Consider the following 461,373-nt stretch of genomic DNA (forward strand, 5'->3'; position numbering starts at 1 on the left):
GCGAAAAAAATTTATGACCGTCACACTACGCTCACTTCCTACCTGGAAAACATCGGCATTGACCCACAAACCGCGGAAGAAGATGCATGCCGCATCGAACATGTCATCAGTGACAAGTCATTTAACGTCATTAAAAAGATTGTAAAAAGCAACCAGGCAAAATAGACAAGCCGCGACCTTATAAAAAAGCTAAAGTCGCCGAGCCGAACTTTAAAACAACAACTCATAATTAACTAATCACAACTTTGAAAAGCTGATTCGAAGTTCATTTACATAGTGCAAAATCTAAATTCATCTTGACTCTCATTTGAGTTTTTGCCAGAGTTTTCCAAAAATTGGACAAGCAACAACGAGTAGTCTATAGCGATTAGGTTGGCTTTAGTGGAGATTTCTGTGCAAGGCTCACACGGCGCGGAAGTTTGATTCTACACTTGCCCGTTTTCTTAAAAGAATAAATCACGCGTTGCGTAACACCATCGCTTAGTTCCAACTCTCGCTTGTTCACGAGCTCTAATCCAAGCATGTCTAAAAGAGACATGCCCCACTCTTCCTCTTCCGCATCAATTATTGACTTCAGCGCTATAAAAGTGCCACCTTTTGCAAGCAAAGGAGCAGCAAGTTCAAGAAGAGATGGAAGAGACGACAGGGCACGCGCGGTCACTACTGCATATTGTCCTCTATGCTTTGCCGAGAAATCCTCGATTCGTTCCGCATAACCTTTGAAAGTCGCGAAGTCATCTATACGCGATTTTTGAATCGCCTCAGATACAACCCGAATTTTCTTAGCACGAGAATCGACAAGATGGGTTTCACGCCCACTTGCAGCACCGAGAACAACTCCTGGGAATCCGCCGCCGCAGCCAATGTCGCAATAATTGCCCTCTGCTGCCGCTTTCATGTCGGGCAGCGCCACAAGGGAGTCTTCCAAATGAAGCAAGCACGCTTTTTGAAAATCGCTTATTGACGTCAGGTTAATGTGCTCATTTATCAATAAAATCTCGTTTAGATAGGAAACGAGCGACTGCGCACATTTCTCGCTTGTATATCGGCACAATTCTTGAAAGTTGTTTGCAATAATTTCATCCATAAATAAAATTATATTCACTATTAAATCTCACTTTGAAAAGGCCTTGATGAAAACTTTCGCCAATATTAAATCCCGTCCGCGTCGCATCGCGGTCATAGACACCGGCTCAAACACGATTCGATTGGCGGTCTTCAACTGCGGAGCTACGAACAGCCGTGATTTTCAAGAGTTAATTGATGTAAAGAGCGTAGCTGGCCTTTCAAACTATGTTCACGACGGTTTCTTTTCGCAATCCGGAATTGAAAAGGCATCGCGAACGCTCAATCGTCACATAGAGCGCGCAGAAAATCTGGGCTGCGACACAATTTTCATTTTTGCAACAGCAGTTTTGAGAAATGCAAAGAACTCAGAAGCTGCTGTTAGGGCAATTGAGAAGCGGATTAATCACAAAATCGATTTGCTGAGCGGTTTTGATGAAGCTCGACTTGGAATGAAAGGTGCATTTCTTCAAATCCCAACCGAGGACGGAACGCTAATTGACCTAGGTGGTGGGTCTTGTGAAATCACGCGGTATGCTGAAACCACAGTTTGTTCAGAGAGTCTAAAAATTGGATGCGTTTCCACATATTCCGAATTCGTGTCAGGTCTTTTCCCCACAGCAGAAGAAATTGAAAAAATCCAAGAATCGGCAAGCTCTGCTATAAAAAAATGCCACTGCAACATTTCAAACTCAAACAACCTCTATGGCATCGGCGGAAGTGTTCGTGCGATTGCGCGTCTAACGCGAGATATGAAAAATCTGGAGAAAACTCCAAAACACATTTGGGCAACCGACGTGCAAGATGTCATAGAATTTCTGCTAAAAGATGCCAATGCATTTGCACATGTAGCGGTGCGAGCTGTGCCTGATCGTCTTCACTCTGTAGTTCCTGGGTGCCTGATTATTGGAGAGTTGATTAAGGCGGCTGGAGTTGACGAACTCGACATTCGCAAAGGAGGCCTGCGCGAAGGCTATCTTTTAAGCAAAATCTAGCACAGACTTAAATCACAGCTTCCAAACCAACATCAGATGCTCATTTCTAGAAACATCTGCTTATCCGAAGCGAAAAAACATAAAAAGATTACCTTCAGCAAACCGCATTAGATGCATGAGCATCTTGCGGTCCAACTAGGCGACAGCAGTTGCCGCATCATTTCCCCCACCATCGACAGATAGCCGCCTTCTTTTCGCCACAACCAATGCAATCGAGAAGACAGCGGCTGCAAACAGAAGAAGGATTAAGAACGACTGTCCGACGCCTGCTAGAGCAAAAGAGTCAAGCGAAGTTGTGTGTGCGAGAGTGTTAATAGCAGTCGAAAGCCAATAACCAGGTGTAAATTGCGCAAACGCTTTCATCGAATCGCTCATCAAATCGAGGCTAATCCATGCACCACCAAGGAATGACAAAACAAGTCCTAATATGTTGCCTATTGAGTTTAGCGCACCAGCATTTGCACCGAGCTGACCTAATAAATAACCACAAGCTAGCGGGAACAGAGCGAAGCAGAAAGAAAGAGCAAAAATTAGCGCACCATTCAGAGGATTAATCGAAGAAAGCGAACTGCCGAATGCAATCAAGCCAACCACAATCGTGAACAGCCAGCAAATCACCATAACCACAAAACAAGCAAGTGCAACTTGTATATTTGCAGAAATGTTTGATACAGGGCTAGCGAGATTTCTCTGACGCAAAGAAGTCCTGTTGAATGCACAAAGAACAACACCAATGCAAATCATGATTGAACATGTTAGTGTGTAGACCGACCATTCCAGATAGAATGCAAGTCGATCGATTGGTGCACCCGATGCGTCACGAACAAGCAGTTCAGTGGTAGTTTTTTCAATGTTGGCTGAATTTACTTGAGAAATTAAAGTGTCAATGTCATCGTCGGGTTTCAACTGTGCGGCTGCAGCTATCATTTTTACAAAGCTGTCAGCAGCAGAAGAAACAAGGTAGGAAGAATCAGCATCAGCTCTGCCGTCCTTTAGGATTTCAGGCGCCACAGTTCCTTCTTTCACAGAACTCAACAAATTCGATTCGAAATTCTGCGGGATAATCATCAAAAGCGTGACCTTCGTTTTTGCGACTGCGTCCTGCATCGCAAACTTGTCGTCAGCTATGTCTACTCGATTTCCAAATTGAGACAGGTGTTCGATTAAAGCATTAGACAATTCTGAATTGTCGCGGTCAATAACAGCATAATTTGACTTTTCGATTTCAAAATCACCAGCAGTCTGCTCTCCAACTGGAAGGTCAAGAGCGATAAAGACTCCCATCACAGCAAAAAGAACGCAATAAATTAGAAAGTAAATTTTGTGTTTGGAGACAATCCTGAGTGCCGATTTAAACATATTCATAACGTTGCTTCCTTACAAAAATCAAAGAGATAGCGACAAACAAAACTGAGAATGCAATGAGAATTAGAACTGTGTTCCAAAATGGCCCTAGAGTGTCATAGTAATAGAGGTTATAAAACATGTCAGTCACTACCTTTGCAGGGTTTAGCTTGGCAAGAATTGGGACAGAAGCCGAAATCTCATCGGCAAGACGCATGCTTGGTTCGCCATAAAGACCAGCAAACAACGCCAGTATTGAAGTGATGCCTGCGATGATTCCGCCTTTCGAGCCACCAGGTATCCCTGGAATAGCTCCTATAATTGCTCCAGCAGCACATGCCATCAATGACGCCACCAAAAGACCAATTGCGCAATAGATGTCTTTACCTGCAAAATCTATTCCTACGACGATACGAATAAAAGAATAGGCGATAAGCATGCACGCAAACTGAACAAGCCAACTTGCTAGAAAAATTGCCAGGAACATTTTGCCTCGTGATTGGCTTCCTACAGCACGTCGAGCTGCAACAGCACTTAAATTTGGCTGAATTGATACAACGCTCATGAGCGCAACATTAGCTCCCATGAGAGCAGCCATGCCAAGCAACGCATAATAGAAACGCACAGTCTCCTTAGGCGTGTTCTCAGTCAGAGAAAAGTCAGAAACATAGCTTGGCTGATCTAAAGCTTCTTCAATTTTGGACGGGTTTGCAAAAACCATTGGGCTGTCCTTCGCAATTTGGGTGACTAGCTCAGAATTCTGAACATAGGAGTCGCACACTTGAGAAAGAATGCTGGCATAAATTTGATGCATGTTTCCCGAAAGCTTAGAAACAGAAAGCGTTGTTAAATGAGGCTTGCCATCACTTCCAACAGACAAAAGACCCTCCACCTTTTGGTTTCTAACGAGGTCATCACCAACTTCTTTTGTTTTGACTTCAATGACGTTAATGAGATGGTCGTCGCCCTCGTCAGACAAAGAATAAACAACGTCAGAAAAGTTGCTCTCAGAATAATTCTCATCTTCAAGAACAGCAACATCAAAGGGATTGAGCTCAGTCATTTCATCAATTGAAGAAAACATAAACACAAAAAGCGTTGACAGAATTATCGGGAACGCGAGTGTCCAAATCCAAACCTCTGGGTGATAAAAAAAGCTTTGAACAGTGACTTTGAATGTTTGGAACATAATCACACCCCGTTAATCGCGAAGTTCTGTTCCGGTAATTTCGAGGAACACATCGTTTAGGGTTGGTGGCTCGGCCCAAATGCGCCCAGGCACAACATTCTTTTCACGCAGAATTTCAAGGATATCGGCGACATTGTGGCTTGAATTTTTGCAAGCGATTTGCAAAACCTGACCGTCGTAATCAACGGTGAGAATGTTGGGTTTCTGTCGTAGTAAATCACACAAACAATCGCCTGCTTCTGCCACCTCTATTCGCACACGCTCTCCAATTGAAACCATTCGTTTCAGTTCATCATTTGTTCCTTGCGCAAGCACTTTTCCGTGATCCATAATCATGATTCGCGAACAAATTTCCTCAACTTCTTCCATGTAGTGCGAAGTGTAGATGATTGTTGACCCCAAATGATTTAAATGCATAATCCCCTCAAGTATCGAATTTCTGCTTTGAGGGTCAACAGCCACAGTTGGCTCATCGAAGAAAATCAGCTCAGGTTTGTGTGCAATTCCGCATGCAATGTTTAATCGCCTCAACAAGCCTCCCGACAACTTCTTTGGACGAAACTTAACATAATCATGAAGTCCAACAAACTCGATGGCTTCATCAACAAGCTTCTTTCGCTCTCTTTTAGAATCCACATAAAGACTGCAGAAGTAATCGATGTTTTCATGAACGTTGAGCTCGTTAAACACTGCAACATTTTGGGGAACAACACCGATTCGTTTCTTAATGTCATAGCGCGAAGGCGTCATTTCTTCGCCGAATAGTTTGATCTTGCCCTTTGAAAATGTTAAGAGCTGAAGAATGCAGTTTACCGCCGTTGTTTTACCGCTTCCGTTTGGCCCAAGCAAACCAAAAATCTCGCCTCGCGAAATAGAGAGATTGAAATGGTCTAGCGCCAAAACATCGCCATAGCGTTTGACTAGATTTTCTACTTCTACAACGTTCACAATTCCTCCAGACTAAGACCCATCATGAAACTATTGTTGCAAAGTGCCACTTTTTTCGCTAGTGACAGAAGTCACGTTTTTTATGTTTAGTGGCTTACAAAAAATCATAAAAGTCTACATTAGCAACCCAGCTAAACAACTAATGCTATTAGAAAAAGTGACCGTCTTAAACGAATCGCCTGTTAACGTTTGTGCTTGCACAAAAATAATGCACAAACATTCATCTCCTACCAAATGTCCTGTTAAAAAAATGGCAGAAGGAAATGCTCTATGCTTGCAAACTTTGCTGCATTATGAAGCGCATAATGTCACTTCTGTTTATTGTTCCAACAATTTTTCCATCATCGATGACAGGCAACTTCTTCAATTTTTTGTCAGCAAGCAAGTTGCAGGCCTCTTCAAGGGTGGAAGCTAAATCAATTGAAATTGCTTTGTTTGTCGCAATTACACCAACCTCAAGACGCAAAAGTTCATTAACCTTTTCTTCCAGTGTTTGGTTGTTAGCCATTTCTAACAGTGAATAGCTAGAGGTAACTGAAGGCGACTTTTCTGCAATATATCGCATGATGTCGCCATCAGAAACAAAACCCACAACCTCGTGATTGTCATTGACAAGAGGCAATCCGCCAACTTCTTTTTTGACCATCGTCGACATGGCAGAGCGAACACTTGCATGTTCATTAATGCACCAAGGGGTTGTTTGCATAATTTGTTGTAGCAGCGAAGTGCTTTCTTCTGCTCCACACACGGGTTCGGACGCAGCACCAGACACTCTCTTCCTGGCAGCTCGTGCATAGAAAAAGCCTACACATGTGCCAACTAAGGCAAACACTGAAGCAACTGTCATAGCGAGCGAAAAACCTTCTGCAAGTGCCAGATTTGCATTTGTCGCAGCATTCACAGAAGCGTTTTGTCCAAAAGTCATGAGCCCAGTGTAGAGTGAAGGCCCAATGCATGCAGCAATTTGGACAAAAGTGTTTGTTAGAGCAACACCATATGGATTTTCCTCACGCGTTAAAGTTTTCAAGCCAGCAGTTTGCGAAGGAGAAAAAATCAAGCCTGTTCCAGCATAAACAACGATTGCGGCAAAGAACACAAGCTGAAGCGAAAGAGTAGAAGAGAAAAAAGTCAGCAACAAAAAACCTGCAGTCACGCATGCAAAACCTAAAGGAAGCAGAGGCCACTCTCCAAATCTATCGAATAGACGACCCGCAAATATTGTTGCTACACAGTTACTCAGCACTGGAATCAACAAAACAAGACCAGCAATGAACGGAATCAAGCCACACGCACCCTCAAAGTAAATTGGCAATAAAACGCTACACGAAAAAGTTCCAATCATAGCTATCGAAGTCATGAGAATTGAAGGCCAGAAGCGAATTGACTTCATTGGGTTTAAATTTATGAGAGGGTTGTCAATTTTTAGTTGTCGAATAACAAAAAGAATGCCTGTTAAAACAAATAATGCAAGTGCAGGAGCGCCAATAGTCCAATCAACCATGACTTGAGCAAGCCCAAAACTGAGCGCAAACAGCAGAAGAGCTGCAAGACCCACTGAAGCAACGTCTAGCTTCAGATAGTGATTCTCAAGATTCTTGACGCAAAAAATTGCAATAATCGCAAGGATCAAAACAACAATTGTGGGCATAGCGAAAATGTATCTCCACCCGAAAGCAGACACCACTGCGCCACAAACCACAGGAGCAAAAGCGGGGCCAAAAGTTATCATGCAGCCGCCAATTGAAAAATAGGTTCCAAGTTTGTTTTTCGGTGTCACGATTAGTATTGTGTTCATCATGAGCGGAATGAAAATTCCCGTCCCAAGGGCTTGAATGAGACGCGCAACCATGAGAACTTCAAAATTTGGCGAAAACAGCCCCAGAGCTGAACCAACAAAACTAAATAGCGCGGCAATGAAATAGAGTCTTCTCAAAGGGAATCGCTGATATAGAACTGCCATGCTCATTACAACAACAGTTGCGACAATCATGTAGCCTGTTACAAGCCACTGTGCCGTAATCGAATCTATTGAAAACTCGTTCATAATCGAGAGCAATGCCATGTTCACAAGGTTTTCATTAAACCCAGCAATAAAAGCGCTTCCATATAAAACAACTAGCATCGCAAGAGGTGCTTTTTTATCCATTTGTTTTTCCTGTTCTTTGTAAACTTTTAAGGCAAACTGGCGCATTTGTGTGGCCTTTTGGCCGATTCATAAATAGCTTCTTTGCACGCCCACCTTGTGTGACTCAACGCATTATACACAAAATCATTATTTTTTCGTAAGCTTTTATGCAACACTTCAAAGATTGAAGGTAAAACCGACTTGTAAAATAAACACATGAATCACCTGGCAAACAAATTCGCAATTCTGATTTCTTGCTGTTTGCTTTTTGGTGTCTATATCAATGTTCTAGATTCTGCCGAATTTGCAACAATACAAGCCCAGCCTGCAACATATGTTGTCATTTCCCTTTTGGTTGCGATCACTGCCACATGTTTTACAGTAATAAATAATTCATGGCTCAAGTTTTTGACCGCTTTGGCACTAACCATTGCTTCGCTTTTTCTTTTTCCGCTAAAGTTCAGCATTGCACTTTGCGTCTACATCTATCTTGAGTGCAAAGAAAACTGGCAGAAGCTAGTTGGAATTTCGCTTTGCATCGCCAGTCTTTATGATCTGAACAGCACAGGAATAGTGTTCAACATTGCACTGATGATCCTTGCATCGCTTCTTTATTACAACACTACCTGCTATATAAAAGCAAAATTTAAGATTGCAAACAACCGTGATTTGTTTGAAGAAACAAAACTTCGATACGAAAAAGAATCTCTTCATTTAGAACAATTGAGAGACATGCAAGCGCATCGCGCAACTCTCGAAGAGCGTGCACGCATAGCGCGAGACATACACGACAATGTGGGACATCTTCTGACTCGTTCAATATATCAAGTTGACGCTTTGGAAGTGATCCATCAAGATGATGTGACCTATATCGAAGATCTAAAAAATGTTGGACGCACCCTCCATGAGGCCATGGACGACATGAGGAAAAGCATTCATGCATTACACGCCGAGGCTCGTGACCTGCCAAAAGAAATTCAAGACATTACAAACAACTACCCAAGAATTACCGTCTCAACAGAATGTTTAATCGATCAAATGCCAGAAAACATTGCCGACACAATGCTCATTCTTGTCAAAGAATGCTTTCAAAATGTTATCAAGCACAGCAATGCCACTCGCGTTTCAATATCTATCGTCGAAAACCCCGGCTTTTGGCGATTCCGCTTTAAAGATAATGGCGGGTGCAATGATGTAAAAACAAAAGCCAACTTTTCAAAAAATGGGGGCTGCACAACAATAGGAAGCCAAAACCTTGAACGTCAAAGCGAAGAGTTCAGTCTTTCGAACAACCCAAGAGAGAGCACTTCATTCGAACCTGGTAAAGATACGGAACGTGAGAACGATGGGCTTGGTTTGCGCAGTATGCGAGAGCGCATTGAATCACAGGGCGGTACATTCAAAACATTTGCAGATGATGGATTTACAGTCTTTGCAACAATTCCAAAAAAGGCAGAACAGATCTAAAAATCAGTCATTCGAAAAGTAGTGACACAGAAAGCGTGACTAGAAATAAGACGCTAAAAGCAACAAAAATGAAATTAAAAATAACCAGCAACAGATAAGAATCAAGGAAATTATGGGTGACAAAATAAAAACAATCGTTGTAGACGACGATAACTTCATAGTGGAAAGTCTCAAGACAATTCTCAATGCGCAACCAGACATCGAATTTGCAGGCGGTGGCACAAGTGGGTCTGAAATCCTGAATCTATATGAAGAGTTTTCGCCCGATGTTGTGCTGACAGACATTCAAATGCCAGAGACAAATGGGCTTGAGGGAGCCGAACAATTGCTAAAAAAGCACCCAAGTGCGAAGGTTCTTTTCCTGTCAACTTTTTCCGATGAAGAATACATTGTTCACGCTCTGAAAATAGGATCATATGGCTATTTAATCAAACAAGATGTTGTATCAATAGCCCCCGCAATTCGAAGCGTAGCAGCAGGTCAGCGCGTGCTTGGAGATGAAGTTATGGGCTACATTGAGGGTCTTTTTTCAAATAAACAAGCCACAGCAAAAACTGAGGTTTCACTGGAGACACTTTCATCATGCGAAACTGTTGCTAAAGCTGATTCGCAAAATAAAGCAAATAAGTTCAGTGAAGGAAAACTTGAGGGTTTTGATCTCACTCCTCGAGAAAAAAGCATCGTAATTGAAATCGCAAAAGGTTTTGACAATTCAGAAATTGCTAAACGTCTTTATTTGAGCGAAGGCACGGTGCGCAACAACATCAGCAACATTCTGTCTAAGCTGGGCCTAAAAAACCGAACACAAATCGCCATTTTCTATTATCAGAACTAACCGGGCAGCCAGTTCAAAGCACAACCCACTAAAGCAAAAAAAACATTCGGGATTTGATGGCGGGATGTACGAGACTTGAACTCGCGACCTCCGACGTGACAGGCCGGCGCTCTAACCAACTGAGCTAACACCCCGCTTTGCGAGAAACACTTCATTTGAAGTGCGATTAGTTATTATACATGAAGTTTAAAAAAGTCCAAACAAATTGCCAATTTTTTAAAACTGTTTTGTTCTGGTTATTGAAACTAAAGGCGTCTCAATTTGAAAACTCTCGAGAAGTTTATCGATTCTCAACGCTCCAGCCTGCGAAGAACGCAGCGTACAAGTGAGATTCTGCCCCTCAATGGTTGGCATCTCAACAAGGTAATCATCGACATTTAGAACCTTTAATTTCTTTTTTCTAACAACCTCAATCGTTTCAGGAACGTCAAAATCGGGAATTTCCCCGTCATAAACACACTCATAGACACTGTTCTCAAAAGCAATAGATGCAGCAGGAGCCTTAATGTCGATGTATTTGCAATCGATCACGCGCAAGCCTTCAGAACTCGCTTTCTGCAAGCTTTTAAGCGCATCGTTGACATTCACATAATCCTTCAAAATCACGTCTGCAATTTCGCCTGTTCCTCCAACTCCAACAGGCAAAGCGCTGCCAAACGACAGCTTCATGTGCGGAGAAAAACCTTGGCTAACCGCAAATGGCAGCTTTGACCTGCGCACAACTCGCTCAAGTGCACTAGTCACCTCAAGATGAGAAAGAAAAGCGAGGCTGCCAAGTTTCTCAAAAGTCATTCGCAAACGAAATCTTGCAACCGCCTCCATTATTTCTCCCCCTCATATGCAAACTCTCGAACACCCTCAATGTGATTTCGACAAGGCAAATTCCAACATGCAGCACATCTAGAACATTTCACTCCAACCGATGTGCAGTCAGGCGTGGTTGACTCGTTTTTCGATTTCTCAAGTTCAGAAAGGAGAAACTTTTTGTCGATTCCACAACCAATGTGATCCCAAGGTAGTGGCTTTTCCACATCAAAAGTTTTGTGAGCTTCAACTTGCAGGTCAATTCCGCAAGAATCAGCAGCGAGTCTCCAAGCATCTTCGTTAAAGAACTCACTCCATGCATCAAAACGAGCGCCGTTGAGCCATGCTTTGTAAACCACATCAGCAATTTCGCGACCTCCACGCGACATTACAGCTTCAATGAGGGAGGTTTTTGGCTCGTGATAGGAAACATTGATTGCGCGGTGCTTGAGCGATGATTTAATTAAATGAGCGCGGCGATATGCCTCGTCTGAATCAATTTGCCCGCACCACTGGAAAGGCGTGTTTGCCTTTGGAACAAAAACAGCTGCCGAGAGCGAAAGTGACAAATTGCCTTTCTGCGACTTGTCAACATTGTCTAGCATCACCTTGTAACATTTTTCCGCAAGTTCGGCAATTCCAATGACATCTTCATCAGTTTCGCCTGGCAGACCAATCATGAAATAAAGCTTGCATCGACGCCAGCCAAGATCCATCGCATGTTCAATAGAATCTAGCAATTGCTGTTCGGACACATTTTTGTTAATTATGTTTCGCATGCGCTGGGTTCCAGCTTCAGGCGCAAGCGTTAAACCCCCGCGCTTCGCACCTGCAACAAGTTCCGCCATCTCAACGCCAAAAGAGTCAACGCGCTGAGATGGAATTGAAACTCGAATTCCGCTTCCAGGCTTGGCTACCTCTTTATTTAAACGAGACAAAATTTCTTTTATTTGAGAGTGGTCTGTCGAAGAGAGAGAAGTCAAGGAAACTTCCTCATAGCCAGTCTCTTCGATGCCGCGCTTCACTGCGTTCACAATGTTTTCAACGCTGCGCTCGCGAATTGGGCGATACATCATGCCTGCTTGACAAAAACGGCATCCACGCGCGCAACCGCGAAGGATTTCAACATTCAAGCGGTCATGAACTATGTCCATGTAGGGCACAATAGCAGGCTCCCAGGCGTCGCTTTCTGCAAAGCCAGCATATACACGCTTTTCAACAAATGCAGGCGCACACGAACCGTCCTTCGGCACCACATGACCTTCTTTATCTTGCTCATATTCAGAGGGGACATATGTTCCAGAAATTTCTGCCAAACGACGAACAATTTCAGCACGCGAAACACCCTCATTTCGCAAATCTCGAATGAAACGAAGCGCTTCAGGCAGCGATTCTTCACCTTCTCCAATCAGACAAGCGTCATAAAAACTGTAAAGTGGCTCAGGGTTGTAGGTGCAAGGTCCGCCACCAATAATAATTGGGTCGTTTTCTTCGCGCTCACTAGTCAGAACAGAAATCTTGCCAAGGTCGAGAACTTCGAGAATGTTAGTGTAGGCTAACTCGTGTGGCACTGTAATTCCAACCGCATCAAAATCCTTGAGAGCTGTGTGAGTTTCCAACGAGAAAAAAGGGATGTCTCTCTCGCGCATTTTTTCAATCATGTCTACTGCTGGCAAAAAGCCACGTTCGGCAAACATTCCGTCTTCTGCATTGACAGCATTGCACAGAATGCGAAGAGCCTGGTTCGGCTGACCCAATTCATAGGTGTCGGGATAAATCATACAAAAACGAAAATTAACTTCGTCTTCGGGCTTTATTGTGACACCCCATTCGCCACCAAGATAGCGCGACGGTCGCTCAACCTCGCGAAGAAGTGGCGTAATCAATGAATCCATGCTGGATTTATAAACTCTGCTAGGCATTTTTTCCTTTTATGTTGAAAGAACAAGAAGTATGTTCCCAAAATCTTAAAATTCCACAACTGATTTTAACGGCAAAAGGAATAAAGAACAAAATCGGGTGAGAAAGAAAGAAAAGGGTCCACTCAAGTAAAATCAGCAAACGAGTTTAATTCTAATCTCTACCTAGCCCTATGCCCTGACGGTCGCGGCTATTTTAGATGCAATTGGTTTTACTGCATCGCTAGCAACCTTTGAGCCCTCTAGTGTCTTTTTCAAAAGCTCTACGACTCCATCGATGTCCCCGCCGGCCTCAAAATAGGAAACTAGGGCACGACCAATGACTTCAGTGGTTCCAAGCGCAACAACTCCAGAGATAACAAAAGCAGGAAGAGGAATGATTTTGTTAGTAATTTTGAAGACTTTTTTGCCGAAAACCGCAGCAACCAAAACGCCAGCAGCTTCTTTTAAAAGGTTTAAGTCAATTTTTTTGCCGTATACTGTGGCAATTTGTCCAAGCATACACAGCTGATTCAAAAGCATGATTGGAAAGTCAGCTTTTGAGAAAAACGGAACAATTCCAACTGCGGTGTTTTCAATTGCAGTCAAGTGAACAATTTCCATAGCAAGCGGACGTGCAACAAAGGGAAAAGCAGCTGCAAAAGCAAACTTTTTTCCAACACAAACGTTAGCAATCCATGTGCCAAGTTTCTTCTTCATAATCGCGACCGATTCTTTTTCTTCGGGATTCAAAATGCAGTAATCACCTGCTATTTCTCTTTCCGCAAGGAAACTAGAAACAGATGACGACGTGAATCCATCAAAGACAATGTAGCAAGGAACAGCCATTTCGCGAACTTTGTATAAAAGATCCACCACAGAAGAAGTGTCGCATCCAACAATCACAGCCATGTCGGCGGAACGGTCGACGTTCACATCGTTGTTGTCAAAATAGCAAATTTGCAAACGAACATTTGGAACAGATGTCATGAAAAGGTTGCGAACTACTGTCGACGCCTCGTTAGAAGCATGATTGTCAACAAACAACAAAACATTTAGAGTCATGTCCTCAAGTTTTGAGATTTTGGCGATTTCGGCACCAACATTTTTGATGTCTTCGGTCTTTGGGACATATTTTTTCACAATTGAATTGACCTGTTTTAACCTAGATTGTCTTGGCATATTTCACACCTTTCGACATAGTTGAACCGCCGCCAGCAATTGACTTGCGCCATACATTTGCGACGAGGCCACAACAAGTGAAATTCACAATCATAAACGATGAGCCGTAACTCACAAATGGCAACGGAATTCCAGTGATTGGCATGACACCACAACACATTCCGATGTTTTCCAAAATTTGGAAAAACCACATCGCACTAATTCCTAAACATATTAACATACCGAATAAATCGCCTGAATCGCGACCGATTCTCATAGTTAAATATAAAAGAGCCGCATAGAGAGCAAGAAGCACAAGTGCACCAACAAAGCCGAGTTCTTCGCACAAAACACAAAAAATAAAATCGGTTGGGGCTTCAGGCAAAAAACCAAGAGTCGACTGCGTAGCGCCGCCAAGACCCTTGCCAAAAAACCCTCCAGAACCAATAGCAATCATTGCTTGATGCAAGTTGTAGCCTTCACTAGAAGTGTCGGTGCCGCCCTGGTTTAGAAACACAAACAGACGGTTTCTCTGATAGTTTTTCAAAAGCTTGTATTCAACTGTGCCATCTGATGCTGTCGTTTTCAAAACTTCGTCAAGGGCAAGCAACGCGAGAAAGGCAACAATGATGAGCCCGACTGTCATGAGAACATAGCGAGCTCGAGCGCCACCCATTATCACAACCACTGCTGAAATGACAAGATACACAAGTCCTGTGCCGAGGTCAGGCTGAGTGAGAATGCATATGAATGGAATCGCAAGCATGCCTGCTACTTTGCAATATTCCTTGAAGTCGTCAAGCTTTCCGCCATATTTTGCCATGAGCGATGCGCCATAAAGAATGACTGTGACTTTAGCAAGCTCACCTGGCTGAAACTGCATTCCAATTTTCACCCACGAACGCGCACCCATCGCTTCAACGCCAATCACTGGCAAATGCGGCGATAAAATCATCGCTACAGTCAAAATTAACAGTGGGATGGTCATCTTCTCAAAGACTTTGTAGTCATAAAAATAGGCAGCTAAACAGCAAACAATGCCAATGCCAAGGCCCATCATCTGCCGCATGAACGAATATTCGTCATTTTCAGAAACAGCCGAATAGCAAATGAGCAAGCCATAGCTAACTAAAAGAAAAAGGACAATGAGCAAAGGCACGTTAATCGCGCTTAACCAAAACGGAAGCTTGGCACCCGGTGCAGGGATTTTGCGCACATGCTTGTGCTTTCCCCCGGTCGGGGAAAATCCGCCCACGTTATCTAATGTTGGTAGCTTAGCCAATTTAATCCTAGCTGTTCAGTCGTTCTATATCTCACTCTAAACTAATCTTCACTTGCGTACAAATTCAATGCCTGCAAAATAGGCAATGTAGCACCCACTGTAAACATCTGCATACATTCAACCCCATGCAGATGTGCCACGTGGTGTCTCTTGCTCTCTGACACACGCATCCACGCTTCAGTCTTAAGTAACTAACCACTTGTGCGCTAATTTCCGCGTGCACCCAAACTTGCACCTGGGTTTGCACCGCTGATCAATTCCTCACCAGCATAACCTGCGATTGAACCAACCTCTAAAGTCGCATCTCCTTCGCCTTTAATTGCCGCGTTCAAAACGTTGCAAACAATTGGAGCAGAATCAAGCGTTGCCGAATTACCGTGCTGCAAGACGCAAGCACAAACATATTTGGGTTCATCATAGGGTGCATATCCCACGAATAAGGTGTCTGGAATTTCATTGGCGTGTTCTGCAGTGCCAGTTTTGCCTGCAACGTCTATGCCAAGGTCGTCACAAACTCCCTTCACATTCTTGTCACTTTGCACCATGTCATGAAGCGCATCTTGCACAAAATGCAAGTTCTCCTCGTTCAAATCGGGCTGAACAAGAGTTTCAAGTTGAGTTTCAACAACAGTGTCGCCCTCTGAATTCTTGATTGCTTTCACAAGATGAGGCTTCATGGCCTTACCAGTTGCAATTGTAGAATAGGCGCAAGCCAACTGAATTGGCGTCACCAAGACGTCGCCTTGACCAATAATCATGTTAGTGTAGTCGCCAGCAACCCAGTTTCCCTGCGAAGGGACATTTCTCCAGCGCTCCTTTTTCCACTCAGGCGTTGGAATTCTGCCCCCAGCTTCATCTGACAAATCGACGCCAGTTTTTTTGCCCAAATTGAAAAGCTCATAATATTCCTGCAATGCAGTGTCAGAAACGTCATTTGAACCTGCCGACCCATGCAAAAAGAATTGCTTAGCAATTTCATAAAAAACTACGTCGCATGAAACGACGATACCGCGATGAAGATTAATGTCACCATGGCCTGTTAAAAGCCAGCATTTCTGAACATCTCCTGAGCCAAATCCGTCCCACTCTCCAGTGCAACTATATTCCGCAGCCTCTGAAGTGAGTCCATATTTCAACCCTGCCATTGCCGACATTGATTTCATTGTTGAACCAGGCGCATAGCCAGAAGAAATGGAGCGATTGAGCATTGGGCTTCGCGACTCTTCCTTCGAATAAAGGTTCCAAATTTCTTCAGGAATGCCATCGGTGAAGTGATTGGGGTCATATGTTGGGAAAGAAGACATGGCAACAATCCCACCAGTTTCTATTTCGATGCAAACCACAGCACCCGTGGACGCCTTGCCGTCGTGACATTTGTCAGCAAGCATGCTGTCGGCGATATATTGAGCATGGGCATCAAGAGTGAGCTGCAGATCACTGCCTCGAACAGCAGCGACCTCATTTTTGACCTCGACTATGTTGCCATCGGCATCAACACGAACCGTGCGCTGCCCCGCATCGCCAGAAAGCAAACTGTTGTATTGTTTTTCGATGCCGCTTTTCCCATTTGAAACATCGAGTGTCAATGAATGGTCTTCAGAAGATGCAACCTCCTCTTCAGTTGGATAGCCCGTGTAGCCGAGAACGTGCGCGGCTAAAGCGCCATATGTATATTTCCTGACAGTCCTGTTTTCCACAAAAACACCAGGTAGACGGTCTTTGTGCTCAAGCACCCATGCAATGTCGCGATCGCTTGCCTTGTCGGAAACTACGCGACGGCTCTGTGCTCCGGCAGTCGAATCGAGAATTCTTTTTCTCACAATTCCAAACGGAATTCCAAGAACAGCGCTCAAGCGACGCATAACATCGGAGTCGTCAGAAACATCTTTTTCAGCTACAACAGCTGAAACATTTTCAGAATAGGCAAGCGTTCGGTTGTTTCGGTCGCTAATTACACCGCGCGATGCTGGTGTGTTCACAACGCGATATTGGTTCTCGTTTGCAGCCCTTTCATAGGAATCTTGATTAAAAAGCTGCATTGATGCAAGTTTCCCCAAAAGAAGAGCGAAAACTCCACCTGTTACAGCCCCAAATCCAACAATTCTTTTTGAAAGTCGCTCTGTAGCAACCTTGTCTTTGTTTTCGTTTTTCAGTTCGATGTCATCGACTTTTTTCTCGGTCGAAATGACCTGCTTCGCGCCCACCTCTCTGACGTCCTTTTTGACAGAAGTCGCATTTTTCTGTCGTGAATCAATTACTTTGAGAACGCAGACTACAACTAGTGCCAGAATTACTGCAGTGATTATTGCTATTAATAAAGCCTGAAGCATTTAGATTCCTTCGGCGGCCACTCTAAAATGATGACTTCCACGCATCTCGAGAATCGTCAACGAGAATCTTCGACAAAATGAGAAGAAAAAGAACGGAAATCACCCCATCAAAAATCAAAGACCAAAGTGCTCCCGATGTAAATGCTGTAATGAGTGAAATTCCAGGAGTGGCCACACCAACAATCAGGCAATGGAGCAAATTAGCAACTGCGCACGCAACAAATGCAATAACAGATTTCTCAAGTGTGCCAGAAGAAGTGATGTTCGCCGAAACAGAAACGCAAGTCGCGTTAATGAGTAAAAAGATTAGAGTGAACGCACCAACTGGGCCGCCATGCGTTAAGTCCATGATAATTCCCAAAAGAACACAAAGAACAATCTTTGGATTCTCCCTCAAGGCCAAAGAAATTGCTACGACATATGCAAGGCAGAAGTTTAGCGTCGTTCCCCCGATGGGGAGAGAAGGCGACACTATTAGCTGAAGCAACAGGACAACCACCACACACACTATGTTTATCATGATTTTTTTGTTCATGTTAGTTTGACCCTCCACCGCTCGAAGAGTCGCCTCCTGCCGACTTAACGATTATCACTTCCTCATATGTATTTTTGTCGGCTTGTTTGATTGTCGCTTCAAGACTTCCATCTTGAGAATTGCCTGTCACCTTAGTGACAGTTCCAATAATGATTCCTTTAGTAAAACTTCCGCCAAGGCCACTTGTGATGATGATGTCGCCAACCGAAACATTTGTTCCAGCAGGAATGTTAGAAGCAACAATCAAGCCATCGAGTGAACCTTTAACCACACAGGTCGCGCGCGATGACTGAATCATCCCAGCAACGCCCGACTGAGGGTCGGTTAACAAACGAACAACAGAGGTTGTGTCGGTGACAGATGTGACCTGTCCAATCACACCAAAAGAAGCACAAACTGTGGCACCAACAAACGAGCCATCATTTGTTCCAACATCAACTGTGATTGTCTGATTCCAATTCTCTGTAGTGCGGCCAATAACATGACCACTAACTCCATCAATGCTATATTGATCCTTCAAGTTCAAAAGTTCCTGCAAACGTTGCGCTTCCTGACGATATTCTTCGCCCTTCGCGACTTGCGCTGTGAGCACAGCATTTTGCTCTTTTAAAGACGAAAGTGTGTCTTGACTTGCACTGCTGTTTTCCGCATCTCTAGAAACATCATTGCCGGTGTTTGATGCCGATTGAGAAACTACAGAAAGAGGACTTAACACCTTGGTGACGTTTTGCTGCGCCGCATGCAAAATTCCGCTGTCTCCCTCGCGAGCCCAAACCCCCATCGAAACGACGCACAGAAGAGCAATCACCGCAAAAGCGACTACATAAACTATTGGTGTCTTATTGTGAAAATTATCGTTCATGTGACACAAAACCCCAGTAAAGGGCGCACTTTTAGCGAGTGCGCATCAACGTCTGACGAAGTGCTGTTGGCGACTCTAACACTTTCAAGCAACCGTTTACAACATTCGTGAGCGCAGTGTCACTGCAGAAAACTGGAATGTCAAGCTCGGCGGCAAGGTAGTTATCTAGGCCAGTTAATAGGCCACCGCCGCCAGTTAGCAAAATCCCATTTGAAATAATGTCAGACGCAAGGTCTGGGTTTGTTGACTTAAAAGTGTCCTTGATGTGAAGCACCATTTCATCAATTTGAGGAAGAAGCGCCGCGCGTACATCTTCAGACTGAATCGTAACTTCTTTTGGTTGTTCGGTGTAGACATCCTGACCAGAAATAATCATGTCACGTTCATGACCATCAGGGAATTCCGTGACCGAACCAATCTTGATTTTAATAACCTCGGCTGTGCGCTCACCAATCTTGATCCCGAGAAGATCGCGCAAGTGCATAGCAATCGACTCATCAAGACGATTGCCCGCGAGACGCAAAGAACTTGAGCTCACGATGCCGCCGAGAGAAATAACTGCAACTTCAGTTGTGCCGCCGCCGATGTCTACAACCATCGAACCAGTCGGCTCGGTTACAGGCAAGTCGGCACCCATTGCCGCCGCCATTGGCTCTTCAATCAAGAATGCCTGGCGTGCGCCTGCCTGAATAGCCGCCTCAAAAACGGCACGCTTTTCTACAGAAGTAGCACCGCAGGGGATGCAAATGACGATTCGTGGCTTCTGCTGAAAAACGCTGCTCTTCTCAAAGGCGCGGTCGATGAATGCAGAAAGCATCGCCTCGGTGATGTCATAATCAGCTATTACTCCGTCCTTCAAAGGATGCACTGCAGTAAACGCATCAGGCGTGTGATTAATCATGTTTTTAGCCTCATGACCAACAGCCAAAACTCGCTGCGTGCTTTTTTCGATTGCGACAACGCTTGGCTCGTTAATAACGATGCCTTGTTCACCAACGGCAACAAGAGTGTTTGCCGTTCCAAGATCAATCGCCATGTCAACAGGCTGACCAAATGAAAATTTCGGTAATTTATCGATGAAGGACATTAAAAAATCCCCTTATAAATCGCTCTAAACGTGGACTTAAATTTTAGCACACCAAAAAAACACACATTTTTTGCGCGGGTCCACAGGGGGCAAAATACAACTAGTAAATTACTTCTTTCTATAATTTTAATCTGCTATCAAAATTAGAAGGAAAGCATTCTCGGTTTAATTGCAATTTAGTGAAGTCAATCTTTAAATAACAAGCAATCAGTTTGTAAATAGTAATACTAGAAATTTGGTATGAATGACTCCTTGCAAGTTTCGCCTTCCTGCCAAAAATATTCTTCAATCCCAAGGCTGTCTGCAAAATCAAGAACTTCTTCATATTCTTCATCAGTAGCAGATCTTCCCAACTCAGGATGCTTTCGCAGCACACGCGCCGACCATTCATCTCCTGAATCAGCTGCTGTTTTCAACACAGGAGTGTATTGGTTCAATATCGAAAGCGTGACTGAATCGCCGAAGTTGTTGAAAACATGCTTAATTACTTTCTTGGAATCTTCGATATGACCTGGCAAAATCAAATGGCGAATGATTACCTCGGGCTGCTTGTCGTTTGCGCCGCTAATCTCATCTGTAAAAGAAGAAGATGTGTCTCCACCTTTATCAAGCATGGCTTTAATTGCAACCGTCGCAACTTTGCAATAGTTACTAACTGCCGAGAGTTCTTTTCCAAGTTCTTCTGAAAAATATTTGAAATCAGTTAAATAGATGTCAACGAATCTGTTTAATCTGTGCACGGTTTCAACAGTCTCAAAGCCTGAAGTGTTCCAAACAATCGGAATGTCTAACTTGCCGATAATTTCCACTTCATCAGCAAGTCTGACATGATTTCTAAATTTGCTGGCAACGCCTTCACTTTCAAGTCTGACATGATTTTTAAATTCTCCACCAGAGCAAAAATGCCCTGTTCTGTCATCATTTTTACACACATTATTTGGAGATGCAGTGTAGCTTCTAGAACTGTTCTCGACCAAGCCAGGTACAGTTTCGCTTGCAAGTCTGACATGATTTTTAAAAGGTAGTCGACCGACGAGTGTCAGAGCTTGTTCAATTTGAGGAAGGTAGTGAGTTCCCGTTACAAGGTTAATATTGGTAGCTCCACGTGCTTGCAAATCAAGCATCATTTGTGCGAGTTCAACCGGGGTGACTTCATTTCCCTTGCCTTCACGCGAAATTTGTCGATTTTGACAATAAACACACTTTAGTGGACAGTGCGAAAAGAAAATTGCTCCGCTTCCATGCTCTCCCGTAATTGGAGGCTCTTCCCACATGTGCAAATCGGCAAGCGCGACTTGCGCAACCTCACCAGCCCCACAAACTCCAACTTTTCCTTGCTTGCGCTCAACCCCGCATTTTCTTGGACATAATTCACAGCCAGAAGTTGTAGCTCTAAACATTTGTTTCTCGTTACTAGACGGTGACTGCACATTAACATCAAGTTGAGCTTCCATGGCGGTTTTCGCGCACTGCAAAAAATCAACGCCCCTAGAACTCAAAGCATTGGAGGAAGACTCTGAATTGTTATTAGAAGCAAAAGGCGCACCAGAAGTTGTAGCCATAGCGCTAGCTTTTCCAATCTCGCTTGAAAGGTTTAGAGACGGATCAGCAGGTTTGTTCGTCATGTTCTTTAATTTTTTGAGGAACGTGTTTCGTGTCAGGAATTATTGCAATGTCGCCAGTTGAACAAGGGCAAGTGTCTTCGCTGCCTTTTCCCAAAGCACAAACGACACATTTACAATTCATGTCAGACTTCAACACTTCTTCCGCTTTTTTAAATGCAAAATCACAAGCATCATCACGGTTAGGAATAACACCATGCGCTGTGCTACTAGGCAAATTAGCTGCTATTTTTTGCGCGAACTCTGTTGGATCTTCAGCAAAAGGCTCATCGGAAGTCACAACCACGAAGTCGCTATTCGCGGCAGCTGCCTCTGGAAGTTCAGTCTGACGTCGCAGAGCTTTTCCGGAGCTACAACCAAAATAGGTGATAACAAATGCGCCAGGATACATCTCTTTTACAGCTTCGAAAAACTTCAGATAGGAATCTTTAGTGTGAGCATAATCAACAATTCCCACAAGCCGACCGTCTTTTGACGTGCTCACTTCCATGCGCCCTTCAACCGCCACTTCACTAATGGCTTCGATTGAAGTTTGTTCGTCAAGGCCTAACAACTTGCAAATTTTCAACGCGCAAGCAGCATTTTCTTTGTTGTAAGAACCACACATCTTTAGCTTTCCATCAAAGTCATCATCCGAGAAAGTCACAAGATTTATGTCTTCATTGCCTTGAAGCTCGCATATTCCTTCATTAACAAACCGTTCAACCTCAGGAAGAAGTGAAAGATTTTTGTTAACAATCAAATTCTTGGAAACTTCGGCAATTTTGAACTTGGATGCTACATAATCTTCGACGCTTGGATGCTCAATTGGCGCTATGTGATCAATCCCAACGTTTATCAATGCAGCGACGTCAACACTCAACCCCCAAACGCGGTCATATTTCAAACCCTGCGATGAAATTTCCATTACGCAATGTTTGAGCCCATTTTCAACCATTTCGTGCAGATAACGATAAAGATAAGGCGGCTCTGGCGTTGTGTTAGGTGGCTCAATTGTGTCTTTACCATTAAAAACATGATGAGTGCCAATGAATCCACATTGCATTCCGCAACACTTTTCAACCTCGCTTTTCACGAAAGAAGCGGTCGTAGTTTTGCCTTTTGTTCCGGTAATGCCAACGATTGTTAGCTTTTCATCGGGGCTTCCCCATGCAACTTTTGAGGCTAGCGCCTGTGCGCGCCGAATGTCAGAAACAACTACACACGGCACTGAAGATGGAATGTCGAGTCCCATTCCCGACGCACAAACAACAGCAACGGCACCCTTTTCGATTGCTGATGCCAAGAACTCAGGTTTGAAGTTCTTACCTTTACAAATAAAAATGTTTCCAGGCTCAACTGCTCTAGAATCACAACAAGCACCACACACATCCACATCATTTGAGTTCAAGACGTCAAATTCTAGACAAGCGTTTGCCATTGCATGTGTTATTTGAGAAAATTTGCAGCTCACGATGAGCACCTGACTTTACAAAGGATGAACTTTAGAAAAAGGCATCCAGGATTTGTCTTTTCTGATGACCTTTCCATCTCTCATTCCTTCGGTTAGCTTTGGGAAACCAGACTTGACTTCGTGTGACACAAACAAACGAATCGTTTCTTTGCAGAGCGTCAAAAAAGTTCCAAATGCGAAAACAACAGGATTGTAGTCACCATGCTCCATTAAATAATGAGCCATGTGACCGCGGTTTCTCATGATGTGGTAGCGGCTCATGTTGCTTGTGCTGTTGAGTTTGCGAACGCTTCCCAGTTTGACATTTTTCAAAGGACGTGTTCTTCGCATAATAACTTCGTTAACTACGAGCATTTTCGTGGCTTTAGAAGCAAGATAACCATAGACTGTATCATCCCAATAAATGAAAAAACGCGCATCAGGCAGCCCAATCGCCTTTACCACATCGCGGTGAAACATGCTCCCCTCAAAACACATCGTGTTCATCTCACGAGAGCGCTCTTCATCACCGAATGCGCTTGGCGCAAAAGGATTCGGAATTCCCAACTTGTTCCAAAAATGATATTGCCAATAGAACAGCGAACCATCCCAGTTATATTTTCTGCATTGAAAAACAGTTGCAGTCTCACTCAGAGTTTTTCCTGCATGAAGCTGTTTTTCAGCCTCTCGCGCCCACACTTCGAGTCGCTCAAGCGCATTAGGTTCAACGGAAACATCGTCGTCCATGACCCAAATCCACTCATGTCCAGCATGATAGGCCTCTTCAACTCCCCTTGAAAAACCACCAGCGCCACCTGTGTTTTCCTCCATGCCAATGTAGTGTTCGACATTAAATTCATCTGCAAGCGCTTTTGTAGCAGGAGAATTTTCGTTATCAATCATAAAAATCGCACTTGGCTGCACAGTCATGCTACGAATAGACTCAAGCAGAACACGAAGCAAGTCGCGTCGATTGTATGTTGTTATTGCTATTGCAACATCGGGAGCTGAATTGCCACTAACTTCAGAGCCGGCTTCCCCTCTATGTGCATTATTTTCAGAAATTTGTTCCATTAAATACCTATTTACAAAACATGTCAGACTTAAATTTTAACAATAGTTTTCGCTGGGCAACAAAAAAGAAAAGCCCCAGAAAAACTGGAGCTTTAGTTTGAATGAACGTTTAGAGTCTAATCAATCAAGTGGCTGCTACAACTAAATTGAGAATCTAATCCTAGTTAGCTTTCTCAGGATAGTGTTGAACGACTTGCGAATCTAGCCTCTGCGACGAAGGAATTCTGGAATGTAGTCGTCGTCTTGCTGAGGGTTAGAAGCGCTTCCAAAGTTAACACGTGCAGGTGCAGGAGTTGCAGGAGCAGGTGCTGCAGGTTTAGCCTCGGTTGATTGGAAGAGCCCAGAAGCACCGCCTCCAAAGTCGGCCTTAGTCTGACGAGGTGAGTTCTTGAATCCAGTAGCAATGACTGTGACTCGAACTTTGTCGCCAAGAGACTCATCGACAATTTGTCCATAAATGATGTTTGCGTTCTCGTCGGCGCATGACTCAATTGTGCGAGCGGCGTCAGCAACTTCCGAAAGGGTGAGATCCATGCCACCAGCAATTGAGAACAAAACTCTAGTAGCGCCATCAATTGACGTCTCAAGCAAGTTAGAATTCGTGGCTTCCTGAGCAGCATCGAGCGCACGCGATTCGCCTTGACCAAAGCCAATGCCCATCATCGCAGTGCCAGCGTCCTTCATGACTGTGCGGATGTCAGCAAAGTCGAGGTTGATGAGACCAGGAATTGTGATGAGGTCGGTGACACCCTGAATGCCTTGACGAAGAGTGTCGTCAGCCAAGCGGAACGCATCAAGCATCGATGTCTTTTTATCTACAATTTCAAGAAGGCGATCGTTAGGAATAACAATCATTGTGTCAACGCGAGAGCCGAGAAGTTCAACGCCTTGTTCTGCTTGATTTCTGCGAAGACGTCCTTCAAATGAGAAAGGTTTTGTTACAACGCCCACCGTGAGCGCACCAATTTCGTCGCGAGCAATTTCAGCAACTATTGGGGCTGCGCCAGTGCCAGTTCCGCCACCTTCACCGCAGGTAACGAACACCATGTCGGCTTCAGCGAGAACCTCACGTAGAGCATCTCTGCTTTCCTCGGCTGCCTGGCAACCAATCTCAGGGTTTGCACCTGCTCCAAGTCCGCGTGTGATTTCCTCGCCGATGTGAACTGTTTTGTCAGCATTGCTCATCATGAGCGCTTGATTATCGGTGTTAACTGCTATGAATTCAACGCCCTTTATTCCAGCTTCCACCATGCGGTTAATAGCGTTTGTGCCGCCACCGCCAACTCCGACAACTTTAATGTTAGCTGCTCGGTCCAAATTTGAATTCGCCATCTTTCCTCCATGGGTTCAATCGGTGCATTTTAGCTGCGTTTAAAAGGCAGGGTATTCCCTACACACTGGTTTATTATAAACTTTTTTAATAAATCCCTGAATAACATAAAGTTCAAGGAAAACTAGCCAAACAATTGACTAATTAAGAAGCTCCGAAAGTTGGCAAAATAATTAACCATCAAATTGTTCCCAAACTCATTAAAGAACTTATTCGCAAATCCATCGGAATTAAGAAAATGTTTTAAAGGACTTAAAAAAGAGGTCTCTCTAAGAAATTTTGCTTCTAGAGCAGAAAAAAGCGCATGCGCAAAATTAATGCATGCACATGCGCAAACATAAACTAAAAAACTTCTTTGATGCTAGTCTTCGAGCTCCTCTGGGGAGTCAACGATTTCCACATTGTGTTCTTTTTCAGAAATGTCGCTGACAGGTCGTTCAAGACCTTCAATCTTGATGCCTTTCTTTTCAGCATAATCCCAAAGTGCCGCATGAATGCCCTCTTCGGCCAAAAGCGAGCAGTGAACTTTCACTGGTGGCAGACCATCAAGCGCCTCCATAACAGCCTTGTTTGTGACCTCTAAAGCTTCTTGCACTGTTTTTCCCTTAATGAGAGTTGTTGCCATCGAGCTTGTTGCAATTGCAGCACCGCAGCCAAAAGTCTTAAATTTCGCATCTCGAATGACACCATCATCATCGATGTCGAGATAAATTCTCATAATGTCACCGCAAACGGCATTGCCGACTGTGCCACAACCGCTACAGTTTGGGATTTCACCAACGTTTCTCGGGTGGGTAAAATGGTCCATTACCTTGTCAGAATAATCCATTGCCATTATTATCAACTCCTAATTACAGTTAGGCACACCAGCGGCTTTGTAGCCGTCGATAATGCTCTCATATTTACCATTTTTGAAATCTTCATACAAAGGGCTCATCATGCGCAAGTTGCTAATGACCTGAGCGAGTGTGTCGCACGCAAAGTCAATGTCCTCTTTTGTTGTGTCTCGATCGAGCGTCATGCGCATTGAACCGTGCGCAATTTCATGAGGAAGTCCAATTGCCAACAAAACGTGAGATGGATCAAGTGAACCAGAGGTGCATGCGCTGCCAGATGAAACGCAAATTCCATTGCCTGCCATTTGCAAAAGCATGCCTTCACCCTCGATAAACTCAAACGAAATGTTTACGTTGTTTACCATGCGAGGCTCCCATGCGCCATTAAGTTTGCAATGAGGAATTTCGCTCAAAATGCGTTTAATAGCAAAATCGCGAAGCTCCTTTTCCCGAGCCATGTCTTCATCAAGAGTAGCGCGCATGAGCTCACAAGCCTTACCAAAGCCAACAATTCCCGGCACGTTTTCGGTAGTGGCACGTTTGCCACGCTCCTGCGCGCCGCCATCTAAATAGTTTTGAACTTTAGCACCCTTGCGAATGTAGAGTGCGCCAACTCCTTTTGGTCCATGGAATTTGTGTCCACTGATGTTTAACAAATCGACTCCCAAGTCTTGAACATCGACTGACATGTGGGCAAAAGCTTGAACCGCATCGGTGTGAAACATCGCTCCGCCTTGAGGAGACGTGCCTGCGCCGTGTTCATGAGCAGCTTTCGCAAGCTCTTTAATTGGCATAATCGTGCCAATCTCGTTGTTTGAAAGCATAATGCTCACAAGAATAGTGTCGTCTCGAAGTGCTTTTTTCAAATCCTCGACTGACACAAGACCACCTTCGTCAACGGGAAGGTAGGTGACCTCAAAACCTTCTTTTTCAAGAGCTTGACAAGAATGCAAGACTGCATGATGTTCAACAGCACTAGTAATAATGTGCTTACCCTTGTTAGCATGTGCATGCGCAGTTCCTTTAATCGCCCAGTTGTCGCCTTCTGAACCGCCGCAAGTGAAAAAAAGCTCTTTTGGCGAGCAGTTTAGAGCGCAAGCCAACTTGCCCCTGGCGTCGCGAACTGCATCAGATGCTCTTTGTCCAAGCGAATAAATCGAAGAAGGGTTGCCATATTCTTCCGTGAAGTAGGGAAGCATTTCATCGACTACTTCTTGACGCACGCGAGTAGTGGCCGCGTTGTCCAAATAAATTGTCTTCATTTTTACTCCCAGAACTAAATCTGCGTACTTTTAACACTAAAGAATATACACCCCACCAGCTATTAGTCAAGACAATTAAAAATATTTTTAATATTTACGCCGAACGGTGTGTTTTGAATGGTAGATAGGTTGAAATTCTTAAAGATTAAAACCAGTGCAAGCAAACAAAACAGCACTTGCGAAAAATCATTCTGAATTACCTAGAGCACCCCCTCCCCACAAATCTCGCTTTTATGTGGCTAGTCTAATCGTGGAAAGAACGATAAACGAAGCACCTCTCGCAAAGGTCGCTTTTGAGCTTCTAAATATTGAAGCCTGCGAGATAAATTCTTAGGAACTTAATCAGTGCTTCCACGTTCGCACTTTGTCGAAGTCGCATAAGATGTGTAGTTTGGGCGCTCAAGCGCAACTATGAACTAAATTGGATGCGACTATGCTTTATTTTCTCGTTAACGTAATAAAAAATGGAAAGTTAAGTAAATGTTGCGTTGAATGCAAATTTTCGCATCCAAACTAAAACGAAAAGCTTTTACATTTGACAGAGACAAAAAGGCGCAGCGGTTGCAGCGCCTTTTTTAATTACAAGTTAAAGCTCGTGCCCTCCAAGGCTAACTTGAATTTCTCTAACAATCTATCTTGAATAGATATTTAGAACCCTAAAGCGACGTAGCCTATTCGACAGCAGTTGCGCCGAGGAACACAAGGCCAGTTGTGCCAATTGGTCCAAAGTTCTCGAGTTTGTTTGAATCGTAGGCTGTGCCTGTCTCGCGATGGAACAATGGGTAAATTGGGCAATTCTCAGCAATGAGGTCGAAGCACTCATTCCAAGTTGACTGCTGCTTAGAAGAGTCAGATTCTTGACGTGCAGACTGGAGCTTGTCTTGGAGTGTCTTCCACTCATCGGTGCCAGCCCAGCATGAGCGGCCTTTTGTCCAAACATTGTCGCCATACCACCAGTTCATGAGGAGGTCTGGATCGTTGCCGAAGCATGATGGGTCACCAGGAGTGAGCATTACATCATATGGAAGAGTGTCATCAGATGGAGCAAGTTTTGCCCAGTCAATCTTTGTCTCATTGATTGTTACATCGATTCCAACAGCGGCGAGGTTTTCTTTAATTTGAGCAGCGAGGTTCTTTACCCAGTTGTTGTTAACCATGAGCTCGCAAGTGATTGACTCTTGTCCTGCTTCTTTAAGAAGTGACTTTGCCTTTTCTGGGTCATATGAGAAGACAGTTGATGCCTTGTGATAGTTTGCATATGTCTCAGGAAGGAACGAAGTTGCAGCCTTTGCGTGTCCTGCCATCTGGTTAGAAATCAGCTTGTCAACGTCAATTGCGTAGAAGAATGCCTGGCGAACTTTTTTGTCGTCGAATGGAGCCTTCTTTGTGTTGAACATGAGGAAAGGCAGTGCAAATCCAGGAACATATTCAACCGTCATGCCAGCACCTGTGATTTGGTCGGCATTTGCGTCAGGAACGTTCTCGATTGCCATTGCAGAACCGCTCGTTACAGCTGTTGTTCTTGATGTGTTGTCGAGAAGAATGTTCCACTCCATGCGCTCATTGTTAGCTGGTTTTGAGCCATTGTAATTTGGGTTAGGAACAAAGGCGATTGTGCCACCGTCGTCGCCATTGATTGTTTCGTACATCCATGGACCAGTGCCGATTGGCATTGTCTTCAAATCATCAACACTCTGTGCTTTAGGGAAAATCTTAACAAGTGCAAGACGTCCTTTGAGAAGTGTTTCGAAAGCAAACTTCAATTTGAAGTCGACAGTTTCGTCATCTTTTGCAGTGACAGAGTCGATGAATGACAAGAATGCGCCATAGGTGTCATCTTTAATGTTGAGTTCGAATGCATTTACAACATCTTCTGCAGTGACTGCGGTGCCATCGCTGAACTTTGCGTCTTTGCGAAGTTTGACTGTGTATTCAGTGTCAGAAACTTTTTGTGGGTCGCCGTCTGCAAGTCCGTTGTATGTCTTGTAGTTTGTCAAATCGAGGTCATAAAGGCCTTCAAAAACATGCCATGTTGCTGCCAACATCAATGCTGAGCTGTTTCCGATTGGGTTGCAGTTTGTTGATGTGTAGGCTGGAGCAGCTGTGATTGTTTTAGCTTTTTGCTTGTCAGAAGAACCGGAGCTGCTGCTAGAGCCGCTTGATCCGCATCCTGAAAGACCGAGTGCAGCAATGCCTGCTGTTGCTGCTGTACCAGCTAAAAAGGTACGACGAGAAAACTGTAGTTGATTCATGAGCACTACCTCTCCTTTTCTAATGTGCACGACCGTGCACTCCCCTTTTATGGCTCGCGTCCATAATGTAAATATTTTACATTGAGTGTATAAAGATAGTGTTAAGAACGCACCTAAAATGAGTAAAAGTACCTCTTAAAAACATAAACAAAAAACTCTCTCACTAACCGCTCAATGCAATAAACACCAGACAAAATCAGCTGACAACTTGATCCACAAGCGCCAATAGACGACATTCGCCAATGAAGCAGAAGTCAATCTGAGGGTAAAGATTCGCGAAAACGCGAGATAAAACCATTGAGTTTTTGCGAACTGAAAAAAGAAGTAGAAATTTAACTGAGAATTCAGATTTGCTTTAAACGGAGATGACGCTAAGTAACGTTGCGAATTCCCAATGGAGCGAAAAGCAATCTGAGCGGGCAGATTTTCACGAAAACGTGAGGAGCTGTGCTAGTGCACTGCCCGAGCGTTTGCAGGGCTAAGATGCCGTTCAGATTGGTTTGCAACGTCAGGATTCCCGTTTTTCGGTAGAAAAACGAAAAGATAGATGGTGCCCCCAACGGGAATCGAACCCGTGTCTCAGCCTTGAAAGGGCCGCGTCCTAACCTCTAGACTATGGGGACAAGAAACGACTTAATATTATACACGTGTGTTTGGTTTTTTTGTTACGATTTTTTTTCGTCTTTGAAACCCTTCATAATCCCAGGCAGTGCGAGGCGCTCCGGGGACAAAATTTTTAGAGAGAAGCGCAAAGGAGAGCTCTTCAGCCTTGCGAATTGCACCAACTGTCACCGGCATTACAAGTGAGGTGATTGCTTTAATTCGTTTTGAAAAACTTCCTCGCGTAAAATGAGCGCCGCGAAGTCGTTGGGCAGTAATCACGGTTTTGACTTCTGAATTTATAACAGGGACGAAACGCAAAGCGAGTGCCAAGACAAATGAAAGTTCCGACACAGGAACTCCGATTTTTTGAAGAGGCGAAAACAGCTTGCCAAGCCCCTCAGTCAATTGCATTTGAGAAGTGCAAGCTAAAAGAAAAGCGCCTGCAAGAAGTGTCATGCAAAGCCTAACAGCATAAAGGCAGGAACGATAGACACCAACACTATATATACAAAGACTTCCTAAAGCAAAAACCACCTCGCCCTCATGGATGACAAATGCGTTAAAAAATGAAATTATGGCAAAACCAATGAGCACAGGCAAAATTGAACGCACTAGAGAAAAAAAGTTGATTTTAGCCATGGCGCAGCAGGCGACCAGAAACACTGCAATTCCACAAAGAACCCAAATGTTAAAAAACGAAAACACACAAATTACAAAAACAACAAATGCCAAGATTTTGGCGCGCGCATCGCACTTGTGCAATATGCTGTTTCGACGGACATATTGCCCAGCTTTTATTTTTTTTCCTGATCCCATAAATGCTATCAACTATTTTTTCTTATTTTTGTTTAACCAAAGTTCATTTATTAAGATGCCTTAAAGCAAAAGCAAAAATTTATGCATGAAGACGAACAACTTGATCTGCAAGTTTTTCGACTTCGGAACTGTCATGCGAAACTAAAACAACCGCCTTGCCTTCTGCTTTCAAGTCACTAATTAGCTGATGAAGTCTCTCGACCGATCCACAGTCAAGAGATGCGCTTGGCTCATCAAAGCAAACATTTGGCGTCTCCATCGCCAAAACTCCAGCAATAGCTGCCATTCTTTGTTGGCCGCCAGAAATCTTAAAAGGCGATTTCTCTGCAATTCCAGCAATGTCAAAATAGTTCAACCACTTGTTTACCGAGTCTTCAATTTCATCCTTTGTGAAACCGATGTTTTCAGGTCCAAAAGCGACGTCTTTAGCAACAGTTTCAGCAAATAACTGCATCTCAGGCTTCTGCATGACATAGCCAATGAGCGAAGCGTGATTTTTAATTACCTTATGCTTACCAAATAGCTTCTTCTCCCAAAGAGGCTGACCTTGGAGCAACACTTCCCCTGAATCTGGTTTAATTACACCGCACATAATCTTTAGAAGCGTTGACTTGCCAGCTCCATTTGGTCCAACTATTGCTGTGCACTCGCCATCGTTTGCAACAAGCGAAAAATCGCTGAATAGCTTTCTGTTTTCAAAACCAAATGAAATGTTTTTTAATTCAATCAAAGCTCAATCACCCTATTTGCTTTTGCAATTTCACAAGACTTGTGAGTAATGTGCAAAACTGTGCACTCGTTAGAAATTTTTTCTATTAACCTCATGCATCTTTTCTCATTTTGTTCATCGAGGAAAGCAGTTGGTTCATCTAGAACAACCAACCTTGGCTCTGAAGCAATTGCAGCTGCGATAGACACCAACTGCTGCTCGCCGCCAGAAAGCGTCATTGGATCTCTCTCAGCGATTTCTCCAAGCCCTGCTTTATCGAGCTCAAGCGCAACAAGCTCATCAATCCGTTCGACACTCAAGCACAAATTCTGAGGGCCAAACGCAAGCTCTCCTGCAACAGTTTCGGTTACAAGCTGAGTTGCAGGATCTTGTGCAACATATGCGATGCTTTTCCTGGCTTCTTCATAATTTTGAGAATTAACACCTAAATGATCAAAGCACACAAGTCCCATGAGCTCAACTTCACCAGAATCAGGAGAAAGAAGACCTGCAACAAGCTTTCCAAGCGTAGATTTGCCTGCTCCATTGCGTCCAACTAAAGCCACATGCTCGCCTTCGTCTAGCGAAAAAGAAAAATCTCTTATGACGAAAGAATGTACCTCGTCATAAGAGAAAAAAATGTGTTTGAGGTCAGCGATTCGCAAGCTAGCTTAAAGCCTTCTTCAATGGAAGAAACACAAGTCCTGCAACAACGCTGTTGATGGTGAACTTCATTAAGTTGAACGGAAGAATGATTGGAACTATCATTCCCGCAACGGTCTCGACTGGAACACCTGTATAGAGAGGAGTAACAATCAAATTCATGACAGCGGCAGCTGCCGTAGATGCAACGACCGCGAGAATAAGACCAACAACGAGAGCCTTGTTTGTGCCCTTAGCTCGATAAATCATAGAACCAACAAGGACGCCTGCAAGCCCCATGATCAGGCTCATGATTGCGCCAGCAGGGTTCGTAAACAGACGGAAAACCCAAGGCAGTGCCACAACAACAGAACCAGTTGCAGGGCCATAAAGCAAAGCAGCGAGCAGACAGAAAATGCCCGAAGGGTCATACTTTAAAAATGGTGCAGCAGGAAAAATCGGAAATTCGATAAAACTAGTGACAATTGAAAGTGCTACAAAAAGCGCGCTCACAGCGACGCGGCGTGTGTCCCACTTGCCTCTTCCGTCTCCAGTTGAATGATTGCTGACTGCATAAGAATTTTGAGAAATGCTCATTTGAGCTCCTTTCGCTTTTCCCATCCGGACTTTTACCGTTGGTGCTGGATTCTCACCAGCTCGGCTCCCTCTCGAGAGTTCGCGGACTTTGAGACCATTGATTCTTAAAGGTCTAACACCGCCAGTGGGGAATTTCACCCCGCCCTAAAACGTGACTCCCATAATAGCAGAACTAAATAACGATGGCACAAATAAAAACGGGGACCTTACGACCCCCGTTTTATGTTTTAACAAGTTTACAAGCTAAATTTAATCGCCATAAAATAGTTGACTAAATTCGCAAAATAAATAACTAGCAGCTATGCTTCAACTTTCTCTGTTTGAAGAAGTGACTTAAGCTCCTCAATGCGCTCTTTTTCAAGCGTCTTGGTTTCCCCTTGCGCAAGTGTCTTCTTAAACGAACCACAAATGGCAAACATAACGAGAATGAAAGGGAACGCTGCAACCAGAGATATGGTCTGTAACGGTTTCAGAGCGCCACTTCCGCCGCCACCAGCCATCAGCAAGCCAATGCAAACAACTGCGATGATGACACCCCAAAGAATCTTTTTGAAATTTGAAGGATTTAGATTTCCTTCAGAGGTGAGCATTGACAAAACATAAACACCACTGTTTGCTGAAGTGATGAAGAAGAAGAGGAGCGACACAAGAGCAACAAAGCAGAGGATTTGTCCAACAGGAATTCCAAAAACGCTATATTGTTGCAGAATCACGAACAAGCCAGCAGAAGGGTCAGCTACAGCTTGCTGTGCAGCCTCAATTGTCATTCTTCCAATTTCAACGAGGTTGATTCCAAGGTTTCCCATGATAGCGCCCCAAACACATGAAGCGATTGCAGGAACAAGGGCAACACCCAAAACAAACTCTCGAATTGTGCGTCCCTTAGAAATCTTAGCAACAAACACGCCAACAAATGGAGCCCATGCAATAAACCAAGCCCAGTAGAAAACTCTCCATGAACCAACCCAAGAATTAGCATCAGCATCATAGCCACTAATGCCGAGTGAAACGCTAAAGAAATCACGAATATAATTGCCAATGCCTTGAGTTAAGCCGTTGAGATCGGCAACCATAGGTCCAATCAAGAAACATGCAATCATGAGGCCAATAGCGATGTAGAGGTTGGTGTCGGAAATGATTTTCATTCCCTTTTCAATGCCCGACACAGCTGATGCTGTGTAAATAACTGTGATGATCGCGATAATCAAGATTTGAACGGTCAAAGTGTTTGGAACACCAAGCATATAGTTCATGCCAGTGTTAATTTGGATGACTCCGAGTCCTAACGAAGTAACAACAGCAGCAACTGTTGCAAAAACAGCAATAATGTCAATCAACTTTCCAAGCCAGCCGTTCGCTCTGTCTTCACCAATCAAAGGAACAAGCATCACTGAAATCAGGCCTTTTTTGTTCTTCCTATACATGAAGTAGGCAAGGGCAAGGCCGACAACGGCATAGTTAGCCCATGGAAGAATTCCCCAGTGCATAAAAAATGATGACAACGCAAAGTCTGCTGCACCTGGTGTTGCAGCCTCAATGCCTGTGCCAGCTTGAGGATAAAGATAATGTGTCAAAGGTTCTGCAACTCCCCAAAACACAAGACCAACGCCCATGCCACATCCAAACAAAAGACCAAACCATGTGAAATTTTTAAACTCAGGCCTTGAATCGTCGGCTCCTAATCTAATTTTTCCAAATTTACCGAAAGCGCACCAAGCCATAAAGAAGAAAAACACAAGCATCGCTATGAGATATAGCCAAGCAAAATCGGATGTCAAAACACCGAAGCAAATGTTTGCAACAGCCGCGAAACTCTCGTTGCCAGCTACTGACCAAATTGCCATTGCGCCAACGATAATGAGCGAAATGATAAACACGGGGTTGCTCAGTTCTTTTTTATTCATAATTCACCTCTCTTAATTCCCTTCCTAAATGTGCGATTGTGGCGGATTTCTATTTATCTTTGAAGTTGCATGAGCAGAATAATAAAACGTCAAAGATAAATTTTGTTCGAACTAAATATGCGAATAAATCCGCCTTTTTCTAATGTTTATAAAGAAATAAATTCCTCCTTTCAAAAAACTAAAAACAAATATTTAAAAGACCATTCACTTGAAAACTCAATAAATTTCTCTCTCGATAATCCACTCATCACGAATTTCCCAAACACAGCCAACATTATTCTGCATGTCATCAGAAGGTGTGCAACAGCGCGGCCAGCTGCGAATTATTTCGCTTTTAAACTGAGGAAACATGTTTCCCTTATCACTCATGATTAATGAAGCCTCGTTAACAATTCCTGCATCACGCAGTTTTTTGTCATGAGCACGTTCATCGTTGTCATCAACGGGGACATACATGTAATTCAAAACATATCCCCACTTGTTGTAATCAATGATAAAGAGTTGTTCATCAGGTACATCAACTGTGAGGGAAACCTCACCTTCTGCCTCAGGAAGTCTGGCTTCTTCTGTGAGAGCTAGCCAAATTGGCAAATATAGGTCATCTGGAACTGTTATTTGTTTTCTAGCCTGATCAGTTAGCCATCGATAGGCCTGGATGTAATAGTCAGAAATTGTGTCTGACTTAGCACGGAGGAATTGCTCGCGGCAAATGAAGCTGCCGTTCGCTTCAAGTTCTTTTAGCACAAGAACATTTTGTCTTGTCCAAACTACCATTGCAACCCCTCCCTTCACATCAGCAGTCGAACTTCTGACCGAATTAATTCAACAAAATAGAAAACGCTGAATTAATTTAGCTAGTCTAAAAATACATTATTTTTGAATATTTATCAAGATATTTTGAACAAAATTTGAAGCCGTTTAGGAAAACTGAACTTATCGCGATAACATTTGTTTCATGAGAAACATGCCATTACTGTCGGAATATGATTATTTAAACAAAATTTCAGGTATTTAAAAAATAATCAGCCTATTTTTGACAAACATGTTTAATTTAAGTATAATAAACGCAATTTGAGGGTATTCCTCACAAGCTGTTTGTTCACGTTTAGAAATGAGAGGAGTGTGAAATCGATGAAACTGGAGATTGGAAATATCCAAGTAAAAGACGTGGTTCTTGGAACAGAAAATTCTTTTAAGAATGGCATTCTTACTATAAACAAGCAAGAAGCTATTGACTACTTAAAAGAAAAAGACGACCACTTGACAGATGTTGACATTGTGATTGCTCACCCAGGTGACGACACAAGAATCTGTCCAGTCGTCGAAACTATTGAGCCAAGAATGCGCGTTGATGGTCGCACATTATTCCCGGGCGTAACTGATGATGTCGTGCCTGCAGGCGAAGGCGAACTCAAAGCTTTTAAAGGCTGCTGCGTCACAGTTGTGGCAAAAGAATGGGGTTCATTCGGCGACGGTGTTATTGACATGGGCGGCGAAGGAGCAAAGCACACCTACTGGTCAAAACTCATTAACATTTGCTTAGTTGGTGACACTGATGAAGAATTCGAGAGACATGAACAGCAAAAATGCAACCATGCTCTTCGTTGGGCAGGCCACCGCTTTGCCGAGTGGATTGGAAAAATTGCAGAGAATGTCGCTGTGGAAGAGACTGAGGTTTATGAGTTTGACCCAATCTTGAAGCGCGATGACTCACGCAAGGAGCTCCCAAATGTTGTTGCTGTTCTGCAGCCTCAATCGCAAATGGAGGCATTGGGCTACAACGATCTTTGGTATGGATGGGATATGAATAAATATCTGCCTTCTTTCGTGAGTCCAACAGAGGTTTTCGATGGCGCAATAATTTCTGGCTCATTCATGCCATCGTCATCAAAATGGTCAACCTATGAGATGCAAAACTTCCCAACATTAAAAGAGCTCATGAAGCATGACGGCAAAGAATTTAACTTTGTAGGTGTCATCATGTCAAACTTAAACGTTGCTCTTGAACAAAAAGAGCGTTCAGCCATTATGGTTCGCAACATGGCCCTCAATCTTGGAGCAGATTATGCCCTTGTAACTGAAGAAGGTTATGGAAACCCTGATGCTGACTACGTTCGTTGCCAGGTGATTCTTGAAGACGCAGGCATTCCTGTTGTTGGTATTTCGAATGAATCGGTTGGACGTGACGGATTTGGACAACCGCTTGTTACGCTCGACGAAAAAATGACCGCTCTTGTTTCCACAGGCAACGTTGGTGAGCTTTCTGACCTCCCAGCGTGCAAAACAGTTATTGGCAATCTTGAAGCACTGAACCGCGATGGCATGTCAGGATCTTGGGGTTATGACGAAATCCTCGGCAAATCAGGTCGTGACGATGGGTCAGTCATTATGGAAGACAACAACTGGTTCTGTGGCGACCACATTTCAGGTTTCTGCATTAAGACCATGAGAGAAGTTTAGGGGGTGCAACATGACTAAGAAAGTAATTGTTTACCTAAACCAATTCTTCGGTGGAAAAGGTGGCGAAGACACTGCAGATTATGAGCCAGAGCTCATAGAAGGTTTAGTTGGCCCTTCAGTGGCAATGAATGCTCAACTTAAAGACGCAGAAGTAACTCACACAATCATTTGTGGAGACAACTTCATGGGCTCAAACACCGATGAGGCACTTGCAAGAATCGAGAAAATGCTAGATGGCCTCGAATTCGACATGCTCCTTGCAGGTCCTGCTTTCCAAGCAGGCCGCTATGGCGTAGCTTGCGGTAATGTTTGCAAGCTTGTTGCTGAGAAATATGGAGTTCCTTGCATTACCTCAATGAATGTTGAGAACCCTGGTGTTGACATGTTTAAGAAAGACTGCTTCATCATGAAGGGTCACAATGCTGCTGCTCAAATGAGAAAAGACGTTCCTGCAATGACAGATTTTGCAAATCGTCTCCTTGCAGGTGAGCCAACTCGTGGTGCCGATGAAGAAGGCTACTTCGCACGCGGCTGCCGCCATGAAGTTTTCCTCGAAGATGTTTATGAAAACACTGCTGCCTATCGTGGTGTGCAAATGCTCATCAAGAAAATCAAGGGCGAGGACTACCAAACAGAGCTCATCATTCCCAAAAAAGATCTTGTCCCAATTGCACCTGCAATCAAAGATCTTTCAGAGGCGACGATTGTTCTCTGCACAACAGGCGGCATTGTTCCAGTAGACAACCCAGACAGAATTCAATCTGCATCTGCCACTCGTTGGGGCCGATACAACGTAGCTGGTCTTGACAAACTCCCTAACCGAGCAGAGGGCGGCTACAAAACAATTCACGCAGGATATGACCCTGCAGCTGCCGATGCTTGCCCTGATGTTTGCACACCAATCGATGCTCTTCGCCAATATGAAAAAGAAGGCAAGATTGGAAAGCTCGACGACTGGTTCTACACAACAGTTGGCACGGGAACAACAGAGTCTGAAGCTGCGCGCATGGCCAATGAAATGCTTCCTTTCTTTGAGGAAGAAGGAGTCGATGGCGTAATTATGACCTCCACTTGAGGCACCTGCACTCGTTGCGGTGCAACGATGGTTAAAGAATTCGAGAAGGCAGGCTATCCAGTAGTGCACATGTGCAACCTTGTTCCTGTTGCTCTCACGGTCGGCGCAAACAGAATTGTTCCAACAATCTCAATTCCATATCCACTTGGAGACCCAAACACTCCAGTCGAGGAGCAATACAAACTTCGTTATTCTCGCGTGGGAACAGCTCTAGATGCTCTCGCAACTGACTGCGATGAACAAACTGTTTTTAAAGTAAAGATCTAACTCCCTTGACTTTGCTTTAAATATTAACCAGCTCTTTCCCAGGAGTCGGTAACGCTCAAAGGCTGCTTTCGGGCAGCCTTTTTTGTGACTAGAGCTTAATGACAATGGAAGCACAACTCACAAATGCCGCATATATTTCGCTTTTTTTACTTGGATTAACACAAAATCAAGCACTACGCACATAACACCGCTTGCTGGCATGATTTTATATGTATACATTGATGAAGTGTAAAAAAGAAAAATCAACACTTCATTTTTATAATTAAATGTTCTTTAAAGAATGGTTCAGAAATTGTAATGAGTTTAATCGCTGATAACCCAGAATGATATTACAATTTTGTCGAATACGATTAATGAAACAAAAACTCACTGTATAGCTGATAAAACTATGGTTATATTAATTAAACAGCTCCAATTTGTTGTACAAAAAACTGGTAAAATTTGAAAAAAAATAGCCTAAGGAGTGGTAATGGGCAGAACTAAATATAGCGAAGCTGAACGTGACAAAATCATTGTAATGTTCATTTCTGCTGCTAGAGAAATAATCGAAACAGAAGGAATTAAAAAAATTACTGTAAGAAAAGTTGCAGATCTAGCAGGGTGCAACTCCTCACTTCTTTATTTCTATTTCCACGACGTTGATGAACTTGTGACAATGTCATCAATGAGCTATCTAGAAAAATACACTCGCAGTCTTGTAGCGGATCTCAAAAAACTCGAAAATCACTATGATATTTTTCTTCACACCTGGGAAGTTTTTACCGTTTACGCACTTGACAACCCAGAAGTGTTCAACCAGATTTTCTTCTGTGAACACAAAGTGCCACTTGAAAAGATGATTCGTGAATATTATCGTTTGTTCCCTGCACAACTTGAGAATGTTGGAGCTAGCGTTAAAGACATGCTATACCAAGGAACTCTAATCGAAAGAAACCTTGACATATTGCGGCCTCTTGTGACAGAAGGCATCATAAAGGCTGACAACCTCGACATGATCAACGATTTAATGCTCAGTTATTTCCACGAGATTCTCAGGCAGCGCCTTGCCTCAGATGGCGGCCTCATCGAATGTGAACAAATGCGCACACGCTTCATGAAAGTTGTCGAATACCTCGTCGAAAAAGAAAAAGTAGCAGCGTAGCACACTCTACACATGCACTCATAGGCGCAATGCTAGCGCCTAGTGCTCATTTCACATTCGTCTTGGCAAGCAATATTGCAGTCAGACTAAAGTCTATCAATTACTTTTAATTAGCTCCAAAAAATGTGTTCACAAGCAAAGCGCTAATTCAGACAGCTTTGTGCTTATTCCCACTCGCTAGCCAGAGTGCAAAGCATGATTGCTTTAATGGAGTGCATTCTGTTTTCCGCCTGGTCAAAAACAACAGACTGATTCGAACGGAAAACCTCGTCGGTCACCTCCATCTCAGAGATTCCAAACTGCTTGTAAACATCTTGAGCAACTGTGGTGTTTAAATCATGAAAAGAGGGTAGGCAGTGCATAAAAATACAGTTGTCGCCAGCACGTTTCATTACACGATTGTTTACTTGATAGGGGCTCAGCAGATTAATTCGACTCCCCCAAATATCAGAAGGCTCACCCATGGAAACCCAAATGTCTGTATAAATAACGTCGGCATTAACACAAGCATCATCAATGCTTTCACTAAGAGAAATTGATCCTCCAGTAGTGGCGCAAGTCTCTTTGCACTCCTGCACAAGAGAATCGCTTGGCCACAATTCACATGGGGCGCATGCGACAAAATGCATTCCTAATTTAACACAAACAGCAGCAAGTGAATTCGCAACGTTGTTTCTGGAATCGCCAACATACACAAGCTTTCTTCCTTTTAGATTAAAGCCGAGTTTCTCCTGTATCGTCATCATGTCGGCAATCATTTGTGTTGGATGAGCATCATCGGTGAGTCCATTCCAGACGGGCACACCCGACTCTCGTGCCAAGCACTCAACAGTTTCTTGCAGAAAACCGCGATATTCTATTCCATCATAAAAGCGCCCAAGAACTTTAGCAGTGTCTTCGATAGATTCTTTGTTTCCCATTTGTGAAGAGGCAGGATCGAGATAGGTAACATTCATGCCAAGATCGTGAGCTGCTACTTCAAACGCACAACGCGTTCTTGTGGAAGTCTTCTCAAACAAAAGACAAATGTTTTTGCCTCCCAAATAGCAATGCGCCTCTCCATCTTTCTTTTTCTTTTTGAGCGAATGTGCCACAGAAAGCATTTCTTCGATTTCAGCAGGTGTGAAATCGACAATCTTCAAGAAAGACCTGCCTGTGAGAGTTGACTTCATTTTCTTTTCTCCAATGAAAAAACACGCCATATGCCAAGGCAGTTGGCGTGTTATGGTTTGAACATTCTGCTAGCTTTTAGCCGACTCCTATTTTAAATCACAAACCTTGTGGAGAAGGGTCTCAAAACTCACTCCGCGCTCCATAAAATGCGGTTGTTTAGAGCTAACAATCATCGCATCATGCACAAAATCTCCTGCAAATTCTACACTGCGAACAAGCGAAATGCCTTTCATGATTCCACCAAGTACGCATGAAGCATAAACATCGCCTGTTCCATGAAGCATATAGTTCACAAACTCGTTGCTAACCTCAACAATGCCGTCGACTTCTTCCCCGCCAACAAAATTGCGAATAACTGTCTCGTTTTTGCGCTGTATGCCCTTCAAGACAACATTTCTTGCACCAAGATCGAGAAGCGCCTTGACAAGTTCATGCGCGCGTCCATTTGTGATGTCGGTCCCTTCCCATTCATCTCCAATAGGAAGACCTAGAATAATTGCTGCCTCCGTTAGATTTGGTGTCAATACGTCAGCACGAGCTGAAAGTTTTGCCATAGCATCACAAAGCTCTGGGGTGTATGTTGGATAAACCTTGCCATGGTCTGCCATTACGGGGTCAACAAACTTGATTGCTTCTGGATATTTCTCATAAAGAGACTCAATAATCTCAACTTGCTTTGGGTCCCCCAAAAAACCAGAATAAATTGCGTCGATGTTGACATCAATTCCTTCCCAAGCCTTCAGATAGTCGTCAAGAATGTCAGTCGTGTCATGCATATACCAGCCAGGAAATGCAGTGTGAGAAGAAAAAAGGCCAGTAGGCACAGGACAAACGTCACATCCAGCAGCCGAAAGAACAGGGATTGCAACGCCAAGCGAGCATTTACCATAGCCGCAAAGATCATGCACGGCAGCTATGCGTGGAATGTAATCTTTATCTCTAACATAAACCAAGTCTGACATTAGTAAAACCTTTCTGATTATTCGTCGTCATCGTCCCAATCGTCATCATCGTCATCATCCCAGTCATCGTCTTCTTCACGCTGGGCTTTTAACGCTTCCTGACGCTCCTTCAAGGCCTTTTTTGCACGCTTTTCCATAATCGCGCAAGCAAGGATGCTAACGAGCAATGCAGCGCCGAGAAGAATTGCTATGCCACCAAAGGTTTCGAAAAGGAAGTGATAAAGTCCGTCGAATGTTTCCAAAATGCGTCGACTCCTAATCAGAACAAGTTTCGATGATTTTATTTAGCGCGCTAATTGAACAATTAATAGCCCGTAACGCGCGGATATCATCATAATATTTAAGCTCGATTTTTGCAAGGTCGGGAGCCACTTTCACTGTTTTTCCAACATATATTCGCGCTCCCACATTTCTATCCTGATCCTCTCCATCTTGTCGCTTCGATGCCGTTATTTCCTGAAATTTTTGCAAGTAATCTTTAAAGTCTGACATATTTTGTAAATAAGGCGCGGTGTCGCATAAATCGTTTTTATTCTTATTGAAATCCTCTGTTAAAACCTGTTCTTTCTTTTTCTTGCTCGCGCAAGGCTGATTATTTGTAATGAACTCTGTTTTTAAGTCTGACATGTTTTGTAAATCGGGTTTGACAACTTTCAACAACATCTCATCTCTGGTTGGATTAGATGAGTAACACACATCTTCCACCTGCTCCTTCACGCACTGTAGAGAATGAGTGTTATGTCCGATGTTTAGGTTTGAAGAGTTTTGTAAATGCCAAATAATGATGTGCTCTAGTGTGTGCGCAAGCGATGTAGTGTTTATGCAGTCGCCAAACCTTGGACCATGAGAATTCCTGCATGCGTGTTCAAGAATTCCAGGGAATCGAGAACTCACACTATCTGCAATTTTAAGTCTGACTTCTTTTGTAAATACACAATTAACTTCGACAAGTATCTCTACCCTGTCGCTTTTAAGAGTTATTTTTCTAGCTTTAACTGGCACGCTTCAAGCGAGTAACATTTGAATCATCGACGCTGCTAACATAGGGAGCGCTTGTGGCTTTGTACTTTCCACTAAAAACAGTGTTTAACAAGTTGCCTGCATCAAAAAAATAGGAAGAGACGGCATCTAAATTGATGTCAGCAATTACAAGTTCGTTTCGGTCTTGCGAAAATACATAGTGTGCGGAACCTTCTTTGTTGTCAAGCCGCTCTTTAATTGTTTTTGAACCAGTATCTAGAGAATAGGTAAAAATCATGTCGCTAGTCATTCTGATTTCAGTGTCGGTGACTTGAATTGTCGTGTCGCTGTCATCCACTATCCATGTGCCTTGAATGTCCTGGGCATCATCGGCCACACACCAGCGAGTAAACGAGAAAATGATTGTAGCTGTTGCAATAAGAAGCGCGATGATAAAAAACACCGCGCACACTATTTTCTTTGTTTTTGACAATAATTAAAGAGCAGAGCTAGTTTTTCTCAATCTTTGTGAGACCACCCATGTATGGAACAAGCACTTCAGGGATTGTGACTGTGCCGTCTTCATTTTGGTAGTTCTCTAGCAAAGCAGCCATTGTGCGCCCAACAGCAAGACCAGAACCGTTGAGCGTGTAGCAAAGACGGCTGCCTTTAAATTTGTCTGGGTCTTTATAACGAATGCCAGCACGGCGAGCCTGGAAGTCGGTGCAGCAACTGCAACTTGAAATTTCCTTGTAGCCCTTGTAGCTTGGCATCCAGACCTCAACATCATATGTTTTAGCAGCAGAAAATCCAATGTCGCCTGTGCAAAGTGTAATCACGCGATATGGCAGGCCAAGAAGTTGCAAAATGTTCTCTGCATCTGCAGTCATTTTTTCTAACTCATCAAACCCAGTTTCAGGTGTAGTTACTTTTACCATCTCAACTTTGCTGAACTGATGAACGCGAATGATGCCTCGAGTGTCACGACCAGCACTTCCTGCTTCTTCGCGGAAGCATGGAGTAAATGCGCAATATTTCTTTGGCAACTCTTCTGCCTTCAAAGTTTCCTGCGCGTGAATGTTTGTCAATTGAACTTCGGCAGTTGGAATGAGGTAAAGCCCTTCAGTTGTTGTTTTGTAAAGATCATCCTCGAATTTAGGAAGCTGAGCTGTTCCAGTTAGCGTTGTCTTATTTGCAAGAGCTGGAACCCACCACTCTTTGTAGCCACGAGAAACATGTGTGTCAATCATGAAATTGATGAGCGCACGTTCAAGTCTGGCACCTGCGCCACCTAAAACATAGAACCTAGAACCCGTTAGTTTTACGCCACAATCGAAATCGATGATGTCAAGGTCGGTGCCAAGATCCCAGTGCGGTTTGTCTTCAAAATCAAATTCGCGAGGAGTTCCCCAGCGTCTAACCTCAACGTTGTCGTTTTCATCTTTACCAACAGGAACGCCTTCCGCAGGGAAGTTTGGAACATGCATGAGAAGATCGGTGAGGTCAGCATCTATTTTCTCGCGCTCAGCGGTGAGCTTGTCGAGTTTGTCATTAATCTCGCGAACGCTTTCTTTCATTGCAGCGGCCTCGTCAGCCTTGCCGTCCTTCATGAGACCACCGATAGCTTTTGAATCAGCGTTGCGCTTTGCCTGCAGAGCTTCCTCTTCGCCAATGAGTTCGCGACGAGACTTGTCAAGCTGGGAAAAACGCTTAGCATCAAATTGTGCATTTCTATTTTTCATTGCTTCTGAGACGGCATCTAGATTGTCGCGAACGAACTTAAGGTCTAGCATCAAAACTCCTTATACGCTGGGTATTTTTACGAAATATATGTTAGCACATGAAAAAGTGCCCTCAAGACTTCGGGGCACTCATGCGTCGCGACGCAATCTTTAAACCAATCCTCAACAAGCATTCGTGTCGGCGTTCAGCTCATCACTGCTGTTGCCAAATAAAAAACACATTTCCTTGAGATAGTAGACAGTTCGCGATTTTCGCCGAGACACTTGGGATCAAACTAACAGGTGTTTGCAACATCTGAGCGAGCAGATTCGCCCGAAACTCCGAGGAACAAACTAACAGGTGTTTGCAACATCTGAGCGAGCGATTTTCGCCGAGACACTGAGGAGCTGTGCTTAGGTCACAGCCCGAAGTGTCGCAGACGAAAAGCGCCGCTCAGAATTGTTTTTGGCTAGAAGAGAGGGACTACAGCTCCGCTATACTTACTCTCAATAAACTGCTTCACATCGTCGCTCTGGACTGCCTTTACGAGAGCTTGGATTTTCTCGCTGTTCTTGTTGCCTTCTTTGCAAGCAATTACGTTAACGTATGCTTTTGCAGCTTCGCCTTGGTCTGATTCAACTGCGAGAGCTGAAGAAGTTTCAAGTCCTGCTGAGAGTGCATAATTGCAGTTAACTACGAGGATGTCGACATCAGAAACTGTGCGTGGAACTTGTGCTGCTTCGACTTCTTGAATGTCGAGGTTCTTTGGGTTTTCGACGATGTCAAGTTTAGTAGCGTTGGTGCCAGCGCCATCCTTCAATTTGATGAGACCTTCTTGCTGGAGAAGAAGAAGTGCACGTGCTTCGTTAGTTGTGTCATTTGGAACTGAAACAGTTGCACCGTCTTTTAAGTCTGACAAGCTCTTTGTTTTGCCAGCATAAATTCTCATCGGTTCAAAGTGAATGTCAGCTGCAGACTCGATGTGAGTTCCGTTTTCTTTATTGAAGTTGTTGAGATAGGTAATGTGCTGGAAGTAGTTAGCATCTAAATCACCAGACTCAAGAGCAGTGTTTGGCTGAACATAGTCGTTATATTCAACAACTTGAAGATCCCAGCCTTCTTGCTTCAGAGTGTCTTTCACATGATTCAAAATTTCTGCATGAGGAGTTGGCGATGCACCAACTTTGATTGTTTTGTCGGAGCTAGATGAGCCTGAATCTGAAGAGGACGATGAGGAGCATCCAGCAAGTGCAAAAATTGATAGGAACACGGCAACTGCAACTGCAATCACTTTTGTTAGTCTTTGTTTTGTGAGAGTCATTTTGTCTCCTTTAATCTTTTAAATCTTTCTATTTCTTATAAAAACTGGTTCTAATCAAATGCGAACTTAAAAATTCAGCACTTTATTTGAGTCGTTTGTCGGTGCGCCTTGCGAGGAGAAGGCCACCTTCCTGGAAAATTTGGACAATTACAACAAGCAATAAAACTGTGATTAGCATAATGTCAGTTTGATAGCGATAATAGCCATAGTTAATGGCGACAGCGCCTAGGCCACCGCCCCCGACAAAACCAGCCATTGCAGAATATCCAAGAATAGTTGCCAGAGAAATTGCTGCGCCAACTAACAGAGAAGGGCGAGCTTCAGGCAAATAAACCTTTGTGATAATCTGCCAACTTGATGTGCCCATTGACTGAGCAGCTTCCACGACACCTGGGTCAACTTCTTTCAAAGAAGACTCGACCATTCTGGCGACATAGGGAGCAGCTGCAACAATCAAAGGAACAACTGTGGCGTTAGTTCCCAGTGTTGTGCCTGCAACAAGTCGTGTAAAAGGCAAAATTGCAACAAGCAAAATGAGGAAAGGAACTGAACGCAATACGTTAACGATTAGTCCAACGATAAAGTTAACGACAGCGTTCGGGCGAGTTCCCTCTTTTGAGGTAATGTAAAGAAGAACTCCAAGAGGTGTGCCAATCAAATAGGCGACAAATGTTGACAGAACTGTCATGTAAATTGTTTCCCCAGTGGAAGCAACAAGAAGAGAGATTAGTTGTTGATCCATTTAAATCACCTCCACAAACTTCTCAGGGAAAAGCAATTTGTTTGTTGCTTCTGACTGTGGGTTTGTAAATACTTCTGACACGGTTCCAACCTCACAAATTTTCCCGCTGTCAATTACTGCAACACGGTCACAAACTTGCTCAACAACAGCCATTTCATGCGTGATGATGACGATTGTGACCTCCAGTTCTTCGTTGAGTTTTTTTAGCAAAGCCAGCACCGACTTCGTGGTAATTGGGTCGAGTGCACTTGTGGCTTCATCGCAAAGAATAATGTCAGGGTCGGTGGCCAAGGCGCGAGCAATTGCAACACGTTGTTTTTGACCACCCGAAAGCTGAGAAGGATACACACTGGCCTTTTCTGTGAGTCCAACAAGTCCCAAAAGCTTGTTCACTTTTGCATCAGCCTCTGGTCCAGAGTATCCTGCTACTTCGAGTGGAAAACGAACGTTTTTAAAAACTGTGCGCTGTTCTAACAAATTGAACTGTTGAAAAATCATTCCGATTTTTCTGCGCTTCTCATTAAGCTCTTTTCTGCCAAGCTCGCAAATGTTTAGCCCATCGATTAAAACTTCACCGCTATCAGGTTTTTCAAGAAGGTTAATGCAACGCACAAGCGTAGATTTTCCTGCACCACTAAAGCCAATAATTCCAAACACTTCATGATTGTTAATCGTGAGACTAACATCTTTTAGTGCAGAAGTTTTATTCTTCTTGTTTTGATAGGTCTTGTTAATGTTTTTAAGTTCAATCATGGACAGCCTTTAAACCGCTAGTTGTTTTTTGAAATTTGCACCATTTATCTTAAACACAAATTTGACAAATGGATATTAAGTTTTAAGAGTGGGGTATTAGATATATGTAGGCCAAGGCCTACATCATTGTAGACATCATGAAGAAAGCTTTTATGTCGCATGTGTTCGTCATTGCTTTAGTCATTCTACAACAAAAGGTTTACCCTAGATAAAAAAACTTGTGAAATTGTTTCGAGAGTGTTAACACCACTTCGTTTCCCAAGTGAAAACACTCAGCTCAAATGTAACTTATAACCGCACTATCCTTTGGTTTGTCTCCCACGCAAAAACAGAATAAAGGATAAACTTCACAAACAGAAGCACTTCAATCGAAGCTAACAACTCAAATAATTCTTATATTGAAACTACCAGCTCAAATAATGCGAGCGCTTAATTATTACGCACTGCGGCGCCCGGGTTAATTGTCATCGATTCAAAACGGTTTTCCATGTAGTCATCATCAAAATTAGTTGCGTAGAACTGTGTTATGTTTGACTTCGAAGCAGATTCCTCTCCTTCAGAAATTCTCATATACCAGCAATCAAGCGATTGTAATGTCATGACCACATCAACAACCATGAGGATTGTCGCTACAGCAGTTACGACACATCTCCAGTTCCAGGGAATCTTATTTACGACTTTAACAACAGTTGGCATAAAAATCTTTAGCCATATTGCACCCATAAAGCCCCACATAATCATAAATTTCGCACAAGTTCGCCCGCCAAACAAAGGCAGAACTTCCGAAGAGTAATTCCATGCAACAGCGCCAAACGTGTATTCCATGAAGTAGCTAACAACTACCTCAAAAAGACCTCCAATAATGGCACTGGCAAGGAAAATAACGAGAATGGGATATTTGTGAAGGCGGTTTAGGGCAACTGTCATAATCACAGCCCCACAACCATATATTGGCGAGAAGGGTCCAAACAAAAGTCCTGCGCGATCTTGCAATTCACCAGGAACCACAAAGAAATAGTGATAGAGCTCCTCAGCAACAAGCCCAATTATCGAGCAAACGAGGAAAATCCAAAAGAGATTAAAGAAATTGATCTCAATAGCGCCTTTTCCCGACGAATCAAATCCAATCGTTCCCGCGTCCTGCTCCTCATGCCATTCTTCCTCAATTTTATGCATCTTCATCGAACGCTCTTCGCCAAGCATAGGATCAAGATAAATTTGAAGAGCAACCAAAATAATGAAACCCACTACGTAGAATATGATTTCTAGCCCAATGCCATTAAGCATTACATATGTGATTAAATCGGCGCCGTAAAACAGATATAAAACATAAATAAAGCGGGCTGATTCCTTTTTCTTTGATGCAAGCAACATGATGCTCAAAAAGATGTTGCAAATCGAAATCCCGGCACCCGCCACAAGATTTATTACTTCACAAACTGCGGTTGAAAGTCCTGCACCATTAGCAGTCGTTGAAATAATGTGAAAAAGATATTTCCAAAAAGATGCACTCGTTCTGGCTATTGAAAGAACGGTGAATACAATAATTAATACGCAAAAAACTTTAATCGCAATTGGGATTTTTGCTTGAATGTCGCTCTCGATTTTTTTCCCGAGTTCGCGAATGTTGTTGTCTTTTAGCTCCAATGCCGTCTAGACCTGCATTGCTTTTTTAAGCATAGGTATCTTTCGCCTTGAAACAGGGATAACTGAGTCGGTGCCTTCGATTTTTAGCGTCATCGCACCATTTTCTGCAGTAACTGCTTCTTTAACGCAATTCAAATTCACAAGATAGCTGCGATGAACGCGCATAAAACCAAGACCGTCAAGTTGCTTTTCAATGCTTGAAAGCGAAGAAGGAGCGAAAAATTTGCCTTCTTTTGCTTCTACATAGGCATAGTCATCACGCGCTGTGCAAAACAAGATGTCAGACGCATTAATCATTACTTTTTTGCCAGACTTCTCACAAGCAATTTGTTTACCTTTTTGAGATTTATGCTGCATAACGACGCTTTTTTCAACAGTCTCAATAGCTTTCTTGAGACGTTTTTCGTCAACAGGCTTCAAGAGATAATCGACTGCTTTAACCTCGAAAGCGTCAACTGCATATTCACTGTAGGCCGAAACAAAAACAACAGCCGGAGGAAAACGAAGTGTGCGAAGCGCACCTGCAAGTCTCAGTCCATTCGCATCAGGCATGTTAATGTCGAGAAACAAAACATCGCAGGGGTGTTCTTGTAAAGCCGCAATCGCTTGAGCTGCGCAATCCGCCTCAGCGACGACTTCAACACCGCCGACTTCACTGAGTAGATAGATTAGTTCATCACGAGCTGGTTTCTCATCATCAACAACGATTGCGTTCAGCAACACGACCTCCATTATTCACAGTTCGAAACTAAAATGGTGCCCGGAGTGGGATTCGAACCCACACACCCGTGAAGATATCGGTTTTTGAGACCGACGCGTCTGCCATTCCGCCACCCGGGCAATTCTGCAATGGAGTTATGAATTATACGACTATTTCGGCAAACGGTCAATTGTGAGCAAAATTGTATCTATCCTCAAATTGTCCATTTTAAGAACTTCGAATTCTGCTTCAATTGCTTCCTCTGCCATTTCTTTTGTTATTGAAACAGAGTCACCCTCATTTGGAATTCTGTCCATGAGTTTTAAAACTAAGCCAGCGACTGTTTCAACCTCGCTTGAACCCTTTGGTTCAAATCCCAGCAACTCAACAAGATCGGCGATTGACATCCTTCCATCAAGTTTAAATGAGCCATCTGCCTGCGGTTTTACTGCATCGTCAACCTCATGACGATATTCGTCATCAATGCGACCAACAATCTGCTCAAGAATGTCGGCAAGCGTTGCAATGCCAGCAGTTCCGCCATGCTCATCCACAACAACACAAATTTCAGTGCGATTTGATGAGAGTTCCTGAATCATTTTTGAAATGGAACAAGTCTCTGGCACTGCAATCAAATTTCTGATTGGCCACTGTCTCATTGGAGTTTCTTTATCAATTCCAAACAAATCCTTCATGTGGACAAAGCCAACAAGATGGTCGGCATCACCATCACAAACGGGATATCTCGAATAGGAATATCTGTTTATCGTCTCAAGGTTTTCTTCAGCTGAATCATTAATGTCAATGAATGTAACATCGGTCCTTGGGGTCATAATCGCTTCAGCGTCTTTGTCGCCCAAATCCAAAACGTTGTCAACATATTCATTTTGTTCAGGATCAATCAACCCACTGGCTGTAGATTCGTCAACGAGAAGCTTGATTTCATCGCCAGAATAAACGTCGTGTTCATCAGATGGATCGTGACCCAGCAATTTAACGACGCCATTGGTGATTGTGTTGAAAAGCCACATTACCGGATAGGTCACGCGATAGAAAATCATCAAAGGACGCGAAGTGTGAAGAGCATAACTTTCTGTAGAAAAAATCGCGATTGATTTTGGAATGAGTTCACCAACAACAACATGAAAAGTAGTCATCAAAAAATAACCAACTGCAATTGCAACAGCGGGAACTATTGCTTCAGGAAGGCGAAGTAGCACAAAAATTGGGCGCACAAGAGCAGCGAAAACCGGCTCACCAAGCCAACCTAATGCAAGAGAAGCCAGCGTGATGCCAAGCTGACAGGCCGACAGATAGGCATTAACGTTTGTGACTATTTCTTGTGCTTGCTTTGCCCCTTTTTTGCCTTCCTCCACTGCTAGTTCAATTTGAGACTTTCTAACTCGAACTATTGAGAATTCAGCTACAACAAAAAAGGCATTCATCAATAGGAAAAGGACAACTAAAACTAAATAAATTCCAATACGCCAAGCTTCCAATTATTTATTCACACCTTCTAAATAACTAAGAACTGAATCTTTGATTACGTCGCTTCTGTTAATCACACCAACAATTTTACCCGACTCGCAAATTGGCAGTTTTTTGAGGTGATATTCACTAAGAATCCTGCAAATCTCACCAATATTAGTGGTTGTAGTAGCACAAATGCAGTTGTTGACACACAAATCTTTTACCTTTAACTTCATCAGATAATCAAGCTTGTCTTCAATGTGTGCATGTTCAAACCCAGCAAGACACATGAGCGCAAGTGGATCGTCAATGTTAGAAGTTGTTCTAGACAAACGTTTGAGGAAGTCTCCATCACTAAAAAATCCAATTGGTTTTAGGTCCTTATCAACAACAGGGGCGCCGCTAATTCGATGTTCTACCAGCATTGCTAAGGCTGATTCAACGGTTTTGTCTTTGTCAAGACAATAAACATCGCGCTTCATAATTCGCTCAATGATAGCTTTGTTTTCGGCAGCTGAGATCTCATCAATGACTTCAGACTCTTCACGGGCCTGAGAAGGCTTTTCTTTCTTAACCCACATAAAGCTGAATATAAACACAACAAGAATTGCTGCCGACAGAGCGAAATATCCAACGTTAACCCCAAGAAGAGTTGCCTCAATTGGAGTGTGTGTTGCAGCTGCATGCGATTCAACCACCGATGTAATTGAGACAACCACGGCTGTTCCAAGCGAGGCTGCGACAGTACGAAGAGTGCTTTGTACACTTGTCGCATGCGGAGCGAGTTTGTCGTCAAGACGTGCCATACCCCAAGTGGTTGCTGTCATATTGTGAAGGGCAATACCAAATTGGCGAACAACAAAAATGCCAGCCACAATCCAAGGGCTTCCATCGATTCTCATGAGACCAAAACAAATGTTCGCGACGAGAAAAAGTCCAATGCCAGAAAGAATAATCAGGCGTGGACCATGCTTGTCATAAAATCTACCAGCCCAAACATTAACAGCGGCCGACAATACTGCACCAGGTAAAATCGTTAAACCAGAAACAAACGAATCATAGCCAAGAATTGTTTGAATGTAGATCGGCATCAAAATGCCTGAAATAGTGACACCAGCTTGCGCAACCATGCCAATGAACGTTGCAAGTGTAAAATCGCGCGACTTTAAAACCCTAATTTGAAGCATAGGGTGCTCTAGATGGAGCTGACGAATGCAGAAAAGCGCTATAAGAGTGATTCCTACAAGCATCATTATCCCGACAACTAGAGTTAGCCCCTGCGAACCAATCACACTAAAACTGTAAAGAAGAGCTCCGAGACCAAACGTAGAAAGCAGGACACTCAACACGTCAAGATGCACTTCCTTGGCATGATCTGGTTTTTTGCTTTCAACATAAAAGAACCCTAGCAGTGCAAGCACAGCGCATAGAGCTGCCATTCCCCAGAACATGTAATGCCATCCGACTGAGACCACAAGAAATCCTGACAAACTTGGTCCAATCGCAGGCGCGCATGCAAAAACAGTGCCAACAATTCCCATAGCAGCACCGCGGTGTTCGAGAGGAAAAGTGACAAGCATTGTTGCCATCGCCATAGGCATCATTATGCCTGCCCCAATCGCTTGAATTAAACGACCAATCAGCAAAAGCTCAAAGGTTGGCCCCCAAGCGCAAAAAGCAGAACCGAAGCCAAAAGCAACCATTGCAAAAGAAAAAATCGATCTCGTCGGAAACTTCTCCATGATGTAGGCAGTAATTGGAATCATTACCGCATTCACGAGGAGGAAGCCAGTTGTTAGCCATTGAACAGTCGCTGCGTCAACCGAAAAATCTTTCATGATTGTTGGAAGTGCAGGCGAAATGAACGTTTGATTCAAAATTGTCGTGAAAGAACCCACGACTATGATGACGACCATCATCGTCGTTCTTTTATTTAATCCATATAACAATCGAGAATTCCTTATGAATCATTAAGATAAATGCGCAATCAAGAAAGATATTATAGAACTAGAAAAAAGGAGAGTCGATGGACACAAAAAAAATCGAAGAAGGCGTAAAACTTATCCTTGAAGGGGTGGGAGAAGACCCAAATCGAGAAGGAATTAAAAAAACACCTGAGCGAGTCGCAAAGATGTATGAAGAGATTTTTGCAGGATGCGATGCGAATCCAGGAGACCTTTTTGAAACTACATTTGATGAGCATCACACAGAAATGGTGATAGTAAAAGACATTCCTTTTTACTCAATGTGCGAACATCATTTGATGCCATTTTTTGGAACTGCACACGTTGCCTATATCCCTTCAAAAGACGGAAGAATTTGCGGAATATCAAAACTGGCAAGACTTGTGGAACTTTACGCAAAACGTCCTCAAGTTCAAGAGCGACTAACAACTCAAGTTGCCGACACACTCATGAAAGAGTTGCATCCAATGGGTGTAATGGTTGTCATGGAAGCCGAGCATCTTTGCATGAGCATGCGTGGTGTAAAAAAGCCAGGCAGCAAAACTTCAACAAGTGCAGTGCGTGGTGTGTTTGAAAAAAGCGACAAAACCCGAGCTGAAGCACTCCGGCTGATTTTAGGTTAAGGCCTGTTAACTCACGCGTTTCCAAACGAATTATCATTTCAAAAAATCGATATTTACTTTTTGCCTGGGGGCGCAAGTTTTCACATTTATTAAAGCGCACGCTAGCAAGTATTGCTTGAAATCTAAGTTTTAAAGGACCAAGGGGAAGCGCGTCCACACAATGGCAACAAAAAAACAGAACGTGCGAATGCCCTAGCGCTGGCACTCTAGTCGCGAATACAAAATGAGCCGAAGAGTGGGATTGAGCCACAAAAAAACTTGGCAGTTGAGCTAACTTTTAGCCACGAATTAAAAGGTTTGCCATGTGTTTATTTGCCTCAATTTCTTCAGTGTCATCAAGAGGCTCAAGACCGAATGAAATTAGACAACCTAAACTTGAATCGCCATTAGCTAAATGAGTTGTTTTCTCAGAAGCAATCGTTTGCCCGCAATGGGCGGAATTTAGAGACAGTCGATTTTCAATCGCTTTGAGAATTAACCAGTCGGCTACCTCTGGATTCTTAGAAAGAAGAGGCCCATGTAAATAGGTGCCAATAGTGCTTTTATAAAGCACGCCATCGGCATGATCTTCTTCATTATTTCCGCAGCCCATGCTTGACACAACTTTTCCAAACGAGCTAAGGTCTGAAGAAATGTGCGTTCTCCCTGCATGATTTTCAAAGCCGATTACAGGTCGTGAAGCAAGATTTGACTTCAATGCTATGTTTTGCACCAAACGGTTTGCAGATGTTCCAGGGCGGTTAGTTGTAATGTCTAAAAGACCTAAGCCTGGCACTCTCTCACCATTTAAGAGCCACTCGTTACCAAGCATTTGATAGCTTCCGCAAATTGCAAGCATCGGTTTTCCAAATTGTACATGCTCATTTAGAGCATCTCTCCAACGAAGGGCCTCTTTGCTTGCCAATTCCTGTTCACGATCGGGCGACCCTCCCATAACAATAATGTCGAAATCGGAAAAATTAACATCACTTCCTGCGCAAACTGGAACAACTTCTGCTGCTATTCCACGCCAGTGTAAACGATTAAGCAAAATTCTCACATTTCCGCCATCACCATAAAGATTCAAAAGTTCTGGCAAAACATGGGCTATTTTTATCGGACGTCCATCAAAGGAATCGAGAATCGTTGCTATATTGCCATTCGGCGATACATTCTCAGAAACAGCAAAAGCGGGTTCGCTAATTTCACTCGTTGCATTATTCTCTCCACATTTGAGAGACTGGGAGTTTTTGCGCACAAACGGGTCACACGCTGGCTGTTTTTCAAGGCAAACGTTACTAACCCGATTAATCCTGCCTTGTGACTCAAAATCATCAAGCGTCTTCTTTTCAACCGGAAGAGCAGTGTAGTTAGCAACGATAAACGCCTGCTCAACACCGCAATTTATTACTTCATCAACTCCGTCGCATAAATTTGCTTTGATTCCAGCGTGCTTGAGGCGAACACGCAAGTCATGCTTTCTGCTTCCTCCGCAAAAAAAAATTACTCCATCAAAACAAGCCAGTTCTTCAAAATCAATATCCCAAATCCACGATATGTCGTGTCCATCGGCTGTTTGGTCGTTGATGAAAAAAGCTACAGACGTTTCTTTATTTCTATCAATAGCAGATGTTATTATTCGCAAATTTTGATTAAAACCCGTTGGATTCTTAGCGAGATTGAGAAGAATCTGAACACCGTCAATTTCATAGCGTTGTAACCGCCCATTCTTTGGAGCAAACTCACCAATTGCTTTCTGTATAGCCTCGGCAGAAGCCCCCATCATGGTCGCAGCACAAACACAAGCAAGAATGTTGTAGGCATTGTAGGACCCAAGCAATTTGCTTGAAAATTTGCGGCAAGTCACGATAGAGTTATCGTTAACATCGATGCATAACCCAGAAGCACTCATCTTTACTTGAGTTGCTGAGAACGCAAGAGCTGGGCGAGAAAATCCGCATTTTGGGCAGCGATATTTCCCAAGTTTGTCATATTGTCGAAAATCATAATCAAGCATCGACTCACATTTTTGGCACATTGTTGTGTCCGACACTGAATTCTGTTCCCAATTTAGAGGCTCATCGATTCCAAAAGGAATGTTGCCTTTGGAATGGTTGCGCTCGGTGGCAGCAGCCGCATTTTCTGCCACAACTTCACAAAGAGGATCATCGGCGTTATAAATCAGCTGGGTCTTTGGCGAACGACGAAGTGCTTCGGTGATAGCTAACTGGATTCGCTCAATTTCACCGCAACGATCAAGCTGGTCACGAAATAAATTCAAAAGCAGGAAATAATCGGCCTGCAATGCCGGCAGTGTGTCTTTTGACCAAAGCTCGTCAGACTCAAACACGCCAACGTCGCTCAACTTGCCAGCCAAAAGAGCCGAGCACACTCCCGCTTTCATGTTTGCACCACTTCTGTTGCAGAGAACCTTTAACCCTTGAGCTTCAAGGCAGTCGGCAATCATGTTAGTGACAGAAGTTTTTCCATTTGTTCCAACAACAACAATCGATTTGCCTTTGATTTTATTAACAACCTCAGCTTGGACAGATTTATCGTCAATTTTTAAAGCAAGTTGTCCAGGGAAATTTGATGCGTTCATGCTGGTGAAATGCTTGATTCCAAACGCGGCAGCTGAAGCGGCAACTTTCGCTATGTTGTGCTTTAAACTCATACGACTAGTTTATCATTGAGCGATGTGAGCACACTTTCCAAAACAAGTTCCAACGACGGCTTTACAGCGCAAAAACCTTCTAGATAAACTGGAATATTTTCTCCAAGAATTTTATTTTCACGCTCGGGATGAAAAATGTTTATCCCAATTCCAACGCACAGTTTTCCATTGTATATTTCAGTGGAAATGCCGACAAGTTTTTCCCTCTTGTTTGAATCGGGAAAATAGGAACGAGCAAGTACGATGTCATTCTGCGGTTTTATCGTGAGTGGCTCAGTCGACAGAGGCTCAAGCCCGCACAGAACTGCATTAGCGACTCTCATTGGAATTTCGCTAAGATTTTCAGGCGGAAGTGTCGGTTGGAGCAACAAGGAAAAATATAAACCACCAACTGGACTCACCCACTTGTGTCCTCGCATGCCATAGCCGCTAACTTGTTTTTTTGCAGCGGCCACATAGCCGACTTCCACGCCTTCATTTATCTTGTTTTTGACCTCGACATTTGTCGAAGGAGTTTCGTCAAACCAGTGTATGTCCCAATTGTTAACCAGCACTAACTTGTGTTCTAAATTCTGTGAGACATTCCCACCCTTGCAATTTCATCAATACGGTCAACCGCAGTTCCATCTGCAAGCACGTGATTAGGCAAAACGTCCTCAAAGGGTTTAACGACAAAGTCGCGCTCACACAAATTCAAATGTGGCAACGTGAGTTCTTCAGATTCGCAAACATACATTTGATAGTCCTCGATGTCAATGTCAATTGTGCGAGGGCCATTTTCCACTTCGCGCTTACGCCCTAGTGAGTTTTCTATGAGATGCAAATATTCCAGCAATTCCAGTGGAGGAATGCCGCATCTCAAAACTACAACGCAATTGACAAATGTCGCCTGATCTTCTTTGTATGCAGGCTCCGATTCATAAAAAGGAGATATGTCAATGAGTTCCGTATCAGGCAAATTCAGCATCTCTGTAATTGCCATGTTAATTTGCGAAGTGAGACACTCAATGCGCTCAGATTCATTCTGTGCATAAATTGCAACATTTGCACCAAGTCCCAAAACAACTAGTGGGCGCAATTTTGCAAGAGCCTGCGCAATTTTTTCAACGTTGTGCACGCGAACAACACCAGCGCCACGCTCACAAGCACGCAAACACTCAAGCGCAGTTATGTCATCTTTGTCTCCGTCTCCAAAAAGGGAGAGATACCGTTTTCTGCTAGGAGCTGCCATAACGGGATATCCAAGATGCCTGATTTCATGTATGTTTTGCATCAACTCTTTCGTTTGTTCAGGAGTTTTTGCAAACCCTGGTCCTGGATCAACACAAATGCGTTGTGCCTCAATACCATGGGATTCAAGCATTGATGTTTGGTTTTTAAGCCAATCACGCACCTCGTCTACGACATTTTTATAGTCGGTTAGTTCTGTCATAGTTTGAGGGGTGCCGCGCATGTGCATGACAACAAGCCCGCAATCGCAGTTTTTGGCAATCTCAACCATTTGAGGGTCGGTAAAACCAGAAACATCATTAATGATTGAAGCGCCCGCTTCAATCGCTTTCTTTGCAGTTTCTGGATGTCGCGTGTCAACAGAAACGCAAATGCCTTCCGCGCTCAAACGCGAAACAATCTCAGAAATCCTTTGCCATTCTTCCGCAGGGGTTACTTCTGTTGAACCAGGTCTTGTAGACTCCCCTCCAACATCAATAATCTGCGCGCCTTGAGAAACTAAAAGTTTTGCATTTTCTATCGCAACACTAGCTTCCTCGTTTTTCCCACCATCAGAAAAACTGTCAGGTGTTGCATTGATAATCCCCATAATTACAGGGATTCTGGTGTCAAATTTAAAATTTCCGCATTTCCAAAACATAGTTTTTCAATTATACATTCACGAAAGTTTTGAACATTGCATTTAGCATCAACTACTCTAGTTGTGGGAGTTTAGATGCTTCAAGTGCTTGCATGCTCCTTAATAATTGTCGTTGATATAATTAGAGCATGGTAAACAGCAAACACGCAAAACCAACACCAAGAACGAGAAAAACCAAAAAACGCGCCTCTAACGAGCGCCCTTTTGACATCACACGCCGTCAATTTTTAATTGGCGCCGGCGTTGTTGGTGCGGTTTTAGCAGTTGGCGGAGGCACCTATTATGTCACCGAAAACAACAAAGACACGAGCGGTCAAACAAAGCTTAAGGTAACACAAGACCAGGTCATAAAAATTGACGACCTGGAACTCGTTGATGACATTTCGGAATTTTTAAAAGTCGAGCGCGAAGTAACGCTTGACTACAACACACTAATTCATTCGAACGACAGTGAGATGCTTTCGTTGCTTGAATCGACGGGAGAGGGATCACCGCTGTTTCATGCATGCGCGTTTTCTCTTGCAAGCGGGAACAAATCGGTTCTGTTGAGCGGACCTGTGACCGACAAGCCGCGTTTTGACATATTCGATTTCAAAACAAATTCCTCGGGCAGCGTTTGGGTTGAATCAAACGTTTTCACAGGAGAAAACATAGTTTACACTTGCGAGGCTAACTCTGACCATTCCACAAATGCTATAGTTGCAATGACTCTTGGAGCAGATAAAAAAATGCCTCAAATTGTCGCATGCGACGACTACGCATGGATTCAAACTTCACCGTCAGAGGGAAACAGCGGAAAAGAAGAACTGTGGCGGATTAAATTTGGCGAAAGCGGGTCTTCCGCAGAAAAAATTATGGAAACAAAGGCATTTGCGACAGCACCCTCTTGGACGAAATCAGGTGTTGTCATTACACCGAGAAATGAAAATACACTAGCTTCATATGACATTCGTTTGCTCGATGCAACGTCAGCTCAAATAAAAGACATTTGCAGTTTGCAACAATCAATGAAACCTCAAGACGTTTCTTGGGGAAACAGCGGCTTTTCTTTTTCGTTCCAGGGTTCATATGAAGTGGGAGAAGGAATCTCGCAAGTTGGAACATATGCTCAAACAAACATTGGGAACAAGCTAGCTAGTGAAGATAATGCAAGCCGAGACGCACGTAACGAAAACTTGAGCGAGCAAACTTGGTTGTCTTTCAACCGTGAACCAACCTGCGCACCTGCATGGATTGGAGACTACATTGCCTTCAAATCCACAAGCTCAGTAGCAATTGTGGATCCCAAAACAAAAAAATACGCCGCCATTAAAGCTGATGACGGCGCTGACGATTATGGAGTTTGGTTGATAAGTCACGGGGATTGTGATCGCCTTGTGACTATTCAAAACATCAACTACACACCACTTTCTGGCGACCCAATTAAAGAGTGCCAACTAAAAGTTTGGGTCGCATAACACTACCTAAACGCTGGCCTTTATTGCGCGCTCCAGCCTAACTATAAACTCATCAACATCACCTTTGGTAATGACTAGAGGTGGCAAGAAACGAAGCGTGTCATCTCCAGTTGCATTGATTACTAGCTTTTCTCTCAGCAGTGCGTTTTCAACAACATCATGTGCATCAATGCCAGGCTTTAGCTGTGCACCAAGCATCAAACCTTTGCCGCGCACTTCAACTATTTCCTCGATGCATTCAAGTTTGTTCCTCATGTATGCGCCAACAAGCGCAACATTGCTCAATGTATCAAGACGCTCTAATTCATCAAGGGTCGCATTAATTGCAGCCATCGCAAGAGGCCCGCCGCCAAACGTTGTTCCGTGGTCGCCTGGTTGCAAAACTTCAGCCGCCTCGCCTGTGGCTGCACAGACGCCACAAGGGAAACCATCCCCGATTCCTTTTGCCATAGTCACAACGTCAGGCACTACATCGCAAAGCTGAAAAGCATAGGGGCATCCACTTCTATAAAGACCAGTTTGCACCTCATCAAGAATCATGAGAGCATCGTTGTCTTTAGTCAACTGACGAATGAGTTGCATGTAAGAAGTAGTGAGAGGGTGCACTCCCGACTCACCCTGGATTGGTTCAGCTATCATCGCACTAATATTGTCGCCCCAATCACAAAAAGTGTCTTTAAGCTGTTCTTCATCATTTGCGTCTACCTCAATGAACACAGGCGACATTGGATTTAGCCCCACATGGAACCTGTCTTGAGCGGTCGCAGCAAGCGTTTCGAAAGTTCTTCCGTGAAACGACTTTTTCAACACAACAACCTTAGTGTGTGCTCCATCGTTGCCATGTTTTCTGTTTGCGAGGTATCTTGCAATTTTTAACGCGCATTCGTTAGATTCAGCGCCGCTGTTTGTAAAAAACACCTTCCAGGTTTTAGGGTTATCAGAACCAAAATTTAGCAAGTTGTTGAATTTTCCAGCAGCTTCGCCTCTGCCTTCAATGTAGTAATAGTTTGAAACATGCATCAATTTTCCAACCTGCTCTTGAAGAGCGTGAACTACTTTTTCGTTGCAATGCCCAAGTGAGCAAACTGCAATGCCTGAAAGAAAGTCGAGATACTCATTGCCTTCGATGTCATAGAGATGAGCACCTTTGCCTTTTACAAATTCAACACCATATCTTCCAAAAGTGTGAATCAAATGCTTTTCTTCAAGTTGTTTTTCTTTTTCATTAACTAAAGAGCTAGCCATTGTTGTCTCCAATAGGTTGTTCCAATTTATAACTTATAGATATCTGTTCTCAAGCAATCGCGATGCAAAATGATCGACTTCCGCTTGATGTTCGGCATGCGTTTTGCCAGTGTTTGAAACAAGAGTTCCAATTCCTTCGTCAGTCAAAACTTCGATGAGAAGAGCATGGGGAGTTGTGCCGTTCACAAATTGAACAGAAGGAACTCCTTCATCAAGAGCGTGGATGCAACTTGTCAACTTTGGAATCATTCCCTTCGAAATGTTCGGGTCACTCAAAAGCTCCTTCGCCTCATCAACACTCATGTTAGCAATGAGAGTGTCTTCATCAGGGAAGTCTTTGTAGATGCCATCAACATCGGAAATAAAAATAACCTTGTGAGCACCAATCGCACCAGCAATGTGACCTGCGGCAATGTCAGCGTTAATGTTGAATATGCCTCCGTCATCGCCGAGCGCAATAGTTGAAATTAGAGGAATGTAGTCATCCTCTAGCAGGTCATTAACAATGCCAGGATTAACACGAATAATTTCACCGATTCGTCCTAACTCAGGATCTTTTTGCTTTGCAATCAAAAGACCGCCATCGGCACCGCTCAATCCTACCGCAATGTTTCCGTGCTGATTCATTTCCCAAACCAGCTGCTGATTGACTTCGCCTGTGAGGACTCTTCTAACAATTTGCATTGCGGCATCGGTTGTCACCCTCTGTCCGTTGACAAACTCAACCTCAATACCCTCTTCTTTCATTTCTTTTGAAATTGCATTGCCGCCACCGTGCACAATAACAGGTTTAACACCGAGCATCTTTAGCATCAAAATGTCACCCATTACTGCCTTGCGCAAATCCTCACTAACCATGGCAGCACCGCCATATTTAACCACGATTGTTTTGCCTGTGATTTCCTTAATCCAAGGCATCGCCTCGCTCAGAACTTCACCTGCAAGAATTGAGTTCCCACCGCGCTTCGCAGAACTTGCAAATTTCATTTTTTCTTCTTTCCTTATGAACGATAATCAGCGTTGATGGAAATGTAGTCGTGAGTCAAATCGCATGACCAAACAACTGCATGACCATCCCCTTCACCGAGGTTGCAGTCGATGTCGATTTGAGTTTCTTCAAATCGCTTCAAGGCTTCGTCTTCGTCGAAAGGTATTGGCAAACCGCCACGTAAAACAGGCATTTTCAAAAAATCAATGCTTGTGTTTTCCTGTTTAAAATCGATGTCGCATTTCCCAAGAGCTGCCGCAACCCTGCCCCAGTTGGCATCATGACCAGCAATTGCAGTCTTCACAAGAGGAGAATTGGCAACTGACCTAGCCGCAATCAAAGCTTCATCGTTATTTTTGGCGCCTTCAACAGTGATTTGAACAATTTTTGTTGCGCCCTCGCCGTCCACAGCAATTTTCTTAGCTAACTCAATACAAACATAATTGAGCGCTTCTTTAAAAACACCGCACTCCGGTGTTCCAGGTTTGATTTCGTTTTCTTTACCACTAGACATAAAAATTGCAGTGTCATTTGTAGACGTGTCGGAATCAACTGTCACACAATTAAAACTGCGGTCAACCGCCGCCCTAAACACTGTAGTCATGACATCGTCAGAAAGAGGCACGTCCGTCGTGATAACAGAAATCATCGTCGCCATGTTTGGCTGAATCATGCCGCTTCCTTTAACCATGCCACCAATGTGGAATGTGCCGGAGAGCCCTAATGCTTCGCCTTCAATTTCAACAGCAACTTGCTTGTAGTGAGTGTCGGTCGTCATTATTGCGCGTGCCGCATCAAGACCACCTTCAACACTCAGTTTTATTGCAGCCTCAGGAACTCCTGTTTTAAAAGGCTCCAGGGGCAAAGGCACACCAATGACGCCAGTCGATGAAACTAACACCTCATCGACAGAAATGCCAAGTTCGTCTGCCACAATTCCCGCAGATTCACGAGCAATGTTAATTCCATCAATTCCAGTTGCGGCATTTGCATTCCCAGAATTGATAGCTACAGCCGAGATCTTTGAAACACCGCAATGGTTTCCGTCATAACCAAGCTGCTCACGGTCAAAAATTACGGGAGCCGCACAGAACTTATTGCGAGTGAAAGTTCCGGTCGTTTTTGCTGGCTCCTCAGCAGCAATCAGTGCAAAATCAAGTCGCCCCGGATTTTTCCTAAACCCGGCATGCACTCCTGTTGCTTTAAATCCACGGGAAGTAGTCACGCCACCGTTCTTAACTACAACAAAATGTTCCATTAAAACCCCCTTTCTTATGCAAAAAGCTAAACTAAATTTATACTACTACACGGGCAATGCAACATTTGCCAAGCCCGCCATCTCATCAAATCCAAACACGATGTTTGCACACTGAACACCCTGCCCCGCCGCACCTTTAACTAGGTTATCAATTGCCGCAATTGCTATAACAATTCCAAGCTCTTCGTTGAATGCAATTCCAATGTGAGCAAAGTTAGTGCCTGTTACACTCGAGGTTTGAGGAAACTGTCCCAAAGGCAAGACCTTAACAAAATTGGAATCTTTGTAAAAATCGTCATAGAGAGAATGAATTTCTTCAGCTGAAGTTGCAACGTCTTTCTTTGTCTTCATGGTCACTGTCGACAAAATGCCTCGATTTGCAGGAGCAAGATGAGGAGTGAAAACGACACTCGTGCCAAGAATTTGTTCCATCTCAGGCGTGTGACGATGTTTCGTAACGCCATAAACAGAATAGTTTTCGTTGACGTTAACATACATCGATTTTTCAGTAGCCTTTTTGCCAGCTCCAGTCAAACCAGAAATCGCATCAATGACTGGCGGCATTTCATTGTCAAACAGCTCGCTTTCAACAAAAGGTTTTGCAGCTAAAGTTGATGCGGTCACATAGCAGCCTGCGCACGCAACAAGAACATCTTCATGTTTTAAATAATTCTCGTGAGCATTGTTTATCTCTTCTGAAAACAACTCAGGTAAACCAAATGAACGCTTTTTTAAAAGCTCCAACTGGTCATGTTTAACTCCATACCATTTTTCATAAACTGCAGGGTCTTCAATGCGAAAGTCAGCAGAAAGATCTATTACAGCAACACCTTTATCTATAAATCTTGGAGTGATAGATAGGGAGGCTTTGTGAGGAACAGCCAAAAACACAACGTCTAAATCTTTTTCTACAATCTCATCGGTATCAAGAAAAACAAGGCTTCCCGCTCTTGTTCCTGTAAACGATGGATAAAGTTCCTCGAGCTTCATTCCCTCGTTTGACACAGATGAAATTGCAATTAACTCAAATTCGGGATGTGAATTCAAAATTGAAACAGCTTGAATCCCTGCAAATCCCCCAGCACCGACTACGCCAGCTTTTTTCATGATGGCCTGCTTTCTTTCTCAAATTTTCTATAAATTAATTTTAGATGTTTACCAAAGGCCAGGCTCAAGACGCACGCGGTCAGTCAGATTAACAACACAACATAAAAGACCAACGACGCCTCCTGCGCAAGCTGAAACTACATTTGCAGGAACAATCGAACCTAATCCAGCAATCCAGGGCAACAAAGAACTTAAAACAAGAATTGCAAAACATGTCAGACTTCCAAAAATGTCAAATGTTTTAGTGCCGTGAGCGCAGAAAAGAGAGAAAATGGCCGAAGCGGCGATCCAGCAGACAGCAATCATGTAGCTGGCAGGATTTGTGACTACCGACATAAACATTTCCCACACTTTTTGATTTGCAATCACGGTTGAAGACGGCAATAGCATATTGTCGAAAAAATACCATCCAAACATTGATTGACTTCCAAACACAGCCATAAAAAAACTCAACGATGAAATAAAAGATGCAGTGATTGTTCCTTTTTTTGGACCAAGCAAAGCTCCAGATAGAGCTATCGCAACTGGCGCAAGGCCAAACGCTCCCAACAACAGAGAAGATAATGCGCAAAATGTCGAGATAAAACTTTTTTCACCGAGTTTTACCCACCACAGGCCAGTTATAACGGCGAGCAAGATCGCCGCAGGACAGCATTGATAAAAGCAAAGCAAAATTACGATGGAAGCAAATGCTGCCAATGAAGCATATTTAGGAAAAATAAACGTGAGCAAGGCAACAACTAGCAAAATTGTCACAAACGCTGCTGGTTGAAAAGACAGAACTCCAAAAGCATCAGAGACGCTAAATCGGATGTTAAGCATAATAAACCCGAGCACTAGAGCAGAACTAAGCGCAGATGCTGCTTTTGCGATTAGTTTGGCGCCCTTTTCACCAAGCCTGTCAACAAAAGCCTCTTGAGCGCAAGCGTCTTTTAGTGCTGCATCGATGTCAATGGTAGAAGTGTCAAGGTAGTTATCTTCGTTCCCATTGACAATTACCGACAATTCTTTTTTTCCGAGTTTTGGTTCCCCAAGATAAAGCTTTAAAGCGCTGTTGAATTGTCGGATGGAAGCAAAGCGGTTTTCTCTGTCCACCGAAAGCGCCTTAAAAAGTGCGTCATCTGCCCCTTCCTCAAGATTTTCCCAGCAAGCGCTCGGAATGATGAGTTCAGAGTTCATCATGGATTCTTCAGCCTCTGAAAGCGTTTTCGCTGTTGTAAAAGGATTGCTCCCAGTCAACATTTCATAGGTGATAATCGCTAACGACCATTCATCGCTTCGAACGTCAAGCGGCATTTTTTGCATTTGCTCAAGAGGCATGTAACCAATCGTGCCTGCTGCCGCTGAGCCTTTTCCATTTAAATCCATGAGCGTTGCTAGCCCAAAGTCTGCAACCTTTACATCACCGCCTCGACCAATCAAAATGTTGTCTGGCTTTATGTCTAAATGCAAAATGTTTGCTTTGTGCGCTGCCATGATGGCAGCAGAAACACTTTTGAAAACGTGAGCGATAATGTCGAGATTTATGTCGTCCTGCAAATAACGCATGAGTTGCGTGAGTGTTATTCCCTCAACATATTCCTCGATGACATAAACGGTGTCATCAGCAACTTCGCAGTCATAAATCATCACAATGTTAGGATGTGTTAACCGCGCAGCAGCTTGCGCTTCCGAAAGCCCAGGCACTTTCGTTTGCTTTTGAAGCGAAAGCTCAGGCGAGTCGCCATCTGTCAAACGGGCATTTTTAGAACCTAAAGCATCATCTTTAAAGCTTCGTCTTTCATTTGAATCAAGTTCTGCAAGTGCATTATTGTCAGAATCTAAACCAGCAGAATCTTCTGGAAAAGCGTTTCTTGAATCGCCTAAAGTTGATTTTTTTTCTTGTGGAATTTCCGAATTCAAAGCTTTCTCATCTAAAGAAGAAAGTAACACTGTTTTGATTGCGACTTCTCGTTTGAGGCGCGTGTCATATGCATGGATGACAGTGCCGTAACCGCCAACGCCGGCAGTTTCAATCGGCCTATATCGTCCAAGAATCATATTTTCTTTATCATCATTCATTCACTTAAACAAACGCCTTTAATTCAGTTTTTAATGTTTTGCATATAAAAGGAACTCTTTGTTGCCCTTTTTCTTTCCGCGAATTGGAGACTCGGCAACATCAATCACGTCAAATTCTTGCCGCGTTAAAGCCTCACAAACTTCACTTATCGTTCGCTTGTGCACAGCTTCATCAGCCACTAGCCCACCTTCGTTTTCGGAAACGTTGGCCTCAAACTCAGGTTTAATGAGCGCAATCAATTCGGTTTTCCCAGTTGCTGGAGAAAAAGCAAAATTTTTGATTACTGGCGCTAGTGAGGCAAGTCCAATAAAACTAACATCAATCGCTATTAAATCGAAAGGAGCTCCCAGCAGCGAAGGGTCGGCGTTCTTGATGTTAGTGCGTTCAAAAACAGCACTTCTCTCGTCACTTCGCACTTTCCAAGCAAGTTGTCCATAGTTAACATCTACACAAGCAACTCGACGGGCGCCTTCCTGCAAAAGACAGTCCGAAAAACCACCTGTTGATGAGCCGATGTCAAGGCAGTTTTTCTCACAAATGCTCAAATTGAAATAATCGATGGCTCCTTTTAGCTTGATTCCACCACGCGAAACATATGGACATGTTTCCTTTAATGTGATTTCACAGGTTGAATTAAACTTTGCTCCAGGAGATGTCACGAACTCATCGCCAACTTTAACGTCTTTTGAGATTATCAATCGCATTGCTTCTTCTTCAGAAGACGCCAAACCGCGATTCACCAAAAGATGTTTTAGCTGCTCTTTTGCCACGTATTAATTCCCTTTTCAAGAGCCCAAATCATTAACTTGATTCTATCAAACTTGAACTTTGCTAAGATATTGCAAAGAAAGGAGCCACAATGCCAGCAATCATCACCCATGACACTTTCGCACAAGAGATTTATGCAAAACTCAATGCTCTGATTGGGCAATCCGAAGAAGAAAAAAATGCTTTTCTGCTTGGAAGTCAAGGGCCCGACGTTTTCTTTTATGGCTCGATAAATCCGCGCATACCACAAGCAAACAGCTTTGGAAAGAAGCTGCATCGCAATCATTGCAGTGAGTTCATTTCGGCGCTGGCGCTTGGCGTGCCAAACATTAAAGAGTCAGAACATCAACAAGATGAAGATTATCTCGCCTCGGCTCAAGACATCGCACGTGCCTATGCACTTGGTTATCTAATGCATTTTGAACTCGATTCAAAAGTGCACCCATTTGTGTTTTCACAGCAATATGCCTACTGTGATGCAGGAGAACCAGGTCTTGACCGTTCAAGTCAAAGCGAAGTGCATGTCGAAATTGAATGTGAACTCGATGAACTGGTGTTAACGATAAAGCGCGGAGAGACAATTGCAACTTTTGATCCATCTTCGCAAATTTTAAAAGCATCAAACAGAACACTCGACATAATAAGCGCGTTATATGAGTTCGCACTCCCGATTTCTCACAAAGAAGAATCAGCAAAAAGCATGTATCGTTTGAGTGTAAAAGCCTATCGCCAAACACAAAGGTGGCTCTACAGCACAACTGGCGTAAAGCGCGATCTGATTGGACGATTTGAGAGAATCTTTAGACAACACTCCTACCTTCGAGCGATGATTCACAAGAATGTGCGCATCTATCAAAGCATTTTTGACAACCACGAGCACTATGCATGGGATGACCCATGGGTTAAAGGAAAAACTCACAATGAATCATTCTGGGATTTATATAACCTCGCAAAAGTAGACGGAATGAAACATTTGCATAGATATGCAGAGAGCATCGACTCGCTTGTTGCAAAAAAAGAGTCGTTGACTAGACCAGAGACGATTGAAGAAGCGAAGGCTGATGTCAGAAACATCTTTCGCACCACATTTGAAATCACAGGCAATCTAAACTTCTATGGCTGCAACGAAAGCATAATTGACCCAGAAACTGGCAAGCCGAAAGAGTAATTTCAAACTTCAACCCCAAATTAGCTCACTTTCTCAATGTTACAACTGTTAATAGACGGCTAGAACAAAAGGCCAGCAAGTGAATTGTTGCTAAAGACAATTGCAACCAATGATTTAAGAACCTAGCTGAAAGGTGTCATTCTGCTTTTGAGAACAATCCAAAACAACCAAACAGATGTGCAGATTCATAAAAAGGCTAGCTACATTATCAATCGCTAGATGATTGAAACTACAAAGCGGTTAAATCAGTTCTTCAAATCATTTCTTACATTGTTTCTTTTGAAAACTAAAAAACTCGGTGGGGATTCTAAACCCACCGAGCGAATTGAGATATTTTATGTAGGTGCTTTTTATTCTGCAGGCTTGTCAAAAGCAGCCGCACAATGAGGGCAGCGAGTTGCACCAACTTTGACCTCTTCTAAGCAATAGGGGCAAGTTGGAGCAGGATTATCAGCCTCGTCCTCTTTGCCTCTTAATTTGTGGCCCAAATCTTGTGCTTTGTTAACTGCTTTAACGAGCAGAAATACAACAAATGCAACGATGAGAAAGTTAATACAAGCGCTAATAAATGCTCCGAAGTCGATGTCTGTACCAGGAATCACCAACCCAGAAACGGCCTCTGCACCGCCACCAGCAATTACAGAAATGAGCGGATTTATGATGTTTGTAGTGAGCGCAGTAACGATAGAAGTGAATGCACCTCCAATGATAACAGCAACAGCCAAATCCATAACATTACCGCGATTTATGAATTCTTTAAATTCGTGCAAAAACTTCTTCACGATTCTTCCTTTCCATCACAAATAAATAAAAACAGACAGGATCGAATTTATAAATATTGGGCTCTTAAAACACCCCTCCAACAAATCTTAATTCTACCAAAATTACCACTCTGTTTTAAAAGTTGAAATCCTGGCTTAAATGATTTAACTACACAAGAAATAGTGGTTCATCCTGTAGCATTATCTATATATAGAATACAAAATCGAGAAATGAGAGAGGACGGCCACATGGCACGATTAAAGAAAATACATCCCAGATCTTGCGCTCTTGTCACCGGGGCTACAGGAGGAATTGGAAAAGAACTTTGTGAAAATCTTGCAAGACAAAAAGAACACGAAACGATTGCTCTGGTGGGAAGGAACAGCACAGAACTCGAAGCACTTGCAAACTCACTCCAAAAGAAATATGGAGTAAAAACATGCGTGCTCATCGCCGACTTCTCAATTTCAGATGCCGTTGAGAAGCTTGTTTCTAAAGTGCGTGGCTCAAATTTAGTGGTCGAAACACTTGTGAACAATGCAGGATTTGGGTATGACGCAAACTTTGTAGACAGCGACGCGAAGAGACAACAAGCTCTAGTCCAAACTAACGTGATGGCACTAATGGACCTGTGTCTCGCATTCGTCCCCGACATGGCAAAACGCAAACACGGAAATGTTTTGAACGTGGCAAGCGTTGCAGGTTTTTTGCCCGGCCCACGCATGGCCACCTATTATGCATCTAAAGCATTTGTGCAATCATTTTCAAATGCGCTACACATGGAACTGCGATTTCACGGCGTCCATGTCACGGCTCTTTGCCCAGGACCAGTTCGCACACCTTTTTGGGATAGAGCCGACGCAGAAAAAACTGCGATAGCTCACATGACAATGAGTCCCTCAGTTGTTGCAAGCAGCGCTTTGTTGGCATTAAAGTTAAACCGCATGTTGTGCTGCCCTGGTTTATTTGCAAAAACTATAGTGTTCAGCAGTCGGTTGCTCCCCAGAAGTTGGGCAGGTGCAATTGCAGCAGCTCTGCAAACTCCTAAAGAATAGGCAGACAACCACGTCTTTTCAAAGTCGCATTTCAAGTTTTAAAGACCATAAATGCCGCTTCAAAGTCATGCTCAATCAAAGCAAAATGCGACTAGCCTAACTTGGGAGCTAATCAAAGAAAACGAAACGGGTGCTCGCTGAAAGCGCAAATTCACAGAAACTGCCCCGCTAAATGCGCATTTGACTGAATGATCCCCAGCCTGTTGACCACAAATTCAACAAAGGTTGGCTCTGTTTGCGGCGTGTTTATGTGCGTTGACCTGACCAAAGAGGGCAAACTAATTCAGCAAGAAATGAACTTCCTATTTTTTTACACCTGAAAATGCATAGATTCCAGGTGTGTCAACGAGTGCTTCAAGTTTGAATTTTGATTTCCAGATTCTACTTTCTTCTTCAACGGGAGCAAGTCCGCTGCTGACTCCTGCCGCAACTGCCTGATGATGGCTATTGATTAAATCTTTTCCACTCCCATGAGCAACAACAAAACGTCCATTTGGTTTCAGAAGGTTCCAGATTTTGTCAACTAAAGCATGTTTGTCCATGAAATGAGGATAGGCGTTATAAATCACGACGGCATCAAACAGATTAGCCTCGTCTAACTCCAGTGCATCGCAAGCGATAAATTCTATGCAATCAACACTCGCAAACTTTTGCTTTGCAAACTCAATCATCTTAGGAGAAATGTCCACGGCCGTTACATGAGAAACCTTTGCATCCAAGTAAAAAGGCACCATGATGCCCTGTCCACACCCAAGATCCAACACACTGTCACCCTCTTTTATGTCAACAAAAGAAAGAACAGCTCCTTGCGCTCGATTCTCTGTTGAATCCCAATTTTCCGCACGTTCATCAAAATATTTAGCTACTTCATTCATTTAAAACTCCATTAAAAACTCGGTACCAAGTGCAAATTTTGAACATCAAATAATTACTGCTATTCTTCCACAAGCTTTCATAACTATTAACAAAACTGCTGATGGGTTTAAGATTAAAACTCCACTTGCACTGTGCGTAAATTATCAAACCTCACACACAAGCTGAAAAAGAAACTATTATGCAACCACAAACCGCCGTCCATTGTGCTCGATGACCTCGCACTCTAGTCCATAAATAGAAGCCATTCTTTCGTGAGTTACGATGTCGGCATCTCCAAAAGACTCAACATTACCGTTTTTGAGAAACAAAAACTTGTCACAATATTTGAGTGCAAGATTAACATCATGCATAACAGCCGCCGCTGCAATGCCTCGTTCATTCACTTCATTTGCAATCTCTTTCATGACATCCTGCTGATTTGCAGGGTCAAGGTTATTCGTTGGCTCGTCAAATAAAAGCGTGTTAGCCTGCTGCACAAACGCGCGTGCGAGAACCATCTTTTGGTATTCTCCACCAGAAAGTTCGCTAGCATAACGAAGCGCATAGTCTGCAAGTCCAAGTCGGCAAATCACGCCTTCAACTACTTCATAATCATCATTTGTTGGTGCGCCTTCCATGTGCGGACGCCTCCCTAGCAAAATAGAATCGTAAACTGTGAGCCTGTTAGCGTGGCTATGCTGTGAAACGAAGGCAATTTGCTTCGCACGATCAAGGCGGCTGACATTTGACAATTCCACTCCATCAAGGAAAACCTGCCCCGAATTCGGTTTCCTAATTCCTGTTAAACATGACAGTAAAGTTGACTTTCCGCACCCGTTAACTCCAAGAATTGCTAAAAATGATCCTGGTGTAATTTCAACAGAAACACCTTGCAAAACAGGCATGTTTGTTCGATATGAGAAGTGGATGTTGCGAGCTTCTAACATTATCGGCTAACTCCATTGAACAGGAGATATATGAAAACTGGTGCGCCAACGAGCGACGTAATTGCTGAAATTGGCAGAATTAAAGGGGAGACAATTGCATGGCACAAAATGTCGGACAGCAACAATAGCCCTGCTCCTGCAATTGCTGAGGCAGGAAGCAAAAAACGATAGTCGGCACCAAGAAGCCGCCTCATAATGTGCGGCGCAACCAGGCCAACAAAATTAATAATTCCGCAAAATGCAATTACAGTAGATGCCGCAGCGCTTGCGACGAGCATGTTTGACAAGCGAACTTTGTTAACAGAAACCCCAAGGCTGTGCGCCAGGCCTTCCCCGGTTTCAATTGCGTTTAGTGACCAGCGGTTTATGTAGAAGAACACTGCTGACAATAGGGTTACAAAGCTCGTAATTGCGAGTTGCTCTTTACTAACTCGGCTAAGGTCGCCAAAAGTCCAAAAAACAACCGCGGCAACTTGCGTGTCTTCCGCAAAATATTGAACCATGGTAGTCCCAGCTGTGAAAACTGCAGAAAGTGCGACACCAAGCAACACGATGCTCTCAGGTGTCATCTCACGAACACGAGAGAGCATGAGAATTACCACAGTAGATGCCATCGCCCCAATGAAAGCAAATAACACAGTGAGAATTGGATTTCCTGATGCCACTCCTTCGTAGGCTGAAGAAGCACCTGCACCAGCAAACACGATAATCGCAAGAGATGCTCCGAATGCTGCACCTTGAGAAATGCCCAAGGTGCTTGCAGATGCTAGAGGATTTCTCAAAACGCTTTGATAGGCGCAACCTGCAAGCGACAAAGCAATGCCTGCTATAACTGCTGTCGCAATTCGTGGCAAACGAATGTTTTGAACAGCAGCGACAGCACGAGCATCTCCCTGCCCAAAGACGGCGCAAACAATTTCTTGCGGCGATAGACCAAGCGAGCCCATCCCAAGTGAAGCGAGCGCAATACCCGCGACAACAACGAACATAACGGCAATCACGACTCTTTTGCGCTTTATGTATCCAACATAATGCTCTCTTGGTCCGCGCGTTTGTGCAGGCAAGCGCCCTCCACCGAGCATATCTTCTTTCATCTAATTCGCCAAATCCCCAATAGCCAACTTGTAAAGAAACTTTATCTCACAAAGTCTTAGCTTCGCAATAACAAAAGTCAAATGAAAAAAGCATTGAAACTTCTGATTTCTTTTTTATCCAAACCAAAATCATCGAATAGGGAACAACCTAACTAAAAAAGATCGGTTTAAAGTCCATGCCCTTTGACTTCATTACTTCATAGAAGTCGCTGCCCAAAAGCGTGGTGTAAATCTCTGAATATTTTGCACTCAAATCAACATCGGCAAATTTGTCAGGGTAAATCGTTGCGCCAATGAAATAGGTGTCACAAATTCCAGTATCAATGTTTGTTCCATTGAAATTAAAGAAAGGCTGCGTAAACAAGTTACCATTTTTGAAAGCTTTGAGACTGTCAAAGAAATCTTTATTCTTGCCGTAGTCATCCTTCATCAAATCCATGTTCCCAGCATTAAGGAACATATAGTCAGGATCCCAGTTTCCAATTTGTTCCAAATCAACATCCACTGCAGCCGATTGACCTGTCTCATCGGCTACATTTTTCGCGTTTAGTTCCACAAGCGGCGCATAGTTGGCATATGTTCCTGTGAAACTCTTCGCACCTTTGTAATTAACAGCTCCAACATAAACACTAGGCTTGTCCCCCTCAGCAATGTCAGAAGTGCGTGACTTCAAATCGTTGTCCCAGCTTTTCAATTTATCTATTACCTGCTTTGCATGCTCCTCAGTTCCAAGCGCCTCTGCCACACACTCAATTGACTTGTAAACGCTGTCGGTAAACAGTTGATTTTGATAGCTAATTCCAATTACAGGAATTCCTGTGTTCTTCTGCAAAGCGTCGCACTCCTCGGCGCTGCGACTCGAAATGATAACGTCGGGTGCAAGTTCAATTAGCTGCTCTTCATTCACGTTCGTTTCAAGCAGGTGATTTCCGTTGCTTGTTGATGGCAGGTCAGCAAATTTGTCTTTATAAACAAAGGCATATGGTCTGTTGAGTGCAGGATCTTTTTCCATCTCTGTAACTGCAATCAACTTGTCTTGAGCACCTGCATAGACAACAAACCTTGCTCCGCTTCCAACTGTAGCAGCTGTTTTTGCGTCGCGAGGAACTTCAACGCTTCTGTTGTAGGCATCAACCACAGTCTTAACTGAGGATTCCTGTGACTGATTATTAGTAGAGCTTGAAGATGAGCTAGAACAACCCATTAAAACTAAAGCAATTGACAAAACGAGGCAAGAAATCGCCACAAACAAACTTGTCTTAACCATCTTTACCATAAAAACCCTCCTGAACAGAATCAATAAGATCCAAGATAGAACTAACAACCATGCGAGCTCGTCAACGCTAAAAATAAACACAAAAGCGTCAAAAGATCTCAAAAGAAAAATGCATCCAAAAAACCCAAAATCACATTTATCTTGGATAACAAATGATGGTAACACAAATTATCATTTTGTAACACCAAAGCATAGTCTAGCTTTTCGTTCGACATCACACGCTTCCTACTTCAAATGGTTGAAAATAGCTTCTGTTTTGGCGAATGCAATATAATCAAGGGTGCACGAAAAATGAAGAATACTGGAGCATAAATGACTCAAAGAAACCCAATGAACGAACGATATCAAGACGAAGACCGCAAGGGTCACTCACGAAAAAGCGCAGCATCCGCAAAGCCAAAAACAAGTGCCGCAGGAACTATTACTATTCAAAGCACTGAGAAAACCGCAAAGCAAAAGAAACAAGAGCGCAAGCAACGTGAGCGTGAACAGGCTGCAAAAGACCGCGAACTTGCGATGAAATATTCAACACCCGACTCACCAGAATACAAAAAATGGAAAAAAGCTTGGGCCATTGGGCTTTTCTCTGCGATTCTTCTGGTAATCGCTTCGTGGTTCCTTCGCGAAGTCCAGCCAGAGTGGATTTCCATTGTTGTGCTTGCATTAGCATACATTGCAATCATATTTGCTTTCTGGGTTGACCTTTCTAAAATTAAAAAAGTCACACGCAAATGGCAAGAAGAGCAAATAGAAAAAGAAAAGAAAGCCAACAAAGGTAAATCAAAGAAACAAATTGCCGAGGAACGCGCACAGTATGAAGAAGCCCTGAGAAAAGCAAAAGAAGAACGCGAAGCAAATTCCTTAACAGGAAAACTCAAAAAGAAGCGTGCCGAAAAAAAGGCGGCAAAAGAGCAAGAGAAAGCTGAAAGCGCATCGAACAGTTTAGAGCAATCAACCAAAGAAGAAAAAGAAGCTAAGAGCGACAAAAAAGACAGTTCAGACAATAAAATAGAGGAGACAAAATAATGGGAAATTGCCTCATTGCTCAAAGCGGTGGACCAACTGCTGTTATAAACGGAAGCCTTGCTGGCGTAATTCGTGCGAACCAGCTCAACCACAAATTTGGCAAGGTTTTGGGCGGAATCCACGGAATCGAAGGCGTCCTTAAAAACAAGCTCTTCGATTTAACAGATCTGCCAGCAGATGAGGTTTCACTTCTTCGACAGACACCTTCGAGCGCACTTGGAACTTGTCGCTACAAGCTCAAGCGTGATCAAGCGGAAGATTTCGAGACGCTAAACCAAGTTCTTAAAGAAAATGACGTGGACGTCATGTTTTATGTCGGCGGAAATGATTCGATGGACACAGTGGACGCTCTGAGTGAATGGGCAGCAAAACATGGTTCAAACACTCGTTTCGTGGGCATCCCAAAAACGGTAGACAACGACTTGGTCCCTCCAGATCATTGCCCTGGTTTCCCAAGCGCGTCAAAATTTGCAAACCTTGTTACAAAGGCAACAGCATTTGACTACGATGCCTACACTCGCCCAGAAGTTTTTGTTCTTGAAACAATGGGCCGTGACGCAGGATGGCTCGCAGCAAGTTGTTGCATGTCAGGCGTCGTTGATCTTCTCGTTCTCCCCGAAATTCCTTTCGAAAAAGATGCTTTTCTTGCACAAGTGCAGAAGTACATGGATGAGAAAAACAGTTGCTACATCGTCATTTCTGAGGGAGCTCGCGATGCGGAAGGTAACTATGTTTCCGCAGGTGAGAGCGCAAATGACGGTTTCTCCCATGCCGTTTTAGGAGGAGCTGGAATAGCTCTTAGACAAATGATCGTTGACGCTGGCATTGCACCTCGCGGAGTTGTGCAGGACTTATCACGTGCAGCCCGTTCAAGCAATTTTGCAATGAGCAAGGTAGATTATGATGAGGCCTATGAACTAGGACTTTCTGCACACATGCACGCATGCGACAACGATTTCACAGCAAAGGTTGTTGGAATAAAACGCGGTGCGAACGCAAGCGGCGAATATGCTGGAGAAGTGTTTGTCGACGACGCAAGCAAATTCGCAAATTTTGTAAAACAATTCCCAACACAGTGGGCAAAGGCAAACTATGGCGGCATCACAGAAGAGGCAAAAGACTATTTCGCCCCACTAATTAAAGGGCAGCCTCAACTGAATTGGAGCAACGACGGGTTAATTCAGATGGTCAAGCCGTTTAACCTGCGATAATAGTTACAGCCAAACAATAGTAAAAAGCGGGATGTAGCTCAGCTTGGTAGAGCGCTGCGTTCGGGACGCAGAAGCCGCAGGTTCAAATCCTGTCATCCCGACCATTAGAAAGAAGACTGCAGTGGCAATTAAAAGACCAGAAGGAACATTCGATCTTTTCGGGCAAGAGATGCAAGAGTGGGAGCTCTTCAAAAAATGCGCAAACGAAACATTTGGAGCTGCTGCATATGAATTAATACAAACTCCTACGTTTGAAAAAACTGAGCTTTTTGTTCGCGGAATCGGCGACACAACAGATGTTGTGAACAAAGAAATGTATTCGGCACTATCAGGCGGAAACATTGAGAAACTCAAATCAGGAGAAGAGATTTCTTCGAAAGCTCAGCTGACGTTGCGACCAGAAGGAACAGCAGGTGCTGTTAGGGCGGCTGTCGAAAATGGCTGGATAGACCAAGCATCGCAACCTGTTCGGATTTGGTATGCAGGTCCAATGTTTCGCGCCGAACGACCACAAAAGGGGCGCCAACGCCAGTTCCACCAAATTGGAATTGAATGCCTTGGCAGCAATGACGCTTCGCTAGATGCACAAGCAATTGTATTGATGATGCAGCTCTTTAAAGAGTTCGGCATCGATGTGGATAAGTGCACTCTCCACCTAAACTCACTCGGCTGTGAAAAATGCCGTCCAGCCTACCGCGAAGCAGTCAAAAAATTCATTCACACTAACACCGACTGCATGTGTGAAACATGCATGGAGCGAGCTGAAAAGAATCCTCTTCGTTCATTTGATTGCAAAAATCCAGAATGCAAATCGGCTATGCAAAACGCACCTCTAATTGATCAATATTTATGCGATGATTGCAAAGCTCACTTTGCAAAAGTTAAACAATTCCTTGATCTCGCAAATTGCAAATATGAGATAGACGCCACACTTGTTCGTGGTCTTGACTATTACACAAAAACAGTTTTCGAATGTACTTTCAATGACGGTCTCGGTGCGCAAAATGCTATCGGGGGTGGCGGAAGATATGATAAATTGGCGGCAGAAATTGGCGGTCCTGACATCCCCGGCCTTGGATTTGCAGTCGGCTTTGAGCGCTGTCTTCTAGCAAAGAAGGCTTCTGCGAGCAAATCGTTTGCAACAAAACGCAAGGGATTGTTCATCATTCCGCTCGATGAAAATGCGAAGAGTTTTGCAGAAAAAATGTTTGTTTTAAACAGCTTTAACCCAGAAATAAAGCTTGATATGGACCTTCGCCCAGAAGAAACAGGTCAAACTTGCGTTAGGAGTTTAAAATCTCAGTTAAAGTTAGCTAACAAAAGCAATGCAGAAACTGCTCTCATCCTTGGGAGCGACGAGATGGAGAATAAATGCTTCACCGTGCGCAACCTCGAAACGCATGAAGATTCAAAGGTCAGTTTTGACGACGCCAAGAAAGCATTGCACACCTCAATTCCGCAGGAGTAGAAATGACTGAAAACAAAAAATACACTGTCGTGATAGTCGATGATCAGCCACTTGTCCGCAGCGGCTACAAAGCCATCCTTTCAGTTTATGACGACATTGAAGTTGTTGGGGAAGCCACAAACGGCATTGAAGCAATTGAGCAAGTCCAAAAATTGCATCCAAACATTGCGCTCATGGACATTCGCATGACGAAAATGAACGGAATTGAAGCAACAAAGCGAATCGTCAGCGACCCACAATGCAAAGGCACTCGTGTCCTCGTGATGACGACCTTTGACCTCGATGAATATGTTTTCGAAGCTCTCAAAGCAGGAGCAGGCGGGTTCTTGTTAAAAGATGCAGAACCAGAAGATATTGCAAATGCAATCAGAACAGTAGCCGATGGAAACGCTTTGATTCAACCCAGCGTCATGCGCCGATTAGTAAACAAGTTTGTCAAATCTGACCCCAAAGAAGACAAACCAGCACCGATTAAAAAAGGCCAAGAACTTGATGACCCTCTGACTGACCGTGAACAGGAAATTCTCGAGCTTGTTGCCCAAGGTCTATCAAACAAAGAAATTGGCGAGAAGCTGTTTATTTCACCTGCAACCGCAAAAACTCACCTCTCTCGCATTATGCAAAAAACAAATTGCCATTCGCGGGCTCAACTAGTAGTCTATTACAATTCATAGACTCACTATTTTGCCGTACTCTTGCTTGCAAACTAAACGCCTACCTTGCTGAGCGCTCTCCATTTTATGCGTGCTCCTATTTTTAGTGGTTCTCCATTGCAATGTTGTCTAAATAATAAGAAAGCAGAGCCAGCTTCCTCCGCCTCTAAAAAAACACACTCGTGAAAACAAGAGATAAATGAGGATTGATTTATGCAAAGTGCTTTCTGGTCGCTTTATAGTTTTGAAGATGGGTGGAAAACTCAGCGGAAGTGTCGCTATTGCCTGTTCGCCATGTTTTATGATCGATTATCTCGGATTGAAACCCATAAAAGGCATCAATATAGGTGATTAAATTGTCGAGAGCTTCGAGCTGTGCCGAAGGATAATCGCCACTGCCACCAACGTGAACCATCTCAATTCCAATTGAATAGGAATTCATTCCATAATCGGCAAAGTTTCCTCCAATTGGAACTGTGCCCGCTTTGTCGTCGCGGCTCTCGTCCTCGACTCCAAAATCAATGTTGTGGCCTGTGTCTCCAAATCCTGCATGATGCGCTATTTTGTCCATTGGAACACATTGGACAATCGAGCCATCCGTGTTGACAATAAAATGCGCCGCAACAAGGTTACCACTTGCCTCCCAACCGTTTACAACAGAGGATGCATCGTTTGACCCCTCCGTGTCATGAAGAACAATATACTTCTGAAAGTCAGCACCCTTTTCACCATGGATGAAGTCATCTCTGTAGTCTTCTGTGAGTTGCAGCTTTGCCTTTGCTTCCTCAATTAGAGCTTTACGATTTTCAACATCAATCTGCTGGTTCTGTGCCTGAACATCTTCTTCAGAGACTGTTTTATCGCTCAATTGAACATCATCAAAATCATTAGCTGAAGAGTCATGTTGAGTTCCCGAACAACCAATAAGAAAGAAGGAAGAAACTAGGGCAGATAAGAAAAAAATTCCTAAATTTCGCGAAAGTGTTCGTAAAGACAGGACAGCAGTCTGCCTTTGGAAACTTAGTGTAAAGCTATTGCTAACAGCTCCGTAATCATGACACGTCAAATCGTCATGATGGCGACCAAAGAGGTCATTTCTACGATTAGTAACCTCTCTATAATAATGCCCCGAGGCATCATGTGGTCGCATTTCGCAGTTTAACGAGCAATTACTATCTCTTTGAAAGCACCACGCCATATTACTAATCAACTCACACCGTAACCTTAGTTCGGATGCACCGAATTAACATCATAGCCACGCTCAGAAAGAACAGAAACCATCAAAGAAGCATTTTCATTCTCAATATCGGTTGGTCTATATTGATTTAAAAAATCATCAGGTGCAATTGTTCCTCGATACCAAGACTTAGAATTAAAGTAGTTCTGAAGCCAATCATTTTTAAACATGCGACCGTGACGTGCCCATATTTCATTTTGAGCAAGACATATCTCATCGCCCGACATGCTAAACAAATCAGAGCGAGATAGATATCTTATATCACTGTCATTAATGACATAGGTATTATTAAAGCCAGTTTTTGTTCCACTTGCTTTTCCAAGATTTTGTCTGATGTCAGAATATTCATTGCTATCTGAAGAAGACTGTTGATTGCTGTCGCTAGTTGATGCTTTATCATCGCTCTTCTTTTCGGAGTCTTTTGATTGCGTTGCCTCATTAGCCTGTTTTGCAGCATTAATTGAAGCCTCGTTCGATGACTTTGAAGTGAAATAAATTGCACAAGCTGCAATCAATGCGACAATCACGACACCCACAACAATTGTTATTGTTATTGGGAGTGCTTTGCTTGAAGATGCACTTCTGTTCGGAGAATCTGCTGAACTTTGCTGATATACCTGTGCGCACTCATCAGTTTCCTCCGCTGAAACAGCGGGCATTACAGCTGTTTTGTCCGGTTCGAATGTAGGATATGCATAAACTTCAACTCCAGTGCAATCAACAGCATCAATGCTGTATTCCTTACTCTGATCTGCTTTTACTGTCTCAAGCAATTCAGTCTTCTGTTCAGAAATGTCTTCACCTGCCTCTTTGTTTTCAGAAGATTCTGGTTTCTGTTTCTCAACTTCGAAACCACATTTAGTGCAGAATACATCTCCATCATGCAACTCTGAGCCGCAATTTGAACAAAACATTATCTCTCCCAACAAGAATTGGCCTTTCTATTTATTTTAAAGAATAGACTTTCGGCAAAGCGGATTAAAAACAATGCACTGTGCAACATTTAGACTTCGCTAAGATCTACTTCCCGTTTGCAAAGGACACTTAATTGCCACTAATCCAATTGCAAAATTGGCGTCCAGTTAATGCTTGTTTAAATTATTTCTTCTTGGGAGCAAAATGACAATCACAAGAATGACTAGCAAAGGGAGTGCTATTGCAAGAGCGACAAGAATTGGATTAATCCTCATTGCATCAGCTGCAACCGAGGCCATTGTGCCATCTGCGTTCTCAGTTCGATGGCCACGAACTAAAAGCCTGTGAGTGTTGACACCATATGGCGTGCACGTAACAAGCGTGCAATAGTCTTTTCCTTCAACGATTTGCAATGCCTCAGTGTCGTTTGGATCAACAATCAAAATTTGATCAACTTCATATGTGAGAACCTCATTTAAGACACGCAAAACAAAGGTGTCGCTTTCCTTTAAGCTATCAAGATTAGTAAAAAGCATTGCATTCGGAAGTCCTCTGTGTCCCGTCAAAACACAATGCGAAGAGGCTCCTCCAACTGGCAAACTCGTCCACTCCAAATGACTTATTGCAGTGTTTAAAACTTCATCTCCAGTTCCGTGATAAATCGGAAGAGAAACTTTGATTGAAGGAATTTCGATGTAGCCCATCATGCCAGTCTCATCGATTCTCAAAAGCTGCTCATATCTCACCTTTTCAGCTTCTGACAAGTCATATTTCTGAGGTTTTTGAGCAAGTTCCGCGTTGTATTGTTTCGCATCATTCAAGATTTTTTCATAATCAGCAGAATCAAGATCTTTCACGCTTTCATTGTAGGAAGCAATAGCTCATGACTGATGTAGTGAATTAACATAATCACTGAAGGTTGGATATAGCAAAAGGCAGAAACCTAAAACTAGCATTAGAACAAGTATTACAGTGCTTAAATGCTTTTTCATGAGATATGCCTCGAGTCACCTCTAGATATATATCAGTTGCCTAAATAGTTAGCGCAAGTTTATTTCGCTAGCAAGCCACTTTCTTTGTTTCTTTTCCGAAAATTGTCTTGACTCCTTTGTAGGCGAGAACAAGCGCAAGAGCGAAAAGAAGAATTGCAAGGACAAGCTGCGCCACGACGCCGGCCACTCCACCAGCCTGAGCTGCCAACACAGTCGCTGGACCCGTGAGCAATGTAATCTTTGCCATGCCTGTTTGGAAAAGCGAAGTGAGAGTGACTACCAACATAAATGCCATTGGAATATAGAGCATTTGATTTTTCTTCCCAGCATTTTTGAGCCAGGCACAAACTGCAAGAAGAGCAAGTGCCGCAAGCAGTTGGTTCGCTGCACCAAACAATGGCCAAATGATTGTATATCCTGTCAATCCCAAACCAATTCCTGCAAATACGGTAATGACGGTAGCAACATATTTATTTGAGAGGAATTTTCTTGCTGGCGATTTTACCGACTCATGAGTTTCGTCTGACTTTAGCCATAACTCCTGGAACATGTAGCGCGCTAAACGAGTCGCAGTGTCAAGAGAGGTCAGGCAAAAAGCAGAGACCGCAAGAATGAGCAGCGTGTAGGCGATGCTCTCATAATTTTTAAGGCCAGGAATGCAAGCGAGCATCTGTGACAGACCTGAAGCAAACACAGCAGTTGGTGATGCATAGCCACCCTTGCAATATTCTGCCCAAACGAAACCAACTGCTACCAAAGAAATGATTGCAAGCAAGCATTCAATGAGCATGCCGCCATATGCAATTGGAAGTGCTTGCCCTTCGTTGTCGATTTGCTTTGAAGTTGTTCCAGAAGCGACAAGAGAGTGGAACCCAGAAATTGCGCCACAAGCAATCGTGACAAAAAGCGCAGGGAACAATGAGCCGCTAACAGCCGCTTTGTTAGTGATTGTTTTGCCTGCTTGATCTAAAACTGCTTGACCTGTTGAAGGGTCAAAAGCCGCATTGCTGGCGAAAAAGCCAGTAAAAGCAGGAATTTGCAAATCTGTAGCTGCACCAGTGATTGTCGCACCAACAATGCCAACAATTGCGAGAACAATCATTCCGTAAAGTAGGTAACTGCTCAAATAGTCGCGAGGTTGCAACAAAATCCAAACAGGAGCAATCGATGCAATCATTATGTAAACTCCCAGAAGAAGCATCCAGGTTTCATAATCGAGGCTTACGATTGGGAAGTTGTAGCCAAGAGCAACAACAATAATAATCATGACTATTGCAGAAACAATGTTTGCAACATCGGGAATCTGGCGACCCTTTGTGACGAGGCCCCAGGCAATTGCAATAACAATAAACAAAATAGAAATCATCGCAGTTTGCTCATTCGCACGCGCGGCAGCGTCACTCTGATTAGCAAGACCGACCGCAAATGTGTTAGCAACAATCGATGCAAATGCTGCAACAACAAGAATCAATGTGAGGTATGCAAAAATGCAGAAGAGCTTCTTTGCAGTCTCGTCCATGTTCTCTGCAATTACCGATGCGAGCGTGTGGCCCTTGTGACGAATTGAGGCAAACAGCGAGCCAAAATCGTGAACAGCACCAAAGAAAATGCCACCGATTAAAACCCACAACATTACAGGCACCCATCCAAAAACCGACGCCTGGATTGGTCCATTAATTGGACCCGCTCCCGCAATTGAAGAAAAATGATGTCCCAAGACAACATATGGCTTGGAAGGCACGAAATCGACTCCGTCTTCCAACTCATGTGCAGGTGTTGGTCTTGATGGATCCAGCCCCCAAGTCTTTGCTAGCCAACGACCATAGGTCAAATAACCAGCAACAATAATGGCTGCTCCAATCCCAAAAATAACTAAAGCATTCATCCAAATCTCCTTACCCAGCTGCTAAACCACCTCTAGCAGCGCAAGCAATTATAAAACGGCATGGAACTCGATTAATAAATTTTTGGAATTTTTCGCTAAACCTAAAGAATTGTTAAATTTTGTTTAACAACAGGCAAAAGATGTTTTGCAAATGCATTAGTTGCGACCTCATTTTTGCTCAAATCAACAACAACTAAACGCAAGTCAGCCCAACCCCAAAAGGAGAATTTATAATTTTTGCGGCGCTTGACATGTTTTGCCATCTTAAAAGCTGTTGAAGCGACAGTGTTGCAGACACAAACCAAAGTAATAGCAGAGCTCATGTGGTCGGGTCGCGGATTGACCTTCTCAAACCCGCATGTTTTCATGAAGTCGACAAGATGTTGAAGTTCGCAACCATCTAAAGCATCAATCGCTTTTAGAAACATGTATTCATCTGCCTCGACCGACCACAGTTTCGCCTTTTTTGAAAGAACATATTTCGAACCCAGCTCATGAAATTCCGCATAGCCCTCGAATTTTTCACCGCAATAGGAATAGTCTTCATAAACATCAAAAGAATTCGAGATGCTTTTTAAAAGTGCTTTTATTAATTTTTGCGATTTATCCATGTTCCCAACAGTGTAGCAAGTTATTTAATGAAATTCACACATACAATAAATTCTCGTGTCTAAAGAATTCTATCGCCTCGGAAATAAAAAGGGCGAGCAAACCGCCCGCCCAAAAAATAGTCGTGTTTAACGCCAACTATGCAGCTTGCTTTGCAACCTTTACGAGTTCTGCAAATGCATCTTTGTCATTAACTGCAATGTCTGCAAGAGACTTGCGATCAAGCAAAACTCCAGCTTTCTTAAGACCATTCATGAATGTTGAATAGCTCATGCCGTTAAGTCTTGCTGCTGCATTAATGCGAGTAATCCAAAGGCGACGGAAGTTGCGTTTCTTGACGCGACGATCGCGATATTGGTACTGCATTGAGCGGCGCACCTGCTGTTTCGCGTTTTTGTAGGAACGTGATTTTGCACCATAATATCCACGGGCAGCCTTTAGAGTGCCACGACGCTTTTTACGAGCTGAAACTGATCTTTTAATGCGTGCCATTTAGTCGCACCCTCCTATCTTCTTCCAAGGTTGCGCTGTACTACCTTGTAATCAGCGGTTGCCATCTCTGTTTCTTTACGGAAATTTCTCTTCCGTTTTTGTGATTTTTTAGTCAAGATGTGGCTCTTAAATGCTTTTGCACGCATTACTTTTCCGCTGCCAGTGACGCGGAAACGCTTTGCAGAACCGCGATGTGTCTTCATCTTTGGCATGCTAGTTTCTCCTATTCTTCCTCTTGCTTCTTGGCAGCCTCGCGTTGTTTAGCTGCTCTTTGCGCTTTTCTCGATTGTGTTGCCTGTTTTTTATTTCCCGATTTTCCCGAAGGAGCAATGGTCATATGCATGTTTCTGCCTTCCAGAATTGGTTTGCTTTCAACCACTGCAACATCTGACAAATCATCGGCCAGACGCTCAAGAATTGAAATCCCTTGTTCTGGATGAGCCATTTCACGTCCGCGGAACATGATGGTAATCTTCACCTTGTTTCCGTCACCAAGAAAACGAAGGACGTGCTTTTTCTTGGTCTCATAATCACCAACATCGATCTTTGGACGGAACTTCATTTCCTTAACCTCAATCTTTGTCTGGTTTTTCTTAGCTTGCTTTGCTTTTACAGCCTGCTCATATTTGTATTTGCCATAGTTCATGACTCTGCAAACTGGAGGCTTGGCATCTGGTGCTATCTCAACGAGATCATATCCTGCAGCAGCAGCTATGTCGAGAGCCTGCGAGAGCGTGAAAACTCCCATTTGGTTTCCGTCGTAATCAATCAAGCGGCATTGCGCGCAATTGATTTCTTCGTTCAGCCTTGGTTCTGGCTTGGCTATTTAAACCACCTGCTTTCTAAAATAAAAAAGGCTTGCACAATCGTGAGCAAGCCATATAAATACAAATTTTAAGTTGTAAACCCGACTGCTAAACGCAACCAAGGTGGAGCGGCTTTGCTCACTTCGCGCATAACATTATACATAATTTCTTCTCGAGGTATGGAAATTGCAAGCACAAATTATTCGTAAAGAGCCTTTAGTTTTTCAAATGCTGGCTTTGAGTTGATGATAGTTTCTTTGGCAATGCAATAGGAAAGACGAATCCATCCTTCAGCCCCAAAACTCTCACTTGGAACAATTAGCAGGTCGAGCTCCCGCGCTTTGTCAGAAAATGATTGAGCACTTGGTTCGAGTGCCTTCATCCACAAATAGAAAGCACCTTGTGGCTCTGCATATTCATAGCCAAGATCGTCAAGCATTTCAGTTAACAATGCTCGATTTTCAGCATATGGAGTAACATCGGTTGGAACATCAATGCAGTCGGCCAAGATGTGCTGGAACATCACTGGTGCGCAAATGTGGCCCAGAGCGCGTGCAGCTCCAGTGATTGCAACATAGACGTCACGTGCGTTTTCCATGGTGTCGCTAACATAGGCATATCCAATGCGCTCGCCCGGCAAGCTCAGAGTTTTGCTCAAAGAATTGCACACAATTGTGCGCGAATAAATGGACGGAACCCATGGCACTTCTGCACCATATGTAATCTCGCGATAGGGTTCATCGCAAATTAGATAAATCTTAGTTCCAAATTGCTTTTCTTTAGACTCAAGAATGTCAGCAAGCTTCTCAAGGTCTTCACGAGGATAAACTGCACCTGTTGGATTGTTTGGGCTGTTGAGCACAAATGCTGAAGTTTTTTCGTTAATTGCTTTTTCAATCTCATTAAAGTCAAGCTGGAATGACTTCCTATCACAAGCAACAGGCACGAGAGTTGATCCTGCAGTGTCAATCCACGTTTTGTATTCAGGGAAATAGGGGGCAGGGACAATGACCTCTTCACCAGGAAGCGTGACCGCACAAAAAGAAGCTGCCAAAGCTCCAGATGCACCATGGGTTAAAAAGACGTTGCTTCCGCCGGCCCTGAAATCATATGTTCTTGTGATGAAGTCGGCAAGAGTATTACGAACTTGCTCAATGCCAGCAGCAGTTGAATAGGAATGCAGTGCAACTGGATCATCGTTCATGTGTTTTAAAATGCAAGCTTTTACTTGTTCTGGGGCAGGAACGCTTGGATTTCCAATCGAGAAATCATAGACCTTATCATCACCCACAACTTTCTTGCGTTGCAAACCCCACATAAACAACTCGCGGATAGCGCTAGGCTCGTCGCCTAATTTTGACATTCTTTCATTCAGCACTTTTATCTCCTTTCACGTGAACAATGATAGAACAAATGAAGTTAAGGTTAGGAACAATGCTCTCATGGGCGGCGACTTTTACCAAGAAATAACAAACCATCATTTTCGCAATGATGCTTGCCGAATGAGCAGGTTTAAAGTTTCTAACGTTAATGTGACAAAAGACCAAATTAGTTTACAGAAACAAAATGAATCAATGAACATTATCGGTGGGTCCCACCCATGAAGTAAAATAAATACATGGATCGACACATTCACAGAGCACAATATTTAGCAAGAAGGCGCAGAGAAGCAAGAAGGCGCAGGATTATTGCCGCTAGCACTGTTGGGATTTTGGTTGTAGCTGTCGTTGGAGTGTTTGCTTTTATGAACGCAGGAAGAGGTTCTGAGGAGCAACCTGCAACAGATATCCTGCCAGTTGGAAACGAAGCAACCCAGCAGCAGAATTCTGAATCAAAAGCAAACGCTGAAAACATAGTTATGACTCTTTTTGGCGACAAAAACACACTTGTTCTTAAAGGTGAAGATTACATCGAGTCGGGTTGTCACGCAGTTGACACTACAAAAAACGAAAACATTTCAAACATCAAAGTTGAAGGAAGCGTTGACACTTCAAAGACTGGCGACTATCAAATTAAATACACTGCGACCGACTCAACTGGGAAAAAAGCAACTTGTGAACGAAAGGTGAGCGTTGTTGATTCTTTTGATGGAGGAAACGCGCAAGCAGTGCCAGTTTGCATGTACCACTATGTTTATGACGAGACTAACAAGCCTGACGAAGTTGATAACAACTGGATTGAAGCAAGCCTTCTAGAACAAGAGATTTTATGGACAAAGGAAAACAATTTTTATTACCCTTCCTATGAAGAGCTAGCAGCATTTGTCGACGGGAAAAAAACACTGCCAATGAAGAGCATCATATTTACGTTTGATGACGGCAAGCCTGAATTCCTGCAAAGCGGAATTCCGTTGTTTAACAAATGTGAAGTTCCTGCAACTTCTTTTGTAATTTGCAGTGACGCTGATGCAAGTGAGAAGGTTTTTGGCAACCCAAGCAAATTTGTACAATATCAATCACATTCATATGCAATGCATGTTGCCGGCAGCAATGTTGGCAGAGGGGGAAGAATCCATGCATGCTCCTATGATGAAATTTTGGATGACCAAAAACAAGCTGCCGCTTTAACAGGAAACTCGCAAGCATATGCATATCCTTTTGGAGACCACAATGAAACTGCCGAGAAAGCATTACAAGATGCAGGTGTAATTTGTGCTTTCACGATTGAAAACCGTGCTGTCAAACCAGGCGACGACAAAATGGCTTTGCCTCGAGTGCGCATCAGTGGAAATTATTCTTTTGAGCAGTTCTGCGCATTGGTTTCATAAAGACTAAAAACATGCCTAAACACAACCCTTTTAAAAGCGCTCATCTGATAGAAAAAACTATTGGATCTTCTAACGAGATTTCCTTCAACGTTCTTGAAAGCAAAAAACTAAAGAACGGAAGTGATTCAGCTCCTGCACCTTGGGAAATTTCGCCTGAAGCAGTTGCGAAGAAGAAAAAAGCAAGGGTTCGAGGAAGGCTTCTCACAATTCTTTCAATCGTGGCCGTCGTTTTAATTGGCATTGTTTTTGCAATTTGGGGCTTCGCTGGTTTGTTTCAAAACTATGCAGGCTCAATGGACAAATTGCACAGCCAGATAAATGACGTGGTTAAGACCTCCGACGACCTTGGCGAAATGAGAAGCACCCTGCAACTGTTGCTTAACAATGACCCGAATGACTTCGGCACAAATGTTAATGCCGACAACCTAACAAATCTAAAAGACAAAGCAGAGAAATCAAAGTCGGCTTTAGCAAGTGAAAAATCAAATCTTGAAACTACTCTTTCTGAAATTGCAACTCCAGCCGACCGCGACGGAGCAAACAACGCAATCACATTAGCTGATAAAGAGTCAAGGCTAATTGACCTTTATGAAACCACTTTTTCTTTTGCATACCCTTTCATACTTTCAAAAGAAAATGCAAATAACGCAATGAAAGACCTGATTGATGCCGACGCAAAAGACCGTGAGGCATCGCAGTTGTTGGGCAATGCGAACACCGATGACGCTAAAAAGGCAATTGATGCCGCGAACGAATCAAAACAACTCGCAATTAACGCTAAGGGTCTTTTCCAAAACGTTGTTGACGCAAATTTCCAAAACGAAGAATTAGGACTCGATAGTGCCCTTCTGCAGAGCTATGTCGACTATTGTGACTACATTATTTCTTCACAGGATGCAACAGTAGCGGTGGCTAACGCCTACATTGACCGCAACAAAGAAGAACTCCAAGCTCAAAACGATAAATATAACGAGCTAAAAACGGAAGCTACCGACATTTCTAAAAATTGGAATCAGCAATTGCCCGATTTAATCAATGACCAGTTCAAGGAAAAACGGCAGGGCAACACCGATGCACTCGCTCAGGATTTAAAAGACCGGGATGCAATTTACAAACAGGTTAAAAGCTACATTAATGGTAAATAACTTTATTAAAATTAGATTGTCATAAAACAAACAAGGAGATTAGACATGTCATCAACAGTTATTGTCGGAACTCAATGGGGCGACGAAGGAAAAGGCAAAATTACAGACCTTATTTCTGGGGACTATGACTTCGTAGTTCGATGCTCAGGAGGAAACAACGCAGGTCACACCGTTATCGTTGGTGACACAAAACTCTCGCTTCACCTCATGCCGTCAGGCGTTATGTATGAAAACTGCACTCCAGTTATTGGAAACGGATGTGTCGTCGACCCTGGAGTTCTTGTTAAGGAAATGGCGATGCTCAACGCAGAAGGCATCAGCTGTGAACGCCTTAAAATCTCATGCGATGCGCACGTTATCATGCCATATCACAAGATCCTCGATGGTGCCGATGAAAAGCGCCTCGGTAAAAACAAAATTGGCACAACAAAACGAGGAATTGGTCCATGCTATCAAGACAAAGTTGCACGCCGCGGTATTCGCATGCAAGACTTGCTTGATGAAAAAATCTTCAAACTAAAACTTGAGACTGTTCTAGAAAGAACAAATGCTATTTTGAGCAAGGTTTATGGGCTACAAACATTTACAATGGAAGAAATTCTCGAAGAATACCTAGATTACGCACGCATTCTCAAAAAACACGTCGCAGAAACGGCACAGCTTTTAAACGACGCACTTCGCGATGGTAAAAACATTTTGTTTGAAGGCGCACAAGGAACAATGCTTGATGTTGACCATGGCACCTATCCTTTCGTGACATCATCAAGTTGTTGTGCAGGCGGCGCTTGCACAGGAGCAGGCGTTGGACCCACTCGCATTGATAATGTTCTTGGAATTATGAAAGCCTACACGACTCGCGTCGGTGAAGGACCATTCCCAACAGAACTTCACTTCAAAGAAAACGGTGGAACTGGCCAAGATGCAATTGACGGCGAGCTGCTCTGCCAAGAGGGCCACGAGTTTGGCACCACCACTGGAAGAAAACGTCGCTGCGGCTGGTTCGATGCAGTGGTTGGCAGATATGCTGCTGACATTCATGGACTCACCCAGATTGCGCTCACAAAACTTGACGTTCTTTCAGCGTTCGAAACTTTGAAAGTTTGCGTTGCATATGAATGCAATGGTCAAAAATATGACTACTTCCCAATGCAGCAATCAGTTCTTTTTCATGCAAAACCAGTCTATGTTGAATTGCCAGGCTGGAAAGGGCACGATCTCACAAGTGCAAAAACATTTGATGAACTTCCTGAAAACGCGAAGAAATACATTAACTTCCTGGAAGAGTCTGTGGGAGTGAAAATGAACTTCATTTCCACTGGCCCAGACAGAAATCAAACAATCATTCGCTAGAAAAACGGAGATCCAACGAACACCTGAATGCGTTTTAACTAGATGTTAAACACTGATTTAAGTAAATAACTTTAAAAGTCGCTCCAATTTATTGAAGTTTTAGCAGTAAAAATGTTTATGACAGCAGAACAAGCAGCAATGATAATTTCACTGCTGCTTGTTTTTTTAGCTGCAATCCAAGACAGAAAAAATCGTGAAGTTTCAAACTGGTTCCCAATTTTTTTAATCATTGTGTTTTTGATAGCACGAATTGCATTAGTGTGTTTTGGAAAAGACAACCCCATTGACTCAATATTGATTCCTCTTGCTTTCTCTATTGCAACGCTGATTGTGCTGCTAGCACTGACTGTTACGCTAGAACGAATAAAAGGAAAGGAGATGTTTGGTGGCGGTGACATCAAAATCATCGCATCGACAACTCCAATTTTAGGAATAGAAGGACTGTTGTTCGCTTTATTGGTAGCTTTTAGCGCAGTTCTGCTCTGTCTGTTTATTAAGAAAAACAGATTCGCAAGCTTTGACAAAGACACCACATTTCCATTTGTTCCATTCTTTGCAGTGGGATTTGCAGCATGCACAATAATTTCATTCTTGTAACAAATCCATGCTGCAGTGCTAAATCTATTAGTGAAAGAAATAGCTAACTCACAAATTCCTATTCTTCAAACTGGCTGTTATAAAGAGTGGCGTAAAAACCACCTTTGGCAAGGAGTTCCTCGTGATTTCCTTGCTCAACAATTTCTCCATGATTCAAGACGAGAATCTTGTCGGCGTTTTTGATTGTCGAAAGCCTGTGGGCAATCACAAATGAGGTTCTTCCCACCATCAATGTGTCCATTGACTGCTGAATCAATTGCTCGGTTCGCGTGTCAACACTACTTGTTGCTTCATCGAGAATTAGCATCGGGGCATTCTTGATCATTGCGCGCGCAATCGTGACAAGTTGACGCTGTCCCGCCGACAAAGCAGAGCTGTCATTGAGCACTGTTTCATAGCCTTTAGGGAGCGTTTGAATGAAGTGATGCAGGCCAACTGCCTTGCATGCGTTTATGACCTCTTCGTCGGTCACTCCCTCTTTTGAATAAACGATGTTCTCGCGAATTGTCCCTTCAAAAATCCATGCATCTTGCAAAACCATGCAGAATTGATCATGTATTGCTTGACGAGAGAGCTTCGTGGTCTCAATTCCATCAATGTAGATTTTTCCACCTTGCAACTCATAGAAACGCATGAGCAAATTGATTAAAGTTGTCTTTCCTGCACCTGTTGGCCCAACGATTGCAACCTTCTGACCAGGCTTAACATCAGCAGAGAAGTCTTGGATGATGATATCTTCAGGGTCATAACCAAAGCGAACATGCTCAAACCTAACTGCGCCAGCAACGTTATCTAAACATTGAATATTGTCCTTCTCAGTTTCCATTTCATCTTCATTTAGGATTTCAAAAATCCTCTCTGACGCAGCTGCAGCACTTTGCAGCGAATTTGCAGCTTGAGCAAATTGACTGAGAGGCTGCGTGAATTGACGAACATAAACCATAAAAGCCACAATCACGCCAAAAGAAATGATGCCGTTAATGGTGAGAACTGCACCGACAACACAAACAACAACATATCCCAAGTTGCCAACAAAACCCATGAGAGGCTGCATCAGCCCACTTAAAAACTGGCTCTTCCACGCGCAATTATAAAGTTCATTGTTGATGCGTCTAAATTCTTTCTTCACAGAGTCTTCTGCTGTGTAGGCTTTAACCACCGCGTGGCCAGAATAGGTTTCCTCAATGTGCCCATTAAGAGAACCGAGCGATTGTTGTTGCTGGTTGAAATATTTCTGTGATTTTTTGATGATCACAAGCATGATTGAGAAACCAAGAATTGATGCTCCCACGCCCGAAAGCGCCAAAATCCAGTTTGTGGTGAACATACAGAATAGCGAGCCAAAAAACATCACGAATGCAGTAATTAATGCACCTAGACTTTGATTGAGCGTTTGTCCAATCATGTCAACATCGTTTGAGATGCGTGACATAACATTACCAACTGAAGTTCCATCAAAATACTTCAAAGGCAATTTGTCAATTTTCAACGAAATGTCGGTGCGCAACTTTTTCGAGAGCCTTTGCGTGACTGTTGCCATAACAAAGTTCTGCAAAAAGTTGCACAGCCATGCAACTGAATAGATGATAGTGAGGATAATCGCTATTTTGACGACTGCAGCTACATCGATGCTTGACGCGATGCCTTGAGCAATGAGGTCTGTGATTTCCGAAAGTTTTCCTGGGCCTGCTAGATTTAGCGCACATCCACAAACCGCAAGCAATGATGCAACAATAATTCCTGGAAGCCAATTTTTTGCATAAAGCATCAGGCTTTTAATCGCGCTTCCAAAGTTATTCGCCTTTTCCCCTCCGACAAACTTTGAGCCAGGTCCCATGTTGCGCCGAGGTCGTTTAGGTAGTTTTATCTCCTCGTTATCTTGAGGCATTCTTCAATTCCTCCTCTGACAACTGCGATTCTGCAATTTCCCTGTAGACCTCACAAGTTTTTAATAAATCAGCATGTCGACCGTGACCAACAACTCTGCCCGAATCCATTACAAAAATTTGATCAGCATCAATGATTGTTCCAATTCTTTGCGCAACGATTAGCTTAGTAGCATTGCTCGTTTTTTCTTCCAAAGCATGACGCAACAATTTGTCGGTCTTGTAGTCAAGTGCTGAAAAAGAATCATCAAAAACATAAATTTCAGGATTTTTATAAATCGCTCTAGCTATCGAAAGACGCTGCTTTTGACCACCTGAAAAATTTGTGCCGCCTTGCGACACTTCTGCCTTTATGCCATCTTCTTCTTTGTCGACAAATTCTGTCGCCATCGCAATGTCGAGAGCTTCACGCACGCGCGATTCACTCACTTCTCCTTCGCTGCCATAGGCAACATTGCTCTCGATTGTCCCCATAAACATAATTGGCTTTTGTGTAACAAAACCAACTTTTTTTCTGAGAGAGTCTAGCGTAACGTCACGAACGTTCTTGCCATCGACGATAACCTCGCCATCACTGCAGTCATAGAATCGAGGAATGAGTTGAATGAGGGTGCTCTTTCCGCTGCCCGTCGACCCAATAAAAGCAACAGTTTCGCCTTTATGAATCTTGATATTAATGTCATGAAGAACAGGTTCTTCAGCATCAGGATATTGAAAACTGACATTCTTAAACTCAATTGCGCCAGTCTGTTTGTCGTCAGAAAAAATTTCATTTCCATCACGAACTGTCACGTCGGTTGAAATTACCTCATTAATTCGTTTTGCCGCAACAATAGCGCGAGGGGCAATAACAAACACCATAACTATCATCATGAACGACATGACAATTTGAATTGCATATGAAGAGAAAACGACCATGTCACTAAAGAGGGCAAGTCTTGCTGGAAGATTGGCTCCATTGATGATGTAGACACCAGACCAGTAAATCGCAAGCGTGAGCCCTGACATAATGAGTTGAATTGTTGGGAACATCAGCGACATTCTGCGTGAAGTAAACAATTGAGTTCGGGTTAGAGCGTTGTTAGCCGCTTCGAACTTTTCCTGCTGATAGCCTTCAGCGTTATAAGCTCTAACAACTCTCAAACCTGTTAAGTCTTCACGTGATACTCGATTCAAGTTGTCGGTTAGCTGTTGCATCATTCGAAACTTTGGCATGACCACCGATGTGACAACGCCCATCACAACTACAAGAATCACAACTGCCCCGCCAGTTATTGCTGCCCACTGCCAGCTTTTTCCCATGATTTTTACAGCTGCCCAAACAGCCATAATTGGCGCTCGCGCAACAGCTTGCGCTCCAATTGCAATGCAAAGTTGAATTTGCTGAACATCATTTGTAGTTCTTGTAATTAAACTAGCAACAGAAAATTCCGACATCTCACTGCGCGAAAAATCAATTGTTTTAAAAAAGACTTTTTCTCGAAGAACACGAGCAAGACCAGCCGCAACTTTTGCGACAAAGAAGCCTACGACAAATGTAGTTCCCAGGCCAGCAAATGCACAAAGCAACATTTTGCCCCCAGCAATGAGGACTTCAGACAAAGCACTTCCCTGCGTTTGAACGAGTGTAGTGATTTCACGCATGTAATCTGGCAATTTAAGGTCAAGACCAACCCCTGCCACGAGAAAAATGAGCGCTACAAAAAGTCGCGCCCAATCAGCTTTAGATAAATATTTAAACAACTTTAACATCTTTGATTATCACGGCTTGCAATTATGCAACAAATTTAATGCCGTTCGGCTGAACAACAAAAAATGAAACATTAGGTGTATAAAACCTGGTTCAATATAGCCAATTTTTCCATTCTAGATGAGGAGTTCATCAAATACATCTATCCAAAAAACTTTTAAGCCAATTCGGTTAGAAGACACAATCAAATGATCTTAGAGATAAAAGCAATGTGACAAACGATAAAATGAGTTTTGCTAAACCTTATAAATTGTTCACAGGACAAGAAATAGCTAGCATTTTTTCGATTGCATCATGAAGTGTTCTTGCTGGAAGCGTGTTTACTGCATGATATCGCACCTCTTTGCCAACCCTTCTGCCTTCAATTAAATTAGCTTCGCGCAAAAGCTTTAAATGATGGGCCACAGCAGGTGAACTCATATCGAGCATTTGCGCAATGCAAGCCGTGCAAAGTTCTGCATGGGTCAACATCCAAAAGATGCGAACACGATTAACGTCGCCAAGATGTTTAAAAGAATCGGCAAGGCGATTGAATTGGTCGATGTGGTCGACGAATTTCTTCATCGCTTCAAGCTCTTTTTCGTTTCCATGAGAGTGCTGAATGTAGTCTTTAGTCATTTCGATTCTCCTTTTTAAAAATTATAACAATTAAGCGTTTATTTAATCTATTAGTGTTATGATTAAGCAATCGTTTAATTAAAAGATTGTTTAAGGGATTTTGTATGACCACCGAGAATAATGAAAATTGCACTTGTGGCGCCGAAAAAAACACACATAATACTGACCATTGTGGATGCGGGCGTGAGAACCATGCTCAGGAACAATCCACCGAAAGTGCACATCAACACAATCACACTTGTGGCTGCGGCTGCAAGGAGCATGAGCACAGTAAAGCCGACCAAGATCACTGTAGCTGTGGGGGCGAAAAACATGAGCACAACCAAGACCATTGTGAATGCGGGTGTGAGGAACATAAGCATGAGCACCATCACGACAGCTGTGGTTGTGGATGTTGCGATGATGATTGTTGCGACGATGACGAATGCTGTTGTTGCTGTTGCGGTGACAGCACTTTCGACGTCACAAAAGTGCCAGAAAAAGGGCTCACAGAGAAGCAAAAGAAAAAACTGACAAGAGTTATTGTTGCATTCATTGCGCTCGTCATTATCAAACTGCTTGAACCAATTATCCCGAGTTTCTGGGCCAACGTTGTTGGGCTAAACGAGGATGCCGCAGCAACGGCATCCTATTTCACAAACATCTTTCTTTATGGAGCTGACTACATTTACATTGGCAACAAAGTCCTAAAAATCGCATTTAGAAACATTCTCAAAGGCCGAGTTTTTGACGAAAACTTCCTCATGGTTGTCGCCACTTTAGGTGCTGTGTTCATGGGAATCATGGGTGACGGGGAATTCACAGAAGCAGTTGCTGTAATCGTCTTTTTCCAACTTGGAGCTTGGTTTGAAGATTATGCTATCGGCAGGAGTCGCAAAAACATTACCGACCTCATGGACATCCGTCCCGATTATGCTAATGTCGAGAAGAGTGGACAACTTGAAAAAGTTGACCCTGAAAGCCTAGAAATCGGATCAATTATTATCGTTTTCCCGGGCGAAAAAATTCCTCTAGACGGCATTGTTGTTGAGGGATCATCTTCGATTGACACTTCCGCATTAACGGGAGAAAGTGTTCCTCGCACCGCAAACGTTGGGGATGAGATAATCAGTGGGTGCATTTGTTCATCAGGTGTTTTAAAAATCAAAACTACAAAGCATTTCAGCGAATCAACAGTTTCAAAAATCTTAAAGCTTGTTGAAACCTCAAGCGAGCGCAAATCACATTCCGAAGCGTTCATCTCAAGATTTGCAAAAGTCTACACTCCAGCGGTCTGCATTGCAGCACTCTGCCTGGCCCTCATTCCTTCAATCGTAATCACCGCTGTGGGCGAAAGTGCCAACTGGCTCGATTGGATTTATCGTGCTTTAACCTTCCTTGTAATCAGTTGCCCTTGTGCACTCGTTATCAGCATTCCGCTTTCATTCTTTGCAGGAATCGGGTGTGCAAGCAAAAACGGAGTTCTTGTCAAAGGTTCAAACTACCTTGAGGCACTTTCGAAACTTGACACAGTTGTGTTCGATAAAACAGGCACATTAACACAAGGTGTCTTTAAGGTCGTCGATGTAACGATTGCAGACGATAAAGCGCTAGAAGGCATTAAGATTGACGAAAAGCTGTCACCTCAGCTCGAATTTGATGAAGAACAGAGAAAACTTTTGGTGCTTGCTGCTTATGCCGAAAGCGCATCTTCTCACCCAATCGCAAAAAGCATCGTTGCAACTCTTTCATCACCACTTGACCGCAGCAGACTTGAAAACCAGTCAGAAACTAGTGCTCAAGGCGTTCAAGCAGACGTGCTGAAGCACACGGTTAGGGTTGGCAAACCTGGATTTACAAATGCTAATGCAGAAGCTGTAAAGACAGCCTCCACACAAGGCAGCACTGTATATGTGTCAGTTGATGACACCTTCGCTGGAACAATCACAATTGCAGATGTCGTAAAAGAAACTAGTGCGCGTGCAATTTCAGAATTGAAACGCGAAGGTGTTCGCAAGTCGGTCATGCTCACAGGCGACAACCAAGGAGCAGCAGAATTTGTTGCTTCTCAGATCGGCATTGATGAGGTGCATGCCAGCTTGCTTCCAGAAAACAAAGTTGAAGAAGTCGAGAGGATGCAGGAAACCAAGTCTGACGCAAAATCAAACATTGCATTTGTCGGTGACGGAATCAACGATGCTCCTGTTCTCATGCGTGCCGATGTTGGAATTGCGATGGGAGCAATGGGGTCAGACGCTGCCATTGAAGCTGCCGACGTGGTTCTCATGGATGACAACCCTCTGTCAATTTCAAAGGCTGTCATTATTTCAAAAAAGGCAATGCGCATAGTGCGTGAAAACATTGTGTTTGCGCTTGGAATTAAAGCTGCATGTCTGATTCTCGGCGCAGTTGGCATTGCCACAATGTATCTCGCCATCTTCGCTGATGTTGGGGTTATGGTTCTTGCAGTGCTAAACGCAATGAGAGCACTTCGAATAAAAGCGTAAACACACCAAATGAGGTAAATGAAGTTAGCTGTTGCGTTAATTATAAAAACTAAAAAGATTGCTGAATCTAGTGATTTTCAAGAGAAATAGACATCAGTGCATTTTTAAAATCGCTCGTGTCACTAGTTTGCGTGGTGCAAAAAAAAGACCGTGCACGATGACTAGCCAATTTGAGGATCAATAAAAAAGATGTTCATTAAGAACATCTCGAAAAGCACACGACAATTGCTAACAAAAAAGTTGTGGGGAAATCCATGAATCTCCCCACAACGATGAAAGCTAAATTATGCAAGTTTTAGCGAAACTTCCTTAAGCTGTCGTGATGAAACCTCATTAGGTGCCCCTGTCATTGGGTCAGAAGCGCTTGAAGTCTTAGGGAATGCGATGACATCACGAATTGAGTCAGTTCCCGAAAGAAGCATAATCAAACGGTCAAGACCGAGAGCAATGCCACCATGAGGTGGACAGCCGTGCTCAAGAGCGCGAAGCATGTGTCCAAAGCGTTCGTCAATTTCTTCATCGGTCAAGCCAAACAAGCGAAGGACGCGACGCTGCTCTTCTGAATTGTGAATACGAATGGAACCTCCACCGAGCTCAAATCCATCCATAACAATGTCATATGCATATGATTTGCAAGAAAGAGGATCGCTTTCGATTTTATCCAAGTCTTGTTCTGCAACATGAGTGAATGGGTGGTGCTCAGCAGCATATTTTCCTGTTTCTTCATCTTGCTTAAACGCTGGGAAGTCAACAACCCACAAGAATTTGTGCTCACCTTTGTCGATTCCAAGGCGGTCGGCCATGTGCAAGCGAAGCGCGCTCAAAACCGCATTTGCAACAGCAGGTTTGTCGGCTGCAAACAGAAGAAGATCACCAGGTTCAACCTCCATTTCCCTCTTCAAAGAAGCAAACTCTTCATCGTTAAAGAACTTAATGATTGGGCTTTTTTCTTCGCCAGAAGTTGTAAACGCAATCCATGCCATTCCTTTTGCGCCATTGTCGGCAGCAATGTCGGCAAGTTTTTCAACGTCGCCGCGGCTCCAGTCGCCAGCACCCTTGCAATTGATTGCTTTTACGATTCCGCCACTTTTAGCAACAGAAGCAAACACCTTGAAGTTTGAATCTTTAACAATGTCGGTAATGTCGTGCAATTCCATGCCAAAGCGCACATCAGGACGATCGCATCCAAAACGTGCCATAGCCTCGTCATAAGGCATGCGAGGAAGAGGTGTTTCGAGCTCGATTCCTGCGACTGAAAGAGCTTCTTTCAGAACATCTTCAGCCATTGTCATTACGTCATTTTGGTCAACAAAACTCATCTCAACGTCAAGCTGAGTAAACTCAGGCTGACGATCGGCGCGAAGGTCTTCATCTCTAAAGCACTTTGCTATCTGATAATAGCGTTCAATTCCACCAGCCATGAGCATTTGCTTGAACTGCTGAGGAGACTGTGGAAGCGCATAAAAAGTGCCGGGGTTTGGACGGGAAGGAACGATGTAGTCACGCGCACCCTCTGGCGTTGAGTTTGCAAGGATAGGAGTTTCAACCTCGATGAACGCACGCTTGTTCAAAGCTCCTCTCAAAGCTGTCACTACTTCGTGGCGGAGTTTAAGATGCTTGAACATTTCAGGACGACGAATGTCTAAATAGCGCCATTTCATCCTTGTAGTTTCATCAGTTTCAATTCCGTCTTCAATTGAGAAAGGAGGTGTTTGAGATTTATTCAAAACTTTAAGCTCAGAAGCCAGAACTTCTATTTCACCTGTTTCCATGTCAGGGTTTACTGCATCTTCACCACGAAGACGAACCTTGCCTTTAACAGTGATTACATCTTCACGACTGAGGTGTTCAGCTGCAGAAAAATCTTCTGCAGAAACACAATCGGGATCCACAACAATTTGTGTGTAGCCAAAGCGGTCACGCAAGTCAACAAAAATGAGGCCGCCATGGTCACGTGTGTGCCAAGCCCAACCACAAAGTGTCACTGAAACGCCATTGTCGCTCGCGCGAAGTTCGCCACAGGTGTGAGTGTGCATGCAATATTCATTCTTAAAATCAGACATCAAAACTCCTGCTATCTCTTTGTTTTTAACCCAAATATTCTATCACAGAGGCATGTATAATCTAGTTAACGCATGATTCAGGTGAGGTAGTTATGTCTAAAGAAAACAATCAACCATTCTACACGCAAGAAGAAAAATACAAAGCACCACCCTATTTTCAAAACCGTGAACTTTCTTGGCTTGAATTCAACAAGCGTGTTTTGGAGCAAGCGAGCGACACAGACGTCCCACTGCTAGAGCGAATGAACTTCTGCTCTATTTTTTGGAGCAATCTACAAGAGTTTTTCATGGTTCGTGTTGGATCTCTGTCCGACTTGGCACTTGTGAAAGACCCTCTTATTGACAAAAAATCAGGATGGACACCAGCCCAACAGCTAGAGAAAATCTATGCAAGATGCAATGAGCTCTATCCTCAATATGAACAAACCTACAAACAGGTTCGAGATGAACTAAAAGAAGTGGGCATTAATCATGTTGACATGAACGATTTGACTAACGATCAAAAGCGTTATCTAAAAGACTGGTACCGCGCCTATGTAAAGCCATTTCTTTCACCTCAAATTGTCAATTCACGACACCCTTTCCCACATCTCTCAAACGGGGAAATATACATCGTTGTTCGCCTAAACGACAAAGCTCAAAGTGACGAAACAAAAACTGGCGAAGATAAAAAAACAAAAGCCGACAAAAAAGTGAAGGCAAGCGGCGCAAAAAATGTGACGCTCGGCATCATCCCACTTCCACCACAGGTGCAACGCATAATTGAACTTCCAACATCAAGTGATGACCCAGGATTTAAATTCATTCTGCTTGAAAATTTGATTGATAAATATGCTGAAGAAATTTTTAGCATGTATAAAGTCAAGCACACAAACATTATTTGTGTCACTCGCAATGCCGACCTCGATGTTGTTGAAGGCGAAGAGGAGCAAGGTGTCGATTATCGCGAACACATGAAGCGAATCTTAAAGAAGCGTTCTCGTTTGCACCCTGTGCGTCTAGAGAGTGCTCGTCCTCTCTCAGAAGTAGTTCGCAAAACGCTGAGTGAACGTCTTGAACTTGAAGACAATCAGATGTATGTGACGGAAGTGCCTCTTGACATGTCCTACACCTATTCCCTCAAAAGTCACATCAAAAACAACAGCCTTGCTGAGCGTCTTTCAAACACACCATTCACACCGCAATGGCCAATCGCAATCAACAAAAACAGAAGCATCATAAACCAGCTTCAAAGCAACGAGTTCCTTGTTTCTTATCCATATGAATCGATGGATTCACTCGTGATGTTATTGAAAGAGGCAGCTGTTGATCCAGCAGTCATATCAATTAAAATCACACTTTATCGCTTGGCATCGCACTCAAAACTTGCAGAAGCTCTGATTTCTGCCGCAGAAAACGGCAAAGAAGTGACTGCACTCTTTGAACTTCGTGCACGCTTTGATGAATCAAACAACATCGAATGGTCACAGCGGTTCGAGGAAGCTGGCTGCAACGTTATTTATGGTTTTAGAGATTTTAAAGTTCATTCAAAAATCTGCCTAATTACTCGCAAAACCCCCACAAGTTTGCAATACATTACACAGTTGGGCACTGGCAACTACAACGAAAAAACGGCAAAACTCTACACTGACCTTTGCTTCATCACTGCCGACCCAAGCATCGGTCGCGACGCTGTTTCGTTCTTCCAAAACATGCAGATGGAAACGCTTTCAGATGAATACAAAGATTTGTGGGTAGCTCCACTCCAAATCAAGAAAAACATCATTAAAGGAATTGACGAGCAAATTAAGCTACAAAAAGAAGGCAAGCCAGCAGGGCTCTTCTTTAAAACGAACTCTATCACCGACGAGAGCGTAATTAAAAAACTCGTTGAAGCTTCACAAGCAGGCGTCGAAACTACACTTCTTGTGCGAGGCATCAGCTGCATTTTGCCTGGCATAAAAGGCTACACCGACAACATTTGCGTGGTTAGCATTGTTGGTCGCCTGTTGGAACACTCACGAATTTACATTTTTGGACCAATGAACGGCGACGTTAAAATCTATTTGTCGTCAGCCGATCTCATGACCCGAAACCTAAACAAGCGTGTTGAGGTTGCTTGGGAAATGAGAAACGAAAAACTCAAAGACAAGATTCTGGAATATTGTGGAGTTTGTCTTTCCGACACAGAAAAACTGCGAGCACTAAAATCTGACGGTACCTACACGCCACTTCGTTTTTTCCGCAGAGAAGGCGAACCAGAGATTGACTCACAACAGAAGCTGATTAGTGAAACTGCTCGTAGGGCAGGCAGCATTTGGCCAGGAAACAATGAAAACTTCCACAATGCATTGACTGAACTAATCCTTTCCGAAATTGAAGAGGAAGTTTCTGAAGCAACCAACAATCCTCGAATTGAGAAAGAAGAAAAAGAAAAGAATCAGGGAAAAACGCACAAGAAAAAGAAAGCAAGCTCAACTGCAAAGACAGAACAAATTGATGTTCGAAAAGTTTCAGAAATGAACAAAGCTGCAAAAAAAGCAACGTTTGAGTCAATAAAAAAAGTAAGTGCAAAAGCAGCTAAAACAAACAAAATTGAATTGCCAGAACAAGTCGCAAAGAAGCACGGCCTTCGAAACGAGGACATGAAAAACCCATCAAACACCATGAACGAATTCCTGAAATTGTTCCCAGAAGAGAACACCTTCAAAATGCCTTCAAGAAGCGACATGAATCCTATTGAAAAACTCAGGCAGTTAAGGAAAAAGGAAAAATAAAAGTGGTTGTTGTGCCTTTGCCAACTTCGCTTTTAACTTTTATGTTTCCGCGTCGTCCGAAATAACCAACAACGCGGCTGTTTACATTTTTTAACGCCATCCCAAGACCGGCTGATTGCCGGTCTTTTTCTGTTGAATGAAACAACTTGTCAGCAAGTTCTTGTGGCATTCCCTTTCCATCATCGGAAATGCAAATCAGCAGGTTTTTATCTTTCTTTTCAGCGACAATTCTAATCGTCATTGGACCCTGCATCGGCATTGCATGAAGAATTGAATTTTCAACTATTGGCTGAAACAAAAAAGGCGGAAGATAAAAGCGAGTAAAAAGCTCTTCATCGACATCTTCTTTATAAATGAGACGATCTTCACCAAAACGCATTTGTTGCAATCCAACATAGCGACGCGTGTTTTCAAGCTCTTTCCCAAGCGAAATAGTTTCTGCATCTTGCTCAAGCGCAGCTCGGTAAAAACCAGCAAAATCTCTCAGCATCTCTCGAGCTTTTTCTGGATTGGTGCGAGTGAGCGATGTGATGGTGTTAATGGTATTAAAAAGAAAATGTGGATTGATTTGACTTTGCAAAACCTTCAATTCCATCAGGGTGTTCAACTCTCGTTGATGCTCAGTTTCATGCGCTGCAATTTGAGTTGAAATTAAACGAGAAAATCCTTTTGCAATCATTCTTTGTGATTTATTAACCTGCGTAGCGCTTTTAAAATAGAATTTCAAAACCCCAATCGCATTGCGACTAACAATCAAAGGTTCAACAATGGCAGCGTTAATTTTGTGTCTTGCGGCAGGAAAACCAATTTCATCCTCATTAAGAACAGTTCGGCTCATGCCATCTTTTAAAACTTGGTGTGTTACTTTCGTTCGAATTTGGCACCCTTGCGGATAGTCTTCCTGCAAAAAACCAACATAGGCCAAAACATTTTCTTTATCGGTAATCGAGATTGCATCAGCGTTAGTGTAGGGCAACAGCATACTGCAGATGAGTTCCGCTGAATTTTCGTCATATCCAAAACGGAGTGCTTCAACCATTGCAGAAGACAACGACAACATTTCTTCAATTAAAGCCGCGCGTTCATCTTCCTCTTTATTGAGCTTTTGGGTATCAATTTGTCTACTATAGTTAGCCAATGTTTAATTGAATTTCACAAGTTTCACCAGGGTCAATTTCGCGTCGCGGAATTTCAGTTGTCATTGACAGAATTTGAGATGACACAACTCTGTCACTATCAATTGCTTTCATCATCTTAGGCCACAGCCTTGCATGGTCAAAATATTTTGTGCAATTTCTTTCCGCATAATCAACTGCATCACGCTTAGCAGCGCGCGCGGCAGCTGCATACTCTTTGCGGTCTGGCCTTCCGAAAGATCTCAATCGAGCTGTGAGGCCAATGCGCCCTTTGAGTCCTTTTCCAAGCATGGCACCTGGATAAGGCATCAATGATGCAGCTGTCACCTTCTGCAAATCGATGTTAGCCCAGCTAAATTCAATCTTTGCTTGCTCATAAAGCCATCGATAAATGTCTTGACGAAAACGCCTGCCCTCACTTTTGGTTGCTGGAGGCATGTGTCGAAGCCACCACTTGTTATCAAACCAAACATCGGAACCATGCATTCTCAAGTTCAAGAGATAGTCAAGGTCTTCTCCTCGCGCAATGTATGGATCAAAGCTCATGCGAGAAAACGCTTCTTTGTGGATTGCAAAGCAGCCGCCACAAACATGGTTTGAACGAGTTAACCTAGCTCCACCCATGGCACCCGCAATCCATTCATTGAAAGCATGCCCTTGCTGCCAAAACTTGTTATACCAGGCATCCTCCCATGTAGAAAAATGAGTGCCTTGCTGATTAATGTAATAACCACTTTTTACAAGAATCGGTATTCCCGTCGGTGTGAGCTTTCCAAGCCCATAAACTGCCTTTTTGAAAAAGTCAGGATCTTCAATTATTTCATCATCGTCGATGAATATAACAGCATCAAAACCAAACGCTTGTGCCAAAATGAGTCCGACATTTCGCACGTTTCCATAACCAACCAGCTTTATTTTGCGCGCAATTTCAACCTCTCCAATTTGCTCGAGGCGACGCTTTAACAAGTCAACCTGAGGTGTGCCAACGACCATGGTAGGGACATCGGGGTTATTAGCAGCAGTGCGTTTGATTTTTTCGAGCGCTACTTCTTCAATTCCCGCTTGCGCAACAACAAGAATGATTACAAGACCTGAGTTGTCAACTTTCGCAATCGACTTTAAACAGCGATCAAGTTCACCCTCTTCATTTAAAGGCGTCATGTGATCATATTGAGTCAAGATTTTCTGATCCCCATCTTGACGCCTTGGGTTGGAAACATAGGTGGGAATGATTGTAACTGGATTCATTATTTCTCCAAAAAAATGGAGCCAACGACCGGACTTGAACCGGTGACCTGCTCATTACGAGTGAGCTGCTCTACCAACTGAGCCACGTTGGCTTGATTGCCTATGCATACGTGCTTTTAGAGTTAGACCATTATAACAGACAGCGCCTAGGCTAGCTTTTCTGCAAGAGTTTTATTAATGAGCTTAGGGTCGCCTTTACCTTGCATTTCCTTCATGCACTGTCCAACAAAAAACCCGATGAGACCTGTTTTCCCGCCTCTATATTGTTCCACTTTATCAGGATTAGCAGCCAGTACTTTATCAACGACAGCCTCAATAGCCCCAGTGTCGGAGACTTGCTCCAATCCTTTCTCGGAAACGATAACTGCAGGATCTTTGTCCTCTTCAAGAATCGCCGCAAACACTGTTTTCTGCTGAGCTTTTGAAATTCTGCCAGAAGTGGAAAGGTAAACAAGATCAGCAATTCGCTTTGCAGTAAATGGCGAAGTCGAGAGGTCATTTGATTCATCGGCGTTTAACCAACCAGAAATGTCATTGATGATTATGTTAGCGAGACCCTTTGCAAATTCGTCGTTTGCATCTTTGGCAACAGCAATTGCGTCTTCAAACAATTTGCATGTTTCACGATGTTCAATCAAATGACGTGCGTCATATTCAGAAAGCCCAAAATTCTCCTCAAAGCGTTTTGCTTTTTGATCAGGCAATTCCGGAAGCTTCTTTCTCACATTTTCAATGTATTCGTCACTCAAATCAAAAGGCGCCAAGTCTGGTTCAGGGAAAAGGCGATAGTCATCGGCTGTTTCTTTGACGCGCATCACAATCGTTCGCTTAGCGCTTGGGTCCCAATGTCTAGTTTCCTGCCGAATTGCTTCTCCATCTTCAAGAGCCTGCGCTTGACGAAGAATTTCATAATAAAGACCGTCGTGCAAACTTTTGAATGAATTGATGTTTTTGAGTTCTGTTTTTGTTCCAAACTCCGTTGTTCCGCGCTTGCGCAATGATATGTTCCCGTCACATCTGAGCGAGCCTTTCTCCATAGAGCAATCGCTAATTCCAATAGCCAAATAAATTTGTCGCAATTTCTGCATGAATAGTCGCGCTTCTTCAGGGGTGCGAAGATCAGGCTCTGTAACCAACTCAATTAGAGGTGTGCCCGCGCGATTGTAGTCAACCAAAGAATTGGTGGCGCCAGCAATGCGGCCCTCGCCTCCACCGATGTGAATCATTTTGCCAGCGTCTTCTTCCATGTGAATTCGGGTGATGCCAACATGTGCACGATAGCCGTTGTCGGTTTTAACAATGTTTTCGCAAACATCGCCCTTGCTCATTTTGTCAACGCCATAGCGCTCCCCAGAATTTTTTGCATCGACATCAAGTTCAAGATGACCTCTCATGCAGAAGGCAACTGGCCCTTGCGTTGTTTGAAAGTTTTTAGACATGTCGGGATAAACATAGTTTTTGCGATAAAACATTGAGTGCTTTTCAATGTCGCAATTAGTTGCCAATCCAGCGAGAACAATAGATTCAATCGCAGCTTTGTTTGGCACAGGCAACGCTCCAGGCATGCCCAGGCAAACTGGACAAGTGTGAGTGTTTGGTTCATCGCCAAACGAAAGCTCACACCCGCAAAACATCTTTGTTTTCAAAGTGGTGAGTTCTGCATGAACCTCAAGACCAATGACTGGCTCCCACTTTTCTAAAACTTCTTCCAACGTCTTCATATCGAAATCCTCTTTTTAAAATCTCATTTCAAGCGAACATAAATTAAAAAACTCACGCGATAACCCTTTTGTCAACTTAAAACGCCTTAATTGCAAAAGACGTTAAAAAAGCTATTTGACCTCGGCAATTTCGGCAGGACCATAATGCTTTTCTAATGCAGAAGCCACACGCAACATGTTCTCATCTTTAAACGCAGGTGCTATGAGTTGCGCACCAATTGGAAGATTCGTGTCCTCCCCAAATCCAACTGGGAAACTCATTCCACCATTGCCCGCAATGTTGATAGAAATCGTGAACATATCGCTCAAATACATTTGAGCTGGATCTGATATTTCTCCAAACTTAAAAGCAGTGCGCGGAGAAGCTGGTGCCAAAATGCAGTCGACCTTTTCGAAAGCTTGCTTGTAATCATTTGTTATTAATGTACGGACCTGCTGCGCTGGATAGTAATATTGCTCATAAACTCCTGCGCTCAAAAGATAGGACCCTAAGAAGATCCTTCGACGCGCTTCCTTACCAAAGCCTGCTTTGCGGCTGGCTTCATATTGCGAAGCAAGATCAGCATGACCTTCATCGCAGTAGCCATATCTAACTGAATCGAAACGCGCAAGGTTTGAAAATGCCTCGCAAGGCCCTAAAACATAGTATGCAGAAATTGCAGCTTTTGCGTTTGGAAGCTCAATTTCTATAATTTGTGCTCCAGCCTCTTCCAAAACTTTTGCCGTTTCCTCAATTTTGTGTTTTACCTCAGAAGTGAGGCCTTCAGCATCTAGGAATGATTTAACAATTCCAATTTTCATCCCTTTAACGTTGCCGTCAATGACAGTCGTGAAGTCGGTTTTGCTTCCTTGAGAAGTGCAATCCTTTGGGTCTTTTTTACACAGCGAATTCATTGCAAGAGCAGCATCTGCCATCGTTCTTGCAAAAGGACCAACCTGATCAAGAGAACTTCCAAAAGCCACCACTCCATAGCGAGAAACAAGTCCATATGTCGGTTTGATTCCAATAATGCCACAAAGAGAAGCAGGTTGACGAATTGAACCTCCAGTGTCAGAGCCAAGTGCGATTGGAACATATCCCGCAGCTACAGCCGCAGCGCTTCCTCCAGAAGATCCGCCTGGAACACGGCTTGTGTCATGAGGGTTTTTGCTCGGCCCAAACACAGAAGTCTCAGTGGAAGAGCCAAAGGCGAACTCATCCATGTTAAGTTTGCCAATTGGCAAAGCACCTTCCTCAAGCAAGTCTTCAACGCATGTTGCGGTGTAGGTCGATTTGTAGTTCTTTAACATTTGTGAAGAGCAGGTAGTAAATGTGCCCAGCATGTTCATGTTGTCTTTAAAAGCGACAGGCACGCCATCAAGAGTTTTCCCTTCACCAAAAGTGTGGTCCTTAACGCGATCATCAGTTGCTTTAGCGGCATTTAAAGCTGCTTCTTTTGTTATTTCTGTGAAACAATTTAACTTCTGTTCGAGCTCCTCAATCACATTGAAAGTGTTTTCCACAATGTCAGTTGCGCGAAAAGCTCGCTCCTTTAAATGAATCATGTAATCAACAGCAGTAAATGTTTTTGTGTTGAATTGATACATTAACGATCTCCTCCCTCACCAAGAATAGAAGGAATTAAAAATGAACCGTCTCTTGTTTTTGGCGCGTTCTCAAGAGCCTCAACTTGTGAAAACCCTTCAACAGGAACGTCTTCGCGATCAACATTGGAGAGCCCACCAATCGGGTGAAATGTTGGCTCGACACCTTCTAGGTCATACTGGCGAATTGGCTCAAGCTCATCGATAATCGAATTGAGCTCGAAAGTTAGCTTCTCTAACTCACTATCGTCAACTCCAATGCGCGTGTACTCTGCAATTTCACGCATATCATTTTGTGTCAAATGTTCAGTCATAATTAACCCTCACAAACAACTATTTAATTGTCGTTATTAACTTTATCATCACTGGCAGAATGGTCGCCCTGCTTAATGTATCTATTGCGCAACTCTTCGCCATGTCGAGCTTTAGCTTCCCATTCATACTCATTGCCTGCTTTAACCTGGATTGAATCGAAAGGTCTATCAAAAACTTCTCTTTGCCAAAACAAAAGGCCTGCAAGAAACAGTGATGCAAAGCCAACTTGCCAAGTTCCAGAGAAAAGAAATAGCCAGCCTCCAACTGTCATGAGCACAGAAATTGTGACAGCCCAAGCAGTTCGAATTCGCATGACAAGACCAACAGCACAAAGCACGAGCAAAAGGGAAACTAAAACAAGTGGAACACCAACGAACAAAACGCTTAAATCAATCCACGACGTCAACGAAGTAAATGGTGTAAACAAACTTGGGAAGAACGTGAGGAAAATGTTTACGGCACCAACAATGAACACCAACGTTCCCATAACCCATGCAATATCGCGCGCTTTCTGTTCTTCGGTTTCTGACTTTTCTGATTTGAAAAAGCCCGATTGGGAAAGAAGAACAGCGCCAATCGCAAAAGGAATCCAAAACATGATTCCTCGATAAACCAAAGCAATTGCAGTTGATGCACCAATTGGACATCCATAAATGGAAAGGATTGCAATGATGGCTGCTTCAACGACGCCAACTCCTTGAGGCGTAGGACTCAAAAGAACTGAAATTGCTGCAACCGCAAATGCCGCAATTAGCCCTTCTACGTGTTCAAAGCCAAACGCATAGCCAATTGCAACAAGACAAGCCATGTTGAGAACTGCTGAGAGAGATGCATAGGCAATCGTAATTGCTGCGCCCTTTGGATTTTTCGCCAAAAGATTGCTTGTGTTGCGCATTGAGTGACCAATGTGACGACCCCATGCAGGTTTTAGTGATTTTTTGAAAACCCCAAGAATTTTGTTAATAATAATTTCCAAATTCATGAAAATTTTGTAAACAATGCGGGGCTTGAAGTGCCCAAAAAAGAAAAGGCTCGACAAACAAACAAGCACTAATGCGAGCAGCACGCCACCTGCAACAAATAAAGTGTTTGTGTGCCCACTAACAAACATAGTTATGAATCCAGTAACAGAAATCACAAAAACGGCTGCGAAATAGCCTATTTGAGACAAGAGCGCGCCGCCGGTCGCCTGACCAGCATCAAGGCCCTCCCTGTGAGCATCGTCGATGATAAATGCAACGCCAGTCGCCCCGCTAAAAAGGCAAAAAGTGTTGATGAACACAAGGGAGAAAATTAACACGATGTTGTGCCAAATCCCAGTCGCCTTGCCGACGGCTTCAAAGGCTGCGTCATAGGACAATGCCTGCACAAAATGACGCGCGAGCATTAATATGACAGAAACTACGAGGGGAACAAAAGAACCCGTTTTCATTGTGTCTAGAAAATTAGAAAAAAAATCGACATTTGCAAGCAAAGCGCAAACAGCCACAATTCCAACAACAATGAGAAGGGCCTTTTTCATCTTTTCCTTTTTTGAATTGGCGCTTGACCGCACTATACTCGAATTAACCTATCTATATATGATAGACTAAACGCGCATTTGATTTCAATCTAAGGAGAGTTTGATGAAACTTGTTTGTCTAGACATGGAAAATGTAATTTGGCCAGAAATTTGGCCCGAAGTTGCAAAAGCAACCAACGTTCCTGAGCTCTCGAAAACAACACGTGATTATCAAGACACAAATGAGCTTTATGCGATGCGAAGCAAATTCATGAAGGAAAACAAAATCACTCTTTCTACAATTCGTAAAGTCATTGAACAAATGGATCCAATGGAAGGAGCTGTCGATTTCCTAAACGAACTAAAATCATTTGCACAGTTCTGCATTTTGAGTGACACTTTCACACAATTCATCGAGCCAATTCGCAAGAGACTCGACTACCCAACAATCATTTGTAACCAACTTGTCGTTGATGAAAATGACATGGTTATCGGGTGGAACATGCGCTGCGATGAAACTAAACTCTCAACAGTCAAAGCATTTCAAAGCGTCGGCATTGACACTATTTGCTCTGGCGATTCCTACAACGACCTCGGCATGATTCAAGCATCAAAACATGGCTTCCTTTTCAACACAACCGATGAGATTAAGGAAAAATATCCTCAGATACAAACAGCCGACACCTACGATGAACTGCTTGCTCTCATAAAAGAGGCCTGGTTCGCTTAAAAGTTTAAAATACGTGAGCCACCATCGAAAAACGCAGACGTTCACTTCTGCGTAGTGGTGGCTCTCGCCAACCTCATTTACATTACAAACTAATTAAAACAAAGCCAGAATTCGTGCGCCAAGTGCAATCAAGATAAGCTTCTTTAACACGTGTAATTCGTCTGCAGCTCAACGCACTTCAGTCCAGCACGTGCAAAGGTGAACACAAGACGAGCACCTCTAGCTCGCGTGCAAAAAAAAACGAAACATCACAAAGTTATAATTAAAAACAGAAGAAAACAAGAGAATAGGTACAGCAGTTATGTCGCAGCAATTCGAGATGAAGCCTTGCGATAACAGAATTGTTCGGAAGTGCATGGCAGAGCTGAATTTGCCACACTTTATTGTTTCGACGTGCGTTGCGCGAGGCTATGATTCAGCTGAAAAAATAAATAAATATTTAAACCCAAGCATTGAAAGAGACTGGGGGAATCCCCTTGACATTCCAGGAATGGAAGAAGTCGCAAGCAGCTTGCAAAACGCAATTTTAAACAAAAAAAGAATAGTCGTGTTTGGCGATTTCGACCTAGACGGAATTTCGGCAACGACAGTCCTCACACGAGGCCTGCGTGCGCTTGGTGCAAATGTATCACCTTTTATTCCTGACAGATTCAAACATGGTTATGGCTTGTCATTAGAAGCATTCGAAGAATTGAAGCCTTTTAACCCCGACATAATTGTTACCGTTGACTGCGGTATTGCAAACAAAAAAGAAGTTGCAGAAATTGTTGCTAAAGGTGTCGAAGTTATTGTGACCGACCACCACGAATCGGGAGACCTTGTCCCCGAAGGCGTTGTGATTTGTGATCCCAAACACAAGGGAAGCGAAGAAGACTCAACTTTAGCTGGCGTGGGTGTTGCCCTCAAAGTCATTCAGGCAGTGGGTTCTCGCTTTGGATTTCCGCATCTTTGGAGAAGTTACACCGACTTTGCAACGCTTGGGACAATTGCCGACATGATGCCGTTACGCTCGCAAAATCGAGCACTCATAAACGACGGCGTAGAGAAAATCAAAACTCAATGCAGACCATGCCTTAGAGCATTGTTCGAAAGCTCGGGGGTAAACCCGTCAGAAACTAACGCGCATTCTGTTAGTTTTTCATGTGTGCCAAGGCTAAACGCTTCAGGGCGCTTAGGGAAAGCTAATGTTTCTCTCAACTTGCTGTTAAGCGACACCATTGAAGAATCGCTTGAACATGCAAAAGAACTGGACACGCTAAACACTAAGCGTCGAAACATAGAAACAGAACTCTCAAAACTTGCTCTTGAAAAAGCATCTTCAAAATGGGAAGGTCAACGTTGTCTTTGTCTCTCAGGAGAAAATTGGCATGAAGGTGTAAAAGGAATAGTCGCAGCTAGGGTGGTGGATAAATATCAAGTCCCATCCATCATTTTCACGATAGATGGAGATGAGGCCCGCGGAAGTGGAAGAAGTGTTGGAGACATCAATCTGTTCTCGGTCGTAAATGAACAAAGCGACCTTTTAACACGCTATGGAGGACACAAAGGGGCCGTCGGAATAACTCTTCCATCAAAAAATCTCGAAGCATTTGAACAAAGAATGAATGAGTCTCTCAATCAATTTGACGAGGCTAAATTTAAGAAAACAATAAAAATTGACACAGTTGTTTCTCTTGACGAGCTGACTTTAGAAAATGTAAAGATGCTTGAGAAATGCGGTCCATTTGGACAAGAAAACGAAAAGCCTCTGCTCCTAGCAAAAAACGTGACTGAATTTGACGGCCGTCCCGTTGGTGTTTCCGGAAGTCATTATTTATGCAAACTCTCAAACGGGCAATCAAAAATATCTTGCATTGAATTTAACTGTAAAAACATAAAGGAATTGCAAGACTCCAATGCCGTTGTTAATGCAATCTTTTCTGTGGAAACCGAAACTTGGCATGGAACAACAAGCGTGAAAGCAAAAGCTGAGTCTCTTCTTCCACTCACAGAATGCCCTGCTCTTTCATCACTTTGCAGCGATGCTTCTGTTGAATTTATCGAAGGTCTTTTCCAAAACAAGGAAAGCAACAGCAGTAACCAAACAGAGATCTCAAACGATGTGGAAGATGAAAAGTCAACTCGAGATTACTATGAGAATCTTGCCAGGACTAATCCAACTAAAGCATTCGCAGAGATTGTCAAAGAGTTAATTGGCGAACACGATTTACACTCGGCGCAGACGGAATTAATTAATCACCTAAAAGAAGGCGAATCGACGCTTGGAATTATGGCGACTGGTCGAGGTAAATCGCTAGTGTTTCAAACACATGCCGCAATGATTGCTTTATTGAAAAACAAACAAAGCATTTTTGTCTATCCACTTCGCGCTTTAATCGGTGATCAGGAAAACAACATCGAATCGAAACTTAACAAATTTGGCATTAACATCTCCACTCTAAATGGAGAAACTCCTCTAAACAAACGCAATGAAATCTACAAAAGGGTTAAAAGCAAAGACATTGACATCATTTTAACGACACCTGAATATTTGGAGCTACATGTAAACGAGTTAAAATCTGCAGGTGATTTCGGCTTTTTGGTAATTGATGAAGCACATCACGCGGCCGAAATTCCACAATCGCGCGATTCCTACGCAAGCATTCACAAAACAAAAGAACTTTTGGGAAACCCGACCACAATAGCTCTCACTGCGACAGCGCCAAAAGAAATCCAAGAAAGGCTAATGCAGGCGCTGACTCTTAAACACAAAGTTATTGATGATGCAAGCAGAGCTAATTTGAGAATCAACGATCAACGAAACATAGCACACAGAGACGACTACCTTGCGCATTTGCTCGCCCAGGGAAAAAAGACTGTCGTCTATGTCGGAACACGAGAGCAGTCAATTGCCGTCGCAAGACGCCAACGCGCAAGAGTTCCACAGCTTGCACCCTACATCGGGTTTTATAACGCAGGACTTTCACGCATTGAAAGAAAAAGAATCGGGGCACTTTTCAGAAACGACGACATTCAAGTGTTAGTGGCAACTTCTGCTTTTGGAGAAGGAATAGACATTCCAAACATACGAAATGTCGTGTTGTATCACATGCCAACGAACGAAGTAGAGTTCAATCAAATGGCAGGTCGCGCCGGTCGAGATGGAGAAGAATCGTGGATTCATTTGATGTATGGAAAAAGGGACGCAAGCATCAACGAATCGATATTAAACGAACTAGCGCCCGATAGAAATTTCATGGCTGTGATCTACAAGCGCATATTACAAGCCATCAAGGCATCTAAAAGTGGAACTTTTGAACTTGAAAGCGAGCAATTTTCCAAAACAATATCATCTGTTTCTATACAAGGGAAAATTTACAACTCAACTCCAAACATAATTGAAAATGCACTTAAAGTTTTTTGCGAACTCGATTTTTTTGATGACGAAATAAAGTTTTATGGCACTAGAAAAATTCATTTCGTAAAAAGTGGCGACTTAAACAAGAAGTCTGAGCTCACCGACTCGGTAAAATATTGTGAAGGACTATCAGCCCAAGCGGACTTCGCATCATATAGAGACGAAGCGCTTTTTGCTTCAGTTGCTGATTTAACAAACCGCATAACACACCCCATTTTCTGAGAAAATGAGAGGAGATTTAAAATGCAAACTGAATCTATAACAAATCGACCCATCGTTGAAGATCCTGACGTTTTGTTTGAGGAGCTAAAGGCTCTCTGTGCAGAATATATGGAAAGCACCGACCTCGACACCCTGACTGAGGCCTACCACTTTGCAACAAAAATGCATGGAGACCAAAAAAGAAAAAGTGGAGAGCCCTATATAACACATCCTCTCTCAGTAGCAAAAATTCTTGCTGAACTCAGAATGGACATCGAAACTGTGGTTGCAGGAATTCTGCACGACACGGTAGAGGACACGCGTGCATCAAAAGAAGATGTCGCCAAACAGTTCGGTCAAGATGTCGCAAACCTTGTTGACGGAGTGACAAAAATCACCCAAATCGAAGTGAAAAATCTCACTGACGAGCAAGCTGCAACTATCAGAAAAATGCTTGTTGCAATGGGCGAAGACATCCGCGTTATCGTCATCAAACTTGCTGACCGTTTGCACAACATGCGCACAATCAAATCGCTACCTGAAGACCGACGTTTATTCAAAGCACGTGAAACACTAGAAATTTATGCACCAATCGCCCATCGTTTAGGAATCTCCTCAGTCAAATGGGAGTTAGAAGATTTAGCTTTTTATTGGCTTGAACCATCAAAATATAAACAAGTAGAGCGCCTTGTTGCCGATTCTCGAGAAGACCGCGAGGCCTATCTTGAAAACGTTGAAACGCAAATCAAAAACGAACTAGAAAAAGTTCACATCGACGCACGCATTATGGGTCGTCCAAAGCACTTCTATTCTATTTATCAAAAAATGATGAAGAAGGGTAAAGGATTTTCTGAAATATATGACCTCATTGCAGTGCGTTTGATTGTAAATGACATTAAGGACTGCTATGCAGCCCTTGGTGCGATTCACTCATTGTGGTCACCAATTCCAGGTCGATTTAAAGACTACATCGCAATCCCAAAACACAACATGTATCGCTCCCTTCACACGACAGTTATGGGACCAGCAGGACGCCCGCTCGAAGTGCAAATTCGAACAGAGGAAATGCATCGTGCGAGCGAATATGGAGTGGCTGCTCATTGGCGCTACAAAGAAGGCGGCGGAAAAGTTTCACCGAGAGATATCGACGCTCAGCTTTCATGGTTGCGAGAAATGATTGACTGGTCCGACGAATCAGATGATTCACGTGAATTTTTAAAAGACCTAAAAATCGATTTAGAAGAATCTGACATTTATGTGTTCACGCCTGATGGTGACGTTAAAACACTTCGTGCAGGGGCAACTCCAGTTGACTTTGCATATGCTGTTCACACCGAAGTTGGCAACAGATGCATAGGTGCAAAAGTAAATGGAAAAATTGTTCCGCTTTCGCACAAACTTTCAACCGGTGACCGAGTCGAAATTATGACTTCAAAAGTTGCCAACCCGTCTATGGATTGGTTATCCTTTGTTAAAACTCCTTCTGCAAGAAATAAAATTAGGCAACATTTCTCTAAAATTTCTCGAGATAACGACACAATTCAAGGTCGTGAAAAACTTCTTTCAGAAATGCGCAAAAACGGCTATGGCTTGAGCAATGCACGCACTGTAAAAGCGCTTCGTCTCGTCGCAGATGACATGGGCTATCCAACGCCAGAAGCAATGTTTGTGCAAATTGCAAAGGGAAAAGAAAACTCAGAAACTATAGCTGGCAGACTTCTGCAGATTCTTGTTGAGCGTGCAAAAAAAGAAGAGGAAAAGAAAGAAACTCCGACAGCAGTTAGCGGTGCATCGATTGATAGACTTGACATGGTCACGAGCGTGAAGCGCCCAAAAAAACACGAGGCACACTCTTCAAACGGAATAGTCGTTAAGGGAATAGACGATGTTTTAGTGAGACTCTCGCATTGCTGCAATCCTGTTCCAGGAGATGAAATCATTGGATTTGTTACGCGGGGGCGCGGCGTTTCGGTCCACAGGAAAGACTGTCCAAATGCTACTGATCTAATGAGATCGCCAGAACGAATTATTCCTGTTGAATGGGAGAAAACACGCCCTGATGCAATTTATAAAGTTGAAGTGTCAATTAACGCTATCGACAGGGTTGGTTTGCTTCTCGATGTGTCTACAGTGTTTGGTGAAATGGGAATCAATGTCACTTCATGCACGACTAGCACCAAGCAAGCAAGCATATATAACATGATGCTGGGCTTTGAGGTGACAGAACCCAAAATGATAGACTATGTAATTGACAACTTAAGCAAGATTGAGGGTGTTTTCGAGGTCACTCGCGCGCTACCTTCAAACAAGTCAAAAAGAAAGAAAAGGAAGCAATAAATGTTCGATTTAGGAAGAGTTAATGTCGTCGAAGGACTATGCGTCGATGTAGAGTGCCTGGTGCTTGGCATTCTCATGAACAACGTTTACATAATTAGCGACGGAAAGGCAACTTTTGTGGTCGATCCTTCTTGCGACGCCGACAAAATCATGGATGCATTAAATGGAAGAAAATGCGACGCAATTATCATCACCCACGGTCACTGGGATCACATCGGTGGTGCCGCTGATTTGAAAGAAATGACCGGCGCAGAAACTATCTGCTATGAAGACGATAAAGAATGGTGCGAAGAAGGCAATGCAACTGGAACTTCTCGCAAGTCAAAGAGTGTAGAAATCGATCGAACTGTAAAGCACGGAGACGTTATTGAACTCGGTGGCATGAAGTGGAAAGTCATTCACACACCTGGACACACAAAAGGTTCCATGTGCCTGTTCGACATTCCTCAGCATGGGAACCATCCAGACGGGCTTCCTGTTTTAATTGCTGGTGACACACTTTTCCTTGGAAGCACAGGCAGAACTGACTTTGAAGGCGGAAGTGATGATGACATGCGTGCTTCAATTAAAAAGCTCGCAGCTCTTCCAGATGACACAGTTGTTCTTCCAGGTCACCGTTCTATAACAAACATAAAAACTGAACGCAGAGCAACTTTCTGGCGATGGGGAGCTGAACCAAAGCCAGACTTTGTGAAATAAAAACTGCTTCATTAATTTAGAAAATCATCCTTTGTGTTCCCATCTATGGCTGGGAACACAAAGGCGCGGTTACAGTCGAAGAAATAGGAACGAATTATGAACAAATCACTTGCTAAAGAAAACTCAGAACTCACAATTCTTGTAACTGGCGGAGCAGGGTTTATTGGATCGCACACCTGCGTTGAACTGTTAGAACAAAATTTTAAAGTGGTGATTGTTGATGATCTGAGCAACGCAAGCAAAATTGCTGTTGACCGAATCAGACAAATTGTTGGCATTGCAAAAGATTCTCCACGTCTTAAGTTTTATCAAGAGTCAGTTCTTGATGCGCGTGCGTTAGAGAAGATATTCGAAGAAAATGAAATTGACGCAATCATTCATTTTGCGGCATTTAAAGCCGTGGGAGAGTCAGTAGAGAAGCCTCTCGAATATTATCAAAACAATTTGGGTGGTGCATTAACAGTGCTTCTAACTGCAAAAAAACATGGAGTTAAGAACTTCGTGTTCAGTTCTAGTGCGACAGTATATGGTGAACCTGACAGCGTTCCGCTGTTTGAAACTTCTCCAAAACACGACGCAACAAATCCATATGGTTGGACAAAAACCATGAACGAGCAAATCCTCATGGACACTGCGAAAAGTGATGAAGAATGGAACATTGTTCTGCTTCGTTATTTCAACCCCATTGGAGCCCATGAGAGCGGTCTCATTGGAGAAGACCCACAAGGTATTCCGAACAACCTTGTCCCCTATGTCGCAAAAGTTGCTGTTGGAGCACTTGACAGCGTTGGTATTTTTGGTGATGACTATCCAACACCTGACGGAACGGGCGTGCGCGACTACATACACGTCGTTGACCTCGCAAAAGGCCATGTTAGCGTGCTAGCCTGGATGGGTGGGAAATGCGGAACAGACGCTGGGCACGATCGACGTGGTTGTGAAGTTTTCAACTTGGGAACAGGCAAAGGATCAAGCGTTCTTGAAGTCATCCATGCTTTTGAAAAGGCTTGCGGCCACGAAATTAAATATGAAATCAAACCTAGGCGCGCTGGTGACATCGCAATAAATTATGCAAATGCCGACAAAGCCAAAAAAGAGTTTGGCTGGGTTGCAGAAAAAAACCTAAATGACATGTGCATAGACTCATGGAATTGGCAATCCAAAAATCCTAACGGTTATTGTGAATAAACAAAAGCAAGAAAGGCTTCGCTAAGAAGCCTTCTTTTTGCTACAAACAGCAATTCACGCTATAATGATTTAGTCTTAAAGACATTCTTCGCGGGTGTAGTTCAATGGTAGAACACGAGCTTCCCAAGCTTGCGACGCGGGTTCGATTCCCGTCACCCGCTCCATTCTATAAGGAATAAATCCACGCTATATTTTGTCTCAAAAAGTCTGCGAATGACGAGTGCAGTTGATTCTATTCTCTCATTTATCGCTGGTTTCAGCTTTCAAGGGAGAAGCTGGAAAGCAAAGAAAAACAGTGAGTTTTCTCTCATTTGCTGTCCTCGTTGCTAAGCTCTTGAGTCCTTCGTGGAATAATTAGACCTTGCGAAACAGCATGAACCGCCAAACGCAAAATGCTGTCATATCCTGTCTTAGCAAGTATCTCTGAAATGTAGCGCTTTACCGTGCTTTCACTCATGTAAAGCGCAGCTGCAACTTCCTTTCGAGATTTAGCTTCGCAAACGAGTCTCAATATGTTTATTTCTGTTGGAGTCAACAACGCTGCGCTAGAAAGAATGTTCTTTTTTTCGTTTGGAAATGTTGAATAGCCGTTCATAGTTGAGCGTATCACGCCAATTAGCTCTTCTGTCCCAACATTTTTATAAACAAAACTATGTGCCCCAGCTGCTTTAGCCCCTTCTATAAACGTTATCTCCGGCATTCCCGTCATAATTACGACCTTAACATCAGGATAGTCTTCTCGAATTCGCTTAGCGCATTCAATTCCAATTTCTCCATCCTCAGAACATACATCAAGCAAGGCAAGGTTCGCATCTGTGCTATCCAGCACTCTAAGCCCAGCGGATGCGTCTGGCACAGCAGCAACGACCTCCATATCCTCCTGTAAATTTAGTGTACAAGCAAGCGTTTCTCTCAAAATAACTTGATCTTCTGCCAGAAGAATCTTAATCATTCGACCACCTCGTTTGCTAGAAGTTAAACTACTACTGTAAATGGACTAAGAGAAGAAATTTCGAAACTCCCTCCAACAGATTTGACAATCGATCTCATTTGTTGAATCCCTGTGCCTTCGAAGACTGCCTCCCCAGAAAAATTCCCATCACTATAAATTGATACCGAAATAAAATTTTCTTCTTTCATTATTTCAACATAAACGTTTTTTGCATTAGCATGTTTGAGTGCATTAAGAGATGATTCTCTAACTATTGCCACAAATACAGGAAATGAAGGATTCTCCCTAGGAAAATTGCCTGACAGGTGAATTGAAACATTCACCAAAGAAAAGGCATCTATGAGCAATGACAAAGCATCTCCATGTTGATCCTCATGCTCGCTAAACGAAGATTTGATGCTTGTAACTAATTGCGATATTCTTTCCACAGCTTGAGGATTGTCGATACCCGATTCTAAATAACGATGCAAAATGCTCATCCGATGCCCAATCTCTTCATGAACTCGTAGTTTTAGTTCATTTTCAGCATCTCTTTGAGCCGTCAATTCAATTTCTTGAAGAGCTTCTTTCAATTGAACATTAGAGGCTTCAAGCTCTAGGTTTGCATGACGGATAGATTCATTTAGTTCTTCTTGTTCAGTTACATCAACAGCCACGATTTGGACCGCTTTAACCCCGTGTAGCGTAACTTCTCTTCTCATAAACTGACGAATTTCCCCAGGAGCAACACGCATAGTCAACGATTGAGAATCCCTATTAAGCCTGATTCCATATTCATTTAGAGCGCAATTTATCATATCGTCCCAAACGTTAGTCTCAACAAAGAGATGACCTTTGATGCCAAGATTTATGAGAGTTCTCCTCATGGTGTCGTTCATGAGCAAAGTTCCTTTTCTCTTCGAGGAATAAAGAACCCCTTCAGGCAGTTTTTTAATCGCTTCTCCTGGAGACAGGCGAGATAAATGAAGCGATTGCCTCTTGAACCCCAGAGCAAGCGACGATGAAATGCGAAAAATAAAAAATGAACAATCCATAAATAGTAAAACCCAGCTATATGAATAACAAAGAGCAATAACGGGGGGCGTGCACATTAACACCATAACAAGCTCTAAACTCATAATTGGTTTCTTGTGTTTAATTGCAAGGAAAGCACCGAAAGAGAAAATGACCAAATTTAACCAGAGAAGAGGTTCGATTGGAACCGAAAACAACTTGATTCGGTAAAGAATTTCTCCATAGTTAAAATGAGCAGAATTTGCTACAGCACAAGCTAACACCAAATGAAACGCTAATAGAAATTCATATAAGACAACCCCCGATAAGCGGTCATCAGTTTCACAAAAAGCAGTCTGAAGTGCATAATACGTTTGCCCAAAAGCGGCGATATAGAAAAAAATGGTCAGAAGAATGAGAGTTGTCTCATTTAAGGAAAACAAAAATTCCAAAATCACTCACCCCTCATTTTTTTATCAGCACTACAAAAAGTAGAATCATTTATTTTGCCATCGCAACAAGTAACATCTTTTCCTCCTGATTCCACATGTCCAGCAACCGTCACAATCTGTGAAATATCAATGTCATTTAGAAGAGATGAAGGCATTTTTGAGAATGACGATAACTTCATGTTCTTCTTCCGTCACCTCTATAAAAACATGAGCGGCTTTGAGCTGAACCGTCAATAATTGGAAACTCCTCGCTAAGTTATTTGAGCAAGCACTAGAGAAAGTCTCAAACGCAAGTCTGAGTTCTATATCATTTGCCTGTCGCTGTTTAATAAAAATCATTAAAGCAGAAACTTTTGCATCGAAAGCAAGACGCGAAAAACCATAAATGAAATCGTATATAAAAGTGACTTTTTCTACTGGTAGCGACTCATTAATTTCTACAAAAGCAGCACTGTCTATTCCAAGAGAACTGAAATCAGATGTTATTTCATGAAGAAGAAGTTGCATTTGGCCAAGATTAAAAACATGATCTTTATGTGCGGAAATTACGAGATTTCCTTTACGCTTGCAATATGCTGTCAAGAACTTCACCTGCTCAAGAACTTCTCTTCTTCTCTGTATATCGTCGGGACTATCACTTGCGGGCAAGTTCTTGACCAATTCCTCAATCTTTAAAAAAATGTCATGTAACGAACGCTCTATAGCAGAAACTAATGACTGTTTGCAGTCATTCAAGGCAAGCAACTTTCTTGTCGCTTGTGCACGTTCTAGAACTTCCTTGTGCAAATAAAGCTGGTTTTGTTTGGCCTTTAATTCTTGACGCCGCTTGTTTATAGCCCCAACATCAATAGTTGATACAGCAGTTCCGCCAGCAATAGGAAATGATCTAATCATAATGTTCGAATTATTGTTGTCTAAACAGGAAGTGATTGAATCTGAAGAAGCCAGCGCGGAAACAACATTTTCTGAAACAACGGGTGAGACATCTGCTTCTTTAGTTGAGAACTGCATTTTTTTATCTTTCGAAAATAGCTTTACATTAAAAGGAAGTGCATAAAAAGCTTCGTCATAATGCAAATAGGAAGGAAAAATTCCGAAATCAAGAGATAGCTCGATGGCTACTAAAACTAGAACAGAATAAACAAGCGCAATGTTGGTTTTAAAAAGAAAGTATTGTCTGAAAACATAAAGAAAACAATAGGAAACAGCAACAATGGCAATTATTGTTATCGGAATAAAAGCAGGTCGAAGTCGATTTTTTGACGCTGGTACAATCAATACAAAAAACGACCCATATAAACCTAATATCCAAAACAAGACTAACCAATAACCCCAGTTATAGGAATAATTCCCCGACCATCCAACATCAGCGAAATTAAAGTCAAAAACCTGTTGATGAAAATTGTTGGTTAGAATAAAAAATACCAATGCAATGCTAATGAAAAGAACAACTTTTCGTGAAACCAACCCTGCCACAGTGTTTTCAACACACACAGCGCGAAGCGAGCTTGAAAAGCAAAGCGCTGGAACAAAAATCATTGGTACGTAATAGAGATACCAGCAAATTGATGAAAACAGGTCGTTTCGGCTTGGATATTTTATTAACACAAGCAGCATCCACATCGCAAGAAGTCCAGCTATAGCAACGAAACGTCGCCGTATATAGGCATCAGGACAACGAGCTGCAATAGAAAAAGCCCAAAAAGAAAAGAGTGGTCCCATTAAGAGCATCAATCCTGAAGTGCTTGAAGAGCCAGTCCCCATAACAGTAAATTCAGGATTATCAAAAGGCAATAGAATTTGAAAGCTCACGAGCGAGATAAAAATGAGCAGGCCTACGCACCCCGCAACGGTTAGTACTTTTCTCTTAAAACCAGCAAGTCGGTGTGCAAAAAACTCGCCCATAACCCTCCATAACCTTAATAATTAAATATTGACTAATTGGTTAGAAAGTCCTCTGTAACAAAGTAGTCAAGTTTTAAATCATTTTTATCTATTGGGACGTCGTTAACTTTTTGGACCTCAAAAGCAACTCCAATTTTTGGAATATAAGAGGGAAGTCTGCGCAGATAGCGGTCATAGAAACCTCCTCCATAGCCCAAACGATTAAGCATGTTATCGAATGCTACTACTGGGCAAATAATCAAATCTATTGCTTCAGGTGCAACGACTTCAAAATCGTCAATTGAAAACTTGTCAAGTTGACTAAACTGCGTGTCATAACTTGTAAATTCCATGTGGCCCTTCTCGTCATTAACAATAAAAGGCTTGCAAACATTTATGTCAAATACTTTAGCAGAGTTTACAAATTCTGATAGATCAACCTCTCCTTCCATCGCGTCATAAACCGCAATAGTTAGATGGCTAAATCCCCCGGAATTTAAGTCTGACTTCATTTGTAAATCAAGACAACTTGCATCTAGTTTGGGGTTAGTTAGAAACTGACTTGAAAGCGACTCGCATATTTTTGAACTAAAAGAAGCAACTTGCTCCCTCGTAAGCGCATTTCTGCGCTTGAGAACAAGTTGCCTTAACTCCGTTTTTCTATTTTTAATAGCCTCGTTATTTTGCAACGACGTTTACCAATCGCCCAGGGACGAAAATTTCTTTCACGACTGTTTTACCTTCGAGATCTTGCGAAATTGCCTCTTTTGCTCTCGCTATTGCTGTCTCTTTCTCACAGTCAGCAGGAATCATGATTCTGGCTTTGACCTTGCCAAGAAGTTGGACTGCAATTTCGACTTCATCTGCAACACAAAGAGCCTCATCAAATGATGGCCAAGTTGCCTCGGTTGCTCTGCCCCCAGTTTTAATTAAATCGCGATAGAGCTGATCGCAGAAATGAGGTGTCATCGGGAACAAAAGTTCGACAATAGTTTCTGCAACATCATCGCAAAGGTCTTTCAATTGTTTGTCATTTTCACGCAAATTTTTAGAATTCGAACGTAGGAAAGCACCAATTGCATTCGATAGTTCCATGATTGAAGCAATCGCAGTGTTGAAATTGTTTCGCTTAAAGTCTTCCGTAACTTTTTTCACAGTTGCATGGCGAACTCGAATGAGATCTTTTGCAGTAACTTCAGCTTTTCCTGCCTGGGTCTCTTCAAAGAAAGTCTCTTCTCCAGCATTTCCTTTGAGATCGTAGACTTGACGCCAAACTCGTTTCAAGAATTTAAGCATCCCAGCAAGGCCATCTTCGTTCCAGAGTTTCTCTTTGTCTGGAGGCCCCATAAAAAGAACAGCAGCTCGCACAGCATCAGCGCCATATTTCTTAATCATTTCCTCGGGAGAAACGACATTTCCCTTCGACTTGCTCATTACCTCACCGTTAGAATCAAGAACCATTCCTTGACAAAGAAGATTCTCAAACGGTTCATCAAAGTCGACCATACCCAAATCGCGACAGACTTTCGTGAAGAAGCGCGAATAGAGAAGATGCAAAATAGCATGCTCAATGCCACCGATATATTGATCTACTGGCAACCATTTGTTCGCAAGCTCAGGCGAAAATGGTTCCTTGTCATTGTGTGGGTCAGCATAACGCAAATAGTACCAGCTAGAGCAAGTAAATGTGTCCATTGTGTCGGTCTCGCGATGTGCAGGCGCACCACAAACTGGACATGTGCATTCTGCAAAAGACTTGTGTGTGGCAAGAGTTTCACCATTAGACAAGTCGATGTCTTCAGGCAGAAGAACTGGCAAATCTTTTTCTGGAACAGGAACAACACCACACTTTTCACAATGGATTGCAGGAATAGGGTTGCCCCAATAACGCTGGCGTGAAATGAGCCAATCGCGCAAACGATATTCCGTCGTCCTGTGGCCCGCCTTTTTCTCCTCCAGGAAATCGACGATTTTTTTCTCACCTTCAGAATGCTTGCCGCCAACAAGGCCAGTAAAATCACCAGATTGAACTAGCACGCCTTCAGCTTCCATTGCCTGTTCCCAGTCAACAGAAGTAACTACTCGATTTTTTTCTCCATGTAACTGTTCAAACAGAGGGTCATCTTCCTTCAAAATAATAGGAATTATTGGAAGGTCATATTTTTTTGCAAATTCAAAGTCACGTTGGTCACCACAAGGAACTGCCATAACAGCACCAGTACCATAATCAGCAACAACATAATCAGCAACCCACACAGGAACAAGCTCCCCGTTGACTGGATTTTTAACATAACGTCCAGTGAAAACACCATGTTTTTCATGGTCTCCTTGAGCACGTTCAACCGCCGAAACTTTTGCAGCTTTCTCTGCAAACTCAATCACTTCGGATTCTTTATCAGTGCCATGAACAAGATCATGCAACCCTGCATATTCTGGAGCCAAGACAAAGAAAGAACATCCAAACAATGTGTCGGCGCGGGTAGTGAATACCGTGATTGTCTCACCGTCAGCAGGAGTAGTAACCCCATCTAATGGCTCAACAACAAAGTCAACATTAGCGCCTTCGCTCTTGCCAATCCAGTTTGCTTGCTGCTGCTTTACGTTTGCAGGCCAACCAGGAAGTTTTTCGAGATCGTCAAGCAATTCTTCTGCATAATCGGTGATTTTGAAATACCACTGAGTTAAATTTCGCTTTTCAACAACGCTTGAGCAACGCCAACAAACGCCCTCTGTAACCTGCTCGTTAGCAAGGACAGTCTTGCATTTTGGGCACCAATTGACTGGAGATTCACGCCTTTCTACGAGGCCTTTCTTCCAAAATTCTAAGAAGAGCTTTTGTCCCCATTTGTAATACTCTGGGTCGCAAGTGCGAACTATGCGATCCCAATCATAGGAAAAACCCATTCGTTTAAAACTTGCAAGCTGGGTGTCTATGTTGGAATAGGTCCATTTTGATGGATGAGTGTTGTGCTTAATAGCGGCGTTTTCGGCAGGCAAACCAAAAGCGTCCCAACCAATTGGATGCAAAACCTCAAAACCACACATTCTCCAATAGCGAGCAAGACAGTCTCCATAGGTGTAGTTTGAAACGTGCCCCATGTGGATGTCTCCCGATGGATATGGAAACATCTCGAGGATGTATTTTTTTGGCTTGGTGGAGTTCTCGTCTACATGGTTAGCACCTTCCGCTTCCCACGCAGCTTGGATTGATTCCTCAACAACTGACGGATTGTATTCTTTCATATTCTTCCCTTATAACTTGAATTTTCAAGAGTTATTCTATCATGCACAGCGCACTTCGATTAATTTGCGCAACTCATCAATTCCCGTTTTTTTCTCTGCAGAAGTAACAATCACAGGCACATCTCTTCCAAGTTCAAGCAATCGCATAATGCGTTGCTTATTCGCATTGGACTTCTGTTTACTGAGCTTGTCGGCTTTCGTCAAAACCACTGCAAAAGGCGCATCAACATCTTTTAAAAATTGAATCATCGTAAAATCTAGATCGCTTGGGTCATGACGAATGTCAATCAAACAAACTGCCAGCACTAAATTACGTTCCTGATTAAAATATTCTTCGATTAAATCAGCCCAGCGATCGAGCTCAGACTGCGAAACTTTCGCAAATCCATATCCAGGTAAATCAACAAAATCGACACCATCAACATCAAAGAAATTGATAGTAGCAGTTTTTCCAGGCTTCGAAGAAACTTTTGCAAGGTTTTTTCTGTTCAAAAGCGAGTTTAAAAGCGATGATTTGCCAACATTTGACCTTCCTGCAAATGCTACTTCGCAAGTTTTGCTTACTGGCAACTGAGAGGAAACGCCATAGCTTGCCGTATATTTTGCTTTATTGAAATTCAAAATTAGCAACTCCAAACATCGCGAGAAAAAACATGTCCCAAAGAAACATCCAACAAACATCTAACCATAATCAAAGCAAAGTTCGCCTGATTAGCGCATTACCACCAAAAACCTTAAAAGAGCATCTCAGTCCTCAAAGTTTTATATAACTAAGGGGCCCAAATTCAAAAGAGCCCCTCACAAAAGCAAATTTATTTTACCAGCCCCCTAGTGAAGCTGTGCGTTTGATGCATATGTGTTTGAATCGCGAATTGTAACGTCGTGAGCACCGCCTTCAACAATTGACGTGCTTGAAACGAGAGTGAGTTTCGCTTTCTTCTGAAATTCAGGGATTGATAGCGCCCCGCAGTTGCACATAGTTGACTTAATTTTCAGCAAGGTAACTGCCATGTTGTCATGCAAAGAGCCAGCATAAGGAACATAGGAATCAACGCCCTCCACAAAAGAAAGACCTTTTTTCTCGCCACCAAGGTCATAGCGCTGCCAGTTGCGAGCACGGGCAGAACCTTCGCCCCAATACTCCTTCATGTAATTTCCGTTAACCATAACTTTGTTTGAAGGAGACTCATCGAAACGGGCAAAGTAACGACCAAGCATCACAAAGTCGCTTCCCATCGCAAGCGCAAGCGAAATGTGGTGGTCATACACAATTCCACCATCTGAGCAAATTGGAATGTATTCACCTGTTTCTTCGAACCACTCGTCACGTGCTTTTGCAACTTCAATCACGGAAGTAGCCTGGCCACGCCCAATTCCCTTTGTTTCACGAGTGATGCAAATTGAACCGCCGCCAATGCCAATCTTTATGAAGTCTGCTCCATTTTCAGCAAGGAAACGGAAACCTTCCCTGTCGACAACGTTTCCAGCTCCTACTTTGACATCGTTTCCATAATGCTCACGAATCCATTGCAAAGTATATTTTTGCCAATCAGAAAAACCTTCCGAAGAATCAATGCACAACACGTCTACTCCTGCATCGACGAGCGCAGGGACGCGATCGGCATAATCGCGAGTGTTGATTCCTGCACCAACCATAAATCGTTTGTCAGCGTCCAACAACTCATTAGGATTTGATTTGTGAGAGTCGTAATCTTTGCGAAAAACAAGTGATGACAAGCAACCATTTTTATCAACAATTGGAAGAGTGTTTAGCTTATGATCCCAAATAATGTCATTTGCTTCTTTTAAAGTGGTGTCGGTGTTGCCCATGATGAGCTTTTCAACAGGGGTCATGAACGTTTCAACTTTTTCTGTTCCATCCATTCGGCTTGGACGATAGTCGCGCGAAGCCACCAGTCCCAAAAGCTTCCCATGAGAAGTCCCATCACTAGTGACTGGCATTGTTGAGTGGCCAAAACGCTCCTTCAAAGCAAGCACATCGCTGAGTGTCATGTCAGGCTTTAGATTTACGTCCGACTCAACAAAACCAGCCTTGTGATCTTTAACGCGTCTGACCATTGCAGCCTCATCCTCAATTGTTTGAGATCCATAGATAAATGACATTCCGCCCTCTTTCGCGAGAGCAACAGCCATTTTGTCATCTGAAACAGACTGCATGATTGCAGAAATCATAGGAGAAGCCAAACAAATTGGGCAATCCTCCTTTCCTTTTTTATATTTAACAAGAGGTGTTTTTAAAGAAACAGCAGCAGGAATGCACTCTGAAGAGGAATAGCCCGGAACCAAAAGATACTCATTAAATGTGCGTGATTGCTCTTCAAAATATTCAGCCATACTACTCTCCTTTTCCCGTCGAAACTTTTTTGTAATTATAAAACAAGGCAACAAAAAAAGACGGCCCTAAAGCCGTCTTTTGTAGCCATTTGCTGGTCAAATTTAAAATTTCTGATGTATTTGTTTTGGAGCGAAGCAAATAGGGCACTTCTCAAAATCGTCGCCTTTGTGAATATATCCACAAATTGGGCAAAGATAATAGGAATCATCGTCAGGATTGTCGATGTTGTTGTAGGCATCGAGATAGAGTTCTGCATGAACCGCCTCAGCAAGTTTTGCACGAGTAAAGACGAGCTCAGCCGCTTTGTCGCCCTCTTCCTGAGCAACTTTAATGAAAGTTGGATACATGTCAGAAGTCTCATAAATCTCGCCGTTTGCTCCAGAAATGAGATTTACATCTGTTTCGTGTGTTTCAATGCCGGTTGGAGGCTCAGGTGCCACATAGCCTGGTTCCTTCTTTTTGATTTCATTTGTTTCAAGTTTGATGTGGATTTGCTCAGCTGCGCTTGTTGCTTTGAAAAGACGCGCAAGCTGTGAATAGCCCTGTTGCTCAGCTGCTGCAGAAAATGCTGCATATTTTGCGCTTGCTCCAGTTTCGCCGCAAACAGCTGCTTTCAAATTGTCGAGGGTAGTCCCAGCCTCAGTCTTAGTGTCAGCAACTACATTAAAGTTTGTTGCATTTGCTGCAGATGGCATTTCTGCTCTTGCTTTCATAACCATAATATACTCCCCTTTACTATTTGGTCTGACTCTTACATATTGTGGCAAGTTGTTCCTTAGTATACCATTTATTGAGTTTTAAAAACGCAAAAGAGAAATTTTTTGCATAATAACCGCACTATGCTATAATTTATAATCCCAATAGGGACTAAATATATTGCGGGGTGGAGCAGTCTGGTCAGCTCGCCGGGCTCATAACCCGGAGGTCGTTGGTTCAAATCCAGCCCCCGCGACCAAAAACACCAAGGTCTTTGCAACATGCAAGGCCTTTTTTCTTTTGGGCTGGATTTGAACAATTTAAAAGTTTGTACCATGCTTCTTTTCGGCCTTCGCCTCAAAGAAGCCTTCTCGCTAAAAACGTGCCACAGGCACGTTTTTTTAACGCTCAAAGCCCGCGACCAAAAACACCAAGGTCTTTGCAACATGCAAGGCCTTTTTTCTTTTGGGCTGGATTTGAACAATTTAAAAGTTTGTACCATGCTTCTTTTCGGCCTTCGCCTCAAAGAAGCCTTCTCGCTAAAAACGTGCCACAGGCACGTTTTTTAACGCTCAAAGCCCGCGACCAAAAACACCTTGGTCTTTGCAACATGCAAGGCCTTTTTTCTTGTACCTCAAACGGCGGCACTTCATTTGCTAAACAATCTTAAAATATTACCAATATTGGGACTGCAAAAAGAAAACATGCTGGCATTCTTTCTTTAAAAAGGAGAAGCCGTGGCAAACCAGCCTAATCAAAAACTCAAAATCCTTTACGTTCTAAAGGCGCTTTTAGACAAAACGGACGACGCCAACGGAATCACAACACAAGAGCTCATTGAAGAGCTAGCATTTCAAGAAATTGATGCTGAACGCAAATCAATCAATCGTGACATTCAAACTCTGCGCGATTTCGGCTTCGACATCAGACAACGAAGCCACAGATATTGGTATCTAGCAAAACGACCACTTGACATACAAGAAATAACAATGCTTGTGGATGCGGTGCAATCAGCTCCTTTCATAACAGACAAAATCACAGATGAACTCATCGAAAACATAAAGCAATTCGCAAGCGTTGAACAAAGAAAGGCGTTGCAACGTCGCATAGAAGTGCCTGGCAGAGTAAAGATGCAAAATGAAGGAGTTTTTAAAAATCTAGATATTATTCAGCGGGCATTGAGAGAAAAACGCAAATTTGAATTCCAATATTTTGCCTACGATATAAAGAAGCAACGCGTGCCAAGAAAGAATGGGTGTTTATACATTACGACGCCTGTTCGATTGCTTTATGCCGACGAATTTTATTATCTAATCACATTTAATGATTTTTGGGCAAAGCAAAATAAAGATGTTTTCACGCCATATCGCGTAGATCGGATGCTAGATGTTAAAGTTAGCGAAGAGCCTGCAACAAAAGACAATCGAATTTCTAATTACAAAAAAGAAGATCACATCTCTCCATCGTTTGGAGTTTATGCTGCTCCAAAAGTGCCAGTTGTATTAGAGTTCGACCAAAGCGTAATGAATCCAATCATCGATAAATTTGGAATTGAAGCGCCTGTTTTTATGACGAAAGGCGACAGAGCGCAGGCAAGCGTTAAGGCCCCGCTCTCACCACAATTTTTCGGATGGCTACTGCAGCTTGGACCAAAAGTGAAAATAGTGCACCCTTCTTATGCTGCAGAGGAATTCTCAAAATTACTCGAGCGCACTCAGAAAATGTATAGAAAGACCTATCGCATATGTTCTAAAACTGCAAGTAGGATAATTAGCCAAGACAAATTCCTAGAATTAACAGAATTCCTTGAACATGGATTAGAAGTGTTTATAAAAGAAAACCTGGAAGGCACAGGATTTACTAGCGAAAATGAATTTGATGAACAAGCCTGGCGTTTGATAGGTGAATGGACCGAAAAACAAAACATAAGCGATGGAATGAACTATGGAACGCTCGCAGCAGAAATGCAAAATGAAAACATTAGAGAAACTTCTGAACTGCTCGATAGCGAAAACTATTTAGCTTACGGCCAACTTGTTGGCGAGGCAATCGCGGCTGTTGAACCTATTCAATTTGCCGCACCTGGCATGGAAGAAAATTTCGTTGACACGGCCAACATTTATGACTCTGAAAAAGGTGCCAATTTCTGTTTCCGCGAGCCACACCAGCTGATGAACTGGAAACGTACATGCTCAGACATCAAGCGATGGTCAATTTGTGACGGAGTTTGGTTTGAAATAAGATATGAAAATCCTGACATTGAAGCAAGCGGTCATTGCTTCTTCAACGCGCCAAATTATGGTTATTGCGAGGTCAATGTAAAAAAATGGATGGGAGTCCCAAAAGATGCCGACGCGTGGAAAGCAGCCGCAAAACTTTGGCAGATGATTTCATACAGATTTATGCAGATCTGAACAGAGAACTAAAGTAACGAAGAACGATTAGACCTAGGGTTCAATTAAATATCTATTTTAAATTTAGTTTTATAAAAGTAAACTGTTTACAACAATCGTTTTACTATTAACTTACCGTTAGATATAAACGCGAGTTCCAGGTTTGTGAAATGAATGACAAGAATTTAACTATTAACCAAAAGCCTATGGTAAATGGCAAACATATGCTGACTAAAGTCTTTTGTCCTTGCTAATAAAGTAATCAAAAAGTTCATTTTGCACTTCGTAAAAGTGGCTAAACAATTCATCCCCCTTGTAGCCATCTTTGACAAGAGCACAAAGGATGCGAATTGCTAAATCTGAATCTTTTGCATTAATGGAATCGGTGTTGACCTCATTTCCTTCAATTTCTAGCAATTCAAAAGTTGGCTCATCGCCGCGTAAAGGATGCTCAAGTTCATTGTTTTTATTTTTAGTTGAAGATAGATTGGGTTTTTCGAAAAAGAGAGAGCTAGTGCTCACTCCCATAGCGATAGCTATTTGTTCAACATTATCGATAGAAACGTTTACTCTCTCTTGTTCGATTGCACCAATGTAGGTTCTGTGCATGCCGCATAATTCTGCAAGTTTTTCTTGCGAAATTCCAAGCTCTTTGCGGCGCGCTCGAATGTTCTTAGCGAGTGTGTCCCTAACGCCCATTTATCGACTCCTTACAATCGAAGGCTTCAATAAATTAAACCGAACAAGCTACAAACATACGACAGTACATATATAGCGAATTCGCTAGATATAAATAGCATTTGGGTATAAACAACCGCTTTAAAACAATTATTGAAAAGCTAATTTCTTTTCGATTAAATCAACTCTGGCTAAATTACTAAAACTGTTACTAATAGATGCCAAATAGGAAAAACACTATCATTAACAACGAATCAAAAGTTAACTCGCACATAATAGGCAAAACTAACTTGAAACTAAAATAGCGTTAAAGCTAAGAATGATAAATAGAAGAAGAGACAACCTATAAAGCAGAAAACTACCTAACAATCATAAAAAGTAAATGCCATGAAGCTTCCCTCTGTCTATTTAGAGTTCAATTTCATTGAGACGCAACAAAGCAAGAATATAAATTTTTAGCGATTTTTTCATAAGTTCAATGTTTGCAACCTCGTTTGGACCGTGCATAGGACCGCCCCACACTGGCAATTCCATTCCTGGTTCCTCTGGCCCAAAACTCACAGCTCGCCTGAATTGACGCGCATATGTTCCTCCACCCATTGAAAATGGTTTTGCATTTTTGCCCATTACTTCGTTGTAGGTGTCGATCAAAACTTGAACAGCCGCATCGTCAGCAGAAACCGAGAAAGGTGCTTTTGCACCTGTGCTTTCAAAAATCACGCCATACTTCGCAGAAAGAGTTGTCAACGAAGAAACTAGTTCATCAGAGGTTATGCTGTCTGGGAAACGAATGTCGATAGTTTGCTCAATCACACCGTCAACAATGGAAATCGTTCCTGCATTTAACGTTAGAGGCCCAAATGCTTCATTTGATGTTGCGATTCCAATTTCCGAACCATCTGTTGAAGATAACAAGACTTCAAGAAAATAGAGAAATTGACGCTCTTGATCATAAAAACAAACACTGCTGGAATTGTCATAATAGTTCGACACTTGCTGGAGGTAGGATACTAACACCTTAATTGCGTTAAGGCTACCCTTCGGCATTGATGCATGTCCACCAATTCCATGAGCAGTAATCTTTACTTGTCCAGTTTTTACCCTTTGCACCTCTAAACGGCCGGAAAAGACACTTGGCACGGGTAAATCTTTCTCATCGACATTTAAAATGCACACAGCTTGCGATGGAATAGCATTAGTAGCTTCAGCGCCGCTCAAAAACTCAATGCAGCCGTTCTTCACTTTTTCACTTCTAAAAATTCCCCCAAGCTGCCCTTTTTCCGCATTGCAAACTGGAAACTCAGCATCAGGAGTAAAAAGAAAATCAGGTTCTTTGTTATTTTTTAAATAGTGATGAACATCTGACATTCCAATTTCTTCATCGCAACCTAAAATTGCACGGAATGAATACTCAGGTGTAATGTCCTTCTTTAGAAAAAAAGCACCAGCATAAAGAGACAATATCGCAGGGCCTTTATCATCAACCACGCCGCGACCAATCAACCAACCATCTTTTTGTTCTACGTGAAACGGATCCCACGACCAGCCAGGTCCTGCAGGCACCACATCGACATGACAAATCGTTGCCACCTGTTCTTCCCCTTTTCCAGGAATGTCAGCAAACCCAACATATCCTTCATCTGTTCCTGTCTCGTAGCCAAGTTTTTCGGCAATTTCAAGCGCACAGTCAAGAGCAAGGCGAACTTGCTTTCCGAAAGGAGCCCCTTCAGCAAACGAATCGTATGTTGAAATTGAAGGAATTGCCACTAGAGATTTAATGTCTTCTAAAACTTCAGGCCAAACTTCTTCTATATATTCTTCAATTTCATTAACTACTAAATTACTATTTTTGATTTGAGATTCGTTTTCCATAGACTCTCCTAAAACGCAGTTGCTAGCTGTCAGACGAATTGTGAGTTTTGCTTTACAAAACAAGTCAGACTTAAATTGTAAATTGATTTGAGTCTTGACTGCGAAAGAGGATAGAAAAATAATGCTACCTGGGGATTAGTTTAAGTCGAACATCTTGACATCATTTCAGCTAAATAAGAATATCTAACTAGTAACAAACGAAGAGAAAGGTCTTCTATGGATAATAAGCAAGCATGGTTAAAATACAGTGAAGCCGAGCGGAAAGAGCTCGACTCTCTGTGTAAAGGCTACATTGATTTTTTGAGCAGTCATAAATCGGAACGCGAATTTGCTAAAGGCTCGATTGAATGTGCAGAAAATGCGGGATATAAATCGCTTGCCGAAGCCATTAAAAACAATGAGGCTTTAAAGCCTGGAGATAAAGTTTGGGCATGCCACAAAAACAAAGCTGTTGCTCTCGTACAAATTGGCAAAAACAACATCGAAGAAGGAATGAATATCCTCGGTGCTCACATCGATTCACCTCGTCTCGACATAAAACAAAACCCGCTATATGAAAAATGCGAATTCGCTATGATGGACACGCACTACTATGGCGGAATCAAAAAATATCAATGGGTAACTTTGCCACTTGCAATTCATGGCGTTATTGCACTCAAGAACGGCGAAACTATCAATGTTGTTGTTGGCGAAGATGAAAACGACCCTGTTTTTTGTGTCCCAGACATCTTGATACATCTTGGCAAGGAACAGTTGAAAAAGAACGCCGATTCAGTCATTGAAGGCGAAGATCTTGACATTCTTGTTGGCAATGAGACAACTAAAGAGCTCAAAGACGACAAAGAAGTGAAAAATGCTATCAAGCAGCACACTCTCAACCTATTAAAAGAGAAATATGGAATTGAGGAGGAGGACTTCCTAAGCGCTGAACTTGAAGTGTTCCCTGCTGGTCGCGCGCGCGAAATGGGTTTTGATCGCAGCATGATTTTGGCATATGGACAAGATGACAAAGTTTGCGCCTACCCTTCACTTCTTGCTCAACTTAACGTTGCTACAAATGGAGAAGTTCCAGAGCGCACATGTGTTTGCTTCCTTTCTGACAAGGAAGAAATTGGGAGTGTTGGAGCTAGCGGCATGCAGAGTGCTTTCTTCGAAAACACAATAGCTGAAATTTGCAAGCTTCTTGGAAAAGACGATGCGATTTCTGTCAAGCGCGCACTCAGTAATTCCAAGATGCTATCTTCAGATGTCAACGCTGGAGTAGATCCTCTTTATGAAAGCGTATTCGAAGAGAAAAATGCGTCATTTTGTGGGCGAGGACTTGTGTTCAGCAAGTTCACAGGAAGCCGAGGCAAAAGTGGTTCAAATGATGCGAATGCAGAATTTGTCGCTGAAATCAGAAAAATTATGGACGACTCAAACATCACCTACCAATTCGCTGAGCTTGGAAAAGTCGACGCAGGTGGAGGCGGAACAATCGCCTACATCACAGCAAACATGGGAATGGATGTTATCGACTCTGGTGTTGCGGTTCTTTCAATGCACAGCCCATGGGAAGTAACAAGCAAATGTGACATTTATGAGGCCTACCGCGGATATCTAGCATTTTTACAGAAAGCTGGTCTTTAATAAAGAAGATTGAATAACTTTTAATCAACTTACCAAGATGAAAAGGGGTGTCTTCCATGTGGTGCCCCTTTTTTTATGTCTGCAATCAGATCAGAAATAAGAATTCTTATATATACAAGAGACTAATCTCATGCGACCAAAAGATCCCACAACAATAGGAAAGAAGCAGCGAAAGGATAAGAGATAAACTACTAGGCGAAATGAAAACTGAGAAGTGTTACTTTAAAGCTGCATTGGAAGAAAAAAGGCGCTATACGCTAGCGCCTCTTTTTTACGCTATTAAACTAAATACTTTCTCTTAAGAATTATTCTTCCTCTTCAAAATCATCATCATCTTGGGATGTCACAGCGACAGCAGTAACTTTATCTCCAGAAGCAATGTTCATAACCTTAACACCTTGTGTGCTTCTTCCAAGCTTGCTGATGCCTGAAACAGGTGTTCTTGTGATGACTCCCTCTTCAGAAATAATCATGAGTTCATCGTCTTCGTGAACAATCTTCATACCAACCAAAAGACCCTTCTTTTGAGTCATTTGAATCGTGAACACACCCTGTCCACCACGGTGATGCTCTGGATATTCTGAAACATCGGTGCGTTTACCGTAGCCTTTTTCGGTTACTACGAACAAATCGCTGCCTGGTTTTGCAATTTCCATTCCAAGAACTTGCGCTCCTGCTGGAATTGTTATTCCTTTCACACCCATTGTTCCGCGTCCCATTGCGCGAACTTCGCTCTCATCCCAGAGAATAGCTTTTCCAAGCGAAGAAACGAGCAACACTTTTTCACCAGGGGACACTTTTCTAACAGAAATTAACTCATCGTCGTCTTTCAAATTAATCGCAATTAAACCGTTCTGACGATTTCTGTCATATAAATCTAAAGAAGTTTTTTTGCAAATTCCACTCTTTGTAGCGAACATTAGATATTCATCAGCTGGGAACTCTTTTGTTGAAATCACTGCAGTGATGCGCTCATCTTTATCAAGTTGCAGCAAATTGACAATAGCCGTTCCTCGAGCTTGGCGGCTTGCTTCAGGTATTTCATATACTCTCAAACGATAAACTTTGCCTTTGCTTGAGAACATCAATAGCCATGAATGTGCACTCGCAATGCCCATGTGAACAACAAAATCGCTGTCTTTGAGATTGACCCCCTGCATTCCTTTGCCTCCACGTTTTTGCTGGCGATAGGTTGTCGCAGGCAAACGTTTCACATATCCAGCATTTGTGAGAGTAACCACCATATCATCATCAGCAATCAAATCCATCACATCGATGTCGCGGCTTGCGTTGCCAATCTTAGTCAAACGAGGAGTGTTAAATTTCTTCTTAATCTCAAGAAGCTCTTCTTTAATAACACCTTTAAGCTTACCTTCGTCATCGAGAAGCGATTGCAAATAGGCAATTCTCTCGCGAAGTTCTTTTAATTCCTCTTCTATTTTTTCACGCTCAAGACCTGTTAATCGGCGCAATTTCATTTCAAGAATTGCATCTGCTTGTCGTTCACTCAAAGCAAAACGACTCATTAATTCAACTTTTGCAATTTTGTCAGTTTCACTTCCGCGAATAATTTTGATGACTTCATCAATGTTATCTAGAGCAATGATATAGCCTTCCAATATGTGGGCACGCTCTTCCGCTTTTTTCTTGTCAAAAATTGTTCTGCGAGTTACAACTTCAATTTGATGCTTGATGTAAAGTTGCAGAATCTCACGCAAGCTCAGAACTTTCGGGGTTCCTTCGACAAGCGCGAGCATATTGATGCCGATACCAGTTTGAAGTTGCGTGTGCTTGCACAATTTGTTGATAACAACCTCAGGCAGAGCTCCACTTTTTAGCTCAATAATAATGTCAATCCCATGACGATCAGCACCATCATGAATGTTTGAAATTTCTGGGAATTCTTTTTCACGAACAAGCTCGCCAAGCTTTTCCATGAGCTTCTGGCGATTAACCATGTATGGAATTTCTTTTACGATAACTTGCTGGCGTCCGTTTTTCTTTTCAACAACTTCAAATTTTGCACGCAGAGTAATGTTCCCATGACCAGTCGCATAGGCATCCTTAATGCCTTTTGTGCCCATTATTTGACCACCAGTAGGGAAATCAGGGCCAGGAAGAACAGTCATGAGTTCCTCAGTTGTAACGTCCTCATTGTCGAGCATCATCACTGTTGCGTCAATTGTTTCGCCAAGATTGTGAGGAGGAATGTTTGTTGCCATGCCGACAGCAATTCCATTTGAACCGTTCACGAGCAAACATGGAAATCTAGCAGGAAGAACTTCAGGTTCTTGCAATGTTTCGTCGTAGTTTGGCATCCACTCAACGGTGTCTTTATCAAGATCACGAAGGAGTTCCATTGCAGCTTTACCAAGACGCGCCTCTGTATAACGCATAGCAGCAGCACTGTCACCATCGATTGAACCAAAGTTTCCATGTCCATCAATCAGTGGAACTCTCATTGAAAATGGCTGCGCTAGACGAACCATCGTGTCATAGACTGCACTGTCTCCATGAGGGTGATATTTACCAATAACATCACCGACAGTTCTTGCTGATTTCATGTGAGGTTTTGTTGGTAAATAACCAGACTCGTTCATTGCATAGAGAATTCGACGATGTACCGGTTTTAAACCATCGCGCACATCAGGTAAAGCACGCGCGACGATAACACTCATTGAATACTCAAGAAATGATTGTTGCATTTCTCGAGCCATCTCAGAAGGCTCAATGTTGCCAATTTCGTTTTCTTCTATTTCAATTTCAGCCTGAGCTTTGTTTTCGTTTTTCTTTTTATTATCTTCGGTCATTCTTTATCCTTAAATGTCGAGGTAACGAGCTTCTTTTGCATGTTCTTGAATGAAGCGCTTGCGAGGTTCAACCTGATCTCCCATGAGTTCACTCACAACGCGCTCAGCTGTAGCTGCATCTTCAATCGTTACTTGCAAAAGCGTGCGAGTCTCAGGCTCCATTGTTGTTTCCCAAAGCTGGTCAGGGTCCATTTCGCCCAAACCTTTGTAACGCTGAATGTCAAATTTCTCAGCATTTTCATTTGAAGTTGTGAACTCTTTTAGATCTTCATCTTTAAAGAAATAACGTTCAATCTTCGGATTGCGAGAATTGCGTTTCTTGATTCCATATAGAGGTGGTTGAGCAACATAAACATATCCACGAGTAATGAGCTCTGGCATATATCTAAAGAAAAAAGTCAAGAGCAGAATGCGAATGTGAGCACCGTCGACATCAGCATCGGTCATGATAATAATCCGATGGTAACGTGCTTTGTCGGCATCAAAATCATCGCCGATGTTTGTTCCAATAGCAGTTATTAAACTAGAAATTGTGTCAGATGAAAGAGCCCTGTGTAAACCAGCTTTTTCTACATTTAAAATCTTTCCACGCAAAGGCAAAATCGCCTGATATTTCCTGTTTCTCGCTTGTTTTGCTGAACCGCCAGCTGAATCGCCCTCTACAATAAATATTTCAGAAAGCGCAGCGTCTTTTGAGGAGCAATCAGCCAATTTTCCTGGCAAAGAGAAAGATTCCAGAACACCTTTTCGTCTTGTCGCTTCTCTAGCTTTTCTTGCAGCTTCACGTGCTTTGAGGGCTTGAGATGCTTTCCCAACAATTGCTTTTGCAGCGCTGGGGTTTTCTTCCAAAAACTCTTCGAAACTTTTTCCCATTGCATCGTTTACAAGGGTTCTCATTTCGGTGTTGCCAAGCTTTGTTTTAGTTTGTCCTTCGAACTGAGGTTCATGTAACTTAACAGAAATTACTGCTGCCAAACCTTCACGGGCATCGTCACCAGTTAAATTTGGATCTTTTTCCTTAAGAAGATTTTTTGAACGAGCATATTTGTTCAAAACACGAGTCAGCGCAGTTTTGAAACCTTCGAGATGCGTTCCACCCTCAGTCGTATTAATGTTATTTGCAAACGACATGATTGTGCTTGTGTAGGAGCTGCTCCACTGCATTGAAATTTCAACTTCACCAGTGTCACTTTTGGCATCGAAATAAATTGGTTCATTAATTGTTTCTTTTCCAGCATTTAAGAAATGTACAAAATCGACAATTCCTCCTTCTGCTTGAAAAGTTTCTGTTCTTGGATTGCCTTTTTCATCTAAATCTCTTTTGTCATGAAGAATGAGTTTTAATCCACGGTTTAAATAGGACATTTCGCGGAACCTATTTGCAAGTGTTGAGAAGTTAAATTCTGTTGTTTCCTTGAATATTTCAGGGTCTGGCCAAAAAGTAACAGTGGTTCCTGTTCCTTCTGCCTTACCAACAACTTTTAAAGGCTCAACAGTTTTGCCATGATCAAAAGCTATTTGATATTCCTTGCCGTCACGCTTGACATTTACTTGAGTGCGAGTTGAAAGGGCATTTACAACTGAAACGCCAACGCCATGAAGTCCACCTGAAACCTTATACCCTTCTCCTCCAAACTTACCACCTGCATGAAGAATAGTTAAAACTACCTCAACAGTTGGAATGCCCTCTTTAGGATGGATAGCGACAGGAATTCCACGACCATTATCAATGCATGTTATTGAATTATCTTCATTTATAGAGACATCGATTTCTGTACAATATCCTGCAAGCGCTTCGTCAACCGAATTATCAACAACCTCATAAACAAGATGATGAAGCCCTCGAGGACCAGTTGATCCAATATACATACCAGGACGTTGTCTAACAGGTTCTAATCCTTCTAAAACCTGAATGTCCTCAGCACCATAGTGCGAAGTATCGGCCATTTATCCTCCTTAGATGGGGTTTAAAAAATGAATTACATTTAACATCTGCTGTGAAAATGAAACTTAGACACATCATATGCAGTCATTATTTTAGCATTTAAAAGTCAAATATAGCATGAAAACACACGAGACAACGCGATATAAGACGTTTTAAGCACTGTTTATTGTATTTTTTGACTTATTGTTAGGTTGAGGTTAATTTACAATGTTATTTAGGCTGAATAACAGGCATAACAAGATACAAAAATTTGTTCTTTAACATGTTTCCATCGTTTTCAACAACACTCTCAAAATTTAAATTAGACCTATTTTCAACACAAGGAGCAATGTGAGCAGGTTGTTTCCCAGAAGAAATTGTTAGCAACACATCGTTTGTTCCAACTGACGAAATACCATCATTAATATACGAGACATCAAACCCTGCCACACAATCAATTCCACAGCATTTAACTTCATTAACAAATTCAGTTGCAGCACCATTTGAAGTTGTGTTTAGCTTAAGTTGTAACAAGTTTTCATCAACGTTTACTTCAAAAACTACTGCTGTGTTTTCTTCACGAAGGACTGAAACTCGCTTAAGAGCTTTTGTCAGAGACGATTTATCGACAACAATAGTAGTTTCATTGGAAGGATTAATGAGTCTTCTATAATTTGGAAACTTTCCTTGAAGCTTTCTATTAATAAATGTAATGTTTCCAACTTTAATTAGCACTTGGTTGTCGTTGTAGGCAACACAAACATCACAGTCGTCAGCAGACATTGAAATGATTCCATTCAAAAAGTGAGGCGGAATAATTGCTTCAAATTCACATCCTTCTTCTACATCAACAGACTCTTCCGCCACAGCTACACGAAAAGAGTCAGATGTTACAGCGCGAACTTTTCCTTCTTTAACCTCTAAAAAGACACCAGTAAAAATTCCTTTTGACTCATCGCGCGACGCTGACTTAATAACTTTCTTTATCATGCTCTGAAATTTTGTAAAAGGAAAAGTCACACTTGCTGATGTTTCGATTTCGGGAAATCCTGGAAATTCACTTGCATTTAAAACACTCGAAGTAAAAGCTGCTTGCTCACAAGTAATAAAAGCTGTCACGTCGTCAGCTGTGACATCTACCCTTGAATCTTCCATGACTTTCGCGATGTCAAAGAATTTTTTTCCAGGCAAAACAGTGCAACCTTCTTCTTCTACTAAAGCGGGAGAAACGATTTTGCAAGAAGAATCAAGATCTGTTGCCTCAAAAGTTACATTCCCATCGCTAGCATTCACTAAAACACCAGACATAACAGGTAGAGTTGAATTTGTTGAAATTGCTGATACAGCTAACGAAAGGGCATTCGTTAATTCTTCTTTAGACATTGAAAATTTCATGATACCTCCCATTAATTCATATGAATTTATTATAACTTCTGAATTTTTAGAGGAAAAAATTCAAAGAGATGAATTATTTTAATTTTTAGCGAAAATACTTCTGAATTTTTATAAAGATTGTGTATCAAACGAAAAATGTTGTTAATAATGTTGATAACTTTATTACTTATGGTGATTTGTATGATATTTAAAGAGTTTTACGAGCAAAATGAATTGAATTTTAAATTTCTAGAGAAATTCTTGTTGTTAATATCTTTAAGCTAAATTTCTTCAATCATACGTTCTAACTTGGAAACTTAATTTATAAATCATCAACTCTATAATAATAGACTATCAAACCACAATAGAATTAAAACAGCCACACTATTCATTTACCAAATCCCAGTATAAATGCTAAATACATCTCTAAATCTTAATTTTATCAACCACAAGATAATTGAAACAGCCACTCAATTTAGAGAATTTAGAAGTTATTAACAATCTATGAATAAAAAGTTAATAACTCGAAAAAAGTAAATCAGAATTCAATAAATCCCGAATTTTTAGAAATTCAGTCTAAAATACTAGATAATGAATTTTGAAGACAAACATAGCGATAAAAACACAACATCTTTGGATAATTCAAACATGCAGTGTTCTGTTAACACTCCAGCGCGAGTTGCTATCTATGATGATTTCAAATCTAGCCCTAGAATAATTGAGATTACACCAAAAGAACCAAAAGATTTTATCGGAGAACTTGCTGCTGTAATCTATGGAGAATCTCAAAAATCAGGTGGAAAAATCGCCTACAGTGTCATCAAACAAATCACAGAAAATCTCATACATGCGCGTTTTAAAGAAATAGTAGTTTCAATATTCCCTGGCGGAAAAGAAATTCGTTTTTCTGACCAAGGACCTGGTATTAAGAATAAAGAAGACGTTTTCAGACCAGGATTTTCAACAGCAACTCATGAAATGAAAAAATATATTGATGGAGTTGGGTCAGGACTTCCAATTGCAAAAGAATATCTCGAATCAAATCATGGTGAAATTACAATAGAAAACAACCTTGATGCTGGAGTTGTTATAACTCTTAAAGAAGAAAAAAATAGCAACTATCAACAAAACACAATTAAATTACCAAATGCATTAGAGATTGATAATTCAACATCGAAAATTGTATCTAAGAGACAAGAATCTATCATGCGTCTATTAGCTGAAGAAGAAATAGCGGGCAATAAACAAATTTCGGAATCACTTGGAATTCCTCAGTCTAGTGTTCATAACGAATTATCAAAGCTAGAACAAATGAAATTTGTAAAAAAAGTAGGAACCAAACGTGCTCTCACTGCGCTAGGTAAAGAAATAACAGAGTCTCTTTAGAATCTAAAAAATGAAGTTATCCACAATGATATAATCGTTATCCACAATAAGGAGGCGATTATGAATCAAGTTGTTTTAATGCAAACATGGGATCAAATTTGTGAGACTATAAAAAACAACAACTTGGCCGATTGGAATCAATATTCTTCAATAAAAGATAAATTAGTCCCTCAGGCAATGAGTGATGGATTTCTTCTTTTGACAATTGATTCTGATTTTTTGCAACGGTGGACAATTCATAATTTTCAAGAACCTCTACAAAAAGCGCTTTATATCTTATTCAAACGTGAATATGTGGTTGAAATTGAGTTGGACGAAGTTACACCCCAACCAAAAGTAAATAAGCTAATTGACATTAATGTGCAAACTCAGTCTCCAAAACAAGAAAATATTTTTGAACAAGCAACAACTGAAATAAATACAACGAGTTTTAGTAGTGAGGATTTCGAAAAATCAAATCTAGAACCTGCTAGTGATGAGCAAAGACAAATCTTAGAGTCATTAGAACCAGACAAAACTTTTGAATCTTTTGTAATTGGCGAATCAAATAGACTTGCATATTCAATGGCAGTACAAGTAGCTGAAAATCCTGGAAATCAGGTTTTAAATCCTTTATTTATTTATGGAAAAAGCGGATTAGGAAAAACTCATCTTTTAAGGGCGATTCAAAATTATGTAATAACAACACGACCACAATTAAAAGTTATTTATGTAGACACAAACGAATTGGTTAATGACTACACACAAGCAGCAACAGAACATGACCGTTCAAAATTAAGCTTTCACCGCTTTAGAGAAAAATATGAAGCGGCAGATGTTCTCTTAATTGATGATGTTCAATTCTTGCAAGGCAAAAAACAAACTCTTGATAATGTTTTCCAGATTTTAAACAACTTAATCACTAGAGGAAAACAAATTATTTTTTCTGCAGACAGAGCTCCAAAAGTAATCGACGTAGACGAACGTTATACATCGAGATTTCTTCAAGGTGGAACTTGTGATATTCAACCGCCTGAAATTGAGACAAAAATTGCAATCATTAAACTATTTATAAAAGAATATAACCAGCAATCGATAAAAGATCAACTTTATATACCAGAAGACATAATTACTTTTATTGCAGAAAACTCTGGTTCAAACATACGCGAATTGAAAAGCGCAATCACTTTAATTATTTATAAATACTCATTTTCCGGGTCTGATATTGATAAAGAAGAACTGAAAACCACCCTTCTTAATCACTTCACAATGGTTAAATCAAATCTAACAATAGAAGACATTCAAAAGACAGTCGAAGAATACTATAAGATTTCACATTCTGATCTAATTGGAAAATCAAGATCAAAAAACATAGCCTACCCAAGACAAATATGTTTTTATTTATGTAGAACAATTCTCGACATTCCATATGATGGAATCGGAAAAAAATTTAATAGAGATCACTCAACAGTTCTCCATGGAGCAAATAAAATAGATCAAGAAATCCTAAAAAATAGAAATCTTAAAGAACAAATCGAAGTTCTAAAAAAGATTATTAAAGACCTTTAATTTTCAGAGGTTGATAAACCAAACAATTTTTAATGCATTTATTAATGTAAATAAAAGGCTTGTTTAATTGAATAATGAAGACTTATAAACAAATCAACAGTGTTTATTAATATTACTAATCTAAATAAAAACTAATTATTTACTACATCTAGTAGTTATATAAAAAGAAAATAAGCTGTAAAACCACAATTATTAAGCTATAATATCTTGTTCCTGTGATTTATTGGAGGAATAATGAAAAGAACATATCAACCAAATATACGTAAAAGAGCAAAATGCCACGGATTTAGATCAAGAATGGCAACTAAAGGCGGCCAGAAAGTGCTTGCAAGAAGACGTGCGAAAGGCCGTAAAGTTTTAAGTGTTTAACACAATAAAGAGAAGTGATGAAATATCTCAACTTTTCAATAAAGGAAAGATGATATCGTTTCGTCACTTTTCTATTTTTTATGTTGATTCTACTGAATCACAAATAGCTTTTATTGCGGGCAAAAAGCTAGGAAATTCTGTAAAAAGGAATTATCTGCGTCGCAAGCTTAAGAGAGTATATTTAGAGAATCAAGATTGGTTTCTAAATAAGAAAGCAATTATCGTTGCAAAATATAAACTTCTCACGGCTAGTGACGATGATGTAAAAAGTGATTTTAGACGAGTTTTAAAACGGTCATTTGAAAATTCTGATAAAAAAGACAGCTCTATTGCTGATTAGATTTTATCAAGTGGGGATTTCTCCACTTTTTCCATCTTGTTGCAGATTTACACCGACTTGCTCCGAATATGCGAAAATTGCTATTGAGCGTTTTGGTGTGTTACAAGGAGGAAAGCTCGCATTAAAGAGACTTAGTAAATGTCGGCCACACTCGGATTATGGATATGATCCTGTGCCTGAAAAACTATAAGGAATTTAAGTTATGTGGGAAGCCATTCTACAAGGAGTTTTTGGACTAGTCCAATTCTTCTATAACCTTTGTGGTGACTGGGGTTTAGCAATCATAATCATTACGATTATTTTTAGATTACTTGTTGCTCCTCTTATGCACAAACAGGCTAAGTCTAGCTACACAATGCAAAAGATTCAGCCTAAGATTAATGAACTGCAAGAGAAATATAAAAATGATCAAGTGCGTCTCTCACAAGAGATGCAAAAGATTTATGCAGATGCGCATTTTAACCCTCTTGCCGGATGTGTGCCAATGCTCATTCAGATGCCAGTGTTTATTGCGCTTTTCCAAGTGTTACGAAGCATTGATCAATATATCGGACAAACTGCTTCAAATATCAGCTTCTATCAGATAGTTCCTGACTTAATTAAAACTCCATCTCAAGCATTTAATGAAGGTTTCCTCACCTTTATTCCATACATTGTGTTGGTAATTATTTTTGCCGGTGCCACTTTCTTCCCTATGGTTCAGCAACAGTTGAAAAACAAAGATAATCCTCAAGGAAAAACAACTCTCATTATGGCTGCAGTTATGTCAGTGATGATGGTGTTTATCGCTTGGACATCGCCAGCTGGCGTTCTTTTGTTCTGGGGTGTTTCTTCTCTCATTGGAATTGCACAGAACCAATTCACAATGGCTCGTTGTAAAAAGGCTGATCAAGAAAAAGAAGAACGAGAGCTTGAACTTTCTCATCCATACGATGTAGATGTAATCAGAAAAGCGAAAAAAGCTCGTCCTAAGAAAAAGAAATAACGGGGCAAACTATGGAATTTAAAACCGAAGTGTCTGACGAAGAGTTAGACAAAATTGCTGACACTTCAATTGAAACCTTGAGAGAAATTGCGCAATTTTTCGAGCTTGGGGAAATTGAGGTTAGTGAATTTGAGGGAGATGAGGGAGAGCTCATTCTTGATTTAGACGGCGAAGACTTGAGCGTTTTGATTGGACATCATGGTTCTACTATTCAATCATTTCAGCAAATGGTTTCTTTGATCACTTCAATCAAGCTTGGATATAAATATCCAGTAACAATTGATGTTCATGGATACAAGAGTCGTCAGAAGAATAAGCTTGAGGATCTTGCATATAAAATGGCAAATAAAGCATTGAACCAAAATAGAAAAGTTAACCTTCGTCCTATGTCTCCTTATGACAGACGAATAATTCATATGGTATTAAGTGATGAACAAGATGTTGAAACATATTCCGTGGGCGAAGGAAAAGACCGTCACGTTGTAATTAAACCAATTCAACACTAGCATCTTTAACATTTCGGCTAATTGAAAGCACTCGGAAAGAGTGCTTTTTTATTTTCACTGCTATACTAAAAGTATCAATTTGAGTGAAGGATTTTCTTTATGAACTCTTCTTTAAAACCAGCAGGTCAAACTAAAATTATTGCCATATTAAATCAAAAAGGTGGTGTCGGGAAATCAACTACTGCCATCAATTTATCTGCTGCTTTAGGGCAAGAAGGAAAACATGTTTTACTAATTGATTTAGACCCTCAAGGCAATTCCACAAGTGGAATTGGGGTTGAAAAAAGAGAAGTGAATCAGTGTATTTATGATGTGCTTCTAAACGATGTTGACATTAGAGATGTGATAATTAAGGACATTTGTGAAAATGTTGACATTGTTCCTGCAACTATTAATCTTGCTGGTGCTGAAGTTGAATTAGTCTCAGAAATTGCTCGCGAAAATAGACTTAAGAGTAAAGCGGGTTCACTAAGAGGTTTTTATGATTATATTTTTATCGACTGCCCCCCTTCTTTAGGACTTTTAACAATTAATGCTTTAGTAGCAGCCGATAAATTATTGATCCCAATTCAGTGTGAATTCTATGCACTTGAAGGTGTGACAAAGTTGTTAGATTCAATGAAGAGAGTTAGAGATTATCTTAATCCAACGCTTGATATTTTAGGTGTAGTTTTAACGATGTTTGATGGACGTCAGCTTTTATCAAAACAGGTGGTTGAAGAAGTCAGAAACTATTTTGGAAGGCTGATGTTTAATACAATTATTCCACGCAATGTAAAAATTGCGGAAGCTCCTGGATATGCGCAACCAATTACCGATTATGCGCCTCTGTCTAAAGGGTCAATTGCATACAAAGAATTAGCAAAAGAGGTGATTGCTCGTGGCTAAAGAACATAAGAGTGGCTTAGGAAGGGGCCTCTCGAACCTTCTTGGAAATAACATCGAAGAAAAAGAGTTTATTAACCCTTTAATTCAACCAACAGGTGAAAATACAATTGTTAAAGAGGTTGTTTCTGATGATGACTATAAAATTGTTTCACGTGAAACACAAAAACCTACTCCAGCGACTTCAAAAATTAGTGAAAGAGATAATGTAGATTCGATTAAAGCTTTTAATTCTAAAGAAAGCGAAGATAAACATCAAAACAGTGGTGTTGTAAGTACATTTAATAATCAAGATCTTAAAGATAATGCTACAAATGATAATGAGAAAGAAATAAAGCTAGAAGATAATTCTAAACTTGTTGAGTTATCGGTTGAGTTAGTCGAACCGAATCCAGATCAACCTAGAACTAATTTTGATGAAAATAAACTTCAAGAGCTCGCTCATTCTATTAAAGACCAAGGTGTTCTACAGCCTATAGTAGTTCGTAAAAAAGGCGATAGATATCAAATCATTGCAGGCGAAAGAAGATGGCAAGCTTCGCGAATTGCAGGTGTAAAAACAATCCCTGCTACAGTTATTGAGGCGAATGATTCAAAAGCTTTAGAACTTGCTCTGATTGAAAATATACAAAGAGATGATTTAAATCCAATTGAAGAAGCTTATGCATATAAGCGTCTCATGGATAAGCTTAATTACACCCAAGCAGAACTTGCAAAAGCAGTTGCAAAAGGAAGATCTACTGTTGCAAATGCAATTAGACTTTTAGATTTACCTGAAAAAGCACAAGAAGCCATGTTTAACGGCTTAATTACTGCCGGACATGCGCGTGCTGTTTTGTCTGTTCCAAGCGCAAAAGGGCGTGATAAGCTCACAGAAAAGATTATTGAGGAGAAGCTCACTGTTAGAGAAGCAGAATCGCTTGCTCGCCTACTATCCATTGACCCCGCCTCTAGAGCGAAAGCTTCTAACACTAAAAATATCCCACCTGCCTATTCAGCAATGGCAAAGTCTTTAAAAGAAGTTCTTGGAACCAATGTGAAGGTAAAAAAAGGTAAGAAAGATAATAAGCTCGAGATTTCATTTAAAACTGAAGAAGAATTAAGAAAAATTTACGATAAACTTGCAGAAGAGTAAGTGTTTCACATGAAACAATGAAATTCTTATTTGTTTTAATATGTGGGTGAAGTAACTTATTCTTTATGCTTACTCTAAGATCAACTTTTTAAAGAAATAATTCATTTAAATTATGTAAAATTTACCTTTTTAATTATAAAAGAGAGTGTAATCTATGTTTCATGTTGAATATGAATTAATGAAGACATACTTTTATATTTCCAATCGAACTTATTAATTTAATAAATTTGGTAAATATTGTTTTTGTGATGTGTATTAAGCGCAAAGAAGCTATGTTTTTTTATAGAGAAGATTACATTTAGTTGTTAAATTAGTTTTTGTTTCACGTGAAACATATACAATTGAGGAAACAATAAACTGTAGTTGCTATTTCAATTATTGAGAGTATTTCAGATTCTTCAAAATCAAATTACGAATTTTTTAAAATTATTAACCAGATTAGTAATAAATATTCTTATTTGTTTAGTTGAGTTTCACGTGAAACAATTATTTTTTTAATTATATAACTTTCTGAAGTAATTATCTCTAGAGATGTATTGAATTAAGACTTTTAGAATTAAGAGAAAGAACTTATTAAACTTAGTAATAAGTTAAAGTTGTTATTCCTTGTTTTTTTAATTATGTTTCACATGAAACACTATCGTATTTAAAATAAATAGAAACTGAAGCAATTATTTTAAAGAAATTTTCTTGAAGTTTTTTTATTCATTAGGTTGAATCATTATTTTTTTGCATTGCGATTCAGTGTTTGTAATTTCCTCGTGAAGATTGTTTCGATTTGTGTATCAAAGATACGTTTTCTAAGCTGCTAAGTAACTGTAGGAATGATTACTCAAGTTGTTTGATTCGGGTTTTTAGAATTAACAGAAGGAATTCTTGAACTTAGTAATAGAGATAAGATGTACATTCTTTTGTATTTTTTAAGTTGAGTTTCACGTGAAACATTTTTTAAAAGTTTAAAATCGGAATTTTTGCTCGAATAGTTGTTAGAAACCATATTCTTATCGATTAATAAGAATAATACTTTAACCTTTATCAGAATTTAAACTCTTGCAAATGAAATACTTGTTTATAGAGCCTAGCTTATGATTTGTAAAGTAACAAGAGTTAATAATTAGTTTGGACTTGCTTCTTAATATTCTTTAGAATTAATAAGAGGAATTCTCTAGTTTATTAATGAGAATAAATAGTTATTTAATTGTCACAATGTTTCATATGAAACAGGAATTATGGTCGATATGGATAATTACTACGGTAAATATGTTGTTGGGTTGCCTACTTCATCTGAGGAAGCTGCGAAGTTAATGAATGCCGATAATGTGATCGGCGATATTTATAAAATCAAATGCGAAATGAAAGATGGTCAGCATAGGGCTGTTGTAATTAACAGATTTGGCGATTCACCTTGTTATTTTAAACCGACCCTTTCTCGAGAATTAGCCCTTAATGAAGCAAAAGGGTTTATCAGCTATGCAATCCTAACAATTGTTGGATTCACTACAAGCGATACAGGAGAAAATTACTGGGCTGAGTTCGCTTTGATTTCTTATCCAAAAATCAATCAAGAGACATTTTCAATTTTTGTTGAAGAGGTTTCTAAAGCAATCAAAAGTGATAAACGAGTTGAGGTAGATTTAACTAAAGATCAGCTGGATCTAGTAATTAAAAATAAAGGTCATTTTGTTCCTACAACTATTCATCCAAAACCTAAAAAGAAACGTGGTCAAGTAATTCTAAAATCACGTGTTAAATTAACTGACAAAATGGTAGAACAAGGGAGAAAAAAGAATCCTGGTTGCTATGTTTTGGGATGGGTTTTTCTTTTAGCTTTTGTGGCTTTATTTGTTTTATTAATAAAAACAATTTTCAACTTGTAAGAGTAGTCTCTTATCAAATTATTAAATTGAAATTTAAATACTGATTATCATTATGGAAGATAAAAATATATTTAATCAAAATCTCAACGAGCTAACAGACATTCTAGTCTCTGCAGGAGAAAAAAAATTTAGAGCTAAACAAGTGTATGAGTGGATTCATAATCATCCGATTACTAGTTATGATGATATGAATAATGTTCCAAAATCTGCTAGGGAGTTCCTTGCAATTAATTATCCAATTGATGAACTAAGAGTAACTGATATTCAATTTTCATCTGATGGAACTAGGAAATATCTATTCAAATTAAATGATGGTAATGTTGTTGAATCTGTCTTGATTCCAAACAGCGACGGAAGAATAACAGCGTGCATCTCATCTCAAGTTGGTTGTTCTATGGGCTGCGCATTTTGTGCTACAGGTTTTCATGGTTTTAAAAGAAACTTGAGTTCTCAAGAGATTTTCCTTCAAATTTCTGCAATGGAAAAAGAAAATGGAGAACGTGTTGGTAATGTAGTTGTTATGGGTCAAGGAGAACCTTTTTTGAACTACGAAAACACTATAGAAGCAATAAAAGTTCTTAATCGGTTTGAAGCTTTTAAAATTGCGGCAAGAAAAATTACTGTGTCTACGTGTGGAGTAATTCAAGGAATAAAAAAAATTAGCGAAGAGTCAGAACAATTCGGCCTCGCCATTTCGCTTCACAGCGCCGTTCAGAGCAGCAGAAATGTAATAATGCCAAATACTAAAAACATGCCTTTAAATGAACTCTCAGAGGCTATTAATAATTATGTTAAAAATACAAATCGTAGAGTAACGTTCGAATATATTCTTTTAAAAGGGATTAATGAAGATGACGAGCATTTAAAGGCTCTGATTGATTTTTGCGATAATAAGTTATGTCATGTAAATCTCTTGCAATTTAATAAAGTTGATTGTTGCGATTTTCAACCTTCAAGTTCTCATCGCTTAAAAGAATTTGAACGTTGCCTTCATGATCACGGAATAGCATGTTCGATTAGACATTCAAAGGGAGCTGATATAGATAGTGCATGCGGTCAACTCTCAAATAGAACAAGCGCTTAACTTTCTTTTCATATACATCTGTTCACAAATTGTAGAATTATAGTTGTTTTTAAACTCTCAACTTATTTTTATGGAGGCTAGAATGCAAAAACTAACAGCTGCTGATGTTCGTGTCCCAATGGATGTTCCAGCAGAATCACGTGACACATATATAGCAAACTTTTTAAAAGCAACTCGTGAGACCGGCAGATTGATGCTTTTCGCTTGTGACCAAAAAATCGAGCACATGAACAAAGATTTTTATGGAGAAGGAATTGATATAGCTGATTGTGAGCCACAACATCTTTTTGAAATTGGGAAAAATGGTGTAATTGGTGTTCTCGCGGGTCAGCGTGGATTAGTTGCTCAGTATGCTGCTGATTATCCAGAAATCAACTATTTAATCAAAATGAACAGTAAAACCAATCTTGTAAAAACTTCACAAGAGGATCCTTATTCACCACAGCTGACTGACCTGGAGGCTGTGCTGCAAATGCGCGAAAATGGCGTAAATGTCGTGGGTCTTGGCTACACAATTTATCTTGGCAGTGAATATGAAGCAACTATGATGGCTGAAGCAGGCCAGCTTATTGCTCAAGCACACGAACTTGGACTGCTTGTTGTCCTTTGGATTTACCCACGTGGAAAAGCCGTCACAGCAGAAAAAGATCCTGATTTGATTGCTGGTGCTGCTGGTGTTGCGCTTTGTTTGGGTGCTGATTTTGTAAAAGTTAATCCTCCAAAACCAGAAGATGGAAAAACTCCTGCAGAAGCACTTTCTATTGCTGCAAAAGCAGCTGGCAGAACCGGACTTGTTTGCGCGGGCGGTGGAACAGTTGACGCTAAGACATTCCTTACGCAACTATATGACCAAATCCATGTTGGTGGTGCCTGCGGCAATGCAACAGGCAGAAACATCCATCAACGCTCACTTGATGAAGCAGTTCGTTTAACTAAAGCTATTTCTACTATCACTCTAGCTGACGCATCTGTAGATGAGGCTCTTGAAGTTTTCAACGGCGACAAAGACTTTGGTTATGAAAATATCTAAATAAATTTAAAAATAGACTTTTTTATAAAGGGCTAAGAATATATTCTTAGTCCTTTATTTTTTGCTCCTATCTTTTGATTGACTTCTTCTCCTATTCTAGGCACAGAAAGAGCCAAGCCAATTACTAAACATATTTTGTAGCTTCTTTAACATCCTCAAAACAAAGAATTCAAAACAGTATTTGTCATGTGTAGTTTTTTAACAGTTAGGTTATTTGTTATTGTTGATGCATTATCTATTTTTTGCTGCTTTAAAAATCAACGATGTCGTTGTCTATAATTGAAATAGATGTTAATTCTGCATTTTTTTCTGCTCTGAGGAACAAGGCAAGAACCAAGGAGCCGTTTGTGGGGGAAGAAAAACAACATTTAATCACTAAATTAAAGAAAACACGCGACCACATTATTGAACTTGTGATGGAGCGAGAAGACATTCTTTTGCAACAAAACCCTGCTATTGAAGCTGACTATATGGTTAAAGTCGGAGCCTATGAATTAAAGTGTGCTGAGGCAGAATTGTCAGCAAGAAGAGCTAAAAGAAAGTTAGCACTGTGTCAGGCTCAAGTTAATTTGGGTAATCCAGTCGACGAGGACCAAATAGAAAATGAGTTAGATGCAGAGCTTGAGAAGTGGATGCTAGATGTCCAACAGAAACAGGTTCAAGTTTTTTCACTTTTGGATAGACGTTCTAGCTCAACAGTTATGAGCCAATCGGATTCAAAAAAACTAAAAGAGATTTATAGGAAGCTTTGTAAAAAACTGCATCCTGATTTAAACCCTCTTCTTACCGACTATGAGTTAAATTTATTTTCTGGAATTCAAAAAGCCTATGAGCGTGGAGATCTAGCCACTCTTGAGGCATATCTTTGGTTACTAGATGAACCTGAGGAAATCGATGACAGTAAAAAATGCGAGGAAGAACTCACTGCAGAAATTGCACTTTTAGAAGCACAAGCAAGTGTTCAAAAAGAAATGCTAGAGGATTTAAAAAACAACTACCCATATAACTTAATTGACAAGTTGTCTAATGCTAACTGGGTTTTTGAAACAGTTAGCGTTTTTAAAACAAAAACCAAAGAATATCTAGATATTAAAGATGCATATGAAGAAGAGATTAAAAACCTCTTGTCTTGAGCTATAAAATAGCATCTACGCTGGGAACTTGCTTATTCTTTGATTTTTTTGCCAATTTATTTAAAAGGAGTATTTTTGGAAAAAAACCTAATCGACACTAGAAAGAAATCGATAACTACACTTGCTGACACTAACAAGATGGGTTTTTCAAACATCTCCAAACCATTTAGTTCTGAAATTTTGTTATTCCGCAGGGTTAGAGTGGCTGGCACTAAAAACATTTTTAATATTGAAGAAATTATTAATGATTTAAAAGTTAATCAAAAAATGGTGTTGCTCAGAGATTCTAAACACTTAAGCGACCGGTGGGCAGTCAGAGTTATAGATTCTAAAGGCAGAAGTGTTGGATTTTTATCAAGTGATTGCAGCGAAGTTGTTTCTCGCCTAATGGATGCGGGAAAGAAGATGTTTGCAAAGATAGAAAACATTGAAAAAAGACCACACTGGAATCTGATTGAGCTTGAGGTGTATTTAGATGACTAAATGGGTCAATGTTGACGACTTAAATGAATATGAATTCAAGCGAATAAAAAGTTCATTTTCTTTTGCTCCTGCAGGATTTAATCCTGACGAGAAAGGATTGGTGGAAATAACAATTTCTGAACCTGTTCGCGATTGCAGAACAGGTAAATATCTTGGGCGTGAATATATTGACTACTATCCAAGAGATTTCTTAATGCCAGGTGACGATAGTTGTGGGCCAGAGATAGCGCTTAATGCTGGTGCTGCTTTTTACAATGAGGCTCTTGAATATGTAGATGAAGACATGAGAGATGTGCGTGTTGGTTGTTTTAAATCAGCAGAGCTACTTTATTTCCATGCTGCTTTGTGGGGAAACTGGGAATGCCTTAGCACATGTTGGCTAAACCTTGGTTATTTGTATGAATATAGACTTACAAATGATGATTTATGGCCTTTGTGGATGGAAGATGTCCCAAAAACCTACCATCCTGTTTTGCAAATGCGAGATAGAGATAGTCGTGCTCATGCTTGTTATGGATTAGCGATGGAATCTGGGAGCATAGAAGCTATATATAAATATGCTGACACTGTGAGATGGGAAAAAGGGTGCAATCCAAACATTAAAGAAGCTGTCAAACTTTATTCTCAAGCTTGGGAAAAATGTCAATATAGTGACCCTCACGTAATTGGAAGTGTTGCTTCTCGACTAGCAGGATGTTATGAGGACGAAGATGGTTGTGTTCGCGATTTAAAGAAAGCAAAAGACTTTTATGAGCGAGCAATTATGTGGTTTGAGATTTCGGCCGAATACACTTCACTTTATGAAAAAATGCTTTCTAAATGCAAGAAAGGGCTTTCTAGAGTCGATCAAGAATTACAATTTGAATAAATGTTTATAAACTGTTGTTTATATTATTTCTCATTTTTTGTTTATAAATTATTTATATGCTTATTCAGTTTTTAGTTACTGTTTATTAATATTTTTTAAAATCATCTCTAGCTTTTTTATTAAAAATTCAAAGGCTAGCTTTCCCCATTTTTATCGACCAAACAATAATTTGGCTAGTTAAAGAACTCTTTTAACTTTATTTGCTCAAGTTATGAGACCAGGATAAATAAACATCTTGCATTACATGTATAATTTATCTGTTTGTTGCGCTTTTGTGCATAGAGTTTAAAGGGGAGAGCAATGAGTAAATTGTTGCGTTTGATTGGGAACCGACTGATTTGGTTGCCAGTCATGATCATTGGCGTTACTGTCCTTGTGTTTTTTATAATGTCTCTTTCTCCAATTGACCCAGCCTATTCGGTCCTTGGAGAAAATGCTACAGAAGCACAGGCTGCAGCATATCGTGCCGAACATGGGCTAGATTTGCCAGTTGTAGTTCAGTATTTCAATTTTATGGGTGGGCTTTTACATGGAGACCTCGGAACTTATGGTGCAAACAACGCCAGTGTAGCTGACCAAGTTATGCGTGCGTTGCCAGTCACACTTCAATTAACATTTTTCGGTCTCATCATCGGTGTGATAGCCTCTTTGATTCTTGGTGTGATTTCAGCTCTTTACCGTGATCGTTGGCCCGACCACATCATTCGTGTTTTTTCCATCGCATGCATCGCAACTCCATCTTTCTGGCTTGCTGTTCTTTTAATTTTGCAATTCCAAGGAACGCTTCCTGTTGCTGGGAAGTTGCCAAGCATTTCGTCTGATTTCGGCGGTTGGTTTATGCGAATGCTTCTGCCAGCTATTTCTTTGGGAGTCCCAGTAACTGGCCAGTTAACTCGCGTAGTAAGAACTTCGATGGTTGAAGAACTTGACAAAGACTATGTTAGAACCGCGCGTGGAGCAGGCATTCCCTATGCTGTGGTTGTTGCGCGCAATGTTTTGCGTAACGCACTCATCACGCCAGTTACAGTCCTTGGTTTAAGAATTGGCTATTTAATTGGTGGAGCTGTGATTATTGAGGTTATTTTTAATCTTCCAGGAATGGGCATGACAATTGTTTCAGCTATCCAATCTAACTACATTTATCTTGTTCAAGGCGTTGTTCTGACTGTGGCAGTTGCATTTATTTTGATTAACATCATCGTAGACATGCTCTACATTTTGATTGACCCAAGAATTAGGAGTGTTTAGCATGGCTGAATTAAACAAAACAAAAATTGCGGACGCAAAGGGTTCAATCGCTCCGAAAGGATTGCTGCGCGGAAACACAACTAATAAACTAAGTGCAGGTAAGGTTCTGCTTCGTCGATGGAACGCAATGAGCATCCGTGCGAGGATTTCACTCATTGTTTTACTATTAGTTGTCCTCACAGCAGTGTTAGCAAATTTCCTGGCGCCAATGTCTCCATATGAGATTTTCACTGCACGTCAGGCACCAGATTCTACTTTCTTGTTTGGCACCGATGACAAAGGTCGTGACGTTTTGTCAAGAATGATGTATGGCGCGAGATATTCGCTCGTAATCGGTCTTGGGGCGACAACATTCGCATTGGTGTTTGGCTCTATCATTGGTTCTGTTGCAGCTGTTGTTCGTCCTTGGGTGTCAAATCTCATCATGAGAATTCTTGACATTATTATGAGCTTCCCGGGAATTGCATTAGCAGCAACTTTTGTCATCGTTTTTGGCAATAGCCTTCCATCACTAATTTTTGCGATTGGCTTTCTGTACATTCCACAGCTCGCGAGAATCGTTCGAGCCAACGTAATGAGTGAATATAATCAGGATTATGTTCGAGCTGTAGTTGTTAGCGGTGCAAAAGCTCCCTATATTCTTTTTAAACACGTAATCAGGAACTGCATTGCACCAGTTCTCGTTTTTACTATTGTTTTGGTTGCTGACGCTATTGTGTTTGAGGCTTCGCTTTCGTTTATCAGCGCAGGCATTCCTGAGCCAACACCAACATGGGGCAACATTTTAGCTGACGCTCGTGGTGGGGTTCTTGCTGGACAATGGTGGCAAGCGATGTTCCCAGGCCTTGCAATTATGATTACTGTTCTTTGCTTGAACATTTTCAGTGAAGGAATTACAGATGCAATGGCAGCTCCAGCGAAAGCGCCAGTTGCCAAAGGTGATGACAAACTTGATTCTGATCGTGAAGCTGACATGTTTGTGTCTAACCCTAAACTTGCATATGAAGCGCAACGAGAAATGTTGACGAAGCGTTTGGCAGCCTTAAAAGAAACTGAAGAGAAGAGAAAAGACCGTTTCTCTGCTAAAACTGATGTGCCTCCAGTTCTTGAAGTTAAAGATTTGTGCATTCGATTCCCACGTCACGGAGAGGTTAATGTTGTAGATCACTTGAGCTTCGTAGTTCGTCCTCGCCAAACTATGGGTTTGGTTGGTGAGTCAGGTTGCGGTAAATCAATCACATCTCTTGCAATCATGGGTCTTCTTGATCGTAAAGCGCACATTTCTGGTGAAGTTCTATACAACGGAAACAACCTTCTTGCTCTAAATGAGAAAGACATGAATGAACTTCGTGGCAAAGAAATAGCGATGATTTATCAAGATGCTCTTTCTTCTTTGAATCCATCAATGACAATTAAGGCTCAAATGAAGCAACTCACTGAACGTGGTGGAACTCGCAACGCTGAGGAGCTACTTACCTTAGTGGGTCTCGATCCTGAGCGCACCCTTCGTTCATATCCTCATGAGTTGTCAGGTGGCCAGCGCCAAAGGGTTCTCATCGCAATGGCTTTAACGCGCGATCCTAAAGTCGTGATTGCTGACGAACCCACAACTGCTCTTGACGTTACTGTTCAAAAGCAAGTTATCTCTCTTTTGAACAAACTTCAAGCTGAACTTGGATTCGCGATGGTGTTCGTGAGTCATGACCTTGCTCTTGTAGCCGAAGTTGCAAATTCAATTACTGTTATGTATGCAGGACAAATTGTGGAGCAAGGTCCTGTGCGTGACATTTTAACTCACCCAATTCATGAGTACACTCGTGGTCTTCTTGGTTCAGTGCTTTCAATCGAGGCAGGTGGAGATCGTTTGCACCAAGTTCCTGGATCTGTACCTTCTCCTAAAGACTTCCCTGAAGGAGACCGTTTTAGACCACGCTCGAGCCATCCTGATAAAATATCTCCTATTCCACCAATGCTGAAGCAGATTGAAGGAACTGATCATTATTATGCCGAGCTTCCTGATTCTGAGTTGAAGCGTTTAGGAATTGAGCCCTACAAAATCAACGTTGAAGCAGCAAAGCTTGATGCACTTGAGGAGAAAGGAGCTGACAATGACTAGAACAGATGCAACTCCAATCATTTTCCTTGATAACATTTCTGTTGATTTTAAAACGAGAACTGGGTCATTTATGCACCCAACGATTGTTCACGCGGTTAGAGATTTGACAATTAAATTGATGCCAGGCGAGACGATTGGTATTGTTGGTGAGTCGGGTTGCGGAAAGTCGACCACTGCAAATGTTATGTGTGGATTGCAATCACCAACTAAAGGCAAGGTGTTCTTTAAGGGCAAAGATGTTACCCACAGAACAGCTGCTGACAGAAAAACAATTGGCCGCGTAATTTCTGTTGTTTTCCAAGATCCTGCTACAGCACTTAACGCTCGCATGACAATCTCTGACCAGTTAATGGACCCTATGAAAGTTCACAATGTTGGAACTCAAAAAGAGCGCGAGGCTCGTGTGCGTGAGCTGATTGGAATGGTTGGCTTGCCTGAAAGCTCACTTGATGCCTTGCCTGGGCAGCTGTCAGGTGGTCAGCGTCAGCGAGTTGCGATTGCACGTGCACTTTCATTGAAACCCGATGCGATTATTGCAGACGAACCAACCAGTGCACTTGATGTTTCTGTGCGCGCTCAAATTCTTAATCTCTTGATGGATTTGAAAAAGGAGCTTGGTTTAGCCATGGTGTTTATTTCACATGACATCCAAACTGTTCGTTATATTTCAGACAGGGTTATTGTTATGAATAAAGGTCAGATGGTAGAAACGGGCCCAACGAAAGACATCATGAGAAATCCACAGGATGATTATACGAAGTTATTGCTAGGTGCTGCTCCTTCGCTTTTGCATCCAGATGCAAGTGTGCTTGAGGGCTAGGTTGGAATAAATCTAAAAGTTATTTAACTTTTATTATTTGATTTGCAAAATGTTAGTAACTTGAAGTTTGAAATGAACTTCAGGGAGAACACTTTAAACAGGATCCTTTAGATTTTGTTTCACGAGAAACAGTTTATCTGCGTTTTTTGAAAAACTGAGACAACAAGGTGGCGCATTCTTTTTCAAGAACGCCACCTTTTACTTTAAAGTTGTGGTTTAGTCGCGCATCTTCTGCGACTTTATAAAGCGTAACAAGCGCTCCGGCTTTTTTGTCATATGCTCCGAAGACGCATCTGTCAATTCGCGCCTGGTGCATGAGGCCCGCACACATTATGCAAGGCTCTAGTGTGACATAGACTGTGCACCCAGTGAGGCGCCAAGCTTGTTTTATTTTGGAAGCTTTTTCAATCGCAATGTGCTCTGCGTGCGCAGCAGGGCTGTGAAGTTGTTCTCTCAAGTTGTGTGAGCGAGCGATGATTTTACCTTCAGCATCAACTACAATCGCTCCAATTGGCACTTCGCCTTCTATTTCCGCTTGCTTCGCTTCTTCAATTGCAATTTTCATGTATTCTTCGTCGTTCATAACAACTAATTCTACTTGTGTGTTAGAAGTTTTATGAAATTAACTTGAAGTAGAGATGACTCATAATCATTAATAGGAGTGTGAATCAGTAAAGTTTTAAGCAGAATAATATACATAGGAATTTTAATCAAACTCATTCAAATTGTTATTATTGCGTTAACTCCAATGATTAAAAGTTAATTCTAGCTGGTGCGCTATACTTAGCTAAAGTGCTCAAATTTTGGAAAGGGGAGATCTTGAGTAATTTAGCATCTAGTTGTAAGAAATCATTAGCCGCGGTCGTTGCGGTTTTAGCTTGTGTTGGAATAGCTTTTTCACTTTGGGGATGTTCAGGAAGTGGCTCAGGCAGTTCTTCTGATTCTGGAGACAAGAGTCGAGAGGTTAAAGTTTGCTTCGTAGAAATTGTAGAAAATGACGCATTTGTCACGATGATAGATGGATTTAAACAGGGCATGGAAGACGCCGGCTACACCAATGTAAAATATGACGTTAAAAACGCACAGGGCGATTCTTCGACTTTGAACCAAATTGCAGCTCAACTTAAGAGCAGCGATTATGACGTGGTTGTGCCAATTGGAACACCACCTGCTCAAGCATGCGCAAATGCTGGAATTTCAACACCAATGGTGTTTATGAGTGTTACTGATCCTTTAAATGCAGGTGTGACAAATTCGATGGAGAATCCTGATAAAGGAATGACTGGTACGACAAACTTTGCAGATGTGGAGGCAATTTTTACAGCAGCCGAGGAATTGAAACCAAACATCTTGGAGAAAAAGGTTGGCATCATCTATTGCTCCAGTGACAAAAATGCGCAGGTTACAGCAGAGCAAGCTCGTGACTATTTAACTTCTAGAAACATTGAGTCTGAAATTAAAACTGTAACGAATTCAAGTGAAGTTCAGCAAGTAGGTCAAGCACTTGCATCAGATTGTGGAAGCATTTATGTCCCTGCCGATTCAATCGTTCAAGTTGCTATGGCTCAGTTGACTGACGTAGCAACAAAAGCTGGAATTCCAGTGCTGGGCACCGATCCAGTTATGACGGAGAACGGCGCACTTGAAAGCGTTTCATGCACAAATGACAACTTGGGTGTTGAATCAGCGAAGCTTGCAATTCAACTAATCGAAGGAAAAGCAATTAAAGATGTCCCTATCTACGCTTTGCCTTCGACCGACCGTTCTGTAAACAAAAACACAGCTGCTGCTTTAGGAATTGAGATTCCAGCAAACAGCAACTTTAGAGTAATTGGCTAGTTTTTTCAATATTTTTAATGTTTGGATGTAGGTTAAATTTAAGGCCTGGTTGCCATTTATTTGGAGATTAATTTGTTTTAGCGATAACAGCTAGATGTAAGGATTTTCTGATTGAACTTTTCTTAAATCGCATAAATTGGTGAAAGCTTTAAAGTCCAATTGAAAACCTGCTGATTGGTAGCTTGATATAAATAGCGACTTAGAGGGGTTGACCTGCTAAAATATGCAGGCAACCTCTTTTTAGTTCTTAAGGATTAATAGCTCATGAGTTTAACGATTTTATTTGATGCGACTTCTTTAGGCTTTGAATATGCATTATTGGCGGTCGGAATATTTATCACGTTTAGAATTCTTGGCATGGCCGACCTCACCGTTGATGGGTCATTTTGCCTAGGAATGGCTGTTACATGCGTGTTTACTGTCGCTGGACATCCTGCCATTGGACTTGTGGCGGGCGCGGCAGCAGGTGCGCTCGCAGGCTGTGTAACTGGGCTTTTAGCTACAAAGGCACGAATTAACCCGTTGATTGCTGGTATTATCACATCAACTGGCCTCTATTCAATTAACGTTTATGTTTTAGGCTCCCCTAATTTAAGCCTACTTGGAATTTCAAAATTGTATGATGGGATTCATCGTTTATTGTTTCCTGGCCTTCCAACATCATCCGAGGCTCAAATGCCTGTGGCTCCTGGGGCAATTGCTCCAATTGACATCTCAAAGTTCATTTTCGTGATACTTATTGTGGTGGCAATTATTGCTGTTTTAATTTATTTCTTTAAAACCGAAAGCGGTCTTGCAATGCGCGCCGTTGGAGATAACGAACAGATGAGCGCTGCAAGTTCTATTAATGTTGACTTCTATAAAATAGGAGGTCTTGCCCTCGGCAATGCGCTTGTTGGCTTGACGGGTGGAATTCTTGCTCAATGCCAGGGATTTGGCGACATGACTAGCGGTACAGGCATGGTTCTTGTTGGTCTTGCTAGCGTTATTATTGGAGAAGTCTTTGGCGGAAGACGCGGAGTAACGTCCGGACTGATTTGCACCGTTGTGGGCTCTGTTGTCTATCGCATCATTATCCAAGTTGCAGTGGGGGTAAATCTCGACGCAAATTCATTAAAACTTATTAGTGCAATAATAGTTGGCACATTCATGTCTTTGCCGGCAGTTCGCGCTTTCTTCACTGAAAGAAAAACAAGAAAACATTCATATGAAGAAACCAACGGCGATACTTTAACCTCAGCAGACTTGAAGGGCGGCAAAAATGACTAATCAGATGTTAAGTATTCAAGCGTTGAGGAAAACATTTAATAAAGGGCAAGCACTTGAGCACAAGGCGCTTCAAGGCATCAATTTAAAAATGAATGAAGGCGAGTTTGTTTGTGTGGTTGGTTCAAATGGCGCGGGCAAATCAACTTTATTCAATTGCATTGCCGGCTCTGTAATGCCTGACTCTGGAAAAATTGTTCTCGATGGGAAAGACATTACTTTTGTGCGCGACTATCGACGTTCAAGGAATTTATCTCGTGTTTTTCAAGATCCGCTAAAAGGCACTTCGCCTAACCTAACGATTGCAGAAAATATTTCGCTTGCTTTGGGCAGATCAACTCATCAAAATCCCCTTGGGTTGGCAATGAAAAAGTCGAAGCGAGAATTTATTGCAGATACGCTCGCGAAGTTTAACATCGGGCTCGAAAACCGTCTCGATGTTAAAGTTGGGAGCTTGTCGGGTGGGCAGCGTCAAACTGTCTGTTTGCTCATGGCCGTCATTGGAAAACCAAAACTATTGCTGCTTGATGAACACACTGCTGCTCTAGATCCACAGGCAACAAAAAACGTTCTTCAAATTACAAATGACGCCGTAAAGATGAATAATACGACGACAATTATGGTTACCCACAACATGGAAGATGCGCTCAGCTATGGTTCAAGAACGCTTGTTATGCATGAAGGGCGCTTTATTGCAGACGTTACTGGCGATGTGCGCAAGAACATGTCGGTCGATGATCTTGTGGAGCTTTTTCATGAAGAAACTGGCGAGACTCTTGCAAATGACGAGATGATGCTTGCATAGACCATCTGTTTTTATTTCTAGGACAGATTTACAGAGCAAACTTGCAGACATGAATTTCTTCACTGCTATTATTGTGTAGAAAAAATCCGCAACAATTAGCAGATAGTTGCTTTCATAGCTTTAAATTCATTGAAGAGGGAAATCAGAGACCTCAACTTGTTCAACTTATGGTTCATATTTGACCAAATTGAACATAACCTTTACAATTCCTTTACAAACAGAAAGGAATTAATTTAGCATGATTTCTGAAAACGAATTCCTGATTTTATCGTCTTTGATAAATCAGCCTACTTTTAATCAACGTCAATTGGCCGAAATAACTGGACTATCTGTTGGCACAGTTAATAGCACCTATCGCACATTAGAAGAAAAAGGTCTCACTTCTGATTATTCAGTAACAGATGATGGAACTAAAGAACTTGAACCTTTTAAAGTAAAAAATGCTGTGATTTTAGCCGCTGGACTTTCAAGCAGGCTGGCTCCCATCACATATGATCGTCCAAAAGGAATGCTCAAAGTTCGAGGCGAGATTTTGATTGAGCGCCAAATTGAGCAACTTCTTGATGCTGGTATAGATGACATTTATATCGTCGTTGGCTTTAAAAAAGAAGAGTTTTTCTATTTGGAAGAAAAGTATGGCGTAAAGCTAATCGTGAGCCCTGAGTATATGGAGAGAAACAACCATTCGTCCATTTGGGAAGCGCGACATGTTTTAGGCAACACATATGTTTGCTCTTCTGATAATTACTTCACAATAAACCCATTTAATTCCTATGAATTTGCTTCTTTTACTGCTGCAACTGAATGTCACAGTGCGCCTCTAGAATATTTTTTAAAGACAAAAGGTAGCGTTAACAGAATTGTTGGCGCAGAACTCAATGGTCAAGATGGCTTCGTAATGATGGGTCACACTTTTTGGAATGAAGAATTTTCTAAAAAGTTTATTGAAATTCTTCAATCAGAATGGATGAAGCCAGAAACTGAAGACAAGCTTTGGGATGAGATTTTCTATGAACATGTAGATGAGCTCGTCATGAGAATGAAGGAATATCCACGTGGTGTAATCCAAGAGTTCGACTCTCTTGATCAAGTTAGTGCTTTTGACCCTGAGTTCATCCAAAATGTTGGATCTGATGTGCTTGACAACATTTGCAACACACTTTCTTGCGAACGAAGCGACATTAGAAACATTGACCCCATTAAGCAAGGTTTAACTAATTTATCTTTTTATTTTGAGTGTCGTGGCGACGGTTATGTTTACCGACATCCTGGTGCTGGAACAAATGAGATTATCAATCGCCCTGCTGAGGCTTTCGCGTGTAAAACTGCCGCCGATCTTGGCCTTGATGAAACATTTGTTACTGAAGATGCAACCAGCGGATGGAAGATTTCAAAGTTTGTTCCCGATTGCACTGGCTTTGATTATAGTGACACTTCCCAAGTTGAACGTGCTCTTGGCATGGTTCGAAAGCTGCATCAAAGTGGCGTAATTTCTCCATGGAGTTTCGATTTTTATGATGAGTCTCTAAACATTGTGCACATTTTGAAGGAATCTGGCTGGACCTTCCCTTCTGGTTTTGACGAACTTCAAGCTAGAATTGCATCTCTTGTTGCTCCTATGCGTGCCGGTGCAGGTGAGCCTGTTTTGTGCCACAACGACTTCTATGGTCCAAACTTGTTAGTTCATGGTAAAGATATGTGGCTCATAGACTGGGAATATTCTGCCATGGGCGATTATGGAAATGACTTTGGCAACTTCATTGCCCAGAGTGATTATTATGATGTTGAGGGCGCAATAGAGGCAATGTCTCTTTATTTTGGTAAGAAACCGACACCTGACCAGGAGTTCCATTTAATAGCATGTTCAGCTGTTGTTGGCTGGTATTGGTATGTTTGGGCGATGTTTAAAGAGCTAAAAGGTGCGCCTGCTGGTGAGTGGCTTTATGTTTGGTATCGAGCGGCGAAAGAATTTTCGGCAAGAGCAATTGAGATGCTTGGCGGAAATTCATTCGAGAGAAACCTTTCCATGGACGAATTCCGCATTCTTGCAAAGGCAGATGCTAGACGTGCTGGTCGAGATTATGAATATGGTGAAGTCTCCAACACAGCTGAGGCGAGTGAGAACCTTGAAAAGCGGGGTTTTTTGCGTGACGGCGAAATTACTGCTCTTGGAGTTGCTGCGCTTGAGCCATACAGAGTTAAGCGCGGCGTTTTGCTTGCTGCTGGTTTCGGAAGCCGACTTTTGCCTGTGACTGTCAACACTCCAAAACCTCTTGCGCGTGTAAACGGTTTGCGAATTATCGACCGTTTGATTGATGGTCTCCTTGCTGCTGGAGTTACTGAAATTTATGTAGTGCGTGGTTATCTGGCAGAAGAATTCGATCAACTTCTGAACAAATATTCTGACATTAAGTTCATTGAGAATCCACTCTATTCTAAGACCAATAACATTAGTTCGGCGCTCGCAGCAATCGACCATTTTGAAGATGCATATGTTTTTGAAAGCGATTTATTGCTGGAAAACCAATGTTTGCTCACACCCTACCAATATCGCTCCAACTATTTGGGGATTGACGTTGATAGCACCGATGACTGGCGTTTCCTCACCGACGAAAACGAGAGAATTTGTGATCTTGCTAAAGGTGACGAAAATCGTTGCTGGCAAATGGTCGGCGTCTCCTATTGGGAAAAATCAGATGCGCATCGACTTGCTGAAGACATACGAGAAATCTTTGAGACCGAAGAGGGCAAACAAATATTTTGGGATGAAGTTCCAATCCTTCATAAAAATGAACATTTTGATCTTTATGTTCGTCCTTGCAAAAGTGAAGACATCGTTGAGATTGACGATTTCGAGGACTTGCAGAGAATAGACCCTTCATACATCGTTAAAAAGAAGGCCGTCTAAAAGGAGAGACAGTGGAAGAAAAGCTTGAAACATTTGAGAGCTCAGAATATTTTGAAAAGCGTTCATTGAAAACAGGAGCTGCAGGTTGGATGCTTCTGATGGGACTTGGAGTTGCCTATGTTATTTCTGGTGACTTTTCGGGCTGGAATTATGGCATTGCACACGGTGGTTGGTTGGGTTTAGCAATTGCATTTGTCTTGATGGGAACAATGTATGTTTGCACAGTTCTTGGTGAGGCAGAAATGTCTTCCGCATTGCCAACTGCGGGAGCAGGGTTCGCATTTTCGAGATGTGCGATGGGAAGGTTTGGCGGATTTTTAACAGGTCTTGCAATTACAGTTGAATATGTTTGCGCCCCAGCTGCAATATCTACTTTTATCGCTAATTATTTCTTGGAATTGGGACTTCTCCCCGATGATTTTCCAAGACTCGTTTTGATTGCAATCATATTTTTCATTTTCTTAGGAGTGCACATTTTCGGCGTAGGTGAAGCGCTGAAATTGATGCTTTTAATCACACTTGTTGGCGCTGTTGCGCTTGTCGCGTTTGTAGTTGGAGCTGCTCCTGCTTTTGATCCAGCTGGACTATTTGACATTGCTCCAAATGGCGGAACTTCCACCGCACTTCCTTTTGGTTTTAGTGGCCTTCTGGCTGCTCTCCCTTTTGGAATATGGTTCTTTCTTGGTGTCGAGGGTGTTCCTCTGGCGGCGGAAGAAGCAAAGAATCCGAAGAAAGACATCCCCCGTGCCATTATAGGCTCAATGGCTGTGCTCATTTGCACAGGTCTCGCTGTGCTCACTTTTGCTGCTGGTGTAACAGGTTCTCAGGTAATGGGCGAGTCTTCTGCTCCTCTCGTTGATGCTCTCAATGCAGCAGGGAATCCTGGGCTTGCATTCTTTGTAAACGTAGCAGGTTTATTCGGGCTCATTGCATCTTTCTTTTCTCTGATCTATGCAGGTTCAAGAGAAGTGTTTGCACTTTCCAGAGCCGGTTATTTACCAACTTTTTTGTCTTTGACAGGAAAGCGTAAAACGCCTTGGGTAGCTCTTGTTGTTCAAGGAGTTATTGGTTTTTTGCTGGTTGTAGTTGTGGAGTCAGGCGACGTTTTGCTCAACATGGCAGTTCTTGGTGCTTGCATTAGTTATGCTTTAATGAATGCTTCGCACATCATTTTTAGGAATAAGCAACCTGGTTTAAAACGTGGATGGCTTACGCCAGGAGGTAAAGTAACGACCTGTGTTGGGCTTGTTCTTTCTGTTATTGCAGTTTGTTCAACGTTCTTTGTCGACACGATTGCTTCAATTGGAATCATTTGCGTACTCATTGCAGGTTCAGTTTATTTCTTCGTCTATGCAAAGAAGCGCCTCATTGCAAATGCTCCAGAAGAGGAGTTTGCCAAACTTGAAGATGCGAGTGCAGAAATTAGATAATGCATACTTTTTCTGTAAAGAGTCACTCTGTTAACGATGTGGCAACATCCTAAATTCTGTGTCAGGAATTGTTAGAGAAACTTTCCATATTGATAGTTAATGCGAATAGGAACGTTTTTTTATTAGTGAGAAGCATTTCCGGAGTTGTATTTTGAATAGACGAGGAGTTGGTTATGAAAGCATATAAAGGAACAATTCTGACCGTAGACAAAAGTGACTCCATTGCTAAATGGCTTGTTGAAGATACTGGTCAAATAGTTTATGTTGGAGATGAACTTCCATCTCAATTTAAAAATGCTGAAGTTATTAACCTTGGAAGAAAAACGCTTTGCCCAAGCTTTGTCGACACTCATGCGCATCTAGCAAGCTTTGCAACGTTTAATGCAGGCCTCAATGTGATGAATGCTCGTTCTAATTCAGAAATCGTTGAGCGTGTTGCTGATTTCTCTAAAAGAACGTCAGCTAAAGTCTTAATTGCATTTGGAGCTTCTCCCTACTCAGTGGAGGAAGGACATCTTGTTAGTCGTGAACAACTTGATTTAGCTTGTCCTGACAAACCGGTTATGCTTGTCAAATATGATGGCCATGCATGCGTTGTGAATTCTGCATTACTTAAGTTGATAAATTCTGATGTAAAAGAACTTCGTGGATATCATCCTGATAGCGGAGAGATGAACCAGGAAGCATTTTTTAAAGTTTCTGACTTTATTACTAGTTCGCTCTCAATTCCAGAACTTGTAAGAAACATTCAAAAGGCCATGGATTATTATGCGTCACGTGGAATTGGAATGGTCCACACAGTAAGCGGTGTTGGTTTCGCTGGCGACATGGACATAACAATGGAACAATGTGTAGCAAAGAGCGCACAAAGCGGTTTCCAAATTCGAGTTTTTCCACAAACGCTTGATGTAAATGTTGCGCTAAAAAGAAAACTGCCAAGAATTGGTGGCTGCTTTGCATGCGCGCTTGACGGATGCTTTGGATCAGCCGATGCTGCTTTGAACGAACCTTATGAAGGAACCAGTGACACTGGCGTTCTTTACTATGATGATGAGAAAGTTGCTTCATTTTGCAAGGCAGCTAACCGCGCTGGGCTCCAGATTGAAATGCATGCTATTGGAGATGCTGCTTTTGATCAAGCCGCTAGATGCATCAAGGCAGCGCTTGATGAATTCCCTCGAAAAGATCACCGACACGGCATAATTCATTCTTGCTTGCCAACAGAAGAAGGCACCAAGATTTGCGCGGAATATGGAATTCAATTTCCTATGCAAACCTCTTTTATTGATTGGCCTCAAGAGCCAGATGAATATCTTTGCAAGTTGTTGGGCAATAAAAGAGCAAACAACCTCAATCCACTGCGCAAGTATTGGGATGCAGGAATCCGAATTTCTGCGGGATCCGATGCGCCATGCACTGATCCTAATCCAATTCTCTGGATGGAAAAAGCCTGCAATCACTCTAATCCACATGAGTCTCTAACACCTGAAGAAGCACTTCGAATGTGCACGTTTAATGGTGCAGCTGCAACGTTTGACGATGATAAACGAGGATCGCTCGAGGAAGGAAAAATTGCTGACATGACAGTGCTCAATGGAAATCCCTATGATGCTGATTGGAAAAACCTAAAAGTTGAACAGCTCATTTTGCAAGGCAAGCCATATGAAAATCAAAGACAAGGTGCATTCTCTGCTCTGCTTAAAGGATTTGTTTCAAAAGCTAAGAACTACTAGAGTAATTATTTTTTTGCAAGGTGCATGCCTCTGAGTAGCCAACTTTGTTGAATTTAGGCACAGTTGCGCACGAATACCACCAGCATGAATCCCTCTTGTTATAAGTGCGGAATCAACGAGTTCTGCTTGCTCCAAATCTTTTCCTTATAGAGCGTCTAAAAGTCCAGTTCGTGTGATGCGAGAGATGAGCAAAGCGTAGGTTATTACGCTTTGCCTCCCACCAAAGTTTCTCCTGTGAAGTGCCAGTTGTTGAAATCGGTTGAGTCACCTTCGATTTTGTAGTGGAACATCGAGTGTGAATAACGTCCATCAGAAGAAATCATCCAAAAATCACGCACGTTCATGCTTGGGTCGTCTTCAAAAATGGTTGATCCATATTTAGAGTAGTTTTGCCCCATAGCGCTTAGTATTGTCGCCATTAGTTGCGAATGGCTAACTGGTGAGTCGGTTCTTACTACGTTTCCTTCCCCTGTTCCACTCTTTTTAGCGAACATAATTGGAGTAGTAGCGTAATCAGGCAAATCCTCTGAGGAATGCCAGTTGCCATGGTCTGAAGTAATAATTATTGTTGCGTTGTCATAAAGGCCTTTTTCCTTTAATTGTTTCAAGTATTCGTTGACGATGTGAATTGCGGCGCGCGCCTGCGTAGTTTCGTCGGAATTGCCAACACCAACATCTTCTGCATTTTCATTCAGATAATATGGATCGTGATCGCCGTTTAGGTGAATTAGTCTAAATGCGCCGTTGTAGCCACGGTCGTCTACTGTGATTCCTGAATCTTTGAGTTTTTCATAATAGCGAACATCATCTGTAACGTGGACGGTATCTGCTGGCGAGCCGTCGGATTGGTATGAGATAACGTTTCTGTTTATGTCATCGGTGTAGAAGCGGAAGCGCTCTTTGAAAACCCAAGGTGCATCACGATATAGAGAACACTTAATTAGCGACTTCACTGCGTTTTCAACGTTGATATTCATGCTGCTCAAAGGGTGAATGTTTATTGTGTTAGAAGCAACATACTTCTGTGAATCTTCGTCGCTCATTTTGTTTAGTTGCAGGTCGGGACTGTAAATTCCAACTGAATAGTTGGAATCATGCATGTCTTTGAGGAAAGTAGACCTTTTGTATCTAGTTTCTCTGTAGTGAACTAGGTCCTCACCCTCATCTGGATGAACTCCTGTCAGCATATATGGAATGGCATTGTTCGTTGGAATCATTACGCTGTTTGAATTGTGGAAATAGGTAAATCCCTGCCACTCATTGAGTGCATCTGGATATTCTTGCAACACCCTGTCCATTGTTTTTGTGTCAAATCTGTCAAGCACAAACATGATTACATTGTTTTTGCTTGAAACTTCGTTCATTCCATCTTCTGTAATTTGTGTTGGTCCCAAATCGCTTGAATAACTTCTCTCAGTAATTTGGTTTGCGAACAGGCTACCAACCCCAACGGCCTGCACGAAAATCAAAACGATGGAGATGGCGGCTGCAAAACCCTGGAAGCGACTGCGGTTTATGTTTGAAACTAATGCGATACCAACAATGAGAACAATCCAAACTATGAGTGAGACAATCATCATCGTTTTATGGTCACCCCAGAAATCAACTTCGCGACCGTCTGCAGATGGAAGCCCATTGTTCATAAACATAGCTTGTATGTAGAAACAGAGGCTCACAGCAAAAGCAAGAGCAAGCAAAACTGTAAATAGTTTTCCTCTGAATAAAGACAGCACAATAGCTGTGATTAAAATTACAATTATTGTGAACACGGCCATTGGAATTGCGATGTCGCTTAACGCAAAACTTAAAGAGCCACCTGCACCTGCGACTATCTCATATGGGGCGACAATGCCGAGGGTAAATCCTCCAAACGTGCAAACTATTAAAGAAAGAATGAAACGACGGAACCATCCTGGTTCTATTCCCTTGTCCTCTTTTTTCTCTCCCTTTTCTTTTTTCACGAAGATAGAAGTTTTTCTTGCTTCAATTGTGTGACGGTCCTCTTCAGCAATGATTGGGTTGCCGCTTTCGTCTACTCTGCACCATGCAGGGTCAACTTCTTTCCCCGCATTTTCATCAATTCCAAGCGCTTTAACAAGTTTTTTTCTTGTTCGACGAAATGCCACGCCAAGCACAGTGGATAGCGCAACAGCCACGCCTGCCAATGCCTGAATAGTGTAGGTCATAACTGACGGATCTACATATGCCCAGGCAACGTTTGAGAACAACGGCAGTGTTGTCGCGGCAAGCACTAAACATGCGAACACATCAAAAGAAATGAGCACTAGGCGCCTGCAGTCTAAATTAGTTTTCTGCATTCTAATCACCTTTCTCTTCCTCATGTTTTTCTGCCTGCTTAGTTAATATTTCCTGCAGTAAATATTCGCCTGCAACGTTGGCAGATTCACCGATGTTAAAAATCGTTTTATTGCGAATTTCTTTGATTTTGTCATGCCAGCTGCTTTGATGCTCAATCATTTCAGCAAGCACATCGCCAATTTCGTTTGCTTTAGCAGGGTCAAGTGATTTTCCAATCTCATTGCGAAGTGTGATGTCGACTGGTTCAATTCCTAAATCTTTCCAATTAGGATTTGAAACCTTCATTTTAGTGTCCATGAAAACGACTGGTTTGCATGTTGAAAATGCGAATTCTGCTGAGACTGAAGACCAGTCAGTGATCAAAATGTCGGAAGAAAAAATTGTTTTGTTTGACGAAAAGTCTTTTTCGAAATAGAGTTCATCTTCTGACACATTTTCATAATTTGCTTGAAGTGCTTTCCAACGTGCTCCATAACGTTTTGTGTATTCTGGATGTGGTCTCACAATAATTTTCCAACCACGTCCGAGCATCGATTTGAGCATGTCATCAATGCACGAGTCTAAAATGCAATCCTCTTGCCATGATGGTGCAATCAAAATTGTTGGCTTGTCATTACCCGAAGTCAGTTCTGAGAATGCTTCAATCTCTTCGTCAAGCAACGGATAACCGCACTCGACAAGGTTTTTTGCAGACAGGTTATATATTTTTTCTGCTTGTCTAACTTCTTTTACTTGATGAGGTCCTGTGCAAAGCAGAGTGTCGAATTTGTCATAGGCTTCTTTTCTAGCTGCCAAATGAGTTGAAGTCATGTGATGGAAGAAGAAAACATATTCAATGTCATCGCGAACATAGGAGCGCTTAATGTAGTAGTTGTCAAAATCTTCAAGTGTCATCGCGACAACATCGGCGTCCATTTTCATCATGAGCGTGATGGCTTTCTTTTGACCGATGTAGTAGGGGCGAATTCGAGGTTCCGTTTCCGCAATTTTAAAAATTTGATCGTCTGGGTCGTTGGTTACATAATGAATGTTGCCTTTTGAATTCTTTAAGAGATATTCAATTGCGCCTTTGAAATATTTATAGAAACCACTTCCTTCAGAATAAAAAACCATGTGTTTATCAACAACATGCAAGAATTTCTTGTAATCTCGTTTTTCACGTTTTGCAAGCGGATCTTTCTGATACCACTTCTTTTTCTCTGCTCCGTCAAGGGACTCTAGCGCTTCTAGTTCTTCGCGACTTGCTTGCAAATCTTCGTAGTCAATGTATTTTTTAGGTTTGATACAAATGTTGCAAATTGCCTGAATGATAATTGCTGAGAAGTTAGAGACAATCCAATAAAAGCACATTCCTGCTGCAACAAAAACGCCAAGAAACAATGACAAGCCAATTGACAAACCGTTGGTCATGTTCTTTTCGGCTTTTGATTGTTCTTTTTGAAGAGGGTTGATTCTGTTTTGCGCGAAGCCCATAATAACAGCAGAAAGCCCTGCAAGAACAGGCATTATCCAAGAAACTCCGCCGTCTTCAATCGGGACGAGTCCTAAAAATTCTGTTCCTGGCGCGCCATTGTCGGTTATGACATGAATCACGTCAACAAGGCCAAACAAAATTAGAACTTGCACTGCAAGGGGGATTAGAGAAAGCATTGGGTGGTAGTGCTTTTCTTTGTACATCTCATTTTGCTTTTCGCCAATTGTTTCTTTATCGCCATAATATTTTATTTTCAGGCGGTTGAGGGCTGGCATGATTTTTACCATTACGATGCTGTTCCATTGGCACCAAAGTGACATTGGGAACAGAATTACTTTTGTAATGAGTGTAAATAAAAGGATTGAAATCCACCAGTTTCCAGAAATGTCATAACATGGCTGCACTATCAGCATTAGTGCATTGGTGATTGCTTCTATCAATTGTTACTCCGTAATACTTCTTAGCAAGGAACACACTTGTGCTCAATTAACATATTCAACCTTATGAGTTTACCAAAGCGAGCACAGCAATTAAGAAATTAGACCGTGCAGCCCTTTTGTTATCCTCTCACATCTTGTTTATTTTTCAGCAAATCTTTGTAGCAAGCGAGGTTTGCGCGGAAATCTTTGCTTGTTTAGAAGCGATGCTTTTCACTAGAGTTCATTTGGTTTTCGCTCGTCAGTTCATGCCAACTGGTGAGCAGTCTTTCGCTCACAGCATTTATAACAGCACATCCTGGTTCAGATGTGTGAGTGCAATCGCGAAATTTGCATTGATGTGATAGTTTTGCTATTTCTGGAAAAGCTTTTTCAATCCCATTTACGCAGTCAATCATTCCTATTGAGCGAAGCCCAGGCATGTCAACAACTCTGTGATTGTCTGTTAGCTCGATTATTTCACGTGAAACAGTTGTGTGACGACCTTTGTCGTCAAATTCACGCACTTCGCCTCGCAGGCACAATTCTTCTTCTGCTATTCCGTTGATTAATGATGATTTTCCTGCTCCCGATTTTCCAACTAAAATTGTTGTTACGCTTTTTTCGAATAACCTCTCTATTTCAAAATGTTCTTCTTCAATCGTCAAATTATCGTTACTCTCTATTTCACAAATTGTAAGACGCTTGCATTTTGCTGACAGTCCATTTAATTCAGTTTTGTAAATGTTGTCGAAAGCAGGCAGAAATTCTTTCACTTCGCCTAGGTTAGGTTTTGATAGGTCGCATTTAGTAATTATTAAATCTGTTGGGATGTTTGCGTTTTTAGATATTACGAGCATTCTTGCGATATGAGAGAAATTTAGTTCGGAAGCAACAGAGCAAATTGCAATTCTGTCAAAATTTGCTGCTAGTGCTTGTTTTTTATTGCGATTAACTGGGTCGTTTCGATACAGTTCAGTTTTTCGCGGAAGAATTCGATTTATGATTGCGTTTTCTTGGTTGTTGGTAAGCGTGACTTCAACCAAGTCCCCTATTGTTAGCGCCTGCTTTTTTTTCGACATTTTCGCACAGAATTCCGCTCGCAGTTTTTTCGAAACACATGTCTTTCCGGTTTGCAATTCACCCTTTAAATCGTTGAAGCCTTCGTCCCTAGATTGCAGTTCCACTAAGGGGAGACCACGATCGAGCTTGATTACTTCAGCAACTTTTTCCACTAGTTGTCCTCAATATCTTCATCTGTCTCAGCTTGGGCAAGTTCTGCCCTTTTTCGTTTCGCGAGGTAGAGATAAAAACCAGACATAATTCCGCCGAAAATTAGCATACAAATTCCAAAAGAGAGTCCTTGTGCATCAAATTCAGGATTGACTTCATTGCCTACTGCTTTTATACTTGAGCTCTCTGCATGTACATCGCATAGTCCGTCGTGCTGAGGGCATGCGATATTAAACACACCTCGCACTTTTAATGTGGTCCCACGTTTCCCATAGGCACCATATGTGTCTATTAAATTGGTGGTGTTTTCGGTGCAATAAACTGATATTGTGCTGAATTTATCCTTTTCCTCTGCCTGCAATGTTATCCAATAGTGACCTTCTTCAAAGCCTACTGTGCGTCTGTCGCCAATCACTTCTCCCACGATTTGCACTGTTTGCCCATCAAGGATGTTAGCGGAAGAGTCCTGCAACTCAGCAATTGACGTGTCATAGAGAAAAGAAGAATCTGCATCTTGCGATGGATTCACTTTGTTTGTTGGAGTTAGGGCTTGCGGATCTGCAATTCCACCTGCGTCATTTCTTGCTTTTAATTCACAACCAGTGAGTGACATTGTCATTAAAAGCGATAGGAATGCGAGCGCTATGGGTTCAAAAAATCTTTGCTTAGTAGATGAGCGATGTTGAGTCTTTGTAGTTTCAGCGTTCCAGCCAGTGAACTTGCAATTTTGAGCAGTGTTATTGCTAATTACTGCGCTCAAAGAAAATCTATTCCTATCTTTATTTTCAGAAAAGTTTTCTTTCTGAAAATTTGTGCGCTTCCTGAGTACGCTTAATTTGCGTGAATTGAAAAACTCTTTATTTTTAGAAGTCCTTAAACTCATGACAGTTGACCTTTAACTCTTCTGCAACTCGTCATCTGAAAACTTGGGGTTCATGAATTTAGATGATCGTCCCTCACGCTTAAGTATTCGTTTATTAGGCTTAAAGCTCGCTATAGATTGGGCAATGATTGCCAGCAACGCGATAAATTCTAAACGTCCAGCCCACATTAAAATAATGTAGATGACCTCAAGGCTAATTGGCATTCCAGCATTTGCGATGCCACATGTGATTCCTCCATTTGATGTCAGCGTAATCGATTCAAACATCGACTTTGTTGCGTCGTATCCATGGGTGATTCCTGCAAGAGTTCCAATCACAAATGCAATGATGAACAAGACAAAAATCGTCATTGAATTTTTAACGGTGGTCGCGTCTAGAACTCGCCTTCCTGTGTGAAGGTAGTGCATTGATAGTTTTGCTGTTGATGGCGAAACGGCTTCTTTTATCGTCAGCACAAGTGATTTGAAAATAACCCCAATTCTCACAAACTTGATGCCGCCCGCGGTGCTTCCTGCAGATCCACCGACAGCCATAATCAAGGCAAGTGTGATGAAAGCCCCAGACGACAGAACCGCGTTTAGTTGAGTCTGGTTTAAAACGGTTAGGCCTGTGGTTGAAAAAGCCGTGATAATCGTAAATGTGCCGCGGTGTATCAAAGATGGTAGCGTGTTGAAATAGTTGCTTTGTGTTGCCGTAGCGGTGAATATAATCATCATTATTACGAGCCAGATAGCACCCGTTTTCGTTTCGATGTCATTAAAAAACATCATTGGCTTGCCCTTGAAAATCCAATATATGATGTTGAAGCTCACAGTGCCAATAATCATTACAAGCATGCACACAAATTCAATCGACAGTGAGTTGTAATACATTAGCGAATCACTCATTGGTGAAAACCCACCTGTTGTATACGCTGAAATTGACATCCACAAAGATTGCAGAAAAGCGCGCGATGGCTCAAGTCCGTCGTGAACCATCAGCAAAAAAAGCACAAGTGTTGAAAACATAACAATGATTAATGTGATTCTAATGATGAAACGCGTGGCGGCGACTATGTTGGGGATAACGTGTTCATCTCTTCCTTCGCCTTGGAATAGAGCCGTAGAGGTTCCTTTTCCGAAGATTCCGAGCGAAAGTGCAACTACAATAATTCCAAGGCCCCCGGTGAAGTGCATCATGAAACGAAACATGTTGTCGGCGTTAGATAGATGATCAAGGTCGACCAAAACTGAGGCACCTGTCGTGGTGTAGCCTGAAACAGCATCGAAAAGTGCGTCGGTGTATTGCACAAAATGCCCTGAATAGTAAAGCGTAAATGAAGCAGCAATTGACAAAAACATCCAGGAAAAACCTGTGACTGCAACTGCCTGCTGTTTGGTGAGTTTTTCGGGCGACACTTTGGCAAGGCTTAAAATGGCACCTATTGCAATGCATGCCCCAATTGAAGTTGTGTATCTTGCCAACGGATTCCATTCTTGGAAAACAATCGCTGTTACAACTGACGGCAGCATTATTACTGCAGATCCGATTAGCAAAAACCCAAGGTAGTGCACAATCACTCTCACATCTTCAAATGTATAACGTGACCACATTTAAAATTTCACCGTTGTAATGATTGTTGTGATTGCGGTTACTGCCCAAAGGACAAATATTAAACAAATGATTGAAAGCAAAAAAGAAGCAATCGAAAAAACAACTTCTCTAGCTGGGATTTTTGTCTTCTTTGTTTTTGGCATAGCAAGAACATTTTACATCACACGCTGGTAAAATGATTGGGTTATAATGTAGTGACGCTTCTCATGGAACTAACTTTCACGTTAAACGATGTTGACATATCCAGTTTGAGCGACACGCAACGTCGCATGATTGAAGACATTGTGCATCTGGGCAGCACAGTGGCTAGTGAAATTTGCACGCCTCGCGTTGACATGATAAACGTTGACTGCGATGAAAGCGTGAGAGTTGCCATGGAGCGTATGCGCGGAACTGGATATTCTCGTCTACCAGTCACACATTCCGACAGCGATGAGATTGTTGGAATTGTTCATTACAAGGATTTAATATCGGCCGCCCTCGACGGCGATTCTGATATTTCATGTTCAAAATTCATGTATCGACCGAAATATGTTCCGGAGTCAAAAGATGTAATTAAGCTTCTTGAAGAAATGCAAGTTGAGCATTGCCAGATGGCAATTGTGATTGATGAATATGGTGGAACAGAGGGTCTCATCACCGTTGAAGACATTGTGGAAGAAATTGTTGGCGAAATTGTAGACGAAACTGACGATGAAGAAGCTCTACTCGAGCGCATTAACGACACAACGTGGCGAGTTGACGGAAAATGCCCTGTTAAGTTTGCTGAGCAGTATGGATGGCCTGTTAAAGAAGCTGAAGATTATGAAACAATTGCAGGGTGGTTGCTCGATGAAATTGACTCTGTCCCAACGGCTGGCGAAGAATTTGAATTTGATGGATATTCTTTCAAAATCGAAAAGATGAGACGAAACAGAATTCAGTCAATACGCATTGAAAAGCAGGCTTAATCGACTTTTTTGGGTTCTCTCAAAAAAGCACGAGTATACATACTGTGATAAAATCATTAAAACTAGTTCGACCAAATTGAGGAGGATAAAATGTCTAAATTTGGATGCTTTGCAAGCGGAGTAGTTGTTGGTGCTCTGGGCGGTGGAATTGCAGCCCTTCTCTTAACTCCAAAAACAGGTGAAGAAAATCGTGCGCTCGTGGCTGATTACGCCACTAATATTGCAAACAATGCTCAAACTTACAGCGACCAAGTTGCTGCTTCTTTCCAGGACGGCATTAAACAAGCAAGCACTGTAGGTGGCAATTTTGTTGGCAACGTAAAGAGCACAGTGGAAACTGCAGGAACGCAATTTAACGACAGAAACGATGAGCTTCGCGCAAAAATTGAAGCTGCCCGAGATCGCATAGCTCAACAGGTAAAGAAAAATGCTGAGCAGGATGAAGCTGAAGACGATGAAGTTTCTCCAGCAGAAGTTGAGTCTGAAGAGACTGCTGAAGAATAGAGTTGTCATTCAAGACATCTGAATATCTTGGCAAATTAGCCTATTTAACGACCGACGAAAGTGACGAAGAGGTAACCGTCAAAAAAGTCGGTCGTGTCCATTTTTTCGTTTTTCATCAACGGAAGTGCGTCGGAGTGCTCGTTAAACGCCCTGATCTTGCGATGATGATTCACAGGAAAGACATTTTCGCTCCACTAAATGCAATCTATTTTCAAGATAAGGCAATTATTCTTGATTCCGACTATGAAGATAAAGCAAATGCATACCTAAAAGAGAACAAAATCAAGCTTTCGCAAACTTTTGTTTGGGATGGAATGACGGTTAACTGCGAAAACGATAAAAGCCTTGGTACTGTTGATTGCGTTGTTTGTTCAGAAAAATCAGGAAAGCTCATCGAGCTGCATGTCTCTGACGGCGTTACTTCTGACAAGTTGCTCGGGGTTCGTGTTTTGCCATCTGACCTTGTTTTAGGAATGAGAATGGGCACTGGCACGGCTCGTTTGATGACTGTTGACGACAAAGAGGATGAAGGCTGTGGCGTTTTGTGCGTTAAAAATGAGGCTTCAACAATTCCTCTCACTGGAGGAGCTGCCGAAAAGTTGGCTGTGAGCAGTGCAAAAGCTAAAGACAAAGCGATAGAAACTGCTATCGATGTTAAGAAGAAGGCGGTTCCAGCAACAAAGAAAGCTAAAGCAGCCGCTTCAACTGTTATAGATGCGGGAGTAAAAAAAGCTGGTCGTGATTCTGCAACTATTAAAAAAGGTGTTGTTGGATTTAAAGACGAATTTATGAAATCCTTTAATGGGGAAGATAAATAACTATCTTTCCTTTTTTGTTAAATTCTTTTTCTGAAGAACTTTTAAATAATTGATTGCCTTAAAAGCAATTCTAGAATTCTTTTTTAATTGTTGCTCGCATGTTCACGCAGCTGCAAGCCCGTGTCCAATAACCATTCTCTTGAGCAACGGAGGCAATTTTTCTTGACTGCTCGAAAGATTTGCAAATTGCAAAACATGTTGAACCACTTCCGCACAGGAGGGTGTTATCTTCGCCCGCAGCTTCTGACAGCAATTTAAGAACATCTGTGACGGCAGGACACATTTCCTTTGCAACTGGCTGCAAGTCGTTATGCAAGCACATTTCTTCTTGAGTTGAGGTGGCAACATAAGTGCTGCCTGGAAGATCTAATTCATCAAATTTTTGGTAGGCCTCTGCTGTTGAAATTCCAGCTTCAGGTCTAACAAGGACTATCGGCATTTTCTTCGACCGCAATTCTTTAGAGAAAATTGAGCCGTCGCCACTCATTGATGCACAGCCACCCTTTAAAAAGAATACAACGTCTGAACCTAGTTCTTTTGCAACTTCTGTGATGTCTTCATCTGATAGGCTAAACAGTTCTTTTGAGATTATTAGAGCAGCTGCGGCGTCGCTAGACCCCCCACCTAGCCCGGCCTGCACAGGTATGTTTTTTTCTAACAAAACTTCTATGTGCATTTCATCTTTAAAATTTGCTTTTTTTGCGCAAGCAATGAAAGTTTTCTGAACCAGGTTTTCTGAAATAGGAATCTTAATGTTTTGACCAGTTAGGTCATCTACAACAATGCAGACCTCGATGTTTTCGCATTTAATGATTTGGGCAGTTGACTCTTTTATTCCATATGCATCATTTATTTTCCTATTTCGTTTATTTATGACTTCTTGAGTGTCTTTTTCATTTTCAGGAACAGAAACATTTAATGTGTCATGTAGAGTAATTGTTTGAAGAATAGTTTCGACCGCATGTTTTTCATCAGTTTCATTTTTTCTGCTTACATGCAGTGTTAAGTTAATTTTTGCTGGTGCTATCGCACTAAATCTCTTCATTTTATTCCTTGGTCACAAACTTTAAAGCGAGGATGAATTTACCTATGCTTTCGATGCTACTGTCATAAGTTTACTAGGACAGCACAAAACAGGCAAAGCTATCTTGTAGTTTTAAATTTTGGATTTGAGCAAAACTTGTTTTTTGCCTATGACACAGTTAGAGTCACAACTCCATTGACAACTGAAATTGTGCCGTTCACAGCCCCTGATGTTTGTCCAGCTAGGCTTGATGTGTTGCCTGTTAATGCTATCTGGTTAGTAACGTAGTCAATCCCATCAATTGTGTATCTTGTCACGGCATTAGTTGTGAGTGTGTTGCCGCTAATATTGCCAGTGAGTTGCACATAGGCTCCACTCGATACAGCAAGTTGCATCGTGGCTTCTGCCGCTTCTTTTTCTTTTTTGATAACGTCATCACTCAGGGTTTCCCCGGTTGTTCCAAGCCAAGTAACGCTTGCTACCCAACCGGAAACCTCGCTCCAACCGACGCGAACTTTCATTGTTTTTACTAAATTTCCACCATTTGCGCCAGCTCCTGGTTTTGTGAAGATAATTGTGAGCTCTCCACCATCATCTCCCAGTTCGCCTTCTCTTGAAATGCTCGCTCCTTCCATTTTTGCTGCGGAATCGGCATCATATTCTTCGAGAAGCGTCATTGCGTCCTCTTCTATTTTGTCGGCGTCTGGTCCGCTGTTCGGGTGGTAGTTTGAACTTTCAATCTCGCTTTGTCCTGCACTCCACGAATGAAGCAGGCTGTTATAGGTATATTTAATACGCATTTTTGATGTAGAGGTGATGCTTTCATTAGAGAATGTGACTTCTGCGGAGGCATCACAAATGTAGCTAGAAGAACCTTCGCCAGTAGAAGTGACAACGCGTCCAATTTTGACATTTTTCACGTCAGGGTTGCTCGCAGTTGTTTCTTTTAGGTATTTTAGGGAATCATATGCTGGAGGAGAAACCTTTTTAAAGTCAGCTTCAACTGTTGATTGGCTTGGACCATCTGGGGCAAGCAATGAACCTCCAAAGTTCATTGTCAACGCAATTGTGTAACAAATGTAAATGAGTGCAAGAATTCCCAAAACAGCAAGGATTCTTCTTCTCCACTTTGTGATTGAGGTGTATTTATCACCACCAGGCAGACTTGCTGTCGCCTTGTGATGAGATTTTGCCTTATCCACTCTGGGATTTGTGGGCGCTGGGCGAAGAGTAATCTCTTCCTTTTCAAATGAAGTCTTATCTTCCACTAGGTCTTCCGCCTATCATTTTCACTAATGGTGGCAATTGTAGAAACGCGCCCCCGTTTTCAACTAGAATTATTATATTAGACAAAAGCCCTGTTTGCAGTTATATAAGAGGTGTCGCGTAAACAATGAAATTAAGAGCTGAGAGGAAAGCTTTTAGCAGCAAGCCTCGCAAGCAAAACTGGATAACACGCCAGGTTAATCAATGGTTTGATCGCGTTGTTGGCGCGATGAAGGGTGATGGTCTTGCTGAGCAAGAAGCAATTTATGGTTCTCATCAAACAACCCGAGATTTCCTTTGGAATTCCATTGGTACTGCCTGCTGGTCTTTTGTTTTTCCAGTAGTTACGATGGTTTCAACTCAACTAGTTGGTGTTGAGCAAGCCGGCAGAATTTCAATGGCGTTTGTCATTGGTCTTTTGCTCATGTTTGTAGGCAATTTTGGAACCCGTGCCTATCAAGCATCTGACATTAAACGCGAGCATTCCTTCATGGATTATCAAGCCACACGTTGGGTTACGTGTGTTTTAATGCTGTTGGCGGGCTGGTGGTATTGCGGTTTTCGTGGATACACCGGTGACATGAACGCAATTGTCACCGCTGTGCTTGTTTACAGATGTGTTGATGCTTTGGCAGATGTTTACGAAGGGCGACTTCAACAGTGCGACAAACTATATCTTGCAGGCATTTCGCAGGCGGTTCGCTCAATTGCAGCGCTCTTTTTCTTTTGTATTTTCCTTTTGATAACAAGAAACTCAGCAACTGCTTGCTGGGCAATGGCTATTGTTGCCGCAATTACTTTTTTTGTTTTGACTTTGCCTCTGGCACTTCTTGAAACACAGAAATCTCATGGATTTAGTCTTAGTAGCGTTTGGAAACTCCTAAAAATCACGGCGCCGCTATTCTTGGCGGTGTTTCTTTTCAATGTCATCGAAAACATGCCAAAACTCGTGATGGAGGGAGCGCTTGACTACGACGCCCAGCTCTACTTCAATGCTCTATATTTCCCAGCTCAATGCATATTAATACTGGGTCAGCTTGTCTATAAACCTTTGATTTTGCGAATGGCCGACGTTTGGCAAGATGACAAAAAGAGACGCAAATTTGATGTTCTGATTCTTGCTATATTGCTGGTGATAGTTGCGATTACAGCAGGAGCTTGGGCTTTTATGGCTTCATTTGGAATTCCAGTTATGAGCTTTTTTTATGGTGTCGATTTCGAGAATTATCGCAAACTTTCATATGTCATGATTGCAACTGGTGGTGTCACTTGTGCCATCGATTTTATTTATCAAGTGATTACTGTAATGCGCCGTCAAAAGGATGTTATGACGCTGTATTGCGTTACTTTTGCTTTCTCTCTCTTTATTCCGTCGTTGCTCATCGGATTTGAAGGTCTTGACGGTGCTATTCTGTCCTATTTAATAATAGAATCTATTTTGTTGGTGCTTCTTGTTTGGGAATATTTCAGAATCAGGGGCGATTTAACCAGGGAATCTCAAATTCGCAAAGAGACTGAAGAAAAGGTTCGCAAGTCTTTTCTTGATTTGATGGAAGACCAGCCAATGGGTGAGGGGAAATAAATGAACGGATATCTGCAAACAGGCTTCGCTCTGTTTGGTGGTCTTGCACTTTTCCTTTTTGGAATGAATGCAATGAGTGACGCTCTTCAAAAAGCTGCTGGAGACAGGATGAAGCAGGTGCTCGGATTTTTGACCAGAAACCCAATTATGGGTGTTCTAGCTGGCACTTTAGTTACAGCTCTTCTTCAAAGTTCTTCGGCGACATCTGTTATGGTGGTAGGGTTTGTTTCCGCTGGACTGATGACTTTGCGTCAAGGAATCTCTGTTACTCTTGGTGCAAGCATTGGTACCACAATCACTGCACAAATCGTCGCGTTCAATTTAACTGACTACATCATGCCGATTATTTTTGTCGGCTTTTTTATTTTCTTTGTTTTCAAAAAAGAAACAATAAAAAACGTCGGCATGGGAATTCTGGGATTCGGTATTTTATTCTTGGGCATTGAGATTATGGGCGATGCCATGGGGCCTTTAGCTTCCAGTCCCGTTTTTCTTAACTTAATAGAATCGGTAAAGAACATTCCAGTGCTTGGGCTTCTTGTTGGAACTGGAATGACTCTCATTGTTCAAAGTTCTTCAGCAACAGTTGCAGTTTTGCAGAATTTTGCAGCGGCACCTGGGTCAGATGGCAATGCTACTTTGTCGCTTGCGCAGTCAATGCCAATTTTGTTTGGCGATAACATTGGAACAACAATCACTGCGCTAATTGCTTGCATTGGGCAGTCAAAAGATGCGAAGCGAGTCGCAGTTGCGCACACGCTTTTTAAGATTATCGGGTCAATAATTTTCATGTTTTTGATCCCTGTTTTTGCACCACTAGTCATTGCAATATCACCTGGAAATCCAGTCGATGTCTTGCCAAGACAAATTGCAAATGCTCACACAATCTTTAACATTATCAACACTTGTTTTTGGCTTCCACTAATTGGTGTGCTTGAAAAGAGCGTTATGCTCATCATCCCTGGCAAAGACAAAGCTACTTCAATGGGAGACATTCTTCCTCCTTTCTTGAACAATTCAGTGGTTAACCAACCTGTTGCTGCAATGTATCTTTTGTCTCTTGAACTTGAAAGAAGCGGTCGCCTGGTTGGCGAAATGATGAAAAAGACAGAAGTTGCGCTGATTGGTCCAAAGCGGCGGGCAACAATTCTTGAGGTTCAAGATCAAGGTCAAGAAATTAGAGAAATACAGAGACACATTTCTTCCTATATTGCTGCTTGTTTGAGCGGAACTTCTGTGACTGAAAGTCAATCTGAGCAAATTGCAAGTTTGCTTTCTATTAATAATGACATTTCTAGAATTTCAGAACGCCTTGTTGAGGTTGCTAATGTGGCAGGGTCGCAGCGCGAGGGAAAAATGGTGTTTTCAGAGGCAGGACAGTCTGAAATCCATGATATTTTCAGAGTGGCAATTCAAGCATACACAAACGTCATCACTGCTCTTTCTGAAAAAGATAAAGGTCTCGCTGAAACAGTTGTGACAGACATCACGAAATATCACAAATACATTAAACGCTCTAACAAAAACCATCTTAAACGCTGGAAAAATAAAGAGTGTGATGAAAGTTTGGTAAATGCCTACCCAGAGATATTGACATCATTGCAAAGAATCGGCGACAATTGCTTGAGTCTAGCTGAAGAAGTTCTCGAAGACACAGAACTAAAGATTCTTGAACCTCAGCGTCCTGAAGAAAATCATGATGAGAATACAGAAACTGAGGTTTTGACCACTAAAGATTTAGATGCTGGAGCAAGTGTCGACTCTGATAAAAACACTGAAACTGAAGCTAGAGTAAAAGAATAGCTGTTGGGTTTAATTTGTGATCTCTAGGGATAACCATGGAAGTAATAGATAAATTCAAAGGGGAGGAAAGCCTTGAAGATTTAAAGGTTACCCGCATTTATCCCGATGGGAAAAAAAATGAACAAATTCAGAGTGTTGCTTTGGAACATCACATGGACGTGATAATTAACACGGTTCCCACTTTTGAGGTAGTTTGTTCTCCTGACAATCTTTCAAATTTGGTTATTGGGAGATTGATTACTCAGGGGATTGTTGATGGTGCTGATGAAATTGAACAGGTCTATGTTTGCGATTATGGAAATCGCGCAGAAGTCATTTTGAAAGATTCAAACAAAGCCGACTTTTCAAAAACTCAACTTGAAAGTGTTCCCACCTGTTGCACTGGGAACAAAACACTAAATTCTTTTTTTCAAACGGAAGAAATGCCAGGAGTTGTGAGCCCAATAGATTGGGATTACGATTGGTTGTTTAAAATCACTAGATTTTTCAAGGAAGATTCTCCTGCCCACAAAAAGAGCTTTGGCACACACAGCTGCTACATTTCACAAAAAGGACAGAATTTCGATTCTTCCAAACCAATTGTTTGTGAGGATCTTGGAAGGCACAATGCTTTTGACAAAGCAGTTGGAACGGCAGTTTGTGCTGGTTTTGATTTGAAGCAATGCATGGTTTTTACTAGTGGTCGTCTTCCTGTTGACATGGTGACTAAAGCAATCCGAGCGAAGATACCGATTCTTGTATCAAAGGCGGTGCCAACTGATTCGGCGATTGATCTGGCGATGCAATCAAAACTCACGTTGATATGTAGTGCCTATCCTGATTCAGCTGATGTCTATCTTGATTTCTGATTTCATGATTTCCAAAGCCGCTGTTTTTGCCAATTTTGTCTTTCCTTAATAGGTTTAATTTTTATGCTACGTTTGACTCATTTTTTATTGAAGAAACTGATTCCTGCAAAGACTCATTTGACTTTTGAATAAAAGTTTCTATAATTCGATTAAAAATTATTTTAATCTAAATTAAGTTGTAAAAGTCTCGATTAATTATTTGTTTAGAGTATGTTCGACAATTTCGAAACACTACTAACAGTCAATAATGGATAACTGTATTTAATCTGAGTTAACAACATGGTGCCAAATAGGGAGCGTTTTTATGGCAAATCAAGAAGCTTTTAGGATTCTCATTGATGGAATGCACTGCGGCAATTGTGCAATGAATGTTGAGAATCATTTGAATGGCGTTCCTGGCGTCGTAACAGCCACTGTTAGCCTTGCTTCTAATTCAGGAAAAGTTGTTTATGATACAACGCTCACGACTCCTGAAGATGTTTTGAAAGTCTTTAATGATCTGTCTTTTTCTGCCAAGATCGTCGAGGGCGACAACAAGATGAAAATATTAAAAGAACGAAAGGCGAAAGCGCAAAAACAAGAAAAACGCGACCTCTCTGCATTTGTGATATCAGCTGTTATTACAGTAGTTGTTGTCTCGATTTGCATGATTCCCGGGTGGCACATGCACACCGGGAAACTGATTTATGATGCCCTAGCTTCTGCAGGTTTTGGAACTTCTGCATCAGGAGATGCGATGGCAATGCACATGTTTTGTGCGAACGTGCTCGTGATGTTGTTAACAATTCCAGTTCAGTTTGTTTTTGGGGCTAAGTTTTACAAAGGAGCTGTTGCTTCAATCAAAAGTGGCATGGCGAACATGGATGTGTTAGTTGCGGCGGGCACAACAATTGCATTTCTTTTTTCTATCTACATTACTTTTGGTGATTCGACAATAAATGATGGAATGCCCTATTTTGAAACATGTGACATGTTGATAACTTTTGTAATGTTAGGCAAACTTCTGGAATCGCGTGCTAAAACTCATGCTGGAGACGCAGTTGAAAAGCTCATTCGTCTGACACCAGACACGGTTACAGTTATCTCTAAGACTGGAGAAACTCACGAGGCTTCAATTGAGGACGTTTTCCCAGGTGAGATGTTGATTATCAACAAGGGTGATAATTTCCCTGTTGATGGAGAAGTGAAAAATGGCACGAGCCAAGTTGATGAGAGCATGCTTACAGGTGAAGCCGAGCTTGTTGAGAAGAAAAAGGGTGATCAAGTTTCAGCTGGAACACTGAATTTGGGTTCGAAAATTGTGATTGTTGCAAAAAGCGTTGGTGGCGACACTCAATTAGCGCACATCATTCAAGCTGTTGAAGACGCCGAAAGCTCAAAGCCTTCAATTCAGAGGATTGCTGACAAAATTGCTGGAATTTTTGTGCCTGCGATTTTTATTATTGCTGCGATTACCTTTGTTGGTTGGCTCATTTATGGTTTTTCTCAAAGTGGCACCCCTGGAGACATTCTCAAAAATGCAATTTTGCCTGCAATTGCGACCATTTGTGTTGCCTGTCCTTGTGCTCTTGGACTGGCGACTCCAACTGCACTCATGGTTGGAATGGGAAAAGGAGCAGAACTTGGCATACTCATTAAAGATGGCGAGATGCTTGAAACTGCGTGCAAAATCAACACCTGCGTTTTTGATAAAACTGGCACTTTAACGACTGGAGTTGTGCTTGACACCGAGGATGCCAGCATAGTTGTAAAAAATGACAAGATCAAACCAGACGCAAAGGACGCAATCTCTGCTTTGAAAAACATGGGCGTCACGCCTTGGATGGTTTCTGGAGACAAGAGAGACCGTGCAGAAGAGATTGCTGGTCAGGTGGGAATTTCTCCTGACAATTTAGTGTGCGAAGTTCTTCCTACAGAAAAGGGTGAGCATGTCGATGAGATTAAGGCAAGCAGACCGGCTGGAATTCTTGCATTTGTCGGTGATGGCATAAACGATGCTCCTGCTCTTGCAAAGGCCGATGTTGGAATCGCAATGTCGAGTGGCACCGATGTCGCAATCGACGCAGGTTCAATTGTTTTAATGCACAACAAAGTTACCGACGTTGTAAAGGCGATTGATCTTTCAAAGGCGACTTTAAGAAAGATTAAGCAAAACCTGTTTTGGGCCCTCATATATAACTGCATTATGATTCCATTGGCAGTATTCGGAATTTTGGCACCAGCAGTTGCAGGTGCAGCAATGGCTTTATCTTCTGTGACTGTGGTTTCAAACTCTCTTTTGTTGAAAAGTTTCAAGTAACCGTCAACCGCGCGGTTTATTTTTCTCACGTGTGCCCTGTGCTAAAATTAGCTATTGCATTATTGACAATCTAGAAGGGAGAGCAAGTGGCCCAAATTTCGACCGCTGATTTCAGAAACGGAATGTGCATCGAATATAACGGTAAGCTTTGCACTATCGTTGAATTTCAGCATGTAAAACCTGGAAAAGGAAGTGCGTTTGTTCGCACAAAACTGAAAGACATCAGAACGGGCCGCGTAGTAGACTACACCTTCAATTCAGGCGTAAAATTCGAAAATGTTCGTCTTGAAACTAAGAAGATGCAATATCTCTACAACGATGGCGCTGATTATTATTTCATGGACAATGACACCTATGAGCAGATGTCAATGCCAAAAGAAACCGTTGGCGAGGCAGCCAAATGGTTGAAAGAAAACGACGATGCTTCACTGCTTTATGCGGGTGATGATTTGATTTCTATTGAACCTCCAATGTTTGTTGAGCTTGAAGTTACAGCAACTGAACCTGGATTTAAAGGAAACACAGTTCAAGACACTTTAAAGCCTGCAACTCTTGAAACGGGTGTGGAAGTTCAAGTTCCTACATTTATCGAAATTGGGGATGTTCTTCAAATGGACACCCGCGACGGTCGTTTTGTTAAAAGAGTCTAGTCATATTAGAAAAGGGAAGAAGATGTCACGCTTGAAGATAATGGATACGACGATTCGCGACGGGCAACAAAGCTTGTGGGCGACTCGTATGACCATTGGCGACATTTTGCCGATTTTGCCAAAAATGGACAAAGTTGGCTATTGGGCAATCGAAGCTTGGGGTGGTGCTACATTTGACTCATGCTTGAGATTTTTGGATGAGAATCCATGGGAGAGGCTCCGCTCGATAAAAGCAATGACGCCAAACACCCCACTTGCAATGCTATCTCGTGGCCAAAACCTCGTTGGATACAAACACTATTCAAAAGACATTGTCACACGCTTCATTCACGCAGCCCACACTAATGGTGTTGAAGTTTTCCGTGTTTTCGATGCGTTGAATGACATTCGAAACATCACAGACAACGCTGAGGCAATTCTAGAATGTGGTGGTCTTTTTGAAGGCGCAATTTCTTACACAATTTCGCCAGTTCACACACTTGACTCCTATCTTGAATATGCTCAAAAGCTCAAGGATTTGGGTGCACACACCATTTGCATAAAGGACATGGCAGGCATGCTCACACCATACAGAACTGAGCGAATTGTTACGGCTTTCAACAAAGAGATTGGCCTTCCAGTTCATGTGCATTCTCATTATGTTGGTGGCATGGCTTCCACAAACATCATTAAAGCAGCAGAAGCTGGTGCAGAAATTGCTGACACTGCTCATGCCCCATTGGCTTTTGGAAACTCACACCCAGCCGTTGAAATGATTGTTGCTTCACTCAATGAAAGCAAATTTAACACCGACCTTGACCTCGATCTTTTGTTTGAGATTAGCGATTATTGGGAAAATGTGAGAAAGAAGAATCACTACAAGCAAGGCGTTTCTTCTTTGATGCACATGAAGGTTTATTCTCATCAAGTTCCTGGCGGCATGATGAGCAACTTGGTTAGCCAGCTTGAGGCTCAAAAAGCATCGGATCGTCTAGAAGAAGTGATGGAAGAGATTCCACGCGTTCGTGCAGAGGTTGGTTACCCACCACTTGTAACTCCAATGTCACAAATTGTTGGCACGCAAGCTGTGTTTAATGTTCTAACAGGTAAACGCTGGAGTGTTATTTCTGCAGAAATGAAGGATTATCTAAAGGGCTATTACGGAAAAGCTCCAGGAGAAATTGATAAAGACATCTTGTTGAAGGCAACTGGCGGTGAAGGAATTTTGCCACCCGACGTTGCTCCTTGCACACTCGCAACGACAACGTTTGAAGACTTCAAAGAAGAAATTGGTGATTTAGCGAAATCAGACGAAGACGTTTTGATGTATGCGCTTTTCCCTAATTCTGCAAGAACATATCTCTCAAAACATCAAGCACAAGAAAATGTCGACTTCATGCCTGAAAGTGAAGTGTCGTCAGCAAAAGAGGAGGATTACGTGGATATTCAACAAATTAAAGAGCTTGTTAATGTTGTTCAAGAGACCGGCGTTGGCGAGATTGTAGTTGAAGAGGCTGGCACAAAAGTTGCTGTGAGAATGCCTGGATGCTGCGGAGTAGCTGCACCGGCAGTAGCAGCTCCAGCTCAAGCAGCGCCTGCACCTGCAGCAGCGCCTGCACCTGCAGCAGCCCCAGCTAGTGACAAGCCATCACACTGGATTCCTGTAAAAGCTCCAATGGTGGGCACATTCTATGAAGCTCCTGCTCCTGGCGAGGCACCTTTTGTAAAGGTCGGCGACGAAGTGGCAGCTGGTGAGACACTTTGCATCGTAGAGGCAATGAAACTCATGAATGAAATTACTGCTGACGAAGTTGGAGTTGTTAAAGAGGTTTGCTTGAAAGACTCAACACCTGTTGAATTTGGAACAGTTTTGTTCTGGCTTGAGCCAATTTCAAGTGCCCAGTCAATCTCACAAAACGTATAGGAATTACTTATGTTCAAAAAAATCCTGATTGCTAACAGAGGTGAAGTTGCTCTGCGCGTTATTCGTGCAGCCAAAGAGCTTGGAGTCAAAACTGTTGCTGTTTATTCTGAGGCCGACAAAGACTCTTTGCCTGTAAAGCTTGCTGATGAAGCAGTTTGTATTGGACCTGCTCCAGCGACTAAAAGCTACCTCGTTATGTCAAATATTATTGCTGCTGCCGAAAACACTGGTGCAGAAGCAATTCATCCAGGCTATGGCTTTTTAGCAGAAAATGCTGATTTTGCGAAAGCTTGCGAATTAAATGACATCAAGTTTATTGGTCCTTCCGCTGATTGCATTTCAATGATGGGAGACAAGGCGACAGCTCGCGAAACCATGATTAAGTGCGGTGTGCCGGTTGTTCCTGGAAGTGACGGAATTTGCGAAACTGTTGAAGAAGCTCGCGAATTTGCCGAGAGCGTTGGCTATCCTGTTCTTATTAAGGCCACTGCTGGTGGCGGTGGAAAGGGTATGCGTGAAGTTCACAAACCTGAAGATTTAGAATCTCAGTTTACGCAGGCTCAAGTTGAGGCTAAGGCTGCTTTTGGAAATGGTGATGTTTATCTTGAAAAACTTGTCTTGAGACCAAGACATGTTGAAATTCAAGTTTTGGCAGACGACTTCGACCACAGAATCGCACTTTGTGAGCGCGATTGTTCAATTCAGCGTAGACATCAGAAACTATTGGAAGAAGCACCAAGCCCTGCTCTGACAGATGAACTTCGTCGTGAAATGGGTGTTGCTGCCACTAAAGCTGTTAGAGCGGTTGACTATCGCAACGCTGGAACGATTGAGTTTTTGCTTGATGAAGACGGCAAGTTTTATTTCATGGAAATGAACACTCGTGTTCAAGTCGAACACCCTGTGTCAGAGTTGATTACAGGTACTGACATCATCAAAGAACAGATTCGCATTGCTGCAGGTGAACCAATCAGCTGTGCTGACAGAGCTCCTTTCTCACCACAAGGCGCAGCAATAGAGATGAGAATTAATGCAGAAGACGTTGACAACAAGTTCATGCCCACGCCTGGAAAAATCACGAAGTTTAGAATTCCTTCTGGGCCAGGCGTTCGTGTTGACACCTACCTCACAGAAGGCGCAAGCGTTTCTCCATTCTATGATTCGCTTGTTGCAAAACTCATTTGTTATGGTCAAGACCGTGAAGAGGCAGTTGCTCGTGCAAAGCGTGCCTTGGAAGAGTTTGAAGTTGAAGGAATTAAAACAACAATTCCTTTTCATCAAAGAGTTCTTGAGAATGAAGCATTTGTTGCAGGGGATGCTCACACTGATTTTATAGACACTCAAATGCCAGACATTTTGGAATAGAATCTGGAGGCTGGTTATGGCAAGAAATTTTTCGTCACCTTCAATGTCAATTGCACCTGGTGTTGTTGATCGCGTAATTACAATAGCGGCAAGCGAAGTTGAGGGCGTTGCTTCAGTGTGCTCTTTCCGCTCATGCAATGTTGTTTCGCAATTCATTAGTTGCGCAAAAATTGCGCCAGTTGAAACTGCCGTTAATGAGAATGGCAAGCTAGATGTAAAAATTCACATTGCTTGCAAATATGGTTATTCAATTCCAGAGGTTGCGAATAAAGTTCGCGAAAACATTGCAGACGCTCTTTTCCTTCAAACTGGTATTGAGATTGGAAAAGTTGACGTGTCGGTTGAGGGCGTTACTTTTAGCAAAGTAGCCTAAATACTAACAGTAGGGCTAAAAGAATATGGCACACAAACACGAGAGAAGTCTTTCCCGTCGAACAGCTGTGCAAGTTTTGTTCGCATGGGAGATGAGAAAATCAACTGAAGAGGGTAAAAAACTTGAAGTGACACCCGATTCTTTGATGGAAAATGGCGAGTTAGATTTAATTGAAGGACCCATGGATGATTATGCTCAAATGCTGATTCATGGTGTGATGAATAACATAGATGAAATTGATGAGAGACTTTCAAATTTGTCAAAAAATTGGTCTATTGACCGTATGTCCCTCGTCGATTTGAACATTATTCGCGTTGCCATATTCGAAATGCTTCACGTTGATGATGTTCCAGTTTCTGTGACGATTGATGAAGCAGTTGAGCTTGCAAAAGGGTTTGGTGGCGCTGAGTCACACAAATTCGTAAATGGAATTCTTGGCGCTATTGCACAAGGTATCGAGGGCGAAGAGGCTTAATGGCTTTAGCGGATTTTTCGAAAGAGCTTTCACAAAACAAAGAGCGACTTCAGGAAATTGGCGAGCAAGTGGATTCTGAAAATGTTTCCACAGACGATCTTTTGTCTATGCTTGAAGAGGCAGTAAACATTGGCATGGATGTTTGTGAACAGGTTAAAGAAAAAGTTGTTCTTGACGAAAAATCGGAGCAAGATAAGAACGATGGCGGAGAATAACCGTATACTCGATGTAATCTCACGACCTTCTGATGTTCAATTTTTAACTGATGAAGAACTTGAGATTCTTGCGAATGAAATCAGAGAGGAAATAATTTCTGTTACCTCAACTAACGGAGGCCACATTGCGCCTTCGCTCGGTGCGGTCGATTTGATTCTTGCAGTTCACAGCGAAATTGATGTTCCAAAAGATAAATTGATTTTTGATGTTGGGCATCAATCCTATGCTCACATGTTATTGTGTGGAAAAGTTGATAGTTTTAAAACACTTCGTGAGTTTGGTGGTTTTCCTGGCTTTCCGCGACCAAGTGTTAGTCAATATGACAGTAATGTTGCGGGGCATGCTTCTGATTCGCTTTCAGTTGCAGCAGGTTATGCGCTAACAAATCGTCTGAACAACACCGACTCAAAAGTTGTGACAATCATTGGAGACGCCGCAATTGAAGGTGGGATGGCACTCGAAGCGCTGAATTATATTGGCTCAAAACAGCTGAAAATGATTATTATTCTAAATGATAATGCGATGGCAATTTCAGCTTCTGTCGGGGCAATAACAAGACATTTAAGCAACATTCGTGCAACAAAAAACTATCGCAACGCTCGCAGTGCAATGAAACAACGGCTTTCAGAACGAGGCGAATTTGGCAAACGTGCGATTGATTTTGTTAGCAGAACGAAATCTTCTTTAAAATCGATGCTATTTCCGCAATCTATGGTTTTTGAAAAGATGGGAATCATGTGCACACCTCCCATCAATGGAAATTCAATATCAGAAGTTCGCGAAATGATTGATCTTGTGAAAGATGTCGATGGGCCTGTGCTCATTCATGCGATCACTCGTAAAGGAAAGGGCTATGCACCTGCTGAACTTGACCCTGAAGGCTTTCACGGAGTTGGCAAGTTTGATGTTGCAACTGGAAAGCCGATTTGTCGCGTGGCGACAAAATGGACAGATGTTTTTGGTGATGAGTTAGTTGAACTAGCGAAAGAAAACGAAGACATTGTTGCCATTACTGCTGCAATGGAAGGTGGCTGCGGGTTAAAGAAATTTCATAGGGAATTTCCTGATCGCTTTATTGATGTGGGAATTGCAGAGGAAAATGCCGTAGGCATAGCTTCTGGTCTTGCATATTCTGGAAAGCTTCCTGTGGTTTGCATATATTCGACATTTTTACAGCGTGCCATCGATCAGATGATGATTGACATTTGTCTAGAGAAAAAGCACGTGATTTTTGCTATTGACAGAGCTGGACTTGTGGGCGACGATGGGCCAACTCATCACGGTGAGTTTGATTTGGCCTACCTCAGAATGATGCCAAACATGACAGTCATTGCTCCTAGTGGAGAAGTTGAACTTCAAAAAGCTCTCAAATTCGCAGTTGAGTGTGACGGCCCTGTTGCAATTCGTTATCCCAGAGGAAATTGCCCGCATTATGCTGTCCATCATCCGGAGTTTAAAATGGGAAAGTCACGAGAAATCAAACCTGGTGATGATGTCAAAGTTTTAGCTTTTGGGAAAATGACTAAGACCGCTGTGGAGACTTCTAAAATCCTAGAAATGAATGGGATTTCTTGCGGTGTTTTTGACATGCGTTTTGTAAAGCCTTTAGACAAAGATGCGATAGCGCAGGCTTCTCGAGCACAGGTAGTTGTGACAATTGAGGATGGCATTTTGCAAGGAGGAGCAGGCGAAGCTGCTGTAGCTGAACTTGCAAAAAATTGTGAAAAAATGCCGAAAGTTTTAACTTTTGGATTTGATGATCAATTTGTTGAACATGGTACGTGCGGGGAATTATTTACATCTCTCGGTTTACATCCTGGCAGTATTGCTGACAAAATAATGAATTCCCTATAATTTTTCTCAGGTGATGAACCAAGAAAATGAACATACTCAGTTTGTGCCAAGGGTGCAGCGCATTTGGTCAGGAGAAGAAATCTCTCGCAAAATTCTGCCCTGTATTCTAAACATTGGCGAATCTTTAATGCGAGCAGGCGCCGACGTTAATCATGTGGAACGCTTGATTGAACGTTTGGGCATTGCCTATGGCGCAAAGCACATGAATGTTTTTGTTATTACCGAAAGCATAATTGTCACAATGACTATTTCTGATGGGCGAGAATATACTCAAACTCGAAGAGTTGGTCCAACTGAAATTAACTTTTACAAACTTGAGTGTTTAAACAAACTTTGTCGCTCAGTTCACCACATGCCTCTACCGCCTGATGAGTTGCAGGCGAGGTTTAGAGAGATAGATGGCGAAGCTCGCACAACAAGCTGGATTTATGTTGGAGCTTTTCTGGTTGTTGCAGGCTATTCTGCATTTTTTGGAGGAACAATTCCTGAGATAATCGTGAGCTCGCTTTTTTCGTTAGTTCTGTGTTTTCTTGTTGAAAAGCTGTCTAAGAAAACTCCGAACTTGATTGGCTTTAACTTCATCGCATCATTTATTATGGGTGTCTTAATTGGGATAATGACAAAAGTTTTCCCAAGTCTCACAGTTGACACCATGATTAGTGGTGTGATTATGGTGATTATTCCTGGATTAGCCATCACTAACTCTATTAGAGACATGCTCTCTGGAGACACCCTTGCGGGCCTTCTTCGTTTTGCAGAGAGCTTTTTGTGGACTGTCGCGATGGTGTTTGGCTTCACTATTGCGCTAATGCTTTTGGGGCTCACTGTTCACACCAACATTTCAATCGCGCCATGGCGCGTGAAATACATTGCAATCATCCCAGCCACATTAGGACTTCTGCTCTATTACTATTCACGCAGGAGACTCATGATTTATGGTTTTGTTGGGGCATTAATATCATTTCCCGTGTATGTTTTTGTGGAGAACATAAACCCGCCAAATGAATTTTTGCCAGTTCTTGCGGCTTCATTTGTTGCTGCTGTTTATGCAGAAATTTTTGCGAGAAGAATGAGAGTTCCAACATCTGTTTTCTTTGTTGTTGCAATAATGCCTTTAATCCCTGGCAGATTGCTATTTTCAACGGTTACATTTTTGGTCCAGGGAAATTATGAACTAGCAGGTCAAATCGGTTCGACTGCCGCTTTGACTTCACTTGGAATTGCTACTGCAATCTGCATTGTTTGGACAATTTCTAGAACTTGGGAAAATTTTCACATTAATCAGCGAATTGCTGACATTATTCATTAGGAGGAATTGGTGGAGTTCATTTCTAACTGGTTATCGTCTTTAACTTTTGTTGACATTTTCAATCTTTGTGTTTTGCTGCTGTTTGTTATTTGCTATGCCTATCAGCTGTTCTATGTTTTTGTTGTTCTCACTCACAAACCGCCAAAGGTTGTCGCAAAGGCCAATCATAGATATGCAGCTTTAATTCCTGCGAGAAATGAGCATGCAGTAATCGGTAACATCATCGATTCAATAAAACAGCAAACATATGACACTAGCCTCATCGATGTTTTCGTAATTGCTGACAATTGCACCGACGACACTGCAGAAATTGCAAAACAACACGGCGCACATGTAATCGTCAGAAACAGACCTGACATGGTTGGAAAAGGCTTTGCTCTTGACTTTGCCTTGCAACACATTTGGAAAGAATTTGGACCCGATGCACACGAAGCTTTTTTCGTCTTTGATGCCGATAACGTTTTAGACAAGAATTACTTCAAGGAAATGAATGCAACGTTTGATAACGGCGCACTCGCCTCAACCAGTTATCGAAATTCAAAGAACTTTGACACCAACTGGATCTCTTCGGGATATGCGCTTTGGTTTTTAAAAGAAGCAAAATTCCTAAACCAAGCAAGATTGACATTAAACACTGGCGCTGCAATTTCTGGAACTGGTTTTTTTATTGCTTCTAAAGTTTTGATCGAAGCAGGTGGTTGGAAGTGGCATTTGCTAACAGAAGACATTCAGTTTTCAGCGTCGTCAGCGTGTGAGCAACGACGCATTTCCTATAATCCTCGCGCAGTTCTTTATGATGAGCAGCCAACAACTTTTAAAGCTTCATGGGATCAACGTTGTCGTTGGGCAAAGGGCTTTTATCAGGTTCTGCTGAAATATGCTGGTGGATTGTGCAGGGGTTTTGTGAAAAACGAGCGTGGCTATCACTTCGCTTGCTGGGATATGCTCATGACTGTTGCACCTGGAATGTTGCTCACTGTTATTGTTCTCACATTAAATCTAGCAATTGTTATCATGGGTTTTCTTGGCATTTACTCTTTTGGGACAGCAGTAGTTAGCGCGCTTTCATCTGCTGCATTCTGTTTAATAAATTATTTGCTGTTCATGTTTTTGTATGGCGTTTTGACAACATTTGTTGAATGGAACAACATTCACACCACAACCAAGAAAAAAATCTTAACTTGCTTTACCTTCCCATTCTTTCAGCTGACATATGTTCCAATTGCAATTGTTGCACTGTTTAAGAAGGTGGCATGGAAGCCTATCGCGCACACTGTCACAGTTGATGTGGAGGAATTTTCTGAAAAGCAAGGAAGTTAAAAACCTGAGAACCAATCACGTTAATCATTGCGTGATGTGTAAATTGGGATTTAACAACTACGAGTGAGCTTCGCTCTCACATAAAAGATAACAAAAATTTTTAATAGTAAAAAAGTCTGTTTTTTCTATGCCTGAATTAGTTGTTGCACTGAAGTTTAGCTTCTTTAAAGCAGATATTTTTAGATTAATTGCGCGTTTCTTAGAAAATTTTGCTTTCAGATAATAAACATTTTTAAAAACGTTAATAGTTTCCTAAGATTGCAAACTAGCTTTTCACAACTTTTTGAACTGGTAGAGATCCCCGTCTTGAAAGCCTAGTGAGCGGTAATATTCTCGAGTGCCAACTGCGCTAATTACGTTTATTATCGTCCGGTCGTTTTCAGTTGCTATTTCTGTCGCATAAGCTATGAGTTTTGTTCCGAGTCCGAGATGTTGGGCGCCTTTAACTTTGTGATGAATTCTTGCAACTTTGCCGTAAATGTGCACCTCGCGAATCATAGCCGTGTTCTCTTTTCTTGTCCCAGCTTTTGGCAAAGAAAGTCTCAAGAAACCAGCAAGTCTGTTTTCGCTTGTGACCCATTGTAAGAAGTGTTCTGTAGTGTTGCTTGTTTCGTAAACCACATCTTCGAGTCGCAGGTCTTCTTCTTTAATTTCATCAGTTGCAATTTCGCGGAAGCGCATTTCTTGGACGGCACTTGAATTGCCTTTTTCTCTCAGTTTTTCTTCAACAAGCTGACGCAAGTTTGGCTTTTTGTTGCCTGCAATAATGTCAGTTGTTGAAATGTCTCTTATCATTCGAGATATTCTTGTGTGGGCAGGTGTGTCGGCAATGTTTGAAACAACAATGTCTAATAGTTCTTCTTCGGAATAGGGTTTCCATTCCCCTGTCTCGAAATGCTTTGTGAGATGAGCACTTTCCACCAGACAACATGGATAAATTTTTACTTCATCTGGCTGAAAGGAAGGGTCTGTCATTAACATGTGGTAGACCTTTTTATCGACGTCAGGCGTGCTGCCCATCAAATTTGCCATTATGTGCACATGAGACTTGAATCCCAAAAGCCTTAAATTCTCCATCGTTTTGCCTATTACTTCTGGTGAAATCGCACGGCAATTTCTTTTGAGGATTTCAGGGTCAAGAGTTTGGATTCCTATTTGAATTTTAGTGCAGCCAAGTTGTCTTAAGAAAACTAAGTCATCGATTGAGGGAGAATCGGGGCGAGTTTCAACAACGAGTCCAACAACTCGAGAGCCGCTGGTTTCATTTTCATTCTGCTCTTTATTGAGTTCTTTAAACGTGGCAGTTTGCCAGCTCGATAATTCTTCTTCTTGGTGAGCATACGCCTCGCGCCATGCATCGTTATAGCTAAGCTCTCCCTTATTTAATTTAATCTGAAGACCTTCTAAAAGTGCAAGTCTGTCTTCTTTGGTAACTCTCGAATTTAAGTTACTTGTTTTGCTTGTTGAGTCAACCTCAACTGAAGTTGTAACTTTGCTTGCTTCTTTTTTTTCTTTGATTTTTTTCTGAAAGTCATTGCATGCGCGAAACAGTTCTTTTATATAGTAGATTTGATAATCGCGCTTGTAGTCAGAAAATGTTCCTCCAAGCACAATGAGCTCAATTTTGTCAATGTTGTGCCCCATGTCATAGAGTGCTGTGAGCCTTGATGTGACCTGGTCGTAAGGATCAAAACCCCAGCGTTCCGCTCGTTGGCATGCTGGTTCGTTGTGAATGTAGCTTTTTGGCATTCGGATGTCGTTTGGGCAAAAAACGCAATTTCCGCTGCAAGGCCAAGGTTTAGTGAGAACTGTTATAGTTGCCACTCCAGAGGCTGTGCGTCTCGGTTTTGCTTGCAACAGAGCGGTGATTTTACTGTTCAGTTCTGCGTCTACTTTGAGTTTGTCTAAAACAGCAGGTTCTTCACGCTTTAGTCGCAAATATTCAGGCATGAGACGTCTTTTTGCAATAATTCGTTTCGAGTCATGCTGTTCGCGATTTTTTGAGCGCACGAATTTTGCAAGCCATTTATCGTCAATGACTTCTTCATTCGATTTCATCGTTTTGATGATTTCTATTACAGCATCGTTTAATTCGTTTGTTTCCAAATTTTCTTCTTTATGTTTTCTTTCTTGTGATTGTTTTTTTCAGGCTATCGCTCACTATGCAACTTAAAATGCTATTTTTTGTTTTGTGTTTTGTAAAAGAAAAAGTATTGCTGTATTATCCCAGCATTTTCTCCCATTTCTGAAAATGGATTTATCCCTTTAAAATCTTGGTCGATAACGCGCTGAATCCACACGTCTACAGGAGCACGTTTTGTGCGTGAGAACCCAAAAAGCATGATGCAGTTTGCAACTTTTGTCCCCACTCCTTTTATTGTGCAAAGTTTGCTAAACAATTCGTCGTCGTCTAGTTTTTTGCAAAGTTCAAGATCAAGTTCTCCGCTTGAAACTTTTTTTGCTGCGTCGAGTATGTAGGGAGCCCGATAGCCTACACCACAATTCCGAATATCAGATTCAGTTAGATTTAGTAATGCCTCTGGTGTTGGAAAAGAGTGTTTGATGGTGCACTCATTTTGCGTTTGAAGTTCTTCTCCACATAATGTGCAAATCTTGTCAACGGCAGTCGCGATTGCTGGCATGCTTCTTCTTTGAGAAATAATGAAGGTCACTATCATTTCCCACGGGTCCTGTTTTAAAATTCGAAGTCCTTTTCCATAGTCAAGAGTCATGTCGACAAAGCCGTTTTGCCCAGTTGCATTTTTGCGAATATTTCTGTAGCTACGCCCCAAGTCAAAATAGTTTTTCCAAAAGTCGTCGAATTCTTTTTTGGTGCAGCTAACTAACCATTCGTTTTTTGTGTTGTTTGATTTTTGAATTTCTATGTAGTGTTCTGAGGCTATATTGCAAAAGATAGGATTTTCGCATTTTGAATCTGCCCTGTATTCATCTTCGCTTTTCGAGAAATGATTGATTTTTTTCATACGGAAGCATTGTCCCGATTTTGCAATCTTTTCGATGTCGAAATCGTCTGTAATTTTTATTGCTGTAGTCATTCTTCAATTATATTGCGCAAGTGGTCTACGCTCGGGATTCTTTGAAAAATACAACACTTATTTTTCATCTGTAAAAAAAATTATTGAAAACACTACATTTTGTGTGTATTATAAATAATTACGCGTTTTTGCGGAAAGTAAGATAATCACGTGAAAGGAATTTCTTCGTGGCAACAAAGAAAAAGACCAGTTCAGAGAACATTTATCGCGAGCGTCGTTCGTTTGCGAAGATTCCTGACGTCATGGATATGCCTAACTTAATTGGCGTCCAGACAGAAAGTTTTGAAAAGTTCAAAACTGAGGGAATCCAAGAAGCATTTCATGATTTAACCCCTATCGAGAGCCCTAAAAAAGACATGGTTCTTGAGTTTGGAGCTCATCATTTTGAAGAGCCAAAAATGGGAATTGATGAATGCAAAGACAAAGATGCCAACTATCAAGCAGCTCTCACAGTTGATGTTCGTTTCATCAATCGTGAAACAGGCGAGGTGACTGAGCAAGAGTGCTACATGGGAGATTTCCCAATGATGACTCCTCGTGGAACTTTTATCATCAACGGCACTGAGCGTGTTGTTGTGTCTCAGCTTGTTAGAAGCCCTGGCGTTTATTTCTCAAAAGAGCTTGATCGCACAACAGACACCGAAATCATCAGCGCAAAGATGATTCCAAGTCATGGCGCTTGGCTTGAGTTTGAAACCGACAAGCGAGATGCACTAAACGTGCGCATCGACCGCAAGCGCAAACAGCCTGCAACTTTAGTTGTTCGTGCCCTTGGTTTGGCAGAAACTAATGATGAGATTATCAAACTTCTTGGTAACAACAAGTTTGTTTTGAACACTCTTGATCGTGATGGGACCGTTAATCAGGAAGAGGCGTTGATTGAGCTGTATAAGCGCTTCCGCCCAGGCGAGCCACCAACTATTGAATCTGCTCGCTCAATGCTTGAGAATCTTTACTTCCGCGCAAATCGTTATGGTTTGGCAAAAGTTGGCCGCTACAAGATGAACAAAAAGCTTCATGGCGGTGAAAATCCAGCTTGCGACATTGAGCTTGGCGAAGGCGACTACATTTCAACTTTGACTGCCGACGACATCGTTTGCACACTCAAATACATCATCGCTCTTGGTCTTGAAGAGGATGGCTACACCTACGATGACATCGACCACTTCGGTAACAGAAGAATCCGCACTTGTGGCGAACTTATATCTAACACTTTCCGCACAGGACTTTCAAGAATGGCGCGTCAAGTTCGTGACAGGATGGGAACGCTTGACCCTAACGACATTACGCCAACCATTCTTGTCAACTCACGTCCAATTAATGCTCAACTTAAAGAATTCTTTGGCTCCTCACCTCTTTCACAGTTCATGGACCAAACGAACCCTGCTTCAGGCATCACTAACAAGCGTCGTCTTTCCGCATTGGGACCTGGCGGTTTGTCTCGTGAGCGCGCTGGCATCGATGTTCGTGACGTTCACAACTCACACTATGGAAGAATGTGTCCTATTGAAACACCTGAAGGTCCAAACATTGGTTTGATTGGTTCACTTGCTACATTTGGACGTGTAAATGACTATGGATTTATCGAGACTCCATATCGTCGTGTTGTTGACGGCAAAGTGACTGACGAAATTGACTATTTGACAGCTGATCAAGAAGAAAACTTCACAATTGCTCAGGCAAATGAGCATTTTGACCCAGAGACTCGTGAATTTGGCAAGCGTGATGAAAATGGCAATTTTGTTCCATCAACTCGCGTTTTGTGCCGCACAAGAAATGCAGAAGGTGAGTTTGGCGAGCCTGCAGAAGTTGATCCTTCTGAAGTCACATACATGGACGTCTCACCTCGACAGATGACATCTGTTGCAACTGCCCTCATTCCTTTCTTGGAGCATGACGACGCAAACCGTGCTTTGATGGGTTCAAACATGCAGCGCCAGGCTGTGCCTCTGCTTCACCCAGAAGCTCCTCTTGTTGGAACTGGCATGGAGCATCGCATTGCTGTTGACTCCGGTGAAATTATGGTTGCCGCTAACGATGGTGTTGTTGACTATGTTGATGGTGAAACAATCATTATCAAGAACAATAGCGGCGAATATGACGAATACCTCGTTCCTAAATTTAAGCGTTCTAATCAAAGCGGATGCATTAATCACCATCCACTAGTGCGAGTTGGCGACAAGGTTTGCGCGGGTGATGTTCTTGCTGATGGTCCATCTTGTGATCACGGCGAGCTTGCCCTTGGGCAAAACCTCATGGTTGCCTACATGCCTTGGGAAGGTTACAACTACGAGGACGCTATCATTTTATCGGAGCGTGTTGTTACTGAAGACCTTTTGACTTCTATATCAATTGCCCAACACGAAGTTGAGTGCCACGAAACAAAGCTTGGTGACGAAGAAATCACTCGTGAGATTCCAAATGTTTCACCAAGTGCTGTTGCGCACCTCGACGAAGAGGGTGTTGTAATGATTGGCACCGAAGTAAAGCCTGGCGACATTCTTGTTGGCAAGGTCACACCAAAAGGTGAGAGCGACGTCACTGCCGAAGAGCGACTTCTTCGCGCAATCTTTGGCGAGAAGGCTCGCGACGTTCGCGACACTTCCCTTCGTGTTCCTCATGGAGCAGGCGGTCGTGTCATTGGCATTTTGCACTTCCGCGCAGATGCTGGCGATGATTTGAAGCCGCAAGTTAAAGACATGATTCGTGTGTTCATCGCGCAAAAGAGAAAGATTCAACCTGGCGACAAACTTTCAGGCCGTCACGGTAACAAGGGTGTTATTTCTAGAGTCCTTCCTATCGAAGACATGCCATACATGGCGGATGGCACACCAATCGATGTAATGCTCAATCCTCTGGGCGTTCCTTCACGTATGAATGTTGGACAGCTGCTCGAAAATCACCTTGGTTGGGCTGCTAAATGGGGCTGGACCGACGATGAAAACCAAACTGAGCCAATTGAAGGCCAGCAGTTTGTTTCTACTCCTGTGTTTGATGGTGCTACTGAGGAAGAGATTTCTGATGCAATTGAAAAAGCTAACAGAAACCTCATGCTCGAGCGCAAGAAGGAATATGGCGAACACTTTGACGAAGCCTATGTTCCACAACTTTCACGCGAAGGAAAAATGTGGCTATATGATGGTCGCACTGGAGAGAAATTCCGTGAGCCAATTACGGTTGGTGCAACCTACATCTTGAAACTCGGACACATGGTCGACGACAAGATTCACGCCCGCTCGAACGGCCCATACAGCTTGATTACACAACAGCCTCTCGGTGGCAAAGCTCAATTCGGCGGTCAGAGATTTGGTGAGATGGAAGTTTGGGCGCTCTATGCATATGGTGCTTCAAATGTGTTGCAGGAAATGCTAACAATTAAGTCAGACGACGTTTCAGGCAGAACTCGTGCATATGAAGCAATTGTTTCTGGCAACAATATTCCTGCTCCAGAAGTTCCAGAATCATTCAAGGTTTTGGTCAAAGAGATGAAGTCACTCGGACTTTCTGTTGAACTCAAAGGTAATGGCACGGTTATGGAAATGCGTGATGACGCTGACCCAAGTGACAACAAGCCTAGTGTTTATGCAAACAAAGACGAGCTTGAGATGACTGCTCAAGAAGAGACAATCGATGCCCTTGATGACATTGAGTCAGATCTTGGTGACCTTTTGGGTGAACTCGATTTAAATACAGGTCTTGATTTAGGAGACGACGATAACTTGTTATTCGACGAAGACGACAACGAGGACGGAAAGGAGGACAAATAATGGCTCACACTCATAATCACAATCATGTAGCTGAGTTCGACGTCAGAAATTTCGACTCTATTCAGGTCCATCTTGCTTCTGCTGAAGAAATCAGAAGCTGGTCCCGTGGCGAGGTCAAAAAGCCAGAAACAATTAACTACCGCACGCAAAAGCCTGAAAAAGATGGTCTTTTTTGTGAAAAGATTTTTGGACCTACTCGCGACTGGGAATGCGCTTGCGGTAAATATAAAAGAATTCGATTTCGCGGAATCGTTTGCGAACGTTGCGGCGTTGAAGTAACACGTTCTAAAGTCCGTCGTGAAAGAATGGGCCACATTGAGCTTGCGGCTCCTGTTTCACACATTTGGTACTTCAAAGGCAGTCCCTCACGTCTCGGTTACTTGCTTGATATTCCTCCAAAGGATCTCGAGAAAGTTCTTTATTTTGCTTCTTACCTTGTTACGAAGGTTGATTATGAAGCTCGTGATGAAGACGCTGATGAACTTCGCGAGGAGATGTTTGCAGACCTCGAACAAATCGACGCAGAGCGCGATCGCTTGATTGCTGCTACACGCGCAATGGGTGAAAAATATCATCCATCAGAGGGTGAAATTGTTGACGAAGACGACGAGGCATTGAGTCCTGAAGAAGTTGAAGCAGAAATTGCTGAACTTCACGAAGAATTTAACGAAAGAAAAGCGCTTCGCGAGGATGCTCTAAATGAGTTCCTTCGCTTAAAAGAGCGTCAGCTCGTTGATGATGAAGAGCTTTTCCGCGAAATGAGAAAATATTACAGCGACTACTTCCAGGGTGGAATGGGTGCTGCTTCTGTTCGTGAGCTCATTGAAGAGATGGATCTTGAGCAAACTGCTGAAGAACTCAAAGAGCTTATCTCTAACAGCAAAGGTCAAAAGCGAACTAAGGCTTTGAAGAGATTGAAGGTCGTTGAGGCATTCATTAACTCTGGAAACAATCCTGCAAACATGATTATGGAAGCGATTCCTGTCATTCCACCAGATCTTCGCCCTATGGTGCAACTCGATGGTGGCCGTTTTGCTACTTCTGATCTCAACGATTTGTATCGTCGTGTGATTAACAGAAATAATCGTTTGAAGAAGCTTCTTGATTTGAATGCTCCTGAAATCATGCTCAACAACGAGATGCGCATGCTGCAGGAAGCTGTTGACTCGCTGTTCGATAATGGCCGCCGAGGCCGTGCAATTGAGGGACCGGGTCACCGCCCACTCAAATCACTGAGCGACATTTTGAAAGGCAAGCAAGGGCGTTTCCGTCAAAACTTGCTCGGAAAACGTGTTGACTACTCTGGTCGTTCAGTAATCGTTGTTGGACCTGAACTCAAGCTTCATCAGTGTGGCTTGCCATCTCAAATGGCACTCGAACTTTTCAAGCCATTCGTTTTGAAACGCCTAATTGAGCTTGGAGCTGATAAAGACAGAAACATCAACACCGCAAAGCAGATGATTGAAGAAGGATCTCCTGAGGTTTGGGACGTGTTGGCAGAAGTAATTAAGGACCACCCAGTTCTTTTGAACCGTGCTCCTACGCTTCACCGCCTTGGCATTCAGGCTTTTGAGCCAGTGTTGGTTGACGGTAAGGCTATTAAACTTCATCCATTGGTTTGTACTGCATTTAACGCTGACTTTGACGGCGACCAAATGGCTGTGCATGTTCCTCTGTCAAATGAGGCACAGGCTGAAGCTCGCGTTTTGATGCTTTCAACTAACAACATCAAATCTCCTGCTCATGGTCGTCCTTTGACAGTTCCTACTCAAGACATGATCATCGGTCTTTATTATCTGACTGCCGTGCGTGAAGGATTTGAGGGTGAAGGTCGTCATTTCATCGATTTTGCTGATGCTACCGCAACCTATGAAGCTCGTGCAGGTCTTGACCTCCAAGCAAAGATTGATGTTCGCCTCAAGCGTGACGGTCTCGTTGCTACTGCTTTCAACGAGTTTGAAGAGCACAAAGCTGGTGATCACATCGAGACATCTGTCGGTAGAATTATCTTTAATGATGTTCTTCCTAAAGACTATCCATATCTCAACTATGAGATGAATAAGTCAGAGATTAGCCGTCTTGTTGCTGACCTTGCTGAGAAATATCCTCTTGGCGACTTGCCAGCAATTTATGATGGACTAAAAGACGCAGGCTTCCACTATGCAACACGTGCAGGCGTTACTGTTTCTGTTTATGATGCTTCCATTCCGCCTTCAAAGAAACAGATTCTTGCTGAAGCAGACAAGAAGGTCGAAGAAATTCAGGAAGAATATGAAATTGGCTTGCTCACAAACGAGAGCCGCCACCAGGAAGTTGTTGACATTTGGAATGAGGCTAACGAAGCTGTGGGCGAGGCTATGGCCGATAACTTCGATCGCTTCAACCCAATTTATATGATGGCTTTCTCTGGAGCTCGTGGTAACATCAAACAGATTCGTCAGCTTGCAGGTATGCGTGGTCTTATGTCTGACCCTAAAGGCAACATTATTGACCATCCAATCAAAGCAAACTTCCGCGAAGGCTTGAGCGTTTTGGAATACTTTATTTCAACACACGGAGCTAGAAAAGGTCTTGCAGACACTGCATTGCGCACTGCTGACTCAGGCCACTTGACTCGTCGTCTGGTTGACGTTGCTCAAGACGTTATCATTCGTGAACTCGACTGCGGTTGTGATGAAGGAATGGATTATCCAGTTCATAACGCAAAGGGTGACATCGATGACAATCTCGTTGGTCGTTGTCTCAATAAAGATGCAGTTGGGTCTGACGGAAGCGTAGTTCTTGCAAAAGATGAATATATTACAAGCCTTGATCAGCTCAAAGCTCTTGCTAAGGCCGGCGTTGAGGAAATCAACATTCGTACTATCATGACTTGCCATGCAGAACATGGTGTTTGCCAGAAGTGCTATGGCCTTGACCTTGCAACTGGACTTCCAGTTAACATTGGAACTGCCGTTGGCATTATTGCCGCTCAGTCCATTGGCGAGCCAGGCACACAGCTCACAATGAGAACGTTCCACACTGGTGGCGTTGCTGGTGCAGACATTACACATGGTCTTCCTCGTGTACAAGAGCTGTTTGAGGCCAGAAATCCTAAAGGCAAGGCAGAACTTGCTGAAATCTCAGGCACTCTTAATGTCACAACTACTGATGACCACATGTTGCTCACTATTCATGACCAAGAAGGCAACATCAGGGAATATGAACTTTCAGCAAGAGCGCAGCTAATGCCAAACATCAGCGATGGATGCGAGGTAAAAGTTGGTGATCAGCTCACAAAGGGTTCCATTAATCCTCATGAGTTGCTAAGACTGACTGACGCTGCAACCACATTGCGCTACATCGTGTCACAGGTCCAAGATGTTTACGTCTCACAAGGTGTAGACATCAACGACAAGCACATCGAGGTTATTGCTCGTCAAATGCTCAAGCGCGTTGTTGTTCTTGACAGTGGCGACTCTGATTTCCTCCCAGGTTCACAGGTTGATCGCTTCACTTTCCGCACGACCGCCAACAAACTCATTGACGAGGGCAAAGAGCCTCCAATTGGTCAGCCACTTTTGCTCGGCATTACTAAGGCTTCCTTGGCAACTGATTCATGGCTTGCGGCTGCTTCGTTCCAAGAGACTACTAAAGTTTTGACCGATGCTGCAATTGAAGGGTCAACGGACCATCTCAACAGCTTGAAGGAAAACGTGATTATTGGTAAGCCAATTCCTGCTGGTACTGGCATCAAGAGATACCACGACCTTGGACTCACCTATCACGGAGTGCCAATCGATCACGATGTTAATGTTTCAGAAGAACTTCCGACCTATGCTCCTGAAGGACTTCAGAAAATTGAAGAACTCATTCCTGAACCTGAGCAATGGCAAATTGGTGCCGATGGTGCTTTTGTTGGAAATGGCAATTACAAAAATTACATGGGAATGCTCGAGCTTGCACGCCACGGTCATTCTTTGTCAGAAGACGATGCTCGCCTGTTTATTTATGATGACCTTGGTGTTTCACAACGCTGGGCAAACAAATTCAGCGAGGCAGGCATCGAGACAGTCCAAGACTTGGTCGGCAAAGATGAAAATGAGCTGAAACAAATTTCAGGCATTGGCGAGAAGGCAATTGACGAGCTTCGAGAGGGACTTAAATCACACGGTTTGCTTTATGTAATCGAAGATTCGAAAGCAACAGAAGCCAGTGAAGACATGTCAAAACTCATGGACATGGTGTTCAACCCTGATGGATCAAGCCAATTCTCTAGCGATGTATCCATGTTTGACACAACGAAGTCAGATGTTGATGAGAATGATGATGAAGTTGGTTCAAAATTCGCTCGCAGTGAAAGTGAACTTGATGCAGTTCTTAATGCAATGAAAGACCTTGGTTTTTCTGTCACGGACGAAGATTCCGATGACATCCTGGACAATGAGGACAACTAATGGCTAGACTTTTTGGAACAGACGGAATTCGCGGGAAAGTTAACAGCGAACTCACGAATGAGATTGCCTATCGATTGGGACAGGCAGCTGTCAAGTTTCAGGGAACCAGAGTGTTAATCGCAAGAGACACTCGCATTTCTGGACAAATGTTAGAAGCAGTATTGGCTGCCGGCGTAATGAGCGCCGGCGGTCATGCTTTTTTATGTGGTGTAATTCCAACTCCAGCTGTTGCGATGCTGGTGAGAAAGCACAACATGGATGCAGGAGTTATGATTTCTGCTTCACACAATCCTCCAGAGTACAACGGTCTAAAGATGTTTGATGGCAAGGGCTATAAGTTGCCTGATGCTGTTGAAGATGAAATCGATGCTTTTATTAAGGCTGGTGGACTAGAGACAACTAAAGAGTTGACTGAGGGTGACGAAACAGGAATTGTTTCAAGCCTTGACACAGCTGTTTCTGATTACATTGATTTTGTGACTGATTCAGTTAAATCACAGAAAGTTGATTTTTCTGGAATGAAGATTGCAGTAGATTCTGGACACGGTGCAAGCTTTAGAACAACTCCTGAAACTCTTCGCGAGCTAGGTGCTGATGTTGTTGCAATCAACACCGACTATAGTGGCAAAGACATAAACGTAAAATGCGGTTCGACACATCTTGAGCCTCTGTTCAATCTTGTAAAAGAAACAGGCGCCGACATTGGAATTGCACATGATGGTGACGCCGATCGTGTCATGATGGTGTCTGCTGACGGACATGAAATCGATGGCGATGTGATGCTTTCCGTTATTGCCAAAGACCTAAAAGCAAGAAACTTGCTTCGCGGCGATGTTGTCGTTGGCACTGTAATGTCGAATCTTGGTCTAAAACAGGCGTTGGCCGAAGACGGAATTTCATTGGTTCAAACCAAAGTTGGCGATCGCTATGTTTTAGAGGAAATGCTTGATAAAGACTATGCCATTGGTGGCGAGCAATCGGGCCATGTTATTCTGATTGATCACAACACCACAGGGGACGGCCTCATGACCGCTGTTCAGTTTTTGTGCGCTGTAAAACGTTCGGGAAAAACTCCATCTGAAGCAATTGCTCATTTCAATCGTTTCCCACAAGTTCTCATCAATGTTCATGTTGATGATAAAGAAGCAGCAATGTCTAGCGAACAGGCATTGGCGCTTGTTCGTGAAGCTGAAGAGGACATGGGAGACAACGGCAGAGTTCTTCTTCGTCCGTCTGGAACTGAACCAGTCGTTCGCGTTATGGTCGAGGCTAACGACCAAGTAGTTGCTGAACGCTGGGCAAATGCAATTGCGAATAAATTAAGTTAGGAAAATAATGCTACAAGAGAAAATTAGAAACGTCGCAATTATTGCGCACGTTGACCATGGTAAAACTACGCTTGTTGATTGTCTTTTGCAAGCAAGCGGCGTTTTTAGAGAGAATCAGGAAGTTGAAGACAGAGTTCTCGACTCAAACGATCAAGAGCGCGAGCGTGGCATCACCATTCTTTCTAAAAATGTTTCGATTACTCACAAAGGCGTGAAAATTAACATCATTGACACGCCAGGACATGCCGATTTTGGCGGTGAGGTCGAGCGCGTTTTGAATATGGCAGACGGTGCTCTTTTGATTGTCGATGCTTTCGAGGGACCAATGCCTCAAACACGCTTCGTTTTGCAGCACGCCCTTGAAATGGGTCTGCGGATTATGCTTGTTGTAAACAAAATTGACAGACCTGGTTCTCGTCCGGAAGAAGTTGTTGATGAGGTGTTCGATCTCATGTGTGAGCTCAACGCAAGCGACGAGCAACTTGATTTTCCAGTAGTTTATACAAGCGCCATGCAAGGAATTGCAAAACTTGACATGAGTGACGAAAGCAGAAACATGCTTCCGCTGCTCGACAAAATTTTGGAAGAGATTCCTGCACCTGATGTTGACACCGATGGCCCTGTTGCAATGCAAATTTGCACAGTTGACCACTCAAGTTTTGTTGGCAGAATTGGCGTCGGAAGACTTTCTTCTGGCACGCTTCACAAGAATGAAAATGTTCTCGTTATCAAAAACGACGGAGCGCGCTATAACACGATCATCAAGCAGCTCTTTACTTTTGAACAGCTTGGTAAAAAAGAGCAAAAAGAGGCTGGAGCAGGTGACATCATTGCAGTTGTGGGTGTTGACGATGCTGACATTGGTGATGTTGTTACAAGTCGTGAAACTCCTCGTACATTTGACCCGATCAAGGTTGAGCAACCTACTATGGCGATTGTTTTCGAAGCTTCGACAAGTCCTCTTGTTGGACGCGAAGGCGACATTGTTGGTGCTCGCCAGCTTAAAGAACGTCTCCTAAAAGAAGCAGAATCAAACATTTCTATGCAAATCACAGAGCTTCCTGACAAAAGCGGCATGGAAGTTGCAGGCCGTGGAGTTTTGCATCTTTCCGTTTTGATGGAGACAATGCGTCGTGAAGGGTTTGAATTTCAAGTCGGACGTCCTCGCGTAATTTTGAAAGAAGATGAAAACGGCAATAAACTTGAGCCTATCGAAGAAGCAACAGTTGATGTTCCAAGCGATTATGCTGGGAAAGTAATTGAGGTGTTTGGAACTGCTGGCGGTGAGATGACTGATATGGTATCTCGCGGTGAGCAAACCCACATCGTTTTTCACATTCCTTCTCGCGGAACCATGGGCTTGAGAACGAAAGTTTTGAATGCTACTCGTGGAGAGGCCGTGATGTTCCATCATTTTTATGACTATGGAGCTTGGCGCGGTGACCTTGGTGGACGTGCACGCGGTTCAATGATTGCCATGGCAACTGAAAAAAGCGTTGCCTATGCTCTTGACACATTGCAAGAGCGCGGACGCCTATTTGTGGGGCCCGGCGAAGATTGCTATGAAGGCATGATTGTTGGGGAGAGTGCAAAAGAAAGCGACATGGTCGTTAACGTTGCTAAGGCAAAGCAGCTCGGCAATCAGCGTTCAAGTGGTGCTGACAAGGCAATCTCGCTCACTCCAAAAGTGACTTTTACTTTAGAGGAAGCGCTCGAATACATCGAAGATGACGAACTCGTTGAGGTGACACCGAAATCGATTCGCCTGCGTAAACGTCTTTTGTCGGCAACTGACAGGAAGAAAGCTGCAAAGAAATAATTCAAATGTATGACTCTCGCCCTCTGTTTCAAGGAGGGCGATTTTCGTTGTTATAATTTTTTGCTGGACCATTAGTAAAAAGTGTTTTGTTAGAACAAAACATTTTTTGTTAGCAGAGAGTAGGAAGATTTTTATGACTTTAAAGATTGTGAAGAAGTGCGGCATAGTTTTTGTTGTCACTGCTTTTTTGATGTCAACCATTTTTTTGACCGGTTGTTCAAGCGACCCTTATGCAGCTAAGGTGAATGGCACAGAAATTAAAGAGTCAAAAATTACTAAGACTATTGAAAATGTGCGAAATAACTATGGCATGACTGACGACGACAAATGGGGAAAATGGCTCGCACAGTTGAGTCTGACACCCAGTAGCTATCGCGACAAAATTCTTGACAACTTGATTGAGCAAGAAATTGTAAGGCAATATGCTGGCGATGAGGGTTGTGGTGCAACGGACGACGAGATAAACGACCAGGTGAATAAAATCAAAGCAAACTATAAAGATGATAACGCCTGGAAAGAGGCTCTGACTACTGCTGGATTTGAAAGCGAAAACGATTATCGTGAACAGTTGAAACTCGCTATTCAGAAAAAAAAGTTGACAGAGAAACTTTCAAACGAGCAGACCATTGATGATGAAACGCTGCTAAAAGATGTTCAAACAAAAGCCGATAAGATTGATGGCGGAAAAAAGTCCTCTCACATTCTCTTTTCTGTAGATGACGAGCAGAAGGCACAAGAAGTCTTAGATAAGATTAATTCCGGAGAGCTTGATTTTGCTGAGGCAGCTAAGGAATATTCGACGGACTCTGGATCAGCCTCCGACGGTGGAAATGTTGGCTGGGACAAAGAGTCAAAATTTGTTGATGCATATCAAACTGCACTCGACGGTCTTTCAGAAGGTGAAGTGAGTGGTCTTGTTAAAAGCGACTATGGAATTCACATTATTAAATGCACAGAAGTGTTTAACATGCCTTCTGACACAAGTTCTCTAGACAATTTCCCAAGCGATTTAGTGGAAGAGGTTCGCAAGTCTGACCAAGAGTCAAAAGCGACAACAGCCTATAACGACTGGGTACAACAAAAGAAGGATAGCGCTACCATAGAGCGAAAAGAAATGCCAAGCAATGCTTCATATAACGTTGATATGAGTAAATATGAATCATCTAGCAACTCAAGTTCTTCGAACAGTGATTCATCTGCAGACAGTTCGAGCGATCAGTCAGGCGACACTTCTTCTGACAATTCTTCCGGGCAATCGAGCGACTCCAATTCGCAAAGCTCGGGTTCAAACAGCCAGGGATAAATTAGATGAATGTGGCAGCCGCTATGACTGCCACATCTCCTGCCTCGAACAAGGTCGTGAGGCATAGACGAAAGCTCGGGTAGTTCCGGGCTTTTTGTGTTTATTGGCGATTCACAATTTAGAATTTTAAAGGAAGAATTCATTCGCGTAATAAGTCATGCCTTTAATCAAGTGAGAATGCTATTGAATTTTTAATTTCAAGTCTGACATGAAATTTAAATTTACGAATGAAGTCTGACATGATTTGAAAGCACTTGCGATGCGAGTCTGGCATGTTCTGTTAATTTATCTGACAAATCAGAATTGCCTGCTACTGAATGACTTTTTATATTTGTAGGCATGTTATGAATGTGTTTTTAAATTCAAGTCTGACATTAATTTTAAATTTACAAATGAAGTCTGACTTTCTATTGATGCCTAAAAATTTAAGTCTGACATGAAATTTAAATTTGCAAATGAAGTCTGGCATGATTTGAAAGCACTTGTGATGCAAGTCTGGCATGTTCTGTTAATTTATCTGACAGATCAGAATTACCTGCTATTGAGTGACTTTTTATATTTGTAGGCATGTTCTGAATGTGTTTTTAAATTCAAGTCTGACATAAAAGTCAAATTTTAAAATGACGTCAGACTTTCTATTGATGCCTAAAAATTTAAGTCTGACTTAAATTCAAATTGTATTTAGACGAAGAAGGTGTTTGAGGGGACTGTAATTTGTGATTTATTCAAAAGTAAATCGATTCGGAATTCGTCTTTGAATTCCTGTGCTGTCATTTTTTCATTTAATGTCAGACCTAAAAGTTGCGCAATTGTTCCAACTACGTCTTCGGGTTTTGCTCCTGTGTTCTTTATTTCGCCAAGATTTAGAGATTTGTCACGTTTAGCCAGTCTTTGGCCAGATTCGTTTACGAGCATTGGTACGTGTACAAAATCAATCTCGCTGCTCAGACTAACCTTAGATTTCAAGTCTGACTTGTATTGCGAATGTGTTTCTGTGAGTTTATCGTTAAAGTTTGGCTTGCAATTTAAATTGTTAATTTTGATCTCAATTTGAAAGTCTGACATGTTTTGTAAGTCAAAAAGTTGACTGCTTTTATTTAAGTCTGGCATGCTTTTCAATAGTTTAGAAATAAGCCAGACTTCGCGTGGCGCAGAAGTTAACAAGTCGTTTCCGCGAATGATTGTGTTGACCCCGAGAAGAGCATCGTCTATTGCGTTTGTGAATTGATAAGAAAAGACCCCATCTGACCTGCGAAGAATCATATCTCCACATTCTTTCGCAAGGTTTTGGGCAAAAAATCCCTGGAGCCTATCATGAATTCCAACTCGTTCGTTTGGTACTTCAACGCGATAGGCAGGTTTCTTCTTCGATGCTAATTCATTGATTTCATAAGATGTCAGACTTCTACATTTGCCCGAGTAGATTGGCGTACCGTCACTGGCATGTGGTGCGCTGGCTGCGTGCAAGTCTGCACGTGAACAAAAGCAAGGGTAGATGTGCTGATGCTTTTGAAAAGCATGCCAGACTTCCTCATAAACATCGATTCTTGAGGATTGATAAATTGGACCATTGTCCCAATCGAGCCCTAGCCATTTCAGGTCATCGATTAGCGTTTCCTGAAAGCTCGCATTTTTGCAACGGTCGTCGAGGTCGTCGATTCTTAAAATCAATTCTCCGCTGTTTTTGCGTGCATCGGCCCATGCAATAAGGAATGAGAATACGTTGCCGAGATGCATTCTTCCAGAAGGTGAAGGTGCTAAGCGTCCGGTATACTTCTTTAATTCTTCTCTGTTTGATTTTTTAGTTATCTGCATTTTTTATAGACAGTGTCTTGGCGTCCGGGAATAAGATTAAAAAGCATGTGCTCATTAAGCCATTTTCTTTTCTAAATTGTCGCCGTTTTAATTCACAATGATAGTAGAGCACTGCTAGTTGTCGATCTTGTCATCTAACGGCCATGGACAAAACATCATATGCTATGCTGACTCGGCATCCTCTCTTGATAAATCATTCTTTTGGTGTTTCAAGGAAGGCTTTATAGAAAGTAAAGAGTCTGCTTGGTAAATATCGTTAATCGTCTAGTAATCTTCTGCTTCTAATACTTTAAATGTCGCAGTTTTAAGTTGTGAAAGCTTGTCTTCGTCAACATATGTAAATGCTGAAACAGTTGTTGATTGCTCAGGGGCGAGCTTTAAAGCAGAGGCGTAGTCTTCTGCAATCCTGTCGCCGTTTTCATCCACTGCCTCAATCGTTACAAAGAATGATTTTGTAGTTTTACTGTTGTTTTTAATTGTCACCGGCATAGACGTTGACGACACGCTTAACTCATCAATGTTTGAAACCACAAAATCTCCTAAAGTTATTTCGCAGTCATCTTTCCAGTCGTCTAAGTCATCGAGCGAATTGTAATCTGAGTGGGAATCGTTGAGGTAGGAACCGTCTTCAAAAAGGTCATCTAGATCATAGTCATAGGCATCTTTAAACTGGTAATAGCTTATGCCCAGCAGCACCAATTGAATGCACATTATGATTGAAACAATTAGGGCAAGGCTTCCTGTCACTATACCCGTAATAGCCAAACCTTTTCCTTTTAAGCGCAGTTTATCTCTGCTAATTTTTACGAGAGAGATAATTCCGAATACTATTGCCAGAATTGCCACAACTATCATCATGAAATTTAGAAGAGGGACTCCCGAAAAAACAAGCGAAACAATTCCCAGCACAAGTGCGGCGACAGCAAGACCAACGGTCTTTTTTTCTGGAATTAGGCTTGGGTCCACTACAATTCTTCCAGGTTGTGCAGGCATCCAGCTTGCTCCCTGAGGCTGCGCATTATTGTTGCGTGGTTGATAATTCTGATTCTCGCTTGATGGTTCTTGATGCTGTTGACATGCGCTTTGATTGGAAGTTTCTTGTGAAACACTGTTGTTGTTTTCTGTGTCCATGCTTCCTCTTTCTTTAACTCTGCATCTTTTAATTTTATCAAAATTGCAGTTTCAAATTTAAGTCTGACATCGTTTGTAAATTTCGGAATTGCCTGTTCCAGGCAGGTCTGACTTTTATTTTGAGGGGAAATTGTGCTTTCTAGTTTTAAGTCTGACATAAATTTTAAAAACTACTATTTGTTTCAAATTTAAGTCTGACATGGTTTGTAAAACGCATGTGCGATGTACGACACTTAGTTGTGCTATCTTATATTCGCTATTAAAAGCGCATATTTTATGTGCGTCGTTGAGTTTTTTAAGGGGGCATAATGACCAAAATTGTTAATTCTTGGAATGACTGGGACCCGCTGAAGCATGTCATCGTTGGACGCTGTGACAACGGAATGATCCCACCTGAGGAGCCTGCAACTTCTGAAAAGGTTCCTGTCGATTCTGACATGCGTGGAATGTGGGGACTTCGCCCACTTCGCACAGTTGAGGCTGGTAACGCAGCACTCGATCGCCTTGTAAAGATTTTGGAGGATCGCGGAATTAAGGTTGACCGCCCAACTCCTCTTCAATGGAATCAAAAGATTGGCACACCAGACTTCACCAACGACTCAATGATGGGATGCATGCCTCCTCGTGACATTCTTTTGACGGTTGGCAATGAAATCATGGCTTCTGCCAACTCTTTCAGATGCCGTTATTTTGAATATCTAGCATATTGGCCTTTGATGGAACAGTACTTCGAGGAAGACCCAGAGTTCAAGTGGACTCAGGCTCCTAGACCTCGCTTGACCGACAAATCATACAAGCACAATTATTACGACGAGTCAATTTCTCTCGAGGAAAGACTCAAGCGCACCGCTGCAAAAGACTTTGTTACGACTGAAGTTGAGCCAATGTGGGATGCAGCTGACTGGATGCGCATGGGCAAAGACATCTTTGTTCAGCATGGTTTGACGACAAACCGCGCTGCTATGGATTGGATGCAAAGATACTATCCTGATCTTCGTATTCATGCCGTCAACTTCCCTGGCGATCCTTACCCAATTCACATCGATGCTACTTTTGTACCTCTGCGTCCAGGTCTGATTATCAACAATCCAGTTCGTCCATTGCCTGAAGAGCAACGCGCAATCTTCGAGGCAAACGATTGGCAAATTGTTGAAGCTGCGCAACCTGCCCACAGTGAGCCACCAGAGCTATGCTATTCAAGCGTTTGGCTGTCAATGAACTGCCTCGTCCTTGATCCAAAGACAGTCGTTGTCGAGGCTTCTGAGAAATATCAGATGGAGCAAATGGACAAACTCGGCATGAATGTTATTCCTTGCGATTTGCGTGATGCATATCCATTTGGTGGAGGTTTGCATTGCTGCACTGCTGACGTATATCGTGAAGGTGGATGCGAGGATTACTTCCCAAATCGTGTCAAGGACACTACGCTTGTTCGTCCTGAGATGTGGGATTAAATTCGACTAAGAGTTATGGCTGTTTCATCGTGGTTAAACCTTATATGAAAATAGGTGATTTAACCTTGTGTACTGCCTGAGCTTTGGATTAGGCGAATAACCTGTTATAATGCAAAGGGTTCCTTTTGAGGAACCCTTTTTCTTTTATGGCGGATATTCAAAACATATCAGATCACGAAAAGCACGCGATGCTCAAGAAAGTCGTGTTTTCGTCTTTTCTTGGAAATTTTATTGAGTGGTTTGATTATGCGAGTTATTCTTATTTCGCTGTCACAATCGGGATTGTTTTCTTTCCTGAAGGCGACCCCATTGTTAATACTATGATGGCTTTTGCTCTTTTTGCCTTGTCTTTCTTAGTTCGCCCTATTGGTGCTTTGTTCTGGGGAAACATGGGTGATAAAAAAGGCCGCAAGTGGACGCTTTCCATCTCTATTCTTGTCATGACGACTGCAACGTTTTGTATGGGTTGCTTGCCAGGCTATCATTCAATTGGGTTAGCTGCTCCGTTACTGTTGCTTCTTTGCAGATGCGTGCAGAGTTTTTCTGCTTCTGGAGAGTATGCTGGTGCATCAACTTTTATTGCCGAATATGCACCTGTTAATAAGCGTGGGCTTTATGTTTCAGCCGTTCCAGCTTCGACTGCAACAGGATTGTTCGTTGGCTCACTTTTTGCTATGGCGATGTTTGCAGTTTGTGGTGGCTCTAATTCTGAATTTGTCACTTCATGGGGATGGCGAATTCCATTTCTTTTGGCTCTTCCACTTGGCTGGATAACTAACTACATTCGCGTTCATCTTCAGGATTCTCCTGTTTATGAAAAAATGGCGCATGATGCTGAGCGTGGTGGCGATGGCACAAAAGCAAAAACGCCTGTTCGTGATGTTCTTTTTAAATACCCCAAAACTACGCTCATTTGTTTTGGCTCAGCAATGCTAAATGCTATTGGATTTTATGCAGTTCTCACCTTTATGCCTAGCTATCTTGAAACAGTCGTTGAATATGATTCTGTTTCTGCAACGTTAATCACTAATATTGTTTTGCTTGCCTACATTGCTTTGATCTTCCTTTCTGGTTGGATTTCTGATCACTTTGGAAGAAAGAAAATGTTGATTCTAGCGGCTGTCGGCTTCATTTTGTTTACGGTGCCCTGTTACATGATTTTGAACAGTCAGATTTTTATTTTGATTTTGCTCTCAGAACTTTTTATGGCTTTGCTTTTGTGTATAAACGACGGAACGCTAGCAAGCTATCTTTCTGAACAATTCCCGACGGAAGTGCGATTTACTGGATTTGCTTTCACGTTTAACCTTGCAAACGCATTGTTCGGCGGAAGCTGTTCAGCAATCTCTCTTTGGCTGGTGAACTTCACGGGAAACGAACTTGCACCTGCATTTTATTTTATCGGCGTTGCTGTAATTGCTCTCATTGCAATCATTTGCTCACGCGAACACTCTAACACCGAGCTGAGCGACGTCGTAATCGACAACTAAATATTTTTTAATTCTCCCCAAAACGCTTAAATTCCTCCCGCTCAATTTGAAGTCTGACATGAATTTAAAACTGTTCAAGCGGAAGTCTGACATGAATTTAAAACAATGTTCAAGCGGAAGTCTGACATGAATTTAAATTTACAAATGATGTCAGACTTTATTTGTAAATGAGTCGCTTCTTAAGTTTGACATGTTTTGTAAATTACTTAGATGCTGCGACGAGCGCCCTTATGAAGTAATAGTGATTAAAAAATCATGCCAGACTTCATTTTTGGCAATTTGAGTCTGGCATGAAATGTTTAAGATTTTTTGTATTTGATTACGTTTCGCTTATTCGTCGAGTGAACACAAGTCGGCATATGTTTCGCGTCTGACTGCAATTCTCGCTTTACCGTCGCGAATAGCGATGATTGGAGGGCGAGGTATGCGATTATAGTTCGATGCCATTGAGTAGTTATATGCGCCTGTGCAAAGCACCGCAAGGATGTCTCCACGAGAGGGTTCTGGAATTGCGACGTTTTCTTGAATCAAATCACCACTTTCGCAGCATCTGCCTGCGATTGTGCACACAAAATCGCATTTTTCGTTCATTTTGTTTGCAAGAACGCAAGTGTAGGGCGATTGATAAAGAGCATATCTGGGGTTATCTGTCATTCCGCCATCTACGCTTGCATAGTTTTTGAATCCTTCGATTTCTTTAGTTGCTCCAATTTCATAGATTGTAAGACCTGCGGCGGCAACAATAGAGCGGCCAGGCTCCATCAATATGTTTGGTTGTTTGATTCCAAAGTCTCTGCAGTGCTCTTTGATTTCTGCGCTCAGTTTCTCAATTCTCTCTGCATAATCGATTTGCGGATCATCTTTTGTGTACTGAACGCCAAAGCCGCCACCAAGGTTTAAATAGTTCGTGTCAAAGCCATATTTATCATGTAGCATCGCGACGAATTCGAGCATAATTCTCGCTGCATCGCTAAACGGTTCTATCTCAAAGATTTGCGACCCAATGTGGCTGTGGAAACCCTCCAGAGAGACGTTTGGTGTTTCCATTACTTTGCAAAATAGCTTTTCTGCCATGCCAGTTTCGATGGGCGCGCCAAACTTCGAATCAACCTTGCCAGTGTTGATTTTTGCATGCGTGTGAGGATCAATCCCGGGCGTTACCCGAAGCAGAATTTTCTGCGTAATCCCAAGGTCCTTTGCTTGCTTGGATATTTCCTCTAGCTCAAAAACGTTGTCAACGATGAAATATCCCACTCCCTCTTTTAGCCCATATGCGATGTCAGCATTCGTTTTGTTTGAGCCGTGAAAAAACGCATTGCTCATGTCGAACCCTGCGTTTACTGCAGTGTATAGCTCGCCAGGTGAGACAATGTCGATGCACCCACCAACCTCACTAATCAGTCGATAAATGCCAGTGTAAGAGAGTGCTTTGCTAGCGAATAGAGGCTTTGACCCTTCACCCATGTGAGTTTTCATTGCATTTTGGTAGGTCTTGAAGTTCTCCAAAACCATATTCTCATCAATGAGGTATGCGGGTGTGCCATATTCCTTTGCAACAACAGTTGTGTCTACGCCAGCGAACTCGAGATGTCCCTTTTCGTTTATGCTTAAGTTCTTGTGAAGCATGTTTACAGAATCCTTTCGAGTCGAGCAATCGCTTCGTCATAATCTTCCGCTTTTCCAAACGATGTGATGCGGAAAAAGCCTTCGCCTTGTGCGCCAAAGCCCACGCCAGGCGTTCCTGCGATTTGGGCTTCATTGAGCAGATAATCGAAGAAATCCCAACTTGGCGTATTATCTTTTGTTTGCATCCAAATGTATGGTGAATTGATTCCGCCAGTAAACTTGATTCCTTTTCTTGTCAAGAATTCACTCATTTTTGCAGCGTTTGCCTTGTAATATTCGATGTTTTCCATGCAAACTTTCATTCCTTCTTCTGAAAGTGCGGCTTGCGCGGCGCGTTGAATGATGTATGGAACACCATTAAATCTTGTTGCTTGGCGGCGCGACCACGCTTTGTTGAAGTTAAGACCGTTAGCCTCGAGCTCTTTCGGAACAATCATCCATCCACATCTTGTGCCTGTAAAGCCTGCCGTTTTTGACAAGGAACAGATTTCTAACGCACAAGTTCTTGCACCTTCGATTTCATAAATGCTCCTGGGGTTCTCACCTGTTACGAAAGCTTCATATGCAGAGTCGAAAATAATTAAACAACCGTGCTCGTTTGCGAAATTCACCCATTCTGTTAGCTGCTCTCGATTGTAAACGCTGCCCGTTGGATTGTTTGGCGAGCAAATGTAGATTACGCTTCCGCATTCGATGTCGGAAGTTGGCATTGGGGCAAATTCATTTTCTAGAGTTCCTGGGATGTAGAAAACGTGATTTCCTTGCATAATGTTTGCATCAACATAGGCAGGATAAACTGGGTCAGGCACATATATTTGGTTGTGACCCAAAAGATCGAGCACGTTTCCACAGTCCGATTTTGCGCCATCAGAAATAAACACTTCGCTGGAGTCGACGTTTGTTCCTCTGCGCGCATAATAATTTGCGACCGCAACGCGCGTGAAATCATAACCGCTTTCAGGAGCATATCCGCGGAAAGTCTCGGCTTGAGCTTGTTCTTCAACAGCTTTTTTTAACGCATCGATGACAACGCTAGGCAGAGGGCGCGTCACATCTCCAATGCTAAGCTTGATTATTTTTGCCTTAGGGTTATCTTTTTGGTATGCGGCAATTTTGTTCGCACATTCCACAAATAAATAGTTATCTTTGAACGTTTTGAAATTCTCGTTTACGTTAATTTTCATATTCAAAAACCCCTTCGTAGACCTTCGTTGCAGGCCCCGTCATTTCAATTTCATAATTATCGTCACACTTAATATACAAAGTGCCCCCGATTAAATCGACAGCAACTGGCTCATTTGCATCAAGAAATCCATTTTTAACGCAAGCAGCGACGGAAGCGCAAGCTCCAGTTCCGCAGGCATAGGTCTCTCCGCTTCCGCGTTCCCAAACTCGCATTTTTATGTGTCTGCGGTCGATAATTTCAATAAACTCTGTATTTACTCTTTCTGGGAAAAGTGAATAGTTTTCAAACTCAGGTCCGATTTTTTCCAAATCTAGAGTGTCGATATCAATGTCCTCAGCTGCAGGGTTACCTATGTTTTTAGTTACAATTACGGAATGTGGATTCCCCATGCTTACAGCCGTTATTTTCCATGCTTTGCCAGAAACATCGATGCTTTTGAGAATCACTGGCTCATCGCTGGTGATCGGGATTTCTTTTGGCTCAAAGTTAGCCTTGCCCATTTGAACTGAGACGCTCACAACTCTTCCATTCTCGACATTTAATGCGAGAGTTTTAAGGCCACTTAACGTTTCAATTGTGATTCTGTCTTTAGAGCAAATGCCGTTGTCATATAGGTATTTTCCAACGCAACGAATTGCATTTCCGCACATTTTTCCTTCTGTGCCATCGAGGTTGAACATGCGCATTTTTGCATCTGCAACACAACTTGGACAAATGCAAACAACCCCGTCAGCGCCAACGGAAAAATGGCGGGGAGACATAACCTTTGCTAGCTTGCATGGGTCGAAATCCATTTTTTCAAGGCAGTTTATATAAATGTAGTCATTTGCGCAACCGTGCATTTTGGTGAATTTTATTTGCAAAGCAAATCCTCCATTTTCCAAAGTTTGTTTTCTTTTCCCTGGAGAAAGCGTGCTGCGTCAATTGCTCCGTCGGCAAAAAGTGCACGGTCATGCGATGTGTGTTTAATTTCGATAGCTTGGGTGCCTGTATCAAAAATAATTGTGTGTTCGCCGACAATATTCCCGAGTCGCATTGCGCTGACTCCAATTTGTCCAGGCTCTCTTGGCTCCATACCGCTTCTGCCGCAAACAATTTCACCGCCGCCTCGCGCATGTTGAATTGCGCGAGCAATCATAAGTGCTGTGCCAGATGGTGAGTCCACTTTTTTGTTGTGGTGAGATTCGACAATTTCGCAGTCGGCGTCAGGAAACATTGTGGCGACCTCGCATGCCAACTTCGAAGTTAGACCCACACCCACACTCATGTTTCCAGCGAAAAAGACAGGAGCGAATTGCGCCGCTGCTTCGATAACTTTTGTCTCTTCCTCTGTGTGCCCCGTTGTCGCTATGACCGCAGGAATTTTTGTTTTCGTAATAAATTGTGCTATCTCGGGAGCGCTTGTGTGGAATGAAAAGTCAATCAGGCAGTCCGCCTCGATGTTTTGAGCCTGCTTATCCTCTAGAGAAGATGCCAGAGGACACTGTGAGAATTCTGTGTTTTCACTCTTGTTAATGTCCACTGCCAAGACAAGTTGTAAATCATCGTTTTGATTAATAGCTTCGATGACCTTTTGCCCCATGCGTCCAAGGGCACCAGTGAGAATAATTCGCACTTAAATCACCCCGTGTTGTTTCATGACCGACACCAACACTTCTTCTTTTTCTTTGCTCATTGGCGTCAGCGGAAGCCTCAAAGAGTTCTCGCACCAACCCAGATGAGCACATGCGGCTTTCACTGGAATTGGATTTACTTCGCTGAAAAGCGCCTTGATGAGGTCAAAATACTTGATTTGAAGTTCAGCTGATTTTTTAAAGTCTCCGTTGAGCGCGGCATGAGCAATTTCGGAAGTTTCTTTTGGAATCACATTGGAAAGAACGGAAATAACGCCCTTGCCTCCAAGTGACATGATTGCAGTAATCTGATCGTCGTTTCCGCTGTATAGAGACATGTTGTCGCCAATGCGATGAAGCGTGTCAATAACGCTCACAACATCGCCGTTTGCCTCTTTGATGCCTGCTATTTTGTCATTGCTCATCAGCGCCTCATAGGTTGAAGGTGCGATGTTAACTCCTGTGCGGGAGGGGACGTTATAGAGGATGATTGGTTTCGTGCTGACCTCGGCAATTTTTGTGAAAGTCTCCACGAGGCCAGCTTGAGTTGCCTTATTGTAATAAGGAGTTACAACGAGGAGAGCGTCAGCACCCATTTCACAAGCAGCTTTAGAGAGGTCGATTGCATAGGCTGTGTCGTTTGAACCTGTGCCCGCTATAACTGGCACACGACCATCAGTGTGTTCGACGACGAATTTAATGCATTCACGATGTTCTTCGTCGGTGAGCGTTGAGCCTTCGCCTGTTGTTCCGCACACTACTAGTGCATCGACGCCACTTTCAATTTGCCAGTCAACGAATTTGCCAAATGCATCATAATCGACTTTCCCGTCTTTGAAAGGCGTAATGAGTGCAGTTGCTACTCCTTGAAAAATTGGTTCTGTCATTTTTGCCCCCTTATTAAAATGCACGATTGATTTTATTTACCTTTAAACACGTCAATTCTTCGCAATTCTCTCGTTTAACTATGAAGTCTGACATGTTCTGTAAAACTTCTAAAATTATAGTTTAGCCTGCACTTTTTTAAAGTTTTCATCGGTGTTCATATGTTTGAAACAATTCTTTCAAGCCATGCCAGACTTGCGATGAAATTTGAAGTCTGACATGAAATTTAAGTGAATCAGGCTGCCTTGTTATTGAAGCTTGGCTTCAAATTAGAGCTGTTTTTGCTTCGTTGATTGTTTAAAAATTTAAGTCTGACATGAAATTTAAGTGCAACAGTTTGCTTCGTCAATGAAGTCTGACATGAATTTTAAACTGTTAGATGGCTGGTCTTTATTGCTCGGGGCGATGTGCTTTTGCTGTTAATGACGTCGATTTGACAGTAAAAACAGAAACATTTTGCGTTTCGTTTTCTGAGAATTGGAAGTGCTTTCCCGTCTGATGATTCATGAGAATTGCCAGGCCGTGAGCCTTTTCTTTTCCTTCAAGAAACGAAACTGTTCCATTTCCCATCACAGATGCAAACCGATATGAATAGGCACATGCTTTTTCCGATTCCATCAATTCGCCCTCGCAGTCAAGCTCAAACGCAACTGTTGGGTTTTTAGTGAGTGCGTCAATTTTTCGCCCTTCGTTTGCACTGTGATAATAAAAAGTCCAAACTCCATCTTCAAACTCATATCCGAAATTCAATGGCACGATGTAAATTCCTTCCGCGTCTTGAACCGCTAGGCGCATCACCTTACACTCGTTAATTATTTCTTTGATGTCCTCAATTGAAGTCACTTCTCGGTTGCTTCTTCTCATTTAGGGCTCCTTAGAATCTTGGTTTATTTCATTATTAAGAAAGAAGTCTGACATGTTTTGTAAATTATAGGAATGCTATAATTAGCAGGCGGTTTTAAAGAGGAGAGATGTCCGAGCTGGCCGAAGGAGCACGATTGGAAATCGTGTATGCCCCAAAAGGGTATCTAGGGTTCGAATCCCTATCTCTCCGCCAGATTTGCCCGCACACGAAACTATCGAATTAATGCTTTCTAAGGCTAATTAGTTGGTTTTGCAGGCAAGATTATTAAAACGCACACGTGGAGGGGTGGCAGAGCGGTTGAATGCGGCGGTCTCGAAAATCGTTGTGCAGCTGATTGTTGTACCCAGGGTTCGAATCCCTGCCCCTCCGCCATTTTTCTGTTGGTCACCGTTACTGTGAGGAAATCAATGCAAGACAGAGATATAAAACTTGGCGATGTGGAATATGAAGACATTCCAGAGAACCTGACTAACAATTTGGTTTATGCTCTCGAAGAAGGCAAAAAGATATTAGAAACAGCAGTTCACGGTGAGAGTTTTGCCCCTTTTACCGCGATTGTGGTAGGCGATGAGGTCTTGATGGAAGCTCACATTGCCGAGAATGCAGACGAAGCTTTTGACAGCGCGTTCGATAAGGTGCGATCTACAGAGAATGCAATTTCATATGCGTTTTGTTATGACGGATTTGTTGAAACCGACAATGGCGAAAAAGATGTGGTAATTTGCGAAGGTGCGCTGCCAGGTGAAAAGACTGGATTTGCCATTGCGCTTCCCTATAAAACAACTGGTGATGCCGAAAACGGACAACTTTCTTTCGATTTTGAGAACGAATTAATTTTTTTGGGAGAGGCACCAAATTTCTTCAAGGAATAGATGCCCCGTTCGCTGAGTTTTTCTTCACTGTTCATTCATGTTTTTGATGCCAATTCTTTCTTTAAAAATTGGAATGTTCAAACTAAACTCGTAGGTAATTTGATTAATCGGAATTAATCGGCCAACGATTAGTCACTGATTTATTAGTCTATGAGGAAGAAAGGATTCATTTATCAACCTGGCATGATGTTTGATTGAGTCGATTGCTCGTCTTTGCTCTTAGTTCAGAGAAGGCTAGCTACAATTTGTGAGCCTATATTAAATTGACAGAAGTTATGCTGTGATATAATGACTGAGCTTAAAAACCTGCCTCGGAATCACATACACCAAACCGAGGCCGATGTTAGACCAGAGGAGGTGAGTTCATGAAGGCATATGAATTGCTGTATTTTGTTTCTCCTACACTCGAAGAGGAAGCTCGCGAAGCAGTTTCAAAACGTATCGCAGGAGTTATTGAAGAGGAAAACGGAACTGTTGACAACATTGATAACTGGGGCAAACGCAAGTTGGCCTATGAAATTGGTGAGTTGACCGAAGCAGATTACACTCTCGTTAACTTTCATGCAAACGAAGACCAGATCGCAGAGCTCGACCGCGTGTTGAGAATTAGCGACAACGTTGTTCGTCACATGATTACATCATGCCCTGAAGCTAAATAATTTAGATTGGGGGTTTTATGAGCATCAATAAAGTTGTAATTTCAGGAAATTTAACTCGAGACGCTGAGGTCAGATACACTTCAGGAGGCACGGCAGTTTCGACTATCGGTGTTGCTGTGAACGATCGAGTTAAGAATGCATCTACTGGTGAGTATGAAGATTATGCCAACTACATTAATTGTGTTTTGTTTGGCAAAAGAGCAGAAGGCTTAAGCCCATTTTTAAAGAAGGGTACTAAAGTTGCAATCGAAGGCAAACTTCGTTATTCCGCGTGGGAAACTGAAGGGCAAAAAAGAAACAAAATCGAAGTTATCGTCGATGAAATTGACCTATTCAGTTCTCGCCAAGGTGGAGGGGTAACTCCTTCTAGTTCTCCAGACAAAGGCGCATATTCTGCACCTGTCACACCAGTTGTGAATGAAGATAGTTCTGTTTATGACGAGGATGTTCCTTTTTAGTTTTATTAAAGAGACAAGGGATAAAAATGGCCGATTATAAAAGACAAGTGCGCCCTAAGAAGTGCCAATGCTGCAAAGAGGGCATTGAACATGTCGACTACAAAAATGTAGACATGCTCAAAAAATACACATCAGAGCGCGGCAAAATTAAACCACGTCGTGTAACTGGTGCTTGCACAAAACATCAGAGAGAGATTGCTGCAGCTATTAAACGTGCTCGCGTTATGGCTTTGTTGCCATACAGCGAGGTTACCGTTGCTGGTCGTGGCGGTCGTCGTAAGAGATAGGAGAGACCATGCAAGTTATTTTGCTTAAAGAGTTGCAGGGTCGTGGCGGCGAAGGCGACGTTATTAATGTTGCTCGTGGTTTTGCTAACAACTACCTGCTCCGTCAAGGCATTGCTGTAAAGGCTACTAAGGGAAACCTTAAGCAGCTCGAGCAGCGCCGTGCGAACATTGAAAAGCGTGAGAACGATCGCGTAGCTCAGGCCAATGAGTTGGCTGAGAAGCTCAACAACATGCGAGTTCATGTTGAGGCTCAGGTCGGTGAAGAGGGAATTCTTTTTGGTTCTGTTACTGCTGCCATGATTGCTTCTGCTATCAAAGATGAGTATGAAATTGAAGTTGACAGACGCAGAATTGAACTCAAGAAGCCTATTAAGACCGTTGGTGAGTTCAAGGTTGGCGTAAATATCTATCGTTCAATTAACGGAACTGTTACCGTTGTTGTTGGAGATGATGTAGAAGAGGCTAAGGCAGAAACTGAAGCAGCTGCAGAAGTTGTAGAGGCTGAAGAGGTGGTTGTCGAGGTTGAATCCACAGAAAATGTTGAGGGCTAGTTTTGCCTTCCGCTGTTAACGGCGCACCTTTGGGAGTTTCCTTCTCGGATTTGCCGAGCAGGGAGCTCCCTAGTAATTTTGAAGCGGAAAAATCGGTGCTTTCCGCTTGTCTTGTCAAGCCTGAAATTGCAGATGATGTCTGTGTAATTTTAGAGGCTAGCAACTTCAAACATACTCTCAATAGAAACATTTTCGAGGCTATTTTTGAAATTGTTAAAGATGGCGGGAAACCAGATTTAATCACAGTAACTGACAAACTCCAAGCTACGGGACGACTTTCCCAGGCAGGAGATGCGACCTACCTTGCCGATTTGGTTAAAAATAGTTTTGCGATTGTCAACTGGCGACATCATGCAGAGATCGTCAAGCGAGTGGCAATTCAGCGCGATTTGATTACCGCTGCTGCTGAAATTAATGCAATTGCCTACGATGGTCCCGATTCAATTTCGGAGGTTGTTGGTCAGGCAGAATCGGCATTATTCAAGGTGACTGAAAAACGTGTTTCTAATTCCTTTAGAAGTATGGAGGAATTGTGTGTGAGCACAAAGGAGGATCTTGAAAAGCTGGCGAAGCACAAGGGTGAAATTCTTGGTGTTCCTTCTGGCTTTCGAGACATTGACAAGCTTTTCTGCGGTTTTAGGCCAGGGGACGTGATTGTTCTTGCGGCGCGTCCTGGTGTTGGAAAAACTTCTTTTGCTCTTAACATGGCTGTTAAGTCGGCAAAGCTGGGCACTTCTGTCGCTTTTTTCTCTTTGGAAATGTCAGCAGAGCAGCTCACTCAGAGAATCCTTTCTTCCGAGGCGGGAGTTGAGCTGTCAAAAATTAGAAGCGGAATGTTGAGCGCTGCCGATTGGTCGCAGATTAATCCAACTTTGCAAGAACTTGGGCATCTTGACATGCTTATTGATGACACACCGGGCTTGTCAATTCTGGAAGCTCGAGCAAAAGTTAGAAGGCAGTTTAGACACATAATTGGCACTGATAAAAAGGGTCTCGTAATTGTTGACTATTTACAATTAATGACGCCGCCAGTCGCAAGACGTGATGGCAACAGGTCTGTAGAAGTTGGTGAAATTACGAGAGGGTTGAAGGTTTTGGCTAAAGACCTTGGCGTTCCAATTCTTGCCCTATCTCAGTTAAATCGTTCAGTGGAGACTCGTGGCACTAAATCGAAGCGTCCAATGCTTTCTGACCTCCGTGAATCTGGCACTATTGAGCAGGACGCTGACATCGTGCTTTTTATCGACCGCTCTATGAACGAGGAAGAGGCCGAATCCTCAGAGCGTCCCGACATGGGAGAAGCAGTCATTCAAGTTGCTAAGCACAGAAACGGCCCTCAAAAAGACATTTGGCTTTCTTTCAATGGCGAGTTCACTCGTTTTGGCGATCTCGATCAAGACGCAAGTCACAATTACGAAAACTAAATAGTTGGATTTTCGTTAGAAGCTTCATCTCACTTTGAAGTCATTTCTCTTTGAAGTCTGACATCATTTTCCAAAGTGCAGTTCACTTTGAAGTCTGACATGTTTTGTAAATCTAGAAATTAATTGTTTGCAAAAGAAGTCTGACATGTTTTGTAACTGATTTTTGTTCGGGATCAAAAAGGAAGTCTGACATTCTTTCAAAGAACCTTCTCAGTTGTTTTTGAAGTCTGACATGTTTGTGAAAAATGGCCTGCGGTATAATAAACCCATTTAGCGCAGGCAATTTGGAAAGAGTTAATCATGACTACAATGCGTGAATGTGTAGACGTTTTGGCATCAGAAATTGGTGCTCGTCCAGCCGGAACCGATGAGGAACAAAAGGCTGCATTATATTTGGAAGAAACTTTAAAAAGTGAAACGAACTTTAATGTCGAACTTCAAGAATTCGATGCGGTATCTAACCCCGAGATTTACAGGATGACTTTGTCTGCAATAATGCTTGTTTCTGGCATTTTTGCATTTGCGCTACCATCTTTTGCGATTATATGGGTTTTGTTGATAGCGATTGCAGGCGTTTTGTTTGTTTTAAATGAGCTTGATGTTTTTTCTCTTTCTCGCTATTTAAGCAAAGTGCCGAGCCAAAATGTAATTGCAAAAAGGATGCCAGACTCAAACATTCAGTCTTCTAAGCGGTCTAAAAAAATCATTTTGCTGACAAATTACGATTCCGAAAAATGCAAAAAAGAGCAGACTGGGTCTCTTATTAATTACATTCGATACGTTCATTTTTTCGAGCTCGCTGCCGTTGCACTTCTTTTGATTGGTTCTTTGATCACGCTTTTTTCAGCTGACATTTTGTTTGCAAAGATTTGCTTGGGCATCGGGATTGTTGGATCAATTCTACCAGTCGTCGCTTTTGTTGTGCACACTACAGCTGAGTATAACGAAGGGGCAAACAATAATGCAGCGTCTGTAGCGGTGATGCTTGAAGTTGCTAAGAGGATTAGCACTGGAGTTTACGCTCCAGGTGGTGACACTCCTATAATTCGTGGACGACAAGCGGCTGAAGACGCTGGCGTTATGCCTTCAAATGTTTCTGTTGAGTGGGAGTCTGAGGCACAAAGTGCATCTGCTGGCTCTTATGTTGCGAGTCTTTTCTATGACAAGAGTCGTGCAGAAGGCTATTCGTCTTCGGCAGATGAAGATTCTTTTGTTGACCAAAGCAAGTCTGACATAAATTATGAATCAGATAATTTGGAGGATTCTCGCGGGTTCTCGCAGGATGTTACGCAACAAATTACTGCGAATGGCGGATTAGATGACGCAGAAATAAATGCTGGAATTCAGTCTTTTGGAGGTAAGTCTGACATTATTTTTGATAATTCTTCATGTGCTGCTCTAGATTCAGAACCTGCTGTGAGCTCTACTCCTGATTGGTTCACAAAAGGCCTTCAGAAAGCTGAAGGTAAAGGAAATTTGAATGCTGATAAAGTAAAGAAATCGCGATTTGGTGATGCCATCGGCAAAGCTGAAGCGGCACTTAACGAAGCCACTGCTGATGAAGGATTTCCTGATGCGAATCTGGAATTACAAGCCAGACTTAAGTCTATACAGAGTGATATAGAAACTGCGGGCGCCACGGCGTCGGCGCAGGTTGAAAAAGACGTGAGAGTTGCGAATTCCGTAATTGATAATGAAATTTCAAATTCACAGAAAAAAGAGAATGCAGTAGAGGTTGATCCTTCCGTTACATTGCGAGAAGTGAAGTCTGACATAAATGGGAATGCTTATATTGCACGACAAGACACTGGTAGGGTTAGTGAGCATTCAGATTCGACAAAAGATGCTTCTCTACAAATTAAGTCTGACTTAAAAGTTGAAGAAATGAAAAAAGGTGGTGTCTCGGGATTTTTGTCCTCCACTACTTCAGTGCCTGATTTTGAGACATCTCAGAATGAATCGGATGCTTTAATCAAGTCTGGCTTTGTAGAGAAAAGAGATGTTTATGGAGAAATTCCTGCTTTGAGACCTTTAGAACCGGAGTATGGGGTTGAAGTTGACCCGAGTGAATTCCTGGAAAGTGGCCAAACTCGCCCGCTTGAAACAGTGGAACCTTCTTTGCCTGAGCCTCAATCAAGAGCACAACGTGACATCAAGCTGCCTTCTTTAACAGGTGCTTTGAAATCAAAAGATATAAACGAAAAGCTGGCTGAGCGAGAGGCAGAAAAAAAAGCCAAGAAAGAGGCGGTCAATAGATTGGGAGTAGAGTTGCCATCGCTGACCACAACCATCGAACCTGTTTCGGTTTCCGACAATTCTACTGTCTCAAATGTTGGCGCTTTTGCGGTTGGGGAAGCCACTGGAGCATTTGACCCAATTACTGATGAAGATTTGATGCAGGCTAATCAGACAGCTGATGACCTCTATATTTATGATGCAGATGATGCATCTTTGCAGGGAGAAGTAACAGAATCGGGCGCGGTGGCTGGTCCTGGGTATGTTGATATTCCAGACACGCATGCCGAGTCAATCTTTGGCAAATTGTTTCACAAGAAGAAAAACAATGACGTTCGTTCCTTCTCTGAGACTATTGGAGTTGATGACTCATGGGAGGCAAGAAAAGTCGGAAAAGATCGTGGTGACTGGTCAAGTTTCAACGACGATGACGACTGGAATGGTGGCGCTGTAATCGTTTCAGGTGATGACAGACTTCATTCTGAATCGGAAGAAAGAGATGCTATTTATCAGTTCTCGACCAATGATATTTCTACGGAGGTGTGGTGCGTCGCTCTCGGTTCCGAGTGCTCCAGCCATTCAGGTCTGACTTCATTTTTGAATGAGCATAAGGAAGATTTAAAGGGAGCAATTTTTGTAACTTTGGACGCTATGGGCGCCGGAGATTTGTCATTGGTTGAGTCCGAAGGTTTAATTAAATCGAAGAAATCTCCAGCTCGTATGAAGAGGCAAGCGAGAAATGCCGGAAAAATGATTGGCAAGACAGTCGGAACTATTAACATGAACTGGGCAAACACGACCACCTCGATTCTTGCTCAACATAGCTTTAAGTGCATTCATGTTGCTGGGGCGCTGAACGGAAAGCCAGCTTATCTAGCGGAAATGGCAGATGCTGCTGACGCAGTGGAAGATGAGCAACTTCAGCAGTCGGCGGATTTAGTGATGGAAATTGTGAGAAGCATATAAATATTCCTGCATTTATTCTGCTAAGGATTCAACTTAAATTTAAAGTCTGACATCCTTTTAGAGCGATTAAATGTGAATTTTGCTAGTTATGAATTAACTCTGACATGTTTGTAGAAATATAAATTTCTTGATGTTTACATTTTCAAAACAGGTCTGACATGAAATGTAAATTACCTTGGGATTTATGGCTCCTGCTTTTTTTCGCAGGAGCTTATTTTTATCTAAAACTTCACTATTCATTCATTGGCAAAGTCACTCCTTTTTCATATGTTCTTGTAGTAGGGCAACACTTTTCATTAACCTTTTTTTGGACAATTGAATAACTATTTTATTCACTTTTTAAATTTAGACTTTTTGTTAAGGAAAAGTTAATTTGGAGGTGACACTGTGAATTCCAGAATCAGAGAGCTCTCATCGCTTTTTTCTTACCATGTAACTTTGCGAGTTCATGGAAGTGGGATGTTATTTCGAGACACCGAAGATTTTAATAAGTTTCTGCGCTCGCTTCAAAAGGCAGCAAATTCCTACAACATGAAGATAGTCGCATATGTTCTCATGGGGAATCACATTCACCTTATATTGCAGGGAAATTTAAAGCTTATGAGCAGAGTTTTTCAGTCGATGGGCGCGTCTTTTGCCAAATGGTACAACAAGAAATATGGTAAAAAAGGTGCAGTTTATGACCAGCGGTTTCTTCAGTTCCGATCAATAGTAAAGAGCAGTTTATTGAGACTTTGACATATGTGTACAACAATCCCGTCTCCGCAAACATAGTAAAGGATGCCGCTGATTACGAGTGGTCGAGCTTTAGATCTATTGCAAATGATGAAGCCTCGATCACCGACGTTGATGCTGTGAGCGAGGTTTGCGACCTTGAATTTCTTTGTCGTCTCACCCGGAAAAAAGCAGCTCGTGATTGGGAGTGGACAGATCCAGCCTACGAAGGAAGGCCCAAGGACGCTGAGGTAAAGGATTTTATTGTAAGAGAGGTAGGGAAGCATCAAAAGGGTTTCTTGAAATCGAAGGGAAACGACTTTTTGCGTTTGATTTTTGAGAAGTTACTTGACCTTGGAGCAACACTTTCACAAATGGAGCGTGCGACTGGTATCTCCCGTTATCGAATACAGAAAATCTTGTCTTGACTACGATAAAGATTATTGGTCCTGCCGTTTCTTTTAAGTGCTAAAATAAAAAACTGCTAAAAAGAGCCCCGTATTCTGTTTTTAGCAAGCATAAAGAAAGGTAAGCAATGAAAACTTATAGTGCAAAGCCTGGTGAGGTTGAGCGTAAGTGGGTGTTGGTCGACGCTGAAGGACAGACTCTTGGTCGTCTTGCGGTTACTGTTGCAAACATTCTCAGAGGCAAAAACAAGCCAGAATACACTCCACATGTTGACACAGGCGATTTTGTCATTGTCGTTAATGCTGAGAAGGTCCAGGTCTCAGGCAAAAAGGCAGAAGACAAAGTTTATGGCCATCACACAGGGCATCCTGGTGGTTTGAAGCAAGAGACTTTCAAGGTCGCTATTGAGAAACATCCAGAGAGAGTAATTGAGAGCGCCGTGAAAGGTATGATGCCAAAGACTACTCTTGGCAGAAAGCAGGGTATGAAGCTGAAAGTCTATGCTGGCCCTGAGCATCCACATGCTGCACAAAATCCAACTAAGATTGAACTGGAAGGATAGTTAGATGGCAAAGAATATCACAGAGGCCAAGTACTACGGCACAGGCAGAAGAAAAAACGCTATCGCTCGTGTTACTTTGGTGCCAGGCACTGGTAAAGTAACTTGCAATGGCCGCGATGGAGCGCAGTATTTTGCAGAGCAATCTCTGCTTGATTTTGCTGTAGCACCTTTTGCAACTACAGGCACTGAAGGACACTTTGACGTAATTGCCAGATTGAATGGTGGCGGAGTTAGCGGACAAAGTGGCGCGTTAAGACTCGGAATTGCAAGAGCACTTCTCGAGGCTGGTGACTACAGAGCTGATCTTAAGAAAGCAGGATTCCTTACAAGAGATCCCCGCGTGGTTGAGAGAAAGAAATACGGTCTGAAGAAAGCTCGCAAGCGTCCACAGTTCTCAAAACGTTAGACAGCAAGTTTTCAAATTACAAAGCCTCGGTTCGCCGGGGCTTTTCTTTTTTTGTTAAAGAAGCATTGACACTGAATCCGCCCCGTTGAAGTCTGGCTTAAAATTGAAAATTCCAAAAGAGGTCTGACCTACATTTGTCAGTTTTAAGACAATGTCAGTCTTGTTTTTGAATGGCTTCTGGATTTAACATGTTCATAATATCTAAATGCTAAAATGTTTAAATTAATGACAGACTTGAACGTTAAGTCGTCATTTCTTTTATCGAAACTGGCCACTAAATGGCCTATCGCAAGGAGGATTCATGAGCAGAGTTGAAGAAATGTATGGAACCTTGGTTTTTAACAGGAAGACCATGCAGGAATATCTTCCTCGTTCGATTTACAAAGAGCTGATGACCACCATAGACGATGGCGAGCCACTTAATGAAAACCTAGCTAATGTTGTTGCACACTCAATGAAGGAATGGGCGATTGAAAAGGGAGCCACGCACTATACGCATTGGTTCCAACCTTTGTCTGGCATAACCAGTGAAAAACATGATAGCTTTATTGATCCCGTAGATGACAGCCAAGTCATTATGCGTTTTTCTGGAAAAGCACTTATACAGGGTGAGCCGGACGCTTCCTCATTCCCCAGCGGAGGTTTACGTGCGACTTTTGAAGCACGTGGTTACACAGCTTGGGACCCGACTTCCTATGCTTTTATAAAGGATGAAGTTCTCTGTATCCCGACAGCTTTCTGTTCATATAATGGAGAGGCACTTGACAAAAAAACACCGCTCCTTAGAAGCAACAAGGCTATTAAAGAGCAGGTACAACGAGTGCTTGCACTTTTTGGTGAAGAAGCCAGACATGTTGTGCCGACTCTCGGTGCTGAACAAGAGTATTTCCTCATATCCGAAGAAGATTACAAAAAAAGGCTCGACCTTATTCTTTGTGGTCGAACTTTGTTTGGCTACTCACCATGCAAGGGGCAGGAATTAGAAGAGCACTATTTTGGAGCAATTCGCCCTACGGTGAACGAATTCATGAAGGAGCTCGATGATGAGCTGTGGAAATTGGGTGTTCCCGCTATGACTAAGCATAATGAGGTTGCGCCATGTCAGCACGAGTTGGCTCCGATGTTTACTAATGTAAATCGTGCGATTGACCAGAATTTGCTTACGATGGAAAAAATGCGTTTGATTGCAAGCCATCATGGTTTAGTCTGTCTTGAATCTGAAAAGCCGTTTGATCATATCAACGGTTCGGGCAAACACAATAACTGGTCGATTTCCGTTGATGGGAAAAATCTGCTTGAACCAGGCGATGACCCAATCCAGAACATGCGCTTTATAGTAATGCTAACGTGCATTATTCGGGCTGTAGATGAGTATCAGGATTTGTTGAGAATGACAACTGCAACGGCAGGCAATGATCATCGACTCGGTGGAGATGAAGCACCTCCTTCGATTATTTCGATGTTTTTGGGAGATGAGCTTGACCGTGTTGTTACAGCTATCATGGAGGGGTCAGATTATCACAGCAATGGAAACGCAAAGATGGACCTAGGCGTTGATGTTCTTCCTAATTTTGATCAAGACAACACCGATAGGAACAGAACAAGCCCATTCGCGTTTACGGGAAACAAGTTTGAATTCAGAATGCCTGGGTCGGCGCAGAATTTGAGCGATGTTAATATGGTCCTAAACACCGCAATGGCAGATTCTCTATGCAAATTTGCTGATGATTTGGAAGGCAAGTCTGGCGAGGAATTCAATAAGGCGTGTCAAGAGTGGATTAGGGAAACATTAAAGGCACATTGCAGAATTATATTTAACGGTGACGGCTATTCGAAGGAATGGGAAGAAGAGGCGAAACGACGCGGACTTTCTAACTTGAAGGACACTGCGAAGGCGCTCCCTGCATTGGTTACAGAAAAGTCTTATGCCCTTTTTTCAAAATTTAGTGTTTTGAATAAGGATGAAGTTGACTGCAGATACAACGTTAAACTTGAGAAATATAACAAGACCATGAACATTGAATGCAGAACGATGAAACGCATGGTAAGACGTGATTATTTACCAGCGATTGAAAACTACGCAGCAGAGCTTGCTGAGACTATTTGTTCTGTTGAAAAGGTTGTGGGTGAAGGTAAGGCTAAAGGTCAGCGTAGACGTTTTGAGCAAATCTGCGAAGGGGCAGCAAATATTCATAAGCTCTGTGATCTTCTTCATCAAAAGCATCATCAGGCGCGAGATATCGAGGATGGCCAAAAGAAAGCAGACATGTATGCGGAAGAAGTCATTCCAATTATGCAGGAATTGAGACATTGGGTGGACAGTATGGAGATTATTACTGAGCGTAAACACTGGCCATGCCCAACGTATAACGAGATTTTGTTCTACGCCTAAACGCTCGCAAAACAAGCCAGACTTCATTGTTGGCTCATTTTTATTAGTGAGAAAATAAAGGAAGAATATTTGCAACTTAAGCCAGACTTGCATGTTTGATGTTTAGATAATTAGGTTTTCAGCTTCTGTTGCAATAACAATATAGAGAAAGGACGACAAATGCCATCAGTACCCGAGCAAGAATTTATTTGGAAAAACGGAGTGTTGGTCCCATGGGCCGAGGCGACTACTCACGTTTTGTCGCACTCCCTCCATTATGGAAGTGGTGTTTTTGAGGGATTAAGGATGTACAAAGATCCTGACAGCGACCGCTCGATGGTTTTTCGTCTTTATGATCACATGGTTCGCCTGCACAACAGTGCAAAAATTGCGAAAATGGACCTACACTACTCAGTTGATGAGCTAGTTGAGGCAACACTTTTGACATGTCGTGAGAATGGGCTGAAAAGCGCATACATTCGTCCTCTCGTTTATCGCGGATATGGGACTATGGGCGTTGACCCAACTGGTTCTCCGACCGATGTTATTATTGCTGCCTGGCCTTGGGAAGCCTACCTTGGTGATGATGCTCTGGCAAAAGGAATCAAGGTGGGCACATCGTCTTGGCGCCAGCGCTCGGTAAACGCTATTCCACCTGCAGTTAAGGCAACAGCTTCCTACTTTAATAGCTTGTTGGCTAAGCTTGAGGCGAAGGAGCATGGCTATGAAGAAGCTGTCATGCTGAACGAGGCTGGTAAAGTGTGTGAAGGGACCGGCGAGAATCTGTTTATTGTTAAGAATGGAGTACTGAAGACGCCGCCAATTTCTGATGGATTGCTGGAGGGCATCACACGCGATAGCATCATTCAGGTTGCTAATGATATTGATGTTCCATTTGAGTTTTGCTCTTTGGTGCGCAGTGATTTGTACACGGCTGACGAGGTATTTTTGTCTGGAAGCGCTGCCGAACTCACTCCAGTTGCAGAGATTGACGGTATCAAGATTGGAAACGGCGCTCGCGGTGAGATTACAGAAAAGCTGCAGAAACAGTTCTTCGAGATTCTTTGGGGTCACGTTAAAGCTCATGCTGACTGGAATTTTGACATTTAAACGCGCATTTAGCAATCCTCTAAAAGGAAGTCTGACATCTTTTTGAAAAGCGGTATGACAGAAGATCAACAAGTAAAAACCCTCATTTCTCTGCTTGCAAAAGCGGATGATGAGGGTTTTATTGGTGCCCTTTTAGAGGATCTGTTTACCTATAAAGAAATTAGAGACATCGCATCTCGATTAAATGTTGCCATTTTGCTTGACAAGGGTCTTTCCTACAACGAGATTGAGAAGCTCACTGGCGCTTCAGCCACAACGATTGCTCGTGTCTCAAAGTGCCTTAATCATGGGGCAGGCGGTTACACCGAAGCGATTGCGCGCTTAAAAACCTAGGTTAATTCATTACGCGCGCAAAAGTTAGCCCGTAAATCGTCTGAACTCCTGACTTTTTTAGCGCTGAGGCAGCGCATTGCATGGTGGCACCAGTTGTGCACACATCGTCAATAATAACGATTGGGTTTTTCCTCTCAAAATTAGCATTCGGCAACACTCGAAGTTGCTTTTTCATGTTCAATATTCTTTCTTTTTTGCCTAAATTCCTTTGGTCAGATGACTTTGGTGTCGTAAAGCAATTAATTATTTCGCAGCCAGATAGTTCTCCTAACTTGTTAGCAAGGATTTTGGTGTGGTTAAATCCGCGTTTCAACATTGCTTCTTGTGTAGGCGGAATAAAGGCTATTTTGGCATTCTGCTTTATCCAGACAGGCTCGAAGTAACGAAACATAATGTTCGATATTTCTTTTGCTAGCCTCACCTCTGACTCGTCTTTATAAACGCTAACAAGTCTGCGTGCATTTTCATTAAGAATTACGCAACTTCTGAATTCGTCAAATGGGTACTTCTCAAGTTCCATAGCATCCAAGATCACAGAGTTGCATTCGCTGCACTGAAGGCGCCCTCCGCTTGCGCCGCACCTCTCGCATGATTTGCATAGGTCTACATACCTCAGCGTAGATCTGCATTTGGCGCAAAGAACTTGACCTGGCTCGTCGCATAGTGCGCATCGGGTGGGCCAGAGCAACTCTTTTGCAGTTTCTGAAATGTTTTTTGACAACGTCATTTCTTCAGAATAGCTTCTCTTGCGGCCTTTTTCTTGAGGCCAAAGATTTTTTAAAAGTATGCCAGACTTCTTTCGCAAGTGTTACATTTCATGTCAGACTTCCTCCTCAATTATTCTTGGAGACTTTTTGATGATGGCATTTTTCGCAGCTAATGTCAGACTTGCTTTTTGATTTTAATTTCATGTCAGACTTGAATTTAGGCTTGCAAAACATGTCAGACTTCATTGGTGGATCACGCGTCGCAGGTTCCGGCCACTCGTGTTTATGAGGTCGTTTGCTATAATATTTGCCAGCTTCTTCATGTTGTAGTTGCGAGGAGTTATCTCCTTTAGTCCAAGGCAGATGCGGTCAAAAGGACCCACGTAATTGTTTCAAAACATGAGCATGGCGTATTCTAGGGATAAGTCGCACCGCACGTTGACTTCAAGCATCCCGCTTGGCGTGCGAGAGGCCGGTAGCGCAAGCAATGGCCCAGTGTGCGAGTGTGGGGGCAAAGACTAGGTCAAATGAAGAAGCTCTTAACATTTAAAAATGGAGGCAATTTTGCTTAGGAATAACTATTGTAAGAAGTTCTTCACCGTTCTAGTTTGTGCCGCGTTGTCCGCTTTCTTTTGCTTTTCATTGACAGGGTGCTCAACAGACGAAGGTTCTGCTCCCCAATTGAAAAATGCAACTTTAGACACTCCCACCATTCAAGAAAGTGGCGTTTTAAAGGTCGGGGTTAACACCTCTCAGTCACCAATGGCAGGCATGGGTAATTCGAAAATTATTGGAATTGACGTGGATGCTGCGGCTGCTTTGGCAGATTCTCTCGGGCTGAAGCTCAAAATCGTCGACACTGGGTCGAACCCTTCTAAGGCGCTTTCGAATGGCGAAGTTGACATTGTTTTTGGTGTCGACGGAAGCGACACCCCATCTGGAGCGAAGCTGACAAGCGAGTATGTGCCCACAACAGTGGTGATCTTCAAATTGAAAGGCTCCAACACCCAGGAGTTGTCTTCCAACTCAACGCCTAAGATAGCTGCTCAGGCTTCATCAAAGAGTGCATGGAGTGTAACAAACACCTTTGGGAGTGATGCCCTTGTTTCTACTTCCGATTTGGCATCCGCTTTCCAGTCGATGAAGTCAGGGGATGCGGAATTTGTTGCGGCTGATGCTGTTATTGGAATGTATGCAGCAAATAAAGCTGAATTAGATGTTGAAATTGTTGCTATGACCGATTCTGCTTCTGGTTATTGTGTTGCTGTTTCTGACAAGAATTCTGCACTTTACACTGCCGTCTCAAGTGCAATGACAGAGCTTGTTAATAACGGCACAATTGCAACAATAGAGAAGAAGTGGCTTGGTAGCCTTCTTGATTTGTCTGGAGTGCAGAAGGTTGAGAAGAAATCGAGCTCAAGTGCCGATTCTGGCAGTGGAAACAGCTCGGCAGATAGTCATTCATCGGCAACGGCGACAGAATCTTCTGGTTCTGCTGCTGTAGCGACTGACGCGAATTCCGTTATTCGTTCTTAAGAACCGAAAGATTGGGTGTTTTCAAAGTTGGAAATTGAAAGAATTGCCAAAAAATATGGCTTTGACGTAGTTCAAAGAGAAGAACTTGAAGAAATTGAAGGCTCCGCGTGGGTCTTCTCTCATGTTGCGACCGGTGCACGGTTGCTTTTTTTACAGAATGATGATGAGAACAAATCGTTTTCGATTTCATTCAAAACCCCTCCAAAAGATTCGACAGGAGTTTTCCACATTTTGGAGCACTCTGTTTTGTGCGGGTCAAATAGATATCCAGTTAAGGAGCCCTTCGTTAATCTTTTAAAAAGTTCAATGCAGACTTTTTTGAATGCGATGACTTTTCCCGACAAGACGGTTTATCCTGTAGCATCGACCAACGAACAAGATCTCTTGAATTTAATGAACGTCTATCTGGACGCAGTTTTTAACCCTCGCATTTATTCAGCAGAAGAAATTTTTCAACAGGAGGGGTGGCACAAGGAAACAGATGAGAACGGAAATCTTCGTTATTCAGGAGTAGTGTATAACGAGATGCAGGGTGCTTTGTCTGATCCAGATTCAGTTCTTTTCGACGCAATTTGTGAACGTCTTTACCCAGCATCGGCCTACTCTTTTGAGTCGGGCGGAGATCCGAAGCATATTCCAGAGCTCACCTATGAGCAGTTTTTGGAAACTCATGCGAGACATTATTCTCCAAAGAATTCCTACATTATGCTTTACGGAAACATGGAGATTGAAAAATTCTTAAAAACCATTTCTGAAGACTACCTTTTGCCTGTTCAGGCGGCTATTGATTCTGGCAAACGTCAAGAAGCTAACCCATTTTCAATCGATGTCAGACTTCCTGTGAACACTCAAATATCAGAAATAGAGATGGACGTTTCGCCTGATTGTGCACCTCAAGCCATTGCATTTAGGCTATCAAAAGCAACTGATGTAGGAACAGTTCAGGCGTTTAGTATTCTTATGGACGCCTTGATGGCATCAAACGTGTCACCTTTGAAAGCGCGCCTTCTGTCAACTGGAGTTGCAGAAGATTATTACGCGACAATAATTGAACCAATAGAAACGCCAAGCCTGATGATTGCTTGTCAGGGAGTCAAAAATCCTGAGGCTCTGCAGGTTTTAGAGGAAACTGTTCTTGAATTTTTACGTGACTGGATAAACGGCGGCATTGATAAAGCACTGATAGAGGCGTCAATTGACCATGCTGAACTTTTGATGCGCGAACACAATTTTGGCACAGCTGATGGGGTAATTTACGCAATGGATTGTTTGTCGACATGGCTTTACGATGATGCCAGACCTCTTGATGCATTGAAGTTTGAGACATTTTTTAAGCAATTGCGCGCCATGCTTGAAGGTGACGGCTTTGAGAGTTTGATCACGAAATATATTCTCGAAACCGACGGTGTTGCACGAGCTCGGATAATTCCATCCAATGGCGAAAATAGCTCCCAAGCCAAACCAGTTTCCCCCGATGAAAGGGTGAAGATTGACGGTGAGCTTGCGCATCTACATGATTTACAAAACAAGCCAGACTTGCCTGAAAATGTGGCAAAGTTGCCCTATCTTCAAAGGTCTGACGTAAATGAGAAAATCAAAAAGCATAAGTTCTGTGCGAGCATCGAAGATGGCTTTAGCCTCATTCGACATGAAAATCTTCGCACAACAGGCGTAGATTATTTCAACGCCTATCTCGATTGCTCTTCTGTTGATGAGTCGGACTATCCTTATTTGTCGTTGCTGACCACCCTTCTTGGTAAATTCAACACCGCCGATTTTTCTGCTGAAGACATTGTTTTGAACTCGCGAAAGCTGCTTGGAAGATTCAGTATTACAAATTCTTTTCCAGTTGGGAAAGATTCTTTTAATTTCAATTTTGTTAAAGTTGGGGTTTCCTGTTTGCCGCAAAATACTTCGGCTGCAGCAGAACTTATTGGAAGCATTTTAGATTCGAGCAATTTTGAAGACGAAGAGAAACTCCTGCAGATTTTAATGTCGCTAAAGATTGAACTTCAGCAGTCTATTGTTAACGCTGGTCATCAATTCGCAAGAAGGCATGCCGATTCAACTCTCACTTGGCGCAATCATGCTATAGAACAGATTTCTGGTATTTCTTATTATCAGTTCATTTGCGACTTATGTGAGAACTTGGAAGATAATTTGTCACAAGTTTCGCAAAAATGCCAACAACTTTTAAAGAAAATTACTTCTGGCCAGGTGATTCTTAGTACATCTGCCGAAGATTTTTCTTTGCAAAAATTTAAGTCTGACATAAATTTGAAAAACAAGAAACCTTTTGAAGATGGGCAAAAGTTGCCAGTTAAAGCGGCAGATTTTTCGCCTGCTTTCACACAAGATGCTTTCGCAGTGAAAAGTGACGTGACATTTAGCGCTGTAAGCAGCAATTTTAATCTTTTACAAAACATGTCAGACTTCAATGGTAGTTGGGCTATTGCGTCGAAGGCTTTGAGTTATGACTATCTGTGGAACTCGATTCGTGTGCAAGGGGGCGCATACGGCTGTGGTTTTTCTGCTTCAAAGACAGGAAGTGCAGGATTTTACACCTATCGTGATCCAAATGTAGCCTCTTCTCTTGAAACAATTTCAAAGTCTGGCTTCTGGTTGAAAAAATTTGTTGCTTCTGAGCGCGAGATGGATGGTTATGTTGTGAGTGCTGTTGCTGATTTTGACAAGCCATGCAAAGCCAGCGCTCTAATTGCGCGAGCTGAAAGCCAATTTTTCTCAGGAGACACAGAAGAGGATCGTGAAAGATTACGCGACGAAGCTCTTCGCACAACACTCGATGATGTCAGAAGTCTGGCTTCAACTGTTGAGAATATTCTTGAACATTCAAGCGTTTGTGTCGTTGGAAATAAAGACGCTATATCGAAGTCGAAGAAGTTTGACGAAATTACGGAATTATAATTTCTGTGAGAGAAATGGAGAAAACTATGTTTGATGACGAAATCAACAATGAAAATGATGACATAAACGTTTCTCAAGCAGATGTTTCTTCAGACACACAAGAAAGAACAACCGCGGGTAATCCGGGTGATTCTTCCTCTGAAGTCAAAAAGTCTGACCACGACGGTGGAACGATTAAGGAATCTGAAGATGTCGAAGATTCCTATGCTTCTGAGGTGCGGAGTGAACCATCCGACACTGCAACAAAATTAAAAGTAGAAGCCAGACCTCGGCGTGCAAAACATGCGGCCGACCTTCCAGAATATGAAATTGCTTCGCAAAACATGAGGAAGAAGCTAATGATTGCAATCGTTGCGCTCGTAGTTGTCTTGGCACTTGCGGCTGTCGCCTTCGGTTTGTATGTTTTTAACTCCCAAAATGTTTCAGTGGAGCAGCATCAGGCGGGGCAAACTGATGTTTCGCAAATGCAAGGAAGTGATCCTCAATCAAATGGCGCGGAAAAAACGGCCACTGTTCCTGAAATAGCAGGAATTATTGGCACGAGTGTTGACGATGCCGCTTCTGAGATTGGTCATGGCGCGCAAGTGACTTCCGATACAGAAAAAGATGACGAGGACGACCCGATAAAGCGTGTGGTTAAATATTCTTTAGCTAACGATCAGGGAGATTCCACTTCTGGGAATCCAGTGGTAATTGTCTATGCTGACAAAGACAATGAAATAACTCAAATCACCTATCAAGCATCGACTAAAGCTCTCGGCTACGGGACAATGAGTTTTCAAGATGCAGTCGCAAATGAGCGGATAATCGAGAAAATAATGTCAGAAGCTGGATTAAAGATTTCTTCTGATGATATTTCGCTGCCGGACGATAAGTCGGACTACACTACCTACACAGATGACGGAAAACGAATTTCAAAAGAGGAGCTTGAATTTTCAGGCGACGCAGATTATTCTGGTACAAGCGTGAAATGGTCCGCTAGACTCTTGTATGATTACACGGTATCGCTTGCGACCGACAATCTCGCCGATACAGTGCGAATGATAACAGTAACAATTTCAAAGTAGAAAAGATAGGAAATGACAAGAGAACATTTTTATATAACTACGCCCATTTATTATGTAAATGCTGCTCCACATTTGGGGACCGCCTACACTACAATTGCGGCCGATTGTGTGGCACGATTTCAGAGAATGAGCGGAAAAGATGTCCGTTTCGTAACTGGGTCTGACGAGCACGGGCAAAAAATTGCTGACACGGCGACAAAAAATGGAACAACGCCGATTGAGTGGTGTGACTCTCAAATTCCGGCTTTCAAAGATGCATGGGAAATGCTTGATATCACCTATTCGGAGTTTGTGAGAACTTCATCAAAAGCGCAAGAAAAGTCAGTTCAGAAACTCTGGCAAGATTTGTATGACAGGGGATACCTTTACAAAGGCAGTTATGAAGGTTGGTATTGTGTACACGAAGAAACATACTATGCCGAGAGCGACTTAGAAAAAGATGAAGAGGGAAATTTCGTCTGCCCTGAGTGCAAACGTCCTGTTCAGAAAGCATCAGGCGAGGAGAATTGGTTCTTTAAGCTGAGTGACTTTCAAGAAAAGCTGCTTGAATATTACGAAACTCACCCAGACTTTATCCTGCCTGTCACACGAAAGAATGAGATTGTTTCTTTCGTAAAAAGTGGACTCAAAGATCTTTCTATCTCGCGTTCTACTTTTGACTGGGGCGTACCTTTTACGTTTGACGAAGGGCATGTTGCCTATGTTTGGGCCGATGCATTGATTGCATATCTCACGGGAATCGGTTTTGCAGATGAAGCCAGACTTGATGAGTTTAATAATTTTTGGCCAGCAAACTATCACTTTGTTGGCAAGGACATTACCCGTTTTCATTGTGTAATTTGGCCTGCAATGCTCATGGCGGCTGGTCTCCCTATACCTGAGCATGTTTTCGGTCATGGTTTTCTTCTCACTAAAGGCGAGAAGATGAGCAAATCAAAGGGCAATGCGCTGTCGCCAAAGGAGTTAGTGAACATTTTTGGCGTTGACGCCTATCGCTATTATTTTATGAGTGATGTCCAGTTTGGTGCTGATGGATCTATTTCTATTGAGAGAATGTGCCAGGTCTACAATGCTGATTTGGCAAACACTTGGGGCAATTTGGTTTCCCGTGTAACGAACATGACGAAGAAATATTTTGATTTCAAAGTTCCCCAACCATCGAGCGACGCCATCAATAATCCTATGGCTGAAATGACTTCAAAAACATGTCAGACTTTTATTGATTGCATGGATACTGTCGACTTCAGCGGAGCCACGAAAGCTGCAATGGAACTTGCGCACAGGGCAAACCTTTACATCGAAGAATCAGAACCATGGACTTTGGCCAAGGACGAATCGAAGGCACAACAGTTGGCTGATGTGATTTATAACACCTTGGAAGCGATTCGTTTGATTGCTTTGATGCTTGCTCCATTTTGCACAAGAACTTCTGTGGAAGCCAGCAGACGGATAGGCGCCGCTTCTCCGTTTGAAGTAGAGGACTTAAAATCTTCATTAGTTTGGGGACAACTCAAAGCTGGTTCATCGGTTGAAATTGGTGATGCTTTATTCCCACGCCTTGATGAAGACAAAATTCTGGCAGTAGAGGATTAATTTTCAAATCATGTCAGACTTCGCATGCACAGGCGACATTGATCCATGGTTCCGTAAAAAACCAAAAAAGCATGGCAAGGAATGGCCTGTTGTTGAACCACCATGTTTTTCTTCTAATGTGAGAATTGCAGACACGCATGCTCATGTAAACATGCTTGATAATCCAGCGCTTTCTTTAGCGCAAGCTGCATATTGGAATGTTTCGTTTGTCGAAGCGATGACCGACCCTCTTTCAGAAGAAGGCGTGGGTTTTTATGACGATTTGCCTGAAATTTTGCAGAAGTCTGGCAACATTTTGAAGCTTTTTCAAAACATGTCAGACTTAAAAATTGATGGCGCAGAATCTTTGCAAAAGAAGTCTGACTTTAATTTAAAAACTCAATTTTCAAAGCAGAAAGGCGAGTTTGGCATTGAGACTGGTGACCATGAAGCAGCGTTTAAAAACATGTCAGACTTAAAAATTGATGGCGCTGAAACTGATTTTCAAAACATGTCAGACTTGCCAACAGTTCGTGTCGCATGTGGAGTTCATCCGCATTATTCGCGGAACTATTCTGAACAAGTAGAGGCTACGCTAATCCAAAAACTCAGAGATCCTCGCACTAGTGCACTGGGGGAAGTTGGATTGGATTATCATTACGATTTTTCGCCAAGGGAAGATCAAATTAAAGTTTTCGAGCGGCAAATTGAAATTTCACAAGAAGCCAGACTTCCAATTATTCTGCATGTTCGCGAAGCATTCGACGACGCTTTTTCTTGCATGAGGAATGCTGGCTTCAACGAGAGTGGTGTTCTTCTTCATTGCTACACTTCTGATGCAAAAGAGATAACACGCTGGGTTGATGAAGGATGCTATATTGCGTTTGGCGGAGCAATCACGTTTAAGAAGCAAGAAGAAGTTCGTGAGGCGTGCAAACTTGTTCCGCTTAACCGACTTCTAACTGAAACAGATTCGCCGTTTATGGCTCCAGAGCCTTTTAGAAGCACAGAATGTGGGCCAAGTCACACTATTTTCACGTTCTCGCGAATGATAGACCTTCTTCAAAATGATGTCAGACTTGATGTTGAAGAGTTTGCAACACAACTCTATGAAAACGCAATCAAACTTCTCAATCGCCCAGCAACTAACTGGCAATTGAAGCACCCGAAGGAAGAATCGCTATGTCTCTAATCTCAATTTTTTGTGGGTCACCTCGCTCCGAAGGACGCTCTCAGTGTTTTGCTACAGGTCTTTTTGAAGAACTAATAGCGATGAACCCTGAATGCGAAGTTTCTCTAATTTCTATTGCCGACATGGACATTTCCGGCTGCATTGGTTGTGAAGGCTGCAGAGAGACTTTCGAGTGCGTAATCAATGACGACATGCAAGAGTTAATTGATTATTTTCGCGACACGGATGAAATTTTCATTGCATGCCCAATTTATATGGCGGGCGTGCCTGCGCAATTTAAAGCTGTGCTTGATCGCTTGCAGCCGCTTTATTGGGAGGATGCGCGCCACGGGGAGCTAAAGCCTGCGCATGTCCATTTGTTTGGAGAGGGGCACGACCCCTACGGAAGCAAAGGCGCTGAAGCGTCAATAAGGTCAGCTCTTCACGTCGCTGGGTTTGAAGTTAAAGATGTCAAGCTCCACATTAACTAATCCTAGCATCGTATCAAGAATGCTTAAGGACCATGGAGTGGAATTGAGCCATTCTCTGGGTCAGAATTTCTTAATCAATTCTTCAGTAGTAGACAAAACGATTGTTCTCGCGGAAGTGAATCGCGACGATTTCGTTTTGGAAGTTGGTCCTGGGATTGGAGCCTTGACCGTTCCGCTTTTGGAGACTGGTGCAAGGGTTGTCTCAATTGAAAAAGATGACAGACTTTATGGTCTTTTGAGAGAAAATACTGCTTTTTCAGGGGATTCTTTTACCCTTATTGAGGGTGATGCACTTGATAAATCCCTTTTAAAAAACATGTCAGACTTATTTTTAAATAACGACACTCAAACAGGATTGCTTTTGCAAAAGAAGCCAGACTTGAGAAAAGAATCGTTTCATAGCGATTTAAAAAACATGTCAGACTTAATAGTTAATAAAGAGACTGCGTTAGAAACGGGAGCAAAAAGAAAGCAATTTCCTAACAAACTCGTTGCTAATTTGCCCTATGGCATTGCGGCAACACTCGTTTTGCATTATTTACAAAACATGTCAGACTTAAATGAAGTGACCGTCATGGTTCAAAAGGAAGTGGCCGAGCGCATGATGGCCAAAGTCGGAACGAAAAACTACGGTGCATATACTGTTAAGCTTCGACTCTTTGCAAAACCAGTTGATTGGTTTTTTGTTGGACGAAACAATTTTCTGCCTGCGCCTCGTGTTGACAGCGCAGTAATAAAGCTTAAAAAACATGACAGACTTGATGGTGAGGTTTCTGCAAAAATTCTGAAAAATGCCTGCGTTGCTGCGGATGCTGCGTTCGCGAGCAGGCGAAAAACAATCCTCAATTCTATGAAGACCTACTTTGGAAATGGGAAGTCTGACATGATTTGTAAATGGCTTCAAGCTTGCGGAATCGATCCCTTGATACGCGGCGAAAAACTAGACACAGAAGACTACGTTACACTGGGAATACAGTTTGATAATTTCATGAACTAGTGCAATAATTGTTGACTGGAATTTTTTTGATTTAACAGCATTATTGAACATTAAGGAGCACCTAATGGCGCTTTCTCGCGGTAAAAAGACTACATCTCAAAGTTTCGCCGATAAAACTGGCGACCTAAGAAACCAAAAGAACAAAACAAAAACAAAGCATTCTTCCACAAGACGCAACATTTGGCTCTTGATTATTACGACCATCCTTGTAGCGGCTTCTGTCGTTATGTTTATGCCCCCAAATGAGAAAATCAATCAAGGCCTTGACATTCGAGGTGGGCTTTCTGTTGTTTTGACTTCACACACAAACGACGGTTCAGCTCCAACAAAAGACCAGATGGAGACGAGCAGAAAAATCATTGAAAGCCGCGTTAATGCGCTCGGTGCGAATGAGGCAGTCGTTCAATTGCAGGGAAATGATCAGATTCTCGTTCAAATTCCTGGTTTGCAGGATACGCAAACTGCCTTGAATACAATTGGCAAAACTGGTCAACTTTCTTTTGCGCGCCTTGATTCTTTCACTGACGAAGACGTGCGAACTAAAATTGACAATGGGCAATATGGTGGGTATCAATCTGTTTCTGACGATTACGGAAATTCGTTTAGGATTGAAAGCCAGAACAAGGTGACCGTCGACGAGGGCTCATATACTCCACTGTTTACAGGAGAAAACATTAAGAAAGTTACGGTCGATCGCGAGAGTCAGACTTCGCAGTATTACGCCGTCAACATCGAGCTTGACTCAACTGCGACAAAAGCGTTCGCCGAGGCTTCGAGTGACCTTGTGTCCACGAACGGAAAAATCGTAATTATTCTGGACAATCAAGTTAATAGTGCACCTACTGTCCGAGCTGCAATTACAGACGGACGCGTATCGATTACTGGCAATTATTCCCAAAACGAGGCGAAGGCGCTTCAAACAGTTCTCGAAAGCGGATCTCTGCCAGTAAGCTTCGAATATTCTACAAGTCAGGTGGTTGGACCAACTCTTGGCCAAGATGCATTGAATGGAGCTATCATTGTTGTGCTAATCGGACTTGCTCTCGTTATGCTCTACCTGCTATTCTTCTACAAAGGACTTGGAATAATCACGGCTGGCGCAATGCTAGTGTTTGCTGCCCTTTACCTGGGCATATTGGCGACTCTTTCTGCCTTTGGTCAGTTTACGCTCTCTCTTGCAGGACTTGCGGGCATCGTGCTCACAATTGGCATGGCTGCTGACTCTTCGGTGCTCACGGTCGAGCGCTTCCGCGAAGAAATCAGAATGGGCAAGTCGATTCGCTCGGCTTCAATTTCTGGCGTTAAACATGCAATCCTTACATCAATCGACGCAGACCTTGTTTCGCTTGTGTCTGCGCTCTGCCTTTTCTTCCTCGCATCTGCTACTGTTAAGGGTTTCGGTCTCACGCTTGCGCTCGGAATTTTCTGCGACATTGCAATGATGCTTCTCTTTAAAGCTCCACTCATTCGCCTGATGGCTCCTCGCACAATTAAAAAGCATCCTGAGTTTTGGAATGTTAAAGACTGCCTTGATGCAGCAGAAATTGAGAAGGAAGAGATTGCGGAAGAGGCTGAATCCCACGTAGTCAAAGCTGCTAAGAAGGTTAAAGGTCGCTTTATTAAGAAGGACATCAACTTTGTTGGTCAGACTAAAGTTTTCTTGACTATTTCGGCAGTGGCCGTAGTTGTTTTTGTTGGCGCTATGTGCATTCGCGGTTTTAACTTCGGAATTGAGTTTGTTGGCGGTTCTTCGATTACATATGCGGATGCAAAAGGAGTTTCAACAGAAGAGCTTCGCCAAGCATTTAATGAGGTTGGCCAGGACAATGCGACAATTCAAACAGCTCAGACTGATGGTCAGGAAGGCTACATTGTTAGAATTCCTGTTACTGATTCAAATCAAGCCAACGACATCGCAAAACAGGTGCAAGATAAATTTGGCTATGAGGCACAAGACACGAGCGTAAACGTCATCGGGCCTGACTGGGGCGAGAGCATCGTTCAATCTTCACTCATTGCTTTTCTAGTTTCTATGCTGTTAATTATTGTTTACATTGCAATACGCTTTGAGTGGAAGATGGGAGTTGTTGCAATCATCGCGCTTTTGCACGACTTGATTATCGTAATGGGCATTTATGCCGTGTTTGGAAGGGAAGTAAATCCAAACACGATTGCGGCATTGCTCACAATTCTTGGTTACTCTTTGTATGACACAGTCGTTACTTTCCACCGCGTTAATGACAATATGGCTACCGAGGGCATTAAGTGTACATTTGCCACAATGGCAAATCACTCAATTAACCAAGTTTTGATTAGAACAATTAACACTACCGTGACATCATTTGTGCCTGTCTTCTTCATGTTGTTCTTCGGAGGAGAAACGCTGAAAGACTTTGCATTTGCAATGTCAATTGGCTTGATTGCGGGTGCATACTCATCATTTGCGGTTGCAGTTCCAATTTATACTTTGTGGAAAACTCGCGAGCCAAAGTTTGCAAAGTTGCAGAAGAAGTATGGCAAGGAAGTCAAGTGCTTCGACTTTGATGCGTCTTATCGCGGAGGTCTTGAGCAAGTTCCTCTTGCTCGTGTCGAGGCTAACGCTAAGAAGTCTGCTCAGGCTACAAGCGCTACTTCGGACTCTCTAAACAATGCTGCGCATCAAAATACAGGCAGCAAGGGTGAAGGTTCGCATAAGGCTGCAAATCAACCTCGCACTGAGAAGAAAATAAAAAGACCAGCAAAGAAGCAGTAACTTTTATTCAAACGACAAATCACAAAACTTAAAAAGCGGCTGTTACCGGCCGCTTTTTTATTTACAAAACATGTCAGACTTCCTACTTACGATCCAAGTCTGACATCATTTTAAAATTTACAAAACATGTCAGACTTACATTTCTAATTAACTATTGAGGCACTCTGATTAGTATTTTGGCAAGTATGACGTTAATTTGATATTTCAGTTTTAAGCCAGACTTCCTTTGTGACCTAACCATCTGCTTTTTTATTTACAAAACATGTCAGAATTCCTACTTACGATCCAAGTCTGACATCATTTTAAAATTTACAAAACATGTCAGACTTCGATATCTGATTAACTATTGAGGCACTTTGATTAGTATTTTGGCAAGCATGACGTTAATTTGATATTTCAGTTTTAAGCCAGACTTCCTTGGTGACCGAACCATCCGCTTTTTTATTTACAAGGCATGTCAAACTTCTCACTAACGTACCAAGTCTGACATCATTTTAAAATTTGCAAAACATGCCAGACTTACTTTATGCGTGCTAGAATTTACTGATGCTTAAAGAGCTTTTTTCGAAATATAGAGAGATCATTTCCTATTTAGTAGTTGGAATTTGCACAACAATTGTGTCTTTGGCAGTTTACTATTTTTGCGTACTGACATTTCTCGACCCTAATAACGCCGTCCAGCTTCAAATAGCTAATATCATTTCTTGGGTTTGCGCGGTGCTTTTTGCATATGTCACAAACAGACGGTTCGTTTTTCAGTCGAAGTCTGACCAAATTTTTAAAGAATTCACCTCGTTTGTGGGCTCGCGTGTGGCAACGCTTTTGATGGACATGGCTATCATGTTTTTAAGCGTAACGATTTGCCACATGAATGACAAGATTGCCAAACTGATAGTTCAAGTTGTTGTTACAATCGGAAATTACGTCTTCGCAAAACTCTGGGTGTTTGCAAAGAAGGACTAAATGACAGGTACTTTATCTGAACAACGCATAATCGCAAAAGTGACCTTCGTTGGCGTTTTTGGCAATGTTATGCTGTCGCTTTTTAAGCTCATAGCTGGCATTTTCGGAAACTCAAGCGCGATGATTTCCGACGCAGTTCACTCTTTGTCGGACGTTTTTGCCACTGCTATTGCTTTTGTGGGTGTGAAAATTTCAAAAAGAAATCCTGACGACTCTCACCCATATGGGCACGAGCGGTTCGAATCAGTTGCATCCCTTTTGCTGGGCATCATTTTGTTGATAACTGGCATAGGAATTGGAATCGGCGGTGTTGAGAAGGCTTCTGAGATTCTGGGAGGCAATTCTTCGTTTCAGCCTCCGCAAATCATTGCTCTAATTGCGGCAGTTGTGTCCATTGTTTCAAAAGAGGCTATGTTTTGGTATACGCGCCATTATGCCAAGGTGTTGATGTCTAGCGCCTTCATGGCCGACGCATGGCATCATCGCTCGGACGCAATTTCTTCAGTGGCAGCGCTCGTGGGCATCGGCGGAGCAATGCTTGGATATCCTGTTTTGGAGCCTGCAGCTTCAGTTGTTATTGCTTTCTTTATAGCCGGCGTGGCCGCAAAACTGTTGCGCGATAGTTTAAATCAGCTTTTGGATTCATCTGTTGGCAAAGAGTTTGAGGATGAATTGGGTGCGTTTGTCTTGAAGCAGACTGGCGTTATTGACGTCGACATGGTGCGATCTCGTCGATTTGGGAACAGAATTTGCATCGATCTTGAAATTGGTGTCGACGGAAGACAGACTTTGGAAGAAGCGCATGCAATTGCAGAAAAGGTTAGACTTTCTGTTCTCGAATCATATCCAATGATAAAGTTCGTTACTGTTCACGAGAATCCTGCCTAGTGCCCTATTTTGTTCTTGTTTTCCTTTACTAAATCATTCCACTTGAGAATTCAAGAGCGAGAGAAAGTCGAACGTATTTCATCAATCGCATGTGTGGTATCTGAATTTGAAACAATTCTCAAACCTTCATGATGAATAGACGCAAGAGAAGGCAAGCCTGGGCGAACAGATTTGTTCGAAAACTTGAGGAGCTGTGCTTTGCACTGCCCGAATGTTTGCAGCTAACAATGAGTTGATGGAATAATGATTTTGGAAAGAAACTCATTACCTGTTTGCTCGGTATTTATAAGAACTATTTCTGAGATATTTTCCGAGGAATTTTTGAGAATTCAAGAGCGAGAGAAAGTCGAACGTATTTTATCAATCGCATGTGTGGTATCTGATTTTGAAACAATTCTCAAACTTTCATGATGAATAGACGCAAGCGAAGGCAAGCCTGGGCGAACAGATTTGTTCGAAAACTTGAGGAGCTGTGCTTTGCACTGCCCGAATGTTTGCAGAACGAAGATGGAGTTCAGGCTTGGCTGCAGCGAATTGGGAAGGCGCGTGAAGCGCGCTCAATATGGCTGGGGTACCAGGATTCGAACCTAGATAGCTGGTACCAAAAACCAGAGTCCTGCCGTTGGACGATACCCCAACAAAGATGGTGGGTCGTGAGGGAATCGAACCCGCGACCTTGGGATTAAAAGTCCCCTGCTCTACCAACTGAGCTAACGACCCACGAAATAAGACGCGTCCTAAACGCGATTGCTAATTATACTTCAATTATTGTTAGATGAAAAGCAAAATTAGCACAATAATTACAAGAATTAAAATTACAGGAATTGCGATTTTTACAAACGTTGGTAATGACTCAAATGCGTCAATGAAACCATTGTTCATTGGGCTTCCTTGTTGATTACCAGAATACAATTTCGGTTCAGTTGTTGGAACTCTGTCACTTCTTGTGTTCCAGCGGTTTTTTGAATCAGACGAAACAACCAGTGGATCATGTTTGTCCTGATCGTTAATTGTTTTGTTCGAAATTATTTGCTGCTCATTAAAGGTGCGGGAGTCTATTGTTCCTCTGCCATCAATCAAAGTTCTTTCCGATGAGCGAGGACGCTCTCCTTGAAGAGCGTCGCGTGAAGCACGTTCCTTTTCATATTGTTCCCAACTTCTGCGTGTTTTTGCCTGAAATTCTTTTGAAGTTAGGGGTTTAGCAACTGACACGCGTTTCGAAGTGACGGTCTTAGACTTTTCCATATTAATTCCAGCGTTCATTCGAGCTTCTGAAGCGGCACGATCTCGCTGTTGTTCACGACGCTTTGCGCTCATTACTTCTTCCTCACGGCGAATTTCATCGAAATGCGAGCGCCGTTGTCTAGCGCGTTCTGCCGTTTCTCGGTATTGTGCGAGAGATTCGTTTGTGCGAGCGCGTGCAGTTCTCGCGCGCGATGTGTTCTTGCGTTCGTATTCACGAACAATCTCGTCGCGAGTTAACTTTTTTTCAGGCTGTTTATTTCCAGAATAATTTACTGTCATGTTTCCACCAAGGAATTATTATACTTTCTTTGTTCTCAGATAGCTTGAGGTGAGGTTTTAAGTTCCTCAAATTTCGTATTGTTTCTTCAAATTTTCGCGTAGATTTTTAGAATGCTGTTATACTATATATAAAGCATAGTAAACCTGCTATCTACTATATATAGACATTTTTCAACAATTCTGCTGTTGAAAAACTGTTGAAAAAATAACAACCCCCACAGTAGGGGGCATTTGAACAAAATCGAATCTTGTGGAATTAGAAGGAGAGGATAATGTCGCCACAAAACACGGAATTGTACGAAAAACTTGTACAAAACACTACTCTAAACGTCCCAACAACAATTAAAAAGCGTGATGGCCGTGTGGTGGATTTTGATCTCGAGAAAATCGTTGACGCCGTTGAAAAGGCTTTTTTGGCTTCTGGAGCAATGCAAAATCGTCAAGTTTCTCGCGATGTTGCAAATTTAGTTCTTGCAAAGATTATCGGTGGTGCCGTTGAGGGCATTCCTACGGTTGAGGGAATACAGGACCTTGTTGAAGAAGCGTTGATTGAGAGCGGTTTTTCTCAGACAGCAAAAGCCTACATTCTTTATCGTGCGCAACGTAGTCGCGTTCGTGATGTCAATTCTCGTCTCATGCAGACCTTGAAAGATATCACTTTCACCAAGGCTACTGACAGTGATATGAAGCGCGAAAATGCAAACATTGATGCAGACACTGCAATGGGCACAATGTTGAAATATGGTTCAGAAGCGTCAAAGCAATTCTATGAGATGTGTGTAATCGATCCTGAATTTGCTAAGGCTCATCGTGAGGGAGATATTCACATCCACGATATGGATTTTTATACACTCACAACAACTTGCGCGCAAATAGAACTCCGAAAGCTCTTTCGCGGAGGTTTTTGCACAGGGCATGGTGTTCTTCGTGAACCAAATGACATTGCGAGCTATTGCGCCCTTGCTTGCATTGCAATCCAATCAAACCAAAATGACCAGCATGGTGGGCAATCGATTTGTGACTTTGATTATGGTCTGGCCGAGGGTGTGAGAAAGACCTATCGTCGACTCTATAAAAAGCATTTAGCAGAAGCGCTTGATCTTCTGACCGACATGGATGACGAGCGTGGATTTGTTCAGTCATTGCTTGACAAATGCGAGGAAGATACAGGAAAAATTGCAAGCCTTGCAATGGATGAAGAATTTGTTTCTGCTGTTCACAAAGGGCTTGTTGATGGAGGAGTTTCAGAGGATGTTTCACAAAAAGCAATGGCCTATGCTGTGAAAAATGCTACGCGCGACACCGATCGCACGACGTTCCAGGGCATGGAAGCACTTGTGCATAATTTGAACACAATGCATTCTCGTGCAGGCGCACAAACTCCGTTTTCTTCTGTTAACTACGGCATGGATACAAGCCCTGAGGGACGCATGGTAATTAAAAACATGCTGCTTGCAACTGAAGAAGGACTTGGACACGGTGAGACACCAATCTTCCCTGTGCAAATTTTCCGCGTAAAAGAAGGTGTCAACTACAACGAGGGTGATCCTAACTATGATTTGTTCAAACTAGCTATGCGTTGCAGTGCAAAGCGTTTGTTCCCTAACTTTAGCTTCCTGGATGCCCCTTTCAATCTGCAATATTACAAAGGAACCCCAGAAACTGAGATTGCCTACATGGGTTGCAGAACACGTGTAATGGGAAACGTGTTTGACAGGTCACGAGAAATCACGCCAGGCAGAGGAAACCTAAGCTTTACTTCTATCAATCTTCCTCGTCTTGGCATTCGAGCAAAGGGTGACATTGATTTGTTTTTTGATTTGCTTGATCAAAAGCTTGATCTTGTGCGACGTCAGCTTGATGAGCGTTTCGAAATCCAATGCAGAAAGCACGTTTACAACATGCCTTTCTTAATGGGGCAGGGTGTCTGGATTGATTCTGAGAATTTGAAACCTGAAGACGAAGTCCGTGAAGTGTTAAAGCATGGCACTTTAAGCATTGGTTTCATTGGCTTGGCGGAATGCTTGAAGGCGCTTGTTGGCAAGCATCATGGTGAGAGTGAGGAGTCCCAAAAGCTCGGACTTGAAATTGTCGGACACATGCGCTCCTATGTTGACAAAGTTTCGCAGGAGAAAGGTCTCAACTACACACTGCTTGCAACACCTGCAGAGGGGCTTTCCGGTCGCTTTGTGAGAATGGACCGAGCTCGTTTTGGTAGCATCGAGGGAATTACTGACCGTGATTTCTACACAAACAGTTTCCATGTGCCTGTCTACTATGACATCAATGCGTTTAGAAAGATTGACATTGAAGCGCCTTATCACGCTCTCACCAATGCAGGTCACATTTCATACATTGAACTTGACGGCGACCCAACCGAGAATCTAGATGCTTTTGAAGCCGTGATCCGTCACATGAAAGACAGCGGAATTGGTTATGGTTCTGTGAACCATCCCGTCGACCGAGACCCTGTGTGTGGATATAACGGAATCATAAATGATGTTTGCCCTAAATGCGGACGTCACGAGGGCGATGGCAATGAGAATTTTGAAAGAATTCGTCGCATCACAGGCTATCTTGTTGGAACGCTTGATCGCTTTAACGATGGCAAGCGCGCAGAAGAAGCTGCTCGAGTAAAACACAGCATTCCTGGATATCACACTGCTGACTAGTTTAAATATATAAACATAATTTTGTTCTGGTTGACAAAGCGACCTCTTTTTGGGGTCGCTTTTCTCATTTGTTCGCAAGTTTATCTTTAAGTCTGACATGAATTGCAAATTTCATTTCCATGCAAGACTTGAGTTGTTTTCTCTGAAGTCTGACATCATTTTTAAAAATGTTTTTGTTTTTGAAGTCTGGCATGAATTAGAAATGCAGAAATTTTCGTTTGAGCAATAAGTCTGACATTAAATTGAACTTAAAGATTAAGTCTGACATGATTTTAAAATTAAAAATTTATGTCAGACTTAAATTGTTGGGTTGATTTTTCTGTAGGTTGAGAGCTCTAGGGAAACAGAAGTGAGGCTACAAAGCCGCATGCAATTCCGATGACTAAAAGTGTAGCAACGATTGAAAGGTTGCGTTTTGGTTCTTGATTTGTGCGGAACAAAACAATCAAGCCGATGCCTGCGGAAACAAGAAGCCCCGAGAGCATCGCCCCTGTGCTAAGCAGTCCTTCCGTCCAAAGATCGGCAATTGCAACGCTCGCTGCACAGTTTGGAATGAGCCCAACAATTGCACTCAGCACTATTGAGAAAGAGTCATTGGCTTTCAGGAAATTCCCAATCGAGTCTTCTCCAGCGAATTGAATTAGGAATCCAAGGATTAAGTTAATGATAAAAACAAAAATCGTGACTTGGATTGTGTGAATTAGGGCATAAAAGAGAATGGAACGAAACCCTGTGTCGGACCCGCAACAGCATTCATCACAGCTACATTCTTCCTGTTCACAGAGTTCATGAATCTTAAAGGCAGTTGAATTTGTGTGTCTAAAGTGGAGCACTGCATCAATAATAAATCCTGCTACCATTCCGATTGCGAACTTCGTTCCAAGCAAGGTCAGAATTTGTTCGACAGGAACTGCCTTTGCTATGAAAATTGGCAGCATTTCGTCGGAAGTTGCGAGGAAAACGGCAATCAGGGTCCCTCTTGTGATTACTCTGCCAGCATAAAGTGTCGCTGCCGCAGCAGAAAACCCGCACTGCGGCAACAATCCTAAAAATGCACCAATTGCAGGGCCAAGTTTTCCCGCATTCATAACTCTGTTTGTGGCTGAGTCGCTCGTTTTAATTTCAAGCCATTCCATTGCCACATACGTTATGTAGAGAAACGGGATTAGATAACCTGTGTCTTTAAGAGCATCGAATAAAACGTCTAGTATTAAATCCATAGATTCCAGCTAGTTTGCTAGCTCATCAGGCAATTGTAGAGCTCGTTAGTTGCACTCTCTTCATCTAATGTCCACGTGTTGCCGCTCTTTGTGAATGTGAACGTTGCATCTTGAGTTTTTGGTGCGGAGTTTTCAATTTTCTGAATGAGCTTTTGGCCTGCAGCTTTGTAGTCATCGTCGCTAATTGAAGCTTTGCTAGACAGTTCGTTGATTGTTTCTTTTTGCCATTCTCCTAATGCATCCATGATTGACTTGTTGGTGATTGAAACTTCAGCATCGGCAGTGTCTCCGTCAATCTTGACGTCTTTAATTGAATAATCAAAATCTGAGAGCCAAGTTGTAATAATGGCGTTGCCATCGATGCCCAATTGATCAAGGCCATTGCCAACTGAAGAATTAAAGCTGTCAACAAGCTCGTTCCACTCGTCTCCGTTTTTGTCTTTAATTTGGTCAAGCTCCTGCGAAATGCATTCTTTAATGACAGTTGAGTCATCTTTACCTCCGCAAGCTGTTAGCGATGCTGTCATCAAAGTTGCGATTGCGATGGCAAGCAGTGCAGTCAATGCTCTCTTGAAATGTGTTTTGTTCTCCATTTTTGCTACCCTTCAGTCGTAAAAATTGCCAAAAAACCACAGAATAAGAATACCATGCATCATGTTTAAAATAGAACTGCAATCATTTAGCAAAAGCTATTGTTCTGTTCTAATGTCTTTAAGTTCATTCAAGGAAATCCAATTACAATAGCGATCAACGTTTCTTAAAATATTAGGTGACAACACTTGAAATGTAAATGAAGCTAGTATGAACTGTATGAATGACTGTATTTGGAGAGGTCCTTTCTTGCTTTTCAAAATGTAGGTTTCACAATTTTTTAAAGGTGAAGATTTCATAGTAAGTTTTTTCGGAGAAAAATAGGCGAGGATGGGCTTTGTAGCAGTCATTCCTGCAAGTCTTGAGAGTTGATTTTGTTAGTTTTAGCGAGTGGGCTGAGCAGCATCCCCTCGTAAACTTAAAAGACCTTTTGGCACACTAAATTGCATTTGAACACATGTCAAAAGTGCGAAATACAACAAGTCTTTCTGTCTTTGTGATTTTGAAGTTTTGCGCTTTCTAATAGAGAAGCCGAAGCGTGATGGCTAAAGCGATAGGAGATCTTTTTTGAAGAAATTGTATATCGTAACAGGTGCTTTGGGCCATTTAGGCAGCACAATAATTCGTTATTTACGCGATGTTGATTGCGAAATTCGGGGGCTGATTTTTCCTTGTGATGATGCCACTAACAGTTATCAGACTACCTACTACAAGGGGGATGTGACCAAACTTAAGACACTAGAGCCGCTTTTTGCTAACATTTCGGCTTATGAAGTCACGGTAATCCACACAGCGGCGATTATTAGCATTGGTGAAAAGATTACACCTCATCTTTATGATGTAAATGTTAATGGGACCAAAAACATAATCGATATGTGCGTTAAACATCGAGTTAGGCGTTTGGTTCATGTTAGCTCGGTCCATGCAATTCCTGAGCTAGAAGATGGGGCGTGCATATCTGAAGTAGATTCCTTTAGCGCCGAAGCAGTTCACGGAGCCTATTCTAAAACCAAGGCAGAGGCGAGTCAGGCTGTTATGGATGCGGTCAAAGCTGGCCTCGATGCTGTAATTGTTCATCCTTCCGGGATAATTGGTCCATTTGATGGCGGCGACAATCATTTAGTTCAGCTCATCAGTATGTACATAACTGGAAAACTGCTAGCAGGAATTTCTGGTGGCTATGATTTTGTAGATGTTCGCGATGTTGCAAAAGGATGTCTTCTTGCAGCAGACGCAGGTAAAACAGGCCGATGTTATATACTTTCTAACTGCTATTGTTCTGTAAAAGAAATCCTTGAGATGGCGAGGAGAGTGACTGGTGGCAAAAAGATAGTTTGTTTCCCAATTTTTCTTGCGAAAGTTGCGCTCCCTTTCTTTGAGTTTTTTGCTAAAGTGAGGAAAACTCGCCCTCTATACACAAGATATGCATTGTACACGCTTTCAAGTAACGGGAATTTTTCTCATGAACGAGCGTCTCAAGAGTTGGGATATTCCCCTAGGGATTTAAAATCTACTGTTCGAGACACAGTTTTCTGGCTTGAAGGTGCGCAAGTGCGACTTGATAAAATGGATGAAACTAACGCTGGGAATAATTGATAGGAATGTAATCCTTTTGTTTGAGTCATTTGGCCTGACTTATTGTTAAGAAACGAGAATATCGACGAATAATCGTGATTATGTCGTTAATCAGACCGAAAAAGTTGTTTTAGTGTTGGTTAGTTTGGTTCGAGAAAGGTTTTGGAGATTATGAAGTGGAATATTGTTACTGACTCGAGTTGCGATCTTTTCCCTAAAAGCCACCCCGAATGCGACGCTGAGAGAACAAGTGTTCCTTTTGTTATCTCAGTTGGAAGTAAAGAATTTGTCGATGATGAAAGCATAGATATTCCTGAGCTTCTTGATGCGATGGAGAAAGAAGAAACGGCAAGCTTCACTTCATGCCCTGCACCAGGCACTTGGTTTGATCAGTTTGAAAAGGCAGAGAACTCTATTGCCATCACTATCTCATCGCAACTTTCTGGAAGCATGAACAGCGCGCTTGCGGCGAAAAAACATGCATTAGAGGAGCATCCTAACAAAAACATTGCTGTTCTGGATTCTTGTTCGACCGGTCCTGAACTGGTTTTATGCGTTAAAGAAATCGAGTATATGATTCGCAAAGGCCTTGATTTTGATGCTATTGTCACTAACGCTGTTGAATTCTTGAAAAAAAAGAAAGTTGTTTTTGCTCTTTCTTCTTTTGACAACCTCATTAAAAACGGGCGAATGGGTAAAGTTACAGGTCTCATTGCTAAAGCGCTTGGCATGTGGGGCATTGGCATCGGAAGTGATGAAGGAAAAATAGTCTTTGAGGCAAAGGCAAGAGGTGCGAAAAAAGCTCTTCTTGTTATTCTCCATGACATGAAAAAGAGAGGTTTTTCAGGCGGAAAAGTTGCTATTAGCCATTGTGACAATCTAGCCCTTGCACAAACTCTCAAAGAAAAAATTCTAGAAACATGGAAAGACGCTCAGATAGAAATTCTTCCCACAAGAGGTCTTTGTAGCTACTATGCAGAACGCGGCGGTTTAATCGTTAGCTATTAGTTGCACACAAATGAAATAAAGAGACAATTAACGATTTACGCCATCATTTGACATATGTGTGTCGTGGGATTATACGCTTGTCTCAATTATTAGAAAAGAGGCGCCAATATTGGCGCCTCTTTTTGTAACTCCTAAAAGCAAAGAACTTTTATCAGTCTAAATCAAGTTTAATTTAACCCTTGGAGCTCTCGTCTACATCATTCCGCCCTGAGCGGCTGCTGCAGCGGCTGCTGCTGCTTCGGCTGGGTCAGGATCTTTTGGAATGTCGTTGACAGTTGCTTCAGTAATGAGGATCAACGATGCAACAGAAGCTGCGCTTTGAAGAGCAGTTCTTGTGACCTTGACTGGGTCGTTTACTCCCATCTTGATCATGTTGCCCCATTCATCATTCTTGTAGTTTCTGCCGACACCAGGTTCAGCTTTCTTTACTTCTGCGACTTCAACGCTGCCCTCATAGCCAGCATTTGTAGCAATTGCACGAAGTGGTGCTTCCATTGCGTGACGCATAATGTCAACGCCAATCTTCTCATCGCCTTCTGCGTTTACGTCGTCAAGAACTTTAATAGCATTAACAAGTGCTACGCCGCCACCAGCAACAATGCCTTCTTCGACAGCTGCACGAGTTGATTGCAGAGCGTCTTCGATGCGGCTCTTTGTTTCTTTAAGTTCGCTTTCTGTTGCTGCTCCAACCTTCAAAACGCCAACGCCACCAGCTAGTTTTGCTTTTCTTTCTTGTAATTTCTCGCGGTCGAAATCGCTGTCGCAATTTTCAAGCTCAACGTCGATTTGGTTAACGCGTTCTTTAATCTTTTCTTTGTCACCAGCGCCATCAACGATGAGGAAGCTGTCTTTTGTGACCTTTACTGTCTTTGCGTTGCCCATAGCCTGGATGTTTGCATCAGCAAGTGTCATTCCGAAGTCTTTGTCGATAACTTGTGCGCCAGTTACAGCAGCGATGTCTTCGAGGATTCTCTTGCGACGATCGCCAAATCCAGGAGCTTTGCAAGCAACAACATTCAAGGTGCCCCTCAATTTGTTCAAAAGCATTGTTGAAAGTGCTTCGCCATCAACATCTTCTGCAACGATGAACAAAGGACGTTGCGAGCGCATGACTTCTTCGAGTAGAGGAATCATGTCTTGGATGTTAGATACTTTTTGGTCGGTCAACATGATGTATGGGTCTTTTAAGACTGCTTCCATCTTTGTTGTGTCGGTGACCATGTATGGTGAGATGTAGCCACGCTCATATTGCATGCCTTCAACAACTTCCATGTCGATGCCGAATGTTTGGCTGTCTTCTACAGAAATTGCGCCGTCGTTTCCAACTGCCTCCATTGCTTCTGCAATCTTTTCGCCAATCTCGGCATCTCCTGCAGAAATTGTGCCAACAGCAGCGATTTGCTCTTTTGTTGAAACTGGTGTTGAGTTCTTTTTGATTTCAGCTACCACAGCGTCAACTGATTTTTCAATGCCACGACGAATTGCAAGAGCGTCGCTTCCTGCTGTAACGTTCTTGATGCCTTCTGCAACGATTACATCTGCAAGAAGAGTTGCTGTTGTTGTGCCGTCACCTGCAACATCGTTTGTTTTAACTGCAACCTCTTTTACGAGTTGTGCGCCCATGTTCTCGATTGGATCCTCGAGTTCGATGTCACGAGCAACCGTAACGCCGTCGTTTGTGATTGTTGGTGCGCCATATGATTTTTGAAGAGCTACATAACGACCCTTAGGTCCAAGTGTGACCTTTACTGCATCTGAGAGTTTTGTTACACCGCGTGCAAGGCCACTTCTTGCGTCTGCGTCAAATCTAATTGCTTTTGCCATTAAAATCAATCTCCTTTTTATGCATATACTGCGTAAATGTCGTCAGATTTAACAATTACGTAATCTTCGCCGTCTACTTGAATTTCATTTCCTGCATATTTTGAATAAACGACACGGTCGCCGTCTTTAACATTCATCGGAATGAGGTTTCCATTGTTGTCGCGCTTGCCTTCGCCAACTGCAACAATTGTTCCGCAGCATGGCTTTTCTTTGTTTGTGCTGGCAATGTAAATGCCAGAGGCTGTTTTTTCTTCTGCCTCGTCTTGTTTTAAGATGACGCGATCACCTAGTGGTTTAAGGTTCATAACATCTCCTTTTTGTGCTCCGCACTAATGTATGCGGCTCTCTTATAAAACGTTAAAGATTATATCTTTATTTAGCACTCTTTAGATGAGAGTGCTAAATATACACTCTTCAGCGTATTAGTGCAGGTTACGCACGTCTTTGTGTTCTATAATTTTTTTCACTTTTGTAATGCCAAAAGCATTCTTAAGGAAAAAGTATCAACTTGAACTAATGGGGTTGTGGTTCAATGAGTGTGTTTTGAAGGGAGGTGTCTTCAATGGCTCAAGGCAAAGTGAAGTGGTTTAATGGCGAAAAAGGCTATGGATTCATTTCTATGGAAGATAGCGATGATTTATTTGTTCATTATTCTGAAATCCAGATGGATGGCTATAAAACTCTAAAAGAAGACCAGTTGGTAGAATTCGAAATCGTAGACGGCAACGATGGAAAACTACAAGCCGTTAATGTAAAAGTTGTTGAATAAAACAACGCAAAAATCTGCTTTATTCTGCGAGGGTTCTGCGCCCTCGTTTTTATTTGTTCTGGACATTAGTTTGCGTGGGTTTTTAGCCAGCTAAACACACGTTCGTGATAGCTTAAATCTTCCTCATATAGACCATGTCCAAGCTTTTCATACATTACAGTGTCACATTTCAGAGCTAGCGACATTTCAATGCTTGCTTCTCCAGACACAACTTTGTCATTCCATCCACCATTTATTAGCACAGGGCATTTTATTTCACTTAATCTATTGAATGTGTTGTGAGATGTGCAAGCTTTCGCCATGATTTTATATTGGTCAGCAGGCCTTCTTGCATTTTGTGGCGGCAACTCTATCTCGTCATCTTTGTGAATATCAAGCCATTTGTTTGAATAGGAGTCATTTTGCATGCGCTGTAGGGCATCATAAGGTTTACCTTCTTCAATTTCGTTAGCCCACACAAGCGTTTGTTTAATCATGTCGTTAGGTTTAGACAATGTGACAGTCAATACGAGCGCTTTTACAATTTCTGGGTGATTGATGGCTAGCCATTGTCCAATCATTCCGCCTTGAGAAAAGCCTTGCACAAACACTTCTTTTAGCCCCAAGGCACATATGAAATCAAACACGTCTTCTGCCATTTGTTCTGTTGTGTAGCCATAGGGTAAGTCCGGCTTTCGCTCTGGGTAAAAGCAAGTGAATTCATCAGCATAAACTTCAGAAAATTTCTTTCTGCGCTCCACTTGAGCAGGAATCATGATGTATGAAAGGCCAGGAATCATGATGAGGTTTTTGTTGCCGTGCCCCCATTTAATAAAGTCGATGTCGTAGTCTTTGATGTGTATTTTATTTAGTCCGTTTTGAACCATGGCACTTCCTTGTTAGTTTTAGTTAACACCAGTTTGGCATCCATTGATGAATTTGTTTTCTTAATTGAATCATAGTTTGAAAAAGATTTTGGTTATTCGGAACTAATTAAAAGATAGATTCCTAGATTGAAAATATATCTTAATCTAGCTCTGGCCTAACCTGTTTAACCTTCTTGTTATTCGGGTAACATTATGTCAGTGAAATTCCAGTTTAAAAAGTCAACTATTGCTGCAATCTCAGCTGTTCTTTTGGCAGTTTGTGGATTTACGATTTATCTGCTTCATGAAATTTCGGAGCTTCCTTCATGGAACCTTGTTAGCATGAACACTGTTGGGCAAATTGAAACCGATGGCACCCTCAGGGTCGTCGATCAAAGAACAATTGACGCCCCGGCCAACACAGGCACTTTAAACTGGGAGATTTCTGAGGCTTGCAATCGTGCCAAAATCGCAATTGATGGTGTACGTGTAATTTACGCAGGAGCTGCGGAGGGCACAAGCGTTTTTCAAGCAGCGCAGGTCGATTTTTCTGAAGAGGTAAAAAAACGTCTTGATGATGGGCAACCGCCATCAGATGAAGAAGATTATTTTTGGTGTTACGACAAAGAGTCAAGTTGGTTTTATCTTTCTATGCCAAAAAACAACTCATCTCGCGAGATGACAGTGGAAGTGAGCTATAAAATCGACAATGCTTTTTATGTTTATGATGATGTAGCTGAGCTCTATTGGAATTATTTGCCTCACATGAAGCTTTCTGATGTCCAACGTTTCGCTTCTCGAGATTCTTCTGCGCAGGTTACAGCAACTGTTTTAATTCCTGTTACTGACAAAAACACTCCGAAAGACCTTAACAACGTTTGGGCGTGGGGACATGGCCATGAAGGGACTGTCGAGTTTTTGCCCGTTGGTGGCTATCTTTTTTCTAGCACTGTAAACACGCACAACATTGATTCACAGGCTCATGTTATTTTTCCTTCTTCGTGGCTTGAAAACTTAGACAAGACAGCACCCATAAACGTGGGAGGTGCGCGTCTTGGCAATTCTCTTTCTGAAGAAGCAAAATGGATGGACTCATCGACTATTGCTCAAGGTAATGATTGTCTCTTGACCTTCGCATGGTGTCTAGTTGCAGCAATCATTCTTGTTATCGCAACTTGTGTTTACTATGCTTTTTGCAAGAAATACAAAGCGCTATTAAGCAATTCTGAAGATTTCGACGAACACGCTCTGTTAAATTCGCAAATTACTTTTGACGCTCACGCTATCAAGTTTAAGAAAGTTTTGATAATAACATCGCTTTTTTGCTTGATAGCCTGCATTTTCGCAGTAGTCATTTTTCACTCACTAATCGTTGCGATTTGTTTTGCAGTTTTAGTCGCCTTACTCGTGATTTTTATGAATTGGACGCCCACTATTCACTCTTGTTTTCTTGATAGAATCTAGGCATAGTAGTTTTAGTAGGAAGGTTGTTTTAATGAAAGATCAAAACGACAATAGTAGCGGATGGTCTCCTGCCGAAGAAAATGGTGAGAGCTGTTCATGTAGATGCCACAGCGAAGAAACAGAATCCAGAAGTGGAGAAACTTGTTCCTGTGGATGCCATGATGCTAAAAATGATGGGAACCCCGATGACTCATGTTCTTGCGGATGTCACAGTTCAGATAGCGACGGAAATGGCGAGAGAAAATGCTCTTGTGGCTGCCACGATTCGGAAGGCGGCAGTGCCGAAGCCTGCTCTTGTGGTTGCCATAATAATGAGAAGGCAGAAACAGAGCCTTGCTCCTTCTGTGGCGAAGAACATGCCGAGCAAGCAGAAATTTCCCAACATGATGATTGCCTTCAGCAACAACAGCATCCTCAACTAGCAGAACAACCTCAAGAGGATCAACAACCTCTGCAATCACAAGCTACACAGCAAGTGACATCAACGTTTGTTCCTGTTGCTGCAACTGCATCTTCAGCATCAACTGGTCAAATCGTTTATGAAAAGGGTTGCGTTTTAGCAGCGTGGGACGACGTTAAGGCGACAAAAGGCTGGTTTGGAAAAGTTTGTCTCATGGCTTTGATGTATTTTGTCCCTGTCTTAAATTGGGTGGTTGACGGCTATGCTCTTCGTTGGGCAAGACAGCTTTCGTTAGGTCAAGTTGAGGGTCTGCCTAAGAAAATCTTTTGCGACCGCGCTTTTGTTAATGGCGCCATGAAATTCCTGGTTTCATTGGTAGCTGCTATTGCTGTTTCTATTGTTTCTTCAATTTTAGGATTGGTCCCTTTTGTTGGAGCACTTGCAGCAATTGCATTTGGAATTTTTGTTGACATGTTCATGAACATTGCCTATGTTCGCATGTCTTTGTTTGATGAACTTGGTGAAGGCTTTAACATAAAGGAAGCCTTTAATTCCATGAAAAAAGAACCAGGCAAAGCTTTCATGATTGAATTCATGCCTTCGCTCATTATCTTTTTGACAGTTTCTGCGGTTGTGTTCATTGTCACGATTCTTTGTATTCTGACTACTGGACTTGCGGTTTGGTCGGCTGTCTACCCAATGATAGAGGCAGCAGGATCATATGAATATTTCACATATCTTCTTGAAAATGACCCCGAGTTTTTATCGCAGTTTATAACGATTCTTTTATCTGGGTTTATTGGACTCATTCCATGGATTCTCATAGGTGGATTCTTCGCAAACATCTTTGTTGTAACTTGCCTTTTGGTTCAAACACGCGCAGCCGGTCACTATGTTGCACGATATTGTGCAGAGTGGAGAGAAGAGCCAAAATTTCGCGCAGTTATCTATAATGAATAGCTTCAAGATGCAATGTTTATTGGAGATTTTTGAGGGAAATCGCAAAAAATAGCACCGATAGATTAGGAACCGCCCCGATAGGGCGGTTGCTTTTTGAGTTCGCTATGCCATGTATTGTTGCAGAACTTGTCTATTCTCTTTATTCAATTATTGACTCCGCTATATTGGGCTGGTTCGTTGGCGACTATGGTTTAGCTGTTGTCACACTTGCGCTTCCAGTACAAAACATTCTAATGGCATTTGGTCTTCTCATTGGGATGGGCGGAAACGCCCTTGCCGCGATACAGCTCGGAAAAGGGCAAATTGACAAGGTAGAACTCACGCTTGGAAATTCTACGGCCTTAATGATTATTTTTTCTCTTGTCATTTCAGTTGTCGGAACAATTTTTATTGATCCTCTTTTGACCATGATTGGCACGACTGCCGAACTTTGGGAGCCAACAAAACAGTTTGTTTTAATTCTCATTATCTTTGATGTGTTCGTCACAGTTGGATTTGGTCTTTATAACTTTTTGCGCACCGCTGGCAGACCAAATCTTGCACTTGCCTCTTCAGCTTTTAGTGTCGTTATGTGCGTTCTGTTTAACTTACTCTTTGTTCCAGTCATGGGTTTTGGAGTTGCAGGAAGCGCGCTTGCTACTGTTTGCGGGGAAGCAGCAACGGCAGTCCCTGTCATTCTATATTTCACAAAAGTGAAAGGTGCTGCGTTTCATTTGCGCTTGAAATGCATGAAGCTTGATCGAAATGACTCGCTTTTAATTCTCAAGCTTGGCCTGGCTTCTTTTGCAATGCAAATTGGATCAACTATCGTTAACGTCGTTTTCAATCACGTTATTGCTATTTATGGAAGCACGGCTGCTGTTGGGGTTTCGGGATGCTTGGCAGGCATTGGCGTGTCAAACAGAATGGTTTACATCATAGTTAGCATTTTTATTGGTGTTACTATGGGAATGCAACCTCTCATTGGCTACAACATTGGCGCTGAAAAATGGTCGCGCGTGTTGAAAACCCTCAAAGTTAGCTGCATTGCAGGCGTTTGTATTGGTTTTATTGCTCTTGCGATAATTCACTTGTTTCCTGATCAAATTCTTTCTTTATTTGGAATTAAAGGAGAACTTGAAGAATTCTCGAAGTGGGCTTTGTTTGTAAACATGTTTTTTTGCCCATTGGTTGGCTTTCAAATCATTGGAGGAAGCTATTTTCAATCAAGTGGACAACCGCTCAAGGCAGCAATCATCGAACTTTTACGTCAAGTCATTTTGCTAACGCCATTTTACCTAGTGTTTCCTTTAGTGGCGGGTCTTTTTAACACAAATGCAGTTAACATGATTCTATTCAGTGTGCCTGCGTCAGACTTCATTAGCGTTTGTGTGACGTCCGTTCTTGTTTATGTGGAAGTTAAAAAACTTAAAAATTGGATAACGTCATCAAAGAAGTAGCCATGGATGAAACAGAAGAAAAAACGAGCAACAACATTGCACGTGACTCTCTAATGATGACAGGTCTTGTCTTCATTTCCAGGTTAACGGGCTTTGTTCGCACGTGGGCACAAGCTTTCGCTCTTGGTGCAACAATGCTCGCGAGTTGTTACACTGTTGCAAACAATATTCCAAATTTGCTTTTTGAAATCACAATTGGCGGAATGCTCTACACCGCATTTTTGCCTGTTTACATGACGGTTAAAAATAAAGCAGGGAAAAAGGGTGCCTCTGATTATGTTTCCAACATGTCCAGCATAATATTACTTCTCATGACAATAATGACAATAGTCGCCTTTATCTTTGCTGCACCTCTTGTTTTTACGCAGTCGGCAGGCGCCGACGAGTCTTTTTTGTTTGACACCGCAACGCTTTTTTTCAGATTCTTTTGCGTTGAAGTGTTGCTCTATCCATTGAGTGCACTTTTGGGGGCAGTGCTTAATGCTGAGCGAAAATACTTCTGGGGTCAGGCATCACCAATTTTTAACAACATAGTCGTAATTGCATCATTTTTAATTGGCTTTCAAGTTGCTCAAACTAATGAATTCATGGGTTTTTTGATTTATGCAATAGGAAATCCTCTTGGTGTTTTTGTCCAGGTAATTTTGCAGATTGCGCCGATGCGTCGCGCGGGAATAAAGATTAAGTTGAAGATTAACTGGCATGATCCTGAATTGAAGGAAACCTTAAAGATCGGCCTTCCTTCCTTTCTTAACACAATTTGTGCTGCTGTTTTAGCGTCAGTGCAATCTAGTTGGTCGCTTGTTTCTAATGATTCTGGCGCGGCTATTCTTTACTATGTTCGAGTCTGGTTTGTTTTGCCCGCTTCTTTATTTGCTGTCCCTATTTCGACAGCCACTTTCACTGAGCTTTCCGATTTGTTTAGTTTGCATAAAATGGATGCTTTCAAAGAAAGAACCATTAAAGGTGCTAGACAAATTTTATTCATGATGATTCCGTTTTGTCTTTATTTAATTGTGTTTGCCCCGTTTTTGATGGCCTTTTTTGCTTCAGGGAACTTTTCTTCTGAGACCTACACCACGTCTTGGGTTACTCTAATTTTTATATCCACGGCACTTCCTTTTTATGCTCTTGTTTCCTATTTGCAGAATGTTTGCGCAGCGCTTCACAATTTGCGCTTCTTTTCTTACTGCTATGTTGTGTTTACGATTGTGTCTTGTGCTTTTTGTATAGTAGTTGGCGAAATGACGGGTCTCGTCGGTGTTGTTTTGTCAATTACGCTATTCAATCTTTTGATGACTGTGGCAGTTTTTGTTCGAATCAGAGTAGTTCTTGGTCACATTGGCATTGGCCAAATGCTAAGAAATTCGCTTGTTATGTTTTTGTTATCTTGTGTGGGTGCTCTTGTTGGGGGTACGATTGCCTATTCAATAGGAAACATGCTTCTCGGGGATGCTGCTTTCTACACCGTTGCGCAATCTTTCATTTCCCTTTTGTTTGGCGGGTTAGTTGCGGTGGTTGCCACCTATGGCCTTGCTATGCTTTTCCATGTACCTGAGGCAGAACTCATTCGGTCTTCTTTGGGAAAAATAAAATCTAAAATTCATGGATGATTAGGGGTATACTACTCTGTTCATGAAAAACGTTTTCATAATAATCAAGCGAGATTTGATGCGTCTATTAAAAGCACCGCTGGCGCTTGTAGTGGTCGCGGCATTGATAGTCCTTCCTTCTCTTTACACTTGGGTTAATGTTTATGGGTTTTGGAATCCATATGACAACACCAGAAATTTGCGAGTTTGTTTTGTAAACGAAGATGAAGGTGGCATAAGTGATCTCACTGGAGAGATTAACGTTGGAAAAATGATTGATGAGTCTCTCCATGATGACAATCAGCTGGGATGGGCTTTTGTTAGCCGAGAAGAGGCTATGGAAGAAATTAGGAGTGGCAAGGCCTATGCCGCTTTTGTTGTCCCGAATCATTTCACAAAAAATCTTCTGTCGCTCTTCTCTTCTGATTTTACGAAGCCGAATGTTCAGTATTATGTAAATGAAAAGTTGGGACCAATTTCTCCCAAAGTAACCGACACAGGTTCTACAAAGCTTGATGAAACAATCAATTCGATGTTCGTGAAGACAGTCAGTGAGACTGTTGTTGAGAAATTAAATGGTGCATTTGCTGATGCTAATGAGGCATTAGAGAACAAAGATTCTGAAATTGTAAAAAAAATAGAGGCTGCAAGAAATGCAGTTTCTAATGCAGAGAGTTCTCTTGTTGAGCTAGAAACTTCAATTGACAATGCTCAAATGAAAGTATCAAGCACTAAGAATGATTTGAATGAGGTTAAGCGGGGAATTGATGAGGTTGAGTCGGGTCTTTCGAAAGTTCAACAGAGCTCTAAAGATGTCTCTGATTCGCTCGACTCATTCACAGAAGAAGCGTTTCCTGCCATTAACACTGGCCTCACTGATTTGTCTAATGCCTCGAGCAAAACAAACGAAGCAATCACTAATCTTTCTTCCGACATTCAAAGCTCACAAGTGAGTGTAAAAACCTCGTTAGAGCAACAAAAAGTTCAAATATCTCAAATCCAGACACTAATTACTCAGTTGCAAAATACGGCAAAACTCTTGCCAGAAGGAGATGAAAAAGATGCTGTTTTGTCGTGCATAGAAGCGCTCAAATCTAAAGCTGATGATTCACAAGCTACTGTTGACGAGCTTTCGCAATTGTCTGATGACATTTCAGCAGATGCGAAAAACATATCCGATGCCTCTATCCAAGTAAATCAGATGACGCAAGACACCGTTAAATCCACCCTCTCATTTAATTCGACTCTGTTGACGACAACGTTACCCGCGCTAACCAAAACCCTGACTGACATCTCGACATTGTCAGGCAAATTGTCTTCTTCTGTTGGAAATCAGCGTTCGCTAGTGTCTCAGATTGAGGCTGTCCTTGATCAAGTCAAAAACAGTTTTGATTCGGCCAAGAAGGCAGTGGGGGCGACGAGGAGCAGTTTTGACATTTTTGATAATCAGCTTTCAACAGTACAAACTGATGTGAGTTCGTTCTCTATGGGAGCTATGTTGAAAAAGTTGACAGGCGTTGATGGCCTTGATGGTTCTGCGATAGGTGAATTTATCAGCTCACCGACAGTTATTGAACAGAAAAGCATTTATGAATTGAATGCATATGGGTCTGCCATGGCTCCATTGTTTATGAATTTGACATTTTGGATTGGCGGCTTCATGCTCCTAGTAATCTTAAGGCAGGAAGTTGACGATGAAGGTGTTGAAAATTTAACGATTAAACAGCGCTATATTTCGAGATGGCTCCTTCTGTGCTTCTTTGCGATTTTACAAGCAGTCGTTTGCGTTTCTGGCGTTCTTCTGTTGGGAGTTCAAACTACAAGCGCATTCCTTTTTTATCTCATGGGTTGTTTTGCTTCAGTAGCCTATCTAAGCCTCATGTTTATGCTTTCAACGACTTTGCAACACATTGGCAAAGGGCTTTGCGTTTTGCTTGCATTCTTGCAAATTCCAGGAGCAACGGGTCTTTATCCAATAGAAATGACAACTCCTTTTTTTCAAGGGATTTATCCTTTCTTCCCATTCACATATGGAATTAATGGGTTGCGAGAGACAATCTGCGGGCTTTATGGGAACACATATGCAATCTGTGCTGTTGTCCTTTTAGCAATTATGGCGATTAGTGTTTTAATTGGTCTTTATTTGCGTCCCTATTTAACGAATTTCAACAAATTGTTCGCCAAGGAAGTTCAAGAAGGAGGGCTCTTTGTTGGTGAAGAAATTGAAATTCCAACGCAACGTTTCAGGCTTTCGCAGCTAATTGGCTATCTCTCTAATCGAGAAGAATATAGAACGGGGCTCATGAACCGTGCTAGAAAATTTGTGAATCGTTATTCTTCGTTTAAAAAATATGTTCTTGCAATTGGGGTTATTGCTTCAATCGCCATTGCTGTTCTTTTTTCAAGACTTCCGATGGAATCGAAGCCAACAGTTTTAACTATTTGGCTGGTTTGTCTTGTAGTGCTAATGATAGTTGCAGTGGGCGTTGAGCATGCTCATGACTCAATAGAGCGCCAGTTGAATCTCGATGGAATGAGTGATGAGGAGCTTCGTGGTTTGATTGGCGAACGCAATAAGGTTGGTAAGACCACATCCGAAATTTTTTCTGGTCAAAAATCTGGCGAGGGTCACAAGTTATTTAAAGATTTAAATGACAAGCATCAGAGAGATTTAGAAGCACAAAAGACCATTGGGAATGTGAGTACAGTAAAAAATGGCAGGCATTGGTCTCCTGGATCCAAACCCAATGATGACAATGAAAAGAAGAGTAATCAAAACTAAACCTAGACTTTAATGCGCAACATTTGGAAAATATTCAAATCTGATTTAAAGGCGTTAAACCAAAACGTCATCAGTGTCATTTTGACTGTGGGTCTTGTGATTATGCCTTCTATGTTCGTTTGGTATAACGTTTTGGCTTGCTGGGATGTTTTTGGTCACACTGGTAATCTAAAGGTTGCAGTTGCGAACACCGATGAAGGATACAAAAGTGATTTGTTGCCAATTGAAGTGAACGTTGGAAATGAAGTCGTTAATGCTCTGCGCGGAAACGATCAAATGAAGTGGGTTTTTACAAGTGAAGAGAATGCAATCGATGGCGCTGCGGGTGGACGTTACTATGCTGCTCTAGTTATTCCAAAATCATTTAGTCAAGAAATGTTAACTTTTTACTCAAGCGATGCTGAGCGTGCTCCGATTCTTTACTATTCAAACGAGAAAAAAAGTGCTGTAGCACCCAAAGTTACCTCTCAAGGTGCTGACGAAATTTCATATCAAGTAAATAAAGTCTTCGCTAGCACTTTAAGTGAAGTGACAATTAATCTTCTCAACTCTGCGATAGATCTCACCGATGATGAGACGACAGCCGATAATATGTCAAAGCTTCTAACGAGAATTTCTGACGCGTCAGACAGCATGAAACAGCAAGCTACGTTACTTTCAAGTTTTATCGATTTGGTTAGTGCTTCGCAAGATTTAGTTCGTAGTTCTAAAACGCTTTTAGACGAAACTAAAGATTCTGTAAAAGAACTTAACTCCGATTTTGATGGGAGTGATGAAACAATTTACACGCTTGCCTCAGCTTTAGAAACCACTACAGATTCGCTCACCCAATCAATCAATTCGATCATTTCTAACTACCAAAACACTGCCGATTCAATCGATTCAGCTTTTGATAGCGGAAACTCTACAGCAGAGGACGTTGCAAAAAGCTTGACATCAAAAGCCGACAGAATGGATAGTCTTGCAGATTCCTATGAGAAAGTCATTGATTCACTCCAAGCTATTAAAGACAAACTCCCCGCTGAGCAACAACCTGCTTTTGATCAGTTTGTTCAAGTTTTGCAAAGTAGCATCGATTTTCAAAGAACTGCTGCTGACACCATGCGATCTTCTGCCGAAGATGTTCGAAGTTCTAACTCAGCCGTGCAAGCGAAGCATGATGAAATTAAGTCGGTCGTAGACACAGCTGTTTCTTCACTAAGGGATGTTGAGACAACCTATAACTCAGACTTCAAGCCAAAACTAGAAGAGGTTACTTCCAGCGTAGCCGCGGTTTCTTCAAAGTTGCAAACGAATTATGAGAAGTTAAACAACATGGAAGATGCGCTTTCGAGTTCAATGACAGATGCTGGTTCAAAACTTGTGAGTGCTAAAACAGCAGTCGAAAGTGCTGCGAGCGGGTTAAATGAAGCATCTGACAAGTTGACTTCAATGCACGATAAATTAGTGAGTGCAATGGAATCTGGCGGGATTCAGGAAGTAAAAGAGATTATTGGCAACAATCCAAGTCTTTTAGCGGAAAACATCTCGGCACCAGTTGGGATTGAGCGCGTTGCTGAATTCCCAGTTTCAAGCTTCGGGGCAGCAATGTCTCCACTTTATGCAACACTTGGCCTTTGGGTTGGATGTCTTCTTTCTGTCGTGCTAATCAAGGTTAATCCTTCTGCACAAACGATTAGTTCATGCAAGTGCAAGCCACGTTTATGTGAAATGTTCCTTGGACGCTTTGGAGTGTTTGCTGTGGTTGCACTTCTTCAGTCGACAGTGATTTCTCTTGGCAATTTGTTTTTTCTTGGCATTCAAGTTTCCAATCCATTTCTCTATGTCTTGTGTTTTTGGGTCGCGGGGCTAGTGTTTCAGTTCATTATGTACACGCTCGTTGCTACGTTTGGAAACGTTGGCAAAGCAATTGCAGTTTTGTTGTTGATTTTCCAAGTCACAGGAGCGGGCGGGTCATTCCCATTACAGCTGTTGCCTGAATATGCAACTGCCATTAATCCGTTCTTGCCAGCTTCATATGTCGTTAATGCTATGCGCGCCTCGATGACTGGTCTATATCAATTTGATTATTGGATTTATCTTGGCAAGTTGCTTTTGTTCTTATTGCCAATGGCGTTAATCGGGCTTGTCTTTCGACGTCCATTCGTCAAAGCTAACGATAAATTCGTTGAATTGGTTGAAAAGTCAAAGCTAATTTAAATACCTAAGGATTTAGCAATCTTGCGATTTGACTCGCCAGAAAAAGATAATTCATTTGGAATTGTTTAGTTTTAAATTCCTTGGACTAACATCGTCGCAGGGTTTTTGTTTTTAAGATTTTCATTAGTCAATCAAATTTTGTCTGTCTCTTTTTAAATGAATCGGCGCTTTAGAGCGCATTTTTACTTTCCGTTAAAGCGTAAATTGAGGTTGTTTGTTGGAATTGTTGTGGGTGGATTGAGAGCAGAAAACTCTGAGTGGGATGTCAAGGATTGTTTGAGTGTGAATGTGCACGAGATTTGATGTCTGCAGGCTCTCTAAAGAACAACTGAAAAATCAACCTTTTTGAGAACGCTCGCGCACGAGTTGTCGAATTGTGCCAATTTTTAAAGTGCGAAAGATTTAAGAGAACCTGTCAAACGAATACAAACCAGAATTTTATGACTTAAGAGAATTAGAAATGGCGGAGGAGTAGGGATTCGAACCCTAGATGGGCTTGTGGCCCATACTCACTTAGCAGGCGAGCACCTTCGGCCTCTCGGTCACTCCTCCACAACAGGAATATATTGTATCTTATGATTTGCTTTTTATGCGCTAAGAGTTTTTGTGTCCGAATAAGTTTGAAAAATCTACACGTTTCCAGCGGTAGCCTGGCCTGTTCTTTAAAAACCTCATTTTACAAATTTGCGCGATGCCTGCGGTCAGCGCACAAATCGCAGCCATACACCCGGCAAGTTCTATGACTGCCATGTTGTGGTCAACAACCGCATAAAGAGTTATTAACAACAGGAAAGCACCTGCCACGACGTTTGTGAAGAGAAAATATTTAATGAGAACTTCTTTAGCAATTGTGTTGGATTTTCTGTTTTCAAGCATTTTGTAGCCAATAAAGCCGAGCAACACTAGTGCTATCTCTAGAGGCATGAGCCTGAATATCATTACAATTATTCTTCCCATATAAACATTTTAGTAAAATTTAATGACTGAACAAAGAATGGCTTGCTTTTGCCTAAATAAGTTTTAACAAGCACGCAGTTTGCCTTTTAGGTTGCTCAACTAAACGAATGGTAAATGAATAAACAATCACAAAAAAAATGCATAGAACTAACCTCATCGTTTTATTCTGAAACTGCTTCCTCATTTTCGGAGACTAGGGATCATCCTTGGTGCGGCTGGCAGAGAGTTCTTTCTTCTATTCAGCTCCCCGTGCACACGCGTGTGCTAGATGTTGCCTGTGGAAACATGAGATTTGAAAAGTTCTTGCACAATGAGGGCATCTCAGTTGAGGAGATTTTGTGCCTCGACAACTGTTCTGACCTGAAGCCTTGTGACCTTCCAAACAAAACAAGGTTTTTAAACATAGACTTGTCGTGTGATGAAGCATTCGATTCTTTACCCAAAAAATTCTTCGATCTTGTGGTTTCGTTTGGTTTTTTTCATCACATTCCCGCTCATCCACAACGAAAAGACTTTTTGTCTAAGTTGATAGATGCTACAAAACCAGGTGGCTACATCGCTGTTTCTTTCTGGCAGTTTATGAAAGATCAAAGAATTGCGAATAAGGCACAAACCATCACTCCGCTAGTTGCCCAAATGCACTCAATTTCGCTTGACCATGACGATTATTTCCTATCTTGGAAAAATCGAGACGATGTTTTTAGATATTGCCACAATTTCTCAGACGAAGAGATTCAGTCATTTTCAGAGCAGTTTTCAGATAAAGTGACTCTAGTTTCTGATTTTTCGGAAGATGGAAAATGTCACAATTTGAATCGCTATTTGACATTTCAGAGAAAGGCTAGCGCATGTTTGAACTAACGACCGATGCCTATTTTGACTCCGCGCATTTTCTTGCTGATTATCATGGAAAGTGTGAAAACCTGCATGGTCATCGTTGGAAGGTGACAGTGGGAATTTTGGGTGATTTGGGGACGAGAGGAACAGAGCGTGACATGGTTTGCGATTTTGGGTCTTTTAAAAAAACTGTTCGTCGCATCGTGGAGCAGTTTGATCACACATTTCTCATAGAGGAAGGCACGCTAAAGCCTGTAACTATTTCTGCTTTGGAAAGCGAAGGCTTTTCTTTAAAGATATTGCCCTTTCGCACCACCGCAGAAAACCTTGCTCGCTACTTTTTTGATGCATTGGAAGAAGAGGGGCTCAGTGTTTCGTTTGTTGAAGTTGCCGAAACTCCCAACAATAGAGCACGATATTCAGCATAGGTTTATGCATTTAAAGTCGTCCGTTTTTCGCGCATGCAAAATAGATTCGTTGCCTTAAAGATATTTTTTAAGATACGACGCAAAATAGAATGTCACATTTAGAAATTGTGAATGAAGTCACAAGATGGAATTATTAAGAAACAAACAATCAAAGAAGAAATTAACTGGACTCGAGATTGCAAATAATGCACTGGTTTTAGTTGGCATTATCGCGTTTGTGGTGCTTGTTTTTTATTGCATTGTCACAGATGTTTGGCTAGCTGTAAAAATAGTTGTCGTCTGCACAGTTTCTTTTGTTGCGGTGACAATCTTCCGAAAGATATTGAATGTCCAAAGACCGCAAGTCGAGGGTGCAATTTATGACAAAAAAACTGGTGAGTCGTTTCCAAGCCGACACACTTTTTCGATGATGATGATTGGTCTTTCTTGGTTAAATGTAAATTTTTTGGCAGGAATGATTATCTGTGGTTTGACTTTCGTTCTGGGGGGAATTCGCATAGCGATGGGAGCACATAAAATGGGAGATATTTATGGCGCTATTCTTATCGCGATAACATGTGCTGTGGCTGGTTACTTTTTTCTTTGAGCGCGTTTAATTACCAGCTAGAAGGCCATTTTTCTTAAATTTTCCAATGATTTTTCGAGCCATTTGTGCTATAAAAGAGACAGGCAATAACAGGTGGGTTAAGACTTCAACAGAGAGAGTTCGACTCTGCAGTGAACCGCCGAAGAGGCAAGGCCGTTAGGCTCAAACTTTCAGGCAAAAGGATGTTGAAAATCGCCACACTCTGAAGATTCGGGACTCGAATCAACTGAGACGACTTTAGGACAAGCGGAGGGGCTTGCGTTTGGGGTCGTCTTTTTGTTTTCTTAGACCTCATTTCCTAAAGGCCTGTTGCAGATTGCAAGGTTTGCTAATTCTAAGGGGATTTGAGGATGAAGTTCAAAATCGTTACAAACAATCCGATGGTTCGCGACCATTATCAGGATGATTTTGAAGTTATGTTTCTTGATTGTTCCATTAAAGAAGTTATGCAGACCGTGCGCGATTTGTGCGCTGAGGGTTATCAATTGCTAACTCATCCTCTAAGTGGAAGCGTTAAACCTGGTGAGACACCTTATAAATCGGTGTTGATATCACAGCAAAAAGGCCAGACTGACGCTGACGGATTTAGGCTAGCCGAGAGTGCGATGAGTGCATGTGATAAATTCTCGCAGATGCACAAAGAGTGGAGTCCGAGTGTACTCGATGATTTTCAACTCGTCGATTACACGCTAATTAGCAGCGGCATCGAAAGTGCAGTTGCTTAGTAAGAGGAGGTAGAACCTTGAAGTTAGAGATGGGGTACATTCACATTAATGACGTCGTTTTGGGGAACGAGTCAAAAATTGAGAATGGCGTTCTCACAGTTGACGTTCAGGCCATCAAAGATCTCATCCTGGAAGATGAGCATCTGAAAGATGTCAGCCTTGATGTTGCACATCCTGGAGAGTCAACCAGAATCACGCCAGTTAAGGATGTAATTGAGCCTCGCGTAAAGGTTGATGGACCAGGCGGAATCTTCCCTGGTGTTATCTCAAAAGTTGATACAGTTGGTAGTGGAAAAACATATGCTCTTAAAGGCATGAGCGTAATGACAGCTGGCAAAATTGTTGGTTTCCAAGAGGGAATCATCGACATGAGCGGCCCAGGTGCAGATTACACACCTTTCTCAAAGCTCATCAATCTTGTTCTTGTAATTGAGCCAGTTGAGGGAATTAAACAGCATCAATATGAGCAGGCAGTGCGTTTCGCTGGATTTAAGACAGCAACATATATTGGTGAACTTGCACGTGAACTCACTCCTGATGAGACACGCGTTTATGAGACACCAACACTCATGGAAGGCGCAAAGATGTATCCAGATCTTCCACGTGTTGCTTATGTACAAATGCTCCAGTCACAGGGTCTTCTACATGACACCTATGTTTATGGCGTAGACGCAAAGCAAATCGTCCCAACAATCCTCTATCCAACCGAGATTATGGATGGCGCAATCGTATCTGGCAACTGTGTGTCAGCTTGCGATAAGAACCCAACATATGTTCACATGAACAACCCAGTTGTGCATGACCTCTATGATCAGCATGGCAAAACAATTAACTTCGTTGGCCACATCATCACAAACGAGAATGTTTATTTGGCTGACAAAATGCGTTCTAGCGACTGGACAGCTAAACTTTGCCGTTATCTCGATCTTGATGGCATTGTTCTTTCACAGGAAGGCTTCGGCAATCCAGACACTGACCTCATCATGAACGCAAAGAAGATTGAAACTGTTGGCGTAAAGACAGTAATCATCACTGACGAATATGCTGGACGTGATGGAAAATCGCAATCTCTTGCTGACGCTGACCCTCTGGCAAACGCTGTTGTTACTGGCGGCAACGCTAATCAGCTCATTACTCTTCCAAAGATGGACAAAGTTATTGGAACACTCGAATATGTAACAAAGATTGCTGGTGGTTCTGACCAAACTGTCCAGGCTGACGGTTCTTTGGAAGTTGAGATTCAAGCAATTACAGGCGCAACCAATGAGACAGGCTTCAACCTGTTGAGCGCAAGATAAGGAGGGGGAAGAAAGATGGCTGAATTAAAGGCAGTACATTACATCAACCAGTTCTTCGCTAACATTGGTGGCGAGGAGAAAGCTGATATTCCAGTAGAATTCCATGATGGCGAGGTTATGGGACCTGGCATGGCATTCAAGGCAGCTTTTGGCGACGACATGGAAATCGTTTCAACAATTGTTTGTGGCGACTCCTACTTCGCTGAGAACATCGATGCAGTAAAAGAGCAGATTCTTGCTAAAGTTAAGGAACTTAACCCAGACGTATTCATCGCAGGCCCTGCATTTAACGCAGGTCGTTATGGCGTAGCTTGCGGCACTATTGCAGATGCTGTTAAGCAAGAGCTTGGCATTCCAGTCGTTTCAGGCATGTATGAGGAGAATCCTGGCGCTGATATGTTCAAGACAAAAATCTACATTGTTCCAACAAAGAACAGTGCTGCTGGCATGCGTGATGCTGTTAAATACATGGCACCTCTTGCTCTCAAACTTGCTCGCAAAGAGGAAATTGGCGTTTCGAGCAAAGAACACTACATGCCAAATGGCATTCGCGTAAACTTCTTCGAGGAAGAGCGTGGATCAAAGCGTGCAGTTGACATGCTGTTGAAAAAACTTGCTGACAAGCCATTTACTACTGAATATCCAATGCCTACATTTGACCGCGTTGCGCCAAATCCTGCAGTTAAGGATATGAAGCATGCAAAGATTGCTCTCTGCACTTCAGGTGGCATCGTACCAAAAGGTAATCCAGATCACATTGAAGCATCAAATGCTACTCGTTATGGTGAGTATGACATCGCTGGTGTAGAAGATCTCACTTCTGATGCATGGGAGACAGCACACGGTGGCTATGACCCTGTTTATGCAAATGAGGATCCTGATCGTGTTCTCCCTGTTGACGTTTTGCGCGACATGGAAAAAGCTGGAGAAATTGGTGAACTTCATCACCTTTTCTACACTACAGTTGGCAACGGAACCGCTGTCAAATCAGCTGCTGCATTTGCCAAAGAATACAGCAAAAAACTGCTCGCTGATGGTGTCGATGCTGTTATAATGACTTCAACTTGAGGTACTTGCACTCGTTGCGGTGCAACGATGGTTAAAGAAATTGAACGTGCTGGAATCCCAGTTGTTCACATGTGCACAGTTACCCCAATTTCGATGACTGTTGGTGCGAACAGAATCGTGCCTACAATCGCGATTCCTCATCCATTGGGTGATCCTTCACTCGATCCTGATGAGGAGAAGGCACTGCGTCGTGGACTGGTAGAAAAAGCTATCAAAGCTCTTGAAACCGAGGTTGACGACCAAACAATTTTTGAGTAAGAGGAAAAGCCTCTTACATGAGTGAAAAGGAGTTGTAAGTTGAGCAAGGTTTATGACGTTATCATTTTGGGTGGTGGTCCTGCTGGACTGGCTGCAGGTCTTTATTGCGGTCGTAGCTGCCTAGACACTCTCTTGATTGAGCGTGGGCAAGATGGTGGCCAAATTGCAATCACAGACGACATTGAGAACTACCCTGGCCAAGAGGTTGAGGGCGAGAGTGGTCCAAGCCTTATCAAACGCTTCACAGAGCAAGTAGCTAAGTTTGGAGCCGAAAGACTTTCTGCAAACGTTACTAAAGTTGACTTCAGCGGAGAGACAAAGAAGTTCTATTGTGGTGATGACTGTTATGAGGCAAAAGCAGCAATCGTTGCTCCAGGTGCTTTCCCTAAACCAATTGGTTGCAAAGGCGAAGGCGACTATGTAGGAAAAGGCGTTTCCTATTGCGCAACTTGCGACGCAAACTTCTTCGAAGATTTCGAGGTCTTTGTTGTCGGTGGTGGAGACAGTGCTGTTGAAGAGGCAATGTATCTCACTAAATTTGCTCGTAAGGTACATTTGATTCATCGTCGTGATGAGCTTCGCGCTGCAAAATCTATTCAAGAAAAGGCATTCGCTAATGAAAAACTTGATATAATGTGGAACACTGTTGTCAAGGAAATCGGCGGCGAACCATTCCTCAACTGGATGATTGTAGAAGATACAGTCACTGGTGAGCAAAGAAAGATTGAAGCGGACGAAGAAGACGGCCTGTTTGGTCTCTTTGGATTTGTCGGCTTCTGCCCAAGAAGTGACCTCTTCGAGGGAATTCTCGACATCGAGAATGGCTACATCCTCACCGATGACAACATGAAGACGAACATTCCTGGTGTTTTTGCAGCAGGTGACGTTCGCAAGAAGCCACTCCGTCAGGTAGTTACAGCTGCTTCGGATGGCGCAATTGCAGCAACTCAGGCAGAGAAATACCTGAACGAGATTGCTTAAATAAACTGACCTTGATTATTTCGAAAGGAGGGAAATAATGTTAGATGTAGATAAGAACACATTTGAGGACGAAGTGTTGAAGGCAGACGGATACGTGCTCGTTGACTTCTATGGCGACGGTTGCGTTCCTTGCGCAGCATTGATGCCTCACATTCATGCTTTCGCAGATGTTTACGGCGATAAGATCAAGTTCACAAGCCTTAACACAACAAAGGCTCGTCGTCTTGCAATCGCTCAAGGCATCCTTGGACTTCCAGTTATTGCGATCTACAAAGATGGCGAGAAGATTGACGAGGTTGTGAAAGAAGGCGCTACAAAAGAGAGCGTCGAAGAGATGATCAAGAAATACTACTAATTAGCATTTTTTGATTCAAAGTTGTTCAACATCGGGAAACGCCCGTGTTGATAGTACCTTAATAGATTTTTGATTTGAAAGGAGATGAGCAGCATGGCAATCATTGAAGGCAAAAAGCTTATCATTGTTGGCGACCGTGACGGTGTCCCTGGTCCAGCCATCGAAGAGTGTGCCAAGAGCGCCGGCGCTGACGAAATTCTGTTCTCCTCTACGGAGTGCTTTGTTTGAACCAGCGCAGGTGCAATGGACCTCGAAAACCAGAAACGTGTACTCGAGTTAACAGAGGCTAACGGCGCGGAGAACATTCTTGTTCTTCTTGGCGCAGCAGAAGGTGAAGCTTCTGGCTTAGCTGCAGAGACAGTTACAGCTGGTGACCCTACTTATGCAGGTCCATTGACTGGAGTCCAGTTGGGACTCACGGTTTATCACATTTGCGAACCTGAGATTAAAGCTGAAATCGATCCTGATGTTTGGGATGAGCAGGTTAGCATGATGGAGATGGTGCTTGATGTGGACGACATCCACAATGAGATGGAGAATATCCGCAAAGAGTACTGCAAATATCTCTAAAGCACTTTTAAAAAATCTTAGGCGAGGCGTAAAGATTCTCTCTATCTTGCCTCGCCTTTTTTATTAGAGAGCGCGATTTAAAAGGCAGCTGAGCTATTTTTACTAATAGCTTTTCTAAAATCGGCGGAATCTGGGCTGCTTGTATGTTGTAAAAGATATTTGTAAGAATAGATTTTTAAAGAACGGAGTTAAATAGATGAAACCCGTAATTAAAGGCGCTGGCTATGTGCTGGTACACACACCAGACATGGTCATGCAAAATGGTACAACACAGACTACTGAGAAAATCGTTAACCCTGACTCAGAGTATCTGAAAGAGTGCCCTAAGCACATTCGTTCATACGAGGAATGTGTTTCATATTGGCCAAACCAAGTCTACATTGGAAACGCTCATCCAGATGACCTTCGTGGCGTAGAGTTCCCATACTATGACAAGAAATTCGAAGGTGCTGAGCGCTATGGCAAATATGGCGAGATTATGCCTCAAGACGAATTCCTTCTTCTCGTTCAGGTTTGCGACCAATTTGAGGTTGTAAAGCTCGAGAAAGGTTTTGTTGCTGCAACAAAAGATAAATTTGCTGCCAACGAAATCATCGACGAGTCAATCGTTAATGGTGTTGAAGATGGCGTTGAGCTTTCTGAGATTGAAGATCTCGTTGCTAATGACCATGCAGAGCCTCTTTTCAATGACGGCAAACTTGTTGGTTGCGTAAAACCAGCTCATGACATTGACACAAACCTTTCAAGCCATGTTATGCATGAGAACCTCATGAGCAAAGCTTCTTCAGTTCTTGCTCTTCTTTATGCAGTTCGCAATGCTGGCATTTCAAAGGACGAAGTTGAGTATGTAATCGACTGTGCTGAGGAAGCTTGCGGCGACATGAACCAACGTGGTGGTGGCAACTTTGCTAAAGCTGCTGCTGAGGTTGCTGGCCTTTCAAACGCTTCTGGTTCAGACACTCGTGGCTTCTGCGCTGCACCTTGCCACTCAATCATCAATGCTGCTTCTCTCGTTGCTGCTGGCACCTATAAGACTGTTGTTGTTACATCAGGTGGATGCACTGCTAAACTTGGTATGAACGGCAAAAACCATGTAGAGAAGGGCATGCCAGTTCTCGAGGATTGCCTCGGTGGCTTCGCTGTTGTCCTCACCCAAAATGACGGCGTTAACCCAATCATCAACCTTGATGTTTGCGGACGTCACACAGTAGGAACTGGATCAGCTCCTCAGGCTGTTATTACATCACTCGTTAAGGCTCCTCTTGAGAAGGTTGGCCTCAAGATTACTGATGTTGACAAATATTCTCCAGAAATGCAGAACCCAGACATTACAAAACCTGCTGGCGCTGGTGACGTTCCAGAGGCTAACTACAAGATGATTGGTGCTCTCGCTGCTAAGGGTGGAGAGATGACACCAAAAGATCTTCCAAACTTCATTGTTGAGCATGGTCTTACTGGTTGGGCACCAACTCAAGGACATATTCCTTCAGGTGTTCCATACATCGGATTTGCTCGCGAAGACCTCATGAGCGGCAAAATTAAGAACGCTATGATCATCGGCAAAGGCTCTTTGTTCTTGGGTCGTATGACTAACCTCTTCGACGGCGTTTCATTCTTGATCGAGCCAAATACAGGCGAGGAAGAGACTTCAGGCGCAGTCACACAAGAAGAAGTCAATGTTCTTGTTGGCAAAGCAATGAAGGAATTTGCAGACTCACTTTCAGCAGAATAAGTTAAGCGAAAAGATAAAGGAGTCAAACGATATGGCAAATTCAGTCGAATCTATGATTAAAAAGACCTTCACTGCTGTAGCAGAAGGTTTGCAGGATGGCTCTATCGGCGTCAAGCCAAAAATTGGTATCACAGGCATGGGCAGCGAGCATGGCGAAGAAAATGCTATGAAGGCAGCTGTAGAGGCAGCTCGCGCAGGTGTTGATGTTTATTACATCGGCAGCCTCGAGCATCCTGAGGTAACAACTGTACACGTTGCTGACGACGAAGAGGGTCACAAGAAGATGGAAGAAATGGTAGACGCTGGCGAACTCGATGGCGCAGTTACCATGCACTTCCCTTTTCCTATTGGTGTTTCAACAGTTGGACGTGCAATCACTCCAGCTAAGGCACACGAGATGTTCCTTGCTACAACAACAGGAACGTCTTCAACAGAGCGTGTTGAGGGAATGGTTCTTAACGCGATTTATGGCATCATCACTGCAAAGACTTGCGGTGTAGAAAATCCAACAGTTGGCATTGCTAACGTTGATGGTGCTCGTCAAACTGAGAAGATTTTGAAAGAGCTTCAAGACAACGGTTATGGCATTAAATTTGCCGAAAGCTCACGTGCTGACGGTGGATGCGTAATGCGTGGCAACGACCTTCTTCAGGCATCTGCTGATGTTATGGTTATGGACTCACTCACTGGCAACCTCATGTGCAAGATTTTCTCTTCTTACACAACCGGCGGAAGCTTTGAGGCTATGGGCTATGGCTATGGACCTGGAATTGGCGAGGGTTACAAGAAACTCATTATGATTGTTTCTCGTGCTTCTGGCGCTCCAGTTATTGCTAACGCAATCAAATATGCTGCACAACTCGTGCGCGGAGGAGTTTTCAAGGTTGCTGAGAAGGAATTCCAAGCAGCTAACAATGCAGGTCTCAAGCGCATCCTCGACGAGCGCAAAGAGTCTCTCGCAGCTGCTGCAGGAGCCGCTTCTGCAGAGGCTGTTACTGCACCTCCAGCAGAGCCAACAACTTCTCAAATCCCTGGCATCGAAGTCATGGACTTGGAAGATGCACAGCACTCACTCTGGAAAGAGGGAATTTACGCAGAATCTGGCATGGGTTGCACTGGTCCTATCATCAAGGTCAACGATGCAAAGCTCGAAGCTGCAAAAGAAATCCTCAAGAAGGGCGGCTACATTCAGTAGTTTTGTTCACCAAATTGGTGATTATGAAAGGCTGGGATTCGTCCCAGCCTTTTTATTATGCATACAATTTCTTCTTGAAAGGCCTGATATCTATTGGATGTTTTTGTTTTAAAACATGTCAGACGTCATTTTCTTTCAGGCGATTTCATTTTTTTTAAACTATGTCAGACTTCATTTTTTGCCAACTCTTTATCTTTAGAACTTAGTTGCGCTTAAATTCTGAAGCAGTTTTTAAATTTCCAAAACATGATAGACACGTTGATTTTGCTTGAATTGAGTAATTGGGGTGTAAACTTGGAATTAAAAGACGACAAGAGGAGTTGATCATGGAGTCAGAAGAACAGATTCAGCTTTTAAGAGATTGGGTTTCAGATTGCACGCCTGGTGGCATGGTTTTTTTTGGAGGTGCGGGCGTATCAACAGAAAGCGGAATTCCGGACTTTCGCAGCCAGGATGGCATCTACAATCAGAAATATCCTTATCCTCCCGAAGTAATTGTTTCGCACACTTTCTTTTGGAATCACACGAGGGACTTTTACGATTTCTATTTTGACAAAATGATTTTTGGCGATGCAAAGCCAAACGCAGCCCACGAAAAGCTTGCAGAACTAGAGAGCGACGGAAAATTACGAGCAATAGTTACTCAAAACATAGATGGACTTCATCAGGCAGCAGGTTCGAAAAATGTTCTAGAGCTTCACGGTTCTGTCCATAATAATTACTGCACGCAGTGCAATGCCTATTATTCACTAGCTGAAATTTCTGATGCAAGAGGCTGCTCTCCAGATGGAATTCCTCATTGCCCCAAGTGCGGCGGAATCATAAAACCCGATGTTGTTCTTTATGAAGAACCTCTCAATACGAGCATCACCACTCAAGCTATTGATGCTATTTCAAAAGCCGATCTTCTTGTGATCGCCGGCACATCTCTAGTAGTTTACCCTGCGGCCGGAATGATTGACTATTTCCACGGTAAGCATCTCGTCATTATTAACCTTTCCCCAACAAAAGCCGACCATAATGCCGATTTGTGCATTTGTGAAAAAGTTGGAAAAGTGTTTAAGGGTCTCTAAAGTGCGTATTGATGCTCTTTTAAGTAAGAATCTCAGTTAATCTCTTACGCAAAGCTCATTCGAGAGATTGCTGTAGCCGATAGGAAATTAACTTTGCCTGGCAATTCGTTGCACCTCGAACGTTTCAAATTTCTAAGACATTTCGAAAACGCATTTTGAAAGCACGTTATAGTTCTGCTTTTTTTAAAGGACAGATTAGTTTTTCTAAATCTGCGCGTCTGTGCCAGTTTATTTTTGATAATAATTCACTTGCAGTTATTAGACTGTGCAATTCGTGCGAAAATCGAGCGAACGATGGTGAGCGTACTTCGCTATGTGACCCTGAGTGAGTGGAGACTTGCAACTAAATTGTGTAAAACTAGCAGGCTTCCCAATCGTTAGCGAAAGCATGACTGAGTGAGGAGATTCTTTTGAAACGCCGAGGAGCTGTACTTCGCACTGCCCAAAAGTTTAAGGGCAAAGGAGGGGAATGTACAGCGTTTCTGGAGAGTTAATTTTGAGTCAATTCGTGCGAAAATCGACCGAACGATGGTGAGCGTACTTCGCTACGTGACACTGAGTGAGTGGAGATTTGCAAGTAAATTGTGTAATACTAGCAGGTTTCCCAATCGTTAGCGAAAGCATGACTGAGTAAGGAGATTCTTTCGAAACGCCGAGGAGCTGTGCTTCGCACTGCCCGAGGTGTTGCAGAAAGAAGATGCCACTCAGGCTTGCTTGCAGCGTCAAGTGGTGTGTTTTTCGGTAGAAAAACGCAACTTAGATGGCTGGGGTGGAAGGAGTCGAACCCTCACATACGGTACCAGAAACCGCTGTCCTGCCATTAGACGACACCCCAATGCGAGGTATTATTATAAACGAAAATTATCATTTGAATCAAAGGTTGCGTCATTGCCATTTCCCCTGAGAAAAATTGTTGTCACAGGTGGTTGCGGATTCCTGGGCTCGAATTTTGTTAATTATTTAGCGCATAATCAGCCTGATGTAGAGGTTACTGTTTTAGATTCTCTTACCTATGCAGGAAATCTAGCAAACATAAAAGGGCTGGGGAGGACTGGAATCGAGTTTGTTCAAGGAAACGTTTGCGATTTTAATCTTTTGGACGAGGTTGTCAAAGGCAAAGATGCGGTCGTGCATTTTGCTGCAGAGACACACATTGACAATTCGATTTTAAATCCATCTCCTTTTATCCAGTCGAACATTATGGGCACATTTTGTGTGCTAGAGGCTTGCCGGAAGCACGATGTTTATCTTCACCACATATCTACTGATGAAGTTTTTGGTGATTTGGGGATTAGTTCGCGCACAGAAGTTGATGGGAATTGCGTGCATCAGGATGAGGCTTGCGCGAACCCTAGCTTAAGTTCCAGCGCTGATGACAGTCTTTCATGTGATGCTGCAGTTAGTGCTAACAATGAAGGTGCATTTGTAGGGTCAACCTTGTCCTCTGGATTGGTGGGCTGCAGGTCATTAAACAGGAATGACAAAGATTACGGTGATTCAAATTTTAAATTCACAGAACTTTCGCCCTATCGGCCTTCGAGTCCCTATTCTGTATCAAAGGCATCGTCGGATATGCTTGTACGAGCTTGGATTAGAACATATGGACTTAAGGTCACTATTTCAAATTCATCGAATTGCTATGGTCCACGCCAGCATGTGGAAAAGTTTATACCAAAGCAAATCACACGGCTTCTGTCTGGAGTAAAGCCGGTTCTTTATGGCGATGGACTGAATGTGCGCGATTGGATGTTTGCCGATGATCACTCTTCTGCTGTTTGGTCAATTTTGACGAAAGGCAGGCCTGGCGAATCCTATTTGATTAGCTCAAATTGTGAAAAAGCGAACTTGAATGTCGTTCAAACTATTCTGCAACAGATGGGTTACCCATTAGATTTCTTTGAGAGAGTTGATGACAGGCCGGGTCACGACAGAAGATATGCAAGCGACTCTTCAAAACTTCGTCATGATACAGGATGGAAGCCAGTTTATGACAATTTTGAAGAAGGAATAAAAGAAACTATCGAGTGGTATAAAAACAACTTCTCTCAATAGCTTGTTCTGCCGTTTAATTGGTTTTTTGGAGCTTCTTTTTGTCCTGCAAGCGCGCTGCCTTTTAAAATTTCTATTTGCAGAGCTTGTTTTCGTGAAGCAGTGAGATTATTGCACCGGCCAGCCTTTTGTGAGCGCACAAATTGCAGCAGTCTTTGATGGATTGGCGTTGTTTACAAGAAGAAATTGCGCACCCGTTTCTGCTTTTTGGATTGCTGTGTCTAAAAGTTCGTCAATGTGAGCCATTTTTTCATAATCAAATATAGCAATGTTGCTTGAAGCGGGTTGATAGTCGGCAGCAATAATTTCGCTTTCCCCAAAATTCGACTTATCGAATATCAAAGTCTTAGCCGACACCTTTCTCAGTCCAATCAATGCGCATTTTAGCTCTGTTTCGTTTGTAAACCCATGTAGCAAGTATCCATCTACAGGTTTCCCTGCGAACAGTTTAGCAATGAATTTATATTCGTCACAATGCTCATTAAGAGAATTTTTGTTGTTGTGATCCAGTGGTAACTTGCTAGGAAAAACTCGCACGAGTGGGTGCTGAACTCTCATGTTCTGTGTCATTTCAATGCTAATGTTTGAGAGATGCTCTGCTTCTTTTAGCGCATTCATTTTTCGTAATGCGCTAGGGCAAAAGTCAATCACATTTGTAACTACGCATTGAGCACCAGTGTTTATGTCAGCGATAATTGCATCTTGTACTACTTCTGGCTCAATATTTAGAGTCAGCGCACCGTCAGCATCAAGGTCTAATCCTGCAGAAAGCAGGTCACACCTTGCATTTTCTGCAATTGTGAGTACATCTCGATTGAGTCTAAAATCTAAATCCGCCATGACCTCATTATCTCACACACGAAGCGCTTCATTTATAATAATCACTTGCGCCCCTGTAGCTCAATGGATAGAGCACCGCTCTCCTAAAGCGGGTTTGTGTAGGTTCGATTCCTATCAGGGGCACCAGTGGCGAACTGGATGGCGCTACTGCGAATGTAAATTATCGTCTTGAAAAATTCATGGCACGAATGCCACTAGAATTTTTCAAGCTCAATTTTCATCCGCATTAGAACCATCGATTTCGCCACGAGGGAGCTGTCTCACCACGATAGCTTCGCCTAAACACTCTACGATTTGTTCGAGACACATTGAGTTTTGAACCAATGCATGTTTTGTTTATTAAAGTCAGGAAAAAATGGAAATAGTTGAATTATTTAAGGCTCTGTTCCTGGGAATAGTTGAGGGCGTCACTGAATGGCTGCCAATCTCTAGCACAGGGCACATGATTCTCGTTGATGAATTCATGAAGCTGAATGTAACGCCTGAATTTCTCGAGCTTTTTTTGGTTGTTATCCAAATCGGGGCAATTATGGCGGTTATTGTAATTTATTTCTCTAAACTCAATCCGTTTTCTTTAAAGAAAACACCACTAGAGAAAAAATCAACATGGCGTCTTTGGGGGCATGTCGCTGTTTCATGCATTCCAGCCGCTGTAATTGGCATTCTCCTCGACGACTTTTTTAATACCTATTTTTACAATGCGTGGACTGTTTCGCTCGCATTGATCATCTATGGCATCATTTTTATTGTCATCGAACGCAAAAACAAGAAGGAAGAGAGTTTCTTTATCAAGCATCACACTGGTACAACTAAACTTCGCTTGCATAAAGTAGAGACAGTCGACGAAATGGACTTAAAGACTGCGTTTAAAATTGGCTGCTTTCAGTGCCTTGCCATCATTCCAGGAACATCACGTAGTGGTTCGACAATCATTGGCGGCATGCTCACAGGATGTTCTCGCGTTGCGGCAACCGAGTTCACATTTTTTTTGGCAATTCCTGTTATGTTCGGCTGGGGTGCATTAAAGACCCTAAAACTGTTTTTAAAAGGTGTAGTTTTAAGTTCCACTGAAATTGGCGTCTTGATTGTCGGGATTTTGAGTGCTTTTATTGTTTCTATTATCTCAATTAAGTTCTTGCTGAAATATATTAAGAGCCACGATTTCACCGCTTTTGGCGTCTATCGCATAATCGTTGGCTTTGTTGTGATTGCCTATTTTGGCGTGAAAATGTTTCTTAGTTAATTTACGGAGTAATTGTGTCGTTAGATTTGTCTACTTTAAATCCCGCCCAACGTGAGGCGGTTGAAACTATCGATGGTCCTTTGCTTGTGCTCGCGGGTGCAGGAAGCGGAAAAACGCGTGTTCTCACATATAGAATTGCACACATGATTGAGGATTTAAACATTCCTCCTTGGGAAATTCTTGCCATTACTTTTACTAATAAAGCTGCCAAGGAAATGCACGAGCGCCTCATTGATTTAGTTGGATCTGTCGCGCGTGGCATGTGGGTCTCCACTTTTCACAAGGGTTGCGGAAGGATTATCCGTGCCAATGCCGATCTCATAGGTTTCACTGAGAATTATTCTATTTATGATCCAGACGACCAGAAACGCCTTGTTAAGGCGATTATGCAGGACTACAAATTTGATGAAAAGAGGTTTCCTCCAAAAACAATTCTTGAGGTCATTTCATCTGCTAAAAATAATCTTCAATTTCCTGAAGAGTTTTCAGTTTATGCATCCACACCTCTTGAGAAAACTGCATCCGAAGTTTATGCGGAATATCAAAAGCGCCTAAAGCTTGCGAATGCTCTTGATTTTGATGACATGCTTCTTTATGCATATGTTTTGTTGAGAGACGTCGAAAGTGTTCGCCGAGCCTACCAAAATCGTTTTAAATACATTCTTGTCGACGAATATCAAGACACTAACCATGTGCAATATGAAATCTGCAAATTATTAGCTGATGCGCACAAGAATTTGATGGTTGTTGGCGATGACGACCAGTCAATTTATTCGTGGCGCGGAGCTGACATTTCAAACATTCTTGATTTCGAGCACGATTACAAGAATGCAAAAGTTGTTAAGCTGGAAGAAAACTATCGTTCAACTGGAAACATTTTAAATGCTGCAAATGCAGTAATTGCAAAGAATAAAAATCGTAAAGACAAAAGACTGTTTACAAGTGGCGAAGATGGCGATTTGATTGGCGTTTATTATGCGTCTGATGAACGTGATGAAGGTCGTTGGGTAGCTGGAGAGATTGATAAGTCTCTTCGTAAAAAGGAAATTAAAAGTTACAACGATGTGGCCATTCTTTACAGAACTAACGTCCAATCACGTGTTTTGGAAGACATGTTTTTGCGTTGCGGTGTGCCCTACAGAATTATTGGTGGGACTAAGTTTTTTGAGCGCAAAGAAATACGCGATGTGATGGCCTATTTGACGCTTGTTACAAACACCGGTGATGACATGGCTTTTGAGCGCATTGTTAATGTGCCACGACGTGGGATTGGGCAATCAACAATCGAAAAAATTCGTCAAGAGGCATTGAGCCTTGGGTGCTCTGAGCTCATTGCAGCAGAGTCTTTGGCATCGTCGGGAAACCTTCGCCCTGCTGTTTCAAAAGCAATTGTGAATTTTTTAAACTTAATTCACGAAGCTTCGAACTATGAAGGAGAACTAAAAAACGTCGTTGGAAACATCATTGCCAAAACTGGCCTCATTGAAGAACTTGAGGCTCAGCAGACCGACGAAGCTCGCGACAGAATAGAAAACATAAAAGAGTTGCTTTCTGTTGTTGAAGAATTTGCTGAAAGTCGAGATGCTCAAGAAGAACAATTTGAAGCTCCAACCCCAGAAAACGATGGAGATGCTGAGGTTGCTACTGAAAAGCTTGGGTGCAATTTACCCGATTTCATCGAATGGGTGCGCTTGAGAACCGACCTTGATGCAGTTGCTGGTGAAGACGACTCGGTTACAATGATGACGATTCATTCTGCGAAGGGCCTAGAATTTTCTCATGTTTATGTTGTCGGCTTAGAGGAAGGCATTTTCCCCAACATGAATATGGGCAAAACTGAAGAAGACTTGGAAGAGGAGAGAAGGCTTGCATATGTAGCATACACGCGTGCAAGGAAAAAACTTGTGCTCACACATTCACAGTCCAGACGTCTTTTTGGCATGTGTGACCAAAATCCTGCTTCGAGGTTTTTAAAAGATGTTCCTGCCGATTTGAGAGAGAATCTTGGCATTGGCAGCAGTGGTTTTGAGGGATCCGGTTGGGAAAAGAGAGGTTCTAGGCGTGGCATTTCAGGAAGTGGAACTAACTACTACAACAGCGGTAAAGTCTCAAACGTTTCAAGTTCTAGTCAGACACGCGGCAAAAATGGTCCAATAAAATTTGGTTTTCAGCCGAACACAAGCTCTTCGTTCGGAAACGTTGGTGGTTCAAAGCTGTTTTCAAAAGGTGACCAGGTTGAACATAAAACTTTTGGACGAGGGTGCGTGTTGTCTGTTGATGGCGATAAAATCACAATTAAATTTTCTCGACTGAAAGAAACAAAGACTCTTTTGAAGGACTATGCACCCATCGTTAAAGTCTAAAAGATGAGAAACCCGTATAATAGTTTCAAAATGCTAGTTGAGGAGACCTAACATGACTGAGAAAGTCTTAGTGTTCGGACATCGCAATCCTGACAACGATTCTATTTCTTCAGCAGTCGCATACTGCTACCTTAAAAATAAACTTTCAGCTAGAAAAGAACGCTACCATTTCGACGAAGCTGGTTATGAATACATTCCAGCCAGGCTTGGTGACATGCCGGTTGAAAGTGAGTGGGTTTTAAGAAAGAATGGATTTGAGACACCAGTTTTGATAACGCACGTTTATCCTCGAGTTTGTGATGTGATGACAGAGAACCCAATTTCTGTTCACCGCAAAACTACAATGCTTGAGGCGGGGCGTCTTCTTCGCAAACACAACATTCGCTCACTTGTTGTTGAGGATGATGACAGAAAGTTCTGTGGGTTAATTTCTACACGGAATATTGCTGAGAGATATGTAGAGGCAACAGACGTTGTCGATTATGAGAACTACAGCAAAGGTGATGTTGCAAAGTCTCTCGAAGATTCTTTAGGTCAGTATGTTGAAGAGCTAATGAGCACCGACGTTTATACAATGGATAAAGACGTCGTTTTGAGAGATGCGATCCAAGAATTGATGGCCAGCGCTCTTCGTGAAGGTGTTGCACTTGATGAAGGGGGACATGCTGTTGGCATTGTCACGCGTTCTGACATTGCAACATATGGCAGACGCAAGGTTATTCTTGTTGACCACAACGAAACTCTGCAGTCAGCTCCTGGCATTGAAACTGCGCAAATTATGGAAATTGTTGACCATCATCGAATTGCAGATGTTACGACAACAGAACCAATAAAATTCTTGGGCCTTCCAATTGGTTCAACTGCAACTATTGTTTCTCTAGAGTTCGAAAAGCACAGAGTAACAATTCCGCCTCGCATTGCAGAGGTGCTTTTGTCGGCAATCATGACTGACACTTTGCTTCTGAAATCGCCAACGACTACTCATTCTGACAAAGAACAAGCCGAATATCTAGCTGACATTGTTGGTGTTGATGCTCTCGACTTTGGTCGTCAAGTGTTTGAAACACGCGGAAACGATGAAGAAATGGCGATTGACAAGCTGGTTGCTTCAGACGCTAAAGAATTTATGCTTGAGACCGACGTGATATTAGTTTGTGCGCATGAGACAACCAATCTTGATGCTGTCAAAGCTAGAGAAGACGAAATTCGTCAATACATGGATTTATTGCTTAAAACTAAGAAATATAAGTTTGTTCTGTTTATGGTTACCGATGTTATTGAAGAGGGTTCTCAATTCTATTGCGAGGGCGACCGAAAGGCTATGAACAGAGTGTTTGACATTGAGTGCAAGGGCAAAGGCGGAACCTGGATGCCCGGCATTGTTTCACGTAAAAAGCAAGTCGCGCCACGACTTTTAAGTTACATCAAATAAGGAGGAAAAATGGCTTGCATTACCGATGTGTTCGCCCGTGAGATTCTCGATTCTCGAGGAAATCCGACGGTGGAAGTCGACGTTCAGCTTGACGATGGTTCAGCTGGTCGTGCTGGAGTTCCCTCTGGCGCTTCTACTGGTGCATTCGAGGCTGTAGAGCTTCGTGATGGCGATAAAAAACGCTATCTTGGCAAGGGCACACAAAAGGCAGTCGAGAATGTAAACGGACCAATTGCCGACGAATTGATTGGCTGCGAGGCAGATGATCAGCGCTACGTCGATGAGCTAATGATTGCCCTTGACGGGACCGACAATAAAGGCAAACTTGGAGCTAATGCGTTGCTTGGAGCATCATTGGCGGTTGCAAAAGCGGCTGCGGAATCGGCAGGTCTTCCACTTTATAAATATATTGGTGGAGCAGCGGCCCACACTCTTCCTACACCGATGATGAACATCTTGAATGGCGGAGTTCATGCCGACAATAACGTTGACTTCCAGGAGTTTATGATTATGCCGGTTGGGGCCGAGTCTTTCGCAGAGGCTCTCCGCTGGTGCTCTGAGATTTATCACTCGCTCAAAAATGTTCTTCATGAAGAAGGCCTTGGCGGTGGCGTTGGCGATGAAGGTGGTTTTGCCCCAAATCTCAAGACGAACGAAGAGCCGCTTGAATGGATTGAGAAGGGCTGCGAGAAGGCTGGATATAAGCCTGGCAAAGACATCATGTTTGCAATGGATCCTGCTTCGACCGAGTTTTATGACGCTAAGAAGAAAAAGTATGTTCTTGCAGGCGAAGGCCGAGAACTCACAAGTGATGAAATGGTGGATTATTGGGAAGCTTTGGTTGACAAACACCCAATCATTTCGATTGAAGATGGAATGGCAGAAGAAGACTGGGAAGGATGGCAAAAACTCACCGAGCGCATTGGTGATCGAGTTCAGCTCGTTGGTGATGATCTGTTTGTAACTAATGCCGAACGTCTTGCAAAAGGAATTGAGCTTGGGTGTGCGAACGCGATTCTCATTAAGTTAAACCAAATTGGAACTTTAACTGAAACCCTTGAGACTATTGAACTAGCAAAAACCCATGGCTACACTTGCGTTATTTCTCATCGTTCTGGTGAGACAGAAGACACTACTCTTGCTGATTTGGCAGTTGCTGTAAACGCAGGTCAAATTAAAACAGGTGCACCTTGCAGAAGCGACCGTGTTGCAAAATACAATCAATTGTTAAGAATCGAAGAGCAGCTTGATTGTGAAGCAAAATATGCCGGCCAGGATGCTTTTTATAATCTTTAGGCATCTCGCTTTTTAACAAATGTGCTAAAGGCGTCTCGTTTTCGAGGCGCCTTTTTTGTCCTTCATTTTTTCTTTATCTAAATAGGTGAATATACTAATTTTGTCGATAAAGATAATCGCAGTTTTTATTCAAAAAAATCAATTTTGTTCATTTTTTAACCCTGTTTAGAAAAAAAGTAGCCTCTGAACTGGGAACTATTTTTTAAAAATGTACACTATTTGGTGTATGTAAAGTTGGAGGAGAACTATAATATAGATGTTCTGTTTTGTTCTGTCGGTAGTATCTGCAAAGGAGGGGAAAATGGATTTTATCGGATTTCTTAACGGCCCTGTCCTCGATGGGGTCAACACAATCAATGGAGTTCTAACCGACTATGTTTTGGTTGTTTTGTTGATTGCAACTGGACTTTACATCTCCATCAAAACAAAGTTTGTTCAAGTGCGTTGTTTTGGTGAAGGATGGAAAAGACTCTTTGGAAACTTCTCTCTTAAAGGTGAGAAAAAAGAAGGTCAGATGAGCTCGTTCCAATCATTGTGCACCGCTGTTGGTGGACAGGTTGGCACTGGCAACATCGTTGGTGTTTGCGGCGCTGTTCTCGTTGGCGGTCCTGGTTCAATTTTCTGGATTTGGATTATTGCTTTCTTCGGAATGGCAACAAACTACGCTGAAGCAACTCTTGCTCAGAAGACAAAGACCAAAGATGAAACAGGAGCTACTATTGGTGGTCCTGTTTACTACATCAAGGCAGCATTTAAAGGCGGCTTTGGCAAGTTCATGGCTGGATTCTTTGCTGTAGCTATCACTCTTGCTCTTGGCATCATGGGCTGCATGGTTCAATCAAACGCAATGGCTGGAGTTATTTCTTCAGCTTCTGGTGGGGTTATCCCTACATGGGTAGTCGGTGCAGTTGTTGTAGCTCTTTGCCTCTGGGTATTCCTCGGCGGCACAAACCGTCTCGCTGGCATCACTGAGAAAATTGTTCCTTTGATGGCTATTGGTTACATCGTTGGTGCACTTGCTGTTCTTCTCACGCACCTTCCACAATTGGTTGAGGCATTTGGTTTGATTTTCAAATATGCTTTCACTCCATGGAGTGCTGCTGGTGGCGTTGTTTTTGCTGTGTTTGCTGCAATTTCAAAAGGTGCAAACCGTGGTCTTTTTGCAAATGAGGCTGGCATGGGTTCAACACCACATGCTCATGCGTTGGCAGAAGTTGAAAAGCCACATGATCAGGGCACAGTTGCTATGATGGGCGTGTTTATTTGCACCTATTTCGTAGTTACTTTGACTGGTCTTGTTGTTGTCACAACACTCTTCACAGGCGACGGTGCTGTTGCCCAAGCAATCGCTACACAAGGTGCTGACGGTCTTGCACAATTTAGCAAGAACACACTTGCACAGCAAGTATTTGCTACTTTGTTCACTGCAGGCCCTGCTAACTGGTTTGTTGCAATTGCATTGTTCTTCTTTGCATTCTCAACAATCATTGCTTGGAACCTCTTTGGAAAAATCAACATTACATATCTGTTTGGCAAGAAGGCAGTTGCTCCATTCTGCATCATTGCATGCATCTGCATGTTCATTGGTTCAATGGTAGAGTCTGATCTTGTTTGGGCGCTCGCCGACTTGTTTAATATGATTATGGTTATTCCAAACGTTGCAGCTATCATCGCTCTTGGTGGTGTGGTTGGAAAGATTGCTCTTGGAAAAGACAATTCTTTTGGCATGGAAGAAAAATAGGCCTGTAATTACGATTTTGCAATTATTCTAATTTCTCGCAGAGAATATCTCACAGAACAGTTCATGACCCGGGTTCCAACTCGGGTCATTTTTTTATCAGCAAAGCGGAGTGTCAGCTTTGATTACCCAACAAGATTTTCCAACAAGATTTTTATTCACGGTTAAGCGTTTTTCTGTGTCATGATTCACGGGGGAAAGCAATGTTGTGCGTTTAAAATAATTTTTTAGAACACTATTTAGCTGCATGCGTTACAGAATAACTGTTCACTTGGGCCTTTTTTTGTTTCTAGCGTTTGACTTAAACACGCCAGCGTGAGTTTTGTTGACCCTAATGCACACTTTGAGCGTTCACGCTGTTGGGAAGGTGTTTTGTTTGGTGCTTCAATGAACCACACTTATTGAGATTAAGTGCTTTTCTTTTCTTAGTAGTGAGTAGGAAGGCAAGTGTTGCAGGTTATGGCACAATTTTCTTATGAAAGAAACGGTTGAAATTTTAAGAATGGCCTATGGTAGGGGTGCTGTCGCAAAGTTAAGCAATGGTAAGACTGTCTTTGTGAAAGGCGGAATTCCTGGCGAGATGTGTGAAATTGAAATACTTGAAGATCACGAGCGCTTTGCAGTTGCAAGAATTGTTAGTAGGGGAGTTCGAGCTGAAGAAATTCCTGGTGCTGACTGGGCAGACCTCTCCTATAAATTGCAGTTAGTTTACAAAAAGAGCGTCGTGCGAGATGCACTTGTTAGGAATGGAAGATTCGACGAAGGATTCGTTGATTCAGTTCTTCAAGATGTTGTCGCTTCAGAGAACGAGTGGAACTATCGTAACAAGATTGAACTTGCCTGGATTTCTGGGCGTTTGGGCATGATGGATGAGGGGACGAACAATTTCGTTACAGTTAAGTCATTTCCGCTTGCTTCAAAAGCAATTGAGAAATCGCCAGGAGCACTTGCAGGTTCTTTAAAATTTGCGCTTCATGGCGATGAGTGTGGGCTTTTTAGAGTCGGAATTCGCCACAGTGAGCGAACAGGTGATGTTCAGGTTGCTCTTTGGACAACTCCTGGATGGTTTCCGCGCCACGAAGTTTCAAGAGTTGTTCAGGATGCAGTTGGTGCAACTTCAGTTGTCAGGATTATTGCAGAAGGTGGCAAGGCGAGAAGAATTAAGCAAGTCGAAGTTCTTTCTGGCGATCCTCTTTGGCGTGAAAATTTGTCTGCTATCAAATATGGAGTTTCGGCCCCTTCGTTCTTCCAAGTCAACACTAATCAGGCTGAGGTGCTTCAACGGCTTGTGATTAAAGCTATTGAGCAAGACATTGATTTAAAAAAAAGCAATGGCACCCAGGCGTCTTACACTGAAAGAGGATCTTCTTTAGGGGAGCACTCGACTTCTTGTTTTGAGAGTTCGAGCAACGAAGTGAAGGCATCGCGCGTTGGAGAAGCCCACATTTTTTGTGATGATGGCAAAGATGCTAAATCACCTCATTTGATTAGACGAATTGCCGATTTTTACTGCGGATGTGGTACGTTTACCCTCCCACTTGTAAAAGCTGGATTTGATGTTGTGGGGGTTGAATTAGCTGGATCATCTACTAGGGATTTAAAGAAAAATCTCGACAGCAATCGTTTGTCAGCAAAAGTGATTTGTGACGATGTTAGGTTTGCTTTAAAAAAGATGCCAGACTTTGATGCATGTGTCGTTGATCCTCCAAAATCCGGTCTCGATAAAGAAGTCGTCAACATGTTGATTAAGAGGGAACCAAAAAAGATTGTATATGTGAGCTGCGACCCAATGACACTTGCGCGCGACCTAAAACGATTTTGTGAAGCTGGCTATTCTGTTAACGAGGTAACGCCTGTTGACATGTTTCCGCAAACACATCATGTGGAGACGGTAGCTCTTCTATCTCGGTAATTTGCGTCGAAGTCTTTAATACCGGTTTTTATCAGCCCGAAGGACGTGGGACTGCCGAAGCATAAACCGCAGTCGACGTATGAGAACATCCGCGATTACGTCCAGAAAACGTATGTACTGAAGGTCAGCTCCTTGTACGCCGCGCAGACGAAGGACGAGTGCTGACTTGAAACGCAGACCGACAGGTCAGACGAAAAGGAGCAACCGAAATTGCTGCCTGAGAAGCGCGAGGCGATTCTGGATGCGTTCCGTCATTTCGGACTCATGGGAGAAGACGAGGGTTGCTACTCCGACTGGAACCACGTCGAGGGACGTCGATCCGCTGATGTGCATGAGCAAGACGGTGTTCAAGAACGGTCGGGTGAGTATTGTTTACGTGATGAACGGGTGGAATCGTTTCAAGGCGGCCTGCGATTTCATGGAGTGGTTCGAGGGTCTGGCGAGCTACCGGACGGTGGCCATGCTGCCCCAGTCTGGGGCGTTCGTTCTGGCTGGAGCCGCTTGCAAGTCCGTGCTCGAGTTTGACCGACGCGACAAGCCTGCGAAGGCGACTCTTGTTCTGGTGGAAGCGGCGGGAGAAGCTGCGGTGTTCCGAAGGAATAACCGCAGGTCAGAGGCGTGTTGCGTATGGATAAAAGATTATCTACGATGTATAAATGTGCAAATGATTAAAGGAGGTCTAGCCGTGGCGAACATGTTCAAGAAAAATGCTGCCGACCGCGAGGCCGAGCAGAAGAAGATAGAGAAGGCCATCGTCGTCGACGAGACTGCGGACGAGAAGCGCACCACCCTCTCGCTGTCGCTCACCGCGAGCGACAAGAAGGCGCTCAAGATGATGGCTGCTGAGAAGGAAACGACGATTGCTGCAATCATCCACGAGTGGGTGCAGGAGCATCTTGAGGAGGAGAGCGAGTAAATGGCTGGAAACACAAGCCTTAGTGCAGCAAAAGATGCCAAGAACGACGAGTTCTATACACAATACAGCGATATTGAAGCAGAGATGAATGCTTATGTTGAGTTCAATCCTGACGTGTTTCGCGGTAAGAAGATTTTGCTTCCGTGCGATGACCCTGAGTGGTCGAACTTCACGAAGTATTTTGCAGCTAATTTTGAACGATTCGGTCTAAAAAAGCTGATTAGCACGTCCTATGCGAAGGGCGCTGGAAATAAGCAGCTGACACTGTTTGAAATGGATTCTCCGCTTTATGATGCTGACAAGCATGACGACCACGGAAAGGTTTTTACGCTTACGTGCGACAAGGACGGCTCTGGCCGCGTGGATACAGACGACATCGAGTTTTCGGGATACCTCGAAGGGGACGGTGATTTCCGTTCTGCAGAGGTCAAGGCACTGCGTGATGAAGCGGACATCATCATCACGAATCCACCTTTTTCGCTGTTCCGCGAGTTTTTGGGATGGATTATGGAGGCAGGGAAACGATTTGTAATCCTTGGCAATATGAATGCTATTCCTTATAAAGAGGTTTTTCCATATTTGAAAAACAATGAAATCTGGCTTGGTTACAAGTCGCTGAATCAGGACATGTATTTCGACGTGCCCGAAGAGCGCCGTCAGTGGCTTCTTGAAAACAAGAAGGAAGGCTCGGCATACAAGATTATCGACGGCGTGGTTATGGGCCGCTTGGCTTCTGCGTGCTGGTTTACGAACTTAGACCACGGTAAGCGTCATCAGCCGTTGTTGCTCGATACGATTGAGCACAATTTGAAATTCAACAAGCGATTGCGCAAGAAATTTGAAAAGGAATATGGCGCGGTTGAATACCGTAAATATGATAATTATGACGCCATAGAGATTCCTTTTACTGAATGCATTCCATCGAATTATGACGGCGTGATGGGTGTTCCGATTACGTTCATGGATAAGTATTGTCCTGAGCAATTTGAAATTATCTGGCAAGCAAGTGGTAATGCTTATGCCAATGCACCGGCCGATATTTTGCAGGAACTGAAATTTGACCCCACCGTGAAATATGGAGGCGGATTGGGAACAGCTGTACTTAATGGAAAAGCAAGGTATTCACGCATTCTCATTCGTTCGAAGAAAGGAGGTAATGCCTAATGAAGACAACTTTGCACACGGATTGGACGGTCGGTGACGTCTGCAAGGGTTTCGTGTTTGACCGCAACGAGGGCAAGGGGCTGTTCGGCCTCGACGGGCAGCTCATCATTCAGCCCGAGTATCAGCGCAACTATATCTATGGCGACGGCAAGCGCGACGTGGCCGTTGTCGAGTCCTTGTTGAAGAGCTATCCGCTCGGCCTGATTTACTTCGTGAAGAATGCTGACGGGATGTACGAGGTTCTGGACGGACAGCAGCGCATCACGTCTTTTGCCCGCTACGTGAACAAGTCATGGCCGTTCGCCGTTGAGCTGGACGGCAAGCCCCGCTATTTCGACAGTCTGGATGCTAACCAGCAGAAGCTCATTGTTGACGCGCCTTTGACCATCTATGTTTGCGAGGGCGAACCGTCGGAGATACAGGCATGGTTCGAGACTATCAACATCGCCGGAGTGCCGCTCGTGAAGCAGGAGATGCGCAACGCAGCCTATCATGGGCCGTTCGTGACGAAGGCGCGCGAGGTGTTCTCCAACATGGGTAACGCCAACATGAACCGTTGGCAGACATACGTTTCGGGAGACCCGAAGCGTCAGGCGATTCTCGAAACCGCGCTTGAGTGGGTCAGCGATGGCAATATCGACGACTATATGGCGCAGCACCGCTACGACGTCGATATTGACGAGCTGAAGAACCATTTCGATACGGTCATCGACTGGGTGGATTCCGTATTCGAGTACACGGGAAGCGAGATTTGCGGGCGCGAATGGGGTCGGCTGTACCGCGAGTACCACAAGAACGCCTACTCGAAGGACACGGTAGCCAAACGTGTGAATGCCCTGCTCGATGACTCACAAGTCGGCGATAAAAAGGGCATCTTCGAGTACGTGCTGGGCGGCGAGAAGGATTCCCGCCTGCTCAACGTCCGCGTGTTCGACAAGAAAACCATTAAGGCGGTCTATCGCAAGCAGACAGCTGCGGCGGACGCTCAGGGCGTGTCGAACTGTCCACTGTGTGCCATCGGGCACGATGCAAACGCGAAGCGCATCTACAAGGAGTCCGAGATGGACGCCGACCATGTGACCGCATGGAGCAAGGACGGCGCTACGGACGAGGCGAACTGCCAGATGCTCTGCAAGACGCATAACCGTGCGAAGGGCAACCGATAGCGAGCATGCAAAGCCCGTCGCCCTTTTGGGCAGCGGGCTTTATGATTAAATACGTATTTACGCAATTCATCATATAGAAGAAACTTACGTGAAAACCTATAAGCAGAAATTACGGGAGGAGTGAACCTATGGCACGAAAAAATCTCAAGACATCTGATGCCACCCATCCACTCTCCTGCATCCTGTACATCCGCGTCTCAACCCCACCGATAGGAGCTACGGGTGCAAGTTCAACGACCTGCAAAGGCGTCTGAGCGACTTGTGTGGCCGCGACGCCGGACTTGGCGGGGCGCGTTGGATGAGGCGCAGGCTAAGATGACCACTGCCGAGAAGCGCATGGGCGGAGAGCGCAGGCTTCTGGAAGAGCTTGACCGCCTCCCCGAGCTGCTGGAAGGTGCGGACGAGCAGACTCGCTTCGACCTTATCCATGAGGCCGTGAGCGAGGTGCATATCCTGCCAGACAAGAACTCGCGCAAGGAGCGTGTGGTTGCCAACCTGACCTTCAAGTGCCCCGTGCGCTTCTTCTGGGAAGAGATTCCCGGCATAGCCGATGCATATACGCCGATGATGCCCGATTCTCTGGGTGAGAATAGCTTCCGAGATGACGAGGCACACGTCAAGACGATGGCCTCCCTCCAGCCCGCCGTATTATTATAGGTAGAAATAGCACTTGGACATATTTCCGCAAACGGAGAACAGATGTAAAAGCGCCGTTTTTCGGCTTTGAGCAGTTCCCGCGAATGGACGGAATTGTGTACGGAATCCAGACATTCAGGTGCTTTTCTCGTGCCACTTCGAGACGGCTGTTTCGATGGCGCGTTGAATTAGTTAACTGGGTTAAGATGTGAAATCGATATAATTCCTCATAAAAGTTACTTCGGCAATATGGAAGGAATCATGATTATGAACTACATCCACGTTACCAAAGACAACATCGACAAGGAACACATCTGCTGTGCCATGTCAGGCAAACAAAGTCTTGCAAAGAAAGAATGGCTTAGACAACACTTCGAAGAGGGTCTTGTTTTCTATCGAGCCGATGCGAGAGGCAAATGCTTTGTTGAATACATTCCTGCTGAGAGTGCATGGATTCCAATCGACGCCGACGGTTATTTTTACATCAATTGTCTTTGGGTTTCTGGTTCTATGAAGGGGCATGGTTATTCTGGAGAACTAATGAATGAATGCATCCGGCACGCCAAAGATGAGCGCAAGCATGGGATTTGCATTCTTTGTGCTGAAGGGCGCAAACGTGAATATCTTGCTGATCCAAAGTTCCTAAAACACTGGGGTTTTGAAGTTGCAGATGTCTCAGATTGTGGAATTAATCTAATGTATTTACCTTTTAACCCAAAGGCAAAAACGCCAAAGTTTAAGGAATGTGCAAAACATCCAAAGGTAAATGAGCAAGGATTCGTTCTTTTCTACACTGATCAATGCCCTTTTACTTGTTATTGGGTCCCTCGTGTTGAAGAAGTTGCGAAAGAACGTGGGATTCCATTCAGAGCAGTTCACATTACCGACAGAGAATCTGCGCAAAGTGTTCCTGCTCCGGTGACTACATATGCCCTTTTCTTTAATGGGAAATTTGTGACGCAGAGCATTCAGTCTGACAAGAAGTTTTTAAAACTTGCTGCCAAGCTTGACGATTCCACAACTGGGTAGGTGAGCATCGAGCTTTTCGGTCTAGTTTTGAGACTTGTTCTTGCCTGCATTCTAATCGCTTTTGAACAATAGGAATTCCTCCAATAAGCTTTGTTTTTTGGAAAGCTAACTAGTTAGAGTTTTTACTGCCTCATTGTTTATAGAGGATGTTTTCTAAATGAATGCTAGTTGCTATTTTAAATTTGTGTTTGAGGTTAGGCTTTGCCTTTGACCTTGGCAGAAATTAATATTTTGCTAGTAAAATAACTCTTCTAAATCAATCATTAACTTGAGGTGAAGCTTTGAGAAACATAACGTTTATAGGGATGCCTTCTTCGGGCAAATCAACGATTGGTGTTTTGCTTGCAAAACGTTTGGGGATGAGTTTTGTCGATCTTGACATTGTTATTCAGGAAAACACTCAGAAAAAATTAAAAGACTTAATTGACGAGTTTGGGCAAGAGGTTTTTTTGGACATTGAAGAAGAGACTGCTTGCGAGCTTGATGTCTCTAATTCGGTCATTGCGCCAGGTGGCTCAATTTGTCATGAACAAAAAGCAATGGAGCATCTTAGCGACATCTCAACTGTTGTCTATCTCTATATTTCTTATGATGAAATGGAGAGGCGAGTTGGCGATTATGTTGCGCGCGGCGTAGCTATCCCAGAAGGCTACACCTTGCGCGACCTTTATGACGAACGCTCTTCTCTTTATGAAAAATATGCAGACATTAAAGTCGATGAAACTGGCAAGCATTTTGACAAAATCGTTGACGAGCTGCTAGTAATTCTGGGTGGCAAATAGTTTTTGAGAATTTGGCTTGTTTTGGCCAATCAATGATTTTATTTCCAGCTTGCAAATTTAACCTTTGTTTTCATGAACTGCTAACTCGCATGTGAATTACTATTGAACTAGCATTCACTTTGAAATTTTTTAGCGACAGCGGATCTTTGCGAAAGTGAGACTTGCATGAGCGTCACTGTTTCCGACTTAATGAAATTGCCTTCTTTGCGACGGGCTAAAGTTGTTGGTGGCAAGGGCGGTTTACAAAACATAGTCTCTGCAATTTCGGTGCTTGAATCAACTGATCCAGATATTCTTGTTAAGGAAGTGTTCCCTGGCGACACCTATGCTGGTGGAGAAATTATAATCACTGGTTTTGTTAATTGTCTTGACGAAGTTGATTTGCAATGCGCTAACATGTTGCGGTTAATTGAGGGCGGCGAAGTTGCCCTGGTTCTCTATTATGTCGGCCTTTATCTTCCAAAGGTAGACAAGCGATTGATAGACATTGCCAACGAACATGATTTCGTGCTGATTTGCATGCCGGAGGGTCAAAGGAATCTTCGCTATAGTGATCTAATTTCGGAAGTTTCTGAAATGATCTATAAAGACAGGGCGGAAAAAGTAACTCTAGTCTCTGACATTCTTGCAAGGATGTCTTCGTTGCCGCATCACTATCAAACGGTTGCGACTGCTCTTCAGATGTTGTGTGCCGAAATGAATTGCTCTATTGTTTTGAGCACGAGCACTGGTACAATTCTAAATTTGGCTGCATGGCCAACAGGAACGCAAGACGAGCTTCGTGAAGAAGTTGAAAGAATTCTTTCCGAATTTGGTAAAGAGCCGGAGATAAGCACTCTTTTGCCAGGTGCTACGATTTATCCCGTTGCAATTCGTTGTGATTCATCCGAATCTTTGTTGCTCACTCTAATCAAAAGAGGGCGACCTCTTTCTTCTGAACTAATTAAACAAGCGGGCGACACAGTGAGAATTTGTGTGAACATTTGGGGAAAGCAGCATGGCACGGTTGCAATTCATGAGTTGATTCGTGCGATTTTGCAAGATGAGCCTCTTCGAATGCGCCGACTTGCTGAAATTTTCAATGTCAGCGTAGCTGATATTAGTGAACTTTGGATGCTTTGTGGTTGCAACGCCGAAGCTGTTGAAGCAAGAATGGATGACGATGTAGTGCTTGCAAGACAGTGTTCAGAAATTGTGATTGGGTCAATTTTTGAACAGCATCCTGTCATGTGTCTCAGCGCACCGCGTTCGTTAAAGGATGCAGAAATTGTGCTTGAAAGGTTGCTTGCGTGCGCCCAAGATGAATCACCAGATGCCGTCATAGTTCGATGTGGGTCTCTTGAGAACACCACTGAGTGCAGGAATGCATATCTTCTAGTGGATGATTATCTGGAGGATGCAAAGTTGATTTTCCCAACTAAGAAGACATTCCTTCTTGGAGACATTCAATTTGCAGCCTCTTGCAGAGAGCAAGTTGAAAAAGGCGAGGCGCAGGCTTTGAGAAACACAACACCTTTGACCATTTTGGAACTTGATTGTGATTATAAAGATTTAATAATCACAGCTTGCACCTATTTGCTTGATTGCGACAACAGTGTCACAAAAACCGCTGAGACGCTGTTTATCCATAAAAACACTGTGAAATATCGACTTCAGAAAATTAGTGAAATTCTTGGGTTTCGTTTGGGAAAAATGCCAGAAACTATTGATGTTTACAAAAGTGCTGCGATTTATAGACTGCTTAATAGCTAAACTTGCTGCTGGCAGAAGCATTTCCTTTTAGATTTTTTTGGCATAGATGACAAAAGGGTGGAATTATCCTTTTGTGCCGACTGATTTTTTTAAGGTAAATTACTGTCGTTTTGTTTCGCTTGGTGCTATAGACGTTCTTCCTTTAATGAAAATTAATCATGTTGCTAAATAGTTAAATGTGAATTCCTGCGCTTAAATGTTGGTTTGTCTGAGTGCACAAACAGTTATTTTTAAACGGGCCTTCTTGGCTATATCACAGCAGAGTTTGGTCGGCAAGAAACACTAAAACACCAGTTAGCCCCGTTGAGGGATGGAGTTGTTCTGATTGGTGCTAAATTCTAGATTGTCCTTTTGGACAATTGATTATTCATTATTTTTGCCCTTTTGACAATTTTCAAGCTGTTTTCTCGATGATATACTCGCGATTAATCTAGCTAATGATTGAGAAATTCTCTTGTTCTTCGTGATTCTTTTAAAAAAACTAAAAGGTTTTTGCTAGTTGCCTTTTCAAATTGCTGAATTTAAAGGGAGGTGTCTATTGTGAGTAAGGTTGATAGCGGTTTTACAATTGATGAGTCTAAACGACAAAGCTGGCTGTCTATTGCGGCAGTTTGGGCCGGAGGAATGATTTGCGTTCCTTGTCTTCTGGTCGGTGGCGTTCTTGTTCAAAGTGGACTCAGTTTAGCAGAAATATCTTTATCTATTTTGATTGGCTATGGTTTTATTTGTCTCTACATGATCTTTATCGGAATGCAGGCTTGCGACACTGGTCTTCCTGTTGCTGTTCTTGCTTCTGCTTCTCTTGGTAAAAAAGGTGCCCGCTACATCATTAGTTTTCTTCTTGCATTTGCTTGCATAGGATGGTTTGGCATACAATCAGCAACTTGTGGAGCGGCTTTTGCCAACATGATAGCGGCATTAATTGGTTTTGAGGCAACTCCTCAGATTATAGCTGGATGTTCGATTTTTTGGGGCATCGTGATGCTTTTAACAGCTTGTGTTGGATTTAAAGGTCTCAAGTGGCTAAACTACCTCGCTGTGCCTTTGCTTGTTGTTGTTTGCTTGTGGGGTCTATATGCTGGATTTTCAACGTACAATGGCGCGGCTATTCTTGCTGATTATGCACCTCAAGCTTCTGCAGGTTTAGTGTTTGGAATATCTATGGTTGTGGCTTCTTTTGCATTGGGCGGAGTAATCTCTGCAGATTATTGTCGATTTGCAAAAAGCCGAGCTGATGTCGTAAAGTCTTCTCTGGTTGGTGTGCTTCCTGCTGGTTTCTTGATGTTGTTGGTTGGATCTTCGATGAGCATTGTGACTGGGGAGTATGACATCAGCATTATATTGACTTCTTTGGGAGTTCCTCTTGCGGGTCTTTTAGTGTTAATTTTGGCTACATGGACCACTAATGTTACTAATGCCTATTCTGGTGGTCTTGCTCTAAGCAATTTTCTTGGATTTGATGAAAGCAAGTTTAAAATCACCACCGGTGTTGCTGGTGCTTTGGGAACGTTGCTTGCGGCATTGGGTTTGCTTAGTGCGTTCACTGGCTTTCTGTCTTTGATGTCTGCGTTAATTCCGCCATTAGCTGGTGTGCTAATCGCTTCCTATTGGGTGATTGGAAAGGGCAGAGTTGATAACTATTCTTTCCGCGAAGGCTTCTCTATTGTTGGAGTTTTCTCCTATTTGTTTGGCGCTTTTATTGCTTGTGTAACTGGCGGAACTTTTGCTAATTTCCCTACTCTGATTGAACTGATGCCTTTTTTGAACACACCGTTCTTTGTTGGGCCAATCAATGGCATCGTTGTTTCCTTTGCTGTATATGCAATTTTTAGAAATGCTCTTCCTGAAAGAAAAGCGAAGAAGGTTAATGTGGAGGCTTAAAACGTCGTATTACAGACTCTGTTTTGTCTGTTTTAAATTTATCAGGTAGTTTAGAGAAAGAAGGAAAAGTACAATGCGGAAGATTGAAATTCCGGAAATTGAAGACATTGCAACTGGCGCAGCACTGCTTGGCGCTGGCGGTGGGGGTGACCCCTATGTCGGGAAACTTGTTGCGATGGGCGCTGTGCAGGAAATGGGTCCTGTCACATTGCTTGACCCAGATGAAGTTCCTGACGAAGCATTGATAATTCCTATTGCAATGATGGGTGCACCAACCGTGTTGGCTGAAAAGGCGATTGGCGGAACCGAATACAAAAAGCTTTTTGACATGGTTTCGAAATTTTTTGGCGAAGAAATTTTTGCATTCATGCCAATGGAAGCAGGTGGAGTGAATTCAATGCTTCCGATTGCGGCCTCAGCGAGGCTAAACCTTCCAATGGTTGACGTTGATGGAATGGGTCGCGCTTTTCCCGAATTGCAAATGGTCACGTTTACAATTGGCGGAATTAAGGCAACACCAATGGCACTTGTTGACGAAAAAGGCAACAGTTGCATTTTTGAAACAATCACTAATAAATGGACAGAGGAGCTTGCGCGTGCTGTAACAATGAGCTGTGGTGGTTCGGTTTCAGTGTCTTTATATCCGATGACTGGCAAGCAAATGAAGGACTTTGGTGTTCGCGGAATTGTCACTCGAAGTGAGAAACTTGGGCGTGCGATTCGAACAATCAAGGATAGCAAAGACAAAACACCTGAGGAACATTTTCTGGATTTGTCGCAAGGACACAAGCTTTTTAAAGGAAAAATTGCAGACGTTTTGAGAGAAACTCGATCTGGATTTAACTTTGGGAAAGTTGTTCTTGAAGGCATTGGGGAATTCAAAGGACATGAGGCATTTGTAGAATTCCAAAATGAGAATTTAACAGCGACTGCTGACGGGAAAATTCTTGCTACAACGCCAGATTTGATTTCACTTGTTGACGTTGAGACTTTTATTCCAATCACAACCGATGCGTTGAAATATGGCAAGCGAGTTATGGTCGTTGGACTTGAGTGCTTCCATCTCTGGCGAACAAAAGAGGGCCTTGAGCTAGTCGGTCCTCGCTATTTTGGTGTTGACACCGACTACATTCCGATTGAAGAGCGCTGCAAGGGGGGCGAATAGACATGTATAAACTTGGAATCGATGTTGGCGGCACAAACACCGACGCAGTTTTAGTAGACGAAAATAGAAACGTAGTGTCTGACATTAAATATCCAACTTCGTCTGATGTTTATGAGGGAATCGTCGGCGCAATGCGTGAGGTGTTGAGCGTTTCTGGAGTTAATCCTTCTGAAATCAGACAAGCAATGCTTGGAACAACACAATGCACAAATGCAATCGTCGAGAGAAAAAATTTAGCGCCAATTGGAATCTTGAGAATCGGTGCTCCTGCTACAACTGGAATCAGGCCAATGGTTGATTGGGCTGAAGACATCCAGTCAATTGCTGTTGGCAACAAAATAATTGGCGGAGGTTCTGAATATGACGGAAAAGAACTTGCGCCTTTTGATGCAGAAGGAGCAAGACAATTCTTTATTGACATGAAGAACAAAGGAGTCAAGTCAATAGCGATATCAAGCGTTTTTTCGACAGTCAGAAACGATTATGAACTTGAAGCCGCAAAACTTTGCAGAGAGGTGATGGGCGAAGATGTCCATGTTTCTGTTTCTAGTGAAATTGGTTCTATGGGGCTCATTGAGCGTGAGAATGCAACAATTCTAAACGCTGCTCTTTGGCAGGTTGCCGAGCGCTTCACCGACGGCTTTGCTAAAAGTTTGCAGGATGAAGGCATTGTTAATGCAGATGTCTATTTAAGCCAAAACGATGGCACGCTAATGACAATGGATCATGCTCGAAAATATCCTATTCTCACAGTTGCTTGCGGGCCAACAAATTCAATCCGAGGTGCAAGCTATCTTTCAAACTTGAGCGATGCTGTTGTTGTCGATGTCGGTGGAACCACAACCGACCTTGGCGTTATTCAAAATGGCTTCCCAAGAGAATCAAGTGTTGCTGTAACAATTGGTGGTGTGCGAACTAATTTTAGAATGCCTGACGTAATTTCGATTGGCCTAGGCGGTGGCTCAATTGTGAGAGTTACGCCCGACGGTGAAGTGACAGTTGGCCCCGACAGTGTTGGATATGACATCACAAATAAGGCACTCGTCTTTGGTGGTGATGTGATCACTGCAACCGACGTTGCTGTTCGTCTCGGCATGGTAGAACTTGGTGACGCAAGCCTCGCTAATTCGATTCCTCTTGAAGTTGCCAAAAAAGCTATGTCTGAGATTAGAAACCTGATTGAAGATAGTGTCGATGCTATGAAAGTCTCGAACGTCGATGTTGAACTTGTTCTTGTTGGCGGCGGATCTATTATTCTTCCTGACAAGATCGCTGGCGCTTCGAAAGTTGTAAAGCCTGCGCATTTTGGTTGCGCTAACGCCATTGGATCTGCTATTTCTAAGGTGAGCGGAACATTTGAAAAACTCATGAATTATGAGGAGTTGCCGCGCGAAGAGTCGCTCGAAAAAGCGAAAAGCGAAGCAATTGAATTCGCCGTTGAGGCCGGTGCAGTGCGTGACACCGTAGAAATTATCGAGGTTGAAGACGTGCCGCTTTCATATTATCCAGGGAATACTAACCGGGTTAAGGTTAAAGCTTCCGGTAATCTCGCCTAAGCTGCGGCTAATCCTGGGCGGCATCTTTGCGCTGCAACACATTGGGAAGTGCCCGAAGTATGGCTCCTCAGTGTTTCGCGTAAATCTGCTCGCTCAGGATTACCCTTAAATCTATCAACATTTAGCACCTCGTCTTTGCGCAAGAATCTGCTCCTCCAACTTTGCACTCGCATCTCTATTGTGGATTGGCATTTATGTTAATCTTGAGATGTTTCTAATTCTTTAAATTCTAAAAATGTATTGACAAAAAGACAGAAGTTGTGTTTTATTAGTAGCACGACAATAGTCGAAACCGTTGAAGTGGAGATAACGGCGAGATACGACGCTACAGAGAGCCTGCGATGCTGAGAATCAGGCGCGAAACGGTTCGTCAAATGGACCACGGAGGGCACAGTCAAATGTGGGGCGCCCCGCAGAGTATTCTGTGACGTGAGACACGCGTTAGATGTCAGGGTTGTGATGGCAACTCGTGAGTGTGCAGGAATTAAATTTTCCTGCAAAGCAAGGTGGCACCGCGGATAAATTTATTCGTCCTTGGCTTGGGTTATATAGACCCATGTTGAGGGCGTTTTTTATTTGTGGGAGGTTTTGATGAAATTTTCACCGTCACTTGCTGAAGTTAAGAGCATTGCAGACACAGACAACTTTTCTATTGCTCCCATTAGCTGTGAGATTCTGTCTGATATTTGCACGCCAATAGAAGCGATGCAAATTTTAAAAGGAGTTTCCACTCACTGCTACATGCTTGAGTCGGCTCTTGCAAATGAAACATGGGGTCGTTACACATTTTTAGGGTTTGACCCTAAGATGGAAATCACTTGCGTTAATGGCGAAATGAGAGCAGGTGATATTAGCATTAAAACAGATAACCCATCAACTGTACTTCGCGAGATACTCTCTCGCTACAAAAGTCCAAAAATTGAAGGGCTACCCACTTTTACCGGCGGATTGGTGGGCTATTTTTCCTATGATTATCTGGGTTACAGTGAGCCTAAAGCTAAGACTTCTGCTGATGACACCGAGAATTTCAAAGACGTTGATTTAATGCTCTTTGATCGCGTTATAGCTTTTGACAACGTTCGTCAAAAAATAATTCTCATTGCAAACGTGCATCTTGACAACGTCGAAGTTGAATATAACAAAGCGGTTCTTGAACTCAAACGCATGGCTGATCTGTTGAGGTCTGGCAAAAAAACAGATGATGTGCCAGGTTGTCTCACAGGTGATGTCACACCGCTTTTCAATAAGCAACAATATTGCGACATGGTTGAAACGGCGCGCCATCACATTTTCGAGGGTGACATCTTCCAAATAGTCTTGTCAAATCGTTTGTCGGCACCATTTGAGGGAAGCCTCCTTGGCACCTATCGCATGCTTCGCACAATCAACCCTTCGCCCTACATGTTTTATTTTTCAGGGACTGATGTTGAAATTGCAGGTGCCTCCCCTGAAACACTAGTCAAACTTGAGGACGGAGTTTTGCACACATTCCCATTAGCAGGCACTCGTCCACGCGGGAAAACTCGCATTGAAGACGATCTTCTTGAGATGGAACTCCTTCTTGATAAAAAAGAACTTGCTGAACACAACATGCTCGTCGACCTTGGAAGAAACGACCTTGGAAAAGTGAGCAAGTTTGGAACTGTGGAGGTTGAAATCTTCCACACTGTTGAGAAATATTCTCACGTAATGCACATTGGCTCAACTGTTAGAGGAGAGATTTGCGATGACTGTGACGCACTCGATGCAATTGAGGCAGTATTACCAGCTGGAACACTTTCGGGCGCCCCAAAAACTCGTGCATGCCAACTAATCAACGAGCTCGAGAACAACAAGCGTGGTGTTTACGGGGGCGCGATTGGTTACATCGATTTCACAGGGAACATGGACACTTGCATAGCGATTCGCATCGCCTACAAGAAAAATGGGCAGGTTTTCGTGAGAAGTGGCGCAGGCATTGTCGCCGATTCAGTGCCAGAAAAAGAATATCAGGAATGCATAAACAAAGCTCAAGCCGTAGTTAACGCTTTAAAAGCTGCAGAGGAGGAACTTTAGATGACGCTGCTAATCGATAATTACGACAGCTTTTCCTACAACCTTTATCAGATGGTTGGCATGATTGACCCTGACATTCGAGTTGTTAAAAACGATGAATTGACCGTCGAAGAGATAAAGTCATTGAACCCAAAACGGATAATACTTTCGCCTGGTCCAGGTCGTCCTGAAGATGCAGGCATCACTATTGATGTTGTTCCCCTTGGCAGGGAAATCCCACTTTTGGGTGTATGTTTGGGGCATCAAGCAATTTGTTCTGCCTATGGTGCAAACGTAATCCACGCAAAAGAGTTGATGCATGGTAAACAGTCAACTGTTAAATTTGATCTTTCGTGCCCTTTGTTCAAAGGAATTTCAGATGAAGAAAAAGTTGGAAGATATCACTCCCTTGCTGTGGATGCAAAAACTCTTCCTTGCGATTTAATGCCAGTTGCTTTTGCAGAGGATGGAGAAATCATGGCAGTGCAACACAAAGAATTCCCAATCTTTGGAGTCCAGTTTCACCCAGAATCAATTCTCACACCTTGTGGTTTTGAAATTTTAAAGAATTTTATTAGGGAGATTTAGGAATGATAAAAGAAGCAATTATCAAGATAGTTAACAAGAAAGACTTGAGCTATGACGAGGCCTATGCGGTCATGAATGAAATCATGAGTGGCGACACGAGCCAGGTGCAAAATGCAGCATTTCTTTCAGCCCTTTCCACAAAAAGTGCGCGCGCCGAAACAACAGATGAGATTGCAGGTTGTGCGGCTGCTATGCGTGATCACGCAACTCAAGTTGACACTGGCATGGACATTTTTGAAATTGTTGGAACTGGTGGAGACAACGCTCAAAGCTTCAACATTTCAACTACTTCGGCGTTAGTCTGCGCGGCTGGAGGCATGAAAGTTGCTAAGCATGGAAATCGCGCAGCATCATCAAAATGCGGAACTTCTGATTGTCTTGAAGCTCTTGGCGTTAACATCGACCAATCTCCTGAAAAATGCATTGAACTTTTAAATGAAGTTGGCATGTGTTTCTTTTTTGCTCAAAAATATCACGCATCGATGAAGTATGTCGGTCCAATTCGCAAAGAACTGGGGTTTAGAACTGTTTTTAACATTTTGGGGCCACTCACGAACCCTGCCAGCCCAACGATGCAATTGCTTGGTGTTTACGACGAATATCTTGTTGAACCTCTAGCGCAGGTCTTGATTAGCCTTGGTGTAAAACGAGGCATGGTTGTGTTTGGAAAAGACAAGCTTGATGAAATATCGCTTAGTTCTCCAACTAAAATTTGCGAATTTAAAGATGGATGGTTTAAGTCATACACCATCACGCCAGAGGAGTTTGGCTTCAGCACGTGTGAAAAAAGTGAACTTGTGGGCGGAGAACCTGAAGAGAACGCTTCAATTACAAGGGCGATTTTGGCCGGAGATAAAGGGCCAAAAAGAGACGCAGTTTTGATGAACGCAGGCGCGTCTCTCTACATTGCAGGCAAAGCCAATTCAATGAAAGAAGGAATTGCTCTTGCTGCCGATTTGATTGACAGCGGGAAAGCGGCGGTGACTTTAGGCAAGCTAATTCAAGTGAGCAACAGGTAATTTTAGGTAATAAAGATGACCATTCTTGATGAAATAGCAACATTTGCAAAACAGCGTGTATCTTTTGCTCAAATGACAATTTCAGCTGAAGATATCAAGGCGCGAGCGTTGGAGTTGCCAAGAGGAAATTTTGATTTTGAGACAGCACTCAAATCAGGAGACATTGCTTTTATTTGTGAGTGCAAAAAGGCGTCCCCCTCAAAGGGTTTAATTGCATCTGATTTTCCCTATTTGCAAATTGCAAAGGAATATGAGCGAGCTGGCGCTAACGCAATTTCAGTTTTGACTGAGCCGAAATGGTTTTTAGGAAGCGATGATTATCTTGCAGAAGTCGCTTCTGCTGTGAACATTCCGTGCCTTCGTAAAGACTTCACAGTTGATGACTACATGATTTATGAGGCAAAGCTTTTGGGGGCTTCTGCTGTTCTTTTGATATGTTCAATTTTGAGCAAACAGCAAATTGCCGACTACATTGAACTGTGCGATGCGCTTGGCATGTCTGCTTTGGTGGAAGCACATGACGACGAAGAAGTTCGCGTCGCGTTGGAAGCGGGTGCAAGAATTATTGGGGTCAACAACCGCAATTTAAAAGACTTCACTGTTGACACAGAGAACAGCAAGCGTCTTCGAGAACTTGTTCCGACTGATGTGTTGTTTGTCGCAGAAAGTGGCATAAAAACCGCAGAAGATGTTGCTGCGATGAGAAATGTGGGAGCCGATGCAGTCCTTGTTGGCGAAACACTAATGACTGCCGAGGATAAATCCGCTAAGCTTTTAGAACTTCGTGGAAAAGAAATTCCGTGTTTTAGTAATTCAAATTTGAATGCAGTGTCTCCAAGTTACTACGATGACTCTTCCACTCAAAACTTGACTTCTATGGATGAAAGTGAGGTGGGGTTCTAGTGACGAAGATTAAATTCTGCGGGATGATGTGTGAAGCAGACATTAAAGCCGCAAATGAAATCAAACCAGACTTTGTCGGTTTTGTTTTTGCGCCAAAGAGTAAACGGTGCGTTTCCCAGTCTTCAGCGGAAAAATTAAAGTGTTTGCTTAACCCATCGATTAAGGCGGTTGGAGTTTTTGTTGATGCTCCTGTGGCTGATGTTGCGCAACTTGTGAGAAATAACGTGATTGATGTAATTCAGCTACATGGTTCAGAAAATGAATGTTTTGTAGAAGAGTTAAAAAATGAACTCGATGGTTTGAGCTCGGGCAGTCTATTAAATCAAAGCAGGAATAATCATTTAGGTCAGGTTCCCATAATTAAGGCATGCCGGGCTAACTCTGCGCAAGATATAAAAGAAACAATTGAATTTCCTTGTGACTATCTTTTATTTGATAACGGGCCAGGTGGCACTGGAAAAAAGTTTGATTGGGTGCGTCTAAAAGAAACTATGCGACCCTCTAATTTCGAAGACCCCCTTGAAAGCAAAACATCTAGATGCAAATTGCAAAAACTTGCGAATAATGGGTGTGACTTTAGGAATCCATTTAGACCCTATTTCCTTGCAGGCGGGCTTGATGCACAAAATGTTGCGAAGGCAATTTCTGAGCTTCATCCCTATGCGGTAGATGTGAGCTCAGGCATTGAAACTGAAGGGACTAAAGATATTCAAAAAATGAAGGCTTTTGCAGCCGCGGTGAGAAAGGACGAGAAATAATGACTAACGAAAACGGGCGTTTTGGTATTCATGGCGGACAATACATACCCGAAACTTTGATGAATGCTGTCATTGAACTTGAGGAAGCCTACAACTTCTACAAGAATGACCCAGATTTTAATCGAGAGCTTCAGGAGCTTTTGGAGGAATATGGAGGGCGTCCATCGAGGCTTTATTACGCGAAGAAAATGACTGAGGACTTGGGTGGCGCAAAAATCTATTTGAAGCGAGAGGATCTCAATCACACGGGTGCACACAAGATTAACAATGTTTTGGGGCAGGCACTTTTAGCGAAAAAAATGGGTAAAACTCGCCTGATTGCCGAGACCGGTGCAGGACAACATGGCGTTGCTACTGCAACTGCTGCTGCCCTAATGGGCATGGAATGCGTCGTGTTTATGGGTGAAGAGGACATCGTCCGTCAAAAATTGAATGTCTACAAGATGCGCTTGCTTGGGGCCGACGTTGTGTCAGTTAAGTCAGGCACTGCAACTTTAAAAGACGCAGTGTCTGAAGCAATGCGCGAATGGACAAACCGAATTAGTGACACTCATTATTGCCTCGGTTCAGTCATGGGACCTCACCCTTTTCCAACAATTGTTCGCGATTTTCAAGCGGTTATCTCAAAAGAAGTAAAGGAACAAATGCTCGAAAAAGAAGGGCGCCTGCCTGATGCAGTGATTGCCTGTGTTGGAGGCGGCTCGAATGCGATTGGCAGTTTTTATAACTTCATTGAAGATGAGGAAGTGGCGCTGATTGGTTGCGAGGCGGCTGGTCGCGGCATTGACACTTTTGAGACTGCAGCTACGATCTCCACTGGCAGCCTTGGGATTTTTCATGGCATGAAGTCCTATTTCTGTCAGGATAAATATGGTCAAATTGCTCCTGTTTATTCAATTTCTGCTGGACTTGATTATCCTGGCGTTGGTCCTGAGCATGCTTGGCTAAACGACATCGGACGTGCGCAATATGTTGCTGTTACTAATGATGAGGCAGTGAATGCATTTGAATATCTCTCAAAAATGGAGGGAATTATTCCAGCGATTGAGTCGGCGCATGCTGTCGCACACGCGATGAAAATTGCTCCTGACATGGATAAAGACAAAATTGTTGTTATTACAATTTCGGGACGAGGAGACAAAGACTGTGCGTCTATCGCACGCTACAAAGGGGAGGATATCGATGAATAGAATCAAGACTGCATTCGAGAACGGTAAGGCTTTCATTCCTTTTATTACTTGCGGTGACCCTGATTTGCAAACTACCGCTGCGGCCGTTCGTGAGATGGCGACTAACGGTGCCGATTTAATTGAACTTGGAATTCCTTTTTCTGACCCAACTGCAGAAGGTCCAGTAATCCAAGGCGCCAACTTTCGTGCGTTGAGGGGAGGCGTCACTACTGACAAAGTTTTTGATCTCGTTCGTGACTTGCGAAAAGATGTTTCTGTGCCGTTTGTTTTTATGACATATGCAAACGTAGTTTTTTCCTATGGAGCTGAAAAATTCATTTCAACTTGTTCAGAGATTGGGGTTGATGGCATTATTTTGCCCGATGTCCCTTTTGAGGAAAAGGAAGAGTTTGCTGGCATTTGCAAAGCCAATGATGTCGCATTAATCTCGATGGTAGCTCCAACGTCAGAAGACAGAATCGCAATGATAGCGAAAGAGGCTGAAGGTTTTCTCTATGTCGTTTCAAGTTTGGGTGTCACTGGAATGCGCTCCGAAATAAAGACCGATTTGCCATCAATCATTAAGGTAGTTCGTGCGAATTCACAAATTCCATGTGCAATCGGTTTTGGAATTTCGACTCCTCAACATGCTCATGACATGGCAAAAATTTCTGATGGGGCAATTGTTGGTTCGGCAATTATCAAGATTCTTGCCGAACATGGCAAAGAAGCACCTGCAAGAATTGGGGACTATGTGAGAGGCATGAAAGAAGCACTTTAGTTTTCAGCATCGTTTTTGTGTGTCACATTATTCAGAAGTCATATCAGACAGACGGAATCTCCTTTGTGGGACTATAAAAGTTGTTGGGACGTGGTCTCATTGCGATGGGTTTTAGAGCTGCGTGAAGTTTCTCTTCGTTAGGGTTCTTTGTTGGCATGTTGAACTTGTTGTTTAAAATATTCTTGTCTGATGGTTTCTCAGTTTGAAGGAGCAGAATTTATGCATAAGCAGGATGTTTACGATTTCTTGAACGACAATAATGTTGATTATGAAGCAATTGAGCATGGTGCTGTTTGGACCATGGACGAGCTATGCGATGTCGAACTTCCGCACAAAGAAGCAGATGCTAAGAATCTCTTCATTCGCGATGACAAGAAAAACAACTACTATCTAATCTCTGTTCGCGGAAACAAACATCTTGACATCAAGGCTTTCCGCAAGCTTCACGAGACACGTCCGCTGAAATTCTGTCAGGAAGAAGAACTAAAAGACAAACTCGACATTTATGCCGGGGCGGTGTCACCTTTTGGAATCATGAATAACGTTGATAAAGACGTCACATTCTTTATTGATGAAGATTTTTTCGCAGATGAAGGTCTAATTGGATGTCATCCAAACGACAACACCGCCACCGTTTTCTTGAAAGCTGAAGATCTCGTCAAGTTGCTCCAAGCGCATGGTAACAACGTTGTAAAAACGCAAATCCCAGAAAAATAATCGTTTTCTCAAGTTTTTAATTTGGGTTTGAGTCTGATAGCTTTTCTTCTAACTGAGTTAGTGGATTCTAACTTCTTTAGTTTGATTGGTTGAGCGTCTTGCGTGTTTCAAGCTGGCAAAATTCTTCTTTCATCTGCATTAAATCTCGTATTCAAGTATTTCATCAAACATATAATGAACAAGTCCTATAAATTTCTTTAGAAAGGGTTTGGAAGTGGAAAGGGTAGCAAAGTTTTTTGAGCTACAAAAACACGGCACAAATGTAAAGACAGAAGTCCTTGCAGGTTGTGTCACATTTTTGTCGATGGCCTACATTTTAGCCGTCAACCCATCAATTTTGAGTAGCAGTGGAATGGATGCCGCAGGCGTGTTCACCGCCACCGCTGTTTCGGCTGCTTTTGCAACTTTAATTATGGCTTTTTATGCCAATTATCCTGTTGCTCTAGCATCTGGAATGGGCCTAAACGCCTACTTCGTTTATTCAGTTTGCGTTCCGATGGCGCAGGCTGGAATTCAAGATCCTTGGCAAATTGCTCTTACAGCTGTTCTTTGCGAAGGCATCATTTTCATTATGCTCACGCTGTGCAAATTCCGCGAGGCGCTCATTAACGACGTTCCAGCCAACCTGAAATATGGCATTTCGGCGGGCATTGGTCTGTTCATTGCAATTGTCGGCTTGAAGGGAGCTGGCATTGTTGTTCCTGACGAAAGCACTATTGTTGCGCTTGGCAACTTCGCTTCGCCTGAGGTTGTTCTTGCTCTTGTCGGTTTGATTGTTTGTGCTCTTATGTATCACTACAAAGTTCCAGGCTATATTCTATGGGCAATCCTTGTCACTTGGGGGCTTGGAATGGTCGCTCAAACTGCTGGTTGGTATGTAGTTGATCCAGAGGCTGGCGTTTATTCATTATTCCCTGATTTTTCGAAGGGAATCTCTATTGCTGCACCGGCGTTCTGTGCTTTTAATTTTGATTATGTAGCTGGGCACATTATTGAATTTATCGTCATTGTGTTTGCATTCTTGTTTGTTGACTTGTTCGACACAGCTGGAACTCTGATTGCAGTCGCTGGCAAGGCAGACCTTCTTGACGAAGACGGCAATCTTCCAAAAGCTAAGCAGGCTTTAATGGCTGATGCTATTGGCACAGTAGCAGGTGCATGTCTTGGCACTTCAACAGTTACTTCCTATGTTGAATCTTCTGCAGGCGTTGCAGCAGGCGGACGCACAGGTCTCACAGCATTCACAACCGCAATTTTGTTCATCGTTGCTCTTGTTCTCAGCCCGATTTTCCTGGCAATTCCATCGTTTGCAACGACTCCTGCTCTAGTTTTTGTTGGTCTTCTCATGGTGAGCAACGTCAGAAACATGGATTTCTCGGAAGACATCGCTGGAGCCATGGGTGGCTATCTCGCTCTCATCATGATGCCTTTCACCTACTCAATTGCAAATGGCATTATGTTTGGAATGCTCGCATTCGTTATTATTCGCATTTTCCAAGGAAAAGCGAACAAGGTGCATTGGGTGCTCTGGGTGGCATCAATCATTTTTGTTCTTCGCATAATTTCGCTCATAGCTTAATTACAACGTGTAAATTTGTTTACTTAAAGGCGGGCGGAATGCTCGCCTTTTTGTTATTGCTCCGCAGAGTGTGCGCAGGAGGGACGCTCCAGAATCCTTGAAATGAGAGTTCGCTGCGCGTCGAAATCGACTCCGAAAACACACTCTAGGATTCCGCGTAATAACAATGCAGTGAAATGCCATTTCGCGGAATCCGTGCGTTCGGATAAAACACGCCCAGGCGCGTTTTACAGGTTTTCGTCAACGCTTTCGCCGCGCAAAACTCACGCAATTTTTCCTCACGTATTTTTTTACATCCCACTGCGCTCACTCTGCGGAGCAGCCTAATTAAATCGGTTGTTGCTTCCGCCGTTGAAAAGACTAACATTTCTTTGTTCTATGCTCGAGCGAAATCAATTGAAGGAAAAAAATATCTCCTTTCACAAAAGGGGTTGGTAGGCTGTCCCCTGTGTTTTGGAATAAAATTTGAGTATTGTTTTTGTGAGTTGCGCGGATTTTGGAAATTGGCGATGGAGGGAAGATTATGTACAGCATGAGGGATGACCTGACGGAAGTTGTTTACACTGAAAAAAAGATTGCGGCTCGCGTCGAAGAGCTCGGTTTTCAAATCACCGACGACTTTAAAGACAAAGTCAAAGACGGCATTGTAGCAATCACTGTCCTTCGTGGTGCGATTACTTTTTCTACTGACCTTTGCCGCTGCATCGACCTTCCAATGGAAGCCGACTTCATGCAGCTTTCTAGCTATGGTGATGGTCATAAATCGTCAGGCTCCGTGAAAATCAAAAAGGATGTTTCGTCTTCAATCACTGGAAAGCATGTGCTAGTCATCGAAGACATTTATGACACTGGAAATTCAATGCAGTTCCTAACCAATTTCCTGCAAAGCAAGAATCCAAAGTCGATTTCAACTGCTGTTCTTCTTCGCAAAGATGTCGAAAACCAAATCCCATTTGATATTGACTACCTCGCTTTTCATTGTCCAAATGAATTTATTGTTGGCTACGGACTTGACTATGCTCAAAAATATCGCAATCTCCCATACATTGGAATTTTGAAACCTGAGATTTATTTGTCTTAAGTATTCTTGGCCAGGGACAAGAGATCTTTTGGCACTTGAGGTCATCTGCCCAAGTGATGTTTTTTCTGGCAGGTCGCAATGTGGCTCTTGATTTGAGGGTTTTAACAGGCACAAACAGCACGCCTTGCCCTTCCTCAGCGCAATGTGACTCTTGATTTGAGGGTTCTAACGGGCATTTTCTTTCTGTGCAAAATGGATTGTGAGTTCAAAGATTTGTTTGATGCTGCATAAATGTATTTGTTTAGCGCCACCATGGTTTTCTGAAATTCGAACATAAAAAATTATTGATAGGCTCTGCTTTGTTGGCTTACTTTTTAACCACTTCAATCTAGTTCTTGCCAGGGCTTTAATTTAAAGTGGTTTTTGTGGTAATCTAACATACCCTCATTCTTCATTTTTCCAAGTTCTAGCGAGAGACCGCTTCTTTCGACTCCAAGATAGTCTGCCAGCTGTTGCCGCGAAAAAGGGATGTCAAACTCGCACTTGTTCTTTCGCTTCATTTCGTCTGATAGATAGGCCATGAGTTTTGCGCGCGTTGTTCGCTGACCAATGTGCGTGAGTTTTTCGTTTAGTTGCAGGCTCTTTTCTGCAATTTCCGCCAGCAGATTCCTGATTATTCGATTGTGGTGTGCGCAACCTGAAGGGCATGTTGTTAGAATTTTTTTAACGCTCAAAAACATCACTGTTGCTGGATTTTCAGCAATAACGCTAACGTTTAACACCGATCCAGGCGCGCACGCAAACGCTGCGGCAAAAGTCTGGCCAGGGTTTACCTTGTGCAAAATGTTTCTGTTTCCCCAAATGTCTTCCTGGATTACTAAAGTTGAACCCATTAGCACAAGACCAATTGAGTCGGTGGAGTCTCCCGCTCTGAGCATAAAGTCTCCTTTTTCATATTTTTTGATGCTTGTTCCCAGGCATGGCAGCACGACTGTCAATTCATTTTCCGAAATTCCTGAAAAGAGGGAAGACGATTTGATGACCGCATAATAGTTTTTCAAAATCTTGGTCCTTTGTTGAATATTCAACCGACAAGTTGATTTTATATCAATAAAATGAGTTCAAAACTTCGGAGGTGTTTTCATGAAGAGACGAATTATTGAAATTGACGAGGAAAAATGCAACGGTTGCGGCGCATGTGCGGAGGTTTGCCATGAGGGTGCAATTGCGATGATTGACGGGAAAGCGAAGCTGATTCGCGACGATTATTGTGACGGACTCGGAGATTGTTTGCCTGCGTGTCCAACTGGCGCAATCACTTTTGTAGAGCGCGAAGCGGCACCGTATGACGAAAAAGCCGTGATTGCGAACATGGAGGCAAAAATGCAGAAAGAAGGGATGACTTTGCCGTGTGGTTGTCCGGGGAGTCAGTCGCGAAAAATTAAGCACGCTTCTAGTGTGCCCGAGCCGGCCCGTCATGCTGAGGCCGCGAGCCAGCTGTCGCAATGGCCAATCCAAATCAAGCTGGTGCCAGTTAATGCGCCATATTTCGATGATGCAAAGTTGCTCATTGCTGCTGACTGTACAGCCTATGCACATGCATCTTTCCACGAGCGTTTCATCAAAGGTCACATTACGCTAGTCGGATGTCCAAAGCTCGATGCGGTTGACTATTCTGAAAAGCTAACTGAAATCATCGGTAATAACGACATCAAAAGCGTGACGATTGTTCGCATGGAAGTCCCATGTTGCGCTGGGCTTGAGATTGCAACAAAAAAAGCTTTGCAAAGAAGCGGTAAATTTATTCCCTGGCACGTGGTCACCGTTACCGTGGATGGCAAGCTAATCGAGTCCTAATTCAAATCATTCAAGAGAGGCTCATTTATCCAACGTTGTGAATGCTCATTTTTAATTAGAGCATTTATTGCAACGATGGTCTTTAAACGTTGCTACTTTGGCAGTTGAGTTCAATCCATTCATTGTTTTGCCGAGTTTATTACTAATTAAAGGTGGAGTCCTGTTTTTGCATGAGTTTGTCTATTTGTGCTTAAAGGGTTTCTCAATTTTCACATCATCAAACATTCGTCTATCAATGATGCATAATTTATGTGAATTAAGGGGGCCCGATGCAAGTGTGGCAACGTTTATGTGGGAACAACAAGCTCGTGAACAATCGCTCTTGAACGTGTTTGCGCTTGAGAAAAGCTAGGAGATTGACTCATGAAGAAAGCAGTAATTTATTTTTCATATGAAGGCAACACGTTGGAAGCCGCAGAAAAGATAGCTAAAGAGACTGGTGCAGACTTGATTCAAATTGAAACTGTTGAGAAGCTGCCTGAAGACAGAAATGTAATGCTAAAGAAGGGCGCCTTTCAAGCGATGTCTGGCGCAAAGCCTGCAATTAAAGATTTGCCTGCCTTGGATTCCTATGATGAGCTGATTTTGGGGTCGCCGGTTTGGGCAGGGGTTGTCGCCTCTCCTGTAAACACATTTTTGAAAAACTGCAATTGTCTCGACAAAATCACTGCTGTGTTTACTCTGAGCGGCAGCGGTCGCAATGAGCGTTGCATTAAAAAACTCTCAAAAATTCTCCCAAATTTAGAGCATCAAGTTTCCCTTTTTGATCGAAAGTCAGAAGGTTCAAATAAAAATCCTGAACTGGTTGCCGACTTCGTTTCAAAGATTTCCTAACGAGCAAATCTAAAAATCTGAATTTCGCCGAATCAAGTGGTTCAGCAATTCTGCTCTTCGTAGATTACTGTCTTCTAAAAGCTACATTTTGTGGATTCTTGAGTAATCGTGGTTATCTAACGTTGATGCCGGAAAACATAAGAATGCTGGAGCAATGAACTCTCTAGGAAGATTTATTCTCCAGCGTGTCACAGTGGCGGAGTTAATGCCCCGCCACTCTATGCTTTTTCCTTTGTCTCGCTTAGCGGAGTGTGGAACAGGAGTAGCTCAAATTTCTTCTCGCGGCTTTAAAAACCAAAACGAAGCAACATGTTTAAATGTTTTTACGCTTTCCACGCAGCGACTTCGTCGAGAAGCCACTGTGCGAATTCCTCGATGCCTTCGCCTGTGCGCCCGCTTACAGGTAAAACTTTCGCATCGGGATTGCGCCTTGCAATGTATTCCTTAGCTTTGTCCACGTCAAAGTCGAAGTAGGGCAGAACGTCGATTTTGTTGATGAGAGCAAGCGACGAGACTTGATACATGAGAGGATATTTCAGAGGTTTGTCGTCGCCTTCTGGCACAGAAAGAATCGTGATTGATTTCACGGCACCTGTATCGAATTCAGCTGGGCAAACCAGATTGCCCACGTTTTCAAGAATCACTAGGTCGAAATCGCCGTCGAGACTCTCGATTCCTTGTCGCGTCATGTCGGCATCGAGGTGACACATGCCGCCGGTGTGCAATTGAATCGACTCCACACCAGTTTCGCTCGCAACGGTTCGTGCGTCTTTGTCAGAATCAATGTCTGCCTGCATAACGGCAATTTTCAGCTTGTCCTTAATGCGATTTATCGTGTTTACGAGCGTTGTCGTTTTGCCCGAGCCAGGCGATGACATAACGTTTAGAAGATATGTCCCTTTTCCTTTCAACTCTTCACGCAAAAGTTGCGCGCGTTTGTCGTTGTTCTCAAAAATCGATGCTTTTAGTTCTATGATTTTCACATCGCCCATGAAGACTCCTTTCAGTAACACTCTTTTGCTAAATTATAACAACGACAATACAGAGACAGTTGAGATTGAGTCTTGTAACATGCGAAAATGTAGATGTTGTGGGTTGTGGCCATTCGTCATGCACAACTATGCTTAACTCCGCGAAAGGTTGACTGTGTCGAACGAACTAATTATCGAAGAAATACGAGTTAAAAGTGATTTTGATCAATATGGTGATAAGCATTTTTACAGTGCTATTGATTTCTCTAAAAGTTTAGAGTCAAGCTTTATTGGTTCTTGTTTTGAGCCCGATGAACGTTATGCTCCGCACATAGTCAGTAATGACAGTGATAAAAAAGATGATGTTCTCTCTGTAATAAAACGTGAGATTAACGATTGTGTGAGTTTTGACTTTTCAGTAGCTTTTATCACTGACAGCGGCATCCAAGTGCTTGCCCAAGTTTTTTCTGAACTAAAGAAAAGGGGGATACCTGGTCGAATTTTGACTTCTACATACCAGATGTTTAATACTCCTGATGCTTTACGAAAGCTCCTCGAGTACCCAAACATTGAAAGTCGAATTTTCAATGGAGATTTGCATTCAAAAGGTTATTTTTTTGACCGGCGTGAAATCTCAACAATCATCATCGGCAGTTCGAATTTAACTCAGGCAGCGCTCACATGTAATAAGGAATGGAACGTCCTATTTAAATCTTTCCCTGGTGGAAAGATTTTAGAGGAATCAAAAAAAGAATTCAAAAAACTTTGGGCTAGTCCAGAGGCGATTAAACTCACATCATCGTGGATTGATTCTTATGAAGAAGCCTTTCTCGAACTCAAGTCCTTTAGAAGTTCATCTCTTGATGCTCAGCGCAAAGCGCAGAAAGAGATTTCAGGCATTTCAGAAAACAAGCGCGCTATATCGAAGCAAAATAAGGATTCAGATCCTTTCCTTGGCTGCAGTATTAAGCCCAACAAGATGCAGAGTCAGGCACTTGAAGCTCTTGAGGTTTTGCATTCTAGAAACGCTTCGCGTGCGCTTTTGATTTCAGCGACTGGAACTGGCAAGACCTATTTATCAGCTCTTGATGTGTTTTTAACAAAGCCAAAGAAGGTTCTTTTTGTCGCACACAGAGCACGGATACTTCGTGATTCCATGAATAGCTTTAAGAACGTTTTGGAAGATAGATATTCATACGGGATGTATGGAGGTTCCAACAAAGAGAAGAGTTCATCTTGTGTGTTCGCCATGGTGGGCACTTTGCAAAGCCATCTCATGGATTTTAAGCCTGATGAATTTGATTGCATTATAGTTGATGAAGCACACAGAGTCGGCGCTGCGGGCTATCAGAAGATAATTGAGTACTTTACGCCTAAATTTCTGTTAGGAATGACAGCAACGCCAAATAGAACAGATGGTTATGATGTTTATCAACTATTTAATCATGTTATAGCTTATCGAATTACCTTACAGGATGCCCTTGACAATGACATGCTCACTCCATTTCACTATTTTGGAATAGCAGATCTTGAAATTGACGAAAATAACGTCGAGGATGTGTCACTCTTTAGAAAATTAACTTCAAAAGAGAGGGTTCGTCACATCACAGAGAAAATTGAAGAATACTCTGTTAGAAAAGAGTCACGCAAGGGTTTAATTTTTTGCAGTAGAAATGACGAGGCGAAGACACTATCTGCCGAGTTTAACAAACTTGGTTACAAAACTCGCGCTATTAGCGGGGAGACTTCAAATGCGGAAAGAAACCAAGCCATTTTGGACCTTGAAAAAGGAAATCTCCAGTATATATTTTCTGTTGATATTTTTAATGAGGGCATTGATATTCCCTCTCTTAATCAGATTATTATGCTGCGAAAGACAGAGTCTGCAATTATTTTTGTGCAGCAGCTAGGTAGGGGATTGAGAAAAGCTGACGATAAAGAATATACTCTGGTCCTTGATTTTATAGGCAACTATCAGCAGAATTATTTGATACCTGTTGCCCTGTCAGGAGATCGAACATACAACAAAGATAATCTTCGTAAAGTTGTTAAGGAAGGAAGCAGTAGCATCCCAGGTAGTTCGACCGTTACATTTGATGAGATTGCTGAGAGACGAATATTTAGAGCAATTGAAGTAAGTTCTTTTTCAAATGCTCAATTAATTAGAAGAGAATATGAAGACCTAAAACGTCAGCTCGGACGAATTCCGACTTTACTAGATTTTGATGAGCAGGGTGCGATTGATCCACTTCTAATTATTTCGAAATATAAATCATATACAGATTTTTTGCAACGATATGACGCGGATTGTCGGAGCAAATGTAATGAGGTGCAGCTTTCTTTTCTTCGTTTTGTTTCGAAGAGATTTGCGCCGGGAAACCGCGAGCTTGAACTCAAAATAATCAACAATTTAGCGATTCGCAATCTCGCTTTTTCCGATTTTTCTAATAGTTTTGAGGGAACAAAAGATGAACTTGATTCTGCGGTAAACGCTTTATCTGGTCACTACTTTAGGAATTCTCCTCAAATTATGGGAAACGATAAATTGCTTTCTGCTGAATTTAGGGAATCTTTTGATGATGTCTACTTCTGTCAATATTTGAAAGACATTATTGCTTTTGGTTTAGCAAGGAATAAAAGGCAATATTCTAAAAGATACAAAGATACAGACTTTGTTCTTTATGAGAAATACACAAGTTCAGAAGTTTGTTATCTTTGCAAGTGGGCAAAAGAGCCCAATTATCAAAACGTTGGCGGTTATTTCTTCGACGAGAAAACAAATACGTTTCCTGTTTTTATAAATTACGAGAAAGACCCCTCGATTAGTGTAACCACACAATATGAAGATAGATTTATCTCAGACAGGAAAATAGTTGCTATTTCGAAGAGTAAAAGAAATCTAAACTCACCTGAAATTTGTATGTTAAAAGACGCTTATTCTAACGGAATGCGTTGCTTCTTATTTCTGAGGAAAAATAAAGAGGATAGGGACGCGAATAAAGAGTATTACTTTCTTGGTGAAATACATCCGACAGGAGTGTTTAAACAAATACTAATGGCGGACAACAAAACAAATGCCGTAGAGATTGAATATGAGTTGGAAAATCCAGTTCGGGCTGACCTATATGATTATTTTCTCAGTAACTTTGGTGATTAATTACCACAAATACCTTTTTCTCTGATTAAATCCACGATTTGCACGTCTGCAGGGAGCCAGTCAACTTCATTTAAATGAGTTGGTGTAAGCCATTTGGCTGCGTGATGTTCAAGAAGTTTGAAGTGCGGGTCACAAAGTTTGCATAGGAATGTTTTCATGCTCAAATGAAATGTGGGATAGTCATATTCAACCTGGCAAAGGAATTCATCGACTTCTATTGTGGCGCCTAGTTCTTCGTGGATTTCTCTAATGATGGCGTCTTTTGGTTTTTCTCCCGATTCAATTTTGCCACCGGGAAACTCCCAACCGCCTTCAAATTCTCCGTAGCCTCTTTGTGTTGCAAGGATTGTTCCGTTCTTGACTATTACTGCCGCAACAACGTTGATAGTTTTCATTTTTATGCTCCTTGTTTCTTCATATCATAACGGTAGAGGTTAGAGTTTTAACTGCCATCTAAAAGATACCCTTTGGTTCTAATTAACTTTCGCATTGCGCTCTGCTATTCATCCAAAACTCTAATAGAGATATACTAAAACGTTGTGTGAGTGAAGGAGATCTTGTGGAATATACAATTGACATTGCAGGGCTGAAGCGCGATTTAACTCTGTTTCCTGTGAGTGAAGATACGATGATTGGCGCTCTCATTTTGTTTGGGGATGTTGAGCTGACGACATATTGCGCGGCTGAGCTTTTAAAGCGCGCACCTGAATTTGACATCATTTTGACCGCTGAGGCAAAAAGCATTCCTCTTGCATATGAAATGGCGCGTGAGAGTGGAATGAACGATTACGTTGTCGCTCGCAAGTCTCAAAAGGTTTACATGGGAGACATCGTCCAGGCAAAACTTCAATCTATCACCACAAAAGGTGAGCAGAAGCTCTATCTTGGAAAATCTGACTTCAAAAAGCTCGCAAACAGGCGAGTGTTGATTGTGGATGACGTTGTTAGCACTGGCGAATCACTTCGTGCGCTTGAGAATCTTGCCGATGCCGCTCATGCGAACATTGTTGGAAAGATGGCAATTCTTGAGGAGGGCGATTCTCAGAATCGCGCTGACGTTATCACGCTCGGCGAACTCCCTCTTTTTGACCACAATGGCCAACCGAAATAGTTGTGAATTTTGAGGCACGTTCCAAAATCAACAACTAAGGAGTGCGATTGCCTCTCGTTTGATGAGGCACTTGCGCAAGCACTTGTTGAGAATGTTGAATATGATGTAGAAAAATGGCTATATGTGCCCAACACCTACTGCGAATATCGCTATGTTTTGGGCACTCGTGGTGCGAACCCGTTGATTGTAGTTGGGGTTAATCCATCAACAGCGGCGCCAGATGCTCTTGATCCCACGTTACAGTCTGCTGAGCGCATTGCTCATTCAAATGGCTACGATTCTTTTTTGATGCTTAATGTGTATCCTCAACGAGCGACTGACCCAAATGACATGGAAAAAAATCGAAACTCTTTTCTTGAGAAAGAAAACGTGGAGGCATTTAAATATCTGCTCAGTCTTTCGCCAAGCAAGGATGTTTGGTGTGCATGGGGTAATGTCGTTTCCAAGCGAGGATATTTGCGTGATTGCGTGAACGACCTGGTAGCGGCGGGAGATGAAGCTGGTGCTAACTGGCTTTGCTCTGGAGAACCTCTAAAGTCTGGCAATCCGCATCACCCGCTTTATTTAAAAGCATCGACACGGCTACAACCTTTTTTTCCAAACTAGATGTTTTAGAAAAACTGCTTTTATGTTAAGGTCGCTATATTTGCCACTCACTTGCATTCTTTCATTAGATTCGAAATCAATCCCTTCTAATTTTGATAAAAACACATTCGCTGATGTCAATTCACTCCACGATTGTCTTTCTGTGTTTCTCTACTCAACCCATAAGATATCATCGGGTGAGTCAAATGGCTTGAAGTTGTCTTTTGATAACTCATATCCTATGTTCTTGTTGACAACTTTTTTTGACCATTTTGAAAACTCAGAAGTAATCATGCCGCGTTTTTTGTAGCCAATCGATAACGTGATGTCGCTGTTAACTCCAATTACACCTTCACCAGTGTCGCCATTAACTCCACTGTTGATGTCCATGCTGAGTACCGTGATTTCAGGGTGCGCCAGCTTGACCTCATTTACAATCTCAATAGCATCTTTTATGTCTCCGCGAGGAACTCCTGAAAATCCAGTTCCTAGCAGGCAATCGACTATGCAATCACTTTCTGCAAGTATATTTTTGACGCCCTCATCAGTGGAGAATTGCTCTAATTTTATGTCTTCTGAATTTATCCCTTCGAAAAAGAAAATTGATTCAGGGCTCTTAGGTTCCTTGGTGTAGAAAATCGTGATGAATTTGCCGTCCAGCTGATGTTTTTCTTGCAACGCATATGTGGCAGCATATCCATCGCCGCCATTGTTGCCGCTTCCGCACACAATCGCAATGCTTTTGAACGGCAAAAGCTCTTCCGCTAGCGCCTCACCAGCTTTTCTCATTAAACTTTGGGCAGCATCATCGCGGTTAATTACAAATTCGTCCAGCTCTCGCATCTGTTGCACCGTCAATATTGGTTCCATAGTTCCTCTTTTCTTGTCCCACTTGCTTAAAATGATACTTTTTTCCTAGATTTCAAATCGGGATAAAAGGCTTTATCGAGGAAATGCGTTAGAAATTATTGAAAGAATGTAACCATCTTTATCCCCGGTGAAACAGTTGGCAAATCGGAGTAAAACCGACATCCGGAATCATCGTTTAGGTCGGCTTCTTTTATGAGGAATGGGCTCGATAGCTTTTAACCTTTTTACTTTTGATTATCCTGATCCATTTAGCATGCTTATCGTGGGTGATGAGTTAAAACACGTCGCCTTTGACTGATTTTCCGTAATAAAAGGGGAATCATTTTAATTCCCCTTTCCTCTTTTGGGTAACAAATTTGCTTACTAAGAGTTTCGAGCTGTTATTCTTGAAAGAATCTAGAACTTCGTGTTAGAGAAATTACATCTTTCGTTGGTCTTCGACGTGGTGGGCCTTGCCAACAGTGCGTTCAATTCCGCCTGGCTCAACGAGTTTTACATTTGCGCCAACAAGAAGAACACCTTTAAGTTCTTTCTCTATGCGCTTGCGGAATGCATCCATTTGTTTGAAAGAGTCGCTGAATGCTTCTGGTTTTAGTTCTGTGAAAACTGTCATTCGATCGAGCCCAGTCTCGTTGTCGACTACGATTCGATAATGGGTCGACACACCATCGATTCCGCTCAAAACATCTTCGATTTGACTTGGGAAAACGTTTGTTCCACGAATAATCAGCATGTCGTCGCAACGTGAGCGAACTTTTTGCATGCGAGCTGTCGTTCTTCCGCATGAGCATGGCTCTGTCACAACGCGAGTTAGATCATGTGTCCTGTAGCGCAAAACGGGGATAGCTTCTTTGTCTAGCGGAGTTAGCACCAGCTCACCCATTTGTCCTTCTGGCACTGGCTCGCCAGTCTTAGGGTCAACAACTTCCCAGAGGAAGTGGTCTTCTGCTATGTGTTGCATGTTTCGCTCGCCCAAGCACTCACCTGAAACGCCTGGCCCCATAACCTCTGTTAAACCGTAGTTGTCGGTGCAAACGATGTGCATGCGTTTTTCAATCTCAGCTTTCAAGCCTGGAGGGCATGGCTCGCCTCCGAAAAGTCCAACGCGCAACGTCGATTTTTCCCAATCATAGCCCATTTTTTCGCCGACTTCACAAATGTGCATTGCATATGATGGAGTTGCAACGAGAACTGTGGTCCCATAGTCTTCAACCATTTGGATGTGGCGCTCGGTGTTGCCAGCACCTGCTGGAATCATCATGCAACCGAGGCGTTGAAGTCCATAGTGAAGACCAAAGCCACCGGTGAACATTCCATAGCCGAAAGCCATTTGAACTCGATCAGTTGGGACAACGCCTGCCATTTGCACAAGGCGCATTATGCACTCTCCCCACACTTGCATGTCGTGATGAGTGTAGCCAACGACTATTGGCTTGCCAGTTGTTCCCGATGATGAATGGAGTTCTCGCACATTTTCAAGTGGAACCGCGAACATTCCATATGGAAATGTTTCACGCAGCGCATTTTTGTCGGTGAAGGGGAGTTTTCTCACGTCGTCAAGAGTTTTTATGTCGGATGGAGTCACGCCCATTGCATCCATTTTTTCGCGATACCATGCAACGCGATTGTAGGTCCACTCCACTTGTGCAATGAGTTTTTCGAGCTGTATTGCACGAATTCGTTCGCGTGAGGCACATTCTATTTCTGGTTGGAAAATTGGAAGACAATTAAATTCTTTGTCTTCTGCGCATTTTAGAGCCACGCCTTTTTTTGTTATGTCTATCATTGGATTTTTATTCCTCGTGTTGTTTCAATGTGTGCGCTATAGCGTTTTTTTACGCCAAATCTTTTTGTGTCAAAAGTTCGATTGGCTTGCTTGAGAGTTCTCTTTCAGCTGCTGGAACGTCATCTACCGACATGCAAATGTATGTTGAGATCAGCGAATAGCTGTAATTCACATTTATGTGGCTGTCGGAAAGAACTTTAACAACGCGCGCTAATTCGCCTGGCTTGTCGACTAGTCTAATGCACAGGACTTCAGATTCTTTTGCAGCAAAACCCATTTCTGACAAAACTTGCATGGCGCGTTTTGGGTCGTTAACCACAAAACGCACGATGCCATAATCGCCAGTGTCGGATGCGCTATATCCACGAACACTAACGTTGTGCTGTGTGAATGAATCTAGCACGCGATAAAGATGCCCCGGTTTGCTTTCAACGAAAACGCTAATTTGTTCTACGCTCATGGTCTTTAGGCCTCCTTGGCAAATTTAAAACCTGCATGAAATGCTCTCAGGTTTGCATCGATTGTTTTTGGAGGAACGCGCTTTGAGATCACTTCTTCCCAAACTTTTTTGTCGAAGTTAAGGCGCGTTGCAAGTGCTCCCAGAAGAACCACGTTCACTGATTTAAAAGTCGCGACTTCTTCTGCAATTGAAACGGCAGGAATGACAACTGCTCCTACTTCATCCATTTTTTGTTCCAAATTCTTTGGCATTGATGCTTTTCCAGTGAGAACTGGCAGTGGTTTGATTGATTCATCTGCCACGAGCAAGTAGCCACCTTCTTTTAGGAAAGACACGTTTCTTAGAGCCTCCGTCATTTCAAAAGAAACGACGCAATCGGCACATCCCGAGTCGGCAACCATTGATTTTACAGGCTCTGTTCCAAATCGAACAACTGTGTTTACGGCACCACCGCGCTGCGACATACCATGAATTTCAGAAACTTTTACGTCATATCCCGAGGCAAGTGCGCAACGAGCCAAAAGATCAGCTGCAAGAATTGTGCCTTGACCGCCAACTCCGCATAAAACAACAGTGGTTGTGTTTGCCATGTTATTCACCTTGCCCTTCTGTGCTAACAATCGCTTTAAAAGCGCAATATTGTTCGCATTGCCCGCAGCCGATGCATTGCTGGGCATCAATCATTGCGTGACCATCACTTTCGTTCTTTGCGATGGCGGGGCAACCAAGGGTTGTGCAAACGCCGCAAGCTGTGCAATCGTTAGTTACTGCATATGCAGGTTTGCGTTTTCTTTCAAGCAGAACGCAAGGGCTCTTGAAAATCAACACCGAAAGTTCATCGGATTTCGTTGCTTCCTTGAGCGCTTTTCTCACGTCTTTCATGTTGTTAGGGTTAATGGTGCGAACGTCTGTTACACCAATCGCTTTCACGATTCCTTCCAAATCGAGTTCCCGTGTTGGTCTCTCTTGAAGTGTTTTTCCATTAAACGGATTGCCTTGGCGACCTGTCATTGCTGTTGTGCGATTGTCGAGCACGCAAATTGTGCCTTTGCCCTGGTTGTAAACGGTGCTAATTATAGATGACAAACCGGAGTGAGCAAATGTTGAGTCACCAATTACTGCGACGACAGGGCGATGCTCAGTGTCTTTTAGCGCCAACTCAAAGCCGTGAGACATTGAGACTGAAGCGCCCATGTCTACGCATGTGTCCATCGCAGCAAGAGGCGGCAGAGCTCCAAGTGTGTAGCACCCAATGTCGCCTGTGACAATTGCTTTCAAGCGTGACAGTTCTTTGAAGACTAGACGATGTGGGCATCCTGCGCACAATGCAGGGGGACGACCTGGCAAATCTCCTGGAGTCTCTTGAAAGTCTGGTGATTCTAAACAAAATGCATCTCGGATGAGACGAGGGCTGAGCTCTCCGTCCCTTTTAAGCTCGCCTGGGAATTCGGCAACTTTAATGCCAAGCCCTCGAACGGCTTCTGTTAAATAGGTTGAGGACTCTTCAATCACATACAAACAATCGACCTTTGATGCGAAGTCCTCCAGTGTTTTTTTAGGCAGTGGGTAGGTGCATCCCAGTTTAAAGACCGACGCGTTTGGAAGTGCTTCGATGACATGTTGGTATGTTGCACCTGCACAAACCACGCCGATTGCAGTGTCGTTGAAATCGACTTGGTTGAACTCACAAGTTTCAGCCCAGTTCTGTAGTTTTTCAATTCTTTCCAGCTGAACTTTTCTGCGTGGTTTTGCAAAAGCTGGCATCATTACCCATTTTTGTGGGTTGCTTTCATATTCCTTTAATTCTATTTCGTCACGCTCGCCTTTTTCGACAGGTGTTTTTGTGTGAGAAACTCGAACCGATGAGCGAATGAAGAATGGCACGTCGAATTCTTCGGAAAGGTCGAACGCTTTCTTTGTGAATTCGAGAGCCTCTTTTGAGTCGGCAGGGTCGAGCATAGGAATGTGAGCCGCTTGTGCATAGTAATGGGAGTCTTGTTCGTTTTGTGAGGAATACATTCCAGGGTCGTCAGCCGCGAGAATTACGAACCCGCCGCCAACACCTGTGTAGGCTGCAGTGAAAATTGGATCCGCAGCGACATTCACGCCAACGTGTTTCATTGTCGACAAAACGCGTGCACCTGCAGCCGAGGCGCCAAGTCCAACTTCGACGGCGACTTTTTCGTTCACGCACCACTAAGCATACACTCCGTCTTTTTTTGCAAAGTTCTCAAGTGTTTCAGTTGAAGGCGTTCCAGGATAGGCAACACCAATTCGGCATCCTGCTTCCCATGCGCCTTGTGCGATTGCTTCATTTCCTGAAAGTAATTCCATCTTTCTCCTTTATATACTCCTTTTCAAGCGTCATTTCGCCTTGCTCTATTTTAGTTAAAGCCACTAACAGCAATAAACGATTTTGCCAACTATTTTGTGAGCAACATTAGAGTCTGTGTGTGGAGTTTTGCTTTGATAATTGTGACAAGTTGTCCAGCACGCATGCGTGATGGTGTTAAATCGTTTGGGCTTGGAGTTTAGCTTGGGTTTTTTGACAGTGGTTTACTGATAATAATTGAATTTAAAATAGCGCCAGGCATGGTTGCTTGGCGCTATCGCTATCGCGCTGTTAAAAATCTGTTTGTTGCTTGCTTTTTCCGAGTGTGGTTGCAGGCAAATTAAAGACTGAACGACAAATCAAGCTCGACAGCTTTTCTTGGCTCTCACAGGGAAATGCGTTGACACTTTTGTAGCCGCAAAAAGTTAATCGACTTCATAAATTTCTTTTGCTTGAACTGGACTAAACCCTGCTTCGGCTAGCATTTTCTCTACTGACGCATCTGAAACCTTGAGGATGTCTACGGCTGTTCCTTCTTTAATTGAGATGCAGTAGCCATATTCAACATTTATGCTGTGCTCGTCGAGGTATTCAAGTAAATCGGCAAGCCCGCCTGGATGATCGGGCACTTTAACTGCCAAAACGTCGGTTACCGCAGCGCGCCATCCTTCTGCCTTTAAAGCTTCGGCAGTCTTTTTTGGGCGGTCGCAAAGAACTCGAACAACGCCAAAGTCTTGCGTGTCTGCCAAAAACAGGGCACTCATGTTTGAACCTGTGTTGCTCACAGCGCGAGTTGCTGCTGCAAGTCTTCCACTTTCATTTTCGAGAAAAATTGATAACTGCGAAATCATTAGTTTCATGCCTCCTTTATCTCAAGTCAATAATGCGCTTGGCTTTGCCTTCACTGCGTTCAATTGTTTTTGGTTCTACCAATTTGATGTCAACCGACACTTGCAAGTTGCTCTTGAGTTCAGAACCTAAACGGCGCTTGAGTTCTTCAAGTTTGCGAATCTCATCGAATGGGAAGTCATGTACAGTTTCAACGCGCAATTCAACATGGTCAAGTGAGCCGCGGGTTGTGAGAATGATTTGATATTGAGTTGCAATCTCGGGGAATGACGTGAGAACTTGCTCAATTTGAGATGGGAACACGTTGACACCTCGAATAATCAACATGTCGTCGGTGCGTCCAATAATCTTGTCGATTCTGCGGTGTGTGCGTCCGCATGCGCATTGCTCGCTGATTATGCGTGTGATGTCTCGTGTGCGATAGCGAACAAGTGGGCAGCACTCGCGTGTTAGGGTTGTAAAGACGAGTTCACCATATTCGCCGTCGGCCACAGGCTGCAGTGTTTCTGGATCAATGATTTCTGCATAGAAGTGGTCTTCTGCCAAATGCAATCCGCCTAATTCGCTGCATTCAAATGCTACACCTGGCCCCATTACTTCAGAAAGTCCATAAATGTCGCAATATTGGATGCCAAGTTTTTCGGCAATTTCATCGCGCATGCCCTGGCTACAAGGTTCTGCACCAAAAATGCCTGCTTTGAGTTTTAAGTCTTTCTTTGGGTCAATTCCCATCTCAATTGCAGTGTCTGCAATTAAGAGTGCATATGAAGGAGTACAACAAAGAATTGTTGTGCCCATGTCTTTCATCATTTGAATTTGGCGCTTCGTGTTGCCTGATGATGTTGGAATGACTGTGCATCCAGCTGTTTCTCCACCATAATGTGCGCCAAGGCCGCCAGTGAATAAACCATAGCCATAGGAGACTTGCATAGTTGAGTTCTCGTCGCCGCCAACCATTGCGATTCCACGGGCGAAGCACTCACCCCAGTGTTTTAAGTCATTTGCTGTGCACCCAACAACTGTGGCTTGCCCAGTGGTACCAGAAGATGCATGAATGCGAGCAACTTTGCTGCGTGGGACTGCGAACAGCCCGTCAGGGTAGTTGTCGCGCATGTCTTGTTTTAAAACAAAAGGAAACTTTGTGATGTCCTCGAGTGATTTTAAATCGCCAGGTTCAATTCCGGCATCGTTAAACGATTTTTTATAAAATGGCACGTTGTCATATGAATATTGAACACACCATTTCATTCTGTCGAGTTGCAATTTTCGCAGCTCTTCACGTGGCATCGTTTCGATTTTTTCGTCGTAGAACACCTTGTCCTTCTTTCCGTTTTTCCTTTAGCTTTCCTTATGTTCGCATTGGCTAACCTCATGCGAGCGTTTTAATTATTGCACCATTTTTCTCTAAACATGCGCAATAGTTGCTGTAACGCGGGCGATTTTTCTGTCTAGGTCGTCGGTGATTAGGCAACGATAAAAACCAAGCCTGCGCCCTTCTTTGTCAACATTTGCCTCAGCGATTAGTTTTTTACCTTTTGGGGCAGAGAGATATTCGATGTTGATGTTCACGGAAACGCTTGCATCTTGTTCAATTGCTGATGCAGTGACAATCGCAAAATCGGCTAGTGTAAAAATTGCACCGCCCATTACGCTGCCTTTTTCGTTCAGGTGTTTTTCCTCTATATCAAATTCACACACAGAATGTCCAACTCCAACCTCTGTCAATCGACATCCGACAACATCGTTAGCAAAATGATCGTTAGAAAACTTTTTCTGAACGTCTTCTAGTGTTGCATCTTTTGTAAAAAGCATTACTTACCACTCATCTCCTTGTTGAAAATCCACACCACGTTAATTGAGTAACGTTTTATTTTTTACACTATTGCAACGATTGAAAGTTTGTTTTGAAGTTATCGTGGTCACTGTTCACACATTTGTTACTATGACGGGAAAAGAATTGCTTTAAAGATTATTTAGCTGTTGCTTCAGTTCGGTACTAGTTGCGGCGGTTTTAGATGGCGAAAATTTTATCTTTTGCGTGAACTATTGGCTCGCAACAGGACTTCTGGTGGTAGTTACAAAAGGGGGAAGGACTATGGATTTTTACATTAGAGCGCTTGAGCTAAAAGATGAAACAATAGCTAACAGGCGACGCATTCATGAAAATGCTGAAACTGGCCTTAATCTTCCAAAAACTGTTTCATTCGTTAAGCAAAAACTCGAGGAGTGCGGCATTGAAGCAATGCCATGTGGCAAGGGTTTAACTTTCACTTTAGGCAAGGGTGGCAAATGTATTTTGCTTCGTGCCGACATGGATGCTCTTCCTATGCGAGAGGAAAGTGGGCTTTCTTTTGCATCCAAGTCGGGGACCGAATGTCATGCATGTGGACATGATTTCCACACAGCAATGCTAATCACGGCCGCACGCATGTTAAAAGAAAGTGAAGATGATCTGCAGGGAACAGTGAAGTTTATGTTTCAGCCTGCAGAAGAAACTTTTGAGGGTGCAAAAAACATGATTGAAGCTGGCGTTTTGGAGGACCCTCATGTTGATGTTGCGCTAGCCTACCACGTTTCTCCTGGAAAAATGCCAGTCGGGATTTATATGTATAACGACAGTGGAACAATGATGAATTCCGTTGATGGTTTTAGGATTGAGGTCACTGGCCAGGGCTCGCATGGTGCCTACCCTCAAAATTCTATAGATCCAATAAATGCATTAGTTCACATTTTTAATGCTCTAGAGGCAGTTGTTTCTCGCGAAGTTGATCCATCTAAGTCGTGCGTGATGACAATTGGGCAAATCCATTCAGGGCTTGCGAACAATGTTATTCCTGAGTCGGGCTTCATGGAAGGATCCATTCGCACAAACGATGCTTCATCTCGAGACATTCTCGTGCGCAGAATGAAAGAGGTTGCCGAGAAAATAGCTTGCGCATTCGGTGCAACTGCAAAGGTGACTATGCTTTCAGAAGTGCCCCCACTCGTTTGTGATCCAGAGCTAACAAAAGCGATGGTTAAATATATGAGCGAAATGAACGTTGAAGGAATGCAGCCCTATCCTGGGATTTCTGCTTCTGCTTCCGAAGATTTTGCTGTTGTCGCTGAAAAAGTTCCTTCTGTTTTTATGTATTTATCGGCAGGCTACATGGATGAGCGTGGAGATTTTCCTGCACACAATCCTAAAGTGCAATTCAATGAAGATGTTTGTCCAATCGGCTCAGCTTGCCTTGCAGAATGCGCAACTCGTTGGCTTGCTGATAATAAATGAGTGCTTAAGCATCTTTCCAAAAGTCGCTAATGAGGTGTTTTCTGTTTGAACATTTTGTTTTTTTCAAAATGTGTCGCACATGCACTTTAACTGTGTTGTAGGAAATACAAAGAGAAGAGGCTATGTTGCTGTTGTCTTTTCCGTCAAGAATGAGTCGCAAAACATCTTCTTCCCTTTCGCTTAGTTTGTGTTTTAGAGAATATTGCGTGATGCTTTCTGGCACTTTTGTCGCGATTACGCTTGATGCTATTACCGGCGGTTTTTTGTAGCGAGACAACAAAATTCTGACTGCATCGATGCAAAAGAATGTGGCGCATGAAAGAGCTAGCAGCTCTTCTGCATAATTTCGTTCCGATCCAAATGCAAGAACTTCGCTTCCGATGGAGGGGTAGGCAAATACAATAAATGTTAGATAATCTTCAAACACAACGAGGGCGTTTAAAATCAACACTGCCCAAAACAGATATCTAAAATGATAAATTCTTGTCACAGTTTCCTTTTGTTTGCTGATTTTCCACAAAAAGAATGAATAAAGAAGAATGAAGTAAATGAAAATCGCTCGAACTGTGTAGAAAGCAAACCGTTGTTCTGGTGAGTCAGGGATTAACGCAAGCACCAACAAACTTAAAGCTACAAAAAAGTAGAGCGGTGCGATTTTAAAATAGCTTCCTTTCTGGTTGATGATGTTGTGCATCAGCAGCCAAAGAAACCCAATGTAGCCAAGGCTGGTCAAGATTGACACGAGTGAGCGAATTGGAAGATAGATTGAATTGTCTATGTTAAAACCTGTTGTAACGAGCAGCGAATCTTGAAAAATGATGACAACGTCAAGAAAATAAAAGAAGAGAGACAGCGCCGCAAACAACATCGTCTTTCTTTGCGACACAATCCAAGCGCTAAAACACACTGCACTGCTGGTTACGCTGAGGATTATCACAGTTATTGTCGCGTAGAACAGTAGCAGATTCATCTTAACGCCTTCCATAACACTTTGGTATTAGTTAGGAGTTATATCCACCACCTATGTAAATAATACCAAAATACATCTTCAGTAACCCCACAACTGCAAAAACTTCCGAAGATTGCCCCCAAAACTCAAATATAAAAGATTAAACGCATCGTACAAAGGCAATTGCGCGCACTAATTCTAGGTTTGTCTGTTTATTTCTTCGATGCAAATGTTCGTTTGTTAAATCAGTTATTTGAATGGAAAGGGGATGTAATGTCAGGTATTAACGTCAAGAGTGAAATTCAGCAACTCAAAAAAGTTCTTCTTCACCGTCCTGGCAAAGAACTTCTCAACCTCACGCCTGATACTCTTGAGGAATTGCTGTTCGACGATATTCCATTTTTGAAAGTTGCACAAGATGAGCATGACGAATTTGCTCAAGTGTTGCGAGATAATGGCGTGGAAGTTGTCTATTTGGAAGACCTCATGGCCGAGACTCTCAAGGGAAATCCAGATTTAAAGAAGCAATTCTTAGAGCAGTTTATTGCTGAAGCGGGTGTTTCTGAGAAGCGCTTGGTTGAAGCATGTTATGAACTTCTTGATGCAATTGAATGCGAAAAAGAACTCGTTTTGAAGACAATGGAAGGCGTCAATGTTGATGAGCTAGATTTGGATGAGTCGAATTTGTTGTCGGCGCTCACACAGGAAGAATCGCGACTTGTGATCAATCCAATGCCAAATTTATATTTCACGCGAGATCCGTTTGCAAGCATTGGAAATGGCGTTTCAATCAATCACATGTATTCAGTCACACGCAATCGCGAGACTATTTATGCGGAATATATTTTTAAATATCATCCAGATTACAAAGACGTTCCGCAGTATTACGACAGATATGCTGATGTTCACATTGAGGGTGGCGACATCCTAAACATCAACGACCATGTCCTTGCGATTGGTATTTCGCAGCGCACCCAGGCTGCTGCAATTGACAAAATTGCCGAAAAGATTTTTGATGCTGAGTCTTCTTCCATCGACACGATTTTGGCGTTTGACATTCCAAACAATCGCGCGATGATGCACCTCGACACTGTTTTCACTCAAATTGACGTCGATAAATTTACAATTCACCCAGGAATTATGGGAACGCTCACTGTGTTTGAGTTGAAAAAAGTCGATGGCGTAGTCGAAGTTAGCAAGATCGAAGACACTCTTGAAAATGTTTTGGGTAAATATCTCGAATGTGAAGTGAAACTCATTCCTTGTGGCGCAGGCAACCGAATTGCTGCAGAGCGCGAGCAGTGGAACGATGGCTCTAACACCCTTTGCATCGCTCCTGGTACAGTTGTTGTTTATGACAGAAACGATGTCACTAACGAAGTCTTAAGAGACCACGGAATCACAGTTCTCGAAATTTCAAGTGCTGAACTTTCGCGTGGGCGCGGCGGCCCACGTTGCATGAGCATGCCTCTTGTGCGCGGATAGGGCGCCGAGCAGGCTTTTGAATTCGAAGGTGTAGTCTGGCGGGAGAAATTCCGCCAGAAAACACGCTAAGAAGGGAAAGGATCGATTATGAATAAGGGAGTTGGTTTATTTGGCCTAATTGGTATAGTTGTTGGCGCGTGCATTGGCACTGGCGTTTTCGCTATGACTGGCCAAATCGCGGGCGTAGCTTCGCCTGGCGGTGCTTTAATTGCGTTTGCAATTGTTGGAGTTGGCTTTACCTGCCTTGCTCTTTCACTTGCAAATCTTGGAACAAAAAGGGCTGATCTCACAGGTGTTTATTCCTATGCGTCTGAAGGGTTTGGTCCTCTTGCTGGATTTATTTCGGGTTGGGGTTACTGGCTTTCTGCTTGGCTTGGTAATGTCGCCTATGCAACTTTGATTTGTCAAACTATTGGTTATTTCTATCCACCATGGTCGTTCGACGGAGGAATACCAATTCCATGTTTGATTTTTGCCTCAGTAGTCATGTGGGGCATCACAGGCCTTGTAATTCGAGGAATTGAAAGCGCTTCATTTGTTAATGCGTGCGTCATGGTTGCAAAAATTCTTGGTATCGTTGTGTTCATTCTTTTCGCTGCCATGTCGTTTAATGCTGGCATTTTGACAGAAGATTTCTGGGGCAACGTTTACAACAATTATGTTGCATCGGGTCAAGCAGGAGAAGATGCTGTTGGTCTTGGCGGCCTGCCCGAGCAAGTCATTGGCTGTTTTGTGATCATCATGTGGGCATTTATTGGCATTGAAGGAGCGACTGTTTTGTCATCTCGCGCCAGAGAAAAGCGTCATGTGTCTAAAGCGACCATTCTTGGTCTTTTGATTCTACTTGTTACCTATTTGTGCATGGCAATCATTCCATATGGTGTTATGCCCTACACTGAGGTGGCAACACTGAGTTATCCTGCCGCGACATATGTGTTTGAACAAATTATGCCTGGCTTCGGCGGCGGCTTTTTGTCTGTCGTAATCATTTTCTCAATCATTGGAGCATGGCTGTCATTTACGATTCTTCCAGTCGAAACGGCTCAGGAAATGGCAGAAGACAAGCTGTTGCCAGAATACTGGGGAAAACTCAACAAGTTTAAATCACCATTTATTGGTTTGATCATCGTTGGCATTTGTACTCAAGTCATCATGGTCACGTTAATCGTTTCGGAGGACGCCTATAACTTTGCTTTCAGCATGTGTACAGTCGCAATTGTGTTCACATGGACTCTTGCTGCGGCCTACAATCTGAAATATTCGCTAAACAAGAAAAGCTATGGTCAAGTCGCAATTGCTGCTGTGGCTGTCATCTTCTTTGTAATAGGAACAATTCTCAACGGTTGGGATTTGCTGATGTTAACTTGCATCGGTTATTTGCCAGGTTTTGTGCTTTACAGTATGGCGCTAAAAAAGCAAGGTAAGTCTTTAACGAGTGGTGAAATAGTAACGATTGTGATATTTGCGATTATTGCAGCAGGAGCTTTTGTTCTCCTCGGAATGGGAATAATAACAATCTAGGCTTTAAGAATTTGTCACAACATTAGCTCTGATTGCAACATTTGTTTGGGAGTTTTTGTCTATTTTGTTTAGCCATTGATGCTCAGGGTTTGAGAAATAAACTCATTGCATGATTGACTATTGTGAGTTTTGAAATTACGGCTGATTCTTAAAAGAAAATATTTTTAAGCAACTGTAATGAGGGCGGTGATATCCCGCCCTCATTTTTTTGCTGTCACGTCTTTAGTTGCAGCCCACATCCCTTTATTATTAACGGGCGTTTCCTCGAGATTCTTTGCTTGTTTTTCTGCCATTTGCTTGTTAATTCTTTTTTTCAAACACTGGCATTGGGTTAAAATTCTTGCGTCAAGAAAAGGTTTAGGAAGGATGGCCGTGGCAAACGACGGGGGCGATAAATTATCAAATGTAATGGCGAGCATTGGTCACATTTGTTGTGATCTCAATCAAGGTGCACTATCATCCTGTTTGCCATTTTTGATGATGTATAACGGCTTTTCCTACACCGCCGTGTCATTCTTGATTTTCTTTGCGAACATTTGTTCTGCTGTCATTCAGCCTGTTTTCGGCGCGATTGGCGACAAACACCCATGCCCTTGGTTTATGGCGCTCGGCGTTTTCCTTGCAGGTGCAGGAATTTGTCTGATTGGTTTCGCGCCGAATTATTTTCTAGTTTGCGTAGCCGCAATGATTGCTGGCACTGGAAATGCGATGTTTCACCCCGAAGGCGGTCGAATTTCTAATCTGGCTGCAGGAAATCGCAAAAGCAACGGCATGAGCATTTTTGCTGTTGGTGGAAACATTGGCTTTTTTGTTGGACCTTTTCTAGCTGCAATTTTCTTGAGCAATTTTGGAATGCATGGCACATTAATTTTTCTTGTTCCCTGCACTCTCTGTTCGGTGGCACTTCTTGCTTTTAACAAACGTTTTCGTTCTTTAGGAAAAGCAACTGATGTCTTGACAGAAGCAAAGAAACATGAGCCTGAGCACTGGAAGAACTTCTGGATAAACATGCTTGCGCTGGCATGTCGCGCAATTTTGCAATATGGCTTGCTTGCGTTCATTCCTCTTTTCTTCGTTGGTGTCTTGGGTCAGGCAGAATCGACTGGTTCGCTTGCTCTCTGTGTTTATAGCGTTGCAGGAGCCGTTGCAACTTTTATGAGTGGCAAAACTACTGAGCGGATTGGAGTTCACAAAGTCACTACAAGTTGTTTTATGCTAACTGTAATTCTTTTGGTTCTTTTTGCTTTCACCAGAAACATCTATGTAGCATGTGTTTTTGTTGCATTGCTGAGCATCACAACTGATCTTTTTTATCCAAGTCAAGTTGCGCTTGGCATGTCCTATGTTCCAAGGCATCTCGGGACCGCTTCTGGGATTTCTTATGGTCTTGTAGTTTCAGTTGGCGGAATCTTTGAGCCGTTGCTTGGTGTCGTGGGAGACCATTATGGACTTCCTGAGGTTATGATTGTGATGGCATTTGTTGCTTTCATTGGGACAGTGTGCGCGTTGATTATCCGTCGCGCCGATTCAAAATTAAAGCAATTAGGTGCATCTGCTGCTCATTCGCACGCATCTAGCTAGTTTGCAGACAAATCAGGGTAATGTCCGCATCTTCAAGGAAGAACGAACGACTTCGATGCTTAAAAGTTGACCTATTCCAACCTGTTTTTGCTAGTGTGGTTCTTTAATCATTAAGGTTTACGATAAAACCAAGAGGAAACTCTGCAATGAACTTCTATTTCCTTTACTGGATTTTTTCTTTATTTGTTGATTAACGTTTTAAAATTTTAAAGTCTGACGTGAAATAAAAATTTCTTGCATTTTTTGATAGTAGGGTTTCATAAATTTTGAGCATAAATTTTCGACAAATAGTGTTGCCAATAACAGTTGCTTTCATTTGGGGCATGGCTTTCTCAGCACAAGCTGTTTGCTCAGAACACATCAGTGTGCACTTCACGATTTTTGGAAGAAGTGTAATTAGCGCGATTGCAATGATTCCTGTTCTGATCATTCATCTTTTTAAAGTTAGAAGCGATAGGTCCCTTAGCGAAAAAACACAGCCTGTGCTTGGAGCCTGTGGAAGAACTGAGTTTGAAAGCAACGAAGCTAACCATGGGTTCACCTCGACTAGCACTAGCCATGAAGAGAAAGATTCCGCGAAGTATCAAGTAAATCACTCCAAGAGAGACTTGATTGTTGGTGCTGCGGTTTGCGGATTCTGGCTCTATATTGGCATGTTGTTTCAGCAAGCTGGAATTGCGGGCGGAGTTGACACGGGGAAGGCCGGCTTCCTCACGTCTTTATATGTAGTTCTCGTTCCGCTGTTTGGAATGGCTCTAGGAATAAAAGCTGGTTTTAAGATTTGGGTTTCGGTTGCGCTAGCTGTTTGTGGGCTTTATTTCTTAAGCTTGTCAGGAGTTGTTGTTCCTGCCACAGAGGATTTGTTGATTTTAGGCTGTGCGGCACCGTTTGCAATTTACATCTTGGCAGTTGATCACTACACAAAAAAGTGCGATACAACTCAGCTTGCTACCTTTCAACTTGTGGCATCGGCCGTCTTTTCTTTGCCAATGTTTATTGCTGATGTTGTTGTTTTTGCTGGTCCAGCAAGTGTTGAAGACATTTTGGCGACCATCCCAGCACTTTTGTATCTCGGTGTTGTGTCGGGTGCGATTGGTTTTTCTCTTGAGGCTGTTGCTCAAAAAGGCGCAAATCCAACGTTGGTAACGCTTCTAATGAGCCTCGAAAGTGTGTTTGCTGCTCTTGGCGGAGCTGTGCTTTTAGGACAGTTTATGACAGGGCGTGAGTTGTTCGGATGCACTCTGATGTTCGCTGCTGTCATTTTGAGCCAACTCCCAACATCACTCATCAAGAAACTGTTCGGTCGCTCATGCGATAAATGTCCCAAAAGTGCTGAGTGATATAATCGCAGTCACAGTTTCTCTGCGACATTTTACATCTGCGCTGAAAAATCACTAGGAGTATATTTACAAGGAGGCAATCATGCCAGCAGCACCAACAGAACTTCCTCGCACATTTGAGGGATATCAAGAAGCTCGAAAAGCCGGGTTCATGAAAGTCAAAGATTTCAAGGATAACGGCGGAAAACTTGTGGGTTATCTTTGCACCTATGCTCCCCTTGAGATTGTTGATGCGGCAGGAGCATCAGCTGTTGGGCTTTGCGGCACTTCTGATGAAGTCATTCCTGCTGCGGAACAGGTTTTGCCAACAAACCTTTGTCCGCTAATTAAATCTACCTATGGTTTTGCTTTTACTGACAAATGCCCATATACCTATTTTTCAGACGTCATCATTGGTGAGACAACTTGCGATGGCAAAAAGAAAATGTATGAGCTGTTGCAAGACATTAAAGACATGTATGTTCTTCGACTTCCTCACGATAGGTCTCGCAGTTGGGCACTTGATGCTTGGAAGCAAGAAATCATTGGCTTAAAAGAATATCTAGAGAAACGATTTGATATTGCCATCACAGAAGAGCAAATTCGTGAGGCGACAAGAAATCGCAATCGGCTTCGTCAAGCAATTTGTAATCTTTATGAGCTGCAGTTAAAAGGCACAACTGCATTTACTTCTGTTGAGTTGCTCAGTGCAATGGCAGCTGGCAGCTTCAATCTTGACGTCAACAATTTCCGTGAGACTCTAGAGTCAATGGTTGCAGAGAACAAGGGGAAGTGCAACGAAGAAAATGACAAGAAGAAAAGAATCCTTTTGACAGGTTGTCCTGCAAATGGAGTCATTAATAAAGTTGCAAAGTCTATAGATGAAAACGGCGGTGTTATTGTTTGCAGTGATTCATGCACTGGCGAGAGAACTAACCGCATGCAAATCGATCCAGATGCTCCAGACATTTATCAGGCGCTTGCTGAGAAATATATTGACATTAATTGCTCAATTATGACGCCAAACAACAGACGCATGGAAAACACAATTGAAATGTGCAAAAAATATGACGTTGATGGAGTTATTGATCTTGTTCTCAACTGTTGCCACACATTTAATGTTGAAAGTACTCTTATGCAAAAGGCTGTTGAACAATCGGGTCTTCCATATCTTAAGCTCGAGACCGACTATTCTCAAAGCGATGCAGGGCAAATCGACACACGCATCGCGGCATTCATTGAAACGATGTAGATTATTTGAGAATAGACTGATAGATGTAATTTGCTCGCCTTGCAGAAATGCGAGGCGGGCATTTTGTTTTGAGGTTTAAAATAAATGGATAGTGTCACAGTTCTGCAATGTGACTTTTCTGCGCCCACCTGCGCCATGTAATCATCTTGTTTAGGAGTATATATGACAGATTATCATCCAATGTGGGAAGACTTGGGCATGGACGTTGAGACGCACGATCAGCTTTGCGCTGTTTTGCCTCAAGCTTTCGGAGACGTTTATTTATCTCAGGAAAATCGACCAGAGGCAATGGCTTTTTGGGACATGGTTGTTGGAGAAATTCATGGTATTCGTCCAGCAGAATTAATCGAAGCGCAAAAAAATGGACAAAAAGTGTTCGGAACGTTTTGCGTGTTTGTTCCAGATGAGGTCATTATTGCTGCAAATGGCATTGTAACTGGCCTTTGTGGAGGTTCTCAATTTTGGGTTCCAGCTGGTGAAGAAGTGCTTCCAAAGAACACTTGCCCCCTCATTAAAGCCAGCGTTGGTGCTCGCTTAGGTAGAACTTGCCCATTCTTCCGCATCGCCGACATGTATGTTGGAGAAACAACATGTGATGGCAAGAAAAAAGCATATGAGATTTTGGCCGAAGACGTGCCAATTCACATCATGGATTTGCCTCAGATGAAGCGCGAATGCGACTACAAAAAGTGGGAAGACGAAATTCGCAGTTTCATCAAAGTTGTTGAAGACTTTACAGGCAATGAAATTACTGCAGAAAAGCTTGCAGATGCGATTAAAGTTGTTAACGCGAAGCGTGCTGCAATGAAGAGAGTTTATGAATGCCGTAAGGCTGAGAAACTTCCAATTTCTGGCAAAGACGTGTTGTTGATGACGCAAATTGCATTCTTTGACGACCCTGCTCGTTGCGCAGAGATGTGCAACAAACTTGCTGACGAATGTGAGCAGAGAATTGCCGATGGTGTTAGCGTGTTCCCAGCGGGGACGAAGCGCATCATGATTACAGGCACTCCAATGGCTATTCCAAATTGGAAATTGCATCACATAATTGAAACGAGTGGTGCCGCCGTTGTTTGTGAGGAGTGCTGCACTGGCACACGCTATTTTGAAAACATGGTTGATGAAAGTGGATCCACGATTGATGAGCAGGTCACAGCACTTTCAAATCGCTACATGATGAACAATTGCGAGTGCTTTACGCCAAATCCTGGTCGAAAAGAAGACATTTTGAGACTTGCTAAAGAATACAACGTAGACAGTGTTATTGATGCTCATCTCATGTTCTGCAATCTTTATGACACGGCAGGACGTGGTGTTTCGCAAGCTCTTGATGAGGCTGGAATTCCATGCCTGACTCTTGAGACTGACTACACCGACAACGATGCAGAGCAATTACGAACTAGAATTCAAGCGTTCATTGAGATGCTCGACTAGAACTGGAGTCGAAGGACGAATTGAGCACTAAGTGCTACATTTTAGTTAAAAGTCACACTGAAGGGATGGCGCTATTTGAGTTTTTGAGGTCTCAAGACTTTGAAGCTCGGGTGGCGCCGTCACCTCGTGAAGCGAGAAGCGAGTGCGGAATGAGTTTACTTTGCAGTTGCGAGCAAATTGATTCTGCAATGGCATTAGCGCAAAAACATGGTTTAAAGTTTGACAAAAAGATGGAGGTCGAGCAAACTTTCGACATTCACAGGAACAAATTCTGTTAAAGGATTCTTTGCAGAATGAGTTGGTGTTTTTTTACAATGTTTGAAGTGGCTCAACTATCCTGTTAGCGTTTTAAAAGGCTTATTTATTAGTGTGGAAGGCAAAAGAGTTTAAATGTTGGCAATAGGTATTGATATTGGCTCAACTTCTGCAAAAACTGCTGCTGTTAAAGATGGCGACCTTGTTTTTACAAAAGTTGTTCCAACAGGTTACAACAGTGTAGATGCTGCTGATAGATTAAAAGAAGACCTTTCAAATGCAGGTTATCCAATAGAAGATGCCGACGGAATTGTTGCCACTGGCTATGGTCGAATTTCAGTTCCATTTGCCGACAGAACAATAACAGAAATCACTTGTCATGGAAAGGGTGCCGCCTTTTTGTTTGAGGGCGACATGACAGTAATTGACATTGGTGGACAGGACACAAAAGCAGTGCAGCTTCGCAATGGTCATGTTGATAAATTCCTGATGAATGACAAATGCAGTGCTGGCACAGGAAAATTTTTGGAAGTAATGGCTAACCGACTTGGGCTCACATTGACAGAGCTTTGTGAACTTGCGAGAAATGGCGAAGAAACACCAATTTCTTCGATGTGTACTGTGTTCGCGGAAAGTGAAGTAATATCTCTCATTGGAAAAGGAACTCCTCGTGAAAACATTGCTCGCGGTGTAATCGATTCCGTTGTCACAAAAGTCTGCTCTCTTGTTAATCGCGTAGGCGGAACAAACTTTGCGCTAACTGGTGGGCTTTGTGATGAGAGTTATATCGTTGAGGCTTTGTCAAAAGCACTTGGTGGGCCTGTTTTAACTTGCCCGAATGCTCGATATGCAGGCGCTATTGGTGCAGCATTGAGCGTTAAATAAAGGTTATTCTCTCATTAAATTTGAGAATAAATAAAAACACTCTCTAACGAAAGGAAGAAACAATGAGTGGAAAAGTAGTTTTGATTGCAACAGACAAAATGGGTCATGGCGACGATGTGCTTGGAAAAAAACTCATGAAAGCATTTACATATGCATTGAGTGAGGCTGAGGAACTCCCATCACACGTTCTTCTTTATAACGGTGGTGCATTTCTTTCACAAGAAGGTGCAGAAACTGTTGAGGACCTTAAAAAGCTCGAAGAAAAGGGTGTTGAGATTCTCACATGCGGCACATGCACAGAGTTCTTTGAGATTTCAGAAACTGTTGCAGTAGGATCAATCACCAACATGTATGAAATCGTTGAGATTTGCACTGAAGCAGACAGCGTTATTCGCCCATAGTTGTTTTTTATAATGGTTAGCGGTTGCATACTGATGATATGAGTAAACCAATCATCAATTTTTTAGTGAAGTTCGGCATTTTTTGTGTATAGTTCTTTTAGTTACTTTAGACATTAAAAATAAGTAAAGGAGTATATATATGCCACGTCCAATTCTTGACACTACAGAATGCATCGCTTGCGAAGTTTGTGTTGAAGCTTGCCCACAAGGTGTTCTTGCTGTGAAAAGCGACGTCGTAGAAGTGGTAGACGAAGAGAGCTGCATCGGCTGCGGCGACTGCATGGAGGAGTGCCCAATGGGGTGCATCACAGAGATTCAGGAAGACTAGTTCCTGCTTTCTTCTAACACCAACTTTTCAAAGAGGCTCGTATGAGCCTCTTTTTTTGTACTTTTCCAAATGCCTGCCAAAATTGCGCTTTTAAGTTCTTGCTCTCTTCTTAAGAATTGCGCTTGATTTGGGCCTGTGCCCGAGCTTGAGCAAGGTCGCATATGCTGAATAACAAACCACAGTCACAACTGATACAGCTGTTCAACAGGAGGAAAAAACTGCTCCCCAAGATCAAGCTCAGAATTCACAGACTGTGGATGAGCAAAAAAACTCCGTTGAGATGCCTTATGTTGTTGCCCCAGGTGCAGGCTATCACGATGCTCTTGGCGCTGGCAGCTATGCAGCCGCAAAGAAAGAATTTATTCTTCTTGTGAACCACGATGGCGACAATTCTTAAAATGGTCGAAAAGGCAAAAGCACATGAGTCGGCAACAATTCTCAGGGGAAAGTTCGCTGTGCCTGCTCAAGTTGAGGCTTGCCTTAATAACGCTGGTGTCAAAGCAACCCGCATCGCAGGTGATGATGCATACGAGACGAATTTTAAGTTCGTAGGAAATGCTCTAAAAGTTGGACTAACTCTTGATAATGTAGGAGTTAGCTCTGGGCTTGGATATTATGACGCTCTTGGTTCGTCGCACATCTTGGGCAAGTCAAACAGTGTTATGTTCCTTGTTTCAAAGGACGAATCGTTGAACCAGAAGGCATATGACATGCTGAAAAACTCCCGGGTACCGCTCTATAAAGCACGTGTCTTCGGTGGACAAGCTGTTATCACTGATGAAACAGTTGGCAAGATTGATGGAAAACCTCGAATAGGGCAATTTTGGAAACTATTAGCGAAAGAATTGACTAAATAGATGATTTAGGTTTTCTATAAGTCGCTTGCTTGTTGGTTGTAGGCGACTTCAGCTAAAAGGAATGGATCCGGCTAGTTGCCGGAGCCATTTTTATGCATCAAAAACGATGAGAGTCAGTTTTTGACAGTTGAGTCGCTATTTTCTTTTGAGTTATTGATTTTTGAAGGTTGATTGCAAAAGTGACATGTTAGCAAGATGCAGACTAGTCTAGCTCACTCATCATGCAACTTCACTGTTTTAGTCTGATAAAAAAGAAGCGTGCGAAGTACTCGCACGCTTTAGCAGCACTCGCCTTGAGGTAAGGATGAACACATCTTTATAAAAAAGATGGTGTCCGCAATTTGTTTCACAGCTTTTCGAGCAGTGAAGTGGCAAACAAGTTGCCAAATCAGTGACGAATTCCTAATCCACAAATAATCTAAGACTCCTTAGGCGTAGTCGTTGGTCCATCGCAAAAATGAACCCTCAAAACAAGTGCTGAGTTAATTTTAGCAAATGCGAGGCAGCAAATCGCCAACTAACATGTCGAGTATTCGTTTTGAGCCGAGAGCGGTTTTGACCAAAACTCGTGCACCTGCTTCACTGTTAGTTGCCTCAAATGTTTTGCCAATAATGGCAGCGTCGCGCCCATATTCATTCAACTTGCATGCTGCAAGAGCAGCCTCTGCTTCACTCTCTGGAACAACAATAACGAATTTGCCTTCGTTTGCAACTTGATAAACATCAAAGCCAAGCATTTCGCATGCGCCTGCCACTTCCGGTTTGACAGGCACTTTCGTTTCGTCTATCTCGATTGAAACGCCACTCATTTGAGCAAATTCATTTAGAGTTGAAGCGAGGCCTCCTCGAGTTGGATCTCGGAAGCAAACCGTGTGAGGAGCTGCTTTCAAAACGTCAGCAACGAGATGATTTAGTGGTGCCGCATCAGTTTTGAGGTTATTTGTGAAATTTAAGTTTTCACGCTGCGACATTATGGTGATTCCGTGGTCTCCAAGAGAACCCGAGACAATCACACTCATGTTTGGTTCGATGTTGCGCGCAGTTAATTCAACACCTTCAGGAATGATTCCAATCCCCGATGTGTTGATGTAAATTCCGTCGCACTTTCCTTTGTTCACAACTTTAGTGTCACCTGTGACGACTTCCACACATGCTTCGTCAGCTGCGTCTTTAATGGAATGGCAAATTTTCTTCAAGTCATCAATTGGGAAGCCTTCCTCCAAAATAAAGGCTACAGAAATTGCGACTGGAATTGCACCCGCCGTTGAGACATCGTTTACTGTTCCGCACACCGCTAAGCGCCCAATGTCGCCGCCTGGAAAAAATTGAGGAGTTACTACAAAAGAATCGGTTGAATAGGAGACCTTAAAGTTTCCACTAATTCCACGGGTCTTTGCGATTGATACAAGGTCTAATGCAGCCGCATCGTCGCTTGTCTTTAGCTCATCTTTCGCGTATTCTGCCTTAAACACCTCATCTATCAGGTGCTCCATCATCGAACCACCGCTGCCGTGCCCCATCATTATTGTTTCATTAACCATGATGGTGACCTTTGTCTTCATGAATTGCGGTGAGAACGAGTTTTCCAGTGTCGACGCCTTTTGTTCCCATAATTTTGTCGGCAATCAGGCGAACAACTTCGTTTTCGCCGCGCAAAATGATGACCTCAAGGCAAGAATGTGGGTCAACATGCACATGGGTTGTCGAGATGATGTTTGGGCAAAATTGATGCTGGATTTCGTGCAAGCGATCGCTCAGGTCATTTGAGTGATGATTGTATGCAATTGTTAGTGTGCCAATCACTTGTGTGTCGGGCACTGAAATTTCTTGTTCCTGAATTGCATCGCGAACGAGGTCGCGAATCACTTCCGAGCGGTTTGTTCCATCTCCTCTGCGTGCAACCAGTTTGTCAAGTTTAAGACAAAGTTCCTGGGGCATTGCAACTGAAAATCTGATTAGGTCTCCGTTCATTTTCCCTCCCTTGAATAATGATTATACAACCGTCGTTTGCTACAATAAATTTATCTAAGGTCTCAAACTAATTTAAGGAAAATTCAATGACGAAACACATTTTTGTTACGGGCGGTGTTGTGTCAAGCCTCGGTAAGGGAATCACGGCGGCTTCCCTTGGTCATCTGCTAAAGTCTCGCGGTTACAAGGTGACCATGCAGAAGATGGATCCCTATTTAAACGTGGATCCGGGCACAATGAGTCCTTTTCAGCACGGTGAAGTTTTTGTGACGGAAGATGGGCACGAGGGTGACCTAGACTTGGGTCATTATGAGCGATTCATCGATGAGAACTTGACTCGTGAGTCGAACTTTACGCAGGGCTCAATCTATCAAACTCTCATTTCTCGCGAGCGTCGCGGCGATTTTCTTGGCGGAACTGTGCAAGTTATTCCGCATGTTACCGAAGCCATTAAAGAGCGACTCACGCGCATTGCCGAGCAATCAAATGCCGACATCGTTATTTCAGAAATTGGTGGCACAGTTGGTGACATTGAATCAACTCCTTTTATTGAGGCAGTTCGTCAATTCAAAAAGCAGCACAATCCTCAGGATGTCATTTTTATCCACGTGGCACTTGTTCCCTACATTGCAGCTGCGCACGAGGTAAAAACGAAGCCTTGCCAGCATTCGGTCAAAGAGCTTCGCAGCCTTGGTGTTCAGCCTGACTTCATCGTTTGCAGAAGCGACCACGACGTAAACGAGCAACTCCGTGAAAAGATTGCTCTTTTTTGCGACGTTCCAGTTGATCATGTGGTGAATTGCATTGACGCGCCTTCTATTTATGATGTTCCAATTGCCTTGTATGAGCAGGGCTTTGATTGTGCCGTTCTTGACAAACTTGGTCTTGATCGACGTGAGGCTGATCTCTCTAATTTAAATAAATTTTTGGCAGACACGAAAAACTGCGAAGGCGACGTTGACATTGCAATTGTTGGAAAATACACCGACCTTCATGATGCCTATCTCTCAGTCATTGAAGCCCTCACACACTCTGGCGTGTTTCATGGAAAAACCGTTCACTCGCACCTCATAAACGGAGAAGAGTTAAACGAGAGCAACGTTGATGAAATTTTGAGCAAGTTTGACGGGATTCTTGTTCCTGGTGGCTTTGGTGTTCGTGCATTTGAAGGAAAGATTTTGGCAGCGAAATATGCTCGCGAGCATGAAGTTCCATTCCTCGGGATTTGTCTTGGCCTTCAAGCTGCTGTCGTTGAATTTGCAAGAAATGTTGCAGGTCTTGAAGGTGCAACTTCAACTGAATTTGATGAAGATGCGCAATATCCTGTTATTGATCTCATGCCTGAGCAGGAAGATGTCGAGGACAAAGGCGGTACGATGCGCCTTGGTGCCTATCCATGCAAGGTAGCGCCTGACACAAAGGCATTTGAGGCCTATGGCGAAGAACTCATTTATGAGAGGCATCGTCATCGTTATGAAGTTAACAACGCCTATCGTGATGCACTGACAGAGGCAGGACTTGTTATCAGCGGTTTGTCACCCGACGCTCGTCTTGTGGAAATGGTTGAGATTCCTAACCATCCATGGTTTGTCGCTAGTCAGGGGCATCCTGAGTTCAAGAGCCGCCCATGGAAAACACATCCTTTGTTCCGCTCTTTCGTTGGGGCAGCAATAGAGCGCAAATTTAAGTAGTTTTTCGCCTTTATAGAGCTTGCGGAATTTTTGAGTTCAAGCAGGTTAGACATCATTGGACGTTAGGTTACTAACAGAGCAATTTCTGGAAGCACTTCGCTGGGAGCGAGGTGCTTCTTCTTCTACTATTGAGAGCTATGCACGTGATTTGGGTGTTTATTGCGACTGGCTTGATTCTGTTGGAGTTGATGACGCCGAACAGATAACGACCGATGTTGCAGTTAGATTTCAACAGCATTTAATCCTTCAAAAACTTGCGAGGTCAACTGTCAAGCGGCGCATGGCTGGCGTTAGATCTTTTCATAAATTCCTACAATGTGAAGGATTTCTCGAGGTTAATCCTGCCTCACGCATTCCATTGCCAAAAGTTCCATCCAATTTGCCACAGACCCTAACTGTTGAGCAGGTGGGAGACTTGATTGACAAATATGCGGCGATTAAACGCTACAAAAACGACGTTTATGACGATGCGCATAAGGTTTGGTCTAGCGAACTGATTGTTCGCGACGTAGCAATTCTTGAAGTTCTTTATGGCTGTGGATTGCGTGTTTCGGAGCTAATCAACATGAACACTGAAGACGTTCAGGTTGAAAAAGATGCGACTGATGGATTTGTGAGAGTTATGGGCAAGGGCAATAAGGAACGGTTTTCGCCAATTGGGGGAAGCGGTCTTCAGGCTTTAAAGAAATATGTTGAAGAGGCACGTCCAACTTTGGCTCGCAAAGCAAAATCAATTTCGCAAGATGCTTCACGTGCCGTTTTTTTGAATGCGAGAGGCGCTCGCATGACGCGACAACGGGTTTTTATGGTCGTGCAGACAGCTGGTGAAACAATTGGAATTGAGAAGCTGCATCCGCATGAGCTTCGCCATTCCTATGCCACGCACATGCTTGCGGGAGGTGCTAGCCTTCGACTTATTCAAGAAGCTTTAGGACACTCTTCAATTTCAACAACGCAAATCTACACCCATGTCGATCTTTCGCACATTCGCGAAGAATACATGGCATCTCACCCTCGCGCGGGACTTTAAGGATTGAATCTCTTTTTTTACCAAACCGCTTGCAATTTAGCAAGGTATTCAAATAGCGCAATCTTCGAATCGAAATTAGTGTTGCTCTAATTGTGTTTTGCTTGAGTTTTTTTCTGAAACTTTTGTTGTCGCCAATTTTCGATTCGATGAACTTGGCTTGGTTTGAGAAGGGTTAAGTTGGGCATTGTCTTTCGCGTTTGTGAAAAAATTCAAGGATTTACACATCCTATTAAGGAGAGAAAGTCAGCCTGGATTAAACAGATTTGCACTGATTGCTGATAGTTTTTAAGCTATGGTCATCCTGGCGCTCATGTCGAGGGGCTTTGCAGAGAAAGGTGCTGTAGTTGCAAGGCCATCAACGCCTGTTGCTGCATATTCGCGCGTGTTTTGTGGGTTAATGCCTCCCGCTGCTATGAGTGTGATGCGGGGGTCAATTTCCTTTAATTCTTTTACTAATTTGATTAGCTCCTGCGGTTTCATTTTGTCGACCTGAATGCCGTCAACTCCAGCTCTGGCAAGTTGCACAGCTTGTTCCTCATTGGCTTCGACAAACAGTTTCTTTTCAATGCAGTGAGATTTGATTTCTGGGAGTTTTTCCAGGAATGCATCAAAGCCTCCCATGAACGTGATGTGTTGGTTAAACACTAGCACCGTTTCTGACAATCCAAGACGATGAGGAAATCCACCGCCTGCCATTACGGCACTTGTCAGCAGGTCTTTGCATCCTGGCATCGATTTTCGAGTTGTTAGAATTTCGCAACAGCTGTTGACGCTGTGAGCAGCGTTGACCATTTGTTTTGTTTTGGTGGCGACAGCCGAGAGGTGGTCAAACAAATTCAAACAAACTTTCCAAGTTGCGTGCAGGTCGGCTGATTTCCCAGCGAGTCTCATGAACGTGCTGCCAGCATGCAGCTCTGTTCCGCTGCTTGTCGCGCTCAAGACTTCGCATCCTAGTTCAGTTGCAATGCGTGACGCGAACTCAGTGCCTGCAAGAATGCAATCCTCACGTGTGAAATATTCCATTTCTCCTGGTTCGTTTCCGATGCCCAAGATTTCGCATGTTAGGTCAATGTAGGGGATGTCTTCAGCTATCAGATGATCGAGACGCTCGTTTGAAATTCGAACCATGATAGACCTCACTGTGCTCTAAATTATTCAATCGTGAATTTGACTGTGAGATTAGGATAATAATTTTCATAAATTGTGTAAATAGCTGTGCTTTCCTTATGATTTTAACTTGAGATGCGAATGCGACAGTTTTTAGCTAATGAGAGGAATTGTTGTCATGAAGGTTTTAGTTAGCGCATGTTTACTCGGAGATAATTGTAAATATGATGGAGGCAATAATCGAAACGAGTCAGTAATAAAGTTTGTCGCTGGCCATAAAGTGGTCCCAGTTTGCCCTGAAGTCCGGGGAGGTTTACCCACTCCTCGTGAACCATCGGAATTAATCGGCAACAGGGTCATAAGCAAGGATGGCATTAGCGTTGACGAGCAATTTCGCACCGGGGCAAAAGAAGCACTGACTATCGCTCTTGAAAACGAGGTTGACATGGCGATCCTTCAATCTCGCAGCCCCAGTTGTGGCGTCAATGAAGTTTATGACGGAACATTTACTGACACATTGATTCCTGGCCGCGGCATCTTTGCGCAGATGCTTGATGATGCAGGAATTAAGGTCATTGATGCTTCGTTTATCGCTGGTGCTTTAGCATGGCCTTTTTTCATCAACCCTTGATTTGGTCGATTCGCAAATCTTACTCTTGCCTTTGATGGAAGGAGAACGTTGTTTATCCCTAGCTTGTAAAATTTCTCAGGCGCGTCTTTGAGCTCTTCCCAAACGCCTGGGGCAAGAACTCCAGCAACACTAGTGCCTCGTGATTCCGCTTCGCAACACAGATTTTCAAGCCATCGCGTTTTACCACATTGTATGTCGCCCGTTAAAAGAAACAGCACGGTTCTTCCTGCATAAGACTATGTTTTTATCTTTACTCTCTAATTAATTTACTCTTCTTTAAGTTATTTCAGCGTTAATATCTCGCGTTTGGTTGTTTTGTCTGTGCTTTATTCTAGATTTTGAGCTATCCCACCGTTTTAGTTATTTCTCTCTCCCTATATTCCCTACATTCAAAGCTTGCCTCTATTGGTCTTGTTTCATTGGCGTTTTGAACACGTAGTTTTCACCTATTCTTCAAGAGCACCGTTAAGACCTTGAGCCATCGCTTTTGCTACAACTTGAGCAATTTCATCGAATGGTGTGTCGTCGCCTGAATTGTACCAATACTCATATGTGTGGAACACTCCGCTCAGGATGTAGTGTGCATAGTAATTTGCATTTTTCAAAGGTTTTAATCCATGAAGCTTCCGCTCTTTGTTGATGATATCTTCCCACATGGGCTGAAAAATTGCTGTGACTCTCGCGACTGGATATTTGCTGACAAAAACTGGGTTAAAAAGGCGAGCCCGCCGATACATGTCACCGAGTTCTTTTGCTATCGCGTCAACATCTAGCGGGAGTTTTTCGAACAATCCGATTTTCTCAATTCTCTCTCTGGTCTTTTCTGCATGATCAAGTGTCATGGTGTCGAAAATGTCATCTACGGAACTAAAGTGCAAATAAAAAGTCTTACGATTGATGTTTGCCTCTCGTGCAATTGCACTCACTGTGATTTTTGAATATTCTGTGTTCAGCAGAAGGCGAGAGAGCGCATCTTCTATCGCTTTGCGTGTTTTTATTACGCGTCTGTCAACGTTCTTTTCTGGCTTTCTTTTTTTGGCTTCTTCTGTCATCTTTCCTTTAATCCTTTTGTTTTTTAAAGACTTAATGCCTAGGTGAGTAGCATCAGCTCAACCTAAACGACGAACTGCTCAATCACATTTGTTCTTATCATTACCTTTCTTGGACTTTAGTTCTTCTAACTCGCATATTGCTCCCTGCTCACATAGGTTTTTGCTTCATGACAATTTGTCACATTGTTTTCTTGGAACCCTCTCACCGAATAAATTAAGAAATAATCAACACATTAGTCATTGATGGTGATTATTCCTCAACTGTGTGATAACTGCCTATTGTCAAAGCTCGTATCTTCAATATTATTACTCATGTGGTGGAAAAACCACAGTTGTGTATTAGTTTTTACGACTGCTAAATTTGCAGTTGAAAGGAGGCAATGCGATGGCAGCATTGGATTCGGTTAAGCGTGCAGGGCTTAACAAAATGGTTGATTATTTGTTTGAGGACCCTGAGGAGCGCTTTCCTAAAGCTATGGAGATGGTTGATAAAATTGCACCTGAAGCTCTCTTCGCATCACAGCGTCTTGCATTCAAGAATGCTATCGCTCAGCACAATAACTGGTATCAACTTCTTTTAAAACTTGCCGATTTGAACCCTGAGATGAGCAATCGCATAATTAAGACCTTCATTGTTGATTCGAATCTCATGGTGTGGGGCGAACAGGAAAAAAATCGTGATAAATATAAATGCAACATTCCGTGGACTGTTTTGCTAGACCCAACGAGCGCTTGTAATCTTCATTGCACAGGTTGTTGGGCAGCAGAATATGGTCACAAGCTCAACTTGTCTTATGATGACATTAATTCAATCATCGAGCAGGCTAAGGCGCTCGGCACTCACGTGTTTATCTACACTGGTGGTGAGCCACTTGTGAGAAAGCACGATTTGATTAAAATTTGTGAAGCTCACCCCGATTGCGTATTCCTTTGTTTTACTAATGGAACACTCATTGATGAGGAGTTCTGCCAAGACATTATTCGAGTCGCCAACTTTGTCCCTGCAATTTCTGCGGAAGGTTTCGAAGAAGCAACTGATGCACGACGTGGAAAGGGCGTATTTAAGAAAGTTCAAGATGCAATGGAGCTTCTTCGCAAGCATAAACTCCCATTTGGCGTTTCTTGCTGCTACACTTCTCAAAACGCAAGTTCAATTGCAAGTGAAGAATATTTTGACTATCTGATTGATCAAGGTGCATTGTTTGCTTGGATTTTCTCGTTTATGCCTGTCGGATATGACACAACAGCTGATTTAATTCCAACAGCACAGCAGCGCAAGGACCTATACACTTTCGTGCGTAAAATGCGCGAATCAAAACCATTATTTACGCTTGATTTCCAGGATGATGGTGAATTCGTTGGCGGATGCATTGCTGGTGGTCGTCGTTATTTGCACATTAACGCTGCTGGCGACGTTGAGCCTTGCGTTTTTGCTCATTATTCAAATTGCAACATTCATGATGTTAGCCTTCTAGAGGCGCTTCAGTCTCCAATTTTTATGGAGTATTATTACGAGCAGCCATTTGATGGAAATTACCTGCGTCCTTGCCCAATTCTTGAAAACTCAGGTGCTCTTGCGGAGATGGTTAAACGCGCCGGTGCAAAATCTACGGATCTTCAGCACGAGGAATCAGCTGAACACCTTTGCGCTAAAACTAAGGCGTTTAGTGAGGAGTGGGCTCCAGTTGCAAAAGAACTTTGGGAGAATCCTCAAGATCCTTTGTTCGAAAAGAGGCACGACAAGAGACAAGGCATGGCTGACACCGACTTGCACAAGTTTGAGCGCCTAGAAAAGGAAGGACGAGAGATTCATTATTGTGGAGGCTTAAAGTAGCTTTTGATAATTTGTGTTGTCCCTTTAAAATGTTGTCAGACATAAATGAGTTACAAAAACTCTTTTGTTATGCATTTAGACATTGTACGTTGGGATTTTTGCGCAAAGAAATGAGCTATTAAATGGTTTCAATGATTTCTTTTTAGGATTTATATTTATTAGCGAGTTTTCAATAAATGCTATTTAATTTATAGTTTGTAAGAGATCTTTAGATTTCTGGCTGTGCTTTATTGAATTAGGAATTTGAAAATGACAGATTATTTATTTACCTCAGAATCAGTCACAGAAGGTCATCCTGACAAATTGTGCGATCAGGTCTCAGACGCCGTTCTTGACGCGATTTTACAGAAAGAAATTGAACTTGAAAAATCGGGTTACATAGCACCAAACGGCCACCCAGCAGATGTAACTAAGGTGCGCTGTGCTTGCGAAACGCTTGCAACCACTGGCACTGTTTTTGTTACAGGAGAAATTCGCACCCAGGCCTATGTCGATGTTGACGCAATCGTTCGTGACGTTGTCCGCTCTATTGGTTATGATCGTGCAAAATATGGTTTTGACTGCGACACATGCGGCGTCATCAACGCCATCCACAATCAAAGTCCCGACATTGCCCAAGGTGTTGATGAAAGTTGGGAAGCTCAACATGGAGAAGCCGCCGACATTAAAGACGAGATTGGCGCGGGCGATCAGGGAATGGTTTTTGGCTATGCTTGCAATGAAACAAGCACTCTCATGCCAATGCCAATTTTTTTGGCTCATCGACTTTCAGAAAGACTGACTAAAGTTCGCAAAGATGGAACATGCTCGTTCCTTCGTCCAGATGGTAAAACTCAAGTTTCTGTTCGTTATGTTGATGGCAAACCTTCTCAAGTTGAAAAGGTGCTTATTTCAACTCAGCATGATGAATCAGTTAGCCATGACGAACTCACGAAGAGTCTCATTGAGAACGTTATAAATCCAGTATTTGATGATGAAGGCGTAAAGGTTGCCGATAATTTGGAGATTTTCGTAAATCCAACTGGACGTTTTGTGATTGGTGGACCAATGGGCGACACAGGACTGACTGGTCGAAAGCTCATCGTTGACACCTATGGCGGCATGGGTCGTCACGGGGGTGGTGCTTTTTCTGGGAAAGACTGCACAAAGGTCGATCGCTCCGCTGCATATGCAGCTCGTTGGGTTGCTAAAAATGTCGTTGCAGCAGGCCTTGCCGACAGATGCGAAGTTCAAATTGCGTATGCAATTGGAATGGCTCACCCGATGAGCATTATGGTTGAGACTTTTGGCACGAATCATGTTCCTGTCGCAGACATTGAGCAGGCTGTTAATGAGGTGTTTGATTTGCGACCAGCTGCAATTATTGAATCGCTTGATTTGCGTCGCCCGATTTATCGTTTGACTAGCAACTATGGTCACTTTGGCCGTGAGCTGCCAGAATTCACATGGGAAAAATGCGATAGAGCCGATGAATTGAAACGCGCCTGCAATTTGATTTAAACAACGCTAAACGATTGATGAACTAAATGCCGCAAGCCCCGATTGATGCGTTTCTCTCGGGGCTTATTTATTGTAACTATAGTCCCGCTTGAGCAGGCGTCCGAATTATGCTACCTGTTCCACTTCCTGATATAAATATTGACTTTAACTGCGTGTAGATGTGGGAGATGCACACTCATTATTCGTTACTGCAAGTTGAAATTGAGGATGTTAGAAAAACTAATTGCGGTAATTTTAGAATTAAATTTGATTGTTTTCACTCCTGTTGATAAAGACTAAGGACAGTAGTGGAAATGTGGATGTGTAGACAGCGGATCCTTGTTCTCTTCTATAGTCCACGGAAAAAAGTGGCAGTCGCTTTCCGGATTGTAGTGTTGGCTTCTTTGTATAAAAGGGTTGTTGGAACTTTGCCGCGTCGAACATAAACAGTTGTAATTTCGCCATCTAGACCAGCCTCCATGCCATCAACATAAACGGCAGGGATTCTTTTTACCTGATTGTTTTTGTCAAGCACTAGCTTTAGCTGGACGATGTCATTCTCGTTTGTGAGGATTGTGCGAGCCGAAATTGTGTGACTTGCGAGTGGTTGTACGATTAGTCCTCGAAAAGAAGGTGCAACAATTGGCCCACCTGCTGCAAGGCTGTAGGCAGTGGAACCTGTGGCGGTTGCAATAATCATTCCGTCACCTTTAAAGCGACCGACAGCAGCTCCCGAAATGTCGAGCATCATGTCGAGCATAATCCCTGAGCCGCCACGAGTGATTGCAACTTCGTTTAGTGCAAAAAAGGAAGGACGTGTTTTTTGTGTGCCTTCTGCTACCCAGTCGGTTTCGTTTTCGCAGATGATGTCGCATTGAAGATTCGTGCGTCTCTCTTCCACTAGCTCACCTGCTAAAGCCATTGACGTGAGCTCAATGAGGTTGTCGTTAACATCGTTTGCCAAAAATCCAAGGTTTCCCAAGTTGATGCCAAGGATCGGAACATCTTTGCCTGTCAAAATTCTTGCTGTGCGCAAAATTGTTCCATCGCCTCCAAGCGTGATTACAAGATCAACTTCATCATTTTCGACGCACTCAGGAACTGTTTCATATGTGATTGGGTCATCCCAAACTAGTCTGTCAACATTAACAGTTTCGGTTTGGACTCCTTGAGCCTGAAGATAGGCAACAAGCATCGCGCATTTATCAATTGCCCCTGGTTTTGAATTGCTAATTGCGATTAATGTTCGCACCTTGGCTCCTTTATTTACCCCCTCATGAATTCGTTAGTCATTATACCTTGCATGATTGTTAACTGTTGATTAAAACGCCAGTGTCGTGGGCCGTTTGTCGTCGCATCTTAGCCCGTGCAATGGCTGTTTGATATGATATGCGCGGTTTATAAATTAAGGAGAAGGAAACAATGGAAGGTTTTGATTTGATTTCCACGGGGGCTTGGTCGCTCATCCCGCCAATTTTGGCGCTTGGTCTCGCTCTCATTACAAAAGAAGTTTATTCTTCTTTGACTGTTGGCGTTCTTTCAGGAATGCTCATTTATCAATTCACTCTCAACGGATTCGGCGTCAAACAGGTTATCGATTCGGTTGTGATGGTCCCTCAAATGATGGCCGAACAAATAGGAGGAAATGGAGGCCTCATATTATTCATGGCCTTACTTGGCGCGCTCACCGTCGTAATAGCGATTGCAGGCGGTTCTCGTGCCTATGCAGAATGGGTCACAAAACATGTTAAAAGTCCTCGAATGGCGCTTGTTTTAACGACACTACTTGGCATTTTCATCTTCGTTGACGACTACTTTAACTGCTTGACTGTTGGTGCTGTCATGCGTCCTGTTACCGACAAGTTCAACATCTCTCGCGAAAAGCTCTCGTGGATTATTGACTCAATGGCTGCTCCAGTTTGCATCATTGCTCCTGTTTCATCATGGGCCGTGGCTGTTGCAGGCTATCTTGGAGAAGGTGGATTCAATTCGTTTGTCGCTTCCATTCCATATAACTTCTATGCGTTGCTCACGATTTTCTTCGTGCTGTTCATGTGCATTTCGAAGTTTGACTATGGTCCAATGGCAAAGGCCGAGGCGCTTTCTCAAGGCGTGTTAAATAAGGTGCAAATTCCTGGCAAAGGCACAGTTTTGGAAGCTTCATCTTCTAAGGCAGTTGGAATAGACCCTGAAGATCTCGATAAAGAAAACCCCGACTTGCCAACTTTTGTTGCTGAGCTTGATGAAGTTGAGGCAACGGCACAATCTGAACTAATGGAATACAAAGGAATTAAAATTTCGGAAAAAGGCAGAGTGTTCGATCTTGTAATTCCAATTCTTGTTCTTGTTGTTTTCTCAATTCTGGGAATGATTTATGTAGGAGGATTCTTCGAGGGAGTCGATTTTGCAACTGCTCTGGGTGAAAGCCCAACGACTGGTCTTTGCATTGGTGCGTTTGTTGCCATTGCTGTAGCGGCTGCAATGTTCTTACCGAGAAAACTGATGAATCTCGACATTTTTGTTCAGGGAATTTGTGAAGGTGTTCGTTCGATGGTTGGAGCAATCATGATTCTCGTTCTTGCTTGGAGCCTCGGTGGATGCTGCCGTTATCTTTTGGGCACTGGTGAATTTGTTGCTGAATGCCTCAATGGTTTTGGGCAAAGCTTGCAAATTCTGCCACTACTCTTGTTCCTTGTGAGCGCAGCTATTGGCTTTGCAATGGGAACAAGCTGGGGAACAATTGCTCTCATTATTCCAATCGTTGTTGGTGTTTATGCTCCAGAAGACCCTCTCTTCCTCGTTGGCGTTGGCTCAACACTTGCTGGTGCAGTTTATGGAGACCACATATCACCAATTTCAGATACGACAATTCTTTCGTCGACGGGTGCGCTGTGTAATCACCTGCGGCATGTCGCTACGCAAATTCCATATGCATCACTTGTCATGATTGTTTGTGCTGTTTGCTATGCAATTGCAGGATTTACCGCTAATCCTTGGATTTCACTCGCAGTTGGCGTTGTTTTAATTGTCATTGGTGCAACGGTTCTCAACAAAGTCCAAGGTATAGCCACTCTCAAGAAGAAGGGTTCAGTTAAGGCATAGCTTTCGGAGGAATGGTTGTGTTAGCTTTACCTAAGTTAGAAAAGTTTAATTCGTGCGGCATAGAGTTTTTTACTGACAATGCCCTATATAGTGACACTGGCATTCGCATTGCATTTTCAACTCGCGTTGGTGGTGCTAGCGAAGGTCAGTGGGGGTCTCTAAATCTTGGCAGCCATGTGGAAGACAACATTAGTGATGTGATGGAGAACAGGGAGCTTTTGCTAAAGGCTCTCTGTTCCTTTAATTCCAAGACTGGCTTGTCGTCAGGTTCTGATGAAACTGACACTCCTAACTATCATCCTGTCATCACGAATCCACGTCAGGTGCATGGCGACACAGTTTTCTGCGTGAATTCAGCTAGCCAAATTTTTGATGGGGAAGAAGGTGACGGGGTAGTGTGCAACTGTAAAGAAATAGCTCCACTGCTCTGCTTTGCTGATTGCGCGCCTGTCATTTTAGCTGCAAATGATGGCACCTTTGCAGTCGTTCATGCTGGCTGGCGCGGTGTTGTAAATAAAATTTCTGCCAAAGCTTTTTCAATGTTGGTTGACAAATGCGGATCTGAACCGGGTGAAATAAATGCCTATGTAGGAGCGCACATTCGCCAATGCTGTTTTGAAGTTGGCGATGAAGTTGCTGCAATTTTCCGCAAAACCTTTGGTGAAAATGTGCTCTGTACAAATTGCGACAAGTTTAATGTTTCGATGTCGACTGCTTTGAAAATGCAGCTTATGGCGGTTGGTTTAAAAGAAGAACGCTTTTGCGACTTGGGGCTTTGCACAAAATGCAATGAAGACCTATTCTATTCATATCGTGCAACTGATGGTAAATGTGGAAGGCACGGTGCAATAGCTTTTAGATAGGAGTTCTTATGCTGACCAACTATGCATCAATCAATAAACAGCTCGCAGAACAGGCGAAATCGTGCGGAAGAAATCCAAACGAAGTTACATTGATTGCAGTTTCTAAAACAGTTGGACTCCAAGAGGTTGAATCGGCCATCGATGAGGGTGCTCATGATTTTGGTGAAAACAGACCTGAAGAACTTGTCCGCAAATCGCAAGCATTCCCAAATGAAAACTGGCATTTTATTGGCAACATTCAATCTCGTCAAATCAAAAACATTGTGCCTCACGCTTGCATGATTCATTCTCTTTTCAAATTTGAACATGCCGAAAAAATCGATCGCGTTGCTAAAGAAATCGGGAAAATCCAAAAGGTTTTAATTGAAGTTAACGTTTCGGGAGAAGCATCTAAATCGGGTGTACATTCTGGCGATTTGCCAGAATTTCTAAAAGCTTGCAAAGACTTAGAGAACATTTCAATTTGCGGACTTATGACGATGGCTCCAATTGAAGATGCTGCCCATGCCAACCTGCCTTCTGCGCTTGAAGTGTTTAGGTCGGCACATGATTTGCTTGAAGCCAATCGAGATCAGGCGGGCAGTCAATTTTGCGAGTTTTCTGCTGGGATGACAAACGACTGGCCGGATGCTGTTAAATGCGGGTCTACATTCATTAGAGTAGGAAGGGCTATTTTTGACCCAGATATGTTCTAGAAATCGGGGTTAATGCTAGAATCTATCTAACTTCTCTAACATTTTTAAGCGAGGCAAATTCATGGCAAGTTTTAAGGAATTTTGCGCAAATGCGAAATCAAAATTAGCTGGCACTCCTGCTCCTGAAGTTGAGGATGAGTCCGAAGAAGAAGTCTATGAAGAAGATAGAGACACATATTACGAAGCACAAAACGAAGCTGTAGCACCAATTGAGCGAACGGTTTCTCAATATGAAAGAGATGTATCTCGCCCTGCACATGCAAGTGCTCACAGGTCCAGCGGCCTAGATTCACTTTTTATTTCTACTGCTGAAAAACCTGCGGTTACAAGTGCTTCAGAAACTGCACCTATTTCTCCAATTGAGTTAGCAGATGCCGACATGATGCCTAGCCGTGAACGCTCTTATGTTGGAGCATCTCCAGTTGCGTCGAGGTCTCGGCAAGTTGCCGTTATTAACCCTGACACCTATGAAGAAGCTGAGTTTGTAACTAAAGCTCTGAGAGATAAAGACGTTGTTGTTATTGACCTTCGCGGAGTTGATCAAGGGCTTTCGCGCCGTTTTTTAGATTTTTCATTTGGTGCGACTTCTGCGCTGAATGGCAAAGTTGACATGCTTGAAAACAGGGTTTACACAATTTCTGTTGGAGAGCCAATTACGCAAAGTGAAATTGAACGAATAAAAAGGGACGGTTTAATTTAGAAAATGATCACACTTATATTAACGAGACTCATTGAGCTCTATATTCTTGTCATTTTTATCTATGTTTTAATGAGCTGGATTCCTCAAATGACAGGATGGATTTATGAACTCTATTCTGTGCTTGGAAAAATTTGTGACCCTTATCTAAATCTCTTTAAAAAAGTCATTCCGGCCGCAGGGCCAGTTGACTTTTCCCCAATGGTGGCAGTTCTCGGCCTCATTGTTTTAGAGTGGATAATTAGAATCATTCTTTAACACTTGCTTTCTTAATGAACTAGATTCTAGATGTTTTAGGGTTTTAGGTTTTTAACAACACTTTTTAAGGATGACTAACTTGTCTCTCAGTGATTTTATGGGGACCGAGCAAAAGCTTCTGAGCGTTACTCTTTTGCTAGCTTGAGCGCGATTTATCTATAGAAGGGAGTCCATGTGGCTTTTGTGCATTTACACAATCACAGCGAATATTCATCGCTTGATGGCATTACACATGTGAAAGACATGGTTGCCCGTGCTGCAGAGCTTGGAATGCCAGCAATTGCTTTGACTGACCATGGAGTAATGGGAGGTTGCGTCGAGCTTTGCGATGAGTGCGCGGCAATCGAGAAAAAGACTGGTAAAAAAGTAAAACCAATCTATGGTTGCGAGATTTACATGGTTGCCGAAGATGAGGTGAAGCGCTCTCGCTCTCAAAAACGTTATCATTTGATTCTTCTTGCAAAGACCACGCAAGGCTATCACAACTTGCTAAAACTTGTTAGCGAATCCCACGTGGAGAATTTCTATGCAAAGCCTCTTTGCACTCAGGCTATGCTTGAAAAATATGCCGAAGGCCTCATTTGCTCCTCAGCTTGCATGGCAGGAATTATCCCAAAATGTTTGGATGAAGGCGACTTTGAAGGTGCTTGTGAGTGGGCAAAAAAGCTTGCTAGCTATTTTGAGCCTGGCGATTTTTACATAGAGCTGCAAGATGCGGGCTACACAACTAATCGAGGACATTCACAGCGCTGGTTAAACGAACAGCTTGTTAAAGTTGCAAATGCATGTGGGTTCAAAACAATAGCCACTAACGATTTTCACTTTCTTTTGCGTGAAGATGCGCGAGCTCAAGACATAATCAGGTGCATTGGGCAAAATAAGCTTGTTTCCGACACAAACCGCATGATTTATTCGCATGAATCCTACATGAAAACTGAAGAAGAAATGCGCGAGGCTCTTGCTGGCTTTGAAGAGGCGTGTGACAACACTATTGAAGTCGCAGAAAAATGCAACGTTGAAATTGAGCGCGAGAGCATTTTGCCAGTGTTTCCTGTGCCTGAGGGCTACACGACTGAGTCCTATTTCCGTCATCAAATCGAGGTTGGACTTGTTCGTCGCTATGGCGAAAACATTCCAAAAGAAGTTCAAGATCGTTATGAATATGAGGCTAGTGTCATCATTCAGCAGGGATTTCCTGCCTATTTCTTAATTGTTCAAGAATACATTCAATGGGCGCGCGACCATGGGATTGGCGTTGGGCCTGGTCGTGGCAGCGCGGCAGGTTCTTTGGTTGCATATGCTATGGGTATTACAGACCTTGATCCTTTGCAAAACGGTTTGCTCTTTGAACGTTTTTTGAGTCCAGAGCGAGTTGAGATGCCTGATATCGATGTTGACTTCGATGACGAGCGTCGTGAAGAGGTTCGACAGCACATTCGTGAGTTCTATGGAGAAGAGCGTGTTTCAGGCGTTATTACCTATGGCCGAATTGCTGCAAAAAATGCGGTGCGTGATGCTGCCAGAGTTTTGGGATATCCCTATTCTACAGGTGATCAAATTGCAAAACTCATTGGCACTGAAATTGGCATAACAATCGACAAGGCTCTTGAATCAAACAGCGACCTGGCTGCTTTATATGAATCTGATCCTGCTGCAAAGGAGACGATCGATGCCGCCCGCTCAATTGAAGGAATTATTCGAAACGAAGGGGTTCATGCGTGCGCGACGATCATATGTCGCGACCCAATGAGCGACCATGTCCCAATGAAGCGTGACACTAAGGGTGGCGCAATCATCACTCAATATGACGGACACTACACGCCTGAACTTGGCCTTTTGAAGATGGACTTTTTGGGCCTTCGCACGCTTGGTGTTTTGTCGAGAGCCTGCAAAAACATTTACAAACGAACAGGAATTCAAATCATTCCGGAAGAAATTCCAATTGATGATGAGGGAGCTTTTGAGTTTTTAAGAAACGGAAACATGGATGGTCTTTTTCAGGTTGAAAGTGCTCTTTATGTTCAGCTGTTTCATCGCTTGCCACCTCGTCGTTTCTCTGACATCGTTGCTTCAATTGCGCTAAACCGCCCGGGCCCTTTGGAATCAGGCATGGTTGATGACTATGTCAACGTAGCAAATGGAAAAGTGCCTGTTCATTATTATGACGATCGTTTGCGTCCAATTTTGGAAGAGACATATGGCACGATTGTCTATCAAGAGCAAATCATGCAGATATCCATGGCTATGAGCGGCTTTTCTGCTGGCAAGGCTGATAAGTTGCGTAAAGCAATGGGTAAGAAAAAACTTGACGTTATGAAAGAGCTCCAGAATGACTGGAATGAAGGTGCTGTTGCAAACGGCTTCTCTCTAGAGATTGCAAAGCAAATTTGGAACGACGCTGAGAAGTTCGCTAAATATGCGTTTAACAAATCACACAGTGCATGCTATGCGATGCTTGTCATGAGAACCGCCTATTTAAAGGCGCATTACCCCTATGACTACATGGCTGCTGTTCTTTCGTCCTACATGGGTAACACCGACAAGTTGATTAAATACATATCATCGTGCAATCACAACTACATCCCTGTTTTGCCTCCAGACATTAATTCTTCTAATGTTGAATTCACACCAGTTGAAGGCGGTGTGCGATTTGGTCTCATGGGAGTTCGTGGTGTTGGCAAAGCAGTTGCGCTTGGAATTATTGCTGAGCGTGAAGAAAATGGTCCATATTCTTCGCTCCATGATCTTCTTCGTCGTGTTGATGCATCGCTTTGGAATAAAAAGTCAATAGAAGCTCTAATTAAAGGCGGAGCATTTGACTCTACTGGATACACGCGCAAACAACTAAACGACTTGATTTACAACACTTCTCTGCTTGAAGACGAAACAAGAGCCCAGCGAGACAAGGCTTCAGGTCAAACTTCTATTTTTGAAACAGAAGTTTTAGAAGAAGACACAACAATTTCTGTCCCCGATCCTGATGGAATAGAGTGGGATCGAAATGTTAAAAACAACTTTGAAAAAGAAGTGATGGGGATGTATGTCTCTGATCATCCACTAGCTAATCATGAAGATGAGATTTCTAAGATTACACCTTACACAATGACTGGTTTAAAAGAACGCGAAAAAGGCATTAAACAGGGAACTTTTGTTGGAATGATATCTGAGTTAAACATTAGGACCTACAGAAGTAAAAAAACTAACAAAGAAGCCCGAATGTGCAATTTCGAGCTCGAAGACACAACAGGTAGCGTTGCTTGCGTTTGCTTCAATGTTGATCAGTTCTTTGATGTTTTGCATGATGACGCAATTGTTCAATTAAAGGGACGTTTTGATAAAAGCGAAAGAGGGGATCAAATCCTCGTAAACGAGGTCGCTTCTCTTATTTTTAAAAATGACGCAGATCCTGTGGTCGGAAAAGAGAAGCCACCGATTATTGAAGTGCATTTGAATGAGAACGAGTTTTCAAGGACAGCTTGTGATTCTTTAATTAGGATAATTAAAGACTACCCAGGTGTTGACAGGTTCAAAATAATACTAAACACAAATTCTGGAAAGAAGCTAGAGACGTATCTTCCAGTGTTAATTAACGCTGCCGATGCGGGATTGAAATCAAAGTTAAACGATCTTTTTGGAAGACAAGTTGCATAACTACAAATTAAAAGTTGCCTACAATGGAGCGCCTTTTTGTGGGTTCGCGAGACAACCTGGGCAGTTGACTGTTCAGGGAGATCTTGAGCGCGCGCTAAAAATCGCGCTTCGCTGCGATGTGGAAACAGTGTGCGCGGGACGAACTGATGCAGGTGTGCATGCTTTGGGTCAGGTTGTAAATTTCCTTTGTGAAGACGAGGGCCTTGCCAACAGATCGTTTCTTCGTTCGCTAAACGCATTGACTCATGAGCAAATTTCAATTTCAGAAGTTGTGGAAGTTGATGCTGATTTTTCTTCGCGTTTTAGCGCTGTTTCGCGTGAATATCACTATTACATTTGCAACTCTGAAACATCACCAATTTTTGTAAAAGATTTTTCATGGCACATTGCAAAGCCGTTGAACATTGACGCTATGTTTGAAGCAAGTCGTCATTTAATTGGTGAGCACGATTTCAAGAGTTTCTGCATGGCAGTGAGCGCTGTTGACAAAACAACTATGCGTTGCGTGAATGAAATTTCGTTTTCTGAAGAAAAAGTTTTTGGAGAAAAATTGCTTTGCATAAAAGTTGTTGGCAATGCATTTTTGCACTCGATGGTGCGCACAATCGTTGGAACTCTTGCTAATGTTGGAAAGGGAAAAAGAAACCCCCTGTGGGTTGCTGATGTTTTGACAGCCTGTGATCGTCAAGCAGCAGGAGAAAATGCACCAGCTAAAGGCCTAGTTTTTTGGAATGTTAATTATTAGGCGCGCTAGCAATAGAGCAATTAGGGCTTTTAGATTCTTTCAAACATTTTGTTTTGCTTGATTCAATTTTTAATCGTCTTTAAGTTCAATTCATTTAATTCCGATTCATAAAAAAAGCTTTTTCTCGGCCCAATCATAATTTCTATAATTTGAGAAATTTTGCGAAAGTGGATGTTTTATTATTTGGACACGGGAATTTGGCTTTACCGAAAATCTTTAAAAGTATGTTAAATGGTGATGAAGTCGCTATAATTAGCGTTTCGCGTGTATTTTTATGAGGGAGATTAATATGACGGTAGACAGAGGGGAAGATTTGACAGCTAGGTCAAGTTGGACAGGCAAGGCTGCTTTTGTTCTTGCTGCGGCTGCAAGTGCGGTCGGTTTGGGTAACATTTGGAGATTCCCATATTTAGCTGCTAAATATGGCGGTGGAACATTTTTGCTTGTTTATGTCCTCTTGCTCTTTACTTTTGGCGTCTCGCTTCTTTTGCTTGAGACAGCTTTGGGCAGAAAAACTGGGAAGTCGGCAATTGCTGCATTTAAGGCCTATGGTAAGAAATATGCCTTTATTGGAGTGCTAGCTTCGGCGGTTCCTTTCATCATCACATGTTATTACTGCGTTATTGGTGGTTGGGTTACAAAATATGCTGCCACCTATCTTTCGGGCGGAGGACACATTTTGGCGGCAGATGCTGCCGGAGCATTCATCAGCTTCATCACTTCGCCAGTTGAATCATTTGCATGGGCGTTTTTGTTTGTCGGCTGCGTTGTGTTGATTGTGGCGCTTGGAGTTGAAAAGGGAATTGAGAAGTCAAATCTTGTTATGATGCCTCTGCTCGTTGTTATTGCTATTGGCATTGCTATCTTTTCAATAATGCAACCTGGTGCTAATGAAGGCGCTCTCTACTACCTCGTGCCTGATCTTTCAAAAATTTCACCAGAATTATTGATTGCAGCTCTGGGGCAGCTGTTCTATTCGATGAGCCTTGCAATGGGCATCATGATTACCTATGGTTCATATGCAAAAAAGAACTCTTCTTTGACAAGCTCAACTGTTCAAATTGCAGGCTTCGACTTTGGAATTTCTTTCTTTGCGGGCCTAATGATTATCCCTGCAGCGTTCGCTGGTTTGGGCGGAGGCGATGCAATTGCAGCAAAAGCAGGTCCGTCATTGATGTTTATCACTTTGCCAGAGGTTTTTGACAAGATGGGTTCATTTGGCGGCATCATTGGAGCATTATTCTTTGTGCTTGTATTCTTTGCCGCTCTCACCAGTGCCATTTCTTTGACCGAAACACTTGTTTCAATCATTTGTGACGCTACAGGTTGCAAGAGAAAAAAAGCAATTATCTCTGTCATTATTTACTTTGCAATTACTGTCACTCTTGTAAACCTTGGATACAACAAACTTGGCTTCATTCAGCCGCTTGGCGAAGGAACCTCGCTTCTCGATTTCTTTGATTTCTTGAGCAACACTGTGATGATGCCAATCGTTGCGATTCTCACATGTGTGTTTGTTGGTTGGGTAATCAAGCCTAAGGAAATCATAGATGAAGTTCGCATTTCTTCTAAGTTCCGTTTAGCTGGTGCATGGTCAGTAATGATTAAATATGTTTGCCCAATTCTCATTGCTGTTATTCTCATTTCCTACACAGCTGCTCAGTTCGGTGTGATTACGATTTAGTTTTCTATAACTTTTTCTCGTGTTGAGTTGAGTCAATCAAAAACTTGGATTGTTTAACAAAAGGCGTCGTTCGAGCTCGGCGCCTTTTATTTATGGCTCTTTTTATTTGTTCTAAAATTGAATAAAAAAATATTTGAATCTAGGGAGTTTTATGTCATTATCAATCGGAATTGTTGGTCTTCCAAATGTGGGTAAGTCAACGCTTTTCACTGCCTTAACTAACAAAGGTGGTCTGGCTGCAAACTATCCTTTTGCAACTATTGAACCAAACGTTGGCATGGTGCCTGTCCCCGACAAGCGTCTAGCCAGGCTTGCTGAGATTGATCATCCGGCCCAAATCGTGCCAGCTATGGTTGAGTTTGTAGACATCGCAGGTCTTGTTGCTGGTGCTTCTCAAGGCGAGGGACTTGGTAACCAGTTTTTGGCAAACATTCGTGAATGCGATGCGATTTGTGAGATTGTACGCTACTTTAGTGACCCTGATGTTATTCATGTTTCGGGCAAAGTTGACGCTGAAAGCGATGTTGAAACAATTAAGACTGAGCTAATTTTTGCTGACATTGCAACTATTGAAAAAGCAATGCCGCGAATTGAGAAGGAAGCAAAGCGTGATAAAGAAAAGGCGAAAAAGCTCGATGTTATGAAGCGTGCCTTTGACGCACTAAACGATGGGCATCGAGTGAGAACAATTGGGCTCACAGACGAAGAGGTTGCCGAACTTTATGATTTACATTTGCTAACCATGAAACCTTTTTTGTATGTCGCAAACGTTGACGAAGATCAACTTAATTCCGACCTTGGAACAATTGATGGTTTAATTCCTGTAAAGATTTCAGCAAAAGTTGAAAGCGAACTCATTGATTTAGAAGAAGATGAGCGAGAAGAATATCTAGAAGAGCTTGGCATTGAGGAAAGCGGGCTTGAGCGTTTGGTACGAGAGACCTATCATCTTCTTGGTCTTCAGTCCTATTTCACGAGTGGAGAGAAGGAAACGCGCGCCTGGACCATCCACATTGGTGACACGGCTCCCAAGGCAGCGGGCGTTATTCATTCCGATTTTGAACGCGGTTTTATTAAGGCTGAAACTGCATCATATGATGATTATGTTGCCTTGAATGGCGAAGCTGGTTGCCGTGCAGCTGGAAAGCTTCGTCAAGAAGGCAAGGACTACATTGTGCAAGATGGAGACATCATAACGTTTAAATTCAACGTTTAGGAGTTTCTTCGCATTTTGAGCGTGTGATACAATTTAGCAGTTAAAAGCAAAAATCAAGGTAATTCAAATAACGAGAGGGCTAACATGTCAGGACATTCAAAGTGGGCGACCACGAAACACAGAAAAGCAGCTCAAGACTCAAAGCGCTCAGCTCTTTTCTCTAAACTTTGCAGAAACATTACTGTGGCAGCAAAAGAAGGCGGCGATCCAAATCCCGAGAACAATGCATCTTTGGCCGCTGCTATTGATAAAGCTAAAGGATATTCACTTCCTAAGGACAAAATTAAAACTGCAATTGATAAAGCTTTTGGTTCTGGGAAAGATGCTGCAAACTACAAAACTGTAGTTTATGAGGGATATGGGCCAGCAGGAGTTGCTGTCTATTGTGAGGCTTTGACCGATAACGTAAACAGAACTGCGGCTGACGTTCGCAGCACCTTCTCACATGCTGGTGGCAACCTTGGCACAAGCGGAAGCGTTGCGTTTCAATTTGAGAGCAAAGGTCAAATTCTTGTTCCAAAGCAAATTGAAGGCGGCAAAAAAGAGGGCATGATTTCAAATGGCGCTGCTGGAGATGAAGATGAGTTCATGCTTGCTGTTGCAGATGCAGGCGGCGACGATTATGAGGATGCTGACGAAGAGTGGATTGTATACACTCCTGCAACCGATTTAAACACAGTGAAGAAAAGCCTCATCGAGCAGGGCATTGAGCTAAAAGGTGCTGAGCTCACAATGATTCCAACTAACCCAACAGAGGTAACTCTGTCTGATGCTAAAAAGGTCATGCGATTGATAGATAAGCTTGAGGAACTCGAAGACTTGCAAAACGTCTATCACACAGCAAGCATCACCGACGAGATTGCAGAACAGCTCGACGAAGACTAGCCCATAGCGCTGATTATTTATAATCTAGAAACTAAAAGCCCCTCGATGAGGGGCTTTTTTCGTTAGCTAATTGTTCGCTTTTGCAGCTAGAGTAGGCTTAAAACCTATGCGGCATTTTCACTTTCTTCTGCCGCCATTTTTGTTGCCACGACAAGCACACGCATAGCTTGGCGCAACTCTTCGACTATTGGCATTGAAGGCGCAATTCTAATGTTTTGGTCATAGGGGTCGTTGCAGAACGGATATGTTGATCCTGCTTCTGTGAACTTAACGCCAAGCTCTTCGGCAATTTCTACAACACGTTTTGCTGTGCCTGGTTTGCAATTGAAACTCACGAAGTAGCCACCTTTAGGGTTAGTCCAGCTTGCATAATCAACATCGCCTAGACCTTCCTGGAGAACTTCTTGAACTGTTTCGAACTTCGGTCTTAATTCCACGGCATGCTTCTGCATGTGTTCAAGCACACCTTTTTTGTTTTTCAAAAAAGTGGCGTGTCTCATTTGGTTAATTTTGTCGCTTCCAATCATCTGTGCGAACAAGTGTTCTTTTGCTTCGCGAATGTTTTGTTCACTTGATGCGAAAGCTGCAATTGCCGAACCAGGGAATGTGACCTTTGACAGCGAAGCAAATTTAAAATATCTGTCGGGGTTTCCTGCCTCGCGACAACATTTCCCAATGTCTAACACGTGGTCTTGGTTTTCTGTTTCGTCATATAGATGATGAACAGCATATGCGTTATCCCAAAAGATAGTAAAATCAGGCGCAGCAACTTTCATGTTTGCTAAACGGCGAACAGTCTCATCAGAAAAAGTAATTCCCGTTGGGTTTTGATATTGTGGAACTACCCAAATGCCCTTGATGCTTGGGTCTTCAGCCACAAGTTTTTCAACTGTGTCCATGTCAGGTCCTGTTTCGAGCAACTTGACAGTAATCATGTCGATGTTAAAGGCCTCACAAATTGTGAAATGACGATCATAGCCAGGGGATGGACATAAAAACTTCACATGGTTTAGTTTTTGCCATGGGACATTTCCGCGAACACCATATTGAATTGCTCTTTGTACGCTCTCGTACATTAATTGCAAACTTGAACTGCCAACTACAAGTGTGTTTTGAGCGTCTTCTTCGAGAATCTCGCCCATGAGTTGTCGAGCTTCTGTAATGCCTGGAATCAAGCCATAATTTCTAACATCTACGCCATCGATTCCAGTGTATGAAAAATCGATGTTGAGCAAGCGCTCTGACAAAGCAAGCTGTCTTGCGCTTGGTCTGCCACGTGTCATGTCAATGTTTAAATTTAGTGCTTTTAATTCGTCGTACTCTTTTTGAAGCTCATCCATACTTACCTCAATCCTTTTTTATGTGCGAAGCAGTTGCCCTAATATCTCTGTTTTAACTGCTAAAATAAACGTTTGTGCGTTACTAAAACTTTATAACTAACTTATTATATACCGCCTAAATTGCGGTCATCGGGAGAGAAATGTTCACATCTGACTTTTGGATGCTTTTTGCCATCCTTGCCTATTTTATTGTCGTTTTAACTATTGGTTTTGTTTACGCTAAACGCGCAAATTCATCGACCGATGAATACTTTTTGGGTGGCAGAAAAGTTGGTCCGTGGCTCACAGCCCTTTCGGCAGAAGCATCTGACATGTCAGGTTATTTGCTCATGGGAATTCCTGGTCTTGCCTATTTCACGGGTCTGGCCGATGCTGGCTGGACAATCATTGGTTTGGCCGTTGGAACTTGGGCAAACTGGCATTTTGTTGCAAAAAGATTGCGCAAATATTCTGTGAAGGCGAGTGACGCAATCACATTGCCTGATTTTTATGCACGTCGCGTTCATGATGATAAAAACGTTGTTTCAACTATAGCTGCCTTAATTATTTTGTTGTTCTTTTGTGTGTATGTTGGAAGCTGTTTTGTCACGTGTGGAAAGCTCTTTCACACACTTTTTGGTCTCGACTATATGACCATGATGGCCCTCGGCGCAATCATCGTTTTCCTCTACACTTTGGTTGGTGGCTATTTGAGTGTTGTTGCGACCGACTTTGTCCAAGGATGTCTCATGTTTTTTGCTCTTGCTGTCGTTGTTGTGGGTTCTATTACACTTGGAGCTGGAGTTGATCATGTTGCGACTTTCCTCTCTGACATTCCTGGTTATTTAACACTTGCAGCTAGCGCCGTTCCAACCCTTGGCGCAGACGGCAACCAGCTCATCGAAAATGGGAGCCCCGTGTTTGGTGTTCCTACAGAAATGTCGGTGCTCACCATAGTTTCCTATCTTGCTTGGGGCCTTGGATATTTTGGAATGCCTCATGTCCTCGTTCGCTTCATGGGAATTCGTGATGCGGAAGAAGTTCGCAAAAGCAAATACATCGCAGTTGTTTGGGTGGTCGTAAGCATGATTTGCGCAATTTCTATTGGTCTAATTGGCAGGGCTGTGATTCCTACTGAGTTCTTAACTAATTCCGTAGCTGAAAATGTGTTTATTGTTTTAGCAAAAATGCTCTTGCCTGGCTTTATGTGTGGCGTTGTAGTTTCGGGCATTTTGGCGGCTTCAATGTCGTCAGCTTCAAGCTATCTTTTGATTTCTGGTTCATCGGTTGCAGAAGACATTTTTCGCGGTGTGTTCAAAAAAGACGCAACTGACAATCAAGTCATGGTCGTCTCTCGCATCGTATTGATTTGTGTGTTCTTGCTTGGAATATTAATCGCATCTGACGAAAACTCTGTCATTTTTAAGGTAGTTTCGTTTGCATGGGCTGGACTCGGCGCATCTTTTGGTCCTCTCACCCTTTGTAGTCTTTATTGGAAGCGATTAAATAAACAAGGTGCGATAGCAGGTATGCTTGCGGGAGGAATTTCAGTTATCGTTTGGAAATATCTCCTGTCTCCTTTGGGGGGAGTTTTTGGAATCTATGAACTGTTACCTTGCTTCTTGATTGCACTTGCAGCGATTATTATTGTTTCGTTGTTGACCCCTGAACCCGATGAAACAATCTGCTATGAGTTTGATCACTACATGGACGAGGAACCTAAGCTAAAGCAAGAAACGATTTATGACGTTGCTTAATAATTTTGCTTTTTAAATTAGAGATTGGCATTTAAATGATTGACTGCAAAAAGCTTGGAATTATTGGAGCCCTCGACGAAGAGGTTCAGACAGTCATTAATTCTTGCAACATTAAATGCACTGAAAATGCTTTGGGAACTTGCTTTTATGAAGGAAGTTTGGGAGACGCAAACGTTGTTGTTGTGCGATGTGGAGTGGGAAAAGTTAACTCTGCAATCGCAGCACAGCGCTTGATTGATGTTTGTGGCTGCGATGCAATCATAAACATTGGAGTAGCAGGCTCAATCAATAACACTGTTAGAAAAAACCATGTTGTTCTTTCTACTGAATTGCTTGAACATGACATGGACGCCCTTGAGGGTGCTGGCATTATTCCAAGAATGGATTCTTCTGTTTTTGTCTCCGACGATTGTTTGTTGGAAGAGGCTAGGGCAGCTTGCGAAAAAGTTGTCGCCCCAGGGTGCTTTCATTTGGGAAAGATTGTTTCGGGCGATCAATTTATCAATTCTAGCGAGAAAAAGAAGTGGCTTGAATCTACTTTCGGTGCACTTTGCGCAGAAATGGAAGGGGCCGCTATTGCGCACACTTGCACTTTAAATAATGTCCCGTTTCTGATCATGCGCTCGATTAGTGATCTCGCAGATGAAGATGCTGCAGATTCTTTTGAAGAAATGAAGGAAGAGGCAATCGACTACACATCATCTGTTCTCCTTGAAATGATCAAATAGCATTTCTTGACGTTTTTGTTCAAAGCTCGGTTTTAATCCTAGTGCCCTAGCACATGTCTTAGATTTTAAAGGGGCACTTTTGGTGCTATATATATCTCAATTCGATAATATTTTTTCTATGGCCATCCTCAGTTTATTTGTGTGTACGATTAAATAAATTTTTTATATTTTGTGGATTACCGCTTGCACTAATACTAGAGGTTGTTGTCTTTATTACATTCTCCAGATGATAAAATAAAGTTGGTTTAATGTTAAAGGTGGTAAATACGCTACATATAAGTCGCAGATTATTGTCTGCAGCGAATTAATGTGTGCGTTTATTGGTGGAACAGATTGAGGTAATTACAGGCCAATAATTTAATATCGTTCACTTTTGGGATAGAGTTTTTTCCGTCCTCTTGTGAACATCAAGGAGGGATTGACTATGAGAAGTAAATTCGCACTAGTTATTTCTGTTTTGTTCACGCTGTTGCTTGTTCCATCGTTTGCCTTTGCTGACGTGGAAGGGTTTGTAGCCAGAGCTACTGGCGAGAAAACAATAGTTTCTGACCCCGACACAACAAGAAACTGGCAGGCCGAAGCAGGGTTCAGCAGCACCTTGAATTTGGGTCGAATATGGACCGACAAAACAGTTTCCTCTGAAGATATTACTTTTTCCATTGACTCAGGTGACGCTTCCTTTACCGTGCCAAAAGGCGATTCCGATTTTCTAACCGTTTTATCTGCCATTTCTTCGGCGTCTAACACTAAAACAACGATAACCAAACCTCTTGATATTGTTCTGGTTCTTGACGTTTCTGGATCTATGGACGATTCATTTGGTGGTCAGACGAAATTGCAGGCCTTAAAGACAGCTGTGAATTCATTTTTAGACTCTATTGAAGCAGAAAATGCTAACATCGCCGATGCGAGCATGAAGCACAAAGTGTCAATTGTGAAATTTGCAGGAAAATCTAGCGACAATGTTGGAGATGACTCCTACAAAGACGGTGCATATTGGTACAATTATTCACAAATAGTAAAGAATTTGACTTTGTGTGAAGGCTCCGACAAGGAGATGCTGACGAATAGTATCAATGGTCTTCATGCAGCAGGAGCGACTTCTGCAGATTATGGTCTAAAACATGCTTCACGAGCATTGACAGACTCTTCGTCGGCGCGTGAGAATGCTAAAAAAGTTGCGGTTTTTTTACAGACGGTGATCCAAATCACAACAATGGTTTTGATAACACTGTCGCTAGCGATTCTATCAAAGAAGCTAAGAGTTTAAAAGATGCCGATACTCAGGTTTTTTCTATTGGAATTTTTAACGGCGCTAGCCCTGAGGCTGATCCAACTTACGCATCAACTTCTAGGAGCAACAAATTCATGCATGCTGTTTCAAGCAATTATCCAAACGCATCATACACTAGCCAATGGTACGGCTGGACATGGGATTTTGGACCTCGTGCGGCTGATTCAAACTTTTATCTGGCGGCTGACGACGCGCAAGGTTTAAAGAAAATTTTTGAAGACATAGCCTCAACCATCAGCCAAGGCTCTGGTTTTCCAACAGAAACCACGGATGGTTATGAACAAACTTCTGGCTATATTACATTTGAAGATCAACTTGGTGATTATTTAAAGGTTGATGGTTTTAAAACAGTTATTTTTGGGGATAGAGTATTTGAAAATCCAACAAAAACAACTAGTGGAAACATCGACACCTACACATTCTCTGGGAGTGTGGATACTCCAATTTATCCGAAAGGCGACATAAAAAACATCCGTATCACTGTGACGCGTTCTGAAGAAGCTAATGTTGGAGACAAAGTTCAAGTTAAAGTTCCTGCGGCGCTCATCCCTGTTCGTTATTTCAACATCAATAAACACCACAGGCGACAGTCGTTTAATGAAACCCATCCTATTCGCATGATCTTTGGGTCTAGTGTGAAAGCTGAGGCAATTGATAGCCTCGCCAAACCCGATGAGAAGCTTGCTACTTATATTGCCGGCCATTCAGACGATGCTGGAAATGTAGAATTCTTTGCAAACAAATGGAGCGGGGACCCAGCCCTAGGCGACGCATCGTCCACTTTTAATCCTGCAAAATCCAATTCTTACTATTACTTCACGGAAGATACCCCCATTTATTCTGATGAGGTGTGCGCGATTCCAGCAACACAACTTGAGGAAGGAAAATCCTATTATTACCGGCACAGCTATTGCGTTATGGTTGATGGCAAAAAAGTCGACATGGTGCAGGTCTTTTCATTCCCTGGTGATCTAGCCGCTCAGTTAACAGGGTCTGTAGCAAGTGACTCCCAAGGCAATCTTTATTTAGTAAAAGGCACTTCCCGACACGTCTATATAAACGAGCTTCATTCTACTAAGACTGAAAATGTAACGAAGACTGCGACAGATGTCTTAAATCCAAAATGGGTGGAGTCATCCTATGCTGCTGCTTCTACAATCGTTGGCTATTTGGGGAACAACGGCAAAGTGACAGTTGAGAATCCTGGCGCGCTTTCGATTTCAAAGACTGTTGAAGTGGCAGATGGTTATAACCTTGAACAATATATTTCTAAAGACTTTACATTTGAGATTTCAATTCCAAGTTTGGCAGCTGCTGACGGTGCTAAGTTAAAAGCGCAAGTTAAGGATGCAAATGGCGAGCCTGTTGGTGATGAGTTTTTATTGCAATTTGACACCAGTGGTAAAGCGACCCACACTATACAACATGGAGAAACACTGTTTATTTATGGGATATCTGCAGGCTCTGCCTACACGGTGACTGAAAAGGAAGTGCCAGGCTTCACGACTGTTGCTGCTGGTGACACTGGAACAATTGAAGCTGCCAAAACTTCAGTTGCAACATTTACAAACACCTATTCTGCAACAGGAAAGCTTGATGGTGCAGCTTCGCTGAAAGGTGATAAAGTCTTAACTGGCAGAGACTGGAATGACACCGATGCTTTTGTGTTCAAGATTGCAGCATCAAGCCCACAGGATGCTCCTTTGCCAGATGCGACTGAAGTTGCGCTCAGCAATTTGACTGGAACGAAAGCAGGATGGAGTGTCCCGTTTAATTTCGGCGATATCACCTACACAAAGCCTGGAACATATGTTTATGACATTTGGGAGGACGAAGACGCTTCAACCATCAATAAAGGTGTCTCTGCATCAAAGGCAGAATACAAGGCCACAGTGACTGTAACCGATGCAGGCGCTGGTACCCTCACAACATCTTGTGCAATAGTCCATCGCACAGATGATTCAGGCAACAATGTAGACGGTGCACAGGCTCAAGACGTGGCAAGTTTTGTGAACGTGTTTAGGGCCGACGCGCAAAAGTGGTCGCCTGTTGGAATTAAGAATTATGAAGACAAAACACAAAGCTTGCCGCTCGTTGAAGGCATGTTCAACTTTAGGCTAGTTCCACTTGATGGTGCACCAGGTCAGGAAAGTGTAAAAACGACCGATGGTGTGTTGCCAATCACATTCGATGAAGTTGAATTTACACATGATGACATTTCTCACACCTACACCTATTCAGTAAATGAAGTTATAAATGTTGATGGCACTTGGAAAAATGTGAGTGAGTTGTCTGGCGGCGCTTCAACATTTGTAAAAGACGGAATTACATATGATGCTAGCGAATGGATTGTTAGCGTTGAGGTAACGCTTGATGGCGAGGTGATTTCTCTTAATACCAGCTATTCCAAAGATGGTCAAGTTGTTGTAGGGGCAACGCAGTTCTCATTCTTTAACTCCTATGCATCTGACCCAGGAGAATATGACACAGCACAGGCAGGCCTTAACAAAGTTATTACTGGACGTGATTGGATAGACGCCGATAGTTTCACTTTCGATTTGGAAAAAGTGTCATTTAATGGAGACACCGACGATGCTGCACTTGCAAAGATACCTGATCCCGATGGAGACAATCCTGTTTCTGTTGCAAGTTCGACCGCAAAAGAAAATGAATCTGTTGGCTTTAACTTCGGTAAGTTTACGTTTACTGAAAAAGGAACTTATGTCTACAAAGTCACGGAGCGTCCTGACACTGCAGGAACGGGTTTTGGATATGACTCCCATGAGGCAACAATTGTTGTCGATGTGGTTGACAACGGAAAAGGCAAGCTAATTGCCACAGCAGTTGTGACAGGAACCACTTTCACTAATCACTTCACTGCAGACCTTGATTATTCAGCTGCCGGCGACATGAACATTACGAAAGTGCTGAATGGCCACAACATGTTGGCTAATCAGTTTGAATTTGTTGTGACGCCTGATGCTGACTCTGCTGAAAAACTTGCATTGACATCTAATAGTGTGTCTGTGCCTGCTGCTGATGATGGTCAGATAGTTACCATGGCATCAGTTCTAAAGGCACTTCGTGGCGGTGATAACCTCGTCTTCACACGTCATGACGAAGGCAAGACGTTTAAATTCAGGATCGTTGAAAATCCAACCAGCCTTCCTGGATATAAATGTGATGAGACAAAGTGGGATGTGAGCATTTCAATATCTGTTGAAAATGCCAAGGTTGTGGCTACGACAACAATAACTGGTAAAGGGGATGCTCAGACATTTGTCTATACAGCGGGTGAGGAAACACAAAACAAAGCAACTGTTACTTTTGAAAATAACTATGATGCTAACGGCTCACTTGCAATAACAGCCATGAAAGAACTCACAGGCCGCCCACTTGTGGAAAATGAATTTGAGTTTGCGCTTCATTATAAAGACGAAACTCCCGTGTCAGGGCAAATCGTTAAAAATGATGCGCAAGGAAACATCGACTTTGGGCAGATTAACTACAGCGTTGCAATGTTAAAAGACCTTGTTGATGCTGGCAGGGCGACTGTCCTCGTTGGAGATGATGGGAACAAAACTTTCTACATTGACTATGTTGCAAAAGAGACGACAACCGATCTTCCTGGTGGGGTGAGTGCTGTTAAAGACAACATACCATTCACTGTCGTTGTTGCAGATCAAGGCAATGGAAAACTTGAAGCGACAGCTCGAGTTGGAAATGATGGTTTCGTGTTTAAAAATGTCTATAGCACAGGAGAGCCTGTTTCAGTTGATTTGGTGGGCAAGAAGGTGCTTGAATTTGATGAGGGTTTGAAGCCACCATGCATTGAAGGCAAATTCACGTTTACCATCACTTCTGATGATAAAAATGCGCCAATGCCAAAAGATTTGCAAGGAAATCCGCTGCTTTCAACAATAAATGATGCAAACGGCAATGTGGATTTTGGAACGATAACATTTTCTCTTGATGATTTGAACAGAGCACTTGGATTGCAACAAGCAGACATAACTTCGATTCAAAACTCTGATGACAAGGCAGCAGTTCAAACACAGTCTCTTGAAGAAGATGGCGCGACTAGTCAGCTGGTCTCAACTGCTTTTGCCTCCGGGGAACGTGATGACAATGCGGAAACAACTAAGCTAACTGATAAACTCGGTTCAACTCTAAACAATGATGCGCGAGAAGGCTTGGATGGTGAGCAACTTGCTGTAGATGGAAAATCGGTTTCGGCGAAAGTTAGTGACGCTAACGAAGGGGTGCTTGCTGCAAACGCCGATGAGAACTCCCAGATCCAAAAAGGAGTTGTCCGCACTCACACATTTGTATACAAAATCACTGAATATGGTGACATAGCTGGCATAACAAATGATGCTGATAATCCAAAGATTGTTAAGTTTAAACTCACCGATGATGGGCAGGGTCACTTTACTGTAGAGCGTGAACCTCTAACAGACTTTGCGTTTAATTTTGTTAACAAATATAGCGTAGATCCTCTCTCAACTAGCGTGACTGACCAACTCTCAATTTCCAAAGTGCTCACAGGACGCGGTTTAATTGCAAATGAGTTCACGTTCTTACTACTTGAAAATGACAATGTTGTTGCAACAGGCATAAACGACGCCAATGGAAATGTTACATTCAGCTCGATTACCTATGACAAGCCTGGTGTGCACACCTATTATCTGCTTGAGCAAGACGGAGGCACTTCTCATGATGGCGTCCAATTCGACAACACCATATATCAAGTAAAGACGGTCATTACAGATAATGGAGATGGAACACTCAGCGCAGAACACTCTTTTGTCGGCAGTGATGCACCGGCCGTCTCTTTCGCTAATAAATATGAAGCAAAACCTGTGGGCGTTAAGTTTTCTGCAGCAAAAGAGCTTAAAGGCGCAGAATTAAAGGACGGCGACTTCACGTTTATTGTTAGTGATTCTGAAGGCAAAGAGGTTGCACGAACCCACAACATTGCATCTGGTCAAGTTGTTTTCCCTGAAATAGAATTTGCCAACAAAGGAGTTTACAACTTCACAATTACTGAGTTAAACGACGGCAGAGCAGGATATACCTATGATGAACACGCCTACTCAGTAACCGTTACGGTCACAGATGATTTAAAAGGACACCTGCTGGCTGATGTGGCATACGATGGAAGCACGGCTCCAGTGTTCAAAAACGTCTTTACGCCAGCTCCGCCGTTAGCTCCGAGTGTGATTGCTAAAACTGGTGATCAGTTAGGAGCATTGGTAATTGCGATAGTAATAATAGCTATCACTGCTGGTGCCTTTAGTTTATTCGGCTACAGGAAACACAAGGCGAATGATAGACTTTCTAAAAGGCGCCATTAAACTTCAAAAGCAAGCTCGAAGAATGGCTTTTGCAAGACGTTGAGTTGATTAGCTAAGACGTAGTGATGCAAAAAAAGAGCCGCAGTAAAAATCTGCGGCTCTAATTTATTTTTTAAAATGTGGAACTGCTTCAGTCCATTAAACAAACTCACTTGGTTTTTTTAAAGCTTAATGAAAATCAGTTCTTTGCTTTTTTTGATCCCTTTAGAGGTTTGCTAGTTTGTCTATTGCTGCTCTCACAGTATCGCGCATTTCTTCTTTCGCTATTACTTTGTTATGCAGGATTTCCGCGTCTTTAAGGCATGCAAGGGCTGCAGGGCATGCATCTTTGTTAATCGATTGCAGTCTGCTCAGCGCCTCCCATTCATCATCGATGTCTTCCCCGAGTGCGCTCATTACAGCTTGTGGGAATTTGTAGGGTGAAGCAGTTGATAGCGTAATCACAGTTTTTCCTGCATCGGCATATTCTTTTGCGACTGCATATGACACGGCACTGTGTGTGTCTAACACATAGCCAGTCTCTTTGTAAACATTGGCTATCGTTTGTTTTGTTGCTTCTTCGTTGGTTGATCCGCTTAAGAAAAGGTTTGTGATTGCTTCTTTAGTTACGCCGTCGATTGTATATTCTCCATTCTCTTTTAGCTCTTGCATCCATCCTGCCACTTTTTCAGTGTTTCTATCGGTTGCATAATAGAGCAAACGCTCAAGGTTTGAAGAAACAAGAATATCCATCGACGGTGAAATCGTTTTGTAGAACTCACGATTAGCATCATATGTTCCAGTTTTAATAAATTCATCGAGAACATCGTTTTTGTTGCTTGCCACAATGAATTTGTCTACAGGCAATCCCATGAGATGTGCATAGTATCCTGCTAAAACGTCGCCAAAGTTTCCTGTTGGCACGCTGTAAATCACTTTGTCTCCAGCTTTTATGTCGCCATTTTTAACAAGTGTTGCATATGAACTGAAGTAATAGATGATTTGTGGCATTAAACGACCGATGTTAATTGAGTTTGCGCTTGATAGCTCGACGCCCTTTGATTTTGCATAATCGTTTAGCTCTTCATCTACGAATAGCTGTTTAACTCCGCGCTGTGCATCGTCAAAATTTCCTTTAACAGCAAACACGTCAACGTTATTGCCCTTTTGAGTCGCCATTTGCATGTGTTGAACGGCAGAAACGCCATTATGTGGATAGTAGACGCAAATGCCTGTGCTATCAACGTCAGCAAAGCCATTCATTGCGGCTTTCCCCGTGTCACCTGATGTCGCAGTTAAAATGAGAGCTTTTTTCCCCGCATTGGCAAGCGATTTGCTCATGAGTTGCGGAAGCATCGTTAGTGCCACGTCTTTAAACGCACTTGTTGGGCCATGATAAAGTTCAAGGACAAATATGTTGCCAACTTTTTTAACTGGGGCAAGCTCGCTGTTGTCAAATGTGTTTGTGTAGGCACCCTTTATGCACTCGTCAATTTCTTCTGCTGAGAAATCATCAAGCAACTTGCTAAAAATCAGCTTTGCAATTTCGTTGTAGTCAAGATTAACAAAGTCCTCTACATTAATCTTGATTTCTTCCAAATTAGGCATAACAAAAAGACCACCGTCATCTGCGAGACCTTTTAGGATTGCGTGTTTTGCGGTGGCCGTTATTGTTTCACAACGTGTTGAATTGTACATTGTTCCTCTTATTGTGATTTAAAAATTATGGTCGGACGTAGATGAAGTCACCACCCATCCACGATGTTGATGTTATAACTACGCCTGCTTGTGGATTGGCTGCATGAATAATTTGTCCGCCACCCAAATAGATTGCTACATGTCCACCATTCACGCAGAGGTCACCTGCTTGTGGGTTTGACACTTGAGGATATCCCATGAATGTGTATGTTGTTGCCCAGCGTGAATAGGAACCTGTCAGACAATATCCAACAAAGCCAGAGCAGTCAAATGCATCAGGCCCATATGCGCCCCAGACATATGGTTTGCCAAGTTGCGAATATGCTCTTCCGAGAACGGAACCCGGGTCGACGTTGTTCGATGGCTCATAGCTTGTTCCACCACCGTTATTGTTGGTGTTTCCTCCACCGTTATTGTTGGTGTTTCCTCCAGCGTTCGCAGGTGTTTGTGCTTCAGTGAAGTTTTGTGCATCGCGAGCAGCGTTCAATTCTTCTTGTGCATCTGCGCTCAAGCCGTCATAAATGGACTGTTGAGAAGTGACAAGCTCCTGTGCTTTTTGATATGTTTCAGCGGCTTCGGCCTCTTTGTCTTCTGCAACTTTTTTCTGTTCTTCTAGTGTTGCTTTCTGTTCGCCAATCTCTTGGCGCAATGCCTTGCTTTCAGAAATTAGCTCAGCGTCTTTTTGGTTTAGGCTTTCGAGCAATCCCCAATTTGTCGCAAATTCAGTAAAAGTGGTTGAACCCAAAATTAAATCAAGCATTGAAGACGAACCCGATCGATACATGCTTTTAACACGAGGAGCGAGCTTTTCTTGCACCTCTTTCATTTTTTGATTGCATTCGTCAATTCTTCCTTGAGCTTCGTCAACTTTTTGCTGTGCATTTTGTTTGTCGATTACCGCCTGGTTGTAGACATTTTCTGCTTCACCCATTTGCGCTTCAAGTGTGTTGAGCTTCGTGAGTGCTTCTTGCGCTTGCTCTTGTGCGCTTGGCTCTGCATATGCGACTGTTTCGTTGCCGAAAAGTGATGTTGAAATTGAAACTGGAACAGAGAGACCTGCTGCTAGTAGAAAACTTGCGCTAACAGCGCCTACTTTCTTAAATATATTTGTCTCGCTTGTTTGTGACTTCAAGTTTTAACCTCCGTGTCAATTCTTTAGTGAATTTCCAACAGTTCGCTAAATTATAGCACGAGCCCATCTTTGGGCTTAAAGGTGACAGTTATTCGGCTAATCTGCACCAGATAGTGTATTTGCCGACGGTTATTAGTGCCTGTGTTAGAATAGTGACACGCCCGGTCGCGTTGATTATGTTGTCGAAATGTATTTTTCTTAATAAAATAAGACAGCTTGCTCATTTGGGAGCTAGCGGCAGCTTGAAAATTTCACATATTTTTGGGCCTTTTATGAGGGCGAGTGCACCGAGTGGTTAAAGGGGACGGGCTGTAAACCCGTTGGCTATGCCTACCTAGGTTCGAATCCTAGCTCGCCCACCATCTTCGCAGGTTATGCGCCTGTATAGCTCAGTCGGTAGAGCACTTCGTTGGTAACGAAGAGGTCACCGGTTCAAGTCCGGTTGCAGGCTCCACTGATTTGCCAAACTAAACAGAAATGGCATGCGAATGTGCAGATGTTAGTGCAACCATCTGCAAAGGTTTCTAGCTTTAGAGAGTTAGAGCAAACTACAGATAAATGGAAGGAATGGTGCATGAGCACCGCAAAGCCATTTATATAACGACAAGAATGATAATTTTCTTGTTGTAAAGAACGAGCAAGATGCGTTCAGTACAAGGAAGTTCGGAGCGATTTTGAGGGAGCGTACTTTGTTACGTAACCGAAAAATCGACGACAGAACTGACGCAGTAATTAATGCATATTGCGAAGTTATTTTGGCGGCGTAGCTCAGTTGGTCAGAGCACACGGTTCATACCCGTGGCGTCACTGGTTCAAATCCAGTCGCCGCTACCATTTTAGAAATGAGCGTTTACTACTTTTATTAGGGACGCTAAATAAAAAAATTACAGGAGGACATTATGTCAAAAGAGAAGTTCGAAAGGTCAAAGCCACATGTAAATATTGGCACCATTGGTCACGTTGACCATGGTAAGACAACTCTTACAGCTGCTATTTCAAAGACTTTGTCAGAGAATGACGGCAGCCATGGCACAGCACACGCTGACTTCACTGCTTTCGATATGATCGACAAGGCACCTGAAGAGCGTGAGCGTGGTATCACGATTTCTATTGCACACATTGAATATGAGACAGACAAACGTCACTATGCTCATGTTGACTGCCCAGGACATGCTGACTATGTAAAGAACATGATTACTGGTGCTGCTCAGATGGACGGAGCAATTCTTGTAATTGCCGCTACAGACGGCCCAATGGCTCAAACTCGTGAGCACATCCTTCTTGCTCGTCAGGTAGGCGTTCCATACATCGTTGTATTCCTTAACAAATGCGACATGGTTGACGACGAGGAACTCATCGAACTCGTCGAGATGGAAGTAACTGAACTTCTTTCTTCATATGGATTCGATGACTGCCCAATCATCAAGGGTTCTGCTTTGAAGGCTCTTGAGGGTGACAAAGAATGGCAAGAAAAGATTTGGGAGCTCATGGACACTATTGACGAGTACATCCCAACTCCAGAGCGCGACGTTGACAAACCATTCTTGATGGCTATCGAAGACGTTATGACAATTTCTGGCCGTGGCACAGTTGCTACTGGTCGTGTTGAGCGTGGTGTTCTTCACATGAACGACCCAGTCGAGATTGTTGGCATCAAAGAGACTCAAAACACAGTTGTAACTGGCATCGAGATGTTTAGAAAGCTTCTTGACGAGGCTGAGGCTGGAGACAACGTTGGTGTTCTTCTTCGTGGTGTAAAGCGCGAGGACATTGAGCGTGGACAAGTCATCTGCAAACCAGGCAGCGTAACTCCTCACACAGAGTTCGAAGGTCAGGTTTACATCCTTACAAAGGACGAAGGCGGACGTCATACTCCATTCTTCGATGGATATCGGCCTCAATTCTACTTCCGCACAACTGACATTACTGGTGTTGCTCATCTCCCTGAGGGAACAGAGATGGTTATGCCTGGCGACAACGTCACAATCACAGGCGAACTCATTCACCCAGTAGCTATGGAAGAGGGACTCAAGTTTGCTATCCGCGAAGGTGGCCGCACTGTTGGTTCTGGCAAAGTAACCAAGATCATTAAATAAATTGTGAAATAATTAGAAGCGTGAGGGCAGACTAGTTTCTGCCCTTATGTTTCTATAAAGGTAAAATTTGTGAAGTTTTAATTTAAGCGATCTTCTGAATTGAATTAAAAGAGGAGTGTTCATGCGAACAATGATTACATTAGCGTGTACTGAGTGCAAAAGACGCAACTACACGACTAAGAAAAATAAGCAGAACAACCCAGACCGCGTTGAGCTAAAGAAATATTGCAAGTGGTGTGGACATCACACACTGCATCGTGAAACTCGATAAAGTCAGGTGTTTTTTGTAGATTCATGCCTGAAGTGAGCAAAGAGACTAATACGCCAGTAGTTCAATGGTAGAGCGTCGGTCTCCAAAACCGAAAGTTGAGGGTTCGAGTCCTTCCTGGCGTGCCATTTTAGGCAGATGAGATTTAGATAACAAGGAATTGATAATTTATGGCCAAGATGTCAAAAACTCAAAGAGCTAAGGCTTCTGCAAAAAGAGCTGCTAAAAAAGAGGCAGCGCAGAACCAGCCTGTTGAGACTGCAGGAGAGAAAGAATCTTCTGAAGAGGTCAAGGCTGCAAAAGCTCAAGACACTAAAGCTAAAAAAGATTCTGCTAAGGAGGCTAAGAAAAAAGAGGCTCCTAAAAAGCAACATTTTCAGTTCCTTAAAGATGTGCGTGCTGAATTAAAGCGCGTTACTTGGCCAACTAAGAAAGACGTTTTCCGATGGAGCGGTGTGGTAGTGGCTGCACTTTTGTTTTTCGGAATTTTCGTTTATCTTCTTGATAACTTTGTTGTAACACCTTCACTCATTGGAGTTTCTTCAATCGAGATTGAGGGAGTTACACCTCAGAGCGAATCTGAAATTCGAGCAGCTCAAGCTACAGCAACTGTACAAACTTCAGATGGATCAACAAACAGTGCCCAAGGAGGTCAACAGTAATGGCCAAGCGCTGGTATGTATTACACACATATTCTGGTTACGAGAACAAAGTCAAGACAAACCTCGAGAATAGAATTGAGTCTTCAGGTCTTGAAGATGTAATTTCAAAAATCGAAATCCCAACAGAAGTTGTTGCCGAAATTAAAGAAGACGGCAAACGCGTTGAAGGTGAAAAAAAGGTTTTTCCTGGGTATGTTCTTGTGAGAATGGAGATGAACGACCGCACGTGGTCGATTGTCCGAAACACTCAGGGTGTTACAGGGTTTGTAGGTTGCCAAGGCAAGCCAGCGCCTCTAACTCGTGAGGAATACAACAAGATTATGAAACGTGCCTCGGCTGAAACTCCAAAAGAGACGACTTCTGCTCTTAAAGTCGGACAAAGCGTGCATGTTATTTCTGGTCCTCTCAAGGACTTCGATGGCACTGTAACAGAAGTCATGCCTGATGCTGGAAAAGTGAAAGTGTCAGTTTCAATTTTCGGACGTGAAACGCCTGTAGAATTAACATTTGATCAGGTATCAGAAATTTAGTTTTTAACTGTTGACTTTGTGCCCTCGTGGACAGGGGCTTCTCACAAAGCAATTGTTTTGATAGAGATAACTTTTAAAGGAGAAATAAACAATGGCTGCTAAAGAAGTAAAAGGATTTGTAAAGCTTCAGCTTCCTGCTGGTGGCGCAACTCCTGCTCCTCCAGTTGGCACTTCGCTCGGTGCTCATGGCGTTAACCTCATGCAGTTCTGCCAGGCTTTCAACGCTGCAACCGATGCACAAAAGGGTACGATTATTCCTGTTGAAATCACAATTTATGCTGATTCAACTTTCGATTTTGTTTTAAAGACACCACCTGCTGCTGTTCTCATTAAAGAAAAGCTCGGCATCAAGAGCGGTGCTGGAATCCCTCAGTTGCAAACAGTTGGAACTCTAACCGATCAGCAACTCACAGAGATTGCAGAGATTAAGCTTCCAGACCTCAATGCTAATGACATCGAAGCTGCTAAAGAAATTGTTGCAGGAACTGCAAGAAGCATGGGTGTTCGCATCGAAGGCAGAGAAATGAAGAAAAAATATGAGGTAACTCGCAAACTTGCTGCTATGCTTAAGGGAGAGACTGTAAGCGAAGCATAAATTTTGGAATTATCGCGTCACGAGCCAGTTCCGTGGCGCGGTTTTTCATATTTTTAAACAGTGGTAGGGAACTTAAGCCCCCGAATGACCCACGAAAGGAAAAATAATGGCTAAGAAATCTAAGCTCTACAATAGAGCTGCTCAGAAAATTGAGGACAAGTCCTATGCTCCTCTTGAGGCTTGCAAGCTTCTAAAAGAAATCGATCACGTAAAATTTGACGAAACTGTTACAGTTGACTTCCGCCTTGGAATTGACACTCGTCAAGCTGACCAGCAGGTTCGCGGAACTGTTGGACTGCCAAATGGATCTGGCAAAACTGTTCGCGTTGCTGTTTTTGCTGAGGGAGATGCTGCAAAAAAGGCAGAAGAGGCTGGTGCAGACATTGTGGGAACTGATGAACTCACCGAACAAATCAACAAAGGTGTTTTCAACTTCGACGCAACTGTTGCAACTCCTGATCAAATGGGCAAAGTTGGACGCTTGGGCAAAATCCTTGGTCCTCGCAATCTCATGCCTAACCCTAAGCTTGGAACAGTTACAAATGATGTTGCTAAGGCAATCGCAGAACTCAAAGGTGGCAAAGTTGAATATCGTGCTGACAAAGCAGGCATTTGCCATGTAATCATTGGCAAAGTTAGCTTTGACGCAGAAAAACTTGCTGAAAACTATGGCGCTGTTTATGACGCTATTCTTCGTGCAAAGCCAGCTGCAGCAAAAGGTAAATATGTGAAAAGCATTGCTCTTTCAAGCACAATGTCTCCTGGCATTGCAGTTGATGAGTCTGTACAACGCAACTACGCTGAGTAGTTCAGAAACTTTTCTCTAATATTTAAGGATTGAAGAACCTAATATTGCGTTCAGAAGAGCAATAAATGAAGAATCATTATGACCCCGGTTTAATTGCGCGGGGTCATTTTTTATGTTAAGCAGAGTATATTGGCAGCATTCTATTGAAGGTTCCTTGGTTATGGGCTATTGTCAAAAGCTGGTAACATTTGAGTTGAATGAATGTTTGCAGGAGTTTATATGAAAGAATTACAAGTAGACAGAGAATTGTGCATTGGTTGCTGCAGATGTGTTGACTTTGCCCCGATGATTTTTGCTATGGAAGACGGTCTTGCATATGTCGAGATACAACCTTCAGAAGATGAATTTGACGAAGCTAATAACGCATTGGAAAACTGCCCAACTGAAGCCATAGATTGGGTTTAACCTATTTTTAGTTCGGAGGCGATGATAAATGAAGCGTTCAAACTACAACTTCAACAGAGAGCATTCACACGATGCCATTATTGAAGGGCTAAGACGCTATTTTGGAGACGCTGGGTATGAAGGAGATTTTGTAATCGGTCTTTCTGGAGGAATTGATTCAGCTCTTGTTGCCTATTTTGCTGTGGAAGCTTTTGGCAAAAAGCGTGTTCATGGGATGATTCTACCTTCAAACACAACTTCAGAAAAATCAATTGATCTTGCAATGAAGTTGTCAAATAATCTTGGAATCGATGCCCATGGCTTGCCTATTGGCAAGATTAATGACGATTTTGTTGCTAATTTTGAAAAAAACTATGATTGTGAGTTGGGTGGACTCGCGAGAGGAAACATTGCTGCGCGCCTTCGCATGATTTCTTTGATGACTGCGTCGAATGAGTTTGGATGGAAGATTCTAAACACCGGGAACAGAACAGAGGCGATGCTTGGATATTGCACCCTGTTTGGAGACACTGTTGGTGAATATGCGCCAATCGGTGATGTTCTGAAAACTGAGATTTATCAGCTAGCCGAAATGATTAATCTGATATCAAAAAGCAGAGACGGGTTTGAAGTTATTCCTCATGAAATTATTTCTCGTCCTGCAACGGCTGAGCTTGTGGATGGTCAAACTGACGAGAAAGAAATTGGTGCGAGTTACGCGACAATAGACAGAATTTTGTGGGGGCGATTTGCTCAGGATATGACAGTTGACGAGTTCGTCGCATTTGGTTTTGATGGGGAAGTTGTTATGTCTATTTTGGCGAGGGTTTCTAGAAATGCTTTTAAAGCAAAGTTTTATGCACCTCACCCTGTTATTCACAAAGAACTCAACTAGCTTTAGCTTTAAAAGAAATGATTTGGATTCATTGACATGCTTGACTTCCTAAAGAGAACATTTATCAATGAGGACGTTGATATGGAGGCGGGCGATTGGCTTGTTGACATAATCATCGCCCTTGGTGTTTTTGGGATTGCTCTTGCTCAGCTGTCGTTGACTGCTGGGTTGATTATTCCCGACGCTTTCACAAGAAAAATGCTGGGAATTAGCGTTGCTACTCCAAGTATGTTTGGACTTCTTGCAATTGGAGCAACATCTCTGCCTCTCATTTTTAGACGCAAATTTTCTTGGGCCTGTTTTATATTTTGCCTGATTTCCTGGGCGTTTTTGAGTTTTAAGGGAGATGATATTGCAGTTTCTATGCTTCCTTTGCTTGTTTCGCTTGTTTCTCTTTGCGCAATGAGGCCCCTTGAGGATTCTTTTGTTGCCGCCTTGCTTGCATTTTTGGTTGTTGGTTTTGTTCCGTCGTTAACACCGCATTCTGTGTTGTCAAATCTGACTATGATTCAAAACCTCTCTCTAGTTTTTGCAGGAGCTGGCGTCGGTATTGCTTTTAAAACAACGCGTGATCTTGTGGATTCAGCTGAATTGAGAGTGCGACAGACTGAAGAAGCGGCTAAAGCTAACACTGCTAAGCGTCTGGAGGAGGAGCGCGTGGCGATTGCTCGTGAACTTCACGACATTACTGCTCACTCCCTTTCTGCGATTTCAATTCAGGCAGCTGCAGCAGAGGCCCAGATAGACAATTCTCCAAGTGACGCCAAGGAAACAATAGCTGGAATTAGAAACATTGCGAAAGGTTCACTTGCAGAAATCAGGCAAATGATTGGTGTTTTGCGCGAGCCTGGTGACGCAGAAAACGGCCCCGATCTTGTCCCCGCACTTGGGACAGATAATCTCGGCGACATTAGTGATTACCTCAGTAATGCTCAAATTCATTGTCAAATCAACATGCACAACTACGACAAGCAAAAGACTCCAAGCTTTGTTGACATTACAATTTTTGGAATTTGTCGCGAAGCGGCAACTAACATTGTTAAACATGCTCAGGCAGATTTTGTGCAAATCGACATTGAGATTGTCACGCCTGACTTTCCCAGGATTATTCGTGGGTCTTCTTGCAAGTGTTATGTGTTGTTGTCTGTTCGCGATAACGGTGTTGGTCTAGGAGAGAATCTTAGCAAAACTAGTGGCCACGGCGTAGAGGGAATGCGAGAAAGAACTGTTGCGTTAGGCGGAGAGTTCAACATTGAAAACGCACCTGGCGGTGGAACTCTTTTGACGGCTATCCTTCCACTCAGCTAAAAACGGCTCTAATGAAATTTAAGACACAGTATAAGTTGGAGATAAAAAGCTATCCCGGTTTGGGAGTGTTGTTGCTTGCAAGGTTTATGCTTTGAGCGGCGAAGACAGCAGGTTGTTCATAAAAGCTGTGAATTCTAAGGTCGCGGTAAAATGCATCGTTTACTTCTTACTAATTTTTTTAGTTGATGTTCGTTTAATGAATTTACTGTGGGATAAATGAGTCGTGACTAGGTTTTAATTGTTGATAAACTTTTAGTGATAAAAATTTCCTGTTGTGCGACAACTTCGCTTCATTAAATTTGCATGGTGATGAAATGATTACGGAAGATTACTTAATGAGAATGCTACTTGCTTTTTTCAAAGCGCTTGTTGATGCCCGTGCACGTGCGCTAAATGAGAAAGACCTTGTTGGTGCGGCTGAGATGCTCGAAGATGTTATTGGGGAATCCTCTGGCCTTGGTGCAGACATGTTCTTGCGTCTAGCACCTGAGTCAATCGCAACCATTTTGCAATCAACTGGAACCGACCCCGAGGTGACTGAATTCATGTCGCGAAGCTTGATGCAAGCGGCTGAATATCGCGAGAAGAGTGGAGACGCAGAAACAGCGAATCTAAGGCGTGAGCAAGCACACGCAATAGCTGATGCATATGGTCATGACCTAACAGTTGCAATGGAAGAATGGCTCTCTGAGCACGACTATTCTTAAACACTTTTCATGCCTTTGGCAGGCATTTATCTAAAAATGCTGAATAAAAGTGTTGCCCTTTCTTTAGTTTGTTATCTCGCTGCTAAAAGCATTTCATTTTTCAAATTATTTGTTTTACCTTGACCTCATGTTTGACTGATTAAACTTTAGCGTGATATAAATCTGTTTTTCTTCATTTGTTTTAACAAATAATCTTCATCTGTTCTATCACTAAAACTTCATTTCGCATTCATCAGTTTAATCACTTATTCAATGACAATCGCTTCGCATTTATCTGCACGTATTCAACATTGTTTTATTCACTTTTGATGGGTAGTTCTTTCTTATTTTTTTGGAATGTTCACACTAAAGTGTTTCGTAGGCGGATTAGATGAGAAGGAGATGACATGAAGAAAGGATATTTTAGGCTCAAAAGTTCAAGAGCGCTTGCGGTGTTTCTGTCTTCGTTACTCTGCTTAACCGCCGTCCCCCTGCTTGCTTTTGGAGGAGGTGAGAATGTTTCTGTGGAAGTGGAAGAGGAGTTGATAACACACAAAGAGGTCAGTCCCAACGATTTGCTTGTGCTTGATAAGATTGACACCACATCGTTGCTTAGCGGCCTTTCTGAGTTGAGCGAGTCTTCGATTGGAATCACTCATCCTGAAGAAGAAAGCCTTGACGACGAAGGCCTTCATGAAGATGCTTCTAAAGAGCGAGGTTTTGTTGCTTCGTCTGATGATGAGAGAACTATTTATCTTGATAGTTTTGAGGTGTCTGCTAGTGATAATGAGGGTTTTGAACAACACGAATCAAAGTGCAAGCGAAAAGTTGACAGCGCGCGTGTCGACGACAGAAATTCTGATGACGAAATGGTTGGCTTCACAAGTGCTGATGACGAATGTTTTGGCGCTGGAATTAGTGAAAAAGCAAGGTATATTGACGTTGGTCTGGTCGACACAGGGAAGAGGATGCGAGTTAAGGTTAGTTTTGCTGACTGCTCGAGACTGCCTGAAGGTACTGGGGTCAAATCCCTCATGGAAGACGAAAGTCTAATCGGTGATTGTTTCTTATTTCAGCAAGAGTTTCTTTCTACTTTGTATGACTTTGGAGATGCTTCTTATTATTGTTCGTTCATAGATGTTCCAAAAATCAATTCAATTGTCGATGAATGGGCTGTAGATGTCTTATTTGCAAGAGACAATTTCTTTGGAGAGTCGGTTGAAGGAGTGAAGTGGTTGCGCGAAAGAGGCGTTGCACTTGTTCCACGTGCCTATGTTGACTCATGGCAAAAAAGAGATGGTGAACTTTATTGTTTGCAAGCCCAATTGCTATCTCTTGCTGACAAATCTATTGCTAGTAAAGAAGTGTCATTTCCTTTGAGTGTTGTAAACACGACCAAGTGTTCAAAGCTTGAAACAAGAGCAGTTGGCTCGTTGATTTCTGGCGTCACGCACATACAATTAGTAGAGGAAGGCAGGGCTGATAGCTTGGATGCAAATTCGATCGTTGCATCCTTAAACAATGGAGCGATGAATGTGCGTGCGGTGGGCTCTAACTCTTCTCTTGCTAAAAGAGGGCAAGACATCGATTCTGGCACAAATCTCGCTGCATTAAATGCTGCATCATATGACAATTTAACAGGAGTTTTAACGCTTAATGTTCCGCCAATGAGCATAATGAATGCTACCGTCGAGTATGCTAGCGAAACAGATGTAGCTGTCGCTCAGGAGGCTAATGTTCGCATCGGAATCTCAGATGTTGATTATTGTGGAGCTGTTTTTGACAAACTGAATCTTGCTGACTGTAAAAACTTGATCGATGAATGGTTTGTAACTTGGACATGTCAGGACACTTCGGGAGACTACATTATTTCTCGTGATTACGTTGCTTGGGGTCCATCAACTCAGCATGTTTCTGACCTGAACTCATCAACAGACGTGGAGCGTGTTAGTGCTTCATATGACTATTCTATATCGCTTTACAATGATGATGACCTGCCGCGACCAGTTGACTGGAACGGAGGTGAGTCGTGGCGACATTATTTAATAGACAATCCCGATTACGCCATTAACCGACTTGGAACAGCCGATGGCTTTGGTAGTCCAAATGAGCAACTTCAAAACTTCAATTGGCATTTTCAAGATCCTTTTAAGGTGCGATTTTACCCAGCCGTTTGTTGCAAAATTAGCACACCTTTTGATGATCGCGGGAGTGAGGTGATGCGAACTGTAACCAAGGTGCTTGGAGTAGACGAAGAAGAGCAGAGCATCACTCTTGGCTTTGTGTCATCGAAAAAGCCTGGTAATCCGCAAAACTGTTGTTTCGTATTGAAATTTAAAGTTGATTCATTTGGGAAGATTTCTTTGAAGAAGTCAATCTCTGCCGATGAAGGAGACAAAGCAAACGAGCTTTTTTCAGTTGCCAATGCTGAATATGGCGTGTGGCGTGACGAGGCGCACGAGAATTTTGTTGCAACCTTAACGACTGATGCAGAAGGCGTGGCTACTTCTGAAGAATTGCCGTCTGGAACTTATTGGGTGCAGGAAACGAGCGCACCAGCTGGATTAACGCTTAGCCCCAACAACATGAGAGTGAGTGTTGGTGGCGGCAAAACATCGATTGTTGCCGATTCTGAGACCCCAGAGGGAGATTCTGTAGTTAGTGAAGATGTGCTTAGAGGAGATTTGAAATTAAAGAAAATCCGTGATGTCGATGGCGCTCCTCTTGCTGGAATCCCTTTTCGTCTGGTGTTAATCGAAACTGGCGAGTATCACGTTTTAGTTACCGATGAAAATGGGGAAATTGACACTTCTTCAACAAAAGTTCTTCATTCTGAGAACACTAACGAAAATGATGGTGCGAAAACTTTTGACAATTTAACGAATTCTGGAGTTTGGTTTTTTCTCGGAGATGGAGGAGGTGTGAATGATGCCAAGGGAGCTTTACCCTATGGTTCTTACCGACTTGAAGAAATCGCGTGTGCTGCAAATGAAGGGCTGGAGCTTGTCACAATTGATGACATTAAAATTTCTGAAGATAGTTTTAGACCAGCTGATGGGATAGAAACAACAACTGGTGGGTTTTCTAGCTCTCGATTGAGTGCGCAGGCTTGTGATTTAAAGCCAGAGATTCTTTTAGATGCTAAAGTTGGTTCGCTAAATTTTGTTCCACTCAAGGACGTGAGTACATCAACAGCTTTTAAAGAACACTTAATGCGGCTAGATGGGCTTAATCCATTGACCGAAGGAACAGAAAGTGACGCGAAGGTAAATAACGGGTTGGGTTTATGTGGATTTAATCCATTGATCGATGAAGAAGACAGTGGCGAACAGCTAAATAACGAGCTTGTTTTAGATTTAGGGGTAGTTGTAGATAAGTTAATTCCCACAGACGAAATACCCCTAAAACAAACAGACAAAACCATGCCTGACACAGGAGATATTATTGCGTCTCTTGTTTTGGGTGCCGTAGTTGCGTTTATTGTCCTGCTAGTTGGCATAATAGTCATTAAACGAATTAAAAACAAAGACAAAGGGGAGTGGAAGTATCCCTATTGATTTTTTGAACAAAATTAGTAATCGTCTAGAATTTTATTAGGAGACGAGACTGAGGGATTTATTTTAGTGCAAAGTTCATTTTGGACACAAAGACGAGCTGACATTATGCTTGCAATTATTGGTGCAAGCTGGGGGCTTTCGTATATTACTATGAAAGTTGTCTTAAACGAAATGACGCCTTTCTGGATGGCGTCGTTTCGTTTCCTTATTGCTTTTCTTTGTGTTGCATTAATTTTTGTTAAGCGCCTAAAAGACACAGACATTGACATCATTAAAGGCGCAATGGTCATCGGCTTTTTTGATGCGAGCATCTTTTTCACCTTGCTTCAAGGCTTGAAAAACACAACTGCAACAAATGCAGGTTTTTTGTGCTCTACCTCGGTAGTTATCGTACCCATTCTCCATGCTATTCTTTCGCGAAAAATGCCTGAAAGAAGGGTGATTGTTTGTTGCCTGATTGCGATTGTTGGAATAGGACTGATGTCAATCAAAGACTCTTTCACTCTTTCAGTTGATGACATGTGGTGTTTGGCGTGTGCATTTTCATATGCAGCGCTTGTGCTGTCCACTAATCATTACTCAAAGAAAGTCGACAGTTTGCTTGTTGGTATTTGGCAATTGTTTTTTACATTTTTGTATGTATTGGTGGTTGCAATCATTTTTGAACCTTTTAACATGCCTTCCTCTGGTTTGTGTTTCGCGAATTTGATGGTCATGGCCTTGATTTGCACTTCTTTTTGTTTCGTTATGCAAACGGTTGCGCAAAAATACACAACACCAGAACACGCAAGCCTAATGTTTTGTCTTGAACCAATTTCATCAGCAATTCTAGGTTTTTTGTTCTTTGGGGAAATGGTTGGCATAAAGGGATATTTAGGGGCTGCATGCATCCTGTTTGCAGTTGTGATTTCGTGTTTAAATTCAAGTGACAAATATCCCAAGAAGTCGGCTACTTTGTCATCATCGTGCAAGAATTCTTAGGCCTCATTAGTTAAAGTGCTGCTTGTATTGGCGTTTTTTTCGCAATGGCTTTTTCGATGCACCTTTGAGGACTTCTAGACTGTGAAGCTATTTTATTTAATTGAATTTGGTGACGAGCACAGCAACTGATGTAAACAACTTTTTAAAGTTTATAAAAATGTGAATCAGTGACTCAATGCGACTTCTTGGGTTACCTAATGTTAACAATCGTTTCGGCTCTTAAATTCGATTCGATTCTGCGTTAACATTGCAAAAGCAAGATTTTTAGTTTAGTGGGGGCTTTAGTTATTATGCTCAAAAATATTAAATGCGCTATCTTTGATAACGACGGCACAATTGCCGACACCCGTGCGCTAATTCTGCCTTCGATGAGGCACACAACTCAAACTGTTTTAGGTAAAGTTTACCCAGATGAGGTTTATGCATCTCAGGTTGGAATTCCGCTAGTTGATCAGGTTGTTAAATATACCGACGATCCCGATTTGCAAAAAGAGATGATGCAGGTTTATCGCGCCTACAACGAAGAACATCACGATTCTCTAATTCGCAAGTTCGATGGTTGTTATGACGCGCTCAAATCTATTGCAGATGCGGGGGTAACCCTTGCGGTTGCGACATCTAAGCTGAGAACCCTTTGTTCTCGTGGGTTAAAGATTTTGGGAATTGATGAGCTCATGACAACTGTTGTTGGCGCGGAAGACACCGAACGTCACAAGCCTCACGGGGACCCTATTGTTTTTACTGCAAACAAGCTTGGCTTTGATGTTAGTGAGTGCGCCTATGTTGGCGATGCTCCTTTTGACATGCAGGCGGCAAAGGATGCTGGCGTAACTGCTATTGGAGTTACCTGGGGATTCTTTAGCGAAGACATTCTTGTTGGTGAACATGCTGACTACATTTGCCACAATTTTGACGAACTCTCTGTTCTTTTGGCGTAATCGATAAATCAAACACTACTAGTCAATGACAGTCGTCCTGCTTTTTCAAGGTAGGACGACTTTTTTATCGAAAATAAAAGCGCAGTTGTGGGAGAAAGTGGGAGAAATTGTAGCAAAATGGGAAAAATAGTGTTGAAAACCCACATTTTGTGTTAGTATTCTATTCACGGTTTAAAGCCTTGTGGAATATTGCTTCTCAAACAACGAACACTAAAACAAAACTGAATTAACGCAGCTTAAACGCAGCATAAACACAGCAATAAACACTCCACAAAACATACCTTGGGAAGTGCAAATGGCCAACGAGAAAGACATAGTTGAGTCACCGAAGTCGACAGCCCAGATCGAGCTTCATGGAACTCACGAGTTTAAAGTCGACTCAAAAGGTCGTCTCACTCTCCCTGCAAAGTTTCGCAAGGTTTTGCCGCCTGACTTGGTAGTCACTCTTGATCCCCTGAACGAATATCTGATGGCTTTTACCCCCGCTGGCTTCAGTGAGTGGGCTAAAAAGTTTGTCGAAGACGCCACTGGCGAATTCATGACGAACAATAAAAAGCAGCTTGATCTTCGCAGGCGCATCATGAGCAGAGCAGATGATGTTGAAGTCGATTCTGCAGGACGCATTACACTCAAGGCAAACATGCGCAAAGCTGCAGGAATCGAAAAAAATGTCGTGGTCATTGGCAACGATAATTATTTTGAAATTTGGGCAGAAGAGAGGCTCGAGCAGAGTGAAAACCTCGACATCGATGGTGCTTTTTCTGAGAGTCTTGCTGATTTCATGAATTAATGTTGCTAAAAGACAGAACCATGAAAATTTAATATCGGCTTTTATGATAGCTAGATGACTGAATCTTTTGAACATATTCCGGTGCTGCTCAATGAAGTGCTCGCATCGCTTTCTCCAAAAGAAGGCGAGATTTTTGTCGACTGCACTTTAGGTGGGGCTGGCCACAGTGTCGAGATTGCTAAACGACTCGGGCGCTCAGGAACCTTAATTGGAATTGATCAAGATTGTGTAGCGCGAGAATATGCCACAAGTCGCTTGATGTCGCTAGATGAGGAAACGAGGCCAAAGATTTTTGTGATGCCAGCGAATTTTTCTGAACTGGACGCTGTGCTCACAAGCATTCCTGTCCCTGGAATTGATTGCATTTTGTTTGACCTCGGTGTTTCAAGCGTGCAGTTAGATGTACTTGAACGCGGCTTTTCCTATCACGAAGGTGCTCCTCTCGACATGAGGATGAACACAGAAGACGCAGGAATTAAGGCTGAAGACATTGTGAACACATGGGACGAGAAGTCTCTAGAGCGAATTTTTAGAGTCTATGGCGAGGAGAGGTTTTCTCATCAAATTGCTAGAAACATTTGCAAGAGTCGCGAAGTATCAAAGATAACAACAAGTGACGAGCTTGTTGAAATTATCAAAGAATCGATTCCTGCAGCCAAACGAAGGAGTGGCGGTCATCCTGCTAAAAGAACCTTTCAGGCGTTGCGCATCGCAGTAAACGATGAACTAAAGTGTTTGGAAACTGCTCTTGACTGCGCAATTCGTTGGTTAAACCCTGGCGGAAGAATTTGTGTTATCAGCTATCACTCGCTTGAAGACAAAAGAGTTAAAAACGCCTTTCGCGAATATGAGGACAGATGCACATGTGGTCCGGAAGTTCCAGTTTGCGTTTGCGGAAAAAAGCCGATTTTAAAAAGCAAACCTCGTGGGACAATCTTGCCATCTCAGGCTGAAATTGACAGAAATCCACGTGCAAGAAGCGCGAAGTTGCGTTGCGCGCACAAATTAAATAACTAAAAGTAAAGCGTTTAAATTGAGCAGAAACTTTCAACAGACAAACAGAAGCTACAAATCTCAGCGTTCAAGCGTTGCGTCGGCGAGGTCTAGCTGGGGAAACCCCAGAAACTCGTCTTATGTTTTTGGCTCTGCTGCTCCTTCTTTAAAAGAAGACAAACGCTCAAATGACAGATATTCCCGCAGAGCAAATGCGAGTTTTGCGGTGGCAGAACCAGCTTTAAAAGAAAGTCCTTCTCGTAACCGAGAAACTCAACAGAAAAACCGCAGTGTATTTCAAATTTTCAGCGGAGGTGCAAGAAAGCCGCAAGTGCTTGCTCGTCCAAAGACGATGCCTTTTGCATTTAAAGTTTTTGCATGCTGCACATTCTTGTTTGCGTTTATTGGAGTTGTAAATGTAACACTTTCTTCTGCTGCAATTGTGTCAACGCAAGAGGCGGAAAAGTTGAGTTCGCAAATCACTGAAGCACGCGAGCAGGGAAAGTCGTTGGAAGTTGAATATGGAACTCTCAACAATCCGACAACCCTAAAAGACAAGGCTACAAAGCTTGGAATGGCCACGCCAACTGAAGTAATTCAACTCAATATCACTGAGGACAATTGTGTTCTTAACAGCGATGGCTCAATTGCTCTTGCTTCATCTCTAAAGGCAGTCGCCAACCAATAGCGAGGTTGGCATGCAAAAATCAAATGGAATAAATTCTCCACGCTGGTTTATCGCAGTTTTAGGGCTGCTCTTAATTCTCATTTTGGGCAGGCTTTTGTTTCTCGTTGTAATTGCGGGCCCGTCTTATTCTGCACAGGCTGAAGAAACGAGAACGAACACAATTCCAATTGCTGCTAAGCGTGGAACAATTTATGATCGCAATGGAGTCGTTCTTGCGGCTAGTGTCGATTCGATTACTGTTAGCTGCAATCCTTCCAAAATTAAAAATGCAAGCGACATTGCAAAAACAATTGCCAACATTTATGGCGGCGAAGAAAAAGAATACCTCGAGAAGCTCACACTTTCGAATGCCACCTTTAATTATGTTTTTCGAATGGGCGATGTTGATAAAGGGGAAGAACTCGAAAAGTTGATAGAGGAAGACCCCGACAAATATGATGGCCTTTATTGCACCAATGAAGCAAGACGCGAATATCCTAACGGTTCAATTGGTGGGCAAATTATTGGGCGTGTTAACAATGATGGCGAAGCAATCTGTGGACTTGAGCTTGAATATGACGAAATTTTGAGCGGGGAAGATGGAAAATATGTTGTTGAGCGAAACGTGTCAGGCACCTATGCAATTCCAGGATCTGTAAAAGTTGACAAAGAAGCCAAAGATGGCCAAGACATAATGGTTTCGATTGACATTTCCATGCAGACTGAAGTCGAAAACATTGTTGCAGAAAAGGCAGCAGTGCAGGGAGATCGAGCCGAAGCAGTGCTTATGGACTCGTTTACAGGAGAGATTTATGCGATGTGTTCAACGCCATATTTTAATTCTGCTGACCCTAGTGAATCGGAAAGTGGCTCTGATTTAGTTTTGCCAATAACGCAGGCCCTAGAGCCAGGTTCAATGATGAAAACTGTGACAGCTCTTGGTGTATTGCAATCTGGGAAAATGAAGCCTGAAGATGAACTGTATTGTCCTGCATTGCTCGCGGCTGATGAATATTACATAAAAGATGCACACGATCGAGGCGACACAACAATGAGCCTCGACACAATTCTCACAGAGTCTTCAAATGTTGGAATTTCTCTCGCTTCAGACAAAATTGGAGCGCAAGGTATTTTTGAGAATCTGCAAAAGTCAAAAGTGCTTGACTTAACAGGAATTGATTTTCCTGGAGAAGCGCAAGGTTATGTGACATCACCTGACAATTGGTCAAATATTGCGAGATATAACATTACTTTCGGTCAAGGTGTGACGACAACTCCAATTGCCATGACTCGCTTTTATGCCGCAATTTGCAACAACGGCACAGCTGTCACGCCTCACTTTCTAATGGTTAAAACTCAAAATGGAGAGCGTCCAAATTGGGCCACCACTAATCTTGGCTACAGCGAAACAGCGCTCAGTGGCATTAAATCGATGTTGCACAATGTCGTGGCAAACGGCACATCAACTAAAGCTGCGATTGATGGCTATGATGTTTGTGGTAAAACTTCCACCGCTGAATATGCTGAGGATGGCAAATATAAAGAAGATTCATACAACGTTGGTTTCTGCGGCTTTTTGAACAATTCTTCATTACCGCTCACTTGTTATGTTGGAATCACCCGTTCTGAAGCCACGGTTACAACAACAGAAGTGTTCCACGATATAATGAAATCGGCCATTGAGAGATATGGCATAGCAAGCATCGGATAGTGCGAAGGAGACTAATTTGTATAGTTTTGTCGGAAGTTATCCAAGTTTTCTAGTGTTTTCGGCCCTTGTTTTGTCGGTCGCTTTCACCGTTTGTTTTATGCCTGGTTTCATTCGTTTTTTGAAGCGAGAAGACGTTGGCCAGCAAGTTCGTGAAGAGGGTCTAGAGACTCACTATAAAAAACAAGGCACTCCAACAATGGGTGGAGTGGTGATGATTGGTGCAGTCGTTCTAGCTACCATCTGTGTTGGTTATTTCGATTTAAAAATTGCTTCTCTTGTTACAGTTGCGCTTGCAGGTGCACTCATCGGGGTAGTCGATGACTACAAAAAAGTGCATTACAAAAACACGGAAGGCATGTCACCTAAGGGAAAGCTTATTTTACAATTTCTTGTAGCGGGTCTCTTTATTCTGGTTGCAGTAAATCAACTTGACATTGCTCCAACGCTTGTGTTCCCTCTAATTGGTGTTCTTGACCTAGGGGTTTTAAGCACAACATTTACTGTTGGAGCCACAACAATAACAATCCCTTGGCTCTATTTAATTTTTTGCCTGATTTTGCTCGTTGGAATGTGCAATGCTGTCAATTTGACTGACGGACTTGATGGCCTTGCAAGCGGTTGTGTGATGGTGGTAATGATTTTCTTTGCAGTTATTGCCTATCGCTTGAATTTACTAGAGCCAGCAATCTTTGCTGCCGCTGTAGGTGGTGCTTGTTGTGCTTTTTTGTGGTTCAACTCCAACCCTGCTTCGATTTTTATGGGCGACACAGGCTCCCTTTCGTTGGGAATGACTGTCGGTGCGCTGGCAATTTTAACAAAAACAGAAGTACTCTCAATCCTGATTGGCGGAATTTTTGTTGCAGAAGCAGTCTCGGTTTTAATCCAGGTTTTCTGGTTCAGAAAAACAGGCAAAAGAGTGTTCCTAATGGCTCCTCTACACCATCATTTTGAAAAAAAGGGCTGGGGAGAAAACAAAGTGGTTGTGAGATTCTGGATGATTACTGGACTTCTTGCTTCAGTTGGATTCGCTCTTTTCTTTGCAATGACAATACTTTAGTGATTAAATCGAAGGTCAAAAATGAAAATGAAACATAAATGCTCACCAGACAATTTGGGCAACGTGCTAATTCTTGGGGAAGGAGTCACAGGAAAAGCCGTTGAAGACTATTTAGCAAAACAGCCCAATCGTGCATTGACAGTCGATGTCGTGACTGAAGAAGAACTTGCTAATTCAACAAAATCATATGATTTGTGCATTGCAAGTCCTGGCATAAGCGAATTTTCTGATTTTTATGTAAAAGCAAAAATGGTTTCTCGCGAGGTAATCAGTGAAGTTGAATTTGCCTATCGTGAATCGGAAATTGATTCAAAATGGATTGCCATCACAGGCACGAATGGAAAAACAACGACGACCTCGCTGACAGAGCACATTTTGACAGTGGCCGGCATCAATGCAGTTGCCGTTGGCAACATTGGACAAACTTGCATTTCTCAAGTTGACGGGCAAACAAAAGTCTATGTTGCTGAATGCTCATCATATCAGCTTGCTTCAACCTCAAAATTTGACCCTGACGCATGTGCGATTCTAAACATAACACCTGACCACATTAAATGGCATGAGGGTCTTGAAAACTATAGAGATGCAAAGTTCAAGATTTTTGCAAACTTAAGGGACAACGCTGATGCTTTAGTGTTTTTAGAACACCATCTTAAGTCACAGATCCCTGGCATCGATTCTTTCGCATGCAAGGTTGTGACCGACAAAAATTCAGACAAAGTAGGGATGGTCGCTTCTCTGGCAGAAGGCATGAAGATTAAAGGCGAGCACAACATTCAAAATGCAGTTTGCGCCGCAGCTCTCACTTCTTTTATGGGTGTTAGTGATTCAACGATTAAAGAGGCGCTGTTGTCATTTAGCCCGCTTGAGCACAGGATTGAGCCTTGTGGGGACATGGATGGAGTTGCTTTTTATAACGATTCGAAGGCCACAAATGTAGATTCAACAATTAAAGCGCTTTCCGCTTTCCCGCAAGGACGTGTGATTCTTCTTCTTGGTGGAACCGATAAAGGCTCTGATTTGACGCCTCTCGTGAACGAGTGCAAAAGACCAGCGGGTTGCGGATCTGTTGTTTCAACCGTTATTTGCTATGGCGACTCAAAAGCGCGTTTTTTAAAAAGTTTCAAACAGCTAGAAGACGAAGGGATTCCTGTTTTGGAAGCGAACAAATTATCAGATGCTTTTGCCCTAGCTGTTAAGAAAGCAAGTGATGGAGACAGTGTTCTTTTGTCGCCAGCGTGTGCGTCATTTGATGAGTTTAGTGGTTTTGAGGAAAGAGGAAGGCGCTTTAAACAGCTGGTGGAGCAGCTAAATGCTTAGAGATTTTCTCTCCAAAACATACTCTAGAGAAGTTTATATCGGCATAATCATTTGTTGTGTGGTTTTGCTCTGCACAATTAGCCTGGTGATTCTTTATTCAGTTACGAGCTATGGCTACATTGCTGAAGATGCTTCCCCAATTACTGGCTTCAGGTCACAGGCTGCATATGTTTTTTTTGGGGCTCTGGTTTGTTATCTCTTTTATAAATTTCATAGCCTTGTGCAGTTCACCTATCGTTCCTGGATGGTTTTTTTAGGGATTGTTGTTATGGCTCTCATATATTGTGGAGTTTTTGGTGTTAGCGCTCATGGTGCGACGCGTTGGATTCCAATTGGGCCAATCACAATTCAACCTGCGGAATTCTTGAAGCCAGCGATTCTTCTTGCTGCTACCTATATTGCCTCGCGTTTTAACCGTGGCTCCATTGGTTATCTCAAGTTGTTTGCTGAATCTGCAGTGTTTGTTGTTTTGCCAATTGCTGTTCTTCTTTTCTTTTGCAATGACATGGGCAGCTCTATGATTTGCCTGTTCTGTGTACTGTTTGTTTATTACCTGGCAGGTTTTAGCGGAACGTTAATAATAGTTCTTCTCGGTATAGTTGCTACTGCTATTTTAGCAACCTCGTTTTTTGGAGACTCTTTTAGGTCTGCACGTTTTGTTTTTCTCAATCCTTGGGATGATGGGCAGAATGGCATGGGTGATGGTTATCAACTAATCAGGTCCTATTATGCAATTGCGTCGGGTGGTTTTTTTGGACGCGGAATTGGTGCATCTCATGAAAAATATGATTATCTTTTCGGCTCCGACAACGACTTCGTGTTCTCAATCATTTGTGAGGAACTGGGTCTTCTTGGTGCACTTGTAGTTCTTTTATGCATTGTTGCTATTTTTGTGTGTTCATGCAAATTGGCTAGCATGCAAAACGGAGTTGAATCTAAACTTTTAGTTTATGGTGCAGCTTTCCTTATCGTCTCACAATCGCTAATTAACATAGCTAGTGCAGTTGGTTGTTTTCCTACGACTGGTAAACCACTGCCTTTTGTTTCGGCGGGTGGAAGTTCAGTTATAGCTTCGTTTATTCTGCTTGGATTTATTCTTTCTTTCGCTAAAAATGCAGAAATTGAAACAGAACATGACAGACGCCGTGGTGACATTCAAATTTACACAAGAACAAGTGACCACGCAACCTCCAAACAAAAGAAGCAATTTTGTTCTGCGCTCACAGATTCTAGTGTGAATGCAGGCTCACGCAGCCATCCGAAAGGGAGAGCGAACGACTTGGGAGACAAAAGAAACGATTACGCTCGCATCGATTCTGGGCATTCTGGCGCACAGAGACGAGCTGACTTGCGGGGTGGGTCGCTTGGTTCTTCACGCAACAGACATTCTTCTATTGAATGGACCGATTCTCTTTCACGTTCAAGTGAGAGACGATCGACAACTAAAAATAAGGACTATTCTAAAGAAATAAAACAGCCAAGTTTTTTGGATAAAAAACGATAAAGAGGTGTTTCTATGAATGTTGTAATCACTGGAGGTGGCACTGCAGGACACATTTACCCTGCTTTAGCACTTGCCGATGAACTAACTGCTCGTGGGGCAAAGGTTTATTATGCAGGAACCCCTGCAGGCGCTGAATCACGCTTGGTCCCGGCGGCGGGTTATGAATATGTGGCATTTGATGTTTCTGGTTTTGATCGCTCAAGACCTTGGACGGCTTTGACTGCCTTGAGAAAGGCAAATAAATCTAAGGTCAGAGCGACTTCGTGGTTAAAAGAAATTGACGCTAATCTCGTTGTTGGATTTGGAGGCTATGTTTCTGTTCCAGTTGTGCATGCTGCTCAAAAGCTGAGGATAAAAACTGCAATTCACGAACAAAATTCAGTTATGGGACTTGCTAATGAAGAATTGAGCAAACATGCCGATGCAGTGTGTTTGACCTATGAAAACACAGCTAATAAAGTAAAAGACAAATCAAAGGTGGTTGTTACTGGAAATCCTGTCAGAAAGGAAGTTTTGAGTGCAACGCGCGAAGAGGGAATTTATGAGTTCGGTTTGTCAGAAACCTCAGAAGTCTTTCTAGTTTTTGGAGGTAGCCTTGGCGCAAAAACAATTAATGAGACTATCGTTAAATTAAAAGATCAACTACTTAGTGTCGATGGACTTGAAATTATTCATGTTGCTGGAAAGCGTGATTATGATTGGGTTTGTGAGTGTTTAAAACTCAATGAGGACGAGAAGAAACGCTATCACTTGCTCGATTATTGTTATGAAATGCCAAAAGCACTCGCTTGCGCCGATGTGATTCTGTCGAGGGCAGGAGCCACTTCTTTAGCTGAAATTTCTGCAAGAAAAATACCAGCGCTTCTTGTGCCTTTCCCGCATGCAACGGCCGACCATCAAACAAAAAATGCTGAAGCGTATGTGGACGCTGGTGCCGCCTATTGGTGCAAAGACGACGAAGTTGGAAGTGTTTCTTTTCTTCAACTTCTTTTTGACATCATTAAAAACAAGGAAACTCGCGAGAAAATGAAAATAGCTGCCGAGAGTTTTGGCACCGTGGACGCAACCGCAAGGCTCGCTGACACTGTAATTCAATTGATAAAATAGAGTGAGTCGATTTTGGAGATGAACATGACTGACACAAATCAAACACATAACAAACTTCACTTTATTGGAATCGGTGGTGTTGGAATGAGTGGACTTGCTCGCATTGCCTCTTCTCAGGGGATACGCGTCAGCGGGTCAGACATGAAAGCATCACGTTTTACCGACCAGCTTGAGAAAAGTTGGATTCCTGTGTCTATTGGGCAGGATGCAAAAAATGTGCCTGAAGGCGATGATGTCGCTGTTGTTGTCTCCACGGCAATCATGGATGACAATCCTGAACTTGTTGAAGCAAAACGACGTGGCTTAAAAATAATTCACAGGGCTCAGCTCTTGGAATATCTTGGACGCAACTTAAAAACTCTTGCTGTTGCCGGCACTCATGGAAAGACTACAACAAGTTCTATGCTTGCTTGCGTTCTTGATGACATGGGGCTTGATCCAACTTTTGTTATTGGTGGAATGGTTTTGGCCTACAACACCAACGCTCGACCAGGCTCTGGTGAGTTTTATGTTGTTGAAGCAGATGAGTCAGACAAATCTTTGACTTGTTTGAGCCCCTATGCAGTAGTGGTTACAAGCATTGAGAGTGACCATCTAGATCATTACAAATCACTTGATGAAATATATGAGAAATTTGGTCAATTTATTGCAAGTGTTCCTGAAGGAAATCCAGCAATAGTTTGCGCTGATGATGATCGATTGGTTAAATTGGCAAAAGCTAGCACGAAAAACGTCATTACCTATGGTTTCTCAGAAGATGCAGACGTTCGCATAATTGAAAGCGAACGCGCTGGTGTTGGCTCTGTTTTTAAGGTCCAGCTCAAAAACGGCGAGGTTGTTGACAGTGCAATTATGAAAAATCCAGGCACTCACAACGAACTTAACGCAACAGCCGTGCTTGCTTTAATAGAGTCACTTGGTCTCGATGTTGAGATGGCTGCAAAAAAACTCAGAAATTTTAGCGGCGTACATCGCCGTTTTGAACTTGTTGGAAGCGCGAACGGTGTGACAGTTATTGACGACTATGCGCATCATCCTACTGAGATTAAAGCCACCATCAAGGCTGCTAAAGAGCTTGATTTCAACAAAGTACACGTGATTTTTCAACCGCATCGCTACACTCGCGCAAAACTATTCTGCGATGTTCTTGCGAAAGAGTTTTCAGAAGCGTTTGATGATGCAGATTCAATCATTTTCACTAACGTTTATGCTGCAGGAGAGACACCTATTCCAGGAATCTCTGGAGAAACTTTCCTTAACACAGTTTTGGAACACACAGGACATCCAGATGCTGAATATGTTCCCCGTCTTGCTGATGTGGCGCCACACATTGCCAAGAAAGCTAAAACAGGAGATCTTGTGATTACGATGGGAGCTGGAGATATCACCGAGATTGGCCCAATGATATTAGACGAAATTAAAAAAGGAAACTAGACTAGATAAAATGTCACACAGCCAGGCACCAAAACACGCAAATGCTTTGAGCGCGCTGTTTTTGGACGATAGCTTTGATTGCGAGGTTTTGTTTAATGAACCAGCTTCAAGGCACACTACATATCATTGTGGTGGTCCCTTTAAATTTTTTTGCACAGTAAACACTATCGAATCTCTGCAAAAATTATTGCGCGCTTGCGATTCAACAAACATGCCTTTTTTCATGATCGGGAAAGGGTCAAATTTGCTTGTTTCTGACGAAGGCTTTGATGGCGTTGCGTGCTCTTTGGGTCGAGATTTCAGAAAAGTAAACATCGATGAGGAAAAATGCTTGATTACAGCAGGGGCTGGGGTTTCGTTTGCAAAAGTGTCACAGTTGGCTTTTAATAACATGCTCTCTGGCTTGGAATTTGCTGTTGGAATTCCTGGGACTGTTGGTGGCGCACTTGGGATGAATGCAGGCACAGGCGGTGTTGGCTTGTGCGATGTTATTTCTTCAGTCTCTATTCTTGATATTAATAATGACTATCGTCTAAAAAAAATTTGTAAAGACGATTTTAATTTTGGATATCACTATTCAGAAATTCAGAAAATGGGAATTGCAGTTGAATGTGAAATTGAGCTCAAGAAATGCAAAACTTGGGATTTAAAAGTTCACATGGAAGAAAAGCTTAAGAAACGAAACAAAACTCAACCTGGTGGTCACAATTGCGGAAGCGTTTTTAAAAATCCAGAAGGAGACAGCGCAGGCAGATTAATCGAGCAAGCTGGACTCAAAGGCACACGCATCGGTGGAGCTGAAATTTCTGAGTTACACGCAAATTTTTTCCCAAATGTTGATAATGCAAAATCGCAAGACATTATGGATTTAATTAGGTTGGCGCAAACTGAAGTGAAAGAAAAGTTTGGAGTCTTGCTCGAGCCAGAAGTCCAATTTTTGGGTTTTTAGCACTGGAGTTTTTTGGAGAATAACACACATAAAGGCAACCCTCGCGCAAATAACCCGCGTGCAAACTCTTCGCAGACGAAGGTCTCCTCTTCTGTTGCTCGTTCACGCGCTATTAAATCAGATGGCTTGGCAAGGTCGGGGAATCCTAGGGCTAAAAAAAACGAAAAACCTGTAGCTCTGGAAGGGTTTAGTCAGTCAAGCGTTTCTGAAATCAAGAAAGAAGCAAACCGTCAAGAAAAAGAATCTAAAAGAACTGCGGTTCGTGAAGAAAAAAGAGCAAAAAAAGAGAGAAAAGCTTCTGAAAAGAGGGAACACAAAAACAAGCCATTTAATTTAAAGAAGTTTTTAATAGGTTTGTTTTTACTTGCACTGGTTGCATCGGCTGGTGCTTTTGTTTACTTAGCAAACTCTGATGTGCTTGAGATTACAGAAGTTGAATATGTTGGAGCCGACCATCTCACGCAGGCTGAATGTGAGGCGCTAGCGCCAAGTCCTGTGGGGCAAAATCTTTTGACTTTCGACAGTAACAAAATTGAGAATGGTTTTCTGCGCGACGCATGGGTCGATGGTGTCGAATTTAAGCGTGAATGGCCACATAAATTAAGCATTGTCATTAAGGAAAGAAAAATTGGCGCAATTGTTGACTTTAATTCAGGTGCAAATCAAACCCCACAGAGCTGGGTTATTACTCTTGATGGCACTTGGATTATGGCAATTCCTGACAAGGATTCTGAGACTGGTCAGATGATTTCGCAAAAGATTTATGAAGACTCCGAAAATGCGGTTCACATTAAAGATTGCCCAAATGGGATAGCGCCTGAAATCGGTGGCAAAACAACTGATGATTCTGTTGTTAATGCACTAAACATCCTAAATGGCTTTTCGACAGATTTAAAAGATCAAGTGAAGTCAATTTCTGTGCAAAATCTTAATGCAACAACACTTCGCCTAAAAAATAATGTAGAAATTGCATTTGGCACTTCAGAAAACATCCGCGATAAAGAGCGCATTGCAAAAGAAATAATGGAACAAAATGACAAGGTGGTCTATATCAACGTTCGTTCCACCGACAGGCCAACTTGGAGAAGCGCAAGCTAAAGTTGGATAAGTTCGTCGGCTAGAGTTTTTTTGTTAGAAACAACGTCGAATAGTGGTTCTAGATATTTCTTCTCGTCTTTATCTAGTCCCAAACTAGCGACATCAAGAAGTTTCTTGCAAGCCGTAGTTGCTGGCATTCCATACACTTCCCCTGAAAGGCCTTTTTCTTCGAGATTGCGCTTTGCTTCTTCAAAAGATGTTTCTGATTGAGGGCCAAAATAATCTTCTATGCTTGAAAGTGCTTCTTCTGAATAGAAAATGCCTTTGATTAAAGCCACATATGCGACTTCCATGTTGGTTGGAAGAGCATCGGCTGGGCGGATTTCGATGAAGTTTTTTAGCCTCACATCATTGAACAAATGTGAGCATGCTGCTGCACAATCGTCGTTACTCATTTCTTTGTCGCCATAGACTTCGCTCGTGGTTTTGTTTGTTAGATGGCCATCATCTCCATCCATCTCAAACATCGCCTGAGTGTTAAGGACGAGTTCTGCACATTTTTCGAAGTTAAAAGAATCTTCAAAAATGCCTGGCATGGCGCCGCATCGTCTTGGATCGCAATCTTCCCATACCTGGGTGCGCATGATGTGGTGCGTTCGCTTCTCTCCTTCAAACATTGGAGTGTTGTCACACAAAATTGCAAAAAGTGGTGTTAAAACATATGCAAGACGCAGTTTGCGAATGCAATCGGCTTCGCTTGAATAATCAATTGATACTTGGGTCGATCCAGTTCCTCTCATCATGCGAATGCCTTTTGGCGAGTTTTTCAAGAAATATTTAGTCATTAACTCATATCTAACTTTTGGAATGATGACGAGTTCTTCTGCTTTACATTTTGGGTGATAGCCAATTGCGAGCATTTTGATGCCATGAGGCTCTGCAAGTGCATTTACTCGTTTTTGGAAGGTTTCAAATGCTTCAAAAACTTCTTCTAGCTTTTCAAACGGACCAGCGGAAAGCTCGAACTGGCCAGCAGGTTCAAGAGTGATTGAATCGCGTTCGTTTTTTATGCCGATAAGATTTTTTTGTTCATCTAGGATTTTTTCTGGATAGAACTCTAGCATGTTTTCCATCAGCCATTTTTGACCGAATTCATCGAAGTATTTAACCTGGGAATTGTCGTCATAAACAAGCGTGTACTCAAGCTCGACACCGAGTTTTTGGGAGTTGCTTTTAATGCCGCTCTTATAAAAATTTACCATGCTCTCTACATGGTTTTCGTAATTATGCATGCTTCCTCCAGTCTCGAAAGTGGTCACATGCTAACCTGCAGTTCATTATAAATTAAGCGGAAATGCCGCTTTTGTTATAATTTTTTAATTGTAAAAAATAAAACAGGGGAGTTATTTTTATATGGCTTCACGAGCTTTAAAGGGAAGAAAGAACGTCCGTAAGCATGATGTTAAAAGTGGCTTTTTAACCTTTTTACTTGTTCTTTGTAGCATTTGCGTCGTGACAGGAATAGGCATCTATTTCATGTGCGATGCTTGGCTTAAAGACATCCCAGACTATTCAAATTTAAATCAGCTGAACAATTCTGAAACATCGACTGTTTATGCAAGTGATGGTGAAACTGTTTTGGCAGAATTCCAACTTGAAAACAGGTCGCCAGTTTCTCTTGATGAAGTCAGTGACTACGTTAAAAAAGGAACTGTAGCAACAGAAGACGAACGTTTCTACAACCACAACGGCTTTGACCTCTATGGAACAGGCCGTGCATTGTTTAACAACATTTTTGGTGGGAGCCTTGAAGGCGGCTCGACAATCACGATGCAACTTGCAAGAAACACTGTCATTTCTGATGAGATGCAAGACATTTCAATTAAACGTAAAGTACGTGAAATTTACATCGCTCTTAAGATGGAGCAGCTCTACAACAAAGACGAAATTTTGAGACTGTATTTAAACACCATTAACTATGGTTCTGGTGCATATGGAATAGAAGCGGCTTCGGAGCGTTATTTTTCAAAGCATGCAAACGAGCTCACTTTAAATGAGGCCGCAACGTTAATTGGCATCCCTCAGTCGCCGACATACAACAACCCAATTGATAACATGGAGCAGTGTGTACAAAGGCGCAACCTTGTTTTAACTCGAATGGTTTCAAACAACGTTATTACGCAGGAAGAGGCCGACGAGGTTATGAATCAGGAAATCGAGCTGAATCCAAGTGAGCCTTCGACTAATGGTATTCATCAATATCCCTATTTCACAAGCTATGTTCGAAACCAACTCACTAACAATTCTGAAAAATATGGCTTGACTTCAGCTGATTTGTGGGGAAGTGGTTTAAAAGTTGTAACTACTCTTGACCTTGAGTGTCAAAAAGATTTAGACGAAGCTTCTCAGCAGAAGGCTGATTCGGCAGGATTTCAAGTAGCAAGTGTAGCGCTAGATTCAAACACTGGCTACATTAAGGCAATACATGGTCAGGGAAATTATGACGAGTCGCAAGTTAACCTCGTTACAGGTGATGGCACGAATGGACGTCAGGTTGGTTCATCGTTTAAAGTCTTTACACTAATTGCAGCTATAGAGGCTGGCATTGATCCTAACACGATGGTTGACTGCGGAACCTCTATTACAATGAACGGTTCTGTGATTACTAACTATGGTGGTGCAAATTATGGAACGAGATCAATATCGTCTGCATTGGCAGTTTCTTCAAACACAGGTTTTATTCGACTTTGTAATTATGTAACACCTGCAAAAGTGATTGAGGTTGCAAGGCGAATGGGAATTACGGCTGACTTGCCTGATGTTCCAACGTTGACACTTGGTGTAGCTTCTATAACACCTCTTCAAATGGCGGGAGCATATGCTTCTATTGCAAATGGCGGCACCTATTATGAACCAGAATGCGTGTTAAGAATCACCGACCAGACGGGAAAAGTTTTGGTTGATAACTCAAATCCTGTTGGAAAGCGTGCGATGTCAGCCGAAGTTGCATATGCTGCTACTGAGGCAATGAAGACAGTTGTTACAAGCGGAACTGGTGTGTCTGCTCGCCCATCTACACAAGTTGCTGCAGGAAAGTCAGGAACATCTGAAGACCACAAAGACTCCTGGTGGATTGGAATTACTCCACAAGTGACGGCAGCATTTTGGATGGGAGACTTTACAGAAAACTACACTGATGCCCGATCGACATATTCCACGGTTGAAAGTGCATTTAAAGTGTTTATAGATTCCTATCTGAGAGGACAACAAAGCAAAGATTTTCCTAAGGCATCAAATCCGCCTTACATTGCTAATTTTAAAGACGCAGCTAACCACATTGGAATTGGTTCTTCGTCAGACAACAGCGACAAGTCAAGTAATGAAAACAATCAGAACTCTCGAAATGAGCAAACCACTTCATCTCAGGACCAAAGCTCAGGTGGGACACCTGCCGGTGACTCAACTGGTGGCGACACTGGAGGTGGTGATGCTGCCGGAGGTGGTGGCGGTGGTACCGGAGGTGGTGGTGACGCCGGAGGTGGCGACGGTGGTACCGGAGGTGGAGATACTTCAGGTGGTGCAACAACTGGATAGTTGAAGTATTTTTAATGTTTTCCGTGGTTAAATGTGTTTGGTGAAAATTAATTCTGAGAGGTCTTTGAATGAAAAATAAAGCATTTAATTTAGCTTTAGCTATTGTGATTTTGTGTGCTGGATTTAGCGTTGTGGGATGTAGTGGAATTTCAGGTACTGGGAGTGATAACCAACAAAAAACTCCAATTGAACAAGCTCGCGACTATGTTTCAAGTCTAGATTCCTGTGCTGCCGATTTGTCTTCAAAATATGATGAATTGGTTGAAGCCTACACAAAAGACGATACAGTTGCTGTGAGATTAAAAATTGAAGAATTAAAAGACATTCTTGATAAAGCTGCTAATTTGGAAGTTCCACCTGCACTCAAAGAGGAAGGAACTAAATATCAATCGGCTTGCAACGACTTGAAAGAGGCGCTTTCTTCCCTTGAAGAGGCTTCCAAAACTTCTAAGTCTGGGCAGAATGTTGACAGCTTAATTTCTGATGCTTCAAGTAAATATGAGTCGGCAGTTCAGACCTTGAAAGATGCAGATGCAGCTATTCAATCTAAGCTTGAAAAGCTCAAATAGACATGAATGTGCCAGAATTACTTGCTCCAGCTGGTTCGTTAGCTGCGCTAAATGCTGCGGTCAGAAGTGGTGCCGATGCTGTTTATTTAGGATTAGATAACTTTAACGCCAGGAGAGGCGCCGACAACTTCACATTAAAGACTTTGTCTGATGCATGTGATTATTGTCATTTGCGCGGAGTTAAGGTTTATGTGACAATCAACACTCTCGTTATCACACGTGAACTATCGTCTTTAATGTCGATGATAAATGGGGCAATTGACTGCGGCGTTGATGCGTTTATCGTTCAAGACCCTGGCATTTGCAATGCAATTTCTTCTCATTTCGGGCCTGATTATGTTCATGTTTCCACACAAATGAACATTCACAATGTCGACGGAGTTTATGCTGCAAAAGCACTTGGTGCTGGAAGAATCACTCTTGCGCGTGAACTATCCCTTGGCGAGATTGAAGAAATTGTGAAAGTTGCCCATGATCTAAGCATTGAAATAGAGTGTTTTGCACATGGTGCGATTTGTGTTTGCTATTCTGGACAATGTCTAATGAGTTCATGCATTGGAGCGAGAAGCGCCAACCGCGGAATGTGTGCTCAGGCGTGTCGTTTGCCCTATTCTCTTCTTCGTGGAGATGAGAAAAAGCTTTCTTCAAAAGAAACTGATGTGCATCTTCTGTCGCCAAAAGACATGTGTCTAATTGACGATTTGACTTCAATTGCAAATGCCGGAGTTGATTCAATCAAGATTGAAGGCAGGATGAAGTCTCCTGAATATGTTTCTTCAGTTGTTGAGGTCTATCGTGCCGTTTTGGATCGCATTAAAAAAAGTGGCGAAGCAAACAGCACCACTGCTGAGATCAATGAGCTAAAAGCATCTTTTTCTCGTGGCTTTACTGATGGATATTTGCATGGCGAGCGCGGAAATGATTTTATGAGCTACGCTCGACCAAACAATCGCGGCTTGTTTGTGGGCCGCATAAAATCGAAAAGAATTTTGGGTGAGAGACGCGTCCAGCTCGAAATTGAATCTGACGTCTCTCTTTTTGCTGGCGACACAATTACCGTTTGGACAAAGCATGGTACAACTGCAATTGTTATTCCGAATAACATTTCAACTAAAGGAAAACGTTTTAAATTTGAAACTGACATAAATTGCAAAGATGTTCGTGAAAAAGACCGAGTGTTTAGAGTTAGATCTGCAGAAGATGAGTTCCATGAGAACTTTTCAGAACCTCGACTTCCAATTTCTGCATCACTTGTGTTGGAAATAGGACAACCTTCCCGTCTCACTGTAATCAGTGGAGAAAAGTCAGTTTATATAGAAGGTTCTATTGTGGAACCTGCTAGAACTAAAGTTGTTTCACGAGAGGACGTTGAAGTCCATTTTAATCGCCTTGGAAACACCGATTTTTATCTTGATGAATTTGAATTAATTCTTGATGATGGCGTGGGCATTGGTTTTTCCGAGATTCATCGCCTGCGTGCTTCTGCGATAGATAAGTTGAGGCAGCTTCTTTGTGAGCGCGAAAACGTTTGTGCAGAGATTTCTTCTTCGAAGATTAAGAGTCGCAAGAAAAGCGCTGAACCTGTTGTTTGCGCAATTGTTGCTAATGCCGAAGATGCTCGTCTGGTGAGCAGAGCCGGCGTTGTGCCATATGTTCAATCTTTCCATATCAAGCACGGGCAAGGAAGCCGTGAAGGTGCTGTTTTGGCAGAGCCAACACAAAGTTCCTACCCAAATGATGTAACAGTCATGGCTCCTTTGGTTTCGCGTGATTCTTTTGGAGATTCCCGAGAGAGAAAGCTAAGTTTTGACACTTGCGAAACTGTTGCGAAAGCAACCAGAGTTTATTGCGACGACATTGCTCATGTTCTAAAGGCGAAAGCTAATGAACAGCAGTTTGAGATTGGTCAGTTTTTCCCCGTCACTAATGACTGCACTGTTGATTTAGTCAATAAAATGTGCCCTGAAGTTGTGTGGATTTCACCTGAGTTAAACATGGCACAAATTGCTGATGTAGCCTCAAAAATAGACAGTGAGGTTGGCGTTTTTGTTTGTGGTCCACAACGTCTCATGACGACTGAACATTGCATTTTGATGAGCGAGGGTCCTTGCAATGAAGATTGTCCAGGTTGCAGGAGACGCAGGCAAAGGCACTTCCTTCACGACAGAAAAGAAGTTGATTTTCCTGTAGTTAGCGATTGTTTTGGGCGAAGCACAATTTATAATTCGGTTGATTTGGACTTAACCCCAAATTTGATTGAGTTGATGAATGTCGGCGTTAGCCGTTTTATGATTGATGCAACTTTAATGCCGCAAAAAGAGTTGACTAGAACGATTTCTCGCGTAAAAGAAGCTCTGAAAAATTCACCTAAGAGCAGACAAAAGAACACGACGTCTGGCCACCTTTTTAGAGGTGTGTAGTGCAAATTGTGGGAAAATTGAACAGTTAAGGAAGAATGACAGGAAAGGAAGATCATGGGGATCTTTTCAAAGTTCGAAAGAAAAGTTGAAGACAGCGTTGAAGGCGCAGCTTCTGCGTTCGAAAAATCGGCGCTCACTCCTGTTCAAATAACAAAAAAAGCAGAAAAACAAATGAAGCGTGAGAAAGTTGTTGGCAAAGGCAGGCAAATCGCTCCAACGCTTTACACTTGTCTTGTTTCTTCTGAAGATGACGCTAAGCTTTTTGGCTATTACCCCACGCTAGCTGGGGAAGTTGAAACATATCTCGCAGCAAAGGCCGATGACAACGGGCTTTCCCTAGACTGCAAACCTTTAGTGAGATTCGTTGCAGACCCTGAACTTCGAAAGGGGAAGTTTGATGTGATCGCAGAGCTTGTGGCTCCTCAAACAGTTGAAGAACTTCGTGCTCAGGAAAACGAGAGATATGGAATTGCTACACCTGCAACTGTTTCTCCCTCTTCAAAAAGGACAGTCTCACCTGGCTCTGTTCAGGGTGATTATCATCAAATACCAGTGTCACAACAGCGAGAGAATCCTCGTCTTGCTCAGTCGGCAAAAAAGCAGGTTGATGCCGTCGCAGCAGTTCCATCTGTTGTGCCTGCGCCAGTTGTGCCCTCAAACGTTATGACTCCTAAGTTTCCTGAAGTTGGACAACAGTCCCCTGCTGCTCGTGCACAGGCCATGACAGAGCAATCAAGAATCCCATCGGTTGATGTTTCGTCGGCAAAAGCTCAACCAAATGCCTCGGCCGTCTACAATGTTCAAGCTAATGTGCAGCCAGCAATTCCCTCTGTCGATGCCCCGATTGCTGATGTACAGCCAGACATTCCTTCGGTAGACATGCAATTAAAACCTGCTGTGCCTTCTTTTGATGACCGTTTTTCGGGATTGGATGTCATGAATGATGATGTCTTTGTTCAGCCACAACCTAAGCAGGTCGCGCCTGTGCAAAATTCGCAAATTGCACAAGTTTCACAGCAAATGGCCGCAAACCCCCAGCAAGATGTTTCCCAAGAAAGAACAGTTGCTGTTGCACCTCAGGCAGTGCCTGTTCAAACTAACGTTTATTTCTACGATGAAGAAAATGACATTGCCTATTCTTTGACTGGCGGTGTTGAAAGAATTGGTCGTGAGTCAAGCAACGACATTGTTATCTCTGACATAAACGCATCGCGCACGCATGCAGAAATTCACATGGAACCAAATGGCACTTGGATAATTTCTGACCTTGGCTCAACTAATGGACTTTATGTAAACGGAAGAAGAGTGAAATCGGCCCCGCTAAACGATGCCGACATCGTTTTAATTGGAACAACACGCCTTGAGTTCCAAATTTTGTAGGCAATGGATTTCCTTATCTTAATAAGGTTTTAAATGATTGACGTAATTTTGCTCATAGGCAGGCTTCTTTTCGTTGCCATTCTCTATCTTTTCTTGTTTGCGCTTGTGAAAACAGGAATTGGAATGGTGAAGGGCACGAACTCTAAAGAGAAGAAGTGGAATTTGAGTGTTGAAACAGGCCCGAAGGAACTTCGTGGTGTAAAGATTGTTGTCACAGGACCAGTTATTGTTGGGCGCTCGCCTGGAGCTGACATTGTTATTGCGGCAAGCTATGTTTCAGGACGTCATGCTAAGTTTAGACTCATGGGGCAAAATCTTTTCGTCGAAGATCTTGGTTCCACGAACGGAACATTTGTTAACGGGAACAGAATTTCTGCGCCAGCCGCGCTCAAAAATAACGATGTTGTTAGCGTTGGTGACGTTTCGATTAGGGTGCGTTTCAAATAATGACAGCGATTGGAAAACATTCAAAGCACGGCATTGTTTCAAAGTTGGGAGAACCAAACTTTGGATCTCGCACTGACATCGGACGTGTTAGGGAGCACAATGAAGATTCTTTGATTGTCAAATATCCTCTTTATGCTGTCTTTGATGGCATGGGAGGACACGCTGCTGGAGAAGTTGCGAGTGAAATTGCCTCGAAGGTTGTGTTTGAGCGCGCACCTGAATCGCTTGATGCGAATGCTTTGGGACAGGCCGTGATGGATGCCAACCTTGAGATTATTCATGCGGCGGCCACTGGTGTTGGCAAGAAGGGCATGGGAACAACTTGCACGGCTGCAATGTTAATGGGAGAGACACTCATCATTGCGCAGGTTGGTGACTCACGTTGCTATCTTTTACACGATGGTGAGCTTTCTCAGTTGACGCGCGACCATTCCTATGTTGCAAATCTTGTAGAACAGGGCGCAATAACAAAAGATTATGCCCGCGTTCACCCCGATCGTTCAAAAATTACACGCGCCCTAGGAACCGATCCAAACATGGTTCCAGATTTATATGAATTAAATGTTTCGTCGGGAGATCGTTTGCTTCTTTGTAGCGATGGTCTTTATTCAATGATTACAGACGACGACATTGAGCACATTTTAAATGCCGAAACCGACCCACAAGATGCAGCAGATCGACTTGTTCGTGAGGCTAATGAGTGGGGAGGGCACGACAATTGCACAGTCATTGTTGTCGATGTTTCAGGTTTTACAGAAATAAAAAAAAAGAAAGTAGCTCGCAAAACTAAAGTAGGGGCAGGCATTGTTGTTTGTCTGCTTTTTGCAATTTTGGGAACTGCTGGTTGGGCGTTTAATAACTGGATTTCAAACGCTGCCTATCTTGCAGAATGCGACGGGAAAGTTGCAATTTACCATGGCATTGTGATGGGGGATGTTGGTGGCAGAACCGATAACCTTGGTGAAATCAGTGATGTTAACATTTCGGACCTTGATTCGGGTGTTGCCGAAAGAATCAGGCGTGGTGAAATTAGCTACAACAACTATTCAGAGGCTCAAGCACTTGTGAAGTCATATAAGCAAAACATTGATACAAAAAAGCAAGACGAACAAAAGAAAAAAGATGCCGCAAGCGAGGCGACGGCACAAGGCCAAAGTGCCGAGATAAACAAAGAAAGCGAGTAATTTATGAAGCGCAGAAACATGGAACTTCTGCTTTTGTGTATTGCGGCGCCGATTGTGATTGTTTTGTTCGCAATGCTTGTTCTTGTTGGCGGGCAGGAGTTGTCTTTTAACACTCTTGGCGTTCCAATTGGCATCTTCGCTGCTTTTTTGGCGGCTCATTTTGCTGTTCGGAAACTTGCGCCAAACGCCGACCCTGCGATTCTTCCCATCACTTTTGCGCTATCAGGCATCGGAATCGCTTTTGTTACGCGCCTCGCACCTGAATCAGCAGGTCGCCAGCTCATGTGGCTTTTTGCAGGTGTTGCAATCCTCATTCTAATTTTGTGGCTTGTTAAGTCGCTTGATAAGCTTGCTGAATATAAATATACATTCATCATTGTTGGTATTTTGCTTCTTTTAGCACCAATGCTTCCGGTCGTTGGCTCAGAAGTGAATGGATCTAGACTCTGGATCGAAATTGGTGGTTTTTCTTTTCAGCCTGGAGAACTTGCAAAAATATGCATTGTGATTTTTTTGGCGGGCTATTTAGCTCAACATCGGGAGATGCTCTCTATTTTTTCATGGAGAGTTGGACCCTTTCGCCTCCCATCGTTAGCGACGCTGCTGCCTCTCATTGTCATGTGGGCACTTGCTTTTATGGTTGTCGTTCTCGAAAAAGATCTTGGTTCGGCGCTAGTTTTATTTCTCGTGTTTCTTGTTGTTCTATACATTTCAACAGGCAAGAAGTTCTACATTATCATCGGTGTTTTGTTGGCAGGCATAGCTGCTGTTCTCCTTTATCATTTCTTCTCGCACGTTCAAGTGCGTGTGCAAATCTGGCAAGATCCATTTGATGATGCGCAGGGCACTGGATATCAACTTGTGCAAAGCATTTATTCTTTTGCTGACGGCGGAATTTTTGGCGTTGGAATCGGCAAGGGACTTTGCACTAGCATTCCATATGTCGAGAGCGACTTTATTTTCGCAGCAATTTGTGAAGAAACAGGTTTGCTTGGCGGAGCGGGAGTTCTTCTTCTTTATTTGTGTTTTGCAATTCGAGGTGTGTGCATTTCGGCACGTGCCAAATCAGACGTCTCTTGTTTTTTGGCTGCTGGTTGCACTGCAATCATCGTTCTTCAAGCTTTCATTATCGTCGGCGGTGTAACTCGCCTCATACCAATGACTGGCATCACTTTGCCTTTCATTTCCCAAGGCGGAACATCGTTGATTTGTGGCTTTATTATTGTGGCTTTGCTTTTGAAGGCAGGCGAGGAAGGCACCGGCATCAACAGTGAGATGAAGACGAGCGTTATGCACCGAGCCTCTGATTCTGGAGTTCTTGGTCGTCATGCCTTGTCGAAGCGATTGACAGTTCAAATTATTATTTACAGTGCTTTGTTTGCAGCACTTGTTGCGAATTTGACATATCTAATGGTCATAAACGCCGACAGCATTAAAAGCATGCCAAGCAATAACCATTCAATCACCAAAGAAGCTACCACCGAGAGAGGCACAATTTCAACATCTGATGGAGTTGTGCTTGCTCGCAGTGAACAGCAAGATGACGGGACCTACAAGAGAGTCTATCCATCAGGCAATTTGGCAAGTCATGTTGTTGGCTATTATTCTTCGCGTTATGGAACGAGCGGAATTGAGGCATCGTGGAATGACGCGCTAAAAGGTGACAGCAATTTGGCGACGTTTGATGATTTGCTTAAATATATGATGGGCACTCACACATCGGGTAACGATGTTAAGTTGACACTAAACTCTTCTGTTCAACAGGCTGCTCAAAATGCACTTTCTGGCTACAAAGGGTCTTGTGTTGTGATTGATCCAACAACAGGCGAAGTGCTGGCAATGGCATCTTCTCCGACATATGATGCATCTCAAGCAGAAGATGTTCTTTCTAGTTCGGGAAACAGCGATGATTCTTCTTTGTTGAACAGAGCAACAAACTCGCTTTCGTCTCCTGGTTCTACGTTTAAAACGGTCACGCTTTCTTCTGCATTTGAAAACGGGGTGGCAGATGAAGACACTGTGTTTTCTGCTCCTGGATCCATAGAAATCGGCAATGCTAAAGTCACAAACTATGCAGGCGCTGGTTATGGAGATGTAACATTGAAGCGTGGTTTTGAGTATTCCTTGAACACAGTGTTTGGACAGCTGGGCACACAAATTGGCGCTCAGAGGCTTGTAAAAACTGCAGAGAACTTTGGATTTAACGATGAAATTGACTTTGACCTGCCTGTACTCACAAGTTTGATGCCTGATCCAAGTGAAATGACAGAGTGGGAGACTGCGTGGGCGGCAGCGGGTGAGCCTGTTGGACAACACTCAAGTCCAGCTGGTCCTCAGACCAACACATTCCAAATGGCACTCGTGGCATGCGGCATTGCTAATGGTGGAACTATCATGAAACCCTATCTTGTCGAAAGCACCAACAACGCTAACGGTGAGATTTCCTACACCGCAAAACCAAAAACATACAAAAATGCAGTTTCTAAAGAAGTTGCTGATCGTGTCCTCGAGTGCATGAAAGGCGTTGTAAAAGAAGGAACTGCGACTGGCGCTTCTGTGCCAGGGGTTACTGTTGCTGGCAAAACTGGAACTGCCGAAAACGCGGGGCGCGAGGCCGATTCTTGGTTCATAGGAATTGCCGATGCCGATGGCGCTAAAAATGTTGTGGTTGCATTGGAGTTAGAGCAAGCTGGCGAGGGAGCGGCGACTTCGCGGGTCAAGCAGGTGATTACGGCTGCTCTTAAAGCTCAAGGAGTTATCAATTAGGAAAAAGTTTGTGTTGGAGGCTGTGATAAAATTTATCCACAGATAAGCGTCACTTTTAAACACAAACAAGCAAAAAATATAGCACGTGTGAGGGGTAATATGACTGCTACATCATCAATGACAGGCAAAATCCTAAACGGAAGATATGAAATTGGCGAGCGCATTGGCGTCGGCGGAATGGCCGAGGTTTACAGCGCACAGGACAATGTTTTGGGGCGCATAGTTGCAGTCAAGGTAATGCTTCCTCAATATGCAAATGATGATGATTTTGCACGTCGTTTCCGCCAGGAGGCAGCAGCAGCTGCAAATCTTCAATCGCCATATATCGTCAATGTTTATGATTGGGGACACGATGCTGGCACCTATTTCATTGTTATGGAATATGTTCGCGGAAGTGACTTGAAGAGCGCAATTAAGCAACGCGGAGCAATCAACCAGCGCAAAGTTGCAGAAATTGGCTCACAGGTTTGCCAGGCCCTCACGGTCGCCCACTCACAAGACATCATCCACAGAGACATTAAGCCTCAAAACATAATGATTCAGCCTGACGGAAACGTTAAGGTCATGGATTTTGGCATAGCAAGAGCTAAAAATTCGTTATCAGAAAAAACAGGTAATGTTTTAGGCACGGCACACTACATTTCCCCTGAGCAAGCCCAGGGCAAAGATGTTACTGCTGCTACTGACATTTATTCACTCGGCGTTGTTATGTATGAAGCTGCCACAGGCAAGCTTCCTTTCGATGCACCCGACGCAATGAGCGTTGCCTTGATGCAAGTTCAAGATCAGCCAATGAAGCCATCAGCCATTAACCCTGATCTTGATCCTGCTTTAGAGTCGATTATTTTAAAGGCAATATCTAAGAACGCAAGTGGTCGCTATTCAACTGCTCATGACATGAAAATTGCCCTAAACGATTATCTTGCAGGCAGAATGAATCCTTCATTCACTCAAGCAAGAACTAGCGTCATTCCTCCTGCAATGGGAGTCGTTCCTGTTGGTGGTGTGGGAGACCACACAGAAGTCATGCCTGCTATAAACAATTCAGAGGCATCAACATCTGAGCAGGCGCCCAGAAATTATTCAAAGAACAACACAAGTTCTGGCATGTCTAAAGGCAAGAAGGTTGGCATTGCTGCGGCGGTTGTGGGCGCTATAGTTGTAGTTGGACTCGTTTTGGCAGCTCTTTTGGGTGGCGGTGGTGACAAAATCGACGTTCCCGATGTCACAGGAAAAACCACTGAAGAAGCTAAACAAATTATCGAAGATGCCGGCTTTCAAGTTGGATCAATGGATTCTGCCTATGACACAAACACCGAAGCTGGTCACATATCTTCCCAAAGCCCTAAAGGCGGAGAGAAAGCGGCTAAAGGTTCGAAGATTAACTTAGTCGTTTCTCAAGGAACTGAAGAAGTTGAAGTTCCTGATTTGAAGAACAAAACGCTAGAAGAGGCACAAAAAGAGATATTAAAAGCAGGTTTTGCTCTAGGATCAACAACAGAGGATAATTCTGATGATGTTGATAAAGGCAAGGTCATGAAACAGTCGCCAGAAGCTGGAAAATCTGTCAAAAAAGGATCGACCATCACTCTCGTAATTTCAAAAGGTGCCGAGGAGGTTGAGGTGCCAAACATCGTTGGAATGTCAGAGAGCAATGCTCAAAAAACACTTGAGTCCGTCGGTTTGAAATATCAAAACAATGGAACCCAAGCAAGCGACAAAGATGCTGGCTATGTAATTTCTCAAACTCAAAGTGCAGGCACTAAGGTTAAGAAAGGATCAACCGTTGGCTGTATTGTTTCTTCTGGACCAAAGGTAGAATATGGTACCGTTCCTTATGGTCTTGAGGGAAACACTAAAGAATCGGCCGTAGCGTCTTTGAAGAATGCTGGCTTTGAACCGAATGTAAATGACTTGAACCCTTCTTCTTCGGGTCAAAAAATTGTTAAATCTGTTAGTCCGTCTGAAGGCACTAAGCTTGAAAAGGGTTCAACTGTAACAATAACAGTTGATAGTGAGTGAGTTTTCTTTAGCGCATTTTTTTGCTGGCATTTAACTTCGCATCAAACTGAAGGATTGCAATTGGTTTGATGAGATTTTGTTTTCCTGAGTGCTTGAGTCACTAACGCGACTAGCTTTAAATTTCTGTGATTGGGTTTTGCACTGATTGAACGCTATCTTGGATGGACTGGTTTGTTACCTATGTAGATTTTAATGAAATGACGCCGTGGCTTCCCGTTCTTCAGTGTTTGGTTTGCTTCATCGATTTTAAGAAGAGTTTCTCTTGCAATGTCAATTGAAGCATTTGGCTTTCGAATGTTCATTGCAGCATATTTCAGTCCGTCGTGTGCGTGAGGGTTTTTGTCGGTCTGCATGAGCGTAGACCAAAGCTCACGAGATGTCGTGACATGAACAGCGGCGCCAGCGGCGGTCAGCATTTTTACGTTAGCTTTTTCTTGGCCATATGCGCGGCAAGTGAGAATCATAGGCGTTCCGGCACACAAACACTCTGTTACTGTCATGCCTCCTGCTTTACACACCACAAGATCGCACGCGTTTAACAGCATTGCCATTTGCTCGACATATCCCAAAACGGTTATGTTTTCTATGCGATGCTTTTCTTTAAAACTTTTTAGTTCCCGTTTCATTTCTGAGTCTTTGCCTACAACAATCACGAAGTGCAAGTTTTTAAACTCTTGCATGTGTGGAACAAGGTTTTCAATTACTTTTTTTATGTGGATGTATGGTTGCAGAAGTGAGGCGCCTGCAATCGTTAGGACTAACTTCTTGTTAGCAGGGAGATTAAATTCTTTGCAGACTTCATCTCTGTCATATTCCTGGATGAATTCGGGATTGGTTGGCATGCCAGTGATTTTTATTTTGTCTTCTGGAATGTGCCTTGCACGAAGAGTTTCTGCCATTTCTTCATTTGCCACACAAAACAAATCGGTGTAGGAATGAGGCCATAAACCCTCAACTTCATAGTCGGTTGGGACGCAAATTATTGGGAAGTTCTGTTTTGTTATTATTTTTGCGCCCACAGCTGCGTTGGCCGCAGTAATGTGTGTACAAATTATTGCTGCAGGTTTTTCTTCTCTAACTTTTTTTGTAAATTTCGGAAACATTACGTGAGCAAAAGAAGTTCCGCCGCCCCACAAAATGCGTCCTGTGAAAGTGTAGCGCCAAGTTATGTCATAAATTGGGCGTGTTGCACCTGTGAACGTAGTTGCATATTTATTACCATCGAATTTTATTCTTCCATAATCGAGAATGTCAATCATCTCGGGCTCATAGTCAGCGGCAACACCCGCTTCTTTTTGAAGCATTTCTGTAGCAAGAGATATTGCATGAGCGGCTGTTTTGTGACCTGAGCCGACTGATGCGTGCGATACATAGATTTTTCTTTTATCCTGCATGACTAAATTTTATCGCAAGGGCATGTTAAACCGCAGGTCTGCAAGCGGGCTTTTCCATTTATAATTTATTCGTCGTATTTACTCTACAAAGCGAGCTATAAATGAATCCAACTATAGACAACAAAAATAATTCTCTTTCTGAGGAAAAATTGGCAGTCGCAAGGCGGGGTGTGGGCGTTGCTGTTTTGGTTCCCTGCTACAACGAAGCCTTGACAGTTGGCAAGGTTATTGATGATTTTAAAGAAGCTTTGCCTGAGGCTGATATTTATGTTTATGACAACAATTCTTCCGACAAGACAGCAGAGATTGCTTTGGAGCATGGTGCAATTGTTCGCCATGAATGTCGTCAAGGCAAGGGCAATGTTGTTCGCCAAATGTTTCGTGACATTGATGCCGACTATTACATTATGGTTGATGGTGATGACACCTATCCTGCAGAATTCGCTACTGATTTGATTGAGCCTATGGTTGCAGGATATGCCGACATGACGGTGGGAGATCGTCTTTCAAACGGCTCCTATGGAGAAGAAAATGATCGTGCTTTCCATGGATTTGGGAACAATCTTGTGCGTTGGCTCATAAAAGTGATTTATGGCTTTGCTTTTGATGACGTTATGACAGGCTATCGTGGAATGACAAGAACATTCGTAAAAACAATGCCTGTCATGTCTAAAGGATTTCAAATCGAAACAGAACTCTCGATTCATGCTGTAGACAAAGGATGGAGAGTAGTAGACGTGCCAATTGAATATCGTGATCGTCCAGAAGGAAGCGATTCTAAACTAAACACGTTTGAAGATGGTGCTAAGGTTCTAATGGCTATTGCATCTTTGTTCAAAGAAAATAAACCGATGGCATTTTTTGGATGGCTGTCACTAATTTTGCTGGTTGTCGGATTGATTTTTGGAATCCCTGTTTTTGCAGAGTTCTTGAAAACGGGAATGGTTCCACGATTCCCAACTGCTTTTTTATCGATGGGAATTGTTATGTGTGCGGTCGTCTCGTTGTTTGTGGGGCTCATTCTTGACAATGTTGCTCGAAGCCACCGCCGTCTTTGGGAACTCGAAGTCTATCGCGTTGAACACGAACGTTAAAACATTGGCTTTAAGCTGGCAATTTAATTCGCGAATTTTTCATTTTATTGCCCTCGGGCTTGATGATCTCACTTCTGGTTTCTGCCAGGCTAACACCCCTTTTATTGCGTGTATTGTAAGCTAAGGGTCACAGATAACCTTTAGGCCTGCGATTACCAATGAGCACACATTTACATGCGCTGTTTCTTGAAAACTCGACGCAAGAAGCAGTGATTTAATGGGCGAATAACTTGGCTGATAGCTAACCTTAAACGATCAGAAATCTTTGGATATAAATGCATAAGTGCTGTGCACTGCTTCAAGAATTTAGAGTGCAGATGTGAAGTTTGCTTGGTCGTGGCGATATGAGAATCTGTTTTTGACAGCAGATATAGCAGTGTTAACGCTAGGTTTTTGAAATTTAAACATCTAGTTGTGTTTGTTTGAGTTGTTTAACTGTTTGGGGATTTAGATGGTGCGCCCGGAGGGATTCGAACCCCCGACGGTCTGATTCGTAGTCAGCCCCTCTATCCAGCTGAGGTACGGGCGCATATTTTATAGTGGCGGAGGAGGTAGGATTCGAACCCACGGTACGTTGCCGCACAACAGTTTTCAAGACTGCCGCCTTCAACCGCTCGGCCACTCCTCCATGCGACTTAATAGCATATCACAAGTTTTGCCAAACATTGACAGAGTTATTTTTCTTTGTTATAAATATTTTGTTATTAAAAGACACCTTTGCAGTTTTTGGAAGAGCAGGCGACCCTATGCCCGCTTTTTTTATTTTATGGAGACTTGTTTGTTAACGACATTTGAAAAAAAGATTTTTGATGAGCTTGAGACAGAGGCGGTAAAGAACGGTTTTGAAATCGTTAACGTTTCTGTTGTCGGTTCAAAAAAGGCCCCAATTCTTAAGGTGTTTATTGACACAGACGGTGGAGTTTCGTTTGAAGAACTCGCATCGGCGCAGGAGTTTATTTCTCCAATTATCGATGAGATTGATCCATTCGAGGCGGCTTACACTTTGGAAGTTTCTTCACCTGGCATTGACAGACCGCTTGTGTTGCTCTCACATTTTGAGCGTTTTATCGGAAGCGAAGCACATGTGCGTGTTCAAATGCCTGTCGAAGAAAGAAGAAACTTTAACGGCATCATTTCATCTGTGTCTGAAACGACTGTGACTATTGAAGATGACCAAGGTTTACACGACCTTGACTTTTCAAACATTAAACGTGCAAATTTAATTGGTCAACTTTAGGTTGAGCAATCAATAGGAAAGGACTGATAATGGCAGATAACGTAAACTTGATTGATGCCTTGCAGGCTCTCGCACATGAGCGCAAAATTGACGAGTTTTACATCATTGAAAAGCTTGAGGAGTCACTTGCGAAAAGCTATGAGAAGATTTTGGGTCTTGTCAATCCTGCTCGTGTGACAATTGACCGCAAATCGGGGCGCATTTATGTTTATGAGCTTGTTCCCGTTGGCGATTACAACGAGGAAACCGACGAATGGGATGACTACGAGGAAGTTGACATCACGCCAGACGATGTTAGTCGCATTGCTGCTCAAAATGCTAAAGGCGTTATCGCAGGGATTGTTCGTGATGCGACAAGACAGGCAATTTACGAAGAGTTTTCCGAAAGGGTTGGCGACCTAATCACAGGCACTGTTCTTCAAGGGACTAAAGACTTTACAATTATTAAGATCCGTGACGGAGTCGAGGCTGAACTTCCTCATTTTGACCTCAGACGTTATCCTAATGAGCTAAATGAGCGTCCAGATAATGAGCGCTATCATCACAACCAGCGTTTGAAACTCTTGATTTTAAAGGTTCGCAACCCTAATGGCGAAGAACTTCATGTCAAAGGTGAACAATCGCGTCCAACTATTGTTGTCTCAAGAACACATCCTGACCTTCTTCGTCGTTTGTTTGAGATGGAAGTTCCTGAGGTTTATGATGGAATTGTTGAAATCAAGTCGATTGCTCGTGAGGCTGGAGACAGAAGCAAAATTGCCGTTGCTTCAAAAGAGCCAAACCTTGATCCTGTTGGTGCATGCGTTGGACCTAAAGGCTCACGTGTTCGCATGGTGGTTGAGGAACTCAAAAACGAGCGCGTTGACATTATTGCCTATGATGAGCGTCCTGAAGTTTACATTGCAAATGCACTTTCGCCTGCAAAGATAACTTCCGTGACTGTTGATAGAGACACACATTTTGCAACAGTGGTCGTTAGCGATGATCAGTTGTCTCTTGCTATTGGTAAAGAAGGACAAAACGCACGTCTGGCTGCACGTTTGACAGGATGGCACATCGATATCAAGTCAACGAGTTTCACAGGAGGACCACTAATCGAAGATACTTCTCTCATAGAAGAAGAGGAAGTCGACGAAACTTGTGCATTTGTCAGCGAAGATGGAGTTCGTTGCAGAAATCATGCGCGCCCTGGTTCTAAATATTGTGGCATTCATGCTCGTCTCGAGGAAGAATAGCGACAGATTGCAAGATAAAGATTAGAGAAAGCGAGGTGGCAAATGAGTGCGATGCGTGTTAAACAGTTAGCAAATGAGCTGAATATGGATCCAAAAGAGCTCGTTAAAAAGCTCAATGAAGTTGGCATTGCTGTAAAAACTCACGCCAGCCCAATGTCAGAAGACGATGTTAAGCTTGCTCGCGAGAAGCTTGCAAAAGAAGTCGTTGAGGCTGGTGGTAAGGTTGATGCCGCAACCAAAAAAAAGGTTGAGGCTGAAATTAAAAAGACCAAAGAAAAAGAAAAAGCTGAGGTAGAAGCCAGAAGAAAGGCCCGTGAAGCTGAGCTTAAAGAGCGTGAAGCTCACAAGCGAAAGACAACCCGTGCTGGAGTGTCAAAAAAATCAACTGCAAAACCTTCTGACAATAAGGAAGAAGTTAAAGTTACAGCAGAAGACATCAAAGAGGCTGTAAAAAAGATTGCCACAACCTCTCCTGATGCAGGTCTATCAAAGCTCGAAAAGCAAATAGTTGAAGAAACTGATCGTGCAAAGCGTGAAGCCGCAGCCAAAAAATTGCTTGCTCAAGTTAAAAAGAACAAGCAAGAGGCTGATAAAAAGGCCAAGATTGAAGAAAATCTTCGCAACAGAAATGCTCACAAAACAGCAGAAGAACAGGCTCCAAAAAAGCCCAAGAAAAAGCTTTCTTCTCGCCCTGCGACTTCTGATAAATTCAAATCGCTGCTCGAACAGGTCGAATCTGAAAAGAAGCGCATGAGCAATGCAGCTGCACAGAGCAAAAAGACAAAACAAGTTGTTCCAGAACTAGAGAACACAGCAGAATCAGGCGAAGACCGCTATAAACAAATGGCCGTTGAAGTTGAAAAGCTCCAGCGCGATAAAGTTTTGGCAGAAGCTCGCGCTGCAGTTCAGGCAGCAGCTTCTAAGACAGGAGAAGGGCGCCGCAAAAAGAGAAAAGAGAAGCGTGAAGAAGAAGCACGTGAGCGCGCCGAGGCAGAAGCAATAGCAAAGGGTCTTGATCCATCACTCGTTTTGGATGAGTCGGTTGTAGAGATTCCAGAGGGTGCTTCGGTCGGCAAGTTTGCTGAACTTCTTCAAGTTGCCTCAGGTGATGTGGTTAAGAGGTTGTTCCTCCTGGGCCAGCCTTTAACATTGACTCAAACAATGAACAATGACTTAATTGAGCTCATTGCTGCTGACCTAGACAGAAAAGTGAGAATTGTTTCTCCTGATGAAGAATATGCAGTTGTAATCAAAGACACCGAGGAAGATTTAAAACCGAGACCTCCTGTTGTCACAGTTATGGGTCACGTTGACCATGGCAAAACATCTTTGCTTGATGCGATTCGCCACACTGGAGTTGTGTCATCAGAGGCTGGCGGAATTACGCAGCACATTGGTGCTTCTGTAGTTAAAATCAATGACCGTCAAATTACTTTTATCGACACGCCTGGCCACGAGGCATTTACCGCAATGCGTGCCCGTGGTGCTCAAGTTACTGATGTGATTGTTTTGGTTGTGGCTGCTGATGATGGAGTGATGCCACAAACCATTGAAGCTATCAATCACGCAAAAGCTGCTGATGTTCCAATCGTCGTAGCTGTTAACAAGGTCGATAAAGATGGCGCTAATCCAGAGCGCGTTCGCACCGAGCTCACAGAATATGGTGTTATCCCCGAAGAATGGGGCGGCTCAAACATGTTCGTTGATGTTTCAGCTAAGAAAAAACTACACATCGATGACTTGCTGGAGACAATTCTTTTGCAAGCAGATGTTCTTGAACTCAAAGCTAACCCTGATGCACTAGCTTCTGGATTTGTTATTGAGTCAAACCTTGACAAAGGACGTGGACCAGTTGCGACTGTTCTTGTTCAGCGTGGAACATTGCAGCCAGGAGACACGGTTGTAGCAGGTTCTTCATATGGTCGCGTTCGTGCGCTCATTAACCCACTTGGCGAAAGTGTAAAGCAGGCTGTCCCTGCAGATCCTGTTGAGATTTTGGGTCTTGGCTCTGTTCCTGTTGCAGGTGATGAGTTCCGCGTGTTTGCTGATGAACGTGATGCTCGCCATTTGGCAGAAGAACGTGCTTTGCGTGAGCGTTTGGCTGAGCAACAAAAAGGTCACATGACACTTGATGAACTCTTCGGAAAGATTGAGGAAGGCAAGACAGTTGATCTTAACCTCATCATCAAAGCTGACGTTCAAGGCTCCATCGAAGCACTTGTTGACGCCTTCTCAAAGATGGACCAAAGTGAGGTTCGCATCAATGTTGTACACAGTGCTGTCGGTGGCATTACCGAAACAGATGTAACTTTGGCAGCTGCATCTGATGCAGTTATCATCGGATTTAACGTTCGTCCAACGGGCAAATCACGTCAAAATGCAGAGCGTGAAAAGGTTGACATTCGCCTTTATAACGTCATCTACAAGGCAATTGAAGACATCAATGCTGCTCGCGTTGGCATGCTTTCGCCCGACATTGTAGAAAAAGACACAGGAATAGCCGAAGTCAGAGAGACATTTAAGGTTCCAAAGGCAGGGACTATTGCTGGTTGCTATGTTAAGGAAGGCGAAATAAATCGCGACAACAAAGTGCGTGTGGTTCGAGACGGCACAGTTGTGTTTGAAGGTGAGATTGGATCCCTTCGTCATTTGAAAGACGACGTAAAGTCAATTCGCAGTGGCTTTGAATGTGGCATTGGTGTTGCAGGATTCCAAGACATCAAAATTGGAGACACAATTGAGGCCTACACCCTTGAAACGGTAGAAAGAACAGAATAGAGTCGCGATGAAAAAGACGAATCGAAAAGTTGATGAACAGGCAAAGGTTGAGATTTCGAACATTTTAATGTTTGAGACCTCAGACCCGCGCTTGCAATTTGTCACCATAACTGGTTGCAAAGTTTCTTTCGACCGTGCATATGCTGATGTTTTCTACACTACGAGCCCGAATAACTATAATTCTGCGGCAGCAGCACTAGCTAAAGCTAAAGGGCACATTAGAAGCATGATGGCAAGACGACTAGACTGGAAAAAGGCCCCTGAGTTGCGTTTTCACCTCGATGAAACGATCGACAATGCGGTGCGCATTGAAAATCAAATTGAGGAAGAACGTGAGCATTTTGGGAAGTTTCAAAACGATGAGGATGATCAATGGGAATAACTCCCCAAACAAACACTACGCTAAAAGAACTTGCCAACGCTCTTCTCGAGTGTGACTACATTCAGATTTGTGGGCACACTAGCCCTGATGGTGATTGCATTGGCTCTCAGCTTGCAATGAAACTTGCACTTGAGTCTTTGGGTAAAAAAGTGGATGTTTTGCTTGCTTTAAAGGAACCAGCTCCAAAGAGTTTTGACTTTTTGAAAGGCTTCGATGATTTGACTTATGCAGGTCATGTCAAACAAACTGCCGATGGATTTTTGATGATTGACACGCCAAACAACAAACGCATGGGTTATGCAGCAAGCAAGAAAAAAGATGTTACTCCAAAGACATTTACACTTGACCATCACGCAGAAAGAGAACGCGCGACTCAGTTGACATACACTGACACATCAGCAGCTTCCACAACGTTGCTTGTTTGGGAGTTGCTTGACTATCTTGGTGCAAAAAAAACTGCCGACATTGCATTTTGTTGCTATGCAGGACTTGCAACCGACACTGGCAATTTTCAATATCAAAACGCTGACACCCGTGCATTTAAAGCTGCAACAGAAATGGTGCAATTGGGGGCTGTCCCTCACATTGTTTCTGAAAATGTTTATATGCGAAAATCGCTTGCTTCATATGTTTTGCAAAATAAGGTTATTCAGAACATGGAAATTTTTGCAGATGGGGCTGGTGCGATTTCGACTATCACTCATGAAGAGTTCAAGGAGACTGGTGCTACTAAAGCCGATTATGACTCCATGATTAATGTTTTGCGATCACTTGATGGAACCAAAATTGTTGCTATGGCCCGAGAAGAAAAGACATTTGTTAAGGTGTCATTCAGGGCTCTTGGTGACTATGACATGCGAAAAGTTGCAGGTCATTTTGGTGGGGGCGGTCACAAAGGCGCAGCAGGAGCTGTGATTGAAGAACCTCTCGAAATTGTTGTTGATCTTGTCAAACAAGAAATTGAACGTGCTTTAAACGAAGAGGACGCAGTTGACTAAAATCAAACGTGGTCAGAGTGGCATTTCTTGTTTGCTTGGTGTTAATAAACCACCAAATTTTACCTCGCATGACATCGTAAATACTGTTCGAAAAGTGTTCTGCGAACGACGTGTTGGTCACGGCGGAACACTTGATCCTTTTGCAACAGGTGTTTTGCCTGTGATGATTGGCCCCGCAACTCGCCTTGCCCAATATTTCGATGGTTGCAAGAAAGAATATATTGCAGCTATAAAGTTTGGCTTTTCAACAATCACCGATGATTTAACGGGTCAGGTTTTGAAAACGGGAACTGTAACCCATAACCTTCGTAACTCTTGTTATGCACGAAGTATTTTGCAAGATTTCGTTGGTAACCTAAAACAAATTCCGCCACAGTTTAGCGCTGTGCAAATTGATGGCGTTCGTGCCTATTCGCAAGCTAGAAAGGGAGAGGAAATTGAACTAAAGCCACGAGACGTGGTGGTTTATTCTGCCGACCTTTTGAGCATTGAGGACAACATTAACGACCTTGCTTTGACTTGGATGGTCAGATTCGTTGTTGGGTCTGGAACATATGTTAGGTCGCTAGCGAGAGACATTGGCGGAAGAGTAGGATGCCCAGCTCATTTGCACTCTTTGAGCAGAATGGCTGTTGGAGGAATTAGTCTATCTGACTCCTTTCGACTTGAAGATTTGTGGGAGCACAAAAAAGACTGTATGTTGGATCCTTGTAAAGTTTTGCCAATGCTCTCCTATTTTATAGATGAGAGCATGACGCCAGCCATCATGAACGGCGCCCCAATTAAATTTAATCCAAATTTGGTTTATGAATATGTAAACGGCGAGCCGAAGACTGTTGACAGGGATTTGACACCAGGCACAACTATGTTTATAGTTCTGCCCGACAAAGTATTAGGTGTTTATGCTCTCGATGAAAAGTTAGAAATGTTGAGGGCTGAGACAATATTTAGTGTGGGAGTTACACGTTGCCATGTTCAATAGTTAATGCGCACTGCCCGTTCGATTATGCACTTTTCGGCGGGGCTGTTTGTGTGATGGGAGTTTTTGATGGTGTTCATTTGGGCCATCGCTATTTGATAGACCAGGCAATTCAGGATGCGAAAGAAAATGACAGTCGCTGTGTGATAGTCACTTTTTCAGTTGATCCTGATGAACTATTTAATAAGCAAGGTCTTCACAAACTTGAAACTAATGCACAGCGTTTAAACAAGTTAGCAACTCTTGGAGCCGATTCTGTTGCTGTTCTTCCGTTTGATGAAGAATTTGCCTCGCAGAATCCGATGCAATTTTTGCAGCGCATCTTCAGGAAGTTCCCACCAAAGTCAATACACGTGGGTAAAGATTTTCGTTTTGGAGCTAATGCTGAAGGCGATGTTGGTCTTTTGCAAGAGTGGGGAAATGGTAAGGGAGTGAGAATTGTCCCTCACGAATTGCTGCAAGTTGATGGGGAGGCCGTTAGCGCAACTCGCATTCGTCACTTGCTCGAACAAGGTAACAATACCCAGGCAAACAAGCTTTTGGGTGTTACAATAGGTAAGTTGTCTACTGTCTAAAAAGGAGGAAGAAAGTGAGTTTGACAGTCGCTTGGCTGGCTCCAGTTTGTGCCGCTGTTGGCATGATTGTTGCAGCCTATCTTGGCAACTGGGTTCTTAAACAAGATCCTGGTTCTGAGAAAATGAACAGCATCTCTGTGAAAATTCAGCAGGGTGCACAGGCATTTTTGATGAGCGAATATAAACTTCTCGTCATTTTTGTCGTTGTCGTTGCAGTTGTTATGGGCGTTTTTCTTAACATCTGGACTGCTATTGCATTTGTTACTGGTGGTGTTTTGAGTGCTGCAGCTGGCTATGTTGGCATGTATGTTGCAACTCGCGCTAACACCAGAACTGCGCATGCTGCTGAGAGTTCAGTTGCAAAGGCACTGACAGTGAGCTTTAGAAGTGGTCTCACGATGGGTCTTTGCGTGGCAACATTTGCATTGATGGGTCTTTCACTCTGGCTCATTTTGCTCGTGTTTAATATCGATGTTGTGAACATGGCTCTCATGAAGGAGCACATTGGAATGGTCGAGGGCTTTGCTACTGGCGCTTCTGGCGTGGCTCTTTTTGCTCGTGTTGGTGGCGGTATTTACACAAAGGCTGCTGACGTTGGAGCTGACCTTGTTGGTAAAGTTGAAGCTGGAATTCCAGAGGATGACCCAAGAAACCCAGCTACAATTGCAGACAATGTGGGCGATAACGTAGGTGACGTTGCTGGCATGGGTGCTGACCTCTTCGAGTCATACACTGGATCAATTCTTGCTCCTACGATTTTGGCGGTTACGTTTGGTGCACTCGGTGGCTACTTCATCGGGGGAGACCTAGTTTGGGCAATCGTCAGCCCAGTGCTCATTGCTGCGTTCGGCATTTTGACATCAGTCATTGGTCTGTTTGCAGTTCGCACTAAGGAAGGCGCTGATCTTCACAAAGCTCTCAACGCTGGTACCTATCTTGCTGCCGGAATTGAGATTTGCATCATCTTCGTTCTCTTTTTCATTTGGAATGGTCAAGCAGAAGATTCTCAACCTATTTGGCTTTTCGGATCTGTTATTTGCGGTCTTGTTGCTGGTCTTGCAATCGGCAAAATCACTGAGTACTTCTGCTCAGATACATACAAGCCTGTTCACAAAATTGCAGAGAGCGCAGAAACAGGTGCAGCCACTGTAATTATTGAAGGCATTTCAACAGGCATGAAATCAACGATTGCTCCAATCATTCTTGTTGCAGCTGCCATTATTGGTGCTTTCACATTTGGCAACCTTGCATTCCCTAATGCAGAAGGAGCAATTGCTGTTGGTCTTTATGGTGTTGGCCTTGCTGCTACAGGCATGCTTTCTAATACAGCTATTACGGTTGGCGTTGATGCCTATGGCCCAGTTGCTGACAATGCGGGTGGCATCGCAGAAATGAGCGGACTTCCTGAAGAAATTCGTGACCGCACCGACTCTCTCGATGCTGTTGGCAACACTACTGCAGCTATTGCAAAAGGTTTTGCAATTTCTTCTGCAGGATTGGCTGCTATCTCTTTGTTCGTTTCTTTCCAGGCGACAATGCACTCAGCACTTCCTGACTTCAGCTTGTCTCTCACAAACCCAGTAATCGTTGCAGGAATCTTCATTGGTGCTATGATGCCATTTATGTTTGCTGCTCTCACAATGGGCGCTGTATCACGTGCTGCTCATGCAATGGTTGAAGAAGTTCGTCGTCAGTTCCGCGAGATTAAGGGAATCATGGAATATGAGGCAGAGCCTGAGTATGATAAATGCGTTGCAATTTCTACAACGTCTGCTCTTCATGAGATGATTCTTCCTGGCTCTCTTGCAGTTATCGTTCCGATTGCTATTGGTTGCTTTGATCCAGAGATGCTTGGTGGCTTCCTTGCTGGCGCTGTTGCAACTGGCATGTTGCTCGCAATCTTTATGAGCAATGCTGGTGGCGCTTGGGACAACTCCAAGAAATACATCGAAGGCGGCGCTCATGGTGGCAAGGGCTCCGATGCTCACAAAGCTGCTGTTGTAGGCGACACTGTTGGCGACCCATTCAAAGACACTTCTGGTCCTTCAATGAACATTCTCATCAACTTGATGACCATCGTTGCTTTGACCTTCTCACCTCTCTTTATTGCTGTTCAGTCAATGCTCTAATAAAGGGACATCAAATAGATTCTTAAAAAGGCGTCCTTGTGGCGCCTTTTTTATTTTGATCTTCATCATTAATCTCATCAATTTCCGGGCAAAACATCGCATTGTAAAGGGTGCTCAAACGATGGTGCTTAGTGATTAGAGCCAAACTTAACTGATAAGATTTAAGTTATGAAAAAAGTTGAAGCGTTTACAGATGGATCATCTCTTGGTAACCCAGGCCCTGGTGGCTATGGTGCAATTCTTCGGTTCACCGACTCAACTGGAAAAGTGCACGAGAAAGAACTGTCAGAAGGCTTTTCTAGAACTACAAATGGTCGCATGGAAATCATGGGCGTCATTGCTGTTCTTGAAGCGTTGAAAGAGCCTTGTGATGTCACAATCACAAGTGATGCGCAGTATGTTGTGAATGCTTTTGAAAAACACTGGATTGACTCTTGGAAAAAAAATGGATGGAAAAAATCCAACAAGAAAGCAGTTTTAAATGTCGATTTATGGAAAAAAGTTGACAAACTGCGTCTAACCCACAAAGTTAAACTTAACTGGATTAAAGGGCATGCAGGCTATGAGATGAACGAGCGTTGTGATGTGTTAGCTAAAAAGGCTGCTTCAAAACTAAATCTTTTAAAAGACACTGGTTATGAGAAACAGTCTCAACTATCCTTCGAATAGAAAAAACGCTCTTTTGCATCATTTAGCTTATGTGACTTGGGTTTAAGAAGATTCGTTGGCCTTCATCAAATTAAGAGGGGCATGACGCTCGTTTATAGAACTTGCATGCCCCTTAAAACAATCGGACCATTTGCCAATCACTGCGAGATTAATCATTTCCCTTTTTCGTTTTTCTGTATTGGCTTTTAAGCTGCATCTTTTCTTTTTTAGACCTCAACAGCGTTTTTTACCTTTACAATTGCTTGTCCCTCGACTAATCCGATTTATTTGACAGCTATCGATTTGAAGTCTTTTCATGCATGAGTTTCGCTGTTTTTTTAAAGCTTCACATGCATCTCTGGTTCGCTCGTTCTTTATTTTTTTTATAAAAGTTAACTAACATGTTCCAGAGAAGCATTGAGTCTATTTTTTGTCGGCTGACATTTGATCAAAAGCATCGAGTGCTTTAGCTGAATAGGCCCAGCCAGGCCCTCCGCACAGCAAAATTGTAGCGTTTAGGGCGGCTGCTATTTCTTCACGTGTGACTCCTGCTTCTACGGCACATTGAATGTGTGAGAGTATGCATGGTTCGCACTTGCGAGCTACGGCAACGGCGATGCTAATTAGTTCAATCGTCTTGAAATCAAGAGCTCCACCTTCTTTGCAAGACGCTTGTCTCATTTGTCCAAACGCGCCAATAACATCTGGTGAAAGTTCGGTGAATTTTGCCCATTTTGCTTGTTCTGCTGCTAGAATTTCTGATGCTTGAGACATTGTTTTTCCTCCTGTTAAGTTAAATGAATAATGCGCAGACATTTGCAGTATTGAGATTGCAGAAGGGTTGATCTGTCTCTTTTTGTTATCTAGCAGTATAGCGAATTAACCCATGTAGTCTTTCGTGTATATTTTCTTTTCTGAAGTTGGGAATGTGTGTTCATAGAGATTCACGAAATAGTTATCGGTCATTGACGCGATGTAGTCACAGACAATCTGGTTTGGGTCAATCTTTAGATAATCCTCCGCTTTGATGTAGTGCGATTTTTTAACCAGCTGCTTGACATGGTGACGATGGACTGGAGATGATTCATCACCTTTGTTTAGGTCGTCTAAGATTTTTTCATAAAGCTCTTGAAACATTGTTTCAACTTCTGAGAATGATTTCTCTAAGATGCCTTCTTTTGAATAAATGACCTCGTAGTTCTGTGTTTTTGCTAGTTTTAAATCTTGATAGATTTCCTCGCTCATCTCAATTTGGTTTTTCCCATAGGAATTGTTTACGATGTCTACGGTCATGTTATTGATGATTTTTGCATTGTCTTTGCCAAGCACATTTGAATCGAACACATCTATTGAATCTAGAACATGCATGTCGATTGCGTCATCGCGGTCTTTTCCGATGTAGGCAATCATGTCTGACACGCGCACAACACAACCTTCAAGAGTCGCGGGCCGAAGCGATTTGATAACTTTTTCATTTGTGTTGCATGCTTCTACTAGCGCGTCTAGTTCCTCGAAGGAACCGATTTCACCGCGATAGATTATCTTTTGAGCAAATTCTCCGTTGTGTTTCAAAATTCCATCAAGTGTTTGGAGAGAAATGTTTCGTGGGTAGAGCTCATCTAACACGCGAACTGAATGAACGTTGTGGTGAAAATAGCGACCAGTCCGTTCGTGATAGCACTCTGACAGAAAACGCTCACCTGCATGGCCAAATGGAGTGTGCCCAAGGTCATGGCCAAGACTAATCGCATCAATTAAGTCGAGGTTGAGATTTAATAGAGACCCAATTCCTCGTGCAACTCGATTAACCAATTGCACATGCAAGCCGCGTCTGCAAATATCGTCGTTTTCGACCAGAGAGAAAACTTGCGTTTTCCCAGCATAGCGGTTATATGGAGGAATATTTACAATCTTTTCAACGTCACGCATAAATGCAGGCCTTGAAAGCGTGGCTTTGTCGTGCTGCTCGTCATGTCGCCTAATGATGTCAACGTCTTTGAAAGCAAATTCGTTTGGTTTATGATTTTTCCTGTCGTTTAGAATTTCATTTTCAATTTCATTGGTGAGTTTGAGGTATGGAATTTCTGAGTTTGGTCGTGTCATGCTTAGATAAAACTCCTTTTGTTTTAGAATGATTTTATACGAACACACTGCTAAAAGGTAATATTTGATATCCGATGAAGACATAAACAGGGTTAGCTCAGCCACTGATTTTGTCTCGCTTGTTTCCGAAACTACACAGGTTAAACAGAAAGGGCGAGACTATTGGTGCTGTTGCCCTTTTCACCAGGAAAAAACGCCGTCGTGCAAAATCGATCCTGCTAACAACACATGGCATTGCTTCGGCTGCGGTGAGGGTGGTTCTGTTTTTAATTATGTAATGAAGCTTAATGGTGTCTCGTTTCGCGAGGCTGTTCACATGCTAGCCGATCGGGCTCACATTGAAATAGAAGACAGCTCTAACTTTGGCGTTTCACAGAGCGAAAAGAAAACAATTGTCAATTGTTGCAAGGAAGCGTGCGTTTTTTTTGAGACTCAGCTACTCCGTGGTAAAGGGCAAAGGTGTGACAATGCTCGAGCCTATCTGGCTTCGCGCAATTTTGGAATCGACGTTGCAAAGCGTTGGAATTTGGGCTATGCGCCAGGGAATGGAACTCTTTTTGAACATTTGTCTAGTCTTGGTTTTTCTCCGGAAGAAATTGAGAAAGCAAATCTTGCAACGAGACACGGCTCGACTTGGCGTGATCGATTTTTTAACCGTGTGATGTTCCCAATTTTTGACACGCGTGGTGACTGTATTGCTTTTGGCGGAAGGGTGATTGGCAAAGGGGAACCTAAATATCTAAACTCTTCAGAGACCATTGTTTTTCATAAATCTAACGTGTTGTTTGGGCTTGATAAAGCGAAAAATTACATTGTTAGCACTGGCTATGCTGCAGTTGTTGAAGGCTACACCGACGTTATTGCTTGTCATGAAGCTGGCATTAAAAATGTTGTTGCAACTCTTGGCACTTCGCTCACACTGCAACACATCAAACTTTTGAGTAGATATGCTTCAAAAAAAATTGTTTATCTTTTTGATGGCGATGAAGCTGGTCAGCGTGCAGCAGAGCGGGCTCTTCAGTTTATTGACTACAGAATGACACCTGAAGCTGGTCAATCTAGGTGCGATTTGCACGCGGCGACCATTCCAAACGCTATGGATCCAGCCGAATACATCGAAGCTAAAGGCGCTGAGGCAATGCACGACGTTCTTGAAAACTCTGTTCCGTTAATTGATTTCGGAATTAGAAGACGCATTGCAAAATATGACCTATCAACCCCCGAAGGCCGCAGTCGAGCGCTAATGGATGCTATCTCCATTCTTGCTCCAATTAAGGATTCAATTTTGGCTAAAGATTATGCATCGATGATTGCGAGTTTGACGCGAGCAAGTGAGTCGGATGCACTAGCACAGCTAATGAAATTAAACCCACCAAAAGCAATCAATTTCAATTCATATTCTGTTAATCCAATTGAAAATCATGGTGAGGCAAAACAGTACGCCGCAGCTGCGACAACTGATGAGGTTGAGTTAACCGTCGCTGAGAAGAACAGAAGGCTAAATGAGAGCGAACTCGTTTCATTGAGCGTGCAATATCCTGTTATTGCTATTACTTTTGCCGATGACCTGCTTGGCGTTGACTGGCATGTACCGCTTCATAAAATGATCATTGAAAAGATGCTTTCCTATCTAATGGATGATTTGACGACGACATCAACCGTCATTATCAATCGTCTCCTACAAGAAATTCCAAAGTCTCAAACGGTTGTGACTTCAGCTTCTGCTGAGTCAGAAAAAGACGCAGAAGAGAAATATAAACTCGTGCTCACAAATGTGAAGTTAGATGACTTTGATGCTCAGCAAGAGTCGTTGAGCATTGAACTTGCGACTGCATTTGATAATGTAAAAAGAGCAGAAATTTTACATAAAATTGCCGACATAGCAGAGAAGAAAGCGAAGCTTACGGCTACGAAATAGACGAGTGGAGGGAAAAGTAAATGGCTGAAATTGTTATATATCCCGATAAAAGGCTTTTGCAGGTTTGCAAAGATTGTGAAGTGGGCGATAAATCGCTCGTGCGGCTTGCAAAAGAGATGGCAAAGCAAATGTATAACAACTTTGGGGTTGGCATTGCCGCTCCACAAATTGGAGATGATCGAAGAATCATTGTTGTCGATTGTAGCTATGACATCGAGAACAAAAACACACGTGATCCACTAATTCTTGTAAATCCAAAAATCGTTGAGACAAAAGGTCAGGCAGAGATTGGCGAAGAAGGGTGTCTTTCTTGCCCTGGAATTTCAGTTCCAATTTCACGTCCTCCCTGGGTAAAGGTGCGTTATTTCGATTTGGACGGTGCTGAATGGGAGATTGAAGCTGACGAACTGTTGGGACGTTGTTTACAGCACGAAATAGACCACCTCGACGGAAAAACGCTTTTTGAATCTTGTTCTGGAACTGCACGCCTAAAGGCAATTGCCGATTTTGAACTTGCTAAGAAGGCTGGGGCTCGTCCAGGAGAGACTTCGATTTAGGCAGGTGCAAGCATGAAAATTTTGTTTATGGGAACACCTTATTTTGCTCGCGTTGTTCTAAAGGGGCTACTTTCTAGTGAAAAGCATCAAGTATGTGCTGTTTTTACTAAGCAGGATGCAGTTAGCAAGCGAGGAAACAAACTCATCCCATCAGAAGTGAAAGAGCTTTGCCTTGAGGAGGGCCTTGAGGTTTTTACTCCAAAGACTCTAAAAGATGGCGAGGTGCAGCACCAAATTCGTGATTTGGGCATTGATGTGATTTGTGTTGCTGCATATGGAAAAATTTTGCCAAAAGAGGTGCTTGAAATTCCAAAATTTGGATGCCTGAATGTTCACGCCTCGCTTCTTCCGCGATGGCGGGGTGCTGCCCCAATCGAACGTGCGATTCTTGCTGGGGACAAACACCAAGGCGTTTCCATCATGAAAATGGAAGAAGGCCTAGACGCTGGCGATTTTTGCTTGCAAAAATCTGTTTCTGCAACTGAGAAAAGTGCAGTTGAAATCACTTCTGAACTAGCAGAGTTAGGCGCTGTGGCGTTGTGCGAATGTCTTGATTCTCTAGAGAAAGGCAAAAGCGTCTCCTGGAAGAAACAAGACGAAAATGAAGTGACCTATGCTGAAAAGATTGAGAAAAGAGAACTGTTTCTTGACCCTTCCTACTCGGGAGAAATGAACGTGAGAAGAGTGTTGGCGTCTGCCGACTCTCACCCTGCAAAGTGTGCTATCGACGGAAAAACAGTTCGCATAATGTCTGCAAAAGCTGAAATAGATTCCAGTGAGACAAGCGATGATTGCGATTTATACAGTGAGACTAGAGATGCTGATGTAAAACAGACAATTTCGACTGCAGAAGATGCAACGTGTCAGTGCAACAATTGTGCGTCGCATCAAAATTCAGTTCGCTGGGTGGGCAAGAAGCTCTATCTTGAGTGCTGTCATGGTGATCTTTGTGTTATTTCTTTAAAACCAGATGGCAAAAAAGAAATGCCGGCCGGCAGTTTTGTTGCTGGTTGCCAAGCAATCCGTGAAGGGATTGCTAAATGGGAAAAATGCGAATAGAATAGCATTTTTTGACTTGGAATTTGACACGGAATTGGAGAGGTTGCTAACATGGCAAAACTCACAGATGCGCGAAAGTGCGCTTTAAAATCTCTCATCTATGCTCGCGAAAGACAAGTTTATCCAACTGAAATCGTTTACGAAGTTTGTGATGGGTGTGGTTTAAATGAAACTGATCGCGCGTTTTGCGTGAATCTAGTTCGCGGAGTTGTGAGTTACCAGTTGTGTCTTGATTATGTCATTGATAATGCGCTTGATAAAAAGCCAAAGATGTCATCAAGCGTGCGAGATGCTCTCAGAATTTCTGTGTATGAATTATTGTTTTTAGATAAGGAAGCCTATGCTTCAGTTAGCCAGGGCATCGAACTTGTGAAGTCGATTGCATCACACGCTGCTGGTTTGGCAAGTGCAATTTTGCATAAGGTTTCAAAAGTTTGCGTGCCTGACAATTTTGCATTGCGACATGGTTTTCCCGAATGGCTTGGTGACTATCTGAGTGAACTGTTGGGAAAAGATTCGGCTGAATTATTCATGGCACTATCGTGCGATAACCCAAAGTTACAATTCGTTTCAAATTTCTTAAAGCCACCAAAGACGCCTGTGTTGGGCATTCAGGGTGCAATTGATGCATCTCATGCTGGCAATGTTATCATTGCCGATAAATCGGCACAGGCAATCTCAGAGGAAGTCGCTTTGGCTGTGAAACAATTTGGGCACAAAACGCTTCTAGAAGTGGGAGCTGGACGCGGTACAAAGACAGCTCTCATTCAATCTTTTGCGGCAAGCATAGGTGCAAAGATTCAAACTCACGATGTGCTAGACAATTCATCTGCTCGTTTGGACAAATTGAAAGAACGACAGAATAACTGTGGGTTTGAGCTTCGAGACATAATTTGTGGAGATGCAACTAACATTTTGCTTGGGTGTAAATATGATTTCATATTCATTGATGCGCCTTGCACTGGCCTTGGGACTCTCCGTCGGCATCCCGAGATAAAAAGCAGAATAACGCGCGAGAACATTTATGAGAGCGCAAAATTGCAGCTTGATATTCTTAACAATGTATCCAAAGCGCTTGATTCCGATGGCCTAATTTTTTATTCTACTTGTTCTGTAGCTAGAGAAGAAAATGAGGGTGTAATTGATTCATTTTTAAGCTCTGGTGCAGGCAAGAATTTCGAACTTGATCACATAGTTCGCCGAGCAAAACTCACTAACGTTACCGACGCGCATTTTTGTGCGTGCCTAAAACGTCGATAATCATTTTCATTCGATTTTTATTTGGGAGTAATTTATATGCAAGTTGAACTTTTATATCACACGCCTGACGTTGAACGAGCTGTTGCGACTGCTGCTAGGCTTTGCTATGCTCCGATAGGCGCTAGTGAACTCATGGAAACTATGCCTGATGAAAGAGTGAGAAGTGTGCTTTCAACAATAATGAAGGGCGGGCATTATTCTACCCTCGAACATGCTTCCTATACCTTTGCAGTTGACGGAGTGTCTCGTGCACTAACTCATCAGCTTGTACGTCACAGAATCGCGAGCTTTAATCAACAATCACAGCGCTACGTGAAATTTGATAATGGCTTTGAGTATGTTGAACCGCGCACTATCAGCGAAAATGATCAAGCTCATGAGATTTTTCAAAAGTGCATGACTGATTGTGAGAGAGCCTATCAAAAACTTCGTGAACTTGAAATCCCCAAAGAAGACGCACGCTTCGTTTTGCCTAACGCAGCAGAAACAAAAATTGTCATCACTATGAACGTGCGAGAGCTTCTTCATTTCTTTGAACTTCGTTGTTGCAATCGTGCCCAGTGGGAGATTCGTGAACTTGCGCACAGAATGCTTGAACTAGTAAAACCAACGGCTCCATACATTTTTATGGATGCAGGTGCGCCGTGCGTCCATGGTTCATGCACTGAGGGCAAAATGAGCTGCAATAACCCATATCCAAAAGTTGTGCGCGACTAGTTTAGCTGTTGAAGCAGACAACACAAGATATTTCTTCATACATATAAATGTAGGGTCGTTTGCAAATTGAATTTGCATAATGCATAATGCTTAAAAGTTGATTACGACAAATTCTAAAAATTAGACGCGAAAGATTTTATGCATTTAATAATTACCGAGAAAAATGATGCAGCGAAACAGATTGCTGACATTCTAGCAAGCACCACAGCAAAAGCCGATAAAGTATACAACACACCAGTTTTTCGTTTTGAATGGAACGGGGACGAGTGTGTGACAATTGGTCTTCGTGGGCACATTCTTGAGCCAAACTTCGTGGACAGGATAACCTGGACTAAGTCGCGAGGATGGATGGGTGAAAGCGATGATGTTGGGAAGGTAAAAGCAAGCATCCCCCGAAACCTTCCAAAACCGCCCTTTAAAAAGAAAAAACCTTTTGCTGTTGACGGTGTTGATTTAAAAGGGTGGAAGATGGAGGCGCTGCCATATCTCATCTATTCACCAATAGTTAAGCTTCCTAAAGAAAAAGAAATTATTCGTTCTTTAAAAAATCTTGCAAAGAAGAGCGACGTCATCATCATTGCTACCGACTTCGATCGTGAGGGAGAACTCATCGGAAAAGATGCGATGAACCAGTGCCTGGAAGTTAACAGTGAAGCTCAGTTTTATCGCGCAAGATATTCTTCTTTTACAAAGCAAGAAATAACAGAATCGTTTAGTAACCTTGTTGATGTTGACGAGTGCTTAGCAAGTGCTGGCGCTACAAGACAAGATATTGATCTCATTTGGGGTGCGGTCCTCACTCGTTATTTGACGCTTGCACGTTTTGCAGGCTATGGGAATGTGCGCTCATCAGGACGTGTTCAAACGCCAACGCTCGCGCTGATAGTTGCTAAAGAACGAGAACGCGAGGCTTTTATTCCGCAAGATTTTTGGGTGATAAAGGCGATTGTCGACAAATCGAAGGAAACTGGTCCAACTGATAACACGATTGAAGACAGCGCTGATGTTTTTGAATGCGCACACTCTACAGCACGTTTTTTTGATAAAGAAGAGGCTGATAAAGCGTTTAATGCTGTAAAGGACGCAACGACAGCAACAGTTAGCAATATCGAACGTAAAAAGCGAACTGTTTCTGCTCCTGTTCCTTTTAATACAACGTCTTTGATGGCAGCAGCAAGTGCCGAAGGGATTACTCCTGCTAGATGCATGCGTCTTGCAGAGAGTCTTTACATGAAGGGTTTCATTTCATATCCTCGTGTTGACAACACAGTTTATCCAAAAACTCTAAATCTTGGAGAAATTGTGTCGGCGCTAAAGGTGAATCCCGCCTACAGACCCTATTGTGACAAGCTTTTATCGACAGGGAAAATTACTGCAACACGTGGTAAAAAAGAAACGACCGACCATCCTCCAATTTATCCTGTTAAAGGAGCAGTTCCGGAGGACATGGATGCTTCTTCATTTAAGCTGTATAATCTCATTGCCCGCCGCTTTTTAGCCACGCTTTCAGGGCCTGCTACTGTTGAAGGAACAAAGATTTCTGTTGACATCAACGGAGAGGCTTTTAATAAAAAGGGTGATTTTCTGGTCGTTCCTGGTTTTAGAGAAATCTATCCCTATGGGTTAAAAAAGGACGAACAGCTTCCGCAACTTGAAGTGGGTCAAAAAATTGCAGTCAACGAGACAAATGTGACTGCCGATCAAACAAAGCCTCCTGCAAGATATTCAAGCGGAAGACTCATCCAGGAAATGGAAAAGAATGGACTTGGAACTAAGGCGACTCGACATTCAATCATTGAGCGACTTAACCAGGTCAAATATATTCAAAACGACCCAATCGAGCCAACTCAGCTTGGCATTGCTGTAATTGATGCTCTTGGAGCTTTTGCGCCTCACATCACACATCCTGAAATGACTGCTGAGCTCGAGGATGGCATGGACGAGATTGTCGAGGGCAAAGACACCCGCGAAAAAGTTGTTAAGAGCTCTTGTGATCATTTAGCAAGTGAATTAAATAACCTACTTCCGCATGTTGAGGAAGTGGGGGAGGCGCTCTCTGATGCTGTTTCAGCCGATGCTTATGTTGGAAAATGCCCTAAATGCGGGAAAGATTTGCAGCTTCGAGCTTCTGCAAGAACTAAGTCGATGTTCATTGGGTGTGCCGGTTGGCCCGATTGTGATGTTACATATCCACTTCCTTCAGGGAAAATTGAAACGTGTCCTGATTCGTGCCCAGTTTGCGGGATGCCGCAGGTTAAAGTTACTCAATTTAGAACTAAACCCCGCCTGATGTGCATAAACCCACTCTGTTCGTCGAATCAAGAGCCAGAAGTGTTTGTTGGAAAATGCCCAACGTGCGCCAAAGCCGGAATTGAAGCAAACCTCATTGCACGTCGCAATCCAAAAACGTTAAAGCGTTCAGTCACATGCGAGAACTTCGACAATTGTCAAACTCGCTATCCTCTTCCTCCGAATGGAGAAATATCAGCTACTGACAAGGTTTGTGAAAAGTGTGGTGCGCCAATCGTTTGCGTGACAACGTCGCGCGGACCATGGGAACTTTGTCCAAATTTCGATTGTCCTGGCAAAGCTGAAGAAGCAGAGAAGAAAACTAAAAAGAAAGCAGGCACTTCAAAAAAGAAGAAATAGCCTAAACTAAAAATATGGAAAGTAAAAAAGGCATTTTTATAACATTTGAAGGTTCTGATGGAGTTGGGAAGTCAACCCAAGTAGCTTTTTTTGCAGGACTTCTTGAGAGTCTTGGTTTTGATGTTTTGCTGCTGCGCGAGCCAGGTGGCACCAAAATTGGCGAAGAGATTCGCGAGATGTTGCTTGACGTTAAAAACAAAGAACTAACTAGTGAATCGGAGCTGCTGCTTTATCTTGCTGCGAGATCTCAAATCATAAACGAGGTGATAAGACCCGCGCTTGAAGAAGGAAAAGTTGTCCTTTGCGATCGTTTTAGTGATTCAACTTTAGCCTATCAAGGCTATGGTCGTGGGATAGATGCTGCCTTTATTAAACACGCAAATGAATTTGTGTGCGATGGGCTTGTTCCTGACAAAACTATTCTTTTTTACATTCCAGAGGAAGAGCAAAAAAAGCGTCTAGACCGACGAAAAGCGAAAGATCGAATTGAAGAAGCGGGGAAAGATTTCGCGCTGAGAGTTGCTCACGGTTTTCTGGAGATTGCACAAGAAGAACCCAAACGTGTTGAGGCTGTTTGCACTAATGGACTTCACAGCGAAACGGCGAGACATGTAATTAAGGCGACTTCTGATTTGTTGGGCGTTGATCCTGAATCAGAAAAAGTTGCAACAGCGCTTGAAGCTCTTGACGCGATGCACGTCAAAAAGTAAGAAGCTAAGAGGAAACAATTTTTATGGCAGATGTTTTCTCAAAAATCTTTGGTCAGCCAAAAGTCAGCGAGTTTTTGCGAAGAAGCGCTGCTGAGGAGCACATAGCGCAAAGCTATTTGTTTCTTGGTCCGAGTGGTTCTAATAAAACGCAGGCTGCCTATGCTTTGGCGTGCGCTTTTTTGTGTGGCACTTCAAAGAACTGTGCTGGGACATGCTCATTGAGAGAAAGCGTTTTGGCTCACAAACACCCTGATGTTAAGTTTTATTCGCCTGAGGGAGAAAGTGGATATTTAGTTTCTCAAATTCACGAGATTATTCACGATTCCACGTTGGCCCCCGTTCGGGGAAATAAAAAAGTATATATTCTAGACCGCGTTGATATGCTTGGGGCATTTTCTGCTAATGCCTTTCTAAAAACGCTAGAAGAGCCTACATCTGGCACTTGCTTTATTTTGCTTGGGAGATGCGCTAATTCTGTTTTGCCAACTATTCGCTCGCGTTGTCTAGTTGTGCCTTTTAGACAGATTCCACCTGCTCAGGCAATTTCAATTATTATGCAAAACACAATTGCCGACGAGCAGAAGGCAAAAATCGCATTGAGTGCATCAGGCAACTCTATTACAGCAGCTATTAAAATGCTCACTCCTGGTGATAATTCTTTGATTTATCTCAGAGAGCAGATTGTAAAAATCGTTCTTGGTGCTGTTGTTTCGACTGATTGGGGCGTTTTAAAAGCAGTTAAGGATCTGCTTTTGCTTGTAAAATCTCCAACCGACGAATATCGTCAAAGGCTAGAAGAGAGTTTGTGCGATTCAGATGATTTTTTGTCGGATGCGGCAAAAAAACAACTTGAAAAAGCCAACAAGAGAAGTGTCAAGAGAAAGGAAAGCAAGCTCATTAACATGATTTTTGACTGCATTATTTCCTTAATGCATGACGTGATGATGATTTTGACTAACGACAGCAGGCGTGTTGTTAACAGCGATTTTTTTGAGGAACTGAAAAGCTTTGCTAATAAAACTAATCAAATTAAGATGGTGCGGGCGCTAGATCAGGTTATCAGCTTGAAAAATGCAAACACCTATAATGTTAGTTCCGAGTCTTTGCTTGATTTGGCATTGTTTGAATTTAAAGGAGCACAAGAGTGAATCTTGAGACCGACCTTACTATAGATGAAGAGTTAAAAGAAAAAGAGGCGGAGGCCTTTAGAGTTTTTTTGGAGCTTGCGCCTTCGTGTGATGAGGGCATGGAGCCTTCCTTTGTTCGTTATGCCTATGATATGAAAAAGGCGACTTTCTATTTCAAAAGCGATCACCGTGTAGATTTTCGCGAGCTTGTAAAGCAGCTTAATTCGAGACTTGGAATTTCTGTCGAAATGCGCCAAATTGGTGATCGTGAACAAGCTTCCTTGGTTGGAGGCCTTGGTCCTTGCGGTCAGGTGCTTTGCTGTTGTCGTTTGGGTAATGATTGCTGTCAAAAGAATGCGACTATCAAAATGGCAAAGAACCAGAATCTGTCGCTTAATCCAACAAAGATTTCTGGCATGTGCGGAAGGCTAATGTGTTGCCTTCGTTTTGAAAATGATTTCTATAAAGATTTCAAAGATCGTGCACCAAAAATTAATGCTCAAGTCAAAACTACTGATGGAATTGGAAAAGTTGTTGCAGTTGATGCGTTGCACGACCTCGTTAGTGTAAAGATTGACGAGGAGAAGCCAAGGCAGATTGCAGTAGCTGATTTCAAAGAAGGATCCTCGGCGGAAAATGGTTGGAAGGTTGGAAGGTCAGTTTGGGAAGAGGCGGGTAAAGCTTTAGCCGATTTGACTGGCTCAGCCGCTAATGTCACGATTGACACGTCGCTTTTCACCGGGAATGACCACATGGTTACATCAAGCAAGGCAAAACTTGCATCGAAACCTGCCACACAGGACAACAACAAGAAAGAAAGCAAACCTCACCGTCGTCGTTCACGCAGGATCAGCTCAAAGGACACTCATTCACGTCAAATTGTTACAGCAAAGCGACCCGGAGGTAATTCTTCTGGTATAAAACACGCCAGCGCTCCGAAAGAGAAGATTAAAATAGAGCGACATCCGCACGAGGAGCGAAAGCCACGACGCAGAAGAACGACAACAATCAACACTAATAAAGATTGATAATCTGTGCGTCATTAGCATGAGTCTTCGGGTTTTCAATTATTTTTAAATAATCTATTTGCTAATTTATTTATGCCTTGGCTTCCAAATTGTTGTGTAACTTATGATTCACATGTGAATGGACAGTCCCCTGTAGATAAGTTTTGAACATCAAGGTTTTATCCTTTGCTCTTTTGAGGCTAGCGATGCGCTAGATTTTGAAAGAGATTTTTGATTGATTACACTTGTTGTTTTAATTTTTTTATTAGAGTTAGTATTAGTTAAACGCGCGCTAAACTAAATAGGCGAACAAAACATAATTGTTAAGTAATTTGGAGTTTGGAATGAACTATTCGCTTTACACAGACCTCTACCAGCTGACAATGGCTCAAGGCTATTTTTTGTCAGGGAAGGCAGAGCAACGCGCTAGCTTCTCTATGAATTTTAGAAAATTGCCTTTTAAGGGTGGATATGCTGTATTTTGCGGAA

At 42.7% G+C, this 461,373-nt stretch carries 375 protein-coding genes, 20 tRNA genes, 2 riboswitches and 1 other annotated feature (2 of these 398 only partly in view); of the genes, 248 read left to right on the forward strand and 147 right to left on the reverse strand.

Annotated features, from left to right (window positions below; genetic code table 11):
- A protein-coding gene (locus FXZ76_RS00545) for a metal-dependent transcriptional regulator (RefSeq protein WP_079535198.1) crosses the window boundary here: on the forward strand, positions 1-165 show its final stretch. Its footprint begins 210 nt before the window's first position; 165 of the gene's 375 nt are visible here — the last part of the coding sequence; its start codon lies beyond the left edge, outside the window; the stop codon is at positions 163-165.
- Positions 166-367: 202 nt separating this feature from the next.
- On the opposite strand, the gene rsmG is transcribed toward FXZ76_RS00545, so the two are convergent.
- A complete protein-coding gene (rsmG, locus tag FXZ76_RS00550) occupies positions 368-1,087 on the reverse strand; it encodes a 16S rRNA (guanine(527)-N(7))-methyltransferase RsmG (RefSeq protein WP_079535199.1) in 720 nt (239 codons plus the stop codon).
- Between the two features lie 46 nt (positions 1,088-1,133).
- Between rsmG and FXZ76_RS00555 the strand changes: the two genes are divergently transcribed.
- Positions 1,134-2,060, forward strand: coding sequence for a Ppx/GppA phosphatase family protein (locus tag FXZ76_RS00555; protein WP_079535200.1), 927 nt, complete (start codon positions 1,134-1,136; stop codon positions 2,058-2,060).
- A gap of 135 nt (positions 2,061-2,195) precedes the next feature.
- Here FXZ76_RS00555 and FXZ76_RS00560 read toward each other — a convergent pair whose 3' ends face one another.
- From FXZ76_RS00560 to FXZ76_RS00575, 4 genes are all read right to left on the reverse strand, one after another.
- Entirely contained in the window at positions 2,196-3,425 is a 1,230-nt protein-coding gene (locus FXZ76_RS00560; RefSeq protein WP_079535201.1) for an ABC transporter permease, read from the reverse strand.
- Positions 3,412-4,593: an ABC transporter permease gene (locus FXZ76_RS00565; RefSeq protein WP_079535202.1), complete on the reverse strand. Its 1,182-nt coding sequence runs from the start codon at positions 4,591-4,593 to the stop codon at positions 3,412-3,414. The genes FXZ76_RS00560 and FXZ76_RS00565 overlap by 14 nt, the downstream gene beginning before the upstream one ends.
- A gap of 12 nt (positions 4,594-4,605) precedes the next feature.
- Positions 4,606-5,541: an ABC transporter ATP-binding protein gene (locus FXZ76_RS00570; RefSeq protein WP_079535203.1), complete on the reverse strand. Its 936-nt coding sequence runs from the start codon at positions 5,539-5,541 to the stop codon at positions 4,606-4,608.
- Positions 5,542-5,809: 268 nt separating this feature from the next.
- Positions 5,810-7,687: an MFS transporter gene (locus FXZ76_RS00575; protein WP_079536815.1), complete on the reverse strand. Its 1,878-nt coding sequence runs from the start codon at positions 7,685-7,687 to the stop codon at positions 5,810-5,812.
- A gap of 195 nt (positions 7,688-7,882) precedes the next feature.
- Between FXZ76_RS00575 and FXZ76_RS00580 the strand changes: the two genes are divergently transcribed.
- Both FXZ76_RS00580 and FXZ76_RS00585 read left to right on the forward strand, forming a co-directional pair.
- Entirely contained in the window at positions 7,883-9,133 is a 1,251-nt protein-coding gene (locus FXZ76_RS00580; protein ID WP_079535204.1) for a histidine kinase, read from the forward strand.
- A 112-nt stretch (positions 9,134-9,245) separates the two neighbouring features.
- A complete protein-coding gene (locus tag FXZ76_RS00585; protein ID WP_079535205.1) occupies positions 9,246-9,968 on the forward strand; it encodes a response regulator transcription factor in 723 nt (240 codons plus the stop codon).
- Positions 9,969-10,025: 57 nt separating this feature from the next.
- Here the strand turns inward: FXZ76_RS00585 and FXZ76_RS00590 are convergent.
- From FXZ76_RS00590 to FXZ76_RS00700, 23 genes are all read right to left on the reverse strand, one after another.
- Positions 10,026-10,102, reverse strand: a tRNA-Asp gene (locus FXZ76_RS00590).
- An 82-nt stretch (positions 10,103-10,184) separates the two neighbouring features.
- A complete protein-coding gene (locus FXZ76_RS00595) occupies positions 10,185-10,790 on the reverse strand; it encodes a TIGR03936 family radical SAM-associated protein (RefSeq protein WP_079535206.1) in 606 nt (201 codons plus the stop codon).
- The gene (locus FXZ76_RS00600; RefSeq protein ID WP_079535207.1) at positions 10,790-12,694 is read right to left on the reverse strand and encodes a TIGR03960 family B12-binding radical SAM protein; all 1,905 of its coding nucleotides are present in this window, start codon (positions 12,692-12,694) and stop codon (positions 10,790-10,792) included. Before FXZ76_RS00600 ends, FXZ76_RS00595 begins: the two co-directional genes overlap by 1 nt.
- 168 nt (positions 12,695-12,862) lie before the next feature.
- Positions 12,863-13,852, reverse strand: coding sequence for a YcjF family protein (locus tag FXZ76_RS00605; protein WP_079535208.1), 990 nt, complete (start codon positions 13,850-13,852; stop codon positions 12,863-12,865).
- The gene (rodA, locus tag FXZ76_RS00610; protein ID WP_231961711.1) at positions 13,836-15,113 is read right to left on the reverse strand and encodes a rod shape-determining protein RodA; all 1,278 of its coding nucleotides are present in this window, start codon (positions 15,111-15,113) and stop codon (positions 13,836-13,838) included. The genes FXZ76_RS00605 and rodA overlap by 17 nt, the downstream gene beginning before the upstream one ends.
- Positions 15,114-15,319: 206 nt before the next feature.
- Positions 15,320-17,443 carry a penicillin-binding protein 2 gene (gene mrdA, locus FXZ76_RS00615; RefSeq protein ID WP_079535209.1) on the reverse strand — a complete coding sequence of 708 codons (2,124 nt, stop codon included), beginning with the start codon at positions 17,441-17,443 and terminating at the stop codon, positions 15,320-15,322.
- Positions 17,444-17,465: 22 nt separating this feature from the next.
- Positions 17,466-17,978 carry a rod shape-determining protein MreD gene (gene mreD, locus FXZ76_RS00620; protein WP_079535210.1) on the reverse strand — a complete coding sequence of 171 codons (513 nt, stop codon included), beginning with the start codon at positions 17,976-17,978 and terminating at the stop codon, positions 17,466-17,468.
- Position 17,979: 1 nt separating this feature from the next.
- On the reverse strand, positions 17,980-18,840 hold the full coding sequence (gene mreC / locus FXZ76_RS00625; RefSeq protein WP_079535211.1) for a rod shape-determining protein MreC: 861 nt from the start codon (positions 18,838-18,840) through the stop codon (positions 17,980-17,982).
- Positions 18,841-18,871: 31 nt separating this feature from the next.
- The gene (gene mreB / locus FXZ76_RS00630) at positions 18,872-19,927 is read right to left on the reverse strand and encodes a rod shape-determining protein (protein WP_079535212.1); all 1,056 of its coding nucleotides are present in this window, start codon (positions 19,925-19,927) and stop codon (positions 18,872-18,874) included.
- A 227-nt stretch (positions 19,928-20,154) separates the two neighbouring features.
- Positions 20,155-21,552, reverse strand: a complete 1,398-nt coding sequence (locus tag FXZ76_RS00635; RefSeq protein ID WP_147571471.1) for a radical SAM protein — start codon at positions 21,550-21,552, stop codon at positions 20,155-20,157.
- Complete coding sequence (locus FXZ76_RS00640; RefSeq protein ID WP_147571473.1) at positions 21,533-22,969, reverse strand: Mur ligase family protein; 1,437 nt, start codon at positions 22,967-22,969, stop codon at positions 21,533-21,535. The genes FXZ76_RS00635 and FXZ76_RS00640 overlap by 20 nt, the downstream gene beginning before the upstream one ends.
- A gap of 48 nt (positions 22,970-23,017) precedes the next feature.
- The gene (locus FXZ76_RS00645; protein WP_079535214.1) at positions 23,018-24,055 is read right to left on the reverse strand and encodes a glycosyltransferase; all 1,038 of its coding nucleotides are present in this window, start codon (positions 24,053-24,055) and stop codon (positions 23,018-23,020) included.
- A 201-nt stretch (positions 24,056-24,256) separates the two neighbouring features.
- A complete protein-coding gene (ftsZ, locus tag FXZ76_RS00650) occupies positions 24,257-25,387 on the reverse strand; it encodes a cell division protein FtsZ (protein ID WP_079535215.1) in 1,131 nt (376 codons plus the stop codon).
- Positions 25,388-25,746: 359 nt separating this feature from the next.
- Complete coding sequence (gene nifU, locus FXZ76_RS00655) at positions 25,747-26,220, reverse strand: Fe-S cluster assembly scaffold protein NifU (protein WP_331712575.1); 474 nt, start codon at positions 26,218-26,220, stop codon at positions 25,747-25,749.
- Positions 26,221-26,232: 12 nt separating this feature from the next.
- A complete protein-coding gene (gene nifS / locus FXZ76_RS00660) occupies positions 26,233-27,483 on the reverse strand; it encodes a cysteine desulfurase NifS (RefSeq protein ID WP_079535216.1) in 1,251 nt (416 codons plus the stop codon).
- A 671-nt stretch (positions 27,484-28,154) separates the two neighbouring features.
- Complete coding sequence (locus FXZ76_RS00665) at positions 28,155-29,735, reverse strand: ABC transporter substrate-binding protein (RefSeq protein ID WP_079536823.1); 1,581 nt, start codon at positions 29,733-29,735, stop codon at positions 28,155-28,157.
- 548 nt (positions 29,736-30,283) lie between these two features.
- Positions 30,284-30,358: transfer RNA gene (locus FXZ76_RS00670), tRNA-Glu, on the reverse strand.
- 16 nt (positions 30,359-30,374) lie between these two features.
- Complete coding sequence (locus FXZ76_RS00675; RefSeq protein ID WP_079535217.1) at positions 30,375-31,154, reverse strand: energy-coupling factor transporter transmembrane component T family protein; 780 nt, start codon at positions 31,152-31,154, stop codon at positions 30,375-30,377.
- A 79-nt stretch (positions 31,155-31,233) separates the two neighbouring features.
- Complete coding sequence (locus tag FXZ76_RS00680; RefSeq protein ID WP_079535218.1) at positions 31,234-31,884, reverse strand: energy-coupling factor ABC transporter ATP-binding protein; 651 nt, start codon at positions 31,882-31,884, stop codon at positions 31,234-31,236.
- Positions 31,881-32,528 carry an energy-coupling factor ABC transporter ATP-binding protein gene (locus FXZ76_RS00685; protein ID WP_079535219.1) on the reverse strand — a complete coding sequence of 216 codons (648 nt, stop codon included), beginning with the start codon at positions 32,526-32,528 and terminating at the stop codon, positions 31,881-31,883. The genes FXZ76_RS00680 and FXZ76_RS00685 overlap by 4 nt, the downstream gene beginning before the upstream one ends.
- A gap of 1 nt (position 32,529) precedes the next feature.
- The gene (locus tag FXZ76_RS00690) at positions 32,530-33,102 is read right to left on the reverse strand and encodes an ECF transporter S component (RefSeq protein ID WP_079535220.1); all 573 of its coding nucleotides are present in this window, start codon (positions 33,100-33,102) and stop codon (positions 32,530-32,532) included.
- Between the two features lie 8 nt (positions 33,103-33,110).
- A riboswitch (FMN riboswitch) is annotated at positions 33,111-33,258 on the reverse strand.
- 143 nt (positions 33,259-33,401) lie between these two features.
- On the reverse strand, positions 33,402-35,006 hold the full coding sequence (locus FXZ76_RS00695; RefSeq protein ID WP_079535221.1) for a BCCT family transporter: 1,605 nt from the start codon (positions 35,004-35,006) through the stop codon (positions 33,402-33,404).
- A 216-nt stretch (positions 35,007-35,222) separates the two neighbouring features.
- Positions 35,223-35,780, reverse strand: coding sequence for a DUF3841 domain-containing protein (locus FXZ76_RS00700; protein WP_079535222.1), 558 nt, complete (start codon positions 35,778-35,780; stop codon positions 35,223-35,225).
- Between the two features lie 357 nt (positions 35,781-36,137).
- Between FXZ76_RS00700 and FXZ76_RS00705 the strand changes: the two genes are divergently transcribed.
- The 3 genes from FXZ76_RS00705 (at position 36,138) to FXZ76_RS00715 (ending at position 39,949) form a co-directional block, all read left to right on the forward strand.
- A complete protein-coding gene (locus FXZ76_RS00705; protein WP_079535223.1) occupies positions 36,138-37,466 on the forward strand; it encodes a glycine/sarcosine/betaine reductase component B subunit in 1,329 nt (442 codons plus the stop codon).
- 10 nt (positions 37,467-37,476) lie between these two features.
- Complete coding sequence (locus FXZ76_RS00710) at positions 37,477-38,808, forward strand: glycine/betaine/sarcosine/D-proline family reductase selenoprotein B (protein WP_079535224.1); 1,332 nt, start codon at positions 37,477-37,479, stop codon at positions 38,806-38,808.
- Between the two features lie 469 nt (positions 38,809-39,277).
- Complete coding sequence (locus FXZ76_RS00715) at positions 39,278-39,949, forward strand: TetR/AcrR family transcriptional regulator (protein ID WP_079535225.1); 672 nt, start codon at positions 39,278-39,280, stop codon at positions 39,947-39,949.
- Positions 39,950-40,113: 164 nt separating this feature from the next.
- Here FXZ76_RS00715 and argF read toward each other — a convergent pair whose 3' ends face one another.
- The 14 genes from argF to FXZ76_RS00785 all read right to left on the reverse strand — a co-directional run bounded on the left by argF (position 40,114) and on the right by FXZ76_RS00785 (position 53,318).
- Entirely contained in the window at positions 40,114-41,121 is a 1,008-nt protein-coding gene (argF, locus tag FXZ76_RS00720) for an ornithine carbamoyltransferase (protein ID WP_079535226.1), read from the reverse strand.
- An 87-nt stretch (positions 41,122-41,208) separates the two neighbouring features.
- Entirely contained in the window at positions 41,209-42,084 is an 876-nt protein-coding gene (locus tag FXZ76_RS00725; protein ID WP_079535227.1) for a bifunctional hydroxymethylpyrimidine kinase/phosphomethylpyrimidine kinase, read from the reverse strand.
- A gap of 17 nt (positions 42,085-42,101) precedes the next feature.
- Entirely contained in the window at positions 42,102-42,326 is a 225-nt protein-coding gene (locus tag FXZ76_RS00730; protein ID WP_079535228.1) for a DUF6724 family protein, read from the reverse strand.
- A 13-nt stretch (positions 42,327-42,339) separates the two neighbouring features.
- Entirely contained in the window at positions 42,340-43,086 is a 747-nt protein-coding gene (locus FXZ76_RS00735; RefSeq protein WP_079535229.1) for a hypothetical protein, read from the reverse strand.
- Positions 43,076-43,507, reverse strand: coding sequence for a hypothetical protein (locus tag FXZ76_RS00740; protein WP_147571479.1), 432 nt, complete (start codon positions 43,505-43,507; stop codon positions 43,076-43,078). Before FXZ76_RS00740 ends, FXZ76_RS00735 begins: the two co-directional genes overlap by 11 nt.
- Before the next feature lie 46 nt (positions 43,508-43,553).
- A complete protein-coding gene (gene serS / locus FXZ76_RS00745; protein WP_079535231.1) occupies positions 43,554-44,837 on the reverse strand; it encodes a serine--tRNA ligase in 1,284 nt (427 codons plus the stop codon).
- Between the two features lie 398 nt (positions 44,838-45,235).
- Positions 45,236-46,087 carry a MetQ/NlpA family ABC transporter substrate-binding protein gene (locus FXZ76_RS00750; protein ID WP_079535232.1) on the reverse strand — a complete coding sequence of 284 codons (852 nt, stop codon included), beginning with the start codon at positions 46,085-46,087 and terminating at the stop codon, positions 45,236-45,238.
- A gap of 82 nt (positions 46,088-46,169) precedes the next feature.
- Positions 46,170-46,829, reverse strand: coding sequence for a methionine ABC transporter permease (locus FXZ76_RS00755; protein ID WP_079535233.1), 660 nt, complete (start codon positions 46,827-46,829; stop codon positions 46,170-46,172).
- A complete protein-coding gene (locus FXZ76_RS00760; protein WP_079535234.1) occupies positions 46,830-47,582 on the reverse strand; it encodes a methionine ABC transporter ATP-binding protein in 753 nt (250 codons plus the stop codon).
- Positions 47,583-48,011: 429 nt separating this feature from the next.
- Positions 48,012-49,229, reverse strand: a complete 1,218-nt coding sequence (locus FXZ76_RS00765; protein ID WP_079535235.1) for a putative ABC transporter permease — start codon at positions 49,227-49,229, stop codon at positions 48,012-48,014.
- Positions 49,230-49,235: 6 nt separating this feature from the next.
- The gene (locus FXZ76_RS00770; protein ID WP_231961772.1) at positions 49,236-49,952 is read right to left on the reverse strand and encodes a LytR/AlgR family response regulator transcription factor; all 717 of its coding nucleotides are present in this window, start codon (positions 49,950-49,952) and stop codon (positions 49,236-49,238) included.
- A gap of 31 nt (positions 49,953-49,983) precedes the next feature.
- A tRNA-Leu gene (locus tag FXZ76_RS00775) sits at positions 49,984-50,069 on the reverse strand.
- Between the two features lie 30 nt (positions 50,070-50,099).
- Entirely contained in the window at positions 50,100-51,428 is a 1,329-nt protein-coding gene (locus tag FXZ76_RS00780) for a hemolysin family protein (RefSeq protein ID WP_231961712.1), read from the reverse strand.
- Complete coding sequence (locus FXZ76_RS00785; protein WP_079535237.1) at positions 51,429-53,318, reverse strand: MDR family MFS transporter; 1,890 nt, start codon at positions 53,316-53,318, stop codon at positions 51,429-51,431.
- A 107-nt stretch (positions 53,319-53,425) separates the two neighbouring features.
- Between FXZ76_RS00785 and folE the strand changes: the two genes are divergently transcribed.
- Positions 53,426-53,986 (forward strand): GTP cyclohydrolase I FolE, encoded by a 561-nt coding sequence (gene folE, locus FXZ76_RS00790; RefSeq protein WP_079535238.1) that lies wholly within the window; start codon positions 53,426-53,428, stop codon positions 53,984-53,986.
- A 277-nt stretch (positions 53,987-54,263) separates the two neighbouring features.
- On the opposite strand, the gene FXZ76_RS00795 is transcribed toward folE, so the two are convergent.
- Genes FXZ76_RS00795 through folP form a run of 3 tightly spaced genes read right to left on the reverse strand, consistent with a single transcriptional unit; the run spans position 54,264 to position 58,509 of the window.
- Positions 54,264-56,639 (reverse strand): MurT ligase domain-containing protein, encoded by a 2,376-nt coding sequence (locus tag FXZ76_RS00795; RefSeq protein WP_079535239.1) that lies wholly within the window; start codon positions 56,637-56,639, stop codon positions 54,264-54,266.
- Positions 56,636-57,193 carry a biotin--[acetyl-CoA-carboxylase] ligase gene (locus tag FXZ76_RS00800; protein WP_079535240.1) on the reverse strand — a complete coding sequence of 186 codons (558 nt, stop codon included), beginning with the start codon at positions 57,191-57,193 and terminating at the stop codon, positions 56,636-56,638. Before FXZ76_RS00800 ends, FXZ76_RS00795 begins: the two co-directional genes overlap by 4 nt.
- 11 nt (positions 57,194-57,204) lie before the next feature.
- Complete coding sequence (gene folP / locus FXZ76_RS00805) at positions 57,205-58,509, reverse strand: dihydropteroate synthase (RefSeq protein WP_079535241.1); 1,305 nt, start codon at positions 58,507-58,509, stop codon at positions 57,205-57,207.
- Positions 58,510-58,637: 128 nt separating this feature from the next.
- On the opposite strand from folP, the gene FXZ76_RS00810 reads away from it, so the two are divergent.
- Positions 58,638-59,966 (forward strand): twin-arginine translocation signal domain-containing protein, encoded by a 1,329-nt coding sequence (locus FXZ76_RS00810; protein ID WP_079535242.1) that lies wholly within the window; start codon positions 58,638-58,640, stop codon positions 59,964-59,966.
- Between the two features lie 6 nt (positions 59,967-59,972).
- Here the strand turns inward: FXZ76_RS00810 and FXZ76_RS00815 are convergent, their stop codons facing one another.
- The 6 genes from FXZ76_RS00815 to FXZ76_RS00840 are packed head-to-tail and all read right to left on the reverse strand — an operon-like array spanning position 59,973 to position 67,396.
- Positions 59,973-61,211 (reverse strand): aspartate aminotransferase family protein, encoded by a 1,239-nt coding sequence (locus FXZ76_RS00815; protein WP_079535243.1) that lies wholly within the window; start codon positions 61,209-61,211, stop codon positions 59,973-59,975.
- 33 nt (positions 61,212-61,244) lie between these two features.
- Positions 61,245-62,198: an acetylglutamate kinase gene (gene argB / locus FXZ76_RS00820; RefSeq protein WP_079535244.1), complete on the reverse strand. Its 954-nt coding sequence runs from the start codon at positions 62,196-62,198 to the stop codon at positions 61,245-61,247.
- Between the two features lie 14 nt (positions 62,199-62,212).
- Entirely contained in the window at positions 62,213-63,457 is a 1,245-nt protein-coding gene (gene argJ, locus FXZ76_RS00825) for a bifunctional glutamate N-acetyltransferase/amino-acid acetyltransferase ArgJ (protein WP_079535245.1), read from the reverse strand.
- A 45-nt stretch (positions 63,458-63,502) separates the two neighbouring features.
- A complete protein-coding gene (argC, locus tag FXZ76_RS00830; protein ID WP_079535246.1) occupies positions 63,503-64,564 on the reverse strand; it encodes an N-acetyl-gamma-glutamyl-phosphate reductase in 1,062 nt (353 codons plus the stop codon).
- 48 nt (positions 64,565-64,612) lie between these two features.
- Positions 64,613-66,625 carry a serine/threonine-protein kinase gene (locus tag FXZ76_RS00835; protein WP_079535247.1) on the reverse strand — a complete coding sequence of 671 codons (2,013 nt, stop codon included), beginning with the start codon at positions 66,623-66,625 and terminating at the stop codon, positions 64,613-64,615.
- A gap of 30 nt (positions 66,626-66,655) precedes the next feature.
- Entirely contained in the window at positions 66,656-67,396 is a 741-nt protein-coding gene (locus FXZ76_RS00840; RefSeq protein ID WP_079535248.1) for a TlyA family RNA methyltransferase, read from the reverse strand.
- A gap of 89 nt (positions 67,397-67,485) precedes the next feature.
- On the opposite strand from FXZ76_RS00840, the gene FXZ76_RS00845 reads away from it, so the two are divergent.
- Positions 67,486-68,562: a zinc dependent phospholipase C family protein gene (locus FXZ76_RS00845; RefSeq protein WP_079535249.1), complete on the forward strand. Its 1,077-nt coding sequence runs from the start codon at positions 67,486-67,488 to the stop codon at positions 68,560-68,562.
- Between the two features lie 350 nt (positions 68,563-68,912).
- Here FXZ76_RS00845 and mscL read toward each other — a convergent pair whose 3' ends face one another.
- Positions 68,913-69,344, reverse strand: a complete 432-nt coding sequence (mscL, locus tag FXZ76_RS00850) for a large conductance mechanosensitive channel protein MscL (RefSeq protein WP_079535250.1) — start codon at positions 69,342-69,344, stop codon at positions 68,913-68,915.
- Positions 69,345-69,572: 228 nt separating this feature from the next.
- Between mscL and FXZ76_RS00855 the strand changes: the two genes are divergently transcribed.
- Entirely contained in the window at positions 69,573-70,379 is an 807-nt protein-coding gene (locus tag FXZ76_RS00855; protein ID WP_157887266.1) for an SDR family NAD(P)-dependent oxidoreductase, read from the forward strand.
- A 302-nt stretch (positions 70,380-70,681) separates the two neighbouring features.
- Here FXZ76_RS00855 and FXZ76_RS00860 read toward each other — a convergent pair whose 3' ends face one another.
- From FXZ76_RS00860 to FXZ76_RS00875, 4 genes are all read right to left on the reverse strand, one after another.
- Positions 70,682-71,254, reverse strand: coding sequence for a class I SAM-dependent methyltransferase (locus tag FXZ76_RS00860; RefSeq protein WP_079535252.1), 573 nt, complete (start codon positions 71,252-71,254; stop codon positions 70,682-70,684).
- A 177-nt stretch (positions 71,255-71,431) separates the two neighbouring features.
- A complete protein-coding gene (locus FXZ76_RS00865) occupies positions 71,432-72,181 on the reverse strand; it encodes an ABC transporter ATP-binding protein (protein ID WP_079535253.1) in 750 nt (249 codons plus the stop codon).
- Positions 72,181-73,275, reverse strand: a complete 1,095-nt coding sequence (locus tag FXZ76_RS00870) for a FecCD family ABC transporter permease (RefSeq protein ID WP_079535254.1) — start codon at positions 73,273-73,275, stop codon at positions 72,181-72,183. The genes FXZ76_RS00865 and FXZ76_RS00870 overlap by 1 nt, the downstream gene beginning before the upstream one ends.
- 148 nt (positions 73,276-73,423) lie before the next feature.
- A complete protein-coding gene (locus FXZ76_RS00875; RefSeq protein WP_079535255.1) occupies positions 73,424-74,551 on the reverse strand; it encodes an ABC transporter substrate-binding protein in 1,128 nt (375 codons plus the stop codon).
- Positions 74,552-74,863: 312 nt separating this feature from the next.
- On the opposite strand from FXZ76_RS00875, the gene FXZ76_RS00880 reads away from it, so the two are divergent.
- The 5 genes from FXZ76_RS00880 to FXZ76_RS00900 all read left to right on the forward strand — a co-directional run bounded on the left by FXZ76_RS00880 (position 74,864) and on the right by FXZ76_RS00900 (position 78,930).
- Complete coding sequence (locus tag FXZ76_RS00880; protein ID WP_079535256.1) at positions 74,864-75,577, forward strand: hypothetical protein; 714 nt, start codon at positions 74,864-74,866, stop codon at positions 75,575-75,577.
- Entirely contained in the window at positions 75,577-76,788 is a 1,212-nt protein-coding gene (locus FXZ76_RS00885) for a diphosphate--fructose-6-phosphate 1-phosphotransferase (protein WP_079535257.1), read from the forward strand. Before FXZ76_RS00880 ends, FXZ76_RS00885 begins: the two co-directional genes overlap by 1 nt.
- Before the next feature lie 27 nt (positions 76,789-76,815).
- Positions 76,816-76,892 (forward strand) — tRNA-Pro (locus FXZ76_RS00890).
- Between the two features lie 17 nt (positions 76,893-76,909).
- A complete protein-coding gene (gene hisS / locus FXZ76_RS00895; RefSeq protein ID WP_079535258.1) occupies positions 76,910-78,256 on the forward strand; it encodes a histidine--tRNA ligase in 1,347 nt (448 codons plus the stop codon).
- Positions 78,257-78,258: 2 nt separating this feature from the next.
- Positions 78,259-78,930: a response regulator gene (locus FXZ76_RS00900; protein WP_079535259.1), complete on the forward strand. Its 672-nt coding sequence runs from the start codon at positions 78,259-78,261 to the stop codon at positions 78,928-78,930.
- Positions 78,931-79,120: 190 nt separating this feature from the next.
- On the opposite strand, the gene FXZ76_RS00905 is transcribed toward FXZ76_RS00900, so the two are convergent.
- The 9 genes from FXZ76_RS00905 to FXZ76_RS00945 form a co-directional block, all read right to left on the reverse strand.
- Positions 79,121-79,777, reverse strand: coding sequence for an N-acetylmuramoyl-L-alanine amidase (locus tag FXZ76_RS00905; RefSeq protein ID WP_231961713.1), 657 nt, complete (start codon positions 79,775-79,777; stop codon positions 79,121-79,123).
- 356 nt (positions 79,778-80,133) lie between these two features.
- Positions 80,134-81,060, reverse strand: a complete 927-nt coding sequence (locus tag FXZ76_RS00910) for a YARHG domain-containing protein (RefSeq protein WP_079535261.1) — start codon at positions 81,058-81,060, stop codon at positions 80,134-80,136.
- 168 nt (positions 81,061-81,228) lie between these two features.
- Positions 81,229-81,939 (reverse strand): class C sortase, encoded by a 711-nt coding sequence (locus tag FXZ76_RS00915; protein ID WP_197682117.1) that lies wholly within the window; start codon positions 81,937-81,939, stop codon positions 81,229-81,231.
- Between the two features lie 181 nt (positions 81,940-82,120).
- A complete protein-coding gene (locus tag FXZ76_RS00920) occupies positions 82,121-83,938 on the reverse strand; it encodes a carbon starvation CstA family protein (protein ID WP_079535262.1) in 1,818 nt (605 codons plus the stop codon).
- A 101-nt stretch (positions 83,939-84,039) separates the two neighbouring features.
- Entirely contained in the window at positions 84,040-84,549 is a 510-nt protein-coding gene (locus FXZ76_RS00925) for a hypothetical protein (protein ID WP_079535263.1), read from the reverse strand.
- A 136-nt stretch (positions 84,550-84,685) separates the two neighbouring features.
- Positions 84,686-85,039: a 50S ribosomal protein L20 gene (gene rplT / locus FXZ76_RS00930; protein ID WP_079535264.1), complete on the reverse strand. Its 354-nt coding sequence runs from the start codon at positions 85,037-85,039 to the stop codon at positions 84,686-84,688.
- A gap of 14 nt (positions 85,040-85,053) precedes the next feature.
- Complete coding sequence (gene rpmI / locus FXZ76_RS00935) at positions 85,054-85,251, reverse strand: 50S ribosomal protein L35 (protein WP_079535265.1); 198 nt, start codon at positions 85,249-85,251, stop codon at positions 85,054-85,056.
- Positions 85,252-85,262: 11 nt separating this feature from the next.
- On the reverse strand, positions 85,263-85,865 hold the full coding sequence (gene infC / locus FXZ76_RS00940; RefSeq protein WP_079535266.1) for a translation initiation factor IF-3: 603 nt from the start codon (positions 85,863-85,865) through the stop codon (positions 85,263-85,265).
- 179 nt (positions 85,866-86,044) lie between these two features.
- Positions 86,045-87,223, reverse strand: a complete 1,179-nt coding sequence (locus tag FXZ76_RS00945) for a pyridoxal phosphate-dependent aminotransferase (protein ID WP_079535267.1) — start codon at positions 87,221-87,223, stop codon at positions 86,045-86,047.
- Between the two features lie 240 nt (positions 87,224-87,463).
- Between FXZ76_RS00945 and FXZ76_RS00950 the strand changes: the two genes are divergently transcribed.
- The 4 genes from FXZ76_RS00950 (at position 87,464) to FXZ76_RS00965 (ending at position 91,704) form a co-directional block, all read left to right on the forward strand.
- Positions 87,464-88,612, forward strand: a complete 1,149-nt coding sequence (locus tag FXZ76_RS00950) for an immunoglobulin-like domain-containing protein (protein ID WP_079535268.1) — start codon at positions 87,464-87,466, stop codon at positions 88,610-88,612.
- A gap of 11 nt (positions 88,613-88,623) precedes the next feature.
- Positions 88,624-89,757, forward strand: coding sequence for a hypothetical protein (locus tag FXZ76_RS00955; RefSeq protein WP_079535269.1), 1,134 nt, complete (start codon positions 88,624-88,626; stop codon positions 89,755-89,757).
- 45 nt (positions 89,758-89,802) lie between these two features.
- Positions 89,803-91,107: an adenylosuccinate synthase gene (locus FXZ76_RS00960; protein ID WP_079535270.1), complete on the forward strand. Its 1,305-nt coding sequence runs from the start codon at positions 89,803-89,805 to the stop codon at positions 91,105-91,107.
- A 117-nt stretch (positions 91,108-91,224) separates the two neighbouring features.
- A complete protein-coding gene (locus FXZ76_RS00965; RefSeq protein WP_157887267.1) occupies positions 91,225-91,704 on the forward strand; it encodes a prepilin peptidase in 480 nt (159 codons plus the stop codon).
- A gap of 58 nt (positions 91,705-91,762) precedes the next feature.
- On the opposite strand, the gene FXZ76_RS00970 is transcribed toward FXZ76_RS00965, so the two are convergent.
- The 3 genes from FXZ76_RS00970 to FXZ76_RS00980 all read right to left on the reverse strand — a co-directional run bounded on the left by FXZ76_RS00970 (position 91,763) and on the right by FXZ76_RS00980 (position 95,958).
- Positions 91,763-93,592, reverse strand: coding sequence for an ABC transporter ATP-binding protein (locus FXZ76_RS00970; protein WP_079535272.1), 1,830 nt, complete (start codon positions 93,590-93,592; stop codon positions 91,763-91,765).
- Positions 93,579-95,333 carry an ABC transporter ATP-binding protein gene (locus tag FXZ76_RS00975; protein WP_197682078.1) on the reverse strand — a complete coding sequence of 585 codons (1,755 nt, stop codon included), beginning with the start codon at positions 95,331-95,333 and terminating at the stop codon, positions 93,579-93,581. Before FXZ76_RS00975 ends, FXZ76_RS00970 begins: the two co-directional genes overlap by 14 nt.
- A 250-nt stretch (positions 95,334-95,583) precedes the next feature.
- A complete protein-coding gene (locus FXZ76_RS00980) occupies positions 95,584-95,958 on the reverse strand; it encodes an ArsR/SmtB family transcription factor (RefSeq protein WP_197682079.1) in 375 nt (124 codons plus the stop codon).
- Positions 95,959-96,062: 104 nt separating this feature from the next.
- Here FXZ76_RS00980 and FXZ76_RS00985 point away from each other — a divergent pair, with 104 nt between their 5' ends.
- Positions 96,063-98,444: a heavy metal translocating P-type ATPase gene (locus FXZ76_RS00985; protein WP_079535274.1), complete on the forward strand. Its 2,382-nt coding sequence runs from the start codon at positions 96,063-96,065 to the stop codon at positions 98,442-98,444.
- A gap of 284 nt (positions 98,445-98,728) precedes the next feature.
- On the opposite strand, the gene aspS is transcribed toward FXZ76_RS00985, so the two are convergent.
- On the reverse strand, positions 98,729-100,507 hold the full coding sequence (gene aspS, locus FXZ76_RS00990; RefSeq protein ID WP_079535275.1) for an aspartate--tRNA ligase: 1,779 nt from the start codon (positions 100,505-100,507) through the stop codon (positions 98,729-98,731).
- 92 nt (positions 100,508-100,599) lie between these two features.
- Between aspS and ppk1 the strand changes: the two genes are divergently transcribed.
- Positions 100,600-103,263 (forward strand): polyphosphate kinase 1, encoded by a 2,664-nt coding sequence (ppk1, locus tag FXZ76_RS00995; RefSeq protein WP_079535276.1) that lies wholly within the window; start codon positions 100,600-100,602, stop codon positions 103,261-103,263.
- Here ppk1 and FXZ76_RS01000 read toward each other — a convergent pair.
- The 7 genes from FXZ76_RS01000 to FXZ76_RS01030 all read right to left on the reverse strand — a co-directional run bounded on the left by FXZ76_RS01000 (position 103,235) and on the right by FXZ76_RS01030 (position 110,789).
- On the reverse strand, positions 103,235-104,401 hold the full coding sequence (locus tag FXZ76_RS01000) for a histidine kinase (RefSeq protein WP_079535277.1): 1,167 nt from the start codon (positions 104,399-104,401) through the stop codon (positions 103,235-103,237). The genes ppk1 and FXZ76_RS01000 overlap by 29 nt on opposite strands.
- Positions 104,394-105,647: a glycosyltransferase gene (locus FXZ76_RS01005; RefSeq protein WP_079535278.1), complete on the reverse strand. Its 1,254-nt coding sequence runs from the start codon at positions 105,645-105,647 to the stop codon at positions 104,394-104,396. The genes FXZ76_RS01000 and FXZ76_RS01005 overlap by 8 nt, the downstream gene beginning before the upstream one ends.
- 16 nt (positions 105,648-105,663) lie before the next feature.
- Positions 105,664-105,739 (reverse strand) — tRNA-Thr (locus FXZ76_RS01010).
- Between the two features lie 54 nt (positions 105,740-105,793).
- Positions 105,794-107,368 carry an Asp-tRNA(Asn)/Glu-tRNA(Gln) amidotransferase subunit GatB gene (gatB, locus tag FXZ76_RS01015; protein ID WP_079535279.1) on the reverse strand — a complete coding sequence of 525 codons (1,575 nt, stop codon included), beginning with the start codon at positions 107,366-107,368 and terminating at the stop codon, positions 105,794-105,796.
- A gap of 111 nt (positions 107,369-107,479) precedes the next feature.
- The gene (gene gatA / locus FXZ76_RS01020) at positions 107,480-108,955 is read right to left on the reverse strand and encodes an Asp-tRNA(Asn)/Glu-tRNA(Gln) amidotransferase subunit GatA (protein ID WP_079535280.1); all 1,476 of its coding nucleotides are present in this window, start codon (positions 108,953-108,955) and stop codon (positions 107,480-107,482) included.
- Entirely contained in the window at positions 108,955-109,266 is a 312-nt protein-coding gene (gatC, locus tag FXZ76_RS01025; RefSeq protein WP_079535281.1) for an Asp-tRNA(Asn)/Glu-tRNA(Gln) amidotransferase subunit GatC, read from the reverse strand. The genes gatA and gatC overlap by 1 nt, the downstream gene beginning before the upstream one ends.
- A gap of 23 nt (positions 109,267-109,289) precedes the next feature.
- Positions 109,290-110,789 (reverse strand): lysylphosphatidylglycerol synthase transmembrane domain-containing protein, encoded by a 1,500-nt coding sequence (locus FXZ76_RS01030; RefSeq protein WP_079535282.1) that lies wholly within the window; start codon positions 110,787-110,789, stop codon positions 109,290-109,292.
- Between the two features lie 103 nt (positions 110,790-110,892).
- On the opposite strand from FXZ76_RS01030, the gene thrH reads away from it, so the two are divergent.
- The 6 genes from thrH to FXZ76_RS01060 all read left to right on the forward strand — a co-directional run bounded on the left by thrH (position 110,893) and on the right by FXZ76_RS01060 (position 119,484).
- Complete coding sequence (gene thrH / locus FXZ76_RS01035; RefSeq protein ID WP_079535283.1) at positions 110,893-111,498, forward strand: bifunctional phosphoserine phosphatase/homoserine phosphotransferase ThrH; 606 nt, start codon at positions 110,893-110,895, stop codon at positions 111,496-111,498.
- A 301-nt stretch (positions 111,499-111,799) separates the two neighbouring features.
- Positions 111,800-115,117, forward strand: coding sequence for a single-stranded-DNA-specific exonuclease RecJ (recJ, locus tag FXZ76_RS01040; protein ID WP_079535284.1), 3,318 nt, complete (start codon positions 111,800-111,802; stop codon positions 115,115-115,117).
- Between the two features lie 21 nt (positions 115,118-115,138).
- A complete protein-coding gene (locus FXZ76_RS01045) occupies positions 115,139-117,433 on the forward strand; it encodes a RelA/SpoT family protein (RefSeq protein WP_079535285.1) in 2,295 nt (764 codons plus the stop codon).
- Positions 117,434-118,132: an MBL fold metallo-hydrolase gene (locus FXZ76_RS01050; protein ID WP_079535286.1), complete on the forward strand. Its 699-nt coding sequence runs from the start codon at positions 117,434-117,436 to the stop codon at positions 118,130-118,132.
- A gap of 93 nt (positions 118,133-118,225) precedes the next feature.
- Positions 118,226-119,320: a UDP-glucose 4-epimerase GalE gene (gene galE, locus FXZ76_RS01055; RefSeq protein ID WP_462933108.1), complete on the forward strand. Its 1,095-nt coding sequence runs from the start codon at positions 118,226-118,228 to the stop codon at positions 119,318-119,320.
- A 90-nt stretch (positions 119,321-119,410) separates the two neighbouring features.
- Positions 119,411-119,484, forward strand: a tRNA-Gly gene (locus tag FXZ76_RS01060).
- Positions 119,485-119,627: 143 nt separating this feature from the next.
- On the opposite strand, the gene FXZ76_RS01065 is transcribed toward FXZ76_RS01060, so the two are convergent.
- From FXZ76_RS01065 to ngr, 8 genes are all read right to left on the reverse strand, one after another.
- Positions 119,628-120,272: a response regulator transcription factor gene (locus FXZ76_RS01065; RefSeq protein WP_079535288.1), complete on the reverse strand. Its 645-nt coding sequence runs from the start codon at positions 120,270-120,272 to the stop codon at positions 119,628-119,630.
- Between the two features lie 23 nt (positions 120,273-120,295).
- Positions 120,296-121,390 carry a sensor histidine kinase gene (locus FXZ76_RS01070; RefSeq protein ID WP_147571483.1) on the reverse strand — a complete coding sequence of 365 codons (1,095 nt, stop codon included), beginning with the start codon at positions 121,388-121,390 and terminating at the stop codon, positions 120,296-120,298.
- A gap of 459 nt (positions 121,391-121,849) precedes the next feature.
- Complete coding sequence (locus tag FXZ76_RS01075) at positions 121,850-123,622, reverse strand: hypothetical protein (RefSeq protein ID WP_079535290.1); 1,773 nt, start codon at positions 123,620-123,622, stop codon at positions 121,850-121,852.
- A 32-nt stretch (positions 123,623-123,654) separates the two neighbouring features.
- The gene (locus FXZ76_RS01080) at positions 123,655-124,290 is read right to left on the reverse strand and encodes a 5-formyltetrahydrofolate cyclo-ligase (protein WP_079535291.1); all 636 of its coding nucleotides are present in this window, start codon (positions 124,288-124,290) and stop codon (positions 123,655-123,657) included.
- Entirely contained in the window at positions 124,280-126,844 is a 2,565-nt protein-coding gene (leuS, locus tag FXZ76_RS01085) for a leucine--tRNA ligase (RefSeq protein WP_079535292.1), read from the reverse strand. The genes FXZ76_RS01080 and leuS overlap by 11 nt, the downstream gene beginning before the upstream one ends.
- 39 nt (positions 126,845-126,883) lie before the next feature.
- A complete protein-coding gene (gene yihA / locus FXZ76_RS01090) occupies positions 126,884-127,465 on the reverse strand; it encodes a ribosome biogenesis GTP-binding protein YihA/YsxC (protein WP_079536827.1) in 582 nt (193 codons plus the stop codon).
- Positions 127,466-127,672: 207 nt separating this feature from the next.
- Complete coding sequence (locus FXZ76_RS01095) at positions 127,673-129,199, reverse strand: IMP dehydrogenase (RefSeq protein ID WP_079535293.1); 1,527 nt, start codon at positions 129,197-129,199, stop codon at positions 127,673-127,675.
- 102 nt (positions 129,200-129,301) lie between these two features.
- A complete protein-coding gene (gene ngr / locus FXZ76_RS01100; RefSeq protein WP_079536829.1) occupies positions 129,302-129,913 on the reverse strand; it encodes a nigerythrin in 612 nt (203 codons plus the stop codon).
- Between the two features lie 164 nt (positions 129,914-130,077).
- Between ngr and FXZ76_RS01105 the strand changes: the two genes are divergently transcribed.
- Both FXZ76_RS01105 and FXZ76_RS01110 read left to right on the forward strand, forming a co-directional pair.
- A tRNA-Met gene (locus tag FXZ76_RS01105) sits at positions 130,078-130,155 on the forward strand.
- A 478-nt stretch (positions 130,156-130,633) separates the two neighbouring features.
- A complete protein-coding gene (locus FXZ76_RS01110; protein WP_079535295.1) occupies positions 130,634-132,310 on the forward strand; it encodes a helix-turn-helix transcriptional regulator in 1,677 nt (558 codons plus the stop codon).
- A 210-nt stretch (positions 132,311-132,520) separates the two neighbouring features.
- Here FXZ76_RS01110 and FXZ76_RS01115 read toward each other — a convergent pair whose 3' ends face one another.
- Complete coding sequence (locus FXZ76_RS01115) at positions 132,521-132,988, reverse strand: helix-turn-helix domain-containing protein (RefSeq protein WP_079535296.1); 468 nt, start codon at positions 132,986-132,988, stop codon at positions 132,521-132,523.
- Positions 132,989-133,375: 387 nt separating this feature from the next.
- The gene (locus FXZ76_RS01120) at positions 133,376-134,839 is read right to left on the reverse strand and encodes a Sapep family Mn(2+)-dependent dipeptidase (protein WP_079535297.1); all 1,464 of its coding nucleotides are present in this window, start codon (positions 134,837-134,839) and stop codon (positions 133,376-133,378) included.
- A gap of 216 nt (positions 134,840-135,055) precedes the next feature.
- Between FXZ76_RS01120 and FXZ76_RS01125 the strand changes: the two genes are divergently transcribed.
- A complete protein-coding gene (locus FXZ76_RS01125) occupies positions 135,056-136,468 on the forward strand; it encodes an aminopeptidase (RefSeq protein ID WP_079535298.1) in 1,413 nt (470 codons plus the stop codon).
- Between the two features lie 305 nt (positions 136,469-136,773).
- Here FXZ76_RS01125 and gyrA read toward each other — a convergent pair whose 3' ends face one another.
- The 3 genes from gyrA to dnaN form a co-directional block, all read right to left on the reverse strand.
- On the reverse strand, positions 136,774-139,278 hold the full coding sequence (gene gyrA / locus FXZ76_RS01130; RefSeq protein WP_079535299.1) for a DNA gyrase subunit A: 2,505 nt from the start codon (positions 139,276-139,278) through the stop codon (positions 136,774-136,776).
- Between the two features lie 9 nt (positions 139,279-139,287).
- Positions 139,288-141,225, reverse strand: coding sequence for a DNA topoisomerase (ATP-hydrolyzing) subunit B (gene gyrB, locus FXZ76_RS01135; protein WP_079535300.1), 1,938 nt, complete (start codon positions 141,223-141,225; stop codon positions 139,288-139,290).
- A gap of 208 nt (positions 141,226-141,433) precedes the next feature.
- A complete protein-coding gene (dnaN, locus tag FXZ76_RS01140; RefSeq protein ID WP_157887268.1) occupies positions 141,434-142,597 on the reverse strand; it encodes a DNA polymerase III subunit beta in 1,164 nt (387 codons plus the stop codon).
- A 570-nt stretch (positions 142,598-143,167) separates the two neighbouring features.
- On the opposite strand from dnaN, the gene FXZ76_RS01145 reads away from it, so the two are divergent.
- From FXZ76_RS01145 to FXZ76_RS01230, 18 genes are all read left to right on the forward strand, one after another.
- Positions 143,168-143,962 carry an ATP-binding protein gene (locus tag FXZ76_RS01145; protein WP_079535302.1) on the forward strand — a complete coding sequence of 265 codons (795 nt, stop codon included), beginning with the start codon at positions 143,168-143,170 and terminating at the stop codon, positions 143,960-143,962.
- A 60-nt stretch (positions 143,963-144,022) separates the two neighbouring features.
- Positions 144,023-145,510 (forward strand): chromosomal replication initiator protein DnaA, encoded by a 1,488-nt coding sequence (gene dnaA / locus FXZ76_RS01150; protein ID WP_079535303.1) that lies wholly within the window; start codon positions 144,023-144,025, stop codon positions 145,508-145,510.
- A 234-nt stretch (positions 145,511-145,744) separates the two neighbouring features.
- Entirely contained in the window at positions 145,745-145,879 is a 135-nt protein-coding gene (gene rpmH / locus FXZ76_RS01155; RefSeq protein ID WP_079535304.1) for a 50S ribosomal protein L34, read from the forward strand.
- A complete protein-coding gene (rnpA, locus tag FXZ76_RS01160; protein ID WP_079535305.1) occupies positions 145,872-146,219 on the forward strand; it encodes a ribonuclease P protein component in 348 nt (115 codons plus the stop codon). The genes rpmH and rnpA overlap by 8 nt, the downstream gene beginning before the upstream one ends.
- A gap of 10 nt (positions 146,220-146,229) precedes the next feature.
- Positions 146,230-146,409 (forward strand): membrane protein insertion efficiency factor YidD, encoded by a 180-nt coding sequence (gene yidD, locus FXZ76_RS01165; RefSeq protein ID WP_231961774.1) that lies wholly within the window; start codon positions 146,230-146,232, stop codon positions 146,407-146,409.
- Positions 146,410-146,421: 12 nt separating this feature from the next.
- Entirely contained in the window at positions 146,422-147,204 is a 783-nt protein-coding gene (locus FXZ76_RS01170; protein WP_079535307.1) for a YidC/Oxa1 family membrane protein insertase, read from the forward strand.
- Positions 147,205-147,215: 11 nt separating this feature from the next.
- Positions 147,216-147,710: a Jag family protein gene (locus tag FXZ76_RS01175; protein ID WP_079535308.1), complete on the forward strand. Its 495-nt coding sequence runs from the start codon at positions 147,216-147,218 to the stop codon at positions 147,708-147,710.
- Positions 147,711-147,809: 99 nt separating this feature from the next.
- Entirely contained in the window at positions 147,810-148,598 is a 789-nt protein-coding gene (locus tag FXZ76_RS01180; protein WP_079535309.1) for a ParA family protein, read from the forward strand.
- The gene (locus FXZ76_RS01185) at positions 148,591-149,730 is read left to right on the forward strand and encodes a ParB/RepB/Spo0J family partition protein (RefSeq protein ID WP_079535310.1); all 1,140 of its coding nucleotides are present in this window, start codon (positions 148,591-148,593) and stop codon (positions 149,728-149,730) included. Before FXZ76_RS01180 ends, FXZ76_RS01185 begins: the two co-directional genes overlap by 8 nt.
- Before the next feature lie 1,238 nt (positions 149,731-150,968).
- Positions 150,969-151,607, forward strand: a complete 639-nt coding sequence (locus tag FXZ76_RS01190) for a hypothetical protein (RefSeq protein WP_079535311.1) — start codon at positions 150,969-150,971, stop codon at positions 151,605-151,607.
- Between the two features lie 52 nt (positions 151,608-151,659).
- Entirely contained in the window at positions 151,660-152,691 is a 1,032-nt protein-coding gene (gene rlmN, locus FXZ76_RS01195; RefSeq protein ID WP_079535312.1) for a dual-specificity RNA methyltransferase RlmN, read from the forward strand.
- A gap of 82 nt (positions 152,692-152,773) precedes the next feature.
- Positions 152,774-153,721: a beta/alpha barrel domain-containing protein gene (locus FXZ76_RS01200; RefSeq protein ID WP_079535313.1), complete on the forward strand. Its 948-nt coding sequence runs from the start codon at positions 152,774-152,776 to the stop codon at positions 153,719-153,721.
- 269 nt (positions 153,722-153,990) lie between these two features.
- Positions 153,991-154,854 (forward strand): J domain-containing protein, encoded by an 864-nt coding sequence (locus FXZ76_RS01205; protein WP_147571486.1) that lies wholly within the window; start codon positions 153,991-153,993, stop codon positions 154,852-154,854.
- A 39-nt stretch (positions 154,855-154,893) separates the two neighbouring features.
- Entirely contained in the window at positions 154,894-155,337 is a 444-nt protein-coding gene (locus tag FXZ76_RS01210) for an HIRAN domain-containing protein (RefSeq protein ID WP_231961716.1), read from the forward strand.
- Positions 155,330-156,205 (forward strand): SEL1-like repeat protein, encoded by an 876-nt coding sequence (locus FXZ76_RS01215; RefSeq protein WP_079535316.1) that lies wholly within the window; start codon positions 155,330-155,332, stop codon positions 156,203-156,205. Before FXZ76_RS01210 ends, FXZ76_RS01215 begins: the two co-directional genes overlap by 8 nt.
- Positions 156,206-156,505: 300 nt before the next feature.
- Positions 156,506-157,453: an ABC transporter permease gene (locus FXZ76_RS01220; RefSeq protein WP_079535317.1), complete on the forward strand. Its 948-nt coding sequence runs from the start codon at positions 156,506-156,508 to the stop codon at positions 157,451-157,453.
- Position 157,454: 1 nt separating this feature from the next.
- Positions 157,455-159,569 carry a dipeptide/oligopeptide/nickel ABC transporter permease/ATP-binding protein gene (locus tag FXZ76_RS01225; protein ID WP_079535318.1) on the forward strand — a complete coding sequence of 705 codons (2,115 nt, stop codon included), beginning with the start codon at positions 157,455-157,457 and terminating at the stop codon, positions 159,567-159,569.
- Complete coding sequence (locus FXZ76_RS01230) at positions 159,562-160,389, forward strand: ABC transporter ATP-binding protein (RefSeq protein WP_079535319.1); 828 nt, start codon at positions 159,562-159,564, stop codon at positions 160,387-160,389. Before FXZ76_RS01225 ends, FXZ76_RS01230 begins: the two co-directional genes overlap by 8 nt.
- Positions 160,390-160,522: 133 nt before the next feature.
- Here FXZ76_RS01230 and tadA read toward each other — a convergent pair whose 3' ends face one another.
- A complete protein-coding gene (gene tadA / locus FXZ76_RS01235) occupies positions 160,523-160,972 on the reverse strand; it encodes a tRNA adenosine(34) deaminase TadA (protein ID WP_079535320.1) in 450 nt (149 codons plus the stop codon).
- Positions 160,973-161,208: 236 nt separating this feature from the next.
- Between tadA and FXZ76_RS01240 the strand changes: the two genes are divergently transcribed.
- The 6 genes from FXZ76_RS01240 (at position 161,209) to FXZ76_RS01265 (ending at position 170,370) form a co-directional block, all read left to right on the forward strand.
- Positions 161,209-162,228, forward strand: a complete 1,020-nt coding sequence (locus FXZ76_RS01240; RefSeq protein ID WP_079535321.1) for an ABC transporter substrate-binding protein — start codon at positions 161,209-161,211, stop codon at positions 162,226-162,228.
- 264 nt (positions 162,229-162,492) lie between these two features.
- Positions 162,493-163,497, forward strand: coding sequence for an ABC transporter permease (locus tag FXZ76_RS01245; RefSeq protein ID WP_079535322.1), 1,005 nt, complete (start codon positions 162,493-162,495; stop codon positions 163,495-163,497).
- The gene (locus tag FXZ76_RS01250; protein WP_197682080.1) at positions 163,490-164,299 is read left to right on the forward strand and encodes an ABC transporter ATP-binding protein; all 810 of its coding nucleotides are present in this window, start codon (positions 163,490-163,492) and stop codon (positions 164,297-164,299) included. Before FXZ76_RS01245 ends, FXZ76_RS01250 begins: the two co-directional genes overlap by 8 nt.
- A gap of 238 nt (positions 164,300-164,537) precedes the next feature.
- On the forward strand, positions 164,538-167,207 hold the full coding sequence (locus FXZ76_RS01255; RefSeq protein ID WP_079535323.1) for an NTP transferase domain-containing protein: 2,670 nt from the start codon (positions 164,538-164,540) through the stop codon (positions 167,205-167,207).
- A gap of 11 nt (positions 167,208-167,218) precedes the next feature.
- Positions 167,219-168,637 (forward strand): ethanolamine permease, encoded by a 1,419-nt coding sequence (gene eat / locus FXZ76_RS01260; RefSeq protein WP_079535324.1) that lies wholly within the window; start codon positions 167,219-167,221, stop codon positions 168,635-168,637.
- A gap of 173 nt (positions 168,638-168,810) precedes the next feature.
- A complete protein-coding gene (locus FXZ76_RS01265; RefSeq protein WP_079535325.1) occupies positions 168,811-170,370 on the forward strand; it encodes an amidohydrolase in 1,560 nt (519 codons plus the stop codon).
- A gap of 203 nt (positions 170,371-170,573) precedes the next feature.
- Here the strand turns inward: FXZ76_RS01265 and FXZ76_RS01270 are convergent, their stop codons facing one another.
- The 5 genes from FXZ76_RS01270 to FXZ76_RS01290 all read right to left on the reverse strand — a co-directional run bounded on the left by FXZ76_RS01270 (position 170,574) and on the right by FXZ76_RS01290 (position 178,288).
- The gene (locus tag FXZ76_RS01270) at positions 170,574-172,688 is read right to left on the reverse strand and encodes a sulfatase-like hydrolase/transferase (protein WP_079535326.1); all 2,115 of its coding nucleotides are present in this window, start codon (positions 172,686-172,688) and stop codon (positions 170,574-170,576) included.
- A 1-nt stretch (position 172,689) separates the two neighbouring features.
- Positions 172,690-174,603 (reverse strand): membrane protein insertase YidC, encoded by a 1,914-nt coding sequence (yidC, locus tag FXZ76_RS01275; RefSeq protein WP_231961717.1) that lies wholly within the window; start codon positions 174,601-174,603, stop codon positions 172,690-172,692.
- A gap of 194 nt (positions 174,604-174,797) precedes the next feature.
- Positions 174,798-175,814 carry a ribosome small subunit-dependent GTPase A gene (gene rsgA / locus FXZ76_RS01280; RefSeq protein WP_079535327.1) on the reverse strand — a complete coding sequence of 339 codons (1,017 nt, stop codon included), beginning with the start codon at positions 175,812-175,814 and terminating at the stop codon, positions 174,798-174,800.
- The gene (locus tag FXZ76_RS01285; RefSeq protein ID WP_147571491.1) at positions 175,814-176,572 is read right to left on the reverse strand and encodes a hypothetical protein; all 759 of its coding nucleotides are present in this window, start codon (positions 176,570-176,572) and stop codon (positions 175,814-175,816) included. Before FXZ76_RS01285 ends, rsgA begins: the two co-directional genes overlap by 1 nt.
- 135 nt (positions 176,573-176,707) lie before the next feature.
- Complete coding sequence (locus FXZ76_RS01290) at positions 176,708-178,288, reverse strand: TrkH family potassium uptake protein (protein ID WP_079535329.1); 1,581 nt, start codon at positions 178,286-178,288, stop codon at positions 176,708-176,710.
- Between the two features lie 19 nt (positions 178,289-178,307).
- Between FXZ76_RS01290 and FXZ76_RS06290 the strand changes: the two genes are divergently transcribed.
- From FXZ76_RS06290 to FXZ76_RS01305, 4 genes are all read left to right on the forward strand, one after another.
- A complete protein-coding gene (locus tag FXZ76_RS06290) occupies positions 178,308-178,463 on the forward strand; it encodes a hypothetical protein (RefSeq protein ID WP_157887269.1) in 156 nt (51 codons plus the stop codon).
- Between the two features lie 5 nt (positions 178,464-178,468).
- Entirely contained in the window at positions 178,469-179,239 is a 771-nt protein-coding gene (locus FXZ76_RS01295; RefSeq protein ID WP_147571493.1) for a hemolysin family protein, read from the forward strand.
- Positions 179,240-179,329: 90 nt separating this feature from the next.
- Complete coding sequence (locus FXZ76_RS01300) at positions 179,330-179,743, forward strand: YtxH domain-containing protein (RefSeq protein WP_079535331.1); 414 nt, start codon at positions 179,330-179,332, stop codon at positions 179,741-179,743.
- Positions 179,744-179,745: 2 nt separating this feature from the next.
- A complete protein-coding gene (locus FXZ76_RS01305) occupies positions 179,746-180,561 on the forward strand; it encodes a hypothetical protein (protein WP_079535332.1) in 816 nt (271 codons plus the stop codon).
- Between the two features lie 70 nt (positions 180,562-180,631).
- Here FXZ76_RS01305 and FXZ76_RS01310 read toward each other — a convergent pair whose 3' ends face one another.
- The gene (locus FXZ76_RS01310; RefSeq protein WP_079535333.1) at positions 180,632-181,606 is read right to left on the reverse strand and encodes a 4-(cytidine 5'-diphospho)-2-C-methyl-D-erythritol kinase; all 975 of its coding nucleotides are present in this window, start codon (positions 181,604-181,606) and stop codon (positions 180,632-180,634) included.
- A gap of 146 nt (positions 181,607-181,752) precedes the next feature.
- Positions 181,753-182,853, reverse strand: a complete 1,101-nt coding sequence (locus FXZ76_RS01315) for a hypothetical protein (RefSeq protein WP_079535334.1) — start codon at positions 182,851-182,853, stop codon at positions 181,753-181,755.
- A gap of 125 nt (positions 182,854-182,978) precedes the next feature.
- Here FXZ76_RS01315 and FXZ76_RS01320 point away from each other — a divergent pair, with 125 nt between their 5' ends.
- The 13 genes from FXZ76_RS01320 to FXZ76_RS01380 all read left to right on the forward strand — a co-directional run bounded on the left by FXZ76_RS01320 (position 182,979) and on the right by FXZ76_RS01380 (position 198,848).
- Complete coding sequence (locus FXZ76_RS01320; RefSeq protein ID WP_079535335.1) at positions 182,979-184,433, forward strand: lipopolysaccharide biosynthesis protein; 1,455 nt, start codon at positions 182,979-182,981, stop codon at positions 184,431-184,433.
- A complete protein-coding gene (locus FXZ76_RS01325) occupies positions 184,434-186,236 on the forward strand; it encodes a Na/Pi cotransporter family protein (RefSeq protein WP_079535336.1) in 1,803 nt (600 codons plus the stop codon).
- Between the two features lie 35 nt (positions 186,237-186,271).
- Positions 186,272-187,084, forward strand: a complete 813-nt coding sequence (locus FXZ76_RS01330) for a formate dehydrogenase accessory sulfurtransferase FdhD (RefSeq protein WP_079535337.1) — start codon at positions 186,272-186,274, stop codon at positions 187,082-187,084.
- Between the two features lie 304 nt (positions 187,085-187,388).
- The gene (locus tag FXZ76_RS01335) at positions 187,389-189,383 is read left to right on the forward strand and encodes a heavy metal translocating P-type ATPase (RefSeq protein WP_079535338.1); all 1,995 of its coding nucleotides are present in this window, start codon (positions 187,389-187,391) and stop codon (positions 189,381-189,383) included.
- An 86-nt stretch (positions 189,384-189,469) separates the two neighbouring features.
- Positions 189,470-190,033 carry an elongation factor P gene (gene efp / locus FXZ76_RS01340; protein WP_079535339.1) on the forward strand — a complete coding sequence of 188 codons (564 nt, stop codon included), beginning with the start codon at positions 189,470-189,472 and terminating at the stop codon, positions 190,031-190,033.
- Positions 190,034-190,055: 22 nt separating this feature from the next.
- Positions 190,056-191,936 carry an acetyl-CoA carboxylase biotin carboxyl carrier protein gene (accB, locus tag FXZ76_RS01345; protein WP_079535340.1) on the forward strand — a complete coding sequence of 627 codons (1,881 nt, stop codon included), beginning with the start codon at positions 190,056-190,058 and terminating at the stop codon, positions 191,934-191,936.
- A 9-nt stretch (positions 191,937-191,945) separates the two neighbouring features.
- A complete protein-coding gene (accC, locus tag FXZ76_RS01350) occupies positions 191,946-193,301 on the forward strand; it encodes an acetyl-CoA carboxylase biotin carboxylase subunit (protein WP_079535341.1) in 1,356 nt (451 codons plus the stop codon).
- Between the two features lie 16 nt (positions 193,302-193,317).
- Positions 193,318-193,674, forward strand: coding sequence for an Asp23/Gls24 family envelope stress response protein (locus FXZ76_RS01355; protein WP_079535342.1), 357 nt, complete (start codon positions 193,318-193,320; stop codon positions 193,672-193,674).
- Positions 193,675-193,699: 25 nt separating this feature from the next.
- The gene (nusB, locus tag FXZ76_RS01360; protein ID WP_079535343.1) at positions 193,700-194,149 is read left to right on the forward strand and encodes a transcription antitermination factor NusB; all 450 of its coding nucleotides are present in this window, start codon (positions 193,700-193,702) and stop codon (positions 194,147-194,149) included.
- Positions 194,149-194,364 (forward strand): hypothetical protein, encoded by a 216-nt coding sequence (locus FXZ76_RS01365; RefSeq protein WP_079535344.1) that lies wholly within the window; start codon positions 194,149-194,151, stop codon positions 194,362-194,364. Before nusB ends, FXZ76_RS01365 begins: the two co-directional genes overlap by 1 nt.
- Positions 194,351-196,219: a 1-deoxy-D-xylulose-5-phosphate synthase gene (gene dxs / locus FXZ76_RS01370; protein ID WP_079535345.1), complete on the forward strand. Its 1,869-nt coding sequence runs from the start codon at positions 194,351-194,353 to the stop codon at positions 196,217-196,219. Before FXZ76_RS01365 ends, dxs begins: the two co-directional genes overlap by 14 nt.
- Positions 196,220-196,232: 13 nt before the next feature.
- Positions 196,233-197,528 (forward strand): threonine/serine exporter family protein, encoded by a 1,296-nt coding sequence (locus FXZ76_RS01375; RefSeq protein ID WP_079535346.1) that lies wholly within the window; start codon positions 196,233-196,235, stop codon positions 197,526-197,528.
- A gap of 9 nt (positions 197,529-197,537) precedes the next feature.
- Entirely contained in the window at positions 197,538-198,848 is a 1,311-nt protein-coding gene (locus tag FXZ76_RS01380) for a glycosyltransferase family 2 protein (protein ID WP_231961718.1), read from the forward strand.
- Between the two features lie 273 nt (positions 198,849-199,121).
- Here FXZ76_RS01380 and FXZ76_RS01385 read toward each other — a convergent pair whose 3' ends face one another.
- Both FXZ76_RS01385 and FXZ76_RS01390 read right to left on the reverse strand, forming a co-directional pair.
- Positions 199,122-200,954: an elongator complex protein 3 gene (locus FXZ76_RS01385; protein ID WP_197682081.1), complete on the reverse strand. Its 1,833-nt coding sequence runs from the start codon at positions 200,952-200,954 to the stop codon at positions 199,122-199,124.
- 71 nt (positions 200,955-201,025) lie between these two features.
- The gene (locus FXZ76_RS01390; protein WP_079535347.1) at positions 201,026-201,904 is read right to left on the reverse strand and encodes a DNA-3-methyladenine glycosylase 2; all 879 of its coding nucleotides are present in this window, start codon (positions 201,902-201,904) and stop codon (positions 201,026-201,028) included.
- Positions 201,905-202,071: 167 nt separating this feature from the next.
- On the opposite strand from FXZ76_RS01390, the gene rpoB reads away from it, so the two are divergent.
- From rpoB to FXZ76_RS01415, 5 genes are all read left to right on the forward strand, one after another.
- A complete protein-coding gene (rpoB, locus tag FXZ76_RS01395; RefSeq protein ID WP_079535348.1) occupies positions 202,072-205,671 on the forward strand; it encodes a DNA-directed RNA polymerase subunit beta in 3,600 nt (1,199 codons plus the stop codon).
- Positions 205,671-210,107, forward strand: coding sequence for a DNA-directed RNA polymerase subunit beta' (locus FXZ76_RS01400; RefSeq protein WP_079535349.1), 4,437 nt, complete (start codon positions 205,671-205,673; stop codon positions 210,105-210,107). Before rpoB ends, FXZ76_RS01400 begins: the two co-directional genes overlap by 1 nt.
- Positions 210,107-211,435: a phosphoglucosamine mutase gene (gene glmM, locus FXZ76_RS01405; protein ID WP_079535350.1), complete on the forward strand. Its 1,329-nt coding sequence runs from the start codon at positions 210,107-210,109 to the stop codon at positions 211,433-211,435. The genes FXZ76_RS01400 and glmM overlap by 1 nt, the downstream gene beginning before the upstream one ends.
- Positions 211,436-211,442: 7 nt before the next feature.
- Positions 211,443-213,254, forward strand: coding sequence for a translational GTPase TypA (typA, locus tag FXZ76_RS01410; RefSeq protein ID WP_079535351.1), 1,812 nt, complete (start codon positions 211,443-211,445; stop codon positions 213,252-213,254).
- A 133-nt stretch (positions 213,255-213,387) separates the two neighbouring features.
- Positions 213,388-214,557: a peptidylprolyl isomerase gene (locus tag FXZ76_RS01415; RefSeq protein ID WP_079535352.1), complete on the forward strand. Its 1,170-nt coding sequence runs from the start codon at positions 213,388-213,390 to the stop codon at positions 214,555-214,557.
- Between the two features lie 681 nt (positions 214,558-215,238).
- Here FXZ76_RS01415 and FXZ76_RS01420 read toward each other — a convergent pair.
- Both FXZ76_RS01420 and FXZ76_RS01425 read right to left on the reverse strand, forming a co-directional pair.
- Positions 215,239-216,372 (reverse strand): glutamate--tRNA ligase family protein, encoded by a 1,134-nt coding sequence (locus FXZ76_RS01420; protein ID WP_079535353.1) that lies wholly within the window; start codon positions 216,370-216,372, stop codon positions 215,239-215,241.
- Positions 216,373-216,636: 264 nt separating this feature from the next.
- On the reverse strand, positions 216,637-217,503 hold the full coding sequence (locus FXZ76_RS01425) for a DUF4190 domain-containing protein (protein ID WP_079535354.1): 867 nt from the start codon (positions 217,501-217,503) through the stop codon (positions 216,637-216,639).
- A gap of 308 nt (positions 217,504-217,811) precedes the next feature.
- Between FXZ76_RS01425 and FXZ76_RS01430 the strand changes: the two genes are divergently transcribed.
- Positions 217,812-218,957, forward strand: coding sequence for a serine/threonine protein kinase (locus FXZ76_RS01430; RefSeq protein WP_079535355.1), 1,146 nt, complete (start codon positions 217,812-217,814; stop codon positions 218,955-218,957).
- A 146-nt stretch (positions 218,958-219,103) separates the two neighbouring features.
- Positions 219,104-220,447 (forward strand): MFS transporter, encoded by a 1,344-nt coding sequence (locus tag FXZ76_RS01435; RefSeq protein WP_079535356.1) that lies wholly within the window; start codon positions 219,104-219,106, stop codon positions 220,445-220,447.
- 330 nt (positions 220,448-220,777) lie between these two features.
- Here FXZ76_RS01435 and lysA read toward each other — a convergent pair whose 3' ends face one another.
- The 6 genes from lysA to FXZ76_RS01465 form a co-directional block, all read right to left on the reverse strand.
- Positions 220,778-222,073, reverse strand: a complete 1,296-nt coding sequence (gene lysA, locus FXZ76_RS01440; protein ID WP_079535357.1) for a diaminopimelate decarboxylase — start codon at positions 222,071-222,073, stop codon at positions 220,778-220,780.
- Positions 222,074-222,075: 2 nt separating this feature from the next.
- Positions 222,076-223,257 (reverse strand): LL-diaminopimelate aminotransferase, encoded by a 1,182-nt coding sequence (locus tag FXZ76_RS01445; protein ID WP_079535358.1) that lies wholly within the window; start codon positions 223,255-223,257, stop codon positions 222,076-222,078.
- Positions 223,247-224,101, reverse strand: coding sequence for a diaminopimelate epimerase (gene dapF / locus FXZ76_RS01450; RefSeq protein ID WP_197682082.1), 855 nt, complete (start codon positions 224,099-224,101; stop codon positions 223,247-223,249). The genes FXZ76_RS01445 and dapF overlap by 11 nt, the downstream gene beginning before the upstream one ends.
- A gap of 11 nt (positions 224,102-224,112) precedes the next feature.
- The gene (gene dapB, locus FXZ76_RS01455) at positions 224,113-224,874 is read right to left on the reverse strand and encodes a 4-hydroxy-tetrahydrodipicolinate reductase (protein ID WP_079535359.1); all 762 of its coding nucleotides are present in this window, start codon (positions 224,872-224,874) and stop codon (positions 224,113-224,115) included.
- Positions 224,875-225,759, reverse strand: a complete 885-nt coding sequence (gene dapA / locus FXZ76_RS01460; protein ID WP_079535360.1) for a 4-hydroxy-tetrahydrodipicolinate synthase — start codon at positions 225,757-225,759, stop codon at positions 224,875-224,877.
- Positions 225,760-226,147: 388 nt separating this feature from the next.
- Positions 226,148-226,621, reverse strand: a complete 474-nt coding sequence (locus FXZ76_RS01465; protein ID WP_079535361.1) for a pyridoxamine 5'-phosphate oxidase family protein — start codon at positions 226,619-226,621, stop codon at positions 226,148-226,150.
- 101 nt (positions 226,622-226,722) lie between these two features.
- On the opposite strand from FXZ76_RS01465, the gene FXZ76_RS01470 reads away from it, so the two are divergent.
- The 16 genes from FXZ76_RS01470 to FXZ76_RS01545 all read left to right on the forward strand — a co-directional run bounded on the left by FXZ76_RS01470 (position 226,723) and on the right by FXZ76_RS01545 (position 239,978).
- A tRNA-Ser gene (locus FXZ76_RS01470) sits at positions 226,723-226,814 on the forward strand.
- An 87-nt stretch (positions 226,815-226,901) separates the two neighbouring features.
- Positions 226,902-226,994: transfer RNA gene (locus FXZ76_RS01475), tRNA-Ser, on the forward strand.
- A 35-nt stretch (positions 226,995-227,029) separates the two neighbouring features.
- Entirely contained in the window at positions 227,030-227,494 is a 465-nt protein-coding gene (locus FXZ76_RS01480; protein ID WP_079535362.1) for a hypothetical protein, read from the forward strand.
- A 365-nt stretch (positions 227,495-227,859) separates the two neighbouring features.
- Positions 227,860-228,153 carry a 30S ribosomal protein S6 gene (rpsF, locus tag FXZ76_RS01485; protein ID WP_079535363.1) on the forward strand — a complete coding sequence of 98 codons (294 nt, stop codon included), beginning with the start codon at positions 227,860-227,862 and terminating at the stop codon, positions 228,151-228,153.
- A 17-nt stretch (positions 228,154-228,170) separates the two neighbouring features.
- Complete coding sequence (locus FXZ76_RS01490; protein WP_079535364.1) at positions 228,171-228,611, forward strand: single-stranded DNA-binding protein; 441 nt, start codon at positions 228,171-228,173, stop codon at positions 228,609-228,611.
- Between the two features lie 26 nt (positions 228,612-228,637).
- Positions 228,638-228,898 (forward strand): 30S ribosomal protein S18, encoded by a 261-nt coding sequence (gene rpsR, locus FXZ76_RS01495; RefSeq protein WP_079535365.1) that lies wholly within the window; start codon positions 228,638-228,640, stop codon positions 228,896-228,898.
- An 8-nt stretch (positions 228,899-228,906) separates the two neighbouring features.
- A complete protein-coding gene (rplI, locus tag FXZ76_RS01500; protein ID WP_079535366.1) occupies positions 228,907-229,449 on the forward strand; it encodes a 50S ribosomal protein L9 in 543 nt (180 codons plus the stop codon).
- 2 nt (positions 229,450-229,451) lie between these two features.
- A complete protein-coding gene (gene dnaB, locus FXZ76_RS01505; protein ID WP_079535367.1) occupies positions 229,452-230,873 on the forward strand; it encodes a replicative DNA helicase in 1,422 nt (473 codons plus the stop codon).
- Between the two features lie 300 nt (positions 230,874-231,173).
- Complete coding sequence (locus FXZ76_RS01510) at positions 231,174-234,074, forward strand: hypothetical protein (RefSeq protein ID WP_079535368.1); 2,901 nt, start codon at positions 231,174-231,176, stop codon at positions 234,072-234,074.
- 387 nt (positions 234,075-234,461) lie between these two features.
- A complete protein-coding gene (locus tag FXZ76_RS01515; protein ID WP_147571495.1) occupies positions 234,462-234,812 on the forward strand; it encodes a transposase in 351 nt (116 codons plus the stop codon).
- A 5-nt stretch (positions 234,813-234,817) separates the two neighbouring features.
- Complete coding sequence (locus FXZ76_RS01520; RefSeq protein WP_147571497.1) at positions 234,818-235,216, forward strand: hypothetical protein; 399 nt, start codon at positions 234,818-234,820, stop codon at positions 235,214-235,216.
- A gap of 107 nt (positions 235,217-235,323) precedes the next feature.
- The gene (rplM, locus tag FXZ76_RS01525) at positions 235,324-235,758 is read left to right on the forward strand and encodes a 50S ribosomal protein L13 (RefSeq protein WP_079535371.1); all 435 of its coding nucleotides are present in this window, start codon (positions 235,324-235,326) and stop codon (positions 235,756-235,758) included.
- A 4-nt stretch (positions 235,759-235,762) separates the two neighbouring features.
- Positions 235,763-236,164 (forward strand): 30S ribosomal protein S9, encoded by a 402-nt coding sequence (rpsI, locus tag FXZ76_RS01530; protein ID WP_079535372.1) that lies wholly within the window; start codon positions 235,763-235,765, stop codon positions 236,162-236,164.
- Positions 236,165-236,465: 301 nt separating this feature from the next.
- Positions 236,466-238,556 (forward strand): glutamine synthetase III family protein, encoded by a 2,091-nt coding sequence (locus FXZ76_RS01535; protein ID WP_079535373.1) that lies wholly within the window; start codon positions 236,466-236,468, stop codon positions 238,554-238,556.
- 159 nt (positions 238,557-238,715) lie between these two features.
- Positions 238,716-239,645, forward strand: a complete 930-nt coding sequence (locus FXZ76_RS01540) for a branched-chain amino acid transaminase (protein WP_079535374.1) — start codon at positions 238,716-238,718, stop codon at positions 239,643-239,645.
- Between the two features lie 54 nt (positions 239,646-239,699).
- A complete protein-coding gene (locus FXZ76_RS01545; RefSeq protein ID WP_079535375.1) occupies positions 239,700-239,978 on the forward strand; it encodes a YerC/YecD family TrpR-related protein in 279 nt (92 codons plus the stop codon).
- Between the two features lies 1 nt (position 239,979).
- On the opposite strand, the gene FXZ76_RS01550 is transcribed toward FXZ76_RS01545, so the two are convergent.
- Positions 239,980-240,783 carry a ComF family protein gene (locus tag FXZ76_RS01550; protein WP_079535376.1) on the reverse strand — a complete coding sequence of 268 codons (804 nt, stop codon included), beginning with the start codon at positions 240,781-240,783 and terminating at the stop codon, positions 239,980-239,982.
- Positions 240,784-241,237: 454 nt separating this feature from the next.
- Here FXZ76_RS01550 and FXZ76_RS01555 point away from each other — a divergent pair, with 454 nt between their 5' ends.
- The 10 genes from FXZ76_RS01555 (at position 241,238) to FXZ76_RS01600 (ending at position 255,047) form a co-directional block, all read left to right on the forward strand.
- Positions 241,238-242,221: a substrate-binding periplasmic protein gene (locus FXZ76_RS01555; protein ID WP_079535377.1), complete on the forward strand. Its 984-nt coding sequence runs from the start codon at positions 241,238-241,240 to the stop codon at positions 242,219-242,221.
- A gap of 27 nt (positions 242,222-242,248) precedes the next feature.
- Entirely contained in the window at positions 242,249-245,146 is a 2,898-nt protein-coding gene (locus FXZ76_RS01560; RefSeq protein ID WP_162273033.1) for an insulinase family protein, read from the forward strand.
- 26 nt (positions 245,147-245,172) lie between these two features.
- The gene (locus FXZ76_RS01565; RefSeq protein ID WP_079535379.1) at positions 245,173-246,213 is read left to right on the forward strand and encodes a hypothetical protein; all 1,041 of its coding nucleotides are present in this window, start codon (positions 245,173-245,175) and stop codon (positions 246,211-246,213) included.
- 12 nt (positions 246,214-246,225) lie between these two features.
- Positions 246,226-247,806 (forward strand): methionine--tRNA ligase, encoded by a 1,581-nt coding sequence (gene metG, locus FXZ76_RS01570; RefSeq protein ID WP_079535380.1) that lies wholly within the window; start codon positions 246,226-246,228, stop codon positions 247,804-247,806.
- A 10-nt stretch (positions 247,807-247,816) separates the two neighbouring features.
- Positions 247,817-248,977 carry a TatD family hydrolase gene (locus tag FXZ76_RS06395; protein WP_231961719.1) on the forward strand — a complete coding sequence of 387 codons (1,161 nt, stop codon included), beginning with the start codon at positions 247,817-247,819 and terminating at the stop codon, positions 248,975-248,977.
- Positions 248,968-249,447 carry a flavodoxin family protein gene (locus FXZ76_RS01580; protein WP_079535381.1) on the forward strand — a complete coding sequence of 160 codons (480 nt, stop codon included), beginning with the start codon at positions 248,968-248,970 and terminating at the stop codon, positions 249,445-249,447. The genes FXZ76_RS06395 and FXZ76_RS01580 overlap by 10 nt, the downstream gene beginning before the upstream one ends.
- A 37-nt stretch (positions 249,448-249,484) precedes the next feature.
- Positions 249,485-250,444, forward strand: coding sequence for a ribosomal RNA small subunit methyltransferase A (locus tag FXZ76_RS01585; protein WP_162273034.1), 960 nt, complete (start codon positions 249,485-249,487; stop codon positions 250,442-250,444).
- 64 nt (positions 250,445-250,508) lie between these two features.
- Positions 250,509-253,196 carry a protein translocase subunit SecD gene (secD, locus tag FXZ76_RS01590; RefSeq protein ID WP_079535383.1) on the forward strand — a complete coding sequence of 896 codons (2,688 nt, stop codon included), beginning with the start codon at positions 250,509-250,511 and terminating at the stop codon, positions 253,194-253,196.
- A gap of 546 nt (positions 253,197-253,742) precedes the next feature.
- The gene (locus FXZ76_RS01595) at positions 253,743-254,159 is read left to right on the forward strand and encodes a GtrA family protein (RefSeq protein WP_079535384.1); all 417 of its coding nucleotides are present in this window, start codon (positions 253,743-253,745) and stop codon (positions 254,157-254,159) included.
- Positions 254,160-255,047 carry a cation diffusion facilitator family transporter gene (locus tag FXZ76_RS01600; protein ID WP_079535385.1) on the forward strand — a complete coding sequence of 296 codons (888 nt, stop codon included), beginning with the start codon at positions 254,160-254,162 and terminating at the stop codon, positions 255,045-255,047. It abuts the gene before it with no gap.
- Positions 255,048-255,610: 563 nt separating this feature from the next.
- Here the strand turns inward: FXZ76_RS01600 and FXZ76_RS01605 are convergent.
- From FXZ76_RS01605 to FXZ76_RS01615, 3 genes are all read right to left on the reverse strand, one after another.
- Positions 255,611-255,684, reverse strand: a tRNA-Gln gene (locus tag FXZ76_RS01605).
- A gap of 7 nt (positions 255,685-255,691) precedes the next feature.
- A tRNA-Lys gene (locus FXZ76_RS01610) sits at positions 255,692-255,767 on the reverse strand.
- A gap of 51 nt (positions 255,768-255,818) precedes the next feature.
- Positions 255,819-256,571, reverse strand: a complete 753-nt coding sequence (locus FXZ76_RS01615; RefSeq protein ID WP_079535386.1) for a hypothetical protein — start codon at positions 256,569-256,571, stop codon at positions 255,819-255,821.
- A 272-nt stretch (positions 256,572-256,843) separates the two neighbouring features.
- On the opposite strand from FXZ76_RS01615, the gene FXZ76_RS01620 reads away from it, so the two are divergent.
- Entirely contained in the window at positions 256,844-259,243 is a 2,400-nt protein-coding gene (locus tag FXZ76_RS01620) for an anaerobic ribonucleoside triphosphate reductase (protein WP_079535387.1), read from the forward strand.
- A gap of 335 nt (positions 259,244-259,578) precedes the next feature.
- On the opposite strand, the gene FXZ76_RS01625 is transcribed toward FXZ76_RS01620, so the two are convergent.
- Both FXZ76_RS01625 and FXZ76_RS01630 read right to left on the reverse strand, forming a co-directional pair.
- Complete coding sequence (locus tag FXZ76_RS01625; protein WP_079535389.1) at positions 259,579-260,463, reverse strand: putative manganese transporter; 885 nt, start codon at positions 260,461-260,463, stop codon at positions 259,579-259,581.
- Positions 260,464-260,480: 17 nt separating this feature from the next.
- Complete coding sequence (locus tag FXZ76_RS01630; RefSeq protein ID WP_079535390.1) at positions 260,481-261,056, reverse strand: hypothetical protein; 576 nt, start codon at positions 261,054-261,056, stop codon at positions 260,481-260,483.
- 565 nt (positions 261,057-261,621) lie between these two features.
- On the opposite strand from FXZ76_RS01630, the gene FXZ76_RS01635 reads away from it, so the two are divergent.
- Positions 261,622-262,650 (forward strand): NAD-dependent epimerase/dehydratase family protein, encoded by a 1,029-nt coding sequence (locus tag FXZ76_RS01635; RefSeq protein WP_079535391.1) that lies wholly within the window; start codon positions 261,622-261,624, stop codon positions 262,648-262,650.
- Between the two features lie 150 nt (positions 262,651-262,800).
- On the forward strand, positions 262,801-263,637 hold the full coding sequence (locus tag FXZ76_RS01640; protein WP_079535392.1) for a DegV family protein: 837 nt from the start codon (positions 262,801-262,803) through the stop codon (positions 263,635-263,637).
- A 192-nt stretch (positions 263,638-263,829) separates the two neighbouring features.
- Here FXZ76_RS01640 and groL read toward each other — a convergent pair whose 3' ends face one another.
- Both groL and groES read right to left on the reverse strand, forming a co-directional pair.
- Positions 263,830-265,461, reverse strand: a complete 1,632-nt coding sequence (groL, locus tag FXZ76_RS01645) for a chaperonin GroEL (protein WP_079535393.1) — start codon at positions 265,459-265,461, stop codon at positions 263,830-263,832.
- Between the two features lie 17 nt (positions 265,462-265,478).
- Positions 265,479-265,766, reverse strand: coding sequence for a co-chaperone GroES (groES, locus tag FXZ76_RS01650; protein WP_079535394.1), 288 nt, complete (start codon positions 265,764-265,766; stop codon positions 265,479-265,481).
- A gap of 257 nt (positions 265,767-266,023) precedes the next feature.
- Between groES and FXZ76_RS01655 the strand changes: the two genes are divergently transcribed.
- Positions 266,024-266,230, forward strand: a complete 207-nt coding sequence (locus FXZ76_RS01655; RefSeq protein ID WP_079535395.1) for a cold-shock protein — start codon at positions 266,024-266,026, stop codon at positions 266,228-266,230.
- Positions 266,231-266,295: 65 nt separating this feature from the next.
- Here FXZ76_RS01655 and FXZ76_RS01660 read toward each other — a convergent pair whose 3' ends face one another.
- The gene (locus FXZ76_RS01660; RefSeq protein ID WP_079535396.1) at positions 266,296-267,096 is read right to left on the reverse strand and encodes an alpha/beta fold hydrolase; all 801 of its coding nucleotides are present in this window, start codon (positions 267,094-267,096) and stop codon (positions 266,296-266,298) included.
- 192 nt (positions 267,097-267,288) lie between these two features.
- Here FXZ76_RS01660 and FXZ76_RS01665 point away from each other — a divergent pair, with 192 nt between their 5' ends.
- The 6 genes from FXZ76_RS01665 (at position 267,289) to FXZ76_RS01690 (ending at position 277,911) form a co-directional block, all read left to right on the forward strand.
- Positions 267,289-268,539 (forward strand): DUF2207 domain-containing protein, encoded by a 1,251-nt coding sequence (locus FXZ76_RS01665; protein ID WP_079535397.1) that lies wholly within the window; start codon positions 267,289-267,291, stop codon positions 268,537-268,539.
- Between the two features lie 31 nt (positions 268,540-268,570).
- Positions 268,571-269,899 (forward strand): DUF4013 domain-containing protein, encoded by a 1,329-nt coding sequence (locus FXZ76_RS01670; RefSeq protein WP_079535398.1) that lies wholly within the window; start codon positions 268,571-268,573, stop codon positions 269,897-269,899.
- A gap of 104 nt (positions 269,900-270,003) precedes the next feature.
- Positions 270,004-271,338, forward strand: coding sequence for an MATE family efflux transporter (locus FXZ76_RS01675; RefSeq protein ID WP_147571499.1), 1,335 nt, complete (start codon positions 270,004-270,006; stop codon positions 271,336-271,338).
- A complete protein-coding gene (gene murJ, locus FXZ76_RS01680) occupies positions 271,314-272,951 on the forward strand; it encodes a murein biosynthesis integral membrane protein MurJ (RefSeq protein ID WP_147571501.1) in 1,638 nt (545 codons plus the stop codon). The genes FXZ76_RS01675 and murJ overlap by 25 nt, the downstream gene beginning before the upstream one ends.
- A gap of 22 nt (positions 272,952-272,973) precedes the next feature.
- Positions 272,974-275,712 carry a YhgE/Pip domain-containing protein gene (locus FXZ76_RS01685; protein ID WP_079535401.1) on the forward strand — a complete coding sequence of 913 codons (2,739 nt, stop codon included), beginning with the start codon at positions 272,974-272,976 and terminating at the stop codon, positions 275,710-275,712.
- A 12-nt stretch (positions 275,713-275,724) separates the two neighbouring features.
- A complete protein-coding gene (locus tag FXZ76_RS01690; RefSeq protein ID WP_079535402.1) occupies positions 275,725-277,911 on the forward strand; it encodes a YhgE/Pip domain-containing protein in 2,187 nt (728 codons plus the stop codon).
- 461 nt (positions 277,912-278,372) lie between these two features.
- Here FXZ76_RS01690 and FXZ76_RS01695 read toward each other — a convergent pair.
- Positions 278,373-278,463, reverse strand: a tRNA-Ser gene (locus FXZ76_RS01695).
- Positions 278,464-278,505: 42 nt separating this feature from the next.
- On the reverse strand, positions 278,506-278,868 hold the full coding sequence (locus FXZ76_RS01700) for a hypothetical protein (RefSeq protein ID WP_147571503.1): 363 nt from the start codon (positions 278,866-278,868) through the stop codon (positions 278,506-278,508).
- A gap of 114 nt (positions 278,869-278,982) precedes the next feature.
- Between FXZ76_RS01700 and FXZ76_RS01705 the strand changes: the two genes are divergently transcribed.
- The 12 genes from FXZ76_RS01705 to FXZ76_RS01760 all read left to right on the forward strand — a co-directional run bounded on the left by FXZ76_RS01705 (position 278,983) and on the right by FXZ76_RS01760 (position 289,974).
- Positions 278,983-279,729, forward strand: coding sequence for a class I SAM-dependent methyltransferase (locus FXZ76_RS01705; protein WP_079535404.1), 747 nt, complete (start codon positions 278,983-278,985; stop codon positions 279,727-279,729).
- Positions 279,717-280,133: a 6-carboxytetrahydropterin synthase QueD gene (queD, locus tag FXZ76_RS01710; RefSeq protein ID WP_079535405.1), complete on the forward strand. Its 417-nt coding sequence runs from the start codon at positions 279,717-279,719 to the stop codon at positions 280,131-280,133. Before FXZ76_RS01705 ends, queD begins: the two co-directional genes overlap by 13 nt.
- A gap of 124 nt (positions 280,134-280,257) precedes the next feature.
- Positions 280,258-280,719, forward strand: a complete 462-nt coding sequence (locus FXZ76_RS01715; protein ID WP_079535406.1) for a phosphatase PAP2 family protein — start codon at positions 280,258-280,260, stop codon at positions 280,717-280,719.
- A 99-nt stretch (positions 280,720-280,818) separates the two neighbouring features.
- Positions 280,819-280,915, forward strand: a riboswitch (glycine riboswitch).
- Between the two features lie 154 nt (positions 280,916-281,069).
- A complete protein-coding gene (locus tag FXZ76_RS01720) occupies positions 281,070-281,444 on the forward strand; it encodes a GrdX family protein (protein ID WP_079535407.1) in 375 nt (124 codons plus the stop codon).
- Positions 281,445-281,461: 17 nt separating this feature from the next.
- Complete coding sequence (locus FXZ76_RS01725; RefSeq protein ID WP_197682083.1) at positions 281,462-282,742, forward strand: glycine/sarcosine/betaine reductase component B subunit; 1,281 nt, start codon at positions 281,462-281,464, stop codon at positions 282,740-282,742.
- A gap of 15 nt (positions 282,743-282,757) precedes the next feature.
- On the forward strand, positions 282,758-284,068 hold the full coding sequence (grdB, locus tag FXZ76_RS01730) for a glycine reductase complex selenoprotein B (RefSeq protein WP_079535408.1): 1,311 nt from the start codon (positions 282,758-282,760) through the stop codon (positions 284,066-284,068).
- 39 nt (positions 284,069-284,107) lie between these two features.
- Entirely contained in the window at positions 284,108-285,049 is a 942-nt protein-coding gene (trxB, locus tag FXZ76_RS01735; RefSeq protein WP_079535409.1) for a thioredoxin-disulfide reductase, read from the forward strand.
- Positions 285,050-285,086: 37 nt separating this feature from the next.
- A complete protein-coding gene (gene trxA / locus FXZ76_RS01740) occupies positions 285,087-285,404 on the forward strand; it encodes a thioredoxin TrxA (protein WP_079535410.1) in 318 nt (105 codons plus the stop codon).
- A gap of 93 nt (positions 285,405-285,497) precedes the next feature.
- Entirely contained in the window at positions 285,498-285,974 is a 477-nt protein-coding gene (gene grdA, locus FXZ76_RS01745; RefSeq protein WP_079535411.1) for a glycine/sarcosine/betaine reductase complex selenoprotein A, read from the forward strand.
- 196 nt (positions 285,975-286,170) lie between these two features.
- Positions 286,171-287,706 carry a glycine/sarcosine/betaine reductase complex component C subunit beta gene (gene grdC, locus FXZ76_RS01750; RefSeq protein WP_079535412.1) on the forward strand — a complete coding sequence of 512 codons (1,536 nt, stop codon included), beginning with the start codon at positions 286,171-286,173 and terminating at the stop codon, positions 287,704-287,706.
- Positions 287,707-287,737: 31 nt separating this feature from the next.
- Entirely contained in the window at positions 287,738-288,901 is a 1,164-nt protein-coding gene (gene grdD / locus FXZ76_RS01755) for a glycine/sarcosine/betaine reductase complex component C subunit alpha (RefSeq protein WP_079535413.1), read from the forward strand.
- Positions 288,902-289,227: 326 nt separating this feature from the next.
- Positions 289,228-289,974, forward strand: a complete 747-nt coding sequence (locus FXZ76_RS01760; RefSeq protein WP_079535414.1) for an NAD-dependent protein deacylase — start codon at positions 289,228-289,230, stop codon at positions 289,972-289,974.
- A gap of 761 nt (positions 289,975-290,735) precedes the next feature.
- Here FXZ76_RS01760 and FXZ76_RS01765 read toward each other — a convergent pair.
- Positions 290,736-290,809 (reverse strand) — tRNA-Gln (locus FXZ76_RS01765).
- A 53-nt stretch (positions 290,810-290,862) separates the two neighbouring features.
- Here FXZ76_RS01765 and FXZ76_RS01770 point away from each other — a divergent pair.
- Positions 290,863-292,026, forward strand: a complete 1,164-nt coding sequence (locus FXZ76_RS01770) for a dTDP-glucose 4,6-dehydratase (protein ID WP_157887272.1) — start codon at positions 290,863-290,865, stop codon at positions 292,024-292,026.
- Positions 292,027-292,131: 105 nt separating this feature from the next.
- Here FXZ76_RS01770 and FXZ76_RS01775 read toward each other — a convergent pair whose 3' ends face one another.
- Positions 292,132-292,863: a hypothetical protein gene (locus tag FXZ76_RS01775; RefSeq protein WP_079535415.1), complete on the reverse strand. Its 732-nt coding sequence runs from the start codon at positions 292,861-292,863 to the stop codon at positions 292,132-292,134.
- A 49-nt stretch (positions 292,864-292,912) separates the two neighbouring features.
- Here FXZ76_RS01775 and FXZ76_RS01780 point away from each other — a divergent pair.
- The 27 genes from FXZ76_RS01780 (at position 292,913) to hpt (ending at position 325,523) form a co-directional block, all read left to right on the forward strand.
- Positions 292,913-292,989: transfer RNA gene (locus FXZ76_RS01780), tRNA-Arg, on the forward strand.
- A gap of 229 nt (positions 292,990-293,218) precedes the next feature.
- Positions 293,219-294,106 carry an undecaprenyl-diphosphate phosphatase gene (locus FXZ76_RS01785; protein WP_079535416.1) on the forward strand — a complete coding sequence of 296 codons (888 nt, stop codon included), beginning with the start codon at positions 293,219-293,221 and terminating at the stop codon, positions 294,104-294,106.
- Positions 294,107-294,120: 14 nt separating this feature from the next.
- Positions 294,121-296,469 carry an ATP-dependent helicase gene (locus FXZ76_RS01790; protein ID WP_079535417.1) on the forward strand — a complete coding sequence of 783 codons (2,349 nt, stop codon included), beginning with the start codon at positions 294,121-294,123 and terminating at the stop codon, positions 296,467-296,469.
- Positions 296,470-296,521: 52 nt separating this feature from the next.
- The gene (locus FXZ76_RS01795; RefSeq protein WP_079535418.1) at positions 296,522-297,901 is read left to right on the forward strand and encodes a putative manganese-dependent inorganic diphosphatase; all 1,380 of its coding nucleotides are present in this window, start codon (positions 296,522-296,524) and stop codon (positions 297,899-297,901) included.
- A 9-nt stretch (positions 297,902-297,910) separates the two neighbouring features.
- Positions 297,911-299,197, forward strand: a complete 1,287-nt coding sequence (eno, locus tag FXZ76_RS01800) for a phosphopyruvate hydratase (RefSeq protein ID WP_079535419.1) — start codon at positions 297,911-297,913, stop codon at positions 299,195-299,197.
- Positions 299,198-299,498: 301 nt separating this feature from the next.
- Positions 299,499-300,938, forward strand: a complete 1,440-nt coding sequence (locus FXZ76_RS01805; RefSeq protein WP_079535420.1) for an alanine/glycine:cation symporter family protein — start codon at positions 299,499-299,501, stop codon at positions 300,936-300,938.
- A 472-nt stretch (positions 300,939-301,410) separates the two neighbouring features.
- Positions 301,411-302,847: a class I SAM-dependent RNA methyltransferase gene (locus tag FXZ76_RS01810; RefSeq protein ID WP_079535421.1), complete on the forward strand. Its 1,437-nt coding sequence runs from the start codon at positions 301,411-301,413 to the stop codon at positions 302,845-302,847.
- A 241-nt stretch (positions 302,848-303,088) separates the two neighbouring features.
- Positions 303,089-303,763 (forward strand): hypothetical protein, encoded by a 675-nt coding sequence (locus tag FXZ76_RS06400; RefSeq protein WP_231961720.1) that lies wholly within the window; start codon positions 303,089-303,091, stop codon positions 303,761-303,763.
- Positions 303,764-304,927 (forward strand): adenine-specific methyltransferase EcoRI family protein, encoded by a 1,164-nt coding sequence (locus tag FXZ76_RS01825; RefSeq protein ID WP_079535422.1) that lies wholly within the window; start codon positions 303,764-303,766, stop codon positions 304,925-304,927.
- Positions 304,927-306,093 carry an HNH endonuclease family protein gene (locus FXZ76_RS01830; protein WP_079535423.1) on the forward strand — a complete coding sequence of 389 codons (1,167 nt, stop codon included), beginning with the start codon at positions 304,927-304,929 and terminating at the stop codon, positions 306,091-306,093. Before FXZ76_RS01825 ends, FXZ76_RS01830 begins: the two co-directional genes overlap by 1 nt.
- Positions 306,094-306,408: 315 nt before the next feature.
- A complete protein-coding gene (locus tag FXZ76_RS01835; protein WP_147571507.1) occupies positions 306,409-306,750 on the forward strand; it encodes a hypothetical protein in 342 nt (113 codons plus the stop codon).
- Between the two features lie 228 nt (positions 306,751-306,978).
- A complete protein-coding gene (locus FXZ76_RS01840; RefSeq protein ID WP_231961721.1) occupies positions 306,979-307,758 on the forward strand; it encodes an N-acetyltransferase in 780 nt (259 codons plus the stop codon).
- Positions 307,759-308,039: 281 nt separating this feature from the next.
- Entirely contained in the window at positions 308,040-308,540 is a 501-nt protein-coding gene (locus FXZ76_RS01845) for a shikimate kinase (protein ID WP_231961722.1), read from the forward strand.
- A gap of 165 nt (positions 308,541-308,705) precedes the next feature.
- Positions 308,706-310,292 carry a PucR family transcriptional regulator gene (locus FXZ76_RS01850; protein ID WP_079535427.1) on the forward strand — a complete coding sequence of 529 codons (1,587 nt, stop codon included), beginning with the start codon at positions 308,706-308,708 and terminating at the stop codon, positions 310,290-310,292.
- Positions 310,293-310,832: 540 nt separating this feature from the next.
- Positions 310,833-312,173, forward strand: coding sequence for a cytosine permease (locus FXZ76_RS01855; RefSeq protein ID WP_197682086.1), 1,341 nt, complete (start codon positions 310,833-310,835; stop codon positions 312,171-312,173).
- Positions 312,174-312,246: 73 nt separating this feature from the next.
- Positions 312,247-313,338: a DUF917 domain-containing protein gene (locus FXZ76_RS01860; RefSeq protein WP_079535428.1), complete on the forward strand. Its 1,092-nt coding sequence runs from the start codon at positions 312,247-312,249 to the stop codon at positions 313,336-313,338.
- Between the two features lie 2 nt (positions 313,339-313,340).
- Positions 313,341-314,894: a hydantoinase/oxoprolinase N-terminal domain-containing protein gene (locus tag FXZ76_RS01865; protein ID WP_079535429.1), complete on the forward strand. Its 1,554-nt coding sequence runs from the start codon at positions 313,341-313,343 to the stop codon at positions 314,892-314,894.
- A gap of 286 nt (positions 314,895-315,180) precedes the next feature.
- Positions 315,181-315,433: a binding site (T-box leader), on the forward strand.
- Between the two features lie 52 nt (positions 315,434-315,485).
- Positions 315,486-316,949: an anthranilate synthase component I family protein gene (locus FXZ76_RS01870; RefSeq protein ID WP_079535430.1), complete on the forward strand. Its 1,464-nt coding sequence runs from the start codon at positions 315,486-315,488 to the stop codon at positions 316,947-316,949.
- Complete coding sequence (locus tag FXZ76_RS01875) at positions 316,950-317,516, forward strand: anthranilate synthase component II (protein ID WP_079535431.1); 567 nt, start codon at positions 316,950-316,952, stop codon at positions 317,514-317,516.
- Between the two features lie 2 nt (positions 317,517-317,518).
- The gene (gene trpD / locus FXZ76_RS01880) at positions 317,519-318,535 is read left to right on the forward strand and encodes an anthranilate phosphoribosyltransferase (RefSeq protein WP_079535432.1); all 1,017 of its coding nucleotides are present in this window, start codon (positions 317,519-317,521) and stop codon (positions 318,533-318,535) included.
- Between the two features lie 15 nt (positions 318,536-318,550).
- Positions 318,551-319,438 carry an indole-3-glycerol phosphate synthase TrpC gene (gene trpC / locus FXZ76_RS01885; protein WP_079535433.1) on the forward strand — a complete coding sequence of 296 codons (888 nt, stop codon included), beginning with the start codon at positions 318,551-318,553 and terminating at the stop codon, positions 319,436-319,438.
- Entirely contained in the window at positions 319,438-320,196 is a 759-nt protein-coding gene (locus tag FXZ76_RS01890) for a phosphoribosylanthranilate isomerase (protein ID WP_079535434.1), read from the forward strand. Before trpC ends, FXZ76_RS01890 begins: the two co-directional genes overlap by 1 nt.
- Positions 320,196-321,386: a tryptophan synthase subunit beta gene (gene trpB / locus FXZ76_RS01895; protein WP_079535435.1), complete on the forward strand. Its 1,191-nt coding sequence runs from the start codon at positions 320,196-320,198 to the stop codon at positions 321,384-321,386. Before FXZ76_RS01890 ends, trpB begins: the two co-directional genes overlap by 1 nt.
- Complete coding sequence (gene trpA / locus FXZ76_RS01900; RefSeq protein WP_079535436.1) at positions 321,379-322,146, forward strand: tryptophan synthase subunit alpha; 768 nt, start codon at positions 321,379-321,381, stop codon at positions 322,144-322,146. Before trpB ends, trpA begins: the two co-directional genes overlap by 8 nt.
- A 219-nt stretch (positions 322,147-322,365) precedes the next feature.
- Positions 322,366-322,863, forward strand: a complete 498-nt coding sequence (locus tag FXZ76_RS01905) for a prolyl-tRNA synthetase associated domain-containing protein (RefSeq protein WP_079535437.1) — start codon at positions 322,366-322,368, stop codon at positions 322,861-322,863.
- A 214-nt stretch (positions 322,864-323,077) separates the two neighbouring features.
- The gene (locus FXZ76_RS01910) at positions 323,078-324,442 is read left to right on the forward strand and encodes an NCS2 family permease (protein WP_197682087.1); all 1,365 of its coding nucleotides are present in this window, start codon (positions 323,078-323,080) and stop codon (positions 324,440-324,442) included.
- 523 nt (positions 324,443-324,965) lie between these two features.
- Complete coding sequence (gene hpt, locus FXZ76_RS01915) at positions 324,966-325,523, forward strand: hypoxanthine phosphoribosyltransferase (RefSeq protein WP_231961723.1); 558 nt, start codon at positions 324,966-324,968, stop codon at positions 325,521-325,523.
- 323 nt (positions 325,524-325,846) lie between these two features.
- Here hpt and FXZ76_RS01920 read toward each other — a convergent pair whose 3' ends face one another.
- Positions 325,847-326,524 (reverse strand): Crp/Fnr family transcriptional regulator, encoded by a 678-nt coding sequence (locus tag FXZ76_RS01920; RefSeq protein WP_079535439.1) that lies wholly within the window; start codon positions 326,522-326,524, stop codon positions 325,847-325,849.
- An 82-nt stretch (positions 326,525-326,606) separates the two neighbouring features.
- On the opposite strand from FXZ76_RS01920, the gene FXZ76_RS01925 reads away from it, so the two are divergent.
- Together FXZ76_RS01925 and FXZ76_RS01930 are read left to right on the forward strand one after the other, a co-directional pair.
- A complete protein-coding gene (locus tag FXZ76_RS01925; protein WP_079535440.1) occupies positions 326,607-327,320 on the forward strand; it encodes a 4Fe-4S dicluster domain-containing protein in 714 nt (237 codons plus the stop codon).
- A gap of 363 nt (positions 327,321-327,683) precedes the next feature.
- Positions 327,684-328,154 (forward strand): flavodoxin family protein, encoded by a 471-nt coding sequence (locus tag FXZ76_RS01930; protein WP_079535442.1) that lies wholly within the window; start codon positions 327,684-327,686, stop codon positions 328,152-328,154.
- 323 nt (positions 328,155-328,477) lie between these two features.
- Here the strand turns inward: FXZ76_RS01930 and hypB are convergent, their stop codons facing one another.
- Entirely contained in the window at positions 328,478-329,146 is a 669-nt protein-coding gene (gene hypB, locus FXZ76_RS01935) for a hydrogenase nickel incorporation protein HypB (RefSeq protein ID WP_079535443.1), read from the reverse strand.
- Between the two features lie 154 nt (positions 329,147-329,300).
- Between hypB and FXZ76_RS01940 the strand changes: the two genes are divergently transcribed.
- Complete coding sequence (locus FXZ76_RS01940; protein ID WP_231961724.1) at positions 329,301-332,282, forward strand: DUF3427 domain-containing protein; 2,982 nt, start codon at positions 329,301-329,303, stop codon at positions 332,280-332,282.
- On the opposite strand, the gene FXZ76_RS01945 is transcribed toward FXZ76_RS01940, so the two are convergent.
- Positions 332,279-332,677 (reverse strand): (deoxy)nucleoside triphosphate pyrophosphohydrolase, encoded by a 399-nt coding sequence (locus tag FXZ76_RS01945; protein WP_079535445.1) that lies wholly within the window; start codon positions 332,675-332,677, stop codon positions 332,279-332,281. The two genes, FXZ76_RS01940 and FXZ76_RS01945, sit on opposite strands and share 4 nt — an antisense overlap.
- 164 nt (positions 332,678-332,841) lie before the next feature.
- On the opposite strand from FXZ76_RS01945, the gene FXZ76_RS01950 reads away from it, so the two are divergent.
- Both FXZ76_RS01950 and FXZ76_RS01955 read left to right on the forward strand, forming a co-directional pair.
- Positions 332,842-333,393, forward strand: a complete 552-nt coding sequence (locus FXZ76_RS01950; RefSeq protein ID WP_079535446.1) for a phosphoribosyltransferase family protein — start codon at positions 332,842-332,844, stop codon at positions 333,391-333,393.
- Positions 333,394-333,402: 9 nt separating this feature from the next.
- Positions 333,403-333,999, forward strand: a complete 597-nt coding sequence (locus tag FXZ76_RS01955) for a DUF1643 domain-containing protein (RefSeq protein WP_079535447.1) — start codon at positions 333,403-333,405, stop codon at positions 333,997-333,999.
- Between the two features lie 150 nt (positions 334,000-334,149).
- Here FXZ76_RS01955 and FXZ76_RS01960 read toward each other — a convergent pair whose 3' ends face one another.
- From FXZ76_RS01960 to FXZ76_RS01995, 9 genes are all read right to left on the reverse strand, one after another.
- Positions 334,150-334,848, reverse strand: coding sequence for an NAD(P)H-hydrate epimerase (locus FXZ76_RS01960; protein ID WP_079535448.1), 699 nt, complete (start codon positions 334,846-334,848; stop codon positions 334,150-334,152).
- Between the two features lie 418 nt (positions 334,849-335,266).
- Positions 335,267-336,634, reverse strand: coding sequence for a phenylacetate--CoA ligase family protein (locus FXZ76_RS01965; protein ID WP_079535449.1), 1,368 nt, complete (start codon positions 336,632-336,634; stop codon positions 335,267-335,269).
- A gap of 49 nt (positions 336,635-336,683) precedes the next feature.
- Entirely contained in the window at positions 336,684-337,094 is a 411-nt protein-coding gene (locus FXZ76_RS01970) for an amino acid-binding protein (protein WP_079535450.1), read from the reverse strand.
- A 5-nt stretch (positions 337,095-337,099) separates the two neighbouring features.
- Positions 337,100-337,684: an indolepyruvate oxidoreductase subunit beta gene (locus FXZ76_RS01975; RefSeq protein WP_079535451.1), complete on the reverse strand. Its 585-nt coding sequence runs from the start codon at positions 337,682-337,684 to the stop codon at positions 337,100-337,102.
- Position 337,685: 1 nt separating this feature from the next.
- A complete protein-coding gene (locus FXZ76_RS01980) occupies positions 337,686-339,284 on the reverse strand; it encodes a thiamine pyrophosphate-dependent enzyme (protein WP_231961725.1) in 1,599 nt (532 codons plus the stop codon).
- Positions 339,285-339,290: 6 nt separating this feature from the next.
- Positions 339,291-339,428 (reverse strand): hypothetical protein, encoded by a 138-nt coding sequence (locus FXZ76_RS06405; RefSeq protein ID WP_231961726.1) that lies wholly within the window; start codon positions 339,426-339,428, stop codon positions 339,291-339,293.
- Between the two features lie 423 nt (positions 339,429-339,851).
- Positions 339,852-340,277 carry an amino acid-binding protein gene (locus FXZ76_RS01985; RefSeq protein ID WP_079535452.1) on the reverse strand — a complete coding sequence of 142 codons (426 nt, stop codon included), beginning with the start codon at positions 340,275-340,277 and terminating at the stop codon, positions 339,852-339,854.
- Between the two features lie 16 nt (positions 340,278-340,293).
- Entirely contained in the window at positions 340,294-341,562 is a 1,269-nt protein-coding gene (locus FXZ76_RS01990; RefSeq protein ID WP_407947011.1) for a phenylacetate--CoA ligase family protein, read from the reverse strand.
- 117 nt (positions 341,563-341,679) lie between these two features.
- Positions 341,680-342,087, reverse strand: a complete 408-nt coding sequence (locus tag FXZ76_RS01995) for a PaaI family thioesterase (protein WP_079535454.1) — start codon at positions 342,085-342,087, stop codon at positions 341,680-341,682.
- Positions 342,088-342,370: 283 nt separating this feature from the next.
- Between FXZ76_RS01995 and FXZ76_RS02000 the strand changes: the two genes are divergently transcribed.
- Positions 342,371-343,546, forward strand: a complete 1,176-nt coding sequence (locus tag FXZ76_RS02000) for a M20 family metallopeptidase (RefSeq protein WP_079535455.1) — start codon at positions 342,371-342,373, stop codon at positions 343,544-343,546.
- A 4-nt stretch (positions 343,547-343,550) separates the two neighbouring features.
- Here FXZ76_RS02000 and FXZ76_RS02005 read toward each other — a convergent pair whose 3' ends face one another.
- Positions 343,551-344,516: a response regulator transcription factor gene (locus tag FXZ76_RS02005; protein WP_157887273.1), complete on the reverse strand. Its 966-nt coding sequence runs from the start codon at positions 344,514-344,516 to the stop codon at positions 343,551-343,553.
- Between the two features lie 252 nt (positions 344,517-344,768).
- On the opposite strand from FXZ76_RS02005, the gene arcA reads away from it, so the two are divergent.
- The 12 genes from arcA (at position 344,769) to FXZ76_RS02065 (ending at position 355,813) form a co-directional block, all read left to right on the forward strand.
- On the forward strand, positions 344,769-345,980 hold the full coding sequence (gene arcA / locus FXZ76_RS02010; RefSeq protein ID WP_079535457.1) for an arginine deiminase: 1,212 nt from the start codon (positions 344,769-344,771) through the stop codon (positions 345,978-345,980).
- Positions 345,981-346,067: 87 nt separating this feature from the next.
- Complete coding sequence (locus FXZ76_RS02015) at positions 346,068-347,501, forward strand: amino acid permease (protein ID WP_079535458.1); 1,434 nt, start codon at positions 346,068-346,070, stop codon at positions 347,499-347,501.
- 366 nt (positions 347,502-347,867) lie between these two features.
- Positions 347,868-349,082, forward strand: a complete 1,215-nt coding sequence (locus FXZ76_RS02020; RefSeq protein ID WP_079535459.1) for an MFS transporter — start codon at positions 347,868-347,870, stop codon at positions 349,080-349,082.
- 290 nt (positions 349,083-349,372) lie between these two features.
- On the forward strand, positions 349,373-350,422 hold the full coding sequence (locus tag FXZ76_RS02025; RefSeq protein WP_079535460.1) for a DMT family transporter: 1,050 nt from the start codon (positions 349,373-349,375) through the stop codon (positions 350,420-350,422).
- An 82-nt stretch (positions 350,423-350,504) separates the two neighbouring features.
- Positions 350,505-351,653, forward strand: a complete 1,149-nt coding sequence (locus FXZ76_RS02030; RefSeq protein WP_079535461.1) for a double-cubane-cluster-containing anaerobic reductase — start codon at positions 350,505-350,507, stop codon at positions 351,651-351,653.
- Between the two features lie 162 nt (positions 351,654-351,815).
- Positions 351,816-353,087, forward strand: coding sequence for a double-cubane-cluster-containing anaerobic reductase (locus FXZ76_RS02035; protein ID WP_079535462.1), 1,272 nt, complete (start codon positions 351,816-351,818; stop codon positions 353,085-353,087).
- Positions 353,088-353,107: 20 nt separating this feature from the next.
- A complete protein-coding gene (locus tag FXZ76_RS02040) occupies positions 353,108-353,365 on the forward strand; it encodes a DUF3343 domain-containing protein (RefSeq protein WP_079535463.1) in 258 nt (85 codons plus the stop codon).
- 112 nt (positions 353,366-353,477) lie between these two features.
- On the forward strand, positions 353,478-354,227 hold the full coding sequence (locus FXZ76_RS02045) for an acyl-CoA dehydratase activase (RefSeq protein ID WP_079535464.1): 750 nt from the start codon (positions 353,478-353,480) through the stop codon (positions 354,225-354,227).
- Positions 354,228-354,289: 62 nt separating this feature from the next.
- A complete protein-coding gene (yedF, locus tag FXZ76_RS02050) occupies positions 354,290-354,628 on the forward strand; it encodes a sulfurtransferase-like selenium metabolism protein YedF (protein ID WP_079535465.1) in 339 nt (112 codons plus the stop codon).
- Positions 354,629-354,767: 139 nt separating this feature from the next.
- The gene (locus FXZ76_RS02055; RefSeq protein WP_079535466.1) at positions 354,768-354,956 is read left to right on the forward strand and encodes a 4Fe-4S binding protein; all 189 of its coding nucleotides are present in this window, start codon (positions 354,768-354,770) and stop codon (positions 354,954-354,956) included.
- Positions 354,957-355,209: 253 nt separating this feature from the next.
- A complete protein-coding gene (locus FXZ76_RS02060) occupies positions 355,210-355,353 on the forward strand; it encodes a cell wall-binding repeat-containing protein (RefSeq protein WP_147571511.1) in 144 nt (47 codons plus the stop codon).
- A gap of 1 nt (position 355,354) precedes the next feature.
- Positions 355,355-355,813 carry a cell wall-binding repeat-containing protein gene (locus FXZ76_RS02065; RefSeq protein WP_157887274.1) on the forward strand — a complete coding sequence of 153 codons (459 nt, stop codon included), beginning with the start codon at positions 355,355-355,357 and terminating at the stop codon, positions 355,811-355,813.
- 488 nt (positions 355,814-356,301) lie between these two features.
- On the opposite strand, the gene hypE is transcribed toward FXZ76_RS02065, so the two are convergent.
- On the reverse strand, positions 356,302-357,354 hold the full coding sequence (gene hypE, locus FXZ76_RS02070; RefSeq protein ID WP_079536854.1) for a hydrogenase expression/formation protein HypE: 1,053 nt from the start codon (positions 357,352-357,354) through the stop codon (positions 356,302-356,304).
- The gene (gene nikR, locus FXZ76_RS02075; protein ID WP_079535468.1) at positions 357,347-357,784 is read right to left on the reverse strand and encodes a nickel-responsive transcriptional regulator NikR; all 438 of its coding nucleotides are present in this window, start codon (positions 357,782-357,784) and stop codon (positions 357,347-357,349) included. The genes hypE and nikR overlap by 8 nt, the downstream gene beginning before the upstream one ends.
- Before the next feature lie 86 nt (positions 357,785-357,870).
- Here nikR and FXZ76_RS02080 point away from each other — a divergent pair, with 86 nt between their 5' ends.
- Complete coding sequence (locus FXZ76_RS02080) at positions 357,871-359,475, forward strand: CTP synthase (protein WP_079535469.1); 1,605 nt, start codon at positions 357,871-357,873, stop codon at positions 359,473-359,475.
- Between the two features lie 55 nt (positions 359,476-359,530).
- On the forward strand, positions 359,531-360,505 hold the full coding sequence (locus FXZ76_RS02085) for a tyrosine recombinase (RefSeq protein WP_079535470.1): 975 nt from the start codon (positions 359,531-359,533) through the stop codon (positions 360,503-360,505).
- 285 nt (positions 360,506-360,790) lie between these two features.
- Here FXZ76_RS02085 and modD read toward each other — a convergent pair whose 3' ends face one another.
- A complete protein-coding gene (modD, locus tag FXZ76_RS02090; RefSeq protein ID WP_231961728.1) occupies positions 360,791-361,645 on the reverse strand; it encodes a ModD protein in 855 nt (284 codons plus the stop codon).
- Between the two features lie 145 nt (positions 361,646-361,790).
- Here modD and FXZ76_RS02095 point away from each other — a divergent pair, with 145 nt between their 5' ends.
- Positions 361,791-362,243 carry a 2-thiouracil desulfurase family protein gene (locus FXZ76_RS02095; RefSeq protein ID WP_079536856.1) on the forward strand — a complete coding sequence of 151 codons (453 nt, stop codon included), beginning with the start codon at positions 361,791-361,793 and terminating at the stop codon, positions 362,241-362,243.
- Positions 362,244-362,689: 446 nt separating this feature from the next.
- On the opposite strand, the gene FXZ76_RS02100 is transcribed toward FXZ76_RS02095, so the two are convergent.
- Positions 362,690-363,295 (reverse strand): TetR/AcrR family transcriptional regulator, encoded by a 606-nt coding sequence (locus FXZ76_RS02100; RefSeq protein WP_079535472.1) that lies wholly within the window; start codon positions 363,293-363,295, stop codon positions 362,690-362,692.
- A gap of 385 nt (positions 363,296-363,680) precedes the next feature.
- On the opposite strand from FXZ76_RS02100, the gene FXZ76_RS02105 reads away from it, so the two are divergent.
- Complete coding sequence (locus FXZ76_RS02105; RefSeq protein WP_079535473.1) at positions 363,681-365,129, forward strand: radical SAM protein; 1,449 nt, start codon at positions 363,681-363,683, stop codon at positions 365,127-365,129.
- 249 nt (positions 365,130-365,378) lie between these two features.
- Positions 365,379-366,629 (forward strand): methionine adenosyltransferase, encoded by a 1,251-nt coding sequence (metK, locus tag FXZ76_RS02110; protein WP_079535474.1) that lies wholly within the window; start codon positions 365,379-365,381, stop codon positions 366,627-366,629.
- 328 nt (positions 366,630-366,957) lie between these two features.
- Here metK and FXZ76_RS02115 read toward each other — a convergent pair whose 3' ends face one another.
- Positions 366,958-367,860, reverse strand: coding sequence for an NAD(+)/NADH kinase (locus FXZ76_RS02115; RefSeq protein ID WP_079535475.1), 903 nt, complete (start codon positions 367,858-367,860; stop codon positions 366,958-366,960).
- A 170-nt stretch (positions 367,861-368,030) separates the two neighbouring features.
- Between FXZ76_RS02115 and FXZ76_RS02120 the strand changes: the two genes are divergently transcribed.
- The 10 genes from FXZ76_RS02120 to FXZ76_RS02165 all read left to right on the forward strand — a co-directional run bounded on the left by FXZ76_RS02120 (position 368,031) and on the right by FXZ76_RS02165 (position 380,404).
- Positions 368,031-369,710: a Na+/H+ antiporter NhaC family protein gene (locus FXZ76_RS02120; protein ID WP_079535476.1), complete on the forward strand. Its 1,680-nt coding sequence runs from the start codon at positions 368,031-368,033 to the stop codon at positions 369,708-369,710.
- A 17-nt stretch (positions 369,711-369,727) separates the two neighbouring features.
- Positions 369,728-370,573, forward strand: a complete 846-nt coding sequence (locus tag FXZ76_RS02125; RefSeq protein ID WP_157887275.1) for a purine nucleoside phosphorylase YfiH/LACC1 family protein — start codon at positions 369,728-369,730, stop codon at positions 370,571-370,573.
- An 8-nt stretch (positions 370,574-370,581) separates the two neighbouring features.
- Complete coding sequence (locus tag FXZ76_RS02130; RefSeq protein ID WP_079535478.1) at positions 370,582-371,268, forward strand: YggS family pyridoxal phosphate-dependent enzyme; 687 nt, start codon at positions 370,582-370,584, stop codon at positions 371,266-371,268.
- Positions 371,269-371,329: 61 nt separating this feature from the next.
- Complete coding sequence (locus FXZ76_RS02135; RefSeq protein WP_079535479.1) at positions 371,330-371,968, forward strand: cell division protein SepF; 639 nt, start codon at positions 371,330-371,332, stop codon at positions 371,966-371,968.
- Positions 371,969-371,971: 3 nt separating this feature from the next.
- The gene (locus tag FXZ76_RS02140; RefSeq protein ID WP_079535480.1) at positions 371,972-372,223 is read left to right on the forward strand and encodes a YggT family protein; all 252 of its coding nucleotides are present in this window, start codon (positions 371,972-371,974) and stop codon (positions 372,221-372,223) included.
- A 174-nt stretch (positions 372,224-372,397) separates the two neighbouring features.
- Positions 372,398-375,874 carry a DNA polymerase III subunit alpha gene (gene dnaE, locus FXZ76_RS02145; protein WP_079535481.1) on the forward strand — a complete coding sequence of 1,159 codons (3,477 nt, stop codon included), beginning with the start codon at positions 372,398-372,400 and terminating at the stop codon, positions 375,872-375,874.
- Positions 375,867-376,619 (forward strand): tRNA pseudouridine(38-40) synthase TruA, encoded by a 753-nt coding sequence (gene truA, locus FXZ76_RS02150; protein ID WP_231961729.1) that lies wholly within the window; start codon positions 375,867-375,869, stop codon positions 376,617-376,619. The genes dnaE and truA overlap by 8 nt, the downstream gene beginning before the upstream one ends.
- 289 nt (positions 376,620-376,908) lie before the next feature.
- On the forward strand, positions 376,909-378,303 hold the full coding sequence (locus tag FXZ76_RS02155; protein ID WP_079535484.1) for a sodium-dependent transporter: 1,395 nt from the start codon (positions 376,909-376,911) through the stop codon (positions 378,301-378,303).
- Positions 378,304-378,454: 151 nt separating this feature from the next.
- Positions 378,455-379,519 (forward strand): redox-regulated ATPase YchF, encoded by a 1,065-nt coding sequence (gene ychF, locus FXZ76_RS02160; protein WP_079535486.1) that lies wholly within the window; start codon positions 378,455-378,457, stop codon positions 379,517-379,519.
- Between the two features lie 84 nt (positions 379,520-379,603).
- Positions 379,604-380,404, forward strand: coding sequence for a YebC/PmpR family DNA-binding transcriptional regulator (locus tag FXZ76_RS02165; protein WP_079535487.1), 801 nt, complete (start codon positions 379,604-379,606; stop codon positions 380,402-380,404).
- A 104-nt stretch (positions 380,405-380,508) separates the two neighbouring features.
- On the opposite strand, the gene FXZ76_RS02170 is transcribed toward FXZ76_RS02165, so the two are convergent.
- Positions 380,509-381,744, reverse strand: coding sequence for an aminotransferase class I/II-fold pyridoxal phosphate-dependent enzyme (locus FXZ76_RS02170; protein ID WP_079535489.1), 1,236 nt, complete (start codon positions 381,742-381,744; stop codon positions 380,509-380,511).
- Positions 381,745-381,884: 140 nt separating this feature from the next.
- Here FXZ76_RS02170 and FXZ76_RS02175 point away from each other — a divergent pair, with 140 nt between their 5' ends.
- From FXZ76_RS02175 to FXZ76_RS02190, 4 genes are all read left to right on the forward strand, one after another.
- Positions 381,885-383,480, forward strand: a complete 1,596-nt coding sequence (locus FXZ76_RS02175; RefSeq protein WP_079535490.1) for a sodium/proline symporter — start codon at positions 381,885-381,887, stop codon at positions 383,478-383,480.
- Between the two features lie 35 nt (positions 383,481-383,515).
- Positions 383,516-384,208 carry a 5'-methylthioadenosine/adenosylhomocysteine nucleosidase gene (locus tag FXZ76_RS02180; RefSeq protein ID WP_079535492.1) on the forward strand — a complete coding sequence of 231 codons (693 nt, stop codon included), beginning with the start codon at positions 383,516-383,518 and terminating at the stop codon, positions 384,206-384,208.
- A gap of 424 nt (positions 384,209-384,632) precedes the next feature.
- A complete protein-coding gene (locus FXZ76_RS02185; RefSeq protein ID WP_079535493.1) occupies positions 384,633-385,478 on the forward strand; it encodes a vWA domain-containing protein in 846 nt (281 codons plus the stop codon).
- 98 nt (positions 385,479-385,576) lie between these two features.
- Positions 385,577-390,859: a Spy0128 family protein gene (locus FXZ76_RS02190; RefSeq protein ID WP_079535495.1), complete on the forward strand. Its 5,283-nt coding sequence runs from the start codon at positions 385,577-385,579 to the stop codon at positions 390,857-390,859.
- Positions 390,860-391,063: 204 nt separating this feature from the next.
- On the opposite strand, the gene thrC is transcribed toward FXZ76_RS02190, so the two are convergent.
- Positions 391,064-392,536, reverse strand: a complete 1,473-nt coding sequence (gene thrC / locus FXZ76_RS02195; RefSeq protein ID WP_079535496.1) for a threonine synthase — start codon at positions 392,534-392,536, stop codon at positions 391,064-391,066.
- Positions 392,537-392,561: 25 nt separating this feature from the next.
- On the reverse strand, positions 392,562-393,668 hold the full coding sequence (locus FXZ76_RS02200; RefSeq protein ID WP_079535497.1) for a C40 family peptidase: 1,107 nt from the start codon (positions 393,666-393,668) through the stop codon (positions 392,562-392,564).
- A 276-nt stretch (positions 393,669-393,944) separates the two neighbouring features.
- On the opposite strand from FXZ76_RS02200, the gene FXZ76_RS02205 reads away from it, so the two are divergent.
- From FXZ76_RS02205 to FXZ76_RS02340, 28 genes are all read left to right on the forward strand, one after another.
- Positions 393,945-394,030, forward strand: a tRNA-Tyr gene (locus FXZ76_RS02205).
- A gap of 16 nt (positions 394,031-394,046) precedes the next feature.
- Positions 394,047-394,122, forward strand: a tRNA-Thr gene (locus FXZ76_RS02210).
- A gap of 303 nt (positions 394,123-394,425) precedes the next feature.
- Positions 394,426-394,502, forward strand: a tRNA-Met gene (locus FXZ76_RS02215).
- Positions 394,503-394,567: 65 nt separating this feature from the next.
- Positions 394,568-395,764 carry an elongation factor Tu gene (tuf, locus tag FXZ76_RS02220; protein WP_079535498.1) on the forward strand — a complete coding sequence of 399 codons (1,197 nt, stop codon included), beginning with the start codon at positions 394,568-394,570 and terminating at the stop codon, positions 395,762-395,764.
- 121 nt (positions 395,765-395,885) lie between these two features.
- A complete protein-coding gene (gene rpmG, locus FXZ76_RS02225; RefSeq protein ID WP_079535500.1) occupies positions 395,886-396,035 on the forward strand; it encodes a 50S ribosomal protein L33 in 150 nt (49 codons plus the stop codon).
- A 50-nt stretch (positions 396,036-396,085) separates the two neighbouring features.
- Positions 396,086-396,160: transfer RNA gene (locus tag FXZ76_RS02230), tRNA-Trp, on the forward strand.
- Between the two features lie 51 nt (positions 396,161-396,211).
- The gene (gene secE / locus FXZ76_RS02235) at positions 396,212-396,694 is read left to right on the forward strand and encodes a preprotein translocase subunit SecE (protein WP_231961730.1); all 483 of its coding nucleotides are present in this window, start codon (positions 396,212-396,214) and stop codon (positions 396,692-396,694) included.
- Complete coding sequence (gene nusG / locus FXZ76_RS02240; RefSeq protein WP_079535504.1) at positions 396,694-397,224, forward strand: transcription termination/antitermination protein NusG; 531 nt, start codon at positions 396,694-396,696, stop codon at positions 397,222-397,224. Before secE ends, nusG begins: the two co-directional genes overlap by 1 nt.
- A gap of 91 nt (positions 397,225-397,315) precedes the next feature.
- Positions 397,316-397,819: a 50S ribosomal protein L11 gene (gene rplK, locus FXZ76_RS02245; protein ID WP_079535506.1), complete on the forward strand. Its 504-nt coding sequence runs from the start codon at positions 397,316-397,318 to the stop codon at positions 397,817-397,819.
- 106 nt (positions 397,820-397,925) lie between these two features.
- Positions 397,926-398,627 (forward strand): 50S ribosomal protein L1, encoded by a 702-nt coding sequence (gene rplA / locus FXZ76_RS02250; RefSeq protein WP_079535509.1) that lies wholly within the window; start codon positions 397,926-397,928, stop codon positions 398,625-398,627.
- 219 nt (positions 398,628-398,846) lie between these two features.
- A complete protein-coding gene (locus FXZ76_RS02255) occupies positions 398,847-399,032 on the forward strand; it encodes a ferredoxin (RefSeq protein ID WP_079535512.1) in 186 nt (61 codons plus the stop codon).
- Between the two features lie 28 nt (positions 399,033-399,060).
- Complete coding sequence (gene nadE, locus FXZ76_RS02260; protein WP_079535515.1) at positions 399,061-399,906, forward strand: NAD(+) synthase; 846 nt, start codon at positions 399,061-399,063, stop codon at positions 399,904-399,906.
- Between the two features lie 36 nt (positions 399,907-399,942).
- Complete coding sequence (locus FXZ76_RS02265; RefSeq protein ID WP_079535518.1) at positions 399,943-401,214, forward strand: sensor histidine kinase; 1,272 nt, start codon at positions 399,943-399,945, stop codon at positions 401,212-401,214.
- A 335-nt stretch (positions 401,215-401,549) separates the two neighbouring features.
- Entirely contained in the window at positions 401,550-401,921 is a 372-nt protein-coding gene (locus tag FXZ76_RS02270; RefSeq protein ID WP_147571515.1) for a hypothetical protein, read from the forward strand.
- Positions 401,922-402,307: 386 nt separating this feature from the next.
- The gene (locus tag FXZ76_RS02275) at positions 402,308-405,457 is read left to right on the forward strand and encodes an MSCRAMM family protein (RefSeq protein WP_079535524.1); all 3,150 of its coding nucleotides are present in this window, start codon (positions 402,308-402,310) and stop codon (positions 405,455-405,457) included.
- Positions 405,458-405,562: 105 nt separating this feature from the next.
- Positions 405,563-406,438, forward strand: coding sequence for a DMT family transporter (locus FXZ76_RS02280; RefSeq protein WP_162273037.1), 876 nt, complete (start codon positions 405,563-405,565; stop codon positions 406,436-406,438).
- 290 nt (positions 406,439-406,728) lie between these two features.
- On the forward strand, positions 406,729-407,376 hold the full coding sequence (locus FXZ76_RS02285; RefSeq protein WP_079535530.1) for an HAD family hydrolase: 648 nt from the start codon (positions 406,729-406,731) through the stop codon (positions 407,374-407,376).
- 295 nt (positions 407,377-407,671) lie between these two features.
- Positions 407,672-408,166, forward strand: a complete 495-nt coding sequence (locus FXZ76_RS02290; RefSeq protein WP_079535533.1) for a division/cell wall cluster transcriptional repressor MraZ — start codon at positions 407,672-407,674, stop codon at positions 408,164-408,166.
- Between the two features lie 54 nt (positions 408,167-408,220).
- Positions 408,221-409,183 carry a 16S rRNA (cytosine(1402)-N(4))-methyltransferase RsmH gene (rsmH, locus tag FXZ76_RS02295; RefSeq protein WP_079535535.1) on the forward strand — a complete coding sequence of 321 codons (963 nt, stop codon included), beginning with the start codon at positions 408,221-408,223 and terminating at the stop codon, positions 409,181-409,183.
- Between the two features lie 16 nt (positions 409,184-409,199).
- Complete coding sequence (locus tag FXZ76_RS02300) at positions 409,200-409,847, forward strand: hypothetical protein (protein ID WP_079535536.1); 648 nt, start codon at positions 409,200-409,202, stop codon at positions 409,845-409,847.
- Positions 409,848-409,857: 10 nt separating this feature from the next.
- Entirely contained in the window at positions 409,858-411,537 is a 1,680-nt protein-coding gene (locus FXZ76_RS02305) for a peptidoglycan D,D-transpeptidase FtsI family protein (RefSeq protein ID WP_079535538.1), read from the forward strand.
- A 16-nt stretch (positions 411,538-411,553) separates the two neighbouring features.
- The gene (mraY, locus tag FXZ76_RS02310) at positions 411,554-412,594 is read left to right on the forward strand and encodes a phospho-N-acetylmuramoyl-pentapeptide-transferase (RefSeq protein ID WP_079535539.1); all 1,041 of its coding nucleotides are present in this window, start codon (positions 411,554-411,556) and stop codon (positions 412,592-412,594) included.
- A 21-nt stretch (positions 412,595-412,615) separates the two neighbouring features.
- A complete protein-coding gene (gene murD, locus FXZ76_RS02315) occupies positions 412,616-413,914 on the forward strand; it encodes a UDP-N-acetylmuramoyl-L-alanine--D-glutamate ligase (protein ID WP_079535541.1) in 1,299 nt (432 codons plus the stop codon).
- On the forward strand, positions 413,907-415,418 hold the full coding sequence (locus FXZ76_RS02320) for an FtsW/RodA/SpoVE family cell cycle protein (protein WP_079535544.1): 1,512 nt from the start codon (positions 413,907-413,909) through the stop codon (positions 415,416-415,418). Before murD ends, FXZ76_RS02320 begins: the two co-directional genes overlap by 8 nt.
- A 12-nt stretch (positions 415,419-415,430) precedes the next feature.
- Positions 415,431-416,525, forward strand: coding sequence for an undecaprenyldiphospho-muramoylpentapeptide beta-N-acetylglucosaminyltransferase (murG, locus tag FXZ76_RS02325; RefSeq protein WP_079535545.1), 1,095 nt, complete (start codon positions 415,431-415,433; stop codon positions 416,523-416,525).
- A 24-nt stretch (positions 416,526-416,549) separates the two neighbouring features.
- Complete coding sequence (gene murC, locus FXZ76_RS02330) at positions 416,550-417,959, forward strand: UDP-N-acetylmuramate--L-alanine ligase (RefSeq protein WP_079535547.1); 1,410 nt, start codon at positions 416,550-416,552, stop codon at positions 417,957-417,959.
- A 10-nt stretch (positions 417,960-417,969) separates the two neighbouring features.
- Entirely contained in the window at positions 417,970-418,908 is a 939-nt protein-coding gene (gene murB / locus FXZ76_RS02335) for a UDP-N-acetylmuramate dehydrogenase (protein ID WP_079535549.1), read from the forward strand.
- A gap of 12 nt (positions 418,909-418,920) precedes the next feature.
- The gene (locus FXZ76_RS02340) at positions 418,921-420,006 is read left to right on the forward strand and encodes a cell division protein FtsQ/DivIB (RefSeq protein ID WP_079535552.1); all 1,086 of its coding nucleotides are present in this window, start codon (positions 418,921-418,923) and stop codon (positions 420,004-420,006) included.
- On the opposite strand, the gene FXZ76_RS02345 is transcribed toward FXZ76_RS02340, so the two are convergent.
- Positions 420,003-421,238: a glutamate-cysteine ligase family protein gene (locus FXZ76_RS02345; RefSeq protein ID WP_079535555.1), complete on the reverse strand. Its 1,236-nt coding sequence runs from the start codon at positions 421,236-421,238 to the stop codon at positions 420,003-420,005. The two genes, FXZ76_RS02340 and FXZ76_RS02345, sit on opposite strands and share 4 nt — an antisense overlap.
- Positions 421,239-421,359: 121 nt before the next feature.
- On the opposite strand from FXZ76_RS02345, the gene FXZ76_RS02350 reads away from it, so the two are divergent.
- The 8 genes from FXZ76_RS02350 to pknB all read left to right on the forward strand — a co-directional run bounded on the left by FXZ76_RS02350 (position 421,360) and on the right by pknB (position 434,328).
- Positions 421,360-423,540 carry a transglycosylase domain-containing protein gene (locus FXZ76_RS02350; protein ID WP_079535558.1) on the forward strand — a complete coding sequence of 727 codons (2,181 nt, stop codon included), beginning with the start codon at positions 421,360-421,362 and terminating at the stop codon, positions 423,538-423,540.
- Between the two features lie 68 nt (positions 423,541-423,608).
- Positions 423,609-424,109: a hypothetical protein gene (locus FXZ76_RS02355; protein WP_079535561.1), complete on the forward strand. Its 501-nt coding sequence runs from the start codon at positions 423,609-423,611 to the stop codon at positions 424,107-424,109.
- Between the two features lie 2 nt (positions 424,110-424,111).
- Positions 424,112-426,529, forward strand: coding sequence for a U32 family peptidase (locus tag FXZ76_RS02360; RefSeq protein ID WP_079535564.1), 2,418 nt, complete (start codon positions 424,112-424,114; stop codon positions 426,527-426,529).
- Between the two features lie 54 nt (positions 426,530-426,583).
- The gene (locus tag FXZ76_RS06410; protein WP_231961731.1) at positions 426,584-427,909 is read left to right on the forward strand and encodes an FhaA domain-containing protein; all 1,326 of its coding nucleotides are present in this window, start codon (positions 426,584-426,586) and stop codon (positions 427,907-427,909) included.
- Positions 427,910-427,942: 33 nt separating this feature from the next.
- Positions 427,943-428,356 carry an FHA domain-containing protein gene (locus FXZ76_RS02375; protein WP_079535566.1) on the forward strand — a complete coding sequence of 138 codons (414 nt, stop codon included), beginning with the start codon at positions 427,943-427,945 and terminating at the stop codon, positions 428,354-428,356.
- Positions 428,356-429,540, forward strand: a complete 1,185-nt coding sequence (locus FXZ76_RS02380) for a Stp1/IreP family PP2C-type Ser/Thr phosphatase (protein WP_079535569.1) — start codon at positions 428,356-428,358, stop codon at positions 429,538-429,540. The genes FXZ76_RS02375 and FXZ76_RS02380 overlap by 1 nt, the downstream gene beginning before the upstream one ends.
- A 3-nt stretch (positions 429,541-429,543) precedes the next feature.
- A complete protein-coding gene (locus FXZ76_RS02385; RefSeq protein ID WP_079535572.1) occupies positions 429,544-432,306 on the forward strand; it encodes an FtsW/RodA/SpoVE family cell cycle protein in 2,763 nt (920 codons plus the stop codon).
- Positions 432,307-432,423: 117 nt separating this feature from the next.
- Entirely contained in the window at positions 432,424-434,328 is a 1,905-nt protein-coding gene (gene pknB / locus FXZ76_RS02390) for a Stk1 family PASTA domain-containing Ser/Thr kinase (protein ID WP_079536860.1), read from the forward strand.
- 152 nt (positions 434,329-434,480) lie between these two features.
- Here the strand turns inward: pknB and FXZ76_RS02395 are convergent, their stop codons facing one another.
- Positions 434,481-435,722: an MGDG synthase family glycosyltransferase gene (locus tag FXZ76_RS02395; RefSeq protein ID WP_079535574.1), complete on the reverse strand. Its 1,242-nt coding sequence runs from the start codon at positions 435,720-435,722 to the stop codon at positions 434,481-434,483.
- A 101-nt stretch (positions 435,723-435,823) separates the two neighbouring features.
- Between FXZ76_RS02395 and FXZ76_RS02400 the strand changes: the two genes are divergently transcribed.
- Positions 435,824-436,816 carry a glycosyltransferase family 2 protein gene (locus tag FXZ76_RS02400; RefSeq protein ID WP_079535576.1) on the forward strand — a complete coding sequence of 331 codons (993 nt, stop codon included), beginning with the start codon at positions 435,824-435,826 and terminating at the stop codon, positions 436,814-436,816.
- A 452-nt stretch (positions 436,817-437,268) separates the two neighbouring features.
- Here the strand turns inward: FXZ76_RS02400 and FXZ76_RS02405 are convergent.
- Together FXZ76_RS02405 and FXZ76_RS02410 are read right to left on the reverse strand one after the other, a co-directional pair.
- Positions 437,269-437,345: transfer RNA gene (locus FXZ76_RS02405), tRNA-Arg, on the reverse strand.
- Positions 437,346-437,356: 11 nt separating this feature from the next.
- Positions 437,357-437,444, reverse strand: a tRNA-Ser gene (locus FXZ76_RS02410).
- Between the two features lie 138 nt (positions 437,445-437,582).
- On the opposite strand from FXZ76_RS02410, the gene FXZ76_RS02415 reads away from it, so the two are divergent.
- The 9 genes from FXZ76_RS02415 to rnhA all read left to right on the forward strand — a co-directional run bounded on the left by FXZ76_RS02415 (position 437,583) and on the right by rnhA (position 447,798).
- Positions 437,583-438,053, forward strand: coding sequence for a ribosome maturation factor RimP (locus FXZ76_RS02415; protein ID WP_162273039.1), 471 nt, complete (start codon positions 437,583-437,585; stop codon positions 438,051-438,053).
- 29 nt (positions 438,054-438,082) lie between these two features.
- Positions 438,083-439,288: a transcription termination factor NusA gene (nusA, locus tag FXZ76_RS02420; protein WP_079535581.1), complete on the forward strand. Its 1,206-nt coding sequence runs from the start codon at positions 438,083-438,085 to the stop codon at positions 439,286-439,288.
- Positions 439,289-439,330: 42 nt separating this feature from the next.
- On the forward strand, positions 439,331-442,066 hold the full coding sequence (gene infB, locus FXZ76_RS02425) for a translation initiation factor IF-2 (protein WP_079535582.1): 2,736 nt from the start codon (positions 439,331-439,333) through the stop codon (positions 442,064-442,066).
- Between the two features lie 7 nt (positions 442,067-442,073).
- Positions 442,074-442,448 carry a 30S ribosome-binding factor RbfA gene (gene rbfA, locus FXZ76_RS02430; protein WP_079535584.1) on the forward strand — a complete coding sequence of 125 codons (375 nt, stop codon included), beginning with the start codon at positions 442,074-442,076 and terminating at the stop codon, positions 442,446-442,448.
- Positions 442,439-443,446, forward strand: coding sequence for a DHH family phosphoesterase (locus FXZ76_RS02435; RefSeq protein ID WP_079535585.1), 1,008 nt, complete (start codon positions 442,439-442,441; stop codon positions 443,444-443,446). Before rbfA ends, FXZ76_RS02435 begins: the two co-directional genes overlap by 10 nt.
- Positions 443,439-444,428: a tRNA pseudouridine(55) synthase TruB gene (gene truB, locus FXZ76_RS02440; RefSeq protein WP_079535586.1), complete on the forward strand. Its 990-nt coding sequence runs from the start codon at positions 443,439-443,441 to the stop codon at positions 444,426-444,428. The genes FXZ76_RS02435 and truB overlap by 8 nt, the downstream gene beginning before the upstream one ends.
- Entirely contained in the window at positions 444,413-445,000 is a 588-nt protein-coding gene (locus FXZ76_RS02445) for an FAD synthetase family protein (RefSeq protein ID WP_079535588.1), read from the forward strand. Before truB ends, FXZ76_RS02445 begins: the two co-directional genes overlap by 16 nt.
- A gap of 14 nt (positions 445,001-445,014) precedes the next feature.
- Positions 445,015-447,129: a sodium-translocating pyrophosphatase gene (locus FXZ76_RS02450; RefSeq protein ID WP_079535590.1), complete on the forward strand. Its 2,115-nt coding sequence runs from the start codon at positions 445,015-445,017 to the stop codon at positions 447,127-447,129.
- 168 nt (positions 447,130-447,297) lie between these two features.
- Positions 447,298-447,798, forward strand: coding sequence for a ribonuclease HI (gene rnhA, locus FXZ76_RS02455; RefSeq protein WP_079535593.1), 501 nt, complete (start codon positions 447,298-447,300; stop codon positions 447,796-447,798).
- 402 nt (positions 447,799-448,200) lie between these two features.
- Here the strand turns inward: rnhA and FXZ76_RS02460 are convergent, their stop codons facing one another.
- Both FXZ76_RS02460 and FXZ76_RS02465 read right to left on the reverse strand, forming a co-directional pair.
- Positions 448,201-448,551 (reverse strand): carboxymuconolactone decarboxylase family protein, encoded by a 351-nt coding sequence (locus tag FXZ76_RS02460; protein ID WP_079536862.1) that lies wholly within the window; start codon positions 448,549-448,551, stop codon positions 448,201-448,203.
- 105 nt (positions 448,552-448,656) lie between these two features.
- The gene (locus tag FXZ76_RS02465; RefSeq protein ID WP_079535596.1) at positions 448,657-449,880 is read right to left on the reverse strand and encodes a deoxyguanosinetriphosphate triphosphohydrolase family protein; all 1,224 of its coding nucleotides are present in this window, start codon (positions 449,878-449,880) and stop codon (positions 448,657-448,659) included.
- Positions 449,881-449,944: 64 nt separating this feature from the next.
- Here FXZ76_RS02465 and dnaG point away from each other — a divergent pair, with 64 nt between their 5' ends.
- The 10 genes from dnaG to FXZ76_RS02515 form a co-directional block, all read left to right on the forward strand.
- Entirely contained in the window at positions 449,945-451,798 is a 1,854-nt protein-coding gene (gene dnaG / locus FXZ76_RS02470; protein ID WP_079535599.1) for a DNA primase, read from the forward strand.
- A gap of 20 nt (positions 451,799-451,818) precedes the next feature.
- A complete protein-coding gene (gene def / locus FXZ76_RS02475) occupies positions 451,819-452,355 on the forward strand; it encodes a peptide deformylase (RefSeq protein WP_079535602.1) in 537 nt (178 codons plus the stop codon).
- A gap of 12 nt (positions 452,356-452,367) precedes the next feature.
- Entirely contained in the window at positions 452,368-453,414 is a 1,047-nt protein-coding gene (fmt, locus tag FXZ76_RS02480) for a methionyl-tRNA formyltransferase (RefSeq protein WP_079535604.1), read from the forward strand.
- Positions 453,415-453,465: 51 nt separating this feature from the next.
- Entirely contained in the window at positions 453,466-454,674 is a 1,209-nt protein-coding gene (locus tag FXZ76_RS02485; RefSeq protein WP_079535607.1) for a transcription antitermination factor NusB, read from the forward strand.
- 36 nt (positions 454,675-454,710) lie between these two features.
- The gene (thyX, locus tag FXZ76_RS02490) at positions 454,711-455,391 is read left to right on the forward strand and encodes an FAD-dependent thymidylate synthase (RefSeq protein ID WP_079535613.1); all 681 of its coding nucleotides are present in this window, start codon (positions 454,711-454,713) and stop codon (positions 455,389-455,391) included.
- 138 nt (positions 455,392-455,529) lie between these two features.
- Positions 455,530-458,040, forward strand: coding sequence for a DNA topoisomerase I (locus FXZ76_RS02495; protein ID WP_079535616.1), 2,511 nt, complete (start codon positions 455,530-455,532; stop codon positions 458,038-458,040).
- 14 nt (positions 458,041-458,054) lie between these two features.
- Positions 458,055-458,750 carry a dTMP kinase gene (gene tmk, locus FXZ76_RS02500; protein WP_079535617.1) on the forward strand — a complete coding sequence of 232 codons (696 nt, stop codon included), beginning with the start codon at positions 458,055-458,057 and terminating at the stop codon, positions 458,748-458,750.
- 23 nt (positions 458,751-458,773) lie between these two features.
- On the forward strand, positions 458,774-459,898 hold the full coding sequence (locus FXZ76_RS02505) for a DNA polymerase III subunit (protein ID WP_079535618.1): 1,125 nt from the start codon (positions 458,774-458,776) through the stop codon (positions 459,896-459,898).
- Complete coding sequence (locus tag FXZ76_RS02510; RefSeq protein WP_079535619.1) at positions 459,895-460,905, forward strand: PSP1 domain-containing protein; 1,011 nt, start codon at positions 459,895-459,897, stop codon at positions 460,903-460,905. The genes FXZ76_RS02505 and FXZ76_RS02510 overlap by 4 nt, the downstream gene beginning before the upstream one ends.
- A 323-nt stretch (positions 460,906-461,228) precedes the next feature.
- Positions 461,229-461,373 carry the start of a nicotinate phosphoribosyltransferase gene (locus tag FXZ76_RS02515; RefSeq protein ID WP_079535620.1) on the forward strand. The gene runs 1,289 nt beyond the window's last position, so 145 of the gene's 1,434 nt are visible here — the first part of the coding sequence; its start codon is at positions 461,229-461,231; its stop codon lies beyond the right edge, outside the window.

It is taken from the genome of Phoenicibacter congonensis, assembly GCF_902386915.1.
In the GTDB taxonomy this organism is placed as follows: domain Bacteria; phylum Actinomycetota; class Coriobacteriia; order Coriobacteriales; family Eggerthellaceae; genus Phoenicibacter; species Phoenicibacter congonensis.

Bases quoted from the DNA above. Each gene is read 5' to 3' on its own strand.
- FXZ76_RS01445 (WP_079535358.1), bottom strand. From the start codon at position 223,257: ATGAAAATTAACGTAAACGAGAATTTCAAAACGTTCAAAGATAACTAT.
- trpB (WP_079535435.1), top strand. From the start codon at position 320,196: ATGACTAACGAAAACGGGCGTTTTGGTATTCATGGCGGACAATACATA.
- leuS (WP_079535292.1), bottom strand. From the start codon at position 126,844: ATGAAAGAATACAATCCGTCAGTTGTTGAGGAATCAATCCAAGCTGCG.
- FXZ76_RS00575 (WP_079536815.1), bottom strand. From the start codon at position 7,687: ATGGATAAAAAAGCACCTCTTGCGATGCTAGTTGTTTTATATGGAAGC.
- nifU (WP_331712575.1), bottom strand. From the start codon at position 26,220: ATGGCAATGGATTATTCTGACAAGGTAATGGACCATTTTACCCACCCG.
- FXZ76_RS01310 (WP_079535333.1), bottom strand. From the start codon at position 181,606: ATGAAGAGATTTAGTGCGATAGCACCAGCAAAAATTAACTTAACACTG.
- trpD (WP_079535432.1), top strand. From the start codon at position 317,519: ATGATAAAAGAAGCAATTATCAAGATAGTTAACAAGAAAGACTTGAGC.
- nikR (WP_079535468.1), bottom strand. From the start codon at position 357,784: ATGAACGGAGACCTAATCAGATTTTCAGTTGCAATGCCCCAGGAACTT.
- thrH (WP_079535283.1), top strand. From the start codon at position 110,893: ATGAAACTTGTTTGTCTAGACATGGAAAATGTAATTTGGCCAGAAATT.
- FXZ76_RS01095 (WP_079535293.1), bottom strand. From the start codon at position 129,199: ATGGCTGAATATTTTGAAGAGCAATCACGCACATTTAATGAGTATCTT.
- gatC (WP_079535281.1), bottom strand. From the start codon at position 109,266: ATGACTGAACATTTGACACAAAATGATATGCGTGAAATTGCAGAGTAC.
- FXZ76_RS06290 (WP_157887269.1), top strand. From the start codon at position 178,308: ATGATTGTTGTGATTGCGGTTACTGCCCAAAGGACAAATATTAAACAA.
- FXZ76_RS01435 (WP_079535356.1), top strand. From the start codon at position 219,104: ATGGCGGATATTCAAAACATATCAGATCACGAAAAGCACGCGATGCTC.
- FXZ76_RS02375 (WP_079535566.1), top strand. From the start codon at position 427,943: ATGATTGACGTAATTTTGCTCATAGGCAGGCTTCTTTTCGTTGCCATT.
- FXZ76_RS01595 (WP_079535384.1), top strand. From the start codon at position 253,743: ATGCTTAAAGAGCTTTTTTCGAAATATAGAGAGATCATTTCCTATTTA.
- FXZ76_RS02270 (WP_147571515.1), top strand. From the start codon at position 401,550: ATGAGAATGCTACTTGCTTTTTTCAAAGCGCTTGTTGATGCCCGTGCA.
- murD (WP_079535541.1), top strand. From the start codon at position 412,616: ATGAAAATGAAACATAAATGCTCACCAGACAATTTGGGCAACGTGCTA.
- FXZ76_RS01960 (WP_079535448.1), bottom strand. From the start codon at position 334,848: ATGGAACCAATATTGACGGTGCAACAGATGCGAGAGCTGGACGAATTT.
- FXZ76_RS02280 (WP_162273037.1), top strand. From the start codon at position 405,563: ATGCTTGCAATTATTGGTGCAAGCTGGGGGCTTTCGTATATTACTATG.
- FXZ76_RS01620 (WP_079535387.1), top strand. From the start codon at position 256,844: ATGTCGCCACAAAACACGGAATTGTACGAAAAACTTGTACAAAACACT.
- FXZ76_RS01115 (WP_079535296.1), bottom strand. From the start codon at position 132,988: ATGGGCGTTAGGGACACACTCGCTAAGAACATTCGAGCGCGCCGCAAA.
- FXZ76_RS01705 (WP_079535404.1), top strand. From the start codon at position 278,983: ATGAATAAACAATCACAAAAAAAATGCATAGAACTAACCTCATCGTTT.
- FXZ76_RS01700 (WP_147571503.1), bottom strand. From the start codon at position 278,868: ATGGGAAGAATAATTGTAATGATATTCAGGCTCATGCCTCTAGAGATA.
- dnaA (WP_079535303.1), top strand. From the start codon at position 144,023: ATGAATCAAGTTGTTTTAATGCAAACATGGGATCAAATTTGTGAGACT.
- FXZ76_RS01190 (WP_079535311.1), top strand. From the start codon at position 150,969: ATGGATAATTACTACGGTAAATATGTTGTTGGGTTGCCTACTTCATCT.
- FXZ76_RS00885 (WP_079535257.1), top strand. From the start codon at position 75,577: ATGGGAAATTGCCTCATTGCTCAAAGCGGTGGACCAACTGCTGTTATA.
- FXZ76_RS02065 (WP_157887274.1), top strand. From the start codon at position 355,355: ATGGTCGAAAAGGCAAAAGCACATGAGTCGGCAACAATTCTCAGGGGA.
- FXZ76_RS00605 (WP_079535208.1), bottom strand. From the start codon at position 13,852: ATGCCAAGACAATCTAGGTTAAAACAGGTCAATTCAATTGTGAAAAAA.
- FXZ76_RS06410 (WP_231961731.1), top strand. From the start codon at position 426,584: ATGGGGATCTTTTCAAAGTTCGAAAGAAAAGTTGAAGACAGCGTTGAA.
- FXZ76_RS00900 (WP_079535259.1), top strand. From the start codon at position 78,259: ATGACTGAAAACAAAAAATACACTGTCGTGATAGTCGATGATCAGCCA.
- FXZ76_RS02130 (WP_079535478.1), top strand. From the start codon at position 370,582: ATGCTGACCAACTATGCATCAATCAATAAACAGCTCGCAGAACAGGCG.
- FXZ76_RS01290 (WP_079535329.1), bottom strand. From the start codon at position 178,288: ATGTGGTCACGTTATACATTTGAAGATGTGAGAGTGATTGTGCACTAC.
- FXZ76_RS02005 (WP_157887273.1), bottom strand. From the start codon at position 344,516: ATGAATCTGCTACTGTTCTACGCGACAATAACTGTGATAATCCTCAGC.
- nusB (WP_079535343.1), top strand. From the start codon at position 193,700: ATGGCACACAAACACGAGAGAAGTCTTTCCCGTCGAACAGCTGTGCAA.
- FXZ76_RS02180 (WP_079535492.1), top strand. From the start codon at position 383,516: ATGATTGACTGCAAAAAGCTTGGAATTATTGGAGCCCTCGACGAAGAG.
- nusA (WP_079535581.1), top strand. From the start codon at position 438,083: ATGGCAGATAACGTAAACTTGATTGATGCCTTGCAGGCTCTCGCACAT.
- FXZ76_RS01170 (WP_079535307.1), top strand. From the start codon at position 146,422: ATGTGGGAAGCCATTCTACAAGGAGTTTTTGGACTAGTCCAATTCTTC.
- rpmG (WP_079535500.1), top strand. From the start codon at position 395,886: ATGCGAACAATGATTACATTAGCGTGTACTGAGTGCAAAAGACGCAAC.
- FXZ76_RS00725 (WP_079535227.1), bottom strand. From the start codon at position 42,084: ATGTCAGACTTGGTTTATGTTAGAGATAAAGATTACATTCCACGCATA.
- FXZ76_RS01005 (WP_079535278.1), bottom strand. From the start codon at position 105,647: ATGAATCCAGTTACAATCATTCCCACCTATGTTTCCAACCCAAGGCGT.
- FXZ76_RS01465 (WP_079535361.1), bottom strand. From the start codon at position 226,621: ATGAGAAGAAGCAACCGAGAAGTGACTTCAATTGAGGACATCAAAGAA.
- FXZ76_RS02045 (WP_079535464.1), top strand. From the start codon at position 353,478: ATGTTGGCAATAGGTATTGATATTGGCTCAACTTCTGCAAAAACTGCT.
- FXZ76_RS02400 (WP_079535576.1), top strand. From the start codon at position 435,824: ATGAATCCAACTATAGACAACAAAAATAATTCTCTTTCTGAGGAAAAA.
- FXZ76_RS00580 (WP_079535204.1), top strand. From the start codon at position 7,883: ATGAATCACCTGGCAAACAAATTCGCAATTCTGATTTCTTGCTGTTTG.
- FXZ76_RS06395 (WP_231961719.1), top strand. From the start codon at position 247,817: ATGTCAGACTTCGCATGCACAGGCGACATTGATCCATGGTTCCGTAAA.
- FXZ76_RS02135 (WP_079535479.1), top strand. From the start codon at position 371,330: ATGGCAAGTTTTAAGGAATTTTGCGCAAATGCGAAATCAAAATTAGCT.
- FXZ76_RS00865 (WP_079535253.1), bottom strand. From the start codon at position 72,181: ATGTTAGAAGCTCGCAACATCCACTTCTCATATCGAACAAACATGCCT.
- FXZ76_RS01995 (WP_079535454.1), bottom strand. From the start codon at position 342,087: ATGCTTTTTACAAAAGATGCAACACTAGAAGACGTTCAGAAAAAGTTT.
- accB (WP_079535340.1), top strand. From the start codon at position 190,056: ATGTCACGCTTGAAGATAATGGATACGACGATTCGCGACGGGCAACAA.
- tuf (WP_079535498.1), top strand. From the start codon at position 394,568: ATGTCAAAAGAGAAGTTCGAAAGGTCAAAGCCACATGTAAATATTGGC.
- FXZ76_RS01375 (WP_079535346.1), top strand. From the start codon at position 196,233: ATGAACCAAGAAAATGAACATACTCAGTTTGTGCCAAGGGTGCAGCGC.
- FXZ76_RS01825 (WP_079535422.1), top strand. From the start codon at position 303,764: ATGGCTGGAAACACAAGCCTTAGTGCAGCAAAAGATGCCAAGAACGAC.
- FXZ76_RS01355 (WP_079535342.1), top strand. From the start codon at position 193,318: ATGGCAAGAAATTTTTCGTCACCTTCAATGTCAATTGCACCTGGTGTT.
- FXZ76_RS01045 (WP_079535285.1), top strand. From the start codon at position 115,139: ATGCAAACTGAATCTATAACAAATCGACCCATCGTTGAAGATCCTGAC.
- FXZ76_RS00965 (WP_157887267.1), top strand. From the start codon at position 91,225: ATGACAGCAGAACAAGCAGCAATGATAATTTCACTGCTGCTTGTTTTT.
- FXZ76_RS02030 (WP_079535461.1), top strand. From the start codon at position 350,505: ATGCCAGCAGCACCAACAGAACTTCCTCGCACATTTGAGGGATATCAA.
- tadA (WP_079535320.1), bottom strand. From the start codon at position 160,972: ATGAACGACGAAGAATACATGAAAATTGCAATTGAAGAAGCGAAGCAA.
- FXZ76_RS00595 (WP_079535206.1), bottom strand. From the start codon at position 10,790: ATGGAGGCGGTTGCAAGATTTCGTTTGCGAATGACTTTTGAGAAACTT.
- FXZ76_RS01555 (WP_079535377.1), top strand. From the start codon at position 241,238: ATGGAGGCAATTTTGCTTAGGAATAACTATTGTAAGAAGTTCTTCACC.
- FXZ76_RS00875 (WP_079535255.1), bottom strand. From the start codon at position 74,551: ATGGTAAAGATGGTTAAGACAAGTTTGTTTGTGGCGATTTCTTGCCTC.
- FXZ76_RS01660 (WP_079535396.1), bottom strand. From the start codon at position 267,096: ATGGTTCAAAACGGACTAAATAAAATACACATCAAAGACTACGACATC.
- FXZ76_RS00810 (WP_079535242.1), top strand. From the start codon at position 58,638: ATGGTAAACAGCAAACACGCAAAACCAACACCAAGAACGAGAAAAACC.
- thrC (WP_079535496.1), bottom strand. From the start codon at position 392,536: ATGTACAATTCAACACGTTGTGAAACAATAACGGCCACCGCAAAACAC.
- trpA (WP_079535436.1), top strand. From the start codon at position 321,379: ATGAATAGAATCAAGACTGCATTCGAGAACGGTAAGGCTTTCATTCCT.
- rplM (WP_079535371.1), top strand. From the start codon at position 235,324: ATGAAAACTTATAGTGCAAAGCCTGGTGAGGTTGAGCGTAAGTGGGTG.
- FXZ76_RS02170 (WP_079535489.1), bottom strand. From the start codon at position 381,744: ATGGATGAGCTTCAAAAAGAGTACGACGAATTAAAAGCACTAAATTTA.
- FXZ76_RS00675 (WP_079535217.1), bottom strand. From the start codon at position 31,154: ATGGGATCAGGAAAAAAAATAAAAGCTGGGCAATATGTCCGTCGAAAC.
- rlmN (WP_079535312.1), top strand. From the start codon at position 151,660: ATGGAAGATAAAAATATATTTAATCAAAATCTCAACGAGCTAACAGAC.
- FXZ76_RS01265 (WP_079535325.1), top strand. From the start codon at position 168,811: ATGAAAGCATATAAAGGAACAATTCTGACCGTAGACAAAAGTGACTCC.
- FXZ76_RS01580 (WP_079535381.1), top strand. From the start codon at position 248,968: ATGTCTCTAATCTCAATTTTTTGTGGGTCACCTCGCTCCGAAGGACGC.
- FXZ76_RS00845 (WP_079535249.1), top strand. From the start codon at position 67,486: ATGCCAGCAATCATCACCCATGACACTTTCGCACAAGAGATTTATGCA.
- FXZ76_RS02080 (WP_079535469.1), top strand. From the start codon at position 357,871: ATGACGAAACACATTTTTGTTACGGGCGGTGTTGTGTCAAGCCTCGGT.
- FXZ76_RS00795 (WP_079535239.1), bottom strand. From the start codon at position 56,639: ATGAGTTTAAAGCACAACATAGCGAAAGTTGCCGCTTCAGCTGCCGCG.
- FXZ76_RS01830 (WP_079535423.1), top strand. From the start codon at position 304,927: ATGAAGACAACTTTGCACACGGATTGGACGGTCGGTGACGTCTGCAAG.
- secD (WP_079535383.1), top strand. From the start codon at position 250,509: ATGGCGCTTTCTCGCGGTAAAAAGACTACATCTCAAAGTTTCGCCGAT.
- FXZ76_RS01945 (WP_079535445.1), bottom strand. From the start codon at position 332,677: ATGAAAACTATCAACGTTGTTGCGGCAGTAATAGTCAAGAACGGAACA.
- rpsR (WP_079535365.1), top strand. From the start codon at position 228,638: ATGGCCGATTATAAAAGACAAGTGCGCCCTAAGAAGTGCCAATGCTGC.
- nifS (WP_079535216.1), bottom strand. From the start codon at position 27,483: ATGAAGACAATTTATTTGGACAACGCGGCCACTACTCGCGTGCGTCAA.
- FXZ76_RS00635 (WP_147571471.1), bottom strand. From the start codon at position 21,552: ATGACGAACAAACCTGCTGATCCGTCTCTAAACCTTTCAAGCGAGATT.
- FXZ76_RS02275 (WP_079535524.1), top strand. From the start codon at position 402,308: ATGAAGAAAGGATATTTTAGGCTCAAAAGTTCAAGAGCGCTTGCGGTG.
- FXZ76_RS02265 (WP_079535518.1), top strand. From the start codon at position 399,943: ATGCTTGACTTCCTAAAGAGAACATTTATCAATGAGGACGTTGATATG.
- FXZ76_RS00870 (WP_079535254.1), bottom strand. From the start codon at position 73,275: ATGAAAGAAGATATGCTCGGTGGAGGGCGCTTGCCTGCACAAACGCGC.
- FXZ76_RS00705 (WP_079535223.1), top strand. From the start codon at position 36,138: ATGAAACTGGAGATTGGAAATATCCAAGTAAAAGACGTGGTTCTTGGA.
- folP (WP_079535241.1), bottom strand. From the start codon at position 58,509: ATGTTTTGGAAATGCGGAAATTTTAAATTTGACACCAGAATCCCTGTA.
- FXZ76_RS01250 (WP_197682080.1), top strand. From the start codon at position 163,490: ATGACTAATCAGATGTTAAGTATTCAAGCGTTGAGGAAAACATTTAAT.
- FXZ76_RS00925 (WP_079535263.1), bottom strand. From the start codon at position 84,549: ATGGATAAATCGCAAAAATTAATAAAAGCACTTTTAAAAAGCATCTCG.
- FXZ76_RS01990 (WP_407947011.1), bottom strand. From the start codon at position 341,562: ATGCCACGTGAAGAGCTGCGAAAATTGCAACTCGACAGAATGAAATGG.
- FXZ76_RS02345 (WP_079535555.1), bottom strand. From the start codon at position 421,238: ATGCATAATTACGAAAACCATGTAGAGAGCATGGTAAATTTTTATAAG.
- FXZ76_RS00715 (WP_079535225.1), top strand. From the start codon at position 39,278: ATGGGCAGAACTAAATATAGCGAAGCTGAACGTGACAAAATCATTGTA.
- FXZ76_RS01220 (WP_079535317.1), top strand. From the start codon at position 156,506: ATGAGTAAATTGTTGCGTTTGATTGGGAACCGACTGATTTGGTTGCCA.
- FXZ76_RS01715 (WP_079535406.1), top strand. From the start codon at position 280,258: ATGGAATTATTAAGAAACAAACAATCAAAGAAGAAATTAACTGGACTC.
- FXZ76_RS01300 (WP_079535331.1), top strand. From the start codon at position 179,330: ATGTCTAAATTTGGATGCTTTGCAAGCGGAGTAGTTGTTGGTGCTCTG.
- FXZ76_RS02460 (WP_079536862.1), bottom strand. From the start codon at position 448,551: ATGTCTCAAGCATCAGAAATTCTAGCAGCAGAACAAGCAAAATGGGCA.
- FXZ76_RS01365 (WP_079535344.1), top strand. From the start codon at position 194,149: ATGGCTTTAGCGGATTTTTCGAAAGAGCTTTCACAAAACAAAGAGCGA.
- FXZ76_RS02305 (WP_079535538.1), top strand. From the start codon at position 409,858: ATGCAAAAATCAAATGGAATAAATTCTCCACGCTGGTTTATCGCAGTT.
- trpC (WP_079535433.1), top strand. From the start codon at position 318,551: ATGACCATTCTTGATGAAATAGCAACATTTGCAAAACAGCGTGTATCT.
- FXZ76_RS01615 (WP_079535386.1), bottom strand. From the start codon at position 256,571: ATGACAGTAAATTATTCTGGAAATAAACAGCCTGAAAAAAAGTTAACT.
- FXZ76_RS01690 (WP_079535402.1), top strand. From the start codon at position 275,725: ATGCGCAACATTTGGAAAATATTCAAATCTGATTTAAAGGCGTTAAAC.
- FXZ76_RS01070 (WP_147571483.1), bottom strand. From the start codon at position 121,390: ATGAGTTTAGAGCTTGTTATGGTGTTAATGTGCACGCCCCCCGTTATT.
- def (WP_079535602.1), top strand. From the start codon at position 451,819: ATGGCTGAAATTGTTATATATCCCGATAAAAGGCTTTTGCAGGTTTGC.
- FXZ76_RS01875 (WP_079535431.1), top strand. From the start codon at position 316,950: ATGACGCTGCTAATCGATAATTACGACAGCTTTTCCTACAACCTTTAT.
- FXZ76_RS02285 (WP_079535530.1), top strand. From the start codon at position 406,729: ATGCTCAAAAATATTAAATGCGCTATCTTTGATAACGACGGCACAATT.
- FXZ76_RS02105 (WP_079535473.1), top strand. From the start codon at position 363,681: ATGGCAGCATTGGATTCGGTTAAGCGTGCAGGGCTTAACAAAATGGTT.
- infB (WP_079535582.1), top strand. From the start codon at position 439,331: ATGAGTGCGATGCGTGTTAAACAGTTAGCAAATGAGCTGAATATGGAT.
- thyX (WP_079535613.1), top strand. From the start codon at position 454,711: ATGCAAGTTGAACTTTTATATCACACGCCTGACGTTGAACGAGCTGTT.
- FXZ76_RS01565 (WP_079535379.1), top strand. From the start codon at position 245,173: ATGTTTGATGACGAAATCAACAATGAAAATGATGACATAAACGTTTCT.
- FXZ76_RS00985 (WP_079535274.1), top strand. From the start codon at position 96,063: ATGACCACCGAGAATAATGAAAATTGCACTTGTGGCGCCGAAAAAAAC.
- FXZ76_RS01075 (WP_079535290.1), bottom strand. From the start codon at position 123,622: ATGGGCGAGTTTTTTGCACACCGACTTGCTGGTTTTAAGAGAAAAGTA.
- typA (WP_079535351.1), top strand. From the start codon at position 211,443: ATGCTACAAGAGAAAATTAGAAACGTCGCAATTATTGCGCACGTTGAC.
- FXZ76_RS01480 (WP_079535362.1), top strand. From the start codon at position 227,030: ATGCAAGACAGAGATATAAAACTTGGCGATGTGGAATATGAAGACATT.
- FXZ76_RS01545 (WP_079535375.1), top strand. From the start codon at position 239,700: ATGACAGAAGATCAACAAGTAAAAACCCTCATTTCTCTGCTTGCAAAA.
- eno (WP_079535419.1), top strand. From the start codon at position 297,911: ATGGCTTGCATTACCGATGTGTTCGCCCGTGAGATTCTCGATTCTCGA.
- FXZ76_RS00690 (WP_079535220.1), bottom strand. From the start codon at position 33,102: ATGAGCATTTCTCAAAATTCTTATGCAGTCAGCAATCATTCAACTGGA.
- FXZ76_RS02505 (WP_079535618.1), top strand. From the start codon at position 458,774: ATGGCAGATGTTTTCTCAAAAATCTTTGGTCAGCCAAAAGTCAGCGAG.
- FXZ76_RS01720 (WP_079535407.1), top strand. From the start codon at position 281,070: ATGAAGTTCAAAATCGTTACAAACAATCCGATGGTTCGCGACCATTAT.
- FXZ76_RS02385 (WP_079535572.1), top strand. From the start codon at position 429,544: ATGAAGCGCAGAAACATGGAACTTCTGCTTTTGTGTATTGCGGCGCCG.
- FXZ76_RS02185 (WP_079535493.1), top strand. From the start codon at position 384,633: ATGAGAAGTAAATTCGCACTAGTTATTTCTGTTTTGTTCACGCTGTTG.
- FXZ76_RS00955 (WP_079535269.1), top strand. From the start codon at position 88,624: ATGCCTAAACACAACCCTTTTAAAAGCGCTCATCTGATAGAAAAAACT.
- FXZ76_RS01810 (WP_079535421.1), top strand. From the start codon at position 301,411: ATGAAAGAAACGGTTGAAATTTTAAGAATGGCCTATGGTAGGGGTGCT.
- FXZ76_RS01200 (WP_079535313.1), top strand. From the start codon at position 152,774: ATGCAAAAACTAACAGCTGCTGATGTTCGTGTCCCAATGGATGTTCCA.
- FXZ76_RS00835 (WP_079535247.1), bottom strand. From the start codon at position 66,625: ATGAATGATGATAAAGAAAATATGATTCTTGGACGATATAGGCCGATT.
- FXZ76_RS01225 (WP_079535318.1), top strand. From the start codon at position 157,455: ATGGCTGAATTAAACAAAACAAAAATTGCGGACGCAAAGGGTTCAATC.
- FXZ76_RS02415 (WP_162273039.1), top strand. From the start codon at position 437,583: ATGGAGACTTGTTTGTTAACGACATTTGAAAAAAAGATTTTTGATGAG.
- hpt (WP_231961723.1), top strand. From the start codon at position 324,966: ATGTACAGCATGAGGGATGACCTGACGGAAGTTGTTTACACTGAAAAA.
- FXZ76_RS01420 (WP_079535353.1), bottom strand. From the start codon at position 216,372: ATGCAGATAACTAAAAAATCAAACAGAGAAGAATTAAAGAAGTATACC.
- FXZ76_RS00700 (WP_079535222.1), bottom strand. From the start codon at position 35,780: ATGGTAGTTTGGACAAGACAAAATGTTCTTGTGCTAAAAGAACTTGAA.
- FXZ76_RS00585 (WP_079535205.1), top strand. From the start codon at position 9,246: ATGGGTGACAAAATAAAAACAATCGTTGTAGACGACGATAACTTCATA.
- FXZ76_RS01245 (WP_079535322.1), top strand. From the start codon at position 162,493: ATGAGTTTAACGATTTTATTTGATGCGACTTCTTTAGGCTTTGAATAT.
- trxA (WP_079535410.1), top strand. From the start codon at position 285,087: ATGTTAGATGTAGATAAGAACACATTTGAGGACGAAGTGTTGAAGGCA.
- FXZ76_RS00560 (WP_079535201.1), bottom strand. From the start codon at position 3,425: ATGAATATGTTTAAATCGGCACTCAGGATTGTCTCCAAACACAAAATT.
- serS (WP_079535231.1), bottom strand. From the start codon at position 44,837: ATGCTAGACCTTAAGTTCGTTCGCGACAATCTAGATGCCGTCTCAGAA.
- FXZ76_RS01860 (WP_079535428.1), top strand. From the start codon at position 312,247: ATGCGGAAGATTGAAATTCCGGAAATTGAAGACATTGCAACTGGCGCA.
- FXZ76_RS01325 (WP_079535336.1), top strand. From the start codon at position 184,434: ATGAACGGATATCTGCAAACAGGCTTCGCTCTGTTTGGTGGTCTTGCA.
- ftsZ (WP_079535215.1), bottom strand. From the start codon at position 25,387: ATGGCGAATTCAAATTTGGACCGAGCAGCTAACATTAAAGTTGTCGGA.
- FXZ76_RS06405 (WP_231961726.1), bottom strand. From the start codon at position 339,428: ATGGAATTACTTTCAGGAAATGAAGCAATCGCACAAGGCGCATGGGAA.
- FXZ76_RS01215 (WP_079535316.1), top strand. From the start codon at position 155,330: ATGACTAAATGGGTCAATGTTGACGACTTAAATGAATATGAATTCAAG.
- FXZ76_RS00815 (WP_079535243.1), bottom strand. From the start codon at position 61,211: ATGGCTAGCTCTTTAGTTAATGAAAAAGAAAAACAACTTGAAGAAAAG.
- lysA (WP_079535357.1), bottom strand. From the start codon at position 222,073: ATGCTTCACAAGAACTTAAGCATAAACGAAAAGGGACATCTCGAGTTC.
- groL (WP_079535393.1), bottom strand. From the start codon at position 265,461: ATGGCAAAAGCAATTAGATTTGACGCAGACGCAAGAAGTGGCCTTGCA.
- yedF (WP_079535465.1), top strand. From the start codon at position 354,290: ATGAGTGGAAAAGTAGTTTTGATTGCAACAGACAAAATGGGTCATGGC.
- nusG (WP_079535504.1), top strand. From the start codon at position 396,694: ATGGCCAAGCGCTGGTATGTATTACACACATATTCTGGTTACGAGAAC.
- FXZ76_RS00950 (WP_079535268.1), top strand. From the start codon at position 87,464: ATGGATCGACACATTCACAGAGCACAATATTTAGCAAGAAGGCGCAGA.
- FXZ76_RS00920 (WP_079535262.1), bottom strand. From the start codon at position 83,938: ATGAATGCTTTAGTTATTTTTGGGATTGGAGCAGCCATTATTGTTGCT.
- FXZ76_RS00855 (WP_157887266.1), top strand. From the start codon at position 69,573: ATGGCACGATTAAAGAAAATACATCCCAGATCTTGCGCTCTTGTCACC.
- FXZ76_RS00565 (WP_079535202.1), bottom strand. From the start codon at position 4,593: ATGTTCCAAACATTCAAAGTCACTGTTCAAAGCTTTTTTTATCACCCA.
- FXZ76_RS00980 (WP_197682079.1), bottom strand. From the start codon at position 95,958: ATGACTAAAGACTACATTCAGCACTCTCATGGAAACGAAAAAGAGCTT.
- fmt (WP_079535604.1), top strand. From the start codon at position 452,368: ATGAAAATTTTGTTTATGGGAACACCTTATTTTGCTCGCGTTGTTCTA.
- aspS (WP_079535275.1), bottom strand. From the start codon at position 100,507: ATGTCTGATTTTAAGAATGAATATTGCATGCACACTCACACCTGTGGC.
- FXZ76_RS01050 (WP_079535286.1), top strand. From the start codon at position 117,434: ATGTTCGATTTAGGAAGAGTTAATGTCGTCGAAGGACTATGCGTCGAT.
- hypB (WP_079535443.1), bottom strand. From the start codon at position 329,146: ATGGGCGATGTGAAAATCATAGAACTAAAAGCATCGATTTTTGAGAAC.
- murC (WP_079535547.1), top strand. From the start codon at position 416,550: ATGACTGACACAAATCAAACACATAACAAACTTCACTTTATTGGAATC.
- FXZ76_RS01600 (WP_079535385.1), top strand. From the start codon at position 254,160: ATGACAGGTACTTTATCTGAACAACGCATAATCGCAAAAGTGACCTTC.
- FXZ76_RS02380 (WP_079535569.1), top strand. From the start codon at position 428,356: ATGACAGCGATTGGAAAACATTCAAAGCACGGCATTGTTTCAAAGTTG.
- FXZ76_RS01865 (WP_079535429.1), top strand. From the start codon at position 313,341: ATGTATAAACTTGGAATCGATGTTGGCGGCACAAACACCGACGCAGTT.
- FXZ76_RS01335 (WP_079535338.1), top strand. From the start codon at position 187,389: ATGGCAAATCAAGAAGCTTTTAGGATTCTCATTGATGGAATGCACTGC.
- rplK (WP_079535506.1), top strand. From the start codon at position 397,316: ATGGCTGCTAAAGAAGTAAAAGGATTTGTAAAGCTTCAGCTTCCTGCT.
- FXZ76_RS02255 (WP_079535512.1), top strand. From the start codon at position 398,847: ATGAAAGAATTACAAGTAGACAGAGAATTGTGCATTGGTTGCTGCAGA.
- metK (WP_079535474.1), top strand. From the start codon at position 365,379: ATGACAGATTATTTATTTACCTCAGAATCAGTCACAGAAGGTCATCCT.
- FXZ76_RS00785 (WP_079535237.1), bottom strand. From the start codon at position 53,318: ATGATGGTCGTCATCATAGTCGTGGGTTCTTTCACGACAATTTTGAAT.
- FXZ76_RS02165 (WP_079535487.1), top strand. From the start codon at position 379,604: ATGTCAGGACATTCAAAGTGGGCGACCACGAAACACAGAAAAGCAGCT.
- FXZ76_RS02020 (WP_079535459.1), top strand. From the start codon at position 347,868: ATGGCCGTGGCAAACGACGGGGGCGATAAATTATCAAATGTAATGGCG.
- FXZ76_RS01270 (WP_079535326.1), bottom strand. From the start codon at position 172,688: ATGCAGAAAACTAATTTAGACTGCAGGCGCCTAGTGCTCATTTCTTTT.
- FXZ76_RS01870 (WP_079535430.1), top strand. From the start codon at position 315,486: ATGAAATTTTCACCGTCACTTGCTGAAGTTAAGAGCATTGCAGACACA.
- argF (WP_079535226.1), bottom strand. From the start codon at position 41,121: ATGAAGTCAACTCTCACAGGCAGGTCTTTCTTGAAGATTGTCGATTTC.
- dnaN (WP_157887268.1), bottom strand. From the start codon at position 142,597: ATGAAATTTTCAATGTCTAAAGAAGAATTAACGAATGCCCTTTCGTTA.
- FXZ76_RS01535 (WP_079535373.1), top strand. From the start codon at position 236,466: ATGAGCAGAGTTGAAGAAATGTATGGAACCTTGGTTTTTAACAGGAAG.
- FXZ76_RS00755 (WP_079535233.1), bottom strand. From the start codon at position 46,829: ATGGATCAACAACTAATCTCTCTTCTTGTTGCTTCCACTGGGGAAACA.
- FXZ76_RS01430 (WP_079535355.1), top strand. From the start codon at position 217,812: ATGACCAAAATTGTTAATTCTTGGAATGACTGGGACCCGCTGAAGCAT.
- rplI (WP_079535366.1), top strand. From the start codon at position 228,907: ATGCAAGTTATTTTGCTTAAAGAGTTGCAGGGTCGTGGCGGCGAAGGC.
- secE (WP_231961730.1), top strand. From the start codon at position 396,212: ATGTCAAAAACTCAAAGAGCTAAGGCTTCTGCAAAAAGAGCTGCTAAA.
- FXZ76_RS02350 (WP_079535558.1), top strand. From the start codon at position 421,360: ATGGCTTCACGAGCTTTAAAGGGAAGAAAGAACGTCCGTAAGCATGAT.
- hypE (WP_079536854.1), bottom strand. From the start codon at position 357,354: ATGGTTAATGAAACAATAATGATGGGGCACGGCAGCGGTGGTTCGATG.
- FXZ76_RS01145 (WP_079535302.1), top strand. From the start codon at position 143,168: ATGAATTTTGAAGACAAACATAGCGATAAAAACACAACATCTTTGGAT.
- FXZ76_RS02360 (WP_079535564.1), top strand. From the start codon at position 424,112: ATGAATGTGCCAGAATTACTTGCTCCAGCTGGTTCGTTAGCTGCGCTA.
- FXZ76_RS02140 (WP_079535480.1), top strand. From the start codon at position 371,972: ATGATCACACTTATATTAACGAGACTCATTGAGCTCTATATTCTTGTC.
- FXZ76_RS01665 (WP_079535397.1), top strand. From the start codon at position 267,289: ATGTCAGTGAAATTCCAGTTTAAAAAGTCAACTATTGCTGCAATCTCA.
- FXZ76_RS02485 (WP_079535607.1), top strand. From the start codon at position 453,466: ATGGCAAAACTCACAGATGCGCGAAAGTGCGCTTTAAAATCTCTCATC.
- FXZ76_RS00910 (WP_079535261.1), bottom strand. From the start codon at position 81,060: ATGTTTTGTTCAAATTGCGGCTCAGAGTTGCATGATGGAGATGTATTC.
- queD (WP_079535405.1), top strand. From the start codon at position 279,717: ATGTTTGAACTAACGACCGATGCCTATTTTGACTCCGCGCATTTTCTT.
- FXZ76_RS02290 (WP_079535533.1), top strand. From the start codon at position 407,672: ATGGCCAACGAGAAAGACATAGTTGAGTCACCGAAGTCGACAGCCCAG.
- FXZ76_RS01775 (WP_079535415.1), bottom strand. From the start codon at position 292,863: ATGGCGGATTTAGATTTTAGACTCAATCGAGATGTACTCACAATTGCA.
- ychF (WP_079535486.1), top strand. From the start codon at position 378,455: ATGTCATTATCAATCGGAATTGTTGGTCTTCCAAATGTGGGTAAGTCA.
- FXZ76_RS02495 (WP_079535616.1), top strand. From the start codon at position 455,530: ATGCATTTAATAATTACCGAGAAAAATGATGCAGCGAAACAGATTGCT.
- FXZ76_RS01970 (WP_079535450.1), bottom strand. From the start codon at position 337,094: ATGAGCGTAGAACAAATTAGCGTTTTCGTTGAAAGCAAACCGGGGCAT.
- recJ (WP_079535284.1), top strand. From the start codon at position 111,800: ATGTCGCAGCAATTCGAGATGAAGCCTTGCGATAACAGAATTGTTCGG.
- nadE (WP_079535515.1), top strand. From the start codon at position 399,061: ATGAAGCGTTCAAACTACAACTTCAACAGAGAGCATTCACACGATGCC.
- FXZ76_RS01320 (WP_079535335.1), top strand. From the start codon at position 182,979: ATGAAATTAAGAGCTGAGAGGAAAGCTTTTAGCAGCAAGCCTCGCAAG.
- FXZ76_RS01415 (WP_079535352.1), top strand. From the start codon at position 213,388: ATGACTTTAAAGATTGTGAAGAAGTGCGGCATAGTTTTTGTTGTCACT.
- FXZ76_RS01975 (WP_079535451.1), bottom strand. From the start codon at position 337,684: ATGGCAAACACAACCACTGTTGTTTTATGCGGAGTTGGCGGTCAAGGC.
- rsmH (WP_079535535.1), top strand. From the start codon at position 408,221: ATGACTGAATCTTTTGAACATATTCCGGTGCTGCTCAATGAAGTGCTC.
- FXZ76_RS00555 (WP_079535200.1), top strand. From the start codon at position 1,134: ATGAAAACTTTCGCCAATATTAAATCCCGTCCGCGTCGCATCGCGGTC.
- groES (WP_079535394.1), bottom strand. From the start codon at position 265,766: ATGAACCTTAAACCACTAGGTGATCGCGTCATCTTAAAACAAGACGAG.
- FXZ76_RS01655 (WP_079535395.1), top strand. From the start codon at position 266,024: ATGGCTCAAGGCAAAGTGAAGTGGTTTAATGGCGAAAAAGGCTATGGA.
- FXZ76_RS00640 (WP_147571473.1), bottom strand. From the start codon at position 22,969: ATGGCAAACGCTTGTCTAGAATTTGACGTCTTGAACTCAAATGATGTG.
- arcA (WP_079535457.1), top strand. From the start codon at position 344,769: ATGTCAGGTATTAACGTCAAGAGTGAAATTCAGCAACTCAAAAAAGTT.
- tmk (WP_079535617.1), top strand. From the start codon at position 458,055: ATGGAAAGTAAAAAAGGCATTTTTATAACATTTGAAGGTTCTGATGGA.
- FXZ76_RS01905 (WP_079535437.1), top strand. From the start codon at position 322,366: ATGCATAAGCAGGATGTTTACGATTTCTTGAACGACAATAATGTTGAT.
- gyrB (WP_079535300.1), bottom strand. From the start codon at position 141,225: ATGGCCGATACTTCGCACTATGGTGCTGAGGACATTCAGGTTTTAGAA.
- FXZ76_RS00970 (WP_079535272.1), bottom strand. From the start codon at position 93,592: ATGCCTCAAGATAACGAGGAGATAAAACTACCTAAACGACCTCGGCGC.
- FXZ76_RS00600 (WP_079535207.1), bottom strand. From the start codon at position 12,694: ATGCCTAGCAGAGTTTATAAATCCAGCATGGATTCATTGATTACGCCA.
- FXZ76_RS00760 (WP_079535234.1), bottom strand. From the start codon at position 47,582: ATGATTGAACTTAAAAACATTAACAAGACCTATCAAAACAAGAAGAAT.
- FXZ76_RS01510 (WP_079535368.1), top strand. From the start codon at position 231,174: ATGACTACAATGCGTGAATGTGTAGACGTTTTGGCATCAGAAATTGGT.
- murG (WP_079535545.1), top strand. From the start codon at position 415,431: ATGAATGTTGTAATCACTGGAGGTGGCACTGCAGGACACATTTACCCT.
- FXZ76_RS01640 (WP_079535392.1), top strand. From the start codon at position 262,801: ATGAAGTGGAATATTGTTACTGACTCGAGTTGCGATCTTTTCCCTAAA.
- glmM (WP_079535350.1), top strand. From the start codon at position 210,107: ATGGCTAGACTTTTTGGAACAGACGGAATTCGCGGGAAAGTTAACAGC.
- FXZ76_RS02465 (WP_079535596.1), bottom strand. From the start codon at position 449,880: ATGACACGACCAAACTCAGAAATTCCATACCTCAAACTCACCAATGAA.
- grdD (WP_079535413.1), top strand. From the start codon at position 287,738: ATGGCAAATTCAGTCGAATCTATGATTAAAAAGACCTTCACTGCTGTA.
- FXZ76_RS01030 (WP_079535282.1), bottom strand. From the start codon at position 110,789: ATGAAAAAGGCCCTTCTCATTGTTGTTGGAATTGTGGCTGTTTGCGCT.
- rbfA (WP_079535584.1), top strand. From the start codon at position 442,074: ATGAAAAAGACGAATCGAAAAGTTGATGAACAGGCAAAGGTTGAGATT.
- FXZ76_RS01255 (WP_079535323.1), top strand. From the start codon at position 164,538: ATGATTTCTGAAAACGAATTCCTGATTTTATCGTCTTTGATAAATCAG.
- gyrA (WP_079535299.1), bottom strand. From the start codon at position 139,278: ATGACCGAAGATAATAAAAAGAAAAACGAAAACAAAGCTCAGGCTGAA.
- ngr (WP_079536829.1), bottom strand. From the start codon at position 129,913: ATGAAAGCAAGAGCAGAAATGCCATCTGCAGCAAATGCAACAAACTTT.
- rpsF (WP_079535363.1), top strand. From the start codon at position 227,860: ATGAAGGCATATGAATTGCTGTATTTTGTTTCTCCTACACTCGAAGAG.
- FXZ76_RS06400 (WP_231961720.1), top strand. From the start codon at position 303,089: ATGCGTTCCGTCATTTCGGACTCATGGGAGAAGACGAGGGTTGCTACT.
- FXZ76_RS01925 (WP_079535440.1), top strand. From the start codon at position 326,607: ATGAAGAGACGAATTATTGAAATTGACGAGGAAAAATGCAACGGTTGC.
- FXZ76_RS02100 (WP_079535472.1), bottom strand. From the start codon at position 363,295: ATGACAGAAGAAGCCAAAAAAAGAAAGCCAGAAAAGAACGTTGACAGA.
- pknB (WP_079536860.1), top strand. From the start codon at position 432,424: ATGACAGGCAAAATCCTAAACGGAAGATATGAAATTGGCGAGCGCATT.
- FXZ76_RS01670 (WP_079535398.1), top strand. From the start codon at position 268,571: ATGAAAGATCAAAACGACAATAGTAGCGGATGGTCTCCTGCCGAAGAA.
- FXZ76_RS00645 (WP_079535214.1), bottom strand. From the start codon at position 24,055: ATGGAACAAATTTCTGAAAATAATGCACATAGAGGGGAAGCCGGCTCT.
- dapF (WP_197682082.1), bottom strand. From the start codon at position 224,101: ATGCACGGTTGCGCAAATGACTACATTTATATAAACTGCCTTGAAAAA.
- argJ (WP_079535245.1), bottom strand. From the start codon at position 63,457: ATGGAACATTTTGTTGTAGTTAAGAACGGTGGCGTGACTACTTCCCGT.
- murB (WP_079535549.1), top strand. From the start codon at position 417,970: ATGTCACACAGCCAGGCACCAAAACACGCAAATGCTTTGAGCGCGCTG.
- FXZ76_RS01330 (WP_079535337.1), top strand. From the start codon at position 186,272: ATGGAAGTAATAGATAAATTCAAAGGGGAGGAAAGCCTTGAAGATTTA.
- FXZ76_RS01785 (WP_079535416.1), top strand. From the start codon at position 293,219: ATGGAAATAGTTGAATTATTTAAGGCTCTGTTCCTGGGAATAGTTGAG.
- rpsI (WP_079535372.1), top strand. From the start codon at position 235,763: ATGGCAAAGAATATCACAGAGGCCAAGTACTACGGCACAGGCAGAAGA.
- FXZ76_RS02035 (WP_079535462.1), top strand. From the start codon at position 351,816: ATGACAGATTATCATCCAATGTGGGAAGACTTGGGCATGGACGTTGAG.
- FXZ76_RS02155 (WP_079535484.1), top strand. From the start codon at position 376,909: ATGACGGTAGACAGAGGGGAAGATTTGACAGCTAGGTCAAGTTGGACA.
- FXZ76_RS01795 (WP_079535418.1), top strand. From the start codon at position 296,522: ATGACTGAGAAAGTCTTAGTGTTCGGACATCGCAATCCTGACAACGAT.
- dxs (WP_079535345.1), top strand. From the start codon at position 194,351: ATGGCGGAGAATAACCGTATACTCGATGTAATCTCACGACCTTCTGAT.
- FXZ76_RS01180 (WP_079535309.1), top strand. From the start codon at position 147,810: ATGAACTCTTCTTTAAAACCAGCAGGTCAAACTAAAATTATTGCCATA.
- rnhA (WP_079535593.1), top strand. From the start codon at position 447,298: ATGAAAAAAGTTGAAGCGTTTACAGATGGATCATCTCTTGGTAACCCA.
- FXZ76_RS01930 (WP_079535442.1), top strand. From the start codon at position 327,684: ATGAAGAAAGCAGTAATTTATTTTTCATATGAAGGCAACACGTTGGAA.
- FXZ76_RS02055 (WP_079535466.1), top strand. From the start codon at position 354,768: ATGCCACGTCCAATTCTTGACACTACAGAATGCATCGCTTGCGAAGTT.
- FXZ76_RS01175 (WP_079535308.1), top strand. From the start codon at position 147,216: ATGGAATTTAAAACCGAAGTGTCTGACGAAGAGTTAGACAAAATTGCT.
- FXZ76_RS01985 (WP_079535452.1), bottom strand. From the start codon at position 340,277: ATGATTTCGCAGTTATCAATTTTTCTCGAAAATGAAAGTGGAAGACTT.
- argB (WP_079535244.1), bottom strand. From the start codon at position 62,198: ATGAAATTTGCAAGTTCTGCGAAGCGCGGTGGGAACTCAATTCTTGCA.
- FXZ76_RS00695 (WP_079535221.1), bottom strand. From the start codon at position 35,006: ATGAATAAAAAAGAACTGAGCAACCCCGTGTTTATCATTTCGCTCATT.
- FXZ76_RS01390 (WP_079535347.1), bottom strand. From the start codon at position 201,904: ATGACTACAGCAATAAAAATTACAGACGATTTCGACATCGAAAAGATT.
- rplA (WP_079535509.1), top strand. From the start codon at position 397,926: ATGGCTAAGAAATCTAAGCTCTACAATAGAGCTGCTCAGAAAATTGAG.
- FXZ76_RS02000 (WP_079535455.1), top strand. From the start codon at position 342,371: ATGGATTTTTACATTAGAGCGCTTGAGCTAAAAGATGAAACAATAGCT.
- accC (WP_079535341.1), top strand. From the start codon at position 191,946: ATGTTCAAAAAAATCCTGATTGCTAACAGAGGTGAAGTTGCTCTGCGC.
- metG (WP_079535380.1), top strand. From the start codon at position 246,226: ATGACAAGAGAACATTTTTATATAACTACGCCCATTTATTATGTAAAT.
- FXZ76_RS01850 (WP_079535427.1), top strand. From the start codon at position 308,706: ATGAGCGTCACTGTTTCCGACTTAATGAAATTGCCTTCTTTGCGACGG.
- FXZ76_RS02190 (WP_079535495.1), top strand. From the start codon at position 385,577: ATGCATGCTGTTTCAAGCAATTATCCAAACGCATCATACACTAGCCAA.
- FXZ76_RS01625 (WP_079535389.1), bottom strand. From the start codon at position 260,463: ATGGATTTAATACTAGACGTTTTATTCGATGCTCTTAAAGACACAGGT.
- ppk1 (WP_079535276.1), top strand. From the start codon at position 100,600: ATGTCTAAAGAAAACAATCAACCATTCTACACGCAAGAAGAAAAATAC.
- FXZ76_RS01230 (WP_079535319.1), top strand. From the start codon at position 159,562: ATGACTAGAACAGATGCAACTCCAATCATTTTCCTTGATAACATTTCT.
- FXZ76_RS01965 (WP_079535449.1), bottom strand. From the start codon at position 336,634: ATGATAGACATAACAAAAAAAGGCGTGGCTCTAAAATGCGCAGAAGAC.
- FXZ76_RS01630 (WP_079535390.1), bottom strand. From the start codon at position 261,056: ATGGAGAACAAAACACATTTCAAGAGAGCATTGACTGCACTGCTTGCC.
- FXZ76_RS01425 (WP_079535354.1), bottom strand. From the start codon at position 217,503: ATGGACACAGAAAACAACAACAGTGTTTCACAAGAAACTTCCAATCAA.
- grdC (WP_079535412.1), top strand. From the start codon at position 286,171: ATGAAACCCGTAATTAAAGGCGCTGGCTATGTGCTGGTACACACACCA.
- FXZ76_RS02355 (WP_079535561.1), top strand. From the start codon at position 423,609: ATGAAAAATAAAGCATTTAATTTAGCTTTAGCTATTGTGATTTTGTGT.
- FXZ76_RS01685 (WP_079535401.1), top strand. From the start codon at position 272,974: ATGAAAAACGTTTTCATAATAATCAAGCGAGATTTGATGCGTCTATTA.
- FXZ76_RS02435 (WP_079535585.1), top strand. From the start codon at position 442,439: ATGGGAATAACTCCCCAAACAAACACTACGCTAAAAGAACTTGCCAAC.
- FXZ76_RS01760 (WP_079535414.1), top strand. From the start codon at position 289,228: ATGGAGTCAGAAGAACAGATTCAGCTTTTAAGAGATTGGGTTTCAGAT.
- FXZ76_RS01125 (WP_079535298.1), top strand. From the start codon at position 135,056: ATGGATAATAAGCAAGCATGGTTAAAATACAGTGAAGCCGAGCGGAAA.
- mreD (WP_079535210.1), bottom strand. From the start codon at position 17,978: ATGAACAAAAAAATCATGATAAACATAGTGTGTGTGGTGGTTGTCCTG.
- rsmG (WP_079535199.1), bottom strand. From the start codon at position 1,087: ATGGATGAAATTATTGCAAACAACTTTCAAGAATTGTGCCGATATACA.
- rpmI (WP_079535265.1), bottom strand. From the start codon at position 85,251: ATGCCAAAGATGAAGACACATCGCGGTTCTGCAAAGCGTTTCCGCGTC.
- FXZ76_RS02395 (WP_079535574.1), bottom strand. From the start codon at position 435,722: ATGCAGGATAAAAGAAAAATCTATGTATCGCACGCATCAGTCGGCTCA.
- FXZ76_RS01840 (WP_231961721.1), top strand. From the start codon at position 306,979: ATGGAAGGAATCATGATTATGAACTACATCCACGTTACCAAAGACAAC.
- FXZ76_RS01540 (WP_079535374.1), top strand. From the start codon at position 238,716: ATGCCATCAGTACCCGAGCAAGAATTTATTTGGAAAAACGGAGTGTTG.
- FXZ76_RS01805 (WP_079535420.1), top strand. From the start codon at position 299,499: ATGGATTTTATCGGATTTCTTAACGGCCCTGTCCTCGATGGGGTCAAC.
- mreC (WP_079535211.1), bottom strand. From the start codon at position 18,840: ATGAACGATAATTTTCACAATAAGACACCAATAGTTTATGTAGTCGCT.
- FXZ76_RS01120 (WP_079535297.1), bottom strand. From the start codon at position 134,839: ATGGAAAACGAATCTCAAATCAAAAATAGTAATTTAGTAGTTAATGAA.
- FXZ76_RS01400 (WP_079535349.1), top strand. From the start codon at position 205,671: ATGGCTCACACTCATAATCACAATCATGTAGCTGAGTTCGACGTCAGA.
- rplT (WP_079535264.1), bottom strand. From the start codon at position 85,039: ATGGCACGCATTAAAAGATCAGTTTCAGCTCGTAAAAAGCGTCGTGGC.
- FXZ76_RS01675 (WP_147571499.1), top strand. From the start codon at position 270,004: ATGCCATGTATTGTTGCAGAACTTGTCTATTCTCTTTATTCAATTATT.
- dapA (WP_079535360.1), bottom strand. From the start codon at position 225,759: ATGACAGAACCAATTTTTCAAGGAGTAGCAACTGCACTCATTACGCCT.
- gatA (WP_079535280.1), bottom strand. From the start codon at position 108,955: ATGTATCAATTCAACACAAAAACATTTACTGCTGTTGATTACATGATT.
- FXZ76_RS00665 (WP_079536823.1), bottom strand. From the start codon at position 29,735: ATGAATCAACTACAGTTTTCTCGTCGTACCTTTTTAGCTGGTACAGCA.
- FXZ76_RS01490 (WP_079535364.1), top strand. From the start codon at position 228,171: ATGAGCATCAATAAAGTTGTAATTTCAGGAAATTTAACTCGAGACGCT.
- FXZ76_RS00880 (WP_079535256.1), top strand. From the start codon at position 74,864: ATGACTCAAAGAAACCCAATGAACGAACGATATCAAGACGAAGACCGC.
- FXZ76_RS00960 (WP_079535270.1), top strand. From the start codon at position 89,803: ATGTCATCAACAGTTATTGTCGGAACTCAATGGGGCGACGAAGGAAAA.
- FXZ76_RS01835 (WP_147571507.1), top strand. From the start codon at position 306,409: ATGACCACTGCCGAGAAGCGCATGGGCGGAGAGCGCAGGCTTCTGGAA.
- FXZ76_RS02015 (WP_079535458.1), top strand. From the start codon at position 346,068: ATGAATAAGGGAGTTGGTTTATTTGGCCTAATTGGTATAGTTGTTGGC.
- FXZ76_RS02095 (WP_079536856.1), top strand. From the start codon at position 361,791: ATGAAGGTTTTAGTTAGCGCATGTTTACTCGGAGATAATTGTAAATAT.
- FXZ76_RS00750 (WP_079535232.1), bottom strand. From the start codon at position 46,087: ATGACTCTCACAAAACAAAGACTAACAAAAGTGATTGCAGTTGCAGTT.
- FXZ76_RS01065 (WP_079535288.1), bottom strand. From the start codon at position 120,272: ATGATTAAGATTCTTCTGGCAGAAGATCAAGTTATTTTGAGAGAAACG.
- FXZ76_RS02120 (WP_079535476.1), top strand. From the start codon at position 368,031: ATGGAAGGTTTTGATTTGATTTCCACGGGGGCTTGGTCGCTCATCCCG.
- argC (WP_079535246.1), bottom strand. From the start codon at position 64,564: ATGAAAAAAGCTGGCGTAGTCGGTGCTGGGGGATTTGCAGGGATTCAA.
- mreB (WP_079535212.1), bottom strand. From the start codon at position 19,927: ATGTCCTTCATCGATAAATTACCGAAATTTTCATTTGGTCAGCCTGTT.
- folE (WP_079535238.1), top strand. From the start codon at position 53,426: ATGGACACAAAAAAAATCGAAGAAGGCGTAAAACTTATCCTTGAAGGG.
- mrdA (WP_079535209.1), bottom strand. From the start codon at position 17,443: ATGCTTCAGGCTTTATTAATAGCAATAATCACTGCAGTAATTCTGGCA.
- FXZ76_RS02320 (WP_079535544.1), top strand. From the start codon at position 413,907: ATGCTTAGAGATTTTCTCTCCAAAACATACTCTAGAGAAGTTTATATC.
- FXZ76_RS00860 (WP_079535252.1), bottom strand. From the start codon at position 71,254: ATGAATGAAGTAGCTAAATATTTTGATGAACGTGCGGAAAATTGGGAT.
- rpmH (WP_079535304.1), top strand. From the start codon at position 145,745: ATGAAAAGAACATATCAACCAAATATACGTAAAAGAGCAAAATGCCAC.
- FXZ76_RS02175 (WP_079535490.1), top strand. From the start codon at position 381,885: ATGTTCACATCTGACTTTTGGATGCTTTTTGCCATCCTTGCCTATTTT.
- gatB (WP_079535279.1), bottom strand. From the start codon at position 107,368: ATGAAGACGTTGGAAGAAGTTTTAGAAAAGTGGGAGCCAGTCATTGGT.